Consider the following 461,373-nt stretch of genomic DNA (forward strand, 5'->3'; position numbering starts at 1 on the left):
CCCACGAAAATTGGAGAGCAGCACCTTTAAAGGTGGCTCGTGGGGAGTCATTATGTCTATGTGAATCTTAACATTGTAGGAGTCATTGAATATGAGAATGGTTTATACCAACGAAAATGCTGTACTTGTTAATCACGCTAAGAACATTCTAGAAAACGAAGGCATATCTACTTTTGTAAAAAATGAACAGGCTGCTACAGGCGGTCACGTTAATTTTGCATTAATGGAGTTATGGATAACCATAGATGAAGACGTGCAACAAGCAAATGACTTATTAGCATCATTAACAAGTGCGCCAACGGATAAAGAATGGCAGTGCTCCAACTGCGAAGAAAAAAATGACATTTCATTCGATATTTGTTGGAAATGTAGTAATGAGGCTCCTGATTGACCTCAGATTCACATAACAAAAACATCAACCAGAAAATTACTCGCTGGGCTATGCCCAATCGCTTCGTATTTTCTGGTTATATTAGGCGTTATATTTACAAGGAAACTGCTGTCTATGTTTATTAAAAAGGTAATCTTATTTGTTGTGGTAAACCTATTGGCTTCATTTGCTTATGCTGAAACATTGGAGTTTCCTAAATTAGGATTTTCAATCGATGGTTTAGACTCAGCTCCTACAGGTGCGATGGTTCAACCGATTCAAATGTTTCTCCCTCCTATGAATGGCTTTGCTCCTAATGTAAATGTGCAAATACAAGCCTATAACGGAACTATTAAACAATATAGAGAATTGTCTGAGGGGCAATTTAAGCAATTTAATTTCACTTTACTTTCGATAAAAGAAACTGGAAACTCATTATCTCTCGAATATAAAGGTGCTATGCAAGGCTTAAATTTGCACTGGTATGCCAAAGCTTTTAAAAAAGGTAATTATGTTTATTTAGTTACGGCAACAGGTACACAAGCGGATTGGGAAATAAATAAAGAAAAACTAATATCTAGTGTAAACAGTTTTCAACTCAAGTAAATATAACAAGATACTCATGCCAGCCGCTAGCGCGATTTCGGACACACAATTAGTCGTGCAATTTGTATTTCGCTTCGCTACATTATTACAAATTACACGACTCACTGTGCGACGCATAGGATGGCGTTATATTTTTCTAATGATCGTCGTAATGTCCACCAATGGCGAAAATGTAAATATATTCATCATCGAATTTATAAATTAATCGATCTTTGTGTGAAATCCGTTTTGACCATAATCCTGATAAATTATGTTTTAATGGCTCTGGCTTGCCTAATCCCGAACTAGGATCGGTACGCAGCATTTCCTTAAGTATTTTGCACAGAGCCTTATGTAACCTTTTATCTTTTTCTCTCAATTGCTCATAGATTAGCCACGTTTTACCTTCAAATATTAGTGATCTCATCTAATTGCTCTTGTGTTGGTTTATAGCCTTTATTGGTTGTATGCGTTTGCATTGAATCGGCAATTTGTTGCATTAAACTGTTACTCTGTAATACATGTAAAGTTTCTTGCTCTCGAGCCCAATCATCAGCACTCATCACAACAAAGTCATCACCTGCACGCCTTGTTACTTTTAAAGGTTCATGCTTGCTAATAGTTTGTTCAACATATGATTTTAAGTTGTCTCTAAATTGGTTTACGCTTATGCTATTCATAGTTAACTGGCTTTTATGTACGGTAATGTCGTACATTGTAGTATAAAAAATATAACAAGCCAATTTAAAGGACAAAAAAACAGCTGGTTTGGCTCCTGCGTCGCTAATTGTAACCAGCTATTTTGCTGCCTCTGATTGGGGCGTTGAGGCGTAATACTGAAGAGGTAACGAGATATGCCGGTTCCACTAGAATATGAACGGGCTTCAACAAAGTTCTATGATTATCTCGTTGATGCCAGAGATACAGCTGACCTCTGGAGTACACATGTAACCTACACAAAGACACAGGGTGTATTACAAGTTTTTCGTCGAAGGCTTTCGACTCAGGATGCAATAATTTTCGCAAATCTATTACCTATTTGTCTTAGGGCATTATTTGTCACTGATTGGAATGTTGATGAGGAAAAAATGCCTTTTGGGAGCCCAGAGACTATGACAAGAGAAATTAAATTGTCACGTGAACAACACAATTTTTCAACAGAAACAGCAATTCGAGATGTTGCTGAAGCATTACGGCGGCACGTTGATGAAGAAGCTTTTGATAAGATGCTTACGCAGCTACCTGAAGGGGCTGTAGAATTTTGGACACCATGGACATTAAAAATGGTGTCGCCTAACACCGAACAACTTGTTTCATCGGAAAAACTACTTGTTCGCGCTCGCATTTTTCAGCTGAGCAAAGCGTTAGGCAGTAAAGAAGTCTGCTCACAACTGTCGGTTTTTTTTGCACCCTTGTCAGTTTATCACAATTAAAAGCTTTAAAGTCAGTGTTATATGTTATGGTATGAAGCTTGCTTTTTAATGATTTCAGTTTCTGCTTCAAATCATTTTAAAAAGGTAATGTTATGAAAAAAGTTGTGGTTTTTTTGGGATTGCTCGTTTGTGGATATGCCAATGCTGGATTGATTCAAATAACTGCTGACTCCGCTAACTCGGGCGAGCTCGGATGGTTTGTCGTCGACGACACTATATTTGCTGCCGACACGAGCTTAGTTGCATCACAGCTCTATGATTATAATTGGAGTGATCCTCTCAGCACTTTTTCAATTAACCCTTTTGATGTTATAGGTGATACAGGTGTTACTCACTTCCTGCTGAGTGGAAGTGGTTGGACAGTAACAGGAGGAGGAGGTGATTCACTTACAACTGCGACAGGCGCATTATGGATTGCTGGGACTTCTTTTGTGCGATTTACTGGATATAACTCTTACTCAGATGTAACCTGGAGCACCACCGACTATACAGCTTCAGTTCCGGAACCTGCTAGCATTGTTCTTTTAGGTCTCGGCCTTGCGGGCCTTGGCTTCTCAAGAAAAAGAAGCTAGTTTATTAGCTATTAGTGAGTGCGTGAAGCCTTGGTTATCCGGGGCTTTTTATTGCCTAACAAAGAGCCGCAGCGGACCTACGGCCGCAGAGCTTGGCATATTAGGCATTTGGAGAGTACATGGAACGTTTAAATAGTAATGTAAGTACACTTTTGGTTTCTTCTGCTTTGGCAGTCGGAATTGTCAGCGGCGGTGCTTACTTTATCTTGGGATCATTTGAAGAAATTTTTCGAGAGTTTAATACCCAGTTACCACTTATACTGTCTTGGGTTTTCCCTTCTTACCGTTTTTGGTGGCTTGTCGCTTTCATTTTGTTAGTTATGTTTGTTTTTTCACTCAAACCTAAACTAAATAAATCACCAGCATTCAGTAAATTATTCTACCGCGCATCAATTATTGGTTTTTGTACTTCGGTCCTATTTATTGTATTTTCTTTAGCTTCAATTTATTGGCCTATAATGCAAAATGCCTAACAAAACAATAAACAACGTTCGTTTCACTCCCTGGGAAAAAGCCTCGCAGTCGCTCAGCTTTTGCCAGTATTGTAGACGTTAGTAGCCAAAGATAATTATGGATGAGTACGAATATCTAGGTAAGTTAAGGGATGCATACATTAACTCAAAAACCCCAGTAACTTTACATGGCGATTCTGAAGTAGTCATTAATGGTAAAAGCTATAAACAATCTATTTGGCAAGACACGGGTCAACTCGTCGTTTTTCAAGTAAGTAAACAAGGCTTTTTGAGTTCAAATTATTTTTGCCTAGGTCTCAATTTTAGCTCAAATGGTAAACCTAAAATGTTGTCAAATGAACAGCTTTGGGAAATGGGTATACCTTAATTGGCTGCTCACTGAATTTTTAAACGGCGCGACATCATCAAAAAATAGTGGTTTGAAAGGCTGTTTTAAATTAGGCATTAATAAGCGACAAAAGGATGCTTAATTTTGATGTTGGCATTCTAACATAAAAATTAAACCTCGCTGCGTTCGCGAAGGACAACTACACGTGCGCCGCTTCGTGATTGTCACGCACGTGTAGTTGCCGCTTATTTTAAAAGTTATGAGTATCCGCAAATTTAGAGACAAGGAGTCTATTTTGTTCAAGCTTTATTATTATCCAAACAATGCGAGCCTAGCTCCACATTTTTTGCTTCATCATTTAAAAGCAGAGTATGAGCTGTTGTTAGTTGATAAAAAATCGAACTCTCAAAAGTCAGCGGATTATCTTAGGTTAAACCCAGCAGGGCGCATACCGACCTTAGTTGTTAATGACCAGCCAATATTCGAGAGTCCAGCTATCTGCATACACATCTGCGAATTGCACCCCCAATCAGATTTAATGCCTGCGTTGGGTGCCCCGACTCGTCCCTTATTTTATCAATGGCTCGCGTTTCTCAATAATACTCTGCAAGCTGAACTCATGGTTCGCTATTATCCTCATCGCCACACTAACGATGAAGCTACCATTCCAAATGTTATAGCGGCTCAGGACGAAAGAGTTGCTGATGCATTGTCAATTATTAACGACCAGTTAGAGCATCAAGAATACTTGTTGGGTGATACCTTAACAGCATGTGACTACTTCTTGTTTATGCTTGCAGAATGGTCACTGCCCATTGAAAAGTCACCACTCGATTTTGAACACCTAGCAGCGTATTTGAAACGCCTTTGTTTGAACCCAACTATTAAAGCGGTTTGTGACATCGAGGGTATAGACTTAACACCTTTTGAATCATACTCATAACAGAGCCTTCAAGACTGATTCGTAAACGCGTGCCGAACTCGCTATCGCTCAAACATGGCACACGTTCACTCGCAGCTCAAGGCGGCGTAGGTTTTGCTAGATGAAATCCGAGTTAGACGAAATAGCCTTTTATTATTTATTCTCGGATTCAGTTGTTTTCAGTGGTGGCAGGCTCACAATATCTTTAAGCCAAGGAGCCGTATCAATTGAAAAAGAAGATGTGCCTAGACTTTCAAATCTTCGGCGTTGTTAGATTATTTAAAAAACGATACTTTGTTATTTCAGGTAACAGGGCAGGATGAAAAAATTGTTCACTACTGTGTTAAGACCGCAGATGATTGGATACATGTTTCGGCAAAGATCGGAATAGTAACGGTGTCCTTACTGTAAGATTTACGTATCGCGATAAGAAAATACGTATTTACGGGGCGGGATATTGGCGAAAAGGAAAAAAACTTTAAGAGCAACGAAATAACATATAGTGACGAAGAAACTGGTGATGTTAAGTTTGTTACTTATTTCTTACCATCACCATCTGAGCGACAAGACCGTAATGAAAACACTAAAATAACAATTGCGCTGAGCAAAAGAAGTGTTGAGTATTTTAAAAAAGCGGCAGTTGAAAACCACATGCAATATCAGAAATTGATACGGCAATTGTTGGATGATTATGTTACTCATCAAGATAAGGCTAACAAGGGCAGTCAGCGGACATAGGGGCCGCTGCTGCAATTGGTTTTACCGGCAGATCTGAGCTTACCTAATTGAAATCACTTCTTACGTTTAATACCAGCGAATCCAATCAAGGCTGAAATAAATAACCAAGCAGATGCTGGGGTAGGCACAGAGGTAATGGGTGATTGGTCCACAGGCGGAATTGGCTCCTCGCTTAAAGCATCAAACTCGATACTTGTAATATCGACATTATACTCTCCGAAATAACTATGAGGACTATAAAACGAAATTCTCCCTTGAAACAAATATCCGTCCATCAGCTCTTGAAAACTAGTAATGCTTGGAATACCCGCGCTATCAAATGTAGTATCATCATAGTCTCGCGCGCGCAGGGTAGAACCAGAAATTACCAGATCGTTAGATGCGACGGTATTTGAACGCCCAGCAAGCGTTAGGCCATCAATAGTGTTCGAACTTGAACCGTCTGTACCATTATAAACATGAGCAAAATCATCAGTGTCATAGCTACCTGTATGCGTCCAGGTAACGCCGTTATCGAGTAAAAAAGTCCAACTGCTGTATTCATACCATGCTTCATCTGTGATGACGCCGTCTGCTCCCACCGCATAATTTGTGCGATGTGGTGTGCTAGTTGAAAAATCTATTGAGCCTGTGAATGATGCGGTCTGTTGAGCCCAGTCATATTCTAAATCTCCTCCCCGGTTTTTAAGATCAAGGGTACCGTTGAAAGTTAGAAGTACAGCACTCGCTTGACCAGAAAATATTGTTAATAAGACGCTTGCAATTGTTAGCTTATTTATAAGGTTATTTCTTATCTTAATTATTGCTAATACGAACTCAGAGACAAATGTTCTTAAGTTGAGGTTATCCATAATTTTTACTCTTAGGTGATTGTTAATACTGGCTTTGAGAGTAATTATTTAAAGATAGAAATACCTAAAAAAAAGCTAAAAAAACCTAAAAAATACTATGATTTACGTTTACTACTGGTGCGATGATGCTTATTTCGAAAAAGTTGCAGAGGACCAACAGGCGCAGGCTAATTCAATCGGCTGTTGGGAGTGCTTTTCTCCTAATTGTTGATGATGGCAGCGCTAAAGCACTAAGTTTGATGTCGTCAATCAAAACACTATTTAATATTAAGTGTCTGTAGTTGTCGCTGACCTGTTGATCGTAGTCGTTACCTTGAATCATTTGAGCAAGGAAATGGTTACGAGGGTCATGAGGGAATAAAGCCAAAGTACTCTTATGTATCGATTTTATTTCTGCTAAATACTTTGCTGTTGGTGCAATTAAGTGTTGTAACCAAAATAAACGAAATCGAACAAAGTAGGCGTTTGGATCATCTTTTTTGGCGTTCATTGCCATACTGGTATAGTCAATACCTTGTTTGAGCGCCGCTTCTGCGTCATTCCCACGATTTTCTGCAAACAATACAATCGCAGAAATAAGTCGTTCTTCGCTGGCAACCCATGCTAGTGAGTAGTAATTGGCGTTTTGAGTAAAGGCTTTTTTCAGAAGGGTTCGCGAGGCAAGTAAGTGTTGTGAGGTCGCATCAAACTCTCCCTGACGTAAATATTGTTTGGCTAAATAGAGTTCACATTCACTCTGCTGAGCAACCGCCTCGACAATCGACGGCTTTAAAATCAAGCCACGTTTGTAGTACTCCACGCATTCAAGCGCAGGTATAAGGGAGTTTTCACCCAATGCATAGCTTTCTTTGGTGCGACTCAAATGCAAATATCCTGAATTAAAAATGGCCCAAACATATTCATTTTTCAACGATAAAGCAGTATTCGCTGCTGCCAAACCTTCGCTGAGAAAATAATCATATTCTTTTTGATTGTAATCTCCAGTTTCTAACAAGCTGGCGTAAAGGTCGGCCATATTGTTATAGGTAAAATGGAATGATGGGGCTAATGCAATTGTTTGTTTATATGCGGCAAGCGCAGCATTAAGTTCAGTTGTATAAGGTTGACCATGGGCCGCTTTCCATTTAGCCATGGATGAATAGGCATTGCCGACATTGTCGTATACTGCCGGCAGCTTAGGGCTCAAAACAATGATGGCTTTATATATACTAACGGCGTGCTGAAGCATGGTCGAAGGGCTGCGGCCATTCGCGGTTTCTATACTTGCCCAAGCTTTATAAATGCGTGCTTTTGTGTGAAGCAATGTGATGTCTTCAACATTCAGCGCTAAGCCTCTATCTACAATGTCTATGGCATACAAAATAGCCGATTCAGCATCCACACCATCACGATGTAAGTACATCGCTTCATAGTGTTTTATGATGGCGACATTGCGAGCGAATTCTACGCTCATATTATTTTCTTTTAACTGTTGCTGAGTAAGGATGTCTATTTTCTTGAATAACTCAGCAACATCCATCTCTCTGGTGTTGTCCACTAAATATAGATATAAGAATTCTGTATATGTTTCTGCAAACTCAATGGATTTGCTATCAACATTTCGCATGATACTAATAATCGTATCTAGCTCGCGGATGTGTGCCTGTTTTTTAGCTACATTTTGATTTTCATTTAAGGCTAAATTAAAAAAGAACAAGCTGCTTATTCTTTGAACATGTAAATCTTGAGGGTTTAGGGCGACAGATTGTCTACAAACTCTCCCACCGTTGTTTGAAATCTCTTCTGTATCCTCCAAAAAACCATCGGTATATAGCCGTAACTGGTCAACGTACAACGAGCAAATATAGTTGGCATCATGCTTCTTATCTTGTTGAAAGATACCTAAATCATAAAACACGGAATACACAAATATTTGTGCTACCCGCTCCCATATTTTACTTTTGTTATCTGAAATTAAACTCTTGGATATATTAAACGTTCTGTGTTGCGCAACTTGACTCATCTTTGTGTTAACCAATTGAAGCCGAACAACATAGTAATTGTCTTGCTCCAGGGTTTGTGATTCTATGACATATGAAAGTTCTAGTTCATTGTAGAGAGCCGAAAAGTCATGAGTGTTTTCCCAAATTTGATTCACGCGCGCGTTCGAAAACACTGCTGCAGCGGAGTGACTGGCCGTACTATCCATCAAGGCATTGGTTAACAATGTCCCTTTAATTTCAGCATGAAGGGGAGTTGAATTATCTAGCGTCATGACGTTAGGTAAAATTCCTATCTTAAGCTGCTTAAGATTTGGCTGTGTAGCTACATTTATTACTGTCGATAAGCCAACAAAGAGCACGATAACGACTAACAATAGTGCGCCATAAAAATAATAAGGTTTATGTATTGATTTTGGTGGACGCTCAACAGCACTTGGCAAAAGCATGCTATAACCCCGTTTAGGGACTGTTTTAATTAGACCTTCTATCGCCAGTAACTTTAGTTTTTGCCGTGTGACGCTTACTAAGTTAGTCAGCGAGTCGTCTGATACAATACATTCTGTCCAAATTTCATCTAGTAGGGTCTGGCGTGACACGTCTTGCCCAGCATGAGCAAACAATATTGAGAGTAGTAACGTGCTTTTATCAGATAGAGGGACGACCTTACCATCACGTTCAATTTCAAAACGCGCAGGGTATAATTGACAGTCTCCAATATTTATTGCTTCCATGTCTTACAAGTTTTCCTGTTGCTCTGGCTGGTATCAATCGCAAAGTGTGACTGAATTTCGCAGAATATAATACCCCTCTGTTCTACGCAACTGGGTGATAAAGCAGAGCCTTCAATTCCGCATGATTAACGAATAAGAAAAATATACCGTGTATGATGTTAGCAGGGACGTGGCTTAATCTGAGAAGTTTGAAGGTCTGCGTGCAAGTGTAGGGTCTGATTTTCATGCGCCTACGCGTTGGACCGAACTAGGTCGAAAATTGGTTTTACCGGCAGATATGACGCCTGTTTGGCAAGCTTGGCCCTAGCATTGAGGCATTCATCGCAAACATAAGACGTTAGAGAGTACACCCACAAGCGTTAGTGTTTGTCATCGTACTTGTTAAAATTAGCATACTTAACGTGTTTTTGGTTTATAAAACGTTGTGTCGAAGCGGGATTTTTTAACAAATGCTCTGCTGGTCGAACTGGGCGTTTGACGAGTTCTCCACCGCAATTTGGACATATATCGTTAAAGTTATTCGTGGTGCAATTTACACAAAACGTGCACTCGAAACTACATATGCGTGCGTCGTTGCTTTCAGGGGGCAAATTAATGTTGCAGCATTCACAATTTGGTTTAAGTATTAACATTCGAATTTCTCTACTAGCCGAATTTTAAGTGCAGATTAGCAGGTGCTTTTTAGGCACATCGGACCTAATTTCCTCTTTTCCTGCCATGTGTCAGTTTTTTTAGAAAGAAAATAAAATCGATATGCGGTAAACCACGAAATACTAAGTTGTCAGTATGATTGTTAGTATTGTCTGGTATACTTGAGCAGATACGTTATAGCGTCTAGCGGCGCTAAAAATGTGAACAGCAGCGAATATTCGAGTACGAGTTTAAGACCTTGTAGAGTTAACATCCAACTACTGAGTTCAAATGAGCCAATTTTTTTATATACACCCTGACAATCCTCAAACAAGGTTGGTAAAGCAAACCTGTGAGTTAGTGCAAAAGGGGGAAGTCATTGTTTACCCAACTGACTCTGGTTACGCCATTGGTTGCCAGATGGAAAATAAAAAGGCACTCGAACAAATTTGTAGAATTAGAAACATTGGTAAAGACCATAATTTTACCTTAATGTGCAAGGACATGTCTGAGCTTTCAGAATATGCGCGAGTTGATAATACAGCATTTAGACAAATTAAAAATAACACGCCCGGACCTTATACGTTTATTTTACGTGCTACCAAAGAAGTGCCGAAACGTTTACAAAACCCGAAACGAAAAACGATTGGTATTCGTGTGCCTGAAAACAATATTGCCTTAGCGATACTTGAAGAACTGCGAGAACCCTTAATGTCTACTACCTTGATTTTACCCGGTGAAGATGTTGCTGAGTCTGATCCAGATGAAATTAGGGACAAGTTAGAACGGCAAGTGGGCTTAATCATTCATGGCGGTTACTTAGGCGAACAACCTACCACTGTGATTGACATGTCAGACGGTGAGTCAGTTATCATTAGAGAGGGCAGTGGTGATACTGCGCCTTTCGAGAACTAGCGCTGTTATGGTTTCATATGTATTGGTGTTAGCCAATGGCTAGCTCGTCTACACGCGATCGGTCGACAGCGCCTGGTCAGACGGGCGGTGCAAATGTAGTTGAACATGCAAGCGATCAGGCTGAGCCTCCACTTCCCCGGCAACATACTCTACAGGTCACTCAACAGACTACTGAACAGATCACTCAACAACAGCCATTGGCGCTCGCATTTGTTAATGGCGAAGCGTTAATTGAAAAACCCGAAGACCTATATATTCCACCTGATGCGCTAGAAGTCATATTGGAAACATTTGAAGGGCCGCTAGACCTACTTTTATACCTCATTCGCAAACAAAAATTCGATATAGTTGAATTACCTGTATTACAAGTGACAAAGCAATATATGGAATATGTTGAGGTAATGGCAGATATAAAACTGGAACTAGCAGGCGAGTATTTGCTGATGGCTGCAATGTTAGCAGAAATCAAGAGTCGTTTGTTGTTACCAAAGCACGAGGGAGCGGAAGAGGACGAGGGTGATCCGCGAGCTGAACTTATTCGTCGGTTAAAGGAGTATGAGCTAATTAAAAAGGCCGCTGAAGCGCTTGATAATGCGCCGAGAATGCAGCGGGATTATCACCTAGCGCAGGCGGGCACAAGTGATGAAGTGCAGCCAATTAAGCACCTACCTCAGGTAAGTTTACAGGAGTTAGCCTTGGCGTTTGCTGGTGTAATGCAACGGGCAAAGGCCTTTGAACATCATCAAATAGAAAAAGAAGTACTGTCTACTCGAGAGCGAATGAGTATGTTGTTGCAGCGCTTAACACACGATACTTATATGCGATTTGACGAATTGATTAGTGCAGATGAAGGTAAAGCTGGCGTAGTGGTTAGCTTCATCGCCATGTTAGAACTGGCAAAAGAAGGCTTAGTACAAATAGAACAAGCTCAACCTTACGCAAATATTCATGTTAAACTTGGTAGTTATGAGCAAGATATCTGACGTTCAGCTTAAACAGTTGGTGGAAGCCGCTATTTTTGTGGCGGATGAACCATTGTCCACTGACAAGCTACGCGCAACCGTATTAAGTGAATTTAGTGTGTCTACTCGCCAACTGAATAAAGTATTTAAAGAGCTAGAACTTGATTATGCGCCGCGCGGTATTCAATTAGTTAAAGTTGCGACAGGATATCGTTTTCAGTCCAATGCTGGTTTAGCGCAATTGCTTAGCCGCTTATGGCAAGAAACGGTGCCAAAATATTCGAGGGCAATGATGGAAACCTTATCATTAATTGCTTACCGTCAGCCAATAACGCGTGGTGAAATTGAAGAAATTCGCGGTGTAGCGGTGAGTAGCAACATTGTTAAGAGCTTATCTGAAAGAGATTGGATAAAAATCGTCGGACATAAAGAAGTGCCTGGACGCCCAGCCTTGTATGCTACAACCAATACGTTTTTAGACTATTTTGCGTTATCGTCACTCGCTGAATTACCTTCTGCGGCAATGTTTGATAAAAATGATGCCGACGAGCAAGCAAGTGCTGAAAGCAAAGACAAAGCGCATATTGAGACTGGCGACAGTATTGACAGTAGCGAGCATACTCAACAAGAAATATCACTAGATGAACAAAGCGAAACGTCTGTTCCAAGTGAACCTTTAGGAAAATTACATTAGCATATGTCTGATAAAAACATGTCTGAAAAAAGTAAGTTAGATAAGAACAAGTCTGATAAAAACACCTCTGAAAAACTGCAGAAGGTGCTTGCGAATAATGGCGTTGGGTCTCGGCGTGAAATGGAAAAATGGATTGAACAAGGCCGTGTTTCTGTGAATGGGAAAATTGCGAGCTTGGGCGATCGAGTCGAAATGCATGATCAAATCCGTGTTGATGGTCATCAAATTTCTCGTCAAAAAGAACGGTCACCTTGTCGTGTACTTATGTACAACAAGCCGGAAGGCGTTATTTGTTCATTAAAAGACCCTGACGGCCGCCCAACAGTGTTTGATCGTTTGCCACGTTTAGTCGGCGAGCGCTGGATTGGCATCGGGCGTTTGGATATAAACACGAGTGGACTTTTACTCTTTACCAATGATGGCGAGCTAGCAAATCGCTTAATGCACCCCTCATATGAAATTGAGCGCGAATACGCCGTGCGGGTTTTTGGAGAAGTAACCCCAGCAATACTGCGGACATTGACGAAGGGGGTTGAGTTAGAGGATGGTGTCGCCAAATTTAATGCGATTCATGTTCGCCCGAATGAAGATGAAGGTTTGAATCATTGGTTTAATGTTACCTTGAGTGAAGGTAGAAACCGTGAAGTACGTCGTTTATGGGAATCTCAGGGGTTAAAAGTTAGCCGACTAATGCGTGTGCGTTACGGCAATTTAGAAATGTTTAAGCGTTTGCCACAGGGCGCTTGGGTAGAGCTGGAGCTGTCTACTGTAAATGAACTGCGTAATATGGCGAAGCTGCCGCCTGAAACTGAAACGAAAGTGCATGAACAAGATAAGCTTGATCACACTAAATTAAGCCGAATGCGTCGCTCATTGCGAAAGCATAAGCAAACGAAAGTCGTTGGGCAGCGCCAAAGAGCGAAAACTAGAAGTAGAAAGTAATGCGTTTTGCCTTAGGAATTGAATATCAAGGCCATGCCTATAAAGGGTGGCAAAGTCAGACGGGCTTGAGCACAGTACAAGCAAATATTGAGCGCTGTTTATCTCAGATTATGACTGAAAAAGTTGATGTTGTATGTGCCGGTCGTACAGACGCAGGTGTACATGCGACAAATCAAATTGTGCATTTTGATACAAATATTAGCCGTCCAATGAACGCGTTTACCCTCGGCATGAATTCTAATTTACCCGGCGATATTGCTATACGATGGGCGCAACAAGTGGATGACGATTTTCATGCTCGCTTTAGCGCTACCGCAAGGCGCTACCGTTATATTATTTTTAATAACCCGTTTCGTCCTGGCATTTTATCAACTGGACTAACTCACGTGTACAAGACGTTAAATGCAGAGCCAATGCATGAGGCTGCACAGGTACTTGTGGGTGAAAATGACTTTACTAGCTTTAGAGCTGCGCATTGCCAATCAAATTCTCCGTGTCGAAATTTAACGTCGATTTCGGTTGAACGCAGAGGTCAATACATCGTCGTTGAAGTCGAGGCAAATGCGTTTTTGCATCATATGGTACGAAACATTGTTGGCTCGTTGATTGAAGTGGGTGCTGGTGAACAAAGTGTTACGTGGTTTAATCGCTTACTGGCGCTTAAAGATCGGACTAAAGCGGCGGCGACCGCTAAGCCAAATGGTCTGTACTTAGTTAAGGTGACTTATCCAGAGAAGTTTAATATCCCAACGCCACCTTTAGGACCTTTGTTTCTTGGGGCATAGGGAGTAGTACTTAATGCACTTACGTAAACTACGTCTTAAATGCATTCGAGCAACAAACTTTATTCGGCACGTTGCAGACTTATCTTTTGGGGAAGTAAGGCGACGGCGCCTACTAAACCAAAGGCATAACCTGGCCCTTCATTTTGAATGTGTGCGGCCGGGATATAAAATCGTTTGATGCCTATTTCGCTATACAATGCGGCATCTAATATGTGCCATGCGCCCTCTTTAAATGCCTCAACCCAAGCGTGACCATACGCATTTATTTTCCCATGTTGTTCAACTATCACGGTACCAAGAACCACTTTAGCGGGAATATCAAATGCGCGTGCTAACGCCGTTAACAGGACAGCATACTCTGTACAGTCGCCACTGCGTTGATTGGCTATAACCGATGCGATCTTGAATCCATGAATGTAGGTTGGATCGTTAATGTAAGTGCTGACAAAACGTTCTAACGCTGGCAATCGTGGATTTTCATCATTTTTGTCAGAATGTTGTTCAGTAAAGTTTGAAACAAACGCTTTTACACTGTCCTCTTTATAGTCAATAACAAAAGTATCTGAGGTGCTATCGTTAGTGGGTTTTCCGTCAAATGCATATCTTTGCGGTATCTGCAATGTGACGGAGTTTTTGCTTGTCTCAATCAGTTTGATACCCTTAAACTTACGTAGAGTAGTGACTAACGACGTCGGTTTATTTGTAAATAATTCGGCTTTGATTGAATTACCCAAAGGAAGGGCAAGGTCTGTGCCTAGTTCTATCTGAATGTCGCTTATTGACGGCGGGTTTTGCCCATGGGCAAAGCCAACAAAAAACAGCGCTAGTAAGGCTATCATTTTCTTCATGGTAGCGTTGGCTGGCCTTTTGAGTGGAGCAAGGACATTTTCATTGTAATAGGGCCTTGCTGAATTGTACCTTTTTGGAAAACATTGTCCTTGTTAGCTAAAAATTGCATGACAATAGGGCCCATATCAACTTCAAAGTTGGCTTCAGGGTTATCACTTAACTGACGTAACGTAACGGGTAACGCAGATGTAGGATCAGCGGTAGGTGCCCACATGTGATAATTTGCGCTGGTATCGTCACCACCTTTTAGTTCAGCAAGCGCAAGATAACTACCAAAGCCAGACAAAAACCAGCCATCATGTTCGAGTGTTTTAGTAATGGTTTTTCCTTGAAGTTGGCCTTCTACCTGCCATGCGTCGTCTGCATATTGCAGTGAAAATTGAGAGCTCATATTGCCATTCTCAATCGTATATTCTGTCGCGTTAATGAGTGAACCATCAGGTTTACTCCACGATAAACCAGAGGTGTCGTTGCGAGAAATCGAACTTGCATCTACGGGGACTAGTAATGATGTTCTATTTTTTGTTTCTATGTCGCCATCGGCATCAATGCTATAAGTTTCTTGCATATACCCCATGGGAATATTGTTTACTAGCAGTGCATAAGTTGCTTCAAAAAATGATGTTGGCGCCTGTGAATTCATGGCGTCAACAAATGATTCAAACACCTTAAAAAAAGATTCTCTATAACCAATCTCATTGTGGATACACATTCTTAATACATCGTTTGACTCAGACACTAAGCCTTTTAATATGCCGGTTGTTCGTTGCTCCCCTTCACCGAGAAGGTACATGATATCCAAAGACAGGTAAGGACTATTTTTGACAATCCCAGTGTTTAAGGAAAACGTAGATTTATTGCTAAGTTTTTTATCATTGAGTGTTTCTACGCCTGTTAAGCTATGCTCCAGTATTGAATGCAATGAGCTTGCGGGACCATCATAATCTGTGAATACATAACACTCTGCTGGAGAGGCTGTATTTATATCTATCGTGTAGTACCAAAAGTTGTCACTTTTTTCCGCCAAGGTGTACTTACCGAGTACTTTACTATTTACCTCAAGTTCTTTTATTTTTAATGTTGACGATTTTTTTATATTTGTCTCTCTGGCCAATCCTTCAGTAAACCAATCCGGAAAATCACTGATGTTCATTAAGTCGGTTGCGCCAGAGGTATTTGAAAAAAACGCGATGCAGAGGAGAAAAAACGGTTTAACTATTACTTTCATACTAACTCTATCCTTGATTACGAGATTCAGGCATATGACAACACGCACGAGTCTTCAATGCAAAAGAAATATGTTTAAGTATTTGTCGCGTCCATCGACTTAATAACCTTTTGGTAATGCGTCATCCGTGATTTCACTTTTTCTAAGTAGCGGCGAGTTTCTTCATAGGGTAGACGCTCTACTAATGTTTGGTAAACTTGTTCAGGCGACATCTCGTTTATGGTGTCGACAATATCATTGTTTAATCGTCTCACTTTACCATCATTAAAGGCTCTTGCAACGTTTCCCACACCGGTATTATAGGCCGCAATGACACAATAAATACGGTTAGTAGGGTGAGTGATTTTTCGTAAGTAACGATCGTCTAAAATGTGTAAATAAGCTGAACCTGCTTGAATATTTTGCTTCGATTCAAACAGGACTTCTGTCGTCATAGGTTCACGTTTAGCATTGAGAAATTCATTTACGTCAATACCTGCGGAATGTGGTACAATCTGCATTAAACCATAGGCAGGGATATGCGAAACAGCCATTGGATTAAAACTACTTTCGGTATGAATGATGGCAATAATGAGCTCTAGCGGCAGTTGCCATTTTTCGGCATGGCTCTCAGCAAACGGCTTTACTTTTGCGACGCGTTTGGTGTCTGACTTTCCTTTGACCGCAATTTTGTAACGCGTGATCCGTTTTTCTTTCAGTTTCTCTTTTTTCTGTTTAGTACTGCTTGACTCGCGTCTAGACTTATTGATTGGTACGTGTTTTGAAATACTTTGCTGTACGCTAGCGATTTGTTCATTCGAAATATTTGCTTTGTCGGCGATTATCTCCACCTGTTGTTTATCGCGCTGATTAATTCTCTCGATTTCTTGTTGCTCTGCTTTTAGGTCTTTTTCGTCAATAGTTGGTATCACTTTTTCTACTGTCGCGTTGCGCACAATGTCTGTTGTTTGCTCTATAATAGTAGTGGCTTGTTCGCTATCCACTAGTTCATTGAGTACATTCACACCTTTGTCGGTCGGTAGGCTGTGGGTTTTATCAGGGCTTACATCTACAAGGCGTTTTATTGCCTGCTCTACCTTTTTAAGATCGGGGGTTTCCGCTTTGTCGTGTATGACACTTACGATGACTTCATTGCTATCGAAATCGACCACCGTTTTTATGTCATCTTCAGTGTAGTCAACAACTTTGCTATTGCTACTTACCTCAACTTCTCCCCATTGCGCTAAGATACTTTGCCTATAGGCACTCAATTCTTCATTGTATTGGCGTTTGAATTGGGCAAATTCGTTTAAATGCTTTAGCGTAAAAGCGGCAAACTGTTCATCTTGACGCGCTTTAAACGCAAGTTCTTCGGCACTTAGTTGAACCTCAGTTGTTTGTTGATTTTGAGTTTCTTTCTCTTTTAACTTTTGGAAAATACTTTTTGACTCCTCTTGTGCAGCAAGCTGCACAGAAGAGGTTAAAAATATACCCGTTATTAACAATTTAAGGTTCATAGTGAATAGCCGTTATTATTTTACTTTTATCAAGCTCATGAGTCTTTCACGGGCTTTTTCATCATTAAATAAGCGACGCATGTTCGCGTTGTCATTGGACAATGCTGCGAACGCTTTTTCGGCATTTGCCTCATATGTCGCCTTATCCATCGCCAGCACCACGTAATGTCCTTGACTGGGGCTCGTTATAGACCGCGCCGTTTTTGCACCAAATAACGTGATAGCGGTCAAGCTTTCTCGCACTAAATCATTGTCGAGCAAAATTTTCTCTTCATCATTCGTTACCATTTGCTTTTGATACTCAGTCAACAATTGGGAAACAGAGGTCGCAAAATGCTCAGACATTTTTACGCCGGCGTCTGTTCTTGCCGATGTCGTCGTCATAGACAAAGTTGGCTTTTTTTCGGAGTAGCCGACAGATGTCAATGCAAATCCTTCAATGGGTACATCGCATACCCATAAAGGCGCGGCTTGCGTTGGTGCATCCGGGTAAACACAATCTGGCACAACGAGCGTTTGCTGACTGGCCGTTGGGCTTGACGTTGCGCCGCAGCCGGTTAAACCAACTACAGCAGCAAGGAGCGCTAAATATTTAACGTTCATAAAATTTCCTTAATCTATTTAATTGATACACTTCACAGTTATGGCCTTATCTTTAAGACCATAACTATGTGTTATTCTCTATAGTTGGGCTCATAAATTTACTTTCTGTTTTAACTTGTCAAAAATGCTTTGCTCATCGAATAGTTTCTTCGCAAGGTCGCCAAAATGTAGTTTGTTTTCTGCTTCTTCATCTACAATGATCCACGCGGTGTTATCGCGAACGATATTAGATACAACCCCTTCAAAAGAATATGGTACTTCTACTACTGTAGTTTTATCTTCTAAACGACTGTAACGTTCGGCTTGCTTAGCAAACTGTATTTTTTGACCGGTTTTCAAGCCACTAGAACTTCCCATTGTGATCAGCGCAAAGTGTTTACCATCCATTTTTCGATACTCAACAACATAACTTTGACCAGACATATGTTTTTGAATTTGATTAATACTTTCGTTAATGGCATCTTCAGCAGCATTAGCGGCTAAACCAGAGGCCATGGTTGAGCTGATATTGCAACTGCGACTTGTTACTGGGCCAGAGCTAGAATAATCCCCCTCAATGACAACGCCTTCGATTAACTGTAAATCTGGGAGTTTGTATAGTTTTGCGTTACCTCGCATTTGACTACTGTAATTGCAAGTGGCCGGATTGGTATAACTTTTACCATCTTTTGTGTAGTTATTTGATGGCGTATAACCACTTGAAATTTGTACATTGCTTACGGATGGAAGTATGGCTATGTCGGCGACGCTCAAACCGGCGCCTGAGAATCGACCGGTTGCTTCGAATACTGATATTTCGTCACTTAATTTGCCCGCTAACGAACGATCCACAATTTCAACGCCCGCGTTAATTAATCCATTTTCAATTTTTGAAGACACTTCACGTACCGCGCCTTTTTCAAAGTCGGCGTCGCTGTTTATTTTTGTATCGAGCACGACTACTTTTATTCGAGTGCCTCGCAGTTCGGCTTTCGACGGCATGATGGTTGCGTCAGGAATCTCTACTAAAAAACGATTGTCAGTAAAGACTTCATCGGCGTTTTCAATTTGTGTACTGTTACAGCCGGTGAGTATCAAGGTTATAACGGTGAGTGTTGCGAGTGATTTAACTTTAAACATGGTGTTCATCCTTTAATTTTCCAAAAGAGAGATAAGAATTTCATTGTCTTGATTATCGTTTTTTATTTTTTGTGCCAAACGGTAGAACGCTGCCTGTTTAGCAACTGCTTCGCCATTAGGTGAGGATCCAACTTCGTTAATGGATTCGCTAGTCAGCGTTTCGCCATTTTCTGATAGGGTCAGCGTGCCATAAATGGAATACGTGTGAGTGGTTCCGAACATCAGCTTATAGTTGGTCGTTTCTGTCAACGTCAACTGATATTTGCATTTTCGGTTATTGGCGACTAAGCCTGCATTTACGACATTGTCTCGAATCGCTGAACGAACCGCTTTGTTCGGATATGAAGCTACATAAAGACAATTGCTTTTAGCGTATTCACTTAGGGTACTCGCCATTGATTGAATCTGACTTGACTTGTCCACCGAGGCGCCAAGAAAAGGGAAAAGGTTGTTTAATCGGTCATTGACTAACAATAACTTAAACAATTCTTCTCGATTGACAAACCACCATTCTAAGTCACTACCGGCTTGGTCGATTGTACTAATGATGCGCTCACTACGGGCGATGTTTTCATCAATTTCAAAGCTAAATGTGTCGACCAATTGGCGCTTGCTCACGCTGACAAGCATATAATGCGTGTTACCTTCTTTGTGGGTTTTTAATTCTTTAAAACCGCTAATGGGTAACTCTTCAACTTTGCTGGTGACCACCTGAACAAATTTTTCACTAAATTTGTTGTTGTGTAAACTCTGCTTTTGTAAAGATGAACCGCTTACTTTTGTGTTGATTTGACCTAGGATATTTTTAAGCGCCACATCTCTCGCTTGATCCAGTGATTTCCCTTCACCAATTGCATAATATTCGGTATCACTGGTTTTGGGATTCGACACCCAGTCGGGTAACGCCGAGAATGCCTTAGCACAAACAAGTAATAATGTAGTGAAAATAATCCAAGTAGGTAGGATTCTATCAACGTTTACGCTAGTCATTTTCTTTTCCAAAGTATGATTTGAACTCAAATCGCGTTAATAACGATTCTGAAATTAAACTTGCATCGAGTTCTGTGTAAGCGAAAAAATTTGCCGACTTAGTTGCACGTAACCTATCGATTTTGATGTCCAGTTGATCTGACTCGCCTGCTTCAAAGTGGTAGTTAATTTGCTGAATTAGCTCAATGTTCGTTAACGCTTCGCTAGGCGTATCAAATGTCTTAGACGCCAATTTTCCGTATTCAACATAGCCGGTGATTTGCTGCAAGAACATAAAATTTTTGCCTAAATCGGTAGATTCAGCGTAATAAATGACATTGTTAGCATCAAAAAAAACGCCGCTTAAGTCTTGGCTGGCACTGTCGAAAGATGCCTGTCCTAAATTGACATCCCCATAGCGAATCTTTGGAGAGAAGTCTTCGACTAACGGAATGACAACGAACCCCGCTATGCGCTCATTGTGATTTAAAATACACACAACGGCCTTGCCAATGTCATAATATTGATAAATCAAGGCTTCTGCTTCCTCTGAAGCTTTTATCACTTCAGGCGGGCCAAACGAGTTTTCTACAAAACCGATTGTGCGGCCAATAGCGAGAACGTCTAACTGTTCGTATTGCACTTTATGCGTAAAATGTGTGGTGATGTTTTCGTATAGCGCAGTTAAAAGTTCTTTAGTATCGTTAAACTGGCCAAAGGTGATCATGGCTGCGGCAACACCAACAATCCCTTTAAAACCGAAAAAGTTGAAGCTAAACTTAGCCGCTTTTGAGTCCTTACTGTTTTCAAGCTGAGTTTCATTTTGCCGACTAACAGGTGCTTCTAGGCTCGAAGCTGACTGTTTCGGTGATTGTTCAATCGACATTAATGCACGTCTCTGCTTTGTTAAGTATGTTGTTGATCATCACTCTCTCTCATATTGATAAACGTTGGCATTGCAAACAATATTCTCGAATGTTTTCAATACGTAAGTGAGCATTTTTTATACAGCAACTATCGCGTGAAGTGTTAATTGCTGTCAAGCCTTTTTCGTAAACCTAGTATTGAAATTTGTATCTCTTATTTCATTGTTTTTATGGCCATTGTATTCTTATAGTATTATGACAGAACCCAACGAACTCAGCACGCTGCGGCCAGAATGTTTATTCAAGAGTATTGTATTTTCTTGCATCCACGTTTCTGATAAACAAGCGTATCCACCTTTTCCGTACCCTGTTCCCCAACTATTTGCCGTAATCGCACAATATTTACCTTCATCTTCCCAATATTTTTCTGGCAATTTTATATAACCGACAAGCAAGACGGCATGCCCGCCAGCATGTTTGCCGTTGGCGTCTTTTGCATTTAATGCATCTCTCGCTTTCACTAGCCCAGTAGTTTTGAAGAAGCTCTGAGTCAATTTAAAGCCAGCAGCAATGGGTTTATTCCGCTGTAATTCGCTGATAACATCGCTAATTCGTAGACCCTGCGTAAAGTCATTTACTTTAAATTGCCCTGCTGACGTACAATTTTGCAAAGGCGTGTATGTGAGGTTGCGTTTATTTACAGTGGGCTTATATGGGCAATATTGCTCTTGCCTAAATGCAGAAACAGCTGAATTGCCTTTTTTCGAAAATATAAAACCACTATCAAAGTTTGAACCTTCTTGGTCCTTGCCAGCGATGCAAGGAAATTTCATACAATTGGGTTTACTTAGCCAGTAAAAATGTTGCTCTGACAAATCTATCTGATACTTTCGAAGGCCATCATTTTGATGTAATACCGTTTCTACTGCGCGCGTCCCAGCGAATGCTGCGCAGGTTCCTCTAAATAATTGGTTTTTAATCGGAATCGTTAGTGAATACGGAATGATATGAAAATCGCCCGACGCTATCTTTTGCAATGGCTGTGTGTCGGCATTTTTTTCTAATGGAGATAAGTCATTGCTATTACTTGTCAGTTGACTCAAATCTACCGTGGCGGCCAGATATTTGTCTTCATCTAATTGATACTGTTGGCGCGATTTTGCCCAATCAGCAAGGACTTTTTGATAATTTTCACTCCATTGAGACAAGGTGTCAGAATATTCTTGTTGAAAGTCATTCCGCATTTTATTGAAGCCCCAAGGATCTTTTTTTGGTTCTGGCTCGGGCTCCGGTGTCGGCCGTGGCGCTGGTTTAGGTTCTGGCTCAGGCGAAGGTTGGGGTAAGGGGGCTGGTGGCGGCAAGGGGAGGGTGTCAGCTTCTTTGGAGTCAGGTACGGCACCTTCTTTCTTTTCATTACTAAGCGCTAAACCAATGTCTTGCATCAATGCGCTAAGAACGAATGTTTCATATTCCGTGTATGGCACGGTCGTCTGTGCGCTTTTTACCTTAATTACTGTATCAGCTTGCGCAGGAATTACGTTTGCAAGTGCAAAAAAGGCAACAAGAAAAACCATATGTTTATAATAAGATTTGCTTGGCATGCTCGATAACTCCTTGTGACTTCATGAGAAGTGTTTTTTGCTGCTATATCCACTTGAATGCTTTTACTGATTTGTTGGTTCAACGATAAAAGTAAATGTGTTAAAACTAGCGCAATGTGTCCTTTGCTATATTTCGTACAATATTGCGCTATAAAAGTAATCAATATGGTAAATACATTCAAGTATTTTCAAGTTATGTTCGGATGTTTCTCGGTACTGATATTTACTAGTCACAGCTAAATATGAGTGAGCCCCTCACACTTTCTGCGCCGAAGTACTTTCCTGTAAGCGAGACTGCACTGCCCGCAACAGCAGCAAAACCCTCTTTGGGACTGTCATCTTCTAAATTTTCTACACTCTCTTCAAGCACAATAATTTCCTTACTAGACGTTTTCTGTTTGCAGGTTAACTGCGCGTCTGAATGTATGACCTTGCGTACGTCTTTCTCACTGCTTGAGGCGTATGTCGCCTTGAAGTTGCCATCTGCTTGTTTATAGACAGTACCTTGAATGCTTGCGCAACCTGCGCTAAGGATGCTAAGTGCAGTGACTAGTGTGATGGTAATTGACTTTTTCATATTATTTCCTTGTTTTACTGTAGGTTGATTTAGCGTAATTTGGTGACAGTGCCGACGGCGCCAAGATCTTGCCTTTTGTCGTCGTCATTTGTAGGCCAGTAGTAGCGATAGATGAGCTCATTAGCTGATTGGTCAGTGAGTTCGACATAGCCTAAGTTGACACATCTAGACAGGCCAAAGGTAATCGTTTCATGAAACAGAAGTTGTGATTCTGTTTCTTCTATCAAGGTAAGAAAACCACCACAATTTAACGACGGGTATTCGATTATCTGCTCGTCTTCAGATAGTGTAATTTTAATTGTCCATGACACACTCGTTTGCTGTCCTTCTCCTTCCCATATACCAAATTTACCACTAAGACCGCCGCCTATTGGGGGTTCGTCCTGGTTGGAAAGTTTGTCTAAGGTTTCTTGAAAATGTTGGCGAGCTTCTTCAGCATCAATTAGTTGTGTGCAAGAGCCTGTAACATCTGAAGCCACTGAGACTAATCCTGCTACGTTAGTGTCGAAGTTTGCGTCTTCAAAATTAATTTGCATATCTGCAGTTGCGAGCAATACCTCACCGCCAATTGTGATGCCATTACTAGCGTCACAATCTTGGTCTAGCGTTTGTAGCAATCTAGCCATATTGGTAACAAAGGGGTGATTAATGTCTTCTTGCCCAGCAAGCGTCAATGGCGTGATAATTTGAGCCGCCGTGACACCTGGAAATTCTAAATTGCCTAAACCAAATACAACGGTTTCCCCAGCCAAATAGTGAAACTCTCCATCAGCACCGGTAATGCCAACTCTCGACTCAGTCGAATACGTTAAACCTTCGACGCCACTGTCGACAAAGCGACCAGTCCTTAGGTTTTCAATTTTTGTTGCCAAAATAACAATGCTTTGCGTATTGCTTGCACCCTCATCATCTACAACGGTAAGTGCAAGTTCTATTTCAAGATCTTCTTCGACGTTGGGGACTGAGAACGTTGTTTCAGCGTCGTCGCTGTTCATGAACACACCTTCAGGACCGCTTACCTGTCGCCAAGAGTAGCTGTCGATTGTCCCGTCAGTATCTTGTGCAGAGCCAACTAAATCGACTGTTGTGACTGCTTCTACTATTCGGTTTTGGCCCGCATCTGCAGTTGGCTCCTTGTTAATATGGACGACGTTTACGTCAACTTCATCATGTGAGCTTTTACCGTCATTGTCAGTCACAGTGATTGAAAACCTGAGTGTTTCGTTAGGTTTCACATCTGGCGCTGTAAAGGATGTAGTCAAGCTATCCTGAGAAGAAAGCACAACATTTGTACCTTGAATTTGCTGCCAACTCACCATTGAAATTGTGCCGTCTACATCATTTGCCGACGCGGTTAAGGTGACTGAGGTCAATTCATCAACCGCTATGTCGTCTGATGCGGTCACACTCGGTGCGACGTTAATGTCTTCTAGTGCATCGTTATCTCCGCATGCAGAAAGAAAAATGAGCATACACATGGGCAGTGTTAGAGATTTCATGATATTTGTCTCTTCTATTGATGGATAAATTAAGTTGTCGACTAGACGCTTACAGCTATTGTGTTGCTAACGAAAAGTCGATGTGTTTTTCAACATATTTGTTTACTTGCTATTCATAGTAATGATGAGGATTTTGTTTAGTAGGCACGTATTTGAAAGTAGAAAATGCAAGGCATGAAAATATTTTTACCAAAATGTAGATTTTGTGCTGCGCCATTGCACAAACACGCTGAATCTTATATCTTTTTGGCGTACTAAAATTTTAAGTCGAAAACCGATTTCGTTTGATGTATCTATGCAAGAGGTCTTAATGTGCACAAAAACTGAAAATACCATGCAGCAAGCACCTATCACTGACCTTGTTCATGAATGGAAAAAAGGAAATCAATTAGCATTCAATGAGTTATTTTCAATTTGTTATCAGCTTTTTAAGCATGAAGTACGAAAACAAAAACTCAAACATGACAATGAGATAAAGCCGCTTGATATTTGTATTCAAACGACCACTTCTATTGTTCATGATTGCTATATAAAGCTTTCTTCCCATCGTGACCAAGTAGTATGTGACCGTAAAGATTTGTATTTACTTATATCGCAAGTAGTAAGATCTGTTATTTTTGACCAGTTTAGAAAATCTAGTGCAAAGAAAAGAAGCGGTGAAATAGATCTTTCATTGGACGAATCGACGCCCTTAGAAAAAATCGATGATACGCATGCTGACAATGTTTTAGATACCTGTGATTTACATGCAAAGCTTCATTTTGCTGATAAAAGCTTGAGCGATGTAAAATCCCGCTGCACTGATGTGCTAAATTTGAGTGTTTATGCAGGCCTAAAGCCGCAGGAAATTGCCGACATATTAGACATATCCATGCGTACCGTGCATAACGATTTAAATTTTGCTAAAGCTTGGTATTTAGAAGAGTTGAGTGCGTAAACACGAATGAGTAAACTTTATACACTGTTTCAAGAACTCGCTAAATCAGATGATCCTCTTCATTGCAAAACGTATATTGAACTAACTGTTAGTCAACCTGAGCTTGCCACAAAGCTTGAGAGATTGTTGCGCCACATTGAGCGTCCATTGGATGATTTGACCGACAGAATTTATGACGAAATTATGTTGAGCGATAACCCAATATCTCGATTGGGTAGAACCATTGATAACAAATATAAAATCGTTGAACTACTCGGACAAGGTGGTATGAGCGATGTGTACAAAGCGACGCGAAGTGATGGTTTAATCGAGCACTCAGTGGCAGTGAAGTATTTTTCATTAGCGCATTCGTCCGACGATGCACTGGATATGGTTACTAAAGAGGCGCAAATATTGGCAACACTAGACCATCATTTGATAGCCACATTCTTAGATATTGGTCATGATGATCATCAAGAGCCAAATATCATGATGGAATACATTGAAGGGCAAACGCTTTTTGCCTTTCTTCGAAATGAAAATAATCCTCAAGCATTAGAAAAAGTGCATAAGACCTTAAACGAAGCAAAAGACTATCTAAAAAGGAAAGGCATCGTACATGGGGATATCAATCACAACAATGTGTTGGTAGATAACAATGGTTGTGCAAATATCATCGACTTTGACATCGCGACATATGCAGAACTGACATCTGGCTGATTTACTTTTTTGTATCCAGTACTAATCTGAAACCCTGAAGCGAAATACGCACGTGAGGGGGAATTGCGCTTCTGTTTGTAATTCGTGCTCCCATTGCGTTATCGTCCCATGAACCACCTCTAGATACTCTATTACCGGGGTTATCTAGCGGTAAGCATCTTACTTCTGCTCCATCAAAGCTGGGGTCATGTTTTGAACATGTCCATTCCCAAACATTACCTATCATGTCATACAGTCCAAAGCTATTTGGTTTGAAATGACCGATCGTGGCAAGTGCTGGATGTTCATCGTTGCATTTAAAGTTATCAGGCGTTGCATGACTGGCGTCAGCAATATTAGCGTATGTACAAATATGAGCTGGCACAGTTTGCGCGAAAAAATCATTGTTACGCCCTCTAGCGGCATACTCCCATTCGGCTTCAGTAGGCAATCTATAGCGTTTGCCCGTTTTCTCATTTAACCACGCAATGTAAGCCATCGCGTCGTAAAAGCTAATGCAGGTAGCAGGGTGTGTACTCAGTAATGATTTATCTTTATTTCGAGCTGACCAAGAAGGCCAAGAGTACCAATCCCATGTGCGCTCTCCGTTAATAGGAGTGTTGTCCCAGCAGCTTAATACGTCACTGTCTGATGATTGCAGATACGAAGCGTATTCTGAAGATTGAACAAATTGACTAAAGGCTTGAGTACTCACTTCTAACGCAGAAATTGAAAATTCTTCAATGCATAGATCTTGTGGATGTTCGTCGGACTCGGCATATTCATCGTCACGTTTTACCCGGCCAATGGTAAAACAGCCCGCATCAATTGTTATCATCTTACCTGGAACGATTGCGTTGATTTCAGACTTTAGGTTGTCTTTAGCGGTCACGCAAGATAAAGGTAAGGTGCATAGCGCAGCAATACATAGCCTTAAAAAGTAAAATAATGATTTAGGCATTAAGGTTTTAGCCTAACCATAAATAACGCGATTATATGTAAAATGGGCAGTAGCATCATCACTGGCCTAAGTATGCTTGAGGGAGCAGCATTCCATGCAACTATTAGTGCACCAATTGCGACGATCGGAAATAATAGGAGTAATACATAAATCGGTTTTGCGTCGTTAGCTGAGGAGGTCTCAGTCACACCAAAAAACATTGGTACCATTGCCCACATTGGGATTGCAGCAAACAACACAATGCCAATAAAAATTGTCTCAATAATGAGTATCCACTTCATTTAATTCATGTACTCCAATATGGCAGAAAGTCACTTATTTGCTTTCATTTTTTCTAGGGCGTGTTGCTTTTTTTATTTTGTCATTAGCTACCGGTTCTGTCTAAATTGGCTATGATTAAATTGGATACATTATGCCAGTTGCCAGATGTCCGAAAAGCGAGATCTGATTTGCATCTACAATGCTGGCACTTTGTATCATTGTCAATGAGGCCGCTTGTACAAAGAGCATGAACCTTTCCAACAAGTATCTAAGCACTGTGGTGGTTAAATCCTTGGCAGATTTCAGCTTTATACCTATCCAATCAGCCACTTTTGTAATCCATTTCCAAACCAATTTCCCTAAATCACCAACTTTTTGTGCACCAGTCCAAAGCAAGCGACAAATTAAATCCATTGGCGTCGCGATTAACACAATGACTGCACCTGCCAATAATTTTAGTAAACCCCTGAGAATTTTCATTAATACCCATACAATAGCGCCTCCAACGAGTTTGCCTGCCTTCATTGTATTGTCTAAAATACCTGATGCCTCTTGTTTCCAGACGTTTGCCATTAACCTGTCTTCAAATGCCGGGAGGTGTTTCATTCCTCTTACGCTTGCCCAAGCGTTATTGTTCTTCATTGTAGCTGCATAAGTCGCCATACTATGATTAGCCATTGAGCCAGGTGCGGCGGGAGACTTCAGTAAAATATTGTTACTTTCATTGTCGGCACCAAGGACATGTAAAAAAGGGAACGTAGGTATCCAAGTAATAGGATCATTTGTGTGGCTTACACGATAAATATTTTCTTTTTTTAGTTGTGATTCAAGTGCGCTTGGAAAGCCAAAATGCAAACCAACTCGTGGAGCGCCAAAGGTATATAAATTAACATTTTTGTTTGTGTTTTTACTTAAGTAGTAAGCGCAAAGATTTGCTATTGCGCCGCCCAAACTGTGGCCAACGCAGTGTATATGTGAGGCTTGTTGTAGCGCTCGACTCTCATTGAGATTTTTACGCATAGATGCAAATGTATTGGCAAATCCAGCGTGGACTAGACTCCCTTGAACAACGCCAGTAGGCGTGGCATAAAAATCTGTTAATAAATCAGGCGGGCCTATTTCTGGACGAGTGCCTCTGGTTGCGACAACGGCATGATTTTCACCATTTTTTTTAAAGGACAAAATGTAACCAAAACCAGTTGTTGCGCCAACTGTTCTTGCTTCAAATGTGCGGTTTAACTGCTGACCCTTGTTAAAAGCGTAGTCGCCACTGCCGGTTACTTCGTCACTTACGGTATCCCATTGCGCCATTCCTCGGGAAGGTTTTGGGTTATTTTTTTTATCCTGTTGAAATGCTGACCAACCGGAGAGTGTGTTGTACACATTTATGGCAGCACAAGCGGCTTCATAAGGACTTAATTTAGACTCGTCTGCCATAATCGACTCCGGTTATGTCTTAGTTGATTGTAAAATAACCAAAACGTAAATCTAATGTAAAATAATAAAAGTTACAACCACTAACGGTTTAGGGCGCGTTTACTGATCAGATTTCTATGAATTAGGTTTTTTATAGCGCGGTTATATGCTTTAATTGGGCGCAATTGCGTACCCGGGCTAGACTTGGGGATAAAACGCTCGCTCTTAGAATAAAAATATTAACAGGATTTATGAATGAGCTGGATCGAAAAGATACTGCCAAAAACCAAATCATCGATAAAAAGTAATGTACCTGAGGGGATCTGGACCAAATGTGGATCATGTCAATCAGTGCTTTACAAATCTGAACTCGAAAAATTATTAGAGGTATGCCCAAAGTGTGGGCATCATATGCGCATAACAGCGCGCGCACGTATAAATGCTTTTCTTGATAGTGCTGGGCGTGAAGAAGTCGCGTCAGAATTAGAACCTCAAGATATTTTGAAGTTTAAAGATTCTAAACGTTATAAAGATAGGCTTTCATCAGCTCAAAAAAATACCAATGAAAAAGATGCTCTCATTGTTATGAAAGGGTCGTTGAATGGTATGCCGGTGGTGGCGGCATCTTTTGAATTTGCCTTTATGGGTGGCTCTATGGCCTCCGTGGTTGGTGCTAAATTCGTTGAAGGTGTAAATGCAGCTATAAAAAATAACACCCCATTTGTGTGTTTTTCGACCAGTGGTGGTGCGCGTATGCAAGAGGCCTTGCTGTCGCTTATGCAAATGGCTAAAACAAGCGCAGCATTAGCCAAACTTAGCAATAAAGGTTTACCTTATATTTCGGTATTGACCGACCCTACAATGGGCGGAGTATCAGCGAGTTTAGCGATGTTAGGTGATATCAATGTTGCCGAACCAAAAGCACTCATTGGTTTTGCTGGTCCGCGAGTGATTGAGCAAACGGTTCGTGAGAAATTACCTGAAGGGTTTCAACGCAGTGAGTTTTTGCTTGAAAAAGGCGCTATCGATATGATTGTTGATAGACGTGAAATGAAAGACACACTTTACCGTGTGTTGTCAAAATTGCATAGAACCGCGACTCCTGATTTGGCTAAGTTACCCTCTAACGACGAGAGTTAAATGTCAAAAACACTGGCTCAATGGTTAACATTTATTGAGCAAAGTCATCCAAAAGAAATCGATATGGGATTATCAAGAACCAAACAGGTACTTGATAATCTCAATCTGGATATGCGTGAGCTTAGCGTAATTACCGTGGCTGGTACTAACGGCAAAGGTACTACTTGCGGCACAATTGAAAGCATCCTTAATGCTTGTGATATTTCGACCGGCCGTTACGCTTCGCCTCATATGCAGCGCTTCAATGAACGTATTGTTGTCAATCAACAAGAAGTATCAGATAGCGTGATTTGCAGCGCGTTTGAAAAAGTACACGAAGCGCAAGGCGCAACGCCTCTGACGTATTTTGAATATGCAACCTTAGCCGCTTTAGTGTGTTTTTGTGACGCCAATGTTAAGGTCATTATTCTGGAAGTTGGTTTAGGTGGTCGATTGGATGCAACGAATGTTATCGACGCAGACGTCGCTGTCCTGACTAGCATTGGCCTTGATCATCAAGACTGGTTAGGTGATTCGTTACAAGGTATTGCGAATGAAAAAGCAGGGATAATTAAGCCAAAATCTAAAGTCGTCATAGGGTTCAAGCCGAGTGAGATTGGCATATCATACAGTAAGCACCTGTTCATAACAGAGCAACAAGACGTGTTGAAATACGGCCAAGATTATTCAGTGCTTGAAGAAACACTAAGCTCGGGTGAGGTGGGCACCAGAAGTGGGGAAATTAACGCCCCTTTGCTTACACTGAGCGATGTTGGCAATGCTGACCTTGTCAATGCTGATGTTGTTAATACTATAAGTATACAGCGTTATTCTTGGCAGAATCCGCAAGTGCCTGCGCAAAATGTAATGACAGCGTTGGCGTCGGTATGGCAACTTACACATGTATTAGCGCATATAGACCGAGAGCTACAAGAACAACTATTGGTTGGCTTGAAGAATGCTACCTTAGTCGCAAATGCCGTAAACAAGGTCAGGCTCCCCGGCAGAGTACAAACATTGAATAACAAGCCGTTGGTTATTGCTGACGTTGCGCATAATCAACAAGCAGCGACGTATTTGCATGCTCAATTATTGAAATACCAGTACTTGCAAGTAAAAAAAATTGGTCAAGATATCAATGTCTACTTTGTGGTTGGTATGCTTAAAGATAAAAATATAGAGGCTACTCTTGAGGTTATGTCAACGATTGGCGCCAATTGGTATGTATGTTCGATTGGAACTTATCGAGGAGAGTCTGCTCAAAGACTAGTCAGCTATTTAGCAAAAAAACAGGGCTCAAGCAATACACAAGATATTATGGCATTTGATAGTATAAAAGAGGGCGTAGCTGCGGCGCTTGAAAGCGCCAAACCAACTGATATTATATGTATATTCGGTTCATTCGTCACTGTAGCTGACGCTATCCCATTATTTTTGAATACGGAAGTTGTATAACATGTCTAGTGCGCTTAAAAACAGAGTCGTTGGTACCATTATTGTGGTTGCCTTAGCTGTAATTTTGTTGCCTCAGTTTCTAGACGGCGAAAAAAACGTAAACAACAAAACCTTTGTGAATGTGCCAGAAGCGCCGGAAGATTTAAGCTTAAAAAAGGCCTCTGAATTTGATACAGAAGCGGTAGCGCAAGCTGTAAACAGGCCATTGCAAATTTTGGATGAGCAGCCGCTTGACGGTGTCGTTTCAAGTGCGTCTGACTCTGAGCTTGTGGAGCCGTCAACTGATGGCGCGCAAGCGGCTGCACAAAATGATGTAAATGAAAGCGAACCTGAACGTTCAGACGCTGATATACAGACTAATACTGAACAGTCTGTTGTGCCTGAAATTGACGTTAAAGAGTCTGGCTGGGTTATTCAGCTAGGCAGTTTTAGTGATGAAGCGAATGCAAGAAAATTAATGCGCAGTGTAAAGGGAGCTGGGTATCGTACGTATAGCCGTCCAATTCAAACAAGGATGGGCGTATTAACCAAAGTATTTGTGGGCCCCGAGCTTGTTAAATCTGAATTAGAAAATGCGCTACCTCACTTAAAAGAAATCACTGGCTTAAGTGGAAAAATTACTGAATTTGAGGTTAGCGCTCAGTAATCTAATCTGGTACACTTCGCGCCAATTTTTAGCGGTGCTTATTTACTTAGGATCAACCTATCAATGAATTGGTTTGACTTTACGATATTGGGTGTGATTGCTTTTTCCGCCATCATCAGTATTGTCAGGGGTTTCGTCAAAGAAGCTATCTCCTTAGTTGTTTGGATCTCTGCCTTCTTTGTTGCTCGCCAATTTCACCCAGTGTTGGCCGAATTTCTTACTCAGTTTAGCGACCCTCTGCTCAGAAATGGTGTCGCGAGTGCCATATTATTCATTGGTACCTTAATTGCCGGTGCGTTAATAAATTACATCATTTCTCAGTTAATCAAAGTGACCGGCTTATCTGGCACCGATCGCGCGTTAGGTGCAGTATTTGGCGCTTTGCGCGGTGTGTTAATCGTTAGCGCGACATTGTTTTTCCTAGATACATTTACTTCTTCAGCTGAAGCAGAGTGGTGGAAGTCATCCCTGCTGATCCCTGAATTCGGTTTTATTATTGAATGGTTTTTTGAATTTGTGAAACAAGGCTCGAGCTTTATTTCGCCCCAACAGTAAAGGTCTTTTTATGTGTGGTATTGTCGGCATCGTGGGAAAAGAGCCAGTAAATCAATCGATTTATGATGCGCTTATCGTATTGCAGCACAGAGGGCAAGATGCAGCTGGCATAATGACCATCGAAAACAACATGTTTAATTTGCGTAAGGCAAATGGTTTGGTAAGAGATGTGTTTCACACGCGTCACATGAAGCGTTTGAGTGGTAACGTCGGAATTGGTCATTGTCGATATCCAACGGCCGGTTCGTCTAGCTCTGCAGAAGCCCAACCATTCTATGTAAACTCGCCGTTCGGTATTGCTTTTGCTCACAATGGTAACTTAACTAATGCGCATGAACTCCAAGATGAAGTATTTCGTATTGCGCGTAGACATATAAATACTACGTCTGACTCAGAGCTTCTGCTAAACATTATTGCGCATGAATTGCAGTCTAATGCTTCAATGAATATTCAGCCAAACGACATTTTTGATGCGGTTGAAAAAGTGCATAAAAAAATTCGAGGCGCTTATGCAGTTGTTGCTGCGGTAATTGGTTATGGCATGGTTGCCTTTCGCGACCCGCATGGTATTCGTCCGTTAGTATTGGGTAAACGCCAGACCGAAAAAGGTGATGAATACATGGTCGCGTCGGAAAGCGTTGCGCTTGATGCCGTTGGTTTCCAGTTTGTGAGAGATGTCGCGCCTGGAGAAGCAATTTATGTGACAGAAGAGGGGGAGTTGTTTACGCGGCAGTGTGCCGAAAATGCAGTATGCAACCCTTGTATCTTTGAGTTTGTATATTTTGCTCGCCCTGATTCATTTATCGATGGCATTTCTGTTTATGCCTCTCGCGTGAATATGGGGACAAAACTGGGAGAGAAAATCAAACGTGAATGGGCAGATAAAGACATTGATGTTGTGATTCCGATTCCAGAAACGTCAATGGATGTTGCCCTTCAAATAGCTAATACACTTGGTTTACCTTATCGTCAGGGCTTTGTTAAGAATCGTTATATTGGCAGGACGTTTATCATGCCTGGTCAAACGATGCGCCGAAAGTCTGTTCGTCGGAAACTCAATGCAATTTCTTCTGAGTTTAAGGGTAAAAATGTACTACTTGTCGACGACTCTATTGTACGCGGTACGACGTCAGAGCAAATTATTGAAATGGCAAGGGAGTCTGGTGCAAACAAAGTCTATTTTGCGTCAGCTGCACCAGAAATTAGGTTCCCGAATGTATATGGTATTGATATGCCGTCAGCGGTTGAACTTATTGCCTATGGTCGAGAAATTGAGCAAATCAATGATTGTATAAAGGCTGATGGACTTATTTTCCAAGACATTGATGATTTAGTTGATGCCGTATCGTTAGAGAATAAATCGATAACTAAATTTGAAACCTCTGTTTTCGATGGTGACTATGTGACTGGAGATGTTGATCAGGCATATTTAGAGCGGGTTGACAAAGCAAGAGGTGAATCTGTTAGTACTACACCGCGCATTCAAACTGAATTAACAAACCTTGAAATGCATAATATGGGGACTGACTAAGGTTATCAATGATATCGGTCAGAGTGTCGGTACTGCGCTCTGACCTAGTCTATTTGCACAACAATGAAACAATCGATTGTTTTTATTAATAAAAGTTGATCGTTTTGGTGCGCCTGATATCGCCCATGATCAATAAGTTAAACCAAGTTATTCATCTACACTTGAGTAAAATGTAACATTTTCATTTTTAAATTAATCCCCTATCTTATTGATTTTTAATTATTAAATTTTAGTCTTTCTGTGTTTTAAATAACACGATATATCGTTTGTTGACCATATGGTCTAATATTTGGCATTTATCTTGCGATTTGATGATGTAGAAACGTCATACACTCGCAAGGAAAAATTTCAATTATGCAGGCCAAACTTAAATACTCATCGATTGCTATAGCGCTCTTTGCAGCGTTTACTTCACATTTATCTGTAGCACAGGATACGGCACAAGAACAAAATAACGAATCAAAAGTAGAGAGGATACAAGTAACGGGCGCCACGTCTGACAATTACGGCATCATGCCATCGGAAGATAGCAGCAGTGCTTTTGGTTTAGACAAGAGTTTGTTTGAGACGCCGCGCTCCTTGACCGAAGTTAGTGAAGATTTAGTCGACAAATTTGCCTTGAGAAGTGTGGATGATTTGGTGCACCTTACGCCAGGCGCATTTACAAGCTCTTTCTTTGGTATTAAAGGGGCGATGGATATTCGAGGCGAACCTGCGGATAACTATTTTAGAGGTTTTAAACGAATAGCAAATCCTGGTGCATTTAATACCATCATTCGAGGCGCTGAAAAGCTTGAGATATTGCGGGGGCCTGTATCGCCTCTTTATGGGAGTGGCAGTGTTGGTGGTCAGCTAAATTACATCCCTAAATCGGCGAAAGTGGACGGCAGTAAATATATTGAAGATGTTGCCGGCGACGTCAATGTCACACTTGGTACATATGACCAGCAGATACTCTCAGGCAGCATTGGCATTCCGTTTTCGCTTGGGGGGAAGTATGGCGGCGTAAACATTTTTGCTGAAATAGAAGATTCAGGGTCTTATTTTGACGGCTACAATCCAAGCAGTGAATTGGTCCAAGCTGCAGTGGATATTGACTTAAGTGATTACACTACCCTTGAATTTGGTATTCAATACCAAAGTTCAGACAGTATTCAAGTGCCAGGGTGGACGCGGGTAACGCAAGATCTTATCGACAATGGCACCTACATAACGGGCTTACCGCAAGTGTTGAACTCTGATAACCCTATTGGTGCTGATACTCTATTGCCACAGGAATCAGCATTTGTTGCACCTTTTGCGCCGGGGTTTTTAAATAATGCGTTTTCAAATACCGGTAGTTTCTGTTCGGCTGCTGGCGCAGGTGAGGGCAATGCTGTGTACAATGGTTTTGAAATTTCCTGCCCTGGAGCATTCGGGAACTTTTTGGCGGGTACGTCTGACATAAACCCATTTGAACTCACAAATGTCGGCACCGCTCAACTTGATCACCAAATGACCTTCATTGATGAACTCGATTTTGCTGATACAACCACGTTTACGCTCTATTTTGATTTATCTCATGAACTAAGCAATGGCATGGTGTGGAAAAATGAGGCGTTTTACGATTATATGGACCACACAAAGTATCAAAGCTGGGGCTTTACTGCATTGTATCCAGATGCGTATCTTTTTGAGCTGCGCAGTAGTTTGAACTTCGAAACAGAATTTGATGGATTTTTAGCTAACACGATCATCGGGGCTAATTATCGTTATGAAGACTTGTCGAACAATGCCGCATTCTTTGATGAAACCTTTGACTTCAGAGATATTACTGTTGGCCCCACGCCAAACGACAGAATTTCACCTGCTGTCGTAAACCCTTACGAATTTGCAAATATTGTGCGAGATGCTGACGGTAACCCAACCGGTATTGAAGGTACGCTCTTACGTAACTTTAATGAGCGTCATGATTCTGTGACAGCAAATACTGGTTTGTTCTTCCTTACCGACATTACGTTTGACAAACTCAGTATTATTTTAGGGGGGCGGTATGATTATTTTGATGTTGAATCAGAAGATACGTGGGTGAGTTATTTTGGCCAGCCACAAGGCAATGGCGTGATTACCGGCAGTGATTCTGCATTCAGCTACAATGTTAGTGTATCTTATAACGCCGACGGTATTGTTCCTTACTTCACATTTTCTGAAACCAATTCGCTTAGTACTAACCAACTTGGCGGTATCATTCCAAGCACCATTGAGAGTAGTGAATATTTGCAAGAATCAAGCTTGGCTGAAGTTGGCGTAAAAGCCAATTTATTAGACGGGCGATTTTATACTGCATTATCTTACTATGACCAAGAAAAGACATTCCGTGATGGCCAAACGAATGCGTTGGTTGCCGTATTTGGTAAGGGCCTAGAGTTCGAATTGAGAGCCCTGTTAACAGAGAATTTGTCTATTACCGCGACTGCAACCAATACAGACACCAGTGAAATAAGTGATGGTGCCTTAGCTGTCATTAACGGGGCTGATTTTGCCGCGCAAAATGGGCTAGAGGCATGGGAAGTATATGGTGGTCGTATTGCAGGCATACGGTCGGCCTTCGTCGGCAATGGCGTTGAACTTGAACGTGGGGGCTTACCCGACAATATAGCCAGTGTATATACAAATTGGTCACAAGCTCTCGGGGAAGGGGAGTTTAATGCAAGTATCGGTGTAACGTATGTAGACTCAACCTACACTGATGTTCTTCAAACCATATTGTTACCAAGTTACACGGTTTGGAATGGTTCCGTAGGGTACGCGCAGGGTCCGTTTTCTGTGCTGTTAAAAGCGAATAATTTATTGGATGAAGAGTACTATACGTCAGCGGATTTATTCGATTCGGTTGTTGTGAAACCATCCGAAGGACGCACGTTTTCGGTGACATTGTCTTATGCGTTTTAATTGAGTGCGTTTTGGTAAATGTAAGCTAAAACTATTGGACTAAAAACTTTGCTTTTGAAAAGTGTTCTGCGCAACTTTTTCAGGACACTTTTCTTAAGGAACTTTGCTCATGCTCTAATGGCGACAGAACATTACTTTTTGACGTTTTCTCAAAACTTATTGTTTAAAAGGAAGAGCCGGGTTGTTGTAAAAACGCAATTTCTTCAGCAGAAGATTTACGGCCTAGTATCTTGTTTCGGTGAGGGTAGCGACCAAAGCGTTTTATAATTGCCAAGTGTTTTAATTCAAATTCAAGATTTACTTTAATACCATTTTGTTCATAAAGCCTTGTTGCTTCCTTATGAATAACAAGCGATTCACTATGCATGTATGGCATGTATAAAAAGCTGCGTTCAATTGTGTTCAGCTTTTGATCATCGCCAGCTTGTATTGCGTGTTGCGCTAATACTAGCGCTAAAGAATCACTGGCGAAGGAATTGGCACTTTCACGAAACATATTGCGGGAGAATTGATCTAAAACGATAACTTCAGCTAGTCTGCCAAGTGGTTCATTTCGCCATTCATAAAGTTCTCCCGCATTAGCAGAGCGGTGAATGTCGGAGAATTTTTCAATAATTTTCAGATCAAATTTTTCATCTTTTTGAAACCAAAATGGCTGATGCTCGGGTTTAAACCAAAATTCAATGATTGTTAAAAAATCCATTGTTACCTTAGTGCGTAAATACCTTAACTTTAGCTTATATGATGAATAGCTCATTCGCTACTCTTCATAGGTGACAATACTTAAACGGTGATTTCACCTTTTAAGTATTGTACAGCTTTGCCACTCACAATCACTCTATCACCTGCCATACGACATTTTAATAAGCCCCCGCGCTTAGATGCTTGATGGGCTATTAGTGATGTTTTGTTTAATTTTTCAGCCCAATAAGGCACTAAACCAGCGTGAATTGAGCCTGTCACTGGGTCTTCATCACCGCCATTTGCAGGCCAAAAATAACGAGAAATAAAGTCATAATTGTTAGAATGGGCCGTTACGACAACGTCAAATGGCGCAAGCTTAGTCAATGAAGCACTATTATACTCAACTTCATACACATCTAACTCGTTGTCGTAAATAGCGAAGTACGCCTGTTCACTGCGCATAACGGTTTTAGGCGCTAAAGAGAGCCCTTTAATTAACGCTTCTGGTATTTCATTAATCGCCTTAGGTGCTAGGTTTGGGAAGCTCATTTCGATATAGCCTTCGTCACCTTGTATTACCATAAAGTCACCAACAGCTTTTGCGTAGAAGTTAAAGTAAGTAGACTCAACTTGTTGTTTAAAAAGCACAAAGGCAGAAGCTAGTGACGCATGTCCACAAAATGGAATTTCAGCCAAAGGAGAAAACCACCGAATATGGTACTGGTTGTCTTCTAATACTAAAAAAGCTGTTTCAGATAAATTATTTTCACTGGCAATATTTTGCATTAACTGGTCGTCAATCCAACTATCTAATAAAATTACAGCTGCCTGATTACCCTTGAATAAGGTGTCGGTGAATGCATCAATAATATGTAGCGTCAATCTCATGATTTAAAATAAATTTATTAAACACAACATCAATATAGCATGTTGTTTGTCTCATCTTGTAATAAGTTGAAGGCGTTGGGGCGGAACAGTCAAATGGCTTACTGTTTAGGCCTTACGCTCTCAATTACCATGGCGTCTACCCAAAACATTTTACCCACCCAGTTACGCTCGCCGTCTTCTTTTGTTTGCCACTCGCCTCGAGAGAAAAAAAGGTACTTTCCGTCATGGGATACCTGCGGCGAAGTGTCATGGAGGTCTGTGTTAATAGGTGAGCCTATATTCGTTGCCGGTGACCAAGTGCCATCTTGCTGCTTAAAGCTGATATAAGTATCAGAACCGCCATGGCCGCCGTCTCGTAACACATCCCACATTAAGTAGGACTCATCCGGCGCAATGTGCGGGTGCGCTATCCATTCGCTCCTTGTATTTCTGTTCTAGATACATAATATTGCCATCAGCAGAAAATTGAGGCCACCTTATATCTGTTTCAACCGCTTGGCCCCAGCCATTTTTTTCATATTGAATAACAAAAAAGGTGCGGTTTTTATATTGACCATTTTTTCTCGTAAAATAGAATGTTTTCAGGTCTGGAGTAAATGTGCCACCTTCAAATCGCCCATCGGGCGACACGACTTTAGGGTTAAAATGTTTAGGTATTAAGCCTGGTGGCAAAATAACCAGTACAATTGAAATACTCAATCGTTTCATCATATACCTTCCGTTTAAAAATTAATGAGTGTTATAAAGTCAACAGTAGCCGATATTGAAATAAGGTTTACATGTTGGTTATCTGTGGCTGACTGTAAGGCAAGCGCTGAAGAAATACCTGACGTCTTTATGACATTTAACTGATTTTATATTGAGGGGGTGGGTGCATCAGGTGGCGAAGCAAGCTCAGGCTAATGGGAAATTATGCAGTGAAATGATCTGAAGAGCGCACACACTCGGTGGCTTTAGCTTATGCATTTAAAAGAGTGTTTAGCGGTCTTTTATTCTTGCTTAAACACTCTTTTCGATTTAAATCACGCGTATTGAGGTCCGAAGCCCATACTCCATAATATGACTGAACCGGCCATTAATATTACCATGAGCACTAAACCACAGGTAACGACCGAGCTAGAAAAAATAAAGCCTTTCTCTTCAGGAATATGCAACATGATTGGTACACCGGAGTATAGTAAGTAAACTGAGTAAGATAATCCTACAAGTACAATCATCATTAAGAACCAGAGCTCAGGATAGAATGCACCAAAACCTGCCATGAACAGTGGTGTGGCAGTGTATGCAGCAATCTCTAAACTTTGTGTATAGTTTGGTTCTGCATCAAAAGACTTCGCTAACTCGTGAATGAGTACTGCTAACGCAATAACGCCAACCACCAAGCCAAAGTACATGCCAACAGCCATGGCCAGTGCGCTTTGATGAGTTAAGGTAATAATGTCTGCAGTTGGCCCTGCGCCAATGCTCCAGCCAAGTATGGATGACGAGTAATAAGCCATGCCTGCGGGGATAAGGGCAATGACCAAAATATGAGTAAGTGCATAAAAGTAAGATTCATGCTTTTTATCTATTGTTTTCCACTCTTCTTTAGGGTGGGTATAAATGCCAAATAAATGGTTTAATATCACAAATATTGCTCCTGAATAAGCGCTCCGCGCTTTAACTTCAACTTGGTCGGCTCTTATCCAAAGAGCAACTACCAAGACCCAATAGCATCAATAATTGATGCTATTTTCGACTATAAAGTATTAACAACAAATTAACAAGTGCTTGTCAGATATTTACGAGTGGTCAAAAGTTACTCATCGATTAAACCGTTTTAGATTTTTTTGACCAATGACTGTACAGCGTTATCAAGTATTGGCGTTATGAATTAAGCATGGAAATAAGTAAATATAGTAGCACTAGTATCCATGCGATAATGTTTTCAATAGACATCGCGGTGCATTAGCTCCTGTCTTTTTCAATTAATGTTTGCAGTTTTTCGACGGCTAGTTCAATGCGCTTGACTTCTCTCATTGTGGAAGTGCGATTCATTTCCATAAATGTCCAAAGTTTTAAGGTAATGTGAATAATGAATGAGAAGATAAACCAGATGCCCCAAAATATTCGGTCATCAAGTTCGGGAGCAGTAACGAAATTGTATCCACAATACACATACACGGCAGCACTGATTAACGCCAATGCATACACAAGAAAAAGCCAATATCTCATGCCGCTATTAAAGCTGTATCCTATTCGTCTGAACAACCCGGGTTCTTGCAATAATATCTCATCGAGATGCGAAGCGTCTTCGTTGAGAGCTTGTTTTATGTCGCGATCAATTTTCATAGGTGCCTCTTAGGTTACGTAACCCGAATAATGCAGATTACCTTTGGTAAATTACATGGAGCTGTTTTCTTGCTCTGTCTAATCTTGATTTTACTGTGCCTAAGGGCACATCTTGTAAATTTGCTATTTCCGCTAACTTCATTTCACAAAAATAGAATAAGTGGACAATTTCCTGTTCATTGATTGGCAGTTGCGCAATCATCTTCAGTAACTCACTTTTTTCATCGTTTGTTTCGTCATCATAAGTAGCGTCGCTATATGTAAATGATTCTATTCGCGGCTGTTTGCGAACTGCATCCGTTACTCGCCATTTCAGTGTTTTGTATAGCCAACACCTGAATGCTTTCGGATCATTCAATTTCCGTATTTGTTTTGCGGTGCTTATCCAAGTCTCTTGTACGGCATCCTTCGCTAATTCTGGATCACCGCATAACTTTAATGCGTAGTGTGTTAGCGGACGATGAAAGTGATTAATCAATGCGTTAAAGGCGGCTTGATTGCCGCGCTTAGTTGACATGACTAAAAGATCTAATTCACTTTGTAACACTTGCGTCCTTTAATGGTTTTTATAGTAAAGACGAATGGCGTTGACGAAAGGTTCGTGACAGGAGGATATTTTTTTTTTGGGCGTTTTTTTGTGAGTAGTTTTTTAAGACGTAAACCAAGTGAATGAATTTTCTTTGGGGTTGAATGTGACTTTTGTTTTGGCCGTTGCTGTCACTTTTTGTTTAGTAAACTCTTCATATACATCAAAGTCGAATTTAGTAATAGTTTCAATGAGATCCTGACGAATAGTTAGCATAAGATCATCATTTTTCTCAATCGTTTGATATTCTGTATTAAAAGTGACAGTGAGATCTCGGCTGTCTCTATAACCGCTCATAATTGGGACTAAGTTTATTTCTTGATCCATTCCTTCAACTTCGGTGGGTTCGCCTAATGAACTAACAACACCGACATAGACTTTGCGGTTTGATAAAGTGATCAGAATGGGTTCATTTCCCGCGTATGATTCAAATAATTTTGCATCCAATGGGCTATCAGATAACACGCCAGCCATTAAAATGACTAATGAGTCTTGTTGATGCTTTTTCGATAAGGCGTTCAGTCTTAGGTAATGTAATTTGCACAACAGCCAAGCAAAGATATGTGCGGCGACGGTCGTTAGTAATATCCAAGTAAGTTGTTTGGCGACGGGGGGACTTGTTTGTAAGGCATCAATAAGTAAGGTAAAAACCCATGTTTCTATATCGATATTGATGCCATTAATGGTGTTTGGCATGTAAAAACTGATTGGGAGTAAAATTGCGCCTGCGCAAAGCACACATAACAAGCCAGAAGATGCGCTTTTAAGGTACAACATTTGCCCTTCGTAACGATGTAATTTATAAAAGAAGAATGGACTATTGTTCCAGATATAAAACCCGGAGGTTAAGATGGGTAATAATATAAGTAGTAGCAATCCGATTGCCTTACTGAATGAGTGATTGTAGAAAAAGTGTCGTTAACTAAGACTAATTACGAGAGACGAATTTAGACGCTCGGTCCATGTAAGCTTGAAACTTTTCAGTGCTGCGTATTTCGCTAGCATCTGAAGTTAAGGTCCCCCGCCCAATTACACGTCTAGATTTTATAGGGTTTTCATTCAGCTTTGATATAACAGCTTTTTGCTGATCGTCAAAGTCAAAAAATAAACCAAAAAAACGTCCCATAGATTCCCCATTGGCTGTTTGTTTTAAGATTATTACACGTAAGGTGTAGGTTTGTATCGTCACTTAAATACAACAACTTAATTGTGAATCAATCATACCATAGACACTTTTAAAGTCTATATTGTGTTTTTATTAGCCAAATTTGCAAGCAAGTAGGGCATTGTCGTTTATTTTATTACTGCTTTGCTTCATATAAAAAAAGGGTCTCAAATGAGACCCTTCATGTTATAGCATTAGTTTAAGAAATTAATGCCCAAACTCCAGAAGACCCCAAACTTCAAGGTTATCTACAGTGACTACAGCATCTCCGTTACCATTTGTAGAAACACTCAGCACAGTGCTCGTGCCGTCTGGTAAATGCAATGTTGCAGACGTTATGCTATCTGGGAAGTAGCTTTGTGGCACAGCCACTTCAACTCCACTTAGCATAGGCGTTACGCCGCTCGCGAATGGACGGTTAATTAGATGAACAACATAAGGTGCAGATGCATCTGTTTCGTGGATACGAGATACCGCTGACACGGTTTCGTTTGATACAGTGCCATTGATTGTGACATTAATGTCCAAACCATCAATGGTTCCACGTTGACCGATGTGCCTTACTTTACTGCCTTGTGCATCTAGAACTGCTCGTTGCTCGGTAGTTAAATAATTTAAATCGCCGTCAAAGAAAATATGTTCAAATTTATCAAACTCACTTTGACGAGGTACAACAGGATAACCTTCATCGCCAAACACGAGTAAATCAAAATTGATATTATCTTCAGTTAGAATTTTAACGCTTGACTGTATTTGGTTGCCACCGTCAATAAAGCCAGCCTTCATCGATGAGTACATCGCATGAACAAGTCCAGCTTTTGAATACGATGTGTATCCATCAAACAAGGTTTCATGTGCGCGGACAAATTGATATATATCGCGATAGTTATCAGCCCCAGGTGACCATGTGAATACTTCACCACCTACCCACACATTGGCCGGAATCGAGAACATACCACCATATGCATAAGCCTGCGCTATCCAGCCGCGGCCGAAGCGAGGGATATCTTTTTCACGCAGGTCGTTAAATTCCCAAGGATAAGGGAAATAAACCAATGTTTTGTCAACCGCCTGAGCACCTTTCAAGTGAACAAGGATATTGGTGGGTAATTCTTCCGTGGTGGTTCTGGCGCCCAAATTTAGCTCGCCTGACAAGAAGGTAATGTTTTCGTTAAAAATGTAACCTCTTGATTCAAACAGATGGGTACTCGCACCAATTTCAATATCTGGCTGTAACTGTCGAATATACTCAAGCACTTCACCGAACTTTTGATTCCAAACATCACGGTTGAAGTAGATGAAATCTTCTAGCATCGGCACGTTCCCAGAGATAGTATCCGCCGCTTGCATAAAGGCTCGGTGGGTAACGCCTTGAGCTCTCAAGAAATCGCCATAATCAAACGTTGATATATTGCTAATTCCCATCGCGGTAAGTTCAGCGCTACTGTACTTCTTATCTAACCAGATACGGAAGTTTGCCATCGCATAGGACGAGAAATCTCCACCAAAGGTGCTCATATCTGTCGAGCGCGTAGAATTAGTTTGCGTATCAAACATTAACTTGTCAGGGTTCGCTTTTAAAATCTGATCGACCTGAGATTTCATGTAAGGCACAAACGCTGGGCTGTGATTACTTAACCAATTATTATTGTATCCGTTGTAGCTTAAATACCCCATGAAGGTCATTCTTACATCACGGTCGTCGAGCGTACGTACAAAGTGAGGTTGAGGGTTTGTTGTATATTCCGTAAACCAACGGAACGCCCAGTCAAATTCACCACGTGCAGTATATTCAAAGCCTTCACTTTGGAAAGTATCTACTACGTTTACCGCCCAATCCATAATAACGGTCTCGTCATAGAATTCATCTTCGGGCGGATGACCCCAAAATGCGCCAGTTGCACCAAAATCATCAAATCCTGGTAATTCACGATTTTGCGGATAGGTATACCATACGTCAGACTTTTGTACTTTCCTGTTTTCAGGAATGCTTACTGGCTCCATCAAAAACGGTAAACTGCCTGTTGCAGGGCCTTCAACTTCCGCAACAAAATGTTCACTCGGATCGTAAGGTGGGGCAGGTACTGAGGTAACATCACCGACGCGTGTAAACCTGACTTGATCGCCACTCCACTGCCAATTTGAACCGCCAACTGCTTCTACTCGAACGGTCACAGCACCGGCTTGTTCAACGACAAAATTACCGCCATATAGCTCTATTTCAGCGGAAACATCCCAACTACCCGTTTCTGCGAAATAACCCCATGCAACAGGCTCACCATCGATGTCGACTCGCGCGCCGTAACTACCTGCATTTTGTGCCGAAATTGTAATGTATGCTCGATATGTACCTGGCTCAGCAAAGGTCACATTATAGTCACCGTAGTCACCATTTGTTACCCAGTTGACACCTGTGGTCGTTACGCCAAACCCTTCAACAGTATCACCGCCGACGCGACCATTAGTGCCAGTAGAAACAAAGTTTTCTAACTGAATAATAATATCGCCTTCTTGTTGCTCATTCGGATTACCAGTTTCTTCTCCGGTAGAAGTAAAGATATTGGTAGTTAGCGCGGATGGATGAACAAAGTTAGTGCCGCCGTTTACATCAATACCAAAGCCGATACCACTAACTGGCCCACTACCACCGTCAGCATTGCCAATACGCAGTTCAAACGTATGTGTGCCAGGCGCTAAATTCAAGTCAGCGGTTTGTGAGGCATCTTCCCAACTATCATTTGATAGCACCAATGCGCCATTTATATATAAACGAACGCTGTCATCAATGTTTTCATAGAACGAAATGTGCCCATCAGCATCGTAAATCACACCAGTGTATATCTCGGTCGTATTGCCTTTTATAGAATCTTCCGTTTGGTTTAACGTCGTCGTACGTTCCCAATTTGGATTGGCATCCGTTATGTTCATTGCACCTGCAACTTCACCGTACAATAGTCCGTTCTCGCTGCCTGGGCCATTTCCACCTGTAGCACATCCATCAGCGTCGACAGCCGTGTTCGCAGGCGTATTAGGGCATTGATCAACATCATCCGGAACACCATCATTGTCAGCATCGCCAATTACGACAACTTCACACCCAGTAGCGTCAACGGTCGCACCTGCTGGCGTATTCGGGCATTGGTCAACGTTATCGGGTACACCGTCATTGTCAGCATCGCCAATTACGACAACTTCACATCCTGTAGCATCAACGGTCGCGCCTGCGGGTGTATTCGGGCATTGATCAACGTTATCGGGTACACCGTCATTGTCAGCGTCGCCAATCACCACAATTTCACAACCAGTAGCATCAACAGTTGCGCCTGCGGGTGTATTCGGGCACTGGTCAACGTTATCAGGTACGCCGTCATTGTCAGCATCGCCAATTACGACAACTTCACAACCAGTAGCATCAACAGTCGCGCCTGTGGGTGTATTAGGGCATTGATCAATACTGTCTGGCACGCCGTCATTGTCGGTATCGGTAACCGAACCACCGTCTACATTAGTGAAGCTAAGGGCATCACCAAACCAAAGCCAACTGAATGTGCCAGTAGAACTGCCTGCTTGAACTCTAATCGTATGAGAGCCAGCACTAATAAATACTGAGTCAGTCAGTAAGAAATCCTCAAATATCGCTTGATTACCTGTTTGAACTGACGACTCACTGATTTCTGTGCCGTCTATAAACAGAATCGCAGTGGCATGAGAGGTTTGGCCTGACGCTAACATCTCGATGCTGTAATTTCCAGATACTGGGAAGTTTATAGAGTAATCAACCCAGTCTGTGGTTTGAACACTATCAACAACAGTATGCTTATCATTGGGGAAACCGCGTTCACCAATAATGACACCTTGTGCTCTAGCATCGTCACTGCCTGTCGCATCAAATGCTTCCATTTCAACTACAAATGAATCGCCGACAGTGCCGCCGCCAATCTCGCAACCGTCACTGCCTACTGTTGTGCCAACTGGCGTATTAGGGCATTGATCTACATCGTCATTAACACCATCTCCATCAGCATCCCCAACTGGGTCGATAGGTGTAACTTGAGTAAGAGTAAATGACTCTAAATTCCATTGCCAAGTCGACCCTACCGCGAGCAAACGAATAGCAGATGCACCTGCCGGTAATGACACCGTATGAGACGGTGTCAATGCTTGGAAATTGTCCCAACTGCCAAAAGGAACATCCACCGTGCCTTGGCTTTGCCAAATGCCGTTTGAATTAACTAATACTTCGATACTTGGGCCGGATTGAACACTTGTGCCGACAAGGTATTCAATGTCGTATTCGCCGCCTTCAGCGGAGATATCATACTCGACGAAATCTCCAGCATTGACAAAGTTAATAGCGCTTTGGCCATTAACACTATAGATAGTAACAGGATTTGGTTGGCCATCATCAAAGGTGCCCCCCGAATTTACAAAAGCTTCTGCTTGGACTTGCAAAGTGTCTGCGGACACTTCAGCGCAAAGCAGGGCAAGAGAAAGCGCTATACCTGTGCTAATAGAACGCCTATTTGTGTGCATAATTTTGTCCTCTAAAATTATTTTTTTTGGTTCTAATAGCCCACGGCTTTATTGTTAAAAACTACTGTTATCATCCCCAAAAATGTTGTTTCCGTGTTACTGATTTTAACAATGTGTGAATTTTTACTCTCATTTGTTAATAAGTTCAACATTTATTCATTAACTGTTAACAATCAACATTGGGTTTACGTATAGCAAATGTTACAAAATGTTAATGTAAGGTTGCATTTGCAAGGGGGGAGGAGAAGTATGAATTCGTTGATTAACTTTTATTCTATTTTGTTATATGATATTTTTTATATGAAATTCAGAAGGGCAATACGAAACATCAATAGCCTCATTTAATGATCTTGCTCAGACTAAGTTGTTTAGCAGAGACCTACAGATTTAAGTGGTTTTATCCAAGTTGTAGTGTTGTTTAAATTCAGTCGGGGAATATCCGGTTTCTTTTTTAAAACTGCGTGAAAAGTGGAATATATCGTAAAAACCACAGTTTTCTGCAATTTGTTTAAGTGGTGCAGAATTTAGCAGTAGCTGTTGCTTGGCTGTGGCAATTCGTTTGTGCAGTATGTAGCGTTTTGGCGATACATTAAAAGCTGCTTTAAACTTTCTGGAGAAATGCTCCGGCGTCATATTTGCGGCAGATGCAAGTGCTTTTAAGGTCGGCGGGTTTGCAATATTACTTGAAATAAGCTGTAAAGACCTGAGTAAATTTTGGTGTTTAATTTTATTGATATTGCTGCCTTCTTCTTCGAACAAGCGCATAAATGGATAAATTAAACTTAATAACAAGCGATTTCGCTCGAGCATGGCACTTGGCTTGGTATTGTCAGCCAAAGATACCAGCGACAAAAAATCACGTTCAATATTTTGAAACGTGCCACAGTTTATTTCTGCAGGATGTCCATACAACATAAATAGGTCGATTGCTCTGTCAACGCGACATTGAAAATGTGCCCAATAAAAATGAATATTACTGTCTGCTTGATGCGATATCAGTTGATAAGGGGGGATCAAATATAAATGCATGGGTTTTAACTGCAGTGTAAAATCTTTGAAATGTAAGGCACCACTTCCTTCTTTCACAAAGTATACTCTGTCGTAATGATTGGCAAACTGACTGCCTTGCCATTCTTGTCCAATACGCATATCTTGCGCCGTGTATACATGCAACTGAAGGTGACTAAAAATGTCATCTAATGCAATGTTTTTCCAAACAAATCCACCTGAGCCTGTCTCAAATAATTCTGGCTGCATGTTAATTTCACTGGGTTTTTATATTGATTAATTGAATATGAAAATACATTTTTATTTATAAAATATCAAGTTTGTACAAATATCTGTCAAGTTTAGCAATATTATGTCGTTTAACATCCTGCTAACATGCTATTCAATGATTCATTCCGGAAATTTACCCGGAAGTATACAAGGTAAGCCCAATTGATGGATTTGTTTCAATTTGTTGCTCGTTTTCATGTGCTCGTTCTACATTTACCTATTGGGATCTTAATGCTAGCTGCATTGCTCGAAACACACATGGTATTTGGTAAAAGCAAGCGGCCATATTTACTCAACGTTATTTGGTTTTGGGGAGCTATATCTGCCACTGGTGCGTGCGTACTAGGTTGGATGTTATCGCAAGCAGACGGGTATGCTGCAGATGCGATATTTATTCATCGAAGCTTTGGTATTAGTGTCGCTGTTATTGGCTTTGTATGCTGGTGGTTGTTTAAACGCGCGTATGCTGAAGACGACGTTACGCAAGGTCAATCCAGACCTCACGCGTCCCAACCGCAAAAAAATGCAAAACCTAAACTGCTCGTAAGTGTGCTGTCGGGTGCGCAACTTTTTTTTCTTTTTGCTACTGGGCATTATGGCGCAAATATGACACATGGAGAAACATACCTAGTAGAGCACGCGCCCAATTTAGTAAGGGCTGTTGCAGGCTTCCCGCCGCACAAGGCGGCAAGGCCGCCCATTACGTCGCTAGATGACGTGGTTGTATACGATGATTTAATTGCCCCGATGCTAGAACAGCGATGCGCAAGTTGTCATAACGACAGCAAGCAAAAAGGTAAGCTTAATCTCGCGAACATGGAAGCCATCGTTAAAGGGGGCACGTCGAGTAATACTTTGGTGATTGGGGATGCCGATGCGAGTGAGCTATATAAGCGAATTACCTTAAATCCTAGTCACAAAGAGTTTATGCCTGCAGAAGGGAAACCCCCTTTATCCGATGATCAAGTTGCTATCATCAAGTGGTGGATTAATGCAGGAGCACCTGTAAATGAGCGCTTGCCGAGTGTCGCTATGGAAAAGTCAGATAAAGTCTTCGCAATGAATGTTTTAGGGCTCAGTCCAGAAGCATTTCCGGCTATTCCTGCGATTACGCTTGAGCAAGCAAATGCATTAGAAAATGCAGGGTTTGTAGTCAAACAAATTGATAGAACAAATGGTTATTTAGACTTAGATCTCTCTATCAGTCGACGGCCAATTACGGCAGAAACCAGAGCTGCACTCAGTGCCGTTAGTCAAAACATCGCGTATGTTAATTTGTCTTATGCCACGTTGAGCGCTCAAGATATGGCGTTACTTTCAACATTTACTGGTCTTAAACGCCTTCGCTTGGAACATGCGTCTGTCGACGCGAATACTGTATTTGAATTGTCTACATTGGAAAACCTGCGTTATCTAAATGTATTTGGCTCATCTGTTGATGATTCGATTTTTGATGTCGTGAGCAATATGCCGGCACTTGAACAACTTTACTTGACCGGTACCAACGTGACAGAGGACAACGTAAATGCGTTTAAGACCGCTAGTCAAGTCAACATTTATTATGTGGCTTATACCAGTGCAGATGCGAAAAGCAGTGCACATGGGACCGAATGATGTCGGATAAAGATGATATGTCACGTGAAAGTGCAATTTTACGTAAAAGAGTAGAGAGCATACAGATGAAAGAAAGTCATAAGCACACGATAGAAAACATGAGTGGAAACAATGACAATGAGTATTTTTCGCCCCTCGCTGAGCAACGTCGTCAGTTTTTAAAGTCTTCGGGAATGCTGGGCGCTGGTGCACTATCATTATTTACTGGTATGTCGGCGTTTACGTCATCAGCAATTGCGCATGAACCACCCAAAAAACCATTGCCAAAAGCAGGTAGGACGCCACATGGTGCCATTGTTGGACACGGTGATTTTAAATACAAAGTTAATTATCACTGGGGGAAGTTAGATCCGACCAAAGTTCCCGTAGAAAATTGCCATGGCTTAGACATTGATGCGCAAGGCCGCATTATTATGGTGACTGACTCTGATGTGAATAATTTTGTTGTATATAACAAAGACGGCAAATTGATAGAAGCTTGGGGTACTCAGTATCCTGGCGCGCATTCGGTTAAAATCTCAAATGAAAACGGCGAAGATTTTATCTATATCGTCGATTGCGGTTGGGTGCTTGATAGAAACCGGCCGGATAACCAATGGAAAAACAAATGGTACCGCCAAAATGGCTTTATTTCTAAGTTAACCTTAGATGGCAAGTTGGTATATACCATTGGTCACCCTGTTACGTTAGGTATCTATACAATGGATATGCGCTTTCAACCAACAGATATTACGATCGCACCAAATGGCGACCTTTATGTGACTGATGGCTATGGTTCGGACTTCGTGATTCATTACGATAGTAATGGAAAATATGTTCGACATTGGGGGGGATGGAAAAACGAAGACAAACTTCTCAATTTAAACAATACCCACGGCATTGGCGTCGATACGCGCACACCAGAACATACCTTACTCGTGAGTTCGCGTGGTGAACAAAAAATTAAACGCTTTAGCTTAGACGGCACATACTTAGGGGCAATTGAATTGCCCGGCGCGTATGTCGGTGGACCTATTTTTAAGGGCAAACATTTTTATGCGCCGGTATGTTGGTCACATATTGATGGCAAGATGGCGCCTAATTCGGGCTTTTTGACGATATTAGATGGTGACAATAAAGTCGTATCTAATCCTGGTGGCCTTCGCCCTCATTACGAGAAAGATAAGCAAGGTAAAGATACATTAACGCCTATGCAGACAAATTATGAAGTATTCAATCACTGCCATGCGGTTTGTGTTGATGATGACGAAAATTTGTACGTTGGGCAGTGGAATGCCAACCAAATGTATCCAATAAAATTGGAGCGAGTGTAATGCGTAAATGTTACTTTCCTGCTATATCGCAGACCACCCTATTTGCTTCAACCATAGTTGCTCTCAGCTTAGCAATCACAGCGTGCGGCGAGAATGACGCTGAGCTAGCGAAATTTGATGATCCCATTCCCGAAGTCGTTGATTTTAATTACGATGTAAAGCCGATTTTATCTGATACATGTTATCTGTGTCATGGGCCGGACCTACCAAACAACAAAGCCGGTTTGTCATTGTCGTCATTTGAGGCGGCCACTACGCATATGACTGAATCAGAGATGAATGCACTTAAACCTGGCAATGCCAAATTAAGCGAGGCTTACTTGCGGATCGTATCAGACGATCCTAATTATATGATGCCGCCGCCTGAATCTAACTTGGTTTTATCTGACCGCGACAAGGCAGTGATTAAGCGTTGGATTGAGCAGGGTGCTGAGTACAAAAAACATTGGGCATTTATTACCCCTGAATCTGCTGAGGTGCCAGACGTAAAAAGTAGTAATGCAACGGAATCTGCAATCAATAATGACATCGATCACTTTGTACAAAAGACGTTAAGTGATAAGGGCTTTAATGCAAATGAAAGAGCAGACAAAGAAACACTTATTCGCCGAGTGACCTTTGATCTGACCGGTTTGCCACCTACATTAGACGAAATTGACGAATTTCTTGATGATACTGATGTAACCGCTTTTGAAAAAGTAGTCGATCGTTTGTTGGCAACACAAGCCTATGGCGAACGTATGGCGACGGAATGGTTAGACGTTGCACGGTATGCCGATACGCATGGCTACAGTACTGATTTTTACAGAGATATGTCGCCTTATCGTGATTGGGTGATTAGCGCCTTTAATGAGAACCAAGCCTTTGACGAATTTGTAACATGGCAGGTGGCCGGCGATTTACTTGAAAAGCCCTCAACAGAACAGCTGATTGCTACTGCATTCAATCGAGTCCATGCACAAAATGGTGAAGGTGGTGTAGTAAACGAAGAGTTTCGGGTTGAGTATGTGAAAGATCGAGTACAAACTATTGGGACAGGTTTGTTGGGTATGACAATGCATTGCGCTCAGTGCCATGATCATAAATATGACCCCATTTCTGCGGAAGATTATTACTCAACATATGCGTTTTTCAATAATGTCGATGAATCAGGGCAAATATCATACGATCCTAATGACATGCCTGTACCGACATTGATGTTGCCTACTGAAAGCGAAAAAGCCAAGCTAGAAGAATATGACACGCAGTTAACCAAAATGATTGCTGATATTAATCAGCGTCATGGGGCAGACACGCCGAGTTACGTTGCGTGGAAAAATAATCAATTGGCCTCACAATTGACAGAAGACCAATCGGCGCTTCGCGCCTACTTTCCGTTATCGTTAAATGACTCGAATGCAAGTATTCAAAATGCGATTGATAGCGATGCCAATGGTCGCGTGCTTTACGGCGCTAAACCGAATAAGAAAAATGGTCCAGCAATGGTGCACGTGAAAGATGGCGGGCGTGAAGCAATCAAGCTAAATGGCGACGATCCACTTTATTTTCCTTCAATAAATGACATTGAACGTGCTAAACCTTTTAGTTTGAGTATAGATGCGAATATTCCCGCGGAGATTGAAGAAGGTGTATTAGTTCATTACAACAAAGCTGGTATTTTATATAACTTTAAAGGCTTTGATATTGGGATTGAAGACAATCGTTGGTTGGTGCGTTTTGCGCACACATATCCAGACAATGCCATCGTGTTGACATCTGAGGAAGCTGTTGTCAGAGATTCGTGGATCAATGTTGCTTTAACCTACGATGGGTCTTCAAAGGCTGATGGGCTTGGTTTTTACATTGATGGTCAAGCGATACCAATGACGGTGGAGTTCGACAATTTATATAAGGATATTCAACATACCCGCGAAGGTGTACGTAAAGAAATCGGAATTAAAATTGGTGCGCGTTGGCGCAGTCGCGGAACGCCAAATACCTTAGTTGATAATTTTAAGTTTTATCACCGAGACTTGACTGCGATTGAAATAGCAAAGCAATATGCCGCAGACGATGCGACAGTCATTGCGCAGGCACAAACACCAGACAACCTGTTGGCAACCTACAATGAACGTTTTAATCCTAGCTACGTGAAGGACAAACAAGCGCTTACTGCATTGCGCCAAGAAATGAATGGTTTTGTTGAGCAAATTCGCGAAATTATGGTGATGAAAGAAGGTAAGCCTAAACAAGCCTATATTCTTGATCGTGGCAGCTATGCTAGTCACGGAAAACCTGTATCTAAAGGTGTGCCCGAAGCGTTTTTTCCTTGGAATGATGCGTGGCCTAATGACCGCAGAGGACTTGCAGCGTGGTTGACTGACCCTGCACATCCCTTAGTCCCCAGAGTCGTCGTTAACCGGTATTGGCAGTTAGTGTTCGGTAAAGGCTTGGTGACAACACCTGAAGACTTTGGCAACCAAGGTAAATTGCCTTCGCATCCAGCGTTGCTTGATTGGCTTGCCCGCGACTTTGTAGATAACGGTTGGGATATAAAGCGATTGATGAAAATGCTCGTGATGTCGGCAACATATCAACAGTCGTCAATTGCATCGCCTGAACTATTGGAAAAAGACCCTGAAAATACGTGGTTAGCTCGTGGACCGTCATCTCGATTAAGTGCTGAAATGATTCGAGACAATGCCTTAGCTAGCTCGGGTTTGTTAATTGATAAAGTCGGCGGTGAAAGTGTTCGCCCATATCAACCGGAAGGCATCTGGAAAATGAACAATAAAGACTACTTGCGTGGTGAAGGTGAGCATTTATATCGTCGGTCAATGTATACCATATTTAAACGCAGTGCACCGCCACCTAATATGACTGCATTTGATGCTGCTACAAGAGCCCACAGCGTGGGTGTAAGGCAGCAAACAAGCACGCCTTTGCAAGCATTGGCATTATTAAATGACCCTCAAATTGTGGAGGCATCACGTGTGATGGCGCAAAGGGTGTTAGAAGCACAAACGGAAGAGGGGACTTATTTAGCGAGCATATATCGTCAATTGACTAGTCGGGTGCCAAGTACAGGTGAGTTGGCAGTCATCAATGAGATGTATGAGAGCGTTGAAAGTAGTTTTAAAGATTCGCCTGATGAGGCTCAAGCACTCTTAGCCGTAGGGGATTGGCCAGTAAATGAAAAACTCGATAGCACAAAGCTCGCGGCACTAGCGAGTGTTACCAATATGCTGATGAACCACGACGCTAGTGTGATCAAGCGATAGCCTAGGCCTACTGAGAGGAACGAAACATGATGAATAGACGTCAATTTATAAAAGGCAGTGCAGCAGGCTTAAGTGCGAGCGCAATGCTTGGTTTGTCAAATAGTGTAAATGGCATGAACGCGTCAACATTGGCTCAGGCGAAAGATCTTTCCCCTATATTGAGTGGCCCGAACAACGGTGTGCTAGGAGCACCGCATTTGCCAGCTAAAGCCAAGCGAGTGATCTATTTGTTTCAAAGTGGCGGTCCGTCGCAACTTGAGACATTTGATTACAAACCAACGTTGGCAAAACGGCATGGGCAACAATTGCCTGATGAGGTCCGTGGTGGCCAAGTATTGACTGGTATGAGTGCCCAACAGTCGTCTTTGCCGTTGGCAAAATCAGTGTTTGATTTTAAGCAATACGGCGAGTCAGGTGCATGGGTAAGTGAACTGCTTCCGCATACCTCTAAAATTGTGGATGACTTATGTATCATTCGCTCGATGAAAACCGATGCGATTAATCATGACCCTGCGATTACCTTTTTACAGACAGGTTTTCCTATTGCAGGTAGGCCAAGTATAGGGGCGTGGTCGAGCTATGGTTTAGGTTCAGATAATCCCAATTTGCCACCTTTTATTGTCATGGTTTCAGCCAATAGCGGTGGGCAACCTTTGTATGCCAGACTTTGGGGCAATGGGTTTTTGCCATCTATTCACCAAGGTGTGCAATTTAGAGGTGGGAAAGACCCCGTGTTATATCTGAATAACCCACCGGGTGTAGATTCATCAAATCGTAAGCAAATGATGGAACATTTTAGGCGTTTACAAGATTTGCAGTATCAACAATGGCAAGATGAAGAAATTCGCTCTCGAATGGCGCAATATGATATGGCAGAAAGGATGCAGGCCTCTATTCCTGATGCGACTGATTTGAGCGACGAGCCAGATTGGGTATTTGATATGTACGGCGAGGATGCCAAAACACCCGGTACCTATGCTGCCAATTGCTTACTCGCCAGACGTTTGGCTGAGCGAAACGTTAAGTTTATTCAGTTGTATCATCAAGGTTGGGACCAGCATGATTGGTTGCCAGGTGGTATTACTAAACAATGTAAAAATACAGACCAAGCATCTGCTGCATTAGTCACTGACTTAAAGCAACGCGGCTTACTCGACGATACCTTAGTCATTTGGGGGGGGGAGTTTGGTCGCACCAATTACTCTCAAGGTAAATTGACGGAGCAAGGCTACGGCCGCGACCATCATCCCGGTTGTTTTAGTATTTGGATGGCTGGTGGCGGTATCAAACCAGGTGTTTACGGAGAAACCGACGAATTTGGCTATAACATTGTAAAAAACGAAGTCCATGTGCATGACTTCCACGCAACTTTGTTCCATTTAATGGGTATAGAACATGAAAAGCTGACCTATAAATACCAAGGCCGTCGTTTTAGACTAACGGATGTGCATGGGCATGTCATAAAGGATATATTGGCTTAGGCAGTCATTGCTTGCGAGACATTAGCATTCAGTTATCTTTTTGAATGTTAATGTCTAATTTTTCTGCAATAAATTTAGGAACCACAGCCTCCACCACAGCCCGACGAGCAACCGCTACTTCCGTCAGAGCCCCCGCTTGAATCGTTGTCACTATGCTTACTTTTGCTTGAAGTACTTGAGCCTACGAAAAAGCCGCCAGAGCTATCATGCGAACGACTACTGTTTTTTCGTTGATTACTTTTTTTCAGGATATATGCGAATACAAAAATAAACGCTATTGCACCAACAAGCGCAACAGTAAGGCCTATATTTGTGGACGAAGATTCTTGTGTAGACGCTGCGTAAGCGGTGCCTGCTAAGGACGTAATGACGCCAGCCAGAAGAAGTTTCTTGTCTAATTTAGTATTTAAATTAATGCTTGGTTTTTTAATCATCCAAAAATTGCGGGTATTCACCCGTTGAAAACTACCGGCGTCTGCAAATCTCTCTTTCGGTTCTGGCCAAATGTCTTTTGGGGCATCACCAAATACAGTTTGGTACATATCGAGTGTTTGCTGATATTGTTGAAGGTATTTTTGGTTTTCTTGTTGACCACCTTTTGTTGGGCCGTGATGTATTTTTTGTTTAAGTAGGCCGTTACACATCTCATCCCAATAAGATTCAGTATACGTCATATGTAAATGCCAAGCTTGATCAACTTGATCCGATGGCGTTTGTGCTTTTTTTGTCGTGACGATTAAAAAGATGAAGCGTTTATATTCCGATATAACCTTATTGGTAAAGTCCATTGTCCAATGATTCTCGCGGGCGAGCCTATCTCTAAAAGAGAATGTGGCATTTGTCGGCCCAATCTCAAACGCCATTAACTGGGCAAGCAGGTCGTATTGTATTTTATCCATAAAATATCCTTTGTATTTAAATTAATCCAATCAGGGATAACACATCAATTTACTTAGCATAGCAAGATGCAAGCATTCATAAAAGACGCTCCAACGTTTGAGTTTGCATGTTTGCGTACTGCGTAAATCATTTATTGAATACGGATTTTGAAAGTAAAACAAGTACCTAACGGTCTTTGGCTACCGTGCATGTTAACTTAGTGCTCATATTCATCCTGATACTATTTGTGGAGTCAAACCAATGACCGTAAGACAGATTTTCGTTTTTTTAGCGTTGAGTAGTTCAACGTTGATAATTGCGCTTTCCTATTTTTTACCTCAAATGCTTTGGGTATTTGTCGTCGTAGGACCAATAATTATATTGGGTATTGTCGATATGTACCAAACGAAACAGTCTGTGAGGCGCTTACATCCAGTCATTGGACATTTTCGCTATGTGCTTGAATCTTTTCGTGCAGAAATTCAGCAATATTTTGTAGAGTCGGATTTAAATGGTACACCTATACCAAGAGAATTCCGCTCTTTGATTTATCAGCGAGCTAAAGGCGATAGAGACACAAGGCCTTTTGGTACCATTTTTGACGTTGAACGCGCCGGTTATGAATGGGTAAATCATTCGATGCAACCGAAGCATTTAAATGGCTTTTCTCCTCGAATAAAATTTGGCGGACCTGACTGTAAACAACCATACATGGCGTCGCCACTCAACATTTCAGCGATGAGTTATGGTTCACTCAGTAAAAACGCCATTATGTCACTCAATAAAGGCGCAAAATTAGGTGGTTTTTATCACAATACAGGTGAAGGTAGTATGAGTCCCTATCACCTTAAACATGGTGGCGATATAGTCTGGCAAGTGAGTACAGGTTACTTTGGTTGTCGCGACGAAAAAGGCAATTTTAATCCTGAAACCTTTAAAGAAAAAGCGGCGAAAGAGGTTGTTAAGATGATTGAAATAAAGTTATCTCAAGGCGCTAAACCTGGACATGGTGGCATATTGCCTGCTTCCAAAGTGACAGAAGAAATTGCCAAGATTCGTGATGTACCCGTTGGACAAGATGTTGTCTCACCGCCTTCTCATAGTGCTTTTTCTACGCCAAAAGGGTTATGTGATTTTATCAAACAGTTACGGGATCTTTCCGGTGGAAAACCCATTGGCTTTAAGTTGTGTGTTGGGCGTAAATCAGAATTTTTGGCCATATGCAAAGCGATGTTAGCAACAGGCATTACCCCAGATTTTATAACGGTTGATGGTGGCGAAGGTGGCACAGGTGCTGCACCAACTGAAATGACGAATTCAGTTGGTACGCCCATAAAAGATGGGCTGATTTTTGTGAATAATGCATTAATAGGCGTAGGATTGAGAGACAAAATTAGAATCATCGCGTCGGGTAAAATGTTTTCCGCATTCCATATATTGCGTGCGATGGCATTAGGGGCCGATACCGTAAATTCTGCGCGTGGTTTTATGCTTTCTTTAGGTTGTATCCAAGCGCGAACTTGTAATTCAGACCATTGCCCAACTGGCATTGCAACTCAAAACCCTGCGCGTAACAAAGCAATTGTCGTGATGGAAAAGTCTGTGAGAGTAGCAAATTACCATCGAGAAACGATTGAAAACTTGGTTGAGCTTATTGGTGCTGCAGGTTTGGATAGTCTCGACGCACTTGAGCCTCATCACATTAACCGAAGAATTGAAGGCGTAAATGTTAAGCACTATGGGCAACTTTACCCTGTCATTGAGCATGAAAGTTTACTTTGTACTGACAAAATACCCAACGATTGGCAATATGACTGGGAGTCGGCCAACGCGGATAGATGGTAGGTGCTAGGTGGTAAATAGTAATAGGCGACTATGTGACTGATTGTGTGTTTTAGTATCGTTTGCAATGGTGGTAACCTACGGGTAAGAGTAAATTAAATATTGATACTAGTGGAGTCTCATTTGCATCGCGTAATCATCTTCGTTTGTATTGTCGGATTTGCGACGTTTATACACGCAAATAGCGGTAACGCGTCGGTTAAAAAGGCGGTATTAGAGGATATTCAAACGCGTTACAAGGTGCCAGGTATGTCTGTGCTTGTTGCCAGTGGTGGGGTGACTAAACCAATCATATATCCGTTTAGTTACTACAACGGTGTTCGCTCTAATGACACCGGTGGACGGGTTGACGCGAATACGTACTTTCCAATAGCGTCCGTATCTAAAGTTTTTGCCTCTCATCTTTTAATGGAACTTGTTAATAGTGGAAAGCTATCATTAAATGATCCTGTTAAAAAGTGGGTGCCGTCAGCGCAATTCATCAAAGAAGTCTCTGTTGCAGACGTGCTCTCTCATCAGTTAATTGGTCGTCAGTCAGACACGTTTTTCTATGATCAGAGATTCAATTTAATTACTGCAATCATTGAGCGTATTACGCAACAAAAATATGAAGAAAGTATTGTGAAAAAGCTTCAGGCACAATTTTCTTCAAGCGAAATGATTGCATATACTGCGTCATCGACCGCTCAAGTCAGGCGGGCAGGTCAATTGGCTTCTGGTCATATTTATGACGGTGAATTGCAGGTGATTGAACATGATTTCGGCGTGTCTGCGTCTGCAGGATTGATAGCTACCCCTGCGTCTCTTGTAAACGCTGGCGTGAAGCTGATGAATCTTTTTGTGGCACAAGGTGATAAGGCGCATGTATTTGATTCAGCGAACAATAACGCAATGTATTCCAATGGCTTTTTTAGGCATAAATTACACGATAAAGACGTGCTGTGGTCATATGGGCAGTATGATGGTTATGCGTCGCTGTGGATAATTGTGCCAGAAGAAGAGTTACAACTGGTGATGTTATCAAACAACAACATACTGAGTGACGCTTCGCGATTAATTTTCGGTGATCTCACTCGATCACCGCTGGCAAACTGGTTTACTCAACACTTTATTTGTCATAAAGCTGAATGTGATTTAACTAGATCAAATGCCTTAGCGGATGTTCATCGCAAGGTCTATTTTAGTCGATATAGTAAAAGTGCGTATACTGACGCAATCAATGGAATTACGGCACTTTATCCAAGCAAGTTAAGTTGGGAGCGTGATGGTGATTTAAACCTTCTGCATTTGAGTAATTATTTATTCACCGTAAGTCATCATTTGGCGTATTCGCCTCCTCATTGGAGTGAATCTGAAGACGCGCTTTTACTTAACGACTCGCATGCAGTCATGCTTAAGAACCCCTATTGGTTATATTATGCAGGTAACGTGTACGATCGACGCGGCGACAAAGTAAAAGCAAATAAAGCTTTTACCGCTATACTGAATATTGTTGATATGCCAAATCATTGGACCGTGAACGAAGCTCAGGTATTTTTGAATAAAGAAAAGTGAATGTGTAAAGCCTTTATTGGGTGAACAGCCAGCTAATACGTCAGCTCATTTGGCTGTGTCGAATTCAATCACCACTTTGGCACCACCTAAGGTATTTGATTCACTTATTTCAATGCTACCGTCATGCCATTCAATAATGCGTTTTACGACTGCTAGTCCAAAACCATAACCTGTTGAATGCGATGTATCGCCTCTAACAAAGGGTTTCAATACTGTTTGGCGCTTGTGAGTAGGTATGCCGTTACCATTGTCGGCTATAGCAATACCTGCGCTATTTCCGATATTTTCTACAGTAATTTGTATGCGCCCGTTGCCATACTTTACTGCATTACTTAATACATTATTTACTGCCATTTTTAAGTATCTACTGTCGGCATCTATAAATGTTGGTTTACCTGATGTTTTAATACTGCATTCAGTGTTATCTAAGTCAAAACTTTCTTGGCACTGAGTCAAAAAAGCATTGAGTTCAATCGTACATCTGCCCAACGAAAGCATATTCTGTTCAAGGCGAGCATACTGCAGAAGGGTTTCTACAAGAGTTGTCATTTCCGCAATGTTTTGCGTAATTTTTTTCTCATACTTTCTACGTTCAACTGGATTGTCTTCTTCGCTTAAGGTATCAATCCCTAATTGGATGCGTGCCAATGGCGTGCGTAAATCGTGTGATACTGCACCACTTAGCATTTTTATGTCAGCTACAAGGCTTTCTATTTTATTTGCCATATTATTAAAATCGTTCTCGATGTCGCTGATGTAAGAAAAACGAGAAGGTTTTATACGCTGACTCAAATTGCCTTTACCAAATAGAAATGTTGCGTTTCGCAGTTTAATTAGTCTAATGATTAATGGATATGCCCATGCAAGTACAATGAATACAAGCGCAAAGTAGAAGAGTGAAGTAAACAAATAATTTACTGACCGGTCATTATTATGCACAACTGAAGCGTTCGGTATTTTTAATGTAAATATTTCATCTGTTTTGGGCAGGTAGTAGTGGAAAGACAAGTTCTCATCACTTTCTAATAGTAATGATTCTCCGGTTTTGATTTGTGTGAGTAGTTGCTGGGGGAGAGGAATGTCTTCAGCGTTAACAATATCAAGGCGGTAGTTAGTTTCATTTGATTGCCATTGTGCGATAAATGCTGCTCTATGGGGCGTGATTTGCAATGCTTTTTGTCATAAACACTTAATAGAAGATGTATAAAGTTTCATTTGATACTTAACTCTCCAATCACGAGGCACTTATGCCTAGACACTTTTATTTATTTGCAGTAGCAAGTTTACTAACGATTAATTATGCGTACGGAGAGGTGTTTAGTACTAATTTCGAATTTAACAATCGAAGTGGTGCTTTCACCTTGTTCGAATCGCCAAACCAAGTAATGTTTGAAGGTGGGCAATCTAAAGTCGTTGGTGATGAAGAAATATATCGTTCCGGTATATATGCCTATATGTTTGACAACGAGACCGTCACGATTAACTTCGAGACGTCGGTGAAAAGTGTCATCATATATCTTAAAAATCAAGACCCTGATATTAATAGTAGTGCACATGTGTATGAGGTTGACAAAGATGAGCCGGTTAACAGTATCCTTGGTGACTATGATGATTGGACTAGACTTGCTTATACTTCAGACGTGGGTATTACAAAAATAGTCGGCGTTAATGCTTCTAGGGGATATGCTGCATTTGAAGATTTGAGTTTTGAGACGTTTGAAGCACTTGTTCCCGTCGCGCCTGAAAAGTTGAACGATCCTATTCCACAAGCGATTGTTCAGAGTGACGTATCAATGTCACTTGATTTAATAAATGAACAATTGATAGACCCAATTGTTGGCGTTTCGGCTGCCGGGTTAGATCACGTGATATTTATCGCAGAGCAACATGGAAAAATCTGGCAACTAGATATCGATTCCGCAGGGCTGACAGAGGTAATGTCCTTGGAGTCTCGAGTAGTGACGGGTGGTGAGCGTGGTTTATTGGGGTTAGCTTTTCATCCCGATTTTGAATCCAACGGTCTGTTTTATACGCATACTTCTGAAGCCGACCCATCTGAAAGAGACGATGGAATGGCTGATTTTACTACTTTAATGGGAAGTGAGGCCCCTGATCATTTCACCGTTATTGCCGAATGGACAGCAACGTTACTCGATAGCAATCGCTTACAAGTTGACCCAACCTCTCGTCGGCAGCTGTTAACGGTCGCACAACCGCAAGGCAATCACAATGGCGGGACAATCTTGTTTGACAGTGGGGCTAACCTGTTGATTGGACTTGGTGATGGTGGCGGAGCCGACGATCAAGGTGTTGGCCATCCAAATGGGGGAAACGGCCAAAGTAAAATGAACGTTTTAGGCAGTATTCTGCGCATAGATCCCTTAGGAAGGGATTCAGAAAATGGTGCTTATGGAGTGCCTGCTGACAACCCTTTTGTTTCTGAACAAAATGTCGCTCACGAGATTTATGCTTTTGGCGTTCGCAACCCATTTAAGATGTCTTTAGATAAAGAGGATAACGTATTATATGTTGCCGACGTTGGGCAAAATGACATCGAAGAAGTGAATATTGTCTCTAGTGGTGATAATTTAGGTTGGCCGTTGCGCGAAGGCAAGTTTGGTTTTTTTAATAATGGAGAAGATGCTGGATATGTTTTTGACTCTATAGTAAGTGCTGAGTTTCGTGATCCCGTAGCGTCTTACGATCATGATGAAGGCCTTGCGATTATTGGCGGGCATGTTTATCGCGGGGATGGCAATTCTGCGTTGTTTGGGCATTATGTTTTTGGTGATTTTAGTGGGAAAGTATTTTTCTTAAATGAAAATCAAGAAATACAAAAACTTGCAATAGAGAACGATGGATTTGCTGAACAGCAACTCATCGGCATTGGTCAAGACGCACGCAACCAATTGTATTTTTTCATGCGAAGTGGACAGGGATCGCGTGTTTTTCGATTAAGTAATACGCAAGCACTTGAGCCGGACCCTGCGCCAATGCCTGCACCCGACTTACCAATGACACCCAGTAATTCGGGAGGTGGGACTGTTCATTTTTATTTTGTAATATTGGGCTTACTATCCTTATGGCGACAGAAGGCTCAATATTGCTGCACGAGTATTAATTGCGGTACGTAACAAAAGGTGAATAAGTTGGCACCAGTAGCGTTTATTGTATGCTAACATTCGAAAATCTAGAACATTACATCCATATAAATGTACACCGAATTATTGAAGCCTATTAATGCGTTTTTGTTGTGTGAAACTCCATCAGCGTGGATTGAAGAGGCAAAAAAATCAGAAAATTTACCAACACTGCTATTAGATCATCTTGTTTGCGAACTAAAAGCCGCCCAGAGTGCGATGTTTTTGATTCGTCGCTATGCAGTTGATGCTGATAGTGCTAAGGCGCTTTTAGAGTGGTTAAAACCTTATGAAGATTTTACATATCGTCACATCGGCAACTGGCGAGATTTAGAAAAGCGTAAACTCAATAAATCAATGATTGTTAAATCTGGCAGTCGTTATGGACAAGATTTAGTTGATAAAATGGTCATGTTAATTCGTGAAGAATTACATCACTTTTACCAAGTGTTAGAGATGATGGAGACTTACGGCATCGAGTATGAAAATATCAATTCAAGCCGCTACGCCAAAGGCTTACTCAGACACGTTAAAACCCATGAACCAGATGCACTAATAGATAAATTGATATGTGGCGCATATATTGAGGCTCGTTCTTGTGAACGTTTTGCGAAAATAGCCCCACATCTGGGTAAGGAATTGGGCGATTTTTATGTGTCTTTACTTCGCTCAGAGGCTAGGCACTATCAAGATTATCTAGAATTAGCTCAATCAATTTCACCTTTTGATATAGCTGATAAAGTAGAGAATTTTGGAAAAGTTGAAGCTGATTTAATATCTAGCCCTGATGCAGATTTTAAATTTCATAGCGGTATACCCAAACTTTAATTGGTATTGAGCTACTTTGAAAAACTTAGCTAAGCTGTTTCGCAGTTTAGACACACTCGACTTAGTAATTCCCATATGAATATCTCACTAAGGTTGCAGTATAAAAATTAGGCATGCAGTGATGTTGCTTTCATATATCTTCATCGCGGAAGAAATTACTAACTCTATATTACTTGTTTGAGCTTCGTTTTTACGTATTTCGTGTTCCTCAACATATTTAACCTTTAGATGCTAGGCCTTTAATATCTACTTGGACAAATGGTTCAGACAAAGTTGTATCTAGAGCAATCGAATTTACTAAAGTTGTATTACTATATACTGCTTTCGTAAACTTAAGCTCTATGGCATAACTTTTGTTATTTCTTTTTTGATTTGTCCAGTTTAATTAAACAGAACATTTACCTAGCCCTTGATAACTAGACTAGGAATCCGTTTACCATGAGATTTTTTAGTATTTTTACTATGCACGATTCTTTTTGTTACACGGTTAGTTTGTGCGCTATTCTCAATGCTGCTACTGAGCAGTAATTATCAAATATTAACCTTTGGTCCTAGTTAAATTTTGGTGTGTTTTCAGCATACTGCTGCCAGTTTTTGAGGAGTTCTTTAATTACCGCAGCCCCAGCTTGATATTGCGCTTCGAATGCCGGCACACTACCTAATGACTCGTCACCCGCAGATTCGATAATTTCGGTGTTCAGCGGTGGCATCGAATAATTACTGACGCCTCGTACCATCATGACGCGATTAAAATCAAGAAAGCCACGTTTGCTCATGCGATCCAGTACACCCATTATCACAGCCTGCTCCATTGCTGTAGTTGCAAAGCGTGCTTCACCATCCGTCCATAAGGTAATCCAGTCTCTAGCCCATTGAGTAAGCTGTTGCCCATGCCAATAGCGGGCAGTACCCAATGAAGCACCCACCAAAATTCGTGGTGGTTGCATCGCGGCCGCAAAGGTACTGTATTGAGCACGAAAATCAGTCAATGCTTTAGAATCTTTTAACGTTACGGCCTGATTGGAAATTTGATAAGCCCATTCGGTGAGTGACTTATTAAGGTGATAACGCATGGTGTAGTTGAGTTTTGCTCCTCCCCAGCCTCCGGCATCTGCATTCTTTAAAGGAGCCAGCCCGGGTTTATTAACACCGATGGCATATAAGCCGTAAGACCAGTCATTTGGTCTATCAAGCTCACCTAATTCACGTAATGCGTCACCATCAATGATATCTGCGGACCATACAGCGCTGCCAATAGAACCCGATTTAGGATCTATTCCCGCAATACCATTTACCAACCAATAGGTATTAGTAAAGTCCAGTCGACTATCCAGCAACAGCGACATGATTAGCTCTGAACAGGCAACTGTAGTTAAGTTTGCATCAGAAGGCTTACTGCAAGGGCTGCCATAAACCCCATTATCGTTATACACGATTTTGTGCGGTGCCCCAGCAACGTCTAGTGTTTTATCCAGAATTAAACGCTCCGCCCAAAACTGGAATTCACCTGGGGCGTCATCAGTATAGTCGCCCACTTCAAATCCAGACAACACGAATATCTTCACGGTCGGAAGTTCTGCGGAATCTTTTGCCAGTAGTGGGGCGCAAATTAAGCTGCTGAATAAAAGCACATTGGTTATCAATGCATGACGAATCATGGGCGTTTCTCCTTGTTTAACCGATTTAATGATCGCCTTTCATTTAATAACAGTTAAAATGACAATAAAAGACAATAATTGTCATTTTTTCTGATAGTAAAAATTAAATTGTTGAGAAGTTAAAGTTATGAAATTTAGTAATGAAGCAATAATAACGATCCTTGAGGTGATAAATCAGGGGTCGTTTTCCGGCGCTGCGCGAAAGCTCAAGAGGGTGCCTTCTGCAGTCAATATGCACATAGCGAATCTTGAAGCAGAGCTTGGTTTTAAGTTATTTGAACGACATAAGAAGAATGTAACACCCAGCAGACAGACTCTAGCCATACTCCCCCAGCTAAAGTTTGCTGCAGAGCAGTTGCTGCAACTGGATAGATTGTCTGCTGAGCTGTCATTAGGGCTAGAGGCTAAACTCATCCTTGGTATCGCGGCTGGCGTGCCTTATGACGCGTGGAGCCAATCAGTCAATACAGTGCAGGAGCGCTACCCTAATCTAATGTTAGATGTACGCTATATGCCACAAGAAGAACTCGATGAATCACTGCGGCACCAGACTATAAATCTTGCTATTGGCTTTCAGCCAGTAAAGTTGTCGAAGGATAAAAGTTTTAAACTTGTAAGCTGGGAAACCTTTATAGCAATATCGTCTGAGAGTTTTTATGAAAAGATAAAGTCGCAATACAGAAATGACATTAAGGACTTATTCCGATTCAAACAAGTGATTGTCACCAGTTTGTCGATACCGTTAGGTGAGAGTAGTCTTGAAGTTTCTAATTCAACGTTAAGAACCAACTCATTTGAAGTTGCCCTGGAGCTTGTTGCACAGGGAGCCGGATGGGCCAACATCCCTAAAACTACTTTTTCTCGCTACAAAAACGATCTAAAGTTAATTAAATTAAATTTTGACAATACAACCAATGGAATTGATTTGCCTATCGTCATACTATGGCAAAGTGATACTGCGCTCGGCCCAGCAGCTCAAGAATTCCTGAGTGCTTTCCCATCGATTGCAGGTTAGAAACAGAATTGCACAGATTAGCTGGCGCAGCACTAATCGTTCTGCGTAATTAATGCTGAATACATTCCTAAAGGACTTTTCATACCTCGCGGGTTGGTTGCGGTAATTTCAATAGCCAATTTTGTTTAAGGTTAACGAAGAACGTTTCGACTAAATTTTAATTTGCCATTTGGATAAACTGAAGCTCAATAAATCGATTATGCTTAAATCGGGTAAACCTAATAGTCAAGAGTTGATTTATGAAATGGTGATGCTCATTCGCGAAGAACTGCATCATTTTTACCACGTGTTAGAGATGATGGAGACTTACGGCATCGAGTATGAAAATATCAATTCAAGTCGCTACGCCAAAGGCTTACTCAGACACGTTAAAACCCATGAACCGGACGCACTAATAGATAAATTGATATGTGGCGCATATATTGAGGCTCGTTCTTGTGAACGTTTTGCGAAAATCGCCCCACATCTGGATAAGGAATTGGGCGATTTTTATGTGTCTTTACTTCGCTCAGAGGCTAGGCACTATCAAGATTATCTTCAGTTAGCTAAAGAGATTGCGGGAACCGATATCTCTGAACGCGTCGCGTTCTTTGGGACCATAGAGGCCGACTTAATTGAGTCTCCGGACGAAGACTTTAAATTTCATAGTGGCCAGCCAAACAGCAACACGAATATATAACACGCAGTATAGATGGGCAGTATTTATCAATCTGCCCACCACGTCTGATTCGTCTTTTCATTTAGCGTGAAAGGTTTACCAATAATAGGCGTGACGAGCCTAACCTCTGAATGTTTAGCTGCCTTCGATAAACGTTGAATGGGTGCTAACCAATGATGGTTTGCAAGATCATATTTGCCCCAATGTACAGGGAGTAAGTTGCTCGCTTTTAGCTCTTCACTGGCTTTTATAGTTTGTTCGGGAAACATATGTATTTGCGCCCAGTTCTGGTCGTATGCGCCATTTTCCATTATGGCTAAATCAAATGGGCCATAGGTACTTCCAATCTTCTTGAATTCGGATGAATAGCCGCCGTCGCCACTAAAATATACTTTCAACGCTGGCGCATTTACTATCCATGAACCCCAGAGTGTTTTCATTCTGTCAGTTAAACCTCGGCCACTAAAATGTCGTGAAGGAGCTAATATAAAATTGACATTATTTATTGTTTTACTTTCGTACCAGTCAAGCTCGGTTATTTTGTTTGAATTTATTCCCCAGTGCTGTAAATGCGCCTTAATACCCAGTGGTACAATAAAGTGTTTTACTTGCTTTGCCATGTCTTTGACGGCTTGCATATCGAGATGGTCATAGTGGTCGTGAGATATTAGCACTACGTCAATAGGTGGCAGTTGCTCAGTTGTTATTGGTGCTTGCAATTCAAATGGCGCGCCGCCAATTGGTAGTGGTGACGCGCGATAGAACACCGGGTCGGTGATGACGCTTAGGCCATTTGTTGCCATTAATACGGTAGAGTGTCCAAACCAAATCATTTCGCCATCTTGGAGCAATACGCCGTTTAACGATTGACTTGGCACTGGTGCACTTGGGTTTTTCCCCTCAACGCCAAAAATAAAGCCTTCTAGGAAATCCCAAGTGGACGGGCTGTCTTCTGTTCGCGTACTGATTTTTGTCGGCGTCAAGTTTTCAAAGGTTTCGCCATTGAAGTGTGTTGATTGTGTTATTTTCGTCTGACTTGTGTTGTCTGGTTTACCGCCAAACACAGGTGAGAGCCAAACGAAAGCGGCACCGATAGCTGATAAAATTAGCAATAAAGTGATAAAACTAAGCAATAAATATTTAAAAATTTTGATGTGTAAACTCCATATATGCAACTAAATCATGCATTGCCAACGCGCACTATAGTGGTCATTTTCAACAAAATAAGCGCAATATCGATATAAAAAATCATACATATAAACTTTTAAGTGTACAGTGGCGTCTTACCTAAAGACTAACAAATCTTTTAAAGGACTACTTATGAAAACTAACGCCTATTTCAACGCATTGTGCTGCTCTCTCGTCATTTTGTCTTTTGCCGCAAATGCCGAAACTATCCAAGAAAAAGAACTAACACTACCTACTAAAGGCATCAAAGCGTTCAAAATTGATGCTAGTGCCGGCTTCTTACATGTGAAAGGGAAGGCAGGCATTTCAGAGATTTTAGTAGAAGCGACCCTAATCAGCGATGAGTTCGAAGACACTGATTTTACCTTAAATCTTGAAGAGAAAGGGAATAAAGCGTTTCTCATAACGAAAGTCGGCAAACGCGCCCCAAATTACAACGCAAAAATCGATTTAACCGTAACAGTGCCCAATAATTTAGTGTTAGATATTGTAGATGGTTCGGGTGAAATTAAAGTCGACGACTTTACAAATAATGTGCGCGTTGATGATGGGTCAGGGTCTATGCAGCTGACTAATATTCGCGGTGAGTTAAACGTTGAGGACGGTTCAGGAAAAATTATTATTCAGAACATTGGCGGAGATCTACGCTTAGATGATGGTTCAGGGAGTGTTGAAATTACCGACGTGAAAGGTGATGTGCGCGTCGAAGATGGTTCTGGTTCAATCACACTGCGAGGTATTGATGGCCATGTTATTGTTGATGATGGTTCGGGCAGTATTAACGTAGATGGCGCGAAATCATTTACGCTCATTGATGATGGCAGCGGTAGTGTTAATTTGTCCAATGTTAAAGAGCGAAGTTAGGTATTCTGCGGTCGTCAAAGGGCGACTACCGTGGGCGAATCCAATAAATGATGAAAACCCTTTGAAATCAATTGCTTAACATCGGTGTTATGGTAGCTAAACGCATAACGCCTTTGCCTTCCCCTGTTTTATAATCGTCACATTACTGTAATTTTAGTTTAATTTTAACGTCATTTAAGCTGTGTACCTTGCCACAGGTTGTTAAAGATCATGTCGCGATTCGATCGATTTTTACATGTACGTTCGACAGAAAATATTCTACTGATGACGCTCGGTAAATATGTTGATGTAGCTTAACAACAAAAACCACTCTTTCGACGACGCTGTTGGTTTCTGACCAATCCCAGCAGTAGTGAAAGAGTTTTTATTATAAATGACAAGGTAACTTCAACATGAACTCACTTAAAACCACTGTGTTTACAAAAACACGGCTTGCGAAGGCTATGCGTTCTGCAATGATGATCGCTGTGCCAATTTTTGCACTAACTGCATGTGATGGTGATGATGGCGCTCAAGGCCCATCTGGTGCCGCTGGTGCACAAGGCCCGGCCGGACAAGATGGTACACAAGGAGCCGCTGGACAGGACGGTGTAGATGGACAAGACGGTGCTGACGGCCAAGATGGCAATACTACGGTATCAATGCCTGCCGGTTTAACACGGTTTGCGACTGTACCTTCGGGCGCTGAAGTAACAGGTATGTTCCTTTCTCCAAATGGCGATTTATTTTTTAATGCGCAACATCCGGACGCCGCCAACAGCGTTGAAGATGCTGACGGTATTGTTCACAACGATGCGATTGTGGGCGTCGTGACTGGCGTTAACCTAAATAGCCTGCCAAAAAATACTATTTCTTCACCTGTGCCATTAACCGATGAAGAAAAGCAAACCGTGCAAGTTGCTTACGGCGAATATCAGGTATTGCTTAAAGGCGGTGATGACTTCGCTAGCGCCCCAGCGGAAGGTATTGGGTCAGTTTATGATGCGTCAGGTACCTTTGAAGTTGTGCGTGCTGACATGGTCGACTTCAATGCCTATGTGCCAATGAATGAGACAACTGGCTATTTGTTTACCAACTGGGAGTATTTTCCTGGTGGAATGAGTCGAGCGCTAATTTCAAAAGCGCCTGGTGATGTAAGATGGACAGTGACGGACGCTGAAATGTTAGATTTTGGCGCGTATGGCACAATTGCAAATTGCTTCGGTACTCTGTCTCCATGGAATACACCGCTTACTTCAGAAGAATGGGGTAATTTTGGTGACAATACAGAAGCATGGAACGCGCCAGATGCAGATGTCGACACGTCGTCTCGAGATGCATTAGCAACCTATATTAATGGTGCTGAGACTACTGCATCAGAAGCAGATGTATACCCAAATACCTATAGGTATCATTACATCGTTGAGATTACTAACCCACTTGACGGCGACGTAGCAAACGTTGTCCCTGTAAAACATTATGCAATGGGTCGTTTTGAGCACGAAAACTCTGTAGTAATGCCGGACCAACGCACCGTTTATTTGTCACAAGACAGTACTAATGGCGTATTTTATAAATTCATCGCTGATACGGCTGGTGATTTAAGTGCAGGTACACTTTACGCTGCAAAAATAACACAAGACGCGGGCAGCAGTGAGCCAGCGACGACCGGTTTTGATATTACATGGATTGAATTAGCGAGTGGTAACAACACGCAAATCGAAACGTGGATTGCCGAATATGACAGTATTGGCACAGCAGACTATGTAGCAGGAAGAAGCAGCTACATCACTGATGCTGATGCTATTGCTTGGGCAAATGGTGATGCAGCGTATCCGTCAGCAGACACGGCCTCTGCAGACGCAGTTGCCGCCGGTTATGAGACAACTGATGCCGATACATATGGCGGTGCAGTAACGGCTGGAGAGCCGATGGACGACCGAGTGGCTTTTTTGGAATCTCGTAAAGCTGCGCGTGCAAAAGGCGCTACCGCTGAATGGCGTAAATTTGAAGGCATTAACGTAAACGTGATGCGTGCAGAAGAAGCCGAAACTGGCACGGATGTAAATGGCGACGGTGAAATTGTTTCTGAGGCATATGTGTACTTTGCAATTGCAGATATAGACCGTGGCATGATTGATGATGAAGGTGATATCCAGTTATCTGACCGTGTTAAAGATTGCGGTGGTGTCTACCGTATGCCGTTAACTGCTGGCTATGATGTCGCGAGAATTGAGCCAGTACTAATGGGCGCGACATATCGTTCTAGCTTAGACGGTGCTGAACGTTGTGACGTGAATAACTTGTCGCAGCCTGACAATGTGATGGTGATGGACGACGGCCGTATCTTATTAGGTGAAGACGGCAGCCAAACCAACAATACATTGTGGATGTATGATCCAAAAGCAGCGGAATAAACATCGCTGAGTAGTTTATACATAAAACAAGAAGGGTACATGTGTATCCTTCTTTTTCTCGTTTTACCGTTTCATTTAATTGAGTATTATCGTGTTTAATTTCAATCCGCTTTACCTCGCCCCATTTTGTTTGCTTCTTTTCGCATGTACACCAGAGACCTCTGTTAAACGGGCTGAAGAGAAGCCTAGTTCTCAGTTTGAAGAACACCCATTTTCAGCTGTGGCTAGATTGACCGATGGTATACCTGCAATGGCGTGGATTGAAAACGGAGAATTGTACAACCCCGAAGCACTTATTCCATCTCAGTGTTATACAAAAACTGAAGGTAAATATAATCCTTGTTATGTGTGCCATCAAAGTTATGACGCATCTGAAAAAAGGGTGAACGACTTAAATGATGGTTTCTTGCAAGGGACTTATGGGTTTTCTGACCAAGGACGCATTAATAGCTGGGTAAATCTATTTACTGATAGAACAGGTTACATTGAGTCGCTGTCTGATGACGTTATCTTAGACTATATCGACACCGAAAATTATACCACTTGGACCCAGTGGATGGACGATAATTGGACTGGTGTTAATCCAAATCTTAAGGGCTTGCATTTAGGTGCAGACGCGTTTGATACAAACGGTTTAGCGCTTGATGGCTCGCGTTGGGTCGCATATAAATTTAAATCATTGCCGAGTACGTTTTGGCCAACGAACGGTTCAACTAATGATGTCATGATCCGCCTATCACCTGAATTTTCTGAGCTAAATGGTGAATTTTCTGAAAGTGTTTACTTTGCTAATTTAAGCCTCGTGGAAATGGCGATTAAAACCTTGGACGAAATTCGTGTAAATGCACTTAACGAGGCAGAAATTGGTATTGACTTAGACGGCGATGGTGTGGTCTCCGTGAGCACCGATAAAATGCTTTCGCGAGAACATTACTTAGGCGATGCATCCACAGTACCGGTTACTCGTTCACTTTTTCCAGTTGGCACTGAGTTTATGCATACCGTGCGTTATTTGGGCCTTGATGAAGGGCAGCAAATTACTCAATCTAAACGGATGAAAGAAATACGCTATTCGCGGAAAAATCAGTTTATGACTCCAGCAAAAATTACCTCGGTAAATTATGGTGAAAGAAAAGAAAAACATTATGAAAATTTACCGGCCGTACAAGATTACGGTGATAAAGGCATGTCTAACCGACAAGGCTGGACAATTTGGGGATTTATTGAAGATCAAAATGGTGAGCTAAGAAAACAACATTTTGAAGAGCAGTTTTTTTGTATGGGTTGCCATAAAAGCGTTGGGGCAACTGTCGATACTGTTTTTTCTTTTGCGCGTAAAAAAGAAGGTGCGGATGGATGGGGTTACACGAATTTGCGCGACATAAAGGACAGACCAAATATCGGTGAATTAGAAGGGGAGTATTTAACATATTTGAAACGTGTTGGTGGCGGTGATGAATTTCGTCAAAACCAAGAAATGATTGCGCGTTGGTTTAATAAAGACGGCTCCGTAAAAGAAGATGAAATCCGCGCCTTAGATAGTGTGTACGAGTTAATAACACCCTCAGTTGAACGAGCAATGCAGCTAAATAAGGCCTATCACCAAATTGTCACAGAACAAAGTTATATTTATGGCCGTGATGTGAACCTTACGCCAGCGACGAATGTTTATCGCCAAGTTGACTTTGATGAATTTCCTTTGATGCCTGAATTTAGATACGTATGGGATATTCGACTAGATTGGCAGGAGTAGCCAGTACGGCCACTCTGACATTAACGTTCACATGTCTACGTCGGGTAGCAGCGTTCGCGCAATCCGACGAAATAATAAAAAGAATATTGCTGTAATGATTAATGATAGAAGAATTAAAACCTCACTGATTGCCATCGGTGCAGACATTGTATTAACCGTTATCAAGTTTGCGCTTGCCCTTGTGACAGGCAGTGCGGCGTTGCTAGCCGATGCCTATCATTCCGCAACTGATTTTATTGTGTCTCTCATTTTGTTGTGCGGCATAGTGGTTCGCCGTCAGCAGGAAAAAAAGAACAGTGAGCAGGGCATTCGCTTAGCTAGGCGCATTGAATCAATGTTAGCCATTGCGGTAGCTCTTATCATTTTATACGTACCAGTCGAAATTGTGCGTGCTATTCGTGGAAACGAAGCTCAAATTTTAGAAAATGTTTGGGTAGGAATTGCAGGCATGCTTGTGGTTATTGCCTTAGTGTTTTTTATGGCAAAACTTAAAACCTATGTGGGTAAAGAGACCGATTCTCCAGCCTTGGAAGCGGACGGTTACCATAGCTTGGTGGATTTGTTTAGTTCTTTTGCGGTCTTGTTTTCTCTCGTCGGGTTTATGGTTGGTATTTATTTGGACAACGTTATTGCGATTTTGATTGCGGTAATGATTGGATTGTCAGGCATAGAATTGTTGATGTCTGGTATTCGAAGTTTGGTAAAAGGTACTGACTTTGATCAGTTATCTCTATTTGAAACCCTTGCTGCCTTGGTTCATAAATTACCAGTAGGGAAACGAATTACTCGCACAAGTTGGCATGCGATTCGTACTACCTTAAGATACAAACACTATTTGATAGGCGTGATTGTTAGTATTTATGGTCTCAGTGGTTTTCAACAAGTACCTCATGGTTACTTAGGGATTAAACAGTACTTTAATCAACATATAGGTGAACCTTTGGTACCAGGTTTACATTACAGCATACCATGGCCTTTAGGGCGTATTGCGCTAATTGCTGACCAAGAACTGATGTCGATTACCGTTGGTAGCGAAACAAATTTACCTAGCTCACTCGAACATAAAATGTGGAAAGAAATAAAGGAGAGTCGGGTGCTAACGGACGAAACGTCCTACTTAGTCACAGGGGATGAAAATTTAGTTGCTATCCACTTTACGTTACAATTTCGCCTTAGTAAGCCAGCGCAGACAAGTATCATGAGTGACGATATCAGTACAATTGTGAGGATGTTTAGCGAAATGACCCTAGCCGATTCAACGCGAACCCTAACATTCGATCAAATAGGGCAAACAAGTCATTGGGCGTTTGCAGATGACATAGCGGTTGCGATTAAACGTCAATTGGCTGCCATCGATATTGACATCACAATAGTTGATGCCCAAATTCAATCTTTGCAGCCGCCCGCCATGGTGGTGAATAGTTATCGCGACGTTTTGACCGCAGACCAAGAAAAACAACAACGGATAAATCGTGCGGTGGCGCAGCGCTTAAATGACTTACCTGTGGCTAATGCAGAAGTAGTGACGCAAACTGCGACAGTAAAAGCGACATCAAACGAAAATTTAAAGATTGCCGAAGGTGATGTAATGCGCATGATGTCTGTTGCAGACACCTATAAATTCTCGCCGAATGCATTCGCGTTCAATCATTACATCAACTCCTTTACCAATACGTTAAGGGATAAACGACTAATCATTGCCGACCCAAAGATCGCGCATGAAGATGTGCGCAATTGGGTACTAAACAATCAAGATAAACGGAAGTAAGTAATATATGAAACGAATTGTCTGGGGCATATTATTTTCAGTGATTGGCATTTATTTCGCTATCACTAGTGTTGTTGCCGTAAAAGAAACTGAAATTGTAGTGGTGTCCCAGTTTGGAAGGCCTGTAAGTATTATCCAGGATGCTGGTCCTGCATTTAAACTACCTGACCCAATTCAGACCGTAAAGCGCTTGGACAAACGCCTACAGATGTTTCAAATTTTACCCGCCGAATACGGAACACTCGACCAACGGAATTTAGTGGTAGATGTATTTGTTGTATGGAAAATAATCGAGCCAATGTCCTATCTCGCGAGTGTAAGAAACAACGAGATCGCTGAACAACGGTTAGAAACGCTAACCAACGCTGAAGTAGGCGCGGCCATTGGCTCATTGCCTTTGAACGACATCTTTACTGTTGGACAGGATCAAAACAAAGTTGAACAAACGTTTGATCACATTACTGATTCGGCAAACGAGATAGCGCTGAGAGAATTAGGCATTGAAGTGGTATCCATTCGCCCCAATCGACTCGGTTTTCCTAAACAGAATTTATTGGCAATTTATAAACGTATGGAATCTGAGTGGGATAAACTAGCTCGCCAGTACCGAGCCGAAGGACAAGAAGAAGCGGCGAAAATTCGCGCAGAAACAGAGTTAGAAATTAGAAATCTTAAGGCCGTTGCTTATAGAGATGCACAAAACGTCAAGGGTAGAAGTGAAGCGGAAGCGGCTAGGCTGTATGCTGATGCTTTTGAACTAAACCAAGCATACTATAAGTTTACGCGGAAACTGGATGCTTATGACAAAATAATAAATGAAGATAGCCAGTTAATATTGTCTTCTGATACTGAAATTTTTGATTCGTTGTTTACACCGCCAGAAGCACAAAAATAATGTCACTTAAGAACGATATTACGCATATTGCGTCCGCGCACAAAAAGTTTTTTGTTTCGCTATTGATAGTGTTTGTGCCAATTTTGTATTTGCTAAGTGGCTTTTATTCAGTAGGGCAAGAGCAGCGCGCTATTGTTACTCAACTGGGCAAGGTTATCGAAGACAACGTGATGCCAGGTATGCATTACCATTTGCCTTGGCCTTTTGAAAAGGTGCAAAAACTCACGTCGACTTCATTACGTTCTATATCTATTGATTTTAGCGAAGGCGCGCAAAAATTTATCCAACCTGAGTTAACCACAGGAGATGGCAATTTGGTGACGGTGGCGCTTGAAGTTCAATACAATGTGAGTGAGCCCAGTGTATTTTATAATGCCGCGCTTGATGCCGAAGCAGTACTTCAACAAATCGCACGCGCAGAGACCTTGTATTACGTCGGCGGTAATGGTTTTGAAAGTGTATTAACTACTGGTAGAACGCGTTTTCAAAATTACATAAAAAATGCAATTCAATCATATACGCATCAGTATCAATTGGGCTTACGTATAACGTCCGTACAGATAAAACGATTAGAGCCACCGCTATCAATCAAAAAGGGTTTTGATAAGGTTGCCGCCGCTCGTTCTGAAAAACAGAAGTTAATACAAGATGCGCGGGGTGAACGCAGCACACAACTAGCAAAAGCCAGAAGTGAAGCGAATAAGACTAAACTGAATGCACAAGCATATGCAAAGGAGGCGACAGAAAAAGCCTTGGGTGACCATGAGCGTTTTATTGCCTTACTTGAGGCATACAATGAGTCGCCCGATATCACCATTCAACGGCAATATATTGAGCAAGTTGAACAGGTGATGAGCCGAGCAAAGATTAGTATCGTAAAACCTGAGCTTGTTGTGAAGGAGTGATTTGCAGCGTCAGCGTATTTTTATAGAAATTCGTATTAAAATTCAGCTTGCTAATAAGAATAATTCTCATTAAACTGCATCTTGAAGTTACCTGATGGCTCAAGTTGCATTGGTCGTGTGTTTGAGCTGCCCAAATTAGTCGCGATTTTTCGTGTCTAATTTGGGGTTACTCCACTGCGCTATCTACTGCCCTACTTGCCTAATTCTGATACAATACAAAAATATTTGCTCCACAATGTCTGTGCATTCCTATATGCGTGCATGGATAACGTATTTAACAGGATTTACATGCCAACCAGTCTACCAGCTTCTAGAAAAACAGTGACGCCAAGAATGAAGGCTGAACGTGGTTTGTTTTCATTTCCGAAATACTGGGCTGAGTGTTTTGATCCTGCGCCATTCTTGCCTATGTCTCGTAAAGAAATGGATAAGCTCGGTTGGGATAGCTGCGATATTATCATTGTGACAGGCGACGCTTATGTCGACCATCCCAGTTTTGGCATGGCCGTCATTGGACGAACGCTTGAAGCTCAGGGATTCAGAGTGGGTATTATCTCGCAGCCTGATTGGCGTTCCAAAACCGATTTTATGAAATTAGGCGAGCCGAATTTATTTTTTGGTGTGACAGCGGGCAACATGGATTCGATGATCAATCGCTATACTGCTGACCGAAAGTTACGCCATGATGACGCTTATACTCCGAACAATGAAGGTGGAAAGCGCCCAGACAGAGCTGTGACAGTATATACGCAGCGGTGTAAAGAAGCCTACAAAAAACCGGTGGTCATTGGCGGTATTGAAGCCAGTTTACGACGTATTGCGCATTATGATTATTGGTCTGATAAAGTTAAGCGCTCTGTTTTGTTTGATTCTAAAGCAGATATGTTGATGTTTGGAAACGCAGAGCGGCCCTTAATTGAAATGGCGCATCGCTTTTCCGCAGGCGAAACCATTGAACAGATGCAAGACATTCGAGGTACGGCGGTCATTCGAAAAGAGCCCCTACCGGGTTGGCAAGGCGTAAATTCGACGCATGTAGATACGATTGGCAAAATTGATCCGATTGTTAGTCCTTATGAAATTATTGATGACAAGTGTGCGATTGCGTCTGAGGAAGATAAGCAAGCAGCTATCGCTGCCGAAAAAGCTAAGCCAGTTGTCGTACAACCTTTTGTGTCAAGAAAGGAGCGACGCAAACCGTGGGAAAAAACCTACGTGTTATTGCCGCCTTATGATGTCGTCAGAGCGGAAAAAACACACTATGCGCATACTTCTAGAATTCTTCACCAAGAAACAAACCCTGGCTGTGCTCGTGCATTGGCGCAACGTCATGGCGATCGGCTAGTATGGATTAATCCGCCTGCGTTTCCACTTGAAACAGATGAAATGGACGCGGTCTTTGATTTACCCTATGCGCGTGTGCCTCATCCCAGTTATGGCAAAGCAAAAATTCCCGCCTATGACATGATTAAGACGTCTGTCAATATCATGCGAGGCTGCTTTGGAGGGTGTACATTCTGTTCAATAACCGAGCATGAAGGACGCGTAATTCAAAGCCGATCAGAAGATTCTATTTTACGCGAAATTGAAGAAATCCGAGACAAAGTGCCCGGCTTTACAGGCGTAATTTCTGACCTTGGTGGACCGACAGCTAATATGTATAAACTTCGCTGCAAGAGTCCCAAAGCTGAACAAACTTGTCGCAGACTCTCTTGCGTTTGGCCTGACATTTGTGGGCACCTTGATACTGACCAATCACCAACGACTGAGCTGTATAAGAAGGCTAGGGCGGTCGATGGTGTTAAAAAAGTATTGATAGCGTCAGGCGTACGTTATGACTTAGCGATTGAAGATCCTAGCTATGTAAAAGAGTTGGTAACGCATCACGTTGGCGGTTATCTAAAGATTGCGCCTGAACATACCGAAAAAGGTCCGTTGGATAAAATGATGAAGCCGGGCATGGGAACCTATGACCGTTTTAAAGAAATGTTTGACAGGTTTACTAAAGAAGCGGGCAAGGAACAGTTTTTAATTCCCTATTTTATTTCAGCTCACCCTGGTACTAAAGATGAGGACATGCTGAATTTGGCGCTGTGGTTAAAAGAGCGGAATTTTAAATTAGACCAAGTACAAAATTTTTATCCTTCGCCGATGGCGAACGCGACCACCATGTATCACACAAATAAAAACCCGATACATAAGGTAAACCACAAGAGCGAAGTTGTAGAAGTGCCCAAAGGCGAAATTCATCGTCGCTTGCATAGAGCATTGTTGCGTTATCACGATCCTGCCAATTGGCCACTAATAAGAACTGCGCTTAAGAAAATGGGTAAGGCACATTTAATTGGTAATAGTCCTAAGTGCTTAGTGCCTTACGAAAGTCGGAATGAGTTAAAAGGGCGTGAACACAGAGAGTTTGCCAAACGTTCTGTGAATAAAGCGCATGCAAAAGGCAAGCAAGGTAAAGCGCCTAAGCAGCAGCGAGGTTTAACGCGTTTTAGTGATGATCAGCCTCACAATCAAATAGGCAGCAAAACGCAGTCTAGCAATACTAAGTCGAGCAATAAGAATAAAAATAGACCAAGACGTCCGGCAAAATAACATACGTATACATAAAGACTAGTACTTACCTATTGTAAATTTAGGTCACTTGATATTGGGTTTGGAGGTAATTGATGGATAGAGAATGGGTCAACTGGGCAATTAAAACGATTGAGGCTGATTATACGCGTTCAGCAGATACACACTTAATTCGCTTAGATTTAAAAAGCCATCCAAACATCCTCATATATTTAAAAGACGAAAGTACGCACCCAACGGGGTCACTGAAGCACCGCTTGGCACGTTCTTTATTTTTATATGCTTTATGTAACGGCAAGATAGATAAAAATACGCCAATAATAGAATCGTCGTCCGGCAGCACTGCAGTATCTGAAGCCTATTTTGCTAGGTTACTAGGTTTACCATTTATTGCCGTTGTACCAAAATCAACTGCGCAAGAAAAGATCAATAAAATAGCGTTTTATGAAGGTAAGTGCCACTTGGTAGAGCAGACGGATCAAATTTACTCAGTATCTCGTCAGTTAGCTGCAGAAAGAAATGGGCATTATATGGATCAGTTTACCTATGCTGAGCGGGCGACAGACTGGCGTGGAAACAATAATATTGCGCAAAGTATTTTTTCACAAATGGAAGACGAGCCTTATGCTATCCCTGCCTGGATTGTTATGAGTCCAGGTACTGGTGGAACTTCAGCCACGCTAGGCCGCTATATTCGTTATCAACGCTATCAGACAGAGTTGATGGTCGTTGATCCTGAACACTCAGTATTTTTTGACTACTATAAATCTGGTGATGATAGTTTAGTTCACCATTGTGGCAGCAAAATTGAGGGGATAGGTCGACCACGGGTTGAACCGTCATTTATACCAGGCGTAGTGGATGAAATGATAAAAGTGCCTGATAAAGCCAGTATTTCGGCAATGCGTTGGCTAAGCAATATACTTGGGCGAAAAGTCGGACCATCCTCAGGTACTAATGTTTGGGGCGTGCTTCAGTTAGTGAAAAGAATGCAAGATAAGGGGCAAGAAGGCGCAATTGTCTCTGTAATTTGTGACAGTGGAGAGCGTTATCTCAATAGTTATTATGATCAGCAATGGGTGAAAGACAATATAGGCGTTTGCGATGAAAGCGCTATATTTTTAAAGCAGTTCTACTAAGCTGTTATTCGCTCGTTCATTTACGTGCGATAAGGTGGCCGTCACTGACTAATGTTTCATCATTAACAATGAATTCAGCACGGTACTCACCGGCCGTTAATTCGCGCCCACGACCCAGAGACAATCGAACAAGTTGCGCTCTGTCTGAAGCAAATGTTGCACGTGCTACCCTGCGGTTTTCGGGCGAATATACATTCACAGTTACATCAGTGATAGGGGCTTTGCTAAATTTAGGTCTAACGATAAACTCTTCGATACATACAATATCTTCAAATCTTGGATTACTGCATTTTCTTCCAGTCATATATACTGACTTTAGGTAAATCGGATTTTCAATGTCGGCTTCAAGCTTCGCAATTCTTTCTTTTAATTGAGCAATGACTTTTTCGTCTGAATTTGATGAAGGAATTACCTTATTCTGTTCGTCTTTTAATGCCTTGTTTAACTGACTAATTTGCGTTTGAAGTTGAATGTTTTCGTCGCGAACTTTAAGAAAGTGTTCATCTTTTTGTTTAAGTTGTTCGTTTATCATCGCTATTTCTTTTGCCTGCGCATCGCAAGCATTTGCAGTTGCGTTTTCGACAAGGCTAGCATTTTTTGCGCTTTTCTCAGCTTCTGCTTGTGCAATCAATAAATTGTTATTTAATGACTCGGCCTCTGCCTTGGCGTCTTTAGCTGCTTTCGCTAGGCGTTGCGCTTCCTTTTTCGCGAGTAGCTCTTTTTCAGCGCTGGATTTCGCGGCTTCTTGTGCTTTCGCAGCTTTCTCGGCAAGTTCTTCAGCTTTGGCTTTTGCAAGTGACGCGTCTTCGGCATTTTGTCGTGCTTCGGATTTGGTTGCTTCGATCAACTGAGCGAGTTTTATTGCTTCGGCTTTTGCGTCAGCAGCCTGTTTGGCATTTTCTTGTGCGATACGTTCTGCTTGTGCTGCATTGTCTGCAAGGTTGCCCGCTTTTGCTTCTGCATCCTTTGCTTGCTGCGCAAACTTTTGCGCATCGTCGGATGCTTCATTTACTGCAGCAATTAAGCGCGTTTTTTCTATTTCGCAACGCTCTGCTTTTTCTTCGCTTTTTAAAATAAGTGCTTGGGTTTGCGCCAGTTGTGTAGAGGCACTTTCGGATGTTGTTGACGTTGTTTCAATTTCATTCTGTATTTGAGACAGTTCTTCTTTTAACTCGTCTCGTTCAGATATAAGGTCGATGACAAATTCTGTTTCAAATATTCCATCCCCACTATCCTGAAAGGTAGGATAGAATATCAGCAATATAGAGATATTAAGGGCCAACAGCACAATATATTTGATACTTCGGTTAAACACTCAAACGTCCTTTCATTATTCTTATTTTGATTTATCGCTCGCTACTCAGGGCTAATTATTAATTATTTGTAAATTATATGGAAGTGTTTTGACGCAAATCCGCATGAATATTGGATTTAAAGTGAAAAACGTAACTTTTTGGCGACACTTTTTTGAAACGTCTATATAAATTTTGTGTAAGCGCGTCAACATTCATTAACACATGAACAATCAACCTAATTAAAGTCTCTATGCTCTAGGCGCAAGCCGTTTTTATTTACCAACAATATTGAGCCTTGAGAATACCAGTCCCCCAGCACAACACGTCTTAGCGATTTTCCTTGTGCTTCAAAATCGTGAATATTTGGTCGGTGGGTATGTCCATGGATGAATAAAGATACATTGTGTTTGCACATTGCTGTTTCGACTTCAGATTGCGTGACATCCATAATATTGGCGGCTAGCATTTGCTTATTATTCTTGCTTGTTTTACGTCCTTTTTCTGCGATAGATTTTCGTATACTAAGCGGTAAAGCAAGCATCAATTTGGGCCACCACCACCCTCGTGACTTCTTCCTAAATTTCATATATTCGATATCACGCGTGCATAATTCATCCCCATGGCTAATAAGGGTTCTTGTGCCATACAAATCAATAATGGTTTGCTCAGGTAATATTGTCATGCTTGCTTGTTTGGCAAACCTTTTACCAATGGCAAAATCCCGATTGCCATGAATGAAATATACAGGGATTGCCTTGCTTACCGTTGATATCACAGCCGCAATTTTCTGATTAAAAGGGGATTGGTCATCGTCACCAATCCAGACTTCAAACAAGTCACCTAAAATAAATAACTTCTCTGCTTTAGGCGCTTCTTCTCGCATAAATTTTATGAAACATTGAGTGATATCAGGTCGATCATCACTCAAGTGCAAGTCTGATATGAAGTAGGTAAATTTATCCACTAAATGCCGTTATTGTTCTGCGATGGTGGCAGATTCAATGATCACATCATCGACAGGTACGTCTTGATGAAAACCAGATGAGCCAGTTTCAACCGCTTTAATTTTTTCGACAATGTCTAGGCCTTCTATAACTTCTCCAAATACGCAATATCCCCAACCTTGAGAGTTTGGCGCAGAGAAATCTAGGAAGTCGTTGTCTTTTACGTTAATAAAAAACTGGGCAGTGGCAGAGTGAGGATCATTCGTCCGCGCCATCGCAATTGAACCAAGTTTATTGCTCAAGCCATTGTCTGCTTCATTTTCGATTGGTGCATTAACTGGTTTTTGTTCCATGCCCGTTTCAAAACCGCCGCCTTGAATCATAAAATTGCTGATGACACGGTGAAAAATTGTGTTGTCATAAAAGCCATCTTTTACATATTGCAGAAAGTTTTCTACGGTTTTAGGGGCTTTTTCTGCATTAAGGCTTAGTTTAATGTCACCGAAATTTGTTTTTAAAACGACCATTATGTTGTTCATCCATTAAAAATAAAGGCGCTAATACTAGCGTAAAACTGAGTAGCGTAAAAGTCACTGGCGTGAATAGGCGTCTGAGTGCTAGAATTTGCGCCGATTTAAACATGCTTTTTGCAAAAATGACACACAAACGGAAACTTAGCATCTATGTCACAATTACACATTTTTAATACCTTAACGCGCAAGAAAGAAGCGTTCGTACCAATAAAGCCAGAACAGGTTGGTATCTACGTGTGTGGTATTACGGTTTACGATTTGTGTCATATGGGACATGCCAGAACCTACCTCAATTTTGACATTGTGGTGCGCTACTTGCGCCATTTAGGTTTCCACGTGAATTATGTAAGAAACATTACTGATGTAGACGACAAAATAATTGCGCGTGCGGCCGAAAATGGTGAAACACCGGCGCAGCTTACAGAACGCACAATTAAGCATATGCATGATGACTTTGCCGCGCTCAACTTGTGTGAACCCGATATTGAACCGCGGGTTACTGAGCATATGCCTGAGATTATTCATGTTGTTGAGAGCTTAATTAGTAAAGGTTTTGCCTATGTCGCGGCGAGTGGTGATGTGCTCTTTGATGTGTCCGCTTACAAAGAATACGGTCGTTTATCTAAACAAGACTTAAGTCAGCTTCAGGCAGGTATACGCGTCGAAACATCGGAAGATAAAGATGATCCATTGGATTTTGTGTTATGGAAGACAGCAAAAGAAGGAGAGGTGAGTTGGGAGTCTCCTTGGGGGCAAGGTCGACCAGGATGGCATATTGAATGTTCTGCGATGAATCACAAACATCTAGGGGCACATTTTGATATTCATGGTGGCGGGTCTGATTTGATCTTCCCTCATCATGAAAATGAGGTGGCGCAATCTTGCTGCGCATTCGACACGCCATATGTAAATACTTGGATGCATGCAGGCATGGTGCAGGTGGACAACGAAAAGATGTCCAAGTCGTTGGGCAACTTTTTCACATTACGTGATGTACTTGAAAAACATGACGCTGAAACACTGCGCTTTTTTTTGATGTCTGCTCATTACCGAAGCCAACTCAGTTATTCGCAAGATAGTATTGACCAAGCACGTGCAGGACTAGAGCGTCTATATACCAGTCTACGCGGCGTTGACGTTGCTAATGACGTTGATTTATCTGCAGATGGCTATTTGACTGCATTCGAAACCGCGATGAATGATGACTTTAATATGCCGGTAGCTTTGTCAGTATTATTTGACGTGTCTAAATCATTAAATAAGGCGACAGCTGAAGATGCGAGCCGACTGGCAGCGATACTTAAAGGCCTTGGTGCGATTATAGGGATTTTACAAAATGATCCTGAAGATTACTTACAAGGTGGCAATGAAGATGAGGGATTTGCAGTCGAGGTTGAAGCATTGATAGCGGCGCGTAATCAGGCACGGATCGATAAAAATTGGTCAAAAGCAGATGAAGCCCGAGATGCCTTAAGCGCTTTAGGCGTTGTATTAGAAGATAGTGCAGAAGGAACAAAATGGCGCAAGGCCTAATAGCCCTGCGTTTGCATGTGTCAAGCTGCTAAAAAAGTAGCTTTAGTTTTGGCGTTTGCAGCCTCAGATAAAAAGGGTGACATTTTGTCAAATAGGCGGTGTAAATAAGTACCATGCTTGTCAATAAATGCTGGATTGCTGGTAGCAATCTCAATTTCGTTTGCGGCTGTCAGTTCGCAAAAGTTGCGCAATAGATCTTCGGACAAATAGTAAGCGTCGCCTGTGAAACGATTTATAAGTTCTGGCTTTTTAGCGCCATCAAGTAATTTAGTGAAAAAGTCTTTTCTTGAGCAGGCGCAGTATTGATAAACTAACTCTTCAGCGTCATCACCGATTATTTGTGCAACATCATATCGTTGTTTGACTGACAACAGTGATGCATCAAACCCTGATGTACCGTACACAGCATGATACAAGCCAGCATCCTGAAGAAATTGCGGAGCGTTCCATTGGCTTAGTAAGTTGCGTGTGCCTTGCAAGTGTTGAAGAAGTGATCCCTGAATATGCTGGAACTCGCTTGCACCAAGTTCGCCGAGTAGTTGAAACTTGTTTTTCATCATTATTTCCATATTTGTGCTGCTTTAACATGAAGCGTAGCGCTATAATTAATCAGATTGAACTAGAAATCAATAAGTCTTCGCAGGTGTTTTTATTGGATGAATTATTTCTTTTTAAAAGCGTCAGGATCTTTTACAAAATAGGAACACTTAAGTACTCATGAGCCTTATAAATAAAAAAATATTGGTCACCGGCGCGACCTCTGGGATTGGTAAATCACTTGTATTAAAGTTAGCAGATTTGGACCTTGAATTGGCAATTTGCGGGCGCAGTCGCACAAAGATGAATGACTTATTAGCATTACCTGAGTTAAAAGGTAAGGTGTCATTCCAAGACACCTTTGATGCAACGGATTTCGAGCAAGTAAAAACGTTTGTTTCCAAAACAACTGAGCGACTTGGACAGATTGACGTGTTGGTTAATTGCGCTGGTGCCAATGCTTCCCGAGGAAATGTCGCTGATATTCCGCTGGAGGATATGCAAAATATGATCAACATTAATTTGTTGTCACCTTTTGTTTTTATGCAGGAAGTGTTTAATTTATCCATGCGGGCTAAACAGATGGGTCAAATTATCAATGTATTGTCTACGGTAAGTGGGTTTTCAAATCAAGGCATTGGCGCTTACACAGCATCAAAAGCAGGATTTGATGCTTTAACCAAAGTCTTCCGGAAAGAAGCAAGGGATGAAGGGGTTAAAGTAAGTGCAATTTATCCTGGCGGCGTGGACACACCTTTTCGAGAGGCAGATCGACCCGCCTACCTAAGTGCTGAAAGTGTCGCTGACGCTATCGTATTTATGATGTCCCAACAGGGGAATTGCGCACTCGACGAGTTGACGGTGCGTCCGATGGTGGAAAAAAATTATTGCTAGCATATCCACAAACATACAGAATCAAGTGCGTCATTAGACATATTAGATGTAACGAAACACCTACGTTTTCGTTACATCAATGGTCAGCTTGAGCTTTTGCCCTGGTTGCAAATACTTTTTACCTTGCAAATTATTCCACTGCACGATTTCTTGAATACTCACATTGAAGCGATTGGCTATTCTAGAAAGCGAATCACCGCTACGTACTCTGTAAGTGATATTCCGACTAATGGCGGATTGAGACACGCTCATGCTAGGCTTGCCAGACCATACGACCAGGTTCATGCCTACTTTTAGTGGATCTCGTGGCGCCATTTTGTTCCACTTTGCCAAGTCTCTCACAGCTACTTTATGTTTTTGAGCGATATCCCATAAAGTATCTCCACTCCTGACCTTATGTTCTGTTTTGTGCGATCCTCTTACCACTGATTGCGTCTTTTTGAGGCGTTGATCAGCCGATAATGCATATTCTTCAATTGATTTCAGCGCGACAGGTACTAACAAGTGTTTACCTGCAATAATTCTAGATGTCTTTAAGTTATTGATTTCTTTGATAACATCTGTAGTAGTGTTGTACTTGTTCGCTATTTTATCAAGACTGTCACCGCTGCGTATTTTATACCGCACCCAATTTAGCATGTCAGACGCCGGTGTTTGCGTTAGCGCTACTTTAAACGTGTCAAGATTACTCAACGGGATTAGTAAATGATGAGGACCATCAGGGTCTGTTGCCCAACGGTTAAATCCAGGGTTTAAGGCTTGCAATTCTGCAGTCGTCAATCCTGCCATATTTGCCGCTTTGGATAAGTCAATCTGAGAACCCACGTCAACAATGTCTAATACTGGTGTATTTTTAATCGATGGCCAGGCAAACTTGTTGCTTTCTCTATTTCTTAATATGTCCGTTAAGGCTAATAATTTAGGAACGTATGCACGGGTTTCTCTAGGTAGGTCCAAGGACCAAAAGTCAGTCGGTTTACCTAATCGCTTATTTTTTCTAATAGAGCGCATTACACGCCCTTCGCCACTATTATATGCGGCAAGCGCATGTAACCAGTTACCGTCAAACATTTTATGTAATCGCTTTAAATACGCAATGGCGCCATTTGTTGACTCAATGATATCTCTGCGACCGTCATACCACCATGTTTGCTTCATACCATAGTTTTTACCTGTTCCCGGAATAAACTGCCACATGCCTGCGGCTCTGCCATGTGAGTATGCAAAGGGGTCAAATGCGCTTTCGACAATGGGTAGTAGCGCAATGTCGAGCGGCATTCCCTCTGCTTCAAGCCGGTCTACTATGTAATACAAAAATGGTGACGCGCGATTCGATACCCGTTGCATGTAATTTGGATGTTTTAGATACCAATTTTTCTGCGCAATAATCCTTCCTTGATTGCTTGGAACGTCAAATTCAAGTTGTTCCGCCACATAAAACCAAAGATTGGCGTTAGGCATTACTTCTTGCGATGATTCAGCAATGTCGTCATGTATTTTTAATGCATTAACAAGTGTTTGTTCAATATTTTCAACAGGGTGTTCTACTTCAATCACGCCTTCGCTGGGAGGTTGGCAATCTTCATGCGGCTGTCGTAAATTGGCATCTCCTTTTTCGCAAATGTCATCGTTGGCAAGTAATGAGGATTGAACGTCGGTACTCGTATTTTTGTTATCAAGCGAACGTTGTTCAGAGTGTTCAGTAAGATTACAACCTGCAAGCATGTAGAGGCTGCATCCAATTACGGCAATATACTTCATAGTGTTATAATTCTTTTATCCATTAATAGTTATCTTTTGCAGCGCGAACCGCTGCGAATACATCTGTTGCATTGTCTGAATTGACGTCTAATGCATGTTTTATGTTTGCCACAAATTCGGGCACATCACAACGTAAAAACGGGTTAACCGCTTTTTCCTTTTTTATAGTCGTTGGTAACGTACAGCCTTGCCCTCTACGAATGCCAGATACCCAATGCATAAATTCAGATAATACCGGATTATTTGGTTCCAAATGATGTGCGAATTTAATGTTGGCTTCGGTGTATTCATGGGTGCAATATACTTCTAGGTGATCGCCGAGTGATCTTAGTGTACGCAAAGAGTGCCAAAATTGCTGTGGCGTACCTTCAAACATTCGTCCGCAGCCGGCTGAAAACAAGGTATCTCCACAAAATAAATAGTTGTCATTGTGATAGGCAATATGTTCTCTTGTATGGCCTGGCACGTGTAATACCTGTAGCGCGAGTGCATCACATAGTAGACTGATGTTATCGCCATGGTTTAGCGGGTGAGTTATGGCTTTTATTCGATCAGAATGCGGCCCATAAACAGGTACTGACGGAAAGTGCTCAGTAAGTCTTGGAATACCATTTATGTGGTCGTGATGGTGATGCGTAACGATTATTGCCTCTAGCACTAACTGATGTTGCCGAATGAAATCTAGCACTGGGTCTGCGTCACCTGGGTCGACAACGACCACTCGATTTCCTGAGGTAATGCACCAAATGTAATTGTCGTCAAACGCGTTTAAGGGCAAAATTTCTAGCATGCTATTTTTGTTATTTTTATACAAATATTGTAAATGACTTTGAGCAATTCCCCATAGTAGCATCTGAATCGTTTTCATCCAATTGTTAGTATTGCATTAGGAATTACGCGGTTCTATCGCGGTTGATACACGCTTATTTGCAAAGGCTTGTTTTTGGTAAAATTTGGCGTAAGCTTTCATCAGCTAGTTATACATGAGCTAAAGACTAAAATGGGCATAGTTATTTAATGTTGCTGCGTGCTGCGAAAAGAGATGAAAAACCTAGATACCCGGATGTATGGAGTAGGTTAAGCCAAGGTGAGCGAGTAAAAGAGGAACTTGAGCGAGAGTTGGCTCCTGTTGTTGAACGTTTGTTTGGCTATTATTTGCTGAAAGTCGGGGCCTTAAGCAGTGAACTAACACTCGCTACTAGTCCGATTAAACACAAATTTAATTTTTCTGCTAACATCTCAGAATCAACGCAATTGTGCGGAAAATCAAACCAACTGCCAATTCAGAACAATAGTGTAGATGTGTTTGTTGTGCTGGCGGAACTTGACTTTGCGCAAGATCCTCATCAAATAGTACGGGAAATAGATCGTTCAATCACATCAAATGGTCATGTGGTGATTGCTGGATTTAACCCTTTTAGCTTAGCCGGTATCATGAAGTACTTACCAATTAACAGAAACAATTTGCTGCATCAAGGTCGTTTTTTTACAGCTGCTAGGGTAAAAGATTGGTTGCAATTGTTAGATTTTGAAGTGATTCAGCAAGAACAAGTCATCTATTCTTCATTGTTTATGCGTAAACGCTTGGGTGAGCACAGTAGAATAATGCGTTGGTGCAAACGCTATTGTCCTTGGTTTTCTTCTATGTACATTATTGTTGCGAGAAAGCGCGAAATACCACTTTCGCCCATTAAGCAAAAGTGGCATTTAAAGCCAAAATTTAACAATGCACCGGCTACCGCGTCTATGAGCAATACACAAAGCTCACGTTCAAACAAAAATTAAACATGCGAAAAATACCTGTTACTTCACTCGCATACCGGGTTGCGCGCCGTCGTCAGGCTGCAAAACGAATAGGTCTGAGCCGCCTGGTCCTGCTGCTAAAACCATCCCTTCTGATAAACCAAAGCGCATTTTACGCGGCGCAAGGTTAGCGACCATAACGGTCAACTTGCCTTCTAATTGTTCAGGTGTATAAGCTGATTTGATGCCGGCAAATACTTGGCGCGTTTCGCCACCAATGTCTAGCTCTAATCGAAGCAATTTGTCTGCCTTTTCCACCGCTTCAGCCTTAACGATTTTTGCTATACGTAAATCTATTTTTGCAAAATCCTCAAAGGTGATAGTCTCCGAAATTGGATCATCGGCTAGGGGGCCTGACAACGCAATTTTTGGCTCGGGTGTCTTTTGAAGGTTTTCTTTGCTAGCGTCTACCATCGCGGCAACTTTATCCCCATCAACACGTTGCATTAGGGCTTTAAATTTATTTATCTTGTGGCCTGTTTTTACGTCACTAATACTAGACCATGAAAATTCATCATTTAAAAATGCTTCAGACTGCGCCGCTAAATTAGGCACTATGGGTTTTAAGTAAACCATTAATATTCTAAATAAATGGATGCCTAGCGAGCATACGTCATGTGTGAAAACCTGTTTATTTTCATCTTTTATTGTTACCCAAGGCGCTTGTGCATCAATGTATTGATTGGCCTTATCCGCTAAGGCCATAATGTCACGTACTGCTTTGTTATATAGCCGGTTTTCAATTGATTCAGCAATGCCATCTGCTGCGGCTTGAAACTCATTGAGCAACGCAGGGTTTTCAATATTGTCTGATAGAGTGCCATCAAAGCGTTTGCTAATAAAGCCGGCACAACGAGACGCGATATTGACCACTTTACCCACAAGGTCCGAATTTACTTTTTGCACAAAGTCTTCAAAATTTAAATCAATGTCTGCAACGCTGTCATTTAATTTGCTAGCAAAGTAATAGCGTAAATACTCTGGATTTAAATGTTCCAGATAGGTACTTGCCTTAATGAATGTACCGCGAGATTTGCTCATTTTTGCGCCGTTTACTGTGACGAAACCGTGGATGTTTACACCTGTTGGCTTGCGCATACCAGCACCCTCTAACATTGCAGGCCAAAACAAGCAATGGAAGTAGGTAATATCTTTACCAATAAAGTGATATAGCTCCGTATCAGAACCTGCGTCCCAAAATTCGGTGTCATCTAACCCATTTTTATCGCAAAAATGTTTAAAACTTGCCATGTAGCCTACGGGGGCATCTACCCAAACATAGAAAAACTTACCCGGCGCATTTGGAATTTCAAAACCGAAGTAGGGTGCATCGCGGCTGATATCCCATTGCTGCAAGCCTTGTTCAAACCATTCTTCAAGTTTGTTTGCCATTTCGTTTTGGATGGCGCCTGACCGAATCCACGCTTTAAGCATGCCCTCAAATTTAGGCAAGTCAAAGAAAAAGTGCTCAGAGTCCTTTAGTATGGGCGTTGCCCCTGACACGACTGAACGCGGGTTTTTCACTTCAGTGGGGCTGTATGTCGCACCACACACATCACAACTATCGCCATTTTGATCTTCGGCACCGCAACTTGGACAATCCCCTTTTACGAAACGGTCGGGCAAAAACATTTGCTTTTCGGGATCGAATAGCTGATTGATGGTTTTTTTCGAGATATAGCCAGCGTCGTTCAAGCGATTATAAATAAGCTCACAGTATGCTTTATTTTCAGGGCTATGAGTGACGTAATAGTTGTCATAATTTACCAAAAAATCACGCAGATCTTTATCGTGCTCGTCGCGAGTGTTTGCAACCATTTCTTCTGGCGTGATGCCTAATTCTTGCGCTTTTAACATAACAGGCGTGCCGTGGGCGTCGTCGGCACATACGCTGTAACATTGGTGTCCACGTAAACGCTGGAAACGCACCCAAATATCTGTTTGAATGTGTTCTAATAAATGGCCTAAATGAATTGAGCCATTGGCATATGGCAATGCGCTTGTTACTAAAATTCGGCGCTTGGCTTGTTGCATTCTGCGAATATTCCCTGAGTTTGCTAAAAATATTGAAAATATCAGGCTGAAAATATCAGTCTGAAATAAACCGCAGATGTTAGCTTAAACAGGGGCTGAATGCACCTGTAATATGCACTTCAAACATACAAAAGAATATATGGATAGACATGTTTTTTAGAAAAAAGCAGAAACAAGTAGAAACGAATGATGAGCCAAGCACGTCATCCGCCATTTCACTTGCGCTTAAAGCGCATCTTGGCATTGAGAGTTCTGACTTAATACAGGTAGTTATTAGTGCCAAGGAGATTTCGATCAGCTTGCCGATACCCAGTACTTTAGATGAAGCAACGATCTTAGAAGTGTTGCAAGAACGCGGTTTAATACCCAGTGGATATCAATGCAGAGTCGCGAGTAATATTCCGATGTTTGCTGCCAAACAAGCCTTGGTAACCAATGTGAAAAATATTGTCGCTGTATCGTCTGGTAAGGGAGGTGTTGGGAAATCGGCGACAGCAGTTAATTTAGCCTTAGCATTAACGAAGCTTGGTGCAAGAGTGGGTATTTTAGACGCAGATATTTATGGCCCTTCAGTGCCTATCATGTTGGGTACGACGAACGCTTCACCAGAGAGTAACGATAACAAGACCATGCAACCCATTCATGCCCATGGCATGGTATCTAACTCGATAGGTTACTTGGTGGACAACGAGCATGCGTCAATTTGGCGCGGCCCAATGGCAAGTAAGGCACTTCAACAACTAGTGAATGAGACCAAATGGCCGTTGCTAGATTATTTGATAGTGGATATGCCACCAGGTACTGGCGATATTCAGTTAACCATGGCGCAAAATATACCTTTGACAGCCGCAGTCGTCGTCACTACACCGCAAGATATCGCGCTTTCTGATGCTGGTAAGGGGATTGCCATGTTCGAAAAATTGGATATTCCAGTGGTCGGCATCGTGGAAAACATGAGTTTTTTTGAATGCCCAAGTTGCCATACACAATCGCCCATCTTTGCGAGCGGTGGGGCAAGTAAGTTAGGGTCTAGATACAAATTACCGGTGCTCGCTGAAGTACCGATTAATATGCAAATTAGAGAAAACGCTGACAATGGACATTCTTTGTTTGCCGACCATTCGAATACGCATTTACAAGATATTTATCTGGATGCCGCACGCAGCATGGCGGCGAATATGGTAAACAAGATTAAGGTATCGCAAGTCGCGATAGCGTCCGGCGGAGGCATTGATATCACACGCTTGGATTAACGTGCGTTAACCGTTGTTATGCACTAAAAATGACTTTTATGCCAACAACCGTAATAGACTGTTGAAACCAGTGGTAGGTATCCGCATAATTCAACCACAACAATTGAGCTTGTCTCCTGTTTTAGGAAGGTATCGTTATTAAAAACGTTTACACTTCAAGAAAAACTCAATTGGTCTAAGCCTCTAGAATGACTTGTATTTATTTGTAAAAATGTAGTTGGTGAAATATCTGTTTCTCTGGCATGGCTAGATCATTTACTAGGATATTATTGTATGAAAAATTTTAAATCTTCCCCTAATTTTCTGGGCGTTATCGTGTTTGCAATATACTGTCTTGGATTGTATGGAACGTATAGTAAAGACGATCGCTCCTTGGTAAGTTTTGTGCTTGCGACTACTTTTGTCATGTTCTACGTATATTATTTCGATGTAAAACAGACTAAGGCTAATTGCGAGTTACGAACTAGAATTGAAGCTTTGGAGTCAGAAGTAAAGAACAATAAAAACTAGCTTAAGTTATTTGTAATAGGGTTTAAGCAATTGTTAGAATTTAAGTGCAGTTAGGGGATAACATAACCTTCAGAGTGAGTATATGGACTTCTTCGGTTGTATGAGAGTGATTCACAAGGGATATGTGTGATTCATAGAAATTGTTTCAATTTGGCGCGGCCCAATGGCAAGTAAGGCACTTCAACAACTAGTGAATGAGACCAAATGGCCGTTGCTAGATTATTTGATAGTGGATATGCCACCAGGTACTGGCGATATTCAGTTAACCATGGCGCAAAATATACCTTTGACAGCCGCAGTCGTCGTCACTACACCGCAAGATATCGCGCTTTCTGATGCTGGTAAGGGGATTGCCATGTTCGAAAAATTGGATATTCCAGTGGTCGGCATCGTGGAAAACATGAGTTTTTTTGAATGCCCAAGTTGCCATACACAATCGCCCATCTTTGCGAGCAGAGGGGCAAGTAAGTTAGCGTCTAGATACAAATTACCGGTGCTCGCTGAAGTGCCTATTAATATGCAAATTCGAGAAAACGCTGACAATGGACATTCTTTGTTTGCCGACCATTCGAATACGTATTTACAAGATATTTATCTGGATGCCGCACGCAGCATGGCGGCGAATATGGTAAACAAGATTAAGGTATCGCAAGTCGCGATAGCATCCGGCGGAGGCATTGATATCACACGCTTGGATTAACGTTCGTTAACCGTTGTTATGCACTAAAAATGACTTTTATGCCAACAAACGTAATAGACTGTTGCAACCAGTGGTAGGTATCCGCATAATTCAACCAGCCAAGATTTAATAACAGAAGATGTAACATGCGTTTATGTGACAAGGACATTGTAAAATACCTAAAAGATGGACATATCGGGATTAAACCTGCGCCTAAGCTCGAAGAAGTAAGTGGTGTAACAGTTGATGTACGTTTGGGTAACAAATTTCGTGTGTTTCAGGATCATGCCGCGCCGTATATTGATTTGAGCGGTCCAAAGTTTGAGGTGCAAGCCGCCATGGACCGAGTAATGAGCGATGAAATAGACATTGCAGAAGGCGACGCGTTCTTTTTGCACCCGGGAGAATTGGCGTTGGCCGTGACTTACGAATCAGTTACCTTACCTGGTAATATTGTAGGCTGGTTAGATGGACGCTCTTCACTTGCCCGTTTGGGGTTAATGGTGCATGTTACTGCTCATCGAATTGACCCAGGTTGGTCTGGTAATATTGTATTGGAGTTTTTCAATTCCGGAAAACTGCCGTTGGCAATGCGACCAGGTATGAAAATTGGTGCTATCAGTTTTGAAGTGTTAAGTGACTATTGCGAAAAGCCTTACAATTCGCGTGTAGATGCAAAATATCGCAATCAAGATGGGGCTATCGCGAGCAGGATTAGCGGAGACAGTAAATCTTAGTTACGCGGGCAATTTATCTAAATATATGAAAATAGTGTTAGTGCGGCACGGGCGGCCTGAGAGGGCTGAAAATATCGTCGTAGACAGTGTTGGTTTCGCAAAATGGGTAAGGGCTTACGATAAGTCTTTGGTATCCAGTGAAAGTCGTCCATCTCAAGTACTTCGTGATAAGTTTAAAGATTTTTATATTGTGTCTAGCGACTTACCTCGTGCGATTCATAGTAGTTCTATTGCGTTAAATTTAAAGCCTCATCATCAGTCGCGTTTATTGCGTGAAATGGACATTCCACGATACAAGTTACCCTTTACTTTTAAGGCATTTACGTGGGTTTACATCAATCGACTGTTATGGATGCTAGGTAAGAAGGGCCCCTTTGAATCCTACGCTGAAGCACGCGCACGAGCCAAAAAAGCGGCGCATGAATTAGTGCAAACGGCTAAAGTAGAAGGGAAGGTGATTGTATTCGCTCATGGCTATTTAAACTTGCACATGAGGAAGTACTTGCGTAAGTCAGGTTTCGTGCAACGGTCTACGTCAAATGGGTATTGGGGGATTTCGGAGTTTGAAGCAAAGTAGCGTTATTCAATATTCAATATTCAATTTTTAGTATTAGCTGCACATAAACCTGTTCAGCTTGATTCAATTGAAAATTGGCCTGTGGGTTGTATGTTTTGCAGCAGACGACACACTCACGCTTTCGCAGGCGACACGCATTCAAGACGGGTGTATTGATCGGCGGTTTAGGTGTTTCCGGAGCGCCACCAGAAATTGACGTTAAGTGCGCAGAAGCAGGTTTAGCTAATTTGCACGCTAAACAAATAGATTGAATTGCTGGATGCCTACAATATTTGTTACATATAAAAATATGAACTAAATGCGAAAGTCATTAGACTAAAGCAAACCAAAGTGATTTCTGATTCGACTTATTTTGTAGTTATTCAGAGTTCCAAAGAGAAACCAACATGAAAAAGCTCATATTTCTTTTTCTTCTCACTGTTAGTGTTGCATTATTCTGGCTCATAGAGCCGTTTGCTTATAATCCATTTTATACACCGCATATACCCGTAATAGGCAGTGACGGTAACTTTGCATGTGAGCAAGATTCGGTTGGTCTCAATGAAAATGTAGAGGACCTACTGAACGGTCATATGGTCTCAAATGATTTCCTTGGTGTTAGCGCGGGTGTATTTAAGTCGGGGTGTGGCTCATATATTGCGTCTTCAGGCTATAGCGACAAGCGTAACGTAACTAAATTTACACCTGACACCGTGACTACGATTAGTTCAATCGCAAAGCCAATGACGGCCATTGCTATTATGCAGTTGCATGAAAATGGATTATTAAATTTAGATACGCCTGTGCAAGAATATTTACCTGACTTACCAAAAATGAGGTATCGCGTAACTGTGCGGCAAATATTACGTCAAAGCAATACTATGCCGGACAATGCTTTTGAGTCGGAGCCAATGTCGTTTTCGCATTTCGATCCCATCTCATCTGCAACAAACGCAATGCTTGACCGCGGATTAGTGAATGAGTATCGAGAGAATGCTGCATCGTGTATATATGATTTATCTATCTTAGTAAAAGTGATTGAGTCTGTGTCCAATAGCACATATTCAGACTATCTATCCCGCCATATATGGCAAACGGCTGGGATGGTAAATACGTCGTTAGAGTCTCGATATACAGGGGCAAATGAATCAAAACTCTATGTCAAAGCTGGCAGTTTGTTTTTGCGAAGCCCATACAAACACATTGCTGAGCGTAATGGCGCGTTTGATATCCGCTCGTCGGCAAATGACTTACTTAAGTTTGGTCAGGCGATTTTGAATTTTGAACTTTTATCCAAAGATACTCTAGAAAAAATGTTTGAGATAACCAGCAATTATGGGTATTACGATACTAATTTGCAGGAAAAAGGCTATTCGCTTTACAAAACTACCCAATTAGGCCGTGTGATCTCGCATGATTGGAATCAACCCGGTGCTGGCGCGTATTTTCAGGTGTTGCTGGATAAAGGTGTGGTGTCAGTCGCGATTACTAATGCGGTAGGTACTAAGGATGAAGCGTTAACGCTTTCTACCAATATTGGCAATTTAGTTATTTAAGCGCGTTTATAAAAATATATTTGTTTTCAAGCAAAAATGTTGAAACCATAGGTGCTGAATTAATTTTACACTATTGTAATCAAACCATGCGCTGGAGTTTTTGAGCGAGTTCAGCATGTTTAGCTTTAAGCTCTTCTTGATCAATACTTACGTGATGACCATTTTCAACCACCCATTTACCATTAATCATTAGCTTATCAGCGGTATGTGCACCACAGGTTACTAATGCGGCTATAAGATCGCCAGCGCCAGAAAATCGCAAGTCATCTATTGAAAATAAGGCGATATCAGCTTTTGCGCCTACATTAATTTCGCCCAAATCATGGCGTTTGAAAATCGCCGCAGACCCTTTTGTTGCATAGCGTAACACGCGTTCCGCTGTGATAAGTTCTGCCCCGTATCTTAAACGTTGCTGCAAAAGCGATTGGCGCGCTTCTTGTATCATATTCGAACAATCATTAGAGGCTGAACCGTCTACTGCTAATCCAACTCTACACCCAGCGTTTTCTAAATCAACCGTTGGACAAATCCCGGAAGCAAGCAACATATTAGAACTAGGGCAGTGTGCAATACCGACGTTTGCTTTACCTAGTCGAATCACTTCTTCTTGAGTAAAATGAATGCCATGGGCCAGCCACGTTCTGTCATTCAGCCAGCCGCAGTCTTCCAAATAGTCCAATGGCCGTATGCCATATTGACGTAAACAAAAGTTATTTTCATCTTCTGTTTCTGCAAGGTGTGTATGTAAAAGTACGTCGTTTTTTTCGGCTAAAATAGCGGTTTGTTTCATTAGTTCAGTCGATACTGAGAACGGTGAACATGGCGCTAACGCTATTTCTATCATGTCATCGCCATTGATCTTATGAAACTTATCAATCAAGCGTTGACTATCATACAATATCGTCTCGTCACTTTGTATCACACTATCGGGGGGCAAGCCTCCACTGCTTTCACCAAGGCTCATGGAACCCCGTGTTAAGGTCGCTCTGCATGATAACGCTTGAATGGCTTCTACCTGTATGTCGATAGCATTTTCTAAGCCTTTCGGAAAAACATAGTGGTGATCACCAACACATGTTGTGCCCGAGACAATTAATTCTAAACTAGCGAGTTGAGTGGCGTGATAAATCATCTCTTCATCAAGGTTTTTCCACACTTGATATAAGAACTTTAGCCACGGAAATAAAGGTTTGTTAATAGCGCCAGGTACGCACCGCGTAAGGGTTTGATAAAAATGATGGTGGGTATTTATTAATCCTGGACTAAGTACATAATTACTGCAATCAATGTAACTATCGTATGGCGTCTGGGGTTGTTGTCCGTCTGCAACTAATTCAACAATGTGTTGATCTTTAATGATGATGCCGTTGCCTGCATTTTGTGCGTTAGCGGTGAACGTTGCTGCGGGCGTTTTTAGCCAGAGGGCCTTGCTGGAAGTTGACAAAAGGTGTGCTCACTGTAATTTGTTGTAGTTTCGATTGTTGGCGTATCAAGCACTTGAATCTTATAACTTTTATAGCATTCGGTAAAGATTAACTGTTGTTGATTTTGTTGCATGAATTAGCTTTAAACACCTGATGTTTTCAATTAGGGTAGTGCGCATAGCGCATTTAAATTAAACAAGTAGAGTACAGTTGATAGATGAAATCTCTTAAATTTGGTATTTGTGAACCCGGTATTCGCCATAAAAGCTGTCATCCTCCTAAAAACATTGCTAGCCGCTTTAGGATGGTTCAAGACGCTGGTGTATTTGATTACATAGATGTTACACCGGCACCAAACGAGGTCAACGAATATGAAAAGTGTGCGCAACGCTTTGATATTCCGATACTAGCAGGTAGTCGGAATTACATTTTAGGCAAAGAAGAAAATGAACTGTTTGACAACCTACGTATTGGCGCGCATTTAGGCAGTGTTGTGCACAATACACAAGTGTTTATGGACCATGAAGATGGCCATTTAATTAGTAACGAAGAGGTCGCACAAATATATATTGAAGCCTATGATTTAGGACATAAAGTAGGTTGCATTCCTACATTTGAAATCCATGTAAATATGTGGTCAGAAAAGTTTTCAAGAGTATCCGAGGTTGCAGAACTTGTGCAAAAACAAGGTATTCCCTTTGGAATAACACTCGATCATAGCCACGTTATTTTTAAAATTGATAATCCAAGTGAATTGGCAGTGTTTGGGGTAGATAAAGAGGTTAAGAGTGGTGAGCTCGTTCTCGATCCATTTGCAGAAGATAACGTGTTCACACAATGGATAAATCAAGGTTTAGTCAAACATGCGCACGCGCGCTCTGTATCTCCCAATAACCCAAAGAATATCGTTGCTGCTCACCCAGATATCAATAAATTACGTTCATCATTGCACCCAAAATCTGTGCAAGGTAGAGGTATTCAATACCCTTTTAAACAACCAAACGCGGGTGAATGGCATGCGCCATGGCAAGAAAGTGATCTTGCACCATGGAAACAAGTTGTTCGCATGTTAATGACCTATCACGCCAACAACGATGAAAGTGAACTGCAAACAATATCAACAGAATTTATTCCTTTTACTGATTATGGAGAAGGCGCAGGTTATTCACTGCTCGAACAGAACGCGGCGTGTGCAGAATGGCTTAGGACAACGTGGCAACAGCTTTATAACCATTAGTGTAAATAATGTGTAATCTGTATTAAATTGAGGTGTTATATATGCTAATCTATTGTAATAATATTGAGGTTATTGTACGAAATAGGTAGTAAGTTCATGAATATCAAAGATTTAGCAGATTATCATCATCCTGTATCCAAATTGTTTGCTGAAGTTAAAGAACAGGTAGACTACGAACCTTTTGCATTGTCAAAGGAGCAAGTAGAGCATTTTGATGAGTATGGCTATGTCACGAATGTAAAAATTCTAGAAGAAGATCAAGTCGATGTGTTGCGTAAGGCCTTAGACGAAATACAAGATCCTGAGCATCCTGCTAGGGACTTATTCTATGAATTTCATGGAAATCATTCGACGAATCCAGATACGGTGCTGTTTCATTCCTTGGGGCACTGGCGAGTATCTGAGGCTTTTCATGATGCACTTTGGAATCCTGCATTTACTAAACCTGCCAGCCAGTTACTGGGCAACAAAGCCGTAAGATTTTGGCATGATCAGCTGTTTTGTAAGCCAGCAGGTCATGGCGGGGTAGTGGCTTGGCACCAAGATTATTCGTACTGGATTCGTACAGTACCAATGCAACACTTAACCTGCTGGATAGGGTTGGACGATGCGTCTACTGAAAATGGATGTTTGAACTATGTACCCAGTAGTCACCGTTGGGGCCTACTAAAGCGTTTAGAGTTAGGTGGTGAAATGGATGCGTTGTTTGAGCAGCTTGATGAAGCTTTGCAAGCTCAAATTAAGCCTGTACCTATGGAGCTAAAGAAAGGTCATGCTTGTTTTCATCATCCATTGATGGTGCATGGTTCATATGAAAACAAATCACAAAGAAGCCGTCGTGCGATGGTGCTTAATGTATTTGCGGATGGTACGAAAAGTGATACCGACGATATAATGCTACGCGGTACGGATATTCGTGTACCGAAAGGAAAAGCACTTGATACTAAGTACTTTCCTTTAATTTACCCAGCAAATTAACGATTTTTCGCGTGCAGAAGGCTATGTCAATCTTAAGATCTAGTCTTCTGTAGACGGGTATTTTTGCTGCATAAGAAATGCAAATGCGGTTTCGAAAGCATCTTGCTGAAATATTTTTAAACCTGTTTCAATAAATGGAATATGTACAGGATTACGTTTTAACATTGCTTTTTTGTCTGTCGGCGACAATAAAGTCACGTTTAGCGTATCAATCAACTGTATCGCGGCTTCTATTTTAAAGCCTGCGGCACCGCCAGCAAATTTTCCTTTGCTCGGGCGCTCTTTAATTACCACATTAGTAAATTTGTAATCTTCTAATAGTTTAGCGAATTCAGCCTGGAAAGCTTTTAGTGCTTTAGCTGTGCCTTCTTTGCCAAAGGTCAGTTTACGCGCGCGACATTCGGGTAAATGAAATACGTCATCTTCTAGCGTAAGCAGGCAAATAATTGCTTCACTTCCTTTGATTTCAATACCACAAACGTTCATAAGCATTCCTATTATTTTGTAATTTTATGGGGCGGAGTATACACAAATTAATCGTAAGCGCCTTATATATTCATTGCAAACGAATCGTTTGCTTGGATGCGGCGATTGGCAACTTCTAGTGCCTCTGTTCTCTCGTCAATAAAGTCAGCTTCTGAAAGCAAATTTTCAAAGCCCATGCGCATTAGTTTACGTTTTTTCTCATCGTTGTTTACCAACATGAGTATGTGTTTATCTAATTGTTTAGCATCTTTGATAAGGTTTTCGATGGTTAAGGCTATGGTGTCGTCAAGATACGATACGTCAGACAAATCAATAATTACGACAGCGTGTTCGCCCAATGAACCGATTTCTCGGGAAAGCGCTTTAGATACACCAAAAATCATTGTGCCACTTAGGTAAAAATACAAGACTCTACCTTTCGCTTTATTGAGCAATCTGCGCTGTTCTTTGTCTAGAGGTAAGCGTCCATCCACATCGCTAATAGCTTTAATATTCTTGGCTTGTGATGCGCTTAACTTTTCAATCGTGATGATATTGGCAATAAACACGCCAATGCCAACAGCAACCACTAAATCTACAAATACGGTAAGTATAAGGACGGCACACATGATTAAACTCGTTTGCTTTGACACTTTATGCGCGCGTTTGATAAAGCTCCAATCAAGAATATCAATCCCGACTTTTATGGCAATACCTGCAAGAACGGCGATTGGTATCATGGAAATTAGGTCAGAAGCGCCAAATACTGCGACAACTAATATGAGTACACGTGTTATACCCGAGAGAGCGGTTCTGGCGCCGGTTTGTATATTTACCACTGTTCCCATTGTTGCTCCCGCGCCAGGGAGGCCACCAAATAAGCCTGAAAACAAGTTGCCTATGCCTTGTCCAACGAGTTCTTTGTCAGATTTGTGTTCACTGCGGGTCAGGTTATCGGCAATAACAGACGTTAGCATCGAATCTATACAACCAAGCATTCCCAACACAATGCCGTCAAGGACCATTGTTTGCACTTGTTCTGATGTGAAGGTGGGTAAAACTAAGTTTGGTAAGGTCACATTAATCTCACCAATACGATTTATGTTAGCGTCACTAAATAAGAAGTATGCGATAAGAGATATTGCGACAAGCGCGATAAGTTGTGGTGGCACGTAGTGTTTTATTTTTCTTGGTGTAAAGAAGATAAGCAACAAGGTAGCAATTGCCATAAGTGCTTCAATGACATTTATACTCGCCAGTGTTTCAGGCAATGCAGCTATTGCTCCGGTCACGCCGCCAGAGGGTGGGGCTGCGCCGACTGCAGGGGCAAACTGCATAATAATCAATATGCAGCCGATGCCTGACATAAAACCAGAAATCACACTGTAGGGCATTAATGTAATGTACTTACCTAAACGCAGCACACCAAATATGATTTGTGTTACGCCAGCAATCATTACCACTGTAAACGCCATGGCAAGGCCTTTATCTGGATATTCAGCGACCATCGTAGTAATGACAGCAGCCATAATCACGGTCATTGGTCCTGTTGGCTCTGAGATAAGCGTCGGCGTACCGCCGAATAAGGCTGCAAAAAAACCAATAATAATAGCCCCATATAGTCCGGCTTCTGCACCAGCACCCGAGGCTACACCAAATGCTAATGCGAGTGGCAATGAGACAATAGCGGCTGTTACACCGCCCATCAAATCACCTTTCAAACTGTTGGTATTTATTAGATTGAATATGCGCAAATTACATCTCTCATCGTTAGTTTGTTAGCACTGACATAAACAGTATGCGTAAAAAAGGCGCTTAAATAGCGCCTTTTTTATCAGCGTCTATGTATGCTGAGGTGACGCCGCCGTCTCCTCCGGTTTAAATTTTCTCGCAGATTTAGATATCACAATACCGCCAAGAATTGCAGATAATATAGAGCCTGCTAGTACACCCACTTTGACACTGTTTAAGTAATCGACGCTCACGGTTTCAAACGCTAGGCTACCGATAAACAAGCTCATGGTGAAACCGATACCACATAAGATAGAGGCACCATAGAGCTGCTGGAAGGTAACGCCTTTTGGCAGCTTTGCAAACCCTGTTTTTACAGCCAAATAGCAAGCGCCAAATATGCCGATTTGTTTGCCAACAAATAGACCAAGCATCACACCAATAACAATAGGGTTGAATATTTGCTCAGTGGTTGTACCTACTAATGTTACACCGGCATTCGCAAAGGCAAATATAGGGAGAATTAAAAATGACACCCAGGGGTGAAGTTTATCTTCTAAGTGCCCTAACATTCGTTGGCCGCTTCTGTTTTTTCCATTTAACGGGATGAAAAGCGCCATTGCAAAACCTGCTAGTGTCGCGTGGACGCCGGATTTTAGCACAGCAGCCCAAATGACAACGCCGACCAGTATGTACATGCTGGTCGATTTTACTTGCAAACGATTAAATATAAATAATACGCATAGTCCAACTGCGCCGATAACCAATGAGGTCGTACTTAATTCAGCCGAGTAAAAGAGAGCAATAATAATAATTGCGCCAATATCATCGAATATTGCGACGGACAACAAAAATAGTTTTAGCGTGATGGGTAACATTCTTCCAAACAAGCTATAAACGCCAAGCGCGAATGCGATATCGGTCGCTGCTGGAATGGCCCAACCATTTATACCAACTGGCTCATCAATGTTAAACGCGACGTAAATAACAGCCGGTATTGCAATTCCTGCTATCGCACCGATAGCAGGGAGCATTATTTGTTCTTTTGATTGCAAGTGTCCTTCTAGGATCTCTCGTTTAACTTCAAGACCTACTAAAAAGAAGAATATCGCCATTAAACCGTCATTAACCCAAAGGAGCAGCGGCTTATTAATACTAAAGCCGCCAAACTGAATGGCAACAGGTGTTGAAAATAAATCGGTGTAGAAGATGTTTAAGGGGGTATTAGCCATTAACATGGCTAGAATCGCCGCAACAACTAGGAGGATCCCGCCAGCGGCATCATGTTTAAAAATTTGCTTAATATTGTCTACCATACGAGCTCCAATACATACTCAACATACTTTATATGTCGAGTCCAACCGAAAGAAAAGTCGAATAATTATTATATGTACATCGAATAATACGAAGAGCCTAAGTTTAAACTCCTATTTTAAGGGCAAATTTTCGTTTTAAAAGAAGCGCTAAGCCAAAGGCTATTAGGCTGAAAAGATAGCTGGGCAAATCACCAAATTTTTTATAGGGTGTGTGCCCCTTGGTTAAATACATTGATATTGAGAGTACATCATCATGAAACTGCGGTAGCTGTCCTACATTATTGCCTTTATGATCAAATGCTGCAGTGACACCTGTGTTAGTTGCTCTAATGACAGGCAAACCAAATTCAATCGCGCGCATTCGTGCAATCTCTAAATGTTGATGTGGGCCGTGAGAATTACCAAACCATGCGTCGTTACTGACAGTGATGATTACGTCTGACTCCTCGTTAATATTGGCTTTTACTTGTTGCGGAAATGCGATTTCGTAACAAATAGCAGGAACCAAGTTGTAACCATTCGCGACTAAGTTGTTTTGTATAAAGTCACCACGATTGAATGAAGACATCGGCAAATCAAATATTGGTGCGAGCGTGCGCATTATACCCTCGAAAGGGACAAATTCCCCGATTGGCAATAAGTGGTGTTTTGCAAAGCGGTTTTCATGCAAGTACTTATATGGCATTGAGTTAACGCCATTTTTATCGATACCAAGTGCTAGCAGATTATTATAGGCTTCTTTATTGAGGTAGTTATAATCTACTGAGCCAGTAATTAATGCAGTGCCCATTTGAGTAGCTTTTAGATCCAAGCTCTCAAGTGTTTCTGTGCCTAGGGGCAATGATTCGAGTACAGGAATTGCAGCCTCTGGCCAGACAATAATGTCATGTTGCCAAAAGGGCTCTGTTAGCCGTTTATATTTTTCGATAGTTGGGATATCTTGCTCTGGTCGCCAGCGAATTGATTGCTCAATGTTTCCTTGTACTAAGGCAATAGATACAGTGTCTTTTTTCGTCGTTATCCAATTGTGTTGCTGAGCTATCCAGGATGCACATATCAATATACTGCCGTAAATCAATGGTGCAGCAACGCGTTTTTGTGATAAAGCCACGGCGACAGCAGCGCAAAAACTAATCATTAGAGCACTAAGGCCGATTTCTCCAACAATAGGCAAGAGTCCGACTAAGGCGGTGTCCATTTGGCTGTAGCCAATAGAAAGCCACGGAAACCCTGTCAATAAGTGTGCTCTAATCCATTCGGTAACTAACCAAACGAAAGGCGCCGCTAGTGGCCACAGGCTAAATGAAAAAAATCGAGCTAACAACCACACTGAAATCGCGGGAAACAGTGCAAGGTAGCCGCAAAGCAGAAACATTAGGAATATTGAGCCAATAAGAGGTAAACCACCAAAGGTAGCAATACTGACGTGGACCCACGATATCCCGGCGCCAAAGTATCCTAAGCCAAAACACCAACCGGTCAGAAAAGGTGTTTTTGAATATCTATGGCATATGAACAACCAAGCGGGAAGGCATAAATAAATAAGATACCACTGACCATATGGGGCGAACGCAAATGTTAGTATCGCACCTAACAATACGACAATGGTATTGACAACAAACGTGTTCAGTCTATTTCTCCAATTCAGGAATATACACTTTAAGTTGCAATAGACGACGTTTGTCTGAGTTAGTTACTTCGAATTGAAAATTATCAATATCAATTTTTTCGCCTGTTTTTGGCATATGTCCAAATGCGCGTAATATAACACCGCCAATAGTATCTGATTCTTCTTCATTGTAACTTGTTTCGAAAAAGCGGTTAAAGTCATCAACAGGTGTTAATGCTTTTACTGAATAGGTAGATTTATTTAATGGGCGAATATTGTCGTTTTCATTTACTTCTTCATCATATTCATCTTCAATTTCGCCTACGATCAGCTCTAAGATATCTTCTATGGTCACCAATCCAGATACACCACCATATTCGTCCACTACAATTGCCATATGGTAACGCTGCTGTCTAAACTCTTTTAACAAGACGTCTACGCGTTTACTTTCGGGGACAATAATGGCTTCACGCAATAGTGACTTTAGTGAAAACTCTTTGTCTTGATTAAACGCATAGAAAAGTAGGTCTTTAGCGAGAAGGATGCCTTCAATGTGATCTTTGTCTTCGTTAATAACTGGAAAACGGGAGTGAGAAGACTGAATCATTATAGGAACAAAGTCATCAATGCTTTGTTCAACATCTATGGTTATCATTTGTGCGCGAGGGATCATAATATCCCTAACCCGCATTTCACTGACTTCCATGACGCCTTCGATCATTTCTTTGGTTTGTGGATCGATTAAGTCTCTCTGTTCTGCATCAGAAATGACTTCCGACAATTCTTCTTTATTTTGCGGCTCTGCTTTAAAATTGGTTAATATTTTATCGATCCAACCTTTGGTAGCAGCACCGTTACTAGAGTGGGGGTTATCTTCGCTCATTTCCTGTCACTGTCGTTTGTTATTACTGTTTTATTAAAACTGACGCTTGCGCGTATTCGTTATTTATATATAGACCTTAGGTAAGGTAAAATCAATGCAACTGCACGTACATGCACTCATAATTACTGAACCTTGTAAGGATCGTCAATACCTAGTTTATGTAATATCTCTATTTCTAGGCTTTCCATTTTTTCAGCTTCAAGGTCTTCAATATGGTCATATCCGAGTATATGCAATAGCCCATGTATGCACAAATGCATAAAATGTGCTTTTATGGTTTTGTTCTGTGCGTTTGCCTCACTGATTACAATGTCTACGCAAATAACAATATCACCAATGTATGACGATTCGACGAACTCGGGTAATTCTGAAGGAAAAGACAATACATTTGTCGGCTTGTCTTGTTGACGGTATTGGCTATTCAGTGACTGTGATTCTTGTGGGGTAACTAATCGGACAGTACATTCTGCTGTGTTGCTATGATTCAGATGAGAAAGCGCCACCTGATACCAAGTTTCAATGTCATTTATTGCAACATGACTGAAAAAAGGTGCCGTTTCATCTAGATCTTCTGCGACCTGAATATCTGCACCTAGCTCAATTTCCATTAATGGTTACTCATGACGGACTATTGCCATCTTGACTACGAGATGCTTGTTTTATGGCTTCTTGTTCACTCTCATAATCTTCATAGGCTTGAACTATTCTGGCGACAACGGGGTGTCTAACTACGTCACTTGCAGTGAAAAAGTTGAACGATATGTCATTCACGTTTCCTAAAACGTCAATTGCATGTCGTAAGCCTGAGCGAGCTCCTCTGGGCAAATCAACTTGTGTGATATCGCCAGTGATGACCGCTTTCGAATTAAATCCAATACGAGTTAAGAACATTTTCATTTGTTCAATCGTGGTATTTTGTGACTCATCCAAAATAATAAATGCGTCATTGAGTGTACGACCACGCATGTAAGCTAAAGGTGCTACTTCAATCACATTGCGTTCAATGAGTTTCTCTACTTTTTCAAACCCTAGCATCTCAAAAAGTGCGTCATATAACGGTCTTAAATAGGGGTCAACTTTTTGCGATAAGTCACCTGGCAAGAAGCCTAGTTTTTCGCCTGCTTCAACGGCAGGTCGAGTCAGTAAAATCCGGCGAATTTCTTGCTTTTCTAATGCGTCAACTGCACATGCAACTGCTAGATACGTTTTACCGGTTCCTGCAGGGCCAACACCAAAGGTAATGTCATGATTTAGCACGTTTGCAACGTATTTTGATTGGTTTGGATTGCGCGGTTTAATGACACCGCGCTTAGTCTTAATTTGTACTTCCTTAGCGTAATCGCCCGCTTCAGCGCGTTCAAGGCATTTGGCTTCTTGAATGGCTAAATGCACTTGATTTGGTTCTAATTCAGGGATACTGCCTTTAACCGGCTGCGTTTCAATATATAAAAGTTTTAGCAGCGCTGTGGCGCCATTCGCTTGTAAGGGATCGCCAAGCACATTAAATTCGTTTGCACGATACGTAATTTCAACGCCCAACCGTCTTTCTATTTGCTTTATGTTGTCATCGAATGGCCCACAAAGGCTAGCTAAACGCTTGTTATCTGATGGTTCTAATACTAACTGATTGGTAATTACGGTACTCAAATTACATCCTTGATTACACTGGCATGAATTGGATAACGCCATGTTTATCTGGCGTCGGTTGGCTGGCAAGTATACTCTCTGGTGAACGAGCGATTCGTAAGCCCATCTCACTCTCACGTCTTATAACGTCGCCACGAAGTGAATTGGAAAATACATTGGTCACTTCGATATCGACAAATTCACCGATCATATCTGTGGTCCCCACAAAATTTACAACGCGATTATTTTCAGTGCGGCCGGTTAATTCATCAGGGTCTTTCTTTGAAGGTCCTTCCACCAATATTCTTTGTACGGTACCCAGCATATTTCTGGCTATTTGTTGGGCGTTTTGACTGATACGTTGTTGTAATATTTGTAGCCGTTGTTTTTTTGTTTTTTCCGAGACATCGTCAACTGCATCTGCTGCAGGCGTGCCGGGTCTTGCGGAATAAATAAAGCTAAAACTTAAATCGTAACCCACATGGTTAATTAAGTTCATTGTCGCTTCAAAATCTTCTTCTGTTTCACCAGGAAAGCCAATAATAAAGTCAGATGACATGCATAAATTTGGGCGAACTTTTTTCAGTTTCCGCAGCGTGCTTTTATACTCGATTGCGGTATGTCCGCGCTTCATCAAATTAAGTATTCGATCAGAGCCACTTTGCACAGGTAAATGCAAATGGTCGACTAATTCAGGGATGTTTTTATAGGCTTCAATAATGTCATCGGTAAATTCAACCGGATGTGACGTCGTATAACGAATACGGTCTATGCCATCGATTGATGCTACAAGTTCTAATAATTCAGCAAACCGGCATATACTGCCATCATGGTGTTCACCACGAAACGCATTGACGTTTTGACCAAGTAAATTCACCTCTCTTACGCCTTGTGCTGCGAGCTGCGCAATCTCAAGAATGACGTCATCCACTGGGCGACTGACTTCTTCACCGCGAGTGTAAGGCACAACGCAGAAGGTACAATATTTTGAACAACCTTCCATGATGGACACGAATGCCGATGGGCCATCTGCACGAGGTTCTGGCAGGCGGTCAAATTTTTCTATTTCGGGAAAGCTAACATCCACTACTGAACGTTCACCACCTTTGATTTGCTTTATCATTTCAGGTAAACGGTGAAGTGTTTGTGGACCAAAAACAATATCAACGTAAGGTGCACGTTTACGGATTTCATCGCCTTCTTGTGACGCAACACAACCGCCCACGCCGATAATTAAACCGGGATTGTCTTGTTTAAGGTTTTTCCAGCGGCCCAGTTGATGAAATACTTTTTCTTGTGCTTTTTCACGAATAGAGCATGTATTTAGTAAGATAACATCCGCACCTTCTGCTTCTTCAGCAATTGAGTAACCGTGGGTTGCATCTAATAAGTCAGCCATTTTTTCCGAGTCATACTCGTTCATTTGGCAACCCCAGGTTTTAATAAACAGCTTTTTACTCATAAATGGCTTACGTCCTAGCACAAGACCGCTACAAATAAATAAAAGCAAGCAGCGGTTAAATCAATCGAAATTTAAACAAAATAGCCGTGTATTTTAACGTGAAAGCAGGTCTGACGCCAATGTTTTATCGTGGCGGCCTATGCCGCGGTGCGGTGCTATGGGAAGGGGCGTTGAAATTGTCTTTAGGCCACCTATTTTGGGGTGACCTAAGCACATGTTTTTTATGCTGGATTGCTAGCTTAACGCTTGATCCAGGTTTTTACAGATTTACTTGTTATCCATTCTGATACGGATTTGTCAAAGTGAAGAAAGTGCGGGCTTTGAAGATGTATTTTAAAATCTGCTTCTTCTTTATATAGCTCGTAAAGAAATACTGAGTTAAGCGCATTTGGATTTTGGCAAACGTCAAAGTAAACACAACCTTCTTCTAAGGTGAGACTTTTGTTCGCGTTGTCAAGCATTGCGGACATGAATTCGTCAGTTTTGTCGGTTTTTATTTTGAACTCTACGGTGACTACAAACATAGTTATCTCTTCTTTTTAAATCTGTCTTTTAGCGTTTGGCGTTGCTCTTCACTTAGGGTGCGTGTTTCATGTTGCTTGAGCAACACCATCATTTTACAACTTTCTTCAAGCTCTTCTATGGCATACATAGTGCTCCAAAGGTTTTCACCGGCCACAATTGGTCCATGATTAGCCATCAAAATCCCAGCATAGTTACTGGCTTTTTCGGCGATCGCGTCGGCTAGCTTGGTATCTCCAGGGGGAAAGTAGGGGATCAAGCAAATTTCACCTAGGCGCATAATAAGATAGGGTGTGTAAGGTGTGACTGCATCATGGGCATCAATACCATCAAAGCATGACACCGCGGTAGCATATGAACTATGTAAATGAATAACAGCGTTAGTGTCTGGGCGTTGTTGATAGAAAGCGTCATGTAAAATGAATTCTTTCGATGGCTTGTCACCAGAAATCAATTTGCCATGCTGGTCAATGACCGACAAAGTGTCTGGGTTCAAAAAACCAATGCATGAATTTGTAGGTGTTACCACACAGCCATCGTCAGTTTTTACACTGATATTGGCAGAAGAGCCACATGTTAGGCCTCTATCGAAAATCGATTTTCCCACATTGATAATATCTTGCTTTGCTTGCTCAATTGCGGGAGTAGATGAGTTACTCATAATGTCATTGTCTCTATAGTGGTTGAAAAGAAGTCATAGTCACCAAAGTTGCCTGATTTTAATGCTAGTTGTAATGCACCCGATGATGTTTCTGCACGCATTAACGGTACACCTGGAGCAACACTTTGTCCGATGACGAAGTGTTTGATACCTAAGGCTGAGACTACCGCACCCGACGTTTCACCGCCAGCCACTACTATATTTTTATAGTAACCTGCGTTGGTTGCAAAGGCGGCGGCGTCTGCTAAGGTTTTTTCAATTATCGATGCCGCGTTTTCTAAGCCAAGTTTATCTTGATTGGCCGATACCTTAGCTGCGCTTTCGGTTGAGTAAAGCAACACAGATTGGGCTGCATGTTGCTGTATCCATTCGGCAATTGATTGAGCACTTTGCCTGCCTGACGCAAGGTTATTTGGGTTTATATACAAAGAGGGTAATTTGGATTTGCTATGTTCGACTTGTCCTTGTGTCGCTTGAGAGCAACTACCAGCAATGACTAATGTTGGTGAACTTAAGCGTGTTTCCGCTAAGGGTGAGGGAGTTTTGCCTAGCCACCCAGCCTCTCTATATGCTTCACCCAAGAATTCAGCTAAACCTGAGCCACCGGTAAGTAATGGAAAATTGGGATGGCAAGCAAAATACTTTGCTAGAGATTGTAAGTGACCTGTTTCAAGGGCATCCGTTACAATGTATCGGTCATTTTGCTGTGGTACATACGTTTCTAGTTTGCTTAAGTCTGGATAGCCGATATGTCCACATGCTTTTTTGTTGATGTCTGCTACTTGAGCATCTAATAAACTTGCAAGGTCGCTATCTTTCATCGGATTTAGCGGGTGAGTAGCCATCGGGCTTTGGTGCAGTAATGTGCCATGAACGAACAGCTGGCCCATATACACCGTTCTTCCGTTTACTGGTAAGGCAGGGCAGACGATGGTGTGCTTTGCCGCAAGCTTGTCCATTAATGCATCAATCACCGGGCCAATATTCCCCCTCTCTGTTGAGTCAAAGGTTGAACAGTATTTAAAATAAAATCGGGAACACCTAGCCCGTTGAAGCCAGCTTAAGGATTGTAGACTCTCACTAATGGCAATTGATGGCTCGCATGTGCGCGTTTTGAGGGCAATGACGATCGCGTCAACCTGCATCCCACTATACTTTCTAAGAGCAAAGTCGTCATCAGGCACGCCATTAATTTGTATCGTGTTTAATCCACCTTTTCTTAAAAAACTTGCCATATCAGAGGCGCCGGTAAAATCATCCGCGATGCAACCTAATATAGGATTCGTCTTCTGAATATCTTGTACATCTTCTGACATATGCAATCCAAATACATTTTCAATATTTAATGTATACATTATTTTTTAATTGCGCTAGATTGTAAACATAAAATTTACATTTTATTAGTGAAATGCGTGTTGGGGTCGTAATCGAATGTGTAAATATTCGTTTTAATCTTATAAGCCTGGGTGGAAGTTAAACATTAATGTCTTTGACAAATACTACTAACGAATCTTCATGCAAAGCGTCTAGAACGCAGCAAGCTTATGCAATTTTGCGTGAGCGAATCTTGGACAACTCTTTCAAAGCGGGCGAGCAAATGCTTGAGACCACGCTGGCTGAAAATTTGGGCATGAGTCGTACGCCGGTCAGAGAAGCATGTATTCAGCTGGAAAGGGAAGGCTTAATTAAGATAAATCCGCGTAAAGGCATATTAATTAAGCCTATTTCTGCGCATGACATGAGTGAGATTTATGACATCCTATGTGCATTAGAGCCACAGGCTGCAAGGCTTGTCGCGGAAAAATCTGCACAAGGTCAGATTGCATGTGAAAGTCTTGAACGACTAGAGAAGACTACAGCAGATATGGCGGCAGCGCTCGCGAATGATAATTTACATGAATGGGCGATGGCTGATGAAGCCTTTCATTTTGCATTGCTCGAAATGTGCGACAACCAACGTTTGAAAGACGTTGTCCTGCAATTTTGGGGGCAAGCACACAGAGCACGGTTTTTTACCTTGCCTTACCGAAAAAAACCAGTGGATTCAACGAAAGACCACATTGCTTTGGTTAATGCAATTAAACAAGGTGACGGTGAGTTGGCGTTTCGTATACATGCTGAACATCGACTCAAGGGTAAGTATAATTTATTGAATATAATAAAGAATTTTGATTTAGAGAGTTTGTAAGGGAAAGTGTTGTCGACGCTTAACGCCCTATTTTAGATGAAACGAACAAAAGGTTAGAGGATAAAATGCAGGACAAGTCTAGGTTTACCATTGCAGTATTTCCAGGAGATGGGATTGGCAGCGAAATCACTCCTATTACATTAGAGGTAATAAATAAAGCGTGTTCAAAACTAGACGTAAGTTTTGATTTTAAAGTACTTGATGCTGGCGCGGCATATTATGCAAAACATGGTGAATCACTGCCTGCAGAAGCAATGTCGGTTGCTAAAAAAGCGGATGCCATTTTACTCGCGTGTATGGGGATGCCCGATATTCGTTACCCAGATGGGAGAGAAATAGCCCCACAACTTGAATTACGAGAAACGCTTGATTTATATGCAGGGGTTCGCCCGGTTAAAACATTGAAAGGCTTACCATTACCACTTGGTGATGCGCGAGCACAAGCCTTGGATTTTGTACTAGTAAGAGAATCAACAGAGGGCTTGTTTGCGTCCCGCTCAAGCAGCAAAATTATTGACAATGAACGCGCAGAAGACACCCAAGTTATTACGCGCAAAGGCAGTGAGCGCGTATTTAACTTTGCCTGCAAATTGGCTCAGCGCAGAAAGGAACTAGGATTCAAAGGTAAAGTGACTTGCGTTGATAAAGCCAACGTACTTGGTTCCTTTTTCTTTTTCAGGCAAGTATTTGATGAAGTTACTCAGGCGTATAAAGACATTGATGCGGACCATATTTATGTAGACGCGGCGGCATTGCAGCTCGTTCGGCAGCCTTGGATGTTTGATGTGATGGTTACGGAGAATATGTTTGGTGACATATTATCTGACTTGGGGGCTGGCCTAATGGGCGGTATGGGCATGGCGCCATCTGCTGACATCGGCGATGAACATGCTGTCTTTCAACCATGTCATGGCAGTGCGCCAGATATTGTTGGCCAAGGAAAGGCAAACCCTACTGCGATGTTTTTATCGGCAGCAATGATGTTAGATTGGTTAGGCAGTAAGCACGATGTACCTGCCGCTTGTGACGCCGCACAACGTATCAATCGCGCGGTAGAAACCGCTTATGAAGCGGGTAATCTTAAGCCATTTGAGTTTGGTGGGCAGCATGGCACAGATGAAATTTATAATCGAATCATAGATTTACTTGATGCTTAATAAGAAAATTACGTAATGAAACATACGAGTCCATATAAACAACACTTAGCGAGTTTGGCTGCCTTTGTTGGGCTTGCGTTAGGTATATTGTTTTTTCGACATACCGTGATTGATGGTGCAGATGAATTTCCTAGCCGACCGATAAGTCATGTGGTTGTTTGGTCAGCGGGTGGTGGTACCGACATTGCAAATAGAGTTGTTAGTGCAGAAATGGCGAAATTGTTGGGCCAGACAGTGAATGTAACGAATCGCCCAGGGGGCGTTGCTGGCTCGTTAGGGATGAGCTATGTTAGTCAACGTCCAGCAGATGGCTACACTTGGGTTGGTATCAGCGAATCCTGCGTTACGGCTGGTGTAATGGGAGGATGGCAGGAGCGCATGGATATTTGGTATCCAATGATAATTGGCGGTTCACCAAGTGTAATTTCTGTGTCCTCTGAATCTTCAATTAATTCACTTACCGACTTAATTGCTCAGGCAAAGCAGAGAACCATTAACGCAGCAGCTGGCGGTTCTGGGTCAATACATCACTTGAATTTACTGGCTTTTGAACGCGGCGTCGACGCGCCTTTTAAATTTGTGCCATTTCCTGGTTCTGCGCCTGCACAAATCGCCGCGGTCACACAAGAAGTCCATGTAGTCATTACAACACTAGCAGAACAGCAGCAACTTATTAGTGCAGGTAAACTTAAACCGTTAGCAATGTTAAATGAGAGTGAATATGCATTTTCAGAAAATTTAATCATACCCTCTGCCTTTGTTGATTTTCCTAGCTTGTCAGAACATTTACCCGTATTTCAATCGATCGGTATGGCTATTAGTGATGATGCGCCAGATGAGGTTAAAGCCTTATTGAGCGAAGCGTTTACTCAAGCCTTGCAAACGCCCACAGTCAAAACATGGGCAGACAATAATTATTTTTCATTGTCTGGGCGGACGGGTGATGCAGCAAAAGAAGAGTTTGCAAGACTCGAATCTTTGTTTACGTGGACCTTGAATGATATGGGGGTGACTAAAATTAGCCCTGAAGCATTAGCAATAGCAAGGCCTGATGCCAGTGAATAGTCAGTTGGATTTTATCATGAAAAAAACGACAAGCAGCCCAGATCGCTTTATTGCTATACTTCTTCTGATTTTCGCTATTAGCTCAGCCATGGTTGCATCGACATACCCGATCAACGAAAGTTGGGGAGGTGTCGCTAGTGCATGGTATGTATCTCCAGCGCTACTTCCATTATTTATTTCATTTTGCTTGTTCTTACTATCCATTACCTTGTTTTTTAGACCGTCCAACAGTGTTTGGCATGACTACTTTTCTGGCAAAGCCTCCCATAAAATTTGGGTAATCTGCGCGCTAGTTAGCTTTGTATATTTTCTTATTCCAAACATCGATTTTTACTTGTCGAGTGTCTTGTTTTTATCCCTGCTGGTGGGGCGCTTTCATCTAGTGAGTGACGCCGTATCAAAGCCACTAGGATTTATTTATGTCGTGGTCTGTATGTTTGTCCTTATCGCACTTGGGCTTCAACATTTGTTGCCATTGTTTGCAAGTGCGCCAGCGCCGACGTTAGCAACTAATGTTGCTGACATTACAGATATTATAGGTGTTTTAGGTACCGCCGCCTGTATATGGGTGTTGCATGTGCACAAAGTTAAGGTGTTTTTGGTATGTGTATGGCTGCCTCTGTTACTGGTGATTGGGTTTAGGTTTTTGTTGTTAGTGCCAATGCCAACAGAGGGGAGTGTGATTTTGCTATTGAATGAAATATTTACTCAAATATCGTCGCTTTTTGTAGGCAAAGGAATATAAGTCATGGAAGGTTTCTTTCAATTTAGTCAAATTTTGTGGCAGCTAGTAAGCAACCCTACAAATTTATTAGTGGTGTTTGTTGCTAGTTTGCTCGGTATTGGTTTTGGCGCGTTGCCCGGGTTAACAGCAACTTTAGGGGTAGCGTTGTTAACTACACTTACCTACGGTTTTGATGTCTCTACGGCCTTACTTGCGTTACTCGGTCTCTATGTAGGGGCCATTTATGGCGGATCCTATCCAAGTATACTTATAAATATTCCCGGTACCGCCGCGGCCGCAGCATCCGCACTCGATGGTTACCCCATGTCTCAGCGTGGTGAGGGCGCAAAAGCACTTGGTTTGATCACTAGTGCGTCGGCTATTGGCACGTTTATTGGCTTATTGATGTTAGTGTTCATTGCACCGTTTATTGCATCGGTCGCCTTGCAGTTTACGTCGTTTGAATTCTTTTTATTGGCCCTATTTGGCATTCTTATCAGCGGTACCTTAACGGGGGAAGGTGGTGCCGTGAAAGGCTGGATCATGGGAATGCTTGGTCTTTTTCTGGCGACAATTGGTCGAGATTCCTTGCAGTTTTTCCCCCGTTTTACCTTTGATCAACCCGCGTTAGATAGCGGGTTAGATATTGTTGCTGTGCTTATTGGCGCATACGGTATACCTCAAGTCATTAAGGTACTATCTGATACGTCTGAGGTGAAAAGTAAAGCGAGCGCAAGTTTTGATTCAATGAAGCAAGGCTTTGCATCTGTATATGTTGGGGTGCTTGAAGCATTTAAGTATATTAAACATGTTGTTCGATCTGCTTTGATTGGCGTCGGTATTGGCGCTGTGCCGGGTGTTGGCGAAGATATTGCCGGTTGGGTATCTTATAGCGCTGCTAAAAAAGGTAGTAAAAATCCAGAGACATTTGGTAAAGGCAATGCTGAAGGCTTAGTGAGTGCAGAAACAGCGAATAACGCGTGTGTCGGTGGTGCTATGATACCACTGTTGACGCTGGGTATACCCGGCAGTGCGCCAGCGGCAATGCTCCTAGGTGCATTGATTTTACATGGTGTAAACCCAGGCCCTACCTTAACAACCGAAAGGCCTGACTTTTTGCTCGAAATTACTGCCATTATGATGCTAGCCACGTTCGCTATGTTCATTAATGGGACCATCCTTGCACAACGAGTGGCTAAGCTCCTCACGGTGCCTGCGACATTATTCATGCCGTTAGTCGCGGTATTATGTGTGCTCGGCTCGTACGCTCTGGGTCTGAACGTTTTTAATATTTATGTGATGCTACCGTTTGGCATTTTGGCGTATTGCTTAATAGAAATGAAATTTCCAATTTCTCCCTTGGTTATTGGGTTTATTTTGGGACCTATGGCAGATGAAAGTTTACGCAGAGCGTTGTTGGTAACCGAAGGGAGTTTATTCCCGCTGCTTCAACGCCCCTTAGCTATCGTGTTGTTATTGATTATTGTAGTGATGGTATTGTCACAAGTACCGTTGATAAATCGTATGTTCAAGAAAAAGAAGGTGGTATTTTGAGCAATACAAAACCGTTGAGGGTCGCGTGCGTGGGTACGGGCTACTTTAGCCAGTTTCATTACGATGCATGGACACGTATTGAAGATGTAAGGTTAGTTGGTGTTTGTAACCGGTCGCTAGAAAAAGCTGAGGATTTTAAGCAGCGCTTTAATATAGAGCAAACTTTTGATGATTTGGGCAAAATGCTCACTCAGGTAAAGCCTGATATTGTTGATATCATTACCCCGCCCGAAACCCACGAAAAGTATGTAAACGAGTGTTTGTCGATGGGCGCTCATGTTATTTGTCAAAAACCATTTGGGCAAAATGCCGCTGAGGCGGCGAGTATGGTTAAGTTGGCAAAGCAAGCGAATAGAAAGCTCATCGTTCACGAAAACTTTCGATTTATGCCTTGGTATCGAAAAATTAAGCACTTACTGGATTGCCGTGCGATTGGGAGTGTTCTTAATATTACCTTCAGATTGAGGCCAGGTGATGGTCAGGGGGATGATGCCTACTTAGCGCGACAGCCTTATTTTCAACAAATGCCTAAATTTTTGGTGCACGAGACGGCAATTCACTTGATTGATACCTTTCGTTTTTTAGTCGGAGAAATTAGCGATGTTAGTGCACGTTTGCGTCGTTGCAATCCAGTGATAACAGGTGAAGATTCAGGCGTGATTATCTTTGATTTTGACAATGGCGCGCAGGGCATTTTTGACGGGAATCGCTGTTTAGATCATGCCGCAAGTAATCATCGCCGTACCATGGGTGAAATGTTAATTGAAGGTACTGAAGGGACCATCACGCTTGACGGCGAAGGCATTGTCTATTTGCGTAATTTTGGTGAGCAGAAAGAAGTTGAGCAAGCGTATAGTTGGTTAGATAAAAACTTTGGTGGTGACTGCGTGTATTTGTTTACTAAGCACGTAGTATCGCATTTTATCGATAATACGCCATTAGAAAATACGGCGGCAGAGTATTTGAGAAATGTCGCTGTTGAAGACGCGATTTACCAGTCTAACGATGAGAAGCGAGTGGTTAACATTTGCGCCGCAAATACTATTTGTGGTGCGTAATACACTTATTACTATATTTGAGTATGTTGTATGAGTTCTATCAATTTATTTGAAAAAGAAATTGAGCATGTTGGCATTGGTTTACATCGACCAGAGTGCGTATTGACACAGCGTAATGGCGACATATACGTATCTGATTTTCGAGGCGGCGTTACTCAAATATCACACACGGGTGAACAACACCTACTTGCAGGCAAATGCGCGGATGTCAAAGAAGGCATATTGCAAACGAACGGCTTTGCTATTAAAGGCGACGATAGCTTTTTGATTGCGCATTTGGGTGCCGAGGAAGGCGGTGTGTTTGAACTAACGCGTGAAGGGCAGGTTAGCCCATTTTTACAAACCATCGGTGGTATTGACTTACCGCCTACAAACTTTGTTCATATTGACCATCAGGCGCGTATTTGGATAACGGTAAGTACACGACAGCAGCCGCGAGCGAAGGGGTACAGTCCATTGTGTAATGATGGTTTTATCATACTCGTCGAAAATAACAACGCGACTGTGGTGGCAGATGGCATTGGCTATACTAATGAGTGCTGGGTCACACCCGATGGTAAGTTTTTATATGCAAATGCGACATTTACGCGAGAACTATTTCGTTGGGATATTACAGATAGTGGACAATTGATAAACAAGCAGTTATTTGCCACGTTTAGAGAAGGCACATTTCCAGACGGTTTAGTTGGAGATATTAGTGGCAACCTGTGGGTCACAAGTATTATCAGCAACCGTGTCATCCGTATATCCCCTAACGGCGCATGCGAAGTGTATTTAGAAATATCGGATGATACACATATAGCCAATGCCGAAAAAGCATATCAAGATTACGCGATGGGGCGTGAACACTTAGGCAGTAATCCCGCGCAGCTCAAGAATATTTCCTCGTTGGCGTTTGGCGGAAAACATGGGGATGATATGTATCTTGGTTGTTTGCTAGACCAACGCATTATTAAAATTCCTTCTACAGGGTTTGTTGGTCATAAACCCGTGCATTGGTAATAAAATCAAGCGTATCAGTATATTTTCTGTGACAAATTTCTCTTATTGCTACGTGTTCAAAATATGTGTTTAGAGCATACTTCTTATCTAGTTGATTGACGCATTCGATATAGTCAGAGCCGCCATTTATATTTCTATTAAATATAAATAAGAATGGTTGTCATTATCATTTATATGTGCAACAATTGCTCTGTATTGATTTATTGGTCTTTATCAATACGCAATTGAAACCTGAAGGCGGGTGCGCAACCCGCCGACTTTCAAAAAAATATTGGCAATGTCGAGACCTTTCTTCCGTATCAATGTGCACCGGAACAGAGCATCGATATTGTCGCAACCCAAGCTCGCTTAGATAAGTAGCCGAATAACCACCTCGCAATTTATACGTAATTAATAAGCACATATAGCAAACACGCTACTCACTCAATCTTTAGGGTTACAACATGAAAAACAAAACATTACTGGCGACTGCTATTGGCATTTGCTTGTTTAATAATGCGCCTTTTGTGCATGCTCAACAAGCCGGTACTACTACAGGCACTGTAGCGCAAGAGAATGATGTGGTTAAAAGCCAAATAAATAACGAAGATATCGAGCGTATAACGATTACCAGTCGGGCGATAAATTTGTATCGACCAGGCGAGACCAATACAGGAAAGCTTGCTAACGAGCCATTAAACTCTACACAGGTCATTTCTTCTATTAATGCTAGCTTAATCGCTGACCAAGGCGCTCGCGATGCACAGGATCTTTACAGGAATATTGCTGGTGTGAACTTGTTTAGCTATGCCGGAGTGACAGCAAGAGGCTTTCGTCAAGAAGCAATTTTCTTTGATGGTTTGCGTGGTGATCCTTATGTTGGGTTTAATGTGCCGCAATTGTTTAATGTCGAACAACTTGATTTCCTCAAAGGTCCTGCAGGAATGCTGTATGGCCCGGGAGAGCCGGGGGGAATATTCAACTACGTTACAAAAAAACCGAAACCTGAATTTGATGCAAATGTACGGGCGATTTTTGGTAGCGATAATCGTTTTGGTGGCTCTGCTGAGGCCACTGGCGCAGTATCGGAAGGTCACAACTTGCGAGTTGGACTGTTTTACGAAGAACGTGATACGCCCCGTGTAAATACGAATAGTGAAACAACGATAATCGACCTCGGATATTCAGCGGATATTGGCAGTCAACTTTTTACCGCGCAGTACACTCACTATGGACAAGACTTAGGTGGAAATCGTTTACGGGGAGTACCGGTTGATGATAGCGGAGCGTTTATTGTCGATCCAAGCTGGAACCATAACGAGGCAAGCGACTTTTTAAACTTGAGCTCAGATGTACTAAGGTTTTCTTTAGAAGGGCAATTGTCTGATAGTTTAGCTTATAACACGGCGGTGCGTTTTATTTCCAATGAGCAAATTCAAAACTATCATGAACCACGGGCGTTAATTGATATTGATGGTGACGATGTGCCAGATCTTGTAGGTCGGGAGTTTAGGGATCAAATTAGAGAGGAAGAAACAACCGCATTCCATGCTAACTTTGTTTATGAAGGCCTTGCGTTTAAGGCTGAGCATCGTGTGGCTTTTGGTGTAGAGTACTTTAAAGGTGATTTTGATGGCTTTTTCAAAACGGCTAGGTTTGATGCGGAAATGGCGCAACGATTTTTAACCGGTAGTTCTTTGTCCAGCGACATTATTCCACTGCGTTTAAATAACCCTAATTATGGTCAAACTGACCCAAGTCAATACGATACAACCAGCAGAAACTCCGATGCGGACGAAGAACAAACAGGGGCTTATGTACTAAATGAGTTAGCGTGGGGTAAAGTTACCTTAGTTGGCGGGCTGCGATACGATGATTTCGATACAGATACTAATGTATCGCTGCGGTTGGGTGGCATATATAAATTGTCTTCAGAAATCTCGCTCTTCACACAATATGCAGATTCATTTATACCACGTAATGCGAGTGAACAACGCCCCGAAGTGGGTGGCGCGTTCGACCCGACTACTGGCGCCATTGTTGAGGCAGGTGTAAATGCTGAATTATTCAATGGTGGAACACAAATCAAGGCTTCTGTGTATCGCATAGTAAGAGACAACTTTTTGCAAAATACAGGAATGGACCCGGAGGGTGACGGTGAGGATAATCTTGCCGCGTTAGGTGAAGTCACTAGTGACGGCTTTGAGTTAGAGGTTCTTGCCGATCTTACTCAAGATTGGGTAGTCAGTTTTGCTTATGCGTATAATGATACATTGATTACTAAGGGGATTGATGGCGGTGGAATACGTAATCTAGCGACAGATAAACGTTTTGCAAATGCCCCTAAAAATACTTTTGGCTTTTGGACACGCTATCAAATACCTCAGTACAACCTGGCCTTTGCATTTGGCGGTGATTATGTTGACGACCGGCTTAGTTTGAGTGGGAAAGTAGTAAAAGACTATTTAACGTTTGATGCTTCCGTTATTTGGACCTATGAAGAGTATAAAGTCTTACTACGAATAGATAACTTGACCGATGAGGAGTACGCTGAAAGTGGCTTCTTACAAAGGACAGGTCATTTCCCAGGAGCGCCAAGGGAAGCCTTTGTAGAATTTAGTTATAAGTTTTAGATTTCATTTTTATATTTGTCTTCACACGCTACATATTATGTAGCGTGTGAAGGTACTATTTTATTTGAAGCATTACCACAGGATTGAAGCCAATACGAGGACTCTTTAACTCGTTGAAACAGCCTGTAAGCAAGATGGCTAAATTAGTTAATTTAGTAATAATTAACGTTCTTTCTACGCCGTATATGTGTGAGAGTATTTCAAGCGCGCCACCTAGGTGCCCAATCTCGATGAACTGGACATAAAAAACGTAATGACATGTATTAACTGTCTTGAATATATAAAATACAAATGATAATTGTTATTATTAAAGTTATTGTAATATTCATTAGTCTTACCGTAAAATATACACAACAGGTGTTAAAAGGTTATCGTTATCACTAAAAAAACGTTTCTTGCCATACATAGTTGGGTTGGTTTAAAGCTATCGCTGTTGATGTTTATTGTATGTGTTACCGGTACTTTGGCTGTCATTAGCCATGAAGTCGATTGGCTTATTAACAGTAAACTTCGTATCGAAGCGCAATCTAATCAGGCAATAGATTGGGAGGCGATGTACGCTAATATTCAGCGAGAATACCCAAACAACACTAGTATTGCTCTTAATGCGCCGCTCTACTCAAATTTTGCGTCAATCGCCACAGTTAACGATGCGGAACGCGGTGTGTTGCGTGTTTTTGTTAATCCATATACCGGTGAAGTGCTGGGGGATGCTGCTTGGTATGCTAGTTTTCAGAGGGTTGTACGCGACCTTCATCGGTACCTACTCGCGCCGAAAGGCGGCATTTATCTTGTTGGCCCCTTAGGCGTTATTTTACTTATATCTACTATTACCGCCTTATTTTTTTATAAACGCTGGTGGCGAGGTTTTTTCAAAATTAGGCTTAACAACGGCTCACGTGCATTTTGGGGTAGCTTGCATAAAGTGATCGGTTTATGGTCTCTTTGGTTTTTGCTGTTGATTGGTATTACAGGTACTTGGTATTTAGTTGAAGGGATTATGTCTGATGCAGGTATGCGTATTCAGCATGAGCGCGTGCTAATTGACGAAGACGTTTTGTCAAAACGTCCATTTATGGTGGAACACATTCCAGTTTCCGAAGTGATTACCATTGCAACTCAGCAATTTGAGCATTTTTCGCCAAATATAATAGTCATTCCTCGCAACCAGACGTCGCCAATTTATGTCGGAGGATACGCCGACGCGCTCTTGTCTAGACCTCGAGCAAATGCTGTGTATATCGACCCGGTGTCTGGTGACGTGTTAAATGTGATAACGACTAAGGGTGCCAGTGCGTTGCTAAATTGGGTCGATATGGCTGACTCTCTGCACTTTGGTAACTTTGCAGGGCTCGTTGTTAAGCTGATTTGGTTAGTATTTGGTGTTTTACTTTGTATGATGAGCGCATCTGGTATCGTGGTTTTTGTTAAACGCATTCAAAATCGACGCGATGAAGGATGGGTGAAGACTATCCTTGGTGGGGCAAGATTTTTGACCTACATTTTGTTGCTTGTTCCGCTTATATTTGGCTCGACTATTTGGTTGTACTCCCAAAACGCCATTGCGTTTGTTCTTCAAGAGCAAGAAGTGTTATTACTTGTAGAAGGTGATGGGGAGTTTCCAAGTGCAACTATGTATATTGGTACTAAAGACGAGAATACCGTGGTGCATGTATCATTTAATTGCGCAAGTGCATGCTTACCTAAGAAGCATCGATTGGAGCTTGTATTTAGTAATGGCGATGCAAAGAAGTTTAAATCAGGTTTCAGCGGTTTTAGAGGCGCACCGTCTGCCGTCTTTGCAACTAGCAAAGTGCCTACAATTTCCCATGTGTCGGTAACCATGGATAATCAGGAAGTATTTCAGTTGAAACCGACGACGCGTATTACAACTGATGAATAGGCTTGGCTGGTAAGGCCACACTAATGTTTGATCATTGCCTATTGCACTATAAAACCCCTTCTACAGAATTTTCTGACCATGTGCCCGTGCATTGGTAATAAAATCAAGCGTATCAGTATATTTTCTGTGACAAATTTCTCTTATTGCTACGTGTTCAAAAATAGACACTTATGGCATACTTTCTCTTGAGCTGATGTTAGATGACGCAAGGTTGATTCAATAGAAATGAAAAATGTAGATATTTGCATCATTGGTGGTGGCATGATTGGCAGTGCAACCGCATTGGCTTGTGCTAAACAAGGCTATTCAGTTTGCGTGATAGAGCCGCGTATGCCACAAAATTTTCATCCTGAACAGGCACCTGATTTGCGTGTATCTGCACTCAATCTCCACAGCATAAACGTATTAAAAGATCTTGGTGCATGGGAGCATATTATTAACATGCGATGCAAGGCATATCATGGTTTGGTCTGCTGGGAATCAAATGATGCAAAAACCGAATTCTACGCAAACGACGTTAAACAAGATAAATTAGGTTACTTTGTCGAAAACAGAATTTTGCAACTTGCTCTATTGAACGAGATTCATACGTCGCATAAAAAGAGCGTGACCGTGTTAAATGATTGCAAGGCGACAAACATCGACATTGAGTTAGGTGTCATCGCGTTGGACACCAATGAAAGTATTGCTGCAACAATCATTATTGCTGCGGATGGTGCAAATTCAGCTACTAGAACGACATGCGGTATTGGTGTTGATGGTTGGGCTTACAAACAAAAAGCAAATGTATTTAGTATCAAATTAAGAGCGCCAATGCCAAGTGTAACTTGGCAGCAATTTACGCCAACGGGTCCGTTAGCCTTCTTACCCATGCATGACAATTATGCCAGTTTGGTTTGGTATGCAGATACCTCAATGTCTAATCGATTGCAAAAAATGACCAATGAGCAATTGCAAGCGCTTATTGCGGCGACCTTTCCCCAAGCGTTAAACGAGTTTGAATTACTCGCACGGGGTGGGTTTCCCATTGTCCGTCGCCATGCAAAACAATATTATCAATCTCGTTTGATGTTAATCGGAGATGCTGCGCATAGTATTAATCCGTTAGCGGGGCAGGGCGTAAATTTGGGGTTTAAAGATATAAGTGCCTTCATTGTAGCCTTAAGCGACGGCGGACTTGATAAATATCAAGATGTGTTTAAGCAATATGCTAGGCAACGACGTATGAAGAATTTAGCGATGATGACAGCAATGGATGTTATTTATGCTGGTTTTAGTAATGACTTTGCACCAATCAAATTACTTAGGAATGCTGGCTTAAAATTGGCAAATAATGCAGGCGCCCTTAAGCAACAAGCCTTAAAGTATGCAATGGGCATTTAGGGCATATTGAGAATAGGTGCATTTAATTGAATAGCGCGACACGCGTTAACCAAATGAGGAAGTATGAATTTATTTATTATCTTGGGTGTTTTGTTTGTTGCATTATTTGTGCTGATCCCCTTAATTGAAAAATCTAACTTAAGAATGTCTGATGAAAAAACGTCGAAGATTTCGCGTTATATTCTGCCGTTAATTGCCGTAGTACTCATTATACAACTCATTATGATGGCGTTTTGATTTACCCGTCAATTTGAACTATCCGGAGTTCAGGTTAATTATATTTGCTAGGAAATTTTCTAGTAAATCCGCGTATATAGCAGCTCAATTGCAAAAATATAAAAATAAGTGTCCAATAGTTTAGCGCTCAGTTGTCATCAATATGTCAGCTAAGAGCATCCGCTAGTAGTTGACTAGGCGTAAACCGTCCTAAAACAAACAACTGATTAAGGAATAATAGAATGAGCAACAAAACATTTTTATGTGTGGTTCGTAGTGAAGCGGGTGAATGCGAAAAGCCGTCGCCTTCCGATATGGAAAAGGCATTTGCTATGTTTCAAGCGTGGCAGGAAAAGTTCGCTGACAATATACTGGATATGGGCGGAAAGTTGTCTTCTGAGGGCGCAGTGGTTAGGCAAGAAAGTATTGTTGACGGCCCCTTTGTTGAGTTAAAAGAAATCATTGGCGGTTATATGATGTTAAGCGCTGCGACTCTGGAAGATGCCGCAGTTGTCATTAAAGAGAGCCCGATGGTAAATAACAAAGGGAGTAGTTTTGAAATCCGCGAAATATGTAAACCTTAATTGGGCATATAGACTAGCGCTTAGCTCTTAGCTATGTACCGCGAGCATTTGTTTCGCCATGAGTATGGAAAACTCGTGGCGATGCATGTAAATCGCTTTGGTATTGATGTTCTTGAGACTATTGAGGACGCAATACAATGGTCAATGTTACAAGCGCTTGATACATGGTCAACACAAGATGTTCCTGACAATACGGCGGCTTGGCTGTATAAAGTGTCATTGCGACGGCTGATTTCCGAATTAAAAAGCGAAAAACGTCGACAGGCGATACTCGATGAACAAGTCCCCCCTGTGGACGAATATATTGCCAATGAGGAAACGCTCTCCAATGAGATGGGGTGTGCGATGTTAAGGATGTTATTTACAGCATGCCACCCGTCGATTCCGATTGAGTCACAATTAGTGTTCACCCTTAAATCTTTGTGTGGTTTTAGTGTTAGAGAAGTGTCAATTAGGTTGTTTATCAGCGAAGCAAATGTCTATAAGCGCTTTAATCGCGCAAAAAAGTTTCTAAAAGCAGACATAAAAACTATCGATAGCGTTGCTGCTGACCAGTTAGAAAACCGCATAGAATCGGTGTACAAGGTTATTTATCTGATATTCACTGAAGGGTATTTGTCGTCTGACGCCGATTATTCTATACGGCAAGATTTGTGTGAAGAAGCCCTGAGGTTAGGACTTTTTTTACGAGATTCAGAGATAGGGTGCAAAGGAAAAACACACGCCTTGCTCGCGCTAATCTATTTAAACTTAGCTAGACTACCAGCAAGGCAACATACAAGCGGTGCATTGACCTTGCTAGAACAGCAAGATAGACGCTTGTGGGATAAATCGCTTATTACCCATGGTGTATCGTATCTCAGGCTTTCTACCAGTAGCGACGATATTAGCCGCTATCATATTGAAGCGGGTATCGCCGCAGAGCATTGCTTGTCGCCTTCATTTAAAGAGACAAGATGGCAAAAGATTATTGCCTCATACGAACTGCTCGAAAAAATATCGCCATCACCACTGCATGTGTTAAACAAAGCATTGGCAATTGCTGAACATGATTCTCCAAGTCAGGCCTTAGATGTGCTTGCGTCCTATGATTTTCCAAAGTGGTTAGCGCAGTCATATCATTGGTATGCTGTATTGGCCGATTTACATGCGCGAGACGGGAATATTAGCGTTTCAGCCAAGAACGCTGATTTGGCGATTGAAAAAGCCCCTACCGACACCATTCGTTCGTTGTTACGACAGCGGCTAATTCGCAGTAAAGATTAAACACTGAGTAAGATTAAACAATTACTCACTTACTGCGTTAACACGATTCAACTTAGCCGATCGGAAAATAATACAACAATTCCAGAATATGGATTTAGACTGTCACATTAAAAACTGGAACAATTCATTTACTCATTTAGCCTTATGCAGAGAACGTTTATGTTTCGTATCGCCGTTTTATTGATAATTACTGTGTTTGCCGCGTTAGCAAATTCGACACCCAAAAAAAGTATTGTATATGACTTAGCTCATGGCCAGCGAGTCATGGCGCATGTAGATAAGCAACATCAGCACATTGCAAAGCAGCTCAATGCTACCGTGATTAATAGCACGACGCCGCTGTCTGAAAAGCAACTAGAAAATACGTCTTTACTGTATATACGTGCTCCAAATCAGGCATTTTCAGATGCTGAAATAAATGCCATTGTTCAATATGTGCGTAATGGTGGCTCGTTGTTATTAGTAGTAGATGAAGAGAGACGGCAACCGCTACAAACAACACAAGTTAATCGATTAATATCACCCTTTTCGATGATGCTTACTCAAGATACACCCTATCTGCACAACGCTGGAGCAATCGCTTTTGCGGGTGAAATAAATCGGCAGGTACGTGAGTTAGCGTTTAGTGGTGGTAGAGCTGTTGTGGGCGGAACGCCATTTGCTTTTCAAATCACAAAGGAGGGGAAACCCGGATTGCCATTCGCCGCTTATAAGAATATTGACGGCAGTGGGAGGATTGTTGTCATGGGGGAAGGGATGGCGTCCATTTTTATGGGGGAAGACGATGCCGTCAGAATGAGTGGTGAGCATAGAAACCCAAGAAATACAAAATATTGGGGGAAAGACAGCCAAATATTTATGCAGGAAATCATTCATTGGTTGACAAGCCGCTAATTTTCAACGAATTTAGCTTGTAAATATTTGTATATCTAAGGTGGTATAGCCTGTGACAGAAACATTAGTATTTGATGTGACTATACCCCGAAGAGATGTTGGTGAAGCAATTTGGGTAAATAGTTTCTCACGCTTGCAAAGTGAATATAAACTTATTCATCGGCATCGTGAATATGAAATTTGCTTTTGCCCAGATGATGTTGGCACGTACTTCATTAATGACAGAGAGTACGATATCGCGCCGGGCGACATATTTATCGTAAATGGCAATGAATATCACCAGCCAATACTAAAGAATCCTGAAAACAACGGCGCCTTAGTTATCTATTTTGACCCCGAGTCTATTCCTCTTCATGCGCGTCGCTTTTCTTGGGTTCATGCTTTTTTACATTCTAGTAACTACGGATTAAACCGTATTGGTAAGCACCAAGAAATCACGTCTTTGATGCTTTCATTGCAAGACGCATTTGAATCAAAAAAACCTAATTGGGCTGCATTGAGTTGGGGCATACTCAGTCATATTTTAGTGCTCATTGAGGATCACATTCTAAGTAACGATGAACGTTTTTTTAGGTCGTCAATCGTTGAAAGTCAGACAAGGTTCAACAAAGTAATAGCGTTTATTAAGCAGAATTTGCATACAACAATCTGCTTAGAACGGCTTTATGGAATATCAGGACTATCCAAATCACAATTTTCCCTTCAATTTAAAAAGAATTTTAATTGTACCACCACCCAATACATTTGCAGAGAGCGTTGTAACAGAGCAGCCGCTTTGTTAAAAGGAAGCAACAACAACATCTCTGAAGTCGCATATTTGTGCGGCTTTGAAAGTTTGAGTTATTTTAATCGACAGTTTCGTAAACGCTATCAAATGTCGCCAACTCAATTCCGTTCACGATATTAGCACTGTTCAAAAGTTCCTGTTAATTAAATAAAAATATTTTAAATCAATAGTTTATCTATGATTTTCAGCTTTATTCAGAAAAATATACGACTCTTCAGATCCTTTCACTGCGCGTTCTTTGTGGTTTGTTATTACTGTGAGCATGTTCAATGTAATGCAACAGGATGAAAACAGAATGATAGAAGGTAAAATGTCATTTAAAAAACTTAACAATGTAATTTTTATAATCGCCTTATCTCTAACTACCTCATATTCATTTGCTGTCACAGTGAATACGCTCGCAACATTAAGTACCGAGTTAAATGACAGTGTTGCTGTTGACGTCAACGATAACATATATATATCTAACACCGGTGTGTTTACTCCAGATGGCGGGCTTGGGACAGAGGTTTTTAAGGTGACGCCAGATGGAACGGTAAGCCTATTTGCCAAGATTAGTTCGCCTGGAGGTAACAGCGTTGATGGCAATAATAATGTGTATATAAATGGTAAATTGAGCTCTGGCGGCAATGGCATATTCAAGATTACACCGGAGGGAAACGCAACTGAGTTTTCGAGTTCTTCCGGCATCATTAAATGGAATAGTAAAGGAGATGCCTTCGCTATTAATTATGGCTCAGGAAGTGTATTTGAGGTGGATGAACAAGGTGAGTTTACGGTATTTTCGACACCGTCATTCATGAATGGCCCAACAGGTATTGCGTTTGATGAAAATGATCAGCTCTACATTGGAAACTTTAACGACGGCCGAGTGTTTACCGTCAATGATGACGGTTCCGCGGAGATGCTAGGCACAGTGCCTGGCGGTTTAGGTTACATGACCTACATGTCAGGTAAAATTTATGCTACTGGTTTTAACAATAATCGTATTTACAGTATCTCTATGTCAGGAGAGGTAGACATAGTTGCTGGTGACGGCACAGTTGGGCAGGTGGACGGTAATGGAGAATCTGCGCGTTTTTCGCGGCCAAATGGCATTGCAGCATTGTCTGACGGCTTAACACTTGTCATCAGCGAGTATGGCGCTGGCGCAAAGAGCATTAGAACCATCACAATTGACGCTGAACAACAGATTGTGCAGGTTGCTAATGATGACGACATAAGTGTTGATGAAGATGAGCGGTTTACTTTTAATGTGATTGAAAATGATGACGGTTTCCCCAATCAACTCGACCCTAGCACTATTCAAATAGTAAAAATGCCAAACTATGGTAGTGCAGAAATAAATGTTGAAACCGGCATAATTACTTACCTTGGCGACACAGATTATTTTGGAGAAGATAGCTTTACATACACAGTTGAAAATATAGCAGGTGCAATGTCTAATGAAGCAACCGTCACAATTAATATTGCGGCACTCGCTGACGAACCCGTTTCAGTGGATGATACCGTCTCTACCCAAAAAAACATGGCAGTGAGCATCAATGTGTTAACTAATGACTCTGACCCGGACTTAGGTACCTTGTCATACGCAAACCTTAGTATTACCGTTCAGCCGACAAGCGGTGTTGTTTCAGTGGATACCGATAGCGTGATGTATACCCCAAATACAGATTATACAGGTGATGATTCATTTAGTTATGCTGTCAGCAATGACTCAGGTATGACGTCGGCAGCGGCGCTGGTCAGTGTCACGGTAAATGATGTTACGTCATCACCTGAGCCGCCAGAGCCGGCCAAGCCCGTTGAACAGCCAAATTCGAGTGGTGGTTCACTCTCTCAGTATTTAACTGTATTGTTAATTGGTGGATTGCTTCTTCGAAAACGCCAACGATGTAGACAATCTTAATGTATCTTGCAAGCCAGAATTGACCCTGTGAATTCAGCCTCAGCCTGGCAGTTTATGTCTATGGATTAGATTTGTAGATGGCTGCCTTGCTAAGATGTTATATGCGCATATTCAATAAGCTAGTAGGAATACCTTTGGTCAGTAAAAAGCAGCATAGACAACAATTAACAGGATAGCTGTTAAGTGCTATAGTCATATGTCAGAGCATAAGTTAGATAGCAGCCGAGCCTCATAGAGAATGACGGATACACTCTCTTCACATAACCAATATCGCCAACATGTATTTCAAATTAAACATTGGCAGATAAACCCGCTCGAATCGACGATAGCGTCTTCAGATAAAACCGTAAAAGTCCCCCACAATGTGATGCAATTGTTGCTACTTTTAGCAGACAACTATGGTGCGACGAATGGCGGAATTGTGAGCCGCCAACAAATTATGCAAAGTTTGTGGCCAGATACCGTGGTGACAGACGAATCTATTAGTCGAGTTATTGCCGACTTACGCAAATACTTAGGTGATTCGGCGCGTAATCCCAAATTTATCAACACTATTAGCAAACAGGGTTATCATCTACTTGTTGAGCCGGTTTTTGTCGATGTTGTAGTGCCTGTCAATTTGCCCGGCTCCGTATTTTCTCGGCCTAAAGTATGGTTATTTGTCGTTATTTTTGTTGCGATTTTAGCGGCGTTTTATTTGCCAAAAACGAATAGTCCTGCGGATGTAGAGCATCTACAATATATTAAAACAAAATTGGTGGTCTCTGGTGACAGCAATCGACATCCTAGGATCGACAGTGGCGGTCGCTATGTTGTCTTTGACAAAATGGTGAACGCTAGAAACGAACTTTGGCTTTATGACGTGGCTCAAGATACTGAGCATGAGCTGTTTTCATCTCCATCGAGTAATTTTAAGCGAGGAGTGTTTTCTCAAAACGGTTCTGAGTTGGCCTACGTTGAATCTAGTAACGTGTCGGAAAATACATGCCAAATTAATTTATTTGCGTTTAAAACACAAAGTAAGAGAACGCTTGCGCCGTGTGATAATTATTGGATAACGACAGTAGATTGGATGCCAGAAGACATGAGCGTAGTCGCCACTTTTAGTGGTGAAGTGTTAGGTACGGCCGGTTTTGGCTCGATAGATATTGCAAGCGGGGCGCGTGAAAACATTGCATATGCAGAACAGAAAGGCACGGGCCACTTGTTTCATCGAGTATCGCCTTCAGGCAATAAAATAGCATTCATTCACTTTGATGCGCACAATAGCATATCAAAAATAGGCATTTGGGATGCGCTGGATAAGCACATCGACTATGTGTCGATAGAAGCCCATCAAATACAACAAGTTACTTGGGGAGTGGATGACAAAACATTGCTTTATTCGGATATAGGCAAAGCGTCGTCCGGCCTATGGGAATATGATTTACAAAGTGGTCAGCGTTCATTACTTATTAATGAGCCCATCATCGATTTTGATATCAGTCATTCACAACACCTTATTGTTGGAAGTGTAATTGATAAACGTTTGTCAAGTTGGAGGCTTGTTAACCGTTTAGCTTCAGATACTGATGTTGCCAGTGCAGAGAAGCGTTTAGTTAACATTGACGAGCCAACTATTCATAAAACACGACTGACTATTTCCGCCAACGGCAAATGGCTTGCGTATGTGTCTAATCGTGGCGGAACAAACAAGCTTTGGCTAGAAAACACGATAAGTGGTGAATCATTTAGGGTAGGGCAAGACCCTAAGGCTAACTACCTTCGAGTTGCGTTTTCAAAGGACGGCAATCACTTGAGCTACCTCACTGTCAATAGTGAGGGTAAGCGGGTGTTAACCGTGACGAATGTATATGCACCTACAGAGCAAGTATTAACGTTTGACGGTATCATTATGACTGCATGGGCCAATAGCGTTGAGGACAGACTTTATGTATTGCACAAAAGCGAGGGTGTTTACGATATTTCAATTGTTTCTTTGCATGACAATAAGAAACGCAACGTCATTTCTGGCTTGCCTGAATTGACAGATTTTGCGTTGACCCCAACAGACAATTTGATCACGCGTACCATCGGTGAAAAAACGCTTAGACGTATTAAATTAAACGTAAATCAAGGAGAATTGACTACCCCTGTCGAGTTTAATAATAGTATGTTTGATCCGTCATTTAACATAGCGCTTCATTTCGAAAATCATTGGATTACGGTTGGCGGGTATGTGGCTGCTTATTTTATTGATGCTGAGGGATACATTTTTATTCAGTTCTTTCCGGTGAGTCCAATGTATGAAGAGGTCGACAATATTGACCTACGGCATCAAAATATACTCGAATCATTTACGCTTACAGACGATAGAGACACCCTGTATTACACGAATTATAGCTTACCAAACCATACATTATATAAATTTAGTGTTTTAAAGCCTGCTAACGAATAGGCCTTAATTGACTTATTTAATCGCGTCAAGGTCGCAGTACAATGTTAAGGGTTTTAGATTGCTATCGCTGCATAGGTCATAATTCTTTTTTTGATATTCCCACGCTTTCCTGCGTTTACCTTCATGCAGTATTTCGACGCGTTGCTTTATGGATGGATCTTGTGGCGAAAATCGCCAAAAAAACGTCTCTTGCGTGATGATATTAAAATAAAATCTTCCTTCACTATTAGTAAATGTGCTCTCTGTATATGTTTCGTCTTGCCACTCAATTCGTCGCGTAACCTCTATCTCTTTTACACCCTCACCATTTAAGATTACTATCCCTTGAATAGAAGAAAAAAGTGTTAGATCTTTAGTAAATACACTCATCGTAAGTACTCCTGGGTGATACTTAAATGTCGCTTAAATTTGAGAAGATTCATTTTCTTCATTTACTTCGTAACTGATTTGAATGCGATCGCGACCACTGGACTTTGCCTTATAGAGCGACATGTCCGCACAATAGAGTAGTGCCTCGGGTCGGTTATATCTCCCAGACTGTTCGCACGCGATACCTTGGCTAACGGTTACATTTACACCTGCTGGCAATCCCTGATTGACAAACATCAAGGCGTTAATTTTTCGACGCACATGTTTAGCCACTGCTTCAGCCAAGTTAGCGCTGCAACGAGGCAAGATCATGGCAAATTCTTCGCCACCATACCTAGCGGTCACGCAATCGCGGGACGGCACGCATTCATCGATGGCTTTTGCAACTTTTTTCAAGCATTTATCGCCATTTACATGGCCGTATTTGTCGTTAAATTGCTTGAAATAGTCGATATCAATAATAAGGATGCTAATTGGATGTTTGTTGGTCACACATTCCATCCAATGTTGGTTTAACGCTTTTTCAAAAGCGTGTCTATTGGCGAGGCCGGTTAGGTGATCAGTGTTAGCCAAGCGGCGCAGTTTTTTGTATTCCGCTTTATGACTCGTAAGATCATGGAAAACGCCAATGAACATAGGCGTTTTTTGCGTTTGTCGATAGGGGAGGCATGACAACGACAAATCGGCAGGTATTGGCGTACCATTTGCGTTGTTTAAAGTAATTTCTTTTGGGCCGTGACTCAAACTTTCTTCTTTAGCGTTTTTTAGGTTATCAAATAGTTGGAGATATTCGTCACGTTGGCAATCATTTAAAAAGTCGGACCATTTTCGGCCAATTAAGGCATCCTTTGACATTCCAAATAATTTTGCAGCGTATGCATTCACGACTTCAATCACGCCATCATCGTTAATGATGAAAATGCCAACCGTGAGCAAATTGATCATTTTGCACAGCATATCAATGGGAATACTGTCGTCAGGGTTTGACAATTGAGTAATTGAAGATAAGTCTAAAGCGTCGTCATTAATTGACAGCTCAGCATTAGAAGTTTTTTTAGTTACAACACCGTGTGTTTTTTGTTCATTAGTATCGGACATTTTAATTGCTACTTACCTGTACTGAGACGACTATTGATGTTGATGCCCTATACTTTATTTTAATTCATTGATTTAAACCTTCTGGTAATCTTCTTTTTTAAGATGTTGAATTTAAAGAAATAAAATCTAAGTGTGTTTTTTGTGGATTAGACTAAAGGTGTATGAAAATGCATTTGTTTTTATGTGCACTTGACTTGGAACCGCAGTGTTACGGGTAATTTTTAGATAATAAAAGGCATGTCCTTGACATATATTTAAGTGTTTTTTTGAACGTGAGGATGTTTTTGAAGAGGGTCGTGTAAGTTCGTGAAAAATATATATATGCTCGATACAGATATTTGCGCTTACATTATGCGAGAACGACCTATTAGGGTATTAAACGCCTTGCAAGCGCATGTGGAAAGTAAACATAGGATAGTTATATCTGCGATTACGTATTCTGAGTTAATGTTTGGGAGTATCGGTAAAAAGGCTTCACCTAAAATGCCTCAGTATGTCGCCGAATTTCTTGAGCGAATTGATAGTGTTATGCCGTGGGATAATTCCGCAGTTGATGCAACAACAACGATAAAAAAGCAATTGGCAATAACGAAGCGGCGATCGCGGGCAACGCCTTAGCATTACATTGCGTTTTAGTGACTAACAATACACGAGAGTTTGAGCGCGTTGAAGGTCTGAATGTTGAAGGTTGGTCTGCGTGAGTATACTACTATCAGGCGTTTTAACAGCTACTTATTTGCAATGGGGCTACTAGTGCTGATGCTTCCTACTTTATCTTAATTGGTGTATCGAGACAGGTAGACTAAAACTTTGGGTTTTTAACTAGAGATTTGAGTGTTTGCGTTTAAGTTGGGCGGTAGCAATTGAATATGCGATTACAGATTAAGCACTGATAAAAAATACCGAGTATCTCTACTCGGCATTTTTACAAATAGTTACAAATCAACCATTTGGGTTTGCCCTTATTCTGGGATCTGGACTCGCATATTTTTGTCCTGTAGACGTATTCTGTACAACGAGTTGTAGACCGATATCTTCATGGTCTGTTTCTGGGTGGAATGTAATAACAAGGGTTTCCCCTTTGTTTTCTATCGTATAACAAATATCGTTGTTGAAGTTATTAGTAATAACTGGCTGGGTAAAAAAGTACCCAGGAGTATCTAAGGTGTATATTATTTGCGCTTTTTTTCCGCATTCTACTTCCACTGAACCATTAGTAGCGATACTATCTTCATTGTAAAAAGTAAAAATGGGTGGGGTAATGCTTGTCTCTATAGTGGTGTTAAACAGAATTTTACTCATTTAGTTTCCTAGGTTAGTAACAACTAAAAGTAAATATCGGCAACACTCATTTTTTTTAAAATATTAATTTCAGCTGACACCTTTTGGGATTCATTCAAACAGCTATGCGCTTTGACAAAAGCATGTAGGTAATCGAAACTATTGCTCTTTTCAATCAATGGAGCAAGCAATTTTATTGCTGCTTTGCATTCTTTTATCTGCTCCTGTTCGAGGTTCAGGTATTCGAATTGTTTGGCTTTCACTAAGTTAAATTCCGCAAGAGCCAAAATATAAAGTGGTTTTCGGGGAGGGATTGCAAAGTGCTCTCTAAATTTGTTACTTAAATCATTTATTAATAAGTCGCTATCGTTCCATTTTTCTTGTTCTTGGTAGTGACTAATAATATGGATCAATGCTCTAGAGTTTCTTTTTATCCACAAGGTTTCATTTTCTAAAAATTTAGATAGTTTTGTTTCGATATCTGTGATTTCCAAAATCTTATTATTTTTAGCGAGCAAGACTTTATATACTTTCTGATACAACAAGCTGGCTTTCCAAACTGAATTATTAGGATCTTGTTCAAAAATATTAGTTAGGATTTTCACGGATGCTTTTACTTTTGCGTAAGACAACTGATACTCTTGCTGATATTTTAAGATATCCGCTTGATACCAATATGAGTATGCGAGTGCTTCAAGTATGTTAGCATCATCCGATGAAGCGATTAACAAATTTTCATAGTCAGTTTGGGCTTCAGCGTGCAATTGTAGTGAGGAGTTTATGTTTCCTATATGAGTTTCAACGTCTGCCAACCAAGTGAGTACATCAGCTTTATCTGTTTTTAGATAAAAATCGTCTGGTTGATAGGCAAGCAATTCATTTGTGTATTTCAATGAAGCCTCAAAAGAATATTTGGATTTTTGATAGCTTTGTTGCTCCAAATATAAAGACCCAAGAGTGCTATTAGCGTCAGACAATTCAACTATTGCATCATAATCTTCAGGCGACAGCGCATGCATGCGTTCGCTATACTCTAAATATGCTAAAAAAAATGCTTCTGCTGGTTCAAAATTACTTACGTCATATTCAAGCTGCCCTAACCAAAACGCATTTGCGCCTAAGGCTTTAAGTAATTCCATATTCTGGGGTTGTTCTTCATAAAGATTGCCCAAGAGTTTTTTTGCCTCGCTAAAGGCGGTTGCAGCTTCGTTTGCTTTGCTCCTAGAGTAGGCTACTTCGCCCATTGCTGCTAAGGTCTGCGCATGCTGAAAGCGTTCATTAAAACCGCGTGCTTGTTTGCCAAAAGGGAGGGTAAAGCCTTGTTCGTTGTCTTCATTGTTACTGAAATACTCAATGGCTTTATTGCTAATACCGTCGAGTAAATCCATGCGTTTAACACTGCGCAGTTTGTCTGCAAATTCACCTACCATAAAGCCGAGTAAGCTCTCAGCCTCTAGTCGTTTTTGCTGCGCTAGGTATTCTGATTGTTGGCTTTTGTAACTCATTAGTACGGCGGTAAACGTAAGTAAACAAAGCAGGCTAACAATTGCATGCTTGCCCCAGCGCCTTTGGTTTGCGTGTGCTTTAGACGCTTGAATAAATGCAAGCTCTTGTTTTTCTAGCGTAAATGCGCTGTTGCTTTGAAGCGATAATGCTTGTTGCAAGGGTTTGCCTTTACTCAGTAAGTACGCCTTACTCTTATGCTCATTTAGCCAACGGCTTGATTGCTCCTGTAATTGACCTTTAATAATAATGCTTTCACGGTGTTCAGTGATCCATTGAGTGGCACGTGGCCATCGCCTAAGCAGTGCCTCATGCGCAACACGAAAACAAGGCTCGCCATTTAATAAGTGCGATATAAATAAGCGGCTATCTACCATTGCATGCACAAAATCTCGTTGGTTTTGTGTGCTAAGTTGCGACCAACGGGCAGTACGGCTGGTAATGCTATCATCTTGAATATTTACGGTGACTAATAAGGAGAGTACATACGCCAACTCTTGCTGGTGGCTTTGTTCCATTTGTTGGTGTATTTCTTCTGCTTTTTTACCAATAGCGCCTTCAATACCGCCTAATGTTTTAAATACCGAAATTTGTAAGGCATTTTCGCTACTTCGTTGCAAATATAATTCCTGTAGGGTGTATTGCAACATAGGCAGCGAGTCTGGGTTATTGGCAGCTTCTGTTGCCAATATTTCATCTAGTGATAGTCCAGATTTTTGGTCTTTTGTCCAACTTAGGCCTGCAGCAAGTGCTGGCAAACGTATCATTTGCGATAAATCTGCATGTGTAGGGGAGGTTAGGTCAAAATGTGATCCATGTGATTTTCCCATCATCAAACTGGCGTGGCTCACGACTTGTGGGTAAAAGTCGTTACGGCATGCACTAAATACTATTACCGCGCCGGAGCGAGCCAAGGCTTCAATAATACTCAGTAACGCGTCGCATTCGTTAACTTTTATATTGGGTGACGACAACAAAATTTCCAAACGATCAAAAAATACGCTCAGGTAAGGACTTGCTTCTTGATTATCATTGGTCTCTTTTTTTGCACAGGCTTGTTGGCATTTAGCGATGACAGCATCAACATTTTGTGCTAAATCTTTACTCAGTTGCTCCGTACTCATGCCGTCAAATACTGGCGTATCATCTACTTCCCAATCAAGCAACGCGCTAGCAATATCGAGTAGCAGTCGGTCTTGCTTCATGTCTGCAAAATCAATGCTTACATGGCTAATAACGCGTATGCCGTCGTAGCCTTTAGGGTCAATAAGTTTAGGTAAAACCCCTGCGTTAATTAACGACGATTTACCTGTACCGCTAGCACCCAAAAGCAAAGTAAAAGCTCGTTTGTATGCGACTTGATTTGATATCCGCTTAAGTAGGGTGGCAATTTGTTCGTTACGGCCAAAAAATACTGTGGCTTCTTTCGACTCAAATGCACTTAAACCCGGAAATGGTGAGCCATTTTGCCACGTCGCTTCGTCAACATTTTGTGTATTGTCCAGCGGAAAACTTACATCGGCAATAATTTGATAGCCGCGCTTACGTATGGTTTCTATATAAATGGGTGTCGATGCTTTGTCACCTAGGGCTTTACGGAGTTGTGTTATGGCTTTATGTACTGGGTTATCCCCAATATCTGCGTTACCCCAGCAAGCATCGGCAATGCTGTCGGCACTGAGCACCTCACCTTTTCGTTGGCACAGTAATAACAGCACGTCCATGGCTTTAGGCTCTAGTTGTTTGACGGCATTGCCTAAACGAAGGCTATTGGTTTGCGGGTTAGCTTGCCATTGACCAATAAAAAACGGGTGCTTGTCCATACTACTTTGCTTTTATTATAAACCGTATTTGGGACGGTAAGTGCGAGTAATGGAATTTAATATATACTACTAAAGGACAATAACAAATAGCGTAATGTACTGTCTTATTCATCTTGATATATACCATCTAGTAAACTGCTAAAAAATTAGTTGACTGGTATAGGTAAAAAAATGTAATGTGTAATTACACTTTGTATTGATGATTTATTGCCAATGATTACTGAACAGTACATCTCTGAAAATTGCTTGTGCTATAAAATGCGTTCAGCAAGCCGCACAATTACGCGAATATATGATGAGCAGATAAAATCTACTGGGATTAAAGCCAATCAGTTTTCTATGTTGGTCGCTATCAAAGTAATGGACTCAGTTTCCATTTCGAGTTTGGCTAAGCAATTGATGATGGAACGAACCACGCTCACACGTAACTTAGCTCCGCTAGAAAAGCTGCAGCTTATTTCGATACGGGCGGGTGAAGGCCGAACGCGAAATGTTTCACTAACTTCCGAAGGGCTACAAAAAGTGGAAGACATAAAGCCTTTGTGGAAGCAAGCTCAACAAAAGATTGAAAACGCATTAGGACAAGAAGAAAGCGCTTTGTTGAGTAACTTGTCCAGCATCATAAATAACCTAGCTGAAAAACATATCTAAGTACGTCAGCTTTTTTTTAACCTTTATAGTGTAATTACACGTTAGGATGTAATATGGAAGATAATACCAAGCGCCTTCATTCGGGTAAGTCATACAGAATATTTTGGTGGATTACCGGTCATCCCATATTTGTTGCGTCATTAGGTATGATGTTTGTCGCCGCCTGTTTGGCTTTTATTCCAAAACTTGTGATAGACCCCAAGGCAGAATCATTTTTACCGAAAGATTCACCCGCCTTAGTATATAGAGAGCAAGTGGAAGAGATCTTTGGCTTAAAAGACCCAATGGTTATTGCTGTCGTAAATAAAAACGGAGTGTTTAATCCAGATACTATCCAATTAGTTGACTGGCTGACTCAGCAGGTGCTAGCGATTCCTGAAGTAAACCAAGACCGTGTTATTAGTTTAACTACAGAAGACAACATAGTGGGTAACGAAGAAGGTTTAGTCGTAACGCCATTTGTTGAGTCATTGCCAGTCACTCAAGACCAAACTAATGAAATTGCAGCTAAGGTTAAAGATTTTCCTCTTTATTTGGGTTCAGTTGTAGCCCGCGATAGCAGTGCAACACTCATCATTACCGAAGTGACGGAAGATTCTCATGCACCTATCGTCTATGAAAAACTCATGACTATTATTGCTAAGGCCCCGATTAAAAATACTGAGATATTACATGTGGCAGGAGACGGTGCAGTGTCTGGATATCTGTCAGCCTATATCATCAGTGATGCCGCACGTTTGGTGCCTATTTCAGTTGTCATTATCACCTTGTTATGTGTGCTAGCGTTTAGAACGGTACAAGGTTCTTTATTACCCGGCATCGTCATTTTGGCCGCCACGGCATCTTCGGTCGGCATCATGGCGGCCATGGGAGATCCCATATACGTTATCACCACTAGCATGCCTATCTTGCTAGTGGGTATTGCAGTTGCCGATGCCATTCATATAAAAAGTGAATATTACGAGCAACGTGCGTTAACACCCACATTAAGTAAACAAGCCATAATCGTTCATTCGGTAAACAAAATGGCTAAGCCAGTATTACTTACAACCCTTACGTCGATGATTGGGTTTCTAGGGGTGTATTTTTCGTCCTATATGCCACCAATGAAATCTTTCGGAGTGTATTCAATGATAGGGCTGGCTGTCGCTGGCATATTTTCACTCGCGGTAATTCCTGCTATGCAAATGCTAATGCCAACAAAAGATAGTGCTGCGTTTACATCATCGAATACACGCAAGGGAGATAAACTAGCTCAATTTATGGATGGCGTAGGTCGCCGGGTTTTAGCTAACCCAAATCGGATAATCATTGGTGCGATGGTGGTGGTTGTTATGGGGATCTATGGTGCCAGTAAATTAGAAGTGAATGAATCATGGGTAGACAATTTTCAAACGAGTGAACCTATTTATCAGGCAGACATTGCAATCAACAAAGCAATGGATGGCACTAGCAATTTGGATATTGTTATTCAAACACCACACCAAGAGGACCTATTTTTACCTGAAAATTTACGCAAGATTGAAGCACTTCAATTTTACTTAGAATCAATGCCCGAAATCGGTGGTACCACATCTATCGTTGACTATATCAAGCAGATGAACCGCGCACTAAACAACAACGACCCCTCTGAATATCGCATTCCTGATGATGCTGATTTAATTTCTCAATATTTTTTGCTCTATTCTGCGAGTGGCGACCCTACTGACTTTGAAGAAGAAGTCGATTACGACTACCAACAAGCGCTAGTCCGGGCTAGATTGCACAATGGACGGCTACAGTTTTTTAAACCTGTGGTTGAAAACGCCCAAACGTATATAGATGAAAACTTCAATACGCGGCAAATTGAGGCGTCGTTGTCGGGACGTATTTATGTTGACTATGAGTGGTTAACTAACTTAACGGACTCGCATTTTAAAGGGGTGGCCTTTGCGTTGGTATTGGTGTGGATAGTTGCCAGTTTGAGTTTTAAATCTATTTTGGGCGGAACCCTAGCGTTGGTGCCCGTAGGCCTAGCAACATTTGCAGTGTATGCCTTAATGGGAGCTCTTGGTATTACCCTTGCGGTTGGAACGACAATGACCGCAGTGATTGCCCTCGGTATAGGTATTGATTTCGCTATTCACACCATTGAAAGAATCAAGTATCAAATTCAAGTGCAAGATCTGTCACCCAGTGAAGCCTTACAGGGGCTGTATCCGTCGACCGGAAGGGCGCTCTTGTTTAACTTCCTTGCTGTGTTCATTGGATTTGGGGTGTTAGGTTTAAGTCATGTTCCCCCCTTAGCCAAGCTTGGCGTGCTCATTGCCTTCGCTGTTCTGGTAAGTTTTGTAGCCAGCATCACTGTGCTACCCGTACTGATCAAACTGTTTAAACCACGGTTTATCGGGTTCAAAAAAGGCACGGACATCAATACTGCCCTCATTGCTGACGTTAGCGACTAGTCGAATAAAATCTGAGATATAGGAATAAAAATGAACAACTTAATGACAAAAATGGGTGTCTTGTTGCTGGCAGTTTTTGCAAGCAGTGACGGTTTTGGTGAAGAGGAGCCTTCGGTTGAGCAAATAATCGAACAGGTTAACCTGCGTGATGAAGGTCAAGCTGTTTCTCGGATCTTGGTGATGACATTAACCGACAGACGAGGAAAAACGAGGGTTCGCGAAACACGCGCATTTCGTAAGTACTTTGGTGACGAAAAGCGCACTGCAATCTTCTACAAGAAACCAAATAATATTAAAGACACTGCATTTCTTACCTACGACTATCCCGATCTTAATAAAGACGATGACCAATGGCTGTATTTACCGGCAATGCGCCGAGTGAGGCGGATTTCAGCGGCTGATCGCGGCGATTATTTTTTGGGCACAGATTTTTCTTACGAAGATATTAAACTTGAGACCCGCATTTCTACTGCCGATTATCATCATATATTGCTTGGTTCTCACTTCATTGAGAAGCGAAAATACTTTGTGCTGGAAGCAACGCCAGTGGACGATAAAACTGCGAAAGAACTTGGTTATGGAAAGGTTAATACCATCATCGATTCATCTAATTGGATGATTACTAAGAATGAATTTTGGGACCCAAAAGGACATCCGCTAAAAACTATCGACTTTTCCGATATCCGTTTGGTACAGGGTATTTGGACTGCTCACATCATCGCAGTAGACAATCACAAAACAGGTCATAAAACACATTTTTCCTTTAGCGATGTGGACTATAGCAATGGCGTAAATGATGATATTTTTACTACGCAGTCTATACGGCGAGGTTTGTAATGAGATGGCCTAGCAGCGTATTGATTGTTCTGTTGACGATACTTTGTCAGGCAAGTTTCGCGGAAGTAGACATGAACCTCAACCTGGATAGTGTTGTTGCTGTATCTACGCATCAACGTGAAAGCCTTCAAAGTTTAAAAAATAGGTTCACTAGTCACGTTGATTATTCTAAAAACAGCTACCGTATTACTGCCATTATTCAGTTCGAACATGAAATGGAAAATGGTATGCAAGCCATACTTAACAATGACGCTAACTATACGTTTGCTAGCCGTCCGATCACGTTTGGAAATCATAGCAAACTCTCAGTGAGAGAACTGTATTTGTCTATGCCAGTGCTAAATGGTCACTTTCTTACCATTGGAAAGCAGCAGGTGGTATGGGGTAAGGCTGACGGCGTAAAAATACTCGATGTGGTTAATCCGCAAAGTTTTAACGAGTTTACCTTAGAGGACTTTGGGCAATCTCGTATCCCTTTATGGATGGTAAACTTGGAACTAAGCTTGGGAGATGACTTGTTTCAAATCTTGTGGATACCTGATACTAGTACCCATCAACTTCCAGTATTTGAATCTACCTATGGTTTTACCGCTCCTCGATTTTCTCCGCCGATACCAAGAGATATACCTATTCAGTTTAAAGAAAACAAAGCACCAAAAACACGCTTTAAAAACAGTGACTTTGGACTTCGATGGAGTAGTTTTGTTGGGGGATGGGATATTGCGGTCAATTATCTTTATCACTTTGAAGACCAGGCAATATTTAGTACCGAGTTGCTGAGTCACAACGCAACCGTATTAGAAATCACCCCAGAATACTATCGATCAAACTTGTGTGGTGGGTCGCTAAGTAAACCCGTCGGCAATATAACGTTTAGAACTGAATTTGCTTACAAAACTGACCAGCGCCACTACCAACAAGCAAACGAATTATTGGTGAGTGACGAGCTTAGTTATGTTGTGGGTCTTGATTATTTTGCTTGGACAGACACTTTATTAAGTGTTCAGTTAATTCAACAACGTTTACTCGACGTAAAGGACGAAACCCTTTTTCGAGCAGTAAATGAAACGAGTTTTTCTCTTTTATTGCGTCGTAGCTTCTGGCAAGAAACGTTAACTACTGAAGTACTATGGCAACAGAATACCAACGACAACGACGGGCTTGTTCGCCCAAAAATTCAATATGTATACAGCGATCGGCTTACATTGACCGCTGGCCTAGACATATTTTATGGCGATGAAAGAGGCGTTTATGGCCAGTTTGCAGACTTAGACAGATTGTACCTAAAGGCTCGTGTGAGTTTTTAAATCAGGAAGCGATTTGTCCACACAATGCACTATCTACTCTATATTCTTCAGCATGCTGATAAAATACTTTGTATCGGTCATTTATTGAGAGAATGCCTTTCGGACTAGCTTGTGTTCTATGGTCTTTTTACCCCATTGTTGGTCTAAGCTCTCTTCTACAATATTGAAACCAAACTGCTTATACAAGTGACTGGCGGCATCTAGGCCTTTTACTGTCCATAGATGAATTTCTTGAATGCCTTGCGCATCACAAAAACGAATAGCTTCTTGAACTAAGCGTCTACCGACTCCCGAGCCTTGTAAGCGTTCGTCTACGATAAACCACCGCAGATGAGCGGTGTTGGCTTGTTGTAAATCTTCGCTGTCAATGGCAATAGAGCCTAGTACTTCATCATCTTGTTTAGCTAACCATAATTGGTTGCCTGTGTGTGCAAGGCGTGATGTAAATTCTGCCATTTCTGTCGCCACTTTAGCTTCAAAATATTGACCAAAATCGTAATGTTTGGAAAAGTATCGAGTAAACAAATATGCAACTCTTCCAATCGCACCGGGGGAGTACCCGCTGCTAATATCGATGCCGCGTGCTGCTAAAGAGGTTTTATTTCTCAAGGCTTCTAGCGAATTTGCGTAATCAGTTAGCCCTTTCTCTATAGTACTTTGCTTATCCAATGGGAGGTAGGCCAGCGCATTTTGGGTTTGTTGCTCTGCATGTTGATGAGCAATTTGTACCGTTTTTTGTCCTTTAGCAGTAATTTTAAGGCGTTTTTTACGACTGTCTTGTGTATCTATGATTTCTGTAATTTCACCTCTGACCACAAGTTTTTGCAGCATACGACTGATACTAGATTTTTCCAATTGCAGTTTTTGACAAAGGTCGGCTGCTGTTTGAGGGCCTTTAAGGTCAATTTCTAGGAGTGTGTGCAGTGCTGACGGACCAAGGTCGGTAGACGCAATAGTCGGCTTCATAAAGCCTAATTCACGCACTAATTTGCGCGAGGCGTCGCGTACTTTATGTATAGTATCCTTTGATACTGGCAGTGTTTGTCCCATTATTACTTGTCCGATACTTTAATGTATAGCGACAGTTTACAATTATGGTTGTATTGTACAACTAATTTTTGAGTGTTATAAATATGCGTAGATGAATGCGCAATAAAAAAACGCCATAAACGAATATTCATTTATGGCGTTTTTATGCGTGGGGAGTTTAAAACAGGCTATTTTTTAGCGCGTCTCTTATAAAGGTCAGCGTTAACTTCTTTTGCAGCTTTTACGAGTGGCGCATAAGGTACATCAGCAACACTTACAAACCCTACGTTGTAGTTTTCGCCATCATAAGCGCGACCTGTTAATGGGCCATCGTTATACTGGAACCAATGCGCGCCTACAAAATATGGGTTGTCAATTACGCCATACATGTAATCTTTGTATCTACGACCACGGTCTTGTTGCGATGGTGCATGAATTAATCCAGGATTTAACATGCCAGAATCTTGAGAACCATTATGGAATTCACCAATAACACTTGGCATATCGATATCTTTTAAGAAGTGCCAAAAGTTGTCACTAATGCCTTCTTTGTAATAGTTGTAGCTCATTACGTCTACATGTTTAGCGGCCGCTGCACGTACTTCTGGCGTCATGCCCCAATCGGCGAAACGCGCCCCCATGTACATGTGATTAGGCAAATACTTTTTAACAGCATTTTTCACTACGTCGAAGTATTGCTCTGCATAAACATACAACAAGTGAGATAAATCTTCGGTAAGCGCTTCATTAAACGCTTCCAGTACCACGCCCGATGCCAATGAATCCCATGATTCGATAGATGTGTTCCAACTCGCGTTAACCGCCTCTATTGAGTCATACTTTTCTTTTAGTATATTCATGTAAACGGTTTTCGTTGGGCTTTTGCTAGCATCTAAACTCAATGCGTTAATCGCAATGCCATACACCGCTTTTACGTTAATTTCACTAGAGGTAGGGTTTTCCATGCCCCAACTTTTTTCATTATCCACAAATACACCTACACACCACGGGTTGTTTTGCACTTCTTTGCCAATTTGTTCAGCTGTAGCTAAGGCTCTTTCTTTAAATACTGGATCGAAAACATCGGGCAGGGCACTCCATAAATCATTACCACTGCTTAGCGTTTTAAAGTCACCAATTATCCAACCGTTCGCAAAATAAGGAAATCGATCCATTTGGTAGTACGACGGGTCTACCCAATTTCCGAATGACGTAAAGCCCCATGTAAGCATTCTATCGACGGTGGTAGTACGCCACTTCTCCATAAATACTTCAGGATCGTTGCTTTGATACTTACGTGCCAAATTAGCTTGATAAAAGCTATAGGTTTCGCCTTTTTCAAGTGCACCCATGAAGGTTTCGCGGCGATAGCCAAAGTGTAAACCTAGCTCGTCGTCATAGCTTGGTAACCACTCAAACATGTTTGCACGGAGCTCAGATGTGGCATGGCGTGTAGGCACGGCTGCTTTAGATACTTGATTTAACCCAATCGAATCTTCAGGCGTTTTATCATTTGCATCGCGTTGTCTTATTAATGAACTGTCAAAATCGTAACCGGTCATCGTTGATGTATTTGCCATTCTCACGTTGGCAATACCATTTGAGAAAAACAGATACCCTTCTGGGTCAACTAACCACCACTTACCATCTACTTTTGCCGTTGAGAAATAGCCTGTACCTTCTAGTTTGGGGCCATCTGCCCAACCATTGAATTTAGATCTGCCGTCCAATGGCGTCTTACGTAATTGGCTTTGTTCTTCAGCAGACACTTTTATTAGGTCTTCAAGGTTGTCTACCTTACCAACAAAGTCCATTTTTGCATTTTGACCAAATTCATCCACTAGGCCAACTAGGTAGTTTTCATCTACTGCTTCTGGCTTAATAATACGCGCGTTGTCTATAATGACATGCTTGTCTTCAAGCACACCAAGCAATTTAAACTCAATGCTTGCGATATTTTCTAGGTCAATTTTTTTAACGCCCCAGCGCCAAATGATAGGGGTATAGTCAGTGATCCAACTTTTAGGATTTGAGCGAAGACCGGTTTCAACGTCTAAATCCTGGCCGGCAAGCTCTAAGTAATAGGTGCCACTACTATTTTCGGCGATGGATAAGCTACGGTTGTGAGTTTTGCCGCTAGCGTCGGTGGCGGTAACGTAAAAAAAGATAGATTTGTCTTTAGGGTTTTCGATATCTACAGCAAAAGCAAAATCACCTTCTTTGCTCCAGTCCCAAGGTTCTGATGGCTTAAATTTAAAGGCAGCCTTATAGTTGTCAGTCGAGTTTAAGGTAATAGAATACTTTTTATTGTTGCCTTCTGAGATGACTTCACCGACACCATGCTCTAACTGCACTGCGCTGTCGACTTGACCGTTTTCAAAGTCAAAAAGCATTCGCTCATTGCTAGCACTGTCAGTCGCGTTGCTTTCTTCTTTACCGCCGCCACAACCTGCAAGCACAGCAAGCGTTAAGCCACTTAACAAGAAGCCCAATTTTCTATATTTGTATTTCATTACCTACACCTTTTTAACAGCATTAGTTCGCTATCTATTTACGTCAAATGATACATAAGTGCTCAATTAGTTAAGCTTTAGATTAACGTTCTATAACGATATATTTATAAAATGTTAACGCCAGTTTTAACTAATATTGTTTTATCGTTATATAATTTAACATAAACAACACATAATTCACCTGTTAATATGATATAAAAAGATGAATTATTTGATTTTTATGCAGATTTGGTAAATTTACACATAAGATTGGATTGTTAAATGTTGGCCATAAGTAAATGACATACAACGACGACACTTGTTAACACGACTCTCAAAAATGTGTATTCGACAATAATATCTCTACCTAATTGAAGTGTGTATTTGTCGTACATTAGTACGCCAATGTAACTTATTGAAAGGATGCCTAACAATATGTTGCCATCAAGAAAAATTAGCGCTAGCCAAGCAATTATACTCGGCAGCATTGACGCAAATAATTGGTGATTAGCTCGTTTATTTTGAAGCGCATCTAACCAATGAATTCCACCGAAGAATGACAATATAATCGCTGAGTACTTTACAAAATATAGAAAACCAGAATAAGGTGACAATTGTTCGATAAAAATAAGTACGGGAATACCAACAAACGGTAATAAGCCCAAATAAGCTAAGATTTTTGCTGCGAATGGCATTTGATTTCCTCCAGATACAAAAATGGCGCGAAATTCGCGCCATTTGATATATTTTTTACCGCCTACTTTTCGATTGGCGCATAATCTCTTTTGCTTTCGCCAGTGTATAGCTGACGAGGGCGACCAATCTTTTGACCAGGTTGGCTCATCATTTCGTGCCAATGAGAAATCCAGCCGACGGTACGTGCCAACGCAAATATACAAGTAAACATATTAGTTGGAATACCGATTGCGCTTAACACGATGCCTGAGTAAAAATCCACATTTGGGAAAAGCTTCTTCTCTGCAAAATATGGGTCACTTAATGCAATGCGTTCAAGCTCCATTGCCACTTCTAGTAAGGGGTTATCTACTTGAAGCTCTTCGAGTACTTCGTGACAACTTTCTCTCATTACTGTTGCGCGAGGGTCATAGTTTTTGTAAACCCTATGTCCAAAGCCCATTAGGCGGAATGGGTCGTTCTTATCTTTTGCTCGCGCGATAAACTCCGGAATACGATCAACAGAGCCAATCTCTTCAAGCATCGTCAAACATGCTTCATTTGCGCCACCATGCGCAGGCCCCCACAAAGACGCCACGCCAGCGGCAATACAAGCATATGGATTAGCGCCTGAAGAACCTGCTAAACGAACAGTAGACGTTGAAGCATTTTGTTCGTGGTCGGCATGAAGTGTAAAAATACGGTCCATTGCACGTTCTACCGCTGGACTTATTTTATATTCTTCGGCGGGAACAGAAAACATCATGTTCAAGAAGTTAGCTGCGTAGCTAAGGTCGTTGCGTGGATACACAAACGGCTGACCAACATTGTATTTATAACACATGGCAACGAGGGTCGGCATTTTCGCAATTAAGCGGTGTGCAGAGCGCTTACGTTGCTCTGGGTTCGACACATCTAGGTCACTGTGATAAAACGATGATAGTGCACCAACAGTGCCGCACAGCATGGCCATTGGATGAGCGTCGTTTCTAAAGCCATGGAAGAACATGTTTATTTGCTCATGCACCATAGTGTGGCGTGTAATGGTTTCCTTAAATTCTTTGTATTGCTCAGAAGTTGGTGCATCTCCATGCAATAACATGTGGCAGACCTCTAAGTAATCTGCATCTCTAGCGAGATCTTCGATAGAAAAACCACGGTGTAACAATATACCTTTAGCACCGTCAATAAATGTAATTGCAGATTCACATGATCCTGTCGCCATGAAGCCTGGGTCAAAAGTAAAGTAACCTTTTGCGCCAAGACTTCTTACATCAATCACAGGGTGACCTTCAGAGCCTTGTAAAATTGGAAACTCTACTTCAATGTCGCCGGCTATCAGCTTGGCAGTATCGTTTGACATGCATTACTCTCCTAATTGTATGGAATCCGATTAAACGGAAAATGTGCGTAATTCGTTCAGTTTTACTGCCAAATTGTTCGCATCGGTGGGGAAAAGTGCCAATATTTTTACTGGTATTGATAGAGGAAGTCAATTTAAATGCATTTCTGTTTGATATTTATTCTTAATAAAATATATGGATATGTGAGTTTACACCTTGCTCTTCCGCACGGTGACTAATCTTGTAACATTTCATTGATATATGGGGGTGGGGTTGGTATATTTCGAACCCACTGAAAAGTAAGGGTTATTTGTGTTAATAAAATAAACATTAATTTCACATTTGATCAACATATTTATTTGCTGAATAGTCAGTAAATAGTAGCTTAGTTTGAATACTCACACTGTTTTTACGTATTGTATTCGCAGATCCAACCACAGGCTTTTTATTGTGAAAAAACAAAGACCAGTAAATCTAGACTTAACTACGATAAAGCTCCCTGCTGCCGGCAGAGCTTCCATCTTGCACCGTATCACCGGTGTTGCCATGTTTTTTGCATTTCTTTTTATACTTTGGGCATGGGCGACGTCATTATCGTCTGAGAGCGGATTTTTGCTTGTTCAAGATGTTATGCAGGGCGTATTTGGTAAATTAATCATAATTGGCACCTTGTCAGCGTTGGCTTTTCATATCATTGGTGGCATCCGTCACGTGATAATGGACATGGGGCATTGGGAAGAGTTGTCTTCTGGCACCACTAGTGCAAACGTTGCAATGGGTATTTGGATTGTCTTAACAGTAGTGATGGGGGTTGCAATATGGTAACTAACCAAGCAGGTATCAAGCGCAACGGTATTCAAGATTATGTGACACTTAGAGCGACGGCATTAATTATCTTGGCGTTCACGCTGTATATGACGTACGTATTTGTTTGCCACTCCTTTTCTAGCTACGAAGAATGGAAAGCAGTATTTTCTTCTGTTTACATGAAGGCCTTTACGTTTGCCGCGTTAGTATCAATTTTGATGCATGTAAGAATTGGTATGTGGCAAGTGCTAACCGATTATGTGAAGCCACCTCGCTTACGTATGATTCTTCAGTATGTTTTAAACCTAATCGCGTTTTCTTATGTTGCGGTTGGTCTATTTGTTTTGTGGGGTGTATAGAATGACATTACCAGTACATGAATTTGATGCAGTAGTCATCGGCGCGGGCGGCGCAGGTATGCGAGCGGCCTTGCAAATTTCTCAATCAGGCAAAACATGCGCCTTGTTATCCAAAGTATTTCCAACGCGTTCACATACTGTATCTGCGCAAGGTGGTATTACTGTTGCGCTTGGCAACAGCCACGAAGATAATTGGGAATGGCACATGTATGATACCGTTAAAGGGTCTGATTACATTGGCGATCAAGAAGCAATTGAATATATGTGTAAAACCGGCCCTGAAGCCATCATTGAGATGGAAAATATGGGCTTACCGTTTTCACGTTTCGAAAATGGAAAAGTTTATCAACGTCCATTTGGTGGGCAGTCAAAAAACTTTGGTGGCGAACAAGCTGCACGAACAGCCGCCGCTGCAGATAGAACAGGTCATGCTCTTTTGCACTTGCTCTACCAGCAAAATGTTAAGAATAAAACGACCGTATTCAGCGAATGGTATGCCTTGGACTTGGTAAAAAACCAGCAAGGGCAAGTGGTTGGTTGTACGGCTATTGACATCGAGACTGGCGAAGTCGTTTATTTTAAATCGAAAGCAGTTGTGTTAGCGACTGGCGGCGCCGGGCGTATATACGCTTCTACGACTAACGCCCACATCAATACGGGTGATGGTGTTGGTATGGCATTGCGTGCAGGTGCACCAGTGCAAGACATGGAAATGTGGCAGTTCCACCCAACCGGCATAGCAGGTGCAGGTACATTAGTGACGGAAGGTTGTCGTGGTGAGGGCGGGTATTTACTTAACAAAGACGGTGAACGTTTCATGGAGCGTTATGCGCCGAACGCAAAAGATCTTGCTGGACGTGATGTTGTTGCGCGCTCAATGATGACTGAAATTCGTGAAGGTCGCGGTTGTGAAGGCCCTTGGGGTACACACATTAAATTGAAATTGGATCATTTAGGTAAAGACGTACTTGAGTCACGCTTACCGGGTATTTTGGAACTTTCTAGAACATTTGCGCACGTTGATCCTGTTAAAGAGCCTATTCCAGTAATTCCTACTTGCCATTACATGATGGGCGGTATTCCAACGAATGTTGATGGTCAGGTTATCTCGATTGATTCTGAAGGTAATGAAAAACCGCTTGATGGCTTATTTGCTTGTGGTGAAATTGCTTGTGTGTCTGTTCATGGCGCAAACCGATTAGGCGGTAACTCGTTACTTGATTTGGTTGTATTTGGCCGTGCAACAGGCTTGCATTTAGGTAATAGCATTGATGACATTGACGTTAAGTCAGATGCGTCTGCATCTGACTTAGATGCCGCTATGTCTAGATTTAACCGTTGGGAATCGTCTGAAATAGGTAAAGGTGAAGACCCGGTGCAAATTAAGAAAGATATGCAGCAATGTATGCAGCTGAACTTCTCAGTATTTAGAGAAGGTGATGCAATGGCTCAAGGTCTTAAAGAGTTGGCCGAAATCAGAGAACGTATTAAGCATGCGCGCTTAGATGATAAGAGTAGCGATTTTAATACACAAAGAATTGAGTGCTTAGAGTTAGATAACTTAATGGAGACTGCATACAGTACTGCCGTAGCCGCTAACTTTAGAACTGAAAGTCGTGGCGCACATAGTCGATTTGATTTCACTGAAAGGGATGACGACAATTGGTTATGCCATTCTGTTTACGTACCTGAAACAGAAACAATGCTTAAACGCGATGTCAATATGTCGCCGAAGATTAGAGAGGCATTCCCTCCTAAAGCGCGTACATACTAAGAGGAGTATTGATTATGCAATTAACCTTTTCTATCTATCGTTATAATCCTGACGTTGATGACGCACCTCATATGCAAGACTACACTTTAGAAGTGGAAGAAGGGCAAGATATGATGGTGTTGGACGCTTTACTTGCGTTAAAAGAGCAAGATCCCACATTATCATTTAGACGCTCATGCCGCGAAGGTGTTTGCGGGTCGGATGGTGTAAACATGAATGGTAAAAATGGCCTCGCATGTATTACGCCTTTATCTGCCTTAGGTGGTGGTAAAATTGTTGTGAGACCGTTACCTGGGTTACCTGTGGTACGAGATCTTGTCGTAGATATGACCCAGTTTTACACGCAATATGAGAAGATTAAGCCGTTTCTTATTAATGATGCTAAACAGCCACCTGCTAGAGAACATTTACAATCGCCTGAAGAACGTGCAAAGTTGGATGGGCTTTATGAATGTATTTTGTGTGCTTGTTGCTCAACTTCTTGTCCGTCGTTCTGGTGGAATCCAGACAAATTTGTCGGCCCAGCAGGTTTGCTTCATGCATACAGATTCTTAATTGATAGTCGAGACACTGCAACTGATGAGCGTTTAGGTGATTTAGATGATGCGTTTAGTGTATTTCGTTGTCACAGTATCATGAATTGTGTGAGTGTTTGTCCTAAAGGGCTAAATCCGACAAAAGCCATAGGTCAAATAAAATCAATGTTATTACAAAGAGCAATGTAATTGAAAAACACCGACGACTTTTTTAGTTAATAGACGTAAAAAATAGCTGTCCATTTGTGGACGGCTATTTTTTTGTCAAATTTCTGAATAAAGTGTAAAAAAAAGCTGCCGATATGGCAGTGGATGATTTAAAAAAAAAACTACTTAGAATACAATACAGTAATCAACAAAGATCAAGGCTAAATGATGCAAAATGGCGCGATGAAAGCGTGGTGGGATTCTTCTCATATGGCAGGCGGAAATGCTGCTTACGTTGAAGAGTTGTACGAAGCTTATCTTGATAACCCTCAAAATGTACCAGAAAATTGGCGATTAATTTTTGACGACCTCCCGAAAGTCGAAGGTGTTGCCGTAGAAACCAAACATTCAAATATTCGCGAAGACTTTAAGAAGATGGCCGCGCTAGGCCCGCTTGCACGTGCAGGTAATGGTAGTATGACATCGAGTGATGCACCCTCTGATGAGCGCCAAGTTAAAGTACTCCAGCTAATAAACGCCTTCAGGTTCAGAGGTCATCAGCATGCGAACCTTGATCCATTAGGATTGTGGCAGCAAGAGCGTGTTAGAGATCTAGAGCTTTCGCACCATAATCTTAGTGAAGCCGATTTTGACACAATGTTCAATTTGGGCTCCTATGCAGTTGACGCTGAAAAGCTTAAACTCGGTGATTTGTTTAAATCATTAAATCGTACGTATTGCGGTTCTATCGGTGCTGAGTACATGCACATTACCGATACAGAACAAAAGCGCTGGTTACAACATCGCATCGAATCGGTAGAAGCGAAGCCGGTCGTGGAACGTGATGACAAAATTAAGATCCTTAAAGGGCTGATTGCCGCTGACGGTATGGAAAAATACCTTGGGTCAAAGTTTACTGGAGCCAAACGTTTTTCACTGGAAGGTGGGGACTCACTTATTCCAATGCTGAAAACGCTCATTAGCGAAGCCGGTGTTGCAGGCGCTAAAGAAGTTGTTATGGGCATGGCCCACCGTGGTCGACTAAATGTATTAGTTAATGTATTGGGTAAAAATCCTTCCGTATTATTTGATGAATTTTCTGGTAAGCATGACGATTCTTTGGGTGCGGGTGACGTAAAATATCATGCAGGTTATTCGTCTGATTTTGCTACGCCGGCAGGGGATGTTCACCTTGCATTGGCGTTTAACCCATCCCACTTAGAAATTGTAAACCCAGTAGTTATTGGTTCTGTAAGAGCAAGACTCGCTCGTCGCGGTTGTAAAGACGGTTCGATGGTATTACCTATTACAATTCATGGTGATTCAGCGATTGCCGGGCAGGGCGTTGTACAAGAAACATTCAATATGTCACAGACTCGTGGGTTCTCAGTCGGTGGTACGGTGCGCATTGTCGTGAACAACCAAGTGGGCTTTACGACGTCGAAAACTGAAGATACACGATCAACACAATATTGTACTGATATTGCAAAAATGGTTCAGGCGCCGATTTTCCATGTCAATGCTGATGACCCAGAAGCAGTAATGTTTGTGACTAAGCTTGCCCTTGATTATAGAAATAAGTTTAAGCGTGATGTGGTTATTGACCTGGTGTGTTACAGACGCCATGGTCACAACGAGGCTGATGAGCCGAATGCAACTCAGCCGCTTATGTATCAAAAAATCAAAAAACATCCTGTGCCACGTCAAGTGTATGCAGATCAATTAATTGCCGAAGGCAGTATTGAGCAACATGATGTAGATAAACTGGTGACCGAATATCGAGCCGCGTTGGATCACGGTGCCTGTGTGGTTGAGGAATGGCGTCCAATGACAGAGCATTCTGTCGATTGGAGTCCTTTTATTGGGCATGATTGGGATGTTGAATATGACGGCGCATTGTCTAGTGAGACGATAGTCAGCTTAGGAAATGCGATTACCAATGTCCCTGAAAAGTATCGATTGCAATCGCGTGTAAATAAACTTTACAACGATCGAAAGTTGATGATGAACGGTGAACGTTTGTTAGATTGGGGCATGGCAGAAAACTTAGCGTATGCGTCAATGCTTGCTGAAGGCATAGATATTCGTATCACAGGGCAAGACTCTGGTCGTGGTACCTTCTTCCATAGACATGCTGTGTTACACAATCAAGATGACGCATCAACGTTGATACCTTTGCAACATATTTCTGATGACCAAGGGAGTCTAGAAATATATGACTCGGTATTGTCTGAAGAAGCAGTAATGGCGTTTGAATATGGGTTCGCTACAGCTGAGCCATCTACACTAACCATATGGGAAGCGCAGTTTGGCGATTTTGCCAATGGTGCACAAGTGGTGTTTGACCAGTTTTTATCGTCGGGTGAAGCAAAATGGGGGCGTTTATGTGGCCTCGTTGTATTGCTTCCTCATGGTTATGAAGGGCAAGGGCCTGAGCATAGTTCTGCTCGACTTGAGCGCTTCTTGCAGATGTGTGCTGATCATAACTGGCAAGTTTGTGTTCCATCTACGCCTGCGCAAGTATATGCAATGCTACGCAGACAAATGGTGAGACCTATGCGTCGTCCACTAATTGTTATGTCGCCAAAATCATTGCTTAGACATCCGCTAGCCGTAAGCTCTATAGACGAGATAGCAAGCGGTGTGTTCCACAATGTCATCGAAGAAGTAGATGATTTGGACGCGAGTAAAGTTAAACGTGTGGTGATGTGTTCTGGTAAAGTCTATTACGACTTGTTAGAAGAACGTCGTAAGAATGAACAAACGGATGTTGCGATTATTCGTATTGAGCAGTTGTATCCATTCCCACAAAAAGAAATAAATGAAATTTTTGCCCCTTACAGTCATGTAACAGACTGGGTATGGTGTCAAGAAGAGCCGCAAAACCAAGGTGCTTGGTATTGCAGCCAGCATCACTTTTGGGAGTCTATCCCAACAGGTGCAAAATTAGTATATGCAGGACGTGATGCCTCTGCTTCACCAGCAGTGGGTTACGCCGCAATTCACAGTCAACAACAGAAAGCGTTGGTCGAAGACGCACTCACGATTAAATAGGAAAAGCCGATGGCACATGAGATTAAAGTTCCAGTATTACCTGAGTCTGTCGCAGATGCGACAATTGCTACATGGCACGTTAAAGCCGGTGATAAAGTGACGCGCGACCAAAACCTTGTTGATATTGAAACAGATAAAGTAGTTTTAGAGGTTGTTTCTCCTGCTGACGGCGTTGTTGGCGATATTTTATTTGAAGACGGCGCCACTGTACTTGGCGAACAAGTAATAGGCAGCATTGATGAAGCTGGAGCTGCTAGTACCTCAGAACCTGCGCCAGCCGCGGCAAAAAGCAGCGCACCAGCCGCTTCAGGTAAAGAATCTGAAATTAATGTACCAGTACTGCCAGAGTCGGTTGCTGATGCGACGATCGCGACATGGCATGTTCAGGTAGGAGAGCAAGTTAGTCGTGATCAAAATTTAGTCGATATTGAAACCGATAAAGTAGTATTGGAAGTGGTTGCGCCAGCTGATGGCTCACTTAGCGCTATCTTAGCGGAAGAAGGTGCGACGGTTACCGCTGAAGAGCTTATTGCAAAATTTGTAGAAGGCGCAAGCGCCGGTGCACCAGCGAGTGCATCGGCGTCTGCCGCGGATGAATCTGGTGATGAAGACGCATTGTCTCCATCTGTTAGACGTTTACTTGCTGAAAAAGACATCGATCCTGCATCTGTTAAAGGTACCGGCAAAGGTGGTCGCATAACGAAAGAAGATGTCGAAAAACACCTTAAAGCAGCACCTAAAGCATCTGCAAGTGTGCCTAGCGCGAGCACTGATGACATTCCAAGTGTTGCAGCAGGCGAACGTACTGAAAAACGCGTGCCAATGACGCGTCTTCGTAAGACCATTGCTAATCGTCTACTAGAAGCGAAAAACTCAACGGCAATGCTGACGACATTCAATGAAGTTAACATGAAGCCCATCATGGATTTGCGTAAGCAATATCAAGAGAGCTTTGAAAAGCGCCATGGCATTCGCCTTGGTTTTATGTCTTTTTATGTGAAAGCCGTAACTGAAGCCCTTAAGCGCTTCCCAGATGTAAATGCATCTATTGACGGTGATGACATTTGTTATCATAACTATTTCGATATCTCAATTGCAGTGTCTACGCCGAGAGGTTTGGTGACACCAGTGTTGAAAGACTGTGATGCGTTGGGCATGGCAGGAGTTGAGAAAAGCATTAAAGCGCTTGCGCTTAAAGGCCGAGACGGCAAATTGTCGTTAGATGAGCTACAAGGCGGAAACTTTACAATCACTAATGGTGGTGTGTTTGGTTCGCTTATGTCGACGCCGATCATTAATCCACCGCAAAGTGCTATATTAGGTATGCACAAAATTCAAGAGCGTGCGATGGTCGTTGATGGTAAGATAGAGATTCTTCCAATGATGTATTTGGCATTGTCTTATGATCATCGAATCGTTGATGGTAAAGAATCGGTTGGATTCCTTGTAACCGTGAAAGAAATGCTCGAAGATCCAACACGCCTATTGTTGGATGTTTGATAAATAAATAAGGAAGCAATCAGCTTCCTTATTTAAACAAAATTGCGTCGAAGTCAACGGCGATTTCGACGTCCCTTAACCAGACTAGATCCCTAGTCTATCACTCTAAAAGATCGGATAAATCACCATGAATTTGCATGAATATCAGGGTAAACAGTTATTCAAAGAGTACGGCTTGCCGGTATCTGACGGATATGCTGCTGATACTCCAGAAGCAGCTGTAGAAGCTGCAGACCGCATTGGCGGCGACGAATGGGTTGTTAAGTGTCAAGTACACGCGGGCGGCCGTGGTAAAGCTGGCGGTGTTAAGTTACTTAAAAACAAAGATGACATTAAAGCATTTGCTGAAAATTGGCTAGGTAAAAACCTTGTTACTTACCAAACTGATGCGGATGGGCAACCAGTAACTAAAATTCTTGTTGAGTCGTGTACAGACATCGCTCAAGAGCTGTACTTAGGTGCAGTTGTTGACCGTACTTCTCGTAAAATTGTATTCATGGCCTCTACTGAAGGCGGTGTTGAGATTGAGAAAGTTGCAGAAGAAACCCCTGAAAAAATCTTGAAAGCTGAAATTGATCCACTTGTGGGTGCTCAGCCTTTCCAAGCGCGTGAAATTGCATTCAAACTTGGCCTTAAAGGGGTTCAAGTGAAGCAATTTACTCAAATCTTCTTAGGCCTTGCTAAGATGTTTGAAGATTTAGACATTGCACTTATCGAAGTGAACCCTTTGGTAATCAAAGACGACGGAAACTTGCATTGTCTTGATGCAAAATTAGGTGTTGATAGTAACGCGCTATACCGTCAAGCAAAAGTACGCGAGATGCACGATCCATCACAAGAAGATGCGCGTGAAGCGCATGCTGCGCAGTTTGAACTTAACTATGTTGCACTAGACGGAAACGTTGGCTGTATGGTTAACGGCGCAGGCCTTGCGATGGGTACAATGGACATTGTAAACCTACATGGCGGCAAACCTGCTAACTTCCTAGATGTAGGTGGCGGTGCAACTAAAGAGCGTGTTGCAGAAGCATTTAAAATCATTCTGTCTGACGACAACGTAAAAGCTGTATTGGTGAATATTTTCGGCGGTATTGTCCGTTGTGACATGATTGCAGAAGGTATCATTGGTGCAGTCAAAGAAGTCGGTGTTAACGTACCAGTTGTTGTACGTCTTGAAGGTACTAACGCTGATCTTGGCCGTGAAGTATTGGCTGGTTCAGATTTAGATATCATTGCAGCAGAATCTTTAACGGATGCTGCTGAGAAAGTTGTTGCAGCTGCGGAGGGCAAATAATGTCAGTTTTAATTAATAAAGACACTAAAGTTATCTGCCAAGGCTTTACAGGTGGTCAAGGTACTTTCCACTCAGAGCAAGCAATCGCTTACGGCACAAAAATGGTTGGTGGTGTAACACCAGGGAAAGGTGGCACTGAGCATTTAGGTTTACCGGTATTTGATACGGTAAAAGACGCAGTTGCAGCAACTGGCGCAACGGCAACCGTGATTTATGTCCCAGCACCATTTTGTAAAGATTCAATCATTGAAGCAGCAGACGCAGGTATTGAATTGATTGTTTGTATTACTGAAGGTATACCTACAATCGATATGCTTTATTGCAAAGAATACGTAAGCAAAAAAGGCGTGCGTATGATTGGTCCTAACTGCCCGGGCGTTATTACACCTGACGAATGTAAAATTGGTATTATGCCAGGTCACATTCATAAGAAAGGTAAAGTTGGGATTGTATCACGCTCTGGTACTTTGACTTACGAAGCGGTTAAGCAAACCACTGACGAAGGTTTTGGTCAATCGAGTTGTGTCGGCATTGGTGGTGACCCAATCCCAGGCTCTAACTTTATCGACATTCTTGAATTGTTCGAAAAAGACCCTGAAACTGAAGCTATCGTAATGATTGGTGAAATCGGCGGAACTGCTGAAGAAGAAGCTGCTGAATACATTAAAGCTAATGTTACAAAGCCTGTTGTATCTTATATCGCTGGTGTTACGGCGCCTCCGGGCAAGCGCATGGGTCATGCAGGTGCAATTATCTCTGGTGGTAAAGGAACCGCCGATGATAAATTTAAAGCGCTTGAAGACGCCGGTGTAAAAACGGTGCGCTCTTTAGCTGAAATTGGTAAAGGCCTACGAGAAATCACTGGCTGGTAAGTATTTTTACTTATACTCATTTGCACACATAAAAACCCGGTTGTTTTACCGGGTTTTTTATTGCCTGTTGTTCTAATGGTGTCTGTGCTTACGTTAGTAAGGATCATATGGGATGTCGCAATTGTTAAGTTAGCGGAACTAAGCAGTCATTCAATATACATTTGTATAAAAATATATACGTAAAACCCCAATTCAATCCAAGCATACTTCACAGCGAATGCTATACTTTTTTGTAATTTAAAAGATTATGGAAACGAGTTTTTGCAGCTAAAAAAAACGTTAATATCAGCTATTTTGTCTGGACTAGTTTTTTTTCACCTACCTGCAACAGCATCTGAGTTTGCCGAGTTTTCTGCGTTTGGACGCATTGTGGGCGGTTACCTCGACACTGATGAAGCAAGGTACGAAGGCTACGACGATGAAGTCAGTTTTTCTCAACAATCTCTTATTGCTGTTCAAGGTGATTTTTCAATATCTGACACACTCACAGTGTCCGCACAATTATTAGCGCATTCTGGAGACGAACGACAATCTGGGGCTGAATGGTTATATCTTAGCTATAAACCCAATGTATCGTGGCGTTTTAAAGCCGGTAAAATGAGAACGCCGTTTTTTCGTTACAGCGACGTGATTGACGTCGGTTTTGCGTACCCTTGGATTTCGCCACCTCAACAAGTATATAGCTCATATTTTTTCTCTAATTATGAAGGCGTGTCCTCTACTTATCATTTTGACTATAAACAGACTCACATTGAGCTAGAGGCTTATTTCGGGATACATGACGATGAGTATTCATTTAGAGGTCGTGATATTCGACTAGATGTTGAAGAAATTGTCGGTCTACTTGCTACTGCAAACTACGGCAACTTAGGCTTCAGAGCGTCTTATATGCAGTCATCTAAATTTGACGCTGACATTCCAGAAATTAAAGAGTTTTCTGCAATATTGTCAGCTGCAGGGTTTCAAGATAACGCAAATTCACTTAGTTTTGATGGTACCGCGAGAGGTTATCAATTAGGCGTAAACTATGATTCATTAGATTATTTTTGGGCTGCAGAATGGATAAGTATTCGTTCTGATGTATTAACGGTGCCTAATGTAGACAGTTACTACCTTAGCGTCGGTTACAATTTTGATGGCATTCAAACACATGTGACCTATGCAGGGTCGAATGCAACTGTAAAAGCAGCACAAAACTTTATCCCTAAAGGTGTAAACCCTCAGTTAGATGCGTTGTCGTTTGGTTATGACAATTTTATCGATAACTTGTTGGTTGATTCTCTCAAATCGATTTCAGTGGGTCTTCGTTATGATTTTATGCACAATGTTGCCGCAAAAGTAGAAGTCAGCTTTTTAAATGGCGAGCCGGGTGAAGACGCATTTTTCACTGACATTAGTACAAACTCTTTTGACCGAAAGGCAAGGCTCTATCAAATTGGCCTTGAGTGGGTGTACTGATGAAAAGCGTGACGCTATTGTTTTTATTTTCAATCATTTGTTTTAATACAAACGCTGATGACAGCACGCTTATTATTGTTGCAAATACAAAGAGTGCACCAATCGACATAGAAAAAAGGCAAGTACGAGATATTTTTATGGGGAATAATAGTAGTATTCCGCTACTGCCTGTCGCCTTGTCGCCCAAAAGCCCAGTCCGTTTTCTATTTAATACTAAAATTGTCGGATTGACTGAATCCAGAATACAGTCTTACTGGGCGCAAATGCGCTTTAGTGGACGTAATAAACCCCCTCAAGAGTTTGATAGCGTAGATTCTTTGTTAGCATACGTGCAAAATAATGAGGGCACAATTACGTATTTGCCATCAACTATGGATATACCTGATGGCTTAACTGTCATCTATTCTACTGAATAAATAGATTATTTCTGTAAGGCGGTAAGCACCGAATTTAGCGGTTCAGGTTTGCCAAAATAGTAACCTTGTAGTGTATGGCAACCAAACCCTGCTAAGAGATCACTTTGTTCTAGCGTTTCAACGCCTTCAACACACACCTCCAGATTTAACGCGTTTGCCATATCCACGATGATGTTAGTGATAATGGCGTTGCGTTCTGACACGCAAATATTGTCAATAAATTGCTTGTCTACTTTTAGTGTATCAATGTCTATTTTTGTTAAATAGCTCAACGAAGAATAACCCGTGCCGAAATCATCCAATGCAATAGAGCAACCCATTTCTTTTATACGTGATATGAATTGGTTGGCCAGTTCGAAATTTTCCAGATATGCAGATTCAGTAATTTCGAACTGCAGATTCATAGGGTTTATATTGTGTTTTTCGAGTAGTTTACCAACTAAGGTGACCAGTGAGGTGTCCTTTAAGTCATGTGCAGATAAATTCAGCGATACTTTTATTTTTCTATTAATGTCCAGTATTTGCTGCATGTCTTGTATGACTTGATGTACTAACCAGTATGTAATTGCTGAGATCTTGCCACTTTGCTCCGCCACTGGAATGAATTCAGCTGGAGAAACGTTTCCAAGCTTTTTGTTATCCCAACGCGCAAGGGCTTCATATCCAACCACTTCACTCAAGCTATTTACTTTAGGTTGATAACGTAGGCTAAATTCATTTTCCTTAATCCCATCATTAATGTTGTTGGCTATATTGAGCTTTCTTCTGCTTGTTTCTATCATTGCTGGTGAGAAGATAAGGTGAGTATTTCTGCCGGAAGCTTTTGCTTGATACATCGCGACGTCGGCATTGGTGATAAGTTGAGATATTTTGTAATTGGCTGATTTAGCGTTTGCGATGCCTAGGCTAGTACCAACCTGTACCTTCCAGTTATCAATATTCATTGGAGTAGATAGGTGTGAAATGAATTTTTGTGCCTTTATTTCAATTTGTTCAACGTTGAATGTTTCTTCAAAAGAAATTAAGAATTCATCCCCGCCTAACCTAGCCACGTTTGCGTTGTTATCTACAAAACTGACTATTTTTTCTGCAATATTTTGGAGTAGCTTATCCCCAATTTCATGTCCAAACGAGTCATTGACCTGCTTAAAGCCATCGAGGTCGAAAAAGAATAAAATGATGTCAGTGCGATAGATTTTTGCCTGTTCTAGAGAGGCGTTAAGTTTTTGCATAAAAAACTGTCTATTGGGTAGCTCTGTTAAACTGTCGTAGTTGGCAAGTTTTTCCATGGTTTTTTGTTGCGTGAGCAACAATCTATTTTTTTGCTTGTTTTTGTCTACCTCTATGTTTATTGCTTCCAACATACTGTTTAGACCTTGGGTAAGGTCTCGTACTTCCTGTTTACCTTTTAGCTCAGCGACGAGGCTATAGTCATTTGTTTCTCTTATTTTCCGCATGAAGCTATTCAGACGGACAAGGGGCAATAAGGCTTTATGTTGAAAACCTAAAATAATCAAAATTGCGAAAATCATCGTGATTAAGGCCCAAGGAATCACCGAGCCTAATAACTTGTATTTACTCTTAGTGAGTGGTTCAGATATGTCGTTTACAATGATTAGATAACCGAGTGGGAGTTGCATATCGCCAATTCGTTTCTTCGCCAAAATGTTATTATTTATTTGATGCATACCTTCAGAGTACGCGTAATATTCGTCATAATTGACCGGCGGTAATGACATGATTTCTTCAACTGAGTGGCTATTGGTAATCACTCTGCCTAAATACGAACTAATAACATTGTTGTCGTTATCTAAGACGGCCGCGTAGCGAACATTGTCGTATTGGCCTAAACGTAACAATATTCTATAAATGGTGAATTCATCTTGTTCATCGACCGATGGAATGAGATCGACGGCTAAGTTTTCAGATAAACCGTTTAAGTCCTTACTAGCAGACTCTTGATATAGCGTATCGAACGACGCGATCGATAGCCATACGGTCAATACACTTACAAAAGTGATTGACGAGAAGGCTAATACGGCAATTTCCACTCGCAAGCTTTTAGTCATTTTTTATTTTATACCACTGCTGTATACCAATGCATTGAAAGGCAAGATAAATGCATCTTCTTATGTTCATACGTTTATCTTGTCTATATCGGCCTACATTGTCATTTCGCCATATTGATTTATTCACCTATTTTTGCATCTTTGATAATGGATTATGTGAAATTTTGTAAGCGTTATACCAGAATACAGCCAACTTTCACGCCTTCAAAAGGAGGCGTTGATGTAGCGCCTTAAGTGATATTAATCCTTTTAAATACAGCAAGTTGAGCCATCAATACGCGATCCAAAAAAGTGTGTATTGTTAAATAAATGTTTAAAAAATATTGTGAATACGTATGCAGAAGTTTGTCATTCAGATGTGCTTGCCATTAGTATGCACCCGTCAATAAAAATAAGCACAGTACGCGAATATGACTGACCGTACATAAATCATGGGACACTCTGATGAAACAATTTAAACCTAATTTAATTAAACTAGCGCTACTCAGCAGCGGTTTAGCATTTACTTCAACAAATGCTATTGCACAAGAAGCCCCTGCTAGTGAGGATAATTTAAACGTTGAAGTCATTGAAGTGTCGGGTATTCGCGGTTCACTCATGCGAGCGCAAGCGATAAAGATGGACAACACATCTATTGTCGAAGCGCTATCTGCAGAAGATATTGGTAAATTACCAGATACGTCAATTGCAGAGTCGTTAGCAAGGTTACCTGGTTTATCCGGTGAGCGCCGCAACGGTCGCACAAGTGGTTTGTCGGTACGAGGTTTTAATGAAAATTATGTGGGTACCAGTTTAAATGGTCGAGAGTTGTTGGGCATGGGGGATAACCGTGGTGTCGAATACGATTTATACCCGTCCGAAATAGTATCGAATGTACTGGTTTATAAGACACCCGAAGCAGGCCTATTGCAACAAGGCATTGGCGGTACTGTAGATTTACAAACGATTAATCCGCTAGGTAAGGATAGAACAATTACATTTAATGGATTGTTAGAGAAAAATGGCTTGGATTCAGCTAATCCAGATTTTGATGATGAAGGTCATCGGTTTTCTCTAAACTATGTGGATTCTATTAATGATGACACGTTGGGCATCGCATTAACGTTTGCATCAATGGAATCGCCTAGTCAAGAACAGCACTTTAGAGGTTGGGGGTATACGAATGCAAACCCTGAAAGAGCCGCTGCTGGTGTAACTGTGCCTGAGGGCACCTTAATACTTGGTGGGCATGATTCATTTGTTCGTTCATCTTTAATGGATAGAGACTCGCTTGCTGCAGTAATTCAATGGCAACCGTCAGATAAGTTATCCCTAAAATTAGACGCGTTATACATTGATTTTAAAGAAGACAAAATTAAACGTGGTCTTGAAGAAGGCGGCCCTGAATGGGGGACGAGTGAATACACAATCACAGAAGTAGACAATGGTCTTGTCACTGCAGGTACGGTTCAAGGTTTCCACTCTGTCATACGTAATGATGCCGAAAGTACTGAAGCCGATTTAACGACATTGGGCTTAAACGTTGAATATGAAATCAATGATACTTGGGTTGCCGAATTAGACATTTCTACTGGTTCAGTTGAAAAAGAGCTGCAAGATGTTGAGAGTTACTCTGGGGTTGGCCGTGCTGGTGTTGAAGGCAGACCTATTACACCAAGAGCGTTTACAATGACGTCGACCGGCGCTGTTTATAGCGATCACCCAACAATTGCAGGACCAGATTTAACAGATCCTAATTTAATTCGCTTGGCTGGCCCGCAAGCATGGGGACATCCGCTTATAGGGTCTGACGCACAAGATGGGTTTGTGAATAACCCGCTGTTTGAAGAAGATTTAACGACAGCGCGTTTTCAGGTTACTGGGGCGGTAGATTACGGTGTAATTGCAGATGTTGAGTTTGGCGTCGCGTTTTCTGACAGAGAAAAAAGCAAAGATAACAATGGCTTTTTCCTGACATCACCAGACTATCCAAATTCAGGACCAATTCCTAATGTCTTAGGTGTTGCTAATTTAGGGTTTTTAGGTATTGATGGTGTATTGGCCTATGACAGCTTGTCTTTATTCAATTCTGGTTTTTACACAAGTACCGACGCGGGACTGGTTGAACCAAATCGCTTAGGTGATACTTATACCGTTAAAGAAGAGTTAGCCACAATTTATGCGAAGGCAACAATTAGTACTGATATTGGCGATATGTACTTGCGCGGTAATTTTGGATTGCAAGTGGTGAGTGCTGACCAAATGTCATCGGGTTTCTCCGTTACTAGTGACGCACAAGGGCTAGTTATTGCGGCGCCGGTAGAAGGTGATGACAGTTACACTGACGTATTGCCAAGTTTGAACCTAAGCTTAGAAGTCGCAGAGGGGCAATTTGTGAGACTTGGTGCATCGAAAACAATTTCGCGCCCGCGTATGGATGATATGCGTCCTAATAATCAGGCGACCTTTGCGTTTAATGACCAACAGATTTCTACGACAGATCCTCAACGTAGCGCATGGTCAGGCAGTGGCGGTAATCCAATTCTTAAGCCATATGAAGCCAATCAGTTTGATTTAGCTTATGAGTATTATTATGCGGACGACGGCTATGTGGCTGGGTCTTATTTCTTCAAAGATTTAACTAACTGGCACAGAACGGCAAAAGTGGTTCAAGATTTCTCAGATGTGTATATTCCGTCATTGCATCAAGACTCACAGGGTAATACACCTGCGACTTTCCTTGGGTTAGTTGATTCACCTGAAGATGGTTTGCAAGGTTTTGTACGTGGCTATGAATTGCAAGCCAGCTTACCATTTCATATTGTGAGCGACGCACTTGAAGGGTTTGGTATATTTGCAAGTGCTACTTTTTTAACTGGCAACTTTAAGGACGGTACACGTGTACCAGGCTTGTCTGAAGAAAGTTATCAGATGACGGCATTTTACGAAAATTCTGGCTTTGAAGCACGTGTTTCAGCGAGAAAACGTGATGATTTTGCTACTGAAGTACGCGGCTTGAGCCTGTCTTTAGCTGAAACGGTTGATCAAGGTTCTACATTGGTTGACGCGCAAATTGGGTACGATTTCAGTGAGTCTGGGATTGATGCGCTTGAAGGTTTACGAATTACACTTCAAGGTCAAAATCTAACAGATGAAGAAACGATTCAGGCGAATGAAGCAGATCCTAGACAAATTACTCAGTATCAAGTATTCGGACGTAATTTCTTATTAGGGTTTAATTACAGCTTTTAATGTATTGAATTCATTGTGTGAGGTTGTACCTCTGTGTTGCTCGCTAACGAAAGTTAGCGAGTTTTTTCATTTACAATGGGTTTGAGCGTGATGATCTTATATTTGTTTGAAAGAGGCTTTGCGCCATCCTTATGCATTGTGTTTACACCTAGTTTGTGTCATTTATGTCTAATAGGTAAAAGGTGAACAATGAATACAATTAAAAGAGTCGTGATTGTGGGTGGGGGCACCGCGGGTTGGTTAACCGCCGCTTTGTTGCAAAAAGTGATTGGGCCGTCTATTCATATCGAATTAGTCGAATCTGAAGATATTGGCACCGTTGGTGTGGGTGAAGCCACAATACCACCTATTAGATTAGTGAATCAGGTACTGGGTATTAACGAAGCTGAGTTCATTAAAGAGACTAATGCGACGATTAAGTTAGCTATTCGCTTCGAAAATTGGCGAGTGAATGGCGAAGACTATTATCATACCTTTGGTGCACCCGGTCGTTCGATGGCTTTTTGTCATTTTCATCATTTTTGGCAACGGGCTAAACAAGAATGTGGGGAAAAGCATAGTTTATGGGACTACGATTTAAATTATTTATGTTGTGAAGCTGGAAAGTTTGCGCAAATCAACGCCAAAGATCCTGTCCTCGAATTACCTCATGCCTATCATTTTGATGCGTCTGCTTATGCACGCTTTTTGCGAAAATATGCCGAAAAATTGAATGTAGTGCGCACAGAAGGAATCGTAGAACGCGTAATTGAAGACCCTGTAAATGGCGACATTACCGGGGTAATGTTGAAAGATGGTAAGCAGGTCAAGGGGGATTTTTTTATTGATTGCTCTGGGTTTAGAGGCCTATTAATTCAGCGACACTATAACGTTGGTTATGAAGATTGGACACATTGGCTCCCCTGTGATCGTGCGGTAGCAATGCCTTCTGAGCGTCATGAAAATACCGCGCCGTATACTCGTGCTATTGCGCATGAAGCCGGTTGGCAGTGGCGTATACCGCTGCAACATCGTAATGGTAATGGATTAGTTTATAGTAGTCAGTTTTATAGTCAGCAAGAAGCAGAGGACTTATTGCTTGCCAATCTTGATACTAAAGCGCTTGGCGATCCCCTACATATTCAATTTAGGACCGGCCGCAGACGACAACAGTGGCATAAAAATGTCGTTGCCATTGGCTTATCTAGTGGCTTTTTGGAGCCACTTGAAAGTACAAGTATTCACCTTATTCAATCTGCGATTACTAGGTTGATTCACCTGTTTCCGCATAATGGTATGAGTGAGGCCAATACTGCTGAATATAACCGGCAATCACAGATAGAATATGAACAAATCAGAGATTTTATCATCCTGCATTATTACGTGAATGAGCGAGACGATTCTCGGTTTTGGAAACAAATGCGTGAAATGTCAGTACCGGAGAGTTTACTGCATAAGATCAAACTGTTTCGGGATAGTGGTAAATTGTTTAGAGAACAGAATGATCTTTTCTTGGAGTCTTCATGGTTACAAGTGATGCTAGGACAGGGCATTGAACCTACTGACTATCACCCTATTGCGAACGCAATGTCACAGGCACAATTGTTAAATATGATGAAGCAGTTGCGAGATATTAAACAAGAGCCCATAGCGAAACTACCTACACATGACGCATTTTTGGCAAACTATACAAAGGCGGTTTAAGCCTTAATATATTATGCGAGTGTGCCTGACGTACAGTGCTTATGCGCGTCGATTATTTTAAGAATTTAATCGTAACCGGGTATTCCCACAGTACACCATCATGCGCTTTAATCGCGCCGACTACTGCAAAGACAAGTGCACAAATGCCGAGTACAATAAATGCAAAAATTCCGACAAGAATAAAGGTTAACACAAAGCATACCAAGCTATAAATGATTGCGCTCAGCACCCAATTTACGATTACTTTGCCGTGATTATCTATGTCGCGGTTGTGCTCTTTATTTGTTAACCACATAACAAGAGGGAGTATTAACCCGCCGAATGGAATAATAAAACCAGCAAGTTGACTTAAATGCATCGCCATTAAATACACCTTTAGCTCCATGCCCCACGGTTTAAATTCTTCTATTTCGTTTTCCATTTCAATCTCCTTGTCAACATTGCACATAATTATTGTGCGTTCACATGTCAGTTTATGCGTAATCTTTAAATAGAACAAGGGGTTCACCTTATGCTCAGCGTTAGCTACTTTCTAGTTTTTCACCCTTTAATTCAATGAATACGTATGCACATTAATGTAAAAAAAATGTCAAGAATGTAACATTTCATAATCAATTGATGAAAAAGCATACAAACTCATCACAACTATCATTGTCATGTGGCAATGAAATCAGTTAGCAATCAAGTCGTTGATGTAGGCAATGATTGGCTAACACATACATGGGATACACTAATGAAAAAATTTTCCCCTAACAAAGTGACTTATTCAATTCGGTCATGCTTGGTGACAGTAGGGCTGATTTCAAGCAGTTTCATGCTATGCGCGCAAGATAACGTTGTGTCTGACGCAAACGCGAATGACAAAGACGTTGAAGTTATTGAAGTTCAGGGCTATAGCACTAGCCTGATTAAATCGCTCAATCAAAAGCGATTCAGTGATACTGTAACTGAGCAATTATCTGCGGATGACTTAGGTGGTTTGCCTGATGTTTCTATTGCGGATGCTTTGACTCGATTGCCAGGTATATCCGCGGTAAGAACGGGTGGACAGGCGGCAGAGATTAATATTCGAGGCTTGTCGGGAGATTTTGTATTCTCGACACTTAATGGTCGCGAGCAAGTATCGACGACCGGCAGTCGCTCAATTGATTTTAGCCAGTACCCTACTGAGCTCATATATAGCGGCGCTGTCTATAAATCACCCAAGGCATCACTAATTGAAGGTGGTGTTGCGGGGAGCGTGGAACTGACCACTGCAAGCCCATTATCAAATAACGATACGCATACATTTAATGCCAATATTCGTGGCATGTACAACGATAGGGCGGGTGAAGTCGCTGATGCAGACGAATTTGGTCATCGTATTAGTTTTGCATATCAAGGGCAGTTTTTAGATAACACCTTGGGCCTTGCTTTAGGCTACGCGAGGTTGTTTCAGCCTAGCGTATCAACTCAGTTTATTGGCCTTGCCTATAACAAGACACTGACAGAAGACAACTGTACTGGCTGCGAAGGCGTGCAAATGTCCGAAGGCTTTGAGATGCAACATAAAGGGGGGAAAGAAACTCGTGACGGTTATGTTGCAACAATCGAATGGGCACCGGTAGACAACTTTACTTTAAAAGGTGACGTTTTTTATTCCAAGTTTGACTCCGAGGAATTTGCGCGCGGATTTAGAGTAAAGTTAGAGGCACCAAACGCCGTGATTGCAAATCCAGTCATTCAAGACAATCATCTCATTGGCGCTACTGTTAATCGCGTTGCCAGTGGTTTTACGCGTGTGGAACTTGTGAATGATGACAACCAAGACTTTGACGAAATATTCAATGTCGGTGTTAATGCGGATTGGCAAATTAACGATCGATTGGCAGTCAATATCGATATATCTCACTCTTCTGGTGAGAATGATTTTAGAAATGGCCTATTGTGGTCATTAGTGGCTGAGGACGCCAATCAAAACGAGCCTGTACTCGACACGAATATTTCTATTAGTTATTTACTGAACGGGCTTAACCTGCCTGATCTTGGGTTTAATCAAGCTGATGCATTTTCTGACATTAGCCGAGTGCTAGTATCTAAATACGGGATCTATCCCTTCCAAAATACAGATGAGTCTGATGCCTATCGACTTGATTTTAGCTATGACTTAGAGACTGAATATGTGCGGTCAATTGAATTTGGTGCACGTTATTCTGACCGAGAATACGCCAATGACCGTAGTGTGTTTGAATTTGGCAGCGACGCCAGTTTCTTAAGTTCGCAACCACCGTTGCAAATAAGCAGCGATTTTGCGGAAGTCGTCGATTGGGAAGGTGATTTTAACTACTTTCCCAGTTATCTATCCATTGATTTAGATAGTGCGTTAAACGCTTGGTTTCCTACCGGTGTGCCTCAACCTGTGCAAAGCTGGGGAGGATATTCAGGAGTTTTAAATCCGACTGAAGGCATTGTTCGACCTGACACATCATGGTCTGTGCTAGAGAGCGGGCAAGTATTTGAAGAGATTACCGCTGCCTATATCATGGCAAATCTTGATTTTGAAGTAGGCGATATGCCTGTGTCTGGTAACATTGGTGTGCGCATGGTTGACACCAAACAAGCGTCTACCTTTTATCAAGACGTAGGCGGTGATATTGAGGCTGGCGCGCAGTTAATTGCAGACGATATCGGTTTAATAACTGATCAATACCGTTTAGTCGTGTTGGAAGACACCTATACGGATTATTTGCCTTCACTCAATCTTAATTTTCAATTAACGGACAATCAATACATTCGTTTTGCTGCTGCAAAAGTAATGGGCAGACCGCCCATTGATGAAATGTTTGCGAACGCGCGCGTTGACGTGAGCCTGCCAATCGCTGAGCGCGATGTTGATACGGGTGAAATCAATATTAGTGCAGAAGCCGAAGTATCCGGTCAAAACAGCAATAGTCCGTTTTTACGCCCGTTTTATGCAACACAATACGATTTATCATATGAGTACTATTTCACTGAAACAGACGGTGCGTTTGTTGCAGCGTTGTATTACAAGGACATTGAGTCTTTTGTTGATCGCAACACGACAGATCCATATGACTTTCGCGCAAATGGGTTTGAAGTCCCCGAAAATATTGATATTCCGGTGCAAGAACGTGACTTAAATGACCCCGACACGCTGTTGCCTGTTTTCGATAGTGATGGCAATCCATTAACGGTTAGCGTACCGGTGGTGGATGGTGCGTATACAACCGCCATCAACAACTCTGAAGGTGGTTACATTCGAGGTATTGAACTCGCTTATACGCAAATATTCAGTTTCTTACCGGGTGCATGGTCTGGTATGGGGGTAAATTTGTCCTATTCGCATACCGAGACTGAAATTGTCAGGCAAGCGGATACTAGCCGTGGGATCTATACCGCCGAACTGCCCGGACTGTCACCCAATGTGTTTTCAGGCACGTTGTTTTGGGAATTGGATGGCTTCGAGACGCGAATCAATGCTCGCTACCGCGACCCCTTTGTTTCTCAGCAAGTGGCGGTCAATAATCAGGTCGTCAACTTCGATTCTGAATTAGTTGTAGATTATCAGGCGTCTTATCAAATCAATGACAATATAAGTGTGCTTTTTCAAGCAAATAACTTAACTGATGAGCCGACAAAGTCATTCTTTGGTAACGAATCTCGTACCGGCACTATCCAATATTTTGGTACGCAATACTTCTTGGGGCTAACGTATTCATTATGAAAAATTTAAATAAACTATTTACAAGATGCTCATTGGTAAGCAAATTTACGCTGATATTTGTAGTGTTGTTTTTAACTGCCTGCGGTGGTTCGGATATTGAACCTGGCGACACACTGCTTACCTGTAATGTTCCCAATGTACCGAATGCGGCTGGCAGTGCTTGTGTGCCACCGCCACCAATAAGTTGCCCTGCGCCAACAGTGCCAAATGCAAGTAATGATGCGTGTGTGGTGGGGTTCAACGAGAACTTGCCCGACCCTGTGTTTGCGCCTTCAGCGCAACAGGCGGTACTTTATTACAATAGAGCCGACGTGGACGCTGACAATAGCGCGAACGATAAAGCCTATGAAGGATGGCGTTTGCACACATGGAATAATGACGCCTGTGATGCCTATGCCGATGCCGACACACAATGGGCTAATGGCCGCGTGCATGACGGTATAGATCCAACATATGGCGCTTATTGGATACTTGATTTAAAAGACGGTCATGATAACTGCCACAATTTTATTATTCACATTGGCACTGATGATGCGGGTAAAGAATTGGGCGGTGGCGATTTTTCTGCCAAGTTAGATCAAGACGACCCGCGCTTTGCTCGTATGAATTTCACTCTGTCTGGCGAGCCACGCGTCTTTGAATTTCCAATTGATAGCTTAGGTGAGCAGCCCGTTAAAATTGAAGGCGCGCAGGCGCATTGGTTAGACACTGATGTTTTATTGTGGAACGTTGATTTTAGTGTTGTCAGCTCAGTCAAACTGCATTACTCAGAAAATGCAGATATGGAAATAACCCTCGAAGATGGCGTGATAAATAGTACAGCAATTGAGCTAACAGAGTCAGCCCTCACCGAGTCTCAGCAAATGATTGCGCCGCACTTATCGGGGTTACCAGCGTTCATGGGGACTTGGTCAGCGGAAGACGCCAAAGCGGTCCTTAAAACACAAGTTATCCTCGGCGCTTATGACGTGGACGGGAAGCTTGTTGCTGCCACAGGTGTGCAAATACCCAATGTACTAGACCAATTATATACGGCTGGTCAAAACGATGCAGATGAGGCAGTTTTAGGGGCATTTTATGAAAATGGCAGCATTCATGCGAACCTTTGGGCACCCACCGCCATTAATGTCATGCTTAACTTATATGGTGAAGACAAACGCTTAGTCACAAGTCATCAGATGGATGCAGACACCGCGACTGGTATTTGGTCGCTTAGTTTAGGCGAAGAGGCCGACAGGCAACTCTATCGTTATGAAATTACCGTGTATCATCCTGTGACCGGCAAAATTGAAGTCCTTGAAGTGACTGATCCCTATTCTTTGAGTTTGTCAACAAACGGAAGGTTCTCTCAGTTCGTGAATTTGAATGATGATGATTTAAAACCCGACGGTTGGGAGACGCATACTATTCCTACCGTTGAGAATTTTGAAGACATCGTTATTTATGAAGGGCATGTGAGAGATTTCAGCATTCGAGATCAAAGTACGTCTGAAGCTAATCGCGGAAAATACCTGGCTTTTACAGAAAAAAGCTCGTTACCAATGCAGCATTTAACCAGTTTAGCCCAGGCTGGCGTCACGCATTTCCATGTATTGCCTGTAAACGACATTGCAACAGTGAATGAAGACAGTGCGCGTTCTATTGATTGGACGAGTAAGGTGCAATCATTTTGTGCGCTTGTTCCAGCTGCGCAAGTATGTAATGACGGCACAGATAAAAGCCAAACAGTCGCAGCCTTATATCAAAGCTTTGACGTGCTAACTAACCCAGGTGCAGCGCAAGTGTTGACGGAGCAGATTAGAGGTGTCGATCAATTTAATTGGGGATATGATCCTAAACACTTTAGCGCACCGGAAGGCAGTTATGCGTCTGATCCAGAAGGTGTTGCACGAATTATAGAACTTCGCGAAATGGTGCAAGGCTTACATGAAGTAGGTTTACGCGTCGCCTTAGATGTTGTTTATAACCATACGAATGCATCGGGTGTATTTGCAAACTCTGTATTAGACAAAGTCGTTCCTGGGTATTACCACCGTTATACAATAAATGAGGGCAGTATTGTTCGAGAAACATGCTGTGATGACACTGAACCTCGCAATCGTATGATGGAAAAACTGATGGAAGACTCCCTTACGATGTGGGCGAGTCAATACAAGTTTGATAGTTTCCGCTTTGACATCATGTCACAAGCGTCAAAAACCACGATGGTAAACCTATTTGACGCCGTGAAATCCATCGACCCCGATACATACTTTTATGGTGAAGGTTGGGGTAAGAATACATCGAGCTACGGCGATTTTGAAATTGCCAGTCAGTTTAATATGGCCGGCACTGAAATCGGTACTTTTAACGACAGGATCAGAGAAGCCGTGCGTCAAGGGAATATCTTTGCTAGAGAATCATCCGATGCGGCACTAAACGATCAAGACCGTGTGAAGATGAGCTTGGCCGGTACCTTAACTGACTTTGTAATTAGCACCCGTAACGGCAACGATTCTGAAACAAGTGCACTTGGTGGTTATGCGCTTGACCCTGCTGATATCATTAATTACGTCAGTAAACACGATAACGAAACATTGTGGGATCAGTTTAACTATGTGTTGCCAGATGACTTGAGTTTACTTGAGCGTGTAAGGGCGCAGAATGTGGCGCAAGGCATTAATTTGATGTCTCAGGGGATTCCATTTTTACAAATGGGCGGTGACTTCTTACGCTCGAAATCGATGGATAGAAATACCTTTGACGCCGGCGACTGGTTTAACTACGTTGATTTTACTATGGAAACCAACAATTGGAATGTCGGTTTACCTTTGGCGCAAGACAACGAAGGCCGTTGGACCGAAATATCACAATTCATGAACTCGCCTGAAAGAGCATCTTCGATGACGGAGATTGAATTTGCGGCTACTATTTTTAGGGAATTCTTGAGTATTCGTTCTAGCAGCCCTTTGTTTAGGTTAACTACCGCTGACGATATTAAGCAGCGAGTGGGTTTTCATAACTTAGGAAGCGATCAACAGCAGGGCTTAATTGCCATGAGTATTGATGATGGCATTAGCATAAGCGAAGACCAGGCGTCGTTGATTGATCTAGACCCCAATTATGACGCCTTGATGGTGATTATTAACACGGGATATCAAGAGAAATCTATTGACGTGCGCACTGCATCAAACTTTGACTTACACCCTGTCCTCATTAATTCAATCGACCCAGATGTGCGAAGTGCCAGCTACATCGATACGTCTACTGACGAGCAGGTAGCAGGTAGTTTTACTGTACCACCATTAACGATTGCTGTTTTCGTGAAGCACCAAGGAGATGCACAAGGACGTGGTTTGTCCGCGTTTGCTACCATTGGCGCGCCAGACATTGTGCCGTTTGGTGATACAAACGTATTTTTGCGTGGTTCGCTAAATGGTTGGAGTGAAGACAACCCAATGGAATATTTGGGTGATGGGGTATATCAAGTCAGTGCGACACTTGTTGGCGGCGAAGAAATAGAGTTTAAAATTGCGTCTGCAGATTGGGCGACAGTGAACTTAGGGAATGATAATGGTGGTGTTGATGAGGGCATTATCAAAGGCCTCGAAAGTGGGCAGGGGAACATGCGCTTTACACCACTACTTGATGGTACTTATGTATTCACAGTAAATGCCTCATCTATAAGTACGCCTACCTTATTGATAACGAATGAAGAACCGTTTGTTGGCACGCCAATATTTGTAAGAGGCGGCATGAATGGCTGGGGTACCACTGACGAATTGGCATATCAAGGTAGTGGCGTATATGCCATTACGCTCGATTTAGATGCGCAAGACTATCAGTTTAAGATTGCTAATGCGGATTGGGCGATGCCGAACTTGGGGAGTGTGTCAGATGATATTGATGACAATACTATCCAGCTTGGCCAAGCTTTGCCATTGTTAGAAAATGGCGGTAACCTAAATTTAAGTATAAGTGAAGCAGGCAGTTATGTATTCGTGCTAGATGTGTCAGACGTAAACGCGCCGCTTGTCAGTGTATATAACGCTGCATTTTTTGCCGAAACGACGGTATTTATCCGAGGTGACATGAATGGCTGGGGAACGGATGATGCACTTGTATGGGACTCGGGGAGCTACATAGTTGATGTTTCGTTAGACGCAGGCAGTTATAACTTTAAAGTTTCCAGTGAAGACTGGGCCACGTTTAATTTTGGTGGTGAAGACGGGAATAGTAATGTACTTGTCGGCAGTGACTTTAGCTTGTCGGGCGGAAACAATCCTCCGAATTTATTGATAAACGTTGAAGAGGCTGGGCGCTATCGGTTTACGGTGTCAGGCTTAAACCCCACAAGCCCACAGTTGACCGTGTTGAAGCTATAACTATATTTACCAGATAGTTTACATAGTAAAAATACAAAAGAGTTTGCCTTGTGCAAACTCTTTTTTTACATTTTATTTGTATGTAAATTAAACAGATGATAGCGTTAACGGTTATGTCGCTTTACGAACGAAGATAAAAGAACTAAGCTAAAAGTAGTAGGAACTTGTCACAAAGCTACTTGTCGTAGTTTTATAAGAATTAGAATTCATTGTGGTATAGCCGAATAATTGAGCTCAGATGAGCTATATGTTGTTGGAGTTGTGGTATGTTTTGCCGTAGATATATTGCCCAAAAAATGTCTGCTACTGCATGAAAGCATTTAACGTTAGCGTGATGCAAAAACTACTAATTGTTATCAGTGGTTTGCTGTTTGCAAGTTTAGGGCACGCCAACTATGAGACGAATGGTAATATTGTTGATATCAAAATTGCTATCGACAAAACGATTGTTGACAATCATCCTGAGTTGGTAAATGGCGACATATGCGTCAATTTAGATACTTACCTTACTTCATTAGAACGCCCCCCCATTGGTTTAATGATTATGTGCCGAGCCTTTGAACTTGGCCGCCTTAATGTCAACATTATTTTGATTGAATCACCGAGTTATAATCGCTCACTTCGGATGGTAGAAGACGGCTTAGTACATACAATGTCTGAGAGCGTTTGGGTCTCTGATATTGACCATGCGCGTATACTAAGGACAACACCGGTGTTGCCAGTGGGTGAGTTTGAAAAGGGTGTGTATGTCCTTGCAGATCATCCTTTAACATTAGCCAATAACGACGAAGTATTGGATAAATTTACGGGCGTGACGATAAAAACGTGGAATCATGATTGGCGAATCATTAATGAATTAAGCTCAAACGTTGTACCCGCATCTCGTTATGAGCATCTGGTCAATGTGATGCAAGCCGGCAGAGGGGATTTTACCTTGCTGGAATTCCCGCAAAACAAAGAATTAGAACTAATGGTGCTAGGCGTTAAAATGAAACCTGTACCGGGCATAAAAGTCGTTATTCCTGAAAGCCGAGTGCTTGTTGTTACAAAGCAAGGTGATATTGCTGAGTTTCTTGGTCAAATGATTAATGACGGTGTAAAGACCTTGAATGAAAATGGCGAAACTAAGGCCTTGTATCAGACGATGGGCTTTCACAATCCAGTCACTGCAAATTGGCGCGTACTCAATACCTTTGCTAATGGGATAAACGGCCCTAACAGCTAATAATCACGAAGACAAACGCGTTGAATACGTATGTAATTGTTTTAACATATTGTTAACGGTTATGCTGTGTCCAATTAACTAGTTGGCAGCATAAAATGATTCAATCTTCTCGATGGCTTGGGAGCCACGCTTCTTTATTTATGGCGAGTAAAGTCGCACTTTGCGTCTGTACCAGTGTACTTGTTTTTGCTTGTAGTCCCTATAATCAAGAAAGTGATGACTCTCTTGCAAAGCAATCACATATGCAGACACCGAAAAACCTTATGTCTAATACGCCTAGTCGCAATGAAACCCGCAGCAAACAAATGAAACACCATGCCTTGGGACATGGTAAGCCGGTCATTTATCAAGTGTTTACTCGCTTGTTTGGCAATACTATGACAACAAACAAACCTTGGGGAACTATTGAAGAGAATGGTGTAGGTAAGTTTGCGGATTTTACCGATGAGGCATTGCAAGGTATTAAAGCGCTTGGTACGTCATATGTTTGGTACACAGGCGTGCCTCATCATGCCGTGGTGAATGATTATTCTGTCATTGGCATTAGTGCAGATGACCCAGATGTTGTAAAAGGTAGAGCTGGATCACCTTATGCTGTCAAAGACTACTATAACGTTAACCCTGATCTTGCACTTGATCCCATGCATCGCTTGGCTGAATTTGAAGCGCTTATTGCACGCACTCATGCAAATGACCTAAAGGTTATTATCGACATTGTGCCAAATCATGTGGCGCGCAAATACGCGTCTTTAAGCTTACCAGAAGGCCAAACAAATTTTGGCAGTAAGGACGATGTAACTCGTACTTATGCCAGAGACAACAATTTTTATTATGTACCGGGCGAAACGTTTAGTGTGCCAGAATCAACTAAATATAAACCACTTGGCGGTCAAGCACATCCGCTGTCTGATGGTAAATTTGACGAAAATCCCGCTAAATGGACAGGGAATGGCTCACGTTTAGCTCAACCCAATATTAATGACTGGTATGAAACCGTTAAGGTGAACTATGGTGTTAGACCTGATGGTAGTTATGACTTTCCTCGTTTGCCTGAAGAATACCGTACTTTGGATACGAGTGCGCATCATGCGTTTTGGCAAAACAAGGTACTGCCAGACTCTTGGTATAAATTTGAGGCGATTGCGCATTATTGGTTAAAGAAAGGGGTGAATGGTTTTCGCTTCGACATGGCCGAAATGGTGCCTGTGGAGTTTTGGTCATTTTTAAACGCGTCAATCAAACAAAAATACCCAGAAACCTTGTTGCTAGCTGAAGTGTATAACCCAAGTTTATACAGAGACCATATTCAACTCGGGAAAATGGACTACCTGTATGACAAGGTAGGCTTTTATGATGATCTTAAAAACGTAATGCAAGGACAAGGCGACATATCAAAGGTGCTTAACAGCCAAGCCGCTGTTGCCGACATCTCAGCCAATATGTTGCATTTTTTGGAAAATCACGACGAGCAACGCATTGCTAGCCCAGAATTTACCGGGAGCGCGGAAAAAGGCAAGCCAGCATGGGTAGTATCGGCGCTAATTAGTGACTCACCAAGCATGCTGTATTTTGGACAAGATGTCGGTGAGGATGGCAATGAAGATGCTGGTTTTGGTAAACCAAGCCGCACGAGTATTTTTGACTACGTAGGCGTACCCGCACACCAGCGTTGGATGAATGGCGGTAAATTTGATGGTGGAGCTTTATCAGACGCTGAAAAAGCGCTACGCCAGTTTTATATTGATGTGACAAATATTTCTGCACGCCATGCGGCTATGTTTGGCGAATATACTCCCCTGCATTCGCTAAACTTGTCTGTGGTATCCGCTTATTCAGAGCGACAACTGGCATTTGTTCGTCATACCGATTCAAAAGCATTGGTTGTGATGAGTAATTTTGCTACAAACGCTGTCGAGTTTGATTTACGTTTACCAATTGATTTAATTGCGCAGTGGGGGGTGAGTAGCGGTAACTATGCGCTTAAAGATGTAATATCAGGCGATGTTTACATGTTAAATGTCGCTGAAAACTACAACAGTGTCACAATACCTGTAAGGCTTGATGCGCTAGGCAGTGTCATTCTTGAACTTGATATTGCCGCAGCTGTATCGGCAAGCAACACTGTAAATCAATTAACAAGCAGAGTTGTGGGGCAGTAGGGCATGAAAACTATGTATGAATGTATGGGTTACCCTCACGTATTTCAAAAAACACGCCACTTAATCGCAAATATCATTGTAGTCATTGGCTTATGTTTTGGCTACAACGCCGCAACTGCTGCAGATGATGCTGTATCGACATCCCTCATTACAGCCGATGACAATTCATTTGCCCATACTCAACTGCTCGATATCCAAAAAACACCGACGAGTATTGACATCACCTTAAATACTGGTGAGGTGAGCATTGTTCCGTTAAACAAAGGGACGGTTGAGGTCTTTTATCAGCCAGACAATATTCGTCAATTGCCTTCTTTTGCAATCGATCGAGGCGCCATTAAGTCTGTAGATGTGTCACTCACACCGATGACTTATTCGCATTCTGTTTCTGGCGATCTTGGGATAAATGAAGGGGACAAGAAAGGCTATAAAATATCCTTGCCTAGCTTTGATATTCATGTGCACACGTCGCCGTTTAAGTTGCAGTACTTTCGAGACGGTGAGTTGCTTATTTCCGAGGCACCAGGTCTATTTGTGCACGACACCATGCGAGGTTTTCGTTTTGCCTTTAATGAACAAGACCTTAGTGGTGACTATAAACCCGAAAAAATAATGGGTGGCGGGCAACGGGTTCTCGGCATGGATAGGCGCGGCCATCGAATGCCATTGTACAATAAAGCGCACTATGGATATAACGGCAAATCGACCCAAATGTACTTTGGTTTGCCAGCCATTATGTCAGAAAAAGGCTACGCCATAGGCTTTGACAATAGTGCACGCGGCACCCTTGATATTGGGCATACCGAATCTAATATTTTGCAGTTTGACGCCGTTGGTGGCAGAACGTCTTACCTGTTTTCCGCAGGAGATAACGTAGTTAATACGGTAAAGCATTTTGTATCTGCGACTGGTAAGCAGCCTTTGCCACCGCGGTGGGCTCTAGGTAATTATGCCTCGCGATTTGGTTACCGAAGTCAAGCTGAAGCCTTGAACGTTATCGAAGCGTTTCAAACACAGGATTTTCCAATAGATGCATTGGTACTTGACCTATATTGGTTTGGTAAAGATATTAAAGGTCATATGGGGAATCTTAGTTGGGATCTCGATGCTTTTCCTGATCCTGAGGGCATGATTGATACACTCAATCGCAACGGTGTGAATACGATACTCATTACAGAACCTTTTATTTTATCTAGCGCCAAGCAGTGGGCATCTGCAGTAAAGCATAAGGCCTTAGCCAAGAATATTGCCGGTGCGCCTCGTCGTTTTGACTTTTATTTTGGTAATACTGGTTTAGTGGATGTATTTGACCCAGCTGCACAAGATTGGTTTTGGCAGTTTTATGAAGACTTGAATAAACAGGGTGTGGCTGGCTGGTGGGGAGACTTAGGCGAACCAGAAGTGCACCCATCTGATAGTTTACACCGTTTGAATGATAAGTATGTCACCGCTGATGAAGTACACAATGCTTATGGACATCAGTGGGCAAAAATGGTTTATGAACGCCAGCGCAAAGCAAGACCAAGTGAGCGGCCGTTTGTAATGATGCGGGCTGGATTTTTAGGGTCGCAGCGATACGGTATGATCCCTTGGACAGGCGACGTAGAGCGTTCTTGGGCTGGTTTGCGTCCACAAGTAGAGTTAGCTTTACAAATGAGTATGTTTGGTTTGGCTTATACCCATTCAGATTTAGGCGGGTTTGCCGGTGGTGAGCAATTTGATCCTGAACTATATATTCGCTGGATGCAATACGGTGTTTTTCAGCCAGTATATCGGCCGCATGCGCAGGACCATATTGCACCTGAACCTATTTTTCATGATGAGAATACTAAAAATATCGTGAGAGAGTTTGTAAAATTACGCTACCGGTTGTTGCCATATAATTATAGTTTATCTATCGAAAACGCGTTAACGGGCATGCCTATGATGCGTCCGCTTATTATGCATCACTCTGACGCTAGTTTTAATACCACCTCTGCTTATTTATGGGGCGAGCACTTTTTAGTCTCACCCGTATTAAAGGCAGAAGCGACGAGTCAAATGGTCGAATTGCCAGATGGCATTTGGTTTGATTACTTTTCTGGTCAACGATATATAGGAGGTAGCGCGCGTGCGATAAACACAAATTTGGAGACCTTACCAGTATTTGTTAAAGCAGGGAGCTTTATTCCAAGTACTAAGGATATTCCTAATACGCGTGCATATTCGTCGGCACAATTGGATATTACCTATTATGCTGATGAGGCGGCAAAAACAAGTGATTACCGCTGGTATGATGATGACGGGAAAGACCCCAACAGCCTCACAGAAAACGCATACAACCAAGTGGATTTTGCGAGTGCGCATGATGCAGATTCCCTCTCGTTTACGATCAACGGCAAAGGATTATACAAAGGCGCTCCTAAAGACAGAACGTTCTCATTTACAATACGAGGTCTACATACAAAACCCAAGAAAGTTACCGCCACCAACAAAGTAAATACTGAACAAAAAAGCAAACAATTAAACACACAATGGTCATGGGATGAAGAGAGCCAGATACTGACGTTTCAGGTAACAATGACGACCGTTAATGACGTTATGAGTGTATTGGTCAGCAAAAACCTTAACTAAAATGATGTTTGTTCCGATAAAGATGTGTCAGTCAGCATTTTCCTCCGATGTTTTTAGTTTGCTACTGGCAAAATTATAAATAATTTTGAAGGCATACTATGAAAATCAAGACAAAGATGCTCATAGGAGGGATTCTGTTGGCAACGCTACCAGTATTAATTGGTAGCTATATTATTGGAAAGTCTGCGGTAGATGTTGGCAAAGCGTCATTAGAAGATGATGCACGGCGATCGTTAGTTGCTATTCGCGACATTACTGCGACACAAATATCCAGCTATATTAAAGATATAGAAAAACAAGCATTGACAATGTCAGATAATCTTATGGTGATTGACGCCATGCAAGATTTTAGTCAGGCATTTGCGCGTTATTCTAATGATGCAAACGCCATTGCAATTGCACCAGAACAAGAGAAGCAAAAAAGTATAAAAGCCTATTACACTGAACAATTTGGTGCGCGATTTACTGAACTCAATCAACGCGCACCCAATAATGCCGACGCTATCATAGCGCAATTACCAAATAACGCCTTAGCACTTCAATTCGATTTTATTAGTGACAACCCAAACCCTTTGGGCAGCAAGCAACTAATGAACGAAACGGCGCATAGTACGGAATACGACGTCTTTCACGCAAAGTACCACCCCATTTTTAGAGACTATATTGAACGATTTGGTTTTTACGATTTGTTCTTGGTAGACCATGATACTGGCGAAATTGTGTACTCAGTCTTTAAAGAATTAGATTTTGCGACGTCGTTAAAAAATGGGCCATATGCCAACTCTGGTATTGGTGAGGCGTATGAAATGGCAGAAAACTTATCGAATAAGGATGACACTTATTTAAGCGATTTTGCTGAATATTACCCTTCATACAATGCACCAGCGTCATTCATTAGTACGCCAATTTATAACGGCGAACGCAAGATTGGTATTTTAATTTTACAAATGCCTGTAGATAAAATTAACCAAGTGATGACGCACAATCAGGAATGGGAAGAGACTGGACTTGGTATGTCGGGTGAAACCTATTTGGTTGGCGAAGACTTTACCATGCGTAGCAATGGGCGGTTTTTATTAGAAGATAAATCAGCATATTTGGCATTGATGCATGAGGTGGGTTTGCCAGCGGATGTCATTGAAGCACTTGGCGTGCAAGAGACTTCGATTGGTTTACAACCGGTTAAAACGCAGGGTACAGAAGCAGCCCTTGCAGGAGAGAGCGGTTTTGCTATTTTTGATGATTATCGCGGGGTTTCGGTGTTATCCGCATATAAACCTGTGGATATAAAAGGTTTAAACTGGGTCATTATGAGTGAAATTGATGAAGCCGAAGCCTTTGCTTCAATCGAGGCGTTGCGAGCAAATACAACGACAATTGCGCTAATCATATTAGCGATTTCGGGCGTTCTCGGACCCTTAGCTGCATGGTTGTTAGCGAAGTCGATGGTAAAACCAATCAGCGATCTTAAAGAGACAATATTGTGTTTAGTCGAAGGTGAGGGAGACCTAACTAAACGTGTTGACGTGCAAGGAAAAACAGAAGTAACCGAAGTGGCGCTTAGTTTAAATAAGTTCATTGACCATTTAGATGGAACGTTTTCAAATTTAATAAAATCGGCAATGCGTTTAGTGCCTATGTCGAAAGAGCTTTCGGATGGCAACATTGAGATTACAAAAGCCGCAAATGAACAAAACAAGCAGATCTCAGTATTAAGAGACCGAATTCTTGCGGCAGGTGAGTCATCGGATAAAGTAAAACAAGAGTCTGATGCCATCATGGATGAAAGTAATGAAGGCACTCGGAGTGTAACCGATGGCCTGAGAGTGTTTGATGAGACCACAGGCGAAATGGAAAAACTTACCGATATTATTGGCGAGACTACTTCGTCTGTCGATTCATTAAAGTCCCAGAGTGACAAAATAGTCACTGTGATTGACGTTATTAGCGAGATTGCGGATCAAACAAACTTGCTTGCCTTAAACGCGGCAATTGAAGCCGCACGCGCTGGAGAAGCAGGTAGGGGATTTGCTGTTGTTGCTGACGAAGTAAGGTCGCTAGCGTCAAGAACGCGGCAATCGACGCAAGAAGTCTCAGCCATGGTTGAAGCAATACAATCGGGTACTAATATTGTTGTTTCAACCATGTCGCAAGGCATAGAGTCAACAAAATCATGTCAGAATAAAATACATGAAGCCAAAGATAAACTAGGTTTAATTAATACCACCATGAATCAAATAAATGGGCGGGTGACAGAAATCACTAAAACTGTGACCGAGCAACGATATAACTTCGACAAAGTATCGAAAGATTTTGATGATTTAGATTTGTGTTTTCATAACTCGCAACAGGCCAGTATGGTGTCGGTACAAGTGGGCATTGATATGAGCAAGATGAGCGTAAAACTTCACGGCATGGTTGATCATTTTAAGCTTACAGATTCAAATTGGAGCACCAAAAAGCGCGGTGGAGTGAGAATTGACCAAGAGATGGTCACGTCAATTGTACAAAACTCGAAAGATGAACAACCCGAGGATATGTTGTTTTAGCGCGATTGATGATTTAAATCTTAACATCTATAGGTAGTGCCGCTTATGATTATATACGGCGTTTGGGGCACTTTTCTCTTAACCGATGTGGCAGGCAAACACGGTTGTAGTTTGGGTTCGTTGAGTCGTTATTTCTCATCGTTTTTTTTGGGGGGGGATTAATTGTAATCCTCCCCGAAAAAAGTAGCACTTATAACTAGAAAATTCCGCTAATATATCAGCAAAGGAGTTTTCAATGAGAAAATCAAAATTTAGTGAAAGCCAAATCATGGCTATTCTTAAACAAAATGAAGGCGGTGTGTCGGTACCAGACTTGTGCCGCGAGCATTATTGCACACTTGTCTGTGCCCCTTAACCTAAAAGTTATGAGTCGTGTGTACATGTGTAAATTATTTATTTTTGCTCTGTTAGGTTTATTGTTCGCTTGCTCTGATAGTCAAACAAATAGAGATGGGTATGATTGGGTTCTTACAGCTGACCCTGAAAGTGACGCAATCTCAGCAGCTCATTCTGGTGATCGAGCATTAATTGGTGTTTCAGGTTTATTTGGCCGTGTTATTCCTGACGTTAGAGGGATACCATGTGATAAGCCTCAAGATGTGCGTTACTTAAAAATTGATGATGTAATTGATAGTTACGCAGAGAGAAAGTTTAACGCATTAGCTCCAATTTATGCAGAGCTATACAATTACAATTTGAGGGAATATTTTGATGCCAAAGGTCAGGATATTTGCAACTCATAACAAGCACATAAACTCGTTCACTAGGACCAAAATACAATAGCATGCTTTGTATGTTTTGCCGAGTTTATCAGCCTAGTAAGCACACTGAATTTTTAAACTGCTTGGCATCATCAAAAAACAGTGGTTTAAAAGGCTAGGCTGTTTTAAATTAGGCATTAATAAGCGACAAAAAGGATGCTTAATTTTGATGTTGGCAACAAGTTTCGACCGTTCACTGGTTGCCATTCTAACAAAAAAATCAAACCTCGTTGCGCTCGCAAAGGACAACTGCACGTGTGCCGCTGCGCGATTGTCGCGCACGTATAGTCGCCGTTTATTTAACAAGTTAGGTGCTAATTAGTAATGGATAAACATATTTCACCTGTCGGATGGTACGTAGGCACTTATATACTTAGATTTGTCGAACTCGAACAACAAGGTAATTTTGACGAAGATAACCGCTTTCTATGTTGGGAAAACACCGTTTTAGTAAAAGCAAAAGACAAACGTGAAGCCTACGACAAGATCGAAGCTATTGGCAAAGAGCATGATTACCCATACAAAGGTGGAAAAGAAGCAGTTGACGTTCAATGGTTCTATGAAGGGATCACAGAAATTATTGGAGTTTATGACGTTCTGGAAGATGGCTCTGAACTGTATTACAGCGAATCAAGACGCAAACTTAAAAATATTAGAAAACTGATTGGAAAAAAGGACGATTTTCATAGATGAACGCTCCTAACAAAAAAATTAAGTCATTCACTACGTTCGCTGGGACACAAACACGTGGGCTGCTTCGCATTTTAGCCCACGCATCTGCGCCCCTTATTTAAAAGTTAGGCAAACAAAATAATTCTTTGTTATGGGTAGCCTATTACCATGCCGGCCCTTTTCTCTATGTCCTTTGTCATAGTATCGCTTTTCAGTTCCGCTCTTGCTCTGAATACATAGCCTTGTCTTAAATCAAACATTAAGCGGGCTCTCTCTAGTGAGGGGAAATCTTTAGGTAATGTCCCTTTACTTTTTTCAAGCTCGAAACGTGATGCCAAGCGCTTATCGATATTGTCAATAGTATCCTTTAAAATGGGCTGAACACCATCCACGTCCCCCGAACTTGTCGCTACGCAAGAGCTTAAAAAACATCCCTTAGCACTACTTTCGTGCTCACTTGCGTTTTCAATCACTGCCTTGAAAAATTTTTTTACCGCTATATAAATATCAGGCTCACTTTCAAATGTGACCATAGGGGCGCAGGCATCGTTGGATGTATAGGCTTCTATAGCTTGCAAAAACAATGAATGCTTGTCGCCAAAGGTGGCGTATAGGCTTGGTCCGTTGATACCCATAGCGGTGGTTAAATCTTTCATCGATGCCCCAGCGTAACCCTTGAGCCAAAATACCTTCACTGCTGCCTGCAATGCGGCATCTCGGTCAAAATTTCTCGGCCTTCCAATCTTTTTTGTATCATTCATTATAAAACTCTTTTAGCGCTCCAATATTTAGCGTATGATTTTATATTAATCGTTACAAAACTCAATTGAAGGTAGGGTATTAATGGAAAACTTTAAGGTTATTGTTACTGGCGGAAGCCACGGTATAGGCAAGGCAACGGCACTTGAATTTGCAGCGAGAGGCGCTCATGTATTAATTACGGGACGAAACATGGGCCCACTCGATGAGGTCGCAAGCCAGCATAAAAATATCACAGCATTGGCGGCCGACAGTGCCGATCCATCAAGTGCCGAACTCATCATCAGTAACGCTATTAGCCTATGGGGGAAGTTGGACATCTTGGTGAATAACGCAGGAGCAGGTGCTATTTTGCCTCTGGAGGATGCCACAGAGAAGCAAATAACAGATATATTTTCCATAAATATTGTCGCTTCAAGTCTATTAGCCAGAGCAGCAATACCGCATTTAAAGGCTTCGAAAGGCGCAATCGTCAATGTGTCGAGTGCTATTGGAAGCAAACCTTCTGCAGGCCTCTCTCACTACGGTGCCAGCAAAGCGGCACTAGACTACCTAACTCGAGCCTGGGCTCTAGAATTAGCGCCTGAGATTAGAGTCAATGCTGTTGCTCCTGGGCCAACTGAATCTGGCGCCTTAACAGGCATGATGGGGCTTTCAAAAGAACAGGCCCAAGCTGTTATTGAGCAGGAAAAGGCGATAATACCTTTAAAACAAAGAGGTACACCCAAGGACATCAGTCGTTGGATTCTTATGCTGTCAGATCCTGCCTCCACTTGGGTTACAGGCCAAATCATAGGTATTGACGGAGGCTTTAGTTTGTAAGTATTTTATTGTAATGTTGATCAAGGGAGAATAAGTGCCTAACACATATGAGCCTCTGGTTAGTCAATAGGTACTAGTCGTCTTTTGATCACTTTTTCAAGGTCAATCTAAACCTCTGAGCTAAGCCGTATACTTCATCTGTCATAGTGGCTGTTAAGTCATCGCTTACAGCAAACACATATAGAGGCTCTCTTACGTGATCTCATCACAGCCTGTTGTTTCACCTTCCATGGTGATAACAGGGGCACTAGACATTCATCGGTTAACCCAGCACTGGCGCTATTCAAGCATAAGGTTGGACGTATCCACCAGTTAGTTTCAGGCTCAGGCTAGGTGTAAACGATTTAGCTCAGAGTATTGATGTACGCCCATTCGGTGTCTAATTGTAATCAGTACATTTGTGTGACAAACACTGTACAAATGGTTGAATCGTCGCAGTGGCAGACGAAGTTACCATTGGCGAAGTTTGAATGAGATGTTAGGTTATTTTCAGATTGAGCCATTGCGTGTAAGGAGCAGAAACGTACATGTTGACTGGTATTAGGAGCGTGTTTTACACGAGTGAATATATAACTGAGGAGCCGGATGCGGTAGTTCCGCACGTCCGGATCTGTGTGGGGGCGGCTCAGTAATGGGTCGTTCTACCACGATTATGTACTTAATATGCTGTTCATCGCCGTCAGGATAAAATCATCTAAAAGTCATAAGGACGTCAGGTATTTTGCATTCTAACCCTATACATTTAAACCCTTGTTGATTTATAGCAAGGACCTGTCAAGCAATTTTACAATTTACAAGTGAATGATTTTGTATGAAAAAGATTTTAGTTTTTTTGTTTTTGTTACCTTTCTTCAATGCTGGAGCAAGTGAGCACAAATTATACTCTATGCCTGGAACACAAGTTATTCCGATTAAAGATACTATATCGAATAAACAATACGAGCTACTCATCAAACTACCCGATAATTACGCGAAAAATAAGGAAAAAAATTACCCGGTTGTTTACTTTACAGATGCCGTCGAGCATATCGAATTATTATCATCTGCCTCATATATGATTATGAAAGATGTAATTTTAGTAGGCATTTCCTGGCAGAAAGACATTTCAGAGGATTTAAAGCAACAATATGGGGTTCATGTCAGTCGTTATATGGATTACACATTTAAGAAGACCATTAATCCAAGACATCCCAAAATAAAATTTGGCCAAGCTGATAATCACCTGGCTTTTATTCGCAAAGATGTTTTTAAGTTTGTAGAAAGCAATTACCGAACCGAACCGAACAATCGAACCTATTTCGGTTTTTCCGCTGGTGGAGTATTTGGTGTTTACGCACTAATGGTACAACCCGACACATTTAAAAATTACATTCTCGGTAGTGCATTGGACGAGGAAGTTCCTACACTCTTTGCTCAAGAACATGCTGCTTTAAAAAATACACAGTCTGCGATTAATGTCTTTACTTCTTATGGTGAATTAGAGAAAGAGGTAGGGCCATTTGTCGAAGATTTTGTTAGCAAACTAAGAAATAAAAAATATAAGGGATTAGCTTCAATAAAGAATATTGTTGTTGAGTCCTATGGACATAGCGATTCGTCTCCTCTGGTGGCGGCACACAGTTTGAAATGGTTAAAAAGCTTGCAGCCAAAGTCAAAAGAAGATAAGTAATAGTTGGCTATTAGCTCCTTCGTTGCATACAAGCAATTCAACAGGACTAAAAACAGTGGGCCTGTTCGCTTCGCTCCATTTTAGCCCACAATTTTTAGCTCGTTAATTGGGCGTTGAGACTGTAGAAAAAGGTCAAAATAGGTTTAAAAGGCTAGCTATTAGTGAGGATATCCTAGGTGCGCAATCTATTATCACCGCCGATACAGGCTTTGCAAATGAAACAAACATGCAGTACCTGCACGACAATGATATTAACGCCTAAATTCCTGATAACCAATTTAGACGTCGTGACCCTAAGTTTGATGAGCAAAAACAAAAGCATGGTAAACGTCATCAAGATAAGAAGGTGAGAAAACAGCAAATTATCTCCGCCAGTGAATTTCAGATTAGATGAAACCAGAGCGCCAAGCTATACCGACTGGATGAAGCATAGGGTGGATAGCACTAAGGGCAAACAAATTTACAGTCACCGCATGTCGGTAGTAGCCCCTGTATTTGGTAACATAGGCACCCACAAAAAACTGAATCGTTTTAGCTTGAGAGGTAACGCTAAAGTACAATGCCAATGGTATCAGTTCTGCGTGATACACAATATCGAGAAGCTGAAGAATTACGGACAGCTAGCGGCGTAGTTAACCTAATCACACCTAAAAATCACCTCCTACAAGCCCATCAAAACAGACCCATCCAGCCAGATAAAAGTCAAACACTGGGAAATCAAAAGTAGGAGTAAAAAACTTTGCAAAACTTATTGGTTCAAGGCAAAGTTCATAGCATATAAAAATTTAAATAAAGGCAAGGGAATGGTCTGTCATAAACGACTTTTTCTACAGCCTCGTTAGGCATACTAAATGATCCGAGTCCTTACAGTCCTTTTTTTCATTGTTAGTTTTTCTTCTCAAGCTTGTATGTTTCCCATTCAAGGTGCAGAGTATGACGCACTTATAAATATTGAGAGGCTTGAAGAGAGTAGCTATAGGGTTACTGTTCCAAGGGTTGTTCACGAGCGAACAGATCCGATTATTGTTTTAGGTTTTGATATCGATGATTCTGACGAATTTCTGTTCGCTGAAGAAATTGTTAGCTTAAAAGTTGAGCATAAGAAAGATATATCAGTTGCGTATTTTTCACTCGAAAAACAGATTGAGGAAACTCCGTTTATCAATGTTCGTTGGCCTGTCGATTGCTGCTTGTGTGAGGTCATTGCAAATACATTGATACCAAAAAATGAGGGTTAAATGATGCCTAACAAAAACTTAAAGCGGATAAAAATAACGAGCGATTTTTACCGCTCAAGTTGGTGTTAGGCAGTCGACATGATTGAAACAAGCATAATTAGTGAAGACCCAGTGATTGTCTTACATGTGTTGCAAGGGTCTTTCACTAAAGAAGAGGCTAAGTTAGGGATTGATAGTGCTATATCAGTAATTGAGCATGCCACTTCAATCATAAGAACATTTTCGTTAATAGTTGATGCCAGAAATTACATCTTTAATGATATCGATGCTCATAAGGTATGGTCGTTAAATTTCAAAGAAAATCCGTTAGTTATTGATGGGGTAATTAGGGCTGCAATTGTCGGTAGTGATGAGCCTAAATTTCATGCTGAGAAAGAGAATATGGAATCCACGACATTAAAGTTTTTTACAGATTGCCAAACTGCTATTGCATGGTTGGAAAATGCCTAATAAAGCAAACCACAATGGCCCGCAATAAAATGCGGGCTGGACTCGCTAACGCTAGCCTGTATTGGCGGCGTTATATGTCAAGGAGAGTACATGAATAGTTATACTCAATATGCATTTATCGCATTACTACTAATGCTTATTATGTATTTGCTTTACAGAGTTGGTAACCTAGAGAAGAAGGGCTAGTTTTATCTCAATCTTCAGTTTGTGAAGATGCTATATGTTGCAAAATGTGCCAAGACCACGTAGCTGAAATTGATTCAAGCGCGTCAATATTTGTTCATGGTAAAAAAGTTAGAGCATCTCAATTGAGTTACCATCTTAAATATGGTCACAATGACTGTGTAAGTGGAGTTTTATTTATAAAAGCAGATCCAAATTTGGACAATGGAGTGGTCCTTAATATAAGCGACTCTATTTCGAAGGCTGCGCCAAATATAAGTATACAGTGGAGTACGAGGAAAATTATTATCGACAATTAGGGAAAGATGCGGCAGCATAACTGAAACAAATCCGCCTCCGAATTTACCGGTATGATTCAGTGGTTTTGTGGGCAGGTTGGCTTCTCTTCTTAAAAAAAGGAATTAGGCACTGGAGTCACTTGCATTCGCTATTGTCCCGTCATAATCTACTAACTCGTTAACTGGACATTATATTTATTCAGCGTTCAACTTATATTCAACCTAATAGTATAAGTTAGCGACTTCAAAATAATATTTAGACACTCTAAAGGGATTTGAAATGAAAAAAACACTGGCTTTACCATTTATTACTCTAGCCTTAACATGCGGTTTTTCTGCTTCTGCAGAAGATGAAAGTAATTGGTATTTAGGTGCACAATACAGTGAGCAAGAGGTTACTTATCAACCTAACAGGGAATTAAAAACCGTTGGTGTCATTGGTGGTTATCAGTACAACAAATACTTTGCATTTGAAACAAGGTATAGCACTGGCATATCAGGGTATTCACACCAATTTTATGTCAATGGGTCAATGGACGCGAAGTACAAAGAAGATATTGATACGCAAGCTTCATTATTTATAAAAGCTTCTTATCCTGTTTTTAATTCGATTGGTCTATATGTTTTAGCTGGTGTAACTAAAAGTAAATATGAAATAACTACAAATAGTTTTCATACAGATATAGAAGGAAATACTACAACCACTTATCCTCATATTATTGAGCTCTCTGAAAGTGGTTTTGCTTATGGGGCTGGCTTTAATTACAGTTTGTCCGAAGCAGTTGAGCTGTTTCTTGATTATCAAGTTTTACCAGAACTGAAAGTTGGTGGGCGTTCAAGTAGTTGGAAAAGTATCAATATTGGTATTAATTACGCTTTTTAATATATAAATATTACAAAGCATCAAACCTCCCTTCGTTCGCGAAGGACAACTACACGGACGCGGCTACGCCATTATCGCGGACGCTTAGTTGCCGTTTATGTTATAAGTTAGGACTCGTCAGTTAATCTAGGATATTTAATGCAATACGCAGAGTTAGTAGCAATGATAGCAGTACTTCAGTTTTTCTTTTTTACTGTGAAGACTGGGCAAGCTAGGGGGAAATCAGGACTTAAAGCGCCAGCAATGACAGGTGATGATGCGTTTGAAAGGATGTATCGTGTTCAAATGAATACACTGGAAGTGTTAGCTATGTTTATACCGGCGCTTTTCATTGCATCAAACTATTGGTCACCTTTATTAGTGTCAGGCTTAGGAACGGTATATTTATTGGGTCGTTTTATCTATTGGCGAGCATATGTTTTAGCACCTGAAAAGCGTAAGTTAGGTTTTATACTTTCAATATTTCCTACTTTAATTCTGATATTATTATCTATTGTAGGAATAGTTATGTCACTTGTCGGAAGTCAAGACTAACAAGCGTAAAAGCTCTCTTTGATCGCTCGTTCTATAATTGTTACATTCGAAAGCGTTGAGATTAAAATTAAATGAATACGTCTAACAAAGCAGTCTCACCAAGTTGTTGGCTTCGTCTGCAAGGACTCATGCTGCGCAGTAGCGTTCATTAGTAATTGCCACGTTATGTGTAAATTATGATTCAGATTATCGCTTTACTATATGCAGGTATAAATGGTGTTGAAGGGTTGAGAGCTTTTGAGTCTCAAGTGATCCCAATTTTACGAGAATATAACGGTACACTAATTAGTGCTTCTTATAATGCCAATGAGCCAGCAGGTGAACCTGATGAAATTCATGTTATTCAATTCCCCAGCGTTGAAAGCTTTGAGGCATATAAAAATGATGATCGCATTGTTAATTTATCAGCGCTAAAAGCTAAAATGATCCGAAAAATGGATATTTATATAACTACTGCTTTTCTTCAATATTAGAACCGTTTACATATAACACGAGCACTAAGTTTCCTTTCGGTCACGAAGAAAAACTATACGAGCGTCGCGGAGCGATTGTCGCGCGCAGTTGCCATTTATTTTGGATGGAATAGCCTCATGGAGATAAAGTGAATATTTCACTCTTAGTCATCAGATGCCAAAATATCGAAGTAAGCAAAGACTTTTATGAGCTGTTGGGCTTGTCTTTTGTAAAAGAGAAGCATGGGAGTGGCCTTTCGCATTATTCATGTGAACATAATGGTTGTGTATTTGAGCTATACCCGAATAAAGGCAAGCCGCCACAAGACAAAAACCGTTTGGGTTTTAAAGTATCAAATAGAGAAGAAATACTGCGGAGCATAACCAAAGCTGATTCATATGAGTTTTCGGGCAATATCATTTATGTACTCACTGACCCGGATGGGCGTAAAGTAGAACTTAGTGAGTAACGCTACAACGAGGCGGTATATTGCGGCAGTATGTATTTTTCAAGGGGTGGAATAAATAGATCGTGAGAATGGCATTAAGAGCAAAAATAGTTGAAGTATGTGATAAAAAAATTGCTACTAAAGGTGAAAATGTAGGATTATCATTTTACGCATTTTTTAAGAATAAAAATGATAACCCTGAGCTGCTCATGGAAGCCGCTACTTGGTGGATACAAATGCATAAGTTAGACCATTTCGTTAAGGCTCATAAAATTAAAGAAATGGTCCAAAATAATTTATAAGTGGCACTTAACGTGGAATCATTATGAACGATAGTTTCGACGTCAAATACACCAATCAGGCAGATACGAGTTCGCAGGCTGCGTTCGTGTCGCATTTAGTTTAGTTAGCACTCAATCAGCCTGTGATTTGGGTGTTAGGCGGGAAAATAGGAGAATAACGTGAGTTCCTTACAGTTGGGAAGTAACGGGATGAGTTTGGCATCTGTTGACGAAGTTTTGGGAATAATTTTCAGTGGGCTACCTGCGTGTATCGTCCAAGAAGAAGATTTGCCTGACGGTTTTTTCAATCTAGAAAATGGCATTGCAGGAGAGGTATTCCAAAAGTTTGTAAACTACAAATTTCGAGCAGGATTCATTATACCTTTAACTCACTCGCACGGGGAGCGAGTTAAAGAGCTCGTTCGTGATCATTCTAATCATCCATTTGTAAGGTTTTTTGGGTCAGTGGAGGATGCAGAAAAATGGTTGCTCTAAGATTACCTAGTAGTCAATTCAAGTGTGACGTCATACGCACAGTTGCCGTTTATTTTAAGGGTTAGATGAATATGTACTTAACTGAGCCATCTGATGAAAACTGCATTGAATTGATGTCTTGGTTTTCGAGTGAAGAAGAATTAAGTAGTTGGTCTGGGCCAAATTTTAGGTATCCGTTTACGTTAAGTACGTTTAAAAGTGACTTAAAACTAGATACATTAAATTCATTTTCATTGATATCTAAGGAAGGTGATTTTTTAGCATTTGGCCAATATTATTTAAGACTAGGGAAGTGTCACCTTGGAAGATTGGTTGTTAATCCTAATTGGCGAGGCCAAGGTATTGTCTCAACCTTAGCAAATCAAATAAGCGACATGGGCAAGGAAAACTTGAAAGTGGATTCTTGTTCATTATTTGTATTGGGTCACAATGAGCGTGCAATTAAATCATATAAAAAAATGGGTTTTTCTATAGCTGAATATCCAGAAAAAATACCATTAAAGAACTGTTTATATATGGTGAAAATGTAAATTTACTAAATATCGGGCTATGGTGAATGATAGTTCTTACACGGATGAAATTATGATCAAAAGATGGTTATTCATGACCTTGTTACTCTCGGCAGCGGCAAGCGCTGAAACCTACAAAGCTAAGGGGTTCACAATTGAGTACGGTAAAAATATTCCCATCTCAGTTGTCGAGCAACTAGCATCAAGAGTCAGTAACAATAAAAAAGTTGTTTTAGCTTATTTAAATCAATCGAAACAATATAACGGAACACCAATCAAAGAAAATTTAGTCGTTTACATATCAAAACAACGTCGAACCCCTTATCAAGATTGGAATACTATCCATATTCCAGAGAAAAGAGTCCTCTCAGCTTTCTCAGAGGAAAAGTCGGAAAATAGTGGTATGGCCGTTATTCATGAATTAACACATGTTTACGCAGTTAGTGATTTCCGTAAAAAGAAGAAAAACGGATATGAAGACCGCTTTTTCGATGACGGTTTAGCCGTTTTTTTGCAACACAGGTTTGGTGAGTCTCCCGAATATCCTGATTTTGGACAAGATTTGTATAGAGCTGTTGCTGAAACTGCACATAAATACGGAGGTTTGATAGCGTTAGCCGAATCAGAGAATATAAGGCATTCATCTAAAAGTAGGTTGGGTAGACGGCTTGCGTATTTGCAAGAAGGCGCTTTTACACAGTTTTTAATAGAAAATTATGGTTTAGATAAATATCTAAAAATTTACGGAGGGGAAAGTGTGCAAAAAGTGACTGGTAAAACCTTCCCTGAACTCGAGAGTGATTGGTCTGCAATTTTAGTACTAAAGTGAGACTGTAGTCAACGCTAGGTTAGCGGTTCAAAACATATCGATGCTTTATGTATAAAATCGCGTTTTCGTTGAACTTTTATGTCATACCTCCATCTTCGATTGACGCCATATTGTTGAGGTGAATTATTTGACCTTTCATCGCTGCAGGTTTCGACTCATTCTTCAGTAACGTACTTTACTTTATTTAAATTGCTGTAAAAAACTACCAAATAAGATCCACATAAAATACTGTCATTGTCGTCATATTCGTGTAATTTAAATATATTAATAATACACATTGAATTAAGGATAATTATATGAAAAATATTAAAATATTGTTTAGTTTATGCATTACGCTACTGTTGTTAGTACAAACCGCCCATGCAAAATTGATACGAGTAAGTGATGGTGGATTAGTATCTGATCTAGCACTTGAAGCTGGTTTGGTTTTTAGAACAGGCTTTAGAGATTTAAATGAGAAGCTCTTAGCTGCATACAACATCGATGTAGACGGTCAACTATATGATGTTCAGTTTTCCAATAGTTCGTTTAACACTGTGTTTGGAGATTCTAGTGGGCTAGATGTTTCAACATCAAATGATGCTCTTCGTTTCTCGCAGGCTTTACTTGATACAGTACTTGTCGACAATATAGTTAATATTTATGATTATGTGCCAGGTTTAGTTGATGGATGTGTAGTTGCATTAGGCCCGTGTTTCATACTTACCCCTTATGAAATTTCTGGTACTAGCGTACTTACTTCTGCTGCCCTAAATTATGAACTTTTTTTTACAGATCAAGCCCTATTGAATGGCCCTTCGGTACAGTTCGATAGTGATTTAGCAAATTTTAGTATATTTGTGTTTGCTGACTGGAGTTTGAGCTCCGATCGTTTTAGCACTGTGGACCAACCTCTCATTGCCTCGTTTATAGCACTTTACTTACTTGTATTGTTGTGTCAAAGAAAAGCCGTAAAATTGTCCTAAAATTTATAGCGATTGCAACGATCTACAATTATGAGCAATAGCAATGTCTACCGTCTAGGGCTGCATTACATAGCTTGATTCGTTCATTGAATTTTAGGTAGTGCAGCGACATCAAAAAAACAGAGATTTAAAAGTTTGGTTGTATTTAATTAGAATTTCATAAATGATAAAGTGCAATTTCATCCGATGTTGGCAATTTACAGAATCAGACTTTTCTTGAGCCGATTAATACGGAAAGACACTTACTTCATTATTCTTGTATGTATATTTTGCGGTTTACCAAAAAATTGTCATTTCCCTATTTGGAAATGACAATAAGGAATCAGAAATGTACAAAGGGTCTTGCCTTTGCGGCGCTATCAATGTTGAACTTAAAGGTTCCATCAGTAGCATTATTCATTGCCATTGCTCACTTTGCAGAAAAAACAGCGGGACTGCTTACGCGACAAATGGCTTTGTAAACGCCAATGAATTTACACTTCTCGATCCAGAGAACAAGCTCGGTCACTATGCATTCAAAGAAGGTAAAAATAGATATTTTTGTTCAGTTTGCGCATCACCAATTTTTAGTTCTAATACCGAGAATCCAACAAAACTGAGAATTCGGCTTGGCATTCTGGACTCAAACATAGAAGAAAAACCTATCTCTCATAATTTTGTTTCATCGAAAGCGAGTTGGGACAACTTGGATGCGGATTTGCCAAGATATGATAGTTTTGAACCTTCCAGAACTAAATAACGCTGAATATGTCGTATATGTTGTTTACGCGAACAAAACAGTGATAGTGAAGCTTTAAGTAAATTAGCTTTTGCTGCTTCGGCAATTATCTGCTGTGTTGTGTTTGAAGTTATCAACCTCAAATTGCGGGGGAGTCGTTTGGAATGAAATGGTTTATACAAATGAAAGCATGATGCTGTCAGGCAATGCCAAAACATTGGTCTAAAAAATATATTTATTAAGGAACTGTATAGTGAATGCTCAAAAAGTGCTTAATCTAATGTTTACGGGATTTATAGCTTTGTCCTTTCTATTGCTTGGTCGAGCGAATGCAAATCCGTATAGCTCTTTAGAACAGTCAAACCTAGACAAAGCCATATATTGCATGGAAATACTAGAAAGCAGAAACGATCTTAAACCTTTGCAAAGGATTGATATTTTAAGGCGTGAGTGCTATTCAGATGATTTTGTTGAGCATTCGCCCCATATTAGCGGTGGTAGAGAAGGGTTATTTAACTTATTTTCAAGTCGGTATAAAGAATATCCAGAGCTTTCGATGTCTATTAAGCGAAGTGCTTCGGAAGGTGATCTCGTTTGGTTGCACCTGCATGTAAAACGTACACCAGACTCTCGTGGAGCCGCTGTTATACATATTTTTCGAATGAAAGATGGAATGGTTGCGGAACACTGGGGAGTAGGACAACCTGTGCCAGAAAATCCCAAAAATAAGAACTCAATGTTTTAGGTAGATATTTGATTTAGCGCGACATGGCACAATCAAGGTAAGCGCCGTAAACTCTACTTCGACTATTTGCGAGCTTCATTGTTGAAGTTAAATGTGTGTGTCGTTTATGCTATAAGTTCGACCTATTGAAGGAATGCAACGTTGAAAGGATTTAAAGTAACAACAAACCCTGATGATTTAGATATTGCGCTTGTTTATGCGTTTATTTCAAAAACGTACTGGGCAAAAAATATTCCGTTTGAAACTTTCAAGAAATCTATAGCGAACTCAATTGTTTTCGGCGCTTATAGCGCTGAAAACGACCAAGTAGGATTTGCTCGTGTGACTACAGATAAGGCAACATTTGCGTACCTAGGTGATGTATTTGTTTTGGAAGAATATCGCGGCTTGGGCATAAGTAAATTAATCATGCAAGCGATTGCTAAACACTCAGAACTTCAAGGTCTACGACGTTTTATGCTGGCAACTAGCGACGCGCATGGATTATATGCCCAATTTGGCTTTCAAGACATTGCGAACCCTGAAATTTTTATGCAAATATGGCAACCGACTGTCTATGAATAAAAGCGGAGTAACTTTACTAGTCATTGCTACGCTAATCATGGGCTTTACTGCTATTGCACACCTCTCTTGCATTTACTTTGGGCCACAGTGTTACTCCGCGCAAATGGCACCACCTGTCATTGTCGAATCAGCAAAAGCGAAAACACTACTGGCGCCATTGGGTACTATATTTGTTTCATCAATATTTTTAGTGCTATCTGCTTATGCGCTTTCTGGGGCCGGCATTGTGCGCAAGCTTCCATTGCTGAAATTGATTGTTTACGGCGTTGGTACTCTTTGTATCATTCGCGGTATTTTGCCTCTTCAGTTATGGCTAAGGCATCAAGAAGAGGTCAGTAAGTTTGTGCTTGTTGTTGGCGTGGCGTGGTTAATCGTTGGACTTTGTTTTATTGTTGGTTTTAGGGTCGCAAGTACAAAGCGTGTGTAACAAACAGTTAGTGGTAGTCATTTCGCTCATCGGGGCACTTAGTAATGGCATCCAAATACATGTGCCTTTTTTTAAGGGTGGAGATTAGAGGGTGAACATGAATGTTTCATTGGAAGAAATAAATCAATCAAACTACGAAGCCGTGTGTGATTTGGATGTCACCAAAGCACAGGAAGAATATGTTGCGTGCAATATGTGGTCGCTCGTAGAAGCTCATTACAATTCGGGTCATACGTGCAAAGCCATATATGAAAATAAGCAAGCCGTTGGGTTTTTTATGTGGGTTTTGGAAACGCCAGTCAAAATGTCTATTTGGCGTTTTATGGTAGACCAGCGGCATCAAAATAAAGGTATAGGAAGGGCGGCACTTACCATGGCAATTAAAGAAATTGCTGCTTACCCCGGAATAAAAGAAATAGAAATCTGCTATAACCCCAAAAATCCAGTAGCTAAAGATTTTTATTCTAGTTTTGGCTTTAAGGAGACTGGCTTAGATGACGAAGGCGAGGACATGCTCGCGCTTATTACGTTATGAACACTATCAAACGCCTTATGAGGAAAGTCAAATTCAGGCCCTGTTGTCGTCCTCAATAAATTTCGAAAACATTAGTATTAAATAAAACTATTTAAATACTGTTAGCGACTATATCTTCAAATCATCATTAATTTGGAAATTAACTTGTTCTCTCGCTCTGACCAACAACTCGTTGAAAAAGCACTTACTGGCAATAAAAAAGCGTGGTTGGAGCTTATTTCTCGATATGAGCAGTCAATTTTCAACTATGCGATGCGCATGACAAGCCAGTCTCATGATGCGAAGGATTTAATGCAAGAGATTTTTATTTCGGTGTTTAACAGTTTGCATAGTTTTAGAGGCGAAGGCAGCTTTAAAGCGTGGCTTTTTCGTATAGCACACTTTAGAAGTATGGATTTTTATCGACGTAAAAAGCCGAATGTAAGCCTAGATGATTCTCCTGAATTAATCGATAGTCGTATTGATGAATGCATGGGTGGTTCGGGTGTCGGCAGTGTAAACATTGAAAGCCAGTTGATTGGGCAACAGTCGCAAAAAGCGCTACTTAACACTATGCAGCAATTACCCTTCAATCAAAAGGTGGTAATTGAGCTAAAGTTTTTCGGACAATTCACATTCGACGAAATTGCACAGCAATTAGGTGTGTCAACTAACACGGTTAAATCAAGGCTATACGCAGCGCTTGGTAAACTCAAAACTATTTTGGAGGTAGAGCATGTCTGATCAATATGAATCTATCAGTAACGAAGATTTGATGGCTCTTTGGCTAGACAATCAGCTGAATGACAAACAACGAGCAGCCTTTGAGCAGAGGTGCTTAAATGATGATGATTTTGCAGAGTTAGTGCAGAGCGCTAACCAAACAAGCGTAATTGCGGATACAGCAAAAGATTTTGAATTGCCAACTTGGGATAAAGAAAACAGTTTCAATTTTGAGAAATATAAAAAAGTCAGTCAACCGTGGTGGCAATGGCAGGGCTTACCTCTTAGTTCAGTCGTATGCTCTTTTGTAGCCATCTTTATGGTACTTACTGACCTTAATATTGAGTCGAGAGATGGGCGTTTTTCTATTGGTTTTGGTTCTCAACTGCCGCAAGAAACCATTAATAAACTCGTTGAGCAAAAACTCAATGACAAATTGTTGGAGCAACAAAAGACCAATCAAGTATTGTTTGCTCAGTACTTGCAAACGCTGCAAAACCAGCAAACTGAAAATAGTACTCAATTGACTCAGTATTTACTGACATCAAGCAGGCAAGAGCGAAGAGAAGACTTTGCCGAACTTATAAAGTACGTCAACGACCAACGCAGAGATGATCAGCTTTTTTACGCAAATCAACTCAAAGATTTTCAGCAAGAACTTAGCTTTCAGGTAGGCCAAAGACCGAACTATACCTCTCCTAACAGTGGAGATTTTGATTCCACCCAACTCAACGATGAGTAGGCTAAATAACATTTTAGGAAGACAATCATGAATATCAATAAAATAGTAAGCACCGGCATAGCCGCGTTATTCGTAGTCTGCACTGCTCATGGCGCAACTAATTATCAAGAGCTTTCGAAAGAGCTTGAGATAATGAATAGTGTTTTAAATACCGCACTGAAACAAGACACTCGTGATCAAGCAATAAAATTTCGTTCTATGCAAACGAGTTATCTGGCTAATCAGGGGGTTGTGTTTACCTTAAGTACAACAGGTAAAGCGACGCGAGTATTTTTTGAAAATGGCTTTCCAGCGCCTCCGGAGCCTATACCTGTAATAGACTTAAGCGGAAGCGGTGTGTTTAGTCATGATATGGAAATAGAGCTGCAAGAGACGATTCATGAAGCGCTTGATTCAGTGAAACACCACTTTTCAGGTAGCCATGACCGTTTACAAGATCTGAGAAGTGAATCCAGAGACTTGGCTTGGGAAGTGCGCGAATATGAACGTCGCAAGCGAGATTTAAATTTTGCGCTTCGTAATGCTGAGGTATCGCGAGCAAAAGAATTAAAGGAAGATTTAAAAGAATTAGAAAAAGAGCTGGTAGAGTTAAGTAAGAAGAAGGCTGATATTCAAGCATACTCTGCTAAAATTGAATCAGAACAGAAAGCACTTATTGAAAAGAAACAAGCTGAATCTGAGCAAGCCAAAAAATCATTTTTAGCGTCGTTTGAAGAAGGTGTTGCTGATACCTTGTGTCGCTTTGGCGGTGGATTAAGAGCCATTCCAAACAATGAAAACGTCAGCTTTGTTCTTCGCGGGTTTAATAGAAATCATGCATCTCAGGACAAGATATATGTATTTAAAGTGGAAGACGTGAAGAAATGTGTCCAAGAGAAAATCAAAGTGTCTAAACTCCTAGCAAATGCCATTGTTTATGATTTTTAGATAACTTAACGTTGAATATTGACTCACAGGGCGGCTGTCAAAGTCAATCAAGGGGCTGGTTTAGTGCAAGTTTTAGAAAAGGGATATGAGTTAATTGAGGGGTTTTTATCTCTTGAACAACTAGAAAAAATAAATAGTGAAATTAAAAGTGTTAGTTTTCCGGCTAGATCCGGTGGTATTCGAAACGTGGACAAAAAATATTCTTCTATAGGTGAGCTTTCAGCGTTAGAAAGCGTCATCAAAAAAGCAAATTTATATTTATCAGGATCTGCAAGTTTAGTTAGAGCTATTCTATTTAATAAAACACTAGATAATAACTGGTTGGTCTCCTGGCATCAGGATAGAACAGTAGCAGTGTCGAAAAAGTTTGAGAAGCAAGGATGGGGGCCATGGAGCATTAAAGATGGAATACACCATGTGCAGCCGCCGCTTGTAGTACTCAATAAAATGGTTACATTTCGGATTCACCTCGACGACACGGACATAGAGAACGGATGCCTAAAGGTCATTCCCAAAAGCCATGAGTCGGGTATTCTTGACCGCAATGCTATCAGTGAATATGTGCAAAAAAATAAGGCGGTCATATGTTTTGCTAAGGTTGGTTCTGCTTTAGTGATGCGTCCACATATACTCCATGCATCTAACAAGGCGACAATTCCGTCGCAACGCAGAGTTTTACATCTTGAGTATAGCAGCTTCAAATTACCGTCAGGGGTTGCATGGGCGTAAAACATGCTTGAAACAGTTCAAGCTGAATCGACAGCGAATATTAGGGTCATATGAGACGATTGTTCGATGCCACAAGAAGAATATTGAAAGAAAAGACGCCGATGCATTAGTGCGCAAGTCTTGTTAAGATAATGATGGTATGCAAATTGTTAGAAGTATTTAAATATGAGTGAAATTGCGTTTTTGTGTTTTGATCAGGTTGTCCCAGAAGACATGATGGAAGTCATTAATGAGGACTCATTGAGAACACATTTAATTGAGCACCCGTATTTTGATATCTTCAGCACACAAGAATGGATGAACAGCAAGACTAAAACAGATGCTGAAGATGGTTGCCGTATTCGAGCCGTATACATAGAAGGCGTTCTTGCAGGTTGGTGTGGAATTCAGCCAGATGACAATGGCTTCGAATTAGCGATTGTTATTTCACAAAAATTCTGGGGTTTTGGTATATCAATATTCAAAACACTTTTGCTCTGGGCTAAGGAGTTAGGTCATTCATCTGTAGTATTTCACTTGCTCGAAAGTAGACCAGAATACAAAGCACTAAATAAAATTGCCACTAAAATTCATAAAACCGAACTGGCGGGGAGATCTTTCACAACTTACCATGTTTTAGTTGCCTCATAGTGTTTAGCGTAGCCTAAAACATTACTCAAATATTCTTCATGCGTAAAAACGATGTGTTGGTACCCAAACGATGAAGACTTCTTTTTGCCCAAAGCGACTCGCTGAGGCCCTTTCTGTCAGAGTAAAATCATTTAAACGTCACAAATACATCAGGTAATTAATTATCGATTTGCTTACATTAGACACAAATAAAATCATATTTTAATGGATTAGCGCAATTCATTGGTTTCATAACAAGGGCAAATTGTGACATATATATGTAATTTAATTATTCTGCTATTTTCGATACTTTTAATCAGTAGTAAGAGTTATAGCGACGATAAATTTCCACTCCTAGAAGGCCCATATCTGGGTCAAAAACCACCTGGCTCAGTCCCTAAAATATTTGCTCCAGGGTATGTATCTACCAAGCATCGTGATCATAGCGGTTTTTTCTCCCCTGATATGAAAGCGTTCTATTTCACTAGAAAGAATGTGTACAGTGAAAAATGGTCGTTAATTCGTTTTAAGTTAGAAAATAACCGATGGCATCCGTCCGTTATGGGGCCAAGAGTGGGGCGGCCTATACTCTCACCAGACGGTAAAATCATGCATTTGGGCAACAAATATATGAAACGCAATGGTGATGGCTGGTCAGAAGTGAAAAGTTTGGGGCGTATGTTTGAACGAGAAGACTGGGGGATTATGCGCTTGTCTGCATCAGCGAAAGGTACCTATGTGTTTGATGACTATAAGAGCAATGATGTGCTTCGAATTTCAACCATTAAGAATGGTGAACGCCAGCCGCCAAGGCCATTGACGCCTCAGATAAATGAAGGGAAATGGACCGCTCACCCATTTATTGCACCTGATGAGTCTTACTTAATTTGGGATAGTGAAAAAGACGATGGCTATGGCGGTACAGATCTTTACATCAGTTTTCGTCAACGAGATGATTCGTGGGGGAAGGCGATTAACTTAGGCGCGACAATTAACACGAGTGGAACGGAGGGCGGTGCTTATGTATCGCCTGACGGAAATTATCTCTTTTTCAATCGAACTTCAGTTCAGGTGAATGAGGAAAGAGATGTTGAAGGTGACATTTATTGGGTGGATGCGCAGGTCATATGGGACCTCAAGTCGAGACAGGGTTTAATTCGTTAAAGTTTATATATAGACTGGCATTGTAGATTATAAGAACTAAGACAACTGGTAAGTATTCGTAAAGGGCAATTACGTGAGCGCTGTTGTGTTTTTATAATGTTCAGGTAATCACACTTATTTTAAAATCAAACTTAAAATAGGATAGAAAAATATGAGCAAATTTTTGATAACACTAATGTTATTTCCCATTATTGTCGTCAAATCTGTTTATGCCAAAGATGAAAGTCAGGCGCTCCCTTATGAGATTTTGAGAGCCGATGACGTGGATGTATATGCAAAGGCAAATATTTCTGATTTTTCTTGGCTTTCGGGCGATTGGCAATTTGAAGCCGATTTTTCAGGCCAAATGATGAAAGGCTATGTGAGTGTTGGCGAAATTGTACACGGGCAAATGCTTGGTTATTCGAGAGGCTGGAGCAACGACGGGATTATATTTAGTGACTGTCAGCACAGATGGTAGGGCGGAGTACCATGTTATTTCGCATGTAAGAGTAAAATAGTTACTAACAGGTATTGAAGTTGGTGCAAGAAATTCTGGTCTTCCTAAATTGCCTCATATTATAAGTGTAGATAAAAACTCTTACTCGTAGAACCTCATTTTTTTGGATCATATTAGGAGCAATTGACAATAATGGATGGAACAAAAATGGAAAATCGAATATTTGCTGAGGGTTCGTGTAATTGTGCGTCAGTAACATTCTCTGTGTCTGTTGCTTTAGAAAACATTTTTATTTGTCATTGCTCTATTTGTAGGAAATCTACTGGCAGTGGTGGCATTGCTGTTACCGTAGTGCCTACAGAATCACTTACTATGAAAAGTGGCCATGACTTCGTTCAAAAGTGGGTGAAGCCTAATCATGACTGGTTAACTAATTTCTGCAAACGTTGTGGCTCTCCGCTACCGGGTAAAAATGACGAGAAGCATTCATATATTCCTGTTAGTTTATTAGATAGTGGCTATGAAAACTTAGAAGTGAAACATCACCTCTTCGCGGATTCTAAGGCGAATTGGGAGGAAATAGGCGATATCGGTAAAAAACACGTTGAGGGATTCGGTGGGTAAATTCAATCAAACGATACAAACGTATGATTGAACCTGAATCTAGTGCAACCTTGAAATCGTATATATGAAAGTAATTAAATTAAGTAAATGTAATTCTGAACTACTTGCAAATGTAGACAAAGATATCTTTGATGGTGATATTTCATCAAGCAGATTGGCTGAATTTGTGAACACGGAAAATCATATCGCTTTAGTCGCGGTACATAAAGAGTTGGTAATTGGGCAAGTTATTGCGTACGTCCATCGACATATAGATAGTCCAACGGAGTTGTATATCGATAACCTTGGTGTGTCGTTGGATTTTCGACGTAAAGGCGTGGCAACTAAGCTAATTGAGGCGCTTTGTGTGATAGGAAAAAGCTATGGGTGTGAAGACGTTTGGGTGGCTGCCGAAGTCGACAATGAAGCTGCGTTAAGCTTTTATCGTGCCGTCAAATTAGAAATGGTGCCTGCCGTGGTCTTCGATGGAACACTTCGGTAAATGCATTATGTTGAATTTTAGTAAGGAAAAATTATGGATTTTAATAATATTTTAGCATTTGTAGCGGTGGCAACCCTACTTGTGGTATCACCAGGCCCGAATGGTTTTCTCATCACTAAAACGGTACCGCTTTTTGGTAAAAAAGCGGGGTTACTAAATGTGTTTGGATTTGTCGCTGCCTTTTACGTCCATGCGACCTTGGCTATTTTTGGTATATCGCTTATTTTGGTTAAATCCTCACAGGCGTTTTTCATTTTTAAAATGTTAGGTGCTGCATATCTCATTTGGATTGGTGTAAAAGCATTGATTAGTGCGTTTAGTGGTCGGAATAATACCGCGTCGCAGAGTCAGCCCGCAGACAATAAACGGATGTCTAGTCGTAGTGCATTTTTTGAAGGCTTTTTAACTAATGTGCTAAATCCAAAAGTTTCAATGTTTTACTTGGCGGCGTTTCCACAGTTTATTTCAGTAGATGATAGTGCATTAAATGCATATGCCTTAGTGACTGCGCATTCAGTCGTCAATTTTCTTTGGTTTTCTGCGATGATTGTTATGATTTCACGCGTAAAGTCAGTGACGAGCAGTGGTCGTTTTAAAGTTTGGCTTAACTCAATTACTGGCCTTGTATTTATTGGTTTTGGTACAAAATTAGCGCTGATGAAAAGTAGCCAATAAGGGCTATAAAAACTTGTTCATAACAATTAGACTTAATGCTCTGGTCATGAAACAAATTTGTTTGTCTGTATTGTCCACTATTTATGACGTTTAATTTAACAAAAGGAATATGTTTATGAAAATCGTGTCTTTTGCGACTAAGGCGCTTGCTATTTTATTGTTTATCATGTCTTTTAATGTGTCAGCACTTGACCAGGGTGATATAGATAAGTATGTCAAATCTATCGAGTTATTGAAGAGTACAGATAACCCGGTGATTAAGTCGATTGAAGATTCCTTATCAAACAATCCTAATTTTCATTTTGACGTGAGTGATGATGGCAGTATAAAAATGATGTCTCAAGTATTAGGTAATTTAGAACCGAAACAGGAAACAGTCTTAAGTGAGTTTTTGCAAAAGGCGGGTTATTCTTCAGTGGCCAAATGGACGGATGTTGGCGATAGGGTATCTGCTGCGATGATGGCGGTAGAAGCGGAAAATACAGATGACCAGTTTTCAGAGATAACGCCTGAAATGGTGCAAGCGATGCCGAAGGCAATGCAAGAGCAAATGCAAGGGGCAATGCGGATGTTCAAAGCGCTCAAAAGTGTGCCGCAGGCAGATATCGACTTAGTTAAAGCCAACCATGCGTTACTCGATCGAGTAATGGAATAAATATGGGCCGTTGACCTACTATGAAAATAGCTAGTTTGTCGTAAGTGCTAAACTGGCTATTTCTTTTTCACTCAAGGCACGAGAAAAAATAACAAACTCAGCCATGCTGCCATTTAGGTTTCTAAGGGGGCTTTTAATACTTAAGCTGTTCCAATTACCTAATGATGCTTCGCCGATATACCAATAGTCAGATGGATTGACAAGTTCGAGTTCTCGTACTTGCAAGCCGTTTACAAAGATACTTACTTTGTTGTTTGTCTGGTCCATTGTGGTGGCTAGATGATACCAAGTGCCAGAATCGGCCGCTGAGAAAAACGGTGAAAAGTTATAGTTTCTCCCTTTATTTTCTGACGATGAGGTACCCAGCACGACGGTCCCAAATTTATTATTAAAATTGCCGAGTTGCCAGTGAATATCTCCGTTGTCGAAGCCATCCGTAAGTAAGAGTGAGTTAAATTGTCTGTCTAAACTGTCTATTTTTACCCATGCCGCCAGTGTAAAGTCAGTAAATTGCTCCTTTATATCAATGCGTACGCGATCTGCAGGATGCTTAAATTCAAGCGCTGACTTGCCCGGCCAAGGGCCTTTTGCCCATTGTGCGCCAACAATTGCGCCGTCATAGTCATGTGAAGAGGTCGTGCGCGAAGAATCCGCGATATTTCGGAGTTTACGCGTTTTTTCTATATCTTGCTCAAAATCGTAGTAGGCAATGAGGCTTGGATCTTTTAATGTTTGTACCTTCGTCTCATTCCATTTGATATGCTTATTATTGACTGCGGATTGCGTAAGGGAATCAATGTCAGAGAACTCTTCAAATTGATTGGTTTCAGCGGTTGCTGATGTCCATTGTGTTGTATCTTTGGAGGCAAAACTAACGGCACTTCCCTTTTCAATGAGTTTACTTCCTCCTTTGCTCGAACGCGCTTCAACTAGTCCATCAAACACATGTACTTGTGAGTCACCGTTTTCGTCAACATGTACGCCGATTGCTGTGCCTAAATCAACGACTTCAGAATTAGGTGTGTCAATGGTAAAGCCAATGGCCACTTGAGGCACGTCGGTCATGACTTTACCAGAGATAAGGCGCACGCGTTGTTCATCGATCACGTCTAAATGCGCTGGGCCAGCAATTTTTAACTGAGCGCCTTGATAAAATTCAAGCTCCAAAAAGCCTTTTGATATTTTAAGTTCACCAGGAATAACTGCATTGCCTGTTTGATAAGGACTATCATTCGAAAGACCCACAGCGTTTGCAATTACGGCAACACCATTGTGTTGAATTTCCCCGGTATTTTGCGCAAGCTCATTGCTGGAAGGTGAGTGTAGCTTCGTCATGTAGGAAATCGACAATAACAGGCAGGCTGCCATGCTAAGGCCAGAAATTATCCAGGGTAATTTGGGCCATGATAAACGTCTGCGACTCAATTCGTCAGTACCACTGTCTTTATTTTCTGTAGATAAGACGGAAGACAATACCCGTTGTTCGAAAGCTTTTTGTTCCATACTTACGTGGGTTTTTTCGATAACCTTGTCAACAAAGTCTTCGGTGTTTTGCACATGTTCGAATGATTGACTTAGTAGGCTGTCCATGGCTAATTGAGTACGTAAACGTTGTTTAAGCTCAGTTGACTGTTCACCTAATTGGATAAGTCTTTCTATTTCAGTATCTGAGGCCTCACCCTCTATAACAGATGCGATTAGCCGGTCGAATTCTGTATGTAACTCAGTGTTCATAATTGGGCCTATTGCTCATACTCGAGTCGAAAGTTGACGCAGCTTCTCAGTTTTTTCCTAATGCGCATTAGCGTAAGTCTGACTGAGGTAGCAGACATGCCGTAATGTTCTGAAAGTGCTTGCGACGTATGTTCATCAGAATATCGCTGTACAATAAGTTCGCGACTCTTATCCGGCAACGCCTTTATGCAGTCTTTGAGCGCAACAATCTCTTCATTGTGCTGCTCAGATGACATGTCCGGTGTGTCTGCTTCGTCCATTAAAAAATATGTAAGTTTTTCATTTAATATACGATGTTGCCTCGCGCGTTTACGTAAATCGTTACGCACAACATTACGTGCTATACCACAAAGCCAGTTGCCGAAGTCCATTTCTAAGTCGAAGTTGGTCAATTCTTTGTATGCAATAACAAAGGCTTCTTGAGCAACGTCATCAACAGCATCTGGTTGCACGCCCATGCTACGAATAAACGCGCGTAACTTGGCTTGATGCTGTCGGATAAAAGCAGTAAATAATACGTTTTGCTTATTCATTTACTTTTGTTTAACGCCTTGTGCGAAAACAAACTAAATAACAATACAATGATAAAGCAAGACAGTGGCAGTAAGTAGCTAATATTCACACTACCTGTTACGTCAATTATCCAGCCTTGTAGCGGGACCAAAATTGCGCCACCTAATATAGCCATAATAATAAAAGACCCACCAAGCTTTCTGTCCTCACCGACACCTGTTAAACCTAAGCCATATATTGTAGGGAACATAAGTGACATACATGAAAAGCAAGCCAATAGGGCATAAGTGCCTATTTCGCCGCCAACAAATACCGCGACACAGATTAATGCAATCGCAATACAAGCCATTAACGATAATAGTCGACTCGGATTGATGATGCTCATTAACCCGGTACATATAAATCTAAACGCAGTGTATACACATAGGCCGTAAAACACATATTCGCCTGCTTGGGCTTCGGTTGTTACGCTGGTATGATTATCCATGATAAATTTGATGGCATATGTCCATACGCCTATTTGGCAGCCGACGTAAAAAAACTGCGCAATGACAGCAAATTTCCACGTTGCGTTTTGTTTAAGCCGGTTGAATGACGCTTTTAGCTCGTTAAGATTGTCACTGGCTTTTCCGGCTGGAAAGCGTGTAAAAAATATTAAGGCAGCGAGCACAAACGCAACAAGTGCAACAATAAGATAAGCAGTGACAACGTTGCCTAACTCTTGGCTTTGAATGGCATTGAGTTGTTCCGTAGACATTAATGCACGTTCAGCATCGTTAGCGTCATTTAAGCCTTTTAAAATAACTTCTTTACCTAAAAATACCCCCATTAGCACGCCAATCGGGTTGAATGCCTGTGCTAAATTTATGCGTTGAGTGCCGGTTTCCTCAGGCCCCATCGACATAATATAGGGGGCGGCTACTGTTTCTAAAATAGCGCAGCCTGAGGCAAATACGTAAAACGCTAGCAAGAAAAATTCAAAACTCATCGCTTGGCTTGCGGGATAACACAATACGGCACCAAAGGCATAGATAGACAAGCCAATTAGCACACCGTTTTTATAGCTGTATTTCTGTATTAAAAATGCGGCAGGTAAGGCCATTACAAAGTACGCACCATAAAACGCAGATTGAATAAATGATGACTGCAATTGACTCATACTGAGTACTTTCTGAAATGCTGGCACCAACAAATCAGTCATGTTATTCGCTGCACCCCACAGGGCAAAACAAGCAGTAATTAATATAAAAGGCAGTAACAAGCCCTTGTGAATAATCGCTGTTTCGCCTATAACACCGGCTGTTCTGCCTGCTGTTTCAGCTTGGCTGCTAGATATATTCGCTTGCATGATAGCGTCCTATTTTTTTTATTATTACATTCATATTTTGTGTATTAACTTACAAGCTTAAAGTCGCTGATTTATGTCCAAATATATTGGCTAAATCGCCAATATAGGAATTATCGTTTACGTCAACGCTGTCTGCAAAGTGCGCAGCAGGTACGCCTGCATTGTTAAGCATATGGACAAATAAATTCGCTAAAGGCAATTCGTCAGTAAATCTATAATAGTTACCGTGTTGAATTGCCATGTTTTTTCCGCCTGCCAAAATCAACGGGTAATTGCGTGCGTTGTGTGTAGTACTGCATGCACTACCGTAGAGAATTTGTGTATTGTCTAACAAAGAGCCAAATTCATCAGTAGTGTTTTTCATTTGTGAAATAAAATAACTGAAGTGACTAGCCAACCACTGATCATATTGCCCCCATTCAAGCCAGTGCCCAGTACTTTTATCATGGCTGATGCCGTGATGTCCTTTTTTCAGACCTAAGGCTAGTCTTGGGTAGTTATCACCAAACCCCATACCATCTTCTCGGGCAATCATATAAGACACTACTTCAGTCAAATCCACTTTAAAGGCTAACACAATAAGGTCATACATCGTTCTAATATATGCTTGGGGGTCAATCTTTGCGTCGACCGCCATATCTAGATGGTCCGCGGTAAAATTCTTCAGCGGAATATCTAGCCATGCTTCATTTCGCTGAATTTGCTCTTCAATTGAGTTAAGAGCGCTCATATGTTCATCTAAGCGGTATTTGTCTTGCTGACCTAATTTTATTTGTAGACGCTTTGAATCTTCAAGTAAGAGGTCGACAACCTTTTTTCGTCTTTCTAGGCTTTTTCTACGTTCGTCACTCACGCCTTTTCCGTTTTGAGTAAAATAACGCTCAAAGATTTTACGGTGGCTATGTTCAGATGGTATTGCAGAGCCTCTGCTATCAAAAGACAATGTAGATGCGCGTGACTTAAATCCAACGCCGCCATCTGCAGACAGCACAAGCGACGGAAATCTTGTTGCAGATTTTTTGACTGTGGCTGCAAACTGATCAACGGATATCGAGTTTTTGTATTCACCACGTAAGTCGCCGCCAGTTAAGAAGGTGTCACCTGCAATGTGGCCCAATAATTTGCGCGATTTGGGATGACTTAAGCCACCGATTATTGTTATGTCACTACGGTGTTTCTCAAGCGATGCCAGTACCTTTGTAAATTTGTAGTTGTTTCCTTCGTTAGTAGGAAACCAATGCCAATCTTTATACTCAGAATGTTCGTCAGGTAAACCGACACCGTTGGGTACATATATGTAAGCCATACGTTTTGGTGGCGATGTTCTAATACCCGTTTGATTTGTGTCAGCCATACATTCCATATACGGTAAACATGCACTAACGCCTAGGCCTTTAATAAAGCTGCGTCGGTTCAATCTAAATGGTTTAACGCGTTTCATGAATTTGCTCCCTGAGTGTTTAAAAATGACGGGCTGGAAATAATGTGAAATAGTATGCTTTGCATGCGATACTCATTATTCTTGACGGCCTGCAGTATAGAGTCAATTTCTTCGTCGTCATGAAAACTGACATCCTTACCCAAGGCATAACTAAATAAGTGTTTCAGCAACGAGCGAACAACTTCATCGCCTTGTTGTTTCATTAGGTATGTTTTTATGTCTGAGATACCATTTACATTTGTTCCATCAGGCAATATTGATGATGCGTCTATGGGAAGCTTTTTATACGCTGCTCTATATCGGCCCACTGCATCATAGTTTTCGAATACAACCCCAAATGGGTCAATTTTGGCGTGGCAGTCTCTGCATGATTCTTTATCTCTATGCATTTCGAGTTGCTGCTTTAATGTCAATTTCTCAAATCCTGGCGTTTCAGGATCTAAGTCAGGTACGTTAGGCGGCGGAGGCGGGGGCTCATCCCCAAGTATTTTTTGTTTCACCCAAACTGCCCGCTTGACGGGGTGACTATGCACGCCATCACCGTGACCAGTTAAAAAGGCACCCTGCGAGAGCAGTCCTCCTCGCATGCGCTCAGGTGACGGCTTATTGCTTGTTAATGACACCGGTCTAAAGTGTCGACCTTTAACGTTAGGAATACCATAAAACTCAGCAAGGTTTTGATTAAGCATCGCGAAGTCAGAGTCAATGATGTTAAGTGCACTAAGGTTGTCTTGCATCAGCAATCGCATAAACTGCAATGTTTCTTGTTGCATATCATGCTTGACGAAGCGTGTGTAGTCTGGGTATGTGTCTACATCCACAGATTGCATTTGTTGACGGTCTAAGCGTAGCCATTCTTTACTAAAGACCTTAATGAAACGCATAAGCTTTTCTTCGTCTTTTAGCATACGTTGTAGTTGCGCCTCTAATTGGCTACTTAGTTGATTATTTGCCGCTAAATGCAATAATTCTTCATCAGGAGGGGAGTTCCACAAGAAATACGACAAGCGATTTGCTAACGCATATTCGTCGATACTTTGTGTTGATTGGCTTGCGTGTGCTGAGTTAACCATAAAGAGCGATTTAACGTTTGAAATTAAGCTAGTCTGCTCCTGTCGACTTGCAATTTCAGTTTCATTGCGCTGAGGCTCAACCAGAAAGAGAAAGTTTGGTGAGCTTAGTACTGCAACCAAAGTTTCTTTTATGCCCTCTTCAAAACTGTCGAAGTCATCTTTTATGTCATGCCACAATGCCATGAAGTGTGAAATATCATCGTCACTAACTGCACGTCTAAAGGCTCGTTGTGCGAACGTAGAGATGACTTCTTTGGCATACGCCTCGCTGCCTTTCGGATGCGAAGACGGAATAAAAATGCGTTGATGTTGTGTTGTTGGCCATTGATCAAAATATGGTGCTTCAAATTCAATGTATTCGACATTGATAACAGAGCCGTTTTGAGTTTCTGATTTTATCTTATCATCATTCCATACACCAATTTTTAGACTGCTACTGGTGATATGGTCGCCTTGAGTACCATGGTAGGGAACGGGTAGGTTTTCGAGTCGTCCTTTAAATTCATACACTTGTCCTGTTTCTGTGTTACTGACATCCACTGCTTGTGAGAACGTTTTATAGTCCATACCATCATCGGTGCGGGTACCTAAATACGGTATTAATACCGGTGTAGCATCGTTATCTATTGGGTTATCGAAGTATTGTTTGGGAAAAGACGTCGCAATTGGGTGAGCGTCATCTAATTTTGTAAATACAAATTGATTGAATCCTGGAAAATACTTATCACCTTTAATAAGTGTGTGGTGCCAAGGTTTTGAAATATAACCAATCGCAATAGATGACACGACCAGTTCCCCTGTGGGAGCTTGCCCAGTGGGCTTGAGTGTTATTGTCATCGGCTTATATGGGCGGATTGTTAAGGTGAAGGTTGATTCAGTATTAGGTGGTAGCTCAGGGTGAAGCAAATCAATTTGATACAAGTGGCTTTTCAAATCTTCAAGTACAATAGGCCCGCTCAACGAGACGTCTTTACCTTCGTTACTGTTGGTAATTGTACCTGATGCTTTATCATAAACGAGCCCATCTAGACCTGTAAATTTAGAGGCTGGTGCAGGCACTCTTGCGAGCTCTCCAAATTGTAGTGTTTGATTGAGCTGACCTTTTTCTAAGGTCGCGATTGGTTTATTTGGTGGAATGGCTGTGAGAGCGTCTTTCAATTTTGTGAAGCCGTTGCCCTTTGACGCTTTGACCCGTACTACAAAATCACCTTCTCTTGGGTACTGATCTTTAATTTGCATAGCTAGGTTGGGTGATGGCCCATGCCAAGCGCCATATTGGCCCGCGATAGTCGTTTCTTTGTGCGGTTTCGCTGAGTATAAAGATATGCTGTCTTCAAGCACTGAAAATCTGCGTTGGTCTGAGCCTCGTAAGCTGGCACTAAAGAACTTCTTAGTCGACGACAAATGTTGCGCATCATTCATGGTTTCTATTTTGAAGTTGTGCTGGTGCAAAGGAGTATCAAGGTAACCTGCTGAAAGTGTATTTTTTTCACCAAGGCCAATTTTATCTCCAAAGTACATGCGGTAGTGATGAACTTTGGGTTTTTCCGTCGAGTTAATTGCTTTTTCTAGCGCGACGCGGGCAATGGTCTCGAATGATTCAAGGTGTAAGGTAGAGCTTTGCAGCAGTTCGCCGCTATTACTAAACCCCATGGTTGACATTGGGTCATCTGGCAATTCAGCGCCAAAATCAACCGCTACACCCAACAAATCTTGTAGTGTATTCGTGTATTGGTCTTTTGTAAGGCGCCGCATGACGTATTGGCTATCGCCTTTTTTGGCTTCCTTGGCTAAGCGAATGCCTTTTGTCATCCATGCTACAATTTCTCTGCGCTCATCATCTGTTGGTTGCAACTTCTTTTTAGGCGGCATTTCGCCAGAATTAATCATATCTAATGCGGAGTGCCAATGAGAGGCGTCAACGCCGCCAACAAAATCGGGGTCGAGGTTATCTAACTGAACATTGCCTTTTTGAGTATCTGCTCCATGGCAATCAAAGCAGTATTTTTTTAATAAAGGTCGAACGTCTGATACATAATGTTGGTCGGTAACCGAAGACAATTCAAGTTGCTGGCTAGGTGTTGAAAGCCATGTTCTAAGCGGTTCAGGAGAAAATCGCGTTAAATAGGTCTCACCATGGACGAGGTTACCACCTGCGTGTGCTGCAACAAAAATACTCGTAACAAGCACTGCACTGGCAGCCGCTGGCAACAGCTTCAGTTTTTTGTTGATTGTTGTGTTGTTGCTGTCCAAATAATTCGCAATGCCGGTACATATAAAAGCGATCAGCGCTACACTTAGGCCAGCTATCATGTGTTGCTGTACTTCTTCAAACGTAAACCCCTCATTAGCTGCTAGAAGAAGACCCATAGTAACTGTGGCTGCTGCACTCAATGAGCCCAACCACCATAGAGGTAAAACTATTGATTGATAATGAGAAAATCGCTTAGTGCGACTAAGTAGCCAAATAAAGGGGGCAAGCAATAAAAGTGTAATAGGGAAGTGTAAAATAAGTACGTGAAATCGACCCAAAAAACGATACAGCCCATCTCCCGCTTGACCGTTTATCGGCACAATTATGGCGACAGCTATCAATACTGCTGCCAGCGTTAGCAACACTGCAAAAATTTTAGTTGCTGATGTAGTTCTCATCAATACTCCAAACCTTGGTACATTAAATTAATTTGATATTGTGTTTAGTAGGTATTGTCATCACTTTTACTTTTGTTTCACTTTTAGTATTAATTTTTTAACATGAATACAGTACGAAATATATCCATTTGTTAAATCATAGCGTTCAACTGAATACGTATGCAGGTGCATGGTGAATTGCCTAGCTTCAACGTACAATGCTCTACCAAGTTACATAAAATTAACAATTTAATGGTCATGTGTTTTATTTCCTTAATTTATAAGGCAGAGACATAAGGCTACACAATGGAAGTAATATGGCTAAACAACAACCACAATTAAGCTTTTGGCAAATCTGGAATGTTAGTTTCGGTTTTTTAGGTGTGCAATTTGGTTTTGCGCTACAAAATGCCAATGCGAGTCGTATTTTATCTGACTTAGGTGCTGACCCACATTCGCTTTCTTTCTTTTGGTTAGTGGCGCCATTGATGGGATTAATTGTTCAACCCTTTGTGGGTGCTGCATCTGACAGGACATGGAATCGTTTGGGGCGCAGAAAGCCTTTTATCTTGGGGGGAGCTCTCGCTGCGGCTATTGGTATGGTGTTGATGCCAAATGCGTCTCTATTCACAGTATTCATTGTCCCAATTATCTTTGGGGTATTAATGCTTGCCATCATGGACGCGTCGTTTAATGTTTGTTTTCAACCCTTTAGAGCATTGGTCTCAGATATGGTGCCTGCATCGCAACGTAATGTGGGTTATTCAGTGCAAACCGTACTCATTAACATTGGCGCAGTCGTTGGGTCAATCTTGCCATTTGTACTAACGAATGTCATTGGTTTAGAAAATACATCGTCACAAGGACAAGTTGCTGAAAGCGTGATTTGGGCGTTTTATATTGGCGCTACTGTCTTGTTTGGTACTGTACTTTGGACAGTTTTTCGCACAAAAGAATATGCACCAAAAGACTACTACGCATTTAAGGGCGTGGACAAAGAAAAAGTTGATGCGGAGTACGCCAAAAGTAAACCGCTTGGTGAAAAGTTTACAGATTTTTTATCACTAGTTAAAAACATGCCTACAGTAATGAAGCAGCTCGCAATTGTGCAGTTTTTTTCATGGTTTGCGCTGTTTATTATGTGGGTATATACAAACAATGCGATAGCCCAACACATTTGGGGCATTGACAAAAAATGGTTTGATCAGTCATTTATTGCCAGCGTAGGAGGAGTACCCGCAGACATCGCTGCAGCGAAAGGTGCCGCTGGCGATTGGGTCGGTATTATTTTCGCTGCCTATTCACTGTTTGCGGCAATATTTGCAATATTTTTAGCGAAGTTAGCGGACAAGTTTGGTCGAAAGACAATTTATGCAGCATCACTAGCACTTGGCGGTTTTGGATACATTAGCTTTCTTTTCTTCCAAGATTTAACCATGGTTGATGTTAACCTATTAATCACGCAAGTGACGGTGCCACAAGGTGCACTTAATTTGTTGTTCCCAATGATTGGTGTAGGCATAGCGTGGGCGGCAATTTTGGCTATGCCGTATGCCATGTTAGCTGGCGCGTTACCGGCAGAAAAAACCGGTATATATATGGGAATCTTTAACTTTACCATCGCGGCACCGCAAATTGTTAGTGCCTTAACTGCGGGGCTAATTTTAAAGTACGTTTTTGATAACACTGCCATCAATATCATCGTATTGGCTGGTGCATTTATGGTTGCGGCCGCAATTTCAGTATGTTTTGTAAAAGAAAAAGCGTAAACTTTACATATACATCAACGGGTTAAAGCGTTAATGCGCAATGAGCGAAGAGACTAAAAAATTAAGTGAGAAAGAAAAAATGCTGCGGGGACTAGCGTATTTTCCTAGTGATAAAGCCTTGCAGCATGACCGCGCGAATGCTAAACGCATCTGTCATCAATTTAATATGCACGACATCGATGATAGAAAAGGTAGTCGAAAGTTAATAAAGTCATTATTTGGACAAACCTTAGGAGCATGGATTGAGCCAACTTTTTATTGTGATTACGGATATAACATTCGCACTGGCAAGAACTTTTATGCAAATCACGGCGTGGTTATTTTAGATGCTGCGCCAGTCACCTTTGGTGATGACGTAATGTTAGCGCCAGGGGTACTCATTTCCACGGCTACTCATCCACTAAACCCAGAACAACGGAAAAAGGGTCTAGAAACTGCGAATCCGATCACGGTAGGCGATAATGTGTGGATTGGTATGGGGGCTAAAATCTTAGACGGCGTCACTATTGGTAATAACGCGGTAATTGCCGCTGGTGCCGTCGTGAATAAAGACGTCCCAGCATATGCGTTGGTTGCAGGCATACCTGCGATGGTCAAAAAGTTGATTGCTATGGATTAATATGACGAGGCTTATTCGGTAGCATATTTCATTCGTTTGTTAGCATACATTGCGTTGTCTGCTGCTTTATATAAGTCATCTGTAGTAATCCCATCCTTGAGAAAAGCAGAAATACCGTAACTACAGGTGAAGGCCCAGTGCTCTGAAACTTGGACATGTGATATTTTTTGTTTCAATCGACTGAGTATGTTGTTTACTTCAGTGTTGTCGTTTCCGGCAATGACAATGCAAAATTCGTCACCGCCTATTCTGGCAATGATATCGCTTCCTCTGAGTGAGCTTTTTAGTAGCTGGGCAAGCTTGATAAGTGCCTCGTCACCTGCTGCATGTCCATATGTGTCGTTAATTTGTTTAAAATTGTCTACATCAATAAAAACTAAATTTAGCTGGTGCTGCAGTATCGTGGCGGATTGAATACTTCTTTCTGCGCCCTCTAAAAATGCCCTGCGGTTTAGAAGACCGGTGAGTTCATCTTTGTATACTAGTTCGCGTAAATGTTGAAATTTTCTGTTGGATTTTAATGAGGCTGAGATTCTGAATTTTCCATAAGTTACTACATCATCTCTTGAATAACCTATGAGTCTATATATTTTATCAACAGTGGTGTCGAGTATATTTTGCATATATGCGAAATTCATTATGTTCAAAAATCCCTAGACTAAAGTCTAATAATGAAGCAATAATACAATGAACCTTTTTTGGTTACAATATGTACAGAAAATAACATTGATATGCACTCGTTTAAAGTACTAACTTTTAGGATCGTATGAATATTGAATTAGTTTATATGAGTAGGGCTAAGGTGTCGTTTACAACCGATGACTTATTTAGATTATTAGAAAGCGCAAGAGCTAACAATAAAAAATGTTCGATTACTGGTATGTTGCTTTTCGACGGAAGCTCAACATTTATTCAGGTGCTAGAAGGGCACTCTAATCAAGTGAACGCGTTATTTGCGTCAATTCAGCAAGACCATCGACATGAGAATATAGAATTGCTTTCAAAAAGAATGGTGTTCTCCCGCAACTTTCCTGATTGGTCGATGGGGTTTAAGAAGATTAAACAGCAAAGTAGAGAAGGGAAGCCGATGATAGAAGGGTTTAATCACTTTCTTGAGGCTAACAACGATTCTCAAAATAGCGACAAAGGCATCGGCTTGTCTTTACTTGAACATTTTAAGAAAGAGCTAAATAGTACTTAACATTGCGACGTTGAGTACTTAACATTGCGACGTTGCACCGCAAGACTGACGAATGATTAATTCAGGCTGCATCAATAAGTCATCAACAGGTACATTTTTTATCATTTTTAAAAGATTGCCTACTAATAGTTCCCCTGCAAGTAATGTGTTTTGATGAACAGTGGTTAAAGGAGGGGACGCAAATTCACTTACTTGAATATTGTCATAGCCCACGACGGCAATATCATGTGGTACTTTGTAGCCTTTAGATTTTATTGCGCGAATACAGCCCATTGCTATAAGGTCGGATGCGCAGACAATTGCGTCTAATTCGCTTATGTGGTCGATTTTGGCGAGTAACTTTTCAGCCGCTTCAAACCCATCTAAATCCGTAGAAATTGCGTCTATTTGTAACATGCTAGACGTATCAACTTTGGCTTCGTTTAGTGCTTTCTGACAACCGTCGTAACGGGCTAAAAACTCTGGCGCCCCCACATTTGCTTCGCCTAAAAACGCAAACTTGCGATGGCCTAAGCCAATTAAGTGGCGAGCGACCATGTAACCGCCTAAAAAATTGTCGGAGCCAATCGATACGCCGGGATGATTTTCATCGGGTGCTCCCCAACGTAAAAAGCGTGTGCCTTGTTCTTCGAGTTGAGATAACTTGTATTCATAATCCGTGTATGATCCATATCCTAATAGAATCAAGCCGTCGGCCTTGTTTGAATCTTCATACTCTGCATGCCAATCATCATTCAAATTTTGAAATGACACCAATAAATCATAGCCGGCGTCTGCGGTAGCCTTAGTGATGCTCGCTAGCATACTGATGAAAAATGGATTAATTAAAGAATCATCATTGGTAGGGTCTTCGAATAAGAGAAGCGCAAGTGTTTGACTATGCTGCTTACGCAGATTGCTGGCATTTTTATCTACCTTATAGTTGAGATCTAAAGCAATTTGCTTCACTCGATCCCTCGTTTCTTTATTCACCAATGGACTATCACTCAAGGCTCTAGAAACCGTTGATTGAGAAACTCCGGCCATATGGGCAATGTCGAACGACGTGGCTTTTTTCATTTAAGATCTATTTAATTTACTTTGATTTCTTATACACTAGCTCGACTGACCGGTTCAAGTAATAAAAACAAACAGGTCTAAAAAATGACATGCTAGCGAGCTTACGATAATGGTATACTTTGCTGCATAATCCTAATGTATTGGTTTATTCCAAGTAGGGATCAATCTAAATATAAGACTAACAATAGAATAAGGAATTGCGTTATATGGCCGAGACTGCGCCACGTCCGACCAACTTTATCCGTCAAATCATTGATAAAGACCTCGCTGCAGGGCTTCATGACAAAATAGCCACTCGCTTCCCACCGGAGCCAAATGGGTATTTACATATTGGGCATGCAAAATCAATTTGCTTGAATTTTGATATTGCTCAGGATTATCAGGGAATGTGTAATTTACGTTTCGATGATACTAATCCAGAGAAAGAGAATATCGATTTTGTGAATTCGATCAAAGCCGATGTGCAATGGTTAGGTTATCAATGGCAGGGTAAAGAACGTTATTCTTCAGATTATTTTGATGCGCTCTATGGTTTTGCGGTGGAGTTGATTGAAAAAGGTTTAGCGTATGTTGATTTCAGTACTCAAGACGAAGTACGCGAAATGCGCGGTACCCTAACGGCACCGGGAAAAAATAGCCCTTACCGTGATACTAGCATCGAAGAAAACCTTGCGCATTTTGAAAAAATGAAAAATGGCGAATACAAAGAAGGGCAGTGCAGTCTTAGAGCAAAAATAGACATGACCTCTGCATTTATGTGTATGCGTGATCCTATTCTTTATCGCGTTAAGTTTGCGCATCACCATCAAACGGGTGACAAATGGTGCATCTATCCAATGTATGATTTTACACATTGTTTGTCAGACGCCATCGAAGGTATTACACATTCTTTGTGTTCGCTTGAGTTTCAAGACAATCGCCGTTTGTACGATTGGGTAGTCGAAAATGTGTCGGTTGACACTATTCCTCACCAGTATGAATTTAGCCGCCTAAATTTAGAATATACTGTGTTAAGTAAGCGTAAATTGATTCAACTGGTAGAAGAATCTCATGTGAGCGGTTGGGATGATCCTAGAATGCCGACTGTCGCTGGGATAAGGCGTCGCGGATATACTGCCAGTTCGGTGAGAGAGTTCTGTCAGCGTATTGGTGTAACGAAAATGGAAAACATGGTCGAAATGAGCATGTTGGAAGCCTGTATTCGTGATGAATTGAACGTTAGTGCGCCGCGCAGAATGGCGGTACTAGCACCTGTAAAACTAATTATCGAAAACATGGATGATGGGCACGTCGAATGGCTTGATGCACCAAATCACCCGAATAATCCAGATATGGGTACGCGTAAAGTTCCCTTCGCAAAAGAGATTTTTATTGAGCAGGAAGACTTCAGAGAGGCAGCGAATAAGAAGTTTAAGCGTCTCGTGCTCGAAAAAGAGGTCAGGCTGCGTAACGCCTACGTTGTGAAAGCCAATCGAGTTGAAAAAGATGAAGCGGGCAATATCACTACAATTTTTTGTACCTATGATGCGGATACCTTAGGTAAGGATCCTGCGGATGGGCGCAAAGTGAAAGGCGTAATCCACTGGGTGAGTGCTGTACATGCAAAAGATGCTGAAATTCGCTTGTATGACCGCCTATTCAACGTTCCTAACCCTGCAGGGGAAGAAGACTTTACAGGGAGCATTAACCCTACATCTTTAACGCTGATGCACGGTAAGGTAGAGCATGCATTGTCTGAAGAAGTAACAATAAGTAGCGATACGGACGCGTTACAGTCTTATCAGTTTGAGCGCCAAGGGTATTTCTGTGTAGACAAAGACAGCACGACTGACAAACTAGTGTTTAATCGCACTGTTGAGCTAAGAGATACTTGGGCAAAGGTTGAGCAGGCCGGGTAACATTAGAGCAAATACCACAAGACAAAGTATTTTTGCTCTATACGCTAAAAGCGAGCTTTGTCTTTTGTTTTTTTAGTGGTTTGTTTAACTGGGCTGGCAATCAAGCAATTGCCCATTAATGCCTCTAGATACATCATCCATCAGATAAATATACGTTGGCATTATTTGCAATGGTGTTTTGAGTAAACTCGGGTCTTCAGCCGGAAATGCTTTTGCTCGCATATCCGTTTTGGTGGGACCTGGGTTAATACTGTTAAAACGAAGATGCGTATTTTTGTACTCATCAGCGAGGGTTTGCATCATCCCTTCTGTCGCAAATTTAGACACGCAGTAGGTGCTCCAAAACGCACGACCTTTTGTACCAACGGACGATGAAGTAAACACCACTGACGCTGATTCTGCTTCGTTTAGCAGCGGTAGTAGCGCTTTCGTTATCAAAAATTGGCTTTTTAAATTCACTTGCATGACGTTGTCGTATTCAGATTCTTTTATTTGTCCAAAAGGGCACAAATTGCCAAGTATACTTGCGTTAAACAATATACCGTCCAATCGACCATATTCGCCAGAAATTGTATCTGCCATCCCTTCATAATGACTAAGTGTTGCTCCCGCCAAATCGAGCGGCACGATACTCGGCTGTTTGCCGCCACGACGAATGATTTCGTCGTAGACACGTTCTAATTTTTCTACTGTTTTACCTAAGAGAATCAATATGGCACCACTACTCGCATAAGAAAGTGCAGCTTGCTTGCCAATTCCATCGCCTGCGCCAGTAATTAAAATAACTTTATTTTCGAGGCTTTTTTCGTGACTTTCAAAAGAGAAATGCGGGTGGTCTAAGGACATAAGGACTTCGATTAGTTAAAAAGTAGAAGAATGTTAGACCATAATTTGAATTAGCTAAAGGGACATACAATACTTAAGGCAATATTTGTGGCTTTTATTACATATTGTTTACAAACACTTTGCAAAATGGAGGTAAAGTCAATAATATAGGCTACAATACAACTGGTCATACTTGTTGGTTAAGCACACGCAAGCCTAAGTTCAAAGCGACAGAACTAATGACCACCCTTAGCGTATAACAATTACATAATATCTATATTGGTAGGGAGATAGAATGAGAAAACTGTTACTGAGCACAAGTATCTTGGCCGCAATTGGGCTTGTTGGGTGTGGCGGTGAAACGATTGAAGACATACGAAATGACACGCCCGCGCAAACACCCTCTTCAAGAATTGTGTTTGACCCTGCAAATGGTAATTTAAACATTCCAAATGACTTGTTGATGTTACCGGGTGACGACGGTTTCTTTGATTTTACATTAAATATTCCTGTGGATGATCCAAGTGATTTTGCGGATCCTCAAAATGCGCTAAATATTTTAGATGGTTGGTCTACTAATGCGCCATTTCAAATTAATATTAACGTGCCTGTTGGCGTGTCGCTTGATGAGAGCACAATAGCCGCAGGTGTCAAAATATATGAGGCAACCTTAGGGTTAGACTTAAATGATCCTGAATGTGCCGCAGTGGCGATTCCGTCTGCAGGCTGTAAGATTGGTGATGAACTTATTTTTGGGCAAGACTTCGTCGCAACGTTAGCTGATAGAGATACCATTAACATCGTGCCGCTACGCCCAATGAAAGGTGGTCAAGGCCATATGTTAGTCGTCACCAACGCCTTAATGGACACCGCTAGAAATCCTGTGTTAGGGTCGACTACATGGGATTTAGTTAAACAAGATATTAGTACACATCCGTTGGCTAGTCCGTCTCAATTGCAATTACAAACCTTAATTAACGCACATATCAACTCGCTTGCCAGTGTTGGATTGCAAAGAGAGCAGATTAGTTATGCAGCAGCGTTTACCACACAGTCAACGACGAATATTTTAGCCACCGTTAAGCAGTTACATATTGCACCATTTGCAACAACTCAAAACCCAGCGGCCTTACCCGCGGTTGTCGTTGGAGAAACGTCCGGCAATGCGATGGAGCAATTGGGTGTTGTGCAACAAGCGGCAATTGATCTTGCAATTGAAGGTGCTGTGGCGACGACGCCGGAACTAGCGCCTTTGGCGCCTGTTGTTGAGCTAAGCAACTTTTCATCACTAACGACGTGTAATGGTTTATTGGCTGCAGCCGGTGGACAATTTACCCTTGCGACTGGGCAGACATTTGGCGCCGCTGCCGATGTTGGCTTAAACCAGTTAGCGCAGACAATAAGCAGCACTGTGTTAGGTCAAGGCGCGGGTGCCTTGTGTGCGGCAACTGTGTTTGATGCAAATATTTCCTTGCCGTATTACTCGGCTGTACCTCGGGCAGACAATCCATTAGCGCCCTTGAATGAGTTTTGGGAAGCAGCGTGTGACTCTGGTGTTGTATTACAAGGTGCAGGAAGTGCTTTAGCAACAGCAACTCCGGGGCCAAATGATACTTTCTGTCAGTCTGTTTCATTGAGAGATCTAAGAGTGAATGGGGTAAAAGTAGATCCCGCCCGCAACATCACCAAATTTAATCCAGTGCCAATGATGAAAGGTAGCCAGCAAGGCTTGGAAAACCTAGAGGTACAAGTAACAGTGCCAAACCCTGTTGTAGCAAGCGCATTGGGCTTTAACATTGAAAAGCCTGAAGCGGGTTGGCCGGTGGCAATATTAGTACATGGTATTACGTCAAGAAAAGAAGACATGTTATCGATCACTGGGAGCTTGTCACTAGCAGGCATTGCAACCGTCGCCATCGATTTACCCGTACATGGCTCACGTGGATTTGATGTGAACCCACTGTCACCTGGTAAAGAAATCACTGCATCCAGAGCCGACGGCGGTACGCCGTTAGCATTTTTGAATTTGTCTAGTTTGCCTACGGCACGCGATAACGTGAGGCAGTCGGTCTCAGATTTGTTAGGGCTGCGGTTGGGTTTAAACGCATTAGTCGATGCTAGTGGTTTAGATGTCGTTGAATTAAATGGTTCAGATGTATCTTTGATGGGGGTTTCTTTAGGTGCGATTACTGGTGGGAATTTCGTGGCTATTGCGAATTTACCGTTAAGTGGACCCTTAGCACCGCTGAGCGGAATGTTTGAAATAAAAGCGGCTTCACTTGATGCCCCAGGAGGTGGTTTAGCCACATTTTTACTTCAGTCGCCATCTTTTGGGCCGTTGATTACAGCTAATATTTTGCTAGGTGGAAGTGTAGAATTTCAAACCTTTATCGCCTCGCAATTTCCTGATGGCCCAAGTGACGCGGAGCTAGCGCAAGCCACTACTACATTTATTGCGAATTTAACACCTGAACAGAGTGCCGTGGTCAATGCTTTGCTGGCGCAATTTACGTTTGCAGCGCAAACTGTTGTTGATTCAGGTGATCCAATAAATTATTTTGGCCTGTTAGGTCAAAATACACCTGTGCATATGATGACGGTTGTTGGGGATGGTGGTGACAATTTACCCGATCAAGTTATTCCGGTGTCAACTGCATTACCCACATCTGGGCAATTGCCACTTGCCGGTATTATGAACTTACAAGACGTGGTGTCTACCATACAATCTACTGAACCCGTGAGTGGTCATGTTAAGTTTAACTCAGGAGCGCATGCAAGCAGTATTAATCCGGCAAGTGATCCGGCGGTTACCTTGGAAATGCAGTTACAAGTCGCTGGATTTTTAGCCTCTGGTGGTCGCGTGATCCAGGTGACTAACGAAGGGGTAGTACAAAATTAGTTAGTTGAGTTTAGCCATAAATCATTTAATACGACCCACTAGTTGAGCTCAATTAGTGGGTTTTTTGTGTAAATGAGCTTAACTGATGTGGCAAATATTTGGCGCTACAATGCCAATGCACTCTCTAGGTGAATGAAGACCCTTTAATATCGGATTTATTGGTTACTACGTAAATTGAAAATATGGTTTGAAGCTACGCTTCTTCAAAAACTCAACAATAGGCCTTTTGCTTTAGGATTATGCCCATATGATTAAAGAGCTGAGAGTGAATTAGTAATGATTAACAATTGGAGTGTTTTTTGGAATTTTTATTTGAATATGGCTTGTTTTTAGCCAAAGCGCTGACACTAGTGATTGCCATCATTGCTGTTGTTGCGGTAGTTGTCGGTATTGCAAGTAAACAGAAAGCGGGTGCTGGTAATTTGGTGTTCGACTCAATATCGGATGAATTTGAAAGTATAAAGCGGCATTCTGAGCAAATGCTTTTGTCTAAAGATGAGTTGAAAAAATTACAAAAATCTCGCAAGAAAGAGGATAAAAAAGCTGAAGATATAAGCAAACCTAACCTCTTTGTTATCGATTTTATTGGTTCATCTATGGCCAAAGAAGTGGATAATTTACGCCGAGAAGTAACAGCTATTTTGTGCGTTGCTAAAGATAAAGACGAAGTGCTCGTTAATGTCGAAAGTGGTGGCGGCGTTGTACACGGATATGGCTTAGCAGCGTCGCAATTGCAGCGTATTAAAGATGCAGATCTTAAGTTGACCGTCAGTATTGACAAAGTTGCGGCAAGTGGTGGATACATGATGGCCTGCGTTGCTGATAAAGTGATTGCTGCGCCGTTTGCTATTGTCGGCTCGATTGGTGTTATTGCTCAATTGCCAAACTTTAATAAGGTATTAAAGAAAAACGACATCGATTTTGAAATGCATACTGCGGGTGAATTTAAACGCACACTTACCATGTTAGGTGAAAACAATGATGAAGGGCGCGCTAAATTTAAGGAAGAGATAGAAGGGGTGCATGAGCTATTTAAACACCATGTTAAGCAAAATAGAGATAGTTTAGACTTGAGTAAAGTCGCGACAGGCGAATATTGGTACGGTCAGCAAGCGTTGGATTTATCGCTTGTCGATGCGTTGCAAACGTCGGATGATTACCTATTAAAAGCGAATGAAGATTTCGCGTTGTATAAGCTAAAATATGAATCAAAGAAAACTATGGCACAAAAGCTAGGTGTTGCGGCAACAGTAACTATAGAAAACACCGTTGATAAACTATTTAATGTCTTACGGTTATCTAGGTTTCAATAGAATAACGTTTGTTTTCGGATCTGGTGAACATAAACAAAAAAAGCAGCCAAAGAGGACTGCTTTTTTATTATATGCTTTGCTGCTGTCTATCTAGGAGAACGAGAACCAGGTTTGTTAGCCAGTACTTCCGACGCGTAAAAGTCCTTTACGTTGAAGGTCTGTGCAGATTTTTTAGCCTGTTTTTTCGCTGGTTTCTTAACAGCTTTTGTTTTTGGCTCTGCTTTTTTAGCGGGTGCTTTTTCAGTCTTAACTTCTGACGTTGGCGCGTCACTTGCGCCGCCTGCCAATTCGTCAGCAAGTTCATCCAATTGAGCCAATCGAATGTTTTTTCCACCGTCCACACTATACCAACCGCCTTTTGCTTCTATTTCGGGGGCTTTACCATTTGCTTTTGTATAGGCTGTTGTAAATTTTTCGATTACACTATCTTTGTCTAATTTGCTCATTGACTAACATGCACCTTGCTTTTGTTTAATTGGTGTTATTTTATTGTAATTTAAACATTATTTGAGCAAATGTCTAATTTCTTATCAAAAGGATGCAATTTTGCTTCGAGAACAGCTCATTAATGCGTTAAATGAACTACTTACACCGCAACAATTAAAAGACTATTGCCCAAATGGTTTGCAAGTTGAAGGTACGACAAACATAAAAAAAATAGTCACAGGTGTAACAGCAAGCCAAGCACTAATTGACCGAGCTATTGATATGAATGCAGACGCAATTTTGGTACATCATGGCTACTTTTGGAAAAGCGAAACGCAAGTCATTACTGGCATCAAAAAAAATAGAATCAAAGCCTTACTCGAAAATGATATAAATTTGATTGCCTATCATTTACCCATTGACGTGCATCCAGTGCTTGGCAACAACGCGCAATTGGGCAAATTGCTTGGTTTACAAAATATTGCTGGGTTGTTGGGAATTACTCCAGGCAATATAGTGATGGCAGGCAGTTTTGACATACCGAAATCGCACGATGACCTTGTACTTAGTCTGTCAAATACCTTTCAACGAAACGTAGTATCAGTCGGGAATAAGTCAAGTATATCGACGCTTGCTTGGTGTACCGGTGGTGGGCAAGGGTTTATCGATGAAGTTGTTGGAAAATTGCACAATGGAAAACCCATCGATGCCTTTATTTCGGGTGAAATATCTGAACAAACTACACATTCAGCGCGAGAACAATCTATAGACTACTTTTCTGTTGGACATCATGCAAGTGAGCGGTATGGCGTGAAGGCAGTAGGTGAATGGTTGGCGGACAACCATGCGCTAGATGTAATGTTTGTTGATATTGATAACCCAGCCTAAGGAGCGGTTGTGTCTAGTTTTGATGGAATAGCTAACAAATTTGATAGCAATATATATGGCACAACTAAAGGTAGAATACGCCATGAATTACTTTGCTTTTACTTGAATAGATTTTTAGATGCTGCCCCCTTGAATGTGGCTGATCTTGGCGGGGGCACTGGCATGATGTCACGAGAGTTTGCTCAGCGTAATCATCAGGTGCTATTAACGGATCTTTCAGCAGATGTTATAGAGATAGCCAAGGAGCGTTTGGCGGATTACAACAATGTGGAAATTAGGCAGCAATCTATTGTTGAGTCTTTGGCCGACAATTGCTTAAAAACGGTGGATTTGATTTTATGTCACGCTGTTTTGGAGTGGCTCGACTCTCCACTTTCAGTAGTGTCTTCGTTAATTGAAAACGCTCGTCCTGGTAGCTATATATCAATTAGCTTTTTTAACCACGATGCCAATTTATTTGGTAACGCACTTTATGGCAATTTTGACTACATTGATAAAGGGCTTAAAGTTAAGAATCAAGTGCGTTTAAATCCCAAAAACCCGCTTAGACCACAAGAGGTTTTAGCGCATATTCAGGGAAACGACAATGCTACTATTGTACATGATGCTGGTTTACGTTGCTTTCATGATTACATGTTTGACCGCGATAGGGTAGATGAACGATATGACGGAATTTTGCACTTAGAAAAGCAGTTGGGCGCAACGCATCCGTATAAATATTTGGGTAAATACTACCATTGTATTGTTCGCAAATTGTAGCGACGTTTGCTACTTCCTATCGTTTAATTGTTGGAAATAAAATGTAAAAGAAAGCTAATTAATTCTATTGCAGATGCCGATAATACCTGTAGTGATTTAGAAATGTGTAAAGTACATCATTGCGTACTTTATTTTTATCTAAGTGCCATTATGGGCTTTTGGCATGTTTATCAATGAATTAAGAGAATTTGTATGTCTAATATTATGGCGTCTGTTGATCAGCGCACGCAACTTGTTGGCGAAAATCGACTTGAGTTGCTTATGTTTAAGTTGTCTTCTCGACATACATTTGCTTTAAACGTATTTAAAGTAAGAGAAGTAATCACCGTACCCAAAATACATCAAATGCCGGGTTCACATGCAAATGTGAACGGTGTTATGAATTATCGCGGTGAATCTATTCCATTAATCGACCTCAATTGGGCGATAAAGATGAAAGCACGCGAGGATTACGAGCCTCAAAATGTTATCATTACCGAATACAATAGAAGTGTTCAAGGTTTTCTAATTGGACCTATAATGAGCATCGTAAATACGTCATGGAGCGATATTCAGCCGCCGCCAAGCGAAGTTGGAAAAAATCATTACCTAACTGCTATCACACGTATAAGCGTTGAAGACAAAGAGCAGCTTGTCGAAATAATTGACGTAGAAAAAGTGCTATCAGAAATTATTAAATACGATACCAGTATTTCGGACGAATTATTGGATGACGAAGTAAAAGAACACCTTAAAGGCAAAAAAGTGTTGGTCGTCGATGACTCTGCGACAGCTCGTTGGCAAGTAAGAGATACCTTGAAGCAATTGGGCATAGAAATAATAGAGCAGAAAGACGGTTTAAAGGCCTTGAAGCTTCTTAAATCATGGGCAGCAGAGGGAAAGGTCATTAACGATGAAATACTAATGATGTTTACTGATGCTGAAATGCCTGAAATGGACGGTTATCGGCTGACAGCTGAAGTCCGTGATGATCCTGATTTAAGTGATTTGTTCATCGCACTAAATACCTCATTAAGCGGTCGTTTTAATGAAGCGATGGTTGAAAAGGTTGGTTGTAATCGTTTCATTTCTAAATTTCAACCTGACAGATTGGTTGAAGTTGTACAAGATAGAATGCGCGAAGTATTAGAAGGGAAGTAACTTATAGAAGTAACTTAACCCATGAAAGACATAAGCTAATGAATACTTTCATTTACAATCCTTGCCAGCTCAATCAATTGGCTTTTAATGTCATCACTAAGCGGCCAGCCACAGTTTATACGGATGCAATCTTTGTAAAGCGGTAATGTAGAAAAGGATGCGCCAAGGCGAATATCTATTTCTGCATTCATGAGCTGGACTTCAAATTTCTTTGTACATAGATTTGGAAACTGTAACCAAAGCACCATTCCTCCCTCAGGTGCACTAACCGCCGTTTTTGCAGGAAACTTATCAACTACGAACGCTCTGTAATCCATCAACTGCTGTTTTAAACATAAGCGTATCGCGCTAATGTGTTTATTGTATTGCCCACTGCTAATGAAGTCTGCAACGGCTGCCTGTATGGGCATGTTCACGCCTAAACGCGCAATGGTCGATGCATAAATATATTTCGCTTTATATTGTCCTGGTATGCACCAGCCAATACGTAGTGCAGCGGACAGCGTTTTCGATATCGAGCCACACCATAAAATATAACCGCCTTCGTCCCAATATTTTGCGGGCAAGGGCGGTGTTTTTGCATGACCTAACTCAATATAAACATCATCTTCAATCACTGGGATTTTTAGTTGGTTTGCGATCTGCGCAAGCCGTTGTTTTTGTTTCGCGGTGAGGCTTATTCCTTGAGGATTCATGTGTGATGTACTAAACAAACCAGCTTGCACTGTGCCATTCTTTGCATGACGTTCGAATTGGTCTAAATCTATGCCATCTGGTAAGCATGGTATTTCAATGACCTTGCGGCCAAGCGCAGATAGTAAGTCTATGATGCCGTTAAAGCAGGGAGAACTGATGGCTATCGAATCTCCGGGTTTAGTCGTCGTTTCTAATGCGAACCTAACGGCGTCGATACAACCATTAGTGATAACTAAGTCGTCACTATGAAACGGAAATCCATATTTAAAAAACTGTGCGCTAACCGCATCTTTTAATTGCTTACTTCCGCTGGGTTCTGGATAAAAATGAAAATCGGTACGCAAATTTTTTATTGCCCTGCGCATGCTTCGTTTAAATGCTTCATAAGGGACTAAATCATGTGAAAGTTGTGATGTTCCTAATGGCCCTGGTGGGATTTCAGACGCATTTCTGCTGGTCTTTTCTTCTAATGTCACGGGGCGGCTAGAAAATTGAGGAAGGGAAGGTATTGATACATTTATTAAAGGTGCAGACACGTAGAATCCCGCCTGTGGCTTTGCAAGCAGCCACCCAAGTTCTTCTAATTGATGAAAAGCATTTTGAACGGTTGTAAGGCTGACATGCTGAAGCGCAGCCATTTGACGTAATGAAGGCATGCGGCTTCCGCGTGCTAATTTACCGCTATTAATATCTGAAATTACTTGTTCAACAATCTTTTTATATCGCATGTACTTCTCTTTTATATCTTACTCACCTTAATTGTATACTATTTTTTTTCAAAAATTGCATCTGTATTCTATTTCTGTATTTCGCATAATATTACTCACGTGATTGACATACTAAGCTAAATAAAGCGTCATTTCTAAAAGGGGACTTAGGTGCACAAAAGAGACATATTGCTAGGTATTGCCGTTATGGTTATTTGGGGATTCAACTTTTCAGTTATTAAATTAGGCGCGGATCAGGTGAATCCAATTTTGCTCACAGCCATGAGGTTCGCTTTCGCCATTGTCCCGGCAGTCTTTTTTATTGCTAAACCTAAGGTTAAATGGCGATACATATTAAGTTACGGCTTATGTTTCGGTGTTGGCGTTTGGGGCATGATGACGTGGTCTATTACTGTCGGTGTATCCGCAGGTATGGCGGGTTTATTATTACAACTGAATATAGTGGCTACCTTGTTTTTAGCGTGGTTTTTTTTAAAAGAAAATATTTCTTGGCAAAAACTCGTTGGTGCTGGCTTAGCGATTATTGGTCTTGCCATTAGTTTATCTTTACAAGATGGTTCTGCACCAATTGAAGGTTTACTGTTTATTATGGTTGCTGCATTTAGCTGGGGGCTGATGAGTTTAATCATTAAGCAGTCAGGTACAACCCAAGTCTTTGCATTCAGTGTTTGGGGAATGTTGTTTGCGCCCTTTGCCTTAATTTTACTTGCAGTAAGTGTTTATGGCGTCGAAGTTTTTGTTAGTTTGCCGACACAAATGAATCGTGAAGTATGGTTTTCTGTTCTTTTTCAGGCCTATCCGACGACGCTCTTAGGTTATTGGGTTTGGAATAAACTACTCGTCAAATATCCGATATCACAAGTAGCGCCACTAACCATGTTAGTTCCTGTATTTGGCTTACTTGGTAGTGTGATATTTTATCAAGAACAGATCAGTATAGAAAAAATAGCAGCTGCATTTTTTATTCTTTCCGGTCTCATGTTAAGCCTAATAAATGCTGAAAAGTTAGGTGTAAGTATATTATTTTTTAAAAAGATGAAACAGCGAATATGGCCTTCTGTTTAGTTCCCGGTTAGGCCAATTATTTGGCTTGCCACTTTGCACCAACATACATCTGTGTGTTGGTGCTTTTTCTTTACTCTTCCATAGTGGTACATTCTGAAATTTATTTTTAATAAGGGTCTTTGGGTTTGATTTTGATGATATCGGCATAGTCTACAATTTTATTTTCGACTCTCCATGCATCTAGCATTTTTTCTAGCTTTTCTACTAACTTAGGATGCTCTGTTGCAATATTATCTGTCTCGCCGGGGTCAGTGTTGAGATCGTATAGTTCATACGAAACACCTGGCTTTTTGAGTGTCTGAAGATACCAACCTGCTTCTATAAGAAGTTTCCAACGACCTTGATAAATAATACTCTGTTGCCCTTTGTCGTTAAAAAATAATGCGTTTGGCGACGCCATTTCATCGCCTTTTAAGGTTGGTAAAATACTTCTTCCTTCCGGTAATCTCGGGCTTTCGTCTCTAAACTTGGAAGGAAATTCAGTGTCTGTAATTTCTAAAAAAGTTGGAAATAAATCGCCAACCCAGACGACGTCGTTGGTTATAGTTCCGGGTGGAATAACGCGCGGCCACGTTGCCAAGGCATGCGTTCGCATGCCACCTTCCCATAATAATGCTTTAACACCAGCGTAAGGAGCATTCATCAAGTCACCTATATGAGATGCAGCGCCATTGTCAGAGAAATATAGTACCAAAGTGTTTTCGTAAACACCGTTATTTTTCAGTGTTTGAATTAGTTTACCAACATTCTCGTCGAGTTTTTCCATCATTGCGGCATGAATTGCAGCCTGCAAGCGATATTTCTCAATTTTTTCAGGTGATTGCTCGGTCCACATGTAGTTTGAATTTCGGATGCCGGCATTTTCAGGAAATAGCGATTGTTTGACTAATCCAGCATGTCTGTCGTCTGCAATTTTCTGGAGATTCGTATACTTCTTTAGGTATTTTTGAACTAGATACTCAGGTGCTTGTAGAGGTTTATGTGGCGCGCGATAAGCCATATACAAGAAAAAAGGGCTTGTGTTTTTTGCTGCAGCGTTAATCATTTCAATTGCGCGATCTGTTGTGCTATCAGTCGCATGAAAATTTTTCCCTTTCTTTCCATGACATTTGCCATAACGTTTTTTATTGTATGGTGTTGCTGAAAAGCAGTGCATTTTGTAGTCGTACTTATACTTCAGCGTGGCCTTCTCGTTTCCTTCGTAGTACTCATGCGCATCGTTGGGTACATAAAAAAGATTGCCTTGTGCACCATGGAATACAAAACTTTTTTGGAATCCTCGCTGAGGTGGTAAAGCTAGATAATCCAGCTGTTTTTCTGTATCAGTAAGTTTCATACTGGGTGGGTGACTGTCGCGCCAAGCTTTTTCCAAGGCTGGTTGATCTTTAATATAGCTGCCTCCCAAATGCCACTTACCAACCATCATAGTTTGATAGCCATTGTCCGCGAGTAGTTCTGATATGAGTGGCTGCTTATAGGGTAATCTGCCTCTATGTGCTGCAAACGGCAGTTCTCTCACCCAATCGCCAACGACGCCTCCGCCAAAACCTACATGCGCAGCATCAACACCGGTGAGTAATGTGGCGCGCGTTGGGCTACATCGAGCATTTGAGTAGAATGCGTTAAAACGAACTCCACTCTTTGCCAGTTGGTCTAGGTGAGGCGTATCTATTTCACCCCCAAAGCTACCTAAGTCTGTAAAACCTGCATCATCAGACATGATAACGACAATGTTAGGCTTTTGAGCGGAAGCTACGGCGGTAAATGATAACAATATCGAAAAGAAAATAATTATAAAATGTGTTGTGTGCATAGGACTAAGGTGTGTGCTGTGTTTCTAAAGTATATCCTAAAAGCGACGTCACAACAGCCAGTGTGTCGGCCTATGTTATTGTTGTCCGAGAAGCAGATAGCCGGTTTATGTCATTACGATCAAACGCTATTGTAAATCGTTGTATAAAGTGAATTTAATCTTGTATTATAAAATGTAAACGTTTAGATTTGTTTGTTGTAACGTAAAATCTACAAATATTTCACGAATAAATAATAACTAAACAATCAATATTGTATATAAGTGTTTATGATATAAACACATCATTAAAATTAAATGCTCTGTTTTAGGTTGTAGCTACTGATATGAAAAAGAATTTTATAGTCTTGTCCGTTATTGCATTAGTTTCTGCTGGATTGTTTGCAGCAGACAGTGAACATAAAAATAAGGGTGACCGACCTGGGCACGTGATGAAAGACGTCATCCCAAAAGACCAAATACCACCTTCGCCTGTTTTGAATGTTGCGCAAGCGCTAAAGTCTTTTGTTGTGCAAGATGGTTTTGCGATTGAGAATGTCGTATCCGAACCAAATGTGTTTAATCCGGTAGCGATGGTGTTCGACGCCAATGGACGTATGTGGGTTGCTGAAATGACGCGGTATATGCCTGATACCAAAGGTACTGGAGAGTTTGTACCTGAAGGTAATATTGCTATTCTTGAAGATCAAAATGGTGATGGTAAGGTCGATAAACGCACAGTATTTCTAAACGATATTATTTTGCCGCGCACGATATCCTTAGTAAAAGGCGGTATTTTCTATGCTGATCATACTCAACTGTTTTTTACCGAAGTGATAGAAAAAGACGGCGAAATTAGGCCTGGGATGCGGGAGGTTGTTGATCCCACTTACGCTAAGGGCGGTAATCTCGAGCACAAACCAAATACGATGCTGTATGGTATGGATGATTGGTATTACAACGCTAAAAGTAATATTAAATATAAAGTTTTACCGTTAACTGAAGAAGTACCGGTAAATGCAGAAGAGATATACACAAATAAATACTGGAAGCTTGTGAGAGCAAAGGGCGCATGGCGAGGGCAGTGGGGAGTGTCCATGGATGATTATGGTCGCTTATATCACAATGGCAATAGTTCTCCCTTAAGTGGTGAGTATATGATGCCAGGTACGCTATTAAATAATCCTGAGTTTTGGCCAAAAACACCTGCAAAAAGAGTTGGTAGTAACACTATCTATTCTGTAAGAATGAATCCCGGCGTTAATCGTGGTTATATGGAGAACACCTTGGTTCAAGACAAAGGTGAAAATTGGGGCAAACTTAAAGGGTTTACCGCCGCCAGCGGCAGTGTCGTATATCGAGGTGATAATTTCCCGGCTAAATATTACGGAATAGGTATTACACCAGAACCAGCAGGGAATTTGATTTCGGCTCGGTACATACAAGAGAAGAAAGGCGAGATTAGCGGCTCTCTTGTGTTCCCTAAGGCTGAAATTTTAGCGTCTACAGATGAGCGTTTCAGGCCAGTTAACCTATATACCGCGCCAGATGGGTCTCTTTATTTACTCGATATGTACCATGGGATATTGCAACATAAAGAATTCATGACTACGTATTTAAGTGATCAAATCCACGCTCGTGATCTCGATAAAAATAACAATACAATGGGGCGTATTTATCGCCTTCGTTATAAAGGCAGACCGCTTGGTGAGCAACCTCGCTTAGTTGACCTAAGTAATGCTGAACTTATCGCTCATCTCGGACACAAAAACGGTTGGTGGCGCGATGCTGCTAGGCGCCTGTTAGTGCAAAATGCTGATGCCTCAGTCGTGCCGGCGATTAAAAAATTAATGTTTGATACGCATGATCATATTGTAAAAATCAATGCCCTATGGACGATTCATGGCCTTAAAGGCATTGATCTAAAAACGGCAATGCATGCGCTGTCATCCGACAATACTAAAGTAAAAATAGCTGCGGTAGCGACTGCTACCCAACTACCGACTATTAATCATCAGGTATTTGTGGATGCGTTAATTGACGAAATGAAAGGCAATTTTGAGTTGAGTATAAATGCATCAGCATACGCATTTGCATTTAATACCCCGTCCAAATTCAATATTTCGACCTATACTTTACAAGAATTTTCGGATTTCCCCTTAGTTATCGAGGCGGTAGCAAGTGGTTTGGGGAGTGATTCTAAGACGTTCTTAGACTTACATGACGGTGAGTTTCCAAATTCTACATTCATGAATATCATGCATAACTTAGGAAAGCGACCAGAAGAGCGCACAAATCGTGAACAATTGTCTGCGCTAGGTAAAAAGCTTTACGATGACGGTAAGGCACTTTACAACGGTCAAGCCGGCTGTTTTGGTTGCCACGGTGTTAATGGTGATGGTGTTGATGGTTTAGGTCCAACATTTTGGAAGAGTGAATGGGTAATTGACAGTAAAGACAAACTAAACAAAGTGTTATTACATGGTTTATCGGGGCCTATATGGGTAAATAGAAGATTAATTAACACGCCTGCGGTGATGCCCGGTCTTGCAAATCATCCGTCTATTGGAGACAAAGAGCTCGCTGCAATAAGTACCTATATACGCAATAGCTGGGGGAATTCAGCTGATATTGATGGTCATGTATCTGCCGACGATGTAAAAAAAGTTCGTGAAGAAACTAAAGACAGACAAACCCCTTATACTCAAAAAGATTTCTAACTATTGTTTTGATGCTCACTTTCCTTGTATAGCGAAAGTGAGCGTAGCTTAACGCCTGCTGCTACATTCAGACTGAACTATAAAAATATTGGTGAGTCTATGTGCTAATTCTGAATTATGCGCATTATTTATTGAAAGACATCGATATAGGCAAACACAATGTAGACCGCACTCCACCGCGTGCGCAAGATTCAGCGTGGTACAAAAAGCATTTACTTATATCATTAGTTACTCATATGTTGATTAGTTTGTGTGTATTGTTAGTGCCATCAATAAAAAGCAAAGATATAACGCGTATCAAACGTCAGGCGGAGCCGGTTAAAAGCTATTTAACAGTAATGCCACGACCTACGATAGATAAAGAAATACAATCTTCACCTAGAGTTGCAGAACAACAACGCTATGCGCTTGAAACAGATACATCAAAATTGAATACAGAAACAAATGACGACGCTAAACGTGCTCTCTCATCAGAAAGTTCAGACATTGCGACACCTACGATGGAGCAAAGCAACTTGGCAGAATCAAAGCAAATTGTTGCAGCTGCTGCTCAGATTGTGCCTGAGCCTATACTCAAGGTAATTGACGAAGCCTCAACAAATGAACCACATGAATTTTCAGTTACAATTGATAAGCGTTCGATTGCTGATGCTGTTAGAGATTATCAAATACAGCTAGATGCTGAAACGATTTCTGCAATTGCGAAAGACGCATCTATGGTTTATCAACAAAAGAAATTGTCACCCAATATAGATACGTCGGTTAAACCAACAGAAGAACTCATGCAAGCCAGGCGTCGGCGAATTGAGGTAGATTGCAGCCGCAGCATTAAAAAAGTATTCGCTAATATATCATCGCTGACTGGCGGTAGAGTTGAATGTAGAACATCAAATGCATTTCAACAGTTCATTGATAAACGCCTCTATAAAGGCGAGGAGAAAGAATGAGTGTTTTATAACGTTTGTATATATTTAAAAGCCATTACAATCAAATACTTATGATCTTGTGTTTTGTAAATGTAAAACCTTTGTTTACTAAAAGCAACTTGAGTAAAAACTTTAACAATTATTTAACTCGATTTTACTTGAACTGTTTAATATTTGTACCTAATGTGTATAAGGAAAATACACACGAGGAACTTATTAATGAGTTTTAAAAAGAGTTATTTGAAAACCAAACCTATTTGCAAAGTCACCTTTAAAATAACAAGTGAAGAAGCTAAAAAAGCTAGAGAAGTCAAGTTAGTCGGCGACTTTAATACGTGGGATGAAGCAGCAAAGCCAATGAAGCGCCTTAAAAATGGCGGTTTTACCCAAACGGTTGATCTTCCGGTTGAGCAGTCTTATCAATTTCGTTACTTGATAGATGACGAGGCATGGGAAAATGACTGGAACGCAGATGCTTATGTGCCAAACGGCATGTCTGGTGACGATAACTCGGTCGTGCAAGTCTAGTATTATCAACGATTATATCTACCGGCGCTAAAGAATTACTTTGAGCGTGCAGCTTTAGCGAGTTTTACAAACTAAAGCTGCATGTTTAAAAAATGGCTTAAGCCTCTGACAGCAGAGGTACTATATCTTTTTCTATATCTGACGGTTTAGTGATTGGGGCATAACGTTTAAGGACTTTACCATCTTTACTAATCAAGAATTTAGTGAAGTTCCATTTTATGTTTTTACTCCCAAAGATGCCTGCTGCCTCTTCCTTAAGGTAGCTAAAAAGAGGTAAGGCATTGTCTCCATTCACATCAATTTTGCTTGAAAGTGGGAAGCTAACCCCATAGTTTTTTTGACAAAATTGGGCAATTTCTTCATTGTTCCCCGGTTCTTGGTGCTTAAATTGGTCACACGGAAAACCGATGATGGTAAAGTCTCTATCTTTAAATTGTCTGTATAAGATCTCTAGTCCTTCATACTGTGGGGTAAAGCCACATTTACTTGCAGTGTTTACTATTAACACCACTTTCCCGGCATAGTCGTTAAATGATACTTCTTGACCATTGTTGTGCATGAATGAATAGTCATAGACAGTCGTCGTCATTATATTTTACCTACATAAAAGTGAAGTCGCGTCACGTTCAAATATGTAGTTCACATATCTGCGTTGTTTGGTGATAGTAACATCTGTGAATGTTTGCTAGCAAAGATGCATGTATTGTTGCAATATTTACTTTACTGCTTCCACTAGGTTTACACAATTTGAATAACGATAATTGGCATGCAAACAGTATCTGAAAAGAAAGGCCGACTACATAAAGCATATTACCGCAACGGAGAGCACCATAGGGCTGGCGCAGATGTTTCGTTTGGCGATATTGTCAAGTTTTTCGGTTTTCGAGCCATAAATATTGGGCGGTGGGTGACAAAAGAAGAACAACAAATTGCCGCCAATCTCTTTTTTGATGCACTATGTGATTTGATGCTAATTCTCAATGTACCTGAACAAGTAATATCGTTGCGTGGGCGCTTATCTTTGGGTTTTGGTGTAGGCGGTCGTAAACATTCATGTGCGCATTATGATGCGAGTAAACATCAATTGAGTTTGGCAAAAAACGCAGGCGGTGGTTCGCTTGCCCATGAGTGGTTTCACGCATTTGACCATTATATTTGTGACAAAGTCTTTGAGAATTGCAAACCGTATATGTTTGCTTCAGAAACATGGTTGAATGAAAATCACAAATTTATTGACCATCCATTAAACTTGATGCTTTCAAAGGCTTTTGGCGCAGTGTTTCTGGATGCTAAAAGTGGTAGCGCAAGCGCACTCATGCAAAATAGTATTCATGCGGATGCTCAATATAAAATATTCTATTATGCCAGACCGCAAGAAGTGGCTGCTCGCGCGTTTGAACGTGTTGTTCAAGAGCATCAAATTAAAAACACATTTCTTGTTGCGGGCACAAAACAAAGTAACGAAGCCAGTATAGGTTTATATCCTAGTGGCACAGATTTACAAAACATCGCCCATTTTATCTCTGAGTATTTTCTCCATTTAGCGCGTTCTCGGTGTTTGTCAAACTAGATACCGCGCTTTAGCCGCTGACTTCTCTGGTGTATAGATTTCTGAGTCTCCCGATTTACGCCAGTTTGAGCCTAAATGCATAGCCAAAAATCAGTATGTATCCAGTCAACATATGATAAACATGAATTTTGTTCATGAATTAATGAAATAAAAACATTTTTATTCATCTAATTAAGCAAGTATAAAACACATTATTCGCTTTGCTCTGCACGAGATTACGGTCGATCCTTCAAATTTATGCTAGTTGTATTACGTCGACGATGAAGTTTACTGACCTAGGGTAGCAAGTAAGAGAAGAGAATACATTCAGGTTTTATGACAAAGAATTGGATAATAGATCGCCATGAATAAACAGTTTACATTTACAATTAAGAACATTTGTCTCGATGAACATTATCGACCCTCTGACAATACGCGGATAACGACAAACTTTGCTAATTTGGCAAGAGGAGAGAATCGCCAACAGAACTTACGCAGTGCGTTAAAGATGATAGACAATCGTTTCAATGCATTGGCCCACTGGGACAACCCTGAAGGTGACCGTTACTCAGTTGAGCTTGACATTGTTTCTGTCAATATAGGTATTGATGGCAATGGACTGGCTTTCCCGTCAATTGAAGTGTTAAAAACCAATATTGTTGATAATAAAACCAACGAACGTATTGAAGGCATTGTCGGGAATAACTTTTCGTCTTATGTGCGAGACTATGATTTCAATGTATTGTTGTCTGATCACAATAAGGGGCGACAACAATTTAGTATTCCAGATAACTTTGGCGAACTACATGGCAAACTGTTTAAATACTTTATAAATTCAGATGTTTATAAACAACATTTTAAAAAGCCACCTGTCATCTGTCTGAGTGTTTCAGATAACAAAACCTATCATCGAACTGAAAATCAACATCCTGTGCTGGGATTCGAATATTTGCCTAATGCGTCCTCCTTGACCGAGCAGTACTTCAAAAAGATGGGCTTGAGCGTTCGTTATTTTATGCCGGCTAATAGTGTTGCGCCTTTAGCGTTCTATTTTTTTGGCGATTTACTCAATGATTACAGTAATCTCGAACTCATAAGTACCATTAGCACAATGGAAACGTTCCAAAAAATTTACCGACCTGAAATTTATAATGCGAACGCGGTTGCTGGGCATCGTTATAAACCAAGTTTAACAAATCAAGATCATTCGCTAACCAACGTTGTCTACGATCGAAAAGAACGGAGTAAATTGGCTATTCAGCAGGGAAAATTTGCAGAAGAACACTTCATAAAACCATATCAAACGATGCTTGATCAATGGTCAACCAATTTCGCACGTTAAATAACTAAAAGGTACAACACATTTACCATGAAAACACTATTACCCACGTCAACTGCTGGCAGTTTACCTAAGCCATCGTGGCTGGCACAACCCGAAACGCTATGGTCTCCTTGGGCATTGGAAGGGGAGGCCTTAGTTGAAGGCAAGCACGATGCTTTGAGATTGTCATTACAAGAACAACAAAAAGTTGGTATTGATATTGTGAGTGATGGCGAACAAACACGCCAGCATTTTGTGACAACGTTTATTGAACATTTGACTGGTGTTGATTTTGAGAATCGTAGAACCGTTAAAATTCGCGACCGTTATGACGCTAAGGTGCCCACGGTGGTAGGGAAGGTTTCTCGCCCTAAGTCGGTGTTTGTTGAGGATGCTAAATTCTTGCGCCAGCAAACTGATAAGCCAATTAAGTGGGCTTTACCAGGTCCTATGACGATGATAGATACGCTTTATGATGCGCATTATCAAAGTCGCAAAAAACTCGCTTGGGAGTTTGCTAAAATCCTCAATCAAGAAGCGAAAGACTTAGAAGCAGTAGGTGTAGATATTATTCAATTTGATGAACCCGCCTTTAACGTATTTTTTGATGACGTTAATGAATGGGGAATTGCTTGTTTGGAGAGGGCGGTTGAGGGGCTTAAGTGTGAAACGGCGGTACATATTTGCTACGGTTACGGTATTAAGGCCAACACCGATTGGAAAAAGTCATTGGGAACTGAATGGCGACAGTATGAAGAAATCTTCCCAAAACTAAAAGAATCTTCTATTGATATTATCTCGCTAGAATGTCATAACTCTCGTGTGCCAATTGAGCTGTTAGCTCTCATTCGAGGTAAAAAAGTGATGGTAGGTGCTATTGACGTGGCTACCGACACCATTGAGTCTGCTGAGGATGTTGCAAATACATTACGCGAAGCGCTCAAATATGTAGATGCTGACAAACTATACCCCTGCACAAACTGCGGTATGGCGCCGTTGTCTCGTGACGTTGCAAGAGGGAAGCTCAGTGCATTGCACGCGGGTGCAGAAATCGTCCGAAGAGAGATCTCTTAGACGTTAAATACTGGAGTTAAGATGTGTTAGAGAGGATCCATTTAGAAATACTCACGGCGATAAAGGCGCATGGCACGCTTACTAAGGCAGCCGATTCTTTGCATCTATCTCAATCAGCACTGAGTCACAGTATTAAAAAGCTCGAAGGTCAAATTGCGACGCCAATATGGGAAAAAGAGGGTCGTAATTTGCGCCTTACTGATGCTGGAGAACACATTCAGACGCTGGCAAATAGAGTTTTGCCTCAGCTAGTACACACAGAGTTAGTGCTGAATCAGATTGCGAAAGGCGAAGCTGGATCGTTGCGTATTGGGATGGAGTGTCATCCGTGTTACCAATGGTTGCTCAGAGTTATTCACCCCTACCTTCAGAAATGGCCAAATATTGATATGGATGTGAAGCAGGCATTCCAGTTCGGTGCATTAGGTGCGTTACTTAGCTACGAAATAGACGTATTGATTACACCTGATCCTCTGTTCACCCCTAAAATCGACTATATCCCAGTGTTTGACTACGAGCATCGACTCGTCGTTGCTGCCTCACACACACTGGCAAAGCAAGACAATGTATTACCTCATCAGTTAAGTGAAGAGGTCCTTTTCAGTTACCCAGTTGAACCGCTAAGGCTTGATATCTTTAGCCAATTTCTTAATCCGGCAAAGTGTTCTGTAAAGAAACACAAGAATATTGAAACGACTGAAATCATGCTTCAGATGGTTGCCGCAGGCCGCGGCGTGTGCGCTTTGCCTGGTTGGTTAGTAGATGAATATGCCAAATCAATGCCGATTAAAAGCCTTCGTTTTGGGGAAAAAGGTATTAGTAAACAGATCTTTGTAGGTGTTCGTAATACCGAGCAGGACATTGATTATTTAGATGACTTTATTGCGCAGGCGAAAAAGACAAAGTGATTAAGTTCTGGGATATTTTGCTTATATCCCTAGCTTGTCTTTAATTGCACTAAGACCGATATTGGCAAGTTCGATATCAACAGATTCTTCGAGTCCGCTAACAGCGACAGCCCCAATTAATTGGTTTTGGTAAAAAACAGGTAATCCACCGCCCCAACCAACAAAGTTATCGTCACCGTAATAAGCAATATCGAAGCTATCTACTGGATCTTTTACCGCGTTGCCAATTAATTTTGTTTCTGTTCTATCGCGCGCAGCCGTCCATGCTTTGTTCCTGGCAATGTTAATCGCCGGAAGAGGGGCATTGCCAACGCGTAGTAAGGCTATTAACTCGCCACTTGCATCTGCTACTGCGATAACTGCGCCTTCACTACGTTCAATTAAGGCTTCTTCTACAGCGGCAATAGCGACCTTAGCGTCGTGGTAATCGAGAGAGTTTGTTGTTTTCATTTATTATCCAATATGTTTTTAATTTGTATATGCGTCGAACTATATTTCGTACGTCTTAAAATGGTGTTTATTATACATTAATTAAGTCTATATTGTGTGTATGTTGAGATGAAGTGACCATAGGAATAAGCAATGGTCATTTACCTTAAAAAATAGAATAGGGTTAATACTCTGTCAACGCCACGTCTGATTTAACGAAATACGGTAAGTGAATAATCTATTATATTTTTAAGTTCATCAAAGGAGTTACCGTTTCTCGCTGATACTGCTAAGCCAAATTGCAGTGTCAAAAGATAATCTGCGACTACAGTTGGCGATTTATCAATGCTCAAATTTCCTTGTTGTTGCTCTTTCTCGAAAAAATTGGTCAATGTGAGTAAGGTTTGTTTATTTATATTGTTAATTATTGACGATGAGTTTTCAGGTAAACCCGAGCCCGTAGCTTCTGACGTGGAGTGGCAAACTAAGCAGCCGATAGGTAAGTTTGAATTGGTTATCATTTCTGCACTAGAGAGTAAATAGTTTCGAATACGTTGGTTCAAACTTAACTCTGCTTTGGACAATTCAACAAAATGTATCATTCCATGTTTTTTTAAATACAGTTCCATCGCTTGGTTAAATAAGACTTCTTTGTTAACAAAAGTGGCGTAAAGACTAGATTTATTAACACCCATGGCGGTCGTTAAGTCTGTTAAAGATGTGCCCGGATATCCGTTTTTCCAAAATACGAACATCGCTTTTTCAAGCGCGATATCTTTATCAAAGTTTCGATTTCGACCTGCTGCCATAAAATCCGCATCCTAAAAAAATTATAAATTTATTGCTTGTAATTTTGGACCGAACGGTTTAATTTGTCAATTATGAACCGATCGGTTCATAATTGAGTGTCAATATTGAAAGAACATAGGAATTATGAAAATGAATGATTTAACAAGCAAGGTTGCAGTCGTTACAGGTGGGAATAGCGGTATTGGTTTTGAAACCGCAAAGTATTTTAAAAATGCTGGCGCTGAAGTCATCATTACTGGGCGCTCAGCAGATAAAGTGGCTAATGCGGCTAACGAGCTGGGAGTTAAGGGGATCGTTGCAGATGTCACTGACTTAGCTGCTATTGATGCTCTGGTAGCGCAAGTAAGGAATGAATTTGAACGTGTTGACATTCTATTTGTTAACGCTGGAATATTTGCACCTGCACCTGTTGGTCAAGTTACAGAAGAAATGTTTGATATGCAGATGGGTATTAACTTTAAAGGTGCTGTATTTACGACTGAAAAGTTTTTGCCTATTCTAAATGATGGTGGCTCAGTCATTAATCTTTCGTCAATAAATGCTTATACTGGTATGCCCAATACAGCCATTTATGGCGCTTCTAAGGCGGCTTTAAATTCATATACAAGAACGGCGGCAACAGAACTTGCGCCAAGAAAAATACGTGTGAACGCAGTAAACCCCGGGCCTATATACACGCCAATTTTTGGCAAAGCAGGCATGCCCGAAGAGCAGCTAAATGAATTTGCGGGCGCGATACAGAATAGGGTTCCGCTCAAGCGCTTTGGTCAACCAGAGGATATAGCGAAACTTGTGACATTTTTAGCGTCTGATGATGCTGCATTTATTACTGGTTCTGAGTACAACATTGACGGAGGGATAAATATCAACCCTATTTTGTCATAGTTGTAAGATTTGTAGAGATCGTTTCAATACAATACGACCTTATGAACAAAGAAATTAGACAACGCTTAAAGTAAATTACGCTTTAAGAATAGACTAAAAATGCAGGTCTGATGTGCCGCAGATGTGGCATATCTAGACCTACTCCTCGTAAGCCTTACTAACTCCGACTTGATCTGATACATACGCCTTTGTAATCTTGTCTCTATAATAGCTGGCGATATCATCTTTGCTAGAGTCTAGCCATGGCTAATTGCGCCCTTGTATGCAGCATCTTTTTGATTGTAATTACGGTAATACAATTTCCATAAGCACTGCGCCATTACCATAACTTGCGTCTACAATTATACCTGTAACGACCTCAAAACCATTGTTTGCCCAAAAACTAGAAGAACCTTGCACGGCGACAAGCGCAATTCTTTTCATCTGCCGATGTTTTGCAATCGAAAACAAGTGACTTATCAAATTAGTGCCTACACCTAACCCTCTAAATCTTGAGGAAACAGCCATATCATGAAGATATAGACAGTCATATTCATAAATTCTAGGTAGGGCTTGGAATAATTTGGGCGGTTCTTTACCTAACCACGGGTGGGCTAAAAGATAGCCTTGTACTTCGTTAGTTTTAGAAACCGACACTAAGCATGTAGATGGAGAATATTCTTGTTTGTTTTTTAATATATTCAACTCTTCAGAACCTATCTGCTGATATGCTTCTTCTTGAATATTTAAAATCTCTTCCCAATTACAATCTTGTATTTTTTGTATGGCCATGAGTTCTTCATCTAAAATGTTCTGCGGCGTGAAAGCGCACAAAGGCACGACGAAACCGGAACCTGACTATAATACTCGTTATCCAACTGATAAAAAATGCTGACCCTCGCTGCTCATAAACCACCTTCATTGTATAATTCATAACGCTATGCTCAGGTGCCGCTTAAGCAGACGGTTTGGAGCGTCTTGTTATAAACATACTATGCCTTAATAAGTCCTTCTTGATACTGAGGTAAATTGTCAGTAATTTTAAACCATTCAACTTTTGACCCTGTATATATATGCCATTGAGGCGCCAATGTAGGTTCTTGGCTTAGTGTGCCAAGCATTACGTAAGTCATATTGTATTCTGGAACTTCACCATATAAATTTGAGCTACACTTTGTACAGAAATACGATGTGGAGTTTTCCCCCTTACTGAAAGAAGCCAACAATGATTTGCCTTTGTTTAACTTGAAATCAGAGGCCTTTACGCCACCAGTCGAAGAAAATGGAGCGCCCGTCCAACGCCTGCACTCAGAACAGTGACAATATCCGGAATATATTAGGTCGTCTTTAATTTCATATTCTACTGCACCACAAAGACACCCGCCTTTTAAAATTTTCAATCCCTTCTCCGTTTGTGAATGAGCTTATAGCAACGTATTTGTGTCGGTTTGACATTAGAATATAGCTTTGTCCATCGTTAACTATTACATTTTTTTCTTTAGCAATAGTCAACGGAACAAAGCGCATTTCTTGTAAGTGTATACGTCACGTTTTGAGGATAAAGTATAAGCCTATTCAGTTCTATCCATAAACTCACATAAGTCTTCAATAATACAAGAGCCGCACCTAGGTTTGTGGGCGATACAAGTATAACGCCCGTGCAGTATTAACCAATGGAGCACATCGACTTTGAATTCGGCCGGAACTACTTTTAATAGTTTTAGTTCAACTAGAGCCATGGAATATATGGGTGTCCACCGCAAAGATTGGTCAGCCAAAAGATAAGGAAAATAGACGGCTGTATACAAGTAAAATGAGCCCTAAAGACGCACGTTCTGTGGAAAATGTGCTGACTAAATGGCGGGATTTATAAACTAGTCATTGTTTCTAAACTTATACCCTGCAGCGGCGTATATATCTTTTACCGACATTTGCGTTAGCTCTTCTATGTCTTTCCCTGAAGCAGCCATAGCTTTTTTAACTATCCATGCTCCTGTGCGATAGCCAATAGCTTGGCGTCCATCAGAATGCTGAAACATCCATTGTGCGTATTCAGAGTGAGCTTGAACAGGTAGAGCTAGGATTTCCTTTGTCCATGCGTCAAAGTCGGGGTTACCTGTATAGTTAGCGTTGGAATGTCCAGCTTCTAGTTCAGAGTATACTTCTGCCAAACCTTCATTAATGGCAGCAATATCAATACCGTAACCAAACTTAGTCTCCAACACCAACCAGCCGCGAGCTATATGGTGCAATTCATGAAATAATGTTCTTTTTAGCGAATCATCGATTGCTTTGTCCACACCTCCAGCATAAATAGATGATATATTAATTTCAATTGAATTTGCGCGATCTGCTCGGCCAGCAACGCCATTGACGATAGTTAAATCACGGTCCTCCATCAAAAAATTGAAATTAATTTTGTTTGATAATGAGGGAAAGGACTTTTGTACTTTTGCAATTACTTTCACAGTGATTTTTTTAATACGATTTTCTTGCTCAGCGGTAAAATCGGCTGTTTCACTGGGGACAAAGGTGAATAGGGGGTCATTTGCGGTTGAGTTCGAACCTTGACTAGCAATTGCCGTAAATGTTGAGAAGGCAGCAAATGCAATTAGAACGGATATTAAGGTAATGCGGTTCATTCTGTTGGTCCTTATGGTATTTGATTTTGAATGTTAGTTTTGTTTGTTGATAAATGTGCTAAGTACTTTGTTAAAATCAAACTTGTTTTACAATCGTATTAGCCTAGTGCGGTAATTGCTTGTATTCAGGCTGAATTTGATGCCTAAGCCACTAACTTCCACTCGTCTTAAACTCAATAATAAAGTCCAATTTAAAAACTGAGATAAGTCGATTTTATTATATGCATGGTTGTTAATATTCGTTATCAACCGGAACTTATGTATGAAGTCGAGCTGATTAATAGAAAAGTTTGTAACGGATGACGAAAATAGTTGCAGGTGTTAATGAGAACACTTCGACTAAGCTAAGTAGTAGTGATGCAGATATACGTTTTGTAAATTTGAGGGAAGCAGAGGAACCGGCTGCTCCTCACTCTAAATGGTTATTATGCTTACTCAGTTTTATCCTTAAACTCACATAAGTCTTCAATAATACAGCTGCCACACCTTGGTTTACGTGCCACACAGGTGTATCGGCCGTGTAGTATTAGCCAGTGGTGAACATCCACTTTAAACTCAGCAGGAACCACTTTTAGTAGCTTGTTTTCAACTTCAATGACGTTTTTGCCAGGAGCAAACTTAGTACGGTTGGATACCCGGTCAATGTGGGTGTCGACTGCGATTGTAGGCCAACCAAAGGCTGTATTTAACACGACATTTGCTGTTTTTCGACCAACGCCAGGTAAGGCTTCTAAGGCTTCGCGATTTTCAGGCACAATGGAGTCATGTTTTTCTATCAAAATGCGGCAGGTCTCAATTACGTTTTTGGCTTTTGAATTAAACAGCCCAATGGTTTTTATGTATTCTTTTAAACCTTCAACACCAAGTGAAAAGATGGTTTCGGGCGTATTTGCTACCGGATAAAGTTTATCTGTCGCTTTGTTTACACCTACATCAGTGGCTTGAGCAGACAATATCACTGCAATCAAAAGCTCAAAGGAGGTAGAAAAGTTTAACTCTGTTGTAGGGTGGGGGTTGTTAGCTCGAAGCCTAGTTAATATTTCTAATCGTTTTTGTTTATTCATAAGTCGGTGCCCGTCACGCGCGCACGAGTGACTACTTTCTGTGATGTTTGCAATTTACGTTTTTCGATGGTTTGATCAATCAGGTTTTTTGCGGCAATAAGTAAGCCCATTCCAAGAAACGCGCCGGGTGGCAGGATAGCCAATAAAAACTTATTTTCGGTGTCGAATACAGTAATTGTCAGGCTTTCAGCACCTTCACCAAATAACAATTCCGCGCCGTCGAGTAATGTTCCTAAGCCGAGTAACTCTCGCATGCCACCGAGTACCACAAGTATTATAGTGAAACCTAAGCCCATCATTAGTCCATCAAACGCGGCAAATTGCACCGGATTTTTTGAGGCGAACGCCTCAGCCCGTCCAATAATCGCGCAGTTAGTTACAATTAATGGGATAAAAATTCCCAAGGTTAAATATAACTCGTAGGTATACGCATGCATTAGCAGTTCGGTCACCGTGACGAATGCCGCAATGACCATGACAAAAATCGGTATTCTGATTTCATTTGGGACAAGGTTTCTTACTAATGACACTGAGATATTAGATCCTAGCAGCACTAAGGTTGTGGCAAGGCCAAGCCCAAGGCCATTAATCACTGTGCCAGTTACTGCAAGCAAGGGGCAAAGCCCTAATAATTGTACAATGGCAGGGTTATTTTTCCATATGCCTTCTACAAATAAAGATTTAATTTGAGCCATTTAAGACCTCAACATTGCTATCTGTTATGTCGCAGTTTGATGGTGCAGTAAACAACTTATCAGTATTTTCATTTACATATTCAGCGGCCTTAGCGATTGCACTTACAACCGCTCTTGGGGTAATAGTTGCGCCTGTGAACTGATCAAATTGCCCACCGTCTTTTTTGACTTTCCATCTGTCTTTTACGCTTGTACTAAATTCCACACCGGTAAAATCCAGAATCCAATCACTTATCCGTAATTCAATTTTGTCACCTAACCCCGGCGTTTCCTTGTGACTTAGCACTCTAGCTCCTAACACTGTACTTTTACTATCAACCGCGACTAAAATATCAATATCGCCGCTATACCCATCAGGCGCCGTCGTTTCAATAATGATGGCAACATTTTGCTCATCAAATCGCGCGCGATAAACATGTTGCGGCGCGTTATCCAAGTTTGGATCTGCACTCACGATTATGCAGTCTTTGTGTAGAGCATTGTTGTGGCTTGTAGCGGGTACGAGTTCATTTAACGTCAACCGCAGTTGTCGTTGTTTCGCATCGTCTATCTTGTCTTTTGTTAGGGCAAAAGTGCCAGCAATAATACCAGTAGTGATTACCGAAAATATTGCGAGCGTAAGTCCTTTTTTACTCATCATTTTGACTATGTTTTTTTCTGCCATATGTTATTTTTTCACCTTATGACCATAGGTACGAGGCTTTGTATAATAATCAATAAGCGGGACCGCCATATTCATCAATATGACCGCAAAGGCTACGGCATCGGGGTAATTTCCCCATGCCCTTATTAAAATGATCCATATACCAATAAGCGCCCCAAAAATTATGCGACCCTTATTTGTTGTAGCAGCTGATACTGGGTCTGTAGCAATAAAAAATGCGCCCATTATCAAGCTGCCATTAATTAAATGAAGCCAAGGAGAACCAAATAAAGAGCTATCAATCATGTAAAGAATTGATGCAGTGATTAATGCACCAATAATCATACTGATAGGAATGTGCCAGTTAATAACCTTGGCTTTAATCAACACTACGCCACCAATTAGATAGGCTATGGCAACCTGGGTCCATCCTATGCCGTTACTACCGTTAAAGATATCGGCTGTAATTGCTTCTTGTACTGTAAAACCTTGTAATAGCTCAGTTTTCATATGGTCAAGCGGGGTTGCCATCGTTATACCGTCTACGCCAGCTCTAAGCTGTTCTACGCTATAGCCGTTTGACGTATATCCTGTAAAAATTGTATGTATCGCATCCCATAGGCTGAAACTTTGTTCGGTAAGTGTAGTTGGTGGTAGCCATGACGTCATTTGTACCGGGAACGAAATTAACAACATGACATAAGCAGCCATTGCGGGGTTAAACATGTTGTAACCTAAACCACCGTATAGCTGTTTAACGATTACAATGGCAAACACGCTGCCAATAACAGCAATCCACCATGGGGCTAGGGGGGGAATCGATATCGCTAAAAGCAGGCCAGCCAAGGCAGCACTGTAATCTTTGATAATGCGCTCTGTGTTTTTCTTCCGCAATTCGACAATTGCGATTTCAGCAAGGACTGCAGCAGATATGCAAATCAATGCCTGAATAAGCACGCCATAGCCAAAAAACCAAACTTGCGCAAGCATACCTGGAATACAAGCCAACATTACGATGCGCATTACTGCGCCGGTGTCTCGCCCATTATGGTGATGTGGTGAACTTGCTACACTCAGTTTACTCATCGTTGTTTTTGGTTTCCTTCGCTTTTGCTTTTTTAGCTTTTGCGCGAGCAATCGCGGCGGCTATTTTCGCTTTCTTTTTATCTTCAGCAGATTCACTCTCGTTATTCTTCGCTTTTACTTCAGGTGTTTCGGCGTTTACGTTTGTCGACGTAGGCGCATTCTCAGAAGTATTTTGCGTTGTTTTTTTTGCGGCGGCTGCCTTTTTAGCGCTTGCTCTCGCGATAGCGGCAGCAATCTTTGCTTTTTTATCATCGACCTTTGTATCAGCAGGCACTACAGATGTATCAGCGTCAGCGTGTTGAGCCGCTTTTTTAGCTTTTGCTCTCGCTAGTGCAGCTGCTATTTTGTCTTTAGCATTGGTATCGGATTTCATTGCTTGTTGTCGGGCTTCCGCTGCCAAACGATGTTTTTCTTCGCGCGCTTTCTTTTCTTTTAATAAACGATCATTTCTTGTTTCAAATCTGATTTTTGCCTTCTCAGCTTTTTCTTTTTCTATTTTTTGTTGACTGATTTCAGATTTAGCAATGCGGTAATAGTGTACAAGCGGAATTTCGCTAGGGCATACATAAGCGCATGCGCCGCACTCTATGCAATCGAACAGGTTGTATTCTTCAGCCGTTTCGTATTCTTTAGCTTTGCTATACCAAAACATCTGCTGGGGTAATAGCGAAACTGGACATGCATCTGCGCACGCTGAGCAGCGAATACATGCACGTTCATCTTCAATATTGGGCAGTTCACCTTCGCTTGGGGACAACAAACAGTTTGTCGTTTTAACGACCGGAACTTGCACACTACTCAATGTAAAGCCCATCATTGGTCCACCCATAATGATTCTTGGATAGGTCTGTTCTGTCGGTGAGTATTCAGCGTGTTTTAGCAAGTGGGACACTGGCGTACCGATTAATGCCCAAACATTTTGAGGTTTGTTTAGTGCTTTTCCAGTTAAAGTAACTACTCGTTTGGTTAAAGGTTTCCCTTCGATGATTGCGTCCGCAATAGCAAAACAGGTGCCTACATTATACATCAGGCAGCCCACATCAATTGGTAAGCCATTTGACGGTACTTCTCTAGACGTTAATACTTGAATTAACTGTTTTTCACCACCAGCAGGGTACTTGGTTGGAATGCTAACCACTTGATAATTTTCTTGTTGTTGACAAGCAATAGACATCGTCTCGAGTGCGTCAGGTTTGTTGTCTTCAACCGCGATAATAACTTGTTTAGGCGCCAGCAAATGTACTAATACGTCGATACCTTGACGAATCTGCCAAGCATGCTCTCGCATGAGCCGGTCATCCGCGCTAATATAAGGTTCGCATTCAACGCCATTAATGATGAGGAATTCGACAGGCTTGTTACTGTTGGATTTTAGGTGAGTAGGGAAGCCTGCGCCCCCCATACCGCTAATGCCCGCTTGACATATAGCTTCAACGATGTCAGTTTTTTCATATTTCGTGTAATCAAGCAAGGGGTGCAGTTCATATTGTGCATCTAGTCCATCTAGCTCAATAACAACCGTCTTTTCTGATAGACCTGAAGCATGTGCTGCAACGTGATTACTTATGTCTACCACTTTTCCTGAACTACTAGCGTGTATTGGTACTGCAAATGGGCTATGACTTTGCGTAAGTGCTTGCCCAGCCTTTACGTAATCACCTACATTTACTATGAGTTCTGAATCGACGCCAATGTGCTGCTTTACTGGGATGTATAATTTTTCAGGTAAACTTACGTTAGCTATTGGGCTAGTATTTGAGAGTGTTTTGTAACCATGAGGATGCACGCCACCAGGAAAATCCCAAAGGTTTTTGGTTGCTAGTTTTTCCATGACTAAATCGAAATCAGCAAACATCGAGTTAAACCTGCTTTACTGGGATATCACCCACGGTCATATTTTCAAAATTCCATTGCCATGTTTGGCTGCTGCTTGCCAGTGGTACCATGTCTATGCAGTCGACAGGGCAGGGGTCAACGCAAAGATCGCAGCCTGTGCATTCATCTATAATTACCGTATGCATATGTTTTGCGGCGCCCAAAATAGCATCGACAGGACATGCTTGAATACACTTTGTACAGCCGATGCATTCGTCTTCTCGTATGTAGGCAACTTTTTTAACATCTTCTATACCATGAGCCGCATCTAATGGTTTTGCGTCTACACCCATTAAATCTGCAAGTTCTTTAATTGTTGCATCGCCGCCAGGCGGGCATTTGTTAATCTCGTCACCGTTAGCAATTGCCTCAGCATAAGGGCGACAGCCAGGGTAGCCACATTGTCCACATTGGGTTTGAGGTAATATTTGATCTATTTGATCGACAAGCGGATCGCTTTGCACTTTAAATTTTATTGCCGCATAACCAAGAAGCGCACCAAAACATAGTGCGAGTATTGCAAATGCGAGTATTGCTAGTAGGGTAAATGTCATTAAATTAAGCCTGCAAACCCCATAAATGCTAGCGACATCAGACCTGCCGTTATCATGGCTATCGACGCACCTTTGAACGGTTCAGGCACATCCGCTGCGGCGAGTCTTTCTCTCATGGCTGCAAAAAGTACTAATACAAATGAGAATCCAATAGCAGCGCCAAAGCCATAGACAATTGATTCGACAAATGAGTGTTGTTTAGTCGTATTTAAAAGTGCCACACCTAATACAGCACAATTGGTTGTAATGAGTGGTAAAAAAATACCAAGTAGGCGATAAAGTGTTGGGCTGGTTTTTCGCACTACCATTTCGGTAAATTGCACGACCACTGCAATGACAAGAATAAAACTTAAGGTACGTAGATACTCAATGTTTAGCGGTTGCAGAATATAAGACTCAACCAAGTAACTACTCATAGAGGCAATTGTTAATACAAACGTAGTTGCCAACGACATGCCCATTGCTGTTTCTAGCTTTCCAGACACACCCATAAACGGGCATAAGCCCAAAAACTGAACTAATACAAAGTTGTTGACCAATACGGTGCCGACTAGCAGTAGTAATAATTCTGTCATATTGATTTTCTACTTATTGAAATCACGGGTTTATCTGTGAGTATTTTTATAAGAGTAATTATCGCTTTTTATGAGGCGCTAAACAACATGAAAAATATAAGGTTATTGATGTTTTGTGTTTGTATTGTATAGATTTTTGTAAACGGAGGGGATATTTGTTGCCATGATATTGGCTCCCCCTCCCCGACTCGAACGGGGGACCTGCGGATTAACAGTCCGTCGCTCTAACCAACTGAGCTAAGGGGGAACAGATATCACTATATTGTCAAAAGTTGGCTCCCCCTCCCCGACTCGAACGGGGGACCTGCGGATTAACAGTCCGTCGCTCTAACCAACTGAGCTAAGGGGGACCTGACTTTCAACGGATGCGCATATTAATCAGCTAGTTCCTCACTGTCAATAAGGTTTTGTGGATTTTTCCTTTTAATTACAATTTAAGGGGCTAAATGCACAAACTATAAGCAATTAAAATTTTCATAAATGTTTTTTGTTTATGAAAAATTTGGAACAATCATGGATTCATTTGTTTTAAAAATAAACAAAATCATATGTTTAAAAAAACGGAATTTTTTTTAATTAAAAATTCATTGTGCTATAACTTTTAAGTATTAGAAAGTAGTTGAATACTGTATGTATAGTCAGCATTTAATAAATGTGTAACATTAGAAATAGACATATAAGGTTAGTAGTAACTTACCTAAATTTTTGTCAAAAGCTCTGCATATAGCGTCATTATTAAGGCGCAAGTAGTTATCAACATTTCCTGTGGATAAGTATGTTGATTACTTTTTGGAAAGCGTTTTGTGAATGCGATGGATTGTCAATAGGAAAAATGCGTAAATGTACTGATATTTTAAAAAGTTATTTAAAATCATGTGTTTAATATTGTTTTTTTTATGAGTATGTTTCTCAATAATATATTAATGATATTTGTTGTGGCCTGTGTGTTTTTTTTAGCATGAATAAATAAAACACTAAATTTTGATCCATAGAATTGTCTATGTAGTCAAGTGTTTGACGTTAACAAATAGCAAAGGTGTTCTATTGACGCAACATAAAAGTGGTTGATGCCTGTACATTAAGTAGACACAAAATTGTCATATATGGTTTATGTAGTATTTGCTACAATCCAAAGCCTATTAACCTATAAAAATAATAAAAGAAGCAAATTCATAGTGAAAAAGTCAAGATCAAATAACTTGCTTGAAGGTGATATCCCCCAAACGCTAAAAAAAATGACAATGCCAATGATTTGGGGAATGGTTATGTTGATGACCTTTTCTTTGGTGGATACATTTTTTGTTAGTATGTTGGGTACTAGCGAACTCGCGGCAATCAGTTTCACGTTCCCGGTGACCTTTACCATTATTAGTTTGAACATTGGTTTAGGGATTGGTACGTCAGCTATCATCGGTAAATATCTTGGTAGTGGTGAGTCTGAGCATGCGAAGTCTATTGCCAGTGGCGCAATTATGTTGTCCGTTGTCTTGGTCGGTATACTAGCTTTTGTTGCCTATATATTTACAACGCCAATCTTTTCGGCAATGGGGGCGACGGAAGAAACGATGCCTTTCATTCAAGACTATATGGGCATATGGTTTTTGTCAGGCGTTTTTTTGGCGGTCCCCATGGTGGGTAACAGCGTGTTGCGCGCTAACGGCGATACTAAAACACCGAGTATAATTATGGCAGTTGGTGGCGGTATTAATGCTGTGCTAGACCCGTTGTTGATCTTTGGTTTAGGGCCTATTCCAGCGTTTGGTATACAGGGGGCAGCAATTGCAACAGCGGTAGCATGGGCTATTTGTGTTGTCTGGATACTGTATCTGTTGGCGGTGCAACGTCAATTGATCGAACCTAAACTGCTTAACTTCAATGATTTCAAACAGGCGTCATCTGGGGTATTACGCATAGGGTTACCGGCAGCCGGTGCTAATATGCTAACGCCGATCGCAGGTGCCATTGTGACAGCTATTGTTGCAAGTTATGGTACTGAAGCCGTCGCTGCTTGGGGAGTTGGTAGCCGCCTCGAATCGTTAGCTTGTCTTGTTGTGTTGGCATTATCTATGTCTTTGCCACCATTTTTAAGTCAAAACTTTGGGGCAAATAAATGGGCGCGTATTGAAGAAGCTTATTTGCTTTGTATGAAAGTGGTAATGGCATGGCAGTTCTTTGTTTATGTTTTGATGGTCGTATGTGCATCTGCACTTGCCGGTGTTTTTGCAGATGAAGAAATAGTACAAGACTATATAAAGCTATTTTTATTTATTGTGCCTTTGGGTTATGGCTTCCAAGGCATTGTAATTTTGACAAATTCATCATTCAACGCAATGCATTTGCCAATGTCTGCGTTAATTCTTAGCGTAATTCGTTTATTTGCCTGCTTTATTCCAATTGTATACCTAGGCAGCAATTTATTTGGTTTATTTGGTTTGTTTTGGGGATGTGTTATCGCAAACTTAATCACTGCTGTTATTTCTTACATGTGGTTTAAGCGCTTGTTGATAAAAAATAGGTCGGAAAACATCGTGTCTGAAGTCGTTTAATTACAAAATTGAGAATTATATTTTAATGGATAAAGGGTTTGAGTTAGCATCAAAATATTCACCTGCGGGCGATCAACCCAAGGCTATTAGTCGCCTTGTTGAAGGTCTTGAAGACGGTTTAGCTTGTCAAACCTTGTTAGGAGTAACGGGCTCAGGTAAAACCTTTACGATGGCAAACGTTATAAATGAAGTACAACGACCAACGTTGATTTTGGCCCATAACAAGACACTTGCAGCACAATTATACGGCGAGATGAAAGAGTTCTTTCCTAACAACTCGGTCGAGTATTTTGTGTCTTACTACGACTACTATCAACCTGAAGCGTACGTGCCAAGTACTGATACATTCATTGAAAAAGATGCGTCGATAAATGACCATATTGAACAAATGCGCTTGTCTGCTACTAAGGCATTAATGGAACGACGAGACGTAGTGATTGTGGCGTCTGTTTCTGCGATTTATGGTTTAGGTGATCCCAAAAGTTATATGAAAATGTTGTTACACCTTCGTCAGGGTGACATCATGAATCAACGGGATATACTGCGTCGATTGGCAGAGTTGCAATATAAACGAAATGATCTGGCTTTTGAACGTGGCACGTTTAGGGTGCGTGGGGATGTGATTGATATTTTCCCAGCCGATAGCGAAAAACAAGCGGTTAGGGTGGAATTGTTTGACGAAGAAATTGAAAGAATCAGTTTTTTTGACCCATTAACGGGCACACTTGAAAAAAACGTTGTGCGCGCAACAATATTTCCAAAGACGCACTACGTCACGCCAAGAGAAAAAATTGTGGCGGCGGTTGATTGGATAAAACAAGAATTAAGTGATAGGCAAAAGCACCTTAAAGAAAATCATAAATTACTAGAAGAGCAGCGCATCAGTCAGCGTACACAATATGATGTGGAGATGATGCTTGAGTTAGGGTATTGCTCTGGTATAGAAAATTATTCTCGATATCTGTCTGGTAGAGCGCCGGGAGAACCGCCACCAACACTAATCGACTATTTTCCTGCGGATGGTTTGCTTTTTATCGACGAGTCTCACGTGACTGTGTCGCAAATCGGGGCGATGTATAAAGGTGACAGGTCACGTAAAGAAACCCTTGTAGAATATGGTTTTCGCCTGCCGTCTGCGCTTGATAACAGACCATTGAAATTTGAAGAGTTTGAACATATCTCGCCCCAAACAATATACGTTTCTGCTACGCCCGGCGATTACGAACTGAACAAGACGGATGGCGAGATTGTTGAACAGCTCGTTAGGCCTACTGGTTTGCTTGATCCTGAAATTGAAGTGCGTCCGGTCAGCACGCAGGTAGACGACGTCCTATCCGAGATAGGCAAACGAGTCGTATTAAATGAACGTGTATTGATTACTACCTTAACCAAACGTATGGCTGAGGACTTAACCGATTATCTCAGTGAACATGACGTACGCGTTCGCTATTTGCATTCTGACATCGATACGGTGGAGCGCATCGAGATTATTCGAGATTTACGTATTGGTAAGTTTGACGTCCTCGTGGGCATTAATTTATTAAGAGAAGGCTTGGATATGCCCGAGGTTTCATTGGTTGCGATTCTGGATGCAGATAAAGAGGGCTTTTTGCGGGCAGAAAAGTCACTTATTCAAACCATGGGGCGTGCCGCTCGTCATTTAAATGGACGCGCAATTTTATATGCTGACCGAATAACGAAATCGATGAAAAAGGCAATGGACGAAACCAGCCGCCGCAGAGAGACGCAAATTGCGCATAACTTAGCGAACAACATTACACCACAAGCGTTAGTTAAACCAATCACTGATATCATGGATGTTGGCGATGGCGCTAATGGCGATAATGCAACGGGGCAAGTGAAGCTTAGGAAAGTTGCCGAAAAATCGAAGACTTATTCTGCAAGCTCAGTGACTGATATGATGGCACAAATATCCGAATTAGAAAAACGTATGTTTGAACATGCGCGAGACCTAGAGTTCGAAAAAGCAGCAAAAATGCGAGATGAAGTAGAATCTTTGCGCAGCCAAGTCGTGAAATTGTCTTAAATTTTTGCCATTTTTGAGAAAAAGTGTAAAGTTTTAGTTATAGAAAACGATAACTAAACATAATGCCACAAAACTTTCAGCGTAAATTTTTGCGACTGAACCATCTATAATTATCTGCTGGCATACGTTTAAATAGGTACGAGGAAGAGTCATGTTAAATCGGTTACAAGAGTCAGACATTAAGTTGTTGCGAGTATTTTACGCGGTTGCATCGTGTAATGGTTTTACGGCAGCAGAGCCTGTTCTTCGTATGCAAAGACCGAATATTAGTGCGGCTATTAAAAAACTAGAAGAAAGGCTTGATTTAGTCCTTTGTCATCGAGGTCGCGGCGGGTTTCAAATGACAAAAGAAGGCGAAGTGGTATTTCAGGAAACAAAGCGTATTTTCAATGCATTTGATAATTTTGTGTTTAACTTAAAAAGTCTGCACGACGATTATTCCGGCCACATTACCATTGTCATGATGGCAGGGCTTGCGACGTCTATGCAATTAGCGGTAAGTAAAGCCGTTAAGAGTACTATGAAAAAGTTTGATGATATCCATGTAAATATTCAGACACGTTTGTACAATGAAGTCGAGCATGTTGCGCTCTCTGGTGAATGTCATCTGGTGTTGTCTACCTATGATATGGTAAAACCTGAATCTGTCATGTTTCACCCGGTAGGCATTAACTGTGAAGGCAGGCTTTATTGTGCGCCCACACACCCATTAGCTAAATTCCGTGAAGCGGAAGTACTACCAGATAATGTAAATATTGAAGAGTATCCCGCAATTGGTATTTCTGGTTTGTCTTCGTCAAACTACATCCACAATGACAAGCGCTTATCTATTCAAACCTTTTCTGATTCGTTTGACGCCTGTATGGCTGCAGTAATGACCGGCGAATATGTTGGGTTATTACCTGATTACATCGCAAAAGAGCAAGGGGCTGCAACAGGTTTAGTGCCTATTGCAAAAGGGAGCCTATTTCCGTTTTCTCACGAGTTGTTTGTCATGAATGGTAAGAACACTCGTTTGAATCCAGTGTTGCGTTACTGTATTAAAGAAATAGAATATTTTGTGTCTGAAAGCCAAAAATAGTAAAAGCTAACAGTTTAATACGGGCCACAAAATGTGGCCTTTTTTATTCGTAGGATAATGGGTCGACAGCGTTATTCTTTTCGAATGCTTCTAATCTTTCTTGACATGAACCACACTTGCCGCAGGCTTTTTCACGGCCATTGTAGCAAGTCCATGTTTTTCCATAATCTAAGCCCATGGCTAAACCATCTCTTAAAATTTCAATTTTGTCATGCTTAATATAAGGTGCTCGGACTTCTACTACGTCGTAATTCGCGATTTTACATACCTGATTCATTGCCTCTACAAATTCGGTACGGCAATCTGGATATATGGCATGGTCGCCAGAATGTGCACCAAAATATACTGCCTCAGCTTTTAATGAAACCGCGTACGCAACCGCCATTGATAACATTATCATGTTTCTGTTCGGCACAACGGTAGATTTCATTGATTCTTCTTCGTAATGACCTTCTGGGACATCTATATCGTCAGTTAAAGAAGAACCAGCAAGTAAAGGGGTTAGCGATGTGAGATCAATGACTTGATGAGTCACCTTGAGTTCGTTGCATACATTTGCAGCGTAAGTCAGTTCTTTATTGTGGCGTTGACCGTAGTCAAAAGATACCGCATATACTTGATAGCCTTCTTTAAGCGCTTTATTTAGTACCGTAAATGAATCCATGCCACCAGAAAAGATGACCACCACTTTGGCAGAAGATGTTGATTTCATTAGTTGCTTCATTGGATTAAAAAATAATAACCTGATCTTAAGCTATCCCTGTTAAAATCCCAATGCTTATTTGGGGCACGTAGAATTTTTTTATTCTATCTGAGTGCCCCCGAGGTTTGAATGGAGAAATTATGTCATCGCTATTAATCAATGAGGTCTTTGAATCTATACAAGGGGAAGGGAGTTTTACGGGGGTGCCATCGATTTTTGTGCGCCTACAAGGATGCCCGGTAGGATGTTCGTGGTGCGATACAAAACATACGTGGGATGTATTGCCCGACAACGTAAGGACGGCAGATCTTGTGATGTTGGAAAATGAAGAAACAGCGCACTATTTTGACGCGAGCGAAAAAGCCCTTTTTGAATTGTTTGCCGCGCAAGGCTATCGCGCTAAGCATATTGTTATTACGGGTGGAGAACCCTGCATGTTTGATTTGCAAACGCTAACCTCAATGGCTATTGCACAAGGTTTTAGTATACAAATTGAGACTAGCGGTACCTTTGAGATTAAATGTGCTAGTGAAGCATGGGTGACGTTGTCGCCAAAAGTGAATATGAAAGGTGGGTATGAAGTGCTGAGCTCAGCAATAGAGCGCGCGAATGAAATAAAGCATCCTGTTGCCATGCAAAAACACGTGGACGAATTGAACCATATTATTGCTCGCCGAAAAACCTCACCGCCGCCACTTGTTTATCTTCAGCCTATTAGTATGCAGACCAGAGCAACCGAGTTTGCGGTTAAAACGTGCATTGAAAATAACTGGCGGTTATCACTACAAACACATAAGTTTATCGGTGTTGAATAGGTTTTATCTAATGGTTCTCTTCAAACCTTTATGCCACTCAGCAAGTTCATCTATTTTCATTGGTTTGCTAAAGAAAAACCCTTGCAAACACTCAATGCCCATTGCCGATAGAATACGGGCTTGCTCAGGCGTCTCAACGCCTTCTGCGACAACGCTATAGCCAAGTTCACTAGCCATATGCTGTGTTGCCTGAATAATAGCTTTGCCGCCTTGGTTCATTGATTCAATAAAGCGACGATCTATTTTTACGACGTCTGCTGATAATGACTGTAATAACGCAAGAGAAGAAAAACCGGTGCCAAAATCGTCAATCGATACTTTAATACCAATACTTTGTAAGGTTTTAATTTGTCTTAGCACATACTCAATGTCTTCAGCAAAAATTGATTCTGTCATTTCGATATGTAAGTTTTTAGCAGGAAACCCTGACTGAGCCAAGGCGCTCTTTACTGTCGAAACTAAGTCACCACGCATGAGTTGTGACACTGAGACATTTACCGAAAGCTCAACAGCCTTATCAAATGTCCAATTAGCGGCCATTTCGCACGATTTATGTAGTACCCATGCGCCAATCGAGTGTATCAGTCCATGTTGCTCAGCCACGGGAATAAACTCACTAGGAGAAATAACGTCGCCATTTAAGCGCCAGCGTAACAACGCTTCACAAAAACTAACGTCTTTTGATTTACTGCATATCACCGGCTGGAATACCACGAACAACTGCTCGTTTTTAATTGCGTGAGTAAGTCCGTCCTTTAATTTAATTTCGCGACTGAGTGATGCTCTCATTCGTTCGGTAAAAATACGTACATCAGATTTGGCTGTTTGCTTTTGCACATACATCGCTCTGTCGGACAATGCGACTAAGTGTTCGCCATCTGTGCCATGTTCCGGATACATTGCTATTCCGATAGTAGCGCCTACCACTAGTTCATGATGATCAACATGAATGGGCTGAGACAAAATAGTAATAAGTGCTTTAGCGAAGTTGTATGCATTATTAACATCTATATCTTGCAGGACAATCAGAAACTCATCGCCACCCCAACGGCATAGGCATTGTTGTTGTTTAATTTGTTTGTTCAGTCTAGCGGCGATCTCAACCAATACCTGATCACCAATATGATGACCATGTGAATCATTAATACTTTTAAAACCATCAAGGTCAATAAATAACACTGCGAGCTCACTCTTGGCCAATTGGCATGAGTCGATTAATAATGTCAGGTTGTAAGAAAACGCGTTGCGATTAAAAAGCTTTGTCAGTGGGTCTATGTTCGACAGTTCTAATATTTTTTCAGTGCGTTTTTTTATCTTAGTTTCGAGGTTTGCGTTGGTTTCTGATATCTCGTTATTCTTTAATTCTAACTGCGCTAATAAGTCAGTATGCTGATGTTTTATCAAAATAGAATCCGCGGTAAATTCATGAGCAGATTTTGCCGACGAAAACATGACAGCCGCAAAAATTATTGCTAATACGCCAAAAATATTTTGGTAGCTTTCAGGTGAGAATAAACAGACGATTGAAAAAGGCGTTAACAAGATAAAGGCATAACTACAAGCAAGCCCTTTATCTGCTGCTAGGATTGTCGCACCACCCCCAGCTAATGCAGAAATAACAACTATCGTAACGGCGAGTTCAATTACATCCATTGAACCTAGGAAGAGCATCGGATAAGCACTTAAAATGAAGGATGTTAAGTAACGAAAAATTTTAAAACGTAATAGCGGCTTAGAAGTATCATACTCACTTCCTCTGAGGACTTTTTGCCAGTATCGCATATCCCAGAAACGTAATATGAACCCTATAAACATTGCAAAGAGCCAGTAGAATTTCTGATGTTTATCAGGATTGTCTGGAAAACCAAATACGAATACCAAACACACACATAGCGTAACAAAAATGCTACCCAAATTGTTTTTGTACAATATGTTTAACACATCTCGTTGTATGCGTTTTGTTTGAGAAGATGAATTAGAAATAAGTCTAATGTCCTTGCTTATTTAAATAATGTTTATTCGCTGAGTAACGCATCGTTACATAAAATAATAGACTATTGGCCCTAAATCTAAAAACCTTCGCCCATAATTAATTAGTATTTATGCAACTCTTGATATTATTATCGACAGCCAGTACTAATCTCATTAAAAAGATATAGGGCTGATTTACGAATGTGTGGTTTGGTGAATATCCGACGCTTAATTTTGGCAACGCTTGGTTCTGAGTGTATGATAGTACTAACAAAATATTGTGGTGAAAAATGATCAAACTAGCTGCGTTAAGTCTCATCGTTCTTATCATGCCGTTTAGTGCTAGTGCTGCAGTTTGGGTGATTACATACCCTGATAGTGTTATTAAGCATGATGAAAGATATGTATACCCTTTGTCATTGTTACATTTGGCACTTGAAAAAACAGGCGTCAGATATGATATTCGCCCCTCGTCATCACCGATGCGGCAAGAAAAGTCATTAAAGCGCTTGGAAGAAAATTTAGAAATTAACCTTGTGTGGTCTATGACCGATACGCAACGTGAAAATCAGCTTTTACCCATTCGCATTCCTATCGCGAAAGGTTTAATTGGCTGGCGTATGTTTTTGGTTCACAAAGAAGATCCTTTTCTTGATACACCGATTTCTACCCTAGATGACTTGCTCAAATATAAGCCGGTTCAGGGAATTGCATGGCCCGATACAAAAATATTACAGGCCAATGGCTTTAACGTTATTACGGCAAGAGATTATAACGAAGCTAAAGCATTAGTATCGGGAAGGGTTGCCGACTTCTTTCCTCGCTCAGTCATTGAAATAAGCAGTGAACTGGCTGCCGATGAATTTAAAACCTTAGTGATAAAACCTAAATTAGCGATTGAATATCCTAGTGCAATGTACTTTTTCGTGAATAAACGCAACAAGACGCTCGCTAAGCTCATTGAAACTGGCTTAAATAGAGCGATAGAAGACGGGAGTTTTGATGAGCTATTTTACTCTCATTTCCAACAGTTGTTAGAAGAGTTGAATTTTGAAGGCATTACCTACTTTGAATTGTCTAATCCATTGCTTCCAATGTCTGCGCAAACGCATAAACCAGCACTTTGGTATCGCCCAAAGAAATAAGTTTGGTCTTGTCAATTAAGTAAGATAATTGGATAAAAACTAGGTAAAAAAATGCTGCGAAGTCGCAGCATTTTTATAAATTACAAGCGTCTTTTTACCGGCTTAATCCTTAAATTCACCTGCGTGAACGGATTTCATAGAACGACCAGATGGGTCTGCTGCATCTTTAAAGCTAGCATCCCACTCAAGTGCTTCGACGGTACTACAAGCAATTGATTTACCACCAGGGACACATTTTGCCGCTGTTTCTTGTGGGAAGAAGTCTTCAAAAATGGTGCGGTAAAAATAACCTTCTTTGGTATCAGGTGTATTTACCGGAAATCTAAATTCAGCTGTCGCCAATTGTTGGTCGCTGACATTTTGCTCAACGTAGTCACGAATTGAGTCAATCCACGAATAACCTACGCCATCGCCAAATTGCTCTTTTTGACGCCATAAGACTTCTGCTGGCAAATAGGTTTCGTCATCAAATGCTTTACGTAAAATCCATTTTTCCATGCGTCCGTCGATGCACATTTTATCTTTAGGATTTAAGCGCATAGCCACGTCAATAAAGTCTTTATCTAAGAAGGGCACGCGTGCCTCTACACCCCAGGCAGAGGTAGCTTTGTTTGCTCTGGCGCAATCAAACATATGTAAACGATCTAGTTTACGCACGGTTTCTTCGTGTAGCTCTTTATCATTTGGCGCTTTATGGAAATACAAATAACCACCAAAGATTTCGTCAGAACCTTCACCTGAAAGCACCATCTTAATACCCATGGCTTTGATCTTACGTGTCATGAGGTACATTGGTGTTGCTGCGCGAATGGTTGTAGTATCAAATGTTTCTAAGTGATAAATCACGTCGCGTATAGCGTCTAAACCTTCCTGAATAGTAAAGTGCACTTCGTGATGCACTGTACCAATCATATCGGCCACTTTTCTTGCAGCCAATAGATCTGGTGCACCCTCTAAGCCAACGGCAAAGCTGTGAAGGCGAGGCCACCACGCATCGGATTGGTCATCATCTTCAACGCGTTTAGCCACATATTTTGCAGCAACGGCTGATACCAACGAGGAGTCTAAGCCACCCGACAGTAATACGGCATAAGGGACATCAGACATTAAGTGAGATTTTACCGCTTTTTCAAACGCCGCTTTTAAGTCAGCCAAATTAGTCTCGTTGTCTTTAACTGCGGTATAATCCATCCAGTCACGGGTGTAATATTTTTCTAACTTGCCATTAAGCATATAGTGCCCAGGCGGGAACTCTTGAACTGTTTTACATACCGGTACAAGTGCCTTCATTTCAGAGGCAACGTAAAAATTACCATGCTCGTCAAAACCGGTATACAACGGAATAATACCGATGTGGTCACGTGCAACCAAGTAGTCGCCTGTTGCCTTGTCATACAATACGAATGCAAACATGCCATTGAGTTTGTCGATAAACTCAGTGCCAAACTTTTGGTACAACGGCAAAATGACTTCGCAGTCAGAGCGTGTCGCAAAATTGTAGTCACTGCATAGGCTTGCTCTTAGTTCTTCGTGATTATAAATTTCACCGTTAACTGCCAGTACCTGATTACCATTATCGCTAACAAGTGGCTGTGCACCTGTATCAACGTCTACAATTGCTAAACGTTCGTGACATAAAATTGCTTTTTCGTCTTGCCAAATACCTGACCAATCAGGTCCGCGATGTCTAAGTAACTTAGACAGTTCGAGTGCTGTGGTACGCAGCTCACTCGCGTCTGATTTAATATCAAGAATACCAAAAATACCGCACATAAAAGGATTCGCCTCTGTTCTACATATAAGTGTGATTTGTAACTGTCGTGATTGGATGCAGTCTAAGCGGAAGATTACTTATAAATACTATTTTCTACTGTTAATACTGTATCAATATTTGTTTTTATTATTATGCACCGTGAATGTGCCATGATAGATATTATTTGCAAGTTTTTATTGGAGTAAAGACCATATTTTTTTAGTATAGGATAAAAATTAATCATTGTTTGAAGGGGCAACGGCAAGTAACAAGGCATTTTAAAGTAACTCATGTACCGCGCTGTCATGTGCACTTTGCAAGGTAACAATCGATCTTACTTCCTACAGGGCTATGGTATTTATGATGGTACACGTCTTTTAGGGTATTAAGTCAAATAGTGTTACATCACCTTCAGCGTAAATTTTGCATCTATTATCAACGTTATACTTATGTCGACGTTGTTCACAACGATGAATAGCTATCTCATTAGCTTCACTTTGCGAGGCCTTGTTAACGACAAATGAATAGGCATAAGCACCTTTGTCGTCAATACTGAGCGCAAAGGCTTTTTCATATTTGTAGTCATAATACCGCCTAAACGCCTTGTTGATTTTATTGATGCGGTCCCCGCTCGTTGTTGATGTTTTTGGCGTATCCTCGATTATTTTATTTCTAAATGGTAGTGTGCTTAAAAATTGCTCTGCGTCGGCGCTACTTTTGTGTTGAAAACCGGCGTAAATACGTTTATGAAAGTCGATTTTTTCATCTTCGTTTAGGGAAACCTCATTTAGACGAGACTGAACAAATGCCGGATTTGAGTAACTTAGCTCCTCTAAATAATCGATTTTATGACGATTAGTATCAATATTATTTTGTGATGATAACCAGCGCAACGCATCAGCCGCTTTTTCATCTGGCCAGATTCGTAAAATGTCTTTTACCGTTTCGACTTTATTGATTGAATTCTCCAATTTGTAATTTGCGGCCATTTCTGGCGCGTTAAGTATCCAAAAATGAAAAGCGGATTTAGTCAATTCCGTCCGTTCGTTGTCGTCTTCTATTTCACTCAGACGGTCGAAGACGCCAGTAGGTGACAACTTTACCCAGCCAACTAGAACCGATGTTAATACGGACATATCATTCAGTTGCCTCAATTCGTTAAACACGTTCAAGTGCTCCTGATTCGTCGTTAACCCGTATGTTATTCCATGAAAACTATCATCGATTTTTATCCCTAGATCTTTAAATTTACCCAAGATTTGAACCAGCCGTTTTAGGTCGCTCCCGGCTAATATGTTTAACAATCTTGAATTCTCGCTCAAGCTAATATCTTCAATGTTAAGCATTAACAACTGATTTAAATACTCAAAGCCTAATTCAGGCATTTTTTCAGCAATCAGCGACTTCACCATTGTTAAATAATGAGGTGATTCCGGCATTGGATTATATTTTTGCGCGAACGCTAATGCTTCCTCGGGGGCTTTTTCTATCAACTGTCCAATGATCACTTGACTCAATATCTTGCGTTGTGTTTCATCTTTGCCATCCAATACCGCTCCTAGACTTAATAATTGAGCAACCGACAATCCTTCTAGTATTTCATAGAATCTTATTGATAAACTCGTTTGATTTGGGTTCTCCGTCATTAAAAATAACAAATTATCAATTTCTGACAGAAAGTCAGCATCATCGTGGGGCTTATTGTGTGAGTCATCCAAGGGACTTAAAGACATTAATTTAGTATGATTGTCTTGTATGGTGTGCACAGGTGATGATTTTAGTGAAGGCTCATTGGAAGTTAAAGTATCAGGGGAAGCCACGGCGTTGTGTGATTGGCTAGCTATTTCTTGTCCTGTTACAAAGCCTATGACAAGCGACGCTACCATCGTTACGATGACGCCAATTATCCAATAACTGGTCTTCATACAACCTTCCGTAGTTAAATCATGAAACTACTAACAGTTTACACTGATTTATAAAAATTTTGGATGTATCAATTGCAATATTTTTATAGTTACTTTGTTTTGTTTATTCGGCGCGTTCATGAAGTGGAATGTTAATTCCTATGATGGCACTATAGATATCTTAAAAAACTGCAGGATCCAAACACGCTATAACTTCTGCACCGGCTCAAGAAATACATGGAGAAATCATTAGTTAGTGCTTTCAGTAAATTTTGTTAATCTAATGCAAGTCAGTTTATTCACGCTTTCTGTTTTAGGGATTGTCTTACTATTTCAAGAGAAAAGACTGTTGTGCACAAATTTATTATTTTTACTTGTTGCGTTGTCAAGCGCCTTTAATTTGCTCGAAGAGCTTAATATAACTCGAAGTATACATTTGGTCACGCCAGTCTTTATACTCGGCTTGGGGCCTGCAGTATATTTAGCAATTCGTAGTGTGTTGGGCGAAACCATAGACTCACGACACTTGCTTCACTTTGTGCCTATGTTCATCGCGTTGCCTTTTACCGGCGCGCCTCAGTGGATAATCTTGATAGGTACGTTTTCCAGGTGTATGTATGGCGTGGCAACACTTAAAAAGCTGTATAATTTGAGGGAACGCCTTGCCGCATGGCGTTCTGATGCCGAAGATTTGTCCTTTAACGCGTTGTTTTGGTGGACGCTAGTAATGAGCACATTTAGCGTATTAGACCTCGTCAGGTTGAATTTTCAAATGGCGCTGGGATATTCCCTAAATGTGCTCGGTCAGGGTATCAGCACGTTGATTGCTATAGCGTTTTTTGCTGTTTTACTAAAGCAACTTGTGCAAAATAAATCATCGATTATCTCGCTAATCGACGGTTATCAGCAAAACCATTCAGCACATAATACCGGTGAATCGACTTTAGAATTAACGTCAGATGCTAAACAAAGTGATGAATATTTAGCTATTTATGGGCATTTGGTAAAGCAAATCGTAGAAGAGCAATGGTTTACAAAGCAAGGCTTAACGTTGCATCAATTATCTGAGCTGACTGGTCTTCAGTCTCGAGACATATCGCGTGCGATTAATATTCACGCACAAACAAACTTCAATGAGTTTATTAATCAACATAGAGTGAACTACGTTATCGAACGTATTGTTGAAAACACCTGTACGCCGCTCTTAAGCATTGCGATGGATGCTGGTTTTGGCTCGAAAACGACGTTTAACAATATGTTTCGACAAATCATAGGGAAAACGCCAACCGCGTTCAAGCGAGCTCAAAAGTTCCGCAAAGCTGAGTCAGTAACCGCTGTTTAAACGACTCGGTTAAACGTTCGATATCAAGATCTCGGGCGTAATACTGTTATGTAGACCTTATTTTGCTGCCTTTAGAATTTAGGGATGCACTTCAATGGGTCTATTTTTACTTAACAAACGAAGATTAAAACACGCTTTCTCATCGTTCATTTTATCGTGTGTAGTGATGTCTTGCGCCAATACACAGTCGTATGCAATATCTGTAGAAAAACGCTATATACTCCAGAATGTGAATATTGTTGACGTGGTCACTGGCGACGTCAAAAAAGCACATCAAGTATATGTGGAAGATGGGATCATTCAGCAGATATCTGCATCTAATATCCAAAAACCTAGGGTACAGATTATCGACGCAAAGGGCGGTTTTCTGTTACCCGGTTTAATTGATATGCACGTACACGCCTACGATAAATCAGCGTTTGAACTCGCGCTATCTCATGGCGTTACTCACGTCAGAATAATGAACGGAATACCAAATCATCTGCATTGGAAGCAACAACAAAAGGAAGGCAGTTGGCTGGCAAGCAGTCTTACTGTCAGTACACCGATTGTGCATTCGCGCATTGAGCCGCCCCTATCTTGGACTGCAAACAACGGTGAAGAAGCTAGACGCCTAGTCCAAAAAGCAAAGGCACTGGGTTATGACCTCATAAAAGCGTATGGATCAATGGACAAAGCTTCGCTTTCTGCCATGATTGATGAGGCAAACGCTTTAAATATCCCTATTGCGAAACATGGTCCGCATCCACCAACGGGGCTGTCATGGGAAGCACTGGCAAATATGCAATCCTTAGAACATGTTGAAGATATTTATCAAGGTATACTGGGACACAGTCACGACGAAACACTTATCCCATCGGCTATTGAAAAGGTGTCTCAAGTCGGAGTACCAATAACACCTACACTTAATATATTTTGGCAATTGACGAAGATTAGCGAGTTTAAAAATGCGTTTGTTGATAGTCTTCCTGCCGGGTATATATCGCCGTTCATTGCATTTTATCAGAAGCAAAATCAAGTAAAACGTTGGTTAAATAGCCAAGATGAAATGGTGGCATACAACATTAAAACATTGTCGTTTTTAAAAAAGATAACAAATCAACTTGCGCTTTCAAATGTGCCGCTGTTGGTCGGCTCTGACGCTGGTGTTTTGTTGTCGCCCCATGGCCTTGCTACCATCAATGAAATGATGCTATTGCAGTCGGCAGGTTTGTCAAACATTGAGGTGATTCGAGCTGCAACAATTAATGCAGCGAATGCCTTGGCGTTAGACAGTAAACTCGGTGTTATCGATGAAGGCTTGCAAGCTGACTTTATTTTACTTGAAGACAATCCACTTCAAGATCTAACGACACTCAATAATGTGATTGCGGTAAGTAAAGAAGGTAAATGGCTAGGCAAAGAGCAGTTGCTTGCACTGCGTGAAAACGCTAGAAACAACCACAATGTTTTTAGTGAAATGTGGACACTGTTTTCAAACTGAAAATTGCTTATCAGCGCCCATACATCAAACGTGCTCGACGATAGCGGCAAACCACTATCGTCGAACAAGCGTGTTTAGATTACTTTCGCTGAAACTCACTGCTCGCATTCCACGCTGGCCAAACATCAGTGTTCGCTAGCATATAGCCGACGTCAAATAGTAACTGGGTATCTTCATGTATACCACCAATGTCCCAGTTGTCTCTGAATTGATCACATACTTGATGGTAACAACCCGTTACGATCACATTCATGCGCTTGCGATATGCGGCAGTTTCGTCATCGATTGGTTGATTGCCGCCTTTTGCGTACAGTGCAGGCACCCCTTGTTTTGCGAAGCTAAAATGATCGCTGCGATAATAATATCCTGCTTCTGGCCTATCTTCCTGCGTAATAATGCGACCTTGCTTTTCAGCGGCGGTTGTTAAATAGGCTTCGAGTTCCGATTTACCTTTACCAATCACGGCTACATCTTTTGTTCGACCCAATACATTCATTGCATCGAGATTGATGTTCGCGACAGTCTTCTCTAATGGCACAATAGGATAGTCGGCATAGTATTTTGACCCTAATAAGCCTTGCTCTTCAGCGGTAACAAATAACATTGTGACAGAACGTTTGGGAGCGAAATCTAAATTGCCAAAAGATTTTGCCATAGAAAGCAATGCGGCAGTGCCTGTGGCGTTATCATGCGCACCATTGTATATATGGTCACCGTCTTTAGTTGCGTCGGTACCCAGGTGATCCCAGTGCGCCGTGTAAATAATGTGTTCATCAGGGCTTGTGCTGCCCGGAAGGGTCGCAATGACATTGTCACTTTCAGATTTTTCAATACTATTTTTAACTGTAACAGACGCACTTGCATTAAGTGCTTGCGTGTAGGGTCCTTGTAAGGCTTTCGCTTTTTCATCGTCGAAACTTAGCCCAGCTTCTTCAAATAATGTAACCGCTGCCTCTCTTGATATCCAACCTTCAATCGCCACTCGACTTGCGCCAGCGTCTTGACTGACTAAGCCATATTGAGGCCCACTCCAACTGTTTGCGACCACCGACCAACCATACGACGCGGGTGCGGTTTCATGCACAATAAAAATGGCTTCAGCACCTTGTCGACTGGCCTCTTCATATTTGTAGCTCCAACGGCCATAGTAGGTCATTGTTTTGCCCTGAAACTTACCGCTATCAGGATTTTCAAATCCTGGGTCGTTTACTAAGACAATGACGGTTTTTCCCTTTACGTCTACATTGGCATAATCGTTCCAGTCATACTCCGGGGCGTTCACACCAAATCCTAAGAATACGACCTCAGAATTATTCAGCGTTATTTCAGTTTGTTCACGCTTGGAGCCTGCGACCATACCTTCCTTGTAGGCTAAGGTTTGCTCGCCTAAGGTGAGCGACATATCTGCATCAGCCGTTATTTGCATCAGTTCTACGTTTTGCAAAAAACTATCGCCGTTGCCAGGTGTAAATCCTGCACTCTTTAAATTGTCGATAAGATATTTAACTGTTTTCTCTTCGCCTTCAGTTGTCGGCAAACGTCCGCCAAATTCGTCTGATGCGAGCGTTTCGATATGTGTTTTTAGTTGCTCTTCTGAAATTGAATTATATACTGCGTCAAAATTTGTCGCTTTTGGACTTGAAGCAGTATAATTGTCTTTAGGTGCTTTTGAGCATCCCGCAATTGTACTCATCAATCCCAGCGCTAGTATGCAGTGCAATGCGCGTTTGTTTGTATGCATTCCCATCGTTTTTCCTTGTTATTGTAATTGTTGTCTTCTAAGGACTATTTTGAATTCTACTGTTAAACCTGATCAAATTGATCGTGAATCTCAGCCAAAGACTGTAGCTGAATTTTTAAATGCAGTCCAAGTCGGTAAATTGTCAGTCGCATTTAACTCTTTGCTAGGACCTGGCACAAGTACATCAGACTTATGCGAAATATTATCAGATACGGTATTAAACGCGAATACCTTGTCGATTTTGCGGAACACTAAATTTTCTAATATCAGTCTTTGCAAAGAGTTTGTCGCGCAAGAAGAGATAGATACTAATAAATATTATGAGCAAATCATATGTGAAAACAACATTATACCGACACGAAGTAACAATTGGCATGACTTATTTAATGGCCTTATTTGGCTACAAATGCCAAAAACAAAAACCTTACTTAACACAATTCATATAAAAAAGATCAATGAAATTGGGCTAGTACCAAGAGGTGCAGTCCGAGATCGCGTCACGCATTTTGATGAATGTGGTTTGGTTCTATTTACGCGTGAAAAACGCGTGCTAGAGTGGTTGTCAGCGCACGATTGGCAAACACTCTTTGTTAGCAATAGAGATTTATGGTTTAGCAAGATTACGCCATTTATATTTGGTCATGCATTGTGGGAAATGCTATTAAATCCATACATCGGCTTAACTGCAAAGGTTATCGTAATTGATGTATCTGACATGAATGAGGCACTTAGTCTCAGTGACTATGACCGCTTGTTATTTGATTACATTATGGAAAACAAGGTGTTTGACCGTAAGCGGGCCTTGAAACCAATGCCATTGCTTGGCGTTCCGAGTTGGCATATTGGCGACCAAGGTCCGTTGTTTTATGAAGATACGACTTACTTTATGCCAAAGGCGAGATTGTAATTCTCGCCTTAATCTAAAATGTTTAATTAAATAGCGACGAGAAAAGAGATACTCCAGATAACAAGCGCTGGAATAGCTGAGAGTATCAATGATTTTTCGAAACTAAAACTGGTCCAACTGTTAATACAATAACCTGCAATTAAGATGCTCCAAAATGTATCTAATCTAATACCAGAGAAGAAGCCAAACCACTGTGAGGTCATGTCAGTTCCCAACATAAATGCGACAGAAAGCGGTGTAGCAATTGCGGTCGATATTTGCGTGTTTGGCTCTTGAAGCGCTAATAAAATGCAAGCAATAAGGCCATTCACAACCGACGGCATTGCAATCCACCAACTAGCACCAAACCAATCCATGAACCCTTGTACATTTTTTTCGTCGTTTTTAGTAACTAAGGTGTAATAACCCGCGATGATCGCGTTGACTATTACAAGGACAACAGGGATAGCAAACGCGGTATAGCTTAAAACGGCTTTCGGCATTGCACTTTTGAAGTTTTCAATTTCAGCGGGACTTGCATTTGGGTTGTCCGTGAGTGCCATTTGATGAACTAACCAATCGAGGTCAACTAGGCCATAATATAAATAGGTGGGTAGAAAACCGATCACACAAACAATGATAAAAGGAACCCAAGACCAGTTATTAACATTGGCAATCGTATTAAACACTGCTTTGGGGCGGTAAAAAATTTCACTAGCGGCTTGAATCGGGTTGGTGACGTCGTTCGTTTGATGTTCTTGCATACATACTCCATTAGCAACAAGTTGATATGTAAAGATATTACGGAGTATGCAATTGTGAGCGCTGTACCTCAAGCCAATTGTTTAATTTTGACAATCTTTGTAACATATTCGTTAATAATAACAAAAGTGGTGTCTTGTTCGTGTTTGACAGATACTTTATGCTGTTAGAAACAGGGAAATAGTAAACTTATGATTAAGATATCAAATCTCGCGAAAAAATTTAAAATAGAAAACCCCAAAAAACTCAGCGAACAAGATAAAAAAGACCCTCGTCTTCAAGGGCGTTTTTTTCATTCCGTAAAAAATGTGCAATTGCAATGCGAGAAAGGCGAAGTGCTTGCCTTACTCGGCCCTAATGGTGCTGGAAAAACAACCACGTTACGCGTACTTTCGACTGCGTTGCAGCCAGATAATGGTAGCATTCAAATTGGCGGAACAGATGTTGTCAAACAGCCAATAGAAGCGCGGAAAAAAATTGGTTTTCTGTCTGGTTCAACTGGCTTATATGGTCGCTTAACGGGGAGAGAAAATATTGCGTATTTTGGTCGCCTTAACGGAATGGGTGATGCTGATATTGATGCACAGATAAACCAATTGGCGGATCAGCTCGATATGCATACGTTTTTAGATCGCAGGAGCGAAAATTATTCGACCGGCATGAAACAGAAAACATCAATCGCACGAGCTGTCGTGCACTCGCCTGAAGTGGTAGTGCTAGACGAGCCAACAACGGGTCTCGATATAATGGCGGCTAACACTGTAATTGAATTCATTAAGTCGCTAAAAAGAGCGGAAGTACCGGTAATTTTTTCTACCCACCACCTTGATGAAGTAAATGAATTGTGTGACAACGTTGCCGTTATTGATCATGGGGAAACCACCTTCGAAGGCTCACTGGATGCGTTTAAACATAAATCAGATAACGGACTACATGCCGCTTTTATGGCATGCTTAAAAGAGGGAGCGTAACTATGTGGTTAGTGTTTAAAAAGGAAGTGCTAGAGCTTACTCGTGACCGTAAAACCCTGTTTTTTATGGTCGCTTTACCTATTTTGGTTTTCCCGTTATTAATTGGTGGTGTTGTTTACTTTATGCAAAATGCATATTCCGAGGCAGCAACCAAAGCGCTTAATTTTGCGATTGTAGCAAATGTAGAAAATACTGAATTTGCCAAGCAACTTGCTGATATGCCGAGTCTACATTTAGTCGAACAATCGACTTCGCTAGCGTCTGAAGATGAAATGAAGAAATTTGTAAAGGCCGGTAACGTCGATTTTCTCATATCAATTCCCGACAATTATAGTGAAGATATCATTAGTAGCGGCCAAATTGTGATTAAAGTGTATCTAAATGATGCACAGTTCAACCGTGTTCAAGACCGGATATGGGAAGTGTTAGATACACTGTCAGCTGTATATCAGCGTAATGCGTTTATGACATTAGGGGTTGACGAAGACACACAAGAAGGCTTGGTTAAACCATTTGTTGTAGAGAAGGTAAATGTCGCTGATAAAAGAGAGAGTCAAGGCGCGGCCATTGGCGGGATGATACCTTATTTTCTCTTCATCTTGTGCCTCCAAGGGGCAATGATACCTGCTGCGGATATTGGCGCCGGTGAAAAGGAAAGAGGCACTTTAGAAACCCTATTATTATCACCTATTAGCCGGACACAAATTGTCTTAGGTAAGTTCTTAACCCTTTGTTTTGCTGGGGTTGTGTCTGCGTTAGTGACGGTGCTGAGTATTGCCATATGGGGGGTTGTCTTATCGCAAGGCATGGCAATTAGTATGGTGGGAGATTTTATGGCGGCGATTGGTATTATCGACTTCTTATTGGTCTTTTTGATGCTAGTACCTCTTGTTGCTATTTTTGCAGCGGTGTTACTCAGCCTTTCTATTTACGCACGCTCGTATAAAGAAGCGCAAGGCTACATGACGCCATTGGTGTTTATTGTTATTGTCCCTGTGATGATTGCCTTGATGCCAGGCATTGAGTTGAAGGGGATTTATGCTTGGATACCACTGACAAACGTGGCATTGGCAATTAAAGAATTAATAAAAGGCACGATGGATTATTTTCAGCTGTTAGGGATTTTCGGTTCGAGTGTACTACTTGCGGGTCTATTGATAGCATTCTGTGTGAACTGGTTTAATCGTGAAAAGGTCTTGTTCCGCTAGTCAATTTCATATCTAATACGGCGCTTTAATCGTTTAAAATATGTTGTTTACAACTAACGTAAAGCGTCGAATTTTACGCAATTTTCGCCTGTCGATGCAGATAGGCGTTTGCAGTCGTTATTTTAAATTTCTGAACAATGTCGGTAGTATCCATAAATTATGACCTCAGTCACAGAGTTTTTTGCAAATGATGGACCTCTCTCTACGATGGTCAAAGGATACACCGTACGCGCGCCTCAGCTGTCATTGGCTCAAAAAATTGAAACGACAATTGAGGAGAAGAAAACGCTCGTAGCGGAGGCTGGCACAGGCACGGGGAAAACGTTCGCTTATTTGGTGCCGACGATACTTTCTGATGCTAAAACGATTGTTTCCACTGGCACAAAAAACCTGCAAGAACAGTTGTTTTCTCGTGATCTACCCATGGTTAAAAAAGCGGTAGACCAGACGCGAAAAACCGCACTGCTAAAAGGTCGAGCAAATTATTTGTGCATCCATCGGTTAGCGCTTAACGGCAGTGATCATATGCGTTTGGATAAACAAACACTGCATGAATTCAACTTAATAAAGAAATGGAGCCTAAGCACCAAAACAGGTGATATTGGTGAGATAAGTGATTTAAAAGAGGGCGCAAGTGTCATTCCTCTAGTCACATCGTCAGTGGATAATTGTTTGGGTAAGGACTGCTCGGCTTATGATGATTGCTATTTGATTAATGCGCGTCAAAAAGCCATGAAAGCCGATATTATTGTGGTTAACCATCATTTGTTTTTCGCGGATTTAGCCTTAAAGGAAGATGGATTCGGCGAGTTAATTCCGCAAGTTGACACCGTCGTATTTGATGAAGCACATTTGCTCCCAGATATCGCTAGCGAATATTTTGGTAAGTCGTTTTCTACACGTCAGTTGAATGATTTGCTGGTGGATATCGAAAAGACACAAAAAGTAACGTTAAAGGACGCAGAACAACTTTCTCAAATTTCTGTGAAAGCGCAACAAGCGGTGAGCGAATTACGCTTGTATTTTAGTGTTGATCCGGCGAGGGGGGAATTAGATGATGTGTTTCGCGATCCGACATTTAAAAAACTCGTTGATAGATTAGAAGTTATTGTAGAGCAGTTATTGACGGTATCAATCGTACATGAAGGCAGAGACAATGATTTGGATCGCTATTTTGAACGTTTAGCGGATATGCAACGTCGTCTTATTGCAATCACTAAGATAAAACAAGCTGATGTCAGTTTGTGGTATGAGACGACCAGACGGCACATGATTTTTCATATGACACCGTTGAACATTAGTAAGCAGTTTTCTGGGATTGTTGAGAAAAGTGAAGCTGCGTGGGTGTTTACCTCAGCAACAATAAGCGTGGGTCAAGACTTTTCCCATTATCAGAAAATTATGGGCCTAGAGAACGCTAGCACCTTGCAACTCGATAGCCCTTTCGATTATGTAAAACAAGCAATGCTTTGCGTGCCTCGATATCTGCCTGCACCAAATAATAGGGATATTAAACAAAATTTGATAGATATCAGTTATCAATTGATTCAAGCAAGTGGCGGTAGCGCATTTTTACTTTTTACGTCCCATTACATGATGCGCCAAGTGGCCAATGGTGTTGTTGAGAAATATGATCTTGATGTGTTGGTGCAAGGTGATGCCAGTAAACAAGCCTTACTCAATGATTTCATTACGCATAAAAAAACGGCCTTATTTGCCACCGGTGCTTTTTGGGAAGGGGTTGATGTTAAGGGAGATGCCTTACAATGTGTGATGATTGACAAATTACCCTTTGCCGCGCCCGACGATCCGTTACTAAAAGCAAAGATTAAAGATTGTAAAGACAGTGGTGGAAATCCCTTTGTTGATATTCAAATTCCACAAGCAGTGATTGCGCTTAAACAAGGTGCTGGGCGACTGATTCGTGATGAAACAGATAAAGGCGTGTTGGTTATTTGTGACAATCGTTTGGTAAATAAGCCCTATGCAAATACCTTTATTCGGAGTTTACCTGATATGACTAGAACCAGAGATTTAGCGCGAGTTCATGACTTTTTGAGCTCACTGAATACAGCAAACGAAAAATAACAAAATGAATATATTGGCAATAGATACATCTACCGAAGCATGCAGCGTTGCATTACAAACTAGCAAAGGGATTGATTGTGAGTTTGACGTTTGTCCTCAACAACATAGTCAAAAGATATTGGGAATGATTGATGCCGTATTAAAAAGGAATGGCGCACACCTATCTGATATGCAATTGTTAGCATATGGTTGTGGTCCCGGCAGTTTCACTGGCGTCAGAATAGCTGCTAGTACTATGCAGGGCTTAGCGTTGGGGACAAATTTACCTGTGGCCGAAGTGTCTACCTTAGCCACAATGGCACAAGAGAATGCTGAACGTTTTAACGTTAGTAAATCGCTCGCCCTTATCGATGCTCGTATGAGTGAGGTGTATAAAGGGCAATATACACTTGATGCGACAACGGGAGGCGTTGTGTTACAGGGGGAAGAGGCTGTAATTCCGCCAAATGAAGTTGTATCTACAGTCGTTAATTACGATCACGAGAGCTTTGTTGGCACTGGGTATGCCGCTTACAAAGATATTTTAGGCTTGACTGAACTACCAAAGCCTTTAAATGTGGAGTATCCTAACGCTAAGTACATGTTGGCATTAGCAAAACAGGCGCAGCTTTCTGGTAAGACTGTGAGTGCATCAGAAATAGTACCTACGTATTTAAGAGACAAAGTAACTTGGAAGAAGTTACCTGGTAGAGAATAAAGATTATGGAACCTATTAGAAGTTTACCTGCGCAGGTATTCTTAAATAATCAGTCACCAAATAAAACTAACAACATTGGTATTAAACAGGGGCAGCATTCCGTTGTTGCAGACCTTGCAACTCCCCATGATGTTGTCAAGAAAGGCAATATTGAAACGATGTCTAATGCCGACGACTTACTTTCCAGAGGCAATGCTTATGCAGATGCGTCAGCAAAGATTCAAAAGAATCTAGATGCATATCATGAGGTAGCAAGTGCTGCGAAAAGAGAAACCTTAAGTCAGTTAATGGGCGTGGATATATACGCCTAATAAACATTTTACGCTGTACTCTCGAAACTTAATGGGGAATATACGGTCTATTTTAGACGAGAGTAAAAAATAGATGTTGTTGACGACATCGACAAACTGATTACTACTAGCGTAAAAACTAGCCCGCTATTTTTGAGTAGATAACAATGTGGAGTAATGTATGAAAGCGATAAGTATTTTAGTAGGGATATTGGTACTTGCAGCTTGTAATATAGTACCCAATCAAATTGCTGTAGAAGAAAATATCAATTTGGTTAACTATAAGAGTATAGACAAAACCCAAGTATCACCTTCTCAAATCGGCGAGTTGGCTCGATGGGGAGGGAAAATAGTCAGTGTTGAAAATAAGAAAGACGTTTCAGAAATTGAGGTTGTATTTTTTCCTGAAAGTAGAAGTGGTAAGCCTCGCGTTGGCGATGAAAGCCTAGGCCGGTTTAAAGCAGTTGTGAAAGGGTTTGTTGATCCGTTGGTTTTTGAGGAAGGACGGCTTGTCACTGTTGTCGGTAGTGTTGGAGAGTTAATCGAGGGCGTTATCGGTGAGCAAACATACAAGTATCCTACGCTAGATGCACAAGGGTATTATATGTGGCGAAAAACAACGGATTTAGAGGTAGAAAGTGTTGGATTTTCGCCATTTTTGTATTCGCAACATTATCGCCGAGGTTTCTTTAGTCCATGGTACGATCCTTGGTGGGGAAGACGTCAACGTGTAAGGGTGATTCATGATAATGGACACTCACAAGGCAACCGTGTTCGTCCAGCCCCAAAAAGTCAACCTAGAGTCGTACCTAGGAATATTTCTGAACCGGCGCCGAGATCGAGGGATGACAACGGTAACGTGGTAATCGACCAAAATACTCGGTGATATTTGAAGGAAATAATTTTTCAGCTCAAAGGTAGGAATTTTTCAGGCCTAAGTAATGATAATCAGGGCAAACCGATTGTTCTGTGTTTGCATGGTTTTTTAGATAACGCGGCTAGCTTTGTACCTTTAGCCCCTTACTTGAGTGATTACCGAATAATCGCAATAGACCTCATGGGACATGGCAGCTCGTCTCATTACAATGATGGTCACTATTATCAACTTACTGACTATGTATATGATTTATATGAGCTAGTTAAACGTCAACATTGGCAGAGGATAATACTTATTGGTCATTCCCTTGGTGGCATTGTTGCCAGTATATTTAGTGCTACATTCCCCGAACTCGTCAAATCACTCGTTTGCATAGAATCATTTGGTCCACTCAGTGAAAGTGAAAAATCTTCTGCCTTGCAACTTAAAGCAAGTTTTGAATCTAGATTGAAAACATCGAGTTCAACTATTCGACAACCGCAGTCATTTGACGCCGTAATAAAGGCACGTCAATTGGTGAGTGACATGGCGGTTGAGCATATAGAGTTGATCATGTCACGAAACGTCGCTATCAAGGAAAATGGGGACATCCAATGGAAAACAGACCGAAAATTACGCACAACGTCACCCCTTCGACTGACAGAAACACAAGCAGCGTTAATATTAGGTGCGATTGAATGTGACACTTTAATCATATTAGGTAACAATGGCTATGAAAAATTGCAAGTTGCTCGCGAACGAAGAGCGGCTTATTTTTCAAAACTAACCGTTTCTCAGAGGCAAGGCGGACACTATGTACATATGGAGTCGCCTAGAGCTGTAGCAACGGATATTCTCACACATTTGGCTAACGGATGATTACGTTGACGGAACTCCCTTACCTAGTTCTCAAATATAATATGTTGCAATTCATGTAAATGTTTAATGTGGTAGGTCGCTTGTATGTCCTCAGGCTTAGCAATGCCAGGATGTTGCAGCCAACAAGTGTCTATACCCGCATTATTACCACCAACAATATCACTTGCGATAGTATCTCCAACCATTAGTATTTTACTTTTGTCTGGATTACCCATTAATTCAAACGCGTGTTCAAAAATGGCAATATGAGGCTTGGCCAAGCCAAACTCTTCTGAAATCACTAACCATTCAAAATGACCCTCAAGTCCAGTGTGTTCGATTCGCTTGTGTTGCATACGTGACAGACCATTGGTGATGATCCCCAAGCGAGCTTTGCCTTTTAGTTTATCCAAAAGTTCTATTGCGCCAGGTAGCGGCTCACAAATTTCTGCCATGGTATCTAAAAATTCATCGTTTACGTCTTGTGCCGCGCGATTAATTTTTGCTGCAAGCGTTCTAAAACGCTCTACCTGTAAGTATTCTGCGTCTATTTCTTGGTTTTGGTATTGCACCCATAACGCTTTATTGTACGTCTGATATACACCATAATCGTCTTTGCTAAAGTCGACACCGTAATTTTGCATTAATCGCTTAATACCAGCGTAATTGTCGAAACTGAATAAGGTTTCGTCTGCATCAAATAGTATAAATTCGTATTTCATTAAACATCCTGTTTTGCATGCCCGTAACACGCGCCTAATTGTGTGCTAGGAGTTATACATATATCTTAGTAGCGGTTCATCTTTGTAGCCAAAGAGGAGTTTGGGGCAAATAAATTAAACCCAAGTCGATGTCGTGCTTTTTTGCTAACATTGAGAACAAAAGTACAACAAAAAAACTACTTGTTGCATTCTTTGATTTAAATTTTGTAAACAGTCATTTACTATTAGATGAATATAACTGGTATGACGTTTAACGACTTGAAGGGTTGGCCAGTTAATTTTGCAAATTAGGTAGCATGCGTGGATAAAATTTGGTTAGCTGAATATGAAAAGGCGGTAGAGTCGGAAATTAACCCAGATGTTGTTCCGTCACTGGTCGAAATTTTCGAAAAAGCAGTATCGCAATATGCGAACAAGACAGCTTTTATTAATATGGGGCAAGCCCTTAGCTTTGAAGAACTTGATGTTCTATCAATGCAGTTTGCGGCATACCTGCAAAATTCTGGTTTGAAAAAGGGAGACGCTGTCGCCCTTATGATGCCAAACCTACTCCAATATCCAGTTGCATTATTTGGTGTGCTTAGAGCTGGGATGACGGTGGTCAACGTTAACCCGCTTTACACAGCGCGGGAGCTAGAACATCAGCTAAATGACGCAAACGTTAATACTATAGTGATTGTTGAAAATTTTGCGTCAACGCTTGAAAAAGTGGTTTCGAACACACCTGTCCAGAATATAGTGTTGACAGCCATCCCGGATCTTCTGCCTGTACCGAAGCGTTGGTTGGTAAATTTTGTAATAAAAAAGATAAAAAAAATGGTGCCAGACTATTCACTCCAAGGCGCCACCAGATTTAACGATGCATTGAAAATAGGGGAATCAAAAACCTACTCCCGACCTTCGTTAACAGGTTCTGATATTGCCTTTTTACAATACACTGGCGGCACAACTGGGTTGAGTAAAGGTGCAATGTTAACTCATCGCAATATGGTCGCTAATTTGGAACAAGTATCTGGCATATTTGAAGCAGTAATTGAGCCCGGAGAAGATTTGTCTGTCACGGCTTTACCGCTCTACCATATCTTCGCGCTTACCGCGAATTGCCTGTTATTTTTGAAATACGGATGTTCCAACTTATTGATTACCAATCCGCGTGATATGAAGGCTTTTGTTGCTGAGATTAACAAGTATCCTTTTGCCGTATTAACAGGCGTTAACACGCTTTTTAATGGCTTGCTTAACACGCCGGGTTTTGCAAACGTCGATTTTTCTAAATTTAAATTTGGTTTGGGTGGCGGTATGGCAGTTCAGCGTCCGGTTGCTGAGCGCTGGAAGCAGGTAACAGGTAAAGTTTTAGTTGAAGGTTATGGCCTCACTGAATGCTCGCCAGTTGTTTCAGTAAACCCAATTAAAGACGTTGAATACAAAGGCTCAATTGGTATTCCTCTGCCTTCAACAGACATTAAAATAATGTCAGAGGACGATGTTGAGTTAGGTATCGAAGAGGCGGGAGAGTTATATATTCGTGGCCCCCAAGTCATGGCAGGATACCTTGGAAGGCCTGACGCAACGGAAGAAATTTTGGATAAAGGTTGGCTGGCAACAGGCGACATTGCAAAAATCGATAAAGACGGTTATCTATACATTGTTGACCGGAAAAAAGACATGATTTTAGTCTCAGGTTTTAACGTTTTTCCTAATGAAATTGAAGAAGTAGCGGCAATGCATGAAGGTATTTTGGAAGCGGCGGCTGTTGGTATACCTAATGATGCGAGTGGAGAAGTAGTAAAGCTATTTGTGGTTAAACGAAATCAAGCGTTGTCTGAAGATGACATTATCAAGCATTGTAAGTCTTTGTTGACTGGTTACAAGGTACCTAAAATTGTTGAATTTAGAACGGAATTACCGAAAACGAATGTCGGTAAAATATTGCGGCGAGAATTAAGGGAAGATACGAATAAGTGATAAACCTTAATTTTCAGAAATTACATGAAACCTTCATTTATATAGAGACCAACGAAGCATTGGCTGCGTTATGCAAGAAATGCTTAACGTTGCCCTACATAACACTTGATACAGAATTTGTTAGAACGAAAACGCTATACCCTTTACTTGGTTTAGTACAGATATTCGATGGCAAAGCTGTTTATTTAATAGATCCGGTGAAGATTACTGACATTGCACCGTTGGCAAAACTGCTAACGGATGAAAGTACTTTGAAAGTGTTACATTCCTGTTCGGAAGACCTTGATGCACTCAAACACAATGTGGGCGAGTATCCTTCGCCACTTTTTGATACTCAAGTGGCTGCTGGCTTTTTAGATATGGGCAATAGTATTGGTTACGCAAATTTAGTTGAAAATATCTGCGATGTAACTTTAGATAAAACGGAGTCTAGAACCGATTGGTTGGCACGTCCATTGAGACAAGAGCAGCTGATGTATGCAGCGGCAGATGTGACGTATTTGCATATTGTTTATGCGGAGTTGTTCAACGCAGTTGAAGAAAAACAACTGACAAAGGCGGTTTTGTTAGAAGCTCAAAATATGACAGACAAAAAGCAATATGCGATACCTAGTGATTATGCGTACATGACAATTGGTAACAATTGGAAGTTAGCGCCTAAAAACTTACTTGCTTTAAAACTGTTGGCTAAATGGCGGGTAGAGACGGCACAAGACAATAATACGTCCATAAACTTTGTACTCCGAGAGAGTTGCATGTTAGATATTGCGGCTAGGTTACCTCGAAATCTCAGCTTACTTGGAAAAGTGCATGGCATTTCTCCAAAGCAGAACAGACTTTATGGTAAAGTTATTCTAAGTATTGTTGATGATGTGGAAAACGCAACGCAAGACGAATATCCACCGAGAATTGAACGCCTGATTGATTTTCCTAAATACAAAAAAGCCGTTAGCGACATTAAGGCTAGGATCTGCACACTGGCAGAATCGGCGGGAATACCGGAGCCGGTAATTGCATCAAAGAAGCAGATTAACGATTTATTAAAATGGTGTTGGTTTACATTCTGTGATTTTGATGTGCGCGAGTTACGACCCGACTTACTTTCAGGGTGGCGCAGAGAGCTTTTGCTCGACGATTTAGCCTCTCTATTTGATGACAATGAAGGAGAGTATAATGCTGTGCGCAGTTTATAAGTCACTTAAAAAAGCAGATACTTTTCTTTATGTAGAAAAAAGAGATGATTTTTCAAAGGTGCCAAAAGGCTTGTTGGAAACCTTTGGGACACCTATCTTTGTTATTCTAATTAATACCGAGAAAAAGACTTCCGTTGCCGGGTTGGCTCAGTCAGATTTTATTCGGAAATTTGAAGAAAACAAATTTTATCTCCAGTTGCCACCAAAAATAGAAGATTTAATGGAAGCTCATCGCTTGGCAAATGGTTTAGATAAAGTGCCTGACGTTAAATTTTAAGGTAAACGCGCCAAAATGGAGAAGAGCATGAATCAATATCAACATAAAGACATAGAGGGTAATACAATTAATTTGCCCGTTGGTAAAGTCCTTTGTGTCGGTAGGAACTATATGGACCATATCGTTGAGATGGGAGGCAGTGAGGGCACGTCACCTCAAAAAGGTGCGCCAGTATTATTTATGAAACCGCCAAGTGCACTTTGTCATTTTTCTGAAAACCTAAATATTCCTACTGATCGCGGTGAATGTCACAATGAACTTGAAGTTGCTTTCTTAATTGGAAAACCGCTACGAAACGCATCACACGAAGAATGCAGAGCCGCCCTTTATGCCGTTGCACTTGGTTTAGACTTAACTTTGCGTGATTTACAAAATACGCTTAAAGATGCTGGTTTGCCGTGGGAACGCTGTAAGTCTTTTGACGATAGCTGTCCCGTCAGTGCGTTCTCATTCTTGTCAGATGCTCATGCAATAGATTATACCTTCCAGTTAACCATTAATAATGAGCTTCGTCAGGATGGCAATACAGATTTCATGTTGTGGCCGACAATTGAACTGCTTGTTACAGCAACAAAAGAATTTACCTTATTGCCTGGCGACATTGTTATGACAGGCACCCCAAAAGGGGTCGGGCCGCTGTTTTCTGGCGATAAAATTGAAGCGAATTTGGATGGTATACTCAATGTCAGTACAAAGGTCAATTAGCCTGTTTAATCAAAGCGTGAACATGTAACGTGGCAAAACACACAAGCCCTTATACTCCTTCGTTGATCGCGTCTAAATTTTGGGAAGACACGGCGTTGGACGATATGAATCGCGAGCAATGGGAAGCCATATGTGATGGTTGCGCAAAATGTTGTTTACACAAATTTATCGAAGATGACGACGTAGACGATTTTACGCCCACAGATCAACCTGCAGATGATGGGCATCTTCATTACACCAACATTGCGTGTTATCTGCTCAATGACAAACAGTGTGCTTGTACTGCTTATCTACGACGCTCAGAACTGGTGCCTGATTGTGTGACCTTAACAAAGGAAAATTTGGATAAAATATTCTTTATGCCGCCGTCATGTAGCTATCGGCGTTTGCACGAAGGTAAAGGTCTCGCAAGCTGGCATCCGCTGCTCAACAAAGGTAAAAAAAGTAAAATGCACTTAGATGGTATAAGCGTACGTAACCGAACCTTAAATGAAAACGATGTTAATATTGCCGATTTCGAAGACTATATCGTTACTTGGCCACTTGACGAAATCGAATAATATAACTTATTGCCACTGCACTTGCCGTCAGGGCAAATCCGCTAAAAATGATACGCATCCATTCTGCCATTCCCATATTTAAAAACTGCCAACGATTGTCATTGCATTCGCCTGTGGCGTCGAATATCGCAGGTAGCCAGTTGTGTAGAGGCATAAATGACGGGAAGTTAGGCTCGATGGGGCAGGGTGGCATGAAAAAGCCCTCGAAAAAGATGAGTTCTACATGGCTATTGGCGACATAAAGCCCCCAAACAGACGCTGCTAACCAAACTGTAATACTAAGCAGACGCGTAACAATATGCATGTAAATGAGCGGCAATCCTGCGCTCAATGCTAAGGTAACCATAGCGGTGCGCTGATATATGCATTTGACGCAGGGCGAATGCCCTAACGCATGTTGAAAGTATAGGGCACTTGCCACTAGTAACGAAGAACAAGTAAACAGAAGCCACCAAGGGAGTTTTGTTTTACTCCAATCAACAAGCCAAAACATATCACATCCAATTAAGAATAAGTGCCCGCTAATTTACGGTATTGATTAAGAAAATCAAGCGAACACTTATTAACATAATATTTCAAACAAACATTTTTAGTGAGATGGCGATTCTATTTCATGTCCATCAGCGCCAGCGACATGGTGTTCAATCAGATGATACTGATACAGCATATCTGTCATCTCATACAAACTAAAGTAAGTCATAAGCAAGCCGACAATCGTTAGTACGATGGTATACGGCAAGGCCATGAATACCATTCTGCCATAAGATAAACGCAATAGCGGCGCAATTGCAGACGTCAGCATAAACAAAAATGCGGCTTGTCCATTAGGCGTTGCAACACTGGGCAAATTTGTACCGGTATTAATTGCTACCGCTAGCAAGTCGAATTCATCACGGGTTATTTCACCTTTTTCTAGCGCGGCTGCGACTTCAGTGATGTATACTGAGCCCACAAATACGTTATCACTTACCATTGACAGTACACCATTCGCTAGGTAGAACAGCACTAATTGCGTTTCACCTTCATACGTCAACACGTATTCAATCACCGGTTGAAACAAGCCTTGATCAATGATTACGGCAACGATTCCAAAGAAAACGCACAATAATGCAGTGAAAGGGAGGGCTTCCTCAAACGCTTTACCTAGTGCGTGTTCTTCGATAATTCCACTCATTGACGTGGCCAATACTATTATGCTCAAGCCAATAAGACCAACGGAGGCAAAATGTCCCGCTAATGCTATTACTAACCAAACGCCAATAAGTGCTTGAACCACCAATCGAGCATTGTCGCGAGGTGTTCTTTCGGTATCCATATGGGCGTCGTAGTCGCGTAATATTTCTCTTACCGCAGCTGGCATTTTAGCACCATATCCAAACCATCCCGCTTTTTCTATCAACAAACAAGTCGCTAAACCAGCAATAAATACGGGAATAGTGATCGGTGACATACGGATAAAGAACTCAAAGAATCCCCAGTCAGCTTTGTCGGCTATGATCAAGTTTTGTGGTTCACCCACCATTGTCATAACGCCACCTAACGCGGTGCCGATAGCTGAGTGCATCATTAAGTTACGTAAAAACGCGCGGAAGTTCTCTAAGTCATCTTTTTTGGGGTATGACACATCGCTATCTGCAGTGTGATCATGCTCGCTATGAAATTCTTTACCTGATGCAACCTTGTGATAAATCGAATAAAAACCTAAGCCTACCGCAATGATTACCGCTACCACGGTTAAAGCATCTAAGAACGCGGATAAAATCGCTGAGGCAAAAATAAAGGACAAGGATAAGATGGCTTTATTACGTACTTTAACGACAAGTTTCGTAAATAAAAACATCAGTAAGTCTTTCATGAAATAAATACCGGCGACCATAAAGACCAGCAACAATAGGACTTCGAGGTTCGTTTTTATTTCATATAGCATGTGTTCTGGGCTTGTCATACCTATGAACAGCGCTTCTATTAAAAGTAATCCCCCCGGTTGCAATGGGTAACATTTAAGTGCCATCGCCAAGGTAAAGATAAACTGAATAACTAATGCCCAGCCGGCTATATATGGGTTTAGCATAAACAGAAAAGGGTTAATCATTAGAAAAACAATGATGGTTTGTTTGTACCAATTGGGCGCTGGCCCAAGGAAATTGCGATAGACAGCGACGAGTGGACTTGTGTGCATAGTTAGTTGACCAATGTAATATATAAAAAACGAGTGTATTTTAAAGAAGTTATCGTCATTGTCAGTTAAATATTGACTATTTATCATAAAAAACCGAATTAACGATTCTTCTTCCTTATTGTTATGCATCTGGTACAATCAGTTAACATTCAGTTAATAGTCACATGAAACGAGTATGATTTATAAGTCTCAAAGCCCAGCAGGATTCGCCGAGGAGTACATTGTCGAGTCTATTTGGAGCGGTCGATTTCCGCCCGGTACAATCTTACCTGCTGAGCGCGAACTATCAGAGTTAATCGGTGTGACAAGGACGACACTCAGAGAAGTATTGCAGCGTTTAGCGCGTGACGGTTGGTTAACAATACAACACGGCAAACCAACAAAAGTAAATAATTACTGGGAAACCTGCGGGCTTAATATCCTAGAAACGTTGGCAAGATTAGATCAGGAAGGACAACCCCAATTGTTGGACAATCTTCTGTCAGCCAGAACCAACCTGAGTGCCGTCTTTATTCGTGGCGCATTTCGTCAAAACCCAGATGAGTGCCGTAAGATTATTGAACGTCATAAAGACGTAAGCGACGAAGGCGAAGCGTTTTCTCACAATGATTATCAAATGCATCATGATTTAGCATTTGCATCTAATAACCCCGTTTATGTGCTGATGATGAATGGTTTTAGAACCATATATGCGCGTATTGGTAGCCAATTCTTCTCAAGCGAAAGTGCGCGATTGGTTGCTAGGAATTATTATCAAAACTTACTCGATGTATTAGATTCTGGCGAATCTGATCGGGTAGTTGGCGTGGTGCGTAAATATGGTGTTGAAAGTGGCAAAATTTGGCAAGAATTTAGACAGTCTATGCCAAAGAATTTAGTCGACTGATCATTCTTCAAATCAACCTAGGTGTAAGTCGCAGTCAAAATACGAACGCTCGAAGATAAGGATTTCGTCTTCACTTACGTGCGTTAATATAGTCCTAAGTAATAAGGAATTTATATGTCTGTAGCCCTTGATACACATTATCCTCATATTTTCCAGCCCCTAGATCTGGGGTTTACCCAGCTTCCCAATCGGATAATCATGGGATCTATGCATACTGGGCTAGAAGATATTCCAAATGGACATCATCGTATGGCGGCATTTTTTGCGGAACGAGCCAAAGGCGGTGTTGGACTTATTGTCACTGGGGGAATTGGTCCAAATGCAGAAGGAGCCACGCATGTTATCACTAAACGCATTGATACGGATGAAGCGGTAGCGAACCATAAGGTCGTAACCGACGCCGTCCATGCGGAAGGCGCTAAAATTTGTATGCAGATTTTACACACTGGACGCTATGCTTATAACCCGAAATTGGTCGCTCCCTCTGCCATTCAAGCGCCAATTAACCCTTTTGTTCCAAAAGCACTAGATGAAGCAGGTATCCAGCAGCAAATTAATGATTTTGTCTCTACCGCAATTCAGTCGCAAAAAGCGGGGTATGATGGTGTTGAAATAATGGGTTCAGAAGGTTATTTTTTGAATCAGTTTATCGCACAACGTACTAACAAACGTGATGACAAGTGGGGAGGCGAGTACGAAAATAGGATTCGTTTACCCATTGAAGTTGTTAAGCGTGTGCGTGAAGCCGTTGGTGAAAAATTTATTATTATTTACCGTTTATCGATGCTCGATTTAGTTGAGGGCGGAAGTAGTTACGACGAAGTCCTTCAACTTGGATTGGCCATTGAAAAAGCTGGTGCCAGTATTATCAATACAGGCATTGGTTGGCATGAGGCGCGTATTCCTACTATTGCGACGAAAGTACCGCGCGCGGCATTTACATGGGTTACGGCAAAATTTAAAGCAGCGCTAAGTATTCCTGTAGTGACCTCCAACAGGATCAATACACCAGAAGTAGCAGAAGAGGTACTCCGTCGTGGTGACGCTGATTTAGTGAGTATGGCTCGTCCGTTTTTGGCGGATTCGGCGTTTGTCATTAAAGCACAAAATAACCAAGCAAATCTCATAAACACGTGTATAGGCTGCAACCAAGCATGTTTAGATCATGTATTTGATGGCAAAATAACGAGTTGTTTAGTAAATCCTCGTGCATGCCACGAGACCGAATTAACGATTTTACCCACCTCAAACGCAAAAAAGATTGCCGTTGTTGGTGCTGGTCCGGCGGGTTTAGCAGCCGCTTTGACGACGGCTCAGCGTGGTCACAGTGTTACGCTGTTTGATGCGGATAGCGAGATAGGTGGGCAGTTTAATATTGCTAAACAAGTACCAGGTAAAGAAGAGTTTTACGAAACAATACGCTATTTTAGCGAGCAGTTAGCCGCGCACTCTGTAAATGTCCAGTTAAGCACCCGAGTGACAGCCGACTTTATTGATGAGCAAGATTTTAACGAGGTTGTTATTGCGACTGGCATAACCCCTAGAACCCTTGATATTCCAGGTATTGATCATCCATCGGTTCTCTCTTACATTGATGTATTAAAGCACAAGAAAACGGTTGGTAAACGTGTTGCTGTTATTGGCGCTGGTGGTATTGGTTTTGATACCTCAGAATTTTTATCTCATGGCAATGTATCTACCTCAACTGACATTCCCGCGTTTATGAAAGAGTGGGGGATTGATATGTCTTTATCCTCTAGAGGTGGCGTTGAAGGCATGCAGCCAAAACCTGAACCATCGCCACGAAAAATATACTTACTACAGCGGAAAACTACGAAAGTTGGTGCGGATTTAGGTAAAACGACCGGTTGGGCACATCGAGTCGGCCTGATGATGAAAGGCGTTACTATGATGTCTGGCGTTGAGTATTTAAACATTGACGATGACGGACTACACATTCGTGTTAACGATGAGATTCAATTGTTAGCGGTAGACAATGTTGTTATTTGTGCTGGGCAATTACCATGTAAAACCCTAGCTGAAGGTTTGAAGACCCCTCATCACTTTATCGGGGGCGCTGATTTTGCAGCAGAATTAGATGCCAAGCGAGCTATCGAACAAGGTACTCGTCTCGCGGCAGAGTTATAAATACGAACGAATAATACATATTTGTGCATGTTAAAATTATCGTTGACTTATTTACTGATTAACGTAGTCTTAAATGCATTAAGGCGTGAATTGTTTTATATTCAAATTCTTGCAATTACATTGAAAGTTTAGGACAGTGTGTTGTAAAACGCACGATGCATAATTAACTAATACATAAATAAGTAATACATAAATAGAATGATTAATAATAACCTCCATTACCCAGTAAACATTAGCCGAATGACGCGTGTCATTCGTTGGCTAACATATGCTGTGGCGTAATGTAGATAGGTAAATCACCTCAAAAGCCGCAGCAACTAGACTGCGGCTTTTATCTTTTTAACTCCCATAAATTAAGCCTCAGACTAGCAATGACGCCAGTTGTCGTGATTTTCTATGTGTCCGTTTCGTAGTACGAAAACAAATTTGCAACCACGAGGAAAAGGAGTAACAAAATGAAAATCGCAATTGCCTACTTAACCGTAGTGTTGGTTTGGTCTACCACCCCGCTTGGATTGGCTTGGAGCACAGAGACGGTGCATCCGAGCATGGCTGGGTTTCTGCGAATGGCAATTGCAATTGTATTGGGAGGTATTTGTCTGATTGTCTGGCGAATTAAGGTGCCAGTGCATGGAAGAGCTTTAAAGCTTTATAGCTTTTCGTCTATTGGCATATTTGGTGGCATGTTCTTGTCATATTTAGCCGCCGCTTATATTCCTTCAGGAATGATGTCGTTAGTCTTTGGTACATCACCAATTGTCACCGGACTACTGGCGTATAAATTGTTGGATGAGGCAAAATTGAGCGTGTTTAAGGTGATGGGAATCATCATATCTTTAGTGGGTCTTATCGTTGTATTTTCAGACAGCATCATTTTAGAAAAAGGGGCATGGAAAGGCATTGTACTGATTAGTATTGCGGTAGTTTGTTTCAGTTTTAGCGCTGTGCTAATAAAAACGGTCAAAATAGATATTCATCCTGCGGCAACTACTATAGGTTCTATGTTTTTTGCGGCACCTATGTATTTGTTCGCATGGTTCGTAATGGATGGCACATTACCGGTCGAAAGTTGGAGTATGCGTTCTATGTTAGCCATTCTTTACCTTGGCATATTTGGCTCATTAGTTGGCTTTGTTTGCTATTTTTACGTACTTCAAAAACTTAGTACAAGCACAGTTGCGCTAGTCACTATGATAACCCCTGTTTTTGCAATACTTTTAGGGGCATGGTTGAACAAAGAGTTGGTAACACTGAATGTTATTGTTGGCGCTGTTGCGGTTATATTTGGTTTGGCGCTTTATCAACAAAAGAGTAATAAACGAAAATCTAAACTTCAAAATGCGTAAATGTTCGCGCATCTGAAAAGAAGAATCTGAGCATCAAGGTTGGTTGATGCTCAGGTTTTATTCTTACTCAGAGTTTAGGTTAGTTAAGAACGTAAGCGTTTATATTCGTCATCTAACTGAAGTGAATAATAGATAAAATGCCCCACAAACCCACCAAGTAACGATAGTGCAATCCATTTTCCTCGTTTCGCGTTGTTAACGAGTACTGAGCTAACGGCCGCTTTAATAGCAAAAATTGTATGTATAACTGCAAACATGACCAGAATGAAAATTTCAAACATTTCTTTCCCCAAAATTAAAAAATACCGCATAGGTACAAGTACCGATATGAAAGTGCGGGGATTGTACGATGAATTTCGGTCTTAACGTGTGTTAGAAATTATACTAAGTTATTTCAAAGTAATAGAATGGGGGGAGTTAAGGATTAAGCTTGAGTACAATTCCGCCAAAGTTGTCGTTGCTGATGACGTCATACCGAGAAATAACATTCATACCTAGTAGGCCGTCGAAATCTCCGAGGTTTTTGCCATCTAATACCATCAACGTTACGTTTTTAACGCGCGTTTTTCCAACCATCAACTCAGGTACTTTGTACATCTGACTAGAAATTTGACCACCGGCTGTTTGCACCTGAAAAACCCCCAGATACTCGCCAAATGCTTTTAATGCGGGTAAATAAGCATCACTTACTGCGGTAATTGAAGCGCCAGTATCGACCAATAGCTTCATATTGGCTCGTCCTAAGCTTACGTTTGATAAATATTGATTTTGGAATTTTCTTAGAACGACTACATCATCTGCTGACATCATTTGTCGGTCAAACGCTAGGTCGTTCTGAGCAGCAGTGAGCAGCGGTTTTTCTTCAACGCTGTTGTCACTATTATAAATTTGTCGTCTTAGCTTTTGTGCTCTAGGATCGTCTGTCGGTAAGCTTGCTAGAATATCTTCCATTAAACTATATTGGGCGTCCATCCCATAGGCTTTAGCAAGTGCCATAATGTAGCGGCGATTTGTCGGATCGATATGAAATAGAGGTTCTAAAAATGCAGCCAACAAATTCCAGCTTTCATCTCCACTAAATTGTTGAATAATCTTACTACTATGTATTTCTATGAATTTATTCACTTCATAGCGTTGCTCGTCGTCTAAAGGAAGATCCCGTAAACCATAATAGTGCGTTATCGCGGTGTTAAGGTTTTGCGTATGGTAAATGGTTTCGGCTTCAAGCAGCAGGGCAGGTATCGATTTAGGATGCATTCGCAAATATTGACGGACTACAACTAACAATTCTTCATATCGCTTTTGTCCTCGTAATTGCTGTAAAGTGTCCCAATTACTAGGATCTTCAACAATGGCTATATCGTTTATTTCGTTCGTTGAACTATCAGCTTGCAGAACATTGTCGGTGTTAGTAAATGCCTTATCTTCTATAAGATCTTGTTTTCCTTTATTTTTCTTTGATTCATTCTGCTCAAGGAGGGCAGTGATGGCCTGCCTTGCACTAGGATTGTCTGAATAGACAGACCTTAGTAAAAATACGTTTAGGCTTAGCGACGCTGCCAACATGCCAACAAATACATATTTTAACATAGCGATGCGCTCCTTATTGTTATCCGTATTCTCATGAGACCGATAATGTTGTTACATTGTTACTGTAGGTTTCTGAAAACGATGGTGGCATCAGTTTAGGTGAGCCTAAAGACAGGCTGATACACACAAAATCGGTTGTCGCAGTGAATACGGTTTTCCGTGTTCTCGTGGATATAAACTGAAATTGTCTACGTAAACGAAGTTTTTTATCGCAAAATACTATCCATGTAGCGCATGCAATTTGTTCGTCCAAATAACACGCGTGAATGTAATTTAAGTCGTGGTGCCTAATTACCATGGCCCTATCTAAGGCTTTGTATTCTTTGATTGTTAAGCCAATGCTATTTGAATGCCCCCAAGCGACTTTCTCAATTTGTGTCACGTAGGCTGCGTTGTTTACATGGTTATAATGATCAATGTGCGCATCGGTGATTTGCCATAACACTATAAAAGGCTTTGGCAACGACCAATTGAGTATGTGCCATTGGTTAATTTCGTCACAAACAAGTTGGCTCTCAAGCATATCGACTAACAATAAAATGGATCATTAATGTATACTAGGCGTCAATGAAGGTGCTGGCAATTAGTTTTACACGTCTGTTTTATGGAACAACAATGCAGAGCTCAAACGCGCAGTAGTGAGCAATTAGAGCAAATATTTAATTTTTCGTTTTCGAGCATTGAAAATACAGTGCTGATGGGCGGGGCAACTGAACCCTTGTATTTACCCGCAGGGATGGATTATTCGGCGCATATTCGTCTTAGCAACCCTTGTCACGTTATGACTGAAAAACACCATATATTTTACCGCGCAAATTATTTTTCTAGTGCGTTGCATGAAGTTGCGCATTGGTGCATCGCGGGAGAGCGAAGGCGGGCATTGTTGGATTATGGTTATTGGTATGCGCCCGATGGGCGAGATAAAAGTGAACAAACCGCCTTTGAGCTGGTGGAGCGCAAACCACAAGCGCTCGAATGGGCATTTTCGTTGGCAGCGGGTATTCAGTTTAGAGTCAGCAACGATAATTTAGCGATGTTAGAAGTATCAGACTCAGAATTCCAAGAAAAAGTATGGCATCAACTCCAAGCATATTGTGAATTTGGTTTCCCCGCGCGTGCAGGCATTTTTTTAAATGGTTTGTTTTCTTATTATGGGTCTTCCAAAAATCGTCTACTAGCTCAAGTAAAGGAACGTTAAGGTGTTACTCAATTGATGCAAGTAAATGAAGCTAAATCAACGTTTACCCTTGGGCTAATTATTAATCCATATGCAGGCATTGGCGGTGCACTTGCGTTAAAAGGCAGTGACGGAAAAGATATTCGTGAAAAAGCCCTAAGTGCTGGCGCATCATTACAGGCAATTTCGCGTGCGAGAACAGCATTAGAAGTGCTTATTCCTCTAAAAGGCAAATTCAGAGTGATTACTTGTAGTGGTGACATGGGCGAGCGACTTTGCCAAGACTTAGCGTTTGACTACCACGTCGTTTATAGCCAAAAACTACAACAGTCAGAAGCAAGTGATACGATTAACGCTGCGCAAGCAATATCAACATACGGTGTCGATTTAATGCTATTTGCTGGTGGCGATGGTACAGCTCGAAATTTGTGTAATGTATTTCCAGTATCCCAGGCACTATTAGGTATTCCTGCTGGATGTAAAATTCATAGTGGTGTATATGCTATTACGCCGAATGCAGCCGGGAAAGTCGCAGCGCAAATGGTACGCGGTGAAATAGTAAGCGTGATGCAGGCGGAAGTGCGTGATATTGATGAAGACAAATTTCGACAAGGATTAGTCGTTGCTAAGTACTTTGGTGAAATGGCGGTGCCAGAATCACTGACATACATACAGGCAGTAAAAATGGGCGGCAAAGAGTCTGACGAATTGGTGCTTGCTGATATTTCTGCGTATATCAGAGAGTTAATGGAAGAGCTGCCTGACGATTACTTCATCATTGGTTCTGGCAGCACCGTTGACTTTGTCATGTCAGATATGCATTTAAGCAACACTTTATTAGGCGTTGATGTTGTTTATCAGGGGAAGGTTGTTGCACAAGACGTGACGGCGGCGGAGTTACAAAATCTCACATCCACTAAATCGATAAAATTATTAATAACGGCCATTGGTGGACAAGGACATTTATTTGGTCGAGGCAACCAGCAGCTAAGTGAGCAAGTTTTGGCAAGCATAGAAAAATGCGATATTTGGGTGGTGTGCACAAAATCAAAGTTACTTAACTTAAAAAATGCTGGTTTTATTGCTGACACAGGCAATCACGCACTTGATAATCGACTTGCAGGACCAATTCAAGTGATTACGGGCTACAAAGACAAGGCCTTATATTTTATTCGGAGAACATGACGCGTGATACTGAAGCCGCCATTTGAACAATATTTACAAGATAAAGAAGCATTTCTGGATGGTTTTATTGATGCGGGAAGTGAGCAAGAGCTATTTGCCGCAAGTTATATACATGGACACCTTTCACTTGTCGCGGCCAACGTGTTCGGTCTTGCAGAGACTGATACAAACGGCGATGTCAACGCTAAGTATATTGAGCGCTTTACAGCAGAGTTAACCACCAGTATCGACGATGCGATTAATGATAAAGAGTTATTGGGTGATGATATCAATGACGTAAAAGATATGCTCAAACGGATGTTTCTCAAGTAGGTTTCAACAAACTCATCGTTTTCCATAAAAGTGGACTCATAATTGCTAAGTTAAACTTGAATAGATAATACCTTGGCCAATCTTTTGGCTATTCAAGGTTTAACCGAGTTGCCATTATGAAAAATACTCTAAACAGTTTCATCAGTTTTGTGGTTTGCATTTTATGCGTATACATCTTGCTGTCGCTTAGCGGATGCAGTGCTGTTGGCGCTTTATTGAGCGCAGAACAGAAGGTACTACCTAAAAAACAGATGCCAATCGCGCTAGGAAATTCTGAATTGTACACGCATCAACTAGCCAATGAATTATTTCTAAATCTTGCCGCTGATCGGCAATATCGGTATGCCGTTGCCGGTTTTGTTCCGGTAACTACACTGCAACATGACCTCACGCAACAGGGCCCGCTAATGCTATTAGGGCATCAACTCGAACAAGGTTTAACCACTGAGGTGGTGCGCAGAGGTTATATCGCACAGGATTTTAAGGCAACAAATACGATCATCATGGGCGACACCTCAGAAAGAGCGCTTTCTAGAAATGTAGAGCATCTGCGTTCTACTCAAAATATCGATTTTTTTATAACTGGCACGATTACTGAACAAGAGATGGGCGCAATGGTAAATGCGCGGATTATTAACGTACGAACAAAAGATGTCATTGCCGCAGCAACGCAGTTTTTTCCGGCGGAGTTGTTTTGGCAGCAAGAGCAAGTAAGTACTAGAAATGGCATGCTGTATCGTACCGAGAAACCAGCAGCTTATATGCCCAAGGCAGGAGAGTAGATATGAAGACTGTTACGTTATTATTGAGTATTTTAGCGCTGAGCGCGTGCGCGAGTATGCCAACGATGGATACACTACTAGGTACAAATAAAGTCGACGAGGAGCAGCCGGAAGAACTAGTAGTTGATGTAATTACAGAAAGTGAGCTTGATGAACAAACTGTGATGGCTCGCACACGAGATCGTAATATTGATGCGTTTGGATCAATGGTTAAACCAAGTGTAATGTCGCAAACGCCAGGGGCTTACAAGAGTATTCCGCTAACTAAACACATTGGTCATTATGTAACAAATATGGCGAATGACTTAGTGGCAAACATGGAGTACGTTACCGAACGAACGCCAGTCGCGGTGACGCATTTTTCACTTATCGATAGCGATCTAAAAGAAACAAATTTACTCGGTCAACAAATGGCTGAATCCTTTGCTCATGAGTTTCATAAATTTAGAATGCCAGTGGTAGAGTTTAAAGCTACGCAATTTATTCGCGTGACGGAAACGGGGGACTATTTGCTGTCTCGAGACTTTCTGGATCTAAATAATTCTACGCCTATTCAATATGTGCTTACGGGGACCATGACTAAGCATCAAGGCGGCTACATTGTGAATGCAAGAATGTTAGGGATGGAGTCGAAGGTTATTGTCGCAAGTGCTCAGTCATTTATTCCGTATTACATTGTTGATGCGTTAATGCCGAGTGAATCTAGTCGTCAAAATGAAGTGGTTGACGGCGTGCGTATTATCCGAGGTGAATAAATACAATGAACATTCAAAGTAAGATACTAGATCGATGGGTAAAGTACGTTTCGTATGCGATTGCAACCGCATTACTAACAGGTTGTGCTATGGGGCGGATGTTCATGGCAGGGTATACGCCGCCGCAAACGATTGCTGATTTGCTTAACGAACAATATGCTCTAGCAGGTGAATTGCCGCCCGAATTACAAGATGTAGATGGAAAAAGCAACCGGACGATTTCCTTGGCGAGTGGCAGAGAAGGAAACGAAAAACGTCAAATACACCTTTCTGAGTTTAACGACGAACCGGTGATGGTTACGCCGTATCATCAAGTAAAATCTTTTCGTCCTTCATTTACTTATAAAGGCGTAGAAGATTATGCTGCGCAGTTATCTATGGCGCTTGTGAAAAATGGTGTAGGCCTGAATAGAAACTTGCGCATTGGTGTCAGTTCTTTTGTGGTTTTAGATGAAACGCTACAAAACACGTCGATATTGGGTAACCAATTGGCAGAACACTTTATCAATGAAATACAATCGTATGGCTTGTCTGTTATTGACCATAAATTGATGCCTGCGCTTCAAGTAACATCACGTGGCGATATTGCATTTTCTCGCGATGTTACGCAACTAGCTAAAAACGATATAATGGACCACGTCCTATCTGGTACAATGATTAAGAAAGCGAATGGTATATTTGTAAATGCCCGTATTATTTCACTCAGTGATAATCGTGTTATTGCGTCATCGCATACCATAATACCGAATTTTGTGGTGTCTTCTTTGCACCACCAATACGTAGCTCGCTGAGCACTATTTTGACTGCGATCACCCAAAGTTCGGGTAACTTAGTCTTGCTTACGTATTAGGGAACGAATGGTGAACCGGCTGGGGTTTACCGCATTTAGTAATTTGTTTGACAAAGGAAGGCAAGTTTGCGTAATTTGAGACGCAATTGTCTTGGCGGCAATCGGGGCAGTCGTTAAACCTCTCGAGCCCAAGCCTGTAAGTAGGAACACATTTTTTTGTACTGTTGCTGGCAGATGATTGTGTACCGTGTTGTATTTGTTGAGTTGGTGGTATTGCGTTTCTAGTTTGCCAACGTCGAGCATGTTGCCTATCAGCGGCAAATGATCAGGTGTCGAACATCTTATTGCCGCGCGCCCTTGTGGATGTTTTTCTTCGTTAAACTGAGTGATTATCGGTTGCCAGTTGGCTTCATTCATTGCTTTCGAATGCGTTGTAAAATTCACTTCTCTATCTGAAAGGCGATAATCAGTTGCTGTGTCCAATTTGTTGTAAGTCGATCCTAGTGCATGTTTACCGTTGACCTGCGGCGTAAAGTAACCTTTGTGACACAATACTGTTTTTAGTGGGCGGGTTTCTTCAATTGCGTCTACATACTCCACTTGCCCACGTGTTAGGCGCAACGCTATGTTTTCTCCTAAAAAGCGCGATGAACCATCCGCTGTTGCTAGCACCAAATAATCACACTGCGTTTTGTTGCTGCTATTTGATACATGGCTCGTACTTCCTCTTATCTTTTTCGTCGTTGCGATGTTTATGGGTGCATCAATGCCAGTTGATTCATATTGTAGCAACTCAGTCGACGTACTAAGCTCAAAGTGCTTATATGTCTGACATACGTCAATGCAGCTCTTGGTCAGGGATACGGGGGATATCCAACCTGCATCGGGTAAAAACAAACCGCCATAGGGCAATTGAATATTTGTAATCTCTGTCGCGGTATCAGCATCAACAACCGTTGCTAAACGCTCTGGCCAGAGCGATTTATCAAGCATCTTTGCATAACGTGCTTGCGTATTCTCATTAAACCCCAACTGTAAAACACCACACCAGTCATGATCGAATTGCGTGTTTTCAGATAAATGTGTATACCAGCGTTTAGCAAATAAAAAACTATGGGCATAAAATTGACTTGCTATGCTTGCATCTGCTTGTAGCTGCGGGTAAAAACCGCCTATTGTATTACCAGATGCACCCATAGCAACGTCTTCATCAGCGCATATTAGGCGAACATTTAATCCAACCCTAAGTAACTCCAATGCACATATTGCACCCGCAATGCCGCCGCCAACGACAACCGCAGTTTTAGATGCGTCAAAATGGCTTGCTGGCCGCGCGTACCAGGGGGCCTGTTGCTTCGTCCATACCTTTGGTTTTTTGAGCAGATTGCCTACAAGCATGTCTCGTTTTCTGCCGAATCCCTTGCGTTTTTTTACGTCAAAACCGGCCTCCTGTAATCCGCGCTTCACGACGCCCGCTGCAGTAAATGTCGCAAAACTTGCATTTAATTTACTTAACCGAGCTAATTGTTTGAAAACGCTTGTTTGCCACATACTTTCATTCTTACTCGGCGCAAAACCATCAAGAAACCAAGCATCTACAATGCCTTGTTCATGCACATACACTTCTTCAATGTGCTCGTTAATGTCGCCAAGTACTAAATGAATAACAGTATTGAATGTCGACATATCGAGTGTGTGATTGCCACTGAGCTCTGGCGGATAAGCGTCGATTAATGCCTTGTACTCTAGTGCTAAAAGATTCCTTGATTGTGCGATTTTTTGCAACGCGCCTATATTTAGTGGGTATTTTTCAAATGAAATTACATGCAGTTTTTTTAACCTATGCTTTGGGTTTGCATGTGTAAACTCGGCAAACTGCTGCATGATTAACATTATATTTAGACCGGTACCAAAACCAGTTTCACCTATAACAAAGTGAGATTGTTCATGTTTTCGCCATTTATCACGGATATCATTTCCATCAATAAATACATATTGTGTTTCTGCAACGCCATCGTCGTTTGAAAAATAAACGTCATCAAATGCTTCTGAAACAGGTGTACCTTGCGAATTAAAGCTGATATTTGCGTTTTGTAATTTCATCAATTAGGTAATCTATGCGGCGCTTTTGTAGAAGTATTCAAATTGTGAATGACTTTTTGCTTAATTTTATGACAGTATACCCCTAAGAGCAGACCAGTTGAATCAATTAAGCCGTTAAGATATGGCGGAATTGAACGTTATTAGAAAAAATGAATAAGGGTGATAAATGAAACGCGCAGTGATTACCGGCTTAGGTGTTGTCTCAAGTATTGGGAATAATGCTGATGAAGTAACTCAATCTTTGAAGACCGGGAGTTCTGGTATTACATTTTCTGAGCAATTTGCTGAAATGGGATTGCGCAGTCAAGTCTGGGGTAATGTTAAACTAGACCTAAAAGAAATGATTGACCGTAAAGCCCTGCGTTTTATGGGAGATGCATCGAGTTATGCATACTTAGCCATGCAACAGGCTATTGCAGATGCAGGCTTAGAAGAGAAAGATTATTCGAATGAAAGAGTCGGAATAATTGCTGGCTCGGGTGGTGCATCTTCTGAAAACCAAGTAAATTCGTCAGACATACTGCGAGCAAAAGGCGTAAGACGCATGGGACCCTACATGGTCACCCGTTGTATGGCGAGCACTGTCTCTGCATGTTTGGCCACGCCCTTTAAGATTCGCGGTGTTAACTATTCAATTGCGTCTGCGTGCGCGACTAGTGCGCACTGTATCGGCAATGCATGGGAACTGATTCAGCTTGGCAAGCAAGATATGGTGTTTGCTGGAGGGGGTGAAGAACTCCATTGGGCATTGTCGAGTCAGTTTGATGCTATGGGGGCTTTATCTAGCAAGTATAATGACAATCCTGCTGTGGCGTCGCGCACATATGATGCCGATAGAGATGGTTTTGTGAGTTCTGGCGGCGGTGGAATGGTTGTTGTAGAAGAGCTGGAACATGCACTTGCTCGTGGTGCGAAGATTTATGGCGAAGTCGTGGGATATGGTGCTACATCGGATGGTTATGACATGGTTGCGCCGTCTGGTGAAGGCGCAGCAAGGTGCATGCGCATGGCTATGCATGGTTTAGAACAACCATTGGATTACCTCAACACACACGGTACGTCTACACCGGTCGGTGATGTGCAAGAGCTAAAAGCAATTCAGGAAGTCTTTGGTGCAAACAGTCCGGCGATAAGTGCTACTAAATCACTTACTGGCCATGCCTTAGGTGCGGCTGGCGTTCATGAAGCGATATTCACTTTACTGATGATGCAAAATGATTTTATTTGCCCCTCAATCAATATAGACAATCTTGATGAAGCGGCGACTAATTTAGATATTGTGACCACGACTCGAACGCAAACTGTAAATTTGGCGATGTCGAATAGTTTTGGTTTTGGTGGCACAAACGCCTCTTTGGTATTCAAAAAGTATCAATAGCGATAGGGCTTTCTACGTCGTAAAATGCGAGTGATAAATTTGTAATTTACGAGTGTTAGTTAACGTTAAGCTGATATGTCCATATGAAGGGATATTTGATTCACTCAAATGTCCCTTTTTTAACTTGTGAGAAGTACTAAAAATTGCAAACGTTTCAACCTGTTTTCTTGAATTGGTTTATTGATGAAGATTTTATTTGATAGTGTGATGCCATATGCTGACGCGTTTTTTTCTAGCATTGGGGAATGTAAGTCGTTTGAATCAGGGGTATTGGGTGACATTGATTTAGCTGAAGCAGACGTTTTGTTGACGCGCTCCACAACAAAGGTGGATAAACAGCTACTCCTTAAAGCTGAACATGCAAAGTTTATCGGAACTGCGACGGCGGGAATTAATCACTTTGATGTAAAAGCAATAGAACAGCATGGTGCACACTGGACCTCAGCCGCCGGGTGTAATGCCAGAGCGGTTGCAGAGTACGTATTAGCATCACTCTTATACCTTGCAATTAATGATGAAATTGAATTAGCAGGAAAGAGCTGTGCTATTGTTGGCGTGGGCGAAGTCGGACGGCAGGTCGCAAGTATTGTTAACGCGCTGGGTATGTCGATAGTGTTGTACGATCCACCACGAGCGGAGTTAGAATCAACATTTACATCAGCGTCGTTTGACGAAGTGATTAGCGCAGATTTTATTAGTTTACATGCGCCATTGATTAATGATGGAAAATATCCCACACGACATATGTTCAATGATATTGTGCTAAACAAAATGAATGCCAATCAGTATTTAATTAGTGCCAGTCGGGGAGAACTGATTGATACCAATGCTTTACTTGCCCGCTTTCGTTTAAAGTCAAAAAGCGCTGCCTCTGGTGTATCTCAGTGCACAGCGCCGCAGTTAGTCATGGACTGTTGGGAAGATGAACCTACTATTTCGACTGAGCTAATGACGCACTGTCGTCTTGCGACGGCGCATATTGCCGGGCATTCACTAGAAGGAAAAGCTAGAGGGACTAGCATTTTGTATGACAAGTTATGTGAGTTCTTGGCGGTAGACAATGTACTCAATCTACGTGATTTTCTGCCAATATACGAAATGCCAGAAAATTTAATGGCACATATACGTGCTTTTGACATGGATACTTTATCACTTGCGACACTTAATAATATTGTGAAGTGTTTCTATGATATTGAAAATGATGATAGTTTTTTTCGTCAGCACATGGCAAAATCTGATCAAATTACACCAATCCGAAAGAATTATCCCATCAGGCGTGAGTTTGATGCGGTGTCTGTCCGACTGCAAAATCCAGTCGCAAAACAGCAACTGTCGGCATTAGGTTTCAAGGTCCTTTGAGCGCTCGTGCAGCGTGTCAATAGGACTGACTTAATATAATAAAAAAGGCAAAGGCTTAAAATACATGTCAAACGCATACAATGTCGCAGTGTTAGGCGCCACAGGACTTGTTGGTCAAACAATGATGGACGTTTTGTCTGAACGTAAATTTCCGATTGATACCTTATATCCGCTTGCAAGTGCAAGATCAGCAGGTGACGAAATCAATTTTAAGGGCGAAAAGCTGACGGTTATTGATGCAGATGAATTTGATTGGTCTACTGTACATATTGCATTTTTCTCTGCTGGGGGCAGTATATCTGAAAAATATGCACCTATCGCGGCGGATGCCGGTTGTGTCGTTATCGACAATACCTCACATTACCGATATGAACCCGATATTCCGCTCGTTGTGCCAGAAGTAAACAAAGCGGCGTTGGCTGACTTTAGGAATCGTAATATTATTGCAAACCCCAATTGCTCAACGATCCAAATGTTAGTTGCTTTAAAACCAATACATGACGCCGTCGGGATTTCTCGTATAAATGTGAGTACGTATCAATCTGTTTCAGGTGCTGGGAAAACAGCGATGGAAGGCCTCGCTAAACAGACGGCAGAGTTGTTAAATGCGAAGCCAATGACTGGTAAAGACTTTCCTCGCCAGATTGCGTTTAATGTTATTCCACAAATTGATGTTTTTATGGACAATGACTATACCAAAGAAGAAATGAAAATGGTGTGGGAAACGCAAAAAATTATGGGTGATAACAGTATCTTAGTTAACCCTACTGCTGTGCGTGTACCTGTGTTTTATGGTCATGGTGAAGCAATACATATTGAAACACATCAACCCATTGATGCAGAGCAAGTTAATGAATTACTGCAAGCAGCAGAAGGCATTAAACTGTATGAGAAAACAGACGAGTTTCCTACGCAAGTATGCAGTGCGAGTGGTAATGATTGGGTACATGTAGGTCGCGTAAGAAACGATATTTCACACCCTAATGGTATAAATATGTGGGTAGTTTCTGACAATATAAGAAAAGGCGCGGCGACGAATAGCGTGCAAATTGCAGAAGCGTTGGTTGCAGAATATCTGTAAATATTCTGTGCTAAATGCCGATACGTATAGGTATTTGTATTTTTTGAAGGTGGACATTAGGTTTGAATATTAAGCGAATTTCATTATTCATTTTGGTGATAATGCTGACTTGTATTCGTCCATATTCTGCCGATGCACAGGTGCAGATCCAAGGCCCAAGAAACGCCGAAGATGTATATTCTGGCGTAGTCTATGGGCCAATCGACCCTACCGATACTTTGTGGCGAATAGCTAGCCGATATAAGCAAGATTCTAATTTTTCCGTTTATCAAACGATGCTTGCTATATATGAACTAAACCCTCAAGCCTTTGAAAATCAAAACTTTAATACAATGGTGAATGGGGCAATTTTGCAATTGCCTAGTGACCGTTATATCGCTCGTATGAGTTTGCAACGGGCGAAGGCAAAGGCCGAAGCAGATGATCGAGCATTTGGCAGGCCGAACTCAGTTCAACCAACTAATGACGCTGGTAAAATACCCAGCGAAAATCTTAAACCTGAAATTCCTTTGGTTAATCAAGAAGATCTGTCGAATACTCAGCGCCAATTACAGAATCAGTTGAACGCCCTTAACCGTCAGCAGAATACTCAGTTTGGTGCAATTAAAGATCAGGTCTCTTCGTCTATTGATAGCGTTCAAGCACTGTTGGATGAAAATCGGCGTTTATATGAACGCTTAGATCAAGTGAATACGGATATTGCCGACTTGCGTAATAAGGTAGAAGGCGAGGTTCAAGGGCAAATTGATGAACAGCTTAGCTTGCAAAAAGAACTCATTGCATTGGTAAAAGACGCGCAGCAGCGACAATTAGACAAAGAGTCAGAGTCTATATTAACGAAGCTTACGAGTTCTACAGGTATTATTCTATTGACGACTGGCTTTACGCTAGTTGTGCTTATCGGTTTAGCAATTTGGGCACTAAGAAAGCCTGCTGCATCGAATGCGGCACCTGTAGAATCAAAAACAAACACTAAGGCATCAAGCGATATCGTTGATGACGAACTGGTGATTGGTGAAATTGATGATGCGGCATCTGCAGAAGCGGATGAGCTTATGGCTGCCTTAGAAGCAGAATTGCCAGATGACGATGATACGGATGATATTTTAGGCGAACAACTTGAAGATGGCCTAGATGAAATTCAGGTCGATGATAACGTGGATGATTTTGGCGATTTAGACGATGAAATGCTTGTTCCTAATGCGACGTCCAACGACTCTGAATCCAATAGTAGTGAAGCGAGTGGCATCGAAGAGGTAAGTTTCGATGCCGACGCTATTTCTTTAGATGAAGATGAATTAGGGAATGAGTCTATCGATTTGTCGGATGACGACGAAATACTTGATACGTCCACAGACGAAAATAAAGACATTACCGATGCTACCGATTTAGAAGAATTAGATTTAGGTGATGATCTCGATGATGAAATTGAAGCGTCTGAAAATGATGAGACCGCTTCTACAGCCGAGAATGGTAAGCAGAACGAATCGGCAGATGATGCTGAGTTGGTACTGGATGGCTTGCCTAGTGAAGAAGATGACGGCACGCCTGAGGGAGTCGACCTGAATGAAGATGGTGAAATTGATGAGAACACCATCGAACAAATAGAACAGCAAATTCAGCAGAAAGATAAAGAAATCAATCAGCTTACCGACGATATTCTTGCAGATATAGACAACGCGGTTGATGAACCTGATGATAGCGACGTTGCCGCAGAAGAGAGTGAAGACAAGAGTGAAGAAGACACGGAGTTTGATGCCTTAACGGATATCGACGATATTCTTGACGCTACTGAAGCAGACGATTTAACGACTGACAATGCGGGTAATGACGAGACGGCTATAACACAAACGCCTGCGGAAGAAAGCGGTAGCGTGACAGATTTAGCCGACGAAATATTAGCAGATATTGAGTCTGAGTTAGATGGCAGTGTGGACGACGAGAGCGATAAGGGCGAAGAAGGTAATTCTGGCAATGATATGCCTTCGATGGATACGTCTGTAACTAACGCACCTGAAACAGAAGGCGATGAGAGCATTGACCCTGACGATATACTCGCTGAGTTAGGTGTTGACGCTGCCGTTGACAATGACAATTCTGCGCCTGTGTTAGATGTCATTAATGATGACAACGATGAAGATGACAACAATCATACTGTTCAGACAAGTGAATCCGCCATCGAGTTAGCTGACGAACTTATCAATGAGTTGTCGGAAGACGACAAAGCAAGCGAAGAGCTAGACAGTTTACTCGACGAATTTACTGAGCAAGAAAACAACACGTTAGTAGAAGACAATGCAGAAATAGAAGAACCATTAAATGCAATTGAAGATGCAATAGATTTAGGTGAAGAGGCCGAGCCTATAGATTTGATTGATTCTCTAGCTGATGAGTTGTTAGATGAACTAACGGAAGAAAATGGCGCGAAAGATGAGTTAGATGAGTTACTCGAGGAAATGGGCGCAGATGATGCTGACGACGAAGAGAATCATGAGCTCATTGATGAACTTCTAGAAGATATTCCTTCTTTCACTGCAGAGATCAGTGCTTCAGATGCTGAAGAGCTTAATTCAGATATAGATAGCACAGATATAGATAGCACAAACGTAAGTGAAGATATTACTGACTCATCAAACAAGGTTAGCGATAAAGTAGACACTGAAGAAAGCGCAGATACTGATGACGACTTACTCGCTGACTTACCGGGTTTAGATGATTGGTTAGATGAGGACTCGGAGGCTGTTGCAAGAAGTGATGTGGAAACGTCGCATGACACTGAACAAGCAAATGTAGAAAATGATGATTTATCTGTAATTGCAGAATCAGATTTTGATTCATTATTGGCTGGTATCGAAGATAGCGGCGATGATGACGTTGACGATGCTTTAAATAGTTCAGTCTTAGAAGATACAAAAGATACTGATAGCATACGAAAAGATGTTGACGCAGCTGGACTAGATTTAGACGCGCTAATGTCCGAAGGGCAAGATGCTACATCCAATAGCGATGAGATAGAAGACTTTGTCGACGTGGATGACTTGCTTAATGAATCAGAAACTGCTCAACCTAAATCAGATAACGATTTACAGTTAGATTTGAATAGTTCCTTAGATCGTTTAATCGACAGTGAAGAAGACATGAGTATATCAAATTCGTCTGAGGAACTGATGGATCAATCAAGTAACTTAGACTTAGCACAAGTTTATATTGATATGGAAGATTTCGATGCTGCCCGTGAAGTGTTGATGGAAGTCACTAAAAGCAACAATGGAGCGCTCAAAGAAGAGGCTGAGGAATTACTTAGTCGGATTGAAGGCAAATAAAAAAGGCAGGTAAATTAATGCCTGCCCAATTTAAGTGTGTGCCGCAAATGCGTAAATGCTAGTTTAAAGTGTCTTCCTAACTTTATTTACTTGCATGAATCTTTATTTATCTACTAGATTCATCGTCTTCAGCCAAATCGATATTTTCAGCATGAAGACCTTTCGGCCCTTGTTCTATTTCGAATGTAACTGTCTGACCAGCTTTCAGTGAGCGATACCCGTCCATCTTTATCGTAGAGTAATGAGCAAATATATCTTCACCACCTTCCTCAGGAACAATAAATCCAAACCCCTTTGCGTTATTAAACCATTTAACTTTACCAACTGCCATTATACAACTTCCTATTCGTATTCCTTGAAAACTTTTGATCTAGTCTCCACTATATAAACTACGAAGTATTGTAAGTGTAAAAATTTGCTACAAGCTTACTCAATTTCACTACAAGCTTACTCAATTTCAGTGGTGACTGCCGTGATTCACAACACATAAGCATCACAATTGTTAATGTAGTGTTTAGACCTTAAATTTGTCAAGTAATTAAAGGTATGGATAATACTAAAGATTGGATTTTTAAGCTAAATCTTGACATAAAGTATTATATTTCTAAAAAAGACGATGTAACTCAGGTATTAAAAGAAACGAATATGAGTATTGAAGGCGAAAAGCAGTTAGAAAAACAACGACAGAAAACCGAACCACCGCCGATGTATAAAGTAATGCTCAATAACGATGATTACACCCCAATGGATTTTGTTATTGAGGTACTAATGAAGTTTTTTGCAATGGATTCAGACAAGGCTAACCAATTAATGCTGACAGTGCATTATCAAGGGAAAGCGGTTTGTGGCATATATACTGCAGAGATAGCAGAGACAAAAGTAATGCAGGTGAATCAATATTCTCGTAAACATCAGCACCCGTTGATGTGTACTACGGAACCTGCGCAATAAGAGGTAATTATGCTCAATAAAGACTTAGAACAGACCTTGAATGAAGCATTTGTATATGCGCGCCAAAATAAACATGAGTTTATGACTGTGGAACATTTGTTATTGATGTTGTTAGATAACATCGCGGCAAATGAAGCGCTTAAAGCCTGTGGGGCGAAAGTAGACATCCTACGTACAGAATTAACTGAATTTGTAAATGAAACGACTCCTCTGTTGTCAGATGATGAGAGTGTTGAACGTGAAACTCAACCAACGCTAGGTTTTCAGCGCGTATTGCAGCGCGCTGTATTCCATGTCCAGTCCTCCGGCAAGGGGGAAGTCACAGGAGCTAACGTCCTTGTCGCTATTTTCAGCGAGCAAGAGTCTCAAGCTGTATACATCCTTAAAAAAGCGGATGTTACTCGCTTAGATGTCGTGAACTTTATTTCTCATGGTGTGAGTAAAAACGAAGACGCAGAGGACGCTGCACAAGAAGATATTAGCGAAGAAGGCGCTGAGTCTGAAGAAAATCAGTCAATGCTCTCTAAGTATGCAACGAACCTAAATATTGCCGTAAAAGAGGGCAAAATTGATCCTCTTATCGGTCGAGATAGCGAAGTTGAAAGAAGTATTCAGATATTGTGTCGTCGTCGTAAGAATAATCCATTATTGGTCGGAGAAGCGGGCGTAGGTAAAACGGCAATCGCTGAAGGCTTAGCTTATCGGATTGTGGAAGAAGACGTACCGGAAGTCATTGCAGAAAGCACTATTTATTCTTTGGATTTAGGGGGATTGCTAGCCGGTACCAAATATCGTGGTGATTTCGAGAAACGCTTAAAAGGGATACTAAAAGAGTTAAGTAAAGATAAGCAAGCCATTTTGTTTATCGATGAAATTCACACAATTATCGGCGCAGGCGCTGCATCTGGTGGCGTGATGGATGCATCAAATCTATTGAAACCCAAACTGTCAAGTGGCGAGTTGCGTTGCCTAGGTTCTACTACTTATCAGGAATATCAAGGTATTTTTGAAAAGGATAGGGCCCTTGCTAGACGTTTCCAAAAAATAGATGTGGTTGAGCCTAGTGTTGGTGATACAACAAAAATTTTGATTGGTCTAAAGTCACGTTATGAAGAACATCATAGCGTTAGGTTTACGCAAAAAGCATTGCAAGCGGCTGCTGAGTTGTCGGCGAAATATATTAATGAACGTCAATTACCGGATAAGGCGATTGATGTGATTGATGAAGCGGGGGCTCGCCAGCGGATGTTGCCAGAGTCTAAAAGAAAGAAGACGATTGGCGTTGCAGATATAGAACAAATCATATCTAAAATTGCGCGTATTCCTGAAAAGTCTGTATCGGCGTCTGACAAAGACGTACTGAAGAACTTAGGCCGTAACCTCAAAATGGTTGTGTTTGGCCAGGACGAAGCGATAGAGAAGCTTAATGACGCTATTCAGCTATCTCGTTCTGGTTTAGGCAATGAAGCAAAACCCATCGGTAACTTCTTGTTTGCAGGGCCTACCGGTGTTGGTAAAACGGAAGTGACACAGCAATTAGCAAAAATTATGGGTGTTGAACTGGTGCGTTTTGACATGTCAGAATACATGGAAAGGCATTCTGTTAGTCGCTTGATTGGTGCACCTCCTGGCTATGTTGGTTACGACCAAGGTGGTCTATTGACGGACGCGGTGATCAAAAATCCTTATTCAGTGGTTTTACTTGATGAGATAGAAAAAGCACATAGCGATATTTACAATATATTGTTGCAGGTTATGGACCACGGTACTTTAACGGACAATAATGGGCGCAAAGTTGATTTCAGAAACGTCATTTTAGTGATGACTACGAACGCCGGTGTGCAAGCGACAGTGAAAAAGTCAATTGGTTTTAAACAACAAGACCATAGCCACGACGCTTTGTCGGATATTAATAAGACCTTTACACCAGAGTTCCGCAATCGTTTGGATAGCATTGTTTGGTTCAATCATTTAAACCAAGACGTTATTTTGCAAGTAGTTGATAAATTTATTATAGAGTTACAAGCGCAATTAGATGCAAAAGGCGTTTCGCTGGAAGTGACAGACAAAGCAAGAGAGTGGTTGGCTGAAAAAGGATACGACAAATCAATGGGTGCACGTCCAATGGCGCGGGTTATCCAAGAACAGTTGAAGAAAGAGTTAGCGTCTGAATTACTATTCGGTCAGTTAAGCAAAGGTGGCGAAGTAAAAGTGGGTTTGAGAAAAGATAAACTTTCGTTTACTTATACAAGCATTGAAACCAACAAGAAGGAAGCGCAGTCTTAAACGTGCTTTGTTACTTAATACTTAATCAGATTGATTAAGAAATAAATAAAGAAATAAACCCGCATATAGCGGGTTTATTTTTAAATGGCGTTCAGTTTGGGATTAACGGGCGCGATATATAATACGACCTTTACTTAGGTCGTATGGAGTCATCTCAACTGTCACTTTGTCGCCGGTTAAAATACGGATATAGTTTTTACGCATTTTTCCTGATATATGAGCAGTCACAACGTGACCATTTTCTAACTCAACTCTGAACATGGTATTCGGTAATGTGTCTAGAACAGTACCTTCCATTTCAATACAATCTTCTTTCGCCATCTAAAGCTGTAACCTCAATGTTTTATGATAAATTTTTGCCGCGCGAACCATACAAAAACTTGAGCGATTAGTAAAGTGTTTCCGTACATTTTATCGGTATATTGCCCATTTGTGATTAATTAGGCGTTGATGGGGCTTAAATTTTTGTTTGTAATTCATTTTTCTGCAGTCATCGATTTGATAGCCAAGATACAAAAATGGCAGACCTTCTTCTTTTGTTTTTTCGATTTGCTTTAAGATCATGTATGTACCAAGTGAATTTGCTTGGTAGTCTGGGGAGTAAAATGTGTATAAGGCGGATAAACCATGATTAATTTTATCTGTGACGGCTACTGCAATCAATTTACCGTTATCACGCGCTTCGATAAAAAGAGGTTGTTGCCATTTACACCTAACAAAATTTGCATATTGCTCATAATTTGCAGGGTACATGGTACCATCTGCATGCAGTTTATTTATATACGCTTCATAAAGTGGGTAATAGTCATCACGTTCGTCATGCCTTACATGAATTATGAATGTTTTGTTTTTCTGAAGTATACGTTTTTGTGAGCGTGATGGCGCAAACTCGCTACAGATTATTCGAAGAGACTGACATGCATTGCAGTGAGCGCAGTGAGGGCGATAAAGTTGCTGTCCTGAACGTCTAAAGCCGTTGTGGAGTAACTGGCTATACACTGTAGGCAACTCTTCGCTTGGTGACATACATACTAGCAATTGCTCTTGCTCACCTTCCAAATAGTTGCAAGGAAATCGTTGCGTTACGCCAAATTTCATAGCGTGAGTATTTGTTTGTTCCAACATTCGGGTCCAATAGCACGTTCTGAAGTTTCTTTTAACACCGATAAAAATGCATCTCTTTCAATTTCAATGCATCCCAACGATGTTAAATGCGCGTTCGACATTTGACAATCAATCATCGGCATATCGAATTTTTTCATGTGTGATGCTAGTGCCCATAGTGCCGCTTTGCTGGCATCATTTTTTAGGTGGAACATTGATTCACCGCAAAATATATGATTCATCGCTACGCCATATAGACCACCAACTAGTTCGTCGTTTTCATCCCAAATTTCTACAGAATGCGCATGCCCCATATAATGTAAATCGATGTAAGCATGGATCATGTCGTCCGTTATCCATGTCTTATTTGGATTTTCTATCTGCTCACTCGCTTCACGAGGGATTTTTGCACAGGCGTCAATGACCTGTTCAAATGCAAAATTCATTGTGGCGTGATATTTAAACTTTCTCACGCTTTTTTTCAACGAACGGCTGGGAGTATAGGTACTAAGATCAATTACACCTCGTGGATTCGGTGTCCACCACAATATTGGCTCGCCTTCACTAAACCACGGAAATATACCATGCTTATATGCATGCACTAATCGCTCAGGACTTAAGTCACCGCCAAACGCAAGCAGCCCATTCGGCTCGTTTAATGCGAGCTGATGGGCTGGAAAGTTCAAACTATGATCAAGTTTGAAGAGTTCAATCATGAATTATTAAACTCGCTTGTATTTAGTCTTTTGCATCCAAATATTTTTCTGCGTCTAATGCCGCCATGCAACCTGTCCCCGCTGAAGTAATGGCTTGTCTGTATATATGGTCGCTAACGTCGCCAGCAGCAAATACACCGGGAACACTTGTTTGCGTAGCATTTCCATTTAGGCCACTATTAACGACAAGGTAGCCATCTTTCATGTCTAGTTGGCCATCAAATATTGCCGTATTAGGACTGTGGCCGATAGCGATGAATAGACCCATTACGTCAATTGATGATACGTCACCTGTCTTAGTATCTTTTATATTGATACCAGTAACACCCATATCGTCGCCCGTAACTTCGTCTAAGGTTTTATTCAAGTGAAGTACAACGTTGCCATTTTCTGCTTTGTCTAATAAGCGTTTCGCCAGAATTTTTTCACTACGGAAGCTATCTCTACGATGTATAACATGCACTTCTGACGCGATGTTTGAGAGATATAATGCTTCTTCAACGGCAGTATTGCCGCCGCCTACAACCGCAACTTTTTGGTTTCTATAAAAGAAGCCGTCGCAGGTTGCGCAGGCGCTAACACCTTTACCCATAAATGCTTGTTCAGTTTCCAAGCCCAAATATTTAGCTGAGGCACCCGTAGCGATAATAAGCGCGTCACATGTATAGGTGCCATTGTCACCTTTTAATGTAAAGGGGCGGTTTTTTAAATCCGTTTCGTTGATATGGTCAAAAATGATTTCTGTGTCAAATTTTTCAGCATGTTTTTGCATTCTTACCATTAAATCTGGACCCGTTAACCCTTCTGGGTCACCCGGCCAATTTTCAACTTCAGTGGTTGTAGTTAACTGCCCACCTTGTTGAATACCAGTAAGTAACACTGGGTTTAGGTTAGCTCTTGCCGCATAAACGGCGGCACTGTAGCCAGCAGGGCCTGAACCCAAAATAAGTAAAGGCACGTGTCTGGAATCTGCCATGTAAATCTCCAATCAAAAAAATCTATGTCTGAGCTATATATACGGGTTAATCGGCGTATTTCAATTGTTCTGTAAACTTTATTTGTCTACAAAGCCTAATTTATTGCCGAGAAGAACAATACACGCTAAATTAAGGTATATATACTAGGGTAAACGTATAGTATATGTTGCCGATAAGGCTAACATCTGTGCTAGAATTTTAGTAGATACCATTAGGAGTGAATGTATATAACATGTTTCAGTTTCGCCCAAGCTATTTAAAAGATGGTCATGAGTACATGTCTTTATGGCCAATGAAACCTGCACTGTATTCTTTATTCCCAGAGTGTCGCATTATTTCTGCGACGAAATTTGGCATGCAAGTTATGCCGCCCTTGGCGGTGCTAACAGTTGCTCTTCAATTACACTACCTTGGCATGGCGCAATTGCCGCAAGCCTTAGTTATTGGCATTTTCTTTTTTTCTTTACCTGTCCAAGGCCTCTATTGGTTAGGACATCGTGCAAATCAACCCTTACCGCCGCATATCTTGAGCTTGTATAAAGATGTGTATAGCAAAATGCAAGCGCAAGGGTGCGCACTTGAAAAAGTACCTGCTAAACCAAGTTTTAAGGCGCTAGCCAAACTGCTTAATTCTGCATTTAAACAATTAGATAAAGCATTCACAAATCAATTATTTTAAAAATGCCTTGAGCAGCATTATTTTTCGGCAACAAAAGCCAATGTTTGTCTGCAAGTTCTGCATATATAGCTTTGCTGTTTGTTAACCACTTTATTGTGTCTTCTTATACTCAAGGCTACTTCACCACAACTACATGCATATGAAAAACGTTTTAAGCCTAGGCGGCTAATATCTAATTGATGTGTCCGTATCGCTGGCCTTTTAAATACACCTTCCATAATATGTTGCCACTCTCTGCCATGAGGGCTAACTTTACCGTAAAATCTGTGTGCAATTAAGTGCGCTAACTCGTGAGGCAGCACTTGTTCAAGAAAGTACGTTTTGTTCTGCTCAAATAGCGTGGGTTGCAAGCGAATATGATGCTTCTGCAATATTGCCGCACCAGCAATTGTGCCACGTTGATTGAGTGATAAAGTAGGAGAGGGCATTGCGCTATATTGTGTATCTGACAGAGCTTGCATATAAATGGAGAGTTTTTCTTGTGCCTGTGCCAGTAATTCTTGCGTCATTAATTTGTGATTAGAATATAGAATTTGAAGGACTTAGTTTACGTGTTAGGCAAAAATAAAGGAAGCAGTGCTTCCTTTATTTGGGAGTATTCGTATTAAACGCCTAATCGATTTTCACTATTCAATCTTACATTCCATACAAAGGACGTAGCTAGCGTTAGGATCATTTAACATACTAATATCGGATATTTCTCTTTCAACATCCTTTGCTATTTGCATGATTGGATTGATAGAACCGCCAAAATTGATACCTTCAAACCAACTAGCGGATGCATTAAATATCTGTTGTAAGAGTTGTTCTTCTTTTGACAGTTTACGTTTGATGTATTTCGTTTTGTAATCTGAGATTTCCGCCAATTCAGCCGCTTTCTCGACCGCACGTTCAACATCACCCAACTCGTCCACTAAGCCTAATGTTAATGCTTGTGTTCCAACCCATACGCGCCCTTGAGCAATCTCATCAACGGCCGCTTTAGTCATACCTCGCTCTTCAGCGACAAGGCTAATAAAACGGTCATAACCACGCTCAATGTTCATTTGAATCAAATTTGCGTAGCCTTTAGATAAGGGCCTGTCAATTGCAATACCGTTGAGTTCATTTGTGCTTACACCATCAGAGTTTATCCCCAGATAATTAAAGGACCGTTCAAATGTTGCGAAGAAGCCGAATATGCCTATGGAGCCTGTAATGGTGTTGGGCTCAGCGATGATATGATCAGCGCTTGCAGAAATCCAATAACCGCCAGATGCCGCGTAGGTTGCCATTGACGCAACAACGGGTTTACCGGCTTCTTTCAATAGTTCAACTTCCTGGCGTATTACTTCTGATGCAAAGGCACTACCACCACCAGAATCTACTTGCAATACAACGGCTTTTACGCTGTCATCGGTGCGGGCTTTACGTAGGAGTTTCGCGGTTGAATCTCCACCAATAGTACCAGGCTTTTGATTACCATCTAGAATGGTACCTTTAGCCACCACTATTGCTACTTTATCTCCGTTTCCGTCAGGCGAAGCCATTTTCGGCGTAATAAGATCTAAATACGCATTGTATGAAACCGCATTGTAAGGACTGTCTTCCTTTCCTTTACCTAATAACTCGGTCATTTCGCTTCTAAAGTCTTCGCGAGTGCGCAGGCCATCGACCCAACCGTTATTTAAGGCATATTCAGCAAAATCACCATTTACATTTTCAAATTTAGACAAGAATATTTCAAAGGTTTCGTCAAAGTTTTCAGTATCAAAATTCCTAGCCGCGGCTACATCTGTCTTATATTGCGTCCAAAGCTCATTCAACCAGGCTGTATTTGCTTCTTTTGCTTCTGGTGACATGTCATTGCGAATAAATGGTTCTACCGCTGATTTGTACTTGCCTACTTTAAAAACATGCGGAGACGCTTTTAATTTTTCTAAGGCGTCTTTGAAGTAACTACCATAGTAGGCATAGCCTTCAAGTAGCACGCTACCCATCGGGTTTAAATATATGTTGTCTGCTTGAGCAGCAAGATAGTATTGATTTCTACCATAATAGTCTGCGACAGCATAAATGGGTTTACCAGACGCTTTAAACTCTGTCAGTGCCTCGGCTACTTTCCTGAATTTGTCTAAACCGCCTCCGCCTAAGCGATCTAGACGCAGAATAATTGTCTCTATACGTTTGTCATCTTTGGCGTTATTGATGACTTTTACTAAGTCACGAACAAGTATTTCTGGGTTTTCAGGTTCTTGGCCTGACGCTTCTTGAATAAACGCTTCGGTCGGATCTACATACGTTTTTTCAATGACTAAGTTGCCATTTAGGTCAAGAATTAATGCACTGTTTTGCTCAACCACTATTTGATCGCCGTCTCCTGAACTTATACCAATAATGACAGCAATTAGTATGGCGAAAAATATGATGTTGAATATGAGTCGGCGACTAAAATTAAGGACATTCCATATCCCGAGGAAAATTGATTTGGTTACACTGGATTTCTCAGCCATTTATACTACCTTTGGTTTCTCGTATTTTCAGTTTACTCAAGTCTTTGAATAAACTACATGTGCAATTTGTAAAATTATGTGTCTAATAAGGATCACATTGCGATGTTTTGCGTTGTGTCGATAACCACTGCTCAAGCACTTGGGCTATCAATTTGTGATTGTCGTTGGCAAAATGCATAAGCAATGTTTGTGTGCATGCGTTAGCACACCGTTTGCGGTTTTTTTTAATATTTGTCTGTTTTGCATTATACATTAAACATGACCAGGCTCTATACATATGGGCTTTACGCGTAACACTTATATCGGCGATGCATCTATTTAATTGAGCGAGTTTGTCTATTGAGCACACAGCTAAAAACAGGTAAGTTGCACAAGCTTTTATCTAAATAATTGGGAACAACATGCAAGCGATTGATTTACTTTTGTCCAGAAGCTCACAACCTCGTCTAGAAGCCCCAGCGCCTGCAGGTGAAGCACTTGAAAATATTATTCAAGCTGGCTTTAGAGCGCCAGACCACAAATGCTTGTCGCCTTGGCGGTTTGTCGTCTGTCAAGGAGAAGGTTTGGTGCGACTAGGGAGTATATTTAAAGCATCTGCTGAATCAAAAAATGCAGACACTAAAGTGATAGAACGAGCATCACAATTGCCGCTTAGGGCACCAATGGTAATTGTGGGTATATGCGAGTATAAGCAATGCGATGGTGTTCCCCGCGTTGAGCAGATAGCATCTGCTGCGTGTGCGTTAAGTGCAATGCAAATGGCCGCTGTGGCTCAAGGCTTTCAAGGTGTATGGCGCACCGGTGCGTATGCACAAGATGATTTTGTTAAAGACGCATTTGGATGCAGTGAGCATGATGAAATTATGGGTTTCTTGTATCTTGGCTCGTCTACGCTGACGCCAAGGGAAAAAGCCAAAAAAGTGATTGATGACTTTGTGGAATTTTGGGACTAATTAAAAATGCAGGCGCTGGCAAAGGGTTTTTAATTTGAAGATACCAAAGGAAATGGTTGTTGTATTTGCAATTTTTATTGCTATTGGCTATTTTTCGTCACAACGATCTACTGAATTTTCATTCCACTTAAATTTGTTTCCATGTGGGTCTTCAATTATACATGAGGGTTATTCAACAGAATGTGGCACGATTGTTTTGCCGCAAGAATATGCAGTATATGATGACGGTACTTTGGATTTACCTGATGTTAATTCTGATGGGGATTTTCACTTTTCTTCTAACACCCCAACGGTTGAACTGCCGCTTATTGTTTTTACGCCTGCACTAGAAACTGGGACACCTCTCGTATTTACAGGTGCTGGAGGGCCTGGTGGAACGACGTTTTTGTCTATGCATGATTCAATTGATGTAAACGACTATTTGGATGGTTTTAGGGCATCAACGGTCGGTGCTGGCAGAAAATTGATAATGTTGGATGTTCGTGGCAGTTTTGGTACGAAGCCTTTCTTAGATTGTCATGATTACACGAAACTAATTTATAAACAGATGGTGACAGGAAGGTTTAAGACACAAGAACGCCTCGATGTTGATGAAAAGTGCGCCGAAGAAATCAAATCCAAGCGCATTAATCTTGGCCTTTTTAACATTGATAACGCTGTTAGAGATATAGAAGCCATTCGGCATCTTTTTGATATTAATAAATGGCATGTATACGGAGTGTCTCATGGAACTCGAATCGCAATGCACTACGCTCGCTTGTTCCCACAAAATACTAAAAGCTTAATCCTGGATTCAATATTTCCATTTGATATAGATAGTTCTCTCGATTATGCGGCCTTAAATGAGAAAGCGTTACTGCAAGCGTTTAATAGGTGTGATGCAAATCACGAATGTGCTGAACGCTTGGGGGGAAATACGTCAGATTCATTAATTCGACTTCGAGAAGATTTGAAGATAAATCCATTGCTCCTAACGAGCACACATATTAATGACGAGTTTGATAGTGTAACCGAAACTATTACGGTGACTGAGAATACAATTGATAGATTACTATTTTCAGCTTCTTACGATGAAGATGCGCTGAGCACTTTGCCAGATCTTATAAAGCAGATGGAAATACAAAATTATGAGCCGTTTTTACAATTTTTTGCGAGTGAAATGGAATATGCAATGTTTGGTATGTTTGCAGACGTCGCCTTCACAAGTTTCTCATGTTATGAGGAAGATTTGTTTCTAGATATCGAGCAAGCAATTAAAAACGCGGAATATGTAGCGTTAGACAGTAAAGATTCGATAGACGATTTAAGGTACCTTACAAGTCATTGCCATACCTTTGAAGTAACGAAAGCTGAATATTCAATAAAGAGCTTCGATTTACGTACGTTAGAAATGCCCATTTTAATACTCGCTGGTGCTTTAGATATCGCCACTCCTTCGTATTGGGCTGAAGAGTTTTATAACGAACTGCCACATAAAGGCGAAATACAACATTTAAAAATTTGGCCGGAGGAAGCACACGCTGTGCTGAACGGGAATGAATGTGCAGACGCATTAGTTGCTAATTTTTTAGACAACCCGACGAAGCCTTTAAATGATATAAGTCCTTGTAGTGATTAAATACCCATAAATGGCAATTGCTTATAGACGACGATAGACCACATACTGATTCTGAAAGGCGCTTTGGTAAGTTACCTAGGCTTCATAATTCACTCACTTCACAATTAATTCACACTAACTGCTTTACGATTGCTTAAGCTTCGTGTGTGTAGCGTTTACAATCAATAAAGGAGGTTGTTATGCGTTCAAAGTTTCTAAGTATTTGTTTTAGCTATCTACTAATCGGCTGTTTCGGGGGGACTGATACGAAACCTGAACCTATAGTGGAGCCTGAACCCATAGTGAAACCAGAGCCAATTGAAGAAACTGACGAAGTACAAGAACAGGCTGAGGCCTTAAAATTTCCAAGTAACATTTCTAATCATTATATATCCATGGCATTAGAAACAGGCGATATCAACTTATTACGAAACATCATGCCGGATATAGAGGGGAATTTTAGGTTTCGGACTTTGTACTCAGGTGCTGCACGAAATTCTCTGCATTTTTATTTGCAGCATGATAAATATTTGGGATGGCAGTATGAAGGTGAGTACTCGATACAAAATCCAGAAGATGGCGTGCTAGAAATTGAAGCCCACCTGACTGAATCAGATGTGAAGTTCGATATAGAAATGTCCTACTTGGAAGATAATGCAGGCCAATGGCAAATGGAAATTCAGCAACAAGTGTTGTCTGGGACGTTTGAAGTGGCGCCAACGGTACCATTGACAGAATATCAATTAAAAGGCTCTACCGATACTAATATACAGATTGTTTCCAGTCTTTTAAATTTTACCTACCAATATCACGTATATTTACCTGAAGGCTATCAAGACAATATTAAAGATTACCCGTTGGTGATAAAAACTGATGGAAACTACGGTTTTATCGAATTTTCAAAACAACTCGAACTTAATCAAACAAAGGCGATATTTGTTGCTATCGAACAAGGTCCTGATGGACGAAGAGAAATAGATTTTAGAGAGCCTGGTGTATCCGCCTATTTAGATTTTTACGAGCATGAGTTTCTTCCAGAGTTGCAGTCTTTATACCGTATAGATGAAGAGCAGAGAACTTTATTTGGACATTCGTATGGTGGTTTGTTAGTGCGCTCAGCAATGATCAGAGATAAACGAAGTGTAAATGAACAATTACCTAGGTTATTCAGAAACTACATTGCCGCTGACGGTGCATACTGGTATCAAGAGGGTATATATAAAGAGCAAGAAGACGAAGTGTATGGTAATCAAATAAGTTTCCCCGGTGTGTTCGTCCTAGCAGGGGCTAACTTTCAGGGCTTAGCTCCACAGGTAGCGGACTACAAAAATGCGTTATTACAACGTAACATTAATGATTTAAGCATTTTTCATGAATCATACAATATGAATCATAACCAAGTTATTCACCCCGTATTTAGTAAAGGTATTAGTTTAATTTTCCCTAGAAAATAAGCGTAATAAGTCAGGATTTGAAACCTAGTTCAATCGGTAAAATTTCGGTAAGAACAGTCAACAATAAAAAAGCCGCCAAAAGGCGGCCTAAAAAAAACAGTAATCCAGGTTAAGAAACAGCAACTACCTTAAATACGTTAGTTGCGCCAATAGTTTCCATTGTATCACCATAAGTTAGGATAAACTTGTCACCCGGCTGAAGGGCGCCAATCTCTTTCAGTTTCAACATGACTTCCTTAGTGACTCCACCAGGAGGGCAACCCATTGAATCGAAATATACTGGTTTAACACCACGATAAAGTGCCATTAAATTGAGTGTGTTAGCGTGTCGAGACAATGCATAGATAGGTAGGGTGGTGGTAATACGCGACATTAGCTTGGGTGTATTTCCACTTTCAGTTAAGCCTACAATTGCTTTAACGTCATTTAAATGGTTAGCCGCATAAACTGCAGACATTGCCACGGTTTCACTGACGTTAGAAAACTCATCGTCTACCCTATGCTTACTAATTTTTACACTAGGGTGGCTTTCAGCACCTTCACAAACACGCGCCATAGCCTCAACCGTTTCTACTGGGAAAGAACCTGCGGCTGTTTCAGCAGAAAGCATGACAGCATCCGTACCGTCTAATACAGCATTTGCTACGTCCATTACTTCCGCGCGCGTTGGCATCGGGCTTTCAATCATCGATTCCATCATTTGCGTTGCCGTAATCGCAACTTTGTTTAGCTGGCGAGAGCGCTTAATCAATTTCTTTTGTACACCGACTAATTCAGCGTCACCTATTTCTACGCCTAGATCACCACGTGCAACCATGACAGCATCTGATGCCATGATGATATCGTCTATGGCTTCGTCACTTGCAACGGTTTCTGCACGCTCTACTTTCGCACATATTTTAGCGTGACAGCCTGCTGCTACCGCTAGCTCTCTTGCGTAATCAAGATCTGCACCAGAACGCGGGAAAGAAACGGCTAAATAATCAACGTCCATTGCTGCCGCAGTATGAATGTCTCGTTTGTCTTTTTCGGTTAACGCTTCAGCAGACAGTCCACCACCTTGGCGATTAATTCCTTTGTTATTACTTAATTTACCTGCAACAGTAACTTCAGTCATCACTTTGCGGCCTTCAACGGCCAATACACGCAATTGAATACGTCCGTCGTCGAGTAACAAAATATCACCACTCTCTACGTCGTCAGGTAAGGCCTTATAATCAATGCCTACTGCATGATCGTCGCCATCATCTTTACCCAATTCAGCGTCTAGAACGAATTTTTGACCGATAGATAATTTTATCGATCCTTCTTTAAATCTAGAGACTCTGATTTTCGGGCCTTGTAAATCACCCAAAATACCAACGTATTTGTTAAGTTTCTTGGCCGCTGCACGAACACGTTTTGCGCGTTCAATGTGGTCTTCAGCTTGACCATGAGAAAAGTTCATACGTACAACATTTGCACCTGCAGCTATGATTGCTTCAATCATTTCGCTTGAGTCAGTTGCAGGGCCTAGAGTTGCAAGTATTTTTGTGCGACGTGTCATATTATGTCTCAATGTTGTGGGTTATTAGCTATTTTCTTGTCGGTTGTAACGAGAACCTCTAAGCGTGTCTTTAACGCGCTTGAGATTTTCCCTAAATTTGTTTCCACGGCGTAAGGTAAATCCTGTTGCCAATACGTCAATCAATGTGAGTTGGGCTATCCTAGATGCCATTGGCATATAAAGATCTGTATCTTCGGGCACAGATAATGACAGCACATAGTTACAGGCTTTTGACAGGGGAGTCCCTTCTGTCGTAATACCTATCACCGTGGCATCATTTTCTCGCGCAATATTGGCAACATCTACAAGACTTTTGGTACGCCCAGTGTGCGAAATAAAAATCACTACGTCGCCTTCATCACAATTCATACAGCTCATACGCTGCATTAGTATATCGTCAAAATGTATGACGGGTACATTAAAACGGAAAAATTTATTTACGGCATCGTCGCATACCGAGGCAGAAGCGCCCAGTCCAAAGAAAGAAATTTTCTTTGCCTGCGTAAGTAAATCTACCACGCGATTAACCATTGCAATATCGACGGATTGTTTTGCCACTTCTAAGGCGGCCATGGTCGATTCGAATATTTTATTTGTGTATTCCAAGGGGCTGTCAAATTCGTCAACGTGACGATTTACATAAGGCGTGCCATTTGCAAGACTTTGTGCAAGATGCAATTTGAAATCAGGGTAGCCTTTGGTGTCAAGGCGTCGACAAAAACGATTCACCGTCGGTTCACTGACATTAGACATTTTTGCAAGGGCAGCAATACTTGAATGAATAGCCGCTTGTGGGTTTGAAAGGATGACTTCAGCGACCTTTTTCTCGGACTTACTGAACTCTTCCATATCAAGTGATATTTTTTCTAATATATTCATGTGTTAGACGCTGTATGCAGTTGTTATTTTTATCAACTTGTAACAATATTACGGATAATCATTGCTAGTATTGCATATGTTGTAACTTTTTAACAAAATTATTTCAATACTGAAAGTGAATTTTATATGCAAAACACCCACAAATATTAGGTGTTTATAATAGTGCCTAATGTATGCTAAATCAAAGGTTTATTTATTTAATACGTATGCATTGGATTGAGTTTTTTGACTTTTTACGTATTATTTATATAACTCACTTGTTACATACAAGTATCGAAATATTTGTAATTTTACTACATTTGTAGTTTACTAACGCGCAATCAACGCAGATACAAAATCTTTACAAAGAGGCACAGCACATGTCGTCTGATACCAATTATGAACCTATCGATTTTGTTTTGTTTGGCACCAACGGTGACTTGGCAAGACGAAAACTTCTTCCTTCTCTTTATCAACTTGAAAAAGCTGGCTTATTGCACGAAGGCACCAAAATCATTGGTGTTGCGCGTCAAGAACATACGCCAGAAAGTTATGCAGAATTAGTTAAAGAAAATTTTCTTAAATTTGCTGGTGAAAGCCTTTGCGATGATACGTGGGAAAAATTCGTGGCGCGTCTCGATTATGCGCAAGTGGACATGCGTTCACATAACGATTATGCAAAGTTATCTGAGCATGTGAATGCCGATCGTGTCATGGTTTGTTATTTTGCAACACCGCCATCGATTTTTGGAGACATTTGTCGTGGTATGAATGCTGCAGAGCTTATCGATGACAGCGTAAGGGTTGTGCTAGAAAAGCCAATTGGCCACGATCTAGCGTCATCTAAGGTGATTAACGACCAAGTTGCTGAGTTTTTCGAAGAACGCCAAATTTACCGTATAGACCACTATCTTGGTAAAGAAACTGTACTAAACCTAATCGCGCTTCGTTTTGCCAATTCAATTTTTGCAACAAATTGGGATCACAATTGTATCGATCATGTGCAAATTACGGTTGCCGAATCTGTGGGTATTGAAGGTCGATGGGGATACTTTGATGACGCAGGTCAAATGCGCGACATGGTACAGAATCATTTACTCCAAATCTTGTCGTTAGTTGCTATGGAGCCGCCGTCAACCTTGGCGGCAAGCAATATTCGTGATGAAAAAGTGAAGGTACTAAAATCACTTAGGCCTATCGATTCCTCAAATATTAATGAAAACACAGTACGTGGCCAATACAGTGGTGGGTTTGTTGCAGGTAAAGAAGTACCTGGTTATCTTGACGAGCCAGACGCTAACTTAAAAAGCAAGACTGAAACGTTTGTCGCGATAAAGGCTGAAATAGACAATTGGCGTTGGGCCGGCGTGCCATTTTACTTGCGCACAGGTAAGCGTTTACCCAGTAAAGTGAGTGAAGTTGTCATATACTTTAAGCGTCAACCGCATAACTTGTTTGGCGATAGTTTTACCTCATTACCACCAAACAAGGTCGTTATAAGATTGCAGCCTGATGAAGGCGTGCAAATTACGGTCATGAATAAAGTCCCGGGGTTAACTAGTTCCGGTAATATGAGCTTGCAGAAGTCGCAACTTGATCTAAGTTTCTCTGATGAATTCGCGGATATGCGTATTGCAGATGCCTATGAAAAGCTACTATTAGAGGTAATGCTGGGCAATCAAGCGCTCTTTGTTCGTCGCGATGAGGTTGAGCATGCGTGGAAGTATGTTGATTCAATTTTAAATGCTTGGAAAACTTGTTCAGAAGGCCCAGAACCATATCAAGCGGGTACTTGGGGGCCGGTTTCTTCAATTGGCTTATTGGCTCGTAACAATAGAAGTTGGTATGAAGGTAAAGTGACGAGGAAGAAAAGATAATGGCCTTAGTTGAAAATTTATATAACGATAAAGATAGTCTAAATACTCAGTTTGCTGCAAAGATTGCTGAACAATTAAATGCGGCCATAGCAAAAAATGGAAAAGCAACGTTTGCCGTAAGTGGCGGTTCTACACCTAAACCTTTATTTCAAATATTGTCACAAAATGCAGATGTCGACTGGGCAAATGTTACCGTTATGCTTGTAGACGAGCGTTGGGTTGATGACAGTAGTGAAGCCAGTAACCAAACATTGGTTAAACAAAATTTATTGCAAAATGAAGCGTCAAAAGCAAATTATTTATCGATTAAAACAACTGCTGATTCAGCTGAAAGTGCAATAGCCGAAATAGATAAAAAAGTTAAAGCACAATTACCTTTAGATGTCGTTATTCTCGGTATGGGAGGCGATGGTCATACTGCGTCTCTTTTTCCTTGTAGCAAAGAACTAGAGGAAGGCCTTAGACTTGACAAAGTTGAGTCAGTAATTGCAACTCAACCAACAACAGCGCCTCATCAACGCATGTCGTTGACGTTAGCCAGTATTGTGAGTGCCTCAAATGTATATTTACACATTACTAGTGATGCAAAAAAGATGGTCCTCGATGAAGCCTTAGCGAAACATACTGCGCTAGAAAAACCGATAAAAGCAGTCGCTGATAACACTGATTTACTCTTAATGTGGGCGCCTTAATCATGAATTCTATTATCCAAGAAGTAACTGACCGTATTATTGAACGCAGTAAGGGTACTCGCGCAGATTATTTAGCTAAAATTGAAAAAGCGAGACGAGAAGGGCCTCATCGCGGTACGCTTTCATGTGGTAACTTAGCCCACGGCTTTGCTGCGTGTGGAAAAGAAGAAAAGTCTGATTTACGCAGTATGATTAAATCGAATATTGCTATCGTTTCTTCTTACAATGACATGTTGAGTGCTCACCAACCCTATGAAACGTATCCTCAAATATTAAAGGACGCTATCGCCAGCGTTGGGAGCGTTGCACAATTTGCAGGCGGTGTTCCTGCAATGTGTGACGGCGTTACTCAAGGCAATGCTGGTATGGAATTGTCATTAATGAGTAGAGACAACATAGCGATGGGTGCGGCCGTTGGCCTCAGTCACAATATGTTTGATGGCGCTCTAATGCTTGGTATTTGTGACAAAATCGTGCCTGGCTTGCTACTTGGAGGCCTAAGCTTCGGGCACTTGCCAACAATATTCGTCCCCGCTGGCCCTATGCCATCAGGTTTGCCAAACAAAGAAAAAGCACGCGTTAGGCAACAGTTTGCTGAAGGAAAGGTAGGACGTGATGCCTTATTAGAAGCCGAATCTCAATCTTATCACTCTGCTGGTACTTGTACCTTTTATGGCACAGCAAATAGTAATCAATTAGTGGTAGAGGTCATGGGCTTACATTTGCCTGGTGCTTCTTTCGTTAATCCGGGCACTGAATTGCGAGATGAGTTAACTATAGCGGCAGCAAAACAAGTGACTCGACTGACTGATTTAGGGACGAGTTACACCCCGATTGGTCACATTGTGGATGCTAAATCGATGGTGAATGGCATCGTTGCCTTGTTGGCTACGGGTGGTTCAACCAATCACACAATGCACCTGGTTGCAGTGGCGAGGGCGGCTGGCTTAATTATAAATTGGGATGATTTTTCTGATATTTCTAGTGCGACGCCACTGTTAACACGTATTTATCCTAATGGTTCTGCTGACATTAATCACTTTACGGCTGCAGGCGGTATGTCATTGTTGTTCAAACAGTTATTAGATGCTGGACTATTGCACAATGATGTAAAAACCATTTGTGGCGACGGTTTGGACGCATATACCAAAGAACCGAAACTCAAAGACGGTGATCTTGTCTGGGAAGATGGCCCTCAAACCTCTTTCGATACTGAAGTCTTAGCTTCTGCTGACAAACCATTTAAGCCTGATGGCGGTTTATCCGTACTTAAAGGTAATTTAGGTCGCTCAGTTATTAAAACATCTGCGTTACGTGAACCTGAATGTCATATCAAAGCGCCTGCTGTTGTATTTGATGATCAGTATGCGTTAGACGCAGCATTTCAATCTGGTGAGTTAAACAAAGATTGTGTAGTAGTTGTAAGATTCCAAGGTCCTGCGGCTATTGGCATGCCTGAACTACATCGCTTAACGCCACCCTTAGGTGTGCTTCAGGATAAAGGCTATAAAGTTGCATTGGTCACTGACGGGCGTATGTCTGGCGCATCTGGTAAAGTGCCTGCTGCTATTCATTTAACGCCTGAAGCCTATAAAGGCGGCTTGATCGGCAAAGTGCAAAATGGCGACATTATAGAGATAGATACGTCGACTAACAGCATGACCTTGCATGTATCTGAGGATGTTTTGGCTGCGAGAGATGCCACTGTTGTCGACTTGTCTGACAGCCACGTAGGTATGGGGCGAGAGTTGTTTGCTGGCATGCGTTCAACATTGACTGGCGCGGAAGAGGGTGCTTGTTCCTTGTTTTTTGAACAGCAAGGTTAATCTACATGAGTATCAGCACTAAACAGTTCATTGCGGATGTAGGCGGTACGAATATACGTCTTGCTGTGGTAGAAAATGGTGAAATTTTACAAGTAAAAAAATATTTATGTGAAGATTTTGAGACGATTAAAGATGCGATTGTGTCATTTCAAAATGACACAATTACACAATCTTTCACGTCTGGGTGCATTGCGATAGCATGTCCTGTCGATAAAGATACTGTGACGATGACCAATCATAGTTGGTCATTTTCAAAAATTGAACTTGCTGAGGCGCTTGGCCTAGAAAAACTATTTGTTATCAATGACTATACCGCGATTGCTTTTTCCTTACCTCATTTGTCAGATAAACAAATCATTCAAGTGGGTGGTGGTAAAGCGATAGAGAAGGGCAACATTGCTGTATTCGGTCCTGGCACAGGTCTCGGTGTTGAACATATCACGTGGACGTCTAGTGGTTGGCAAACGCTTAATGGCGAAGGTGGTCATGTAGATTTTGCCCCAACAGACGAAACAGGTATTGTGGTATGGCGTTATTTGACCAATAAGTTAGGGCGTGTGTCGGCAGAAGAGTTGCTTTCTGGGCGTGGTATTGTCAATACCTACCAAGCACTTTGTGATCACAATAGCATCAGTCCTCGCTATACTCAGCCGCATGAGGTAACAGCAGCGGGTGTTCAAAAAGAAGATAAAGTTGCTTATGATGCGGTGAGCTTTTATTGCAAAGCAATGGGAAGTTTTGCGGGAAACCTTGCATTAAATCTTTGTACGACCGGCGGCGTTTTTATTGCTGGTGGAATCACTTCTCGTATCACAGATTTCTTTATAAATAGCGAATTTAGAGCGGCGTTTGAAAACAAAGGTAGCTTTTCAAACTATGTAAAAGATATTCCTACATTTTTAATTAACGAACCTGACCATGGATTGTTAGGGACGTTAGCTTATTTACAACAACATTTACAGAGTAGACTAGATCATGAATAACTGGAAATACAGTTCAGAAGAAATTTTTAGTCAAGGTCCTGTGGTACCAGTATTGGTAATAGACAAAGTAGAAGACGCTTTGCCGATCGCAGAAAGCTTGATGAAAGGTGGTATTAATGTACTTGAAGTTACTCTTCGTACTGACGCTGCCATGGATATCATTGCACTTATTGCGAAAGAAATTCCAGAAGCCTATATTGGTGCAGGTACGGTAACCAATAGAGAGCAACTAAAAGCGGTAACTGATGCTGGCGCTAAATTTGCCATTAGCCCAGGCTTAACGGCTGACTTGTTAAAAGCAGGTAAAGAAGGTTCTATACCTTTAATACCCGGAGTTTCTAACATTTCTGATCTAATGCGAGCAAATGATGCTGGCTATGATCATCTAAAATTTTTCCCAGCTGAAGCTGCCGGCGGTGTCAAAGCGCTTAAGTCTATCGGTGGACCATTCCCCAATACAGTATTTTGCCCAACGGGTGGTATTGGTCCAGGTAATTACAAAGAATATTTAGCGCTTAAAAATGTTAAATGTTGTGGCGGTTCTTGGGTAGCCCCGAACGACGCAATTGAAAATAAAGAGTGGGCTGTGCTTACGAAGTTAGCAAAAGAAGCCGTCGCACTTTAATTTTATATTGTTGCTAAAAAACGGGGCTTAGCCCCGTTTTTTGATGCTAGCGTGTTTTTGCACTAAACCACTGAGATATTTCTACTGAACTATGCGCGTCTACGATAGTGCCTTCAGTATTCCCCGCTTCAATGCAAAGCATCGTCTCATAACCGTTATCAGCCATATCCTTCATCGATTTGCTCTTATCAATATAGGGATTCCAAACGATGATACTGTCATGACCAGATTGCCCTATGTTTATATCAAAATTGTTATGACTTCTTATGGTCACTGTCTGCGAATTGGTTGAAGTATCTACTTCTGCAACATGAATTCGATCGGTTTCGGACTCAAATTTATACGGTAGGGAAGGCGTATTGCCATGGGTATCAACGACCTTGTCGTAATAATTAGATGTAACACCGTCAATTTGCGCTGTTGTGATATCTTTCACATTAAAATACGAGTGTAAGGCTTGGGTAATAGATATTGGTGTATTGCCTGTATTACTTGAAATTAAACTAATCTTGCAATCTTTTGAAATAGTGACGACTAAGCGTACGGTTAAATGTGCAGAAGTGTTGTACAAACTAAGCGTTTCAGGTTGTAGAGTTAGTGTTGTTTCTGTGATTTCCGCAGCGTCCGATTTTTCTTCAATTGCGATCAGTTGCCAAGCTTGTGAACGCACAAAACCATGGGCAGGTATATCATCGCCGGAACGTAAGTTGGCAAACCAAGGCCAGCATATTGGTACGCCACCTCGTATTGCCGTCTTTTCATCAAAAATAGCTTCTTCGCTTAGCCATAGTATATTTTCATTTACGCTTGTCGGTGTAAAGCTGAGTAAATGACCACCAAACAATGATAGTAGTGCCTCGGCGTTGGCATTTTTTATTTGAATACACGGTGTGTTTTTATACGTAATGACAGAAACGCTTTTATAGTCAGTGAAGTTCATGCGTGTTAATTTCCGGAATGATGAGCAACAAAAAAGCGGCTTTCGCCGCTTCCAAATAAAACTATCTATTGGCAAATACCAACGTAAGTTACTTACTAATATGAGCAACCAAGTCTAGTACTCTATTCGAGTAGCCAATTTCATTGTCATACCAAGACACTACTTTTACGAAGTTGTCGGTTAATGCAATGCCAGCATCAGCGTCGAAGATAGAAGAACGTTTGTCACCGATGAAATCTTGAGAAACAACCGCATCTTCAGTGTAACCAAGAATACCTTTTAACTCGTTCTCAGATGCAGCTTTAAGTGTTGCACAGATTTCTTCATAACTCGCAGATTTTTCTAAGTTAACGGTTAAATCAACAACAGAAACGTCTGCAGTAGGTACGCGGAAAGCCATACCCGTTAACTTGCCTTGTAAGGAAGGAATGACTTTGCCAACTGCTTTAGCTGCCCCAGTTGATGATGGAATGATGTTCTGCATCGCACCACGACCACCGCGCCAATCTTTAGCAGAAGGGCCGTCAACTGTTTTCTGAGTTGCTGTCGTCGCGTGAACAGTCGTCATTAGGCCATCAACTATTCCATAAGTATCGTGTAACACTTTTGCCAATGGCGCCAGGCAGTTAGTTGTACATGATGCATTTGACACAATCGCTTCACCAGCATAGCTTTCGTGGTTAACACCCATCACGAACATTGGTGTGTGGTCTTTAGATGGCGCTGACATCACCACTTTTTTCGCACCTGCTTTGATGTGCTTCTGCGCTGTTTCTTCTGTTAAGAATAAGCCCGTTGATTCAACAACAACATCTACTGCCACATCTCCCCAAGCAAGATCTTCAGGGTTACGTTCGCTAGAAACACGTACTGTTGCGCCATTTACTACTAAGTTTCCATCAACAACTTCAACAGTGCCATCAAAGATGCCGTGAGTAGAGTCATACTTTAACATGTATGCGATGTAATCAACGTCTAACAAATCATTTATTGCTACAACATTTATGTCTGAGCGTCCCGCTGCAGCACGTAAAACAAAGCGCCCTATGCGCCCGAATCCGTTAATTCCTACGTTAATTGCCATTTAATCCTCGCTTGCGTTGTGCGTGTAATTTAATTACGAAAATTATGCAGAAAATTGTGACAAATTGCAAAACAAACCGCATTTATTGTTGTTAAATTACAGATTTAGTGGATAAATAGGAATTGCAAACGTATTCAACTTGGCTTCGGCCGCGCATAGTGAATAATGCAGCGTTACAAAAATGTTAATCAATTTAGAAAATGTGCTGGAAAATTATTCAACCGGTACCTGATTTCAGGAACATATTATGAATAAAATGATCGACTGTGCCGCTCAAACACCTGCTGAAGATTGCTCAGAAGAATTGGTAAGAGAGTTGGTCAACTATAAAGGTATTGGATCAGACTTTATTGATGCTTGGGGTAAGCCCGCAAAGATTGCAGTAAAAAATCAGATAAAACTGCTCCAAGCAATGGGTTACGACATGCGGGACGAATCTAGTTTGCAACATCAACTTCATGATGAAGCCACTAGCGAGTGGTTACAAGGCTTAAACCCAGTGCATGTGTTTAGAACTAACAACGATATTTGTATCCCGATACGAGTATCTATCGCCGATGCTACCGCCGAGCATACGCTTAAAATCACAACAGAAAGTGGTGCTGAACACAAAATAAAATTTTTACCCTCTGAAGGCACTTTAGTGGCTTCTCAAGCGGTTGAGGATATTGAGTATCAGCAGTATTTGGTAGCAGTTGATGAGGTATTTACTGAAGGTTATCACCAATTAAGTTTAACTAAAGGCAGAAAAAACGTTGCCGCTAGTCGCCTTATTGTTGCTCCAGAGTCTTGCTTCATTCCTGACGACATTGCTAGCGGAAAAAAAATGTGGGGCTTGAGTGTTCAGCTTTATTGTTTGAAAAGTGAGCGTAATTGGGGCATTGGTGACTTTTCTGATCTCATTTTTTTAGTGAATAATGCGGCAAAACAAGGCGCTGATTTTGTTGGTTTAAATCCGATACATTCACTTTATGCAGCAGACCCTGATACTTGTAGTCCTTATGGCCCAAGTTCTCGACGTTGGCTGAACTATTTGTATATTGACGTTGAAAGTATTGATTGTTTTGATAGCTCAAGCGTTGAATCATACATGACTGAAAATGATGTTGCAGCAAAGTTAGTATCGTTAAGAGCATTGGATTTTGTTGATTACGAGGGCGTGGCAGCGCAAAAACTAGCGGTGCTAGGTAAAGTTTTTGACGTCTATTCAGAAAAATATTTCAGTAAAAATAGTAAACAAAAGAAAGCCTTTGACGAATTTGTTGCGGCAGGAGGTGATAGTTTACATACCCTCGCTGTATTTGAAACCTTGCAGATGGAGCTTAAAAATAAAGGCAAAGCGCATTGGGGGTGGCCAGTGTTTCCTGATGGGTATCAAGAAGCACATTTACCCGCAGTAAGACGCTTTGCTAAAAAACATGCGCATCAGGTCGATTTTTATAAATTTTTACAATGGCAAGCATCTTTACAGTTTGAAGCCGCTAGTAAAGCGGCAAAAGACGCTGGTATGTCTATTGGTTTATATCGAGATTTAGCGGTGGGTGTAAGTGAAGGAAGTGCTGAAATATGGGGTAACCAATCACTTTATTGTACGGATGTCAGTGTTGGTGCTCCGCCAGATATTTTGGGGCCTTTAGGGCAGAAATGGGGCTTGCCACCAATGGATCCAGATGCATTATATCAGCAAGCTTATCAGCCAATTATTGATCTATTTGAATCAAATATGCATGCGTCAGGTGCATTGCGGATTGACCACGTAATGGCTTTACTTAGACTTTGGTGGGTGCACAAAGATGATGACGCAAACGATGGCGCTTACGTTAACTATCCTGTCGATGATTTATTGGCAATTTTGGCACTCGAAAGTCAGCGCAATAAGAGTTTAGTGATTGGTGAGGATTTAGGGACGGTGCCAGATTCAATACGCACGAAGTTGCAAGAAAATGGCATGTATTCTTATCGAGTATTCTTTTTTGAACAAGCGCAAGACGGCGGCTTTTTCTCTCCTTCACATTATCCAGAACAATCTATGGCGACGCTGACGACACACGATATGCCAACGTTGATTGGCTTTTGGCACTGCGACGATTTGGTACTTGGCAAGGACGTTGGTCTATATCCAGATGAGGATGTGTTGGCGACCCTGTATGCAGATAGACATGATAACAAGCAGCAAATTTTAAATACCTTGCATGGGCATGGTTCTATAGGTGATGATATCAGCAGAGATGTGCATTATGTGGGCATGAATAAGTCTCTTAATCACGGCTTGCAAACACATATGGCAGGCGGTTCGAGTGCATTGCTTAGTTTACAGCTTGAAGATTGGCTTGAAATGGAAAAGCCAGTTAATATACCTGGTACGTTTAAAGAATATCCTAATTGGAAGCGTAAACTCAGTCACAATCTTGAAGATATTTTTACGCGGGCAGATATTCAATCGTTGGCGAAGGCAATCACGCACAAACGTATAGGTGCCAGCCAATCATAACCGGAGACAATATGCTGTTGGAACAACAAATAAGAGAAGGCCGCTGTACTTATCCGTTTTCGTATTTAGGGCATCATGAAATTGATGGTGAAGTGATTGTCAGAGTGTTTGTTCCAACTGCACAAGATGTGCAAATCCTCGGGCCAGATGGCCAATTGATTGCCACTGCGGAAGATGTCGGCGATGGGGCTTTTGTTGCCAGATGTAAACCAAATAAGTTCCAAACGCCTTATACTGTGAGTGCCAAAAGTGATAGCGGTCAATTTGATTATGTCGACCCATACCAGTTCACGGATGAAGCCTATCACGCCGTACATTTTATAGACCACGCCCCAGAAAACATATACCAACAAGCCGGTGCACAGATCAAAATAACCGAAAACGGCATAGCCGGTGTAAGGTTTTCGGTTTTTGCGCCAAACGCAAGCTCTGTGTCTGTTTTTGGCAGTTTTAATCATTGGCAAAAATATTTACATCCAATGCAACGCACTGAGCTTGGTTATTGGGTGTTATTTGTGCCCAATGTTGAAGTCGGTGCAGAATATAAGTTTGCTATTCGTGATAGCGAAGGTAATGAATTGCCAGACAAATCGGATCCGGTGGGTTTTCATCACCACCAATTTCCGTCGCACTGTTCAGTCGTTTACGACCATGGACAATATGTGTGGCATGACGACGCATGGCAACAAAGGGGCGTTGTCAATCATTACTCCTCACCTATGAGTATATATGAAGTGCAGCTGGGCTCTTGGAAACGGCCTGAGCAAGCTGAACGACGCTATTTTAGTTACCGAGAATTGGCGGACGATTTAGTGTCGTATGTATGTGAAATGGGGTTTACGCATATTGAAGTCATGCCCGTATCGGAATATCCTTTTGATGGCTCATGGGGGTATCAACCTGTTGGACTATTTGCGCCAACAAGTCGCTTTGGAGGGCCTGACGGATTCAAATACTTTGTGGATAAGTGTCACCAAGAAAATATTGCCGTCATTATTGATTGGGTACCTGCGCACTTTCCTGCGGATGGGCACGGTTTAGCACGATTTGATGGTTCGTTTGTCTATGAATATGAAGACCCTCGTAGAGGTTGGCACCCCGATTGGAATTCTTGCATATACGATTTTGGCAAAGATACTGTGCGACAATTTTTAGTGGCCAATGCGCTATATTGGTTTGATAAGTTCCATGTAGACGGCATTCGTGTCGACGCTGTCGCGTCAATGCTTTATTTGGATTACTCAAGAAAAGAGGGTGAATGGGTTCCCAACGTTGATGGTGGAAATCATAACTATGAAGCGATTAGTTTGTTGCAGTGGGTGAATTCAGAAGTTTATGCCAAGTACCCTAAGGCGCTCACAATTGCCGAAGAGTCGACCTCATTTGCGGGAGTATCTCAACCAGTATCTAGTGGAGGTTTAGGTTTTGGTTTTAAATGGAATATGGGATGGATGCACGATACCTTGACTTACATCGCTAAAGATCCTGCATATCGCCGCTATCATCACAGTGATCTGACGTTTAGTATGGTGTACGCGTATGATGAAAATTTTGTATTGCCAATTTCACACGATGAGGTTGTTCATGGTAAGGGCAGTATGATTCAAAAAATGCCGGGAGATGATTGGCAAAAATTTGCTAACTTACGGGCATATTTTGGTTTTATGTTTGGGCATCCAGGTAAGAAACTACAGTTTATGGGTAGCGAAATAGCACAATGGAAAGAGTGGAATCACGACACGCAAGTCGACTGGCCGCAACTTAAATATCCGTCTCATAAAGGCATTCAAGCCCTATATAAAACCTTAAATTCGATTTATACAAGCTATCCTGCATTATATGAATGTGATCATGAACCTTCAGGGTTTACATGGTTAGATTTACATAATGAAGAACAATCAATTTTGGCGTTTGTACGTTTTGATAAGCAACATCAACAAGCGGTGATTGTTATTTGTAATTTTACACCTGTCCCGCACGAATCATGTAAAATTGGCGCGCCGTCAAGTGGTGATTATACGTTAATTTTAAATACCGACGCGGTTGAGTTTGGCGGCAGCAACTTTGATACTGCTGATAAAGTGAGATCTATCAATCAAGCTTGGCAAGGGCAAGAACATTCTATTGAAGTAAATATTCCTCCTTTAGCGACAATCATGCTAGCCTTAGACTAAGCTCGCAGAGCTTATTAGACTAATACGTGTTTATCTATCAATGATAAGCACGTGAAAATCTTTGACAATTACCTAAACAAATGTGGATTCTATGTTCTCCTTAGAAAAAGGCCAAATGCAACCATATGGCGTCTCGGTGTATGATGAGGGTTGTAATTTTTCGATTTATTGCCCTGATGCAGAGTCAGTCTATCTTTGTTTTTTTGATGAAAATGAAGAAGAAATTCAGAGAATACAGCTTAAAGAGCGTATTCAGTCTAAATGGTTTGGTTTTATAAAAGGCGCTTCAGTTGGTCACTATTACGGGTACAGAGTGGCAACGAAAACGCGCCGAAACCTAGTAAATAACACCATTGATAAACTACTTATTGACCCGTATGCAAAAAAATTAACTCGACCATTGCACTGGGACGAAGATTTGTACGCAGGCGATAGCTGCCATATGATACCAAAGTGTGTCATTGTTGATGACGATGAGCATAAGGTGCCTCATCGTCTGATTTCGCGCCCCCAAGCGGTCGACGCTAAAGCACGTGTTGTATATGAAGCGCATGTGAAAGGTTTGTCAAAATTACACCCTGAGGTCCCGGATGATATTCGAGGCACGTATCTGGGAGCTTCCCATCCGTCAGTAATTAAGCACATTCAATCATTAGGTGTGACAAGTGTACAGTTTTTGCCACTGATGGCGTTCATGCCAGAACCTTTTTTAAACGGCAAAGAACTGACAAATTATTGGGGTTACAATCCTGTTAACTTCTTTAGTGCTGAACCTAGATACGCATACAGCGATGCTTATACTGAATGTCGTGAAATGATTAAGGCATACAGAACCGCAGGCCTTGAAGTTATTTTGGACGTGGTGTTTAACCATACTGCAGAGGCTGGAGACTCTGGCACTATTATAAGTTTTAAGGGGTTTTGCACGTCTCACGCGTACTTACTTGAGCAACATGATGAGTCTGATAGCGTCAATTTCACCAATTACTCTGGTTGTGGCAATACGGTTCAAGTTTCTGATACATACATGCTTAATTTAATTTTGGATGCCATGCGATATTGGGTAAGTGAAATGGGCGTGTCAGGTTTTCGGTTTGATTTGGCTGCAACGCTTGGTAGACAAACCTTTGAGTATCGAAAGAACGCCGGTTTTTTTAAAATAATTGAGCAAGACCCAATCTTAAAGTCGGCAGTAATGATTGCTGAACCTTGGGATATTGGCCCGGGCGGTTACCAGCTAGGGCATTTTCCTGCACATTGGTTGGAAGTAAATGATAAATTTAGAGATTCAACAAGGGCATTTTGGCGCGGCGATAAAGGTGTTAAAGGGGATTTCGCGACGCGTATTATGGGGTCACGTGACGTGTTTGTTAAAACGAAACGACCGATGCATTCGAGTATTAATAACATTACTTATCATGACGGCTTTACCTTACATGACTTAGTTTGCTTCGAAAATAAACATAACGAAGCCAACCTCGAATCCAATAGAGATGGACATAACCATAACTTGTCTGCAAATTATGGTGTAGAAGGCCTAACGGATGACAATGATATTAACGACGTGCGTTACCAGCAAAAGAGGAACTTATTTGCTACCTTAGTCTTGAGCCAAGGTACGCCGCATATACTTGCGGGTGATGAATTAAGTAAAACGCAGCATGGAAACAATAATGCGTATTGTCAGGACAATGAAATTAATTATTTAGACTGGCAATTGGGTGAACGCCAACAAAGTTTTTTAGCGTATTGCCAATACGTAATTCAGTTAAGACAGCGTTATCCCATGTTGCAATGCATGAGTTTTTCAGATGATCAATTTGATAATAATGTGAATATTGCGCTAGCAGATTGGTATCGTACAGATGGCAGCCATAAGACGGATATTGATTGGGTAAATCATGAGCATCATTGTTTTGCTTTGCATATTATTGCAACGGTCGAGCACAATGAACAAGAGTGGGTGTTTTGCTACAACAGTGCTGATACTGACAAGAAATACCATTTGCCTGTTTTGAGTCGCACTGCGATTAAAAACAAAAACATTTCTAATAGAGCATGGGTGTGTAAACTGGATACTAGCAACGGCTGCATAGATGAATTTGTTAGCGGCATCTCAAAAATGAAAGTTTCGCCGGTATTTACGATGCCAGCACGCAGTTTCAGACTATTTTTAAAAGAATGAACGCACTTAAAATGGCGACCAAATTTAATTACTTATTCAAGGAACAGCATGTAAGGAATAGTATGCAAGATAAATATAAAGAAATGCTGACAGAAGAGGAATATCGCGTTACAAGACAAAAGGGCACTGAACGCCCTTATACCGGAAAATACCTGAATCTTAAGAAAAATGGTGATTACCATTGCAAATGTTGCAATGCACTTTTGTTTTCATCTGATGCTAAGTTTGATTCAGGTTGTGGTTGGCCATCCTTTTTTCAGCAAACAGATAACGGCAATGTGGTGTATCAGGAAGACAATAGTTTAGGCATGTCTCGTGTCGAAATTTTATGTAAACAGTGCGATGCACACCTTGGTCATGTGTTTGAAGATGGCCCTGCGCCAACAGGCAAGCGTTACTGTGTAAACTCAGTGTCTTTGTCTTTTAAAAGTGAGGATGAATAAACACCATTATTTGGTGCAAAATATAATTTATTTGAGCATCACATGATGTCTGGTAATATGTGAAAACAAAGTACGCATTCAGGCAAATAAAAATGATAATAAATAGCCAGTTTGATAGCGGAAATATTCAAGTTATCAGCGCTGAAAGCCCAAAAGACATTGTCTTGTCCATTCGTAACGATGCACAGTCTGATTTTTACCAATGGTTTCATTTCAAATTACATAGCTCACCGTTTGTAGAGCACATTATCCGAATAACGGGTTTAGTTAATTCAGCGTATCCTGATGGTTGGGAAAATTATCAGGCCGTTGCGTCTTACGACCGAGAAGAGTGGTTTAGAGTCGACACTACTTTTGATGGTGGCAATTTAATCATTGATTTTACGCCAGAGTATGAAGCAGTTTATATTGCGTATTTTGCGCCCTATAGCTACGAGCGTCATCAAAGCCTCATTGCAAGTGCTCAAATGGCACTTGAATGCAAACATGAGTTGTTAGGCTTAACTATTGATGGTCGTGAAATGAATCTCCTGATTATTGGTGATGAGACGCATAGTAATGAGCTTAGTGACAACGGTAACAATGAACATGGCAAAAAAACATCAAAAAACAAGATTTGGATAACGGCTCGGCAACATCCCGGTGAGACGATGGCTGAGTGGTTGGTTGAAGGCCTGTTAAATCGATTGTTGGATGAAGATGATGGCGTTGCTCGCAAGTTACTGGAAGACAATGTTTTTTATGTTATTCCAAATATGAATCCGGATGGGAGTGTTAGAGGACATTTACGTACCAACGCCGTCGGTAGAAATCTTAATCGAGAATGGGCCGCCCCCTGCCAAGTTAATAGTCCAGAGGTATTTTATACCCTTACGAAGATGGACAGCGTTGGCGTCGATTTATTTTTAGATATTCATGGTGATGAGGCCTTACCGTATAATTTTGTTGCTGGTACTGAGGGCAATCCAGGTTACTCCCCCAGAATCGCGGCACTAGAAAATACATTTAAAAAGGCGTTTACGGCTACCACACCAGAGTTTCAGGATGTGCATGGTTACCCAAAAGATAAACCCGGCAAAGCAAATATGACAGTTGCATGCAACGCGGTCGGACAACGGTTTGATTGCCTTGCTTATACACTTGAAATGCCATTTAAAGATAATATTGAATTACCTGATCCGAGTTACGGTTGGTCTCCTGCACGAAGTATGCAGTTGGGTGAAGATTTGCTTGTCGCAATCCGCGCAGTAGTAGATGACTTGAGATAAAGCCCCTAGTGAGAACTCTGGACAAAGAACACATATTAAAATTGACAAAAATAACAAATAAAAACAATAAGGAAACATGTTGTGGATGCATTGCTCGACTTTTTTAATTTATTAGATGGATATTTAGGGAGCGCTCCTTGGTTTCCTTATGTGCTATTAGGTGTTGGCGTATTTTTTACCATATACCTTAAATTTCCGCAGATAAGATATTTCAAACATGCGTGGAAAGTCGTTACTGGTAAATATGATAAATCTGACGATCCAGGCGATACAACACATTTTCAGGCATTAGCAACCGCGCTTTCTGGTACGGTCGGAACGGGTAATATATCTGGTGTCGCCTTAGCTATTTTTCTTGGTGGTCCCGCTGCACTTTTTTGGATGTGGGCGACGGCATTTTTTGGTATGACGACCAAATTTGTTGAAGTGACCTTATCGCATAAATATAGAGACAAAACAGAAGACGGCACAATGGCCGGTGGTCCTATGTATTACATGGACAAGCGGCTAAATATGAAGTGGCTAGCAGTCATTTTTGCCATTGCCACCGTTATCTCTTCTTTTGGCACGGGGAATTTACCTCAAAGTAATGGTATTGCGACAAGTATCGAAGCTACTTTTGGATTCTCGCCTCAAATCGTTGGTGGTGTATTAGCTGTCTTGCTTGGTCTTGTTATATTGGGTGGCATTAAACGTATCGCCGCAGTAACGTCTAAAATAGTGCCTGTCATGGCGGTTATTTATCTTGTCGGTGCATTTGCGGTAATTTTTGCTAACGTAGAAAACATTGTCCCTTCATTTGTATCTGTGATAAGTGATGCATTTACTGGGTCTGCAGCTGTCGGTGGCTTTTTAGGAGCGACCTTTGCTTACGCGTTTAACCGTGGGGTTAATCGCGGTTTGTTTTCCAACGAAGCAGGTCAAGGTTCAGCGCCCATTGCGCATGCTGCGGCTAAAACCAAAGAGCCTGTATCTGAAGGCATGGTGTCAATTTTAGAGCCGTTCATCGATACTATAATTATTTGTACTATTACAGGCTTAGTTATTTTGTCGTCTGGCGTTTGGCAGCAAAAGCACGAGAACATATTCGACCGTTCAGACATGGTTTTCTTGCAGGGCGAGTACAAAGAAGATGTGCCTGAAGATACGCAGAATCTTTATAAGTATTTGAATAAATTGGATGGTACGACTATTGAGCCTTATTCGGGTGAAATCAATGTTGTCAATGGCACAGCGGTTACGGGTGGTTATACCTTAATTAATGCGCGTTCGTTAGCTGAGAATGTCAGGTATTATGCTGGTTCAACAGATGATCTTTTTTCTGGCACTTTGACCGTCATTGACGGTGATATTGAGCGAGAAAATATTGTTGTACAAGGTGATTCCTTAGTGCATTCTGCACCGTTGACTGCCATCGCGTTTACCAAAGGCTTCTTTGGTGATTTTGGTCAATACATTGTATCTATTGGACTTCTGCTGTTTGCATTTTCAACCGCAATTGCGTGGTCATATTATGGCGATAGGGCAATGACCTATTTGTTGGGGCCAAAATCTGTCATGCCCTACCGTGTCATTTATGTGGCGGGTTTTTATTGGGCTGCTGTATCCGATACAACGCTCGTCTGGGCGTTGTCAGCGGTAGCTATTGTGTTGATGACCTTACCCAATTTATTTGGGATAATGGTATTACATAAAGAAATGAAAGAAACCGTTAACGAGTACTGGCAAAGAATAAATAAATAGTGGTTGCTTAACGGCAGTAACAGGTAAAATTTGATAAACAAAAAGGCTAGGGAAATAACTTAGCCTTTTTGTTAGGAGTAAAAAATGGCGATAACGAGTTGTCCATCATGCAGCAAACCAATTTCCGATAAAGCAAAACAGTGCCAACATTGCAATTTAAATTTTGGCGACGCAAGTGCTGAGGATATTCAGCGCAAAGCAAACTTCGAGAAATACAAGAATCTTCAAAAGCTCCAGAATCAATCGATGATGGCGATCGTTCTATTTTTAATTGGTGCTTATTTTACGTTTTTAGGTGATTTTGAAAATAGTGACTCGGGTATGATGATGTTCAATGCGTCTGTTGCGGTGACTACTATCGGATTTATTTGGTATGGCGTTAACCGAGCGCGCATTGCGTTAGCAAAGAGAAAGTAAGCGTATATAGGTAGTAAAAATGCAACTTGAACAACTAGTAGATTCTATGACGCCGGAGATTTATAAAAATCTTCTGCAGGCAGTTGAAACAGGAAAGTGGCCGAATGGTGATCGCCTTAGTGAAGATCAAAAAGAGAACTCAATGCAAGCAGTTATGCTTTACCAAGCTCGAATTGAGCACTCCAATGAACATATGACTGTGGGTAAAGACGGAGAGATAGTCCAAAAGTCTCGCCACCAGTTGAAGCAAGAATTACAACAACAGGCGACAAATCAAACGCCTATAGCAAAGTTTACTAAAAATGATATTTAAGCAGTTATTTGTTCCAAAGCACAAACATAAATCACCGGAAAAACGCAAAGAAGCTATTTCGCAAGTAAGCGTTGTAGATGATAGCAATAAGCAATGGTTGCATGAATTAGCGTTTAACGACGCGGACTTGAGTGTTAAATTGGCAGCCCTTGAAAAACTAGACCAATTTACCATGTGGTTGAAGAGCTATGAAGCTAAAGGTAGCGACGTACTCACTAGCAAATCTAAGGTGATGGCGTCTCGTTTACTCGAAGATAAGGCGCATGTTTCAGATGTGTTGTTTGAGGATTTTGTTAAACAAAGTCGGCATCCTGAAATAATAAAGCGTATGTTAACGGATAGCCCTCGTTTGGCGGACAACAAAACGCTGTATTTAGACACCTTATTTAAGTTGGGCAATAGCAACGATGTATTGCGTTTTTATCGCGAAAAAGCTGACGAAGAGCAGCAGACGTTTATTGTCGAAAAGTTTGATGATGAAAAAGATTTAAAACGTTTACGTAAGAATGCGACTGGCCAGCAGGTAATAGACATTGTTGACAACAAGCTATCTGAAATCGCAAAACGTGCACGGATTCCACAGGAAGTAGCGCAAGAAACTACGCTGATTAACTCGCGCCTGTTAGCGCTCGTTGATAGTCAAGATTATTTGTATGTCGCAGATCAAAAAACAATGCTACTTGGTGAGTTTGAAGTAGTTAAATCTAAATTCGACTATTTAAATGAGCGTCAAAGTGCAGAAATTGTTGAGAAATTCTTGTACTTGAAAGCTAAAGTTGAAAAACGCTTAATTGACCTGAAGCCAGCGTATGAGCAAAGTGTTGAATTGGCGGAGACGACTGATTTACTTGGCGAACTAGCTACTCAGCTAGAGCAGATTAATACCCAAGTAAGTTATTTACTGGATGCAGACTCACAAGATGAGGTTAACATCCAATCTGAGTTATTGTCGAATTCGTTGAACGATGCTGCGGTAAACAGAGATAAGTTATCGCTGCGCATTTCGGAGGCGTCTACTGGTGCTCACCGACAACAGTTAAAAGTATTGTCCAAGCAAATAGAAACCAATCAACATCAATTAAAAAGCCTAGGTGAGTTGGTAGAGAAAAATCATTCACTCAAACTCAAGTTAGCAGTTATCGCAAAAGCCTGGGATGAGTTTTTACAAGGAAACATGTCCCAAGACGCGTTATCCGAAGAGTTTACATTTGCTAAAAAACATTTCGCGCAGCTTGATAAACATTCCAAAAAACTGTTTTCAGAATGGCGTGCACTTAGTAAAAACATAAATGCGCATTTCAATGAGCTAAAAACGCAACAAGAAAAAGCGAGCAAGCGTTGCTTTGCAAAGCTAAATATAATTAGCCGCTTAATCGTTGACGGAAAGTTAAAAGCTGCCATTTCAACGTTTAATCATGCGCAAAGTCTTTATCAAAATATTGAGCGACCTACAAGAAGCCTACAAAGTAAATACGATGAACTTGCAGAGAAAGTGTCTGAGTTAAAGGATTGGCAATCGTACGTTGCCACGCCAAAAAAACCAGAACTGCTAACTCAAGTGGAAGACCTCATCGCTGATACAACACTTATGCCGCCTGATAGGGCCAATAAAATTAAGCAGCTAAGACAAGAATGGAATAGTTTAGGTCGCCTTAATACTGATGATGATGACAAGTTAAATCTTACGTTTGACGAGCAACTTGAAAAAGCGTTTTTACCCTGTCGAGAATATTACGCTGCACTTGAGGTAGAGCGCAATCAAAATGCGGAAAATGCCAGAAGTATCATTAAAGATGTTGAGGTGTTGATGCAAGAAGGCGACGTGACGGTATTGGCAAAAGCACTGCCTGCGCTTACCAGCAAATTTAGGAAGATTCGCATACTCAATCACTCAGATAAAAATGCGCTAAACAAAAGCTTCAACGAAATTTCTTCACCATTGTATGACAAGCTAAATGCGTTTTACGAAGACAATCGAGCACGTAAGCAAAAGCTCATTGATAAAACCACGGCCTTAATCAATGAGGACGATATTCAAAGCGCCGCAGCGCAAGCAAAACAAAGTCAAGCAGACTGGAAGAATATTGGATTTGCGGGTAAGCAGCATGACAATAAATTGTGGCAAGATTTTAGGGATGCGAATGATGCCATTTTTAACAAACTGTCAGCGCTAAAAAAAGGCGCTGCTGATAATGCTTTAGCTGAGTTAACGGAGTTCATTACACAAATTAAAGATATTGAATCCGTTGTTGCTCAAGATTCTTCAATCGCGCAATTGAATGATACTAAACTGAAAGTGCAACAAATGATGATTGATACTGGATCGCTTGGGCGCAAGGCTATTACTGACTTTAATGCTGAAAAGTCTCGAGTTGCCTCTCTAATTGATGACAGAATTAATGTCATTAATAGCGCAGGTGCGATCGAGAGTTTACAAAACACCATTGATTTTTTGCAGCAATGGACGTCACCAGAAAACATAGACAATTTGAGTGAGTTACCATCAAAAGTGCGCAATGCGGTTGAGGGAAAGATAGAGGCTTACTCTTTTTACAAAGGTTTATCGCGAGACGAAGTGTTTACGACATTGCTGTTGTTGCTTGACACTGATAAGCCGCCAGCCAATAAAACGCTTCAACTCAAGTTATTGGCCGCTAAGTTAGAAGGGCAACAAGGTTTAGACGCCAAAACTGCTTGGTTGCAATGGATTAGCGTAGGCGTATTACAGGCGGAGGACAATGCTCAATTGAATACTCATCAGGCTTTACTGTTGGCTAATGTTAAGGCGCTGTGAGCCAATTGACTAAACATATTTATATCGCGTATACCGGTGGTACGATTGGGATGAAGCCTTCTAACAAAGGATACATTCCTGCCGCCGGCTATTTGACTGAAACGCTCGGTAAATTGCCAGAGTTTCACCGGGCAGAAATGCCAGAATTTACGATTCATGAATATGTTCCCTTATTAGATTCAAGTGACATGGAGCCTGCTGATTGGCAGCAAATAGCAGATGATATCCAAGCTAATTATGAAGCGTACGATGGCTTCATCATTTTGCATGGTACGGATACGATGGCTTACACCGCATCCGCTTTGTCATTTATGCTAGAAGGCTTGCAAAAACCAGTCATTGTGACTGGCTCACAAATTCCTCTTGCGCAGCTCAGAAGTGACGGTCAAGCAAATTTACTCAACGCGCTTTATGTTGCTGCAAATTATCCTATTCCCGAAGTTACACTATTTTTTAATAACAAGCTTTTAAGGGGCAACCGCTCTCGCAAAGTGGATGCAGATGGTTTTGATGCTTTTGATTCTCCTAATGCCGAGCCACTACTTATTGCAGGTATTCACATTGAAACTGATTACCCAGTTGATGAGAAACTTAAGTGTTTGTCTGTGTCAGAGTCAAAACTCAAAGTAGCTAGGATTAAACGTCAACCTGTTGGCTTGGTAAGTCTTTATCCCGGATTTAGTCATGACATTTTATCAAATGTGATTCGTCAACCAGTAAAGGCTGTTATTCTTATGACTTATGGTGTCGGCAATGCACCTCAACAAACGGCGTTGTTAAATACGCTTAAATCCGCGACGTCTAAAGAAATCCTTGTTGTAAATTGTACGCAGTGCTTAAGAGGCAGCGTCGATATGTCTGGCTATGCAAATGGTGTATCGCTTAATGAAACAGGTGTGGTGTCTGGCAAAGATATTACACCTGAAGCTGCGTTGGCAAAATTACATTACTTATTGAGTCGAAGCGATTTGTCCTATCACGAAAGGGCGAGACTGATGTCGCAAGACTTACGTGGTGAATTAACCGGGAGTTGATATGTTTTGCACCATTAAGGCACTTATTTCCACGTTACTTTCTTGTTGTGTGTGTTTTTTGCTGTCGACTTCAACACTATTAAGTGCCGATTTAGTCGCTGATAGTAAACCTACCACTGCTAGCGATGGCGTAACGGTTCATAAAGATGTAAAGAAAATTCTATTTATTGGTGACAGCATCACTTACGCTGGACATTATGTTAACTATGTAGAAGCCTATCTTCGACTGAATGTACCGACACAGAAATTTGAATTTATTAACGTTGGTTTACCAAGTGAGACTGTCTCGGGCCTTTCTGAAGAAGGGCATGCAAACGGCGCTTTCCCCAGGCCAGTTTTGTTTGAACGTTTAGCGCGCTTACTCAATGCAATACAGCCAGATTTAGTGTTTACCAATTACGGTATTAATGATGGTATTTATATGCCATATGACGATCTACGTTTTGAAAAATACAAAGTTGGTATGCAGTCTTTGCATGAGGCCTTGCAAAAAGAGAATATCCCTGTCATTCATATAACATCACCAATTTATGACGACAAAAAAGACGCTAACTACGCCAATGTAGTGCATACATATGCGGACTGGTTACTGTCTCAAAAAGCAGCGCAACAATGGCAAGTATTGGATGCACATTGGCCCATGCAACGATACTTAAATACTAAACGGGAGATGCATCCAGAGTATTTCTTAGCAAAAGATGGCATTCACCCAAATAAGGTTGGCCATAGTATCATTGCTATTACGGTACTGAATAACATTCAAGGGCTTTACCAACATTCAAGTCACTTGCAGGTGAATGATGAATGGCTACCAATGGATAAGTATTTTATACAACAAAAAAATGGTAAAGATTTATTGATGCTGGTAACGCGCAAACAAGCATTGATGAAGGACGCTTGGCTGTCTCATACTAAGCATTTGCGTCCGCGTATGAAACAAGGTTTGGCCTTAAGCAATGCAAAAGATACCGAACAAACCTTGAACAAACTTATCCAAATGTTACTTGATGAACGGTCATCAGATTAGTCATACTGCATCACGATGCTATCAATCGTCAAAGGTGAAAGAGCCTGCAATGATGGTCTGGAAGTGTTAACAAAGATAATTGCAAGAATATCCTATATGTCGATACAATTTTGCTCAAAGCCTTAATGATTCAGTACATGTCAAATTGTTTTTTAATGGGGCCAGATTGTTTCTAGAATTTGTAATTCAAATTTTTGTTTTTTTTAAGTAGGCTTGGTAATTCTTCTCAAGAACTTCCCATCTACCCTTAGCACCAATATACCCAATACAAAAGCCAGCAGAGAAAAAAACAAGGTTCTGAACAATAAAACTAAATAACCAATCATCCAAAACAATATCACTAAAGAAAAACTCTCTCAGAAAAAATAAACCACTACATACCAAGCACAGTAAAGGCGCAAATAGCAAACCAATCAATAGTTGCCACCGGAATAAACCTTTTTCTCTATACTTCTCCCACTTCTTTGCTTCTTCTGGTGTAGAAATTGATGTAGGCGCTTCAAAAAAATTAATCATATTCCATCCTCTAATGTCTAAGTCTAGAACTAGACTTAGACTTGTAAAAACACTAGCTCGTTAAGGGCAAGGGACTTGAAGCACCTGACCATTAGAAAATGTGCGGTAGCAAAATGAAAGACTTGGTATCCTGATTAACTGACCGCCTCGCAAAATAGAGCCTTCGACATCCACATTTCCTTCACCACCACTACCAGCACCACTACCAACTCCATAACTGCTACCAAGAATATCAGATGCATTATGAACGACACCGTCACGGCCAATCGAGACTATCTTTCCGCCCTCAACAATAATAACATCCCCAACTTTAAACTTAGTCTTTGATGCTCCTGAAAATATCTGATTCACAATCACATTGGTAACCCCTGCAGCAATCAGCAAAGATGCCATGTCGTGTTTAGTCAAGGTTCTCAATCCAGTACTTAATACACTTGTAAATCTGCCTGCAGGTGAAACTGTTAATACTCCTATCGCAAAATCATATTGTAGTTTAAGTGCCAAGTTATGATTATCAATATCTGCTTGCGTAAGTTGATATCCCCATTTGAAAGTATATATTTTAGTTTTGTGATCCTCCATGCAATAAAGTTATTGAGTGATAAATAGCCAGTTCTTTTTTCCCTAAGAAGACTACTTACGTTGGTCAATATATTGCTGCGTATGAAAACTATTTATTCTTGTGCGCTCACTTGATTAAATGCCAAACTATTGGGGAGTTTATTCGTTGCAACTGTGTCAGCGAGCACCTGAGCGGTATACGTTTTTTTAGCGTCATATTTGTCTGCTTCAATTTTTCCACACCAATCAGACCGTAAAACTGTCGGGATAACGCGCTGTTGAACTTTTGTTTATCACGATGCTATCAATCGTCAAAGGTGAGAGAAATAGTTCATCTATTCTGTCATCCCAGTCTTTGCCTAATTGGTGCTTTAATGCCCTAATAAAATCCATTGATGTGGCGGGGCGTTGCGGATACTTATGGTGATTCCAAATGACGTTCAATGCATTTATTATTGGTTGGTCACCTATTTCATTACGCAAGGTGTCGAACACGACTGACGCCGCTGAGTACATTTCAAAGCTTGCGCGCGCATCAATTAGAGATAGTGGTAACAATTGATTGTTGGCGCGTTGCAATCGAAACCGCTCTCGCTCGTAATCGACTAATGCGGTTACTGCTTCTTTTCCATACGCTTGCTCAATTAATACCAACTCAATATATTTGGCCAGCGACTCGATCAAAAATGCCCTATCATGATCTACGCCATTACCAATACCATGTCCAAACCACTGATGTGCTGTTTCATGTACCGTGCGGCGAAAGCGCTGGTCAAAGCCAGCATGCACGTTTGGATAAGCTCGAAAACCCACCTTGTGGTTTATAAGCACGATACCCGGCAGGGCATAACCGGTAGGTCCAATGTCAGGCATACTAATTAAATTAAGATGTCCAAACTCATGCGTCATACCGTTAGTCGTAAACCAGTCAACGGTGGATTGCATCGCCTGCAAATGAAATGCATCGATTTGTGCAGAGGCAGGACTGAATACGGATAACTGCCTGCCTTCAACGCTCGTCGAGGTCGGTGCGTTGGGCGTTGACAGCCATGCAGGAATATTACGTATTGGACCCGATGATTTATATTCAAAATAGGCTCTATCATCAGTGGTCCATTGTCTTACTAAGTCACCTTGTGCGATTGCAAATTGAGATTCGGTAGTTGATACAACAGAATGTATGGTAACCCAATCATATTGACCTACGTCGTCTTGCGGATGTTTGAATATTTCTGATGGCGGCAACGACGGAATACGGTCTACACCATGCGCTTCGCGAATGTCATTATTTCGAATGCGGTATTTTGGGTTAAAGCCAACTGATGGCACAATTGGGATGCCCCGGATATAGCTAAATTCTGGCCTAACTATTTGGTGCATAGAGGCTGCGAAAAGTGACGGCTGTCTATATATGAATTTTACTGTAAGGTGTCTTGTTTCGCCCTCAGTCATAGGTGTAGCTAACGTAAACTGATACTGGTTTAATACCTCATCAAATTCAGTAAGTGATGCGTCATCCAAGGCAATATGTTGGTAGTCTTGCGCAGCAAAACCGCCGACAAGAACCCGCTCAATACGTTCTTTAGTATTGTTTGTTAACAGCATGTCTAAATTCAATTCTGCCATTGAGTCATCTGGGTAAAAGTCAACGTTGGCGTTAATATGAATAACAGTGGGTTGAGGTATCTCATGCCAATGGCTATATTGCTTTTCATAGGCGGCACGCCATTGATCGCTTGTGCTAAAGCCTATAAACGGATGTTGCAATTTGAGTAACTGGTGTGTAACAGCTAAAGTGGCCAGACCAAAGCAAATTAGCCATATATTTCTAGATGATAAAAATGCTTCTCTGTTAGCAATCATTGCGGTACCACGATGTGACCGTAGTACTGACAAGACCATAACACTTCCAATGACTAGCAACCATACGCCGATGAAGGGGATATAGCTTTCACCGCTCGCAGAAAACCCCCACTGCATGTCGCCCATCACCATTGGCGTTCCCGCAATATTCCATAGTGGGTGGGCAATACCGAGCAGGGAAGTAAAAGACGTAAATTTAACAACCAAAACAAATAGGCTAAGACCGATTGCTAATAGCTGATGTCTGCAGCATGTATTAATCGCAATAAAAACACCAGCTAAGAGTAGTAGTGGCAAAAATGCTAACCCAAGATATTGCAAATATAGGGTAAGGTTCCACTCACTTTGCAATAACCATTCAGCCAAACTTGTACCCACGGCTGTTGCCAAAGCAAGAATGCATAACATTGCCGTTGTTGCAATAATCTGGCTACCAACTAGAACGGTTGAACTTACGGGGGATGCAGCAATAAGCTCATGTATTTGTGAACGTTTATTTAACCATGCGAGTTGCCATGTCCAAAAAAGAACGAGTAGGGCACCTAAGTTTGCAACAACATCCCATAGGACTCTGTTCAACGCATCATGACTGGTCGGTTGAACCACCGAGAAGGGTTCTGCGTAGTCAAGTCCTGCACTGGCTTCGCTAAAAACTAGCACAATCCACCCACACAGAATCAATAAATTCAATTTATTGCTTATTAAGTTGTTCAGTGCCGTGCGGCTCAGTTCAGCAAGTATTTGAATCGGGGCTGCTTGCGTACCGATTTGATGATACATAGTACTCGAATGCTTTGGGTTTATAGGCTGAGGTTGTTTTATCTTAAGATTACTGTGTGGTTTGGGCGGTGTTTTTTGATGCAAAGCGTTATAAATAATCGCAGATGTCAGCGTCAATATAATTAGGCGATTTAGCAATACTTGCATGTCTATTGCCGCATGCTCACCAGACAGTAGCGCTTGTAAGTATGCTGTCAAACCAAACGGGTCAAGCCAAATCATCATAGACAATAAAGCGTTATTTGCGATGGTGCTTCCTGCCAAAATTGGCGAGCCAGATAAGCTTGCTAATGCCACGTAGCCTAACCATATTGCGGCAAACACTGCATACAATGAATACACACCGTATTGTTTCGACGATAGCCATATAGCGATAGCGCTCATGAGTAAAACCGAAGGTAACAAAAACACAGCGGCATGAATTAGCGTTGTGCTCAGTAAAAAGCTCCCTGTTCTTTGCCACAAAATAATGCTTATCAACATCATTGCGACAAAGGTCATACTAATACTAAAGATGCTTAACGCGCTGTATCTTACTAACAAACGTTTTGTGTAGCTGATAGGTGTAGCAGCGACTAACGCATGCATATTGTAGGTGTTATCGCGTATTAACAGCAGGGCAGAAATTGCGCCAACGAGAATAGGTACTGCGAGCATAATGAGTGCACTGTGTAGATAGATAAGTTGCTTTCCAGAATCAGTATTTTCACCACCTGATCCTATGGCCAATAGTGTAGAGAATAACGGCAGTATTACCAGTGACAACCAAACCAGAGGTTGTCGAAACAAAAAGCGAAATTCATTAAGCAACAGCATTATCGTAGCCCTGTTTAGCGAGTTCTAGGTAATAGCGATCTTGCAGCGTTATGTTAACTTTTTCGGCAGAGGAGTCGGGCTGAACATCGCTCATCACTCGGTATTTGCATATGCCCATATAGTGGGTCATGGACAAGATTGAGCGCTTATTTTGCGGTTTGTTTCGTGTTAGCCATACATTTCTGGCAGGTACAGACAACAAAGCATCGACGCGGTCACTTTCGACGATTTCCCCCCTCATCATGATTGCCGCGTATGTGCATAAGTTCTCAATATCTTCAACAATGTGTGTTGACAAAAGCACCAGTTTGTTTTGGCTAATATTGACGAGCATATTGTGTAGCCGTTGACGCTCTACTGGATCGAGTCCGGTTGTCGGCTCATCCATTATCAGAATATTCGGTGATCCCAATAATGCTTGAGCAATGCCGAAGCGTTGATGCATGCCACCTGAAAAGGCCGTAACCTTTTTATCTGCTACTTCGCTAAGGTTTGTGAGTGCCAAGAGATTGTCAATTTGTTGTGATTGCTCGTATTTGTTTGTTATACCCTTTAATATAGCCATGTGCTGAAGCAATGCACGGCAAGTCATATTAGGATAAACACCAAAATATTGTGGCAGATAGCCCAACTGACGTCGCATTTTCATAGGCTGCTTTGTAATATCCACGCCGTTAAGTAGCACGCTGCCGGTATCGGCAGATTGAAGGCAAGCTAGTGTGCGCATTAACGTTGATTTTCCAGCGCCATTTGGACCAAGCAGGCCAATCATGCCCGTCGGTAATTGGAGGTTGATGTCACGTAATGCGTGTGTGCCATCAGAATAAACTTTGTTGAGTGAATTTATAGAAAGCATATATGAGTCTCATGAATAAACTGCCAATCAATCTAAATAAAGGAGATGATGCTCTCAATGCTTTAGTGACTAAAGGCAGCAAATGGATGACAAACCGCTATAAACGCCATTCGTCAGGAAAAACCGTAATTTCGTCATCGAAAAGCGGACGTGACAGGGTGACGTGTGACAATATTGCTGGCGACAAGGTTAGTTGGGAAAAGACTGCCTAAGGATGAAAGCCAGAGGAAACCAATGCTACCTTCATTGAGTGTTAAGCGACTAGTTTTATTACAACAGCAAATATTTATATTATTGCCTATTGTCACCGCCGTGTTGATTGATGCTATTTTGCTGATATTTATGAATAAGGTAACGACCGTTGAAATGGCATTAAAGATCGCCTTTTGCACTTTTATCCTGTTCTTACCCTTTATGTGTAGTCACTATCTCAGCTTGCGATCCAAGGGGATTCAGGCGCTACTAATTTGGTTGGCAGGTTTTGTCGCGTATCCTGCGATGTTGATGGTTTTTGATTTTAGAGTATTCGACAATTCAGCTACAGTGCCAACACTTCAAAGTCTTGGTTTAGCATGGGGGGCGAGTATTTTTCATCGAGGTAGTCTGCTAATGCAGGAAAGAAGCGAAACACGTACCTCACAATGGATGTCAACCTTACTTTCGCTCAATAGTGTCGTCGCTTTGTTACTTGTATCGTGGGCGACAATTGTTGCTGCTATGTTTGTATCTACTGTAGATCCTATGAATAACCAACCAATAAGGCCAATCATTGATTCTGAAAGAGTCACCAATAACCTAAGCCTATTTCTATCGTATTGGCTGCAATTTATGTGTTTGGCAACATCAGTAGGGTATGTTTATTGGTTAAATCGCTATGTATTGATTCGCAACGTTTTAGGAAAGCATGGTGTTTTTGGATTCATTATTGCCTGTATCTTCTGCATTATCGTATTTACACCTATCTTGACCTCAATTGCGTTATTGCTTCCCTTGAATGAGGATAATTTGACTTTGATACCCTCTGAAAACAATAATCCATTTGATCCAATTAACTTTCAGGTTTTCTTTGCCATCTTAGCAGTATCGACCCCTGTGATACTTGCTTTTGAACGACAACAACAAAACACGGCAGTGGAGGTTGTGGCACGACAGCAAACCTTGACCGAACTAAAACTTTTGCAACAACAAATTAATCCTCACTTTTTATTCAATACGCTTAACAATTTATATGCCTTAACACTCAAAAAATCGGAAGACGCCCCAGAATTGTTATTGCAGCTCTCCAACCTTTTGCGATACACGGTGTATGAAGGACAAAAGCCAAGTGTCAATTTATCCAGTGAAATTGACTACATTAAAAACTACCTCGCATTGCAGCGTATTCGATTAGCCGGCCGTTGTGAGTTTAATATAAGCTTACCGTCAAACTGTGATAAATGGTTAATCCCCCCATTGTTACTCATAGTGTTAATCGAGAATGCGTTTAAGCATGGCATTGAAAAATCACGAACAGATGTGCAGTTATTTCTTTCTATTGAAATTCAGGATAATCAATTAGTAATGCAGTGCGAAAACCATGTTATGGCTGAGTCTAATGCCCAGGAAGCCGGAGGTTTGGGTTTGGAAAATCTGCGTCGAAGATTGGTATTACTCTTTGCCAATAATTTTGAGTTGGTATCAAAGCAACACAACAATAAATGGTGTTCGAGCTTAACATTGGCATTGCTCCCATGCTAAGTGTTTTGATTGTTGACGATGAGCCGCTAGCACATCAAGTTATATTACATCACCTTGAAAATACAAAAGATTTTCAGGTGGTTGGACAGTGTTATAGTGCAATTGAGGCGCTCCAAAGACTGTCAAGGGACACAGTCGACGTGATTTTTCTCGACATTAATATGCCGCAACTGAATGGTATCGAAATGCTAAAAGTGCTGGCAAATAAACCACACATCGTTATTGTCAGCGCATACCAAGAATATGCCTTGGAAGGATTCGAATTGGACGTGTGTGATTATTTGTTGAAGCCAGTGTCACGCCAACGATTCGAGCAAGCGCTGGATAAGCTACGAAGAATCAACGCTCCCGCAAAAAATGAAAATGGTGAAGTAACCATTGTGCTAAAAGTTGATCGCGAATTGCAAAAATTCAAATTATCCGAGATCAGTTATTTTGAAAGTTATGGCAATTACGTCAAAGTTTGGCGAAAAACACAGCACATTCTAGTTACTAGCACTCTAAAAAATGTTGTATCAATGCTGCCGGGAGAAGGGTTTACGCAAGTGCACAAATCTTATGTAGTGAACAATCAACACGTAAAACGTGTTGGTTCAGAATTCATTACTATGGAATCTGAGCTGCAACTTCGTGTGGGTAGAACTTATAAAAGTAAAGTGAATGGTATTATTTAGTAGACGTATGATTAAGGGCAATAGAGACTTTATGCTCTACTGGAAATCCAATAGCCTTTGGTTATTGCGTTGAAATTAGATGGCGTTTATCGGACGCTTGCTGAGTAGCAATCGTTACATGGGGCTTAATTGCAAACATTTATGTTATGTTATAGGCTTCTTTTTACCTTTTTCAGATGGACGAAAATGAATATGTTTATGAAATGTTTTACAGGACGAAAGCAATTAAACAACAAGCTCATCCCATTTTTTATACTTTCTAGTTATACTTCTTTTATCAGTGCTGAAGAAATTGCGGAATTCCCCACTGACTCCCCCTATATTATTGCAGAGTCTTTAACCCCATATGAAAATGGGGTTTCTCAAATCGAACATCCGGTACATACGTCAAATGATCACGTTACTTATGCGGTTACGCAGATGGCTAATACGGGTGCAGAGTTATATGGTGCTCACTTCACGGACAACCCCGACAGTATGCAGTTTGATTTTGTGAATGGTATTGTGACAACATGGGATAGTGTTGAGCACAACATCGAGGGGGTTGATTTTCTTAGCTTCGGTAATCGAGGCATAGAAATTGGTGACAGTGTCCACTTTACGCCGCTTTCACAAAGTGCTTTAGTCGCCGCAGTAGGGCATAGTATCACGCCAATTGCTGGTGCGCCCACATCGCAAGAGCCAGTACATACGTCAAATGATCACGTTACTTATGTGGTCACACAGATGGCTAATACGGGCGCAGAGTTATATGGCGCTCACTTTACTGACAACCCCGACAGCATGCAGTTTGATTTTGTGAATGGTATTGTGACCACATGGGATAGTGTCGAGCACAACATAGAGGGTGTTGATTTTCTTAGTTTCGGTAATCGAGACATAGAAATTGGTGACAGTGTTCACTTTACGCCGCTGTCAGAAAGTGCTTTAGTCGCTGCAATAGGGCATAGTATTACGGTAATTGCTGGGGCCCCCACACCAGAAGAACCAATTTCAGAAGATCCACCAGTAGATGATCCGCCAGCAGATGAGCCACCTGCACATACTTCAAATGATCACGTCACTTATGCGGTCACGCAGATGGCTAATACGGGCGCAGAGTTATATGGTGCCCACTTCACTGATAGTCCCGACAGTATGCAGTTTGATTTTGTGAATGGCCTCGTGACGACATGGGATGGTATCGAGCACAGCATAGACGGCGTTGATTTTCTTAGCTTCGGTAATCGAGGCATAGAAATTGGCGACAGCGTCCACTTTACGCCGCTGTCAGAAAGGGCATTAGTCGCCGCAGTAGGGCATAATATTACGACAATTGCTGGCGCTCCTACACTCCAAGATCCACCAATAAACGAGCCGCCAAATACAGAGAACCCGCCGGGTAATATTGCTCATGATTTATCTAACAATGTTTTAATGGTTGGGCATAGCCTTGTGGGAATAACAATGCCAGATATGCTGAACTCTGCTCTTGATACACTGAGTGCTGATGGACACATTAACTATCACGTCATTAACGGTGCGCCATTGAAATACAATTGGCTGAGTTCTCATCAAGCTCAGGGAGTAGATGCGCGGGCAGTTTTGCCTCAAGGCAACATAGATGTACTTGTACTCACAGAAGCCGTGCCACTTATTAATCATACAACTTGGAGTCAGAGTTCAACATACGCCGCTAACTTTTATAATCTAGCCGTCGACTCAAACCCTGATGTGCAAGTGTACATGTATGAAACATGGCATAGTATTGATAGTGGTACAGGTGTAGATGTACCGTATGATGACAATGACGATATCCCTTGGCGTGATCGTCTCGACCAAGAGTTATCACGATGGGAAGGTATCGTTGATAACGTAAATGCTCAGCGCGAAGACGATGAACCATACATGCATATCATTCCTGCCGGACAAGCAATGGCTGCAATGCATGACGCAATTGAAATGGGTCAAGTGCCGGGTGTGAGTCATATCAGTGATTTGTTTAGTGATGACATCCACCTTAACGATTTAGGTAATTACTTTTTAACCATGGTCCAATACGCAACGATTTATGGTCGTAATCCTGACAATCTGCCCGAAGCAACATTTAATGAATGGGGAGGAAGTTACCAAGCTCCTTCTGAAGAATTAGCGGATAGTATGCAAGCTATTGCATGGGAAGCTGTAACGAACTATGCCCGCTCAGGCGTTTTTCCATCAGAAGATACAGGTGACGATCCTGTGCACAATTCAAATGAACACGTTACTTATGCAGTCACGCAGATGGGTAATACAGGCGCAGAATTATATGGTGCTCATTTCACAGACAACCCTGACAGTATGCAGTTTGATTTTGTGAATAACATCGTAATCACATGGGACGGCGCAGAACACAGCATAGAGGGAGTCGATTTTCTTAGCTTTGGAAATAGCGGGATAGCGCTTGGTACGAGTGAACACTTTACACCCATTTCAGTCGCCGCATTAGCAGCCTCAATAGGACACAATATCACCGAAATTGAAGGTGCACCAACACCTGAAGAACCGCTAGTTGGCATATATTTGTTGGAATCACAAGCTGATCGAGCTGAAGGTTTGATAAATCCGTCGTTAGCGTATAACTTGAGTGGTATAAACGATTGGACATCTGCCCAACCATTCATTGATTTCATGAAAACAGGTCGCACATGGTTTGCTGATCCTCCATGGTCACCAGATGGTAGTTCACTCCCTCAATTGAGGTTTGATGATCTTGAGCAACAGGGGTATCTTGATGAAAATGGCTGGCCTATCGAAATTCCTGAAGGTTATGCAGGTATATCTACTTTCTTTGCTTGGGGAGATTTTGAAGCATCCGTTGAAAGTAGGTTAGGTACTTATGTGCTTACTTATGAAGGTGAAGGTACGGTAGAGTTAAGTTGGGGAATGAACATTCTTAGCCAGCAAGAAGGACGTATAGAGTTTCAATACGTTGATAACAACTTCAGCGTAAACATTACCGACACAGATCCAAATAATATTGGCGATTATATTCGCAATATATCGATAGTCCGTTCAGAGCATGAAGCTTTGTATAATGCTGGCGAGGTTTTCAATCCCGATTGGTTAAATATTATCGAAGATGCGGTACAAATCCGTTTTATGGATTGGATGAATACTAATTCTTCTGAAATTCGTGAGTGGTCTGAAAGAACCTCACCTGATAATTTTACTTATGCCATGAAAGCTGGTGCGCCTGTGGAGATAATGGTGGCATTAGCGAATAAAATAGGCGCTGATCCATGGTTCACGCTTCCTTATCACGCGAGCGACGAATATGTTAGGGAGTTTGCAAAGTACGTTTATGAAAACCTGGATACTCGGTTAAAGGCTAATTTTGAGCTCTCAAATGAAGTTTGGAATTGGGCTTTTTCCCAAGCACAGGACCAAAATCAGCAAGCTCAGCAAGAATGGGGAGCCGAGTCATGGGCTGGTTACTATGTGAAAGAAGCAACGAACATGGCATTAATCCTAGATGATATTTACGGCGATGTTGCAGATACACAGCTTGTCAAAGTGCTTGGCGGCTTTGTTACTTCTCCCTGGCTCACGAGCCGATTGATAACGGCTGAAGAGTGGTTTACTCATGAACCAGACAGTGCGATTGCGCCTTTTGAAGTATTTGATTCCTATGCCGTTACCTCATATTTTGGTGGCAGTTTTGTGCATGACGAAAATCTACGTTCAGATTTGCTAAACGCCATTCAGGATTCCAATATAGACGAATTTTCCTATATTCATGATAGCTTGCTAGATCCTGCTACATCTAATTCTATCCCTGAGGTTGCAGCGTTACTTGCGGAGCAAAAAGCGCTTGTTGATCAGTACGGGATGGATTTGATTTTGTACGAAGGTGGTCAGCATATACACCATTCATTCAATGCGGGGTTGAGTGAAGAAGAACTCGCAAGTTTACAAGGCTTTCTCACAGATTTTGTCCGTAGTCCTGAGATGGCAAATCTTTACCAAGAACTTTGGAATGTATGGCGAGCCTTGGGTGACGGGCCATTTATGCAATTTACCGCATTAGGTAATCAAAGTATTTGGGGGTCATGGGGACTGTACAATAGTATCGATGATACTAACCCTCGGGCAGAAATGTTGCAAAACCTTAATATTGCCACAGCGGGTTGGTGGAACGACGCTGGAGGTGAGCAGTATCAACAGGGTATTACAGAACTTGGAACGCATGGTGATGATGAAATGATTGGCACATCACAAGAAGATACCCTACTCGGTGGTGACGGTAACGACCTTATTGTTGGCGGTAAAGGAGATGATACCCTCTTTGGTGATGCAGGAGATGACACTATACTAATTGGTCCGGGCAAAGATATCGCGAATGGCGGTTCTGGAGCAGATACGTTTGTATTTAGTGCCTTTGATTCGAAAGTAGATACAATCTTAGAATTTGAAACAGGTTTAGGTGGCGATGTATTAGATTTAAGTCATGTTTTATCTGATTTTGATGCATCAACAGATGATATCCAACAATATATTGTGATAACGGAAAATAGTGGGGATGCTCAAGTTCTGATTAACATTGATGGGCAAGGTGATGGCTTTATGCCTATCGCAAATATTGACGGTGGCGTATTAGACCTAAGTATTGGTGACCTGATAACCAATGGAAATCTCGTGGTAAATGTTAGTGCTGGCATGAGTATAAGATAAATTGATACTGCAAACTTGCCTCTCAGATAGCATTGTCTGAGGGGTGTTTTGCGTTTTTAGTGTGTCACGCACTAAAGTAAAAACCTCTAAAGATACTCCTCATTTCTCAAGTACTGTCGCAAATTTCATACATAAGCTATTAATAAATAAAGAATAAATTTTATTATTGAGAAATGTTAACAATATGTTGATCAATGTTAACAATGTGTGTAACTTAAAAAATGAACACAAACAAACGGTACACACGAATGAAAAAAATAATAGCACTTACAGCAATCTGCATGTCTTCTATCAGCGCGTTCGCAAACGATTGGGATAATATTCCAGTGCCAGTTTCGGCGGGTAATGGAATGAAATGGGAGTTGCAAAGCTCTCACTCTGATTCGTTTAATTACACAGGGAAATCTAACCAATTCACCCAAAAGTGGAACGACCGGTATTTTAAAAACTGGACTGGTCCAGGTTTGACGCATTGGAACAGTAACGAAACCTGGATTGCTGACGGCAATCTCATTATTGGTGCGTCACGCAGGAATGGCACAAATAAGGTAAATGCCGGCGTTGTTACATCTAAGACAAAGGTAAAATATCCGATTTTCATGGAAGCACGGATCAAAGTCAGTAATTTAGAGCTGTCCTCCAACTTTTGGTTATTGAGTCAAAATGACCAACGAGAGATAGATATTCTTGAAGTTTATGGGGGGGCTAGTCAAGATTGGTTCGCGAGAAACATGTCGACAAATTTCCACGTGTTTTTAAGAAACTCTCAGACGAATGCAATCATCAGCGATTTCAATGATCAAACGCATTTTACACCGCCGTTTGGTACCTATTGGCGCGATAATTTTCATCGTTTCGGCGCTTACTGGAAGAGCCCTACAGATGTTACGTTTTATATAAATGGTCAAAAAACAACAAAAGGTGCTTGGTCTCAGGTCGTCATGCGAGACAAAGATCACACTGGTGCCATTATGGATAAAAACCGGCTTAATATGGACCAAGAAATGTTCATCATTTTGGATACGGAAGATCATTCATGGCGCTCGGAACAAGGCATTGTGGCCTCTGATGCGGATTTAGCGAACAACAACAAAAATAAAATGTACGTCGATTGGATTAGAGTCTATAAGCCAGTCACAGACGGCACCAATAATAACCCGCAGCAACCAGGCAATGATGGATTTGATAAAACCAATATCGCGTTTCAAGCTAAACATAGCAATAAGTGCATTGATGTGAAACAAGGCGCAACTTGGAACGGCAGTGTCTATCATCAATGGGCTTGTAACAGCAATAATATTAATCAAAAATTCGACATCGTTGAATTGGGCAATAATGAATACGCGATAACGTCTAAAAAGAGCGGCTTATGTATGGAATTACAGAATGGCAGCACTCTAAACGGCGCGAAGATTCACCAATGGGTATGCAATTACGCTGATAGAAATCAGCGTTGGGCGCTAAATGATAAGGGTGATGGGTACCATGAAATACGTTCAGTGGTATCAAACAAATGCGTAGATATAGCGGGTCAACAAACGACTAACGGTGCAAACGTTTTTCAATGGAATTGTTTTAACGGCAATAATCAGCGCTTTAAAATAAATTAACAAAGCAAAAAAAAGCATGTAAAAGCACGGCACTCAACTTAAAAGCCACTTCGGTGGCTTTATTTTTATCTTTGATATTTAAGACTTTTCTTCGGTCGTGAAGCTCTCTGTTACGCGAGACGCAGGCGTTTTAACATGTTTATTTACTGCGCTAAAGAGCATATGCGTACCCAGTAGCGACAACATGCAATATCCAACAAAGTAGTAAAAGCCTTCACCAACGTTCGACAAGGTTTCTGTGCTCAATTCAAATGCCATACTCATCCCAAAAAATCCGATTTGGTGTTGTTCTGCCGTATCCGCATGATTAGTGGATAGGACGGCAAGAAATACTGCCACGACAAATACGTCGGCCATGGACCACTTGCCAATACTGGCGACAAAATCAATCAGTCTTTTGGCGAGGGCTTGGTCTTTACAGAAATAGACAATACAGACCAGCGTCGTTTTTACGACTGGAATGAGTACTGAAAACGCGAAAATTAAAAAGGCAACCAATGCTCTGTTTTGATGCCAAAGTTCTTGTACAGTGCCTATAATAGATAAGTCCTTGGATACCAATTCAGTTGATAATGATGAACCAGACAAGTCAACGCCCATACTCATATTTAAGGTAAACATCGATAGCAATATACCTGGCACAAACAAGCCTATTGCAATAACATTACATAAAAACCCAATATGTTTTTGAATCACTGTATTTAATCCCTTTTTTCACGTCGTGTATGCTAGTCTCATATCTTAAATGCAACACTTGGGCGCAGTGTGCCTATCGTCCAAACATTTCACGCAGTTTTAACCCTGCTGCAGTAGAGTAACCGAAAGAACGACTAACAATTTGATTTTCTTCATTGACTAAATAGTAACTTGGATAACCTTGCACTTGAAATTCATTTTTTAATTTTGTGTTACCAAGCAATACCTTGCTTTTTACCTCATGATTGTTCACAAAGGCTTCGACGTCTTTAATATTTTCATAGTCTAGGGCGATTGTGACGACATTTACTTTTTCAGAATCTATATAATCCAGATTACCAATGCTCAGCGCACATACCTTGCACCAAGGCGCAAAGAAGTAGAGTAATGTAGGTTTGTCAGACGTCAATATGTTGCCTGATTGCCCATTTAGGTTTGGAAGCACCTGATTTTCAATAGCTATACTACCATCATCATCTAACATGTCTTTTGATTGCCACGCCATAACCGCTGAGATGATAACAGCAAAAATTACAATATCTCGCCCCCAAATAAGCCATTTAGGCCAAGGCTTCTTTTGTGAATTATCTGACAACTTACTGATACCTCTTTATTGTCTGCGAAGTGGACGTTTTTCGTCGGCAACTTTGCTTTATCTTAGATAAACTAGACCGGTGACAATACGCAAAAGTCTCAACACCTTACACGAACTGTGCGTAATGCCTATGTCGTTTCGTATTGCGTTATTCCGTCAAAATTAGCATTTAAAAGGCACATATATAAGCCAATATACACATTTAGTAACAAAGCTGAGAAAATTAAATGAATATTTATCCTTTGCACTGCCTCAAATGCTTGATAACTTTAGCTTAAAACTATGGAGTATTAGATGCTAAGTATTACCGGCATATCAAAAACCTATGATAATGGCGTCCATGCCTTAAATAACGTGGATTTACAGATATCAAAAGGACTTTTTGGTTTGCTTGGGCCAAATGGCGCGGGTAAGTCTTCGTTAATGCGCACCATTGCAACGTTGCAGTCGCCGGATGAAGGAGCAATTAGTTTTGATGGCATTGACGTCGTCGCACAACCAGACGTGTTGCGCAGACGATTGGGATATTTACCACAAGATTTTAATGTATATCCACGTATTAGTGCTTACGAATTGCTTGATCACTTAGCGATACTAAAAGGCATTAAAGTAAAAGCTGAACGAAAAGAAGCAGTAGATGGTTTACTTGCTCATACAAATTTGTTTGAGCATCGCCGTAAGGCAGTGAGCAGTTTTTCCGGCGGCATGCTGCAACGTTTCGGGATCGCTCAAGCGCTCTTAGGCGACCCTGATTTACTCATTGTCGATGAACCTACCGCGGGATTAGACCCGGAGGAACGTAATCGTTTCCACAACTTACTTGTCAGCTTAGGCAGTAACAAAGTCATTATCTTATCTACACATATTGTGGAAGACGTATCCGAGCTTTGCTCTGATATGGCGGTGCTAGGGAATGGACAAATTTTATTACAGGGTAACCCATTAGAAGTCACTGAGGCGCTGCGAGGACGCATTTGGCGTAAAACCATATCTCGCCATGAATTAGAAGAGTTTGAAAGAGATTTTACTGTCATATCGACACGTTTATTTGCGGGGCGAACCGTGATACATATTGTATCTGATAGTCCACCTGACGGGTTTGAAGTGGCACCCGCGTCCTTAGAAGATGTCTATTTTAATACCCTTAGAGAACAGCGGCGAAAGTATAAAACGGCGCCCATTGCGCCTGATACTGTATCCAAAGAGCAATAAAATGTTTACTAAAATGTTGGCGTTTGAATGGCGCTTTTTTACTAAGCAACCTTCTTTTATTGTGACAAGTTTACTCTTCTTCATATTGCCATTTCTTGCAATTAGCATTGACGGCGTGCAGATAGGGACGAACTCAAATGTTAATCTCAATAGTCCGCACGCTGTTACGCAGGCCTTACTTATATTCGGTATATTCGGGATGTTTTTGGCTGTCAACTTTATTGGTAACACGGCACTTCGAGACAGTACAAGCAATATGGATGAAATTCTTTATTGCAAACCATTACCGGCGCTTTCTTATCAGTTAGGCAGATTTTTTGGCAGTTACCTACTTGTGCTGACAGTATTTTCAATGGTGCCATTGGGATTGATGATTGGTAGTTTAATGCCGTGGGTCGACCAAGAAAAGCTAGGCGCGTTTAATATAATGTACTTTCTTCAGCCCTTCTTCATTTTCTCGATAACAACGATGCTGATTTTATCCGCTATATTTTATGCCGCCGCTGTTAATTTTCGAAGTATCATGGCGGTGTATTTAACCGCCTTAGGTTTATTTATCATTTACATCAGTGTCGATGTACTGTTTGATGCACCTGATGAGCGTTATTTGTTGGCAGTGCTAGACCCATTTGGTGTGAGAACCTATTTTGATGTTTCTCGTTATTGGACCTTGTCGGAGCGTAATTCTCAAATAATTGGCTTAGAGGCAGAGGTCGTCGTTAATCGTGTTATCTGGTTTTCAATCGCGGTATCGTTTTTATTTGGTTTGACAAAAATAAATAAACCCTTGCGTCTGCCTGAGAAGACATCAAGTGGTAGTGCGAAAACGTCAATACTGCCTAAATCGGTAGAGAGTTTTGCGATAAAAGCGCGGTATACCAGAGGTGTGGATGCAACGCAGCTATTTACGCGTATAAGATTTGAAGTCAAACAAATCTTCCTCTCCCCGTCGTTCATTTTATTGATGATTTTTTGCTTTATTAGTTTATTTAGTCAACTACTTGGGCCTAACACATTGTATGGTGCTGAGAGTTGGCCACTTACGCATATCATGGTCACAACCATTGGCAACGCCTTTGGCCTCATACTTGTTATTATCATCACTTTTTATACTGCTGAAGCGGTTTGGCGAGATTACTCGGCAAACATGGGCGATATTGTCGATTCGATGCCAGTTAAGAACAGTACGTTTTGGCTGTCTAAATTACTTGCTGTCTGTTTAGTGATAAGCAGTGTCTTTTTAATAGGGATAGTGTTTGCGATAGCATTTCAAGTCGTCAACGGATATTTCGGCTTTGAGCTATATCAGTACATTGTGAGCCTGTTTTATTTTAACGGTCTTCCCTTTATTTATTTATGCATTTTATCTTTTCTAATTCAGACCTTAAGCCCAAATAAATATGTTGGCATGCTTATCTTTGTTGGATATTTTTTTAGTTCCTTAGCCTTTGGGCAAATTGGTATCGAGCATAACATGTTCAAGTTTTCTTATGCCCCTTTTTGGCAATATTCTGATATGAATGGCTACGGTTGGGCATTGACGACGCATCACTATTATATGCTTTATTGGGGGGCATTATCATTGGTGTTTGCTGTCTTCAGTTATGCATTATGGCGCCGTGGCAGTGAGACATCCCTCGTATACAGGCTAAATTTACTAAGTTATCGCCTCGATGGTGCAGGGCGATTTACCGTGATTGTCGCAACGCTTGCATTCGTTTGTATGGGGACAGTGATTCACTACAACACTAAAGTAGTCAACGATTTTGAACATTATAAAGATGTTATGGACCGACAAGCTCAATATGAGAAAAAGTATAAGTATTTAGAGGATGCTGATTTACCAACGATAACGGCGGTCGACATTAATGCTGCACTTTTTCCTGAAGCTCGAAAAATCGAAGTGATTTCTACATTTACCTTAGAAAACAAAACCAAGCAGCCAATCGAACGTTTTTTAGTAAATTTACCTCGTTATTCATATGACATTACCTTTGAATTTGATGAAGGGTACCTTGAAATAGATGAAGAAGCTCTTGATACCGCATGGTTTGCGCTGAATGAGCCGATGCTACCTGGGCAACAAATACGAGGCAATATATCGCTCATTCGACAACATTTTGGTTTTAAAGATCGCTTTGAGGACAACACCTTAGTAAAAAATGGCACCTTTATAAATAACATGGAACTGCTGCCCGTTTTTGGTGTGAATCCGGCAATATATTTACAGGACAAATACGAACGACGAAAAAGAGATTTACCGCCACCAAAGCGTGCATACGATTTAGATGATGAATCTCGCCACGAGCAGAGTATATTTGGGCCTCACGTCGGGTTGATTGATTTTAAAGCACGCCTGTCTACGGATGAGGACCAAATCGCGATAGCGCCAGGATACTTAAAAAAATATTGGAGCGAGAGTGGCCGAAATCATTTCGTTTATGAAATGGATAGCCCAATGATGAACTTCTTTAGTATTGTATCTGCAGACCTTGAAGTCAAATCAACTCAATATGAAGGTATCGATATTGCCGTATATTATCATAAGGGGCATGCTTGGAATGTCGATGTGATGATCGATGCCGTTAAGGACTCAATTACATTTTTCAATGAAGCGTTTGGGCCGTATCAGCATAAACAACTTCGTGTGATTGAGTTTCCTGGATACCGATCATTTGCACAGAGTTTTGCCAATACGGTACCGTACTCTGAACGGATTGGATTTATCAGTGACTTAAGGGACAAAGACGTTATTGACCCTGTTTATTATATAACGGCGCATGAAGTTGCTCACCAATGGTTTGGGCATCAGTTGTCTGCGGCAAATGTTCAAGGAGCGGCCGTGCTTTCTGAGTCTCTTTCACAATATGCCGCATTGCAAGTCATGCTAGCCGAGTATGGAGAAACTAAAATTCGTCAATTTTTAACATTCGAGCTCGATAGCTATTTAAGTGGTAGGACCCAAGAAAGTGTTGAAGAAATGCCTTTAATGCGGGTAGAAAATCAAGACTACATTCAGTATCGAAAAGGGTCGGTGGTGATGATGGCGATTGCGGATCGAATGGGCTATTCCGCGATGAATCAGGCAATTAAAAATGTGCTAGAAAGACATAAATTCTCTGAATCTAGTTACCCGACGAGCTTAGATTTACTCAATGAGTTAAAAGCATACGCTGACGTTAGCGAACATGACTTCATTGACAAGCAATTTACACAAATTACGCTCTACGATATAAAAGTGTCTGACGCGAGTTTAATTAGGCAAACAAGTGGCAATAAACACCGCATAAACCTGTCTGTGAATGCACAACAATATATTGCATCTGGTAATGGTGATGAGTCAATGCAAGCGTTTGAAGATTACGTAGATATCGTTGTGTTTGAGACTAATCCCGAAGATTTTGCTGAAGAACAAAAAGTTATATATCGAAAGAAGCATAAAATATCTTCTGGTGACAACTTACTATCGATAGAAGTATTTGGCGATCCACAATACGTTGCAGTAGACCCTTTTATTCGCTTTATTGACCGTGAAAGCCGAGACAATGTTTATAAGCTAGATTAATCGTACCCTTCACGCTATCAATTTAAAAGCAAAGCTGATATAAAATGTATACAAAATTTAAATTGTATACATTTTATGATGTCATATTTAGCTACACTATATAAAGACATGTCTATTTCTGCGGTCACTGCAGGTTTTGTTGCCGTGCTAGTGGGGTTTGCAAGTGCAATCGCGATAGTTTTTCAAGCCGCGATAGCTATTGGTGCAAATCAAGCGCAATTGGAATCTTGGGTGTGGGCGCTTGGTATTGGCATGGGCATAAGTTCTATCTCATTATCTTTATGGTACAAGCGCCCACTTATCATCGCTTGGTCAACGCCCGGCGCTGCGTTGTTGGCTGCTAGTGTTATTGATCTCACTATGGCGCAAGCTATTGGTGTGTTTTTATTTGTCGGCGCGTTGATTTTTATTACGGGTATAAGTGGTATGTTTTCCAAGCTTGTCTCATGTATTCCTGTCCCCATCGCGTCTTCAATGCTTGCTGGGATTTTATTTCAATTTGGTTTAGGTCTATTTGATGCGATGCAAAACGACCTGTTGCTCGTTGGGGTAATGTTGACAAGTTTTGTTATTATGAAATTGATCGCCCCTAGACTCGCCATCGCATTCGTATTAATTGTCGCGATATTGATTGTTGTTCTACAAGGAAGACTTGATTTGTCTTCGATGGACGTAAACCTTGTCTCGCCTGTTTTTGTATCCCCAGAATTTTCGTTGAGTTTACTGATTGGTATCGGCTTACCCATGTTCATTGTTACTATGAGTTCTCAAAACTTGCCCGGTGTAGCAGTACTAAAAGCGAGTGGATATCAAGAACAATCGATTTCTCCTGTTATCTCAATGACAGGGATCACAACACTATTATTTGCACCATTTGGTGGTTTTACCTTTAACTTAGCAGCGATTACTGCCGCAATATGTATGGGAGAAGACGCTCATCCAGATAAAGATAAGCGCTATGTAGCCGGCTTGTCGGCCGGTATTTTTAATATTTTTGCCGGCATTTTTGGCACGGCTGTCGTGGGCCTTTTTATCGCGTTTCCAAAAGAGTTAGTTGCAGCGTTAGCTGGCCTTGCGCTGTTAAATGTTATTGCGTCGAGTTTGAAAGTAGCAACAGCGTCGAATGAGTATCGAGATGCCGCGATTCTTACATTTGTCGTCACTGCGTCAAATTTTTCACTTCTGGGTATTTCATCTGCGTTTTGGGGTTTAGTTATCGGTATGGCGGTGATTGTATTGACTCGATTGTTTAATAAAATCTTCAATAGAGTTGAAAAATCTTATGAATAAACAATTGGGCAATAAAGTGTATCAGCAATTAAAATGTGATATCCGTAATCATGATTTGCCGGTAGGTGTTCCGCTTAAACAGCAAGCGCTCTCTGATAAATATGCGGTTAGCCGAATACCTATTAGAGATGCCTTACAGCAACTAAAGGCGGAGGGATGGTTAGTTTCCGTGGGAAAACGAGGGCTTATGATACCGCCGTTGTGCGCAGATGAAGCTGAGGATCTCTATAGAATCCGAGTCGAAGTAGAGCCAATGATATTGCCTTATGTCATTGAATCAATGACCAATCAAGTACTAGGTGAAGCAGAAGATTTTCTTAACATTATCGATAGCAATCAATCGTTAGGCGTGTTGGAACACGGTGAATTAAACTGGCAGTTTCATGCCGTTCTATATAAGGTTGCCAAGCGATCAACGCTCTTCAATACGATAAGTTCGCTTCATCAACAATGTGAACGTTATATTGGGTTTCACACCAGGAATTTAGGCTACAAAGTACAGAGCCAAGAAGAACACTATCATTTACTTACTGCGATTAGAAATCGAAACTTGCGTGAGTCTCAAGCGATCTTGAAGGCACACATAGGTAAGGCAGGTGAACAACTCACAGACTACTTAAAAAATAATCCCTAAACGTTTCATATTTGCTATTAGTATAATCTGCACAATAGTTGGAAATGTTTTTATGAACGATACAGGTTCAAATGCCATGACTGAAGTCGCTTTAGGCTTGTCAATGGCATTCTTCTCCATTTTAATTCTAGCGTTAATGTCCATGGGGGTTAATGAAAGCGAGGCCCTAAATAGCAGAGACATTGATGACTTTGCGCACATAAGTATGCAAGCAAAAGTCAACAATCCTAGAGAAGGCCTAGCAGACACACTTGCGTCTGAATTAGATGCGGAAAATACGCAAGTACTTTATTTCTATCTTGATGGGCACTTTTTTGATAGTGATGGGGATAAAGTAAATGAAAGCAGATTTACTGAGAATGAAGATTTAGTGATTGCTGTCGCAGAAGACTTACCAATACAAGATGCGCTTAAGATACAAAGTCAACTGTCAGGCAAGTCCTTAAAAATGACGACGATGTCAAACGACTGGTTACACTACCTGTTAGGTCAGATATGAGACCCGTAGGCAAAACAATGATACTTGTTTGTGCATTAATGCCATTACTACTTTATTGGCAAGGTATATTTACTGAAAAAGATGACACCGAACGCACATATTTTAAACAAAATGGTGCTACTGATTTCAAAACCCTAACGGCCAATAGTATTGAAAGTGGCCCTAATCATGAACTTGCTCTGGTTCAAGAATTACAAATATTGAAAATGCATAATGCGCTTCGAATGGTTAATACAGCGCATATTTACAATGACCAAGCCGAGAGCAGAAACATCTCAAACGACGCCATTGCGAATGGGCAAGCAAATGTGAAAATGCAAATGTCTGCTTGGGAAGTTGAGTATCATTCACAGAATAATCATCTGTAGAAGGGTGTTTAATTGTAACGCAATACTTGCCTTGAGATATCCGTAAATGTTAGGTTTTGTTATTGGATATAAGAAGTGCTTTAGGGCGTTAATTGAGTATTTTACAAACAACAATTGATAAATATGAAATTAAACTGTTGATGCATGAAGGGCAGGGGATTCGTGTTTACAAAGCCTCAGTGACGGTTGACCTTGATACGGCAAGTAATTCTTCTCCTTATGTCGTTATAAAACAAGCTATTCATGACAAGAATACACAGTCGAGTGCAAATGCAAACATTCGGCATCAAATCCAGATACTGGAAAAGTTAAAAAAATCAGGTGGTGATACTGGTTTTGTAAAACTATTGGCGTCTGGTCAAGATGAGAATGATTGCGCATACTTCGTAATGCCTAAATATGAACAGACATTAACGCGCTTTCTCCAACAGCGTGACGCTAATATTGACGCTATTGTGTTACTTGACTGGATATCAGCTCTAAGTAAATCTGTAAACGAACTCCATAAAATTGGATTTACGCACAACGACCTAAAACCTGATAACTTGCTGCTGACAGGCAGTGGTGAGCTAATTATAAGCGATTTAGGTGCTGCACAAACACTAAATAGAATTGATGGTACTACTGATACCCGCCGGGACTCAAATAAAACCGGAAATCTTGGCACGCCTGCGTTTGCTAGCCCAGAATTACTTTATGCTACTCGACCAGTAAGTAATGCTAGCGATTTTTACAGCATCGGCAAAATAGCACAATACATAGTTGATGCAGCGCAAATCGACGTGCCTACGCAGCTTCATGAGTTTATCGTTCGTTTGACACAAGAAAACATTGAAAAACGGTTGGGCGAATATATTGCAATTGAAAGTATCATTGAAGGCCTTAGGCAGTCTCTTGATGACAACCGTACGCAAGTATTATCTGATACTTGGTTAACAGAAAAGTATGCCTCTTTGTATCAGAAAGTACTGCTTATGCTGTCTCAGAATGGGCAATTGAGTGAAGCCGACGAAAGTTTTTTACAAAATACTTACTTAGGCAACATGCAAGCTGAGCAGTCATCGACGATTCTTTCTTCGATAATAAAATGTGCTCGAAATTCGCTTTGCAAAGATCCCAATATGCGGGATTGGTTAATGTGGTGCGAAACCTTAAATATGCAATTAGCTCATAGAGCCAATCGGTTGACGAAAGGTGAATTTTTGGCGATGACCGATGACGGTATTCGCTTGTCGAAGCGAAACCGTTATCAAGTTGAAGCATATATTAGAAAGCGAGCAAAAATCATTGGGTCAACACGAAAACGATATTGGGCCTTGGCATTTGTATTGATAGCCTTTGTTTTTTGCACCTTGTATTTTTACGAGTTTAGCCCCAGCAATCAAAATCATGACATTGAAACAAATGTTGAATCATCTGATTCGACGTGGCGAAATACCTCCTCTGAGTCGTCACCATCACTTAGTAAAACTCTCGATAACAAGATCAATAAACCTAGTTCAACGACTACGTCGTTAACTGATTTGGAAACAAGTAACAGTGAAGTAACAAAGCGATTGCGTTTACAATTGAGTGACGGTGACGTGATGTTTATCGACGTTGTCAAAATTCAAACGATAACAGGCAATATATGGGTAATGCAAAATGAAGTTTCTGTTGCCTTATATAATGCATGTATTGACGCTGGCAGCTGTCGCAAAATCAAACGTTTCACTACGCAAAGTCGCGCTTTAAATCAAATCGAGGATTCGCCCGTGACCAACGTTAGTTGGTTTGATGTTACTGACGATTTTATTCCGTATGTAAATCGAGTGTTTTCTGCTCATTTTCGTTTGCCAACACTATCAGAATGGCAGGCAATGTCCCTCAGTGATGTCACTACAACAGATAAGCGCTTGGTGAATATACATTGCAAAAATTGCAAAACTCGATTATCTGAGAAATTTAATGATGGCCCAATGCCCGTTAATTTACTTGCTGTTGACGATAAAAACCTCCGTCACGTATATGGTAACGTGCAAGAATGGTTAGATGAATGTCCGCTGAGTAAGGATGATGAGCCATTATGTTACCAAGCAATTGTTGTTGGTGGTTCATGGATGCATACGGTTGATGATATACTTAATCACTCCATTGGTAGTTTGCAAAAACGTGCGCGTTCAATAAATACAGGGTTTAGATTAGTTGAGAGCGAAAAATAACAATAACGCTTGGCAGAATGTAGCGGTACCGTATTTTGAATTGATTGCACTTTTGGTGTTTTTTGTGATGCTGTTACTTAACGCTAATAGTAAAGCATACGCAAAAGGTGACCACGTTGTTGTGATGCCATCTTCAAAAGATAGTGAAATGCTCCCTGAGTATATGCTTGATTCAATTACATATAGAATTGAAGAGCAACTAACAAGGCGCTTACATCATCCCTTGCAGTATCAACTTAAGAATACGTATGCAACGCATAACAATACCTCAGCCGATAGCGTAACAAACGATATGAATGAAGCGCCCATTTTTGATGCTGTTTTATCTAACTTCCCCGAGACTGATGCGTTATTGCAATATTCTATCTTAAAAGCTAATACTGCCAAGTTTGTGCTGGAAGTCTTTGACCCATATTCACAAACGTTAATGTTTTCAGTGAGTTTACCCTTTGATAATTCGGATGAGGTAAATAAAGTGTTTGGCGATAATGACAAGGCGTCTAGTGTCGATGATGACGTGTCCGAAAGTGTTACTCGGCAATTGCTTCGCCTAGCGAGTCAAGCTGGCGGTATCGCAGCTGAACGACTTGATACAACGAGTACTAGTGTCACGTTACGACTGTCATTGAGCGGCTTTAAAGTAGACGAATTGGTGCCCGTTACGACGTATCTGCTATCTTTAAGTCCTAACAATAAGATCACACTGTTAGATACCGTGCAACTGCCATCATTTTTTTCTAGGTTTTTACCCATCGTTAGCACACGGTATGCGGTTACTAGTGACATGTCGGTTAGCCAACTACACAACGAGTTAGTGCGTTTTTGGCAATTGCAAGATGTTAGTGTGGATATTGCATTTTCTAGAGACACCAGAGAGTTGACATTAAATAGAGTTAATAATCCCTACACCCCCTCGGTTGTCAGCACAAGTTTGGTGGTATTTGGTCTCTTAATAATTATTCACTTGTTCATTCGGCGGTATTATTTTCATCACCAATTAGAAATGCTGGCTCAAGGCAAACGTGCGGATGAATGGTTGAATACGTATGAACGTGCTAATAAACCTTGGCTTCGATTAGAAGAGCGATGGAAAAATCAATTAAATTACTGGCAGCAGATAAAGCGCGAATCCGCTCAATTAGAGAAGCAAGCAAAAACATGTTTTGATGCTGGAGATACTAACTCTTCAAAAATATTCATTAGTAAGGCCTTGAATATTAATGCAAATGCCCCTCTGGCGCTTAAATTGATGCATGCCGTAGAGAGTTTTGAAGAAAATGCCAAACAGCTGACTGAACAAGAGCAATGGATTCGGAATAAAGTTGCAAAGGCAATGAGTAATTATCGCAACAATCAACCGTATAAAGCGTTGCGTCAAGCGTATCAGGCAGAGCAATCTGCTAAAGAGCAAAAACACCTAAAAAAACAGCTTAAGGCCATTCGTAAGCTGATTAATCGCATAAATAATGAGTTATCACCCGATGTGGACCGCATAAAAATCGTTCAAACGGCACTTCCTCATGAATTGAATTTTGGTATAGAAAGTACATTGTTAATCGGTAGAAATGATGCCGATTTTGTGCCTCTAGATAATGATTCAGGCCTTGTTAGTATTAACCATAAAGGCTTATCTAGAATCGGCAGGCACCTTAAGATCAGTGTTAAGAACGACGGTTTTTTTATTCAAGATGTTGCCAGTACCAATGGCGTTTTTGTTGATGGTGAACGTTTAAAACCAGGTGAAGAGCGTTTGTTAGAAAATAACAATGGGATTATGCTTGGCGCAGAATCCAGCATTGCAGCTGTTGGGTTTTCAGTGAAAATAGGGGAGAACAATCACTTATTGCAATTAATTGCTGATGATGAACTCCAGAAAAAAATGCCGATTAGTGAGTTATCAAGGATTTGGCCTGATTATATTCATGCAATGCGGGTGGATATTGGTTTAGCAAGTGGCCCATCCTATTTGTATATACACAAGCATACAGGCAAATTAGCATTATTCGATTCAGCGTTAAAACAAAGCGGTCAAAACCTAAAATACGAAACTGAGGTCTGCGAGACCAATGCTCTCAACCCTGAGGATTACCAAGCGCTGGTGAAATTAGAGTTAGGTACCTTTTCTACTATTTCGCCAATTGACATAAAAGATGATTCAGAACAGTTGGCAAAGGTAGTTGAGATTAATGGCCATAAATTACTTGGTAAAATGCCATTGCTTTTGCCACTTGATATACGGTGGGAAGATGTCATTATTTCAATGAAGGTAAATCCTTCAACGTTCATGAGTGATTTGGATGTTACATCAACCCGTATGCTAAGAGTGAGATGATTTATTGCCCTATGCTCTTATTGATAGCTGACGATTTTCCATGGGTTCTTTATGCCAGGTAGTGATGCATCTTTGCATGCCAGTGTAAGCGTAAGTCAAGGCTTACTTGATGATGTTGCCTTATTATCTGATGTCCATTTACGTGCAGAGCCAGATGTTAAGAAGTTTTCATACCGTTCTACCGACACGCTTGTACAAGCCCTCGTTTCTCGGCACTACGCAAACACTTGCTGGGAACTGTCTCATTTACTTTGGTTTATTAGTCAATCTACGCAAACTACTGACTCGATAGACATTCATTCGCCGATCCTTGACTTTTTTTGGCTAGAAGAATCCGTTTATTCTACGTCTGCTAAATATTGGTTTATGCAGCGTAAGGCCGACATACTTGTTCCCGATACCCAATTATTAGTAAAAGATACAAGGCTAAAAATTAAAATACGTGACCACGTATTCGAATTAAGTTTTTCACGTATTAACGTGCTCGCGTGTTTCGCGGAATTCGTTGTCAATTTGCATCCCAATTGCATAACGGAATGGCAAACAACGCTGTGGCAACAAGGGTTAAATGGAATACGCAAAGTTAGCAGTGATATGCAAAAGTATTTGTATGACTACCTTTCTGAGCATTTGCCGCCGGTGAGAATGAGTAAAAAGTACGCGTATTTTGTGGCTAAGGCAAGCGAGTCGGATCATTTGTCACGAGAGCGTTTTATCGATTTATGGCGTGGTGCAGCTGATATTGAAGGCTTGGCAAGGCTCAACGCATGTTTTGATTCATGTATGGCGTGGAAATATGCGCGCGACTACGCACACAAATTTGGTGAAACTACATATTCGGAAGCATTGGATGAGCATACTAAGCTGATGAGCGAAAATTCAGACGGTGTCTTTCAAGGTCTGCAAGATTACAAAGCGCAGCAAATCGATTTATCTGAATTTGCGCAACAGCCAAAGTTGCTGAGTAAATCACAAATCGAAAAGTTGCAAATTGTGGGTAAATTTCCAGAGCAATGTATTAGTAATGCAGGCGCTTTATTTGTGATTTGGGTATTTTCACCCGTACAAGCGGTGCTTATACAAGCCTTGCGTAACAAAATGAATCGTGATGCTTTACTCGACAAATCGGATACTGATGACAGTTATCAATCACAGTTGTCGTTTTTAAATGCGGTGATGAAACTCAATGAACACACTATGATGGCTTGCTGGCAAGTGATTCGTCAGTGTTTTCCCGAATTATCACTGCAGGCTTTTACACTTAATAATGCGTGGGTAAATTTGCTGTCAAAGGCGAAGCTTATTACTGATGACGCTAATACGTCAATTGTTGGTGATACAGCTGAAAATACTCCTTTCTCAAATATCACGTTGATAAAACTTCAGGACCTGTTGCCGAGTTTTATTGATAGTTGTCAACAGGCACTCAAAAAGAATAATCGTCAAGGGTTTACTGAACTAAGTATATTACCTGAAGGAGAGGGGTACGTTACTGCAATCAAGGGTTTAGTATTACTAAATAAGCTTATTGCTCGACTAACGAAAGAACTTCACAAAGAATTTAATGATGAAAACGCAATCCAGGCAAAATTTCTTGCTGACCGTTCCATAATAAAAGAAGAGTTAGTCAAGAGGTATGTTGAATGAGTGGTTTATCGGAAAAGTTATTTGTCGCGATTGAGCAATATGAATCTATTTCGGAGGCGATAAAGGCGAATAAAAATGCGAACATTCGAGCGAATAGGCAAAAGTTGAGTATATCTCAGATTGTTGATGTCGTGCTTAACCCAACAAAAAGTGCGAATAAAGATTGCCTTATGGTGATTAACCAGCATCTAGAATATCGTCGACTATACAAGCAATTAATCAATGATTCGTATGCTTATTACTGCCCTAAGCAAGTCGCTGCAAGTACCGAGGAAACAATCCTCACAAGGCGTGCTGATGCATTTGAATTGTCTGTGGTAACCTCTGACAACTATGATGACAATGATATTCAGATCGTTCTATCATTTGATGATGATAGCCATACTCTGCGAGATACAGCAAATATCCATTGTTTTTACCAAGATAGTATTTTTCCATTGGTACTTGACCAAATAGCAGCTAAAAAATATTCTGCAATCATTTCTGCTAGAGATGCAATCTATATGGCGCTAAGTCATAATGATTGCGAAATATTCATCCGCTAGGAGCTGCTTATTCAACGTTACCATGTATTTATTGCGACCACCCAAGGTCTCATTAAAATACGACAGATATTGCCACTTGAAGGGCAAGACCAATCGATCGTTGCCATTGCTGGAAATGCGAAGCGTGCTGGCATTTCAAGGGTATATAATGATTTTGTTGATTTATCGACCGGCATTATCAATAAACATTTTGCTAACGCACAAAAACATTCAACTCCATACGCCGAGGCGACACATGCTCTTTCACCGCAGGATAGGAATGGGGCGTTTAAGTTAGTTATAGACAAAGATATTCACCAAGGTGAATCGTGGCAACTAGGTGTTTATCTTGCGCACGCACTTAACGCTCAAAGTAGGTTGTCAACAGGTGATGTTTTAGCAGGGGATGCGGTTTTTATTACGACAGGAACTGTTGATCCGGTTACGTTGTCAATTGGTGTCATTACCTTTTTGTCTCAAAAAGCAATGTTAGCTAGTCATCAAGTTATGCAGTGGCAACAAATGGCATGTGACATTAAATTTTTGATTCCTAGTGAAAATTATCGTCAGCCACTGCCAGATATTTCGTATGAATTTACGCCTGTGTCACATGTACGTGAGCTTTCTGAATTATTACATTTTCAGGGCTTAGCGCCGTTTGTTGCTGCAGATGGTTTCGAAGGCGTAGATGATTCTGGCGTTTCGGTTATGCGCCAACACGCTGTATACGACGAGACTATAGACACGAGTATTATTGAACACGTTCGAAACAACTGGTCCAGCAGCAAGACAATATTTGTTCTTCTTTTCAGTGTGGTTTTGATTGCATCAACGCTATTTTACGTTTTATCACCAACCGACAATGAATTTACCTTAGTTGAATATAAAATAGGATTGAATGTTTGTAGTGATGCAGTTAAAAGTGAGTATAAGATTAACTCAGATATTAGTAGTACTTTCCCCGCGCTTAGCTTACGGGGCTTGTGTGGTTTGCAGCTTTCACTTCCGAGTAACTTACAACATAGTATTACGAATATTTGGTTGTTGGCTGAATCAGGCGCCTTGCTTCCTCTTGAACTTATGCCAAACGGGTACTGGAAAATCCCCTTACCAAGTTGGCAAGAAGCTGAGCGTCAATATTCGTTAATGATGTTTACGTCCAGCATGGATGATGCCGACTTTCAAAGCCTATCTTCATTTGTATTGAAGGACGGTGCGCCTATAAATGAAGCGTCATTAAAGACTTCAGAAATGTTAGCAAATTTTGAAGATACAAGGCACCGCTTTGAACGCGCCAAATATTGGATTACAAAACATAAAGTAGAGGCACATTACTTACACCATCGGTTAATACTGTAAGCTTATAAGAGCTTTTTTAATTGATTCGTTGTTGTTGCCAGCGCTTTTTCAATTCTTCAACAAAGATATCGTCGCCATCATTGATTGTTGATGCAAAAAGCACAAAACTTTCGTCATTATCGACATAGACCGTGATGACAGTATTCTCAAATTCGGATTCAGAAAAATTCACTTCTATATCCAAAATAGCATTGAACGCAATAGTTTCTTTGTGTAAAACTCCTGCGTCGTCTTTCCAGTACGAAAACACCGTATTGTTTGTAAAGCCATTACCATCGTCACGGATATTGAAGGTCGCGTCACTATAAAAATACTGAATGGTTTCGTTTGCAGGTATGATTTTATGCCGATAGAAAAAAGTTAAATCTCGACTATTCAATTCTGATTGGGTAATGACTTTTTCACTTGGTAGCCAGCTTGTTGTAGAGGCGACCGAAAATATAAGTAGGGGTAAAAAAATCAAGATGGTTAAAAAATGTCGTACTCGCCATTTGCTGTTGAATATTTGCGCTTCTAATGAATGTGTATTTCGATAACTAATATAGTAAATAAATGGTAGCAAGAACAATACATTTCCTAACGAGAAGAATGCCCAAATTGTGTTGTCTAGTCCTATACCGATGATCACAAAGATTATGTAAAGAGTTACAAGGACAATACCAAGCCAATACGGTGCGACTTTATTTTTTTGGTAATTGTCATTGCTATCGTTGACGAGTGCTTTGTATAGAGGGTAGAGCCAAATAACCGCAAAAAAACCGCGCCAAAATGGGCTTATAGGTTCTTCTGTTTTCGCGCTTATCGCCTTCCAATTTCGATACATCCAATAATTGGTGTAAGTGCCAAACGTTACCAAGGAAAGCACAATAAATTTGGAGGGATGAATCGGATAAAAGACTGTGCCTTCGAAACTTGGTCGTTTAGATGACTCTATGCGCCAATCAACGATGATAAAGATGAGGCATAGACCAATTGCTATAGCAATAACGATTACCCAATTTACTGATTCTAGCCAATTTCCTTCTGTAGTTGAAAGGGAGTCTGAGTTTGTGGCTTCATCGGCATATTTCATAATACCGTAATAGGCATCGTCCAACACCCTATCACGTGCCAATAGGTAGTCTTGAGTTCTTGTGGCGGGAATATGATCTACTTTCGCGCTGTATTCATAGGCCAAGGTTAATATGTTGTCGTTAAAATTGACTGACGACGAGTAATAAAAAAAGTCGTTTTCTTCTGAAAAGCTCTCGGGCTCAAATTCCCAGCCGTCTTCCTCAAAGTGCAAATGAGTCATAACCTTGACGTTGTTTGGATATTCAAAGGCTATAGGAGCATCACGTGTTATTTGTTTGGGTTTAAATATAGCAGAGCGAATTTCACGGGGGTAATAGTCGGCTTCAAAGTGTTCGTCACCCTTTTCCCAATAAGTTGCGATATCATAATTTTCATCAATAACAAATTCACCGGATTTGTGTTGAATAGAAATGCTCATCGGGGTCGATGTGCTAAGTGACGAGTAAATTCCCTGATAAAATGCTTCGTAGTCTTGCGCTAACTCATTTTTGCCATACTGCTCTAATTGCCATGCGCGACGCAGAGCTTGATATCCGGTATACGCGGTACTTATTTTTAAATTTGCAGGTAAATCATGTTCGGTGGGTATCGTATAAATTTCGGTTACATGCGTGTAAAACTGGGTTTCTTCTTTTTCCATTGAGCTTAAGCCAGTAACACCATCTTTTAAAATGAGTGCATAGCCATAGTCTGGTTGATACAACTGCGTGAGTTTACCTTGCTGGTGGCTTAAGGTAGGGTCTAGCCAAAACGTTTTACCGTTATTTTCAAGCCACACAATAACATGGTTGAATACACCTGCACTTGGGGGAAGTTCTGCAAGTAGTTTGGTGTCATCAGTATCAACTAAAGCAGGGTACGCTGTTATATCTAGGGCTTGCAATATGCTAATGAATAGTGAGGTTTTATCTTTACAATCGCCATATTTTAAAACAAGTGTTTCATCAGGGTGGGTGGGAACATGGGAGTTCATACCCATTTCAATACCCACATATCGAATATTCTCTTGCGTAAATTGCAGCGCTGCGACAATTTTTTCGGATGGTGTTGTGTGTTTTGCGTTTATCTCGTCAGCAATAGATGTTACCGACGCACTTGGTTCGCCAAAGTTGTACATTGGATACGCCCAATCAACGACGTCTTGCCATTTACTTACTTCATTGAAATATACTTTGCCATATGGGTCATACCAATCGGGTGTTTCTGATGGCGTCTTTACTACCTTGTTGTTGGTTAGCTGAACATTATATTCAAAAAAGCCTTGAAGTTGTTTTATATCTACATGCACTTCAGTATTGCGCGTGGACACGCTAAGTGGGTCTTGTTTGCCCCACAGCACGCGTATGAATTGTTTGCCAAGCGGAACGCTCCAGTTCACGCTACGATGGTACGAAAATACATTTTTATATACTGGATTAGCCCCAATTCGGGTGTAGGAGTAATCTAAGGTATCTCCTATCTGAATGTCGTCGAGTAATATATTTAAGGTGAGATCACCATTATAAAGTTGATTGTCTAACTCGGTTTCACGGCTGAATATAGACATTTTGGTATTTGCTATTCGATTGATGCGCTTGCCATCTCTGATAACAGTTAAGCTATTTAACACCAACTTTTGATATGACGGATCAAAGTCAATATTGATTTGAGCACTCTCTTCAACCGCAGTTTGGTTAACTAAACTTTCGACAAAACGCGAATAGCTTTGTCTATTGCCTGCATTGTCTACTTTTATTTGATTGTCGAGCAGTTGGTAAAATATACCGTCACTTAATTCATCAAAGGGAATATCTTCAGCAAGAGTAATATCACGCTCTATTACCCATTTGGGAGTTGAATCTATATGCAGGTGCTGCTGAGTGTCAGTTTGTGCTGGCGCTCTATGGGAAAGTAATAAACCAAATAACAATATAAGTAGTGACAAAAACGTGCAGCGAGAGAGAACTAAACATAGTATCGAGTTATGCAAACTAAAAATCCTTTTTACAAACATTGCGTCTATATGTTAACTGATTTACTGGGTACTTAACATAGTCAAAAATCTAATATAGAGGTGTGTAATAACACACCTCTATAAACAAATCTTTTTCATCGGTATCTTCGTTTTGTTGGCGCTCTTTCAAACATCCGCCTATTCTTGTTGGCACCGGGCCTAGCTTTTTACCCCCTCGTGTATGCGCAAGTAACACTTTATTATTGCTTATTTCATCTTTGAGTTCGTAAACTTCGTATTGATCAAATATTGGTACCATCATCATTGTTGTGACATTGCCTGTTGTCATTGGTATGGTGATGAAGCCGCTAAATTCTGTTTTTGATTCTACAAGTAATGGTATACCTGTCACTATGACCGTTTGACCAGCACAACCAATTGTTAGCGAATCATGCAGTGAAATTACGTTTGGCTTGTGTTCATGGTAACTTTGTTTGAGTGAGGTACTTAATGTATTTTTAATATCAGTTGCATTAGGTAGTTCAATAAGGGACATCTCTAAGAATAAATGCATCAGTTTGTGATCAGAGAATACGCCCGCAACACGCGATAATTCAGCTTCGGTCACTTCACCATCGTTAGCCTTTGTGAGCAAATTATAAAAACGTCCACCATTATCAATTGCCTTCATGGCTGCTGACTTACTCTTATATGGTTTTACTTTTTTCACTATCTTTGTCCTATATTTGAAAGTTTTTAACTGAAATTTTCGTGTGTAATAAAAAATATCAGCCAAAGCGTTTCATACCCTTTATTGACCGTTAATTAGCATATACCAATATAAGGGTAATAGGTATGAAACACCTTTTAATTCTGAGCTTTATTGCATTTATTAGTGCTTGTGGCACGACTGAAACCGCGCAAACCTTCCCTGAAAAAAATAATGAGTCTGTGAAAGGTATTGATAAACAATGCGCAGATTTAGTTTTTGCTAGAGAAAATAACAGTATTGGACAATCAAATAGTGGCTATTTTTATGCGATTGCTGAAAATGCCGAAGCCTGTCTATCAGGCATTCGTTTTTCTCCAAAACATCCTGACAATGCGCTTGGTATGCAATTACAAGCACTGGCGGTCACTAACTACGTAAAAAGCGGTGACATCAATGGCGCTAAACAAGCGTTTGAAAGTTTTAGAGCAAAATTTCCTTTGCAAGATCTGGTGTATGCAGATTTTACGTCGTTTGTAGATACTGCTACTGCACTTCTAGAGAAGGATTCTTTGTCATCGCACCAACTGGCCATGCTGAATATCAATGACGATTTACGCGCAGAAATCCAACGCCAAAAAACTTGGCTTCGTAAGTAGATATAAGGAATGAATATCATGATGACAAAGATGAATAGATTGCCTAAAGCGTTTATACAGAGCCTTGCTATCAGTGTTTTGGCGTTGAGCGCAAATTCAGTTGTATATGCCGATAGTTGGGAGCCGGTGGCCGCAGAGTCATTGATTGAATTGCCCGTGAATTTAATGGAAAAGCGTATTCAGCAAGATTTCAATATGTCACCGCTTGCCTCTGAACTTAATGCTATTGAGCAAGATATGGCCACCCAAGGTGAAAAGATTAAGTCAATCCAAACGTTGCTATCAGATGCATCTAAAGACGAGATGTTTGACGAGAAAGTTGCCTTAGTAAAACTTAAGTCCGGTTTTTTGGATGCAATGCAAAGTGGGCAACTTTTGCGTCAATCGGCATTGGAACAAAAAATAGATTTATACCAAGAAGTACTTGAGAAACTCTACTCCCAACAGAATACTGAGTCGTCTTCTGCAACATTTAAACTCCAACAGCAGCAAAACAATGCGCGAGCACGTATGGAAAAAGTCATGTCTCAAGTCGATGCCGCTATGTCTGAAAAAGGTTTTGCGGAAAGCACGCCGTATGCGGATGAGTTTGCAAAAAATTTGGCAAAAATTGAAAAACTACGCAGTGCTATTAACCAACACAAAGCGAATATTTCACCGATGGTAGATGGTGTTGCCGTTTCAACAGAAGAATACGTACGGCAGTTACTCATGCAGGCGGCTTCAGAGCAATCTTTACTTGATCAAGAAAGCCTAATGTTGAGTTACATGTCACGCTTAGTGGCATTGGATGCACAAGCACTTGAATACGCCATTAATGTAGAGAGTGAAGGCGAGGAGAGTGTGTTACAACAATCGACGACACCAGCAAATTCAATTGATCTATTTCTTTAAGGAGTTAGCAATGAAAAGACTATTTACTGCGATAACAATTTTGATAGGTGCATCCTGTGCATTTAATGCAAGTGCGAAAGATACACTACTAAGTTTAAAAAACCTCGAGCGCCAGCGTGCAAGTTTTATTCAAGAAATGCTGTCAGCAAAAAGTGATCTTGATACTAAAGAAAAAAGTTTAATGCAGCGTCAGCATCAACTCATCGATATGGAGCGTATGGTGATTAGGGACGAGCGTTTGAGTCAACAGAATGATTATCTAGTGCATCGCGCGTTTTCAGATTTTGATATGACATTTTTAGTACATGCCAGCGCTGAAGAACAAAAGCAACCAATACAACATTGGCTGGACAGTGTTGGGTTTTCGAGTACAGCGATTATTAATGCGCAACCCGGCTTTAGAAAATGAGCCTGCCTACACTCGTGAGATCAACAGTGACGAACAATATACTTGTGCGCGGGTTGTCGGCGTTATATTGGATGTTGGGTGGGTTTGTCATTATTGCTGCGGTCACTAGCTTCCTTGTCGATATGACGCTTATTGATATGTTGTCATGGGTGAGCCAACATTTTGGTAAATCGTTTACTGCGTTGTATCTTGTGTTAGTTGGAGTTGGTGTTTTATCAATCGCTCAATTGTACGCAAAAGATATCGGTGTAAACAATAACGCTCAACATTGTCGTTATTGGCGCGAGTGTGGTTTGCAAGCGGCAAACGGTATTTCCACCTTAGCACTCACATTTACGTTGCTTGGTATCAGCTTAGGTATTGGCACCTTAGCAGATACACCACTAACGCCTAGCACCGTACAAAATATTATTGGCGAGTTAACCGGGCAATTTTCTATAGCATTTATGACCACTGTGATTGGTTTACCGACAGCAGCAGCGATTCGCGCGTGGTTAGCCATCAGATGCGCAAAGATGAGTACCTTGAGTGAAGATTAAAAGCGGGATTTATCCGTTAATTTTCCCTTGTTTCGTATATTTTATATTGTTGAGGACATGAAGTTATGTATGCAAAAACCATATTTTTTATTGTTGTGCTCGGTGGAAGTGCGTATTTAGCGGGTAAGGCACTTTTGCCTGAATCTCTTTTAGATGCTGTATCCCCCTCGGCGCTGTTTTCTCCGAGCGACAAAAATGATGCAATTACATCAAAAAAGAGTGATGAGATAAACGATTTGCACATATCTGTATCTACCTTGCAAGTTGAAAATACTCAATTGAAAGATTCTCTACAGTTGCTCAAACAAGAATTATCTTCTTTAAAAAAGGAAAGCAATTATCAAGCGAGACGCGCTACAGATGTAAAGCCAGCAAAAGATGTAGAACCAGCAAAGTCAAACGCCGTAAAATCCTATGATAAAAATTTGAAACTTGGCATTGCCGACACATTAGCTAACGCCACCTCTGTGCAAAGTGAAGCAATAGAGGAAACGAGCAGCAATGCACTTACCCATGGGAGTGAAGCGCTTGGGGAAAACAATGTCCGCACAAAACGCTTGCAGCAATTGGCTGAGTTGCGAGACCTATCTACAAAACGCCAACTTGCCGCCATTTCTGCGTTGGCAAAGTAAAGGGCTGTATGGGTCATCTAGCAATGAGTGCGGAAACAATATGCCAGTCCAAAATAATGCACTCAAAAGCGCATACAAATACTCGTTGGTGGCTTGCTTCTGCATTTGTATTATTGGTGATTGTTGCGCTCGATCATTTCATTTCTAAGTATTTAATTGAAAACGTAACGGATATTGCGCCGGCTGAACAAATGTCTTCGCATACACCGCGTCAAAAAGATATAAATACGGGAGTAACTAAGGTGGACTTGGTGAGCATTAGACTGCCACCGCTACCAAATACGTCAGATCAAACTGTTGCTGAGATAGTGGAAGAGGTCACTGCGGCGAATGCCAAAATAGGTTCCCTTGCGTCAGTTAAAAGTTTGACCGTAAAAGCACAAAAAGCGAAGACCAGTATGCATGCCACTATGGCGAATGCAAACGGCAGATACATGTCTGAGATGGTGTCGCTTAAAGGGGGGAGCTTTCAGATAGACATGCCGCCATCAAAAAAACATCGTACGCGAATTGGCAAATTTTTGTATCAATGTGTGGGGATTCAGCTTGGCATAATTGAAACAAGAAATGAGCAAAAAGGGCTGATTTACCTGAGTAAGGAGGTAAAAAATCCTAGTGCAATTCTTAGACAAGTTAATGGTGAGGCTTTTACGAATGAGCGAGGTTTAATTAGTCTTTATGGAAGTGGGGAGCAACTTGTTAGAGTTTACCCCAATTGGATTGATCAACGATTATCTAATAATATTGGTCTGAACCTGAATGGCAAAGCATTGACCCAATTTTCCGCACAATACATGCTACAAAATAATTTGCTTCAGTTAATAAATATAAAAGTAAATAATACGGCTCTGCAACAGGTATGGACCTTAGCAAGCGGCTTTGATACAGGATGTCAATAGATAGCCTCTAGCGCATATAGTAGCTATAACGGCGGTTTGTATGTCATCGACATAACTTTAATACTTGCACTTAAGGACGTAAGGCTTAAGCAAATGAAAACGACCACAGAAAGCGTTTTATTGTAAGAGTAATAGTAACTAGCGATGACCACACCAACTAAGCAGCAAGTGGAACAAATCATATGAACAAAGTACGAGTGAATCTTGCGTTGTGTAGTGTCGGCAGTGGTAGATTTTTTCAACATTTCATTATCTTTAAACTTTGGATCTATTCTATTTATCGTGATTCTTTGTGCTTTCTGAACACGCCTCGTAAACTTTTATTATTATTGGTTCTCATTGCTCCCTTTGATATTGACGCGACGACTGACAATATGAACGATGAACAATCGAATCTTTTTGCATCTGATATCGACACGTACGTGTTGTCATTTACCGGGTTTTCAATCGTTGATGTTAAAGTAGTAGAAGCGTACTTTGTTCAACATAGTGGATATGTCAGGCACGAATTTGAGGTTTTAGCGATGTTTGATGCGCTAATGCGTTTGAACATTCAAAGTGAAGCCGATGAAATCATATTTATACTCCAAAAGATATTCGCCACAACTGACCTTCAGGTACACATTCTAAATAATGCAAACACTATTAGTATCACGATGATTGAAAGTCGGGGACAAAGTCGGCGAAAAGTGCCGAAAGGCGTTTGGTAAATGCTGAAAACAGTGTTTTACCTTAAATGAATTGAGATGCCAAATACAATATCCCAACAAGGATAGGCTGATGGAGCAAATAAATACTTAAGCTATGTTGCCCCGGCCACGCTATCAATGTAAGTGGCTTGTGTAATTTAGGGTGTTCTTTTAACCTTTCGAAAGGATCATTTTTTAACCAATCAGTGCTGCCTAACCCGATACCAAGTAATACCATGCCAAACCAAGGGAAAAACGCTACATAGTCGTTGGTGTAACTGGGGAGGTTGTCAAAAAATAAGTAGAAAGGCCAACGTGAAGGTAAAAGCTCTAGCATGCCAACCCCCATGACAATAAAACCAAGAAGCACACTCAATTTGGGGAAACGCACAAACGCGATGCCTAATATACAAGAAAGCGCTAAAAAATGAAGTACGCCAAAAAAAATCCAGTTTTTAGGTACCGCGTAGTAGCTACCAATTGAGATTGCAGCGGCACTCAGCGCAATTTGCCCCGTCCTAATTGAGAACTTTCGCCAATTTATTGCCACAGAATATGCGAGTGAAAGCGAAACCCCAAGGCACAAAAAAAACAATGTCACTATTGCCCAGCGGAATTCTTGCCATCCGCGACCATCAGGTACGTCCCAATCGACATAACTAAACATCTTTAGGTCGTAACAAAAGTGGAAAATCACCATTAGCACTATCGCAATTGTGCGGGCGATATCCAGAGCAATAATTCTCATGTGTGCTAGGAGGCCTTAAATTGGAATTACTAGTAGTAATTTTTAAAATTACTTCACATCAATAAAGCATATCAGAAGGATGCCAAAAGTATCAAATCGATTGAATTTCATGCAATTACACATAGTTTTCACCTGTTAACGCTAATAATGGGCGTGTTTCGGTCGATAGCATAAAAGAATCACATACCAAGGTTGGTGCAGGAGCCGTTATTTCCTGACGTTTGCGGACGCAAATTGCAATGTGATTGATGTATTGAATACTCACTCTATTTAATCAAACCAACACTTGGGGACACTATATGATTAAGAAAATGCTCTCGCTAGTACTGTTAGGTTGCGCAATAGCAACCAGTACGGCATTGGCCGAAATAAAAGTTAACGGCTTTGCATCGTTTACTGCAGGTATGACGCTCGACGAACCAGATGCTGTGGCTGCGGCAGAGCGCTTAAACAACATTTATGACTACGGCTATACTGACGAACTGACTGTAGACAACGAATCTTTATTTGGCATACAAGTAACAGCGGACTTAATGGACGGTCTAAGTGTAACCGCTCAGGCCTTGTCACAAGGTGTCAATGACTACGATACTGAATTATTTGCGACCTATCTTACTTATGAAGTAAATGAAAATTGGCGAATAAATGCCGGCAGAATGCCATGGGCGCTCTTCCAGTTTACCGACTATTTGAACGTCGGATATGCCTATCCTTGGATTTCAGGACCGCGTGGTATGTATGGCTTCGTGCCAGACATTACTATTGATGGTGTTGTGGCGATATACAATACCTATGTAGGTGACTGGGATCTTACTTTTCAACCCTACACAGATTTAAACTCCATTTTTGGGCTCAAATCAACGGCAACATATGATTGGATTACCTTAAACGCTGTATTTGTCGGTGAAAGTAGTAACGTATTTCCTGTGCCGCTGTTTGATGCAGCATCAGAAAGTCTAAGGGAAGCTGGGTTTGAACAACAAGCTGAAGACGTGCGCGCCAGAAACGATAGAGGGCGTTTTTTCTCATTGGGGTATAACATTGATTACAATGATTGGATTGCCATTGGTGAATATGCACAGATCAATTTTGTTGATGCGTCTTTTTACTCTGATATGAAAAACTATTTCTTTACCTTTGGGCGTAGGGTGAATGACTTAACGTTTCATGTGACATATGACGTTCAAAATGAAGATCCGCAACTTGATTTCAAAGAAGGTTTACCTCCCGGCCAGTTAGTTAACGTTGGCGGTAATATGTTACCTATATCAGTGCTAGAAGGTATTTTTAGAGGCGGTTCTCAAGAATACCGAAATATCACGTTAGGTGTTCGTTATGATTTTCATCCCTCTGCGGCGTTAAAAGTCGATTTTGTTCGGAACAAAACTGACGACGGCGATGAGGTTATCGGTATAAAAGAAGCCGAGCAAGACTTCCTTCGATTCTCTGTACAACTAGTATACTAAGGAGACCTAAGATGAAAAAATTAATGAGTATATTTTTATTATTGGCGGCTTCTTGTGTTGCGGCCGCAGATGTCGCAGTAGTTGTGAGTGCGGATAATGCAAGTGCGGTCTCTACTGATGATTTGAAGCGTATTTTTTTGGGTAAACAAAAAAAGTATTCAGGTGGCGATAGTATTGAGCTAATTTTGCAAAATGCGTCAAATACGCTGGATGGAGAGTTTAACGAAAAAGTGTTGAGTAGAAGCCCAAAGCAAATGAAAGCTTACTGGTCAAAACTTATTTTTACCGGAAAAGGCTCTGAACCAAAACGTGTCGCTGGTGATGCTGATGTGGTTGCAGCAATAGCAGCTAGTCCAAATGCAATTGGTTATGTTGAACCCGCTTCCGTAAATGATTCAGTTAAAGTTGTTGCGACATTTTAAACAATATAATCGACTGAAAAATTTGCAGTAAAATTAGGGGCAAGGTCAATTAACCTTGCCCTCATTTCATTTCTAAATAATGTATTTCCGAATTATTCTATAAAATCATCCGCCAAAATCAGGTGTGGTAAATCGCCAGCCATATCGCCATCTACTGCAATTGATGTATAAATTTCTTTGGGTTATTTCTTATGTTAAATATTTAGTTAAAAATAGTTAATAATTATAAGGTTTGGTTATTTTAGTCGCTTGTAATAGAATACAAATCATGCACTTACCTTCTGTTTCTACCGATCCCAAACACACTGATTTTTGGTTCCTTCCTTTGGGGGGAACGGGGGAAATTGGTATGAACTTAAACCTTTATGGTCACGCTGGCAGTTGGCTCATGGTAGATTGTGGGGCCACGTTCAATGTTCCTTTGCGTCCTGAATTTGACAAGCGGTTTGACATACATCGTGAAGCGTTTGTTATTCCTGATCCTGCGTTTATTGTTGATAAAGTAGATCAATTAGCCGGTATTGTTATTACGCACGCACATGAAGACCATATCGGTGCATTATTGCATGTTTGGTCAAAGCTACAGTGTCCAATTTATACGACCGCGTTTACCGCCGAGGTGATCCGCCGCAAATTTTACTCTGCGGAAATATTTGTTGAACTGCCAATAGTTGAGGTAAACAGTGGCGATGATCTTGATATAGGGCCTTTTAACGTGCGTTGGTTGTCGATAACGCATTCTATTCCGGAGCCACAAGCTTTGTTGATTTCTACACCACTTGGTGATGTATTTCATACAGCGGACTGGAAGATTGATAAAGCCCCTGTAGTAGGGAATAAATTTAAACCGTCGAGATTTAAAGCGCTTGCCCACAAAAATATCATTGCAATGGTGTGTGATTCTACCAATGCCTTACGTAAAGGCTATTCTATATCTGAAAAAGAGTGTGAAAAAGGCTTAGGAGCGCTTATTAGTAAAGCCACCGGGAGAGTTGTTGTCAGCTGTTTCGCAAGTAACTTGGCGAGAGTGATTACCTTAGCACGCATAGCACAACAAACGGGTCGTTATGTTGCGCTGGCAGGCCGTTCACTCGAAAATATGGTGAGTATTGCGCGGTTGACTGGGCATTGGCCGGATGAATTGAGTTTTACGCCATTGAGGCATATTGGTTATTTACCTCCTCACGAAGTTATGATTGTCGCGACGGGCAGTCAAGGGGAGCCAAATGCAGCGCTCAGTAAAATGGCGACTGGCGTTTTCAGAGCTTGTCTATTGGAGAAAGGGGATAGCGTCATTTTTAGTAGTATCGTTATTCCAGGCAATGAGGCATTTATCGAAAAAGTTTTACAACAACTCCGAGACATCGGTGTCAATGTCACACAAAGTGAAAATTCAACGCATATTATTCATGCCTCAGGTCATCCAAATGAATTAGATTTGCAGGATATGTATTCATGGGTTAAACCTAATTGTGCAGTACCTACGCACGGAGAGTCCGCACACATGTTGGCAAATGCTAACATTGCGCGCGAAGCTGGCGTGTTGAAGCAAGTAGTGGGGACCAATGGTGATGTATTTGATCTAGTGAATGCTGCGCTTTTTCCGTCATTTACAGATGTTGCAAGGTTGGCAATTAAATAGTCAAAAGTAACGGCCTATTTGGTCAAACTTGCTTGTTATTGCGTACATAGTTAAATTGTGTAAATGGTATGTAAAACGTTGCTTGCTGAATACCGCTAATGTGGTGTTTGTTCGTGACCGCCATATCGCACTTAACGTTAAACATTAAAACTAAAAATATAAAAACTTATTAAAACGACAGGTGGTTTATGCCATTAGACAGTATGAATGAGGCGAGTCAAGTCGCTTCACCTTTGAGCCAGCTTTACAAATGGGAAGCTGAGTGCCCTGAGCGTTGTTATATGAAGCAACCAACGACCAGAGGGTTAGTCGAATATTCCTGGGGAGAAACCGCACTACTTGCGCGTAAAGTCGCTGCAAAATTGCTGTCTTTAAATTATCCCAAAGGTAGCAGAATAGCGATTTTAGCAAAAAATTCTGCTGAATGGATGATTGTTGATTTAGCGATAATGATGGCTGGGCATATTTCCGTTCCAATTTTCGCTACCGCAGGAAAAAGTACTTTGTCCTTTATACTTAAACATGCAGAGTGCCCACTAATTTTTATTGGCAAGCTTGACAGTTATGATGCAATAAATGCGATCGTCGCTGATTTTGAGGCAGATGCGCTGAGCGAAAATTCAAAGATTAGTAAGCCATTGGAAACGGTTGCTTTTCCTTACGAAGGTATCAATGCAAATTTGCATTGGGAGCAGTTCATCGATATTGAACCGCTGATGGAAAACCCGATACGTGATGCCAATGAAATCATGACAATCATTTATACCTCAGGGAGCACCGGGCAACCTAAGGGTGTCGTACATACGTTTTATTCGATCTGTTGGGCGGCGCAAGCGTCTTTGTATTCACTTGGTGTGAATGATGGCGATAGATTGATGAGCTATTTACCGCTAGCGCACATTACAGAAAGAACCCTCGTAGAATTGTCCAGTTTTTATGCTTGTACGACATTACATTTTGTGGAGTCGTTAGACACGTTTACGCGTGATGTAAAAAGTTGTCAGCCAACATTGTTTATTTCTGTGCCGAGGTTATGGACTAAGTTTCAGATGGGGGTGTTAGTAAAACTGTCTCAGAAAAAGCTCAAGTTTTTATTGTCGCTGCCATTCGTTGGTAAAAAAGTAGCTGAAAAAATTCGCAATGAACTAGGTATTAGTAATGCGCGTTTATGGGCATCGGGCTCGGCTCCACTCGCCCCTGCGCTCATTGAATGGTTTAGTCAATTAGGGATAAACATATCTGAAGGTTGGGGGATGACTGAGAATTCGGCGTTTGGAACCGCAAATGTGCCCTTTAGACAGGACAAAATTGGTTCTATAGGTAAAGCCTATGACGGTGTGGACATTCGTATCGCAGAAGACGGTGAAATTCAGGTAAAGTCTGACTGCAACATGATTGGATATTATAAAGATCAAGAGAAAACCAGCGGCGTGTTTACGAACGACGGTTACCTACGAACCGGCGATAAAGGCGAGATCGATAGCGACGGCTATATACGTATTACAGGGCGCTTAAAGGATATTTTTAAAACGGAGAAAGGTAAATACGTTACGCCAGCGCCGATTGAAGCAATGATTATGGAAAACCCGATTGTTGAACAAGTATGCGTTACTGGCACTAATCTCCCACAGCCAATTGCCTTACTAGTGTTATCTGAAGAAGCTAGGGCTGACGATAAAGATGACATTAGTGAATCATTGCTAAACACGCTAGAGAGTGTAAATGCCTCTCTGGAGAGTCATCAACGTCTTGATAGGATCATTGTTTTTGTACAAGAATGGTCAATAGATAATGACTTGTTAACGCCTACTTTAAAGGTCAAAAGACACGTTATTGAAGAGCGATTCAAAGACATAATCACAGATAAGTATAGTCAAAAAGTCGTTTGGAAAGCATAGTGTTATCTATCCAGTGTTGTTAGACGGTGTAGTGATTGATGTGCAAGTCATCGATTTGGTGCATTAGTGTGATGTTATGCACTCAAATAAGACAAATATAATAAGTGAATATATTTGATATAATGTAAGTCATTGAATTTAAATAATAAAAAATTTTGGCAATACTTTTGCTTTGGTAAAAGTGTTGTGTGTGCTTTAGTGAGTTTTATAGATGGAATCTTGACTAACTAAAGTTTGCTGCACAGGCCGGTGTGTCCCCGGCCTGTGCGCACTTTCCTGAATACCACCTGTTATACCTATTGCTTTTCTACTTGCACTTTTTCGTAGACAACATGATAAGTCTTCTTTGCGGCTTACTGCGCTATCACGTAAATTCGTCAGTATTGCAAAAATAGTATTCTTTTGTGTTTTTCCTATGCCCGTTTTCTTATATGCTAAGGCACCTATTTATGGCTCGCTCGCATGATCAAAATTAACCAATCCATCAAGTTAACACGGACACCTAGGAATTAAGCTTGTTCTATTTTTATCCTTCTAATCGCTTACATGACCTAGCCGAAATGTTAAGTGCAGTTATCAATAGCCGTCAAACTGCACCATTGGTGACAACACAGATATTAGTGCAGCACACCGGTATGCAGCATTGGTTGAGTTTAAAATTGGCTGAGCTCAATAATATTGCAATGAATCTTGAATTTCCTTTACCAACACGCTTTGTTTGGACGTGCTGTCGACAAGTGTTAGGTGATGGGATGATCCCCGAACAATCACCTTATAAGCGTGAAATTATGGTTTGGCGCATCTTAAAACTGCTTAAGTCATCTGACCGTAATGCTCTGCCAAGTGAGCTTCGAAATTTCATATTGGATGCTGACCAAAACGTTGTGACTGATGAGATCTTATTTTCTTTTGCCCGACAATTAGCCGATGTTTTTGAGCAATATATCGTGTTCAGGCCTCAATGGGTCAGCGCATGGGACGAACATTCTTCAATCATCGAACCGGCAAGTGATGACATTGCTAAAATGGCGCAATGGCAGTCATGGATTTGGTCGCAATTAAAGGCAGAAGCGCCTTATCATCCGGTGAATCTTCAGGCAAAAGCTCAAACATTAATACGTCAAGAATCCTTTAACAGCGGCAACAAAAATTTACCTTCTGATGTGTATGTGTTTGCAATAAATACGCTGCCGTTGCAGTACTTTGATTTTTTTACGTCGTTGTCTAAAGTCACAAACATACATTTTTTCATGCTAAACCCATGTGAAAATTATTGGGGTGACGCGATGACAAATACGCAAATTGCAAAACAACTGCGCAAGCACGCCCAATTTGATGTGATTACGAGTAACGAATTAAATCCGCTACTAAGAAACATGGGGCAGCAAGGAAAGGAGTTGTTAAACCAAGTGCTTGAACAAGATTATTTGGAAATTGCATCCTTTCGTTCACATGCAAGTACTGCGCAGCGGAACAAGTTATCCATATTGCAAGATGACATTCGCCATGGCACTGTTTTTGATAATCAGCAAGACCTCATTCAAGCGCATCCGAATACGCTCGATGGCTCTATCCAGATACATGGATGCTACAGTCAGGTGCGAGAGTTACAAGTACTTAAGGATTTCTTGGTTGATGCTTTTGCAAAAAACAAAGACTTACAGTTACAAGATGTGTTGATAATGTGTCCTGCAATAGAGGATTATGCACCATATATTCAGGCGGTATTCGAGTCAAATGGACGTGAGACAGCAAGTTTACCCGTCAGTATTTCTGATCGTCGACCACTTGAAAGTGAAACCGCGGTTGAAAGTTTTATGCAAATTGTCAGTATGAACCAGACGCGGTTTTCTTTGGAAACGGTATTGGCACCCTTAGTCGATACGTCATTGGCGGCTAGCTTCTCTTTATCCGACAATGATATTCAAAAAGTACAATTGTGGCTAGAAAAGGCGGCTATTGTGTGGGGAATAGACGCTGACGATAAATCCAAGCAACTGGAGGCTGTCGGCCTTAATCCTCGGCATACATGGGTAAATGGTTTGTCTCGGTTAATTTTTGGTGCGTTGAACCAACAAAACATCATGTGGGCTGATGATGTTGCTTGTGTTGAGGGGACAGACGGTTTAAATCAGGTGGTGTTAGGGCGCTTTATCGCTTATTTGGATTGGCTCATAAACGTGAATGCTGAGTTTAATACAGCGACAGGGTTAACCGAGTGGACTGACCGTTTACTTAGGGTGTTAACACGATTTAATTCAACGGCTTACGCATCTAAACAGATAAGGCAAAACAAGGTAGATAAAAGCTTTGGCGTTCGGATTGTTGAACAGGCTATTGCGGATTTGCGTCAAAACTTAGCTGCTGCAAACTGCAGCTTAAAAACGACTTGTCTGGCGGTTGTCACTGCCTTAAAACAACTGTTATCTATTCCTGAAACAAAAGCAAAATTTATGGCTGGAAAAATCACCTTTTGTTCCATGATGCCAATGCGCAGCGTGCCGTTTAAAATAATCGGTGTCCTGGGGTTAAACCAAGATAAATATCCACGTAAGTCGGTCATGTCAGAGCTAGATTTAATGTCTGTAACTTCACGAAAAACAGGCGATCGCTCCCGTGCAAATGATGACAGATATCTGTTTTTAGAAGCAATATTATCTGCTGAATCGACGCTTTATTTAAGTTATTTGCACCGAAGTGTCAAAGACAATGCTGAGCGAATGCCTAGCTTAGTCTTGAAAGAACTAATAGATTACTGCCAACAACGTTTTGGTGAAGAACAATTGCAAATACAGGCGCACGGTTTACACCCTTTCTCTGCAGACGAATTTGTGTCTGATAATTCAATTAAGCATTTTATAAGTGCTGATGCTGCTTGGTTTAATAAAGCAATTCATCTTGAAAATCACGCTAGGCGGGCAAGAACGTCTGCACTTATAGGAAATACCGACAACGGCGATACTCTTGTAAAAGAAGGTTTTCATCTTAAACCCTTAAAAAGTTCGATACATTTGAATGAAGTTGTTCGATTTTATCAACACCCTATTCGATATTTTGCGAATAAACGTTTACAAGTATATTTCTCTGCTGTGGAAAATGACGTATTCGAACAAACATTTGACTATTCTAAAAAACACCGGCGTTACGTGCGAAACTTGCTTGTTGATCAGCTTTCATTAGATATGAACAAAATGGAAGAAGGCGCTAACATAAGAGACGATGACAATAGTAATATGGCGCGTTTACACACGTATTTTATGGAAAGCGGTGATTTACCTGATATTACATTTTTGCAAGACCTCATTGATGAAGAGACTATCTTAATGCAGCTTCTGGTTGAGCAGCAAAAAACAGTCGTTGGGCAAATATCTGGTGAAGTAAAAGTACAGAGTATTAGTATTCAGTATTCGTTGGCAGTTGACAGCAACAATGTGCCCCTGTTTTTTAGTAAAGAAGCGGAGCTTTCTGATTATGAACGTTTGGCAATTTGGCTTCATTTACTTTGCTTTGCATCTTCTGGGCATGGTTTACATGCAAAAGCATATTATGCGCGTATGTATCGTGGTAAACCTAAATTAGAAGAAATGGAGATGTCAGTTCAGTCTCAAGAAGACGCTAATGCGCTGCTTGATAAATTTGTTCAACACTTTGTAGATGGTTGCCATAAAGCCCTCCCAATACAATTGTCATTCGCAAAAGAACTAAAAAAAATGGAAAGTGCAGAACAAGCCTTCAACAACGAAAACATTCACACTAGTTGGCGAAAAAGGTCGCAAGTGAAAAGCCGTGCAAACCCAATGGGCATGCAAGACGACGCATACGTACAGTATTTATTTGATGAAATACCTGAATTGTCCGTCAATTTATTGCAAGTATATTTTGATACTTATCTAAGTATGTTTAGGTAGGTATCGCTTGATGACACTCGATAGCAATACCGACAATAAAAATAACGGTAGCACTGATCTGACGCCCGTCGCTCAGCCCTTAGAACCTGCATATATTCCATTATATGGTCGTCATTTAATAGAGGCGAGCGCGGGGACGGGTAAAACCTTTAATATCACTCGACTATATATCCGCTTACTTTTGGAAAGAGAGTTAAGTGTTCAGCAAATATTAATAATGACATTCACCGAGGCGGCAACTGAAGAAATTCGGGGGCGAGTGGCTGAGTATATTGATGAGGTTATTGCTCAGTGGGATGCGCCGTCTGACCCCATTGTAGCGAGTATCCAAACGCGAATAGATACTGCACGCGGTGCACAATTATTACAGGTAGCGCGTTTAGAAATTGATGACGCAAGTATTTTTACCATTCACGGCTTTTGTCAGCGCCTGTTATCTCAATATGCATCGAGCTTTAGATATAACACGGATGCAGTTATTCAAGTCAATACAGATAGATTTTATTTACAAGCAATTACCGATGCTTTGCTTGTTTGGCGTAAGGACAGTGATTTTTTTGCGCAATTAGAACAAGCCTCATTGCATACACCAGATACCTTTTACAAAACGTTCTATGCCGTATTTAACAAAAATACGCGCTTATGTGTCGTTGACCTTTTTGATACCGCAAAAGAGCTAATGCATCGGGTAGAACATCAGTGGGGTTCGTCTCAAGCGCAACGCGAGGAGTTGGCTACATTTTTCCATCAACATCGGCAATTTTTTTATGCAGGCTTGGCCGATAAACCGGAAAACATGCAAAAAATAGACGCCGAAATAGACGAAATAATCCATTGGTTAAATGACAATACTCCTCGCGCAGATAGTGATTATTTAAATGACCCCAACGATTTTACTGAGCTAGTAAGTGTTGCGTTGAAGAGTGAAAAAGAAGCGTCTCTGAACAAGCTTTTTATCAACAGCAAATACGCCTTGCTTACGGCGTCCAGAAAGAAAAAGTATGCCCCAGAATTTGCAAACAAACTCTCAACAGCGTGCCTGAGCGTAGATGAAATATTTTTGGCGACATACCGCATAAATGGCAAAAAAATTACCAGTGGTTTAGCCAAGGTAGAACTATACAAAGTCCTCGCGCCATTTTTGACGTCAATTAAAGATAAAGTATCAACGACACTGGATAAACAAGGACTCATCAGCTTTGATCAAATGATTTATAAAGTAGCGGATGCCTTGGCTTTAAAGACCCAAGAGTCGACAAGTTTAATTGACAAAATTAAGCATAAATACCCAGTGGCCTTAGTGGATGAATTCCAAGATACTGATAGTAGTCAGTATGCAATATTAAAGGCGCTATATAGTGGTGAATACAGCAATGAATATAGCGGTGAATGTAGTAATACGGACTACAGCGACAAAGCTAAGGATGAACGCTCAGCCTTGTATATGATTGGGGACCCAAAACAAGCTATTTATGGCTTTCGTGGGGGTGATGTGTTTACCTATTTAGCGGCAAAGTATGATGCTGACTATTTATGGTCAATGGGCACAAATTGGCGATCAACAAGTGCGATGGTTGACGCATACAACGCCTTGTTTTTCGCAAAAGATTCGAAAAGTAAATTCATGTTTGATATCGATTATTTGCCAGTACTTGCGTCTGATAAAGCAAAGGCTGCAACGGTTCATTTATTTGATACTCAACGCAAGTGTATTCAAGATTCGGCGATACATTTTGGCATTGCAAACGCGAAAGAGATCGCAAGTTCTAAAGAGCAAGAGTTTCCGCAGTACTTGTCGATAGTGCATTGGATGGTCGATGAAATCATTGATTTATTAAACGACTATGTGTTTAAAGATAATAATGTATCTTGTGATCTGGCAGAAAATGGTGAAAACAATAAGCAAATATCAACAATAGAGGTACAGCCAAAAGACATCGCTATTTTGGTTCGTACAGGTCACGAAGCTACCATCATTCGGCGTGAGCTAGCGCGGGCAGGCTTAAAAAGTGTATATCTGAGTGAGCGAACATCGCTGTTTCAGTCCTTGCAAGCTAAGCAGATGTATTACGTACTTGATGCGATAAATACGCTGAATGACATTTCGAAAACTCGCTCAGCCTTGGCGACAGGTATTTTATTACCAGCGTTTCAGAATATTGACATTAATGCGCTCATCGAAGATGAAGAGCATGTGCTCTGGCAAGAAGTATTTAAACAGATTGCAGAATACAAGCGCATTTGGCAGTGGCAAGGTGTATTTGCTCTTCTGAATCAAGTGATTAGAGAAAACATTACGCCTTTGCACGATGCCGAACGAGCGCTCACGAACTTTACTCACCTTGCTGAAGAAATCGGCAGTATTGCGGTTATTCAACAAACGCCTAAAGCACAATTGTTTTGGCTTCAATCGCAAATTCAAGACAGTAGTAACGCCACCAGTGAAATTCGATTAGAAAGTGATCAAGCCTTAATAAAAATAATCACTCAGCATAAGTCAAAAGGTTTGGAATATCCTATCGTATTTGTACCCTTTGCTAACGCTAGTGCGCCATCAATCAATTTAGATGCCATTGTTTATCATGATGAACATCACACGTTAAAAACGCAGTTAGGGTATTCGCATGAGGCCTATCTGCAATCGATAAATGAAGACCGTGCTGAGCGCATGCGACTTTTATATGTGGCAGTCACTCGTGCAGTGTATCGATGTTATCTTGGTATGTTGTGCGCGAAGGGAAGTGAAGATAGTGCCTTGCATAGGGCCTTAAATCTGAGAGAAAAGCTGAGCAATATTGATAATATTAGCGCTTATCAACAAGCGATAGTAAGCGGCATTCGCAATGAATTGGCTGATGCGGGTGAGTCAATACATGTCGGTCTTATTGCATCCGAAGGCGGGCGCCGATTTGAGCCTCAGAGTGATTCGCCTACCTTGTCTTACAATAAAGTGAATATTGATATAGATGATTCGTGGCGTATTACATCTTTTAGTGGCTTGTTAAGAGAGTATGAGATGCAAACCGCCGTTTTGTTGGCAGATACAATACAAGCTAGACTGCCTATGCCTGTCGCTAATATCTTTGAGCGAGACAACGATGCTTTTTCTGTGACACCCGAACCTGAACTAGACAGTCAAAGCGACACACTACGCTTTACTTTAACACCTGGTGCAGAGGCTGGAAATATGCTACATGATTTATTGGAGCTAAGCGATTTCTCGAAGGCTGATTTTAACGATACTTGGCGTAAACTGGAGCATAAGTATGCGTGGTTCGACAACACACAATTTGCATCGCTCGTTGCTTGGTTAAAGGAATGTTTGCAAGCCAGACTATTAGCTGATGGTTTGTGTCTGCAAGATTTGCCTTTGCAAAATACATTACGTGAAACCAATTTCTATTTTCCAATGAATAAAGTCGTCATGTCTGCGCTATACAACGCTGTGAACAAGCACCGGCGGGTTTTATTTGACAGGATTACTTTTGGGAAAAAAAGGTCTACAGAGCTACAAATGCCTGATGAAAAGATAGCTCCCATTCACTTGCTGCCCTGTGCTAGTGACTTGTGGTCGGAGAAAGTACATGTTGGCATGATGCAAGGGTTTATCGATTTAATATTTGAGCATAATGGTAAATATTATGTGGTGGATTATAAATCGAGTTACTTAGGTAAACACATCGATGACTATGCTGTTGAATCATTGTTTACGCATATACAAGCACATCAATATGACGTGCAATACCACATCTATGCGTTAGCCTTACATAGGATGTTGGCACAAAAAATTCCAGACTACGAGTATGAAAAATATTTTGGTGGTGTTTTATATTTGTATTTAAGAGGTATGTCTAGCGAATGTCCAAATAATGTGTCAAACGGGGTTTTTCAAGTCGGTGCAGATGAAATAGATATTCAAGCGCTTACGTCTATATTTGAAGAGGCGCGCCATGAATAATACGATCCATGATTTGCTTTCGGCCGTTGGCAGTCCTTATGCCAATGCGCAAGACTGTGTTGATAAATGTTACGGCGTTGAGTTTAGTGATGTTTATGCAGCGACATTATTGCTCAATAAGTTAGTGAACTTCATTGATGAAGATTCATCAAATGATGCTGAGTTGTTATGTGAGCTATTTCACATATTCTTGGCCTTGATTTATCAGCAAGGCCTTGGCAATAGTTGTTTATATATTGACGATATAGCGGGTAAAACACTTTGGTTAGCGCCAGATGCAAGCAATCAAAACGATGCGTTTACATTCACTCACTTGGCGCAAATACAAACCTATCTGGAGAACGTATCAACAGGGCTGGATAAGCTTGAAGCTATAGAGTTAGCATGGCCCAGACTCTACACTCGACGTTTTTATCACTATGAAAAGGTATTGTGTGATGCCGTATTTTCTCGTGTTGGTCATTCTAGCCTAGGTAAAAATATGTCTGCCGATGCAGATGTGAACGCAAGTGCAAATGACACAGGGGCATTTGAGCAAACACTTAAAGCACAATGGCCGTTGGTATTTGGCAACGAGACAGATATATTGAGTTCTCAAGCCCTTGCCGTATTAAATACGCTCACCTCAACGTTTTCAATTATAACTGGCGCGGCGGGTACGGGAAAAACATACTCTGTGGCACGTTTGCTCTATCTTGCATTTTCTTGTTTGTCGGTGCCACCCTCAAACATGTTATTACTTGCGCCAACTGGTAAAGCGGCGAATCGTTTACAAGAATCAATAAGTGCTGAGCTAATGCGCGTAAAACCAGTTAACGACATGCCGTTGTTTTATCAAGACTTGTTGCAGCTTCAACCACTTACTTTACACCGTGTATTAAAAATCAATCCGAATAACGGCCAAGCTAAGTACAATTTGCACAACAAACTCACGGCAAAGTTGGTGGTTATTGATGAAGCATCCATGGTTGATTTGTCCTTGATGTGTAAACTTATTCTAGCCTTACCCGCGGACTGTCGTATTGTACTCATTGGCGACCCAAATCAGTTACCGTCAGTAGAGGCAGGGTGTATTTTAGCCGATATTGTGAGATATGCTGGCACGACCTTGAGTAAGCGTAAACTGAGCACTTGTTACAGTTTGTTGGGTATGCAATTACCAAATGATGTCAATGACCGTGTTTTTCACACTGAACCGCTAACTTCCGAGCTTGCTAGCAAGAATATATGTGTTGGTCTGACGCAAGGCATGCGAAGTGTTGATGGCATTAACAAGGTTGCTAGCGCAGTGCTTTCGGGTAACGTAGATAAACTGATTGCCATGAGCGAGAATGCAAGTACGTATGCGCGCCCGCCCTGGTCTTTTGTCGAACTGGATGATAGCAATGACGGAAAACATATCCATTTAACGGGTTTCGTTGAAAAATATGTGCAAAATACGCTGGCACCGCATTTTCGGCATGTTGCCGAGCAGCCTAGCTTGCTTGAGGCGTGGAATGCTTTACGTAACTTTGTTTGCCTCAGTGCTTTTCGTGTTGGTGCTTTTGGCACTGAAAAGTTAAATCAACACGTTACTAAACAATTAAATTTTTCTGTCCCTAGCCAATCAGGTTTTCTAAAAGGCCAAGCGATCATGATAGAAAAGAATGATTATGCCTTACAATTGTTTAATGGCGATCTCGGTATTGTATGGCCTGATGAAAAAGGGCAGTTTTGGGCGTGGTTTCCCAATGGCGTAAGTAGCGACGCAACATGTCATCCACTAATGTTTCGGCAGTTTTCTTTGTATACACTGCCTCAAAATAGTGCTGCATATGCGCTAACCATACATAAAACGCAAGGTTCAGAATACGAAATGGTCGATATTTTGTTGCCTGAAATGCAAGAAAAACTTGTTACTCGACAGTTATTGTACACAGCAATTACACGCGCAAAGTCTAATGTAAGCCTTTATAGTTCGAACCGCATTTTAGGCCAAACCTTGCAAAATGATATTAAGCGTTCAAGTGGTTTAGATGCAATGTTCGCGATGAGAGAAGAGAGTATGGGTGAAAGCTAGCAAGTGAAAAACTTACAGGTGACTATATTGCTTCTTCAACGGCTTCGTCTATGTGCAAGCGAAGCGTCAGAATTTTTTTGTCTTTACCCATGTTAGAGAAAATATTTATCAATAAGGCTGGATGCTCAAGCGTTAGCGTATTCCCTGTGGTTGAAAAAAACTGACCCGCGTCTAGGTAGTGACCATGTTCAGTAATACATGCAAACTTATGTACGTCAATGTAATCAACCCAGCCAAGTTCGGTGCCAGCTGCAAGTATGCTACCGGCGTGATCAAATAACGCATCATTAATTGTAACTTCGCTGCCGAATATGGGTTTTTCAGCGATGGCGACGCCAGTTTTATCATCGACTAACAAGGTGATGACGGTTTCAAATTTACTAGAATAGGCAATCACATTATCGAATATTCTTGATTGTTGCATGCTGATTCCTGAGTATTCGCGCATGGCGTGTTTCGCAATTAGATCAATAGCTACTGACAATCAGGCATCGCAAACGATCTAGTGTTGCCATGAGTGATTATACAATTTAAGCTAGTTTACATCCCTTAAAAATTAAACTACTGATTTGGATCAACATCAATTGATGTTGGTTACTATAACCCTGTGCTAGGAGAAGATCGTTGAAGTCACAATACTTATTACAAAAATCAAACGCTGATACGCAAAAACGATTAAGCTCCTTATGCTTAGCATTGTTGCTAATGATTGCAGTGAGCTTGAGCCATATAAATTCCAGTAAAGCTGAGCTGTTAGAAGGTTTTATTGATATTCGCTATGACAAATCTGAAGATAAAGTGTATCTCAGACTTAATAAACAGATGTTGGAGCAAGCCTTCATTTTTCAAAGTAGTCTGCCCCACGGCGTCGGGTCAAATGACATCGGTTTAGACCGAGGGCAGTTGGGGAGGACGCGATTGACGGAATTTGTGCGTTTTGGCAATAAAATTATGCTCAATCAGTTAAATACGACCTACCGTTCTTCATCCCAAAATGCTGCTGAAAAAGCGAGTATTGATGAAGCCTTTGCTGATTCAATCATTGCGGGTTTTAAAATTGACTCTGAAACAGAAGACTATATTGAGTTTGATTACACCTCGTTTTTACTCAGTGATATTCACAATATGGCGGATAGACTAAAATTTCGAAAGCAAGGTAGCTATAAACTTGACGCTAAACGCAGCGGAGTGTACTTAGCGAAAACAAAAGCGTTCCCTCTAAATACAGAGTTAGAAGCGGTGATCACTTTTTCAGGGGAACCAAAAGGCCAGTTCATTCGGCAAGTGACACCCGATGCCCAGAGTGTCACCGTGCACATGCATCATTCGTTTGTAAAATTGCCAGAAAATGATTTTAAGCCGCGCGCGTTTCATCCTTACTCAGGATTTAACAAGCACAGTTTTTATGATTACTCAGTACCTATTGATGCTGACATGGAGCAAAAGTATATTCGTCGACATCATTTGGAAAAGAAGCATCCAGACACGTCCACGAGTGAAGCTGTAGAGCCCATTGTTTACTATTTAGACCCTGGTATTCCTGAGCCAGTATACAGCGCGTTGCGTGATGGTGCTCTATGGTGGAATCAGGCGTTTGAAGCCGCAGGCTATAAAAATGCTTTTCAGGTAAAACGCTTACCTGACGGCGCAGATCCAATGGACGTGAGGTACAACATTATCCAATGGGTTCATCGCGCAACACGTGGTTGGTCGTATGGTTTCTCGGTCGTTGACCCTCGAACGGGAGAAATATTGAAAGGTCATGTTACCTTGGGCTCGCTGCGGGTTCGACAGGATTACCTTATAGCCTTGGGAATGACCAGTCCATTTGCAGATAAAGACGCTGATACTAGTGCGCAGCTTCAAATGGCGCTGAATCGCATTAAACAGCTGTCTGCGCATGAAGTTGGGCATACTTTGGGTATTGCCCATAACTTTTCAGCAAGTGAAAACGATAGGGCATCTGTTATGGATTACCCTCATCCCTACATCCAGTTGACTAAAGAGGGTATTGATTTATCAAACGCGTATGACGACAAAATCGGCGCGTGGGATAAGCATGTTATCAAATATGGTTATCAAACATATGCCGACGCTAACACTGAGTCTGACGCACTATCTTCACTTGTTACACTTGCCCAAAAACAATTTTTGTTTAAGTCAGATCCCGATGCTCGCTCGTCTGACAGACCATCATCAGACGGCCATTTATGGGATAATGGTGCGGATCCTATTGCTGAATTTAAGCGCGTGTTAGCCGTACGAGATTATGCACTGAATAATTTTGGCTCAGAAAGTTTACCGTTTGGCGCACCGTGGTCTGATCTAGAAGAGCGTTTGGTGCCCATTTATTATTCTCACCGTTATCAACTTGATGCCTTAGTTAAACAAATTGGCGGCGTAAATTATCAATATAGTATTAAAGAAGCGAATGACAATACGCCAAAGGCCACTATTGTAGACGGTAAAATTCAACATGAGGCCTTGGCCTTGATGATAAAAAGCGCGAGTGATAAGTTTTTAACATTGCCTCCCAAATTAGCGTCTTTAATCCCGCCGAAAACTTATGGGTCACAACGTAACAGAGAAAGCATTACATCTCGTATGGGGCGAAATTTTGACCCCTTAGCAATGGCAGAGTCTGCAAGTTTTAGCGCACTAAAAAAGCTGCTGACAGCCGAGCGTTTAAACCGCTTAGATTATCAATATAGTCTTGATTCGTCTGTTCCATCTGTTCAGTTTTTGCTCAGAGAGGTCTTCGACAATATAGTTGTTAACGCAACAGCGTCGGGCTTAGCTGCGCGTATTGGCTTACTTGGCTTGCAAGCAAATTTTGATTTGTTAAATGATAAAACGTTAGCGCCGGAGGTGGCGCTAACGATTAAAGCCGAATTGTTACGCTTTGGCGAATCACTAGAAAAACAGCGAAAAAACGCGAAAGCAAAAGTGATACTGAAACACTTGAATACATATTGGCAGCGTGGTGATTTCCCTATGAATATAGACGTAACGCCCATGCCGCCAGGGTCGCCAATTTAGCAAAATATATACAGTTTATCGTATAGAGCGATTGATGCTAGATAACGCTGCTATATCGCATTTGATGCATGGGTTGAGACAGGTACTGGTCGAAACTCATGCATATGTTCCTTACGAGTAGACGGCCTTTACTATGTATAGTTAGCTTGTCATCGTCATTGCTTACTAGAGCATCGTTCACAAAGGTCTCTAGGGTCGATAGGCTTTGTTTAAAATAATAATTAAAGTCGATGTTATGTTTTTCGGAAAAGGCTTGTTTATCGATTTCAAAATTACACATGAGTTGAAGTATTAAATCCCGCCTGATTTGGTCATCAGTGCTTAATACTACGCCTTTTGCAATTGGACGATTATTTTTGTCTAGGGCTGCATAATAGTCATTTAGGTGCTTCTCATTTTGAAAGTACACCTTATCAATACTACTAATTGAGGAAACGCCTAACCCCAATAGTGCTGATCTACCCTGCGTAGAATACCCTTGAAAATTTCGGTGCAATAATTTTTCGCGTTGGACAACACTCAGTTCGTCGCTTGGCTTTGCAAAGTGGTCCATACCAATAAAGTCATATCCTGATTGCGTTAAGACATTTATGGCCAGTGTAAACAACGCAAACTTTTCTTCACTCGATGGTAACCATTCATTCTTAATCTTGCGTTGTGCGGCAAACATGTTTGGCATATGGGCATAAGAGAACAAAGATATTCTCTCCGGATCCATGTTTTTGACGGCATTAAGCGTGTTTGAAAAGGTTTCATGCGTTTGCATCGGTAAACCATAGATGACATCTACATTTATGGATTTATAGCCAAACATACGAGCGGCTTTGATTAAGTTTGCAATGTGTAATGTGCTCTGTGTGCGATTTATTTTTCTTTGAACGCGTTTATCTGTGTCTTGAAGACCAATGCTTAAACGGTTAAAACCAAGTTTGGCAGCAGCTTTGAGATAGTGTTGATCGGCTGTTCTTGGGTCTATTTCAATGCTTAGTTGTGCATCATTAGCGAAATTAAATGCCTGCTTTAATGAGGCAATTAGCCTTGAAAGCTGTTCAACGCTTAAGAAGTTTGGTGTTCCGCCGCCTAAATGTAAATCGGCTACCACTAATTTTTCATAGCTGTTCGCGACTAAGTCTATTTCTTTTTCAAGGTATTCAATGTAACGGTCTGCTTTATCTTGTTGGCGAGTGACAATTTTGTTGCACCCGCAGTAATAACATAAAGTATTACAGAATGGGATGTGGACGTATAAAGAAAGCTGTTTTGATGATGCGTCAACCAATAGATTGTTGTTGGCGTCATCAATATCATTTGTAGATATATCTGGGTGGAATGATACAGCTGTAGGGTATGACGTATAGCGCGGTCCAGACACATTGTACTTTTGTAGCACTGCCTTTTCTAAAAAGTCTAAGGTTTGTGGTTGCTTATTAGTCGTTGGCTTTGGGGGGATTATGGTGTTATGAACATCCCTGATATACATTATATTACTTAAGACCTTATCACTGCGTATTGAAGTAATTATCTAATAAAGTAATGATACGTTTTTTGATCTTAAACAATGTTTTTCTTTGCAGTAGTGGAAATTATTCAGAAAGTAAAAAAGTGACCCCGGGGAGGGGTCACAAAATGGCAAAGATGCCTTTGCCTACCATGTTGAACTTTATATCAACTGGTGATAATAGGGTATTCTTACAGGCGTTCTTGTAAAACCTGAGATACTGGGTTATCAGTTAAGCCGTTGTCGGTTATCCAGGTCAGTAGAACAACACCGTCTTGTTCTGGTTGAGATAAAAGCTTTTTTGGCATCTTCTTAACCAATAGGGTGCCAGCTTCTGTGGCATTATTCTCGATCGCAAGCTTGATTAAAGATTTTCCACCACAGGTAATCCCGCTGTAATAATCTTTGAGCTTTAATTTAAAATTACTTCTTACGTTCTTCATTTTCTTTCTAAGTTCTGCTTTATCGTCGGTTTTCACGATTTCGCAGATGTTCGCTAATGCACTTTGTAATTCCGCATTTGCGCCGCCAGAAAACATAACTACCGCCGCGAATACAGAAGAGATAAGTATTTTTTTCAACATGATACAGTCCTCTTTGGTTAACACTCTCAGGACAAATGTTACTCAATAAAATTATTTGTAATAGATACTTTGGTGATACTTTGGTATCAAATTGAATACTAAATAAATGAGTTTAATATTTCTAGAACTTTTCTCAGATTGAATATAATTGTTATAAAAATTAGATGGTTAACGTTTTTATAAGGATTTTAAATTGAAAAAGCGCTGTTTTATGCAAGCTTATTGATTCATTGCATAAAACAGCGCTTTTTTGCAAAAAAGAAGTAGAAAAAGCGGTTCTTACGAATATGACTACCTTATAGACGTTCGCTCACAACTTGCGCAATTGGGCTTGAATCTAAGCCCTTTTGGGCAATCCAATCACTAAGTTTTATACCGTCGACTTCGGGCTTGTTTAGTTTGGATTTAGGCATTTTTTTGACCAACAACGTACCGGTATTTAACGCTTCACTTAGCAATGCCGTGCGAATGAGGCTATTACCATTGCATGATATACCTTCATAGTAGTCGCCGAGCTTTAACTTGAAGTCGTTTCTTACGCTCTTCATTTTTTTTCGTAGCTCAGATTTATCATCTGTTTTAACAATATTGCATATGTTGGCTAGTGCTGCTTCGATACTTGCGTTAGCTGAAAAGCTCATTGACGAAGCGACGCAAAATAATGTACTAAAAACTATTGTTTTTCCTTTCATATGACTCTCCATAAAATTTTGAGGGACAACATGGCGTTGTTGGGGAGGGAGTCTAAATGTTTTGGTTTTTCGGTCAATTATCGAAAAAATAATTTAGTATTAAAAAAAATACCTAAAGTGTGCAGTTAGCAATTACGCGTCAGGGTTGTATATTTTAGCAACGTCTATGATTTGTTCTCTCATCCATTGGTGGGCAGCGTCTAGATCAGCACTTACATGCCAATATAAACAATAATCCACATTAGGTATTTTGACGGGCAGCTCATACATTGCTAAATCATAGTGTTTTGCCAAGTGATAAGGCATACAAGCTATCAAATCAGTTTTTACTAGCGTGCTAGGTACGGTCAAAAAGTGTTGACCACGCATAACGACATTTCTTTTTTTTCCTATTTTGTCTAATTCAAAATCTATTGGGCCTGCACCAGATTTTCTATGTGCAACATTAAAGTGAGGCAGCGATAAAAAGATATCAAGAGACATACCTTCACGAAGCGCAGGGTGATCTTTACGAGAAACCGCAACGAAGCGGTCAGACGCAATTTTTTGTTTATTTAAATGTGGGTCTGAAAAAGTAGAGGCATCTACAAAAAAATCCAAACTGCCATTTGCCATTGCCGAAACAACTTCATGGCGACTAATTTCATAGTTAGTTAAGGACACGCCAGGTGCAACCGTTTGTAATTTTGCAATTAGGCGCGGCATGATACTGACTTCAAGTAAGTCGCGACTCGAAAAATTAAATGACTTGGAAGAGTTTGCAGCATCAAAGACATGGCTCTGCTGCACACTCGTGCGCAAAAGTGCAAGTGCTTGACGCGCTGGGCCAATAATATTTTGCGCAGCAGGTGTGGGCGTCATTGAGTGACCAGTGCGCACAAATAAAGGATCATTCAACATTTCTCTTAGACGAGCAAGGGAATTACTTACCGCTGGTTGAGTGATGCATAAGACATCTGCGGCTTTAGTTAAGCTACCAGCGGTATAGATCGCATCAAAAACCGCAAATAGATTTAAATCTATTCTATGTAAATTCATCTGTCTATCCCTGTGGATTTAGGCACATATTTTTAAGCACTCTTCACTCTACGAATCTTGAAATGCCTACCTTACTTAAACACTCCAATCGAATATTCTATATGCTCTTTACACTTAGTAACAGGTTTTTAAAGTACAAGTGATATTGATTGAATATTAATTCTCGTGTTTGATTCGAATACTAAATCAGGTAATTTGCTAAATTATAGACCGATGATTCTTTCTTTACGTATTCAATTGTTTAGAAATATTTTCTCAAAAAGCAAGGTCATAATAAATGCACAGAAAGTATGAAAGATTCTTTACTATTGTCTTGTTAAGCATGTGATTCTAATTTCTAAGAAATACGTATTATATTCTTTTACTTAATTTGTCAGAGGGCACACGATGACTGAAAAAGCGAATAAAAGCGTGATTGAAAAACTAGACCAGAGTCAAATTGAAGCGCAATTGGACAAGCTCAATGAAAACACTGTTGGTAACCTTTGGGTGATTCAAGATGACAAACTGCATAAAACCTTTAAATTTAAAAGTTTTATTTGGGCTGTTGGCTGGATGAGCCAGATAGCAATTTGGTCAGAGAAGCTAAAACACCATCCTGAATGGTTTAACGTTTATAATAAGGTAACCGTCGATTTAATTACGCATGATGCGAACGGAATAACTAGCTTAGATTTCCAGTTGGCGGCGAAAATGGATGTTTATGCTCATTAAATTGTGTATAAATACTACATATCGTATGATAAACACGCGAACAGTCATTTTATCTATATTTTTATTGTTTTTTAGCTTGCGTGTCTAAAGTCCGTATGTATAATACGCATCACTTTCAGCGAACACGCAGAAATCACCAGTTCAGACGCGGGATGGAGCAGTCTGGTAGCTCGTCGGGCTCATAACCCGAAGGTCGTAGGTTCAAATCCTGCTCCCGCAACCACATAGAAAGACTCGTCAAAAATGGCGGGTCTTTTTTGTTTTTCAATGTACGGATTTTCGTTAAACTGATTTGCGAAGCTTCAGTGAACTTCCAGTTTAATAGCATCTCCATCTGTTATATGGCTGAATTCGGATCTTATCAATCAAACCCCTAACTCTTTCCTTCAACCCAGCATCAGCCGTTGCTTCAAGATACGATTTTCTGAGAACATCAATCTACGGGTTAGTATGTGGTGTCTTTAATCATAGTAACTCCTTTATACAATTTAGTGGCGTTGGTAAGCTAGAATAATTTATTTCCCAGCAGAGCAGAAAAATATAAACCCATTCCGAATACTGAATGGGCAACCAGACTTTTAAATTGAGTGATATGGGGATTTGGCAGCTTGGTTGCTGCTATTCCCATTCCGAAGCATGGTTGCATTAGACAAAACGGGAAAGCTACTGTTATCAGTCCTGCAGCAAGCGCTGGCGTTAAGCTGGGTGAATTAAGCCAGGCTACCCCAAAAACCAATAGCAGTGCTGCGGCAAAAATAATTCCAATAACATAGTGAGCTGTCCAACCGATGATCGATTCATTTGCAATTGGCGAGCTATTCACAATACCTTGATGCATCAGTTTGCCCCTAGGCATATGTCCAATCCAACGACCTACCATTGCAAAATTAAGACCTGAGACATTGAATGCAACTTTTAAGAAAAGCGTCCAGACATCCATAATCGCAGTTGCGCCAATACCGATATAAATTGCTGGTAAAATTAGGTTTAGTGGGTGTGATAGGTTTTCAAACATTGAGATTCCCTTTTTTTGTGCTTATATGTTCATAAAGGCTTGGTAACTTTGTTTCAGAATCTGCTATGCCATATTCTTCCGCCAAGGTAGGACATTGAATGTCTCTTCCGCTATTGAGTTCGGAAGCTTTGACGCCAGGTTCGACGACCTGTCCATCGCGGACTGTCATTTCTTCTACGCCCGCTGAACTGTAAAACAATAGCATTCTGGCTACTTTATTTGTGTTGTTACGAAACCCACGGGTAGCGCCGGGAGGACACGAAATAAAATCTTCTTTGTTTGCGGTGATTGACTTGTCCGGCAAGTAAAAAGTGACTTCTCCTTCCAAGATGAAGAAAGCCTCATCCTCACGAGTATGGGTGTGATAAGGCGCACCTTGTCCGGGTTTAAGTACCGTCTCCATCAATGAAAATCGGTTGTCAGTATCTTTTCCTTCGGCAATGATTCTGTAGAGATTGCCAGCGGATACAACATAGGTTCCTTCACTTTTTTTCAATTCAATAATGGGAGTCTTTGCATTCATGTTTTGCCTCAAATCGTTAACAGTTGTTCTTTGATCTAATCCATGCTACAACTTCAAGTTAACTTTAAGTCAAGGTTTTTTTTAGGAGTTCCAATGCTCGATATTGGGGAAGTGGCAAAATTGTCAGGTCTTCCAACGTCAACACTTAGGTTTTATGAGGAAAAAAGGCTTATTCAGTCTGTGGGAAGAAATGGGCTACGTAGGCTTTTTGATCACAAGGTAGTTGAACAATTAGAGTTCGTGGCGTTGGGGCGTACAGCGGGATTTTCCCTTGAAGATATCGTCGCGATGTTTTCTGCTAATGGTCAATACCACGTGAATAGAGATTTGCTTAGAGTCAAGGCGGATGAGCTAGAAATCCAGGCAAAACGAATGATGGCTATCAGCAATGGATTGAGGCATGCGGCTGATTGTTCTGCCCCTAGCCATAGTGAGTGTCCTAAGTTTCAGAAACTTTTGCGTGTGGCTGGCAGACAACAGCATAAAAACAGAAGCCGATCCGCATCATAGCTTTGATCCTATATTATGTCGTTCTAATGAGCTAGCCTTTTGTTGATCATAGTCTTTTATATGCGGCATAACGCATATAAGTTCTTGTCGTTCAATGCTCTTGTCTGTAACTATGCATTTATCAAAAAAATATTGACCAATGATGATTTAATTTATAGTATAGCCAAATGGCTATACAATATAATACATCATTAGACCGCACTTTCCACGCCCTAGGTGATGGGACGCGCCGTAAAATTCTTTCGATACTTGCCGGCCAGGGTGCAAGTACCGCTAGCGAATTACTTGCTCCCTTTGATGTGGCGCAGCCAACCATATCCAAGCACTTAAAGGTGCTGGAAAAGGCGGGTTTGGTAAGGCGTGAAGTCGAAGGTCGAATACACCGTTTTGAGCTGGTGACAAACCCTATGGATGAAGCTGAAAGCTGGATATCACGACACAAGCAATTTTGGGAAGGCACATTAAGTCGCTTGGATACCTTTGTTGATCAGCTCGAGAAGCCCAGCAACAAGCAGGAGAAAAACGAATGAGTAGCTTGTTGCATTCGGTGAAGGTTCGACGCTTGATTAAAGCCAACCGAAAACGTGTGTTTGCGGCATTTTCGAATGCTGAAGCGCTTGCTCAGTGGTTTTCGCCAAGCGTTGATATTGCCATTGATGTACAAGTATTTGAGTTTGTCCCAAAAGGCCAATTCCGTGTGCGCTACACCATGCCAGATGGGAATCAACCTATTGTTGGCGGGGTATATGAAGTGATTGATGAACCCAATCAGATTGTTTTTACCTGGGTATGGGAAGCGCCTGACCCACATGCCGATATTCCTACGCGTGTTTTTGTGGAGTTCATAGATCGTGGTGAAGAGACAGAGGTGTTATTAACCCATGACAAGTTGCCTAAAGAGGCTTGCGAGCGCCATATTGCTGGATGGGAAAGCACCTTTGACCGAATTGTCCTCTATCTATCAGCTACGGAGGCAAGGCCATGAACAATGAGAGTGTCTGCCCTTTATTGGGCTTTTCTCCATTATTTCATAGCACGTTATTTGCCTGTGGTCAGCGGGTTGGCTACTCAACCATTATTTATTTTAAAGAGTTATTATGAAACCTTATGACGCTCGGCCTTATTGTTCGACATGAATTCCCGTCTTTGCCGACGCCTTCGATCTTGGCCCGACGGATAATTGTACAAATGTCCTTCGATGGGCGAATTCGATGAGAGGTCGGCCAAGCTAGGAAGTACAAACGTTAACCAAACTATCAAGGAGACTAAACCATGACTGCATTAACCCAAGAACGGCAAACAACACTCGATACCTTTTATAGGGGCGCAGCAATGAAAAACGTTGCCCAAATCAGGTCAGCGCTAACAGATGATTTTACATTTACCAGCCCCATAGGTAACCACGACAATCCCGACGCATTTGCTGAGTCACTATTAAATTTTGATGGTTCGGTCTCTGATTCCAGAATGATTGCTGAGGGCAACAATCTCGTGCATCTGTTTACCCTCGATATTGGTAGAAAAATTCCCATGTGCGATGTGATTGAGTTTAGTGGCGACAAAATATCGTCAATGATGACGTATACGGATTCAAAGCAATTCGAGTTGAACGAGCAACATTAAGTGCCTAATTAAGCGTTTACAGGCTCAGACAAACTGTCGTGGTTGAATTCGCCGGACACCTCAAGAAAGAATAAACGCCTAACTTGAGGTGAACAATCATTAAAAGTCAAAACGCGCTAGAGCGTTTTCAAATAGTCACTAAACTCCTTTCCGGCTTCTCTTGAGAATATTGCCCCAGTGCAATCCACTGATTGCAATCGATCTACACGTAAATTACGAAAAGCCTCGCGTTCTTCACACCAAGCCGTTAACACCCAAACAAGATCAAAGGCCGTTAATCCAAGCGGGCGGATAACTCTCGTACTGCTTCTTCCTTTAAGGTCGAGATAAGTAATCTCCAGTTTTTTGCGCTCTCGTAGAGCTGCACGCAGAGCGCTGAGATGAGGAAGGGGGACTTTCTCTTCTGATTGGGTGGAATACGCTAGTAAAGACTGCTCTTGAAGATTGTGCCGCCCATCAGGCAGCACAGCATTGATTTTTCCTATAGCTCTTTGTGCCGCACCCGCTAAAGGCAAATCGCCACGGGCTGCAACCATTCTCATGCCCAGAATAAACGCATCAAATTCATCGGGATCAAAGTGTATCGGCGGCAGAAAGTAGCCTTTTTCGATTTGGTATCCGATACCCCCTTCACCACGAATTGGCGCACCCATGTCTTGCAGGGTCACCATATCTCTATAGATGGTGCGCATTGAAACCCCGAGTGTTTCGGCCATTAATTCTGCCGAAATAGGAGTCCTTCGGGAGCGAAGAAGGTCGAGGATAGAGAACAATCTTAAGGTACGCATACTCAACCCTGACATAAAATGACAGGGTAGTCCAGTATAGTTAGATGAAACAAACTAAATTGGAGTCTAAAACATGGAAACTAATGCTAGTAATACGTCAATGATGGGATTTGCCCGATATAAGAAGCGCGAGGGGGTGGAGGTGGAGACCCTGATTCAGGCTTGCATGAAGTGGCGTAGCCAGTTTTTAGAGCATCAAGAGGGCATTATTAAGCATTATTTTTTGGGGAACCTTAAAGGTGAATTTGCCGATGCGATCTTTGCAAGGGATCAAGCTGCCTACCAAAACATGGCGCAGCGCTACCCCGAAAACGGAAGCTCTAAAACCTTGATGACATTATTAGAGCCCGGCAGTATTCGTTTAGCGCCAACGACAATTCTTAAGGATAGCGTTAATATAGAAACAGATTTTTCTTGTATTGAATTTGGCACCTTTCAACCCAAGAAGGAGGCTAATTTTTCTGAAGATCAACTATTAGCGGTTTCGAAAAAAATCGAAGATGATTATCTTGCTCAACAGCCTGAAACACGCGAGCATTTTATTGGCAAAGTCGACAAGGCGACGTATGCCGAGGTAGCCTTTGTAAAGACCCTTGGAGCTGCAAGAAAAATTTGTCATAACTACGTCAACGTCCCGATTTGCGGCGAGATGTTGACAATGTTCGACTCCGAAACAGTCGATGTAGATTTTTGGTATTTGCTGGCGTAAAGTACATGACTGAACCATTTAAAAACAAATATAATGCGGAGGTGATTGCTATAATGGGTGATCACCTTAAACGCGTATGGCCCGAGTTTGATACCATTGGTTTTGGCAATATGTGCCGAGACGGATTGGAAGCCCTTGAACTTAAAGAACGCATTGCACGCATTTCAGAAGCACTGAATGAGTTTTTACCTCAAGATGATTTTGATTTCGCTGTATCCGTTATGCAGGAAAGCCTTGCACCTTATGGTGCAGATTGGGAGCAGGGCGTTACTGGATGGGGTACCCTGCCATTTAACCATTACGCTTCCACATACGGGTTGAAGCATTTTGATACATCAATGGCTTTTTTCAGAGAAACCACCTCACATTTTAGCGCCGAATTTGATATTCGTTTTTTCCTTCTACATTATCCAAAGTGCACGCTTGAGCTTTTACATAAATGGGTCAACGATCCAAATTATCATGTGCGTCGTCTAGTGTCCGAAGGCACGCGACCGCGTTTACCATGGGCGATGAAGTTACAGCCCTTTATCGATGACCCATCGCCTATCTTGCCATTGCTCGAAACCTTAAGGGATGATCAGGAAGGATATGTACGCCGTTCGGTTGCCAACAACCTTAATGACATTGCGAAGGATCATCCTGACCTGGTGGCGAGCATTGCCAAAGAGTGGCTGAAAGGCGCAGATAAAAATAGAGAAAGTTTAGTTAAACACGCTTGTCGCACGCTGATTAAAAAAGGGCATAAGCCGACATTGGAGGCTTTGGGTTATGCTGATCCAGAGGTTGTTTTGGAGGTACTGAGCATAAAAACGCCGAAGGTGGAGTTTGGTGGTGCGCTGGTATTTGAAGTGACTTTACATTCTAAATCAGGAAAACCGCAAAACCTCATCATTGATTATGCCATTCACCACCGCAAAGCTAATGGCAGCGCGTTGCCGAAAGTGTTTAAGTGGAAAAATATGGCGCTTAAGGCAAATGATGTTTTAAGTGCCGCTAAAAAACATGTCATCAAACCCATTACAACACGCACCTATTATAACGGAACACATTCGGTAGAAATTTTCGTGAATGGTGTATCGTTGGGCAAGCAAGACTTTGAATTGCACGGGATATAAATGAATGGATGAACGCATTAGACAGTTTTTGGATGAAGTGAAGCCCATCTGGTTAGAACGGTTTCAAAATTCTTCATTCCCTTATTGCCATAGATATTGGCGCTGCTAAACGCCTTCTCGTTAAATATGGCTATTTCTGTAATTCACTAATAACCGCGACATTATTATGCAAGGTTTTGTGAACAGGGCATTTATCTGCGATTTCTAAAAAACGCACTTCTTGTTTTGCATCTAAAGTGCCTACATAGCTTATCTTGCGGATTATTGCCTCTATACCTTGTTGAACTTCGCAATTATCGCAGTCGGCGTTGTAATCTCTAGTATGGCTTAGTTCCACTTTTATATGCTCAATAGGCAACTTTTTACGCTCGGCGTAAAGCCTTAAGGTCATCGAAGTACAAGCCCCTAATCCAGCGAGCAAATGTTCGTAAGGATCTGGCCCCGCATTGTTACCACCTACTTTTTTAGGTTCATCTGCCAACCAATAGTGGCTGTTTGTACTAATGTGTTGCATAAATTTATGATCTTTTTCTTCGACTAATACATGACCTGAAGAAACACTCGCACTGTAGGCGTTACTGTCACTTGATATGTAACGATTTGCCCATGCTGAAATTACTTCTGCCACATATTCAGCATCGTCCTTATTGCTCAGTAGGTGATCTGCATTGTCAAGGCTGATAAAGCTCTTGGGATGCTTGGCTGCTTGGTAGATTTTTTCTGCTTCACTAATGTTGACGATACTGTCTACGGGAGAGTGCATTACCATTAAGGCCTTTTTTAACTTTCCAATATGCTCAGTGCCATAGCTGTTTATATCGTCTAAAAACTGTTTTTGTATGGTAAATTTGCGCCCTGCAAGGCTAACATCAGCTTTACCTTTTGCTTCTATGTCATCTAGGTGCGAGGCGAAGTTGTGCGCAACGTGAGCCGCGTCTGATGGTGAACCTATAGTGACTAGTGCTTTAGATTCAGGCACTTGCTGAGCTACACCTAACACCGCTGCCCCACCTAAGCTATGACCAATAATGAGTTTAGGTGCATGATACTCTTGACGTAGGAAGTCAGCGGCGGCCACCAAATCTTGTACGTTAGATGAAAAATTTGTGTTGGCAAAATCACCATCACTATTCCCTAAACCAGTAAAATCGAAACGCAATACCGCTATTCCTTTTGCCGTCATTGCCCGGCTTATTCTTGATGCCGCGGCTACGTCTTTGCCGCAGGTAAAGCAATGCGCAAAAAGAGCAAAGAACCGTATATTATCTTCTGGCGTTTCAAGTAACCCGCTTAAGGTATTTTCGCCGCTTTTAAATTCTATTTTTTGTCGCATTAGGTGGTCCTAAAAAATATTTTTGTTAGTTTAACCCTAAAATAAAAGAGCAGCGAAAAAGTCTGCTCTTTTTTCTCAATGACTATGCACCGGGTCCGCAATCTATACAATGTAATGGCGGTTGAGGCCCTCGTCCCATTGCTTGAAGTAAGCTACGCAGTGCACTTCTCAACCCTTCTTCAATTACCGGGTGGTAGAAGGGCATCTGTAATATATCTTCAACTGTCATGCGCATTTGGATTGTCCATGCCAGTAGATGAGCCAAATGTTCGTGGCTAGGGCCAATCATTTCGCCTCCTAATAGTGCACCAGTTTCTGTATCGCCGTATAGTCTCATAAACCCCTTGTTTACAAGCATTACGCGAGATCGCCCTTGGTTTTCAAAGCTGACACTACCAACGGCAAAGTCAATGCCTTTTTCAGTAAGTTGATTAAATGATTTACCAACAGTCGCAATTTGTGGATCAGAGAAAACAACACCAAGTACGGTTTTACGAGAACGATGTATAACATTGGGGTAGCGACCGGCATTTTCTCCCGCTAGTCGACCTTCATCCGATGCTTCGTGTAATAGGGGGATGTCAGCATTTGCATCGCCAGCAATAAAAATATGGCTGTCGCTACATTGCATGGACAATGGATTATACACTGGTATACCACGCTCGCTTAGCTTAAGTGTCGTGTTTTCTAAGCCAATATTATCAACATTTGCACGCCGTCCCGTCGCGGCAAGCAAATAGTCAAAGACTTCAGTTTGTTCTTCAGCGTCAGGTGTCGCTTTAAAGGTAATTTGTACGCCTGTTTCGACCCGCTGTATCTTGTTAACTTGCCCGTTACTATGAAAAGGAAATTCAGCCTTAAAAGTCTTTAGGGCATAGTCGCGAACTTCTGGATCTGACAAAGGTCCGACCGCATCTCTTGCGCCAAACAAATGCACCTTCACACCTAACCTATGAAGTGTTTGCCCTAGCTCTAAACCAATTACGCCAGCGCCAAAAACGGCTACTGATTTGGGTAAATCTTGCCAACTAAAGACATCGTCATTGGTAATGAGCCTATCTTCAGCCTCATTAAATATTGCTGGAATGTTAGGGCGCGAACCTGTTGCAATAATAATACGACCAGCGGTTATCAAGTCGCCGTTTGAAAGCGTTAAAGTATTATCATCTACAAACTCTGCGTAAGCCTGAATCTTATGTTTTGGATCGAAATCGTTGATATCTTCCTTTACAAAACCAACAAAACGATCTCTTTCTTCTCTCACGCGCTTCATTATGGCAATACCATCGACGTCTGGAACTGTACCTTTTAAGCCAAACTTAGAAAAATATTCAGCACGATGTCGTGCTTCTGCTGGCGCGATGAGCAGCTTTGATGGCATACAACCTACTCTTGCACAGGTCGTTCCATATTCTCCGCCTTCGATTAAGGCTATACTGTCAGTTGACTTACGAGCTTCCCTGTACGCCCCCATGCCTGATGTGCCTGTGCCAATGATGGCGATATCAACGTGTCGAGACATTCCACTCATAATTGTGTCCTTATATTTGTTTGTTTTTTGATAGGTTTAACATGTCAATTGACAAGGAAATCACCGACTTTCCGGTTATTTTAGATTCAAGAAATAGTTGAATAACTCCATAAAACAGCAATAACAAAGATATAAAGTTAATGCTAAAAACCAGACCTTTAACAACTACCGATGCTTGAACAGCAACAATTGTTTGAGTCGCGAGTAGGTCTATAATTAATGAGCCAATAAGTGCTAACAAAGAAAGGTTTAACAGCCTCAAGCCTTTGCATAGGTAAGATACTCTAGCGCTTAACAACTGGTAACTTTTTAACGATTCCAAATCTGACGGTAACGCCTTTATCAACTCAGTGAGGGCTGCTCTTACATTACCTAATCGCATGGTCGTTGATAAGATGAGTAATGCTATACCTGGTACCATTACTGAAGACAAAATGTTAGACAGCATGATTGTTTGACTCCGGAAATTTCTCCGATAGTGGAATAGAACGACCGTTGTCTTCTGATACAACTCTCGCGTGATGCCTTTTTAATTCGCGTGGTTCTTTAACACCACAGGCGTGAGCAATAATGCCCACTTCGTAATTCATGTTTTTTGCGTAGTCAGCAACGCGCGTCGCTTTATCTTTAGGCACTAAGCCTCTCTGCAATTTTTTATTGTGCGTAGTAATTCCAGTAGGGCAGGTGTTTTTATTGCATTGTAAGGCTTGTATGCATCCAAGTGCGAACATAAACCCACGCGCAGAAACAACAAAATCAGCGCCCATACTCATTGCCCAAGCTACGCCAGATGGCGTGATCATTTTGCCAGATGCAATTACCTTGATTCTCTGTCTTAAGTTGCATTCGTTTAGTTTATCGACTACCCAAGGTAAGCTTTCACGAATCGGTAAACCCATGTAATCCATTAGACTTTGAGGCGCAGCGCCTGTGCCACCATCTGCACTGTCAATGGTAATAAAGTCTGGTGCAGCGGAAACACCTCGTCGGTTTATTTCGTCGAATAATGTTTCGAAGAAATGTTCAGCACCTACTACCGTTTTAAAACCGACAGGCTTACCTGTTACCTTGCGAATATGACTAATCATGTCGAGTAAGTCGCCTTCGTTTCGAATGTCTGGGTGACCGTTAGGGCTAATAGAATCTTGTCCCACGGAAATGCCACGGATTTCCGCTATTTCTGCTGATACCTTTTCACCTGGGAGTATTCCACCTTTGCCAGGTTTGGCACCTTGGCTCATTTTTATCTCAAACATTTTTACTTGAGGGTATGCAGCCAATTCCTTTAGTCGATGATCACATAACTCACCTTGTTCATTGCGTACGCCGTATTTTGCGGTACCAATTTGTACTACTAAATCAGCTCCACCCTCAAGGTGGTGAGGAGAGCAACCGCCTTCTCCAGTATTCATCCAGCAACCTGCTTTAGCTGCACCTTTCGACAATGCGAGTACGGCAGGTTTTGACAATGCGCCATAACTCATGCCTGAGATGTTAAAGATGGAACTGGTTATATAAGGTGTTTCACAGTAAAGTTCACCTATAGCAACGTTGCCGGTAGGCGCAATGTCTTCACTCAATGTCGGAAACGGACAATTGACAAACAAAATTTCGCCAGTAGGTGACAAATTTCTGGTCGAGCCAAACGCTACCGTTGAATCAACATTTTTTGCGGCACGGTAAACCCAAGAACGCTCAGCACGGTTAAATGGCATTTCTTCACGATCCATTGCAAAGAAATACTGGCGAAAAAATTCACCGTAGTGTTCAAACAGATAACGAAAACGCCCGACAACTGGAAAGTTTCGTCTTACTGTTTGGCTAGTTTGAGTTTTATCAATGATGTATAGGCTGACCAACAATAATAACAAACAGCCAAGCACAAATATAAAGAGCAAGGCTCCCCATTCAATAATTTGTAAGCCGATTCCTGACAATGAGTTCATTCAATATTTCTCTTAAATTTAGCGCCATCCGCTGGCTAGAATTTTTTATAATGTCCATAAACAATGCGTTAAACGCTGAGTAAAGGATCTATAAGCGCTTGCCAATCCTCTAGTGACGACTGATGACTAAGGGGCGCATTATTTGAATTGTTAATGAATATGGTTGGTGTTCCCCATACCGATTTAGTTGCTGAGTAACGAATAGGTGTGCGCGCAAGCTCATAAACGTCACTGGCCGCCATTTGCTGAATAAATGTTTCTTTGTCTACGCCGGCAAAATCGTGAGCCGTCGCGGCAACCAATTGCTTAAGATCCTCGTGTGTCTTATGCAAAAAGACATTGTTGTAAAACAAGGATTGGCGTTCATAGAGATAGGTAACAAAATCAAAATACTGCTGTGCATTTCCCTTAGCTAAAGCAAATATACCCAAGCTCATGTCCCAAGCTTGCCGATGATTACTTAATGTAATTAAGTGCAAGCGAATACTGAGTGATTCGTTTTTGTAATGTGCTAAAACATCAAGTATTTGAGGCCATATTGCCTTTGAATGTGGGCATTGAATGTCAACAAATAAGTCTATTTTTACATCTGCGTTTACCGCACCTAGCAGTACACCACTTTCTCTTTTTGGAATCGGAATTGTCATTTAAGTCAACCTCATTTTTTTATCGCGTTAGCGCTTTCGTTTAGGACCCAAATAGATGCAACTAACAGACCAAGGTCTTTTAATAGAAATTGTCCTGGTACCACGGATACCGCTAAACCGCCAACATCTGGTAAAAATACGCCTGGGGTAGTAAAGAAAAACGTACTGGTAACAATGAATGTTGCGGTAGCTAAGATCGCCCCTATGAATGAAAGTAAAGGGTCAATAAAGCGAAGTAATATGAGTACGGCTACAACAAGTTCGACAGCGCCAATTAGGTTTGAAGCGCCTTGCTGACCAAGTAATGGCAGTAAGAATGATACGAATGGACTATTGGCGATAAGCCCTTCAATTGCTGCAGCCTCATAGCTAGTAAATTTCATTAAGCCAAACCACGTAAAGATGATTGGTAACACAATATAGAAGCCTTTTTCTGCGATAGCGCTAACAACCGTTTCTACAGGTTTAGGTAAAAGTATTGACATGCTAGTAGTTTCCTTTTTATTTAGGCGATATAAAAACCGATATTCAGAGATAGACAATCCCTAACAAACTGAATGAAGGCATTTTATATGTGAATTTTTAAGATGTAGTGAATCTATCGTTGCGAATGCTTTTGCCATACATGATAGATTAACAATATTATTGCGGACCAATCAGTAACAATAGATGCAAATATTATTCTATAAAAACAAGAAACGCAAGAAGTTAAGGACCGTTCAGTAACAAAATGCTGTAGTGGTATCATATCGGCAAATGCGAGGAGTCAAGGTATCAATGGCTAGACAACGCGAATTCGATAAAAATATTGCGCTTGAGCGTATTAAAAATACATTTTGGAGACTCGGTTACGTGGGTACTTCTATTAGTGATCTTGAAGAAGCGACAGGGTTAAAAAAGCAAAGTCTGTACAGAGTATTCAAGAGTAAGAAGCAGATGTATTTAGCCGCGCTCAACGACTATGAATCGGTTGAAATTAATGATGCATTCAATCGCTTAGACGGCCCTGAACCTGCCCAGCTTAAGTTTAAACGAATGTTCGATTACGTGATTGATTCTGTTTTTTCAAGTAAGGATAAAAGAGGTTGTTTTTTTTGTAACGCGATTGCAGACCAATCTCAACTCGATGTCGAAATTGGGGCGTTCATCAAAAGTTGTTACGAGCGAATACTAAATAGATTTGTTAAAACCTTAGAAGCGGAACTCCCATATAAAAAGGATCAAAACAGTAGCTTTAAAAAGGCGTCTCAAATTTTAATGAGCTATATTGGGCTTAGGTTGATGATAAAAGCCGATGTAAATAGTGATAGGCTTATGCAATCTATCGATTTGGCTATTCAAACGATATAGAGAGGAATGTGTTAGTAGCTAGTGTACTCATTTTGGCTACCATTTATTGCTCTCAAGAATGATGCGGTTAGTGTAAAAAGCAACTTCAGTCGCTTTTATTTATCCGACGTGTTTTTAAACAGGATACTGAGTGTAAAGAGCCCCAGAAAATGTAGGGCTCTCATATTTAAGTATTTAGCGCTTAACTGATATTAAGCGTTTTTTAAACTCGTCATTTTAGAAATCAACCGTGACAGGCTCAGAACATGCGGTTGTGACGTCACATACCATATAGGTAAAGCTGCTACCGTCTACTCTACGCCCGCGATCTCTGTATATTCCGGTATTCTCAGTTTCCGCAATTAATTCACCATTGCGATAAACTGACACCATATCTGCACTTGAACCAGCATAGGAAAGGTCAACACGTAAGTTACCAAATCTAGACTTGTACGCCCTGACAATTTCGTTCGTAATATTTGAGTCAGAAACACTAATATTCATAGTCACACTGTCATCAAGGCCTTCCACGTCAGTCGCTGTTAGCGTTACGTCATAGTTGCCTGTGGCGGCAAATACGTGAATAGGATTTGTTTCAGAGGAGGACATACCGTCTCCAAAATCCCAAGTGTAAGTGTCTATATCTCCATTGGAATCTGTGCTTTCATTTGTGAATGTCACCTGTAAGCCCTCATCGACATAACTAAAAGCGGCAACGGGTGGGGTTGGTCCAACTTCACCGACAGCGTCAAACGTTAATGACCAGTTGTTAACTTGTCCGTCATCACCGTCAAATGAATCGAGCACATTTAGCACCCAATCACCAGTACCAACTTCGCCATTAAAAATTGGCGTTGAGTAACTTTCTACAATGTCATCAGTTGCGCCCCCCGTGGTTTGCCTTAATGTATACGCTGTGCCTGCAGGGGATGTGAGTGTTAAGGTCAAGTCACCGCTGTAAGTATGGGTAATATCAACAGACACTTCAGTGCCAAATAGCGTTAAGTCATCGGGTACATTGATTGTTAAATCTAGCCCTAAATCATCGGGGTCTGATTCGTTTGGCACTGTTGCAACTGGCTCTCCAAGGTAAGGATAGTTAAAGGTTGTGATCCCTTGGGGAAGTACATATAAGTTTACTGTACTGCTTTTTTCCAAATCTCCGCTCGTGCCAACAACGCTAAAACTGTATTCACCCCAAGCAGTATCATTTTCAGTATCTACATCTAAGGTGAATAGATCACCCGGGAACGCGGTCGTCGTTGATAGCGAGGCGATACCGTAATCATCGTCGATTTCAAGACTGACTTCGCCATCCCATTCTGCTAATGAACCAACAGAGAACTCAAACATCATACTGTCACCCGCAACAATTTCCGCACTTGATGGGCTGACCGATAACGTAAAACTGGGCTCTGGGTCTGTCATTGCCAAGGCATTATTGACGTTAAGGCGCTTACCAGAAACAGTTCTCCCTTCTGCCCATGCATTGTCGTCGCCGGACGTTAGCAATATTTCTTTCATTTCGCTAATGCTTAAGTCAGGGTCTATTGACCAGAGCAGTGCGGCAGATCCTGCGACGTGAGGGGTTGCCATAGATGTGCCAGAAAATACTGAGTAAGTATTGCCTGGCGTTGTGGACAATATTGCTGCCCCTGGCGCGGTTAGGTCAACCGATGTTAAACCAAACGAATCTCCGTCATCTGCGTCATTGCGGTTGGTGTTTGCAACGGCAACTAAGTTTTCGTTATCGTAGCTGGAAGGGTAGTGTGGAGACGCGTCATTATCTGTCCCAGCATTGCCCGCAGCTGCAAAGAACATTATACCTGCATCTCCCGCAGCACTGATTGAGTCTTTTAATGCTTGGCTAAAAGGACCTCCGCCCCAACTGTTATTGGTTGCTTTAATATTGATCCCGGCTATTTTTAGCGCCGTAAAATAATCAATACATTCAATCGCCCCAGCGGTAGAACCTGTGCCATCATCACCCAAAAACTTACACGCGGCAATTGATACTTGATGGTTAACACCAACAACACCAATACCGTTGTCGCCACTCGCGCCTATTGTGCCAGATACATGAGTACCGTGGGCATCGTCGTCTATTGGATCACTATCGCCATTGGCAGTATCGATGCCGTATATGTCGTCAATATAGCCATTGTTGTCATTGTCTATACCGTCGTTTGGGGTTTCATTGGGGTTTATCCACATGTTGTCAATTAGGTCTTCATGCGCATAGTCGACACCGGTGTCAATCACGCCAATGACAATATCTCGTGAACCTGTCGTAATGTCCCACGCTTCGGCTGCGTCTATGTCGGCGTCAGCTGTGCCACCGTTTTGTCCCGTGTTATTCAAACCCCACAAGTCACCATACCGAGTGTCGCTGGGGGTGAGCGCCTTCTTCCATACATAATTAGGTTCGGCGTATGCTACGGCAGCATTGTTTTTCAACACTTCAATTGCTTGTTTTACCGAATAACCGCGAAGCTCCAATTGTGCGACGCGGCCTTGCATTAGGTTTTTGAAGCGGTCATCAATTTCATCACGATTGGCGTCGCTAATTCGAGCACCAACGGAGTTACGGGCTTGAGCTTTTTGTTGCGTCGAAGCGGAAGCTTTGTAGACGACAATAACAGTGTTGTCGTACATTTCTGGATCAGCGGGTTGCGATGACGTTGCCGCAAATGCTGGAAGCATCGCCATCATAATGGCGGTTAACTTAGTTTTCATTAGTAGATTCCAAATTTTATGCAAGCAAAGCTCACACTTTACTTTGCATGAATTAGTATTTAGAACCTTCTCTCAATCAAATCTATCACAACACTCAACACATACAACTTATTCAAAGTTTGGTATGTCTTTCTAGTCATTATGACGAAAAATACTACTTTTATGTGACAAAAAGCATTGATTCGTATGCTAAATGGTACTTTAAGGTGATGCGTTGAATTGGCACTGCGTTAAATTGTAAAGCGTTGTCCTGATTAAAATGTAAATTAATAATGCGTTAAAAAGTTGATTACTTTATTGGTACTTTTGTATTACGCGTTGAACGGTTTGACTGACTAATGAGTACATTTAACGCAATCATTGTGCTGAATTAATACTTTAGGGTGATGGTATCTTGCGACACAAAAAGGTTACATAAAAGGTGTTAGATAATAATAATTAAATCAAGGAAGATGCCAGTTGAATCATTCGCGTTATACATTATTTGAGCTTCGGTATTTACGAATTGCTTATGTATTTTTTGTCAGTTGTTCTATCGCGTTTAACGCAGTTGCTTCTAATCCTGATTTTAGTAATAAACCATCTGACGACCTAGCAGAATCTCCTCTTTCATTAAGTCTAAATGGCCCTGCCATCATAGTCGACGCTTCACACTCAATCATAAGCGTTGGGCAATATGGGTTAAACAACATCACCAACATATTACAAGCCGGTAATGCGTCAAACACGTCGAATGTGTTTCAACGAGGTAATGTAAACATTGCTGTAATTACGCAATTTGGCAGTGGGAATGAAGTGAATCTCATTCAAGAAAATAATGCTAACTATGTCGAAATAATTCAAGACGGGTTTGATAACGTTGCCAATATAAATCAAACAGGTGAGCAAGCGTTTATTGTTCGCCAAATCGGGAATGAAATGGTTGTAAATATTACTCAATATATAGAATAAATGTGATATTACGGCCAAATGGAGAATACCGTGAATACAATTAAAACAAAAATTGCGAGTGCAATTTTACTTACGTTATCTACAACAACCTTGGTGTCAGCGCAAGAGCGCCCGGACACTAAAGACACTGAATTTAATGCAGCTGTAGATCAAGTGGTTGCTGCTGAAGGCAATAATATTTCCTTATCGCAAACTGCGCCGACAGGTAATCAAATTGGCAATAGTTCAATTCTTAGTCAGGAAGGCGATAACAGCAGTATCGTTATTGATGTCGTTGGAGATGCAAATGAAGTAGAAGCGTCTCAAGTAGGTGAGAACAATACTATTTTAGCGAATTTAGTGGGTGATTTTAATGCTGTTGTTGTTAGTCAAGATGGTGAACAAGGCAGTGTTGATGTACAAATAACTGGTTCTGAAAATACTATTGATATATCGCAGCGAGCGGGCAGTGGTCCTTTTGGATTTATTTTTAACCGTTCAATCAATGAAATAACAGGGGACGTTAATACCGTCACTATTGACCAAGATGCCGGTGGTAATTGGGCAAATAATACGCTAAACGGATCATTCAATAACATTGATATTGAACAATCTGGTGAATGGCATGAATCATATGTTCGTTCATTAGAAGGTGATGAAAACGAGATTTCAGTGGTTCAGGATGGTTATTACAATATTTCAAATATTACCAGTGTTATTGGATCTGGCAATGAAATCGAAATTGACCAAGATGGTGATAGAAACCGACTTACTTGGGAAGTGGATGGCGATAACAATACGGTAGATATAGAGCAAGACGGTGACGCAAACGTATTTTCGTCTACACTTTTTTCAGGCTCGGGCAATAGCGTGGACGTAAATCAACTTGGGGATGCCAACGAGACGACTGTCGAAACCTTGGATGGCGTTGAGAATAGTTTTGAAATTGACCAAGTGGGTAACGACAACATTGCCTACGCGGGTGTCATTGGTTTGTTTAATACGTTTGAAATTGAACAGATTGGTGATGAAAATGAAGTGAGTACGGTTAATTTTAACGGGTTTGTAAATACTGTAGAGCTGAGTCAGGAAGGTAATGGAAACTTCGCGCTGGCTCAGGCGAATATTGGCGATGCCGTTTTTAGTGCTGACGCAAATGTTATTTTGCTGTCTCAAGTTGGCGATGAAAATGATGCTTCAGTCGAGTTGGCTAGTAGCGCTGAGTCGAATGGGAACGCGCTGGACATATCGCAAGACGGTGATTTAAATTTGTTAGATTTAGTCATTAACGGCAATGACAATATTGTGTCAATTCTGCAAGAGGGAACAGGCAACTGGATTACTGCAGAAGATGGTGGTCAATTCATGTTAACCGGAGACGCAAATACCTTCAGTATTACTCAGACCGGTAATGACAATTTGGTTACTGGCGGTATTACTGGTATGGGCGGTTCGGTATCAGTCACGCAAGTAGGTGATTTTAACGTTGCGTCAATAACACAAATGTAAATGAACAGCGCCTCGGCGGTTTTTTACTGTCGAGGCGCACACCCGTGATATGAAAATAGGCGATAGCGTAAAACAACTAAAATACATTCTTGTCGTTGCATGTCTTTTGATTTTTGGGCGTGTTGGTGCCAGTGAGTTGAGTTTAGGGGGCTTGTTATTAGACAGTACTATTAGCAGGCAAGGGCACGAGTTTGCGTCACAACTAGGCCAATATTGGAGAGAAGTGCCTTCAGGCACAGGTAAAAATCTTCTTGTGAAAGAAATTGTCGTTCCACAAGCGGGTACAAAACTAACGGTAATTTATGACAATAAAACGGTGTATCAAACCTATATGGGAAGACGCCAAGTACCTATCGAGCAACGCGTTCAGCAAGCGATTTTGCAGGTACTTGATGCTGTCGCTAATGATGATACAAAGCAGAGAAGTCCAGATTTAGCGGAGGACGAATGGGAATGAAAGTAAATAAGCATAGGATTATGACATTGGCTGCTTGCGTATGCGTCAACACGACTGCTTACTCAACGGAATTAGTGTATACACCCAATAACCCAAGTTTTGGTGGAAACCCTTTAAATGGTTCGTTTTTACTCAATAAGGCAAATGCACAAAACAACCATACGGCGCCCTTGCGCGAACGAACTTATGATGAACGATTGCAAGAGTCATTAGAGCGAGCATACATCAATAGGTTGGTAAGAGAGATTACAGATGTTGCCTTTGGTGAGGTGGAATTGGATGAGAATGGCGAGCCGGTCCCGAGTATTTTTGACAGTAATAGTTTGTTTGTTAGCGGTGACTTTGAAGTAGAATTAATTACATCCAATCCTGACAGTATCATCGTCAATATAACTAATGTAATCACAGGTGAAATAACCGTCGTTGAGATCCCCAAGTTTGGTTAAGGAAAACTAAATGAGAAGTATAGTTTGTATATTGGTATTGTTTTTATTATCGGGTTGCCAGACCTTGACAAAATTTTTACCGCCGGAACAAGCATCTGCTCAGGTGATTGAGTCTGGAGAAACCCTAAATGAATTAAAGGCCTTACCTACACCTGTGGGCAAAATACCTGTCTCGGTATATGCATTTAGAGATCAAACTGGCCAATATAAGCCATCAGCAGGTGCCAGCTCTTTTTCAACTGCGGTGACTCAGGGAGCCACATCTATCCTAGTACAAACCTTAGCAGAAACTGATTGGTTTTTACCTGTTGAACGAGAAGGTTTGCAAAATATATTGACCGAAAGAAAAATTATCCGTGCTGCAAATGATGAAAACAACGATAAAGATCTGCCGCCACTAGCAACGGCTCGCATTATTCTTGAGGGGGGGATTATTAGCTATGATACCAATAATCGCACTGGAGGTTTAGGTGCAGAGTACTTTGGCCTAGGCGCTTCTCAACTGTTTAGAGAGGATCAGATTTCAATTTATATGCGCGCTGTAGATGTGCATACTGGTCAAGTATTGCTCTCTGTATCCACAACAAAAAAGGTACTTAGCCAAGAAGTTCGAAGTGGCCTGTTTCGCTATGTGTCTTTTCGACGTTTGTTAGAGGCTGAAGCCGGTTATACAACTAATGAGCCGATGTTTGAATGTGTGAAACAAGGTATCGAAAAAGCCGTCTCTGAATTGGTTGTTAAAGGTATTGAGCGAGGAGTATGGCGAGCTAAGGCCTAAAAAACAAAGGGGATTTACGTGTATGCGTTAAGGTCTTTTGTTGTTTGATATATTACACGTCTTTCAATCAATGTGTAAATTGTTTAGTGTACCATTTAATTAGCCCAATGCGGTTTCGGCACTCGGTTTTCCGAAATATACTATATATGTGTGTTTTGACTGTATTGACGCTAATATGTAGCTCGTTTGCAATTTCTTGATTTTGCGCGCCTTTTATAATGAGTTGTGTGATCGCGCGTTCTCTTTTCGTTAGCACGTCGTTTGATAAGGTGTGTCGTTCGTCAAATGGCGTTTTTGTCAGCAATTCAGAAATAAATCTGTCCATCAGATCTCGACTGAACCATTTTTTCCCCGCTTTTACTTGCTGAATACCTCTAATCACAAGCTCTAAAGGATCACGTTTATTAAATACACCGCTTATGCCGAGTTTTAACGCGGCATAGTGCAGTTCAGTGTGATCCGCATTGGCATTAAAAATCACTTTAATAAGTGCAGGGTATTCTCTCACAATAGGTAAACCTAACAGCACATCAGATTTGCAATATTCTGCGTCTATAAAACATATCTTGATGCTTCTTAAGTTTCTGCTTGTTGGTAGTAGTGCGCCTATTTTGATGGTAAATCCACAGGCATCGACCAGGTCTAAAAAGTGAGTAAAGCTTGAATGTGTTCTGTTGTCGTTATTAATTTTGTTCCTCGTTAGCACATATGCGCTATTAGGCATAAAAAACTCCTTTTTTATTTTAAGATACAACTAATTAGCTGTTTATTCAATAAACTAGCGTACGAAGATTGAGTCATTAATATGGGGTAAATAACTTGCAATTGGGTTTGCTCTTGAAACCCTTACGGGTTATACTCACGTTAATGATTTCGCTACTCCCTGGATCATAGTAGCGACACCTAGCGGCATTTCTGTTGTAAGATGGTTAATGTCCACCAAGGATTTGGTGATTAGAATTCTAATGAAAGGCTCCGCTTGGTTCGGGGCCTTTTTATTTCTCTCGATTAATTTTTATCTATCTGAGAGAGCAAATTGGGCATGTTGCCCTTTTTTTATACGTGTGAGTTGGAGAGTTAAACTATTGTCTCAATTGGAAAATCGATTGACTGAAATGCTTTCACCTGCTGTTGAAGCTATTGGTTTCGAGTTGCTGGGGTGTGAGTTTGTAAGGGCTGGTAAGCATAGTACCTTAAGACTATATATCGACCATGAAAATGGCATCGAGGTTGATGATTGTGCTGAAGTGAGTCATCAAGCGAGCGCAGTGTTAGATGTAGAAGATCCTATTTCTACAGAATATAACCTTGAAGTGTCGTCTCCTGGGATGGATAGACCGTTATTTAAACCAAGTCATTTTAAAAAATTTGTTGGTGAAATTGTGGCAGTAAAAACAAATATGCCGCAACAAGGCCGTCGAAATTTTAAGGGGAACCTACTCAATGCTTCAGATATTGATATCGAAGTAAAAGTAGATAATGAAAGTTTTACGCTAGCATACAACAATATTAATAAAGCGAATTTGATTGCTAGCTTCGACTAGCAGTGCACACTTGCCTACAAAAGGTATGAGGATAAGATGAATAAAGAAATTCTACTAGTTGCTGAAGCCGTTTCTAATGAGAAACAAGTACCGCGCGAAAAAATATTTGAAGCCTTAGAATTCGCGATAGCAAGTGCGACTAAAAAGAAAAATGAAGGCGCAATTGAAGTGCGTATATCCATCGATAGAGAAACCGGCGATTTTGATACTTTTCGACGTTGGTTAGTAATTGAAGACGATATAATTCAAGAAAATCCGTTTGCAGAAATTACTATTTCTGCTGCTCAAATTGACGAACCTGAAATTCAATTGGGTGACTATGTTGAGGAACAGATTGAATCAATAAAGTTTGACCGAATAACTACACAAACTGCTAAGCAGGTCATTGTGCAAAAAGTACGTGAAGCTGAGCGTGCACAGATGATTGCTGAATACGAAGATAACGTAGGCGAATTAGTGACGGGGACGGTTAAAAAGGTTAATCGTGATAACGTAATTATTGATTTGGGCAATAATGCTGAAGGGGTAATATATCGCGATGATATGCTACCAAGAGAAACGTTCAGGCCCGGTGATCGTGTTCGTGGTCTTTTATACGTTATTCGTCCTGAAGCACGTGGTGCACAATTATTTATTAGTCGTACTCACCCGGATATGTTGGTTGAGCTATTTAGACTTGAAGTACCTGAAATAGCCGAAGAAACCTTAGAAATAAAATCTGCTGCTCGCGATCCTGGTGCTAGAGCAAAAATTGCTGTTAAGACAAATGATAAGCGCTTAGATCCTGTTGGTGCATGCGTAGGTATGCGCGGTTCTAGAGTGCAAGCAGTGTCTAGCGAATTAGGCGGTGAGCGTGTGGACATTGTGCTATGGGATGAAAATCCTGCGCAATATGTCATTAATGCGATGGCGCCAGCTGAAGTTGCTTCTATTATTGTTGATGAAGATACACAAGCGATGGATGTTGCTGTTGAAAGCGATAATTTAGCCCAAGCTATCGGCCGTAGCGGTCAAAACGTTCGTTTAGCCAGCCAACTCACTGGTTGGGAACTGAATGTGATGACAGTTGAAGACATGAATGCCAAGCACCAAGCTGAAAATGAGCAAGTGCTTAGCGTATTCACTGAAAACTTAGATATTGATGAAGATTTTGCATCAGTGCTGGTTGATGAGGGCTTTACTTCGCTTGAGGAAATAGCTTATGTGCCAGTCGCTGAGCTTTTGGAAATCGATGGCTTGGATGAAGACATGGTAGAAGAGTTAAGAACACGTGCTAAAGCGGCCTTAACTACTCAAGCCTTAGCGAACGAAGAATCGCTAGAAGACGCAGAACCAGAAAAAGAGTTACTCGATTTGGAAGGTATGGATAGACATGTTGCTTACGTATTGGCGAGTAGAGGTATTACTAACCTTGAAGCCTTAGCTGAGCAGGGTACCGACGAAATAAGTGATATAGAAGAGTTAAGCGAAGAACAAGCGGGAGCATTAATAATGGCTGCTCGTAATATTGTTTGGTTTAGCGAAGAAGCATAGGGTCAAGGGGAGACAACGTTAATATGTCAGAAGTATCCATAGAAAAACTTGCCACAGATATTGGCACTTCCATTGACAAGTTAGTCAAGCAATTTAAGGATTGTGGCTTAGATAAAAAAGCTACTGATTCTGTATCGGAAGATGAAAAACAACGATTGTTAGATTTTTTGAGTAAGCAACATGGCGGCGCTGGTGCGCAGCCACCAAAGAAAATGACATTACAGCGAAAAACTACCAGCACGATTAGTCAAGGTAAGTCGCGTGCGGTAAAAGTAGAGGTGCGTAAAAAGCGAACCTACGTTAAACGCAGCGATGTTGAAGAGCAACGTATTGCTGAGGAAGAGGCTAAGCGCAAAGAAGACGAAGCTAAAGCTCAACGTGAAGCGGAGCAGAAAATTGAAGAAGCGGCCAAAAAAGCGGCCGAAGAAAAAGCAAGAATCGCTGATGAAGCGCGCAAAGCAAAAGATGCAGAGCGTAAAGCTGAAGCAGAGAAAGCGAAAAAAGAAGCAGAAGAGCGCAGAAAATCTGAACCTAAAATGTCGGATGAAGAAAGAAAAGAGCTTGAAGCTGCAAGAGCTGAAGAAGAAAGAATCAAGAAGCAGCAAGAAGAAGAAGCGCAACGCAAACTTGAAGAAGAGGCGAAAAAAGCCGCTGATGAAGCGCGTAAATTAGCTGAAGAGAATGAACGTCGCTGGAAAGAAGAAGAAGAGCGTCGTAAACGCGATGAAGCTAAAGAAGTGCATTTGCATTCAAATCGGTATGCACAGGAGGCTGAAGATGAAGAAGACATGCAAGTTGAACGCAGCAGTCGTCGTCGTAAGAAGTCCAAGAAAAATGCCGGTGAACATTTAAAACAAGGGTTTAATAAGCCAGTGGCGCCAGTAGAAAAAGTTGTAAAACTGGGTGAAACAATCACCGTAGGCGATCTTGCAAGCCGTATGTCAGTTAAGGGCACCGAAGTCATTAAGACCATGATGAAAATGGGTGAAATGGCCACAATTAATCAAGTGCTTGACCAAGAAACGGCTGTACTTGTGATTGAAGAAATGGGTCACAAATACGAGATAGTCAACGAAAATGCACTTGAAGATGAACTGATTGCTGGGGTTGCAAATGGTGATGCTGTTACCAGAGCGCCTGTTGTTACTATTATGGGCCACGTTGATCACGGTAAAACTTCGTTGCTCGATTACATTCGTCGCACTAAAGTGGCTGCTGGCGAAGCGGGTGGTATTACTCAGCATATTGGTGCATACAGTGTTGATACAGATAACGGTAGAATTGCCTTCTTAGATACACCTGGGCACGCCGCGTTTACAGCTATGCGAGCGCGTGGTGCAACAGCAACTGATATTGTTATTATTGTTGTTGCGGCAGATGACGGTGTCATGCCGCAAACCAAAGAAGCTATTCAGCACGCTAAAGCAGCCAATGTGCCGCTAATTGTCGCTGTGAATAAAATTGATAAAGAGGCTGCTGATCCAGAGCGTGTTAAAACTGAATTGTCTCAATTAGAAGTTATTCCAGAAGAGTGGGGAGGTGAGCATCAATTCGTAAACCTATCTGCAAAGACTGGACAAGGTGTTGATGAGTTGCTTGAAGCGATTTCTTTACATGCGGAAGTCTTGGAGTTAACTGCTGTAGACAATGGGCCTGCTAAAGGTATTGTAATTGAGTCTCGCTTGGATAAAGGTCGTGGTCCAGTTGCGTCTATTTTGGTCCAAGAAGGTGAACTAAAACCTGGTGATATTTTATTGTGCGGTGAAGAATATGGTCGAGTCCGTGCAATGAGGGATGAAACTGGTGCTGATGTTAAGCTTGCCGGTCCGTCTACTCCGGTAGAGATTTTAGGCCTATCAGGTGTTCCTATTGCTGGTGAAGATGCACTCGTTGTTAAAGATGAGCGTAAAGCGAAGGAAGTTGCTTCTAAACGACACACTAAACAACGTGAGTTGAAGTTAGCGAAACAGCAAAAAGCCAAACTTGAAAATATGTTTGCGAATATGGAAAGTGGCGATGTTAGCGAGCTTAACATTGTGCTTAAGGCTGATGTTCAAGGTTCAATCGAAGCCATCGCAGATAGTTTAACCAAACTCTCTACGGATGAAGTTAAAGTTAATATCGTTGGTAGTGGTGTTGGCGGAATTACTGAAACAGATGCGTCACTTGCGGCTGCGTCTAGTGCAATCATTGTTGGTTTTAATGTACGTGCTGATGCTACTGCTCGCCGTATGGTAGAAGCCGAAGAAATTGACTTACGTTATTACAGTATTATCTATGAACTGATTGACGAAGTTAAACAAGCCATGAGTGGTATGCTTGCGCCAGAGTTTAAGCAAGAAATCATTGGTCTTGCTGAAGTGCGTGATGTGTTCAAATCACCTAAAATTGGTGCAATTGCTGGCTGTATGGTGACGGAAGGTATCATTAAACGCAACAACCCAATCCGCGTACTACGTGAAAACGTAGTGATTTACGAGGGTGAGTTAGAGTCATTGCGCAGATTTAAAGATGATGTTCAAGACGTCAAGAAAGGTATCGAATGTGGTATCGGCGTTAAAAATTATAACGATGTAAAAGTCGGCGACCAAATTGAAGTATTTGAGATTGTAGAAGTACAACGCGAAATCTAAATACTGGTTTGTTTTAGATAGAAAATGGAGGCTTAATGCCTCCATTTTTGTCCAAGAGATACTGTAAAATAAGTATCTAGATTAAAGAATATAGGAAAATTGATGGCAAGAGAGTTTTCAAGAACTGATCGTGTAAGCCAGCAAATACATAAAGAAATAGCCAGTATTTTGCAGCAAGAGTTTAAACATAGAACACCAGATTTAGGCATGATTACTGTATCTGAAGTAGAAGTATCAAAAGATCTTGGTCATGCAAAAGTATATGTGACGTTTTATTCTGATGACGAAGATAAAAATAAAACAGACTTTATTGCATTAAAAGAAGGTGCTAGTTTTATGCGTGGCTTGTTAGCTAGGCGTGTGCGGATGAGAAATACGCCAGCGATTCACTTTGTGCGAGATACTTCAATTACAGAAGGCGTACGTATAAGCACTTTAGTGGATAGTGTTATAAAAAATGATGAACTAAAAAAAGACAACGAATAAGCTATGGGAAGGAAGCGTAAAGGTCGTCCTGTAAATGGCGTTATTCTGATAGACAAGCATCAAGGTGAATCGTCAAATCATATTGTTCAGCAAGTAAAACGCTTATATAAAGCGCAAAAAGCGGGGCATACTGGCGCTTTAGATCCTTTAGCTACGGGCATGTTGCCAGTATGTTTGGGTGAAGCTACTAAATTTTCGCAGTTTTTACTCGAAGCAAACAAAACCTACGAAGTGACCGCCAAGTTAGGTGTTAGAACTGATACCTCTGATGCGGATGGTGAAGTTGTTGAAGAACACCCTGTAAAGGTTTCCCTAAATCAAATTGAAAAGGCGCTTGCAAATTTCCGTGGCGAGATTGAACAAACGCCTTCGATTTTTTCGGCCTTAAAATATGAAGGAAAACCTTTATATTATTATGCTCGCAAAGGGATCGACGTGCCAAGGCCTACACGTACTATTCATGTATTTAGCAACGACGTTATTAGTTTAATTGATGATGAACTTTCATTAAGAATACATTGTTCAAAAGGTACATATATCCGCACTATCGTCGATGATTTAGGGCAATTACTTGGTTGCAGCGCGCATGTAAAAGCGCTAAGACGGATTAGTATCGAACAATTCGAATCGTTGCCTATGATTACTACAGAAAGCCTGAGCGAAAGCGCAGTGGTGAACGCCGGAGATGAAGAAGACTTTCGGTGGCTGGATAAACAATTATTACCAATGGACATACAGGTGCAATCCTTACCAATCGTTAATATTAGGACGTCTGAGGCTGAGCAATTCAAGCATGGTATGCAAATCGCTGGCGATAAATGTTTAGTGTTTGGGGACAATGTGCGCGTTTATAATATTGATGCGCATGTCGAAGAACAATTTTTAGGTATTGCTAGTGTGATTGAAAACAACATGCTTCAACCTAAGCGTTTAGTTGTCGTACATGAATCAATTGCTTCGTAGATATTTAACGCTAATTATTCCTTGAAGTTTTTATCGTGATCGTTATACTACGCCCTCTTCGAATGGCACTGAATTAGTGATCGGGCCATTTATCATTCATTTTTGGAGAAAACTATGTCACTAAATACACAAGAAACAGCTGCAATTATTGCAGAATACGGTCGCGAAGCTGGCGATACTGGTTCACCTGAAGTACAGGTTGCTTTGTTAACAAACAATATCAACAAGCTTCAAGGTCACTTTAAAGAGCATAAAAAGGATCACCATTCACGTCGTGGTTTGTTAAGAATGGTTTCTCAGCGTCGTAAAATGCTTGACTATCTTAAGCGTAAAGATGTGACTCGTTACCAAGACTTAATCAAACGTTTAGGCCTACGCCGATAGAATATCCATTTATAGCGATACATTGCATATAAATGATTAAAAAGCGCTCTTAGAGCGCTTTTTTTGTGCTTAAGTATTTATTTATTTTCGCTAGCAAAAAACAAAGTGACTTTTGCCATATCGTGAATTTTATTACGGTATGAGACCAACGCTTTGTAGTCCGGATCCTGTCCTACAAGTTTCATATTCTCGGGGTTTTCTAGATTCCAAAAATTTAGACGAACAGCGTGCTCAGGCGCAACGCCCCTCAGCTTTTTAGTAATGTCGTACGATGCAAAGCGTGTCATGCCATATCTTTGAGTTATTGGTGCAACACTATTCTCATATTGCTGCCGGTCATTGACATCAAAGTCAGGTGCCATAACAACTAAATCAGCCAAGATCGTATGTCCGGCAGTTCCTCCAATAGAATCTGGCTCAGCAAAAAATATGGATAGCGCAGCCATATCGTGAATACTATTTCTGAACTCTATGAGAGATTGATAATCCGCATCTTCACTCAGGTTTTTAAGGGCGCCTTTAGGCATATGCCAAACATTTATGCGTATTACACCAGCGAGTAACTCATCTCCCATAATAAACTTTTTTACATTAAAGCTTCTTTCTATCGTCATGTTGTGATTTTTTGCAATACGAAGCATTTTATCGTCATAAATATTTCGGTCACTTATGCCGTGACCATGGCTCATTATCACAAAATCCAACATTCTTATATTGTCTGTATCCGCTAGTTCTGTATCCGCTAGCGCCATATTTGCACAACCTAAAAGTATACATAAAAACAACGTTATTTGACGGAAAGTGGCAGGCGTTTTCATTTTGGGTTCCTTGTTTAAGATATAATATTGTACACTCGTGTACATTTTAGAGTGTATACACATATTCTTCTTGTGTAAATAGTGTACATGAATGTACAATATAGAACTCAAAACAAGTTGGTTTGATTTATGGGAAGAGTGGCAAAATTTGATCGTGACAAAGCGATTGAGAAGGTAATGTATGAACTATGGCAAAAAGGCTATGAGGCGTGCTCAGTAAAGTCTCTATCAGAAACTTTGGAGATTACACGTTCTAGTTTTTATCATGCTTTTGGCAGCAGAGAGGCTTTATTTAAAGAAGCATTGACAAAATATTTTGAACAAAGCCCTGCAAAAGCGTTTAATGAAGGTAATAAACAAACCCCTATTAAAGCGTTATTTACGGACACCTTTAAGCATATTTGTTCGGTCGTCGCGTCGGCAAACTCATTAAAAGGTTGTATGTTAGTTAACTGCACGTCTGAGCTTGCAAACATTCACCCTGATTTATCCCCCTATATAAGCGATGCCAATAAATCAATAATGGCTCAATTTGAATACTTAGTAAACTGCGGAAAGGAGCGAAAGGAAATTACTGAACATGCGAATACCAAAGCCCTGGCACTAATATTACAAAACCTGTTAAACGGGATTTACATGATGTCTAAAGTACCTGGAAACGAAGACAACCTATGGTTAATGGCAGAACAAACCTTAAAGAGTGTTGATTTATACGAAGGCTAAGGCCCCGATATATACTCGAGGCAAATGCTTACAGCTAATGATTAAAAGAGTGTTGTCAGCCCTTTTAAACCGTTTTATTTATTACTTCTTTAAGTTGGCTTTCTAACTCGTTTAATTTTTGCAGTAAGTTAGTATTACGACGCTCTAATAATATTATTTTTTCGTTCAGCTCGCGTATTTCTTTTGATTTATCTGCATCTTGTTTATTTAAGTTTTCTTGTTCTACAGTCACCGCTAATAAATTATTCGCTTGCTCAGAAATGTTCCCGTTTATGCTGTTAATACGCGTCACTAGTTGTTGATTATCAGATTCCGCGTTATCTACTCGCTTGTTCACATCGCCAACGACTTTGTTTACATCCGTTTGAAAGTCTTTTACGGAAGTTTGTAAGGCTTTTATTTCTTGTTGGTTTCGGCGCCAAGCGCTAGCCCAGAGCTTATCCATTTGATCCCATAGCTCTTTAGACTTCTCTGTTAGCTCACTTACTTTGACTTGAAGCGCGACAGTGGAGTTACCAATTTCTTCACCTGTAGCAGACAGTTGATTTTCAACAGACAGGATTCTATCGCCATTGCTGACAATGGTTTGATTAGCTTTTTGCAGTTCAAGGTATAAATAGACGCAGCCTGCCAACGCGACAAGGCTCACCAACAACAAAGTACTGACAAGAATATTATTGCTCTTAACCGGCTGCACCACTGTTTGAGTCGGCTTTCGTGCACTTGATGTTGGAATTCTATCATCAACATCTACATTTATGGGTGCAAACTCTTGGTCTTTATCCCCTGCAGTCATTCCTTTTCCTCTTCTTATATTATAGTTACTAGCGATTCATTCTGGTCATGCAGACATTCAATACTCGCAATGATACCTAAACTAAATTTAGGTGCTAGTAAAAACTGCTTTAAACACAAGTGCTAAGTGCATATTTTGTAAAATTAGAGAATTGTTACAAAAATGTTTGTTGGTTTTGTTTTAAATTTTCTTAGTTTGTCTTAAATATAGGCAAAACGGCGCTTCGCTAAGCAATTCCGACGTGCTTATACCGAATAAATTGCAAAATTGTAAAAACAACCATATGATGAAGTTTCAAGTGTTTATATGCGTGTTATATGAAGCTAAATCAAAAGTTATCATTTAAGCTTGGGATAAGAAGCTTAGTACTTCTTGTATTCCTAGGATTGGTAATGGCGTTTTTGCAAACCTTGTTTGATTTTAAACAACGCCAGACGGAAGTACGCTCAAGTATTGAAGCAATATTAGAGTCAGCCCAAACTACTGCATCAAATGCTGTATACCTTCTCGACAAAGAACAAGCAAACAACGTTATTAATGGTTTAGTTTTATTCGATTATTTTAGCTACGTTTCGATTATAGATGACCACGGAAACGTAATGGCGGAGTTTTCTCGTCAAGAGCAAAACATGGTTGAGGAAGACTTTCCTAACCACAGCTCTTACAATCCGATGCTATCCTTACTCACCGATAATTTTACTAAATCAAGTTTGTTATTGTCAGGCCAACCGCTAGCCGCAGGGCGCTCGCAAATATATGGTGAATTGATATATGTGATTGACAACCATGTTGCGTTATCTGGAGTATATGACCGAGCCATTAGAGCGTTCATCATTGCGTCGGCTGGTTATATATTTCTTACTATTGCGCTAAGTGTTGTATATCATTACATGTTAGCTTCACCGTTAATGCGGTTGTCTAGGCGTTTCCAACGCGTCAATACCAAGTCTATTGCGACGCAGCAGATCAATCATTTGGTAGGTCATGAAAAAGACGAGTTTAGCCTTATTGTAAATGCAGCAAACGACATGCTATCCCGGATATCTACAAGCCAAGTACTACTTACTGAGCGCTCCCAGCGCTTTCGGCTTATTTTGGATACGGCTCCCGCACTTATCTTTTCCTTAGATAAAAACTTTGAATTTGTGTTTGCAAACAAAGCTACCGCGGCGTTTTATGGTTATTCTATATATGAGTTAAAAGGCCGTTCTGCGAATGACGTTATCAAACCCATTGACCCTGAATTTATGCGGGCTATTAACTTGTTCTTCGATGGTAAGAAGAATCAAATAAGTAAAACAATTCAGGTCAAAAATGCTAGTGGTGCTGATTGCTATGTCGAAATGACGTTAGTCAAATTTAAAACGCCAGAAAAGCACAGTATTTTGGTCACGGCGACGGATGTTACCAAGCGCGTGAAAGCGGAAGAAAAAATAGAATCATTGGCCTATTTCGATCCGCTTACCTCGTTGCCAAATCGAAACAAAGTGTATGAAGTACTTAGCCTGCCTAGTGAAGGACAAGAAGGCATGTATGGCATAGCTGCGATTGCAGATCTAGACCAGTTTAAACGTATAAACGATACACTTAGCCACAGTGTTGGTGATCAATTAATCGTAAAACTTGCACGTCGCCTTCAAAAAGAGTTTTCGTTTTCTGATTTAATGGCGAGGTTAGGTGCAGATGAATTTTTGTGCATCGAAGAAAACGTGTCTGACAATATACACACCGCGTCAAATGGCGCTGAGGTATTGGGAGAGCGATTGAGAGCATGCATAAATAAAGAGATTGAAATTGGACTGCATAGTTACGCGTTAACAGCATCTATTGGCGTTATTGTTTTCAAAAAAGGTAAGTCTTCTGCGGACGAAATTCTGCAGTATGCCGACACTGCAATGTATGAATCAAAGCGAGCAGGGCGTAACCGCGTTACCCTGTTTAAAAATGAAATGGCGACGCAGGCGGCCGAGTTATTGAAACTCGAAAGGGATATCATGAAGGCGATGTTCCGAGACGAATTCTATTTTGTTTTGCAACCCTTGGTCGACTCAGAGACTCACCAGCTTGTGAGTGCTGAAGCGCTGATGCGCTGGCGTAAAGACGGCGAAATCATAAGTCCTGGCGAGTTTATACCATTTTTGGAAGAGAGTGCGTTAATCGTTGATGTGGGCGAGCGCATCCTGAACGCTATATGTGAGTATATTGCTGATTTAATCGATCGCGGTTTAATGTTTGAAGGCTTCAAAATAGCAGTAAATATCAGTGCGAAGCAGTTAGCGAGACACGATTTTATTGAGTGTGTTTCAAAGGTTTTAAAGAAACACCGCGTTGAGGGACAACATCTAGAGTTTGAAATTACCGAAAGTGTTGCACTTGATAATAAAGAAGACACGATTGTTAAAATTGATATGCTCAAAAAAATGGGGATTAGCTTTTCCCTAGATGACTTTGGTACGGGTTACAGCTCGCTTAGCCATTTAAAAGACTTGGATGTGAATAAGCTTAAAATAGATCGTTCGTTTGTAAATGACATTATGCATGACCCTCAAGATGAAAAACTAGTTCGGTCAATTATTCAGTTAGCACGTAATTTAGATTTAACGACAGTTGCCGAAGGTGTGGAAACCCAGTCTCAGGTTGAGTGGTTAATGCTGCAAGGCGAAGTATTACTGCAGGGGTATTATTTTAGTCGGCCGCTTGTTCCTGAAGAGTTTGAAGCAAAATACCTTAAACAGATGCACGTGGTAAATAAATAATCAGCTCCCTATTATCGCTTGCTTAATAATAAACAGTTATACGATATCGTTAACAATTAAATGGAAACAGTTTACAAGCAGTGAATATTAGTCTGTACTAGAGATTCTACTACTTACTATGGCTTGTAAATTCACGATGAAACGCTTACTCATTGCACTTCCTATTACGCTAGCAGTTTTATTTTCCAATACACTAGCGTTTGCGACAGATTCCTTCGAAATATTCCGTAAACTTGACTCTGAAATTCCACCTGCCAATATTGGCGTTAGTGACGACGGTAGAATCTTTATGAGTACTCATTTGGCATATGGTTCTGATCATAAAATGGTAGAACTGTTAGCTGATGGCAGTTATCAACCCTATCCAAAAATGGATTTTTATCCTGCGCTTAATGGCATATTAGGCACTATCGTCGACAAACATGGCATTTTGTGGTTTTTAGATACGATATGGGGTAAAGACGCCATGGGTAGAGTGATTGGTTGGGATATTAATAAAAACGAACTCTATCGAATTTATTACATTGCTCGCCCAATTGTAAATGATGCGTACATATTAAATGATATGGCGGTAGACAGAGACAATGATGCGATGTACATCACCGAAACGGCAGATGCCACAACATCTGCCTTGCTGGTGTTGGATTTGAAAACGGGCTTAGTCCGCCGTGTACTAAATGGATCATTTGCGACGGTGCCGGAGGATAAAGATCTAATTATTGATGGCAAAATAGTGAATATGCAAGGTAAGCCTGCCCGTGTTGGCGTTAATCCTATTACCATTGACGTAAATAACGAGTGGGTATATTTTTCCCCAATGAGTGGTCAAACATTGTATCGAGTTAAAACTAGCGATTTGATTAATCAATCGTTGTCTGATGAAGCACTGACAAAGCGCGTAGAGGCTTATGCTGATAAGCCCATGGGCGATGGGATTACCATTGATGCAGCAAACAATGTATATGTATCTGATCTAACAAACAACGCGATTGGCGTGATCACGCCTGATCGTAAATATAAAATTTTACATCAAGACGCGCAAAAGTTAAGTTGGGTAGAAGGCTTTTCTACTGCGGGTGACGTAGGTATTTTGGCAACGTCTAACAAACTACATCGTTCACCTGCGTTTAATAACGATAAGCCCACCCCCGACGACTTTTATATCCTAAAGTTTAAGCCTTTAGGTGAGGCTGTTATCGGAAGGTAGGCATTGCAACGATAGATAAGGTAGGCGTTGGTAAACAAGGCCTACCTTTTGCAACTGATACCTTTTCATATTTAGCTCATTGCTGCTTTCATTCAACTGAATCATAGCCATGGTTTGGTCAACATTTAATTAAAGATATTTCTTCTTACTCATTGATTTTGACTATGAGTGTATAGAATATTCGCGATTCATGACTATTCTGGCATCTGCATTGCTTACTCTTGATTGTCGATAAAATCGACAATTAATTGACTAGTTTCTAATACACAACATTGAGGATTTACCATGCCAGAAGTTACAACGCCTGCTCATAAAGATGGTGATTTTTTTGTAGATTACGAAGAAAAGTTGTTTGAAGATGTACAAGCTAAGGACGGTGAAAAAGCGCTCGTTACATTCCATACGGTCGCATTTGAAGGATCTATTGGTTTTGTAAATATGTTACAAGCCACCAGACTACAACGCAAAGGGTACGAAACATCGATTTTATTGTATGGTCCTGGCGTTACACTTGGCCTTCAACGAGGCTATCCCACTATAGGTGCAGAAGCCTTCCCCGGGCATCAAAACTTTACCAATCAACTCAAAAAGTTTATGAGCGAAGGCGGCAAGGTATATAGTTGTAGATTTGCGCTGCAAGCCCTTTATGGTCATGGAGAGCCAGCGTTAATTGAAGGTATTATTCCGGTTAACCCACTAGATGTATTGGACCTAAAACTATTGCATCAACGAGAGAATGCGTTCGTTATCGATACTTGGACCGTGTAGCTAAGGGGCGACTAAAATGTCTCATTCCAGAGTCGTTAGAGTCGCAGCCGCTCAGTTATCTCCAGATTTGCAGTCAGCGGCTGGTAGCCTCGACAAAGTAATTGGTGCGATAGAAGATGCATCCCGTAAAGGGGCTGAGCTTATTGTCTTTCCTGAGACATTTGTCCCTTACTACCCATATTTTTCGTTTGTTTGTCCGCCTGTAAAAAGCGGTAAAGAACACCTTCGTTTGTACGAAAATGCCGTTAAGGTCCCTGGGCCAGAAGTGAAACGCGTTGGTCTATGTGCAAAAAGGTGCGAGATGGTCGTTGTATTAGGCATCAATGAGCGCGACCACGGGTCAATATACAATACCCAGCTAATATTTGACGCAACTGGCGATTTAGTCCTTAAACGCCGAAAAATCACGCCCACTTTTCATGAACGAATGATTTGGGGGCAGGGTGACGCATCAGGTTTAAAAGTAGCTGAGACTGTTGTAGGGAAAGTCGGTGCGCTTGCTTGCTGGGAGCATTACAACCCGCTCGCGAGGTATGCTCTAATGACCCAGCATGAAGAAATACACTGTAGCCAGTTTCCTGGTTCGATGGTAGGCCCTATTTTTTCTGATCAAATAGATGTCACCATTCGACATCATGCCTTAGAGTCTGGTTGTTTTGTGGTTAACTCAACTGGCTGGCTAAGTGAGCAGCAAATAGAGTCAATTACTGAAGACATAAGCTTACAATCGGCACTTAAAGATGGTTGTTTAACAGCGATTATTTCTCCAGAAGGAAAGCACCTTGTCGAGCCAATAAGTGCAGGCGAGGGAGTGTTGGTCACAGATTTGGATATGACGCTCATTACTAAGCGAAAGCGAATGATGGATTCAGTTGGACACTACGCTCGTCCTGAACTACTAAGTCTACTCATTAATGAAGAAAAATACGAAAACAATCATCAAATAGCCACACATAATCATCAATCTGCAGGCCTTAAATTTACTAAGGAAACACCGGATGAGTCATAGTCAACAGATGCAGCAACTAATAACGGATATTCAGTCAAAAGGCGTGCGCTTGTCCTCGACAGAGCAAGAGCACGTGAGTAGAAAAGGCGGTGCAGGTCCAAGTGATCATCAAGCTATCGTGATTGATGGTTCGACGGTAATGGTGCCTGTGCACACGCAATCAGCAAACTATTCACCATATACATTAGCTGATAATGAAGTAGGGGAAGTCACGCTTAAAAATGAAGGGATTCCTATTGTTGACGTTACGTTTGCAAGAGACCCGAAGTTTTATCAGCTAAAAACCAGCGACGGTATACCGTATTCGCACATCGCCACACTGCACAGCACTGATGTATTGGCAACGACTGTGTTGCAAACCTGTATAAGGTATGGCGGCATGAACAAAACATGCAAATTTTGTTCGATTGAACAGTCGCTTGCGGCTGGCAGAACGATTGCCTACAAACGGCCTTCACAGCTTGCAGAGGTTGCTAAAGCCGCGGTAGAACTTGATGGCGTAAAACACATGGTTATGACGACAGGCACACCATCAACGCCTGACAGAGGGGCTAAAGTGCTAACTGAGAGCGTGTCTGCTGTAAAAGCAGCAGTCGATTTACCAATACAAGTACAATGCGAACCACCAAACGATCATCACTGGTTTCAATTGCTTAAGGAAGCCGGCGCAGATGCCCTTGGTATGCACATCGAAGTAGTCTCGCCACGATTGCGTAAATCGATGATGCCTAGCAAATCTCAAATTACACTCGATGAATACATGAAAGCGTTTAAGGCGGCAGTGCCAATATTTGGCTGGGGGCAGGTTAGTACCTATATTCTTGCTGGTTTGGGGGATACCGTAGACGACATTTTAGCGGTATGTGACGAATTGATTGCGATAGGGGTATATCCCTTTGTTGTGCCTTTTGTACCAATTCGCGGCACGCCTTTGGAAGACCATCCCGCGCCTAGCTCTGAGCTAATGGTCGCCATTTTACGTCCGCTTGGAGCGAAATTGGCTGCGGCGAATATGTCATCTGCACAAGTCAAAGCTGGCTGTGCGAAGTGCGGTGCATGCTCTTCGCTGCAAAAGTATGAAAATACGAACGCCAAGCAACTAAATTAACGTTTTGGTAATAGGAACGATATGCTAATGAAGAAACGCCAACATGAGTTTTTCTCTGATTTTACCATTAAATGGGCGACATCAAATTGGGAAATTAGTGAGGCGCATACCTTGCGTCGCCAAATTTTTTGCGCGGAACAAGGTATTTTCGAGCAAGATGACCGAGATGATGTCGATGCTTATGCACAGGTATTGGTTGCGATTGCTAATTTTGGTGGGTGGCATGAACGGATTGTCGGCACGGTAAGAATTCACGATGAAGGCGACAATGTTTGGTGGGGATCGCGACTTGCTGTTGATCCATCGTTTCGCACCCAAGTAGGGCTGGGTGCTCAGTTGATTAAGCTAGCAGTATCAAGCGCTCATGCTTTGGGGTGTAAAATGTTTTTAGCGCAAGTGCAGAAACAAAATGAACGTTTGTTTCAACGCTTGCATTGGCACAGCGAATACGAGCTGAATGTAAAGCGACATCCCCACGTCATGATGAAGGCGGACTTATCAGCATACCCGCCGTGTTATCGACCAACCAGCGGTTTTGTGGTGAGCAACCGCCATAAGCGCGCAACGAATGAATACGTTGCGCCATTCTTAACCCTATGCACGCAGGGTTCGAAAAATGCAGCTTAAACAATTGCTCGATGATTTGCGTGAGTACGCAGGGATTCAACACAAGAAGGACATTAGTGTTGTCAATGGCTTGGTCCGTGAGGCATACAAGCACTCTGACCATCCGAATGGCGATGATACTGCGGCGATAAAAACAGATACTGGTTATGACTTATTGGCAACTGAAGGGTTTTTGAGTGCCTTTGTTCATCAAGACCCTTGGTTTGCCGGATGGTGCAGTGTAATGGTAAATGTTAGCGACGTGGCGGCGATGGGCGGCCGTCCAACCGCAATTGTGAATACGATTTGGGCGCTTAATAGCCCACAAACGCATAAAATATATGAAGGAATGGTCGCTGCATCTCAAGCGTTTCAAGTGCCTATTGTCGGAGGGCACACAAATTTTCAAACGAATCAAACATACTTGAGTGCTTCCATACTGGGTAAAGCCGCGACATTAATGAGTAGTTTTGCTGCGAAACCAAATGATGTGTTAGTCGCAGCGATTGATTTAAGAGGTGCATTTAGACCACCCTTTTTAAATTGGAACGCTGCGACAAAAGCGCCACCAGCTAGACTAAGAGCTGATATAGCGCTATTGCCTTACATTGCAGACAACAAGCTTGCACATGCCGCAAAAGACATTAGTCAAGCAGGTATTTTGGGCACCTGTGTGATGCTACTGGAAAGTTCTGGCGTTGGCGCTGAAATTTCTCTTGATAAAATACCCAAACCGCCTGATGTCACTTGGCATGACTGGTTAAGGACATTTCCTAGCTATGGCTATATTTTTGCAATGTCAAAAGATAATGCTAAGCGATTAATATCTACTTTTACTGCGCGTGGAATATCGGCTGAAGAAATTGGTGATGTCACCAGATGTCCAGAGGTGATGGTTAATTCGATGAGAGAACGTTATCTGTTTTGGAACACTGCTGATGAATCGCTGACCGGCATGACCGATACAAGCAATAAGAAACAAGAAACTACCGAGGTAGGCACAAAAGCAGCGTCTGAGTTTGGCTGCATATCATGAATATTAAGGCATCAAATCCGATATTTATTATTAGCTAGCGTGATAAGGGCGGTATTAAGTCGATTATGAATACTACAACACAAGGCGAGATTATTCCTGAGAACAAGTGTTTCCCCGTCATTGTTATAGGGGCGGGTCAAGCGGGCTTGTCAATTAGTTATTTCTTGAAAAAAGCAAATGTTGAGCATCTAATCTTAGAAAAAGCGCATAGCCTAAATGCTTGGAAAACTAAGCGCTGGGATTCGTTTTGTTTAGTTACTCCCAATTGGCAATGCCGATTACCTGGCCATTATTATGACGGTGATGACCCACATGGGTTTATGGTCAAAGATGAAATCATTGCGTATTTGAATGCCTTTGAAAAAAAAGTAAATCCTCCTGTGTTAGCCAATACGACAGTCACAAAAGTGAGCACGCCTGTTTCGTCACGCTATACCGTACAGACGGACAAGGGGAGCTTCTTCGCCAAGCAAGTTGTCATTGCGGTAGGAGGTTATCACGACGCGGTTATCCCTGACCTCGCGAAGCGCATACCGAAATCTGTATGCCAATTGCATTCAGAAGAATACAAAAACGCTGAGCAACTTCCATCAGGCAGTGTTTTGGTGGTTGGCTCTGGTCAATCCGGGGCGCAGATTGCCGAAGATCTTCATTTGGCTGGTCGCAAAGTATTTTTGGCCACCGGAGACGCCCCGCGTTGCGCACGCTTTTATCGCGGGCGTGATGTGGTTGATTGGTTAGCCGATATGAAATATTACGACATGCCTGTTGATCAGCACCCGCTTAGGGAAGGTGTCAGAGACAATACCAATCATTATCTAACGGGACGGGGCGGCGGGCGAGATATCGACTTAAGGCAGTTTGCTCAGTCTGGTATGGAGCTGTTTGGTTTTATGGATGATTTCGTTGACGGAAAATTGACGTTCTTACCAAACTTAGCAGAGAATCTAGCGCGGGCTGACAACGTGTATAACAACATTAATCAGCGTATTGATGAGTATATTGAGTGTCATAAAATTGACGCGCCGACACAGGTGAAATATGCACCTGTGTGGGAACCCGAGGGTGAAAGAACAAGCGTTGATTTAGCTGAATCTGGCATCTCAACTATTTTATGGTGTATTGGATATAAGCCGAATTTCAGTTGGTTAGACGTACCAGTATTTAATAACATTGGTATGCCAGAGCATGTGCGGGGTATCACCCAGCAAAAAGGACTTTTTTTTATTGGTTTACCTTGGTTGCACACATGGGGGTCTGCGCGTTTCTCTGGCATAGAGCAGGATGCAGAACATGTTGTCGCTCAAATCATCGACAATATGTATTAAACCATATCGTCGATATACCGAATACTAATTGCTTTAAAGCTAGTGTCATTCTAGTCGATACTATAGTCATTATTGTGTTTTATCAGTGAGTGATGAAACCTCAGTACTCTTGGACGTTCTTATCGGATAAAGTCGTTCAAAAAGCATTAATTGAAGAGATTAAAAAGGCCATTATGTTCACATTTAGTAAATCATCGATGTTATTTGGTGTATTAAACAATTTGACATCTCCAGCATTTGTAAACTGTTTAGGGTCCGGTAACAAGAAGGGCCTGGCTTTCGCTAATAAGGCATTGGTTAAAAAGTTAGGCTATGACTCGAGTAAAGACTTAGTGGGTAAACCCTTGTACTTTATTTTAAATGAAGAGCAAGCTGGGGGGCGCTCTCGCGATGACATGATGAGCGAGGGAAAAGAAATACTGTCGAAGCATAAATACTGGCGCGGCGGATTGACATATCGATGTAAGAATGGCTCGACGTTTACGACTTCTGCAATAGTAACGATGTCGTCACACAACTCTACGCCTTATACTATAAGTATTTTGGAAAATGCAGAATTGCTAGAACAATTTACGGGTGACTTTGAAGAAAAAATAGGTGCGTGTACTGTTCAAATTGAAAAAACAGTGGATGAAATGAAACTGTCCAGCCAAGAACTACTAGAAGAAATGAATTCCGTGGTATTAGATGCAGATAATACGTCTTCCGTTACCAAAGCAAATGCTAGCGTTGCAGAACAAGTGACTAGTCAGGCGCAAATGCTATTAGAAAATACCAGTGACATATCTAAAAAAATGCAGTCTGCAACAGAAATTACCTCTCGCGGCGTCAGTCAGGCTTCTCACTCTGATACCTTGATTACTGAAATGTCTAATGCGGCCGGAAAAATTGGTGAAGTAATTGACTTAATCAAGTCAATAGCGGATCAAACGAACTTACTTGCTTTAAACGCCGCAATAGAAGCTGCTAGGGCTGGGGATGCTGGACGAGGGTTTGCCGTTGTCGCAAATGAAGTTAAAAACTTAGCCTCTCAAACGTCAGAAGCGACAGGGAACATCGGTCAACAAATTAACTTGGTAACAAATACTATTGAAGAAACTATCGGTGGGTTGCAGACAACATCTGAAGTATTAATGCAAATAAACGATATATCAAAAGACGTTGAGAATGCGATGAAACAACAGTCGCTGTCTGCCCAAGAGATGTCAGGCAAGTTAAGTTCGTTATCTAACGAAGCGGCTGAAGCCGAAAGTAGCGCAACTAGTATTAAAACTAAAAGTAGCAATGCTCAAAATAAAGCGGCGAACATTGGGACTCAAGTAAACACAATGGCCGATATGTCTGAGCATCTTCACGACCAAGTGAAATATTTTGTTGATCAACTGCAGCAACGCGGCTGATTCAGTTGCGATAAATATCGCTAGTTACGTTGCACCGTCGTCAACGACATGAACTTGTGTTCCATTGGTGCCAAATTAAATGAATTGTCTTGAACATTACCGGTATACAGATTTTTAGCGACAGTGTTTAAAGAAGAGTTTCTATGGTCTATGGTAACGTTTGCCGGCATTTTTCCATAGTTAGTAATCATCATAACGTGGCTACCATCCTCTCTCTGAGCTAAGCGCCATGCTACTGTTTTTACCTGTTGTTGACTGCTTTGTTTAACGGTTATTATGGGCAGGTTATTCGTTTTTTCAGCATGATGTATGACTAATGAATGCATCTCATCCAATGATTCGAATTGAACGAATTTTTGCAAAACATCTGCTGACATCGGTGGGAAACTTCTACCATATTCGTCTTTTAACAGGCTATTTTTGTGTATTAAGGCAATTCCGCCTCGATTTACATAATCCAAAATGGCTTGTCTTTCCGACTGCGTAACTTGCGTGCTATCGTTAATCACTAGCATCGCCCAGTCATCAATCTTCCTATTTAGTATCGTTTCCGTTGCAAACCCAAGTGCAATACCGTCAAAGTGTAGCTTTTCATATGTGGCTTGAATGTCATCCATATATTTGTTTTGAGCCAATGCGCTTGTTTCAGAATAAAAAATCCGAATAGGTTTAGCTTGTCTTTGTAGGCGGACTATATCCTCTCCGTGGGCATTTAGGTCAATGTATGTGCGCGCAATATCATGCAATAAGAAGGGTTGTTGCGTGGCAGATACGATATGTGACGAAGAGTATTCGCCTCGCTTCATCGTTGAGCCATCTTCATTTCTTCCCCATACCCATGTGTTTACGCCAGACAAACCATGCGTTGCAGCTAGCCAGTATATAGTTTTCACGTAGTCTCTACGCACATTTTTCGGTAAAAAACCTGTTGTCATTATGAAGTGATTTTCTGAATCCCAAAGTAACTGTTTTGGGTGAAGTGATGTAAAAAAATCAAAAGAGATGACAGGTTCAAACCAATCGAAACTGTAATGCTCTTCGAAATGCATGGTTTTCCATCCATGCTCATACTGAGAACTCGCGTCAAAGCCAATAATATCGCCCTGAGCAAGCAGCGCTTCAAAATCTAAACCATGGTCACGCATGTTTGAAAGCCATGTATGTGGCATTAATTTAATATGTGTTTTTGCGCTTTCATCACGGCGTTTAACTGCATCATTTAAAAAGGCAAACCAGTCAGTCACACGCACCTGGTTAAACTTAGTCCAATCAAACCAGCTTGGGCTCCCTTTAAGATCGACAGAAATCGGAATGCTTAAGTCTATTTCGTCAAATGACGCGTAATTTTTGTTCCACAGGGCGTTAAGTTGTCCAATATTTTCATGCCTAGCTGACAACCAATGTTTAAATTTTTCCATTGTATAGTCTGATACAGGCCCGGTATTCCATGTGTTTTCTTGCGTATGAAACGTTGGTTCATTAAACAGCATATACCCAAGTTCACTCATTCTTTGATTTTTCACATGTGGTATTAAGCCGTCAAACATTTCTTTGTAAATAAACCTAGCATTAGGGTTATCTATATCAAACTTATGGAACCGACGGCTACCAAGATCAAAATTTTCATATGTATCTGTAGCCCACTGTGGAATTGCAGTGTGTGATACAAACACTTGACCAATTCTTTGCTCATTTTGTTGTTTCTTAATTGACTTGATTTTGCTTTGATCGACACCACCATTTTTACCCGTAACATGTGCCGGTGCAAAAAATTGGCTATTAAGATTGCCAAAGTATTTATTCGTATCTGGGTCGCTAGGTTTCCATACATAGGTTGAAACAAAAACAGGCTTACCCTCTTGTACAAATTGTCCGTTGTCAATGGTTACTTTACTTGTATCTGTTAACAGTGTTGGTTTTCGTTTGATCTGGCCATTCAATACTTGCGAAAGTTCTGCTATTGCTTCTGATATCAGCGTTTTGACAGATTGCCGTTCGAATATTGGCAAGGCTTTGGCATGTACCAAAGGATCCTTCTTATATTCATGGTGAGCGGCATAGAATTGGGCGTTAGTTTTAACGTTAGCTTCATCCCAAGCGATCCATTTATCGAATATCTTTGATGTTTGCAATACAAGTAATTCTCGCTCCACGTCATGGCCTAAAGACTTGGCTTGATTTACCAGTGATTTAAGTTGCGCAACTTGTTCGTCTATTGGTGCTGCAGCGTCAGTTTTTTCTGAAGCAAAAGAAAGCATGTTCATACAAATAATGGTAGTTAATAGACAAGTTACTTGTTTAATGTTCACGGCATATCCTCTTTTTCATGCGCTGTGTTGCTATAAGCCTTTTAAATGAAGGCTTGGCTACAGCTGTAAAATAACAGTAATCAATATCTATGTAAACGTTTAGATTTTTATTGATAGATTATATTCATCATGTTACAAATAAGTGAAATTAATGTGTTTCATGTGGCAATTAAATGCTAGGCGCATATATAAGGCAAATTAGTTTAAGGAACACATGTATATTTCAACAAAGGTAGAAAAATGTTTAGAAAAAGGTTGATGGGTCGTATAACACCGGCAAGGCTGTGTCTGGGTGTGTTGGTCGCTGCGTGTATTAGCGGTTGTGGCGTAAGCGTTACGCAGGCAAATAATGGCGTTGCGAATGAAGGAAATTTAAAACAAACATCGACAGTAAAGCGACAGTCAATAAATGTGCTTGACCGCGGTATTACAGCTAATGATAGATCTGACAGTACATATAAAATAATTGAGATCATTGAAGAAGCTAAAAAGAAGGGCGTGACAAAAATTATTTTTCCGAAGGGGCGCTATGATTTTTATCCGACTCGCGCGCAAGAACATTATTTGTTTATCAGTAATAACGATGAAGGGTTAAAGCGAGTAGGTTTTCCGATTGAAGGTCTCGACCAATTAGAAATCGATGGTCAAGGTTCACAGTTTATCTTCCACGGGTTTATGAATCCTTTTTTGGTGAGAGACGCAAAAGGGATCACTTTTAAAAATTTTTCAATCGACTTTGAACGACCATTTCACCAAGAGGCGGAAATATTAGCGGTGGATGATGGCAGCATGGACTTGGCGTTTGGCGAAGAATTTCCATACGAAATTACGCCTGCAGGTATTCTTCAATTTGTTGGCATTCGTGAAATTCCACCGGGATATCCTATTTTTGAGCGTTTAGAAAGACGTAAAGATGTAGAAAAGAAGTATGGTTATCAGAGCCTACTCGAATTTGACAAGGAAAAACGTGAAACCGCCTATATGGTGTATGACCTATGGATAGGCAATGCGGTAAAGGCTGAACACCTGCCTGGTGAGCGACGGGTTAGAATTTTTCATCCAAAGCTTAGTGGGACGGTCGGTAACATAATGACATTTGCCCCCAGTAGAAGAGATTACGTTGGCTTTACACTTACTGGCAGCGAAGATGTGATCTTCGACAATATTACAATACATCACGCAGGCGGCATGGGTATCTTAGGCGAGAATTGTCACAATGTAACTGTGAAGAATAGCGCAGTAACACCATCTAAATCAAGGTACATAAGTACAACGGCAGATGCAACGCACTTTGTGAATTGCTCTGGTGAAATCAATTTGGTGAACAATTTATTTGAGAATCAAAAAGACGATGCTACCAATATTCATGGTATTTATGCCATGGTAGACACCATTCTTGATGACAAAACAATTGATGTGAGGGTTCAGCATCCGCATCAGTATGGTTTCGAATTTATTGATAAAGGCGATTTGCTAGAACTAGTGCAGGGGCCAAGTATGATTACATACGGTGCTAATAAAGTTGCGGAAGTAGAGCGTTTGAGTAAAGAGATCACGCGCGTAAAATTTGTCGATACACTTGATAAACGTTTTCAGGTAGGGGACTCAGTCGCGGAAGTGAGAGACTATCCAGATGTTTTAATCAAAGGGAATATCATTAGAAGAAATCGCGCACGAGGTATGTTATTAAATTGTCGAGGGAAAACATTGGTTGAAGACAATTATTTTCATTCTCCAGGCGCAGCGATTCTATTTGAGGGGGATGCAAATTTTTGGTTTGAGCAGGGAGGTGTCAGTGACGCAGTAATTCGAAACAACGTATTCGACAACTCCGTTTTTGGGGTATGGGGTAATTCAGTTTTAGATGTGGCAGCTGGCATAAGTGACGAGTACCAAGATAAAGCAAGATATAACAAAAATATACTTGTTGAAGGCAATACGTTTAATGTTTACGACAAAGGGTTATTGTTAGATTTGTTTTCTGTGGACGGTTTGATATTTCGCA

391 protein-coding genes, 3 tRNA genes and 5 pseudogenes (1 of these 399 only partly in view) are annotated in these 461,373 nt (G+C 41.2%); 257 read left to right on the forward strand and 142 right to left on the reverse strand.

Going from position 1 to position 461,373, the window contains the following annotated elements; all coding sequences use genetic code 11:
* Positions 1-91: 91 nt before the first annotated feature.
* Together QQK00_RS01670 and QQK00_RS01675 are read left to right on the forward strand one after the other, a co-directional pair.
* On the forward strand, positions 92-391 hold the full coding sequence (locus tag QQK00_RS01670; protein ID WP_284215749.1) for a putative signal transducing protein: 300 nt from the start codon (positions 92-94) through the stop codon (positions 389-391).
* A gap of 114 nt (positions 392-505) precedes the next feature.
* Entirely contained in the window at positions 506-976 is a 471-nt protein-coding gene (locus QQK00_RS01675) for a hypothetical protein (protein ID WP_284215750.1), read from the forward strand.
* 136 nt (positions 977-1,112) lie between these two features.
* On the opposite strand, the gene QQK00_RS01680 is transcribed toward QQK00_RS01675, so the two are convergent.
* A complete protein-coding gene (locus QQK00_RS01680) occupies positions 1,113-1,382 on the reverse strand; it encodes a Txe/YoeB family addiction module toxin (protein WP_284215751.1) in 270 nt (89 codons plus the stop codon).
* Positions 1,363-1,635 (reverse strand): type II toxin-antitoxin system Phd/YefM family antitoxin, encoded by a 273-nt coding sequence (locus QQK00_RS01685; protein ID WP_284215752.1) that lies wholly within the window; start codon positions 1,633-1,635, stop codon positions 1,363-1,365. Before QQK00_RS01685 ends, QQK00_RS01680 begins: the two co-directional genes overlap by 20 nt.
* Before the next feature lie 174 nt (positions 1,636-1,809).
* On the opposite strand from QQK00_RS01685, the gene QQK00_RS01690 reads away from it, so the two are divergent.
* From QQK00_RS01690 to QQK00_RS01710, 5 genes are all read left to right on the forward strand, one after another.
* A complete protein-coding gene (locus tag QQK00_RS01690) occupies positions 1,810-2,388 on the forward strand; it encodes a DUF2267 domain-containing protein (protein ID WP_284215753.1) in 579 nt (192 codons plus the stop codon).
* Positions 2,389-2,480: 92 nt separating this feature from the next.
* Complete coding sequence (locus QQK00_RS01695; RefSeq protein WP_284215754.1) at positions 2,481-2,960, forward strand: PEP-CTERM sorting domain-containing protein; 480 nt, start codon at positions 2,481-2,483, stop codon at positions 2,958-2,960.
* Between the two features lie 119 nt (positions 2,961-3,079).
* A complete protein-coding gene (locus QQK00_RS01700; protein WP_284215755.1) occupies positions 3,080-3,433 on the forward strand; it encodes a hypothetical protein in 354 nt (117 codons plus the stop codon).
* Between the two features lie 97 nt (positions 3,434-3,530).
* The gene (locus QQK00_RS01705) at positions 3,531-3,800 is read left to right on the forward strand and encodes a hypothetical protein (RefSeq protein ID WP_284215756.1); all 270 of its coding nucleotides are present in this window, start codon (positions 3,531-3,533) and stop codon (positions 3,798-3,800) included.
* Positions 3,801-4,056: 256 nt separating this feature from the next.
* Complete coding sequence (locus QQK00_RS01710; protein WP_284215757.1) at positions 4,057-4,704, forward strand: glutathione S-transferase family protein; 648 nt, start codon at positions 4,057-4,059, stop codon at positions 4,702-4,704.
* A 770-nt stretch (positions 4,705-5,474) separates the two neighbouring features.
* On the opposite strand, the gene QQK00_RS01715 is transcribed toward QQK00_RS01710, so the two are convergent.
* The 3 genes from QQK00_RS01715 to QQK00_RS01730 all read right to left on the reverse strand — a co-directional run bounded on the left by QQK00_RS01715 (position 5,475) and on the right by QQK00_RS01730 (position 9,617).
* Positions 5,475-6,272, reverse strand: coding sequence for a VPLPA-CTERM sorting domain-containing protein (locus tag QQK00_RS01715; RefSeq protein ID WP_284215758.1), 798 nt, complete (start codon positions 6,270-6,272; stop codon positions 5,475-5,477).
* Between the two features lie 172 nt (positions 6,273-6,444).
* A complete protein-coding gene (locus QQK00_RS01720) occupies positions 6,445-8,985 on the reverse strand; it encodes a winged helix-turn-helix domain-containing protein (protein ID WP_284215759.1) in 2,541 nt (846 codons plus the stop codon).
* Between the two features lie 359 nt (positions 8,986-9,344).
* Positions 9,345-9,617: a DUF1272 domain-containing protein gene (locus QQK00_RS01730; RefSeq protein ID WP_284215760.1), complete on the reverse strand. Its 273-nt coding sequence runs from the start codon at positions 9,615-9,617 to the stop codon at positions 9,345-9,347.
* A gap of 289 nt (positions 9,618-9,906) precedes the next feature.
* Here QQK00_RS01730 and QQK00_RS01735 point away from each other — a divergent pair, with 289 nt between their 5' ends.
* Genes QQK00_RS01735 through truA form a run of 5 tightly spaced genes read left to right on the forward strand, consistent with a single transcriptional unit; the run spans position 9,907 to position 13,913 of the window.
* Positions 9,907-10,530: an L-threonylcarbamoyladenylate synthase gene (locus tag QQK00_RS01735; protein ID WP_284215761.1), complete on the forward strand. Its 624-nt coding sequence runs from the start codon at positions 9,907-9,909 to the stop codon at positions 10,528-10,530.
* Positions 10,531-10,565: 35 nt separating this feature from the next.
* On the forward strand, positions 10,566-11,513 hold the full coding sequence (locus tag QQK00_RS01740) for a segregation and condensation protein A (RefSeq protein WP_284215762.1): 948 nt from the start codon (positions 10,566-10,568) through the stop codon (positions 11,511-11,513).
* Complete coding sequence (gene scpB / locus QQK00_RS01745; RefSeq protein ID WP_284215763.1) at positions 11,497-12,186, forward strand: SMC-Scp complex subunit ScpB; 690 nt, start codon at positions 11,497-11,499, stop codon at positions 12,184-12,186. The genes QQK00_RS01740 and scpB overlap by 17 nt, the downstream gene beginning before the upstream one ends.
* An 18-nt stretch (positions 12,187-12,204) precedes the next feature.
* Positions 12,205-13,128, forward strand: coding sequence for a 23S rRNA pseudouridine(2605) synthase RluB (gene rluB, locus QQK00_RS01750; protein WP_284217536.1), 924 nt, complete (start codon positions 12,205-12,207; stop codon positions 13,126-13,128).
* Positions 13,128-13,913 (forward strand): tRNA pseudouridine(38-40) synthase TruA, encoded by a 786-nt coding sequence (truA, locus tag QQK00_RS01755; RefSeq protein WP_284215764.1) that lies wholly within the window; start codon positions 13,128-13,130, stop codon positions 13,911-13,913. Before rluB ends, truA begins: the two co-directional genes overlap by 1 nt.
* Positions 13,914-13,972: 59 nt before the next feature.
* Here truA and QQK00_RS01760 read toward each other — a convergent pair whose 3' ends face one another.
* The 10 genes from QQK00_RS01760 to QQK00_RS01805 all read right to left on the reverse strand — a co-directional run bounded on the left by QQK00_RS01760 (position 13,973) and on the right by QQK00_RS01805 (position 24,720).
* A complete protein-coding gene (locus tag QQK00_RS01760) occupies positions 13,973-14,761 on the reverse strand; it encodes a transglutaminase-like domain-containing protein (protein WP_284215765.1) in 789 nt (262 codons plus the stop codon).
* Complete coding sequence (locus QQK00_RS01765; protein ID WP_284215766.1) at positions 14,758-15,990, reverse strand: hypothetical protein; 1,233 nt, start codon at positions 15,988-15,990, stop codon at positions 14,758-14,760. Before QQK00_RS01765 ends, QQK00_RS01760 begins: the two co-directional genes overlap by 4 nt.
* 74 nt (positions 15,991-16,064) lie before the next feature.
* Complete coding sequence (locus QQK00_RS01770; protein WP_284215767.1) at positions 16,065-17,486, reverse strand: transglycosylase SLT domain-containing protein; 1,422 nt, start codon at positions 17,484-17,486, stop codon at positions 16,065-16,067.
* Between the two features lie 15 nt (positions 17,487-17,501).
* Entirely contained in the window at positions 17,502-18,089 is a 588-nt protein-coding gene (locus QQK00_RS01775; protein ID WP_284215768.1) for a hypothetical protein, read from the reverse strand.
* A gap of 90 nt (positions 18,090-18,179) precedes the next feature.
* Positions 18,180-19,208, reverse strand: coding sequence for a hypothetical protein (locus QQK00_RS01780; protein ID WP_284215769.1), 1,029 nt, complete (start codon positions 19,206-19,208; stop codon positions 18,180-18,182).
* A 12-nt stretch (positions 19,209-19,220) separates the two neighbouring features.
* Positions 19,221-20,198, reverse strand: a complete 978-nt coding sequence (locus tag QQK00_RS01785) for an LPP20 family lipoprotein (protein ID WP_284215770.1) — start codon at positions 20,196-20,198, stop codon at positions 19,221-19,223.
* Positions 20,191-21,063: an ETEC_3214 domain-containing protein gene (locus QQK00_RS01790; RefSeq protein ID WP_284215771.1), complete on the reverse strand. Its 873-nt coding sequence runs from the start codon at positions 21,061-21,063 to the stop codon at positions 20,191-20,193. Before QQK00_RS01790 ends, QQK00_RS01785 begins: the two co-directional genes overlap by 8 nt.
* A 225-nt stretch (positions 21,064-21,288) precedes the next feature.
* Entirely contained in the window at positions 21,289-22,644 is a 1,356-nt protein-coding gene (locus QQK00_RS01795; protein WP_284215772.1) for a C1 family peptidase, read from the reverse strand.
* A gap of 226 nt (positions 22,645-22,870) precedes the next feature.
* A complete protein-coding gene (locus QQK00_RS01800) occupies positions 22,871-23,221 on the reverse strand; it encodes a hypothetical protein (RefSeq protein ID WP_284215773.1) in 351 nt (116 codons plus the stop codon).
* A 29-nt stretch (positions 23,222-23,250) separates the two neighbouring features.
* Positions 23,251-24,720 (reverse strand): PKD domain-containing protein, encoded by a 1,470-nt coding sequence (locus tag QQK00_RS01805; protein WP_284215774.1) that lies wholly within the window; start codon positions 24,718-24,720, stop codon positions 23,251-23,253.
* A gap of 310 nt (positions 24,721-25,030) precedes the next feature.
* Here QQK00_RS01805 and QQK00_RS01810 point away from each other — a divergent pair, with 310 nt between their 5' ends.
* Both QQK00_RS01810 and QQK00_RS01815 read left to right on the forward strand, forming a co-directional pair.
* A complete protein-coding gene (locus tag QQK00_RS01810; protein ID WP_284215775.1) occupies positions 25,031-25,657 on the forward strand; it encodes an ECF-type sigma factor in 627 nt (208 codons plus the stop codon).
* Between the two features lie 6 nt (positions 25,658-25,663).
* Positions 25,664-26,356 carry a serine/threonine protein kinase gene (locus tag QQK00_RS01815; protein WP_284215776.1) on the forward strand — a complete coding sequence of 231 codons (693 nt, stop codon included), beginning with the start codon at positions 25,664-25,666 and terminating at the stop codon, positions 26,354-26,356.
* Between the two features lies 1 nt (position 26,357).
* Here QQK00_RS01815 and QQK00_RS01820 read toward each other — a convergent pair whose 3' ends face one another.
* From QQK00_RS01820 to QQK00_RS01830, 3 genes are all read right to left on the reverse strand, one after another.
* A complete protein-coding gene (locus QQK00_RS01820; protein WP_284215777.1) occupies positions 26,358-27,296 on the reverse strand; it encodes a formylglycine-generating enzyme family protein in 939 nt (312 codons plus the stop codon).
* Positions 27,296-27,577, reverse strand: coding sequence for a hypothetical protein (locus tag QQK00_RS01825; RefSeq protein ID WP_284215779.1), 282 nt, complete (start codon positions 27,575-27,577; stop codon positions 27,296-27,298). The genes QQK00_RS01820 and QQK00_RS01825 overlap by 1 nt, the downstream gene beginning before the upstream one ends.
* Before the next feature lie 115 nt (positions 27,578-27,692).
* Entirely contained in the window at positions 27,693-28,994 is a 1,302-nt protein-coding gene (locus tag QQK00_RS01830) for a lipase family protein (RefSeq protein WP_284215780.1), read from the reverse strand.
* 234 nt (positions 28,995-29,228) lie between these two features.
* On the opposite strand from QQK00_RS01830, the gene accD reads away from it, so the two are divergent.
* The 6 genes from accD (at position 29,229) to QQK00_RS01860 (ending at position 37,210) form a co-directional block, all read left to right on the forward strand.
* Positions 29,229-30,113, forward strand: a complete 885-nt coding sequence (gene accD / locus QQK00_RS01835; RefSeq protein ID WP_284215781.1) for an acetyl-CoA carboxylase, carboxyltransferase subunit beta — start codon at positions 29,229-29,231, stop codon at positions 30,111-30,113.
* Positions 30,114-31,547, forward strand: a complete 1,434-nt coding sequence (locus tag QQK00_RS01840; RefSeq protein WP_284215782.1) for a bifunctional folylpolyglutamate synthase/dihydrofolate synthase — start codon at positions 30,114-30,116, stop codon at positions 31,545-31,547. It begins immediately after the preceding gene.
* A gap of 1 nt (position 31,548) precedes the next feature.
* Positions 31,549-32,193, forward strand: coding sequence for an SPOR domain-containing protein (locus tag QQK00_RS01845; RefSeq protein WP_284215783.1), 645 nt, complete (start codon positions 31,549-31,551; stop codon positions 32,191-32,193).
* 63 nt (positions 32,194-32,256) lie between these two features.
* Complete coding sequence (locus QQK00_RS01850; RefSeq protein ID WP_284215784.1) at positions 32,257-32,748, forward strand: CvpA family protein; 492 nt, start codon at positions 32,257-32,259, stop codon at positions 32,746-32,748.
* A 10-nt stretch (positions 32,749-32,758) separates the two neighbouring features.
* Entirely contained in the window at positions 32,759-34,279 is a 1,521-nt protein-coding gene (gene purF / locus QQK00_RS01855; RefSeq protein ID WP_284215785.1) for an amidophosphoribosyltransferase, read from the forward strand.
* A 354-nt stretch (positions 34,280-34,633) separates the two neighbouring features.
* Entirely contained in the window at positions 34,634-37,210 is a 2,577-nt protein-coding gene (locus tag QQK00_RS01860; RefSeq protein WP_284215786.1) for a TonB-dependent siderophore receptor, read from the forward strand.
* 163 nt (positions 37,211-37,373) lie between these two features.
* Here QQK00_RS01860 and QQK00_RS01865 read toward each other — a convergent pair whose 3' ends face one another.
* The 11 genes from QQK00_RS01865 to QQK00_RS01920 form a co-directional block, all read right to left on the reverse strand.
* A complete protein-coding gene (locus QQK00_RS01865; RefSeq protein WP_284217537.1) occupies positions 37,374-37,913 on the reverse strand; it encodes a DUF924 family protein in 540 nt (179 codons plus the stop codon).
* Positions 37,914-37,993: 80 nt separating this feature from the next.
* Positions 37,994-38,782: a PhzF family phenazine biosynthesis protein gene (locus QQK00_RS01870; RefSeq protein WP_284215787.1), complete on the reverse strand. Its 789-nt coding sequence runs from the start codon at positions 38,780-38,782 to the stop codon at positions 37,994-37,996.
* A 98-nt stretch (positions 38,783-38,880) separates the two neighbouring features.
* Positions 38,881-39,153, reverse strand: coding sequence for a hypothetical protein (locus QQK00_RS01875; RefSeq protein ID WP_284215788.1), 273 nt, complete (start codon positions 39,151-39,153; stop codon positions 38,881-38,883).
* Positions 39,154-39,163: 10 nt separating this feature from the next.
* On the reverse strand, positions 39,164-39,493 hold the full coding sequence (locus QQK00_RS01880; protein ID WP_284215789.1) for a hypothetical protein: 330 nt from the start codon (positions 39,491-39,493) through the stop codon (positions 39,164-39,166).
* A gap of 311 nt (positions 39,494-39,804) precedes the next feature.
* Positions 39,805-40,410 (reverse strand): Yip1 family protein, encoded by a 606-nt coding sequence (locus QQK00_RS01885; protein WP_284215790.1) that lies wholly within the window; start codon positions 40,408-40,410, stop codon positions 39,805-39,807.
* Positions 40,411-40,729: 319 nt separating this feature from the next.
* Positions 40,730-41,113 (reverse strand): DUF6768 family protein, encoded by a 384-nt coding sequence (locus QQK00_RS01890; RefSeq protein WP_284215791.1) that lies wholly within the window; start codon positions 41,111-41,113, stop codon positions 40,730-40,732.
* A 37-nt stretch (positions 41,114-41,150) separates the two neighbouring features.
* Positions 41,151-41,660 (reverse strand): RNA polymerase sigma factor, encoded by a 510-nt coding sequence (locus QQK00_RS01895; RefSeq protein ID WP_284215792.1) that lies wholly within the window; start codon positions 41,658-41,660, stop codon positions 41,151-41,153.
* A gap of 102 nt (positions 41,661-41,762) precedes the next feature.
* Positions 41,763-42,476 (reverse strand): hypothetical protein, encoded by a 714-nt coding sequence (locus QQK00_RS01900; protein ID WP_284215793.1) that lies wholly within the window; start codon positions 42,474-42,476, stop codon positions 41,763-41,765.
* A gap of 151 nt (positions 42,477-42,627) precedes the next feature.
* The gene (locus QQK00_RS01905) at positions 42,628-42,825 is read right to left on the reverse strand and encodes a hypothetical protein (protein WP_284215794.1); all 198 of its coding nucleotides are present in this window, start codon (positions 42,823-42,825) and stop codon (positions 42,628-42,630) included.
* Between the two features lie 246 nt (positions 42,826-43,071).
* Positions 43,072-47,397 (reverse strand): thrombospondin type 3 repeat-containing protein, encoded by a 4,326-nt coding sequence (locus QQK00_RS20470; protein WP_431307716.1) that lies wholly within the window; start codon positions 47,395-47,397, stop codon positions 43,072-43,074.
* A 387-nt stretch (positions 47,398-47,784) separates the two neighbouring features.
* The gene (locus QQK00_RS01920) at positions 47,785-48,654 is read right to left on the reverse strand and encodes a helix-turn-helix transcriptional regulator (protein ID WP_284215795.1); all 870 of its coding nucleotides are present in this window, start codon (positions 48,652-48,654) and stop codon (positions 47,785-47,787) included.
* A gap of 186 nt (positions 48,655-48,840) precedes the next feature.
* Between QQK00_RS01920 and QQK00_RS01925 the strand changes: the two genes are divergently transcribed.
* The 4 genes from QQK00_RS01925 (at position 48,841) to QQK00_RS01940 (ending at position 56,343) form a co-directional block, all read left to right on the forward strand.
* Positions 48,841-50,289: a c-type cytochrome domain-containing protein gene (locus tag QQK00_RS01925; protein WP_284215796.1), complete on the forward strand. Its 1,449-nt coding sequence runs from the start codon at positions 48,841-48,843 to the stop codon at positions 50,287-50,289.
* 209 nt (positions 50,290-50,498) lie between these two features.
* Entirely contained in the window at positions 50,499-51,602 is a 1,104-nt protein-coding gene (locus QQK00_RS01930) for an NHL repeat-containing protein (RefSeq protein WP_431307728.1), read from the forward strand.
* Positions 51,602-54,862 carry a DUF1553 domain-containing protein gene (locus QQK00_RS01935; protein WP_284215797.1) on the forward strand — a complete coding sequence of 1,087 codons (3,261 nt, stop codon included), beginning with the start codon at positions 51,602-51,604 and terminating at the stop codon, positions 54,860-54,862. Before QQK00_RS01930 ends, QQK00_RS01935 begins: the two co-directional genes overlap by 1 nt.
* A 26-nt stretch (positions 54,863-54,888) precedes the next feature.
* Positions 54,889-56,343 carry a DUF1501 domain-containing protein gene (locus QQK00_RS01940; protein WP_284215798.1) on the forward strand — a complete coding sequence of 485 codons (1,455 nt, stop codon included), beginning with the start codon at positions 54,889-54,891 and terminating at the stop codon, positions 56,341-56,343.
* 74 nt (positions 56,344-56,417) lie between these two features.
* On the opposite strand, the gene QQK00_RS01945 is transcribed toward QQK00_RS01940, so the two are convergent.
* Entirely contained in the window at positions 56,418-57,242 is an 825-nt protein-coding gene (locus QQK00_RS01945; protein ID WP_284215799.1) for a glycine-rich domain-containing protein, read from the reverse strand.
* Between the two features lie 241 nt (positions 57,243-57,483).
* Here QQK00_RS01945 and QQK00_RS01950 point away from each other — a divergent pair, with 241 nt between their 5' ends.
* A complete protein-coding gene (locus tag QQK00_RS01950) occupies positions 57,484-59,067 on the forward strand; it encodes an FMN-binding glutamate synthase family protein (protein WP_284215800.1) in 1,584 nt (527 codons plus the stop codon).
* A gap of 120 nt (positions 59,068-59,187) precedes the next feature.
* Complete coding sequence (locus tag QQK00_RS01955) at positions 59,188-60,618, forward strand: serine hydrolase domain-containing protein (RefSeq protein WP_284215801.1); 1,431 nt, start codon at positions 59,188-59,190, stop codon at positions 60,616-60,618.
* 45 nt (positions 60,619-60,663) lie between these two features.
* Here the strand turns inward: QQK00_RS01955 and QQK00_RS01960 are convergent, their stop codons facing one another.
* Positions 60,664-61,788 (reverse strand): ATP-binding protein, encoded by a 1,125-nt coding sequence (locus tag QQK00_RS01960; protein WP_284215802.1) that lies wholly within the window; start codon positions 61,786-61,788, stop codon positions 60,664-60,666.
* 77 nt (positions 61,789-61,865) lie between these two features.
* Here QQK00_RS01960 and QQK00_RS01965 point away from each other — a divergent pair, with 77 nt between their 5' ends.
* Together QQK00_RS01965 and miaE are read left to right on the forward strand one after the other, a co-directional pair.
* The gene (locus QQK00_RS01965; protein WP_284215803.1) at positions 61,866-63,752 is read left to right on the forward strand and encodes a PQQ-dependent sugar dehydrogenase; all 1,887 of its coding nucleotides are present in this window, start codon (positions 61,866-61,868) and stop codon (positions 63,750-63,752) included.
* Positions 63,753-63,830: 78 nt separating this feature from the next.
* A complete protein-coding gene (gene miaE, locus QQK00_RS01970) occupies positions 63,831-64,586 on the forward strand; it encodes a tRNA isopentenyl-2-thiomethyl-A-37 hydroxylase MiaE (protein WP_284215804.1) in 756 nt (251 codons plus the stop codon).
* Positions 64,587-65,137: 551 nt separating this feature from the next.
* On the opposite strand, the gene QQK00_RS01975 is transcribed toward miaE, so the two are convergent.
* Complete coding sequence (locus QQK00_RS01975; protein ID WP_284215805.1) at positions 65,138-66,244, reverse strand: purine-nucleoside phosphorylase; 1,107 nt, start codon at positions 66,242-66,244, stop codon at positions 65,138-65,140.
* A 127-nt stretch (positions 66,245-66,371) separates the two neighbouring features.
* Here QQK00_RS01975 and QQK00_RS01980 point away from each other — a divergent pair, with 127 nt between their 5' ends.
* Positions 66,372-67,259, forward strand: a complete 888-nt coding sequence (locus QQK00_RS01980) for a LysR family transcriptional regulator (RefSeq protein WP_284215806.1) — start codon at positions 66,372-66,374, stop codon at positions 67,257-67,259.
* Between the two features lie 169 nt (positions 67,260-67,428).
* Positions 67,429-67,938 (forward strand): annotated as a pseudogene (locus tag QQK00_RS01985) (MiaE family protein); the annotation flags it as partial.
* Positions 67,939-67,964: 26 nt separating this feature from the next.
* Here QQK00_RS01985 and QQK00_RS01990 read toward each other — a convergent pair.
* A complete protein-coding gene (locus tag QQK00_RS01990; protein WP_284215807.1) occupies positions 67,965-69,029 on the reverse strand; it encodes an MBL fold metallo-hydrolase in 1,065 nt (354 codons plus the stop codon).
* A 208-nt stretch (positions 69,030-69,237) separates the two neighbouring features.
* Here QQK00_RS01990 and QQK00_RS01995 point away from each other — a divergent pair, with 208 nt between their 5' ends.
* The 8 genes from QQK00_RS01995 (at position 69,238) to QQK00_RS02030 (ending at position 81,405) form a co-directional block, all read left to right on the forward strand.
* Positions 69,238-69,969 (forward strand): DUF4097 family beta strand repeat-containing protein, encoded by a 732-nt coding sequence (locus QQK00_RS01995; protein ID WP_284215808.1) that lies wholly within the window; start codon positions 69,238-69,240, stop codon positions 69,967-69,969.
* A 392-nt stretch (positions 69,970-70,361) separates the two neighbouring features.
* On the forward strand, positions 70,362-72,365 hold the full coding sequence (locus tag QQK00_RS02000) for an alkaline phosphatase PhoX (protein WP_284215809.1): 2,004 nt from the start codon (positions 70,362-70,364) through the stop codon (positions 72,363-72,365).
* A 91-nt stretch (positions 72,366-72,456) separates the two neighbouring features.
* Positions 72,457-74,118 carry a hypothetical protein gene (locus QQK00_RS02005; RefSeq protein WP_284215810.1) on the forward strand — a complete coding sequence of 554 codons (1,662 nt, stop codon included), beginning with the start codon at positions 72,457-72,459 and terminating at the stop codon, positions 74,116-74,118.
* Positions 74,119-74,212: 94 nt separating this feature from the next.
* Positions 74,213-75,886 (forward strand): cation diffusion facilitator family transporter, encoded by a 1,674-nt coding sequence (locus tag QQK00_RS02010; RefSeq protein WP_284215811.1) that lies wholly within the window; start codon positions 74,213-74,215, stop codon positions 75,884-75,886.
* A 7-nt stretch (positions 75,887-75,893) separates the two neighbouring features.
* A complete protein-coding gene (hflC, locus tag QQK00_RS02015; RefSeq protein WP_284215812.1) occupies positions 75,894-76,781 on the forward strand; it encodes a protease modulator HflC in 888 nt (295 codons plus the stop codon).
* Complete coding sequence (hflK, locus tag QQK00_RS02020; RefSeq protein ID WP_284215813.1) at positions 76,781-77,686, forward strand: FtsH protease activity modulator HflK; 906 nt, start codon at positions 76,781-76,783, stop codon at positions 77,684-77,686. The genes hflC and hflK overlap by 1 nt, the downstream gene beginning before the upstream one ends.
* Before the next feature lie 288 nt (positions 77,687-77,974).
* Positions 77,975-80,287 carry a YgiQ family radical SAM protein gene (locus QQK00_RS02025; RefSeq protein ID WP_284215814.1) on the forward strand — a complete coding sequence of 771 codons (2,313 nt, stop codon included), beginning with the start codon at positions 77,975-77,977 and terminating at the stop codon, positions 80,285-80,287.
* A 74-nt stretch (positions 80,288-80,361) separates the two neighbouring features.
* Positions 80,362-81,405 (forward strand): PLP-dependent cysteine synthase family protein, encoded by a 1,044-nt coding sequence (locus QQK00_RS02030; RefSeq protein WP_284215815.1) that lies wholly within the window; start codon positions 80,362-80,364, stop codon positions 81,403-81,405.
* A 16-nt stretch (positions 81,406-81,421) separates the two neighbouring features.
* Here the strand turns inward: QQK00_RS02030 and QQK00_RS02035 are convergent, their stop codons facing one another.
* The 3 genes from QQK00_RS02035 to QQK00_RS02045 form a co-directional block, all read right to left on the reverse strand.
* Complete coding sequence (locus QQK00_RS02035) at positions 81,422-82,720, reverse strand: coiled-coil domain-containing protein (protein ID WP_284215816.1); 1,299 nt, start codon at positions 82,718-82,720, stop codon at positions 81,422-81,424.
* Between the two features lie 215 nt (positions 82,721-82,935).
* Entirely contained in the window at positions 82,936-83,664 is a 729-nt protein-coding gene (lpxH, locus tag QQK00_RS02040; RefSeq protein WP_284215817.1) for a UDP-2,3-diacylglucosamine diphosphatase, read from the reverse strand.
* 9 nt (positions 83,665-83,673) lie between these two features.
* Positions 83,674-84,171, reverse strand: a complete 498-nt coding sequence (locus QQK00_RS02045; RefSeq protein WP_284215818.1) for a peptidylprolyl isomerase — start codon at positions 84,169-84,171, stop codon at positions 83,674-83,676.
* Between the two features lie 156 nt (positions 84,172-84,327).
* Here QQK00_RS02045 and cysS point away from each other — a divergent pair, with 156 nt between their 5' ends.
* Positions 84,328-85,710 (forward strand): cysteine--tRNA ligase, encoded by a 1,383-nt coding sequence (gene cysS / locus QQK00_RS02050; RefSeq protein ID WP_284215819.1) that lies wholly within the window; start codon positions 84,328-84,330, stop codon positions 85,708-85,710.
* Positions 85,711-85,730: 20 nt separating this feature from the next.
* Here cysS and QQK00_RS02055 read toward each other — a convergent pair whose 3' ends face one another.
* Complete coding sequence (locus QQK00_RS02055) at positions 85,731-86,267, reverse strand: DUF6817 domain-containing protein (RefSeq protein WP_284215820.1); 537 nt, start codon at positions 86,265-86,267, stop codon at positions 85,731-85,733.
* Positions 86,268-86,427: 160 nt separating this feature from the next.
* Between QQK00_RS02055 and QQK00_RS02060 the strand changes: the two genes are divergently transcribed.
* Positions 86,428-87,141: an SDR family oxidoreductase gene (locus tag QQK00_RS02060; RefSeq protein ID WP_284215821.1), complete on the forward strand. Its 714-nt coding sequence runs from the start codon at positions 86,428-86,430 to the stop codon at positions 87,139-87,141.
* Between the two features lie 60 nt (positions 87,142-87,201).
* Here QQK00_RS02060 and QQK00_RS02065 read toward each other — a convergent pair whose 3' ends face one another.
* Together QQK00_RS02065 and gloB are read right to left on the reverse strand one after the other, a co-directional pair.
* Positions 87,202-88,902 carry a lytic transglycosylase gene (locus QQK00_RS02065; RefSeq protein ID WP_284215822.1) on the reverse strand — a complete coding sequence of 567 codons (1,701 nt, stop codon included), beginning with the start codon at positions 88,900-88,902 and terminating at the stop codon, positions 87,202-87,204.
* Between the two features lie 22 nt (positions 88,903-88,924).
* Complete coding sequence (gene gloB / locus QQK00_RS02070) at positions 88,925-89,770, reverse strand: hydroxyacylglutathione hydrolase (protein ID WP_284215823.1); 846 nt, start codon at positions 89,768-89,770, stop codon at positions 88,925-88,927.
* A 149-nt stretch (positions 89,771-89,919) separates the two neighbouring features.
* Here gloB and QQK00_RS02075 point away from each other — a divergent pair, with 149 nt between their 5' ends.
* A complete protein-coding gene (locus tag QQK00_RS02075; protein ID WP_284215824.1) occupies positions 89,920-90,687 on the forward strand; it encodes a methyltransferase domain-containing protein in 768 nt (255 codons plus the stop codon).
* Positions 90,688-90,705: 18 nt separating this feature from the next.
* On the opposite strand, the gene metG is transcribed toward QQK00_RS02075, so the two are convergent.
* Positions 90,706-92,739, reverse strand: a complete 2,034-nt coding sequence (gene metG, locus QQK00_RS02080) for a methionine--tRNA ligase (protein ID WP_284215825.1) — start codon at positions 92,737-92,739, stop codon at positions 90,706-90,708.
* A 149-nt stretch (positions 92,740-92,888) separates the two neighbouring features.
* On the opposite strand from metG, the gene apbC reads away from it, so the two are divergent.
* The 6 genes and pseudogenes from apbC (at position 92,889) to QQK00_RS02110 (ending at position 98,030) form a co-directional block, all read left to right on the forward strand.
* Complete coding sequence (gene apbC / locus QQK00_RS02085) at positions 92,889-93,992, forward strand: iron-sulfur cluster carrier protein ApbC (protein WP_284215826.1); 1,104 nt, start codon at positions 92,889-92,891, stop codon at positions 93,990-93,992.
* A gap of 646 nt (positions 93,993-94,638) precedes the next feature.
* Positions 94,639-95,202 (forward strand): annotated as a pseudogene (locus QQK00_RS02090) (P-loop NTPase); the annotation flags it as partial.
* A gap of 125 nt (positions 95,203-95,327) precedes the next feature.
* On the forward strand, positions 95,328-95,918 hold the full coding sequence (dcd, locus tag QQK00_RS02095; protein ID WP_284215827.1) for a dCTP deaminase: 591 nt from the start codon (positions 95,328-95,330) through the stop codon (positions 95,916-95,918).
* A 25-nt stretch (positions 95,919-95,943) separates the two neighbouring features.
* A complete protein-coding gene (locus tag QQK00_RS02100) occupies positions 95,944-96,495 on the forward strand; it encodes a histidine phosphatase family protein (protein WP_284215828.1) in 552 nt (183 codons plus the stop codon).
* A 95-nt stretch (positions 96,496-96,590) separates the two neighbouring features.
* Positions 96,591-96,746: a heme-binding protein gene (locus QQK00_RS02105; protein WP_284215829.1), complete on the forward strand. Its 156-nt coding sequence runs from the start codon at positions 96,591-96,593 to the stop codon at positions 96,744-96,746.
* Between the two features lie 135 nt (positions 96,747-96,881).
* Complete coding sequence (locus tag QQK00_RS02110) at positions 96,882-98,030, forward strand: serine hydrolase domain-containing protein (protein ID WP_284215830.1); 1,149 nt, start codon at positions 96,882-96,884, stop codon at positions 98,028-98,030.
* 79 nt (positions 98,031-98,109) lie between these two features.
* On the opposite strand, the gene QQK00_RS02115 is transcribed toward QQK00_RS02110, so the two are convergent.
* Positions 98,110-99,474: an 8-oxoguanine deaminase gene (locus QQK00_RS02115; protein ID WP_284215831.1), complete on the reverse strand. Its 1,365-nt coding sequence runs from the start codon at positions 99,472-99,474 to the stop codon at positions 98,110-98,112.
* 197 nt (positions 99,475-99,671) lie between these two features.
* Here QQK00_RS02115 and QQK00_RS02120 point away from each other — a divergent pair, with 197 nt between their 5' ends.
* Positions 99,672-100,691, forward strand: a complete 1,020-nt coding sequence (locus QQK00_RS02120; protein ID WP_284215832.1) for a hypothetical protein — start codon at positions 99,672-99,674, stop codon at positions 100,689-100,691.
* A 96-nt stretch (positions 100,692-100,787) separates the two neighbouring features.
* Complete coding sequence (locus tag QQK00_RS02125) at positions 100,788-101,669, forward strand: phytanoyl-CoA dioxygenase family protein (protein WP_284215833.1); 882 nt, start codon at positions 100,788-100,790, stop codon at positions 101,667-101,669.
* Between the two features lie 39 nt (positions 101,670-101,708).
* On the opposite strand, the gene QQK00_RS02130 is transcribed toward QQK00_RS02125, so the two are convergent.
* From QQK00_RS02130 to otnK, 11 genes are all read right to left on the reverse strand, one after another.
* The gene (locus QQK00_RS02130; RefSeq protein ID WP_284215834.1) at positions 101,709-102,155 is read right to left on the reverse strand and encodes a DUF3010 family protein; all 447 of its coding nucleotides are present in this window, start codon (positions 102,153-102,155) and stop codon (positions 101,709-101,711) included.
* Positions 102,156-102,217: 62 nt separating this feature from the next.
* Entirely contained in the window at positions 102,218-103,888 is a 1,671-nt protein-coding gene (locus tag QQK00_RS02135) for a SulP family inorganic anion transporter (protein ID WP_284215835.1), read from the reverse strand.
* An 87-nt stretch (positions 103,889-103,975) separates the two neighbouring features.
* Positions 103,976-105,181, reverse strand: a complete 1,206-nt coding sequence (gene nhaA / locus QQK00_RS02140; protein ID WP_284215836.1) for a Na+/H+ antiporter NhaA — start codon at positions 105,179-105,181, stop codon at positions 103,976-103,978.
* Positions 105,182-105,284: 103 nt separating this feature from the next.
* Positions 105,285-106,778, reverse strand: a complete 1,494-nt coding sequence (gene lnt, locus QQK00_RS02145) for an apolipoprotein N-acyltransferase (protein ID WP_284215837.1) — start codon at positions 106,776-106,778, stop codon at positions 105,285-105,287.
* Between the two features lie 34 nt (positions 106,779-106,812).
* Positions 106,813-107,673 carry a CNNM family magnesium/cobalt transport protein CorC gene (corC, locus tag QQK00_RS02150; protein ID WP_284215838.1) on the reverse strand — a complete coding sequence of 287 codons (861 nt, stop codon included), beginning with the start codon at positions 107,671-107,673 and terminating at the stop codon, positions 106,813-106,815.
* A 122-nt stretch (positions 107,674-107,795) separates the two neighbouring features.
* Positions 107,796-108,281, reverse strand: coding sequence for an rRNA maturation RNase YbeY (ybeY, locus tag QQK00_RS02155; protein ID WP_284215839.1), 486 nt, complete (start codon positions 108,279-108,281; stop codon positions 107,796-107,798).
* Positions 108,282-108,291: 10 nt separating this feature from the next.
* Positions 108,292-109,320, reverse strand: a complete 1,029-nt coding sequence (locus QQK00_RS02160; protein WP_284215840.1) for a PhoH family protein — start codon at positions 109,318-109,320, stop codon at positions 108,292-108,294.
* Between the two features lie 13 nt (positions 109,321-109,333).
* On the reverse strand, positions 109,334-110,761 hold the full coding sequence (gene miaB, locus QQK00_RS02165; protein WP_284215841.1) for a tRNA (N6-isopentenyl adenosine(37)-C2)-methylthiotransferase MiaB: 1,428 nt from the start codon (positions 110,759-110,761) through the stop codon (positions 109,334-109,336).
* Between the two features lie 239 nt (positions 110,762-111,000).
* The gene (locus QQK00_RS02170) at positions 111,001-111,285 is read right to left on the reverse strand and encodes a putative quinol monooxygenase (RefSeq protein ID WP_284215842.1); all 285 of its coding nucleotides are present in this window, start codon (positions 111,283-111,285) and stop codon (positions 111,001-111,003) included.
* Between the two features lie 2 nt (positions 111,286-111,287).
* On the reverse strand, positions 111,288-111,944 hold the full coding sequence (gene otnC / locus QQK00_RS02175; RefSeq protein WP_284215843.1) for a 3-oxo-tetronate 4-phosphate decarboxylase: 657 nt from the start codon (positions 111,942-111,944) through the stop codon (positions 111,288-111,290).
* Positions 111,941-113,260, reverse strand: a complete 1,320-nt coding sequence (otnK, locus tag QQK00_RS02180; RefSeq protein WP_284215844.1) for a 3-oxo-tetronate kinase — start codon at positions 113,258-113,260, stop codon at positions 111,941-111,943. The genes otnC and otnK overlap by 4 nt, the downstream gene beginning before the upstream one ends.
* A 167-nt stretch (positions 113,261-113,427) precedes the next feature.
* On the opposite strand from otnK, the gene QQK00_RS02185 reads away from it, so the two are divergent.
* From QQK00_RS02185 to QQK00_RS02265, 17 genes are all read left to right on the forward strand, one after another.
* Positions 113,428-114,132 carry a GntR family transcriptional regulator gene (locus QQK00_RS02185; RefSeq protein WP_284215845.1) on the forward strand — a complete coding sequence of 235 codons (705 nt, stop codon included), beginning with the start codon at positions 113,428-113,430 and terminating at the stop codon, positions 114,130-114,132.
* A gap of 65 nt (positions 114,133-114,197) precedes the next feature.
* Entirely contained in the window at positions 114,198-115,289 is a 1,092-nt protein-coding gene (locus QQK00_RS02190; protein WP_284215846.1) for an isocitrate/isopropylmalate dehydrogenase family protein, read from the forward strand.
* A 15-nt stretch (positions 115,290-115,304) separates the two neighbouring features.
* On the forward strand, positions 115,305-116,354 hold the full coding sequence (locus QQK00_RS02195) for a tripartite tricarboxylate transporter substrate-binding protein (RefSeq protein WP_284215847.1): 1,050 nt from the start codon (positions 115,305-115,307) through the stop codon (positions 116,352-116,354).
* 16 nt (positions 116,355-116,370) lie between these two features.
* Complete coding sequence (locus QQK00_RS02200; RefSeq protein ID WP_284215848.1) at positions 116,371-117,099, forward strand: hypothetical protein; 729 nt, start codon at positions 116,371-116,373, stop codon at positions 117,097-117,099.
* A gap of 3 nt (positions 117,100-117,102) precedes the next feature.
* Positions 117,103-118,632 (forward strand): tripartite tricarboxylate transporter permease, encoded by a 1,530-nt coding sequence (locus tag QQK00_RS02205; RefSeq protein ID WP_284215849.1) that lies wholly within the window; start codon positions 117,103-117,105, stop codon positions 118,630-118,632.
* Positions 118,629-119,690: a Gfo/Idh/MocA family protein gene (locus QQK00_RS02210; protein WP_284215850.1), complete on the forward strand. Its 1,062-nt coding sequence runs from the start codon at positions 118,629-118,631 to the stop codon at positions 119,688-119,690. Before QQK00_RS02205 ends, QQK00_RS02210 begins: the two co-directional genes overlap by 4 nt.
* A 30-nt stretch (positions 119,691-119,720) precedes the next feature.
* The gene (locus QQK00_RS02215; protein WP_284215851.1) at positions 119,721-120,692 is read left to right on the forward strand and encodes an SMP-30/gluconolactonase/LRE family protein; all 972 of its coding nucleotides are present in this window, start codon (positions 119,721-119,723) and stop codon (positions 120,690-120,692) included.
* A gap of 443 nt (positions 120,693-121,135) precedes the next feature.
* Positions 121,136-123,304: a TonB-dependent siderophore receptor gene (locus QQK00_RS02220; protein WP_284215852.1), complete on the forward strand. Its 2,169-nt coding sequence runs from the start codon at positions 121,136-121,138 to the stop codon at positions 123,302-123,304.
* A gap of 400 nt (positions 123,305-123,704) precedes the next feature.
* On the forward strand, positions 123,705-125,207 hold the full coding sequence (locus QQK00_RS02225; protein WP_284217539.1) for a PepSY-associated TM helix domain-containing protein: 1,503 nt from the start codon (positions 123,705-123,707) through the stop codon (positions 125,205-125,207).
* 225 nt (positions 125,208-125,432) lie between these two features.
* On the forward strand, positions 125,433-126,590 hold the full coding sequence (locus QQK00_RS02230) for an FAD-dependent oxidoreductase (RefSeq protein WP_284215853.1): 1,158 nt from the start codon (positions 125,433-125,435) through the stop codon (positions 126,588-126,590).
* 63 nt (positions 126,591-126,653) lie between these two features.
* A complete protein-coding gene (locus QQK00_RS02235; protein WP_284215854.1) occupies positions 126,654-126,827 on the forward strand; it encodes a hypothetical protein in 174 nt (57 codons plus the stop codon).
* Positions 126,828-127,048: 221 nt separating this feature from the next.
* Positions 127,049-127,390: a YciI family protein gene (locus QQK00_RS02240; RefSeq protein ID WP_284215855.1), complete on the forward strand. Its 342-nt coding sequence runs from the start codon at positions 127,049-127,051 to the stop codon at positions 127,388-127,390.
* A gap of 81 nt (positions 127,391-127,471) precedes the next feature.
* A complete protein-coding gene (locus tag QQK00_RS02245) occupies positions 127,472-128,656 on the forward strand; it encodes an RNA polymerase sigma factor (protein WP_284217540.1) in 1,185 nt (394 codons plus the stop codon).
* 159 nt (positions 128,657-128,815) lie between these two features.
* Positions 128,816-129,550, forward strand: a complete 735-nt coding sequence (locus QQK00_RS02250; RefSeq protein WP_284215856.1) for a hypothetical protein — start codon at positions 128,816-128,818, stop codon at positions 129,548-129,550.
* Between the two features lie 52 nt (positions 129,551-129,602).
* Entirely contained in the window at positions 129,603-130,457 is an 855-nt protein-coding gene (locus tag QQK00_RS02255) for an AraC family transcriptional regulator (protein ID WP_284215857.1), read from the forward strand.
* A 175-nt stretch (positions 130,458-130,632) separates the two neighbouring features.
* Positions 130,633-132,246, forward strand: a complete 1,614-nt coding sequence (locus QQK00_RS02260; protein WP_284215858.1) for an Ig-like domain-containing protein — start codon at positions 130,633-130,635, stop codon at positions 132,244-132,246.
* Positions 132,247-132,484: 238 nt separating this feature from the next.
* Positions 132,485-134,683 carry a winged helix-turn-helix domain-containing protein gene (locus QQK00_RS02265; RefSeq protein ID WP_284215859.1) on the forward strand — a complete coding sequence of 733 codons (2,199 nt, stop codon included), beginning with the start codon at positions 132,485-132,487 and terminating at the stop codon, positions 134,681-134,683.
* Positions 134,684-134,695: 12 nt separating this feature from the next.
* Here the strand turns inward: QQK00_RS02265 and QQK00_RS02270 are convergent, their stop codons facing one another.
* Both QQK00_RS02270 and QQK00_RS02275 read right to left on the reverse strand, forming a co-directional pair.
* Positions 134,696-135,052 carry a DUF6795 domain-containing protein gene (locus QQK00_RS02270; RefSeq protein ID WP_284215860.1) on the reverse strand — a complete coding sequence of 119 codons (357 nt, stop codon included), beginning with the start codon at positions 135,050-135,052 and terminating at the stop codon, positions 134,696-134,698.
* Positions 135,053-135,085: 33 nt separating this feature from the next.
* Complete coding sequence (locus QQK00_RS02275; RefSeq protein WP_284215861.1) at positions 135,086-136,150, reverse strand: sensor domain-containing diguanylate cyclase; 1,065 nt, start codon at positions 136,148-136,150, stop codon at positions 135,086-135,088.
* A 306-nt stretch (positions 136,151-136,456) separates the two neighbouring features.
* Between QQK00_RS02275 and QQK00_RS02280 the strand changes: the two genes are divergently transcribed.
* Complete coding sequence (locus QQK00_RS02280; protein ID WP_284215862.1) at positions 136,457-136,768, forward strand: PIN domain-containing protein; 312 nt, start codon at positions 136,457-136,459, stop codon at positions 136,766-136,768.
* 324 nt (positions 136,769-137,092) lie between these two features.
* Here QQK00_RS02280 and QQK00_RS02285 read toward each other — a convergent pair whose 3' ends face one another.
* The gene (locus QQK00_RS02285) at positions 137,093-137,452 is read right to left on the reverse strand and encodes a DP-EP family protein (RefSeq protein ID WP_284215863.1); all 360 of its coding nucleotides are present in this window, start codon (positions 137,450-137,452) and stop codon (positions 137,093-137,095) included.
* 23 nt (positions 137,453-137,475) lie between these two features.
* Entirely contained in the window at positions 137,476-140,757 is a 3,282-nt protein-coding gene (locus QQK00_RS02290; protein ID WP_284215864.1) for an nSTAND1 domain-containing NTPase, read from the reverse strand.
* 213 nt (positions 140,758-140,970) lie between these two features.
* Between QQK00_RS02290 and QQK00_RS02295 the strand changes: the two genes are divergently transcribed.
* The 4 genes from QQK00_RS02295 (at position 140,971) to QQK00_RS02310 (ending at position 145,996) form a co-directional block, all read left to right on the forward strand.
* Positions 140,971-141,408: a MarR family winged helix-turn-helix transcriptional regulator gene (locus tag QQK00_RS02295; protein WP_284215865.1), complete on the forward strand. Its 438-nt coding sequence runs from the start codon at positions 140,971-140,973 to the stop codon at positions 141,406-141,408.
* Positions 141,409-141,461: 53 nt separating this feature from the next.
* A complete protein-coding gene (locus QQK00_RS02300; protein WP_284215866.1) occupies positions 141,462-143,852 on the forward strand; it encodes an efflux RND transporter permease subunit in 2,391 nt (796 codons plus the stop codon).
* A gap of 30 nt (positions 143,853-143,882) precedes the next feature.
* Positions 143,883-144,689, forward strand: coding sequence for an outer membrane lipoprotein-sorting protein (locus QQK00_RS02305; protein WP_284215867.1), 807 nt, complete (start codon positions 143,883-143,885; stop codon positions 144,687-144,689).
* A 71-nt stretch (positions 144,690-144,760) separates the two neighbouring features.
* The gene (locus QQK00_RS02310; RefSeq protein ID WP_284215868.1) at positions 144,761-145,996 is read left to right on the forward strand and encodes a DUF1302 family protein; all 1,236 of its coding nucleotides are present in this window, start codon (positions 144,761-144,763) and stop codon (positions 145,994-145,996) included.
* 81 nt (positions 145,997-146,077) lie between these two features.
* On the opposite strand, the gene QQK00_RS02315 is transcribed toward QQK00_RS02310, so the two are convergent.
* From QQK00_RS02315 to gltA, 4 genes are all read right to left on the reverse strand, one after another.
* Positions 146,078-147,046 carry a bifunctional helix-turn-helix transcriptional regulator/GNAT family N-acetyltransferase gene (locus QQK00_RS02315; protein ID WP_284215869.1) on the reverse strand — a complete coding sequence of 323 codons (969 nt, stop codon included), beginning with the start codon at positions 147,044-147,046 and terminating at the stop codon, positions 146,078-146,080.
* Positions 147,047-147,213: 167 nt separating this feature from the next.
* Positions 147,214-149,538: a beta-galactosidase gene (locus QQK00_RS02320; protein ID WP_284215870.1), complete on the reverse strand. Its 2,325-nt coding sequence runs from the start codon at positions 149,536-149,538 to the stop codon at positions 147,214-147,216.
* A gap of 257 nt (positions 149,539-149,795) precedes the next feature.
* Positions 149,796-150,212: a DUF3429 domain-containing protein gene (locus QQK00_RS02325; RefSeq protein WP_284215871.1), complete on the reverse strand. Its 417-nt coding sequence runs from the start codon at positions 150,210-150,212 to the stop codon at positions 149,796-149,798.
* A gap of 62 nt (positions 150,213-150,274) precedes the next feature.
* Positions 150,275-151,555 carry a citrate synthase gene (gene gltA, locus QQK00_RS02330; protein WP_284215872.1) on the reverse strand — a complete coding sequence of 427 codons (1,281 nt, stop codon included), beginning with the start codon at positions 151,553-151,555 and terminating at the stop codon, positions 150,275-150,277.
* A gap of 430 nt (positions 151,556-151,985) precedes the next feature.
* On the opposite strand from gltA, the gene sdhC reads away from it, so the two are divergent.
* The 10 genes from sdhC (at position 151,986) to QQK00_RS02380 (ending at position 163,752) form a co-directional block, all read left to right on the forward strand.
* The gene (sdhC, locus tag QQK00_RS02335) at positions 151,986-152,360 is read left to right on the forward strand and encodes a succinate dehydrogenase, cytochrome b556 subunit (protein WP_284215873.1); all 375 of its coding nucleotides are present in this window, start codon (positions 151,986-151,988) and stop codon (positions 152,358-152,360) included.
* A complete protein-coding gene (sdhD, locus tag QQK00_RS02340; protein WP_284215874.1) occupies positions 152,354-152,701 on the forward strand; it encodes a succinate dehydrogenase, hydrophobic membrane anchor protein in 348 nt (115 codons plus the stop codon). Before sdhC ends, sdhD begins: the two co-directional genes overlap by 7 nt.
* A gap of 1 nt (position 152,702) precedes the next feature.
* Positions 152,703-154,475: a succinate dehydrogenase flavoprotein subunit gene (gene sdhA, locus QQK00_RS02345; protein WP_284215875.1), complete on the forward strand. Its 1,773-nt coding sequence runs from the start codon at positions 152,703-152,705 to the stop codon at positions 154,473-154,475.
* A gap of 14 nt (positions 154,476-154,489) precedes the next feature.
* Positions 154,490-155,200 carry a succinate dehydrogenase iron-sulfur subunit gene (locus QQK00_RS02350; RefSeq protein WP_284215876.1) on the forward strand — a complete coding sequence of 237 codons (711 nt, stop codon included), beginning with the start codon at positions 154,490-154,492 and terminating at the stop codon, positions 155,198-155,200.
* 186 nt (positions 155,201-155,386) lie between these two features.
* Positions 155,387-158,212, forward strand: coding sequence for a 2-oxoglutarate dehydrogenase E1 component (locus tag QQK00_RS02355; protein WP_284217541.1), 2,826 nt, complete (start codon positions 155,387-155,389; stop codon positions 158,210-158,212).
* A 9-nt stretch (positions 158,213-158,221) separates the two neighbouring features.
* A complete protein-coding gene (gene odhB, locus QQK00_RS02360; RefSeq protein ID WP_284215877.1) occupies positions 158,222-159,712 on the forward strand; it encodes a 2-oxoglutarate dehydrogenase complex dihydrolipoyllysine-residue succinyltransferase in 1,491 nt (496 codons plus the stop codon).
* A gap of 127 nt (positions 159,713-159,839) precedes the next feature.
* Entirely contained in the window at positions 159,840-161,006 is a 1,167-nt protein-coding gene (gene sucC / locus QQK00_RS02365; RefSeq protein WP_284215878.1) for an ADP-forming succinate--CoA ligase subunit beta, read from the forward strand.
* Positions 161,006-161,878 (forward strand): succinate--CoA ligase subunit alpha, encoded by an 873-nt coding sequence (gene sucD, locus QQK00_RS02370; RefSeq protein ID WP_284215879.1) that lies wholly within the window; start codon positions 161,006-161,008, stop codon positions 161,876-161,878. The genes sucC and sucD overlap by 1 nt, the downstream gene beginning before the upstream one ends.
* 261 nt (positions 161,879-162,139) lie before the next feature.
* A complete protein-coding gene (locus QQK00_RS02375; RefSeq protein WP_284215880.1) occupies positions 162,140-163,336 on the forward strand; it encodes a hypothetical protein in 1,197 nt (398 codons plus the stop codon).
* Complete coding sequence (locus QQK00_RS02380) at positions 163,336-163,752, forward strand: hypothetical protein (protein ID WP_284215881.1); 417 nt, start codon at positions 163,336-163,338, stop codon at positions 163,750-163,752. Before QQK00_RS02375 ends, QQK00_RS02380 begins: the two co-directional genes overlap by 1 nt.
* A gap of 5 nt (positions 163,753-163,757) precedes the next feature.
* Here QQK00_RS02380 and QQK00_RS02385 read toward each other — a convergent pair whose 3' ends face one another.
* Positions 163,758-165,821 (reverse strand): putative bifunctional diguanylate cyclase/phosphodiesterase, encoded by a 2,064-nt coding sequence (locus tag QQK00_RS02385; RefSeq protein ID WP_284215882.1) that lies wholly within the window; start codon positions 165,819-165,821, stop codon positions 163,758-163,760.
* A 444-nt stretch (positions 165,822-166,265) separates the two neighbouring features.
* On the opposite strand from QQK00_RS02385, the gene QQK00_RS02390 reads away from it, so the two are divergent.
* On the forward strand, positions 166,266-169,052 hold the full coding sequence (locus QQK00_RS02390; protein ID WP_284215883.1) for a TonB-dependent receptor: 2,787 nt from the start codon (positions 166,266-166,268) through the stop codon (positions 169,050-169,052).
* Positions 169,053-169,241: 189 nt separating this feature from the next.
* Complete coding sequence (locus QQK00_RS02395) at positions 169,242-170,735, forward strand: tryptophan halogenase family protein (protein WP_284215884.1); 1,494 nt, start codon at positions 169,242-169,244, stop codon at positions 170,733-170,735.
* A gap of 52 nt (positions 170,736-170,787) precedes the next feature.
* On the opposite strand, the gene QQK00_RS02400 is transcribed toward QQK00_RS02395, so the two are convergent.
* Positions 170,788-171,156, reverse strand: coding sequence for a DUF4870 domain-containing protein (locus QQK00_RS02400; RefSeq protein WP_284215885.1), 369 nt, complete (start codon positions 171,154-171,156; stop codon positions 170,788-170,790).
* A 312-nt stretch (positions 171,157-171,468) separates the two neighbouring features.
* On the opposite strand from QQK00_RS02400, the gene QQK00_RS02405 reads away from it, so the two are divergent.
* The 9 genes and pseudogenes from QQK00_RS02405 (at position 171,469) to QQK00_RS02445 (ending at position 188,823) form a co-directional block, all read left to right on the forward strand.
* Positions 171,469-174,459 carry a TonB-dependent receptor gene (locus QQK00_RS02405; RefSeq protein ID WP_284217542.1) on the forward strand — a complete coding sequence of 997 codons (2,991 nt, stop codon included), beginning with the start codon at positions 171,469-171,471 and terminating at the stop codon, positions 174,457-174,459.
* Entirely contained in the window at positions 174,456-178,823 is a 4,368-nt protein-coding gene (locus QQK00_RS02410) for an alpha-1,6-glucosidase domain-containing protein (protein ID WP_284215886.1), read from the forward strand. The genes QQK00_RS02405 and QQK00_RS02410 overlap by 4 nt, the downstream gene beginning before the upstream one ends.
* A 310-nt stretch (positions 178,824-179,133) precedes the next feature.
* Complete coding sequence (locus QQK00_RS02415) at positions 179,134-180,048, forward strand: hypothetical protein (protein WP_284215887.1); 915 nt, start codon at positions 179,134-179,136, stop codon at positions 180,046-180,048.
* Between the two features lie 140 nt (positions 180,049-180,188).
* Positions 180,189-182,207 carry an alpha-amylase family glycosyl hydrolase gene (locus tag QQK00_RS02420; RefSeq protein WP_431307729.1) on the forward strand — a complete coding sequence of 673 codons (2,019 nt, stop codon included), beginning with the start codon at positions 180,189-180,191 and terminating at the stop codon, positions 182,205-182,207.
* 3 nt (positions 182,208-182,210) lie between these two features.
* A complete protein-coding gene (locus QQK00_RS02425) occupies positions 182,211-184,820 on the forward strand; it encodes a glycoside hydrolase family 31 protein (protein WP_284215888.1) in 2,610 nt (869 codons plus the stop codon).
* A 98-nt stretch (positions 184,821-184,918) separates the two neighbouring features.
* Entirely contained in the window at positions 184,919-187,369 is a 2,451-nt protein-coding gene (locus QQK00_RS02430; RefSeq protein WP_284215889.1) for a methyl-accepting chemotaxis protein, read from the forward strand.
* Between the two features lie 235 nt (positions 187,370-187,604).
* Positions 187,605-187,697, forward strand: a pseudogene (locus QQK00_RS02435) (transposase); the annotation flags it as partial.
* A gap of 52 nt (positions 187,698-187,749) precedes the next feature.
* Positions 187,750-188,112 carry a hypothetical protein gene (locus tag QQK00_RS02440; RefSeq protein ID WP_284215890.1) on the forward strand — a complete coding sequence of 121 codons (363 nt, stop codon included), beginning with the start codon at positions 187,750-187,752 and terminating at the stop codon, positions 188,110-188,112.
* A 342-nt stretch (positions 188,113-188,454) separates the two neighbouring features.
* The gene (locus QQK00_RS02445) at positions 188,455-188,823 is read left to right on the forward strand and encodes a DUF4288 domain-containing protein (RefSeq protein ID WP_284215891.1); all 369 of its coding nucleotides are present in this window, start codon (positions 188,455-188,457) and stop codon (positions 188,821-188,823) included.
* 128 nt (positions 188,824-188,951) lie between these two features.
* On the opposite strand, the gene QQK00_RS02450 is transcribed toward QQK00_RS02445, so the two are convergent.
* Positions 188,952-189,563 (reverse strand): TetR/AcrR family transcriptional regulator, encoded by a 612-nt coding sequence (locus QQK00_RS02450; protein WP_284215892.1) that lies wholly within the window; start codon positions 189,561-189,563, stop codon positions 188,952-188,954.
* A gap of 82 nt (positions 189,564-189,645) precedes the next feature.
* Between QQK00_RS02450 and QQK00_RS02455 the strand changes: the two genes are divergently transcribed.
* From QQK00_RS02455 to QQK00_RS02600, 30 genes and pseudogenes are all read left to right on the forward strand, one after another.
* Positions 189,646-190,383 (forward strand): SDR family NAD(P)-dependent oxidoreductase, encoded by a 738-nt coding sequence (locus QQK00_RS02455; RefSeq protein WP_284215893.1) that lies wholly within the window; start codon positions 189,646-189,648, stop codon positions 190,381-190,383.
* 811 nt (positions 190,384-191,194) lie between these two features.
* Entirely contained in the window at positions 191,195-192,052 is an 858-nt protein-coding gene (locus tag QQK00_RS02460; RefSeq protein WP_284215894.1) for an alpha/beta hydrolase, read from the forward strand.
* A gap of 133 nt (positions 192,053-192,185) precedes the next feature.
* Positions 192,186-192,684: pseudogene (locus QQK00_RS20475) on the forward strand (transposase); the annotation flags it as partial.
* A gap of 219 nt (positions 192,685-192,903) precedes the next feature.
* Positions 192,904-193,290 carry a hypothetical protein gene (locus QQK00_RS02470; protein ID WP_284215896.1) on the forward strand — a complete coding sequence of 129 codons (387 nt, stop codon included), beginning with the start codon at positions 192,904-192,906 and terminating at the stop codon, positions 193,288-193,290.
* 78 nt (positions 193,291-193,368) lie between these two features.
* Positions 193,369-193,740, forward strand: a complete 372-nt coding sequence (locus QQK00_RS02475; protein WP_284215897.1) for a hypothetical protein — start codon at positions 193,369-193,371, stop codon at positions 193,738-193,740.
* 741 nt (positions 193,741-194,481) lie between these two features.
* Positions 194,482-195,084 carry a porin family protein gene (locus QQK00_RS02480; protein WP_284215898.1) on the forward strand — a complete coding sequence of 201 codons (603 nt, stop codon included), beginning with the start codon at positions 194,482-194,484 and terminating at the stop codon, positions 195,082-195,084.
* Positions 195,085-195,222: 138 nt separating this feature from the next.
* On the forward strand, positions 195,223-195,618 hold the full coding sequence (locus QQK00_RS02485; RefSeq protein ID WP_284215899.1) for an MAPEG family protein: 396 nt from the start codon (positions 195,223-195,225) through the stop codon (positions 195,616-195,618).
* A 176-nt stretch (positions 195,619-195,794) separates the two neighbouring features.
* Positions 195,795-196,091, forward strand: a complete 297-nt coding sequence (locus QQK00_RS02490) for a DUF1330 domain-containing protein (RefSeq protein WP_284215900.1) — start codon at positions 195,795-195,797, stop codon at positions 196,089-196,091.
* Positions 196,092-196,219: 128 nt separating this feature from the next.
* Positions 196,220-196,540, forward strand: coding sequence for a VOC family protein (locus QQK00_RS02495; RefSeq protein ID WP_284215901.1), 321 nt, complete (start codon positions 196,220-196,222; stop codon positions 196,538-196,540).
* Between the two features lie 62 nt (positions 196,541-196,602).
* A complete protein-coding gene (locus QQK00_RS02500) occupies positions 196,603-196,821 on the forward strand; it encodes a DUF6500 family protein (protein ID WP_284215902.1) in 219 nt (72 codons plus the stop codon).
* Between the two features lie 159 nt (positions 196,822-196,980).
* On the forward strand, positions 196,981-197,295 hold the full coding sequence (locus tag QQK00_RS02505) for a DUF4180 domain-containing protein (RefSeq protein ID WP_284215903.1): 315 nt from the start codon (positions 196,981-196,983) through the stop codon (positions 197,293-197,295).
* A gap of 65 nt (positions 197,296-197,360) precedes the next feature.
* Positions 197,361-197,825, forward strand: a complete 465-nt coding sequence (locus QQK00_RS02510; RefSeq protein WP_348521134.1) for a GNAT family N-acetyltransferase — start codon at positions 197,361-197,363, stop codon at positions 197,823-197,825.
* Between the two features lie 52 nt (positions 197,826-197,877).
* Positions 197,878-198,633 (forward strand): hypothetical protein, encoded by a 756-nt coding sequence (locus QQK00_RS02515; protein ID WP_284215904.1) that lies wholly within the window; start codon positions 197,878-197,880, stop codon positions 198,631-198,633.
* 296 nt (positions 198,634-198,929) lie between these two features.
* Positions 198,930-199,598, forward strand: a complete 669-nt coding sequence (locus QQK00_RS02520; protein ID WP_284215905.1) for a hypothetical protein — start codon at positions 198,930-198,932, stop codon at positions 199,596-199,598.
* Between the two features lie 328 nt (positions 199,599-199,926).
* Positions 199,927-200,337 carry a GFA family protein gene (locus QQK00_RS02525; protein ID WP_284215906.1) on the forward strand — a complete coding sequence of 137 codons (411 nt, stop codon included), beginning with the start codon at positions 199,927-199,929 and terminating at the stop codon, positions 200,335-200,337.
* 232 nt (positions 200,338-200,569) lie between these two features.
* Positions 200,570-201,061: a nuclear transport factor 2 family protein gene (locus QQK00_RS02530; protein ID WP_284215907.1), complete on the forward strand. Its 492-nt coding sequence runs from the start codon at positions 200,570-200,572 to the stop codon at positions 201,059-201,061.
* Between the two features lie 141 nt (positions 201,062-201,202).
* Complete coding sequence (locus QQK00_RS02535) at positions 201,203-201,625, forward strand: GNAT family N-acetyltransferase (RefSeq protein WP_284215908.1); 423 nt, start codon at positions 201,203-201,205, stop codon at positions 201,623-201,625.
* Positions 201,618-202,052 (forward strand): hypothetical protein, encoded by a 435-nt coding sequence (locus QQK00_RS02540; RefSeq protein WP_284215909.1) that lies wholly within the window; start codon positions 201,618-201,620, stop codon positions 202,050-202,052. The genes QQK00_RS02535 and QQK00_RS02540 overlap by 8 nt, the downstream gene beginning before the upstream one ends.
* A gap of 97 nt (positions 202,053-202,149) precedes the next feature.
* On the forward strand, positions 202,150-202,587 hold the full coding sequence (locus tag QQK00_RS02545) for a GNAT family N-acetyltransferase (RefSeq protein WP_284215910.1): 438 nt from the start codon (positions 202,150-202,152) through the stop codon (positions 202,585-202,587).
* A gap of 144 nt (positions 202,588-202,731) precedes the next feature.
* Positions 202,732-203,310 carry an RNA polymerase sigma factor gene (locus QQK00_RS02550; protein WP_284215911.1) on the forward strand — a complete coding sequence of 193 codons (579 nt, stop codon included), beginning with the start codon at positions 202,732-202,734 and terminating at the stop codon, positions 203,308-203,310.
* Complete coding sequence (locus QQK00_RS02555; RefSeq protein WP_284215912.1) at positions 203,303-204,031, forward strand: hypothetical protein; 729 nt, start codon at positions 203,303-203,305, stop codon at positions 204,029-204,031. The genes QQK00_RS02550 and QQK00_RS02555 overlap by 8 nt, the downstream gene beginning before the upstream one ends.
* 27 nt (positions 204,032-204,058) lie before the next feature.
* On the forward strand, positions 204,059-204,958 hold the full coding sequence (locus QQK00_RS02560; protein ID WP_284215913.1) for a hypothetical protein: 900 nt from the start codon (positions 204,059-204,061) through the stop codon (positions 204,956-204,958).
* Between the two features lie 63 nt (positions 204,959-205,021).
* Complete coding sequence (locus QQK00_RS02565) at positions 205,022-205,687, forward strand: phytanoyl-CoA dioxygenase family protein (protein WP_284215914.1); 666 nt, start codon at positions 205,022-205,024, stop codon at positions 205,685-205,687.
* 165 nt (positions 205,688-205,852) lie between these two features.
* Positions 205,853-206,317, forward strand: coding sequence for a ferritin family protein (locus tag QQK00_RS02570; RefSeq protein WP_284215915.1), 465 nt, complete (start codon positions 205,853-205,855; stop codon positions 206,315-206,317).
* Between the two features lie 246 nt (positions 206,318-206,563).
* A complete protein-coding gene (locus tag QQK00_RS02575; RefSeq protein WP_284215916.1) occupies positions 206,564-207,460 on the forward strand; it encodes a TolB-like translocation protein in 897 nt (298 codons plus the stop codon).
* A gap of 151 nt (positions 207,461-207,611) precedes the next feature.
* Positions 207,612-207,920 (forward strand): hypothetical protein, encoded by a 309-nt coding sequence (locus tag QQK00_RS02580; RefSeq protein WP_284215917.1) that lies wholly within the window; start codon positions 207,612-207,614, stop codon positions 207,918-207,920.
* Between the two features lie 171 nt (positions 207,921-208,091).
* Entirely contained in the window at positions 208,092-208,523 is a 432-nt protein-coding gene (locus QQK00_RS02585; RefSeq protein WP_284215918.1) for a GFA family protein, read from the forward strand.
* A 64-nt stretch (positions 208,524-208,587) separates the two neighbouring features.
* Positions 208,588-209,004 carry a GNAT family N-acetyltransferase gene (locus QQK00_RS02590; protein ID WP_284215919.1) on the forward strand — a complete coding sequence of 139 codons (417 nt, stop codon included), beginning with the start codon at positions 208,588-208,590 and terminating at the stop codon, positions 209,002-209,004.
* A gap of 33 nt (positions 209,005-209,037) precedes the next feature.
* Positions 209,038-209,679, forward strand: coding sequence for a LysE family translocator (locus tag QQK00_RS02595; RefSeq protein ID WP_284215920.1), 642 nt, complete (start codon positions 209,038-209,040; stop codon positions 209,677-209,679).
* A 115-nt stretch (positions 209,680-209,794) separates the two neighbouring features.
* A complete protein-coding gene (locus QQK00_RS02600) occupies positions 209,795-210,334 on the forward strand; it encodes a hypothetical protein (RefSeq protein WP_284215921.1) in 540 nt (179 codons plus the stop codon).
* 30 nt (positions 210,335-210,364) lie between these two features.
* On the opposite strand, the gene QQK00_RS02605 is transcribed toward QQK00_RS02600, so the two are convergent.
* From QQK00_RS02605 to QQK00_RS02625, 5 genes are read right to left on the reverse strand one after another with little or no spacing between them, the layout of a single operon-like run.
* Positions 210,365-212,068: a LamG-like jellyroll fold domain-containing protein gene (locus QQK00_RS02605; protein ID WP_284215922.1), complete on the reverse strand. Its 1,704-nt coding sequence runs from the start codon at positions 212,066-212,068 to the stop codon at positions 210,365-210,367.
* A gap of 8 nt (positions 212,069-212,076) precedes the next feature.
* On the reverse strand, positions 212,077-212,601 hold the full coding sequence (locus QQK00_RS02610) for a sigma-70 family RNA polymerase sigma factor (protein WP_284215923.1): 525 nt from the start codon (positions 212,599-212,601) through the stop codon (positions 212,077-212,079).
* Positions 212,598-213,929 carry an L-fucose:H+ symporter permease gene (gene fucP, locus QQK00_RS02615; RefSeq protein ID WP_284215924.1) on the reverse strand — a complete coding sequence of 444 codons (1,332 nt, stop codon included), beginning with the start codon at positions 213,927-213,929 and terminating at the stop codon, positions 212,598-212,600. Before fucP ends, QQK00_RS02610 begins: the two co-directional genes overlap by 4 nt.
* Before the next feature lie 49 nt (positions 213,930-213,978).
* A complete protein-coding gene (locus QQK00_RS02620; protein WP_284215925.1) occupies positions 213,979-215,370 on the reverse strand; it encodes a DUF1552 domain-containing protein in 1,392 nt (463 codons plus the stop codon).
* Positions 215,367-219,095: a DUF1592 domain-containing protein gene (locus QQK00_RS02625; RefSeq protein WP_284215926.1), complete on the reverse strand. Its 3,729-nt coding sequence runs from the start codon at positions 219,093-219,095 to the stop codon at positions 215,367-215,369. Before QQK00_RS02625 ends, QQK00_RS02620 begins: the two co-directional genes overlap by 4 nt.
* Before the next feature lie 296 nt (positions 219,096-219,391).
* Here QQK00_RS02625 and QQK00_RS02630 point away from each other — a divergent pair, with 296 nt between their 5' ends.
* Both QQK00_RS02630 and QQK00_RS02635 read left to right on the forward strand, forming a co-directional pair.
* Positions 219,392-220,843 carry an MFS transporter gene (locus tag QQK00_RS02630; protein WP_284215927.1) on the forward strand — a complete coding sequence of 484 codons (1,452 nt, stop codon included), beginning with the start codon at positions 219,392-219,394 and terminating at the stop codon, positions 220,841-220,843.
* 40 nt (positions 220,844-220,883) lie between these two features.
* The gene (locus tag QQK00_RS02635) at positions 220,884-221,462 is read left to right on the forward strand and encodes a sugar O-acetyltransferase (protein WP_284215928.1); all 579 of its coding nucleotides are present in this window, start codon (positions 220,884-220,886) and stop codon (positions 221,460-221,462) included.
* 11 nt (positions 221,463-221,473) lie between these two features.
* Here QQK00_RS02635 and QQK00_RS02640 read toward each other — a convergent pair whose 3' ends face one another.
* Positions 221,474-222,100, reverse strand: a complete 627-nt coding sequence (locus QQK00_RS02640) for a GGDEF domain-containing protein (RefSeq protein ID WP_284215929.1) — start codon at positions 222,098-222,100, stop codon at positions 221,474-221,476.
* 128 nt (positions 222,101-222,228) lie between these two features.
* Between QQK00_RS02640 and QQK00_RS02645 the strand changes: the two genes are divergently transcribed.
* Positions 222,229-222,663: a BLUF domain-containing protein gene (locus tag QQK00_RS02645; protein WP_284215930.1), complete on the forward strand. Its 435-nt coding sequence runs from the start codon at positions 222,229-222,231 to the stop codon at positions 222,661-222,663.
* A gap of 18 nt (positions 222,664-222,681) precedes the next feature.
* On the opposite strand, the gene QQK00_RS02650 is transcribed toward QQK00_RS02645, so the two are convergent.
* Positions 222,682-223,722, reverse strand: coding sequence for a LacI family DNA-binding transcriptional regulator (locus QQK00_RS02650; protein WP_284215931.1), 1,041 nt, complete (start codon positions 223,720-223,722; stop codon positions 222,682-222,684).
* A 206-nt stretch (positions 223,723-223,928) separates the two neighbouring features.
* Between QQK00_RS02650 and glnS the strand changes: the two genes are divergently transcribed.
* On the forward strand, positions 223,929-225,620 hold the full coding sequence (gene glnS, locus QQK00_RS02655) for a glutamine--tRNA ligase (RefSeq protein WP_284215932.1): 1,692 nt from the start codon (positions 223,929-223,931) through the stop codon (positions 225,618-225,620).
* Positions 225,621-225,704: 84 nt separating this feature from the next.
* On the opposite strand, the gene QQK00_RS02660 is transcribed toward glnS, so the two are convergent.
* Complete coding sequence (locus tag QQK00_RS02660; RefSeq protein WP_284215933.1) at positions 225,705-226,466, reverse strand: YciK family oxidoreductase; 762 nt, start codon at positions 226,464-226,466, stop codon at positions 225,705-225,707.
* 274 nt (positions 226,467-226,740) lie between these two features.
* Between QQK00_RS02660 and QQK00_RS02665 the strand changes: the two genes are divergently transcribed.
* Complete coding sequence (locus QQK00_RS02665; RefSeq protein ID WP_284215934.1) at positions 226,741-229,344, forward strand: VolA/Pla-1 family phospholipase; 2,604 nt, start codon at positions 226,741-226,743, stop codon at positions 229,342-229,344.
* Between the two features lie 299 nt (positions 229,345-229,643).
* Positions 229,644-230,657 carry a protease SohB gene (sohB, locus tag QQK00_RS02670; protein WP_284215935.1) on the forward strand — a complete coding sequence of 338 codons (1,014 nt, stop codon included), beginning with the start codon at positions 229,644-229,646 and terminating at the stop codon, positions 230,655-230,657.
* 86 nt (positions 230,658-230,743) lie between these two features.
* Here the strand turns inward: sohB and QQK00_RS02675 are convergent, their stop codons facing one another.
* Positions 230,744-231,103 carry a hypothetical protein gene (locus tag QQK00_RS02675; protein WP_284215936.1) on the reverse strand — a complete coding sequence of 120 codons (360 nt, stop codon included), beginning with the start codon at positions 231,101-231,103 and terminating at the stop codon, positions 230,744-230,746.
* Between the two features lie 100 nt (positions 231,104-231,203).
* On the opposite strand from QQK00_RS02675, the gene QQK00_RS02680 reads away from it, so the two are divergent.
* From QQK00_RS02680 to QQK00_RS02690, 3 genes are all read left to right on the forward strand, one after another.
* Positions 231,204-231,971: a Nif3-like dinuclear metal center hexameric protein gene (locus tag QQK00_RS02680; RefSeq protein ID WP_284215937.1), complete on the forward strand. Its 768-nt coding sequence runs from the start codon at positions 231,204-231,206 to the stop codon at positions 231,969-231,971.
* Positions 231,972-231,980: 9 nt separating this feature from the next.
* Complete coding sequence (locus tag QQK00_RS02685) at positions 231,981-232,730, forward strand: methyltransferase (protein WP_284215938.1); 750 nt, start codon at positions 231,981-231,983, stop codon at positions 232,728-232,730.
* 192 nt (positions 232,731-232,922) lie between these two features.
* On the forward strand, positions 232,923-233,870 hold the full coding sequence (locus QQK00_RS02690) for a chemotaxis protein CheV (protein WP_284215939.1): 948 nt from the start codon (positions 232,923-232,925) through the stop codon (positions 233,868-233,870).
* A 35-nt stretch (positions 233,871-233,905) separates the two neighbouring features.
* Here the strand turns inward: QQK00_RS02690 and QQK00_RS02695 are convergent, their stop codons facing one another.
* Positions 233,906-235,294: an aminotransferase-like domain-containing protein gene (locus QQK00_RS02695; RefSeq protein WP_284215940.1), complete on the reverse strand. Its 1,389-nt coding sequence runs from the start codon at positions 235,292-235,294 to the stop codon at positions 233,906-233,908.
* A gap of 150 nt (positions 235,295-235,444) precedes the next feature.
* Between QQK00_RS02695 and QQK00_RS02700 the strand changes: the two genes are divergently transcribed.
* The gene (locus tag QQK00_RS02700; protein WP_284215941.1) at positions 235,445-236,359 is read left to right on the forward strand and encodes an EamA family transporter; all 915 of its coding nucleotides are present in this window, start codon (positions 235,445-235,447) and stop codon (positions 236,357-236,359) included.
* Positions 236,360-236,465: 106 nt separating this feature from the next.
* Here the strand turns inward: QQK00_RS02700 and QQK00_RS02705 are convergent, their stop codons facing one another.
* Positions 236,466-238,079, reverse strand: coding sequence for a sulfatase-like hydrolase/transferase (locus QQK00_RS02705; protein ID WP_431307717.1), 1,614 nt, complete (start codon positions 238,077-238,079; stop codon positions 236,466-236,468).
* A gap of 416 nt (positions 238,080-238,495) precedes the next feature.
* Here QQK00_RS02705 and QQK00_RS02710 point away from each other — a divergent pair, with 416 nt between their 5' ends.
* From QQK00_RS02710 to QQK00_RS02720, 3 genes are all read left to right on the forward strand, one after another.
* Complete coding sequence (locus QQK00_RS02710; protein WP_284215943.1) at positions 238,496-240,868, forward strand: PVC-type heme-binding CxxCH protein; 2,373 nt, start codon at positions 238,496-238,498, stop codon at positions 240,866-240,868.
* 101 nt (positions 240,869-240,969) lie between these two features.
* Positions 240,970-241,815 (forward strand): hypothetical protein, encoded by an 846-nt coding sequence (locus QQK00_RS02715; protein WP_284215944.1) that lies wholly within the window; start codon positions 240,970-240,972, stop codon positions 241,813-241,815.
* A 198-nt stretch (positions 241,816-242,013) separates the two neighbouring features.
* Entirely contained in the window at positions 242,014-242,322 is a 309-nt protein-coding gene (locus QQK00_RS02720) for an isoamylase early set domain-containing protein (RefSeq protein WP_284215945.1), read from the forward strand.
* 97 nt (positions 242,323-242,419) lie between these two features.
* Here the strand turns inward: QQK00_RS02720 and QQK00_RS02725 are convergent, their stop codons facing one another.
* The gene (locus tag QQK00_RS02725; protein WP_284215946.1) at positions 242,420-242,911 is read right to left on the reverse strand and encodes a glutathione peroxidase; all 492 of its coding nucleotides are present in this window, start codon (positions 242,909-242,911) and stop codon (positions 242,420-242,422) included.
* A gap of 177 nt (positions 242,912-243,088) precedes the next feature.
* On the opposite strand from QQK00_RS02725, the gene QQK00_RS02730 reads away from it, so the two are divergent.
* The 4 genes from QQK00_RS02730 (at position 243,089) to QQK00_RS02745 (ending at position 247,174) form a co-directional block, all read left to right on the forward strand.
* Positions 243,089-243,892 carry a CLCA_X family protein gene (locus QQK00_RS02730; protein WP_284215947.1) on the forward strand — a complete coding sequence of 268 codons (804 nt, stop codon included), beginning with the start codon at positions 243,089-243,091 and terminating at the stop codon, positions 243,890-243,892.
* A gap of 343 nt (positions 243,893-244,235) precedes the next feature.
* Positions 244,236-245,213: a DUF1852 domain-containing protein gene (locus QQK00_RS02735; protein ID WP_284215948.1), complete on the forward strand. Its 978-nt coding sequence runs from the start codon at positions 244,236-244,238 to the stop codon at positions 245,211-245,213.
* A gap of 27 nt (positions 245,214-245,240) precedes the next feature.
* Entirely contained in the window at positions 245,241-246,266 is a 1,026-nt protein-coding gene (locus QQK00_RS02740) for a methionine synthase (protein WP_284215950.1), read from the forward strand.
* 23 nt (positions 246,267-246,289) lie between these two features.
* Complete coding sequence (locus tag QQK00_RS02745; RefSeq protein ID WP_284215951.1) at positions 246,290-247,174, forward strand: LysR family transcriptional regulator; 885 nt, start codon at positions 246,290-246,292, stop codon at positions 247,172-247,174.
* A 21-nt stretch (positions 247,175-247,195) separates the two neighbouring features.
* Here QQK00_RS02745 and QQK00_RS02750 read toward each other — a convergent pair whose 3' ends face one another.
* Complete coding sequence (locus QQK00_RS02750; RefSeq protein ID WP_284215952.1) at positions 247,196-247,624, reverse strand: GlcG/HbpS family heme-binding protein; 429 nt, start codon at positions 247,622-247,624, stop codon at positions 247,196-247,198.
* 191 nt (positions 247,625-247,815) lie between these two features.
* On the reverse strand, positions 247,816-248,412 hold the full coding sequence (locus QQK00_RS02755) for a TetR/AcrR family transcriptional regulator (protein WP_284215953.1): 597 nt from the start codon (positions 248,410-248,412) through the stop codon (positions 247,816-247,818).
* Positions 248,413-248,542: 130 nt separating this feature from the next.
* Here QQK00_RS02755 and QQK00_RS02760 point away from each other — a divergent pair, with 130 nt between their 5' ends.
* On the forward strand, positions 248,543-249,298 hold the full coding sequence (locus QQK00_RS02760; protein WP_284215954.1) for an SDR family oxidoreductase: 756 nt from the start codon (positions 248,543-248,545) through the stop codon (positions 249,296-249,298).
* 285 nt (positions 249,299-249,583) lie between these two features.
* Here the strand turns inward: QQK00_RS02760 and QQK00_RS02765 are convergent, their stop codons facing one another.
* From QQK00_RS02765 to QQK00_RS02825, 13 genes and pseudogenes are all read right to left on the reverse strand, one after another.
* A complete protein-coding gene (locus QQK00_RS02765; RefSeq protein ID WP_284215955.1) occupies positions 249,584-250,069 on the reverse strand; it encodes a GNAT family N-acetyltransferase in 486 nt (161 codons plus the stop codon).
* 200 nt (positions 250,070-250,269) lie between these two features.
* A complete protein-coding gene (locus tag QQK00_RS02770; protein WP_284215956.1) occupies positions 250,270-250,677 on the reverse strand; it encodes a GFA family protein in 408 nt (135 codons plus the stop codon).
* Between the two features lie 171 nt (positions 250,678-250,848).
* Positions 250,849-251,007: pseudogene (locus QQK00_RS02775) on the reverse strand (endonuclease III); the annotation flags it as partial.
* A gap of 144 nt (positions 251,008-251,151) precedes the next feature.
* Positions 251,152-251,919 (reverse strand): DUF2268 domain-containing putative Zn-dependent protease, encoded by a 768-nt coding sequence (locus QQK00_RS02780; protein WP_284215957.1) that lies wholly within the window; start codon positions 251,917-251,919, stop codon positions 251,152-251,154.
* 431 nt (positions 251,920-252,350) lie between these two features.
* Positions 252,351-252,983 (reverse strand): endonuclease III, encoded by a 633-nt coding sequence (nth, locus tag QQK00_RS02785; protein ID WP_284215958.1) that lies wholly within the window; start codon positions 252,981-252,983, stop codon positions 252,351-252,353.
* The gene (locus QQK00_RS02790; RefSeq protein ID WP_284215959.1) at positions 252,980-253,678 is read right to left on the reverse strand and encodes an electron transport complex subunit E; all 699 of its coding nucleotides are present in this window, start codon (positions 253,676-253,678) and stop codon (positions 252,980-252,982) included. The genes nth and QQK00_RS02790 overlap by 4 nt, the downstream gene beginning before the upstream one ends.
* On the reverse strand, positions 253,665-254,342 hold the full coding sequence (rsxG, locus tag QQK00_RS02795) for an electron transport complex subunit RsxG (RefSeq protein WP_284215960.1): 678 nt from the start codon (positions 254,340-254,342) through the stop codon (positions 253,665-253,667). Before rsxG ends, QQK00_RS02790 begins: the two co-directional genes overlap by 14 nt.
* A gap of 3 nt (positions 254,343-254,345) precedes the next feature.
* Positions 254,346-255,407, reverse strand: a complete 1,062-nt coding sequence (rsxD, locus tag QQK00_RS02800) for an electron transport complex subunit RsxD (protein WP_284215961.1) — start codon at positions 255,405-255,407, stop codon at positions 254,346-254,348.
* Positions 255,400-257,262, reverse strand: coding sequence for an electron transport complex subunit RsxC (gene rsxC, locus QQK00_RS02805; protein WP_348521135.1), 1,863 nt, complete (start codon positions 257,260-257,262; stop codon positions 255,400-255,402). The genes rsxD and rsxC overlap by 8 nt, the downstream gene beginning before the upstream one ends.
* 4 nt (positions 257,263-257,266) lie before the next feature.
* The gene (rsxB, locus tag QQK00_RS02810) at positions 257,267-257,836 is read right to left on the reverse strand and encodes an electron transport complex subunit RsxB (protein ID WP_284215962.1); all 570 of its coding nucleotides are present in this window, start codon (positions 257,834-257,836) and stop codon (positions 257,267-257,269) included.
* Positions 257,836-258,411, reverse strand: coding sequence for an electron transport complex subunit RsxA (rsxA, locus tag QQK00_RS02815; RefSeq protein WP_284215963.1), 576 nt, complete (start codon positions 258,409-258,411; stop codon positions 257,836-257,838). The genes rsxB and rsxA overlap by 1 nt, the downstream gene beginning before the upstream one ends.
* A 170-nt stretch (positions 258,412-258,581) precedes the next feature.
* Positions 258,582-258,658: transfer RNA gene (locus tag QQK00_RS02820), tRNA-Asn, on the reverse strand.
* A gap of 26 nt (positions 258,659-258,684) precedes the next feature.
* Positions 258,685-258,761: transfer RNA gene (locus tag QQK00_RS02825), tRNA-Asn, on the reverse strand.
* 822 nt (positions 258,762-259,583) lie between these two features.
* On the opposite strand from QQK00_RS02825, the gene QQK00_RS02830 reads away from it, so the two are divergent.
* From QQK00_RS02830 to QQK00_RS02840, 3 genes are all read left to right on the forward strand, one after another.
* A complete protein-coding gene (locus QQK00_RS02830) occupies positions 259,584-260,957 on the forward strand; it encodes an MATE family efflux transporter (protein WP_284217545.1) in 1,374 nt (457 codons plus the stop codon).
* Positions 260,958-260,982: 25 nt separating this feature from the next.
* Positions 260,983-263,004: an excinuclease ABC subunit UvrB gene (uvrB, locus tag QQK00_RS02835; RefSeq protein WP_284215964.1), complete on the forward strand. Its 2,022-nt coding sequence runs from the start codon at positions 260,983-260,985 to the stop codon at positions 263,002-263,004.
* A 151-nt stretch (positions 263,005-263,155) separates the two neighbouring features.
* Positions 263,156-264,085 (forward strand): LysR family transcriptional regulator, encoded by a 930-nt coding sequence (locus QQK00_RS02840; protein WP_284215966.1) that lies wholly within the window; start codon positions 263,156-263,158, stop codon positions 264,083-264,085.
* 43 nt (positions 264,086-264,128) lie between these two features.
* Here the strand turns inward: QQK00_RS02840 and queC are convergent, their stop codons facing one another.
* Positions 264,129-264,797 (reverse strand): 7-cyano-7-deazaguanine synthase QueC, encoded by a 669-nt coding sequence (gene queC / locus QQK00_RS02845; RefSeq protein WP_284215967.1) that lies wholly within the window; start codon positions 264,795-264,797, stop codon positions 264,129-264,131.
* 131 nt (positions 264,798-264,928) lie between these two features.
* On the opposite strand from queC, the gene queE reads away from it, so the two are divergent.
* Entirely contained in the window at positions 264,929-265,603 is a 675-nt protein-coding gene (gene queE / locus QQK00_RS02850) for a 7-carboxy-7-deazaguanine synthase QueE (RefSeq protein WP_284215968.1), read from the forward strand.
* A 3-nt stretch (positions 265,604-265,606) separates the two neighbouring features.
* Here queE and QQK00_RS02855 read toward each other — a convergent pair whose 3' ends face one another.
* Positions 265,607-267,418, reverse strand: coding sequence for a putative bifunctional diguanylate cyclase/phosphodiesterase (locus QQK00_RS02855; RefSeq protein ID WP_284215969.1), 1,812 nt, complete (start codon positions 267,416-267,418; stop codon positions 265,607-265,609).
* 446 nt (positions 267,419-267,864) lie between these two features.
* Between QQK00_RS02855 and QQK00_RS02860 the strand changes: the two genes are divergently transcribed.
* Entirely contained in the window at positions 267,865-268,719 is an 855-nt protein-coding gene (locus tag QQK00_RS02860; RefSeq protein WP_284215970.1) for a type 2 periplasmic-binding domain-containing protein, read from the forward strand.
* Positions 268,720-268,821: 102 nt separating this feature from the next.
* Here the strand turns inward: QQK00_RS02860 and asnB are convergent, their stop codons facing one another.
* Positions 268,822-270,492 carry an asparagine synthase B gene (asnB, locus tag QQK00_RS02865; RefSeq protein WP_284215971.1) on the reverse strand — a complete coding sequence of 557 codons (1,671 nt, stop codon included), beginning with the start codon at positions 270,490-270,492 and terminating at the stop codon, positions 268,822-268,824.
* A gap of 357 nt (positions 270,493-270,849) precedes the next feature.
* On the reverse strand, positions 270,850-272,397 hold the full coding sequence (locus QQK00_RS02870; RefSeq protein ID WP_284215972.1) for a hypothetical protein: 1,548 nt from the start codon (positions 272,395-272,397) through the stop codon (positions 270,850-270,852).
* A gap of 235 nt (positions 272,398-272,632) precedes the next feature.
* On the opposite strand from QQK00_RS02870, the gene QQK00_RS02875 reads away from it, so the two are divergent.
* Positions 272,633-273,718, forward strand: a complete 1,086-nt coding sequence (locus tag QQK00_RS02875; RefSeq protein ID WP_284215973.1) for a helix-turn-helix domain-containing protein — start codon at positions 272,633-272,635, stop codon at positions 273,716-273,718.
* 166 nt (positions 273,719-273,884) lie between these two features.
* Complete coding sequence (locus QQK00_RS02880; RefSeq protein WP_284215974.1) at positions 273,885-275,201, forward strand: amidohydrolase family protein; 1,317 nt, start codon at positions 273,885-273,887, stop codon at positions 275,199-275,201.
* 79 nt (positions 275,202-275,280) lie between these two features.
* Here QQK00_RS02880 and QQK00_RS02885 read toward each other — a convergent pair whose 3' ends face one another.
* Positions 275,281-276,942 (reverse strand): M28 family metallopeptidase, encoded by a 1,662-nt coding sequence (locus tag QQK00_RS02885; RefSeq protein WP_284217546.1) that lies wholly within the window; start codon positions 276,940-276,942, stop codon positions 275,281-275,283.
* Positions 276,943-276,991: 49 nt separating this feature from the next.
* Between QQK00_RS02885 and QQK00_RS02890 the strand changes: the two genes are divergently transcribed.
* Entirely contained in the window at positions 276,992-277,849 is an 858-nt protein-coding gene (locus QQK00_RS02890) for a DUF3025 domain-containing protein (RefSeq protein WP_284215975.1), read from the forward strand.
* Positions 277,850-277,875: 26 nt separating this feature from the next.
* On the opposite strand, the gene QQK00_RS02895 is transcribed toward QQK00_RS02890, so the two are convergent.
* Positions 277,876-278,592, reverse strand: a complete 717-nt coding sequence (locus QQK00_RS02895) for a YIP1 family protein (RefSeq protein ID WP_284215976.1) — start codon at positions 278,590-278,592, stop codon at positions 277,876-277,878.
* A 189-nt stretch (positions 278,593-278,781) separates the two neighbouring features.
* On the opposite strand from QQK00_RS02895, the gene QQK00_RS02900 reads away from it, so the two are divergent.
* The 7 genes from QQK00_RS02900 to QQK00_RS02930 all read left to right on the forward strand — a co-directional run bounded on the left by QQK00_RS02900 (position 278,782) and on the right by QQK00_RS02930 (position 285,579).
* The gene (locus QQK00_RS02900) at positions 278,782-279,561 is read left to right on the forward strand and encodes an ATP-binding cassette domain-containing protein (protein WP_284215977.1); all 780 of its coding nucleotides are present in this window, start codon (positions 278,782-278,784) and stop codon (positions 279,559-279,561) included.
* Between the two features lie 2 nt (positions 279,562-279,563).
* On the forward strand, positions 279,564-280,769 hold the full coding sequence (locus QQK00_RS02905) for an ABC transporter permease (protein WP_284215978.1): 1,206 nt from the start codon (positions 279,564-279,566) through the stop codon (positions 280,767-280,769).
* A 159-nt stretch (positions 280,770-280,928) separates the two neighbouring features.
* Positions 280,929-282,857, forward strand: coding sequence for a DNA repair helicase YoaA (yoaA, locus tag QQK00_RS02910; protein WP_284215979.1), 1,929 nt, complete (start codon positions 280,929-280,931; stop codon positions 282,855-282,857).
* Between the two features lie 4 nt (positions 282,858-282,861).
* Positions 282,862-283,554 carry a tRNA (adenosine(37)-N6)-threonylcarbamoyltransferase complex dimerization subunit type 1 TsaB gene (gene tsaB / locus QQK00_RS02915; protein WP_284215980.1) on the forward strand — a complete coding sequence of 231 codons (693 nt, stop codon included), beginning with the start codon at positions 282,862-282,864 and terminating at the stop codon, positions 283,552-283,554.
* A gap of 5 nt (positions 283,555-283,559) precedes the next feature.
* Complete coding sequence (locus QQK00_RS02920) at positions 283,560-283,865, forward strand: hypothetical protein (RefSeq protein WP_284215981.1); 306 nt, start codon at positions 283,560-283,562, stop codon at positions 283,863-283,865.
* Between the two features lie 160 nt (positions 283,866-284,025).
* Positions 284,026-284,730: a Slp family lipoprotein gene (locus QQK00_RS02925; protein WP_284215982.1), complete on the forward strand. Its 705-nt coding sequence runs from the start codon at positions 284,026-284,028 to the stop codon at positions 284,728-284,730.
* A 3-nt stretch (positions 284,731-284,733) separates the two neighbouring features.
* Positions 284,734-285,579 carry an alpha/beta fold hydrolase gene (locus QQK00_RS02930; RefSeq protein ID WP_284215983.1) on the forward strand — a complete coding sequence of 282 codons (846 nt, stop codon included), beginning with the start codon at positions 284,734-284,736 and terminating at the stop codon, positions 285,577-285,579.
* A 23-nt stretch (positions 285,580-285,602) separates the two neighbouring features.
* Here QQK00_RS02930 and yjjG read toward each other — a convergent pair whose 3' ends face one another.
* Entirely contained in the window at positions 285,603-286,280 is a 678-nt protein-coding gene (yjjG, locus tag QQK00_RS02935) for a pyrimidine 5'-nucleotidase (RefSeq protein ID WP_284215984.1), read from the reverse strand.
* Positions 286,281-286,580: 300 nt separating this feature from the next.
* Here yjjG and QQK00_RS02940 point away from each other — a divergent pair, with 300 nt between their 5' ends.
* The 5 genes from QQK00_RS02940 to QQK00_RS02960 all read left to right on the forward strand — a co-directional run bounded on the left by QQK00_RS02940 (position 286,581) and on the right by QQK00_RS02960 (position 290,980).
* Positions 286,581-288,245, forward strand: a complete 1,665-nt coding sequence (locus tag QQK00_RS02940; protein WP_284215985.1) for an AMP-binding protein — start codon at positions 286,581-286,583, stop codon at positions 288,243-288,245.
* Positions 288,242-289,438: a ribonuclease D gene (rnd, locus tag QQK00_RS02945; protein WP_284215986.1), complete on the forward strand. Its 1,197-nt coding sequence runs from the start codon at positions 288,242-288,244 to the stop codon at positions 289,436-289,438. Before QQK00_RS02940 ends, rnd begins: the two co-directional genes overlap by 4 nt.
* Positions 289,419-289,715, forward strand: coding sequence for a YcgL domain-containing protein (locus QQK00_RS02950; RefSeq protein WP_284215987.1), 297 nt, complete (start codon positions 289,419-289,421; stop codon positions 289,713-289,715). Before rnd ends, QQK00_RS02950 begins: the two co-directional genes overlap by 20 nt.
* Positions 289,716-289,742: 27 nt before the next feature.
* Positions 289,743-290,420, forward strand: a complete 678-nt coding sequence (locus QQK00_RS02955; RefSeq protein ID WP_284215988.1) for a fumarylacetoacetate hydrolase family protein — start codon at positions 289,743-289,745, stop codon at positions 290,418-290,420.
* Between the two features lie 65 nt (positions 290,421-290,485).
* On the forward strand, positions 290,486-290,980 hold the full coding sequence (locus QQK00_RS02960; RefSeq protein WP_284217547.1) for a YcgN family cysteine cluster protein: 495 nt from the start codon (positions 290,486-290,488) through the stop codon (positions 290,978-290,980).
* On the opposite strand, the gene QQK00_RS02965 is transcribed toward QQK00_RS02960, so the two are convergent.
* Positions 290,952-291,473 (reverse strand): disulfide bond formation protein B, encoded by a 522-nt coding sequence (locus QQK00_RS02965; protein ID WP_284215989.1) that lies wholly within the window; start codon positions 291,471-291,473, stop codon positions 290,952-290,954. The two genes, QQK00_RS02960 and QQK00_RS02965, sit on opposite strands and share 29 nt — an antisense overlap.
* A gap of 96 nt (positions 291,474-291,569) precedes the next feature.
* Positions 291,570-293,159, reverse strand: coding sequence for a sodium/proton antiporter NhaB (nhaB, locus tag QQK00_RS02970; RefSeq protein WP_284217548.1), 1,590 nt, complete (start codon positions 293,157-293,159; stop codon positions 291,570-291,572).
* Between the two features lie 175 nt (positions 293,160-293,334).
* Between nhaB and fadR the strand changes: the two genes are divergently transcribed.
* The 3 genes from fadR to QQK00_RS02985 all read left to right on the forward strand — a co-directional run bounded on the left by fadR (position 293,335) and on the right by QQK00_RS02985 (position 297,539).
* On the forward strand, positions 293,335-294,045 hold the full coding sequence (gene fadR / locus QQK00_RS02975; protein WP_284215990.1) for a fatty acid metabolism transcriptional regulator FadR: 711 nt from the start codon (positions 293,335-293,337) through the stop codon (positions 294,043-294,045).
* Between the two features lie 114 nt (positions 294,046-294,159).
* Positions 294,160-296,193, forward strand: a complete 2,034-nt coding sequence (locus tag QQK00_RS02980; protein WP_284215991.1) for an NADPH-dependent 2,4-dienoyl-CoA reductase — start codon at positions 294,160-294,162, stop codon at positions 296,191-296,193.
* A gap of 455 nt (positions 296,194-296,648) precedes the next feature.
* Entirely contained in the window at positions 296,649-297,539 is an 891-nt protein-coding gene (locus tag QQK00_RS02985; RefSeq protein ID WP_284215992.1) for a DMT family transporter, read from the forward strand.
* A gap of 83 nt (positions 297,540-297,622) precedes the next feature.
* On the opposite strand, the gene QQK00_RS02990 is transcribed toward QQK00_RS02985, so the two are convergent.
* The 3 genes from QQK00_RS02990 to QQK00_RS03000 form a co-directional block, all read right to left on the reverse strand.
* Entirely contained in the window at positions 297,623-297,820 is a 198-nt protein-coding gene (locus QQK00_RS02990) for a hypothetical protein (protein WP_284215993.1), read from the reverse strand.
* A gap of 136 nt (positions 297,821-297,956) precedes the next feature.
* Positions 297,957-299,129 (reverse strand): retropepsin-like aspartic protease family protein, encoded by a 1,173-nt coding sequence (locus QQK00_RS02995; protein ID WP_284215994.1) that lies wholly within the window; start codon positions 299,127-299,129, stop codon positions 297,957-297,959.
* Positions 299,130-299,160: 31 nt separating this feature from the next.
* A complete protein-coding gene (locus QQK00_RS03000) occupies positions 299,161-299,652 on the reverse strand; it encodes an acyl-CoA thioesterase (RefSeq protein ID WP_284215995.1) in 492 nt (163 codons plus the stop codon).
* Positions 299,653-299,733: 81 nt separating this feature from the next.
* Here QQK00_RS03000 and QQK00_RS03005 point away from each other — a divergent pair, with 81 nt between their 5' ends.
* From QQK00_RS03005 to QQK00_RS03030, 6 genes are all read left to right on the forward strand, one after another.
* Complete coding sequence (locus QQK00_RS03005) at positions 299,734-300,327, forward strand: elongation factor P hydroxylase (RefSeq protein ID WP_284215996.1); 594 nt, start codon at positions 299,734-299,736, stop codon at positions 300,325-300,327.
* Between the two features lie 15 nt (positions 300,328-300,342).
* A complete protein-coding gene (locus QQK00_RS03010) occupies positions 300,343-301,491 on the forward strand; it encodes an ATP-NAD kinase family protein (RefSeq protein ID WP_284217549.1) in 1,149 nt (382 codons plus the stop codon).
* 3 nt (positions 301,492-301,494) lie between these two features.
* Positions 301,495-301,803 (forward strand): YfcL family protein, encoded by a 309-nt coding sequence (locus tag QQK00_RS03015; protein WP_284215997.1) that lies wholly within the window; start codon positions 301,495-301,497, stop codon positions 301,801-301,803.
* 116 nt (positions 301,804-301,919) lie between these two features.
* Positions 301,920-302,585, forward strand: coding sequence for a FlgO family outer membrane protein (locus QQK00_RS03020; RefSeq protein ID WP_284215998.1), 666 nt, complete (start codon positions 301,920-301,922; stop codon positions 302,583-302,585).
* Positions 302,586-302,587: 2 nt separating this feature from the next.
* A complete protein-coding gene (locus QQK00_RS03025) occupies positions 302,588-303,340 on the forward strand; it encodes a FlgO family outer membrane protein (RefSeq protein ID WP_284215999.1) in 753 nt (250 codons plus the stop codon).
* A gap of 5 nt (positions 303,341-303,345) precedes the next feature.
* On the forward strand, positions 303,346-304,131 hold the full coding sequence (locus QQK00_RS03030) for a FlgO family outer membrane protein (RefSeq protein ID WP_284216000.1): 786 nt from the start codon (positions 303,346-303,348) through the stop codon (positions 304,129-304,131).
* A 38-nt stretch (positions 304,132-304,169) separates the two neighbouring features.
* Here the strand turns inward: QQK00_RS03030 and mnmC are convergent, their stop codons facing one another.
* Positions 304,170-306,233 carry a bifunctional tRNA (5-methylaminomethyl-2-thiouridine)(34)-methyltransferase MnmC2/FAD-dependent 5-carboxymethylaminomethyl-2-thiouridine(34) oxidoreductase MnmC1 gene (mnmC, locus tag QQK00_RS03035; protein ID WP_284216001.1) on the reverse strand — a complete coding sequence of 688 codons (2,064 nt, stop codon included), beginning with the start codon at positions 306,231-306,233 and terminating at the stop codon, positions 304,170-304,172.
* Between the two features lie 166 nt (positions 306,234-306,399).
* Here mnmC and fabB point away from each other — a divergent pair, with 166 nt between their 5' ends.
* From fabB to QQK00_RS03055, 4 genes are all read left to right on the forward strand, one after another.
* The gene (gene fabB, locus QQK00_RS03040; protein WP_284216002.1) at positions 306,400-307,611 is read left to right on the forward strand and encodes a beta-ketoacyl-ACP synthase I; all 1,212 of its coding nucleotides are present in this window, start codon (positions 306,400-306,402) and stop codon (positions 307,609-307,611) included.
* 183 nt (positions 307,612-307,794) lie between these two features.
* A complete protein-coding gene (locus QQK00_RS03045) occupies positions 307,795-308,970 on the forward strand; it encodes a 4-phosphoerythronate dehydrogenase (protein WP_284216003.1) in 1,176 nt (391 codons plus the stop codon).
* Between the two features lie 64 nt (positions 308,971-309,034).
* Positions 309,035-310,051 (forward strand): aspartate-semialdehyde dehydrogenase, encoded by a 1,017-nt coding sequence (locus QQK00_RS03050; protein WP_284216004.1) that lies wholly within the window; start codon positions 309,035-309,037, stop codon positions 310,049-310,051.
* Between the two features lie 62 nt (positions 310,052-310,113).
* Positions 310,114-313,374, forward strand: a complete 3,261-nt coding sequence (locus QQK00_RS03055) for a FimV/HubP family polar landmark protein (protein ID WP_284216005.1) — start codon at positions 310,114-310,116, stop codon at positions 313,372-313,374.
* Between the two features lie 106 nt (positions 313,375-313,480).
* Here QQK00_RS03055 and cspD read toward each other — a convergent pair whose 3' ends face one another.
* Positions 313,481-313,705 carry a cold shock domain-containing protein CspD gene (cspD, locus tag QQK00_RS03060; RefSeq protein ID WP_284216006.1) on the reverse strand — a complete coding sequence of 75 codons (225 nt, stop codon included), beginning with the start codon at positions 313,703-313,705 and terminating at the stop codon, positions 313,481-313,483.
* A 314-nt stretch (positions 313,706-314,019) separates the two neighbouring features.
* On the opposite strand from cspD, the gene clpS reads away from it, so the two are divergent.
* Complete coding sequence (gene clpS, locus QQK00_RS03065) at positions 314,020-314,325, forward strand: ATP-dependent Clp protease adapter ClpS (protein WP_284217550.1); 306 nt, start codon at positions 314,020-314,022, stop codon at positions 314,323-314,325.
* Between the two features lie 9 nt (positions 314,326-314,334).
* Positions 314,335-316,611 (forward strand): ATP-dependent Clp protease ATP-binding subunit ClpA, encoded by a 2,277-nt coding sequence (gene clpA / locus QQK00_RS03070; RefSeq protein ID WP_284216007.1) that lies wholly within the window; start codon positions 314,335-314,337, stop codon positions 316,609-316,611.
* Between the two features lie 102 nt (positions 316,612-316,713).
* On the opposite strand, the gene infA is transcribed toward clpA, so the two are convergent.
* The 4 genes from infA to trxB all read right to left on the reverse strand — a co-directional run bounded on the left by infA (position 316,714) and on the right by trxB (position 319,407).
* A complete protein-coding gene (gene infA / locus QQK00_RS03075) occupies positions 316,714-316,932 on the reverse strand; it encodes a translation initiation factor IF-1 (RefSeq protein WP_006010397.1) in 219 nt (72 codons plus the stop codon).
* 90 nt (positions 316,933-317,022) lie between these two features.
* The gene (locus QQK00_RS03080; RefSeq protein WP_284217551.1) at positions 317,023-317,709 is read right to left on the reverse strand and encodes an arginyltransferase; all 687 of its coding nucleotides are present in this window, start codon (positions 317,707-317,709) and stop codon (positions 317,023-317,025) included.
* Positions 317,706-318,431, reverse strand: a complete 726-nt coding sequence (aat, locus tag QQK00_RS03085) for a leucyl/phenylalanyl-tRNA--protein transferase (RefSeq protein ID WP_284216008.1) — start codon at positions 318,429-318,431, stop codon at positions 317,706-317,708. The genes QQK00_RS03080 and aat overlap by 4 nt, the downstream gene beginning before the upstream one ends.
* Before the next feature lie 22 nt (positions 318,432-318,453).
* Positions 318,454-319,407: a thioredoxin-disulfide reductase gene (gene trxB, locus QQK00_RS03090; protein WP_284216009.1), complete on the reverse strand. Its 954-nt coding sequence runs from the start codon at positions 319,405-319,407 to the stop codon at positions 318,454-318,456.
* A gap of 233 nt (positions 319,408-319,640) precedes the next feature.
* Here trxB and yfbV point away from each other — a divergent pair, with 233 nt between their 5' ends.
* Positions 319,641-320,087, forward strand: a complete 447-nt coding sequence (gene yfbV, locus QQK00_RS03095) for a terminus macrodomain insulation protein YfbV (protein WP_284216010.1) — start codon at positions 319,641-319,643, stop codon at positions 320,085-320,087.
* A 17-nt stretch (positions 320,088-320,104) separates the two neighbouring features.
* Here yfbV and QQK00_RS03100 read toward each other — a convergent pair whose 3' ends face one another.
* Together QQK00_RS03100 and sppA are read right to left on the reverse strand one after the other, a co-directional pair.
* Positions 320,105-320,596, reverse strand: a complete 492-nt coding sequence (locus QQK00_RS03100; protein ID WP_284216011.1) for a SprT family zinc-dependent metalloprotease — start codon at positions 320,594-320,596, stop codon at positions 320,105-320,107.
* 117 nt (positions 320,597-320,713) lie between these two features.
* Positions 320,714-322,579 carry a signal peptide peptidase SppA gene (sppA, locus tag QQK00_RS03105; protein WP_284216012.1) on the reverse strand — a complete coding sequence of 622 codons (1,866 nt, stop codon included), beginning with the start codon at positions 322,577-322,579 and terminating at the stop codon, positions 320,714-320,716.
* Positions 322,580-322,980: 401 nt separating this feature from the next.
* Between sppA and QQK00_RS03110 the strand changes: the two genes are divergently transcribed.
* The 3 genes from QQK00_RS03110 to QQK00_RS03120 all read left to right on the forward strand — a co-directional run bounded on the left by QQK00_RS03110 (position 322,981) and on the right by QQK00_RS03120 (position 326,583).
* The gene (locus tag QQK00_RS03110) at positions 322,981-323,532 is read left to right on the forward strand and encodes an NAD(P)H nitroreductase (RefSeq protein WP_284216013.1); all 552 of its coding nucleotides are present in this window, start codon (positions 322,981-322,983) and stop codon (positions 323,530-323,532) included.
* 34 nt (positions 323,533-323,566) lie between these two features.
* On the forward strand, positions 323,567-325,150 hold the full coding sequence (locus tag QQK00_RS03115) for an alpha/beta fold hydrolase (RefSeq protein WP_284216014.1): 1,584 nt from the start codon (positions 323,567-323,569) through the stop codon (positions 325,148-325,150).
* Positions 325,151-325,329: 179 nt separating this feature from the next.
* On the forward strand, positions 325,330-326,583 hold the full coding sequence (locus tag QQK00_RS03120; RefSeq protein WP_284216015.1) for an alpha/beta hydrolase: 1,254 nt from the start codon (positions 325,330-325,332) through the stop codon (positions 326,581-326,583).
* Positions 326,584-326,692: 109 nt separating this feature from the next.
* Here the strand turns inward: QQK00_RS03120 and pyk are convergent, their stop codons facing one another.
* Both pyk and QQK00_RS03130 read right to left on the reverse strand, forming a co-directional pair.
* A complete protein-coding gene (gene pyk, locus QQK00_RS03125) occupies positions 326,693-328,129 on the reverse strand; it encodes a pyruvate kinase (RefSeq protein WP_284216016.1) in 1,437 nt (478 codons plus the stop codon).
* Positions 328,130-328,153: 24 nt separating this feature from the next.
* Positions 328,154-329,008, reverse strand: coding sequence for a MurR/RpiR family transcriptional regulator (locus tag QQK00_RS03130; protein ID WP_284216017.1), 855 nt, complete (start codon positions 329,006-329,008; stop codon positions 328,154-328,156).
* Between the two features lie 359 nt (positions 329,009-329,367).
* Here QQK00_RS03130 and zwf point away from each other — a divergent pair, with 359 nt between their 5' ends.
* The 5 genes from zwf to QQK00_RS03155 are packed head-to-tail and all read left to right on the forward strand — an operon-like array spanning position 329,368 to position 334,990.
* Entirely contained in the window at positions 329,368-330,864 is a 1,497-nt protein-coding gene (zwf, locus tag QQK00_RS03135) for a glucose-6-phosphate dehydrogenase (RefSeq protein ID WP_284216018.1), read from the forward strand.
* The gene (gene pgl, locus QQK00_RS03140; RefSeq protein WP_284216019.1) at positions 330,864-331,556 is read left to right on the forward strand and encodes a 6-phosphogluconolactonase; all 693 of its coding nucleotides are present in this window, start codon (positions 330,864-330,866) and stop codon (positions 331,554-331,556) included. The genes zwf and pgl overlap by 1 nt, the downstream gene beginning before the upstream one ends.
* A gap of 2 nt (positions 331,557-331,558) precedes the next feature.
* A complete protein-coding gene (edd, locus tag QQK00_RS03145; RefSeq protein ID WP_284216020.1) occupies positions 331,559-333,382 on the forward strand; it encodes a phosphogluconate dehydratase in 1,824 nt (607 codons plus the stop codon).
* 5 nt (positions 333,383-333,387) lie between these two features.
* Complete coding sequence (gene glk / locus QQK00_RS03150; protein WP_284216021.1) at positions 333,388-334,365, forward strand: glucokinase; 978 nt, start codon at positions 333,388-333,390, stop codon at positions 334,363-334,365.
* On the forward strand, positions 334,355-334,990 hold the full coding sequence (locus QQK00_RS03155; protein WP_284217552.1) for a bifunctional 4-hydroxy-2-oxoglutarate aldolase/2-dehydro-3-deoxy-phosphogluconate aldolase: 636 nt from the start codon (positions 334,355-334,357) through the stop codon (positions 334,988-334,990). The genes glk and QQK00_RS03155 overlap by 11 nt, the downstream gene beginning before the upstream one ends.
* 46 nt (positions 334,991-335,036) lie before the next feature.
* Here the strand turns inward: QQK00_RS03155 and QQK00_RS03160 are convergent, their stop codons facing one another.
* Both QQK00_RS03160 and gap read right to left on the reverse strand, forming a co-directional pair.
* On the reverse strand, positions 335,037-335,930 hold the full coding sequence (locus QQK00_RS03160; protein ID WP_284216022.1) for a D-hexose-6-phosphate mutarotase: 894 nt from the start codon (positions 335,928-335,930) through the stop codon (positions 335,037-335,039).
* 88 nt (positions 335,931-336,018) lie between these two features.
* On the reverse strand, positions 336,019-337,014 hold the full coding sequence (gap, locus tag QQK00_RS03165; protein ID WP_284216023.1) for a type I glyceraldehyde-3-phosphate dehydrogenase: 996 nt from the start codon (positions 337,012-337,014) through the stop codon (positions 336,019-336,021).
* A gap of 247 nt (positions 337,015-337,261) precedes the next feature.
* Here gap and malQ point away from each other — a divergent pair, with 247 nt between their 5' ends.
* The 11 genes from malQ to QQK00_RS03220 all read left to right on the forward strand — a co-directional run bounded on the left by malQ (position 337,262) and on the right by QQK00_RS03220 (position 352,903).
* On the forward strand, positions 337,262-339,505 hold the full coding sequence (gene malQ, locus QQK00_RS03170) for a 4-alpha-glucanotransferase (protein WP_431307718.1): 2,244 nt from the start codon (positions 337,262-337,264) through the stop codon (positions 339,503-339,505).
* Positions 339,506-339,516: 11 nt separating this feature from the next.
* Positions 339,517-341,679: a 1,4-alpha-glucan branching protein GlgB gene (gene glgB, locus QQK00_RS03175; protein WP_284216024.1), complete on the forward strand. Its 2,163-nt coding sequence runs from the start codon at positions 339,517-339,519 to the stop codon at positions 341,677-341,679.
* A gap of 91 nt (positions 341,680-341,770) precedes the next feature.
* The gene (glgX, locus tag QQK00_RS03180) at positions 341,771-343,864 is read left to right on the forward strand and encodes a glycogen debranching protein GlgX (protein ID WP_284216025.1); all 2,094 of its coding nucleotides are present in this window, start codon (positions 341,771-341,773) and stop codon (positions 343,862-343,864) included.
* Between the two features lie 62 nt (positions 343,865-343,926).
* Entirely contained in the window at positions 343,927-344,307 is a 381-nt protein-coding gene (msrB, locus tag QQK00_RS03185) for a peptide-methionine (R)-S-oxide reductase MsrB (protein ID WP_284216026.1), read from the forward strand.
* A 92-nt stretch (positions 344,308-344,399) separates the two neighbouring features.
* Complete coding sequence (locus QQK00_RS03190) at positions 344,400-345,575, forward strand: M14 family metallopeptidase (protein WP_284216027.1); 1,176 nt, start codon at positions 344,400-344,402, stop codon at positions 345,573-345,575.
* Between the two features lie 81 nt (positions 345,576-345,656).
* The gene (locus QQK00_RS03195) at positions 345,657-347,318 is read left to right on the forward strand and encodes an alanine/glycine:cation symporter family protein (RefSeq protein WP_284216028.1); all 1,662 of its coding nucleotides are present in this window, start codon (positions 345,657-345,659) and stop codon (positions 347,316-347,318) included.
* An 84-nt stretch (positions 347,319-347,402) separates the two neighbouring features.
* Positions 347,403-347,735, forward strand: coding sequence for a hypothetical protein (locus QQK00_RS03200; protein ID WP_284216029.1), 333 nt, complete (start codon positions 347,403-347,405; stop codon positions 347,733-347,735).
* 19 nt (positions 347,736-347,754) lie between these two features.
* Positions 347,755-348,048: a YeaC family protein gene (locus tag QQK00_RS03205; RefSeq protein WP_284216030.1), complete on the forward strand. Its 294-nt coding sequence runs from the start codon at positions 347,755-347,757 to the stop codon at positions 348,046-348,048.
* Positions 348,038-350,842, forward strand: a complete 2,805-nt coding sequence (locus tag QQK00_RS03210) for a DUF349 domain-containing protein (RefSeq protein WP_284216031.1) — start codon at positions 348,038-348,040, stop codon at positions 350,840-350,842. The genes QQK00_RS03205 and QQK00_RS03210 overlap by 11 nt, the downstream gene beginning before the upstream one ends.
* Before the next feature lie 5 nt (positions 350,843-350,847).
* The gene (gene ansA / locus QQK00_RS03215; protein ID WP_284216032.1) at positions 350,848-351,876 is read left to right on the forward strand and encodes an asparaginase; all 1,029 of its coding nucleotides are present in this window, start codon (positions 350,848-350,850) and stop codon (positions 351,874-351,876) included.
* A 1-nt stretch (position 351,877) separates the two neighbouring features.
* Positions 351,878-352,903, forward strand: a complete 1,026-nt coding sequence (locus tag QQK00_RS03220) for an SGNH/GDSL hydrolase family protein (protein WP_284216033.1) — start codon at positions 351,878-351,880, stop codon at positions 352,901-352,903.
* Between the two features lie 186 nt (positions 352,904-353,089).
* On the opposite strand, the gene QQK00_RS03225 is transcribed toward QQK00_RS03220, so the two are convergent.
* The 4 genes from QQK00_RS03225 to QQK00_RS03240 all read right to left on the reverse strand — a co-directional run bounded on the left by QQK00_RS03225 (position 353,090) and on the right by QQK00_RS03240 (position 358,295).
* Positions 353,090-353,419 carry a hypothetical protein gene (locus tag QQK00_RS03225; RefSeq protein WP_284216034.1) on the reverse strand — a complete coding sequence of 110 codons (330 nt, stop codon included), beginning with the start codon at positions 353,417-353,419 and terminating at the stop codon, positions 353,090-353,092.
* A 60-nt stretch (positions 353,420-353,479) separates the two neighbouring features.
* The gene (locus tag QQK00_RS03230; RefSeq protein ID WP_284216035.1) at positions 353,480-354,001 is read right to left on the reverse strand and encodes a hypothetical protein; all 522 of its coding nucleotides are present in this window, start codon (positions 353,999-354,001) and stop codon (positions 353,480-353,482) included.
* A 225-nt stretch (positions 354,002-354,226) separates the two neighbouring features.
* Positions 354,227-357,439: a M1 family aminopeptidase gene (locus QQK00_RS03235; protein ID WP_284216036.1), complete on the reverse strand. Its 3,213-nt coding sequence runs from the start codon at positions 357,437-357,439 to the stop codon at positions 354,227-354,229.
* Complete coding sequence (locus QQK00_RS03240; RefSeq protein WP_284216037.1) at positions 357,426-358,295, reverse strand: ABC transporter ATP-binding protein; 870 nt, start codon at positions 358,293-358,295, stop codon at positions 357,426-357,428. Before QQK00_RS03240 ends, QQK00_RS03235 begins: the two co-directional genes overlap by 14 nt.
* Before the next feature lie 11 nt (positions 358,296-358,306).
* Between QQK00_RS03240 and QQK00_RS03245 the strand changes: the two genes are divergently transcribed.
* The 5 genes from QQK00_RS03245 to QQK00_RS03265 all read left to right on the forward strand — a co-directional run bounded on the left by QQK00_RS03245 (position 358,307) and on the right by QQK00_RS03265 (position 367,008).
* Complete coding sequence (locus tag QQK00_RS03245; RefSeq protein ID WP_284216038.1) at positions 358,307-358,507, forward strand: hypothetical protein; 201 nt, start codon at positions 358,307-358,309, stop codon at positions 358,505-358,507.
* Between the two features lie 22 nt (positions 358,508-358,529).
* Positions 358,530-360,032 carry a sensor histidine kinase gene (locus tag QQK00_RS03250; RefSeq protein ID WP_284216039.1) on the forward strand — a complete coding sequence of 501 codons (1,503 nt, stop codon included), beginning with the start codon at positions 358,530-358,532 and terminating at the stop codon, positions 360,030-360,032.
* Complete coding sequence (locus tag QQK00_RS03255; RefSeq protein ID WP_284216040.1) at positions 360,026-360,706, forward strand: LytR/AlgR family response regulator transcription factor; 681 nt, start codon at positions 360,026-360,028, stop codon at positions 360,704-360,706. Before QQK00_RS03250 ends, QQK00_RS03255 begins: the two co-directional genes overlap by 7 nt.
* A 198-nt stretch (positions 360,707-360,904) precedes the next feature.
* Positions 360,905-365,398, forward strand: coding sequence for a type I secretion C-terminal target domain-containing protein (locus QQK00_RS03260; RefSeq protein WP_284216041.1), 4,494 nt, complete (start codon positions 360,905-360,907; stop codon positions 365,396-365,398).
* Between the two features lie 248 nt (positions 365,399-365,646).
* The gene (locus QQK00_RS03265) at positions 365,647-367,008 is read left to right on the forward strand and encodes an RICIN domain-containing protein (RefSeq protein ID WP_284216042.1); all 1,362 of its coding nucleotides are present in this window, start codon (positions 365,647-365,649) and stop codon (positions 367,006-367,008) included.
* A gap of 78 nt (positions 367,009-367,086) precedes the next feature.
* On the opposite strand, the gene QQK00_RS03270 is transcribed toward QQK00_RS03265, so the two are convergent.
* Both QQK00_RS03270 and QQK00_RS03275 read right to left on the reverse strand, forming a co-directional pair.
* A complete protein-coding gene (locus QQK00_RS03270; protein WP_284217554.1) occupies positions 367,087-367,701 on the reverse strand; it encodes a paraquat-inducible protein A in 615 nt (204 codons plus the stop codon).
* A gap of 76 nt (positions 367,702-367,777) precedes the next feature.
* On the reverse strand, positions 367,778-368,299 hold the full coding sequence (locus QQK00_RS03275) for a TlpA family protein disulfide reductase (protein ID WP_284216043.1): 522 nt from the start codon (positions 368,297-368,299) through the stop codon (positions 367,778-367,780).
* Positions 368,300-368,593: 294 nt separating this feature from the next.
* Here QQK00_RS03275 and QQK00_RS03280 point away from each other — a divergent pair, with 294 nt between their 5' ends.
* The 11 genes from QQK00_RS03280 (at position 368,594) to QQK00_RS03330 (ending at position 383,930) form a co-directional block, all read left to right on the forward strand.
* Complete coding sequence (locus tag QQK00_RS03280; protein WP_284216044.1) at positions 368,594-369,511, forward strand: ABC transporter ATP-binding protein; 918 nt, start codon at positions 368,594-368,596, stop codon at positions 369,509-369,511.
* Between the two features lies 1 nt (position 369,512).
* Positions 369,513-373,076, forward strand: coding sequence for an ABC transporter permease/M1 family aminopeptidase (locus tag QQK00_RS03285; protein WP_284216045.1), 3,564 nt, complete (start codon positions 369,513-369,515; stop codon positions 373,074-373,076).
* Between the two features lie 75 nt (positions 373,077-373,151).
* Positions 373,152-374,366, forward strand: a complete 1,215-nt coding sequence (locus tag QQK00_RS03290) for a benzoate/H(+) symporter BenE family transporter (protein WP_284216046.1) — start codon at positions 373,152-373,154, stop codon at positions 374,364-374,366.
* On the forward strand, positions 374,359-375,000 hold the full coding sequence (locus tag QQK00_RS03295; RefSeq protein ID WP_284216047.1) for a GntR family transcriptional regulator: 642 nt from the start codon (positions 374,359-374,361) through the stop codon (positions 374,998-375,000). Before QQK00_RS03290 ends, QQK00_RS03295 begins: the two co-directional genes overlap by 8 nt.
* A 52-nt stretch (positions 375,001-375,052) precedes the next feature.
* Complete coding sequence (locus QQK00_RS03300; RefSeq protein WP_284216048.1) at positions 375,053-375,499, forward strand: hypothetical protein; 447 nt, start codon at positions 375,053-375,055, stop codon at positions 375,497-375,499.
* Between the two features lie 17 nt (positions 375,500-375,516).
* Positions 375,517-375,867, forward strand: a complete 351-nt coding sequence (locus QQK00_RS03305) for a hypothetical protein (RefSeq protein ID WP_284216049.1) — start codon at positions 375,517-375,519, stop codon at positions 375,865-375,867.
* A 92-nt stretch (positions 375,868-375,959) separates the two neighbouring features.
* Positions 375,960-378,068, forward strand: a complete 2,109-nt coding sequence (locus QQK00_RS03310) for a protein kinase domain-containing protein (RefSeq protein WP_284216050.1) — start codon at positions 375,960-375,962, stop codon at positions 378,066-378,068.
* Positions 378,052-380,400: an FHA domain-containing protein gene (locus QQK00_RS03315; RefSeq protein WP_284216051.1), complete on the forward strand. Its 2,349-nt coding sequence runs from the start codon at positions 378,052-378,054 to the stop codon at positions 380,398-380,400. Before QQK00_RS03310 ends, QQK00_RS03315 begins: the two co-directional genes overlap by 17 nt.
* 51 nt (positions 380,401-380,451) lie before the next feature.
* Positions 380,452-382,047, forward strand: coding sequence for a hypothetical protein (locus QQK00_RS03320; RefSeq protein WP_284216052.1), 1,596 nt, complete (start codon positions 380,452-380,454; stop codon positions 382,045-382,047).
* Entirely contained in the window at positions 382,044-382,592 is a 549-nt protein-coding gene (locus tag QQK00_RS03325; RefSeq protein ID WP_284216053.1) for a hypothetical protein, read from the forward strand. The genes QQK00_RS03320 and QQK00_RS03325 overlap by 4 nt, the downstream gene beginning before the upstream one ends.
* A gap of 69 nt (positions 382,593-382,661) precedes the next feature.
* Positions 382,662-383,930, forward strand: a complete 1,269-nt coding sequence (locus QQK00_RS03330; RefSeq protein ID WP_284216054.1) for a hypothetical protein — start codon at positions 382,662-382,664, stop codon at positions 383,928-383,930.
* A 16-nt stretch (positions 383,931-383,946) separates the two neighbouring features.
* Here the strand turns inward: QQK00_RS03330 and QQK00_RS03335 are convergent, their stop codons facing one another.
* Together QQK00_RS03335 and QQK00_RS03340 are read right to left on the reverse strand one after the other, a co-directional pair.
* Positions 383,947-386,973: a DUF3857 domain-containing transglutaminase family protein gene (locus tag QQK00_RS03335; protein WP_284216055.1), complete on the reverse strand. Its 3,027-nt coding sequence runs from the start codon at positions 386,971-386,973 to the stop codon at positions 383,947-383,949.
* A gap of 73 nt (positions 386,974-387,046) precedes the next feature.
* Positions 387,047-387,667, reverse strand: a complete 621-nt coding sequence (locus QQK00_RS03340; RefSeq protein WP_284216056.1) for a hypothetical protein — start codon at positions 387,665-387,667, stop codon at positions 387,047-387,049.
* A gap of 125 nt (positions 387,668-387,792) precedes the next feature.
* Between QQK00_RS03340 and QQK00_RS03345 the strand changes: the two genes are divergently transcribed.
* The 7 genes from QQK00_RS03345 to QQK00_RS03375 all read left to right on the forward strand — a co-directional run bounded on the left by QQK00_RS03345 (position 387,793) and on the right by QQK00_RS03375 (position 392,388).
* A complete protein-coding gene (locus QQK00_RS03345; protein ID WP_284216057.1) occupies positions 387,793-388,305 on the forward strand; it encodes a hypothetical protein in 513 nt (170 codons plus the stop codon).
* Positions 388,306-388,323: 18 nt separating this feature from the next.
* On the forward strand, positions 388,324-389,199 hold the full coding sequence (locus QQK00_RS03350) for a hypothetical protein (RefSeq protein ID WP_284216058.1): 876 nt from the start codon (positions 388,324-388,326) through the stop codon (positions 389,197-389,199).
* Between the two features lie 10 nt (positions 389,200-389,209).
* A complete protein-coding gene (locus QQK00_RS03355) occupies positions 389,210-389,608 on the forward strand; it encodes a hypothetical protein (protein ID WP_284216059.1) in 399 nt (132 codons plus the stop codon).
* A 26-nt stretch (positions 389,609-389,634) separates the two neighbouring features.
* On the forward strand, positions 389,635-390,147 hold the full coding sequence (locus QQK00_RS03360) for a hypothetical protein (protein WP_284216060.1): 513 nt from the start codon (positions 389,635-389,637) through the stop codon (positions 390,145-390,147).
* 65 nt (positions 390,148-390,212) lie between these two features.
* Positions 390,213-390,779, forward strand: coding sequence for a bZIP transcription factor (locus QQK00_RS03365; RefSeq protein WP_284216061.1), 567 nt, complete (start codon positions 390,213-390,215; stop codon positions 390,777-390,779).
* Positions 390,780-390,802: 23 nt separating this feature from the next.
* The gene (locus tag QQK00_RS03370) at positions 390,803-391,678 is read left to right on the forward strand and encodes a hypothetical protein (protein ID WP_284216062.1); all 876 of its coding nucleotides are present in this window, start codon (positions 390,803-390,805) and stop codon (positions 391,676-391,678) included.
* A 182-nt stretch (positions 391,679-391,860) separates the two neighbouring features.
* Positions 391,861-392,388, forward strand: coding sequence for a hypothetical protein (locus QQK00_RS03375; RefSeq protein WP_284216063.1), 528 nt, complete (start codon positions 391,861-391,863; stop codon positions 392,386-392,388).
* Between the two features lie 22 nt (positions 392,389-392,410).
* On the opposite strand, the gene QQK00_RS03380 is transcribed toward QQK00_RS03375, so the two are convergent.
* The gene (locus tag QQK00_RS03380; RefSeq protein WP_284216064.1) at positions 392,411-393,115 is read right to left on the reverse strand and encodes a heparan-alpha-glucosaminide N-acetyltransferase; all 705 of its coding nucleotides are present in this window, start codon (positions 393,113-393,115) and stop codon (positions 392,411-392,413) included.
* A gap of 299 nt (positions 393,116-393,414) precedes the next feature.
* Here QQK00_RS03380 and QQK00_RS03385 point away from each other — a divergent pair, with 299 nt between their 5' ends.
* The 7 genes from QQK00_RS03385 to recD all read left to right on the forward strand — a co-directional run bounded on the left by QQK00_RS03385 (position 393,415) and on the right by recD (position 408,468).
* The gene (locus tag QQK00_RS03385) at positions 393,415-394,581 is read left to right on the forward strand and encodes a hypothetical protein (protein ID WP_284216065.1); all 1,167 of its coding nucleotides are present in this window, start codon (positions 393,415-393,417) and stop codon (positions 394,579-394,581) included.
* Between the two features lie 11 nt (positions 394,582-394,592).
* Positions 394,593-395,003, forward strand: coding sequence for a type 2 periplasmic-binding domain-containing protein (locus QQK00_RS03390; RefSeq protein ID WP_284216066.1), 411 nt, complete (start codon positions 394,593-394,595; stop codon positions 395,001-395,003).
* Positions 395,004-395,352: 349 nt separating this feature from the next.
* Positions 395,353-396,645 (forward strand): ribonuclease J, encoded by a 1,293-nt coding sequence (locus QQK00_RS03395; protein ID WP_284216067.1) that lies wholly within the window; start codon positions 395,353-395,355, stop codon positions 396,643-396,645.
* A gap of 188 nt (positions 396,646-396,833) precedes the next feature.
* Positions 396,834-398,543, forward strand: a complete 1,710-nt coding sequence (locus QQK00_RS03400) for an AMP-binding protein (RefSeq protein ID WP_284216068.1) — start codon at positions 396,834-396,836, stop codon at positions 398,541-398,543.
* 515 nt (positions 398,544-399,058) lie between these two features.
* On the forward strand, positions 399,059-402,451 hold the full coding sequence (recC, locus tag QQK00_RS03405; RefSeq protein ID WP_284216069.1) for an exodeoxyribonuclease V subunit gamma: 3,393 nt from the start codon (positions 399,059-399,061) through the stop codon (positions 402,449-402,451).
* 10 nt (positions 402,452-402,461) lie between these two features.
* Positions 402,462-406,409 (forward strand): exodeoxyribonuclease V subunit beta, encoded by a 3,948-nt coding sequence (gene recB / locus QQK00_RS03410; RefSeq protein WP_284216070.1) that lies wholly within the window; start codon positions 402,462-402,464, stop codon positions 406,407-406,409.
* Complete coding sequence (gene recD / locus QQK00_RS03415) at positions 406,402-408,468, forward strand: exodeoxyribonuclease V subunit alpha (RefSeq protein WP_284216071.1); 2,067 nt, start codon at positions 406,402-406,404, stop codon at positions 408,466-408,468. Before recB ends, recD begins: the two co-directional genes overlap by 8 nt.
* Before the next feature lie 22 nt (positions 408,469-408,490).
* Here the strand turns inward: recD and QQK00_RS03420 are convergent, their stop codons facing one another.
* On the reverse strand, positions 408,491-408,892 hold the full coding sequence (locus QQK00_RS03420; RefSeq protein ID WP_284216072.1) for a hypothetical protein: 402 nt from the start codon (positions 408,890-408,892) through the stop codon (positions 408,491-408,493).
* A 200-nt stretch (positions 408,893-409,092) separates the two neighbouring features.
* On the opposite strand from QQK00_RS03420, the gene QQK00_RS03425 reads away from it, so the two are divergent.
* Positions 409,093-411,507, forward strand: coding sequence for a zinc-dependent metalloprotease (locus tag QQK00_RS03425; protein WP_284216074.1), 2,415 nt, complete (start codon positions 409,093-409,095; stop codon positions 411,505-411,507).
* 37 nt (positions 411,508-411,544) lie between these two features.
* Here the strand turns inward: QQK00_RS03425 and hemN are convergent, their stop codons facing one another.
* From hemN to QQK00_RS03445, 4 genes are all read right to left on the reverse strand, one after another.
* Positions 411,545-412,987: an oxygen-independent coproporphyrinogen III oxidase gene (hemN, locus tag QQK00_RS03430; protein WP_284216075.1), complete on the reverse strand. Its 1,443-nt coding sequence runs from the start codon at positions 412,985-412,987 to the stop codon at positions 411,545-411,547.
* 209 nt (positions 412,988-413,196) lie between these two features.
* The gene (locus QQK00_RS03435; protein WP_284216076.1) at positions 413,197-413,589 is read right to left on the reverse strand and encodes a DUF3718 domain-containing protein; all 393 of its coding nucleotides are present in this window, start codon (positions 413,587-413,589) and stop codon (positions 413,197-413,199) included.
* 296 nt (positions 413,590-413,885) lie between these two features.
* The gene (locus tag QQK00_RS03440) at positions 413,886-414,281 is read right to left on the reverse strand and encodes a DUF3718 domain-containing protein (RefSeq protein WP_284216077.1); all 396 of its coding nucleotides are present in this window, start codon (positions 414,279-414,281) and stop codon (positions 413,886-413,888) included.
* 132 nt (positions 414,282-414,413) lie between these two features.
* Complete coding sequence (locus tag QQK00_RS03445; protein WP_284216078.1) at positions 414,414-415,319, reverse strand: LysR family transcriptional regulator; 906 nt, start codon at positions 415,317-415,319, stop codon at positions 414,414-414,416.
* Positions 415,320-415,706: 387 nt separating this feature from the next.
* On the opposite strand from QQK00_RS03445, the gene QQK00_RS03450 reads away from it, so the two are divergent.
* Complete coding sequence (locus QQK00_RS03450; protein WP_284216079.1) at positions 415,707-416,033, forward strand: 4a-hydroxytetrahydrobiopterin dehydratase; 327 nt, start codon at positions 415,707-415,709, stop codon at positions 416,031-416,033.
* Positions 416,034-416,179: 146 nt separating this feature from the next.
* Positions 416,180-416,256 (forward strand) — tRNA-Met (locus QQK00_RS03455).
* Between the two features lie 282 nt (positions 416,257-416,538).
* Here the strand turns inward: QQK00_RS03455 and QQK00_RS03460 are convergent.
* Positions 416,539-417,048: a DUF2938 domain-containing protein gene (locus tag QQK00_RS03460; protein WP_284216080.1), complete on the reverse strand. Its 510-nt coding sequence runs from the start codon at positions 417,046-417,048 to the stop codon at positions 416,539-416,541.
* Entirely contained in the window at positions 417,041-417,571 is a 531-nt protein-coding gene (locus tag QQK00_RS03465) for a cupin domain-containing protein (RefSeq protein ID WP_284216081.1), read from the reverse strand. Before QQK00_RS03465 ends, QQK00_RS03460 begins: the two co-directional genes overlap by 8 nt.
* Before the next feature lie 93 nt (positions 417,572-417,664).
* Here QQK00_RS03465 and QQK00_RS03470 point away from each other — a divergent pair, with 93 nt between their 5' ends.
* The 4 genes from QQK00_RS03470 to QQK00_RS03485 all read left to right on the forward strand — a co-directional run bounded on the left by QQK00_RS03470 (position 417,665) and on the right by QQK00_RS03485 (position 419,704).
* On the forward strand, positions 417,665-418,081 hold the full coding sequence (locus QQK00_RS03470; RefSeq protein WP_284216082.1) for a helix-turn-helix domain-containing protein: 417 nt from the start codon (positions 417,665-417,667) through the stop codon (positions 418,079-418,081).
* Between the two features lie 167 nt (positions 418,082-418,248).
* Positions 418,249-418,611, forward strand: coding sequence for an ArsR/SmtB family transcription factor (locus QQK00_RS03475; protein WP_284216083.1), 363 nt, complete (start codon positions 418,249-418,251; stop codon positions 418,609-418,611).
* Positions 418,608-419,066, forward strand: coding sequence for an SRPBCC family protein (locus QQK00_RS03480; RefSeq protein WP_284216084.1), 459 nt, complete (start codon positions 418,608-418,610; stop codon positions 419,064-419,066). Before QQK00_RS03475 ends, QQK00_RS03480 begins: the two co-directional genes overlap by 4 nt.
* A 287-nt stretch (positions 419,067-419,353) precedes the next feature.
* Positions 419,354-419,704: a nuclear transport factor 2 family protein gene (locus QQK00_RS03485; protein WP_284216085.1), complete on the forward strand. Its 351-nt coding sequence runs from the start codon at positions 419,354-419,356 to the stop codon at positions 419,702-419,704.
* A gap of 116 nt (positions 419,705-419,820) precedes the next feature.
* Here the strand turns inward: QQK00_RS03485 and QQK00_RS03490 are convergent, their stop codons facing one another.
* The gene (locus tag QQK00_RS03490) at positions 419,821-420,507 is read right to left on the reverse strand and encodes a helix-turn-helix transcriptional regulator (protein ID WP_348521136.1); all 687 of its coding nucleotides are present in this window, start codon (positions 420,505-420,507) and stop codon (positions 419,821-419,823) included.
* A 58-nt stretch (positions 420,508-420,565) separates the two neighbouring features.
* On the opposite strand from QQK00_RS03490, the gene QQK00_RS03495 reads away from it, so the two are divergent.
* Both QQK00_RS03495 and QQK00_RS03500 read left to right on the forward strand, forming a co-directional pair.
* Positions 420,566-421,201, forward strand: a complete 636-nt coding sequence (locus tag QQK00_RS03495) for a hypothetical protein (protein ID WP_284216087.1) — start codon at positions 420,566-420,568, stop codon at positions 421,199-421,201.
* A 5-nt stretch (positions 421,202-421,206) separates the two neighbouring features.
* Positions 421,207-422,319, forward strand: a complete 1,113-nt coding sequence (locus tag QQK00_RS03500; protein ID WP_284216088.1) for a DNA alkylation repair protein — start codon at positions 421,207-421,209, stop codon at positions 422,317-422,319.
* Between the two features lie 130 nt (positions 422,320-422,449).
* Here the strand turns inward: QQK00_RS03500 and QQK00_RS03505 are convergent, their stop codons facing one another.
* The 6 genes from QQK00_RS03505 to QQK00_RS03530 form a co-directional block, all read right to left on the reverse strand.
* Positions 422,450-423,652, reverse strand: coding sequence for a bifunctional alpha/beta hydrolase/OsmC family protein (locus QQK00_RS03505; protein ID WP_284216089.1), 1,203 nt, complete (start codon positions 423,650-423,652; stop codon positions 422,450-422,452).
* A gap of 82 nt (positions 423,653-423,734) precedes the next feature.
* The gene (locus QQK00_RS03510; RefSeq protein WP_431307719.1) at positions 423,735-425,183 is read right to left on the reverse strand and encodes a dihydrolipoyl dehydrogenase; all 1,449 of its coding nucleotides are present in this window, start codon (positions 425,181-425,183) and stop codon (positions 423,735-423,737) included.
* A gap of 10 nt (positions 425,184-425,193) precedes the next feature.
* On the reverse strand, positions 425,194-425,631 hold the full coding sequence (locus QQK00_RS03515; protein ID WP_284216090.1) for a hypothetical protein: 438 nt from the start codon (positions 425,629-425,631) through the stop codon (positions 425,194-425,196).
* Positions 425,621-427,129 carry an FMN-binding glutamate synthase family protein gene (locus QQK00_RS03520; RefSeq protein WP_284216091.1) on the reverse strand — a complete coding sequence of 503 codons (1,509 nt, stop codon included), beginning with the start codon at positions 427,127-427,129 and terminating at the stop codon, positions 425,621-425,623. The genes QQK00_RS03515 and QQK00_RS03520 overlap by 11 nt, the downstream gene beginning before the upstream one ends.
* Before the next feature lie 68 nt (positions 427,130-427,197).
* On the reverse strand, positions 427,198-427,776 hold the full coding sequence (locus QQK00_RS03525) for a DsbA family protein (protein ID WP_284216092.1): 579 nt from the start codon (positions 427,774-427,776) through the stop codon (positions 427,198-427,200).
* An 11-nt stretch (positions 427,777-427,787) separates the two neighbouring features.
* Positions 427,788-428,261, reverse strand: coding sequence for a YkgB family protein (locus QQK00_RS03530; RefSeq protein ID WP_284216093.1), 474 nt, complete (start codon positions 428,259-428,261; stop codon positions 427,788-427,790).
* Between the two features lie 292 nt (positions 428,262-428,553).
* Here QQK00_RS03530 and QQK00_RS03535 point away from each other — a divergent pair, with 292 nt between their 5' ends.
* On the forward strand, positions 428,554-429,126 hold the full coding sequence (locus tag QQK00_RS03535; protein ID WP_284216094.1) for a TetR/AcrR family transcriptional regulator: 573 nt from the start codon (positions 428,554-428,556) through the stop codon (positions 429,124-429,126).
* Positions 429,127-429,342: 216 nt separating this feature from the next.
* Here the strand turns inward: QQK00_RS03535 and QQK00_RS03540 are convergent, their stop codons facing one another.
* The gene (locus QQK00_RS03540; RefSeq protein ID WP_284216095.1) at positions 429,343-431,841 is read right to left on the reverse strand and encodes a S8 family serine peptidase; all 2,499 of its coding nucleotides are present in this window, start codon (positions 431,839-431,841) and stop codon (positions 429,343-429,345) included.
* A 459-nt stretch (positions 431,842-432,300) separates the two neighbouring features.
* On the opposite strand from QQK00_RS03540, the gene QQK00_RS03545 reads away from it, so the two are divergent.
* Genes QQK00_RS03545 through QQK00_RS03565 form a run of 5 tightly spaced genes read left to right on the forward strand, consistent with a single transcriptional unit; the run spans position 432,301 to position 435,961 of the window.
* Positions 432,301-432,792: a curlin subunit CsgB gene (locus tag QQK00_RS03545; RefSeq protein WP_284216096.1), complete on the forward strand. Its 492-nt coding sequence runs from the start codon at positions 432,301-432,303 to the stop codon at positions 432,790-432,792.
* A 30-nt stretch (positions 432,793-432,822) separates the two neighbouring features.
* The gene (locus QQK00_RS03550) at positions 432,823-434,280 is read left to right on the forward strand and encodes an autotransporter outer membrane beta-barrel domain-containing protein (RefSeq protein WP_284216097.1); all 1,458 of its coding nucleotides are present in this window, start codon (positions 432,823-432,825) and stop codon (positions 434,278-434,280) included.
* Positions 434,281-434,329: 49 nt separating this feature from the next.
* Positions 434,330-434,737: a CsgE family curli-type amyloid fiber assembly protein gene (locus QQK00_RS03555; protein WP_284216098.1), complete on the forward strand. Its 408-nt coding sequence runs from the start codon at positions 434,330-434,332 to the stop codon at positions 434,735-434,737.
* A 20-nt stretch (positions 434,738-434,757) separates the two neighbouring features.
* The gene (locus QQK00_RS03560; RefSeq protein WP_284217556.1) at positions 434,758-435,183 is read left to right on the forward strand and encodes a curli assembly protein CsgF; all 426 of its coding nucleotides are present in this window, start codon (positions 434,758-434,760) and stop codon (positions 435,181-435,183) included.
* Between the two features lie 10 nt (positions 435,184-435,193).
* Positions 435,194-435,961, forward strand: coding sequence for a CsgG/HfaB family protein (locus QQK00_RS03565; protein WP_284216099.1), 768 nt, complete (start codon positions 435,194-435,196; stop codon positions 435,959-435,961).
* Positions 435,962-436,028: 67 nt separating this feature from the next.
* Here the strand turns inward: QQK00_RS03565 and QQK00_RS03570 are convergent, their stop codons facing one another.
* The gene (locus QQK00_RS03570) at positions 436,029-436,685 is read right to left on the reverse strand and encodes a response regulator transcription factor (protein WP_284216100.1); all 657 of its coding nucleotides are present in this window, start codon (positions 436,683-436,685) and stop codon (positions 436,029-436,031) included.
* Between the two features lie 361 nt (positions 436,686-437,046).
* Here QQK00_RS03570 and rimP point away from each other — a divergent pair, with 361 nt between their 5' ends.
* From rimP to rpsO, 6 genes are all read left to right on the forward strand, one after another.
* Positions 437,047-437,505: a ribosome maturation factor RimP gene (gene rimP / locus QQK00_RS03575; protein WP_284216101.1), complete on the forward strand. Its 459-nt coding sequence runs from the start codon at positions 437,047-437,049 to the stop codon at positions 437,503-437,505.
* 36 nt (positions 437,506-437,541) lie between these two features.
* Entirely contained in the window at positions 437,542-439,038 is a 1,497-nt protein-coding gene (gene nusA / locus QQK00_RS03580) for a transcription termination factor NusA (RefSeq protein WP_284216102.1), read from the forward strand.
* Between the two features lie 23 nt (positions 439,039-439,061).
* Positions 439,062-441,671 (forward strand): translation initiation factor IF-2, encoded by a 2,610-nt coding sequence (gene infB, locus QQK00_RS03585; protein WP_284216103.1) that lies wholly within the window; start codon positions 439,062-439,064, stop codon positions 441,669-441,671.
* Between the two features lie 102 nt (positions 441,672-441,773).
* The gene (rbfA, locus tag QQK00_RS03590) at positions 441,774-442,157 is read left to right on the forward strand and encodes a 30S ribosome-binding factor RbfA (RefSeq protein ID WP_284216104.1); all 384 of its coding nucleotides are present in this window, start codon (positions 441,774-441,776) and stop codon (positions 442,155-442,157) included.
* Positions 442,158-442,160: 3 nt separating this feature from the next.
* Positions 442,161-443,120, forward strand: coding sequence for a tRNA pseudouridine(55) synthase TruB (truB, locus tag QQK00_RS03595; protein ID WP_284216105.1), 960 nt, complete (start codon positions 442,161-442,163; stop codon positions 443,118-443,120).
* A 114-nt stretch (positions 443,121-443,234) separates the two neighbouring features.
* The gene (gene rpsO, locus QQK00_RS03600) at positions 443,235-443,504 is read left to right on the forward strand and encodes a 30S ribosomal protein S15 (protein ID WP_284216106.1); all 270 of its coding nucleotides are present in this window, start codon (positions 443,235-443,237) and stop codon (positions 443,502-443,504) included.
* 77 nt (positions 443,505-443,581) lie between these two features.
* Here rpsO and QQK00_RS03605 read toward each other — a convergent pair whose 3' ends face one another.
* Complete coding sequence (locus QQK00_RS03605) at positions 443,582-444,322, reverse strand: hypothetical protein (protein WP_284216107.1); 741 nt, start codon at positions 444,320-444,322, stop codon at positions 443,582-443,584.
* A 129-nt stretch (positions 444,323-444,451) separates the two neighbouring features.
* Between QQK00_RS03605 and QQK00_RS03610 the strand changes: the two genes are divergently transcribed.
* Entirely contained in the window at positions 444,452-445,045 is a 594-nt protein-coding gene (locus tag QQK00_RS03610; RefSeq protein ID WP_284216108.1) for a TetR/AcrR family transcriptional regulator, read from the forward strand.
* A gap of 64 nt (positions 445,046-445,109) precedes the next feature.
* On the opposite strand, the gene QQK00_RS03615 is transcribed toward QQK00_RS03610, so the two are convergent.
* Positions 445,110-445,841 carry a coiled-coil domain-containing protein gene (locus QQK00_RS03615; RefSeq protein ID WP_284216109.1) on the reverse strand — a complete coding sequence of 244 codons (732 nt, stop codon included), beginning with the start codon at positions 445,839-445,841 and terminating at the stop codon, positions 445,110-445,112.
* A gap of 392 nt (positions 445,842-446,233) precedes the next feature.
* Between QQK00_RS03615 and QQK00_RS03620 the strand changes: the two genes are divergently transcribed.
* The 9 genes from QQK00_RS03620 to QQK00_RS03660 all read left to right on the forward strand — a co-directional run bounded on the left by QQK00_RS03620 (position 446,234) and on the right by QQK00_RS03660 (position 457,059).
* Positions 446,234-448,597, forward strand: a complete 2,364-nt coding sequence (locus QQK00_RS03620) for a putative bifunctional diguanylate cyclase/phosphodiesterase (protein WP_284216110.1) — start codon at positions 446,234-446,236, stop codon at positions 448,595-448,597.
* A 136-nt stretch (positions 448,598-448,733) separates the two neighbouring features.
* Positions 448,734-449,804 (forward strand): L-dopachrome tautomerase-related protein, encoded by a 1,071-nt coding sequence (locus QQK00_RS03625; RefSeq protein WP_284216111.1) that lies wholly within the window; start codon positions 448,734-448,736, stop codon positions 449,802-449,804.
* Between the two features lie 285 nt (positions 449,805-450,089).
* Positions 450,090-450,572 (forward strand): MSMEG_0572/Sll0783 family nitrogen starvation response protein, encoded by a 483-nt coding sequence (locus QQK00_RS03630; RefSeq protein ID WP_284216112.1) that lies wholly within the window; start codon positions 450,090-450,092, stop codon positions 450,570-450,572.
* Positions 450,573-450,588: 16 nt separating this feature from the next.
* Positions 450,589-451,581 (forward strand): Nit6803 family nitrilase, encoded by a 993-nt coding sequence (locus QQK00_RS03635; RefSeq protein WP_284216113.1) that lies wholly within the window; start codon positions 450,589-450,591, stop codon positions 451,579-451,581.
* A complete protein-coding gene (locus QQK00_RS03640; RefSeq protein ID WP_284216114.1) occupies positions 451,571-452,689 on the forward strand; it encodes an MSMEG_0568 family radical SAM protein in 1,119 nt (372 codons plus the stop codon). Before QQK00_RS03635 ends, QQK00_RS03640 begins: the two co-directional genes overlap by 11 nt.
* 27 nt (positions 452,690-452,716) lie before the next feature.
* Positions 452,717-453,316, forward strand: coding sequence for an MSMEG_0567/Sll0786 family nitrogen starvation N-acetyltransferase (locus tag QQK00_RS03645; RefSeq protein ID WP_284216115.1), 600 nt, complete (start codon positions 452,717-452,719; stop codon positions 453,314-453,316).
* The gene (locus QQK00_RS03650) at positions 453,306-454,331 is read left to right on the forward strand and encodes a sll0787 family AIR synthase-like protein (RefSeq protein WP_284216116.1); all 1,026 of its coding nucleotides are present in this window, start codon (positions 453,306-453,308) and stop codon (positions 454,329-454,331) included. The genes QQK00_RS03645 and QQK00_RS03650 overlap by 11 nt, the downstream gene beginning before the upstream one ends.
* A 65-nt stretch (positions 454,332-454,396) precedes the next feature.
* On the forward strand, positions 454,397-455,659 hold the full coding sequence (locus QQK00_RS03655) for an MSMEG_0569 family flavin-dependent oxidoreductase (RefSeq protein WP_284216117.1): 1,263 nt from the start codon (positions 454,397-454,399) through the stop codon (positions 455,657-455,659).
* Positions 455,660-455,751: 92 nt separating this feature from the next.
* Positions 455,752-457,059 carry a methyl-accepting chemotaxis protein gene (locus QQK00_RS03660; RefSeq protein ID WP_284216118.1) on the forward strand — a complete coding sequence of 436 codons (1,308 nt, stop codon included), beginning with the start codon at positions 455,752-455,754 and terminating at the stop codon, positions 457,057-457,059.
* A gap of 20 nt (positions 457,060-457,079) precedes the next feature.
* On the opposite strand, the gene QQK00_RS03665 is transcribed toward QQK00_RS03660, so the two are convergent.
* Positions 457,080-459,368, reverse strand: a complete 2,289-nt coding sequence (locus QQK00_RS03665) for a beta-galactosidase (protein WP_284216119.1) — start codon at positions 459,366-459,368, stop codon at positions 457,080-457,082.
* Between the two features lie 240 nt (positions 459,369-459,608).
* Here QQK00_RS03665 and QQK00_RS03670 point away from each other — a divergent pair, with 240 nt between their 5' ends.
* Positions 459,609-461,373, forward strand: the 5' portion of a protein-coding gene (locus QQK00_RS03670; RefSeq protein ID WP_284216120.1) for a right-handed parallel beta-helix repeat-containing protein. Its footprint extends 122 nt past the window's final position; 1,765 of the gene's 1,887 nt are visible here — the first part of the coding sequence; the start codon lies at positions 459,609-459,611; the stop codon falls past the right edge of the window.

Source organism: Agaribacter marinus (genome assembly GCF_030160655.1).
Classification (GTDB): domain Bacteria; phylum Pseudomonadota; class Gammaproteobacteria; order Enterobacterales; family Alteromonadaceae; genus Glaciecola; species Glaciecola marina.

Bases quoted from the DNA above. Each gene is read 5' to 3' on its own strand.
- malQ (WP_431307718.1), top strand. From the start codon at position 337,262: ATGAATAAAATGATCGACTGTGCCGCTCAAACACCTGCTGAAGATTGC.
- QQK00_RS03230 (WP_284216035.1), bottom strand. From the start codon at position 354,001: ATGGAGGATCACAAAACTAAAATATATACTTTCAAATGGGGATATCAA.
- QQK00_RS02300 (WP_284215866.1), top strand. From the start codon at position 141,462: ATGGAAGATAATACCAAGCGCCTTCATTCGGGTAAGTCATACAGAATA.
- rpsO (WP_284216106.1), top strand. From the start codon at position 443,235: ATGTCACTAAATACACAAGAAACAGCTGCAATTATTGCAGAATACGGT.
- QQK00_RS02230 (WP_284215853.1), top strand. From the start codon at position 125,433: ATGAAAAATGTAGATATTTGCATCATTGGTGGTGGCATGATTGGCAGT.
- QQK00_RS03470 (WP_284216082.1), top strand. From the start codon at position 417,665: ATGCTCGATATTGGGGAAGTGGCAAAATTGTCAGGTCTTCCAACGTCA.
- QQK00_RS02205 (WP_284215849.1), top strand. From the start codon at position 117,103: ATGGAAGGTTTCTTTCAATTTAGTCAAATTTTGTGGCAGCTAGTAAGC.
- QQK00_RS01875 (WP_284215788.1), bottom strand. From the start codon at position 39,153: ATGTGGGATGTGTTACGAGACGGCGGCCATGGCGGTTCTGATACTTAT.
- QQK00_RS02190 (WP_284215846.1), top strand. From the start codon at position 114,198: ATGCAGGACAAGTCTAGGTTTACCATTGCAGTATTTCCAGGAGATGGG.
- otnK (WP_284215844.1), bottom strand. From the start codon at position 113,260: ATGTCAGAAGATGTACAAGATATTCAGAAGACGAATCCTATATTAGGT.
- queE (WP_284215968.1), top strand. From the start codon at position 264,929: ATGTCATCGCTATTAATCAATGAGGTCTTTGAATCTATACAAGGGGAA.
- QQK00_RS03370 (WP_284216062.1), top strand. From the start codon at position 390,803: ATGAGTGCGGAAACAATATGCCAGTCCAAAATAATGCACTCAAAAGCG.
- QQK00_RS02580 (WP_284215917.1), top strand. From the start codon at position 207,612: ATGAGCAAATTTTTGATAACACTAATGTTATTTCCCATTATTGTCGTC.
- QQK00_RS02510 (WP_348521134.1), top strand. From the start codon at position 197,361: ATGAATATGTACTTAACTGAGCCATCTGATGAAAACTGCATTGAATTG.
- QQK00_RS01935 (WP_284215797.1), top strand. From the start codon at position 51,602: ATGCGTAAATGTTACTTTCCTGCTATATCGCAGACCACCCTATTTGCT.
- QQK00_RS03300 (WP_284216048.1), top strand. From the start codon at position 375,053: ATGAACGATACAGGTTCAAATGCCATGACTGAAGTCGCTTTAGGCTTG.
- QQK00_RS02170 (WP_284215842.1), bottom strand. From the start codon at position 111,285: ATGTTTGTAGTCACCGTAGAGTTCAAAATAAAAACCGACAAAACTGAC.
- QQK00_RS03520 (WP_284216091.1), bottom strand. From the start codon at position 427,129: ATGAACTCATTGTCAGGAATCGGCTTACAAATTATTGAATGGGGAGCC.
- QQK00_RS01775 (WP_284215768.1), bottom strand. From the start codon at position 18,089: ATGAACGTTAAATATTTAGCGCTCCTTGCTGCTGTAGTTGGTTTAACC.
- QQK00_RS02455 (WP_284215893.1), top strand. From the start codon at position 189,646: ATGGAAAACTTTAAGGTTATTGTTACTGGCGGAAGCCACGGTATAGGC.
- QQK00_RS02285 (WP_284215863.1), bottom strand. From the start codon at position 137,452: ATGAGTAAAATTCTGTTTAACACCACTATAGAGACAAGCATTACCCCA.
- glk (WP_284216021.1), top strand. From the start codon at position 333,388: ATGAGTATCAGCACTAAACAGTTCATTGCGGATGTAGGCGGTACGAAT.
- QQK00_RS03130 (WP_284216017.1), bottom strand. From the start codon at position 329,008: ATGAATATATTAGAAAAAATATCACTTGATATGGAAGAGTTCAGTAAG.
- apbC (WP_284215826.1), top strand. From the start codon at position 92,889: ATGTTTTTTAGAAAAAAGCAGAAACAAGTAGAAACGAATGATGAGCCA.
- QQK00_RS02695 (WP_284215940.1), bottom strand. From the start codon at position 235,294: ATGCGATATAAAAAGATTGTTGAACAAGTAATTTCAGATATTAATAGC.
- QQK00_RS02545 (WP_284215910.1), top strand. From the start codon at position 202,150: ATGAATGTTTCATTGGAAGAAATAAATCAATCAAACTACGAAGCCGTG.
- QQK00_RS03605 (WP_284216107.1), bottom strand. From the start codon at position 444,322: ATGAAAACGCCTGCCACTTTCCGTCAAATAACGTTGTTTTTATGTATA.
- QQK00_RS01945 (WP_284215799.1), bottom strand. From the start codon at position 57,242: ATGGATAAAATACAATACGACCTGCTTGCCCAGTTAATGGCGTTTGAG.
- QQK00_RS02460 (WP_284215894.1), top strand. From the start codon at position 191,195: ATGAAAAAGATTTTAGTTTTTTTGTTTTTGTTACCTTTCTTCAATGCT.
- QQK00_RS02425 (WP_284215888.1), top strand. From the start codon at position 182,211: ATGAAAACTATGTATGAATGTATGGGTTACCCTCACGTATTTCAAAAA.
- QQK00_RS01670 (WP_284215749.1), top strand. From the start codon at position 92: ATGAGAATGGTTTATACCAACGAAAATGCTGTACTTGTTAATCACGCT.
- QQK00_RS02730 (WP_284215947.1), top strand. From the start codon at position 243,089: ATGCAAACAGTATCTGAAAAGAAAGGCCGACTACATAAAGCATATTAC.
- QQK00_RS03625 (WP_284216111.1), top strand. From the start codon at position 448,734: ATGAAACGCTTACTCATTGCACTTCCTATTACGCTAGCAGTTTTATTT.
- QQK00_RS03350 (WP_284216058.1), top strand. From the start codon at position 388,324: ATGATGACAAAGATGAATAGATTGCCTAAAGCGTTTATACAGAGCCTT.
- QQK00_RS02995 (WP_284215994.1), bottom strand. From the start codon at position 299,129: ATGTTAAAATATGTATTTGTTGGCATGTTGGCAGCGTCGCTAAGCCTA.
- QQK00_RS01735 (WP_284215761.1), top strand. From the start codon at position 9,907: ATGAGCCAATTTTTTTATATACACCCTGACAATCCTCAAACAAGGTTG.
- QQK00_RS01975 (WP_284215805.1), bottom strand. From the start codon at position 66,244: ATGATTCGTCATGCATTGATAACCAATGTGCTTTTATTCAGCAGCTTA.
- QQK00_RS02400 (WP_284215885.1), bottom strand. From the start codon at position 171,156: ATGGAAAACGAAATAGAAGAATTTAAACCGTGGGGCATGGAGCTAAAG.
- QQK00_RS02980 (WP_284215991.1), top strand. From the start codon at position 294,160: ATGTCTGTAGCCCTTGATACACATTATCCTCATATTTTCCAGCCCCTA.
- rsxC (WP_348521135.1), bottom strand. From the start codon at position 257,262: ATGTTTGCTGATTTCGATTTAGTCATGGAAAAACTAGCAACCAAAAAC.
- QQK00_RS03375 (WP_284216063.1), top strand. From the start codon at position 391,861: ATGAACAAAGTACGAGTGAATCTTGCGTTGTGTAGTGTCGGCAGTGGT.
- QQK00_RS03210 (WP_284216031.1), top strand. From the start codon at position 348,038: ATGATATTTAAGCAGTTATTTGTTCCAAAGCACAAACATAAATCACCG.
- rsxB (WP_284215962.1), bottom strand. From the start codon at position 257,836: ATGACATTTACCCTACTAGCAATACTCGCATTTGCAATACTCGCACTA.
- QQK00_RS03240 (WP_284216037.1), bottom strand. From the start codon at position 358,295: ATGCTTTCTATAAATTCACTCAACAAAGTTTATTCTGATGGCACACAC.
- QQK00_RS02480 (WP_284215898.1), top strand. From the start codon at position 194,482: ATGAAAAAAACACTGGCTTTACCATTTATTACTCTAGCCTTAACATGC.
- sucC (WP_284215878.1), top strand. From the start codon at position 159,840: ATGAATTTGCATGAATATCAGGGTAAACAGTTATTCAAAGAGTACGGC.
- QQK00_RS03475 (WP_284216083.1), top strand. From the start codon at position 418,249: ATGGCTATACAATATAATACATCATTAGACCGCACTTTCCACGCCCTA.
- QQK00_RS01860 (WP_284215786.1), top strand. From the start codon at position 34,634: ATGCAGGCCAAACTTAAATACTCATCGATTGCTATAGCGCTCTTTGCA.
- QQK00_RS01780 (WP_284215769.1), bottom strand. From the start codon at position 19,208: ATGTTTAAAGTTAAATCACTCGCAACACTCACCGTTATAACCTTGATA.
- QQK00_RS03100 (WP_284216011.1), bottom strand. From the start codon at position 320,596: ATGACGCAAGAATTACTGGCACAGGCACAAGAAAAACTCTCCATTTAT.
- QQK00_RS01830 (WP_284215780.1), bottom strand. From the start codon at position 28,994: ATGGCAGACGAGTCTAAATTAAGTCCTTATGAAGCCGCTTGTGCTGCC.
- gltA (WP_284215872.1), bottom strand. From the start codon at position 151,555: ATGTCAAACGATACTGCCAAGCTGATAGCCGGCGACATTGAAGTAGAG.
- QQK00_RS01865 (WP_284217537.1), bottom strand. From the start codon at position 37,913: ATGGATTTTTTAACAATCATTGAATTTTGGTTTAAACCCGAGCATCAG.
- QQK00_RS02755 (WP_284215953.1), bottom strand. From the start codon at position 248,412: ATGGCAGCAGGTCGAAATCGAAACTTTGATAAAGATATCGCGCTTGAA.
- QQK00_RS02305 (WP_284215867.1), top strand. From the start codon at position 143,883: ATGAACAACTTAATGACAAAAATGGGTGTCTTGTTGCTGGCAGTTTTT.
- queC (WP_284215967.1), bottom strand. From the start codon at position 264,797: ATGAAATCAACATCTTCTGCCAAAGTGGTGGTCATCTTTTCTGGTGGC.
- QQK00_RS02415 (WP_284215887.1), top strand. From the start codon at position 179,134: ATGAAAGCATTTAACGTTAGCGTGATGCAAAAACTACTAATTGTTATC.
- QQK00_RS02110 (WP_284215830.1), top strand. From the start codon at position 96,882: ATGAAAAAGCTCATATTTCTTTTTCTTCTCACTGTTAGTGTTGCATTA.
- QQK00_RS01825 (WP_284215779.1), bottom strand. From the start codon at position 27,577: ATGAAGTGGATACTCATTATTGAGACAATTTTTATTGGCATTGTGTTG.
- msrB (WP_284216026.1), top strand. From the start codon at position 343,927: ATGCAAGATAAATATAAAGAAATGCTGACAGAAGAGGAATATCGCGTT.
- QQK00_RS03045 (WP_284216003.1), top strand. From the start codon at position 307,795: ATGAAGATTTTATTTGATAGTGTGATGCCATATGCTGACGCGTTTTTT.
- miaE (WP_284215804.1), top strand. From the start codon at position 63,831: ATGTACACCGAATTATTGAAGCCTATTAATGCGTTTTTGTTGTGTGAA.
- QQK00_RS03660 (WP_284216118.1), top strand. From the start codon at position 455,752: ATGAAACCTCAGTACTCTTGGACGTTCTTATCGGATAAAGTCGTTCAA.
- fucP (WP_284215924.1), bottom strand. From the start codon at position 213,929: ATGCAAGCGAATATATCTAGCAGCCAAGCTGAAACAGCAGGCAGAACA.
- QQK00_RS02130 (WP_284215834.1), bottom strand. From the start codon at position 102,155: ATGAACGTTTGTGGTATTGAAATCAAAGGAAGTGAAGCAATTATTTGC.
- QQK00_RS02630 (WP_284215927.1), top strand. From the start codon at position 219,392: ATGGCTAAACAACAACCACAATTAAGCTTTTGGCAAATCTGGAATGTT.
- QQK00_RS03640 (WP_284216114.1), top strand. From the start codon at position 451,571: ATGAGTCATAGTCAACAGATGCAGCAACTAATAACGGATATTCAGTCA.
- yjjG (WP_284215984.1), bottom strand. From the start codon at position 286,280: ATGAAATACGAATTTATACTATTTGATGCAGACGAAACCTTATTCAGT.
- QQK00_RS02625 (WP_284215926.1), bottom strand. From the start codon at position 219,095: ATGAGAACTACATCAGCAACTAAAATTTTTGCAGTGTTGCTAACGCTG.
- QQK00_RS20470 (WP_431307716.1), bottom strand. From the start codon at position 47,397: ATGCACACAAATAGGCGTTCTATTAGCACAGGTATAGCGCTTTCTCTT.
- QQK00_RS02270 (WP_284215860.1), bottom strand. From the start codon at position 135,052: ATGAGTGTATTTACTAAAGATCTAACACTTTTTTCTTCTATTCAAGGG.
- rsxD (WP_284215961.1), bottom strand. From the start codon at position 255,407: ATGAGTAAACTGAGTGTAGCAAGTTCACCACATCACCATAATGGGCGA.
- QQK00_RS02760 (WP_284215954.1), top strand. From the start codon at position 248,543: ATGAATGATTTAACAAGCAAGGTTGCAGTCGTTACAGGTGGGAATAGC.
- QQK00_RS01715 (WP_284215758.1), bottom strand. From the start codon at position 6,272: ATGGATAACCTCAACTTAAGAACATTTGTCTCTGAGTTCGTATTAGCA.
- nhaB (WP_284217548.1), bottom strand. From the start codon at position 293,159: ATGCACACAAGTCCACTCGTCGCTGTCTATCGCAATTTCCTTGGGCCA.
- asnB (WP_284215971.1), bottom strand. From the start codon at position 270,492: ATGTGCGGTATTTTTGGTATTCTTGATATTAAATCAGACGCGAGTGAG.
- QQK00_RS02490 (WP_284215900.1), top strand. From the start codon at position 195,795: ATGATTCAGATTATCGCTTTACTATATGCAGGTATAAATGGTGTTGAA.
- metG (WP_284215825.1), bottom strand. From the start codon at position 92,739: ATGCAACAAGCCAAGCGCCGAATTTTAGTAACAAGCGCATTGCCATAT.
- QQK00_RS02025 (WP_284215814.1), top strand. From the start codon at position 77,975: ATGCCAACCAGTCTACCAGCTTCTAGAAAAACAGTGACGCCAAGAATG.
- QQK00_RS02600 (WP_284215921.1), top strand. From the start codon at position 209,795: ATGAAAATCGTGTCTTTTGCGACTAAGGCGCTTGCTATTTTATTGTTT.
- gap (WP_284216023.1), bottom strand. From the start codon at position 337,014: ATGGCAATTAACGTAGGAATTAACGGATTCGGGCGCATAGGGCGCTTT.
- QQK00_RS02710 (WP_284215943.1), top strand. From the start codon at position 238,496: ATGAAAAAGAATTTTATAGTCTTGTCCGTTATTGCATTAGTTTCTGCT.
- QQK00_RS01900 (WP_284215793.1), bottom strand. From the start codon at position 42,476: ATGTTGTACCTTAAAAGCGCATCTTCTGGCTTGTTATGTGTGCTTTGC.
- QQK00_RS02950 (WP_284215987.1), top strand. From the start codon at position 289,419: ATGCTGTGCGCAGTTTATAAGTCACTTAAAAAAGCAGATACTTTTCTT.
- QQK00_RS03635 (WP_284216113.1), top strand. From the start codon at position 450,589: ATGTCTCATTCCAGAGTCGTTAGAGTCGCAGCCGCTCAGTTATCTCCA.
- scpB (WP_284215763.1), top strand. From the start codon at position 11,497: ATGAGCAAGATATCTGACGTTCAGCTTAAACAGTTGGTGGAAGCCGCT.
- QQK00_RS03445 (WP_284216078.1), bottom strand. From the start codon at position 415,319: ATGAATTTACATAGAATAGATTTAAATCTATTTGCGGTTTTTGATGCG.
- corC (WP_284215838.1), bottom strand. From the start codon at position 107,673: ATGAGCGAAGATAACCCCCACTCTAGTAACGGTGCTGCTACCAAAGGT.
- hflK (WP_284215813.1), top strand. From the start codon at position 76,781: ATGTCACTTAAGAACGATATTACGCATATTGCGTCCGCGCACAAAAAG.
- QQK00_RS02260 (WP_284215858.1), top strand. From the start codon at position 130,633: ATGATAGAAGGTAAAATGTCATTTAAAAAACTTAACAATGTAATTTTT.
- recD (WP_284216071.1), top strand. From the start codon at position 406,402: ATGAATAATACGATCCATGATTTGCTTTCGGCCGTTGGCAGTCCTTAT.
- QQK00_RS02990 (WP_284215993.1), bottom strand. From the start codon at position 297,820: ATGTTTGAAATTTTCATTCTGGTCATGTTTGCAGTTATACATACAATT.
- QQK00_RS02315 (WP_284215869.1), bottom strand. From the start codon at position 147,046: ATGGGACAAACACTGCCAGTATCAAAGGATACTATACATAAAGTACGC.
- QQK00_RS01685 (WP_284215752.1), bottom strand. From the start codon at position 1,635: ATGAATAGCATAAGCGTAAACCAATTTAGAGACAACTTAAAATCATAT.
- QQK00_RS02240 (WP_284215855.1), top strand. From the start codon at position 127,049: ATGAGCAACAAAACATTTTTATGTGTGGTTCGTAGTGAAGCGGGTGAA.
- QQK00_RS02645 (WP_284215930.1), top strand. From the start codon at position 222,229: ATGAATATTGAATTAGTTTATATGAGTAGGGCTAAGGTGTCGTTTACA.
- QQK00_RS03500 (WP_284216088.1), top strand. From the start codon at position 421,207: ATGACTGAACCATTTAAAAACAAATATAATGCGGAGGTGATTGCTATA.
- QQK00_RS02445 (WP_284215891.1), top strand. From the start codon at position 188,455: ATGGATAAACATATTTCACCTGTCGGATGGTACGTAGGCACTTATATA.
- QQK00_RS02405 (WP_284217542.1), top strand. From the start codon at position 171,469: ATGAAAAAATTTTCCCCTAACAAAGTGACTTATTCAATTCGGTCATGC.
- QQK00_RS02520 (WP_284215905.1), top strand. From the start codon at position 198,930: ATGAAAAATATTAAAATATTGTTTAGTTTATGCATTACGCTACTGTTG.
- QQK00_RS03345 (WP_284216057.1), top strand. From the start codon at position 387,793: ATGAAACACCTTTTAATTCTGAGCTTTATTGCATTTATTAGTGCTTGT.
- QQK00_RS03565 (WP_284216099.1), top strand. From the start codon at position 435,194: ATGAGAAGTATAGTTTGTATATTGGTATTGTTTTTATTATCGGGTTGC.
- QQK00_RS01790 (WP_284215771.1), bottom strand. From the start codon at position 21,063: ATGTCGATTGAACAATCACCGAAACAGTCAGCTTCGAGCCTAGAAGCA.
- QQK00_RS01765 (WP_284215766.1), bottom strand. From the start codon at position 15,990: ATGAAAGTAATAGTTAAACCGTTTTTTCTCCTCTGCATCGCGTTTTTT.
- QQK00_RS03655 (WP_284216117.1), top strand. From the start codon at position 454,397: ATGAATACTACAACACAAGGCGAGATTATTCCTGAGAACAAGTGTTTC.
- QQK00_RS01690 (WP_284215753.1), top strand. From the start codon at position 1,810: ATGCCGGTTCCACTAGAATATGAACGGGCTTCAACAAAGTTCTATGAT.
- infB (WP_284216103.1), top strand. From the start codon at position 439,062: ATGTCAGAAGTATCCATAGAAAAACTTGCCACAGATATTGGCACTTCC.
- ybeY (WP_284215839.1), bottom strand. From the start codon at position 108,281: ATGGAAATTGAGCTAGGTGCAGATATTCAGGTCGCAGAAGATCTAGAT.
- QQK00_RS03505 (WP_284216089.1), bottom strand. From the start codon at position 423,652: ATGCGACAAAAAATAGAATTTAAAAGCGGCGAAAATACCTTAAGCGGG.
- QQK00_RS03440 (WP_284216077.1), bottom strand. From the start codon at position 414,281: ATGAAAGGAAAAACAATAGTTTTTAGTACATTATTTTGCGTCGCTTCG.
- QQK00_RS02235 (WP_284215854.1), top strand. From the start codon at position 126,654: ATGAATTTATTTATTATCTTGGGTGTTTTGTTTGTTGCATTATTTGTG.
- hemN (WP_284216075.1), bottom strand. From the start codon at position 412,987: ATGTATATCAGGGATGTTCATAACACCATAATCCCCCCAAAGCCAACG.
- QQK00_RS02660 (WP_284215933.1), bottom strand. From the start codon at position 226,466: ATGTCCTTAGACCACCCGCATTTCTCTTTTGAAAGTCACGAAAAAAGC.
- QQK00_RS02555 (WP_284215912.1), top strand. From the start codon at position 203,303: ATGTCTGATCAATATGAATCTATCAGTAACGAAGATTTGATGGCTCTT.
- QQK00_RS03245 (WP_284216038.1), top strand. From the start codon at position 358,307: ATGAATAAACTGCCAATCAATCTAAATAAAGGAGATGATGCTCTCAAT.
- QQK00_RS03250 (WP_284216039.1), top strand. From the start codon at position 358,530: ATGCTACCTTCATTGAGTGTTAAGCGACTAGTTTTATTACAACAGCAA.
- QQK00_RS02185 (WP_284215845.1), top strand. From the start codon at position 113,428: ATGTCTTTGACAAATACTACTAACGAATCTTCATGCAAAGCGTCTAGA.
- QQK00_RS01720 (WP_284215759.1), bottom strand. From the start codon at position 8,985: ATGGAAGCAATAAATATTGGAGACTGTCAATTATACCCTGCGCGTTTT.
- QQK00_RS03265 (WP_284216042.1), top strand. From the start codon at position 365,647: ATGAAAAAAATAATAGCACTTACAGCAATCTGCATGTCTTCTATCAGC.
- QQK00_RS03380 (WP_284216064.1), bottom strand. From the start codon at position 393,115: ATGAGAATTATTGCTCTGGATATCGCCCGCACAATTGCGATAGTGCTA.
- QQK00_RS03650 (WP_284216116.1), top strand. From the start codon at position 453,306: ATGCAGCTTAAACAATTGCTCGATGATTTGCGTGAGTACGCAGGGATT.
- odhB (WP_284215877.1), top strand. From the start codon at position 158,222: ATGGCACATGAGATTAAAGTTCCAGTATTACCTGAGTCTGTCGCAGAT.
- QQK00_RS01740 (WP_284215762.1), top strand. From the start codon at position 10,566: ATGGCTAGCTCGTCTACACGCGATCGGTCGACAGCGCCTGGTCAGACG.
- nth (WP_284215958.1), bottom strand. From the start codon at position 252,983: ATGAATAAACAAAAACGATTAGAAATATTAACTAGGCTTCGAGCTAAC.
- QQK00_RS02125 (WP_284215833.1), top strand. From the start codon at position 100,788: ATGAATATCAAAGATTTAGCAGATTATCATCATCCTGTATCCAAATTG.
- QQK00_RS02310 (WP_284215868.1), top strand. From the start codon at position 144,761: ATGAACCTCAACCTGGATAGTGTTGTTGCTGTATCTACGCATCAACGT.
- QQK00_RS02720 (WP_284215945.1), top strand. From the start codon at position 242,014: ATGAGTTTTAAAAAGAGTTATTTGAAAACCAAACCTATTTGCAAAGTC.
- QQK00_RS03490 (WP_348521136.1), bottom strand. From the start codon at position 420,507: ATGTCAGGGTTGAGTATGCGTACCTTAAGATTGTTCTCTATCCTCGAC.
- QQK00_RS03280 (WP_284216044.1), top strand. From the start codon at position 368,594: ATGCTAAGTATTACCGGCATATCAAAAACCTATGATAATGGCGTCCAT.
- QQK00_RS02440 (WP_284215890.1), top strand. From the start codon at position 187,750: ATGTGTAAATTATTTATTTTTGCTCTGTTAGGTTTATTGTTCGCTTGC.
- QQK00_RS03400 (WP_284216068.1), top strand. From the start codon at position 396,834: ATGCCATTAGACAGTATGAATGAGGCGAGTCAAGTCGCTTCACCTTTG.
- purF (WP_284215785.1), top strand. From the start codon at position 32,759: ATGTGTGGTATTGTCGGCATCGTGGGAAAAGAGCCAGTAAATCAATCG.
- QQK00_RS03620 (WP_284216110.1), top strand. From the start codon at position 446,234: ATGGCGTTTTTGCAAACCTTGTTTGATTTTAAACAACGCCAGACGGAA.
- QQK00_RS01930 (WP_431307728.1), top strand. From the start codon at position 50,499: ATGTCGGCGTTTACGTCATCAGCAATTGCGCATGAACCACCCAAAAAA.
- QQK00_RS01980 (WP_284215806.1), top strand. From the start codon at position 66,372: ATGAAATTTAGTAATGAAGCAATAATAACGATCCTTGAGGTGATAAAT.
- pyk (WP_284216016.1), bottom strand. From the start codon at position 328,129: ATGACACGTCGCACAAAAATACTTGCAACTCTAGGCCCTGCAACTGAC.
- QQK00_RS03220 (WP_284216033.1), top strand. From the start codon at position 351,878: ATGTTTTGCACCATTAAGGCACTTATTTCCACGTTACTTTCTTGTTGT.
- QQK00_RS03465 (WP_284216081.1), bottom strand. From the start codon at position 417,571: ATGAATGCAAAGACTCCCATTATTGAATTGAAAAAAAGTGAAGGAACC.
- yfbV (WP_284216010.1), top strand. From the start codon at position 319,641: ATGTTTCAGTTTCGCCCAAGCTATTTAAAAGATGGTCATGAGTACATG.
- QQK00_RS03450 (WP_284216079.1), top strand. From the start codon at position 415,707: ATGACTGAAAAAGCGAATAAAAGCGTGATTGAAAAACTAGACCAGAGT.
- QQK00_RS01920 (WP_284215795.1), bottom strand. From the start codon at position 48,654: ATGCAGCCAGAATTATTTGAGACAGGCTCAGGTGGATTTGTTTGGAAA.
- QQK00_RS02740 (WP_284215950.1), top strand. From the start codon at position 245,241: ATGAAAACACTATTACCCACGTCAACTGCTGGCAGTTTACCTAAGCCA.
- QQK00_RS01705 (WP_284215756.1), top strand. From the start codon at position 3,531: ATGGATGAGTACGAATATCTAGGTAAGTTAAGGGATGCATACATTAAC.
- rbfA (WP_284216104.1), top strand. From the start codon at position 441,774: ATGGCAAGAGAGTTTTCAAGAACTGATCGTGTAAGCCAGCAAATACAT.
- otnC (WP_284215843.1), bottom strand. From the start codon at position 111,944: ATGAGTAACTCATCTACTCCCGCAATTGAGCAAGCAAAGCAAGATATT.
- QQK00_RS03320 (WP_284216052.1), top strand. From the start codon at position 380,452: ATGCCAGGTAGTGATGCATCTTTGCATGCCAGTGTAAGCGTAAGTCAA.
- glgX (WP_284216025.1), top strand. From the start codon at position 341,771: ATGTTCTCCTTAGAAAAAGGCCAAATGCAACCATATGGCGTCTCGGTG.
- QQK00_RS03365 (WP_284216061.1), top strand. From the start codon at position 390,213: ATGTATGCAAAAACCATATTTTTTATTGTTGTGCTCGGTGGAAGTGCG.
- QQK00_RS02000 (WP_284215809.1), top strand. From the start codon at position 70,362: ATGAACTCACTTAAAACCACTGTGTTTACAAAAACACGGCTTGCGAAG.
- QQK00_RS03570 (WP_284216100.1), bottom strand. From the start codon at position 436,685: ATGCCTAATAGCGCATATGTGCTAACGAGGAACAAAATTAATAACGAC.
- QQK00_RS03615 (WP_284216109.1), bottom strand. From the start codon at position 445,841: ATGACTGCAGGGGATAAAGACCAAGAGTTTGCACCCATAAATGTAGAT.
- QQK00_RS02395 (WP_284215884.1), top strand. From the start codon at position 169,242: ATGAATACAATTAAAAGAGTCGTGATTGTGGGTGGGGGCACCGCGGGT.
- zwf (WP_284216018.1), top strand. From the start codon at position 329,368: ATGTCGTCTGATACCAATTATGAACCTATCGATTTTGTTTTGTTTGGC.
- QQK00_RS02900 (WP_284215977.1), top strand. From the start codon at position 278,782: ATGATTAAGATATCAAATCTCGCGAAAAAATTTAAAATAGAAAACCCC.
- QQK00_RS03325 (WP_284216053.1), top strand. From the start codon at position 382,044: ATGAGTGGTTTATCGGAAAAGTTATTTGTCGCGATTGAGCAATATGAA.
- QQK00_RS01805 (WP_284215774.1), bottom strand. From the start codon at position 24,720: ATGAAATCTCTAACACTGCCCATGTGTATGCTCATTTTTCTTTCTGCA.
- QQK00_RS02590 (WP_284215919.1), top strand. From the start codon at position 208,588: ATGAAAGTAATTAAATTAAGTAAATGTAATTCTGAACTACTTGCAAAT.
- fadR (WP_284215990.1), top strand. From the start codon at position 293,335: ATGATTTATAAGTCTCAAAGCCCAGCAGGATTCGCCGAGGAGTACATT.
- QQK00_RS01770 (WP_284215767.1), bottom strand. From the start codon at position 17,486: ATGAACCTTAAATTGTTAATAACGGGTATATTTTTAACCTCTTCTGTG.
- QQK00_RS02525 (WP_284215906.1), top strand. From the start codon at position 199,927: ATGTACAAAGGGTCTTGCCTTTGCGGCGCTATCAATGTTGAACTTAAA.
- QQK00_RS02675 (WP_284215936.1), bottom strand. From the start codon at position 231,103: ATGAGCAAATTAGACAAAGATAGTGTAATCGAAAAATTTACAACAGCC.
- QQK00_RS01840 (WP_284215782.1), top strand. From the start codon at position 30,114: ATGTCAAAAACACTGGCTCAATGGTTAACATTTATTGAGCAAAGTCAT.
- QQK00_RS03390 (WP_284216066.1), top strand. From the start codon at position 394,593: ATGAAAAAATTAATGAGTATATTTTTATTATTGGCGGCTTCTTGTGTT.
- QQK00_RS01965 (WP_284215803.1), top strand. From the start codon at position 61,866: ATGCCTAGACACTTTTATTTATTTGCAGTAGCAAGTTTACTAACGATT.
- QQK00_RS02220 (WP_284215852.1), top strand. From the start codon at position 121,136: ATGAAAAACAAAACATTACTGGCGACTGCTATTGGCATTTGCTTGTTT.
- QQK00_RS02475 (WP_284215897.1), top strand. From the start codon at position 193,369: ATGATTGAAACAAGCATAATTAGTGAAGACCCAGTGATTGTCTTACAT.
- QQK00_RS02840 (WP_284215966.1), top strand. From the start codon at position 263,156: ATGTTAAATCGGTTACAAGAGTCAGACATTAAGTTGTTGCGAGTATTT.
- QQK00_RS02245 (WP_284217540.1), top strand. From the start codon at position 127,472: ATGCATGTAAATCGCTTTGGTATTGATGTTCTTGAGACTATTGAGGAC.
- clpS (WP_284217550.1), top strand. From the start codon at position 314,020: ATGAGTATTGAAGGCGAAAAGCAGTTAGAAAAACAACGACAGAAAACC.
- QQK00_RS01760 (WP_284215765.1), bottom strand. From the start codon at position 14,761: ATGAAGAAAATGATAGCCTTACTAGCGCTGTTTTTTGTTGGCTTTGCC.
- QQK00_RS03225 (WP_284216034.1), bottom strand. From the start codon at position 353,419: ATGATTAATTTTTTTGAAGCGCCTACATCAATTTCTACACCAGAAGAA.
- QQK00_RS01795 (WP_284215772.1), bottom strand. From the start codon at position 22,644: ATGCCAAGCAAATCTTATTATAAACATATGGTTTTTCTTGTTGCCTTT.
- QQK00_RS01675 (WP_284215750.1), top strand. From the start codon at position 506: ATGTTTATTAAAAAGGTAATCTTATTTGTTGTGGTAAACCTATTGGCT.
- QQK00_RS02595 (WP_284215920.1), top strand. From the start codon at position 209,038: ATGGATTTTAATAATATTTTAGCATTTGTAGCGGTGGCAACCCTACTT.
- QQK00_RS03630 (WP_284216112.1), top strand. From the start codon at position 450,090: ATGCCAGAAGTTACAACGCCTGCTCATAAAGATGGTGATTTTTTTGTA.
- QQK00_RS03485 (WP_284216085.1), top strand. From the start codon at position 419,354: ATGACTGCATTAACCCAAGAACGGCAAACAACACTCGATACCTTTTAT.
- QQK00_RS02295 (WP_284215865.1), top strand. From the start codon at position 140,971: ATGATTACTGAACAGTACATCTCTGAAAATTGCTTGTGCTATAAAATG.
- QQK00_RS02470 (WP_284215896.1), top strand. From the start codon at position 192,904: ATGATCCGAGTCCTTACAGTCCTTTTTTTCATTGTTAGTTTTTCTTCT.
- rsxG (WP_284215960.1), bottom strand. From the start codon at position 254,342: ATGGCAGAAAAAAACATAGTCAAAATGATGAGTAAAAAAGGACTTACG.
- QQK00_RS02350 (WP_284215876.1), top strand. From the start codon at position 154,490: ATGCAATTAACCTTTTCTATCTATCGTTATAATCCTGACGTTGATGAC.
- QQK00_RS03645 (WP_284216115.1), top strand. From the start codon at position 452,717: ATGAAGAAACGCCAACATGAGTTTTTCTCTGATTTTACCATTAAATGG.
- QQK00_RS02750 (WP_284215952.1), bottom strand. From the start codon at position 247,624: ATGAAAACAACAAACTCTCTCGATTACCACGACGCTAAGGTCGCTATT.
- QQK00_RS02010 (WP_284215811.1), top strand. From the start codon at position 74,213: ATGATTAATGATAGAAGAATTAAAACCTCACTGATTGCCATCGGTGCA.
- QQK00_RS03555 (WP_284216098.1), top strand. From the start codon at position 434,330: ATGAAAATAGGCGATAGCGTAAAACAACTAAAATACATTCTTGTCGTT.
- QQK00_RS02410 (WP_284215886.1), top strand. From the start codon at position 174,456: ATGAAAAATTTAAATAAACTATTTACAAGATGCTCATTGGTAAGCAAA.
- QQK00_RS02880 (WP_284215974.1), top strand. From the start codon at position 273,885: ATGTCTTGCGCCAATACACAGTCGTATGCAATATCTGTAGAAAAACGC.
- QQK00_RS01800 (WP_284215773.1), bottom strand. From the start codon at position 23,221: ATGAAAAAGTCAATTACCATCACACTAGTCACTGCACTTAGCATCCTT.
- hflC (WP_284215812.1), top strand. From the start codon at position 75,894: ATGAAACGAATTGTCTGGGGCATATTATTTTCAGTGATTGGCATTTAT.
- QQK00_RS02120 (WP_284215832.1), top strand. From the start codon at position 99,672: ATGAAATCTCTTAAATTTGGTATTTGTGAACCCGGTATTCGCCATAAA.
- QQK00_RS02725 (WP_284215946.1), bottom strand. From the start codon at position 242,911: ATGACGACGACTGTCTATGACTATTCATTCATGCACAACAATGGTCAA.
- gloB (WP_284215823.1), bottom strand. From the start codon at position 89,770: ATGAAAACGATTCAGATGCTACTATGGGGAATTGCTCAAAGTCATTTA.
- mnmC (WP_284216001.1), bottom strand. From the start codon at position 306,233: ATGAAATTACAAAACGCAAATATCAGCTTTAATTCGCAAGGTACACCT.
- QQK00_RS02540 (WP_284215909.1), top strand. From the start codon at position 201,618: ATGAATAAAAGCGGAGTAACTTTACTAGTCATTGCTACGCTAATCATG.
- QQK00_RS02060 (WP_284215821.1), top strand. From the start codon at position 86,428: ATGAGCCTTATAAATAAAAAAATATTGGTCACCGGCGCGACCTCTGGG.
- QQK00_RS03510 (WP_431307719.1), bottom strand. From the start codon at position 425,183: ATGAGTGGAATGTCTCGACACGTTGATATCGCCATCATTGGCACAGGC.
- rsxA (WP_284215963.1), bottom strand. From the start codon at position 258,411: ATGACAGAATTATTACTACTGCTAGTCGGCACCGTATTGGTCAACAAC.
- QQK00_RS01905 (WP_284215794.1), bottom strand. From the start codon at position 42,825: ATGGGACGTTTTTTTGGTTTATTTTTTGACTTTGACGATCAGCAAAAA.
- clpA (WP_284216007.1), top strand. From the start codon at position 314,335: ATGCTCAATAAAGACTTAGAACAGACCTTGAATGAAGCATTTGTATAT.
- QQK00_RS02735 (WP_284215948.1), top strand. From the start codon at position 244,236: ATGAATAAACAGTTTACATTTACAATTAAGAACATTTGTCTCGATGAA.
- QQK00_RS03495 (WP_284216087.1), top strand. From the start codon at position 420,566: ATGGAAACTAATGCTAGTAATACGTCAATGATGGGATTTGCCCGATAT.
- QQK00_RS02275 (WP_284215861.1), bottom strand. From the start codon at position 136,150: ATGTCCGATACTAATGAACAAAAAACACACGGTGTTGTAACTAAAAAA.
- pgl (WP_284216019.1), top strand. From the start codon at position 330,864: ATGGCCTTAGTTGAAAATTTATATAACGATAAAGATAGTCTAAATACT.
- QQK00_RS03295 (WP_284216047.1), top strand. From the start codon at position 374,359: ATGAATAAACAATTGGGCAATAAAGTGTATCAGCAATTAAAATGTGAT.
- QQK00_RS02605 (WP_284215922.1), bottom strand. From the start codon at position 212,068: ATGAACACTGAGTTACATACAGAATTCGACCGGCTAATCGCATCTGTT.
- QQK00_RS02870 (WP_284215972.1), bottom strand. From the start codon at position 272,397: ATGAAGACCAGTTATTGGATAATTGGCGTCATCGTAACGATGGTAGCG.
- QQK00_RS03285 (WP_284216045.1), top strand. From the start codon at position 369,513: ATGTTTACTAAAATGTTGGCGTTTGAATGGCGCTTTTTTACTAAGCAA.
- accD (WP_284215781.1), top strand. From the start codon at position 29,229: ATGAGCTGGATCGAAAAGATACTGCCAAAAACCAAATCATCGATAAAA.
- QQK00_RS03260 (WP_284216041.1), top strand. From the start codon at position 360,905: ATGAAATGTTTTACAGGACGAAAGCAATTAAACAACAAGCTCATCCCA.
- dcd (WP_284215827.1), top strand. From the start codon at position 95,328: ATGCGTTTATGTGACAAGGACATTGTAAAATACCTAAAAGATGGACAT.
- QQK00_RS01680 (WP_284215751.1), bottom strand. From the start codon at position 1,382: ATGAGATCACTAATATTTGAAGGTAAAACGTGGCTAATCTATGAGCAA.
- QQK00_RS02920 (WP_284215981.1), top strand. From the start codon at position 283,560: ATGGAACCTATTAGAAGTTTACCTGCGCAGGTATTCTTAAATAATCAG.
- QQK00_RS02635 (WP_284215928.1), top strand. From the start codon at position 220,884: ATGAGCGAAGAGACTAAAAAATTAAGTGAGAAAGAAAAAATGCTGCGG.
- QQK00_RS02420 (WP_431307729.1), top strand. From the start codon at position 180,189: ATGGCGAGTAAAGTCGCACTTTGCGTCTGTACCAGTGTACTTGTTTTT.
- QQK00_RS02885 (WP_284217546.1), bottom strand. From the start codon at position 276,942: ATGCATACAAACAAACGCGCATTGCACTGCATACTAGCGCTGGGATTG.
- QQK00_RS01925 (WP_284215796.1), top strand. From the start codon at position 48,841: ATGGATTTGTTTCAATTTGTTGCTCGTTTTCATGTGCTCGTTCTACAT.
- QQK00_RS03025 (WP_284215999.1), top strand. From the start codon at position 302,588: ATGAAGACTGTTACGTTATTATTGAGTATTTTAGCGCTGAGCGCGTGC.
- QQK00_RS03200 (WP_284216029.1), top strand. From the start codon at position 347,403: ATGGCGATAACGAGTTGTCCATCATGCAGCAAACCAATTTCCGATAAA.
- QQK00_RS03480 (WP_284216084.1), top strand. From the start codon at position 418,608: ATGAGTAGCTTGTTGCATTCGGTGAAGGTTCGACGCTTGATTAAAGCC.
- nhaA (WP_284215836.1), bottom strand. From the start codon at position 105,181: ATGGTAGACAATATTAAGCAAATTTTTAAACATGATGCCGCTGGCGGG.
- QQK00_RS02290 (WP_284215864.1), bottom strand. From the start codon at position 140,757: ATGGACAAGCACCCGTTTTTTATTGGTCAATGGCAAGCTAACCCGCAA.
- QQK00_RS03290 (WP_284216046.1), top strand. From the start codon at position 373,152: ATGATGTCATATTTAGCTACACTATATAAAGACATGTCTATTTCTGCG.
- QQK00_RS03235 (WP_284216036.1), bottom strand. From the start codon at position 357,439: ATGCTGTTGCTTAATGAATTTCGCTTTTTGTTTCGACAACCTCTGGTT.
- QQK00_RS02765 (WP_284215955.1), bottom strand. From the start codon at position 250,069: ATGGCCATACAAAAAATACAAGATTGTAATTGGGAAGAGATTTTAAAT.
- QQK00_RS02640 (WP_284215929.1), bottom strand. From the start codon at position 222,100: ATGAATTTCGCATATATGCAAAATATACTCGACACCACTGTTGATAAA.
- QQK00_RS02790 (WP_284215959.1), bottom strand. From the start codon at position 253,678: ATGGCTCAAATTAAATCTTTATTTGTAGAAGGCATATGGAAAAATAAC.
- QQK00_RS03355 (WP_284216059.1), top strand. From the start codon at position 389,210: ATGAAAAGACTATTTACTGCGATAACAATTTTGATAGGTGCATCCTGT.
- QQK00_RS02200 (WP_284215848.1), top strand. From the start codon at position 116,371: ATGAAAAAAACGACAAGCAGCCCAGATCGCTTTATTGCTATACTTCTT.
- QQK00_RS03395 (WP_284216067.1), top strand. From the start codon at position 395,353: ATGAACTTAAACCTTTATGGTCACGCTGGCAGTTGGCTCATGGTAGAT.
- QQK00_RS03020 (WP_284215998.1), top strand. From the start codon at position 301,920: ATGAAAAATACTCTAAACAGTTTCATCAGTTTTGTGGTTTGCATTTTA.
- QQK00_RS02585 (WP_284215918.1), top strand. From the start codon at position 208,092: ATGGATGGAACAAAAATGGAAAATCGAATATTTGCTGAGGGTTCGTGT.
- QQK00_RS02325 (WP_284215871.1), bottom strand. From the start codon at position 150,212: ATGCCATTCGCAGCAAAAATCTTAGCTTATTTGGGCTTATTACCGTTT.
- QQK00_RS02385 (WP_284215882.1), bottom strand. From the start codon at position 165,821: ATGACTAAAAGCTTGCGAGTGGAAATTGCCGTATTAGCCTTCTCGTCA.
- QQK00_RS02610 (WP_284215923.1), bottom strand. From the start codon at position 212,601: ATGAATAAGCAAAACGTATTATTTACTGCTTTTATCCGACAGCATCAA.
- QQK00_RS02355 (WP_284217541.1), top strand. From the start codon at position 155,387: ATGCAAAATGGCGCGATGAAAGCGTGGTGGGATTCTTCTCATATGGCA.
- QQK00_RS03420 (WP_284216072.1), bottom strand. From the start codon at position 408,892: ATGCAACAATCAAGAATATTCGATAATGTGATTGCCTATTCTAGTAAA.
- QQK00_RS02515 (WP_284215904.1), top strand. From the start codon at position 197,878: ATGATCAAAAGATGGTTATTCATGACCTTGTTACTCTCGGCAGCGGCA.
- QQK00_RS03190 (WP_284216027.1), top strand. From the start codon at position 344,400: ATGATAATAAATAGCCAGTTTGATAGCGGAAATATTCAAGTTATCAGC.
- QQK00_RS03120 (WP_284216015.1), top strand. From the start codon at position 325,330: ATGCGTTCAAAGTTTCTAAGTATTTGTTTTAGCTATCTACTAATCGGC.
- cspD (WP_284216006.1), bottom strand. From the start codon at position 313,705: ATGGCAGTTGGTAAAGTTAAATGGTTTAATAACGCAAAGGGGTTTGGA.
- QQK00_RS03255 (WP_284216040.1), top strand. From the start codon at position 360,026: ATGCTAAGTGTTTTGATTGTTGACGATGAGCCGCTAGCACATCAAGTT.
- sppA (WP_284216012.1), bottom strand. From the start codon at position 322,579: ATGGCTGAGAAATCCAGTGTAACCAAATCAATTTTCCTCGGGATATGG.
- QQK00_RS02895 (WP_284215976.1), bottom strand. From the start codon at position 278,592: ATGCAAGAACATCAAACGAACGACGTCACCAACCCGATTCAAGCCGCT.
- QQK00_RS02570 (WP_284215915.1), top strand. From the start codon at position 205,853: ATGAGTGAAATTGCGTTTTTGTGTTTTGATCAGGTTGTCCCAGAAGAC.
- QQK00_RS03515 (WP_284216090.1), bottom strand. From the start codon at position 425,631: ATGCTGTCTAACATTTTGTCTTCAGTAATGGTACCAGGTATAGCATTA.
- QQK00_RS01995 (WP_284215808.1), top strand. From the start codon at position 69,238: ATGAAAACTAACGCCTATTTCAACGCATTGTGCTGCTCTCTCGTCATT.
- infA (WP_006010397.1), bottom strand. From the start codon at position 316,932: ATGGCGAAAGAAGATTGTATTGAAATGGAAGGTACTGTTCTAGACACA.
- QQK00_RS03540 (WP_284216095.1), bottom strand. From the start codon at position 431,841: ATGAAAACTAAGTTAACCGCCATTATGATGGCGATGCTTCCAGCATTT.
- QQK00_RS01845 (WP_284215783.1), top strand. From the start codon at position 31,549: ATGTCTAGTGCGCTTAAAAACAGAGTCGTTGGTACCATTATTGTGGTT.
- QQK00_RS01815 (WP_284215776.1), top strand. From the start codon at position 25,664: ATGAGTAAACTTTATACACTGTTTCAAGAACTCGCTAAATCAGATGAT.
- QQK00_RS02380 (WP_284215881.1), top strand. From the start codon at position 163,336: ATGAAAAGCGTGACGCTATTGTTTTTATTTTCAATCATTTGTTTTAAT.
- QQK00_RS02265 (WP_284215859.1), top strand. From the start codon at position 132,485: ATGACGGATACACTCTCTTCACATAACCAATATCGCCAACATGTATTT.
- QQK00_RS02705 (WP_431307717.1), bottom strand. From the start codon at position 238,079: ATGTCTGATGATGCAGGTTTTACAGACTTAGGTAGCTTTGGGGGTGAA.
- QQK00_RS02100 (WP_284215828.1), top strand. From the start codon at position 95,944: ATGAAAATAGTGTTAGTGCGGCACGGGCGGCCTGAGAGGGCTGAAAAT.
- QQK00_RS02955 (WP_284215988.1), top strand. From the start codon at position 289,743: ATGAATCAATATCAACATAAAGACATAGAGGGTAATACAATTAATTTG.
- QQK00_RS02055 (WP_284215820.1), bottom strand. From the start codon at position 86,267: ATGAAAAACAAGTTTCAACTACTCGGCGAACTTGGTGCAAGCGAGTTC.
- QQK00_RS02390 (WP_284215883.1), top strand. From the start codon at position 166,266: ATGAAACAATTTAAACCTAATTTAATTAAACTAGCGCTACTCAGCAGC.
- recB (WP_284216070.1), top strand. From the start codon at position 402,462: ATGACACTCGATAGCAATACCGACAATAAAAATAACGGTAGCACTGAT.
- QQK00_RS01785 (WP_284215770.1), bottom strand. From the start codon at position 20,198: ATGACTAGCGTAAACGTTGATAGAATCCTACCTACTTGGATTATTTTC.
- QQK00_RS02690 (WP_284215939.1), top strand. From the start codon at position 232,923: ATGTCTAATATTATGGCGTCTGTTGATCAGCGCACGCAACTTGTTGGC.
- QQK00_RS02045 (WP_284215818.1), bottom strand. From the start codon at position 84,171: ATGGTCGTTTTAAAAACAAATTTCGGTGACATTAAACTAAGCCTTAAT.
- QQK00_RS03205 (WP_284216030.1), top strand. From the start codon at position 347,755: ATGCAACTTGAACAACTAGTAGATTCTATGACGCCGGAGATTTATAAA.
- glnS (WP_284215932.1), top strand. From the start codon at position 223,929: ATGGCCGAGACTGCGCCACGTCCGACCAACTTTATCCGTCAAATCATT.
- QQK00_RS03435 (WP_284216076.1), bottom strand. From the start codon at position 413,589: ATGTTGAAAAAAATACTTATCTCTTCTGTATTCGCGGCGGTAGTTATG.
- QQK00_RS02650 (WP_284215931.1), bottom strand. From the start codon at position 223,722: ATGAAAAAAGCCACGTCGTTCGACATTGCCCATATGGCCGGAGTTTCT.
- QQK00_RS01820 (WP_284215777.1), bottom strand. From the start codon at position 27,296: ATGCCTAAATCATTATTTTACTTTTTAAGGCTATGTATTGCTGCGCTA.
- QQK00_RS01950 (WP_284215800.1), top strand. From the start codon at position 57,484: ATGACCGTAAGACAGATTTTCGTTTTTTTAGCGTTGAGTAGTTCAACG.
- QQK00_RS01810 (WP_284215775.1), top strand. From the start codon at position 25,031: ATGTGCACAAAAACTGAAAATACCATGCAGCAAGCACCTATCACTGAC.
- QQK00_RS02030 (WP_284215815.1), top strand. From the start codon at position 80,362: ATGGATAGAGAATGGGTCAACTGGGCAATTAAAACGATTGAGGCTGAT.
- QQK00_RS03560 (WP_284217556.1), top strand. From the start codon at position 434,758: ATGACATTGGCTGCTTGCGTATGCGTCAACACGACTGCTTACTCAACG.
- QQK00_RS01880 (WP_284215789.1), bottom strand. From the start codon at position 39,493: ATGATGAAACGATTGAGTATTTCAATTGTACTGGTTATTTTGCCACCA.
- cysS (WP_284215819.1), top strand. From the start codon at position 84,328: ATGTCACAATTACACATTTTTAATACCTTAACGCGCAAGAAAGAAGCG.
- sdhD (WP_284215874.1), top strand. From the start codon at position 152,354: ATGGTAACTAACCAAGCAGGTATCAAGCGCAACGGTATTCAAGATTAT.
- rluB (WP_284217536.1), top strand. From the start codon at position 12,205: ATGTCTGAAAAAAGTAAGTTAGATAAGAACAAGTCTGATAAAAACACC.
- QQK00_RS01890 (WP_284215791.1), bottom strand. From the start codon at position 41,113: ATGAAAATTGATCGCGACATAAAACAAGCTCTCAACGAAGACGCTTCG.
- QQK00_RS03305 (WP_284216049.1), top strand. From the start codon at position 375,517: ATGATACTTGTTTGTGCATTAATGCCATTACTACTTTATTGGCAAGGT.
- nusA (WP_284216102.1), top strand. From the start codon at position 437,542: ATGAATAAAGAAATTCTACTAGTTGCTGAAGCCGTTTCTAATGAGAAA.
- QQK00_RS01700 (WP_284215755.1), top strand. From the start codon at position 3,080: ATGGAACGTTTAAATAGTAATGTAAGTACACTTTTGGTTTCTTCTGCT.
- QQK00_RS02860 (WP_284215970.1), top strand. From the start codon at position 267,865: ATGATCAAACTAGCTGCGTTAAGTCTCATCGTTCTTATCATGCCGTTT.
- QQK00_RS02250 (WP_284215856.1), top strand. From the start codon at position 128,816: ATGTTTCGTATCGCCGTTTTATTGATAATTACTGTGTTTGCCGCGTTA.
- QQK00_RS02985 (WP_284215992.1), top strand. From the start codon at position 296,649: ATGAAAATCGCAATTGCCTACTTAACCGTAGTGTTGGTTTGGTCTACC.
- QQK00_RS02665 (WP_284215934.1), top strand. From the start codon at position 226,741: ATGAGAAAACTGTTACTGAGCACAAGTATCTTGGCCGCAATTGGGCTT.
- trxB (WP_284216009.1), bottom strand. From the start codon at position 319,407: ATGGCAGATTCCAGACACGTGCCTTTACTTATTTTGGGTTCAGGCCCT.
- QQK00_RS02065 (WP_284215822.1), bottom strand. From the start codon at position 88,902: ATGAAGTATATTGCCGTAATTGGATGCAGCCTCTACATGCTTGCAGGT.
- QQK00_RS02925 (WP_284215982.1), top strand. From the start codon at position 284,026: ATGAAAGCGATAAGTATTTTAGTAGGGATATTGGTACTTGCAGCTTGT.
- QQK00_RS03460 (WP_284216080.1), bottom strand. From the start codon at position 417,048: ATGTTTGAAAACCTATCACACCCACTAAACCTAATTTTACCAGCAATT.
- QQK00_RS03030 (WP_284216000.1), top strand. From the start codon at position 303,346: ATGAACATTCAAAGTAAGATACTAGATCGATGGGTAAAGTACGTTTCG.
- QQK00_RS03525 (WP_284216092.1), bottom strand. From the start codon at position 427,776: ATGACAATTCCGATTCCAAAAAGAGAAAGTGGTGTACTGCTAGGTGCG.
- QQK00_RS02450 (WP_284215892.1), bottom strand. From the start codon at position 189,563: ATGAATGATACAAAAAAGATTGGAAGGCCGAGAAATTTTGACCGAGAT.
- truA (WP_284215764.1), top strand. From the start codon at position 13,128: ATGCGTTTTGCCTTAGGAATTGAATATCAAGGCCATGCCTATAAAGGG.
- QQK00_RS02620 (WP_284215925.1), bottom strand. From the start codon at position 215,370: ATGAAACGCGTTAAACCATTTAGATTGAACCGACGCAGCTTTATTAAA.
- QQK00_RS01730 (WP_284215760.1), bottom strand. From the start codon at position 9,617: ATGTTAATACTTAAACCAAATTGTGAATGCTGCAACATTAATTTGCCC.
- QQK00_RS02320 (WP_284215870.1), bottom strand. From the start codon at position 149,538: ATGAAATACAAATATAGAAAATTGGGCTTCTTGTTAAGTGGCTTAACG.
- QQK00_RS03050 (WP_284216004.1), top strand. From the start codon at position 309,035: ATGTCAAACGCATACAATGTCGCAGTGTTAGGCGCCACAGGACTTGTT.
- QQK00_RS03160 (WP_284216022.1), bottom strand. From the start codon at position 335,930: ATGAACTTCACTGACTATAAAAGCGTTTCTGTCATTACGTATAAAAAC.
- QQK00_RS02780 (WP_284215957.1), bottom strand. From the start codon at position 251,919: ATGAACCGCATTACCTTAATATCCGTTCTAATTGCATTTGCTGCCTTC.
- QQK00_RS03110 (WP_284216013.1), top strand. From the start codon at position 322,981: ATGCAAGCGATTGATTTACTTTTGTCCAGAAGCTCACAACCTCGTCTA.
- sdhA (WP_284215875.1), top strand. From the start codon at position 152,703: ATGACATTACCAGTACATGAATTTGATGCAGTAGTCATCGGCGCGGGC.
- fabB (WP_284216002.1), top strand. From the start codon at position 306,400: ATGAAACGCGCAGTGATTACCGGCTTAGGTGTTGTCTCAAGTATTGGG.
- sucD (WP_284215879.1), top strand. From the start codon at position 161,006: ATGTCAGTTTTAATTAATAAAGACACTAAAGTTATCTGCCAAGGCTTT.
- QQK00_RS01695 (WP_284215754.1), top strand. From the start codon at position 2,481: ATGAAAAAAGTTGTGGTTTTTTTGGGATTGCTCGTTTGTGGATATGCC.
- QQK00_RS02485 (WP_284215899.1), top strand. From the start codon at position 195,223: ATGCAATACGCAGAGTTAGTAGCAATGATAGCAGTACTTCAGTTTTTC.
- QQK00_RS02195 (WP_284215847.1), top strand. From the start codon at position 115,305: ATGAAACATACGAGTCCATATAAACAACACTTAGCGAGTTTGGCTGCC.
- QQK00_RS03535 (WP_284216094.1), top strand. From the start codon at position 428,554: ATGGCTAGACAACGCGAATTCGATAAAAATATTGCGCTTGAGCGTATT.
- truB (WP_284216105.1), top strand. From the start codon at position 442,161: ATGGGAAGGAAGCGTAAAGGTCGTCCTGTAAATGGCGTTATTCTGATA.
- QQK00_RS03530 (WP_284216093.1), bottom strand. From the start codon at position 428,261: ATGTCAATACTTTTACCTAAACCTGTAGAAACGGTTGTTAGCGCTATC.
- QQK00_RS03005 (WP_284215996.1), top strand. From the start codon at position 299,734: ATGGAACAACAATGCAGAGCTCAAACGCGCAGTAGTGAGCAATTAGAG.
- miaB (WP_284215841.1), bottom strand. From the start codon at position 110,761: ATGAGTAAAAAGCTGTTTATTAAAACCTGGGGTTGCCAAATGAACGAG.
- yoaA (WP_284215979.1), top strand. From the start codon at position 280,929: ATGACCTCAGTCACAGAGTTTTTTGCAAATGATGGACCTCTCTCTACG.
- glgB (WP_284216024.1), top strand. From the start codon at position 339,517: ATGCTGTTGGAACAACAAATAAGAGAAGGCCGCTGTACTTATCCGTTT.
- QQK00_RS03385 (WP_284216065.1), top strand. From the start codon at position 393,415: ATGATTAAGAAAATGCTCTCGCTAGTACTGTTAGGTTGCGCAATAGCA.
- QQK00_RS02430 (WP_284215889.1), top strand. From the start codon at position 184,919: ATGAAAATCAAGACAAAGATGCTCATAGGAGGGATTCTGTTGGCAACG.
- QQK00_RS01940 (WP_284215798.1), top strand. From the start codon at position 54,889: ATGATGAATAGACGTCAATTTATAAAAGGCAGTGCAGCAGGCTTAAGT.
- QQK00_RS02855 (WP_284215969.1), bottom strand. From the start codon at position 267,418: ATGTTTATAGGGTTCATATTACGTTTCTGGGATATGCGATACTGGCAA.
- QQK00_RS02075 (WP_284215824.1), top strand. From the start codon at position 89,920: ATGTTGCTGCGTGCTGCGAAAAGAGATGAAAAACCTAGATACCCGGAT.
- QQK00_RS01870 (WP_284215787.1), bottom strand. From the start codon at position 38,782: ATGAGATTGACGCTACATATTATTGATGCATTCACCGACACCTTATTC.
- tsaB (WP_284215980.1), top strand. From the start codon at position 282,862: ATGAATATATTGGCAATAGATACATCTACCGAAGCATGCAGCGTTGCA.
- QQK00_RS03610 (WP_284216108.1), top strand. From the start codon at position 444,452: ATGGGAAGAGTGGCAAAATTTGATCGTGACAAAGCGATTGAGAAGGTA.
- uvrB (WP_284215964.1), top strand. From the start codon at position 260,983: ATGGATAAAGGGTTTGAGTTAGCATCAAAATATTCACCTGCGGGCGAT.
- QQK00_RS03000 (WP_284215995.1), bottom strand. From the start codon at position 299,652: ATGCTTGAGAGCCAACTTGTTTGTGACGAAATTAACCAATGGCACATA.
- QQK00_RS01850 (WP_284215784.1), top strand. From the start codon at position 32,257: ATGAATTGGTTTGACTTTACGATATTGGGTGTGATTGCTTTTTCCGCC.
- QQK00_RS02215 (WP_284215851.1), top strand. From the start codon at position 119,721: ATGAGTTCTATCAATTTATTTGAAAAAGAAATTGAGCATGTTGGCATT.
- QQK00_RS02560 (WP_284215913.1), top strand. From the start codon at position 204,059: ATGAATATCAATAAAATAGTAAGCACCGGCATAGCCGCGTTATTCGTA.
- QQK00_RS03010 (WP_284217549.1), top strand. From the start codon at position 300,343: ATGCAAGTAAATGAAGCTAAATCAACGTTTACCCTTGGGCTAATTATT.
- QQK00_RS02965 (WP_284215989.1), bottom strand. From the start codon at position 291,473: ATGTTTTGGCTTGTTGATTGGAGTAAAACAAAACTCCCTTGGTGGCTT.
- aat (WP_284216008.1), bottom strand. From the start codon at position 318,431: ATGATTGAACTCTTCAAACTTGATCATAGTTTGAACTTTCCAGCCCAT.
- QQK00_RS02905 (WP_284215978.1), top strand. From the start codon at position 279,564: ATGTGGTTAGTGTTTAAAAAGGAAGTGCTAGAGCTTACTCGTGACCGT.
- edd (WP_284216020.1), top strand. From the start codon at position 331,559: ATGAATTCTATTATCCAAGAAGTAACTGACCGTATTATTGAACGCAGT.
- QQK00_RS03080 (WP_284217551.1), bottom strand. From the start codon at position 317,709: ATGAAATTTGGCGTAACGCAACGATTTCCTTGCAACTATTTGGAAGGT.